Source organism: Sorangium sp. So ce327, from assembly GCF_051530205.1.
Classification (GTDB): Bacteria; Myxococcota_A; Polyangia; order Polyangiales; family Polyangiaceae; genus Sorangium; species Sorangium cellulosum_B.
The window spans coordinates 8,311,325-8,772,697 of sequence record NZ_CP150330.1 but is presented as its reverse complement, the minus strand read 5'-3'; the positions used below and the strand labels follow the sequence as shown (position 1 = coordinate 8,772,697).

At 71.8% G+C, this 461,373-nt stretch carries 357 protein-coding genes, 15 tRNA genes, 1 other RNA gene, 1 pseudogene and 1 riboswitch (2 of these 375 only partly in view); of the genes and pseudogenes, 193 read left to right on the top strand and 181 right to left on the bottom strand.

Features of this window, described 5'->3' with window-relative positions; translation table 11 throughout:
* A protein-coding gene (locus WME95_RS32710; RefSeq protein WP_437903278.1) for a HEAT repeat domain-containing protein crosses the window boundary here: on the bottom strand, positions 1–153 show its start. 1,764 nt of this gene lie to the left of the window's left edge; 153 of the gene's 1,917 nt are visible here — the first part of the coding sequence; the start codon lies at positions 151–153; its stop codon lies beyond the left edge, outside the window.
* A gap of 189 nt (positions 154–342) precedes the next feature.
* Here WME95_RS32710 and WME95_RS32705 point away from each other — a divergent pair, with 189 nt between their 5' ends.
* The 5 genes from WME95_RS32705 (at position 343) to WME95_RS32685 (ending at position 5,719) form a co-directional block, all read left to right on the top strand.
* Positions 343–1,287 carry an XdhC family protein gene (locus tag WME95_RS32705; RefSeq protein WP_437903277.1) on the top strand — a complete coding sequence of 315 codons (945 nt, stop codon included), beginning with the start codon at positions 343–345 and terminating at the stop codon, positions 1,285–1,287.
* Positions 1,284–1,928, top strand: coding sequence for a nucleotidyltransferase family protein (locus WME95_RS32700; protein WP_437903276.1), 645 nt, complete (start codon positions 1,284–1,286; stop codon positions 1,926–1,928). Before WME95_RS32705 ends, WME95_RS32700 begins: the two co-directional genes overlap by 4 nt.
* A gap of 100 nt (positions 1,929–2,028) precedes the next feature.
* Positions 2,029–4,338 (top strand): xanthine dehydrogenase family protein molybdopterin-binding subunit, encoded by a 2,310-nt coding sequence (locus WME95_RS32695; protein ID WP_437903275.1) that lies wholly within the window; start codon positions 2,029–2,031, stop codon positions 4,336–4,338.
* Positions 4,335–4,817, top strand: coding sequence for a (2Fe-2S)-binding protein (locus WME95_RS32690; protein ID WP_012238522.1), 483 nt, complete (start codon positions 4,335–4,337; stop codon positions 4,815–4,817). Before WME95_RS32695 ends, WME95_RS32690 begins: the two co-directional genes overlap by 4 nt.
* Complete coding sequence (locus WME95_RS32685; protein ID WP_437903274.1) at positions 4,814–5,719, top strand: FAD binding domain-containing protein; 906 nt, start codon at positions 4,814–4,816, stop codon at positions 5,717–5,719. Before WME95_RS32690 ends, WME95_RS32685 begins: the two co-directional genes overlap by 4 nt.
* Here WME95_RS32685 and WME95_RS32680 read toward each other — a convergent pair whose 3' ends face one another.
* A complete protein-coding gene (locus WME95_RS32680; RefSeq protein ID WP_437903273.1) occupies positions 5,720–5,923 on the bottom strand; it encodes a hypothetical protein in 204 nt (67 codons plus the stop codon). It abuts the gene before it with no gap.
* Between the two features lie 801 nt (positions 5,924–6,724).
* Here WME95_RS32680 and WME95_RS32675 point away from each other — a divergent pair.
* Positions 6,725–8,860, top strand: a complete 2,136-nt coding sequence (locus WME95_RS32675) for a TonB-dependent receptor family protein (RefSeq protein ID WP_437903272.1) — start codon at positions 6,725–6,727, stop codon at positions 8,858–8,860.
* Between the two features lie 54 nt (positions 8,861–8,914).
* On the opposite strand, the gene WME95_RS32670 is transcribed toward WME95_RS32675, so the two are convergent.
* From WME95_RS32670 to hisF, 6 genes are all read right to left on the bottom strand, one after another.
* Positions 8,915–10,411 carry an HTTM domain-containing protein gene (locus WME95_RS32670; protein WP_437903271.1) on the bottom strand — a complete coding sequence of 499 codons (1,497 nt, stop codon included), beginning with the start codon at positions 10,409–10,411 and terminating at the stop codon, positions 8,915–8,917.
* Positions 10,398–11,846 (bottom strand): imelysin family protein, encoded by a 1,449-nt coding sequence (locus WME95_RS32665; protein ID WP_437903270.1) that lies wholly within the window; start codon positions 11,844–11,846, stop codon positions 10,398–10,400. The genes WME95_RS32670 and WME95_RS32665 overlap by 14 nt, the downstream gene beginning before the upstream one ends.
* A gap of 180 nt (positions 11,847–12,026) precedes the next feature.
* Positions 12,027–13,724 carry a delta-60 repeat domain-containing protein gene (locus WME95_RS32660; RefSeq protein WP_437903269.1) on the bottom strand — a complete coding sequence of 566 codons (1,698 nt, stop codon included), beginning with the start codon at positions 13,722–13,724 and terminating at the stop codon, positions 12,027–12,029.
* Between the two features lie 432 nt (positions 13,725–14,156).
* Entirely contained in the window at positions 14,157–14,540 is a 384-nt protein-coding gene (locus tag WME95_RS32655) for a TerB family tellurite resistance protein (protein WP_437542893.1), read from the bottom strand.
* Positions 14,541–14,573: 33 nt separating this feature from the next.
* Positions 14,574–17,159, bottom strand: a complete 2,586-nt coding sequence (locus WME95_RS32650; RefSeq protein ID WP_437903268.1) for a hypothetical protein — start codon at positions 17,157–17,159, stop codon at positions 14,574–14,576.
* Complete coding sequence (hisF, locus tag WME95_RS32645) at positions 17,156–17,968, bottom strand: imidazole glycerol phosphate synthase subunit HisF (RefSeq protein WP_437851199.1); 813 nt, start codon at positions 17,966–17,968, stop codon at positions 17,156–17,158. Before hisF ends, WME95_RS32650 begins: the two co-directional genes overlap by 4 nt.
* A gap of 192 nt (positions 17,969–18,160) precedes the next feature.
* Here hisF and WME95_RS32640 point away from each other — a divergent pair, with 192 nt between their 5' ends.
* Together WME95_RS32640 and WME95_RS32635 are read left to right on the top strand one after the other, a co-directional pair.
* Positions 18,161–20,176: a zinc-ribbon domain-containing protein gene (locus WME95_RS32640; protein WP_437903266.1), complete on the top strand. Its 2,016-nt coding sequence runs from the start codon at positions 18,161–18,163 to the stop codon at positions 20,174–20,176.
* A complete protein-coding gene (locus WME95_RS32635; protein ID WP_437903265.1) occupies positions 20,173–21,438 on the top strand; it encodes a hypothetical protein in 1,266 nt (421 codons plus the stop codon). Before WME95_RS32640 ends, WME95_RS32635 begins: the two co-directional genes overlap by 4 nt.
* 49 nt (positions 21,439–21,487) lie before the next feature.
* Here WME95_RS32635 and WME95_RS32630 read toward each other — a convergent pair whose 3' ends face one another.
* Positions 21,488–23,731 (bottom strand): alkaline phosphatase D family protein, encoded by a 2,244-nt coding sequence (locus WME95_RS32630; protein ID WP_437903264.1) that lies wholly within the window; start codon positions 23,729–23,731, stop codon positions 21,488–21,490.
* Between the two features lie 220 nt (positions 23,732–23,951).
* On the opposite strand from WME95_RS32630, the gene WME95_RS32625 reads away from it, so the two are divergent.
* The 4 genes from WME95_RS32625 (at position 23,952) to WME95_RS32610 (ending at position 28,304) form a co-directional block, all read left to right on the top strand.
* On the top strand, positions 23,952–25,385 hold the full coding sequence (locus tag WME95_RS32625; RefSeq protein ID WP_437903263.1) for a DUF6986 family protein: 1,434 nt from the start codon (positions 23,952–23,954) through the stop codon (positions 25,383–25,385).
* 56 nt (positions 25,386–25,441) lie between these two features.
* A complete protein-coding gene (uraH, locus tag WME95_RS32620) occupies positions 25,442–25,783 on the top strand; it encodes a hydroxyisourate hydrolase (RefSeq protein ID WP_437903261.1) in 342 nt (113 codons plus the stop codon).
* Between the two features lie 241 nt (positions 25,784–26,024).
* The gene (locus tag WME95_RS32615) at positions 26,025–27,272 is read left to right on the top strand and encodes a formylglycine-generating enzyme family protein (protein WP_437903259.1); all 1,248 of its coding nucleotides are present in this window, start codon (positions 26,025–26,027) and stop codon (positions 27,270–27,272) included.
* Positions 27,273–27,866: 594 nt separating this feature from the next.
* Entirely contained in the window at positions 27,867–28,304 is a 438-nt protein-coding gene (locus WME95_RS32610) for a CHRD domain-containing protein (protein ID WP_437542875.1), read from the top strand.
* A 79-nt stretch (positions 28,305–28,383) separates the two neighbouring features.
* Here the strand turns inward: WME95_RS32610 and WME95_RS32605 are convergent, their stop codons facing one another.
* The 3 genes from WME95_RS32605 to WME95_RS32595 all read right to left on the bottom strand — a co-directional run bounded on the left by WME95_RS32605 (position 28,384) and on the right by WME95_RS32595 (position 32,245).
* On the bottom strand, positions 28,384–29,937 hold the full coding sequence (locus WME95_RS32605; protein WP_437903258.1) for an allantoicase: 1,554 nt from the start codon (positions 29,935–29,937) through the stop codon (positions 28,384–28,386).
* Entirely contained in the window at positions 29,916–31,271 is a 1,356-nt protein-coding gene (allB, locus tag WME95_RS32600) for an allantoinase AllB (protein ID WP_437903257.1), read from the bottom strand. The genes WME95_RS32605 and allB overlap by 22 nt, the downstream gene beginning before the upstream one ends.
* Positions 31,272–31,363: 92 nt before the next feature.
* Positions 31,364–32,245 carry an MBL fold metallo-hydrolase gene (locus WME95_RS32595; RefSeq protein ID WP_437903256.1) on the bottom strand — a complete coding sequence of 294 codons (882 nt, stop codon included), beginning with the start codon at positions 32,243–32,245 and terminating at the stop codon, positions 31,364–31,366.
* A 344-nt stretch (positions 32,246–32,589) separates the two neighbouring features.
* Here WME95_RS32595 and WME95_RS32590 point away from each other — a divergent pair, with 344 nt between their 5' ends.
* Entirely contained in the window at positions 32,590–33,414 is an 825-nt protein-coding gene (locus WME95_RS32590) for a DUF3025 domain-containing protein (protein WP_437903255.1), read from the top strand.
* Between the two features lie 85 nt (positions 33,415–33,499).
* Here WME95_RS32590 and WME95_RS32585 read toward each other — a convergent pair whose 3' ends face one another.
* Entirely contained in the window at positions 33,500–34,306 is an 807-nt protein-coding gene (locus WME95_RS32585; RefSeq protein ID WP_437903254.1) for a class I SAM-dependent methyltransferase, read from the bottom strand.
* Between the two features lie 117 nt (positions 34,307–34,423).
* Positions 34,424–38,212, bottom strand: a complete 3,789-nt coding sequence (metH, locus tag WME95_RS32580; RefSeq protein ID WP_437903253.1) for a methionine synthase — start codon at positions 38,210–38,212, stop codon at positions 34,424–34,426.
* Positions 38,213–38,647: 435 nt separating this feature from the next.
* Here metH and erpA point away from each other — a divergent pair, with 435 nt between their 5' ends.
* Both erpA and WME95_RS32570 read left to right on the top strand, forming a co-directional pair.
* Positions 38,648–38,971, top strand: coding sequence for an iron-sulfur cluster insertion protein ErpA (gene erpA, locus WME95_RS32575; protein WP_437293785.1), 324 nt, complete (start codon positions 38,648–38,650; stop codon positions 38,969–38,971).
* A 476-nt stretch (positions 38,972–39,447) separates the two neighbouring features.
* Positions 39,448–40,299, top strand: coding sequence for a sigma-70 family RNA polymerase sigma factor (locus tag WME95_RS32570; RefSeq protein ID WP_012238497.1), 852 nt, complete (start codon positions 39,448–39,450; stop codon positions 40,297–40,299).
* Positions 40,300–40,365: 66 nt separating this feature from the next.
* On the opposite strand, the gene rnpB is transcribed toward WME95_RS32570, so the two are convergent.
* Positions 40,366–40,830: RNase P RNA component class A (gene rnpB, locus WME95_RS32565), an RNA gene on the bottom strand.
* Between the two features lie 190 nt (positions 40,831–41,020).
* On the bottom strand, positions 41,021–41,878 hold the full coding sequence (gene proC / locus WME95_RS32560; RefSeq protein WP_437903252.1) for a pyrroline-5-carboxylate reductase: 858 nt from the start codon (positions 41,876–41,878) through the stop codon (positions 41,021–41,023).
* A gap of 197 nt (positions 41,879–42,075) precedes the next feature.
* Between proC and WME95_RS32555 the strand changes: the two genes are divergently transcribed.
* Positions 42,076–43,623 (top strand): Do family serine endopeptidase, encoded by a 1,548-nt coding sequence (locus WME95_RS32555; protein WP_437903251.1) that lies wholly within the window; start codon positions 42,076–42,078, stop codon positions 43,621–43,623.
* Between the two features lie 87 nt (positions 43,624–43,710).
* Here WME95_RS32555 and WME95_RS32550 read toward each other — a convergent pair whose 3' ends face one another.
* Positions 43,711–44,940 (bottom strand): lysylphosphatidylglycerol synthase transmembrane domain-containing protein, encoded by a 1,230-nt coding sequence (locus WME95_RS32550; RefSeq protein WP_437542858.1) that lies wholly within the window; start codon positions 44,938–44,940, stop codon positions 43,711–43,713.
* A gap of 327 nt (positions 44,941–45,267) precedes the next feature.
* Here WME95_RS32550 and WME95_RS32545 point away from each other — a divergent pair, with 327 nt between their 5' ends.
* Complete coding sequence (locus WME95_RS32545; protein WP_437903250.1) at positions 45,268–46,392, top strand: 6-phosphofructokinase; 1,125 nt, start codon at positions 45,268–45,270, stop codon at positions 46,390–46,392.
* Between the two features lie 231 nt (positions 46,393–46,623).
* Positions 46,624–49,884 (top strand): response regulator, encoded by a 3,261-nt coding sequence (locus WME95_RS32540; RefSeq protein ID WP_437903249.1) that lies wholly within the window; start codon positions 46,624–46,626, stop codon positions 49,882–49,884.
* Positions 49,885–49,918: 34 nt separating this feature from the next.
* Here WME95_RS32540 and WME95_RS32535 read toward each other — a convergent pair whose 3' ends face one another.
* Positions 49,919–50,383, bottom strand: coding sequence for a cytidine deaminase (locus WME95_RS32535; RefSeq protein WP_437903248.1), 465 nt, complete (start codon positions 50,381–50,383; stop codon positions 49,919–49,921).
* Positions 50,380–51,231, bottom strand: a complete 852-nt coding sequence (locus WME95_RS32530; protein ID WP_437542849.1) for a purine-nucleoside phosphorylase — start codon at positions 51,229–51,231, stop codon at positions 50,380–50,382. Before WME95_RS32530 ends, WME95_RS32535 begins: the two co-directional genes overlap by 4 nt.
* A gap of 44 nt (positions 51,232–51,275) precedes the next feature.
* On the opposite strand from WME95_RS32530, the gene WME95_RS32525 reads away from it, so the two are divergent.
* The 3 genes from WME95_RS32525 to WME95_RS32515 all read left to right on the top strand — a co-directional run bounded on the left by WME95_RS32525 (position 51,276) and on the right by WME95_RS32515 (position 54,263).
* Entirely contained in the window at positions 51,276–51,713 is a 438-nt protein-coding gene (locus WME95_RS32525; RefSeq protein ID WP_437542846.1) for a hypothetical protein, read from the top strand.
* Between the two features lie 304 nt (positions 51,714–52,017).
* Positions 52,018–52,992, top strand: a complete 975-nt coding sequence (locus tag WME95_RS32520; protein WP_437542844.1) for an RNA polymerase sigma factor — start codon at positions 52,018–52,020, stop codon at positions 52,990–52,992.
* Positions 52,989–54,263, top strand: coding sequence for a FecR domain-containing protein (locus WME95_RS32515; protein WP_437903247.1), 1,275 nt, complete (start codon positions 52,989–52,991; stop codon positions 54,261–54,263). Before WME95_RS32520 ends, WME95_RS32515 begins: the two co-directional genes overlap by 4 nt.
* Before the next feature lie 8 nt (positions 54,264–54,271).
* On the opposite strand, the gene WME95_RS32510 is transcribed toward WME95_RS32515, so the two are convergent.
* The gene (locus WME95_RS32510; RefSeq protein ID WP_012238486.1) at positions 54,272–54,577 is read right to left on the bottom strand and encodes a PilZ domain-containing protein; all 306 of its coding nucleotides are present in this window, start codon (positions 54,575–54,577) and stop codon (positions 54,272–54,274) included.
* A gap of 73 nt (positions 54,578–54,650) precedes the next feature.
* On the opposite strand from WME95_RS32510, the gene WME95_RS32505 reads away from it, so the two are divergent.
* Positions 54,651–55,850, top strand: a complete 1,200-nt coding sequence (locus WME95_RS32505) for a hypothetical protein (RefSeq protein WP_437903245.1) — start codon at positions 54,651–54,653, stop codon at positions 55,848–55,850.
* Between the two features lie 61 nt (positions 55,851–55,911).
* Here the strand turns inward: WME95_RS32505 and WME95_RS32500 are convergent, their stop codons facing one another.
* From WME95_RS32500 to WME95_RS32490, 3 genes are all read right to left on the bottom strand, one after another.
* On the bottom strand, positions 55,912–56,475 hold the full coding sequence (locus WME95_RS32500; protein ID WP_437542838.1) for a hemerythrin domain-containing protein: 564 nt from the start codon (positions 56,473–56,475) through the stop codon (positions 55,912–55,914).
* A gap of 163 nt (positions 56,476–56,638) precedes the next feature.
* Positions 56,639–58,882: a hypothetical protein gene (locus WME95_RS32495; RefSeq protein WP_437903243.1), complete on the bottom strand. Its 2,244-nt coding sequence runs from the start codon at positions 58,880–58,882 to the stop codon at positions 56,639–56,641.
* A gap of 48 nt (positions 58,883–58,930) precedes the next feature.
* Positions 58,931–59,335 carry a PilZ domain-containing protein gene (locus WME95_RS32490; protein ID WP_437542833.1) on the bottom strand — a complete coding sequence of 135 codons (405 nt, stop codon included), beginning with the start codon at positions 59,333–59,335 and terminating at the stop codon, positions 58,931–58,933.
* A gap of 59 nt (positions 59,336–59,394) precedes the next feature.
* On the opposite strand from WME95_RS32490, the gene WME95_RS32485 reads away from it, so the two are divergent.
* The 3 genes from WME95_RS32485 to WME95_RS32475 all read left to right on the top strand — a co-directional run bounded on the left by WME95_RS32485 (position 59,395) and on the right by WME95_RS32475 (position 63,240).
* A complete protein-coding gene (locus WME95_RS32485) occupies positions 59,395–61,140 on the top strand; it encodes a class I adenylate-forming enzyme family protein (RefSeq protein WP_437903241.1) in 1,746 nt (581 codons plus the stop codon).
* Between the two features lie 52 nt (positions 61,141–61,192).
* On the top strand, positions 61,193–62,293 hold the full coding sequence (gene dnaJ / locus WME95_RS32480) for a molecular chaperone DnaJ (protein WP_437903239.1): 1,101 nt from the start codon (positions 61,193–61,195) through the stop codon (positions 62,291–62,293).
* Between the two features lie 101 nt (positions 62,294–62,394).
* Positions 62,395–63,240 (top strand): pyruvate, water dikinase regulatory protein, encoded by an 846-nt coding sequence (locus tag WME95_RS32475; RefSeq protein ID WP_437542827.1) that lies wholly within the window; start codon positions 62,395–62,397, stop codon positions 63,238–63,240.
* A gap of 21 nt (positions 63,241–63,261) precedes the next feature.
* Here WME95_RS32475 and larE read toward each other — a convergent pair whose 3' ends face one another.
* The gene (gene larE / locus WME95_RS32470; RefSeq protein ID WP_437903238.1) at positions 63,262–64,134 is read right to left on the bottom strand and encodes an ATP-dependent sacrificial sulfur transferase LarE; all 873 of its coding nucleotides are present in this window, start codon (positions 64,132–64,134) and stop codon (positions 63,262–63,264) included.
* Positions 64,135–64,234: 100 nt separating this feature from the next.
* Here larE and WME95_RS32465 point away from each other — a divergent pair, with 100 nt between their 5' ends.
* Positions 64,235–65,059 carry an OmpA family protein gene (locus tag WME95_RS32465; protein WP_437903237.1) on the top strand — a complete coding sequence of 275 codons (825 nt, stop codon included), beginning with the start codon at positions 64,235–64,237 and terminating at the stop codon, positions 65,057–65,059.
* A gap of 43 nt (positions 65,060–65,102) precedes the next feature.
* On the opposite strand, the gene WME95_RS32460 is transcribed toward WME95_RS32465, so the two are convergent.
* On the bottom strand, positions 65,103–67,535 hold the full coding sequence (locus WME95_RS32460; RefSeq protein ID WP_437903236.1) for a fused MFS/spermidine synthase: 2,433 nt from the start codon (positions 67,533–67,535) through the stop codon (positions 65,103–65,105).
* A gap of 103 nt (positions 67,536–67,638) precedes the next feature.
* The gene (locus tag WME95_RS32455; protein ID WP_437903234.1) at positions 67,639–68,184 is read right to left on the bottom strand and encodes a hypothetical protein; all 546 of its coding nucleotides are present in this window, start codon (positions 68,182–68,184) and stop codon (positions 67,639–67,641) included.
* Positions 68,185–68,292: 108 nt separating this feature from the next.
* Between WME95_RS32455 and WME95_RS32450 the strand changes: the two genes are divergently transcribed.
* Entirely contained in the window at positions 68,293–69,513 is a 1,221-nt protein-coding gene (locus tag WME95_RS32450) for a M14 family metallopeptidase (protein WP_437903232.1), read from the top strand.
* A gap of 16 nt (positions 69,514–69,529) precedes the next feature.
* On the opposite strand, the gene WME95_RS32445 is transcribed toward WME95_RS32450, so the two are convergent.
* The 3 genes from WME95_RS32445 to WME95_RS32435 all read right to left on the bottom strand — a co-directional run bounded on the left by WME95_RS32445 (position 69,530) and on the right by WME95_RS32435 (position 76,759).
* Positions 69,530–70,729: an MFS transporter gene (locus WME95_RS32445; protein WP_437903231.1), complete on the bottom strand. Its 1,200-nt coding sequence runs from the start codon at positions 70,727–70,729 to the stop codon at positions 69,530–69,532.
* Positions 70,730–70,923: 194 nt separating this feature from the next.
* Entirely contained in the window at positions 70,924–71,514 is a 591-nt protein-coding gene (locus WME95_RS32440) for an N-acetyltransferase family protein (protein WP_437903230.1), read from the bottom strand.
* A 226-nt stretch (positions 71,515–71,740) separates the two neighbouring features.
* Positions 71,741–76,759: a zinc-dependent metalloprotease gene (locus WME95_RS32435; RefSeq protein ID WP_437903229.1), complete on the bottom strand. Its 5,019-nt coding sequence runs from the start codon at positions 76,757–76,759 to the stop codon at positions 71,741–71,743.
* 502 nt (positions 76,760–77,261) lie between these two features.
* On the opposite strand from WME95_RS32435, the gene WME95_RS32430 reads away from it, so the two are divergent.
* Positions 77,262–79,352 (top strand): serine/threonine-protein kinase, encoded by a 2,091-nt coding sequence (locus WME95_RS32430; RefSeq protein ID WP_437903227.1) that lies wholly within the window; start codon positions 77,262–77,264, stop codon positions 79,350–79,352.
* Between the two features lie 90 nt (positions 79,353–79,442).
* Here the strand turns inward: WME95_RS32430 and WME95_RS32425 are convergent, their stop codons facing one another.
* A complete protein-coding gene (locus WME95_RS32425; RefSeq protein WP_437903226.1) occupies positions 79,443–80,552 on the bottom strand; it encodes a THUMP domain-containing class I SAM-dependent RNA methyltransferase in 1,110 nt (369 codons plus the stop codon).
* A 311-nt stretch (positions 80,553–80,863) separates the two neighbouring features.
* On the opposite strand from WME95_RS32425, the gene WME95_RS32420 reads away from it, so the two are divergent.
* On the top strand, positions 80,864–81,193 hold the full coding sequence (locus tag WME95_RS32420; RefSeq protein WP_437293756.1) for an SPW repeat domain-containing protein: 330 nt from the start codon (positions 80,864–80,866) through the stop codon (positions 81,191–81,193).
* A 173-nt stretch (positions 81,194–81,366) separates the two neighbouring features.
* Positions 81,367–82,104 (top strand): pyridoxine 5'-phosphate synthase, encoded by a 738-nt coding sequence (locus WME95_RS32415; protein ID WP_437542805.1) that lies wholly within the window; start codon positions 81,367–81,369, stop codon positions 82,102–82,104.
* An 86-nt stretch (positions 82,105–82,190) separates the two neighbouring features.
* Here the strand turns inward: WME95_RS32415 and WME95_RS32410 are convergent, their stop codons facing one another.
* The 5 genes from WME95_RS32410 to WME95_RS32390 all read right to left on the bottom strand — a co-directional run bounded on the left by WME95_RS32410 (position 82,191) and on the right by WME95_RS32390 (position 93,305).
* Positions 82,191–87,641 carry an AAA family ATPase gene (locus tag WME95_RS32410; protein ID WP_437903224.1) on the bottom strand — a complete coding sequence of 1,817 codons (5,451 nt, stop codon included), beginning with the start codon at positions 87,639–87,641 and terminating at the stop codon, positions 82,191–82,193.
* A gap of 21 nt (positions 87,642–87,662) precedes the next feature.
* Entirely contained in the window at positions 87,663–89,270 is a 1,608-nt protein-coding gene (locus tag WME95_RS32405; RefSeq protein WP_437903223.1) for a hypothetical protein, read from the bottom strand.
* Between the two features lie 37 nt (positions 89,271–89,307).
* A complete protein-coding gene (locus WME95_RS32400; protein WP_437903221.1) occupies positions 89,308–90,393 on the bottom strand; it encodes a hypothetical protein in 1,086 nt (361 codons plus the stop codon).
* Between the two features lie 89 nt (positions 90,394–90,482).
* Complete coding sequence (locus WME95_RS32395; protein ID WP_437903220.1) at positions 90,483–91,019, bottom strand: hypothetical protein; 537 nt, start codon at positions 91,017–91,019, stop codon at positions 90,483–90,485.
* Positions 91,020–91,364: 345 nt separating this feature from the next.
* Positions 91,365–93,305 carry a protein kinase domain-containing protein gene (locus WME95_RS32390; RefSeq protein WP_437903219.1) on the bottom strand — a complete coding sequence of 647 codons (1,941 nt, stop codon included), beginning with the start codon at positions 93,303–93,305 and terminating at the stop codon, positions 91,365–91,367.
* A 197-nt stretch (positions 93,306–93,502) separates the two neighbouring features.
* Between WME95_RS32390 and WME95_RS32385 the strand changes: the two genes are divergently transcribed.
* Entirely contained in the window at positions 93,503–95,164 is a 1,662-nt protein-coding gene (locus WME95_RS32385; protein WP_437903218.1) for a sigma 54-interacting transcriptional regulator, read from the top strand.
* Between the two features lie 418 nt (positions 95,165–95,582).
* Here the strand turns inward: WME95_RS32385 and WME95_RS32380 are convergent, their stop codons facing one another.
* Positions 95,583–95,762, bottom strand: a complete 180-nt coding sequence (locus WME95_RS32380; protein ID WP_437903217.1) for a hypothetical protein — start codon at positions 95,760–95,762, stop codon at positions 95,583–95,585.
* A 99-nt stretch (positions 95,763–95,861) separates the two neighbouring features.
* On the opposite strand from WME95_RS32380, the gene WME95_RS32375 reads away from it, so the two are divergent.
* The 6 genes from WME95_RS32375 to WME95_RS32350 all read left to right on the top strand — a co-directional run bounded on the left by WME95_RS32375 (position 95,862) and on the right by WME95_RS32350 (position 102,942).
* Positions 95,862–97,304, top strand: coding sequence for a pectate lyase family protein (locus WME95_RS32375; RefSeq protein ID WP_437903216.1), 1,443 nt, complete (start codon positions 95,862–95,864; stop codon positions 97,302–97,304).
* Between the two features lie 193 nt (positions 97,305–97,497).
* A riboswitch (guanidine-III (ykkC-III) riboswitch) is annotated at positions 97,498–97,566 on the top strand.
* A gap of 21 nt (positions 97,567–97,587) precedes the next feature.
* Positions 97,588–97,905 carry a quaternary ammonium compound efflux SMR transporter SugE gene (sugE, locus tag WME95_RS32370; RefSeq protein WP_012238459.1) on the top strand — a complete coding sequence of 106 codons (318 nt, stop codon included), beginning with the start codon at positions 97,588–97,590 and terminating at the stop codon, positions 97,903–97,905.
* A gap of 54 nt (positions 97,906–97,959) precedes the next feature.
* Positions 97,960–98,985, top strand: a complete 1,026-nt coding sequence (locus WME95_RS32365) for a dipeptidase (protein ID WP_437542784.1) — start codon at positions 97,960–97,962, stop codon at positions 98,983–98,985.
* A gap of 80 nt (positions 98,986–99,065) precedes the next feature.
* Positions 99,066–99,830 carry a class I SAM-dependent methyltransferase gene (locus tag WME95_RS32360; RefSeq protein WP_437903215.1) on the top strand — a complete coding sequence of 255 codons (765 nt, stop codon included), beginning with the start codon at positions 99,066–99,068 and terminating at the stop codon, positions 99,828–99,830.
* Positions 99,831–99,868: 38 nt separating this feature from the next.
* The gene (locus WME95_RS32355) at positions 99,869–101,119 is read left to right on the top strand and encodes an NAD(P)/FAD-dependent oxidoreductase (RefSeq protein WP_437903214.1); all 1,251 of its coding nucleotides are present in this window, start codon (positions 99,869–99,871) and stop codon (positions 101,117–101,119) included.
* Positions 101,120–101,199: 80 nt separating this feature from the next.
* Positions 101,200–102,942: a serine/threonine-protein kinase gene (locus tag WME95_RS32350; protein ID WP_437903213.1), complete on the top strand. Its 1,743-nt coding sequence runs from the start codon at positions 101,200–101,202 to the stop codon at positions 102,940–102,942.
* A 30-nt stretch (positions 102,943–102,972) separates the two neighbouring features.
* On the opposite strand, the gene WME95_RS32345 is transcribed toward WME95_RS32350, so the two are convergent.
* Genes WME95_RS32345 through WME95_RS32335 form a run of 3 tightly spaced genes read right to left on the bottom strand, consistent with a single transcriptional unit; the run spans position 102,973 to position 106,969 of the window.
* Positions 102,973–103,842 (bottom strand): hypothetical protein, encoded by an 870-nt coding sequence (locus WME95_RS32345; protein WP_437903212.1) that lies wholly within the window; start codon positions 103,840–103,842, stop codon positions 102,973–102,975.
* 2 nt (positions 103,843–103,844) lie between these two features.
* Positions 103,845–104,729, bottom strand: a complete 885-nt coding sequence (locus WME95_RS32340) for a hypothetical protein (RefSeq protein ID WP_437903211.1) — start codon at positions 104,727–104,729, stop codon at positions 103,845–103,847.
* Positions 104,730–104,737: 8 nt separating this feature from the next.
* On the bottom strand, positions 104,738–106,969 hold the full coding sequence (locus WME95_RS32335; RefSeq protein ID WP_437903209.1) for a TonB-dependent receptor: 2,232 nt from the start codon (positions 106,967–106,969) through the stop codon (positions 104,738–104,740).
* A 303-nt stretch (positions 106,970–107,272) separates the two neighbouring features.
* Between WME95_RS32335 and WME95_RS32330 the strand changes: the two genes are divergently transcribed.
* Genes WME95_RS32330 through WME95_RS32320 form a run of 3 tightly spaced genes read left to right on the top strand, consistent with a single transcriptional unit; the run spans position 107,273 to position 110,075 of the window.
* The gene (locus WME95_RS32330; protein WP_437903208.1) at positions 107,273–108,160 is read left to right on the top strand and encodes an MbnP family copper-binding protein; all 888 of its coding nucleotides are present in this window, start codon (positions 107,273–107,275) and stop codon (positions 108,158–108,160) included.
* A 5-nt stretch (positions 108,161–108,165) separates the two neighbouring features.
* The gene (locus tag WME95_RS32325) at positions 108,166–109,383 is read left to right on the top strand and encodes an MbnH family di-heme enzyme (RefSeq protein ID WP_437903207.1); all 1,218 of its coding nucleotides are present in this window, start codon (positions 108,166–108,168) and stop codon (positions 109,381–109,383) included.
* On the top strand, positions 109,380–110,075 hold the full coding sequence (locus WME95_RS32320) for a hypothetical protein (protein ID WP_437903206.1): 696 nt from the start codon (positions 109,380–109,382) through the stop codon (positions 110,073–110,075). The genes WME95_RS32325 and WME95_RS32320 overlap by 4 nt, the downstream gene beginning before the upstream one ends.
* A 44-nt stretch (positions 110,076–110,119) precedes the next feature.
* On the opposite strand, the gene WME95_RS32315 is transcribed toward WME95_RS32320, so the two are convergent.
* Positions 110,120–111,076, bottom strand: coding sequence for a hypothetical protein (locus tag WME95_RS32315; protein WP_437903205.1), 957 nt, complete (start codon positions 111,074–111,076; stop codon positions 110,120–110,122).
* 312 nt (positions 111,077–111,388) lie between these two features.
* Here WME95_RS32315 and WME95_RS32310 point away from each other — a divergent pair, with 312 nt between their 5' ends.
* Genes WME95_RS32310 through WME95_RS32290 form a run of 5 tightly spaced genes read left to right on the top strand, consistent with a single transcriptional unit; the run spans position 111,389 to position 116,239 of the window.
* Positions 111,389–111,979 (top strand): hypothetical protein, encoded by a 591-nt coding sequence (locus WME95_RS32310; RefSeq protein ID WP_437903204.1) that lies wholly within the window; start codon positions 111,389–111,391, stop codon positions 111,977–111,979.
* A 54-nt stretch (positions 111,980–112,033) separates the two neighbouring features.
* Positions 112,034–113,812 (top strand): OmpA family protein, encoded by a 1,779-nt coding sequence (locus WME95_RS32305; RefSeq protein WP_437903203.1) that lies wholly within the window; start codon positions 112,034–112,036, stop codon positions 113,810–113,812.
* A 3-nt stretch (positions 113,813–113,815) separates the two neighbouring features.
* Positions 113,816–114,337 (top strand): Rab family GTPase, encoded by a 522-nt coding sequence (locus tag WME95_RS32300; RefSeq protein WP_437542754.1) that lies wholly within the window; start codon positions 113,816–113,818, stop codon positions 114,335–114,337.
* Positions 114,337–115,476, top strand: a complete 1,140-nt coding sequence (locus WME95_RS32295) for a sensor histidine kinase (RefSeq protein WP_437903202.1) — start codon at positions 114,337–114,339, stop codon at positions 115,474–115,476. The genes WME95_RS32300 and WME95_RS32295 overlap by 1 nt, the downstream gene beginning before the upstream one ends.
* Before the next feature lie 4 nt (positions 115,477–115,480).
* The gene (locus WME95_RS32290; RefSeq protein WP_437542750.1) at positions 115,481–116,239 is read left to right on the top strand and encodes a response regulator; all 759 of its coding nucleotides are present in this window, start codon (positions 115,481–115,483) and stop codon (positions 116,237–116,239) included.
* Positions 116,240–116,303: 64 nt separating this feature from the next.
* Here WME95_RS32290 and WME95_RS32285 read toward each other — a convergent pair whose 3' ends face one another.
* The 3 genes from WME95_RS32285 to WME95_RS32275 form a co-directional block, all read right to left on the bottom strand.
* Entirely contained in the window at positions 116,304–117,074 is a 771-nt protein-coding gene (locus WME95_RS32285; RefSeq protein ID WP_437903201.1) for a high-affinity nickel-transport family protein, read from the bottom strand.
* Between the two features lie 143 nt (positions 117,075–117,217).
* Positions 117,218–117,460: a hypothetical protein gene (locus WME95_RS32280; protein WP_437542744.1), complete on the bottom strand. Its 243-nt coding sequence runs from the start codon at positions 117,458–117,460 to the stop codon at positions 117,218–117,220.
* A 154-nt stretch (positions 117,461–117,614) separates the two neighbouring features.
* Positions 117,615–120,335 (bottom strand): vWA domain-containing protein, encoded by a 2,721-nt coding sequence (locus tag WME95_RS32275; protein ID WP_437903200.1) that lies wholly within the window; start codon positions 120,333–120,335, stop codon positions 117,615–117,617.
* A 226-nt stretch (positions 120,336–120,561) separates the two neighbouring features.
* On the opposite strand from WME95_RS32275, the gene WME95_RS32270 reads away from it, so the two are divergent.
* Entirely contained in the window at positions 120,562–122,967 is a 2,406-nt protein-coding gene (locus WME95_RS32270) for a protein kinase domain-containing protein (protein ID WP_437903199.1), read from the top strand.
* A gap of 66 nt (positions 122,968–123,033) precedes the next feature.
* On the opposite strand, the pseudogene WME95_RS32265 reads toward WME95_RS32270, so the two are convergent.
* The 7 genes and pseudogenes from WME95_RS32265 to WME95_RS32235 all read right to left on the bottom strand — a co-directional run.
* Positions 123,034–123,438, bottom strand: a pseudogene (locus WME95_RS32265) (JAB domain-containing protein); the annotation flags it as partial.
* Between the two features lie 280 nt (positions 123,439–123,718).
* Positions 123,719–124,027, bottom strand: a complete 309-nt coding sequence (locus WME95_RS32260; RefSeq protein WP_437893967.1) for a DUF6968 family protein — start codon at positions 124,025–124,027, stop codon at positions 123,719–123,721.
* Between the two features lie 45 nt (positions 124,028–124,072).
* The gene (locus WME95_RS32255) at positions 124,073–124,498 is read right to left on the bottom strand and encodes a hypothetical protein (RefSeq protein WP_437903198.1); all 426 of its coding nucleotides are present in this window, start codon (positions 124,496–124,498) and stop codon (positions 124,073–124,075) included.
* A 421-nt stretch (positions 124,499–124,919) separates the two neighbouring features.
* Entirely contained in the window at positions 124,920–128,558 is a 3,639-nt protein-coding gene (locus WME95_RS32250) for an FG-GAP-like repeat-containing protein (RefSeq protein WP_437903197.1), read from the bottom strand.
* Between the two features lie 140 nt (positions 128,559–128,698).
* On the bottom strand, positions 128,699–130,225 hold the full coding sequence (locus WME95_RS32245) for a hypothetical protein (protein WP_437903196.1): 1,527 nt from the start codon (positions 130,223–130,225) through the stop codon (positions 128,699–128,701).
* Between the two features lie 8 nt (positions 130,226–130,233).
* Positions 130,234–132,873: a TonB-dependent receptor domain-containing protein gene (locus WME95_RS32240; RefSeq protein WP_437903195.1), complete on the bottom strand. Its 2,640-nt coding sequence runs from the start codon at positions 132,871–132,873 to the stop codon at positions 130,234–130,236.
* Between the two features lie 237 nt (positions 132,874–133,110).
* Positions 133,111–134,934, bottom strand: a complete 1,824-nt coding sequence (locus WME95_RS32235) for a protein kinase domain-containing protein (RefSeq protein WP_437903194.1) — start codon at positions 134,932–134,934, stop codon at positions 133,111–133,113.
* Between the two features lie 969 nt (positions 134,935–135,903).
* Between WME95_RS32235 and WME95_RS32230 the strand changes: the two genes are divergently transcribed.
* The 3 genes from WME95_RS32230 to WME95_RS32220 are packed head-to-tail and all read left to right on the top strand — an operon-like array spanning position 135,904 to position 140,109.
* Positions 135,904–137,589: a protein kinase domain-containing protein gene (locus WME95_RS32230; RefSeq protein ID WP_437542728.1), complete on the top strand. Its 1,686-nt coding sequence runs from the start codon at positions 135,904–135,906 to the stop codon at positions 137,587–137,589.
* Between the two features lie 15 nt (positions 137,590–137,604).
* Entirely contained in the window at positions 137,605–138,249 is a 645-nt protein-coding gene (locus WME95_RS32225) for a hypothetical protein (RefSeq protein ID WP_437542725.1), read from the top strand.
* 12 nt (positions 138,250–138,261) lie between these two features.
* Positions 138,262–140,109 carry a hypothetical protein gene (locus tag WME95_RS32220; protein WP_437903192.1) on the top strand — a complete coding sequence of 616 codons (1,848 nt, stop codon included), beginning with the start codon at positions 138,262–138,264 and terminating at the stop codon, positions 140,107–140,109.
* Here the strand turns inward: WME95_RS32220 and WME95_RS32215 are convergent.
* Positions 140,066–140,854: an FG-GAP repeat domain-containing protein gene (locus WME95_RS32215; RefSeq protein ID WP_437903191.1), complete on the bottom strand. Its 789-nt coding sequence runs from the start codon at positions 140,852–140,854 to the stop codon at positions 140,066–140,068. The two genes, WME95_RS32220 and WME95_RS32215, sit on opposite strands and share 44 nt — an antisense overlap.
* 291 nt (positions 140,855–141,145) lie before the next feature.
* Here WME95_RS32215 and WME95_RS32210 point away from each other — a divergent pair, with 291 nt between their 5' ends.
* The 7 genes from WME95_RS32210 (at position 141,146) to rbfA (ending at position 150,056) form a co-directional block, all read left to right on the top strand.
* Positions 141,146–142,330, top strand: a complete 1,185-nt coding sequence (locus tag WME95_RS32210; protein WP_437903190.1) for a phosphoglycerate dehydrogenase — start codon at positions 141,146–141,148, stop codon at positions 142,328–142,330.
* 364 nt (positions 142,331–142,694) lie between these two features.
* Positions 142,695–143,300 carry a ribosome maturation factor RimP gene (rimP, locus tag WME95_RS32205; protein WP_437903188.1) on the top strand — a complete coding sequence of 202 codons (606 nt, stop codon included), beginning with the start codon at positions 142,695–142,697 and terminating at the stop codon, positions 143,298–143,300.
* Between the two features lie 30 nt (positions 143,301–143,330).
* Entirely contained in the window at positions 143,331–144,974 is a 1,644-nt protein-coding gene (gene nusA / locus WME95_RS32200) for a transcription termination factor NusA (protein ID WP_437293702.1), read from the top strand.
* Between the two features lie 39 nt (positions 144,975–145,013).
* Positions 145,014–146,153 carry a YlxR family protein gene (locus WME95_RS32195; protein WP_437542715.1) on the top strand — a complete coding sequence of 380 codons (1,140 nt, stop codon included), beginning with the start codon at positions 145,014–145,016 and terminating at the stop codon, positions 146,151–146,153.
* 15 nt (positions 146,154–146,168) lie between these two features.
* Complete coding sequence (gene infB / locus WME95_RS32190) at positions 146,169–149,282, top strand: translation initiation factor IF-2 (protein ID WP_437903187.1); 3,114 nt, start codon at positions 146,169–146,171, stop codon at positions 149,280–149,282.
* A 10-nt stretch (positions 149,283–149,292) separates the two neighbouring features.
* On the top strand, positions 149,293–149,688 hold the full coding sequence (locus WME95_RS32185; RefSeq protein ID WP_437542711.1) for a DUF503 domain-containing protein: 396 nt from the start codon (positions 149,293–149,295) through the stop codon (positions 149,686–149,688).
* Positions 149,685–150,056 carry a 30S ribosome-binding factor RbfA gene (gene rbfA, locus WME95_RS32180; protein WP_437293698.1) on the top strand — a complete coding sequence of 124 codons (372 nt, stop codon included), beginning with the start codon at positions 149,685–149,687 and terminating at the stop codon, positions 150,054–150,056. Before WME95_RS32185 ends, rbfA begins: the two co-directional genes overlap by 4 nt.
* 39 nt (positions 150,057–150,095) lie before the next feature.
* Here rbfA and aat read toward each other — a convergent pair whose 3' ends face one another.
* From aat to WME95_RS32160, 4 genes are all read right to left on the bottom strand, one after another.
* Complete coding sequence (aat, locus tag WME95_RS32175; protein WP_437903185.1) at positions 150,096–150,818, bottom strand: leucyl/phenylalanyl-tRNA--protein transferase; 723 nt, start codon at positions 150,816–150,818, stop codon at positions 150,096–150,098.
* A gap of 61 nt (positions 150,819–150,879) precedes the next feature.
* Complete coding sequence (locus WME95_RS32170; RefSeq protein ID WP_437903183.1) at positions 150,880–151,881, bottom strand: glycosyltransferase; 1,002 nt, start codon at positions 151,879–151,881, stop codon at positions 150,880–150,882.
* A gap of 54 nt (positions 151,882–151,935) precedes the next feature.
* A complete protein-coding gene (locus WME95_RS32165; RefSeq protein WP_437903182.1) occupies positions 151,936–152,691 on the bottom strand; it encodes a hypothetical protein in 756 nt (251 codons plus the stop codon).
* Positions 152,692–152,777: 86 nt separating this feature from the next.
* The gene (locus WME95_RS32160) at positions 152,778–155,678 is read right to left on the bottom strand and encodes a carboxypeptidase regulatory-like domain-containing protein (RefSeq protein ID WP_437903180.1); all 2,901 of its coding nucleotides are present in this window, start codon (positions 155,676–155,678) and stop codon (positions 152,778–152,780) included.
* Positions 155,679–156,037: 359 nt separating this feature from the next.
* On the opposite strand from WME95_RS32160, the gene WME95_RS32155 reads away from it, so the two are divergent.
* Together WME95_RS32155 and WME95_RS32150 are read left to right on the top strand one after the other, a co-directional pair.
* Positions 156,038–157,465: a sigma-54-dependent transcriptional regulator gene (locus tag WME95_RS32155; protein WP_437542700.1), complete on the top strand. Its 1,428-nt coding sequence runs from the start codon at positions 156,038–156,040 to the stop codon at positions 157,463–157,465.
* A complete protein-coding gene (locus WME95_RS32150; protein WP_437903178.1) occupies positions 157,462–158,469 on the top strand; it encodes an ABC transporter ATP-binding protein in 1,008 nt (335 codons plus the stop codon). Before WME95_RS32155 ends, WME95_RS32150 begins: the two co-directional genes overlap by 4 nt.
* Positions 158,470–158,671: 202 nt before the next feature.
* Here WME95_RS32150 and glmM read toward each other — a convergent pair whose 3' ends face one another.
* From glmM to WME95_RS32120, 6 genes are all read right to left on the bottom strand, one after another.
* Entirely contained in the window at positions 158,672–160,114 is a 1,443-nt protein-coding gene (gene glmM / locus WME95_RS32145; RefSeq protein ID WP_437903176.1) for a phosphoglucosamine mutase, read from the bottom strand.
* A 248-nt stretch (positions 160,115–160,362) separates the two neighbouring features.
* Complete coding sequence (locus tag WME95_RS32140) at positions 160,363–161,415, bottom strand: SDR family NAD(P)-dependent oxidoreductase (protein WP_437903175.1); 1,053 nt, start codon at positions 161,413–161,415, stop codon at positions 160,363–160,365.
* Between the two features lie 85 nt (positions 161,416–161,500).
* Positions 161,501–162,823, bottom strand: coding sequence for a bifunctional folylpolyglutamate synthase/dihydrofolate synthase (locus WME95_RS32135; protein ID WP_437903173.1), 1,323 nt, complete (start codon positions 162,821–162,823; stop codon positions 161,501–161,503).
* Positions 162,820–163,677, bottom strand: a complete 858-nt coding sequence (gene accD, locus WME95_RS32130) for an acetyl-CoA carboxylase, carboxyltransferase subunit beta (protein WP_437293688.1) — start codon at positions 163,675–163,677, stop codon at positions 162,820–162,822. The genes WME95_RS32135 and accD overlap by 4 nt, the downstream gene beginning before the upstream one ends.
* 10 nt (positions 163,678–163,687) lie before the next feature.
* Positions 163,688–164,353, bottom strand: coding sequence for a CoA transferase subunit B (locus WME95_RS32125; protein ID WP_437903171.1), 666 nt, complete (start codon positions 164,351–164,353; stop codon positions 163,688–163,690).
* Positions 164,354–164,373: 20 nt separating this feature from the next.
* The gene (locus WME95_RS32120; protein ID WP_437903170.1) at positions 164,374–165,132 is read right to left on the bottom strand and encodes a CoA transferase subunit A; all 759 of its coding nucleotides are present in this window, start codon (positions 165,130–165,132) and stop codon (positions 164,374–164,376) included.
* 351 nt (positions 165,133–165,483) lie between these two features.
* On the opposite strand from WME95_RS32120, the gene WME95_RS32115 reads away from it, so the two are divergent.
* Positions 165,484–166,797 carry a penicillin-insensitive murein endopeptidase gene (locus WME95_RS32115; protein ID WP_437903169.1) on the top strand — a complete coding sequence of 438 codons (1,314 nt, stop codon included), beginning with the start codon at positions 165,484–165,486 and terminating at the stop codon, positions 166,795–166,797.
* A 149-nt stretch (positions 166,798–166,946) separates the two neighbouring features.
* The gene (locus tag WME95_RS32110) at positions 166,947–167,579 is read left to right on the top strand and encodes a hypothetical protein (RefSeq protein WP_437903168.1); all 633 of its coding nucleotides are present in this window, start codon (positions 166,947–166,949) and stop codon (positions 167,577–167,579) included.
* Between the two features lie 16 nt (positions 167,580–167,595).
* Here WME95_RS32110 and WME95_RS32105 read toward each other — a convergent pair whose 3' ends face one another.
* The gene (locus tag WME95_RS32105; RefSeq protein ID WP_437903167.1) at positions 167,596–168,771 is read right to left on the bottom strand and encodes a hypothetical protein; all 1,176 of its coding nucleotides are present in this window, start codon (positions 168,769–168,771) and stop codon (positions 167,596–167,598) included.
* A 42-nt stretch (positions 168,772–168,813) separates the two neighbouring features.
* Here WME95_RS32105 and WME95_RS32100 point away from each other — a divergent pair, with 42 nt between their 5' ends.
* Complete coding sequence (locus WME95_RS32100; RefSeq protein ID WP_437903166.1) at positions 168,814–171,663, top strand: ATP-binding protein; 2,850 nt, start codon at positions 168,814–168,816, stop codon at positions 171,661–171,663.
* Between the two features lie 65 nt (positions 171,664–171,728).
* Complete coding sequence (locus WME95_RS32095; RefSeq protein ID WP_012238407.1) at positions 171,729–172,217, top strand: acyl-CoA thioesterase; 489 nt, start codon at positions 171,729–171,731, stop codon at positions 172,215–172,217.
* A gap of 10 nt (positions 172,218–172,227) precedes the next feature.
* Here WME95_RS32095 and WME95_RS32090 read toward each other — a convergent pair whose 3' ends face one another.
* Entirely contained in the window at positions 172,228–172,965 is a 738-nt protein-coding gene (locus tag WME95_RS32090) for a M15 family metallopeptidase (RefSeq protein WP_437903165.1), read from the bottom strand.
* Positions 172,966–173,176: 211 nt separating this feature from the next.
* The gene (locus WME95_RS32085; RefSeq protein WP_437903163.1) at positions 173,177–173,572 is read right to left on the bottom strand and encodes a VOC family protein; all 396 of its coding nucleotides are present in this window, start codon (positions 173,570–173,572) and stop codon (positions 173,177–173,179) included.
* Positions 173,573–173,719: 147 nt separating this feature from the next.
* Between WME95_RS32085 and WME95_RS32080 the strand changes: the two genes are divergently transcribed.
* From WME95_RS32080 to WME95_RS32065, 4 genes are all read left to right on the top strand, one after another.
* Entirely contained in the window at positions 173,720–173,926 is a 207-nt protein-coding gene (locus tag WME95_RS32080; RefSeq protein ID WP_437903162.1) for a hypothetical protein, read from the top strand.
* 625 nt (positions 173,927–174,551) lie between these two features.
* The gene (locus WME95_RS32075; RefSeq protein ID WP_437903160.1) at positions 174,552–175,136 is read left to right on the top strand and encodes a DUF2378 family protein; all 585 of its coding nucleotides are present in this window, start codon (positions 174,552–174,554) and stop codon (positions 175,134–175,136) included.
* A gap of 782 nt (positions 175,137–175,918) precedes the next feature.
* The gene (locus WME95_RS32070; RefSeq protein ID WP_437903159.1) at positions 175,919–176,365 is read left to right on the top strand and encodes a gamma-glutamylcyclotransferase family protein; all 447 of its coding nucleotides are present in this window, start codon (positions 175,919–175,921) and stop codon (positions 176,363–176,365) included.
* Positions 176,366–176,479: 114 nt separating this feature from the next.
* Positions 176,480–178,240 (top strand): ATP-binding protein, encoded by a 1,761-nt coding sequence (locus WME95_RS32065; RefSeq protein ID WP_437903157.1) that lies wholly within the window; start codon positions 176,480–176,482, stop codon positions 178,238–178,240.
* Between the two features lie 55 nt (positions 178,241–178,295).
* Here the strand turns inward: WME95_RS32065 and WME95_RS32060 are convergent, their stop codons facing one another.
* A complete protein-coding gene (locus WME95_RS32060; RefSeq protein WP_437903155.1) occupies positions 178,296–179,327 on the bottom strand; it encodes an isocitrate/isopropylmalate dehydrogenase family protein in 1,032 nt (343 codons plus the stop codon).
* Between the two features lie 165 nt (positions 179,328–179,492).
* On the opposite strand from WME95_RS32060, the gene WME95_RS32055 reads away from it, so the two are divergent.
* Entirely contained in the window at positions 179,493–180,551 is a 1,059-nt protein-coding gene (locus WME95_RS32055) for a serine/threonine-protein kinase (RefSeq protein WP_437542659.1), read from the top strand.
* A gap of 117 nt (positions 180,552–180,668) precedes the next feature.
* On the opposite strand, the gene WME95_RS32050 is transcribed toward WME95_RS32055, so the two are convergent.
* The gene (locus WME95_RS32050) at positions 180,669–181,535 is read right to left on the bottom strand and encodes an oxygenase MpaB family protein (protein WP_437903153.1); all 867 of its coding nucleotides are present in this window, start codon (positions 181,533–181,535) and stop codon (positions 180,669–180,671) included.
* A 337-nt stretch (positions 181,536–181,872) separates the two neighbouring features.
* Between WME95_RS32050 and WME95_RS32045 the strand changes: the two genes are divergently transcribed.
* The 10 genes from WME95_RS32045 to WME95_RS32000 all read left to right on the top strand — a co-directional run bounded on the left by WME95_RS32045 (position 181,873) and on the right by WME95_RS32000 (position 193,929).
* The gene (locus WME95_RS32045; protein ID WP_437542657.1) at positions 181,873–182,217 is read left to right on the top strand and encodes a sigma-70 domain-containing protein; all 345 of its coding nucleotides are present in this window, start codon (positions 181,873–181,875) and stop codon (positions 182,215–182,217) included.
* Between the two features lie 271 nt (positions 182,218–182,488).
* On the top strand, positions 182,489–182,857 hold the full coding sequence (hpf, locus tag WME95_RS32040) for a ribosome hibernation-promoting factor, HPF/YfiA family (RefSeq protein WP_012238397.1): 369 nt from the start codon (positions 182,489–182,491) through the stop codon (positions 182,855–182,857).
* A gap of 445 nt (positions 182,858–183,302) precedes the next feature.
* Positions 183,303–183,782 carry a PTS sugar transporter subunit IIA gene (locus tag WME95_RS32035; RefSeq protein WP_437903152.1) on the top strand — a complete coding sequence of 160 codons (480 nt, stop codon included), beginning with the start codon at positions 183,303–183,305 and terminating at the stop codon, positions 183,780–183,782.
* Positions 183,779–185,077 (top strand): HPr(Ser) kinase/phosphatase, encoded by a 1,299-nt coding sequence (gene hprK, locus WME95_RS32030; protein WP_437903150.1) that lies wholly within the window; start codon positions 183,779–183,781, stop codon positions 185,075–185,077. The genes WME95_RS32035 and hprK overlap by 4 nt, the downstream gene beginning before the upstream one ends.
* Positions 185,074–186,135 carry an RNase adapter RapZ gene (gene rapZ / locus WME95_RS32025; protein ID WP_437542654.1) on the top strand — a complete coding sequence of 354 codons (1,062 nt, stop codon included), beginning with the start codon at positions 185,074–185,076 and terminating at the stop codon, positions 186,133–186,135. The genes hprK and rapZ overlap by 4 nt, the downstream gene beginning before the upstream one ends.
* Positions 186,132–186,416, top strand: a complete 285-nt coding sequence (locus WME95_RS32020) for an HPr family phosphocarrier protein (protein ID WP_437542653.1) — start codon at positions 186,132–186,134, stop codon at positions 186,414–186,416. Before rapZ ends, WME95_RS32020 begins: the two co-directional genes overlap by 4 nt.
* Positions 186,413–188,383, top strand: coding sequence for a phosphoenolpyruvate--protein phosphotransferase (gene ptsP, locus WME95_RS32015; protein ID WP_437903149.1), 1,971 nt, complete (start codon positions 186,413–186,415; stop codon positions 188,381–188,383). Before WME95_RS32020 ends, ptsP begins: the two co-directional genes overlap by 4 nt.
* Complete coding sequence (locus WME95_RS32010) at positions 188,380–190,599, top strand: bifunctional metallophosphatase/5'-nucleotidase (RefSeq protein ID WP_437903148.1); 2,220 nt, start codon at positions 188,380–188,382, stop codon at positions 190,597–190,599. The genes ptsP and WME95_RS32010 overlap by 4 nt, the downstream gene beginning before the upstream one ends.
* On the top strand, positions 190,596–192,041 hold the full coding sequence (locus tag WME95_RS32005; protein WP_437903147.1) for a hypothetical protein: 1,446 nt from the start codon (positions 190,596–190,598) through the stop codon (positions 192,039–192,041). The genes WME95_RS32010 and WME95_RS32005 overlap by 4 nt, the downstream gene beginning before the upstream one ends.
* 73 nt (positions 192,042–192,114) lie before the next feature.
* Positions 192,115–193,929: a hypothetical protein gene (locus WME95_RS32000; RefSeq protein WP_437903146.1), complete on the top strand. Its 1,815-nt coding sequence runs from the start codon at positions 192,115–192,117 to the stop codon at positions 193,927–193,929.
* A 94-nt stretch (positions 193,930–194,023) separates the two neighbouring features.
* On the opposite strand, the gene WME95_RS31995 is transcribed toward WME95_RS32000, so the two are convergent.
* Positions 194,024–194,830, bottom strand: a complete 807-nt coding sequence (locus WME95_RS31995) for a helix-turn-helix domain-containing protein (RefSeq protein ID WP_437903145.1) — start codon at positions 194,828–194,830, stop codon at positions 194,024–194,026.
* A gap of 509 nt (positions 194,831–195,339) precedes the next feature.
* Positions 195,340–197,028 (bottom strand): acyl-CoA dehydrogenase family protein, encoded by a 1,689-nt coding sequence (locus WME95_RS31990; RefSeq protein ID WP_437903144.1) that lies wholly within the window; start codon positions 197,026–197,028, stop codon positions 195,340–195,342.
* 297 nt (positions 197,029–197,325) lie between these two features.
* Between WME95_RS31990 and WME95_RS31985 the strand changes: the two genes are divergently transcribed.
* From WME95_RS31985 to WME95_RS31945, 9 genes are all read left to right on the top strand, one after another.
* A complete protein-coding gene (locus tag WME95_RS31985; protein ID WP_437542645.1) occupies positions 197,326–197,805 on the top strand; it encodes an RrF2 family transcriptional regulator in 480 nt (159 codons plus the stop codon).
* Between the two features lie 9 nt (positions 197,806–197,814).
* On the top strand, positions 197,815–198,876 hold the full coding sequence (gene cysK, locus WME95_RS31980) for a cysteine synthase A (RefSeq protein ID WP_437903140.1): 1,062 nt from the start codon (positions 197,815–197,817) through the stop codon (positions 198,874–198,876).
* Entirely contained in the window at positions 198,873–199,805 is a 933-nt protein-coding gene (locus WME95_RS31975) for a HesA/MoeB/ThiF family protein (RefSeq protein WP_437903139.1), read from the top strand. Before cysK ends, WME95_RS31975 begins: the two co-directional genes overlap by 4 nt.
* Entirely contained in the window at positions 199,798–200,076 is a 279-nt protein-coding gene (locus WME95_RS31970; RefSeq protein ID WP_437303463.1) for a MoaD/ThiS family protein, read from the top strand. Before WME95_RS31975 ends, WME95_RS31970 begins: the two co-directional genes overlap by 8 nt.
* A 1-nt stretch (position 200,077) precedes the next feature.
* Complete coding sequence (locus WME95_RS31965; RefSeq protein WP_012238382.1) at positions 200,078–200,428, top strand: thiamine biosynthesis protein ThiF; 351 nt, start codon at positions 200,078–200,080, stop codon at positions 200,426–200,428.
* The gene (locus WME95_RS31960; RefSeq protein WP_437903136.1) at positions 200,425–201,375 is read left to right on the top strand and encodes a PLP-dependent cysteine synthase family protein; all 951 of its coding nucleotides are present in this window, start codon (positions 200,425–200,427) and stop codon (positions 201,373–201,375) included. Before WME95_RS31965 ends, WME95_RS31960 begins: the two co-directional genes overlap by 4 nt.
* Positions 201,369–201,941 (top strand): Mov34/MPN/PAD-1 family protein, encoded by a 573-nt coding sequence (locus tag WME95_RS31955; RefSeq protein WP_437542639.1) that lies wholly within the window; start codon positions 201,369–201,371, stop codon positions 201,939–201,941. Before WME95_RS31960 ends, WME95_RS31955 begins: the two co-directional genes overlap by 7 nt.
* Before the next feature lie 129 nt (positions 201,942–202,070).
* The gene (sat, locus tag WME95_RS31950) at positions 202,071–203,816 is read left to right on the top strand and encodes a sulfate adenylyltransferase (RefSeq protein WP_437542637.1); all 1,746 of its coding nucleotides are present in this window, start codon (positions 202,071–202,073) and stop codon (positions 203,814–203,816) included.
* A 70-nt stretch (positions 203,817–203,886) separates the two neighbouring features.
* Positions 203,887–205,230 (top strand): hypothetical protein, encoded by a 1,344-nt coding sequence (locus WME95_RS31945; protein WP_437903134.1) that lies wholly within the window; start codon positions 203,887–203,889, stop codon positions 205,228–205,230.
* 7 nt (positions 205,231–205,237) lie between these two features.
* On the opposite strand, the gene WME95_RS31940 is transcribed toward WME95_RS31945, so the two are convergent.
* From WME95_RS31940 to WME95_RS31920, 5 genes are all read right to left on the bottom strand, one after another.
* On the bottom strand, positions 205,238–207,211 hold the full coding sequence (locus WME95_RS31940) for a serine/threonine protein kinase (protein ID WP_437903133.1): 1,974 nt from the start codon (positions 207,209–207,211) through the stop codon (positions 205,238–205,240).
* A gap of 421 nt (positions 207,212–207,632) precedes the next feature.
* A complete protein-coding gene (gene trxA, locus WME95_RS31935) occupies positions 207,633–207,956 on the bottom strand; it encodes a thioredoxin (protein ID WP_437903132.1) in 324 nt (107 codons plus the stop codon).
* 223 nt (positions 207,957–208,179) lie between these two features.
* Positions 208,180–208,626: an Rrf2 family transcriptional regulator gene (locus tag WME95_RS31930; RefSeq protein WP_437293652.1), complete on the bottom strand. Its 447-nt coding sequence runs from the start codon at positions 208,624–208,626 to the stop codon at positions 208,180–208,182.
* A 110-nt stretch (positions 208,627–208,736) separates the two neighbouring features.
* Positions 208,737–210,533 (bottom strand): hypothetical protein, encoded by a 1,797-nt coding sequence (locus tag WME95_RS31925; RefSeq protein WP_437903131.1) that lies wholly within the window; start codon positions 210,531–210,533, stop codon positions 208,737–208,739.
* Between the two features lie 112 nt (positions 210,534–210,645).
* Complete coding sequence (locus WME95_RS31920) at positions 210,646–212,100, bottom strand: PLP-dependent aminotransferase family protein (protein ID WP_437903130.1); 1,455 nt, start codon at positions 212,098–212,100, stop codon at positions 210,646–210,648.
* Positions 212,101–212,254: 154 nt separating this feature from the next.
* On the opposite strand from WME95_RS31920, the gene yedA reads away from it, so the two are divergent.
* Complete coding sequence (gene yedA / locus WME95_RS31915) at positions 212,255–213,445, top strand: drug/metabolite exporter YedA (RefSeq protein ID WP_437903129.1); 1,191 nt, start codon at positions 212,255–212,257, stop codon at positions 213,443–213,445.
* 159 nt (positions 213,446–213,604) lie between these two features.
* Positions 213,605–214,687 (top strand): SMP-30/gluconolactonase/LRE family protein, encoded by a 1,083-nt coding sequence (locus tag WME95_RS31910; RefSeq protein WP_437903128.1) that lies wholly within the window; start codon positions 213,605–213,607, stop codon positions 214,685–214,687.
* Positions 214,688–214,721: 34 nt separating this feature from the next.
* Here WME95_RS31910 and WME95_RS31905 read toward each other — a convergent pair whose 3' ends face one another.
* Positions 214,722–215,003 carry a hypothetical protein gene (locus WME95_RS31905; protein WP_437903127.1) on the bottom strand — a complete coding sequence of 94 codons (282 nt, stop codon included), beginning with the start codon at positions 215,001–215,003 and terminating at the stop codon, positions 214,722–214,724.
* A 347-nt stretch (positions 215,004–215,350) separates the two neighbouring features.
* On the opposite strand from WME95_RS31905, the gene WME95_RS31900 reads away from it, so the two are divergent.
* Together WME95_RS31900 and WME95_RS31895 are read left to right on the top strand one after the other, a co-directional pair.
* Positions 215,351–217,618 (top strand): hypothetical protein, encoded by a 2,268-nt coding sequence (locus WME95_RS31900; protein WP_437903126.1) that lies wholly within the window; start codon positions 215,351–215,353, stop codon positions 217,616–217,618.
* A gap of 15 nt (positions 217,619–217,633) precedes the next feature.
* Positions 217,634–219,931 (top strand): M20/M25/M40 family metallo-hydrolase, encoded by a 2,298-nt coding sequence (locus tag WME95_RS31895; protein WP_437903125.1) that lies wholly within the window; start codon positions 217,634–217,636, stop codon positions 219,929–219,931.
* 99 nt (positions 219,932–220,030) lie between these two features.
* Here WME95_RS31895 and WME95_RS31890 read toward each other — a convergent pair whose 3' ends face one another.
* The 4 genes from WME95_RS31890 to WME95_RS31875 form a co-directional block, all read right to left on the bottom strand.
* Positions 220,031–220,888: a fibro-slime domain-containing protein gene (locus WME95_RS31890; RefSeq protein ID WP_437903124.1), complete on the bottom strand. Its 858-nt coding sequence runs from the start codon at positions 220,886–220,888 to the stop codon at positions 220,031–220,033.
* 281 nt (positions 220,889–221,169) lie between these two features.
* Positions 221,170–222,210, bottom strand: coding sequence for a 1-aminocyclopropane-1-carboxylate deaminase/D-cysteine desulfhydrase (locus WME95_RS31885; protein WP_437903122.1), 1,041 nt, complete (start codon positions 222,208–222,210; stop codon positions 221,170–221,172).
* Between the two features lie 165 nt (positions 222,211–222,375).
* Positions 222,376–222,837, bottom strand: coding sequence for a PaaI family thioesterase (locus WME95_RS31880; protein WP_437542618.1), 462 nt, complete (start codon positions 222,835–222,837; stop codon positions 222,376–222,378).
* 73 nt (positions 222,838–222,910) lie between these two features.
* Positions 222,911–224,557: a long-chain fatty acid--CoA ligase gene (locus tag WME95_RS31875; RefSeq protein ID WP_437903120.1), complete on the bottom strand. Its 1,647-nt coding sequence runs from the start codon at positions 224,555–224,557 to the stop codon at positions 222,911–222,913.
* Positions 224,558–224,892: 335 nt separating this feature from the next.
* Between WME95_RS31875 and WME95_RS31870 the strand changes: the two genes are divergently transcribed.
* Positions 224,893–225,804, top strand: coding sequence for a glutathione S-transferase family protein (locus WME95_RS31870; RefSeq protein ID WP_437903119.1), 912 nt, complete (start codon positions 224,893–224,895; stop codon positions 225,802–225,804).
* 51 nt (positions 225,805–225,855) lie between these two features.
* On the opposite strand, the gene WME95_RS31865 is transcribed toward WME95_RS31870, so the two are convergent.
* Entirely contained in the window at positions 225,856–226,545 is a 690-nt protein-coding gene (locus tag WME95_RS31865; protein WP_437903117.1) for a hypothetical protein, read from the bottom strand.
* A 442-nt stretch (positions 226,546–226,987) separates the two neighbouring features.
* Here WME95_RS31865 and WME95_RS31860 point away from each other — a divergent pair, with 442 nt between their 5' ends.
* The 4 genes from WME95_RS31860 (at position 226,988) to WME95_RS31845 (ending at position 230,276) form a co-directional block, all read left to right on the top strand.
* Entirely contained in the window at positions 226,988–227,677 is a 690-nt protein-coding gene (locus WME95_RS31860) for a RibD family protein (RefSeq protein ID WP_437903115.1), read from the top strand.
* A 91-nt stretch (positions 227,678–227,768) separates the two neighbouring features.
* Positions 227,769–228,737, top strand: a complete 969-nt coding sequence (locus tag WME95_RS31855; protein WP_437903114.1) for a zinc-binding dehydrogenase — start codon at positions 227,769–227,771, stop codon at positions 228,735–228,737.
* Between the two features lie 22 nt (positions 228,738–228,759).
* Entirely contained in the window at positions 228,760–229,158 is a 399-nt protein-coding gene (locus WME95_RS31850; RefSeq protein ID WP_437293635.1) for a 6-pyruvoyl trahydropterin synthase family protein, read from the top strand.
* Positions 229,159–229,232: 74 nt separating this feature from the next.
* The gene (locus WME95_RS31845; protein ID WP_437903113.1) at positions 229,233–230,276 is read left to right on the top strand and encodes a glycosyltransferase family 4 protein; all 1,044 of its coding nucleotides are present in this window, start codon (positions 229,233–229,235) and stop codon (positions 230,274–230,276) included.
* Between the two features lie 59 nt (positions 230,277–230,335).
* On the opposite strand, the gene WME95_RS31840 is transcribed toward WME95_RS31845, so the two are convergent.
* Positions 230,336–231,214 carry a 1-acyl-sn-glycerol-3-phosphate acyltransferase gene (locus WME95_RS31840; protein ID WP_437903112.1) on the bottom strand — a complete coding sequence of 293 codons (879 nt, stop codon included), beginning with the start codon at positions 231,212–231,214 and terminating at the stop codon, positions 230,336–230,338.
* Between the two features lie 138 nt (positions 231,215–231,352).
* Here WME95_RS31840 and WME95_RS31835 point away from each other — a divergent pair, with 138 nt between their 5' ends.
* Positions 231,353–232,822: a cytochrome P450 gene (locus tag WME95_RS31835; RefSeq protein WP_437903111.1), complete on the top strand. Its 1,470-nt coding sequence runs from the start codon at positions 231,353–231,355 to the stop codon at positions 232,820–232,822.
* 108 nt (positions 232,823–232,930) lie between these two features.
* Here WME95_RS31835 and tpx read toward each other — a convergent pair whose 3' ends face one another.
* The 6 genes from tpx to WME95_RS31805 form a co-directional block, all read right to left on the bottom strand.
* Positions 232,931–233,425, bottom strand: a complete 495-nt coding sequence (tpx, locus tag WME95_RS31830) for a thiol peroxidase (RefSeq protein ID WP_437903109.1) — start codon at positions 233,423–233,425, stop codon at positions 232,931–232,933.
* 197 nt (positions 233,426–233,622) lie between these two features.
* Complete coding sequence (locus tag WME95_RS31825) at positions 233,623–233,994, bottom strand: hypothetical protein (protein ID WP_437542602.1); 372 nt, start codon at positions 233,992–233,994, stop codon at positions 233,623–233,625.
* A 253-nt stretch (positions 233,995–234,247) separates the two neighbouring features.
* The gene (locus tag WME95_RS31820) at positions 234,248–235,549 is read right to left on the bottom strand and encodes an SGNH/GDSL hydrolase family protein (RefSeq protein WP_437903108.1); all 1,302 of its coding nucleotides are present in this window, start codon (positions 235,547–235,549) and stop codon (positions 234,248–234,250) included.
* A 106-nt stretch (positions 235,550–235,655) separates the two neighbouring features.
* A complete protein-coding gene (locus tag WME95_RS31815; protein WP_437903107.1) occupies positions 235,656–236,873 on the bottom strand; it encodes a hypothetical protein in 1,218 nt (405 codons plus the stop codon).
* 353 nt (positions 236,874–237,226) lie between these two features.
* Positions 237,227–238,567 carry an endo-1,4-beta-glucanase gene (locus tag WME95_RS31810; RefSeq protein WP_437903106.1) on the bottom strand — a complete coding sequence of 447 codons (1,341 nt, stop codon included), beginning with the start codon at positions 238,565–238,567 and terminating at the stop codon, positions 237,227–237,229.
* A gap of 156 nt (positions 238,568–238,723) precedes the next feature.
* The gene (locus tag WME95_RS31805) at positions 238,724–239,263 is read right to left on the bottom strand and encodes a tetratricopeptide repeat protein (RefSeq protein WP_437903105.1); all 540 of its coding nucleotides are present in this window, start codon (positions 239,261–239,263) and stop codon (positions 238,724–238,726) included.
* 338 nt (positions 239,264–239,601) lie between these two features.
* On the opposite strand from WME95_RS31805, the gene WME95_RS31800 reads away from it, so the two are divergent.
* On the top strand, positions 239,602–240,180 hold the full coding sequence (locus WME95_RS31800; RefSeq protein ID WP_437903104.1) for a DUF6000 family protein: 579 nt from the start codon (positions 239,602–239,604) through the stop codon (positions 240,178–240,180).
* 64 nt (positions 240,181–240,244) lie between these two features.
* Here WME95_RS31800 and WME95_RS31795 read toward each other — a convergent pair whose 3' ends face one another.
* Positions 240,245–241,018 carry an SRPBCC domain-containing protein gene (locus tag WME95_RS31795; protein ID WP_437903103.1) on the bottom strand — a complete coding sequence of 258 codons (774 nt, stop codon included), beginning with the start codon at positions 241,016–241,018 and terminating at the stop codon, positions 240,245–240,247.
* Positions 241,015–241,389 (bottom strand): ArsR/SmtB family transcription factor, encoded by a 375-nt coding sequence (locus tag WME95_RS31790; protein ID WP_437903102.1) that lies wholly within the window; start codon positions 241,387–241,389, stop codon positions 241,015–241,017. The genes WME95_RS31795 and WME95_RS31790 overlap by 4 nt, the downstream gene beginning before the upstream one ends.
* Positions 241,390–242,076: 687 nt before the next feature.
* Between WME95_RS31790 and WME95_RS31785 the strand changes: the two genes are divergently transcribed.
* The 5 genes from WME95_RS31785 to WME95_RS31765 all read left to right on the top strand — a co-directional run bounded on the left by WME95_RS31785 (position 242,077) and on the right by WME95_RS31765 (position 245,661).
* The gene (locus WME95_RS31785) at positions 242,077–242,577 is read left to right on the top strand and encodes a hypothetical protein (protein ID WP_437903101.1); all 501 of its coding nucleotides are present in this window, start codon (positions 242,077–242,079) and stop codon (positions 242,575–242,577) included.
* Positions 242,578–243,094: 517 nt separating this feature from the next.
* A complete protein-coding gene (locus WME95_RS31780) occupies positions 243,095–243,619 on the top strand; it encodes an alpha-ketoglutarate-dependent dioxygenase AlkB (protein WP_437903100.1) in 525 nt (174 codons plus the stop codon).
* 95 nt (positions 243,620–243,714) lie between these two features.
* A complete protein-coding gene (locus WME95_RS31775) occupies positions 243,715–244,356 on the top strand; it encodes a hypothetical protein (RefSeq protein ID WP_437903099.1) in 642 nt (213 codons plus the stop codon).
* Positions 244,357–244,447: 91 nt separating this feature from the next.
* Entirely contained in the window at positions 244,448–245,218 is a 771-nt protein-coding gene (locus WME95_RS31770) for a hypothetical protein (RefSeq protein ID WP_437903098.1), read from the top strand.
* A gap of 131 nt (positions 245,219–245,349) precedes the next feature.
* Entirely contained in the window at positions 245,350–245,661 is a 312-nt protein-coding gene (locus tag WME95_RS31765; RefSeq protein ID WP_437903096.1) for a hypothetical protein, read from the top strand.
* Between the two features lie 145 nt (positions 245,662–245,806).
* Here WME95_RS31765 and WME95_RS31760 read toward each other — a convergent pair whose 3' ends face one another.
* On the bottom strand, positions 245,807–246,298 hold the full coding sequence (locus WME95_RS31760; protein WP_437903095.1) for a DUF6368 family protein: 492 nt from the start codon (positions 246,296–246,298) through the stop codon (positions 245,807–245,809).
* Positions 246,299–246,465: 167 nt separating this feature from the next.
* Here WME95_RS31760 and WME95_RS31755 point away from each other — a divergent pair, with 167 nt between their 5' ends.
* From WME95_RS31755 to WME95_RS31740, 4 genes are all read left to right on the top strand, one after another.
* On the top strand, positions 246,466–247,560 hold the full coding sequence (locus tag WME95_RS31755) for a multiheme c-type cytochrome (protein WP_437903094.1): 1,095 nt from the start codon (positions 246,466–246,468) through the stop codon (positions 247,558–247,560).
* An 8-nt stretch (positions 247,561–247,568) separates the two neighbouring features.
* The gene (locus WME95_RS31750) at positions 247,569–249,062 is read left to right on the top strand and encodes a hypothetical protein (protein ID WP_437903093.1); all 1,494 of its coding nucleotides are present in this window, start codon (positions 247,569–247,571) and stop codon (positions 249,060–249,062) included.
* Between the two features lie 191 nt (positions 249,063–249,253).
* Positions 249,254–249,556 (top strand): hypothetical protein, encoded by a 303-nt coding sequence (locus WME95_RS31745; protein WP_437542578.1) that lies wholly within the window; start codon positions 249,254–249,256, stop codon positions 249,554–249,556.
* A gap of 571 nt (positions 249,557–250,127) precedes the next feature.
* Complete coding sequence (locus WME95_RS31740) at positions 250,128–251,888, top strand: CotH kinase family protein (RefSeq protein WP_437903092.1); 1,761 nt, start codon at positions 250,128–250,130, stop codon at positions 251,886–251,888.
* Between the two features lie 46 nt (positions 251,889–251,934).
* Here WME95_RS31740 and WME95_RS31735 read toward each other — a convergent pair whose 3' ends face one another.
* Together WME95_RS31735 and WME95_RS31730 are read right to left on the bottom strand one after the other, a co-directional pair.
* Positions 251,935–253,359 (bottom strand): proteinase inhibitor, encoded by a 1,425-nt coding sequence (locus WME95_RS31735; RefSeq protein WP_437903091.1) that lies wholly within the window; start codon positions 253,357–253,359, stop codon positions 251,935–251,937.
* Positions 253,360–253,602: 243 nt separating this feature from the next.
* Positions 253,603–254,736, bottom strand: a complete 1,134-nt coding sequence (locus WME95_RS31730; RefSeq protein WP_437903090.1) for a hypothetical protein — start codon at positions 254,734–254,736, stop codon at positions 253,603–253,605.
* A 481-nt stretch (positions 254,737–255,217) separates the two neighbouring features.
* Between WME95_RS31730 and WME95_RS31725 the strand changes: the two genes are divergently transcribed.
* On the top strand, positions 255,218–256,642 hold the full coding sequence (locus WME95_RS31725; RefSeq protein ID WP_437903089.1) for a peptide MFS transporter: 1,425 nt from the start codon (positions 255,218–255,220) through the stop codon (positions 256,640–256,642).
* A gap of 100 nt (positions 256,643–256,742) precedes the next feature.
* Here the strand turns inward: WME95_RS31725 and speD are convergent, their stop codons facing one another.
* From speD to WME95_RS31705, 4 genes are all read right to left on the bottom strand, one after another.
* Complete coding sequence (gene speD, locus WME95_RS31720; protein ID WP_437293597.1) at positions 256,743–257,102, bottom strand: S-adenosylmethionine decarboxylase; 360 nt, start codon at positions 257,100–257,102, stop codon at positions 256,743–256,745.
* A 270-nt stretch (positions 257,103–257,372) separates the two neighbouring features.
* Entirely contained in the window at positions 257,373–258,140 is a 768-nt protein-coding gene (locus WME95_RS31715; protein WP_437903088.1) for a hypothetical protein, read from the bottom strand.
* A 228-nt stretch (positions 258,141–258,368) separates the two neighbouring features.
* Positions 258,369–258,839, bottom strand: a complete 471-nt coding sequence (locus WME95_RS31710) for a PaaI family thioesterase (RefSeq protein WP_012238299.1) — start codon at positions 258,837–258,839, stop codon at positions 258,369–258,371.
* Positions 258,836–261,769: a 2-oxoglutarate dehydrogenase E1 component gene (locus WME95_RS31705; protein WP_437903086.1), complete on the bottom strand. Its 2,934-nt coding sequence runs from the start codon at positions 261,767–261,769 to the stop codon at positions 258,836–258,838. Before WME95_RS31705 ends, WME95_RS31710 begins: the two co-directional genes overlap by 4 nt.
* A gap of 144 nt (positions 261,770–261,913) precedes the next feature.
* On the opposite strand from WME95_RS31705, the gene WME95_RS31700 reads away from it, so the two are divergent.
* Both WME95_RS31700 and WME95_RS31695 read left to right on the top strand, forming a co-directional pair.
* Positions 261,914–263,551, top strand: coding sequence for a glucose-6-phosphate isomerase (locus WME95_RS31700; protein ID WP_437903084.1), 1,638 nt, complete (start codon positions 261,914–261,916; stop codon positions 263,549–263,551).
* Positions 263,552–263,967: 416 nt separating this feature from the next.
* Positions 263,968–264,768, top strand: a complete 801-nt coding sequence (locus tag WME95_RS31695; RefSeq protein WP_437903083.1) for a hypothetical protein — start codon at positions 263,968–263,970, stop codon at positions 264,766–264,768.
* Between the two features lie 211 nt (positions 264,769–264,979).
* On the opposite strand, the gene WME95_RS31690 is transcribed toward WME95_RS31695, so the two are convergent.
* From WME95_RS31690 to WME95_RS31615, 16 genes are all read right to left on the bottom strand, one after another.
* On the bottom strand, positions 264,980–265,408 hold the full coding sequence (locus WME95_RS31690; protein WP_437903082.1) for a hypothetical protein: 429 nt from the start codon (positions 265,406–265,408) through the stop codon (positions 264,980–264,982).
* A gap of 51 nt (positions 265,409–265,459) precedes the next feature.
* Entirely contained in the window at positions 265,460–269,146 is a 3,687-nt protein-coding gene (locus WME95_RS31685; RefSeq protein ID WP_437903080.1) for a hypothetical protein, read from the bottom strand.
* Positions 269,147–269,156: 10 nt separating this feature from the next.
* The gene (locus tag WME95_RS31680) at positions 269,157–269,423 is read right to left on the bottom strand and encodes a hypothetical protein (RefSeq protein WP_437903079.1); all 267 of its coding nucleotides are present in this window, start codon (positions 269,421–269,423) and stop codon (positions 269,157–269,159) included.
* 129 nt (positions 269,424–269,552) lie between these two features.
* Complete coding sequence (locus WME95_RS31675; protein WP_437903078.1) at positions 269,553–270,206, bottom strand: DotU family type IV/VI secretion system protein; 654 nt, start codon at positions 270,204–270,206, stop codon at positions 269,553–269,555.
* The gene (locus tag WME95_RS31670; RefSeq protein ID WP_437903077.1) at positions 270,203–271,822 is read right to left on the bottom strand and encodes a type VI secretion system baseplate subunit TssF; all 1,620 of its coding nucleotides are present in this window, start codon (positions 271,820–271,822) and stop codon (positions 270,203–270,205) included. The genes WME95_RS31675 and WME95_RS31670 overlap by 4 nt, the downstream gene beginning before the upstream one ends.
* 19 nt (positions 271,823–271,841) lie before the next feature.
* The gene (locus tag WME95_RS31665) at positions 271,842–272,420 is read right to left on the bottom strand and encodes a hypothetical protein (protein WP_437903076.1); all 579 of its coding nucleotides are present in this window, start codon (positions 272,418–272,420) and stop codon (positions 271,842–271,844) included.
* 2 nt (positions 272,421–272,422) lie between these two features.
* Complete coding sequence (locus WME95_RS31660) at positions 272,423–274,063, bottom strand: hypothetical protein (protein WP_437903075.1); 1,641 nt, start codon at positions 274,061–274,063, stop codon at positions 272,423–272,425.
* The gene (locus WME95_RS31655) at positions 274,060–274,446 is read right to left on the bottom strand and encodes a GPW/gp25 family protein (protein WP_437903074.1); all 387 of its coding nucleotides are present in this window, start codon (positions 274,444–274,446) and stop codon (positions 274,060–274,062) included. The genes WME95_RS31660 and WME95_RS31655 overlap by 4 nt, the downstream gene beginning before the upstream one ends.
* Before the next feature lie 5 nt (positions 274,447–274,451).
* Positions 274,452–275,813, bottom strand: coding sequence for a type VI secretion system baseplate subunit TssK (tssK, locus tag WME95_RS31650; protein WP_437903073.1), 1,362 nt, complete (start codon positions 275,811–275,813; stop codon positions 274,452–274,454).
* A gap of 13 nt (positions 275,814–275,826) precedes the next feature.
* On the bottom strand, positions 275,827–276,396 hold the full coding sequence (locus WME95_RS31645; protein ID WP_437903072.1) for a hypothetical protein: 570 nt from the start codon (positions 276,394–276,396) through the stop codon (positions 275,827–275,829).
* Between the two features lie 33 nt (positions 276,397–276,429).
* Positions 276,430–278,121: a type VI secretion system contractile sheath large subunit gene (tssC, locus tag WME95_RS31640; protein ID WP_437903071.1), complete on the bottom strand. Its 1,692-nt coding sequence runs from the start codon at positions 278,119–278,121 to the stop codon at positions 276,430–276,432.
* Positions 278,114–279,760: a type VI secretion system contractile sheath small subunit gene (locus tag WME95_RS31635; protein WP_437903070.1), complete on the bottom strand. Its 1,647-nt coding sequence runs from the start codon at positions 279,758–279,760 to the stop codon at positions 278,114–278,116. The genes tssC and WME95_RS31635 overlap by 8 nt, the downstream gene beginning before the upstream one ends.
* Positions 279,761–279,889: 129 nt before the next feature.
* The gene (locus WME95_RS31630) at positions 279,890–280,669 is read right to left on the bottom strand and encodes a hypothetical protein (protein ID WP_437903069.1); all 780 of its coding nucleotides are present in this window, start codon (positions 280,667–280,669) and stop codon (positions 279,890–279,892) included.
* Positions 280,670–280,818: 149 nt separating this feature from the next.
* A complete protein-coding gene (locus WME95_RS31625) occupies positions 280,819–281,826 on the bottom strand; it encodes a type VI secretion system protein IglI family protein (protein ID WP_437903068.1) in 1,008 nt (335 codons plus the stop codon).
* A gap of 2 nt (positions 281,827–281,828) precedes the next feature.
* Entirely contained in the window at positions 281,829–282,218 is a 390-nt protein-coding gene (locus WME95_RS31620; RefSeq protein ID WP_437903067.1) for a DUF4280 domain-containing protein, read from the bottom strand.
* 67 nt (positions 282,219–282,285) lie between these two features.
* A complete protein-coding gene (locus WME95_RS31615; protein WP_437903066.1) occupies positions 282,286–282,927 on the bottom strand; it encodes a hypothetical protein in 642 nt (213 codons plus the stop codon).
* Positions 282,928–283,362: 435 nt separating this feature from the next.
* On the opposite strand from WME95_RS31615, the gene WME95_RS31610 reads away from it, so the two are divergent.
* On the top strand, positions 283,363–284,622 hold the full coding sequence (locus WME95_RS31610; RefSeq protein WP_437903065.1) for an eCIS core domain-containing protein: 1,260 nt from the start codon (positions 283,363–283,365) through the stop codon (positions 284,620–284,622).
* Positions 284,623–284,824: 202 nt separating this feature from the next.
* Here WME95_RS31610 and WME95_RS31605 read toward each other — a convergent pair whose 3' ends face one another.
* Together WME95_RS31605 and WME95_RS31600 are read right to left on the bottom strand one after the other, a co-directional pair.
* Complete coding sequence (locus WME95_RS31605) at positions 284,825–286,540, bottom strand: AMP-binding protein (protein ID WP_437903064.1); 1,716 nt, start codon at positions 286,538–286,540, stop codon at positions 284,825–284,827.
* Between the two features lie 260 nt (positions 286,541–286,800).
* Positions 286,801–286,986: a hypothetical protein gene (locus WME95_RS31600; RefSeq protein WP_437903063.1), complete on the bottom strand. Its 186-nt coding sequence runs from the start codon at positions 286,984–286,986 to the stop codon at positions 286,801–286,803.
* Positions 286,987–287,110: 124 nt separating this feature from the next.
* On the opposite strand from WME95_RS31600, the gene WME95_RS31595 reads away from it, so the two are divergent.
* Positions 287,111–288,220, top strand: a complete 1,110-nt coding sequence (locus WME95_RS31595; protein WP_437903062.1) for a hypothetical protein — start codon at positions 287,111–287,113, stop codon at positions 288,218–288,220.
* A gap of 95 nt (positions 288,221–288,315) precedes the next feature.
* Here the strand turns inward: WME95_RS31595 and WME95_RS31590 are convergent, their stop codons facing one another.
* From WME95_RS31590 to WME95_RS31580, 3 genes are all read right to left on the bottom strand, one after another.
* The gene (locus tag WME95_RS31590) at positions 288,316–289,062 is read right to left on the bottom strand and encodes a hypothetical protein (RefSeq protein WP_437903061.1); all 747 of its coding nucleotides are present in this window, start codon (positions 289,060–289,062) and stop codon (positions 288,316–288,318) included.
* 46 nt (positions 289,063–289,108) lie between these two features.
* On the bottom strand, positions 289,109–289,966 hold the full coding sequence (locus tag WME95_RS31585; protein WP_437903060.1) for a hypothetical protein: 858 nt from the start codon (positions 289,964–289,966) through the stop codon (positions 289,109–289,111).
* 90 nt (positions 289,967–290,056) lie between these two features.
* Positions 290,057–290,209 (bottom strand): hypothetical protein, encoded by a 153-nt coding sequence (locus tag WME95_RS31580; RefSeq protein ID WP_437903059.1) that lies wholly within the window; start codon positions 290,207–290,209, stop codon positions 290,057–290,059.
* 450 nt (positions 290,210–290,659) lie between these two features.
* On the opposite strand from WME95_RS31580, the gene WME95_RS31575 reads away from it, so the two are divergent.
* Positions 290,660–292,162, top strand: coding sequence for a DUF5050 domain-containing protein (locus tag WME95_RS31575; RefSeq protein WP_437903057.1), 1,503 nt, complete (start codon positions 290,660–290,662; stop codon positions 292,160–292,162).
* Between the two features lie 66 nt (positions 292,163–292,228).
* Here the strand turns inward: WME95_RS31575 and WME95_RS31570 are convergent, their stop codons facing one another.
* Both WME95_RS31570 and WME95_RS31565 read right to left on the bottom strand, forming a co-directional pair.
* Positions 292,229–293,539: a hypothetical protein gene (locus tag WME95_RS31570; protein ID WP_437903055.1), complete on the bottom strand. Its 1,311-nt coding sequence runs from the start codon at positions 293,537–293,539 to the stop codon at positions 292,229–292,231.
* 659 nt (positions 293,540–294,198) lie between these two features.
* The gene (locus WME95_RS31565) at positions 294,199–295,308 is read right to left on the bottom strand and encodes a hypothetical protein (protein WP_437903054.1); all 1,110 of its coding nucleotides are present in this window, start codon (positions 295,306–295,308) and stop codon (positions 294,199–294,201) included.
* Positions 295,309–295,788: 480 nt separating this feature from the next.
* Here WME95_RS31565 and WME95_RS31560 point away from each other — a divergent pair, with 480 nt between their 5' ends.
* From WME95_RS31560 to WME95_RS31545, 4 genes are all read left to right on the top strand, one after another.
* Entirely contained in the window at positions 295,789–296,469 is a 681-nt protein-coding gene (locus tag WME95_RS31560; protein ID WP_437903053.1) for a hypothetical protein, read from the top strand.
* Between the two features lie 143 nt (positions 296,470–296,612).
* Positions 296,613–297,035, top strand: a complete 423-nt coding sequence (locus WME95_RS31555; protein ID WP_437903052.1) for a DUF1810 domain-containing protein — start codon at positions 296,613–296,615, stop codon at positions 297,033–297,035.
* A 300-nt stretch (positions 297,036–297,335) separates the two neighbouring features.
* Positions 297,336–299,390, top strand: a complete 2,055-nt coding sequence (locus WME95_RS31550) for a sodium-translocating pyrophosphatase (RefSeq protein WP_437542551.1) — start codon at positions 297,336–297,338, stop codon at positions 299,388–299,390.
* Between the two features lie 179 nt (positions 299,391–299,569).
* On the top strand, positions 299,570–300,739 hold the full coding sequence (locus tag WME95_RS31545; protein ID WP_437903051.1) for a pyridoxal phosphate-dependent aminotransferase: 1,170 nt from the start codon (positions 299,570–299,572) through the stop codon (positions 300,737–300,739).
* A 33-nt stretch (positions 300,740–300,772) separates the two neighbouring features.
* Here WME95_RS31545 and WME95_RS31540 read toward each other — a convergent pair whose 3' ends face one another.
* A complete protein-coding gene (locus tag WME95_RS31540; protein ID WP_437903049.1) occupies positions 300,773–301,714 on the bottom strand; it encodes a LysR family transcriptional regulator in 942 nt (313 codons plus the stop codon).
* A gap of 134 nt (positions 301,715–301,848) precedes the next feature.
* On the opposite strand from WME95_RS31540, the gene WME95_RS31535 reads away from it, so the two are divergent.
* Entirely contained in the window at positions 301,849–302,256 is a 408-nt protein-coding gene (locus WME95_RS31535) for a RidA family protein (RefSeq protein ID WP_437903048.1), read from the top strand.
* On the opposite strand, the gene WME95_RS31530 is transcribed toward WME95_RS31535, so the two are convergent.
* The 9 genes from WME95_RS31530 to WME95_RS31490 all read right to left on the bottom strand — a co-directional run bounded on the left by WME95_RS31530 (position 302,246) and on the right by WME95_RS31490 (position 315,468).
* The gene (locus WME95_RS31530; RefSeq protein WP_437903047.1) at positions 302,246–304,258 is read right to left on the bottom strand and encodes an ABC transporter ATP-binding protein; all 2,013 of its coding nucleotides are present in this window, start codon (positions 304,256–304,258) and stop codon (positions 302,246–302,248) included. The two genes, WME95_RS31535 and WME95_RS31530, sit on opposite strands and share 11 nt — an antisense overlap.
* A complete protein-coding gene (locus WME95_RS31525; RefSeq protein ID WP_437903046.1) occupies positions 304,255–305,988 on the bottom strand; it encodes an ABC transporter ATP-binding protein in 1,734 nt (577 codons plus the stop codon). Before WME95_RS31525 ends, WME95_RS31530 begins: the two co-directional genes overlap by 4 nt.
* A complete protein-coding gene (locus tag WME95_RS31520) occupies positions 305,982–306,596 on the bottom strand; it encodes a TetR/AcrR family transcriptional regulator (RefSeq protein WP_437903045.1) in 615 nt (204 codons plus the stop codon). Before WME95_RS31520 ends, WME95_RS31525 begins: the two co-directional genes overlap by 7 nt.
* A gap of 74 nt (positions 306,597–306,670) precedes the next feature.
* Positions 306,671–308,320, bottom strand: a complete 1,650-nt coding sequence (locus tag WME95_RS31515; RefSeq protein WP_437903044.1) for a hypothetical protein — start codon at positions 308,318–308,320, stop codon at positions 306,671–306,673.
* Positions 308,321–308,409: 89 nt separating this feature from the next.
* Positions 308,410–309,174 carry a hypothetical protein gene (locus WME95_RS31510; protein ID WP_437903043.1) on the bottom strand — a complete coding sequence of 255 codons (765 nt, stop codon included), beginning with the start codon at positions 309,172–309,174 and terminating at the stop codon, positions 308,410–308,412.
* A 140-nt stretch (positions 309,175–309,314) separates the two neighbouring features.
* Positions 309,315–310,982: a hypothetical protein gene (locus tag WME95_RS31505; protein ID WP_437903042.1), complete on the bottom strand. Its 1,668-nt coding sequence runs from the start codon at positions 310,980–310,982 to the stop codon at positions 309,315–309,317.
* 241 nt (positions 310,983–311,223) lie between these two features.
* Complete coding sequence (locus tag WME95_RS31500; protein ID WP_437903040.1) at positions 311,224–312,840, bottom strand: hypothetical protein; 1,617 nt, start codon at positions 312,838–312,840, stop codon at positions 311,224–311,226.
* A 41-nt stretch (positions 312,841–312,881) separates the two neighbouring features.
* Complete coding sequence (locus tag WME95_RS31495) at positions 312,882–313,865, bottom strand: tetratricopeptide repeat protein (RefSeq protein ID WP_437903039.1); 984 nt, start codon at positions 313,863–313,865, stop codon at positions 312,882–312,884.
* Between the two features lie 10 nt (positions 313,866–313,875).
* Complete coding sequence (locus WME95_RS31490) at positions 313,876–315,468, bottom strand: protein kinase domain-containing protein (protein WP_437903038.1); 1,593 nt, start codon at positions 315,466–315,468, stop codon at positions 313,876–313,878.
* Positions 315,469–315,765: 297 nt separating this feature from the next.
* Here WME95_RS31490 and WME95_RS31485 point away from each other — a divergent pair, with 297 nt between their 5' ends.
* Both WME95_RS31485 and WME95_RS31480 read left to right on the top strand, forming a co-directional pair.
* On the top strand, positions 315,766–316,425 hold the full coding sequence (locus tag WME95_RS31485) for an FmdE family protein (protein ID WP_437903037.1): 660 nt from the start codon (positions 315,766–315,768) through the stop codon (positions 316,423–316,425).
* Between the two features lie 81 nt (positions 316,426–316,506).
* The gene (locus WME95_RS31480) at positions 316,507–318,126 is read left to right on the top strand and encodes an ABC-F family ATP-binding cassette domain-containing protein (protein WP_437903035.1); all 1,620 of its coding nucleotides are present in this window, start codon (positions 316,507–316,509) and stop codon (positions 318,124–318,126) included.
* 102 nt (positions 318,127–318,228) lie between these two features.
* Here the strand turns inward: WME95_RS31480 and WME95_RS31475 are convergent, their stop codons facing one another.
* The 4 genes from WME95_RS31475 to WME95_RS31460 form a co-directional block, all read right to left on the bottom strand.
* Positions 318,229–319,284, bottom strand: a complete 1,056-nt coding sequence (locus WME95_RS31475) for a lipase family protein (protein ID WP_437903034.1) — start codon at positions 319,282–319,284, stop codon at positions 318,229–318,231.
* Between the two features lie 202 nt (positions 319,285–319,486).
* Positions 319,487–320,479 (bottom strand): N-acetyltransferase family protein, encoded by a 993-nt coding sequence (locus tag WME95_RS31470; RefSeq protein WP_437903033.1) that lies wholly within the window; start codon positions 320,477–320,479, stop codon positions 319,487–319,489.
* A complete protein-coding gene (locus WME95_RS31465; RefSeq protein WP_437903032.1) occupies positions 320,476–321,006 on the bottom strand; it encodes an Lrp/AsnC family transcriptional regulator in 531 nt (176 codons plus the stop codon). Before WME95_RS31465 ends, WME95_RS31470 begins: the two co-directional genes overlap by 4 nt.
* A 249-nt stretch (positions 321,007–321,255) precedes the next feature.
* Positions 321,256–322,218, bottom strand: a complete 963-nt coding sequence (locus WME95_RS31460) for a hypothetical protein (protein WP_437903031.1) — start codon at positions 322,216–322,218, stop codon at positions 321,256–321,258.
* Between the two features lie 328 nt (positions 322,219–322,546).
* Between WME95_RS31460 and WME95_RS31455 the strand changes: the two genes are divergently transcribed.
* The 16 genes from WME95_RS31455 (at position 322,547) to WME95_RS31380 (ending at position 344,059) form a co-directional block, all read left to right on the top strand.
* Positions 322,547–323,311, top strand: coding sequence for a DUF6531 domain-containing protein (locus WME95_RS31455; RefSeq protein WP_437903030.1), 765 nt, complete (start codon positions 322,547–322,549; stop codon positions 323,309–323,311).
* Entirely contained in the window at positions 323,298–323,594 is a 297-nt protein-coding gene (locus WME95_RS31450; RefSeq protein WP_437903029.1) for a hypothetical protein, read from the top strand. Before WME95_RS31455 ends, WME95_RS31450 begins: the two co-directional genes overlap by 14 nt.
* Complete coding sequence (locus WME95_RS31445; protein WP_437903028.1) at positions 323,591–324,199, top strand: hypothetical protein; 609 nt, start codon at positions 323,591–323,593, stop codon at positions 324,197–324,199. Before WME95_RS31450 ends, WME95_RS31445 begins: the two co-directional genes overlap by 4 nt.
* A 77-nt stretch (positions 324,200–324,276) precedes the next feature.
* Positions 324,277–324,732 (top strand): hypothetical protein, encoded by a 456-nt coding sequence (locus WME95_RS31440; protein WP_437903027.1) that lies wholly within the window; start codon positions 324,277–324,279, stop codon positions 324,730–324,732.
* 3 nt (positions 324,733–324,735) lie between these two features.
* Complete coding sequence (locus WME95_RS31435) at positions 324,736–328,623, top strand: RHS repeat-associated core domain-containing protein (protein WP_437903026.1); 3,888 nt, start codon at positions 324,736–324,738, stop codon at positions 328,621–328,623.
* Between the two features lie 17 nt (positions 328,624–328,640).
* On the top strand, positions 328,641–329,105 hold the full coding sequence (locus WME95_RS31430) for a hypothetical protein (RefSeq protein ID WP_437903025.1): 465 nt from the start codon (positions 328,641–328,643) through the stop codon (positions 329,103–329,105).
* A gap of 165 nt (positions 329,106–329,270) precedes the next feature.
* Positions 329,271–329,837: a hypothetical protein gene (locus WME95_RS31425; RefSeq protein WP_437903024.1), complete on the top strand. Its 567-nt coding sequence runs from the start codon at positions 329,271–329,273 to the stop codon at positions 329,835–329,837.
* A 118-nt stretch (positions 329,838–329,955) separates the two neighbouring features.
* On the top strand, positions 329,956–332,160 hold the full coding sequence (locus tag WME95_RS31420) for a type VI secretion system Vgr family protein (RefSeq protein ID WP_437903023.1): 2,205 nt from the start codon (positions 329,956–329,958) through the stop codon (positions 332,158–332,160).
* A 12-nt stretch (positions 332,161–332,172) separates the two neighbouring features.
* Positions 332,173–334,413 (top strand): type VI secretion system Vgr family protein, encoded by a 2,241-nt coding sequence (locus WME95_RS31415; protein ID WP_437903022.1) that lies wholly within the window; start codon positions 332,173–332,175, stop codon positions 334,411–334,413.
* Between the two features lie 3 nt (positions 334,414–334,416).
* The gene (locus WME95_RS31410) at positions 334,417–337,104 is read left to right on the top strand and encodes a type VI secretion system Vgr family protein (protein ID WP_437903021.1); all 2,688 of its coding nucleotides are present in this window, start codon (positions 334,417–334,419) and stop codon (positions 337,102–337,104) included.
* 7 nt (positions 337,105–337,111) lie between these two features.
* Positions 337,112–338,140, top strand: coding sequence for a DUF2169 family type VI secretion system accessory protein (locus tag WME95_RS31405; RefSeq protein ID WP_437903020.1), 1,029 nt, complete (start codon positions 337,112–337,114; stop codon positions 338,138–338,140).
* A complete protein-coding gene (locus WME95_RS31400) occupies positions 338,137–339,171 on the top strand; it encodes a beta-ketoacyl synthase N-terminal-like domain-containing protein (protein WP_437903018.1) in 1,035 nt (344 codons plus the stop codon). The genes WME95_RS31405 and WME95_RS31400 overlap by 4 nt, the downstream gene beginning before the upstream one ends.
* 2 nt (positions 339,172–339,173) lie before the next feature.
* Complete coding sequence (locus WME95_RS31395; RefSeq protein WP_437903017.1) at positions 339,174–339,548, top strand: PAAR-like domain-containing protein; 375 nt, start codon at positions 339,174–339,176, stop codon at positions 339,546–339,548.
* A 350-nt stretch (positions 339,549–339,898) separates the two neighbouring features.
* Positions 339,899–341,659, top strand: a complete 1,761-nt coding sequence (locus WME95_RS31390; RefSeq protein WP_437903016.1) for a hypothetical protein — start codon at positions 339,899–339,901, stop codon at positions 341,657–341,659.
* Between the two features lie 299 nt (positions 341,660–341,958).
* Positions 341,959–342,762, top strand: a complete 804-nt coding sequence (locus tag WME95_RS31385) for a class I SAM-dependent methyltransferase (protein WP_437903015.1) — start codon at positions 341,959–341,961, stop codon at positions 342,760–342,762.
* 94 nt (positions 342,763–342,856) lie between these two features.
* Positions 342,857–344,059, top strand: coding sequence for a hypothetical protein (locus WME95_RS31380; RefSeq protein WP_437903014.1), 1,203 nt, complete (start codon positions 342,857–342,859; stop codon positions 344,057–344,059).
* A 25-nt stretch (positions 344,060–344,084) separates the two neighbouring features.
* On the opposite strand, the gene WME95_RS31375 is transcribed toward WME95_RS31380, so the two are convergent.
* The 8 genes from WME95_RS31375 to WME95_RS31340 form a co-directional block, all read right to left on the bottom strand.
* A complete protein-coding gene (locus WME95_RS31375) occupies positions 344,085–344,624 on the bottom strand; it encodes a DUF6691 family protein (protein ID WP_437903013.1) in 540 nt (179 codons plus the stop codon).
* A complete protein-coding gene (locus WME95_RS31370) occupies positions 344,621–345,145 on the bottom strand; it encodes a YeeE/YedE thiosulfate transporter family protein (RefSeq protein ID WP_437542529.1) in 525 nt (174 codons plus the stop codon). The genes WME95_RS31375 and WME95_RS31370 overlap by 4 nt, the downstream gene beginning before the upstream one ends.
* Positions 345,142–346,551: an MBL fold metallo-hydrolase gene (locus WME95_RS31365; RefSeq protein ID WP_437903012.1), complete on the bottom strand. Its 1,410-nt coding sequence runs from the start codon at positions 346,549–346,551 to the stop codon at positions 345,142–345,144. Before WME95_RS31365 ends, WME95_RS31370 begins: the two co-directional genes overlap by 4 nt.
* A 159-nt stretch (positions 346,552–346,710) precedes the next feature.
* Positions 346,711–348,777, bottom strand: coding sequence for a toxin-antitoxin system YwqK family antitoxin (locus tag WME95_RS31360; protein ID WP_437903011.1), 2,067 nt, complete (start codon positions 348,775–348,777; stop codon positions 346,711–346,713).
* A gap of 177 nt (positions 348,778–348,954) precedes the next feature.
* A complete protein-coding gene (locus tag WME95_RS31355; protein WP_437903010.1) occupies positions 348,955–351,336 on the bottom strand; it encodes a hypothetical protein in 2,382 nt (793 codons plus the stop codon).
* A 405-nt stretch (positions 351,337–351,741) separates the two neighbouring features.
* Positions 351,742–351,918 carry a hypothetical protein gene (locus WME95_RS31350; RefSeq protein WP_437542522.1) on the bottom strand — a complete coding sequence of 59 codons (177 nt, stop codon included), beginning with the start codon at positions 351,916–351,918 and terminating at the stop codon, positions 351,742–351,744.
* 40 nt (positions 351,919–351,958) lie between these two features.
* Positions 351,959–352,228 carry a hypothetical protein gene (locus WME95_RS31345; protein WP_437903009.1) on the bottom strand — a complete coding sequence of 90 codons (270 nt, stop codon included), beginning with the start codon at positions 352,226–352,228 and terminating at the stop codon, positions 351,959–351,961.
* Entirely contained in the window at positions 352,225–352,845 is a 621-nt protein-coding gene (locus WME95_RS31340; protein ID WP_437903008.1) for a hypothetical protein, read from the bottom strand. The genes WME95_RS31345 and WME95_RS31340 overlap by 4 nt, the downstream gene beginning before the upstream one ends.
* 50 nt (positions 352,846–352,895) lie before the next feature.
* Between WME95_RS31340 and WME95_RS31335 the strand changes: the two genes are divergently transcribed.
* From WME95_RS31335 to WME95_RS31325, 3 genes are all read left to right on the top strand, one after another.
* A complete protein-coding gene (locus WME95_RS31335) occupies positions 352,896–354,557 on the top strand; it encodes a Ppx/GppA phosphatase family protein (protein WP_437903007.1) in 1,662 nt (553 codons plus the stop codon).
* Positions 354,558–354,771: 214 nt separating this feature from the next.
* Positions 354,772–356,250 carry a hypothetical protein gene (locus tag WME95_RS31330; protein ID WP_437903006.1) on the top strand — a complete coding sequence of 493 codons (1,479 nt, stop codon included), beginning with the start codon at positions 354,772–354,774 and terminating at the stop codon, positions 356,248–356,250.
* Positions 356,251–356,403: 153 nt separating this feature from the next.
* On the top strand, positions 356,404–356,817 hold the full coding sequence (locus tag WME95_RS31325; RefSeq protein WP_437293542.1) for a hypothetical protein: 414 nt from the start codon (positions 356,404–356,406) through the stop codon (positions 356,815–356,817).
* Positions 356,818–356,866: 49 nt separating this feature from the next.
* Here the strand turns inward: WME95_RS31325 and WME95_RS31320 are convergent, their stop codons facing one another.
* A complete protein-coding gene (locus tag WME95_RS31320) occupies positions 356,867–358,585 on the bottom strand; it encodes an NAD-dependent malic enzyme (RefSeq protein ID WP_437911046.1) in 1,719 nt (572 codons plus the stop codon).
* 204 nt (positions 358,586–358,789) lie between these two features.
* On the opposite strand from WME95_RS31320, the gene WME95_RS31315 reads away from it, so the two are divergent.
* From WME95_RS31315 to WME95_RS31215, 21 genes are all read left to right on the top strand, one after another.
* Positions 358,790–359,857: a protoporphyrinogen/coproporphyrinogen oxidase gene (locus WME95_RS31315; protein ID WP_437903005.1), complete on the top strand. Its 1,068-nt coding sequence runs from the start codon at positions 358,790–358,792 to the stop codon at positions 359,855–359,857.
* Between the two features lie 141 nt (positions 359,858–359,998).
* On the top strand, positions 359,999–361,225 hold the full coding sequence (locus WME95_RS31310; RefSeq protein WP_437903004.1) for a tetratricopeptide repeat protein: 1,227 nt from the start codon (positions 359,999–360,001) through the stop codon (positions 361,223–361,225).
* Between the two features lie 316 nt (positions 361,226–361,541).
* Entirely contained in the window at positions 361,542–361,718 is a 177-nt protein-coding gene (locus WME95_RS31305; RefSeq protein ID WP_437903002.1) for a hypothetical protein, read from the top strand.
* Between the two features lie 440 nt (positions 361,719–362,158).
* Positions 362,159–362,232 (top strand) — tRNA-Lys (locus tag WME95_RS31300).
* 93 nt (positions 362,233–362,325) lie between these two features.
* Positions 362,326–362,397: transfer RNA gene (locus WME95_RS31295), tRNA-Asn, on the top strand.
* 99 nt (positions 362,398–362,496) lie between these two features.
* Positions 362,497–362,569, top strand: a tRNA-Pro gene (locus WME95_RS31290).
* A 12-nt stretch (positions 362,570–362,581) separates the two neighbouring features.
* Positions 362,582–362,656 (top strand) — tRNA-His (locus WME95_RS31285).
* A 99-nt stretch (positions 362,657–362,755) separates the two neighbouring features.
* On the top strand, positions 362,756–364,435 hold the full coding sequence (locus WME95_RS31280) for a TROVE domain-containing protein (RefSeq protein ID WP_437903000.1): 1,680 nt from the start codon (positions 362,756–362,758) through the stop codon (positions 364,433–364,435).
* 184 nt (positions 364,436–364,619) lie between these two features.
* Positions 364,620–364,691, top strand: a tRNA-Arg gene (locus WME95_RS31275).
* 75 nt (positions 364,692–364,766) lie between these two features.
* Positions 364,767–364,889, top strand: a tRNA-OTHER gene (locus WME95_RS31270).
* 7 nt (positions 364,890–364,896) lie between these two features.
* Positions 364,897–364,968 (top strand) — tRNA-Asp (locus tag WME95_RS31265).
* A 4-nt stretch (positions 364,969–364,972) separates the two neighbouring features.
* Positions 364,973–365,042, top strand: a tRNA-Trp gene (locus WME95_RS31260).
* Positions 365,043–365,203: 161 nt separating this feature from the next.
* Positions 365,204–365,275, top strand: a tRNA-Ala gene (locus tag WME95_RS31255).
* Between the two features lie 178 nt (positions 365,276–365,453).
* A tRNA-Gly gene (locus WME95_RS31250) sits at positions 365,454–365,524 on the top strand.
* Between the two features lie 88 nt (positions 365,525–365,612).
* A tRNA-Glu gene (locus tag WME95_RS31245) sits at positions 365,613–365,686 on the top strand.
* Between the two features lie 86 nt (positions 365,687–365,772).
* Positions 365,773–365,846, top strand: a tRNA-Pro gene (locus WME95_RS31240).
* Positions 365,847–365,891: 45 nt separating this feature from the next.
* A tRNA-Pro gene (locus WME95_RS31235) sits at positions 365,892–365,965 on the top strand.
* A gap of 15 nt (positions 365,966–365,980) precedes the next feature.
* Positions 365,981–366,062 (top strand) — tRNA-Leu (locus tag WME95_RS31230).
* A 4-nt stretch (positions 366,063–366,066) separates the two neighbouring features.
* Positions 366,067–366,139: transfer RNA gene (locus WME95_RS31225), tRNA-Leu, on the top strand.
* Positions 366,140–366,232: 93 nt separating this feature from the next.
* The gene (locus WME95_RS31220) at positions 366,233–366,718 is read left to right on the top strand and encodes an HNH endonuclease (RefSeq protein ID WP_437902999.1); all 486 of its coding nucleotides are present in this window, start codon (positions 366,233–366,235) and stop codon (positions 366,716–366,718) included.
* A gap of 113 nt (positions 366,719–366,831) precedes the next feature.
* Positions 366,832–369,048 (top strand): protein kinase domain-containing protein, encoded by a 2,217-nt coding sequence (locus WME95_RS31215; RefSeq protein WP_437902998.1) that lies wholly within the window; start codon positions 366,832–366,834, stop codon positions 369,046–369,048.
* Between the two features lie 69 nt (positions 369,049–369,117).
* On the opposite strand, the gene WME95_RS31210 is transcribed toward WME95_RS31215, so the two are convergent.
* The 3 genes from WME95_RS31210 to WME95_RS31200 all read right to left on the bottom strand — a co-directional run bounded on the left by WME95_RS31210 (position 369,118) and on the right by WME95_RS31200 (position 373,133).
* Positions 369,118–369,693 (bottom strand): HPF/RaiA family ribosome-associated protein, encoded by a 576-nt coding sequence (locus WME95_RS31210; RefSeq protein WP_437902997.1) that lies wholly within the window; start codon positions 369,691–369,693, stop codon positions 369,118–369,120.
* A 719-nt stretch (positions 369,694–370,412) separates the two neighbouring features.
* On the bottom strand, positions 370,413–371,465 hold the full coding sequence (locus tag WME95_RS31205) for a hypothetical protein (protein WP_437902996.1): 1,053 nt from the start codon (positions 371,463–371,465) through the stop codon (positions 370,413–370,415).
* 54 nt (positions 371,466–371,519) lie between these two features.
* Complete coding sequence (locus WME95_RS31200) at positions 371,520–373,133, bottom strand: DUF4215 domain-containing protein (protein WP_437902995.1); 1,614 nt, start codon at positions 373,131–373,133, stop codon at positions 371,520–371,522.
* Between the two features lie 397 nt (positions 373,134–373,530).
* On the opposite strand from WME95_RS31200, the gene WME95_RS31195 reads away from it, so the two are divergent.
* Positions 373,531–373,638: a hypothetical protein gene (locus WME95_RS31195; protein ID WP_437902994.1), complete on the top strand. Its 108-nt coding sequence runs from the start codon at positions 373,531–373,533 to the stop codon at positions 373,636–373,638.
* A 9-nt stretch (positions 373,639–373,647) separates the two neighbouring features.
* Here WME95_RS31195 and WME95_RS31190 read toward each other — a convergent pair whose 3' ends face one another.
* From WME95_RS31190 to WME95_RS31175, 4 genes are all read right to left on the bottom strand, one after another.
* Complete coding sequence (locus WME95_RS31190) at positions 373,648–374,862, bottom strand: formylglycine-generating enzyme family protein (protein WP_437902993.1); 1,215 nt, start codon at positions 374,860–374,862, stop codon at positions 373,648–373,650.
* Positions 374,863–375,239: 377 nt separating this feature from the next.
* Complete coding sequence (locus tag WME95_RS31185) at positions 375,240–376,862, bottom strand: serine/threonine-protein kinase (RefSeq protein WP_437902992.1); 1,623 nt, start codon at positions 376,860–376,862, stop codon at positions 375,240–375,242.
* 244 nt (positions 376,863–377,106) lie between these two features.
* Positions 377,107–378,195 (bottom strand): hypothetical protein, encoded by a 1,089-nt coding sequence (locus WME95_RS31180; protein WP_437902991.1) that lies wholly within the window; start codon positions 378,193–378,195, stop codon positions 377,107–377,109.
* A gap of 144 nt (positions 378,196–378,339) precedes the next feature.
* Positions 378,340–379,317, bottom strand: a complete 978-nt coding sequence (locus WME95_RS31175; RefSeq protein WP_437902990.1) for a formylglycine-generating enzyme family protein — start codon at positions 379,315–379,317, stop codon at positions 378,340–378,342.
* Between WME95_RS31175 and WME95_RS31170 the strand changes: the two genes are divergently transcribed.
* Entirely contained in the window at positions 379,286–379,765 is a 480-nt protein-coding gene (locus WME95_RS31170; protein ID WP_437902989.1) for a hypothetical protein, read from the top strand. The genes WME95_RS31175 and WME95_RS31170 overlap by 32 nt on opposite strands.
* A gap of 173 nt (positions 379,766–379,938) precedes the next feature.
* Here WME95_RS31170 and WME95_RS31165 read toward each other — a convergent pair whose 3' ends face one another.
* The 4 genes from WME95_RS31165 to WME95_RS31150 form a co-directional block, all read right to left on the bottom strand.
* On the bottom strand, positions 379,939–380,994 hold the full coding sequence (locus WME95_RS31165; protein WP_437902987.1) for a hypothetical protein: 1,056 nt from the start codon (positions 380,992–380,994) through the stop codon (positions 379,939–379,941).
* A 264-nt stretch (positions 380,995–381,258) separates the two neighbouring features.
* Positions 381,259–382,851, bottom strand: a complete 1,593-nt coding sequence (locus WME95_RS31160) for a protein kinase domain-containing protein (protein ID WP_437902985.1) — start codon at positions 382,849–382,851, stop codon at positions 381,259–381,261.
* Positions 382,852–382,882: 31 nt separating this feature from the next.
* Complete coding sequence (locus WME95_RS31155; RefSeq protein ID WP_437902983.1) at positions 382,883–383,119, bottom strand: hypothetical protein; 237 nt, start codon at positions 383,117–383,119, stop codon at positions 382,883–382,885.
* 84 nt (positions 383,120–383,203) lie between these two features.
* Positions 383,204–384,586 (bottom strand): formylglycine-generating enzyme family protein, encoded by a 1,383-nt coding sequence (locus WME95_RS31150; RefSeq protein ID WP_437902982.1) that lies wholly within the window; start codon positions 384,584–384,586, stop codon positions 383,204–383,206.
* A 124-nt stretch (positions 384,587–384,710) separates the two neighbouring features.
* Between WME95_RS31150 and WME95_RS31145 the strand changes: the two genes are divergently transcribed.
* Positions 384,711–385,415, top strand: coding sequence for a DUF4351 domain-containing protein (locus WME95_RS31145; protein WP_437902980.1), 705 nt, complete (start codon positions 384,711–384,713; stop codon positions 385,413–385,415).
* 665 nt (positions 385,416–386,080) lie between these two features.
* Entirely contained in the window at positions 386,081–386,776 is a 696-nt protein-coding gene (locus WME95_RS31140; RefSeq protein ID WP_437902979.1) for a hypothetical protein, read from the top strand.
* A 214-nt stretch (positions 386,777–386,990) separates the two neighbouring features.
* On the opposite strand, the gene urtE is transcribed toward WME95_RS31140, so the two are convergent.
* From urtE to urtA, 5 genes are all read right to left on the bottom strand, one after another.
* Positions 386,991–387,692 (bottom strand): urea ABC transporter ATP-binding subunit UrtE, encoded by a 702-nt coding sequence (gene urtE / locus WME95_RS31135; protein ID WP_437708725.1) that lies wholly within the window; start codon positions 387,690–387,692, stop codon positions 386,991–386,993.
* 4 nt (positions 387,693–387,696) lie between these two features.
* The gene (gene urtD, locus WME95_RS31130) at positions 387,697–388,524 is read right to left on the bottom strand and encodes an urea ABC transporter ATP-binding protein UrtD (protein ID WP_437902978.1); all 828 of its coding nucleotides are present in this window, start codon (positions 388,522–388,524) and stop codon (positions 387,697–387,699) included.
* Between the two features lie 81 nt (positions 388,525–388,605).
* Positions 388,606–389,739 carry an urea ABC transporter permease subunit UrtC gene (gene urtC / locus WME95_RS31125; RefSeq protein ID WP_437542484.1) on the bottom strand — a complete coding sequence of 378 codons (1,134 nt, stop codon included), beginning with the start codon at positions 389,737–389,739 and terminating at the stop codon, positions 388,606–388,608.
* 14 nt (positions 389,740–389,753) lie between these two features.
* Positions 389,754–390,650 carry an urea ABC transporter permease subunit UrtB gene (gene urtB, locus WME95_RS31120; protein WP_437542483.1) on the bottom strand — a complete coding sequence of 299 codons (897 nt, stop codon included), beginning with the start codon at positions 390,648–390,650 and terminating at the stop codon, positions 389,754–389,756.
* Between the two features lie 134 nt (positions 390,651–390,784).
* Positions 390,785–392,014 carry an urea ABC transporter substrate-binding protein gene (urtA, locus tag WME95_RS31115; protein ID WP_437542482.1) on the bottom strand — a complete coding sequence of 410 codons (1,230 nt, stop codon included), beginning with the start codon at positions 392,012–392,014 and terminating at the stop codon, positions 390,785–390,787.
* A gap of 808 nt (positions 392,015–392,822) precedes the next feature.
* Between urtA and WME95_RS31110 the strand changes: the two genes are divergently transcribed.
* Together WME95_RS31110 and WME95_RS31105 are read left to right on the top strand one after the other, a co-directional pair.
* A complete protein-coding gene (locus WME95_RS31110; protein WP_437902976.1) occupies positions 392,823–393,593 on the top strand; it encodes a hypothetical protein in 771 nt (256 codons plus the stop codon).
* A gap of 491 nt (positions 393,594–394,084) precedes the next feature.
* Positions 394,085–394,615, top strand: a complete 531-nt coding sequence (locus WME95_RS31105; protein ID WP_437902975.1) for a hypothetical protein — start codon at positions 394,085–394,087, stop codon at positions 394,613–394,615.
* Between the two features lie 207 nt (positions 394,616–394,822).
* On the opposite strand, the gene WME95_RS31100 is transcribed toward WME95_RS31105, so the two are convergent.
* From WME95_RS31100 to WME95_RS31090, 3 genes are read right to left on the bottom strand one after another with little or no spacing between them, the layout of a single operon-like run.
* A complete protein-coding gene (locus WME95_RS31100) occupies positions 394,823–396,628 on the bottom strand; it encodes a hypothetical protein (RefSeq protein ID WP_437902974.1) in 1,806 nt (601 codons plus the stop codon).
* A 1-nt stretch (position 396,629) separates the two neighbouring features.
* Positions 396,630–397,757 (bottom strand): tetratricopeptide repeat protein, encoded by a 1,128-nt coding sequence (locus WME95_RS31095; protein ID WP_437902973.1) that lies wholly within the window; start codon positions 397,755–397,757, stop codon positions 396,630–396,632.
* A 5-nt stretch (positions 397,758–397,762) separates the two neighbouring features.
* On the bottom strand, positions 397,763–399,394 hold the full coding sequence (locus WME95_RS31090; RefSeq protein ID WP_437902972.1) for a protein kinase domain-containing protein: 1,632 nt from the start codon (positions 399,392–399,394) through the stop codon (positions 397,763–397,765).
* A 352-nt stretch (positions 399,395–399,746) separates the two neighbouring features.
* On the opposite strand from WME95_RS31090, the gene WME95_RS31085 reads away from it, so the two are divergent.
* The 6 genes from WME95_RS31085 to WME95_RS31060 all read left to right on the top strand — a co-directional run bounded on the left by WME95_RS31085 (position 399,747) and on the right by WME95_RS31060 (position 410,643).
* On the top strand, positions 399,747–400,682 hold the full coding sequence (locus WME95_RS31085; RefSeq protein ID WP_437902971.1) for an ATP-binding cassette domain-containing protein: 936 nt from the start codon (positions 399,747–399,749) through the stop codon (positions 400,680–400,682).
* The gene (locus WME95_RS31080; RefSeq protein WP_437902970.1) at positions 400,682–401,740 is read left to right on the top strand and encodes an ABC transporter permease; all 1,059 of its coding nucleotides are present in this window, start codon (positions 400,682–400,684) and stop codon (positions 401,738–401,740) included. The genes WME95_RS31085 and WME95_RS31080 overlap by 1 nt, the downstream gene beginning before the upstream one ends.
* Positions 401,741–401,963: 223 nt before the next feature.
* Positions 401,964–404,831 (top strand): response regulator, encoded by a 2,868-nt coding sequence (locus WME95_RS31075; RefSeq protein ID WP_437902969.1) that lies wholly within the window; start codon positions 401,964–401,966, stop codon positions 404,829–404,831.
* 99 nt (positions 404,832–404,930) lie between these two features.
* Positions 404,931–405,989: a response regulator gene (locus tag WME95_RS31070; RefSeq protein WP_437902968.1), complete on the top strand. Its 1,059-nt coding sequence runs from the start codon at positions 404,931–404,933 to the stop codon at positions 405,987–405,989.
* 240 nt (positions 405,990–406,229) lie between these two features.
* Positions 406,230–408,983, top strand: a complete 2,754-nt coding sequence (locus WME95_RS31065; protein ID WP_437902967.1) for a beta-propeller fold lactonase family protein — start codon at positions 406,230–406,232, stop codon at positions 408,981–408,983.
* A 301-nt stretch (positions 408,984–409,284) separates the two neighbouring features.
* Positions 409,285–410,643, top strand: coding sequence for an LLM class flavin-dependent oxidoreductase (locus tag WME95_RS31060; protein WP_437902966.1), 1,359 nt, complete (start codon positions 409,285–409,287; stop codon positions 410,641–410,643).
* A gap of 55 nt (positions 410,644–410,698) precedes the next feature.
* Here WME95_RS31060 and WME95_RS31055 read toward each other — a convergent pair whose 3' ends face one another.
* A complete protein-coding gene (locus WME95_RS31055; RefSeq protein WP_437902965.1) occupies positions 410,699–411,358 on the bottom strand; it encodes a TetR/AcrR family transcriptional regulator in 660 nt (219 codons plus the stop codon).
* A gap of 47 nt (positions 411,359–411,405) precedes the next feature.
* Between WME95_RS31055 and WME95_RS31050 the strand changes: the two genes are divergently transcribed.
* The gene (locus WME95_RS31050) at positions 411,406–412,287 is read left to right on the top strand and encodes a CPBP family intramembrane glutamic endopeptidase (RefSeq protein WP_437902964.1); all 882 of its coding nucleotides are present in this window, start codon (positions 411,406–411,408) and stop codon (positions 412,285–412,287) included.
* A gap of 139 nt (positions 412,288–412,426) precedes the next feature.
* Positions 412,427–412,849 (top strand): AAA family ATPase, encoded by a 423-nt coding sequence (locus WME95_RS31045; RefSeq protein ID WP_437902963.1) that lies wholly within the window; start codon positions 412,427–412,429, stop codon positions 412,847–412,849.
* Here WME95_RS31045 and WME95_RS31040 read toward each other — a convergent pair.
* From WME95_RS31040 to WME95_RS31020, 5 genes are all read right to left on the bottom strand, one after another.
* Positions 412,771–413,607, bottom strand: coding sequence for a hypothetical protein (locus tag WME95_RS31040; RefSeq protein ID WP_437902962.1), 837 nt, complete (start codon positions 413,605–413,607; stop codon positions 412,771–412,773). The two genes, WME95_RS31045 and WME95_RS31040, sit on opposite strands and share 79 nt — an antisense overlap.
* A 343-nt stretch (positions 413,608–413,950) precedes the next feature.
* Complete coding sequence (gene lysA, locus WME95_RS31035; RefSeq protein ID WP_437902961.1) at positions 413,951–415,258, bottom strand: diaminopimelate decarboxylase; 1,308 nt, start codon at positions 415,256–415,258, stop codon at positions 413,951–413,953.
* Positions 415,259–415,451: 193 nt separating this feature from the next.
* The gene (locus WME95_RS31030; protein WP_437902959.1) at positions 415,452–417,008 is read right to left on the bottom strand and encodes a phospholipase D-like domain-containing protein; all 1,557 of its coding nucleotides are present in this window, start codon (positions 417,006–417,008) and stop codon (positions 415,452–415,454) included.
* Positions 417,009–417,021: 13 nt separating this feature from the next.
* Complete coding sequence (locus WME95_RS31025; RefSeq protein WP_437542464.1) at positions 417,022–417,243, bottom strand: hypothetical protein; 222 nt, start codon at positions 417,241–417,243, stop codon at positions 417,022–417,024.
* Between the two features lie 272 nt (positions 417,244–417,515).
* Positions 417,516–418,058, bottom strand: coding sequence for a hypothetical protein (locus WME95_RS31020; RefSeq protein ID WP_437902957.1), 543 nt, complete (start codon positions 418,056–418,058; stop codon positions 417,516–417,518).
* Between WME95_RS31020 and WME95_RS31015 the strand changes: the two genes are divergently transcribed.
* A complete protein-coding gene (locus WME95_RS31015; RefSeq protein WP_437902956.1) occupies positions 418,045–418,548 on the top strand; it encodes a hypothetical protein in 504 nt (167 codons plus the stop codon). The genes WME95_RS31020 and WME95_RS31015 overlap by 14 nt on opposite strands.
* A gap of 332 nt (positions 418,549–418,880) precedes the next feature.
* Here WME95_RS31015 and WME95_RS31010 read toward each other — a convergent pair whose 3' ends face one another.
* The 3 genes from WME95_RS31010 to WME95_RS31000 all read right to left on the bottom strand — a co-directional run bounded on the left by WME95_RS31010 (position 418,881) and on the right by WME95_RS31000 (position 423,521).
* Complete coding sequence (locus tag WME95_RS31010; protein WP_437902955.1) at positions 418,881–419,672, bottom strand: hypothetical protein; 792 nt, start codon at positions 419,670–419,672, stop codon at positions 418,881–418,883.
* 408 nt (positions 419,673–420,080) lie between these two features.
* The gene (locus WME95_RS31005; RefSeq protein ID WP_437902954.1) at positions 420,081–421,286 is read right to left on the bottom strand and encodes a glycoside hydrolase family 11 protein; all 1,206 of its coding nucleotides are present in this window, start codon (positions 421,284–421,286) and stop codon (positions 420,081–420,083) included.
* Between the two features lie 858 nt (positions 421,287–422,144).
* Positions 422,145–423,521 carry a sigma-54 interaction domain-containing protein gene (locus WME95_RS31000; protein WP_437902953.1) on the bottom strand — a complete coding sequence of 459 codons (1,377 nt, stop codon included), beginning with the start codon at positions 423,519–423,521 and terminating at the stop codon, positions 422,145–422,147.
* Between the two features lie 187 nt (positions 423,522–423,708).
* Here WME95_RS31000 and WME95_RS30995 point away from each other — a divergent pair, with 187 nt between their 5' ends.
* The 6 genes from WME95_RS30995 (at position 423,709) to WME95_RS30970 (ending at position 428,279) form a co-directional block, all read left to right on the top strand.
* The gene (locus WME95_RS30995) at positions 423,709–424,032 is read left to right on the top strand and encodes a 4Fe-4S dicluster domain-containing protein (protein ID WP_437902952.1); all 324 of its coding nucleotides are present in this window, start codon (positions 423,709–423,711) and stop codon (positions 424,030–424,032) included.
* 109 nt (positions 424,033–424,141) lie between these two features.
* Positions 424,142–424,837 carry a hypothetical protein gene (locus WME95_RS30990; RefSeq protein ID WP_437902950.1) on the top strand — a complete coding sequence of 232 codons (696 nt, stop codon included), beginning with the start codon at positions 424,142–424,144 and terminating at the stop codon, positions 424,835–424,837.
* Entirely contained in the window at positions 424,834–425,376 is a 543-nt protein-coding gene (locus WME95_RS30985) for a hypothetical protein (protein ID WP_437902949.1), read from the top strand. The genes WME95_RS30990 and WME95_RS30985 overlap by 4 nt, the downstream gene beginning before the upstream one ends.
* A gap of 70 nt (positions 425,377–425,446) precedes the next feature.
* Entirely contained in the window at positions 425,447–426,124 is a 678-nt protein-coding gene (locus tag WME95_RS30980; protein ID WP_437902948.1) for a hypothetical protein, read from the top strand.
* Between the two features lie 165 nt (positions 426,125–426,289).
* Positions 426,290–426,946, top strand: coding sequence for an FMN-binding negative transcriptional regulator (locus WME95_RS30975; RefSeq protein WP_437902947.1), 657 nt, complete (start codon positions 426,290–426,292; stop codon positions 426,944–426,946).
* Between the two features lie 385 nt (positions 426,947–427,331).
* Positions 427,332–428,279 carry a hypothetical protein gene (locus WME95_RS30970; protein ID WP_437542453.1) on the top strand — a complete coding sequence of 316 codons (948 nt, stop codon included), beginning with the start codon at positions 427,332–427,334 and terminating at the stop codon, positions 428,277–428,279.
* A gap of 217 nt (positions 428,280–428,496) precedes the next feature.
* Here the strand turns inward: WME95_RS30970 and WME95_RS30965 are convergent, their stop codons facing one another.
* The gene (locus WME95_RS30965; RefSeq protein ID WP_437902946.1) at positions 428,497–428,874 is read right to left on the bottom strand and encodes a hypothetical protein; all 378 of its coding nucleotides are present in this window, start codon (positions 428,872–428,874) and stop codon (positions 428,497–428,499) included.
* A gap of 159 nt (positions 428,875–429,033) precedes the next feature.
* Between WME95_RS30965 and WME95_RS30960 the strand changes: the two genes are divergently transcribed.
* Together WME95_RS30960 and WME95_RS30955 are read left to right on the top strand one after the other, a co-directional pair.
* The gene (locus WME95_RS30960) at positions 429,034–429,465 is read left to right on the top strand and encodes a hypothetical protein (RefSeq protein ID WP_437902945.1); all 432 of its coding nucleotides are present in this window, start codon (positions 429,034–429,036) and stop codon (positions 429,463–429,465) included.
* 163 nt (positions 429,466–429,628) lie between these two features.
* A complete protein-coding gene (locus tag WME95_RS30955) occupies positions 429,629–430,057 on the top strand; it encodes a hypothetical protein (RefSeq protein ID WP_437902943.1) in 429 nt (142 codons plus the stop codon).
* Positions 430,058–430,118: 61 nt separating this feature from the next.
* On the opposite strand, the gene WME95_RS30950 is transcribed toward WME95_RS30955, so the two are convergent.
* Both WME95_RS30950 and WME95_RS30945 read right to left on the bottom strand, forming a co-directional pair.
* A complete protein-coding gene (locus WME95_RS30950; RefSeq protein ID WP_437902942.1) occupies positions 430,119–430,232 on the bottom strand; it encodes an RCC1-like domain-containing protein in 114 nt (37 codons plus the stop codon).
* Positions 430,233–430,757: 525 nt separating this feature from the next.
* A complete protein-coding gene (locus WME95_RS30945) occupies positions 430,758–432,251 on the bottom strand; it encodes a serine/threonine-protein kinase (RefSeq protein ID WP_437902941.1) in 1,494 nt (497 codons plus the stop codon).
* Positions 432,252–432,380: 129 nt separating this feature from the next.
* On the opposite strand from WME95_RS30945, the gene WME95_RS30940 reads away from it, so the two are divergent.
* On the top strand, positions 432,381–436,436 hold the full coding sequence (locus WME95_RS30940) for a protein kinase domain-containing protein (protein ID WP_437902940.1): 4,056 nt from the start codon (positions 432,381–432,383) through the stop codon (positions 436,434–436,436).
* 260 nt (positions 436,437–436,696) lie between these two features.
* Positions 436,697–437,506 carry a hypothetical protein gene (locus tag WME95_RS30935; RefSeq protein WP_437902939.1) on the top strand — a complete coding sequence of 270 codons (810 nt, stop codon included), beginning with the start codon at positions 436,697–436,699 and terminating at the stop codon, positions 437,504–437,506.
* Between the two features lie 135 nt (positions 437,507–437,641).
* Here the strand turns inward: WME95_RS30935 and WME95_RS30930 are convergent, their stop codons facing one another.
* A complete protein-coding gene (locus tag WME95_RS30930; protein ID WP_437902938.1) occupies positions 437,642–439,384 on the bottom strand; it encodes a transposase in 1,743 nt (580 codons plus the stop codon).
* A gap of 312 nt (positions 439,385–439,696) precedes the next feature.
* On the bottom strand, positions 439,697–441,073 hold the full coding sequence (locus tag WME95_RS30925) for a TolB family protein (RefSeq protein ID WP_437902937.1): 1,377 nt from the start codon (positions 441,071–441,073) through the stop codon (positions 439,697–439,699).
* Between the two features lie 113 nt (positions 441,074–441,186).
* Between WME95_RS30925 and WME95_RS30920 the strand changes: the two genes are divergently transcribed.
* Together WME95_RS30920 and WME95_RS30915 are read left to right on the top strand one after the other, a co-directional pair.
* Complete coding sequence (locus tag WME95_RS30920; RefSeq protein ID WP_437902936.1) at positions 441,187–441,819, top strand: hypothetical protein; 633 nt, start codon at positions 441,187–441,189, stop codon at positions 441,817–441,819.
* A gap of 140 nt (positions 441,820–441,959) precedes the next feature.
* Positions 441,960–443,546, top strand: coding sequence for an SNF2-related protein (locus WME95_RS30915; RefSeq protein WP_437902935.1), 1,587 nt, complete (start codon positions 441,960–441,962; stop codon positions 443,544–443,546).
* A gap of 412 nt (positions 443,547–443,958) precedes the next feature.
* Here the strand turns inward: WME95_RS30915 and WME95_RS30910 are convergent, their stop codons facing one another.
* The 4 genes from WME95_RS30910 to WME95_RS30895 form a co-directional block, all read right to left on the bottom strand.
* The gene (locus WME95_RS30910; protein WP_437902934.1) at positions 443,959–444,969 is read right to left on the bottom strand and encodes a hypothetical protein; all 1,011 of its coding nucleotides are present in this window, start codon (positions 444,967–444,969) and stop codon (positions 443,959–443,961) included.
* A 19-nt stretch (positions 444,970–444,988) separates the two neighbouring features.
* Positions 444,989–446,398 (bottom strand): DUF4150 domain-containing protein, encoded by a 1,410-nt coding sequence (locus WME95_RS30905; protein ID WP_437902933.1) that lies wholly within the window; start codon positions 446,396–446,398, stop codon positions 444,989–444,991.
* Complete coding sequence (locus WME95_RS30900; RefSeq protein ID WP_437902932.1) at positions 446,395–447,468, bottom strand: DUF2169 family type VI secretion system accessory protein; 1,074 nt, start codon at positions 447,466–447,468, stop codon at positions 446,395–446,397. Before WME95_RS30900 ends, WME95_RS30905 begins: the two co-directional genes overlap by 4 nt.
* Before the next feature lie 224 nt (positions 447,469–447,692).
* On the bottom strand, positions 447,693–449,603 hold the full coding sequence (locus WME95_RS30895; protein ID WP_437902931.1) for a type VI secretion system Vgr family protein: 1,911 nt from the start codon (positions 449,601–449,603) through the stop codon (positions 447,693–447,695).
* Between the two features lie 256 nt (positions 449,604–449,859).
* Here WME95_RS30895 and WME95_RS30890 point away from each other — a divergent pair, with 256 nt between their 5' ends.
* Positions 449,860–452,013 carry a DUF2169 domain-containing protein gene (locus WME95_RS30890; protein ID WP_437902930.1) on the top strand — a complete coding sequence of 718 codons (2,154 nt, stop codon included), beginning with the start codon at positions 449,860–449,862 and terminating at the stop codon, positions 452,011–452,013.
* Between the two features lie 401 nt (positions 452,014–452,414).
* Here WME95_RS30890 and WME95_RS30885 read toward each other — a convergent pair whose 3' ends face one another.
* On the bottom strand, positions 452,415–453,794 hold the full coding sequence (locus tag WME95_RS30885; protein WP_437902929.1) for a cytochrome P450: 1,380 nt from the start codon (positions 453,792–453,794) through the stop codon (positions 452,415–452,417).
* Positions 453,795–454,176: 382 nt separating this feature from the next.
* Here WME95_RS30885 and WME95_RS30880 point away from each other — a divergent pair, with 382 nt between their 5' ends.
* The 4 genes from WME95_RS30880 to WME95_RS30865 all read left to right on the top strand — a co-directional run bounded on the left by WME95_RS30880 (position 454,177) and on the right by WME95_RS30865 (position 456,245).
* Positions 454,177–454,509: a helix-turn-helix domain-containing protein gene (locus WME95_RS30880; RefSeq protein WP_437902927.1), complete on the top strand. Its 333-nt coding sequence runs from the start codon at positions 454,177–454,179 to the stop codon at positions 454,507–454,509.
* Complete coding sequence (locus WME95_RS30875) at positions 454,506–455,066, top strand: RNA polymerase sigma factor (RefSeq protein ID WP_437902925.1); 561 nt, start codon at positions 454,506–454,508, stop codon at positions 455,064–455,066. Before WME95_RS30880 ends, WME95_RS30875 begins: the two co-directional genes overlap by 4 nt.
* A 76-nt stretch (positions 455,067–455,142) precedes the next feature.
* Positions 455,143–455,361: a hypothetical protein gene (locus WME95_RS30870; protein ID WP_437902924.1), complete on the top strand. Its 219-nt coding sequence runs from the start codon at positions 455,143–455,145 to the stop codon at positions 455,359–455,361.
* Positions 455,362–455,390: 29 nt separating this feature from the next.
* The gene (locus WME95_RS30865) at positions 455,391–456,245 is read left to right on the top strand and encodes a hypothetical protein (RefSeq protein ID WP_437902923.1); all 855 of its coding nucleotides are present in this window, start codon (positions 455,391–455,393) and stop codon (positions 456,243–456,245) included.
* 190 nt (positions 456,246–456,435) lie between these two features.
* On the opposite strand, the gene WME95_RS30860 is transcribed toward WME95_RS30865, so the two are convergent.
* Complete coding sequence (locus WME95_RS30860; RefSeq protein ID WP_437902922.1) at positions 456,436–457,590, bottom strand: IS1 family transposase; 1,155 nt, start codon at positions 457,588–457,590, stop codon at positions 456,436–456,438.
* A gap of 346 nt (positions 457,591–457,936) precedes the next feature.
* On the opposite strand from WME95_RS30860, the gene WME95_RS30855 reads away from it, so the two are divergent.
* Positions 457,937–458,770: a GGDEF domain-containing protein gene (locus WME95_RS30855; RefSeq protein ID WP_437902921.1), complete on the top strand. Its 834-nt coding sequence runs from the start codon at positions 457,937–457,939 to the stop codon at positions 458,768–458,770.
* Positions 458,771–458,848: 78 nt separating this feature from the next.
* Here the strand turns inward: WME95_RS30855 and WME95_RS30850 are convergent, their stop codons facing one another.
* The gene (locus tag WME95_RS30850) at positions 458,849–460,162 is read right to left on the bottom strand and encodes a hypothetical protein (protein WP_437902920.1); all 1,314 of its coding nucleotides are present in this window, start codon (positions 460,160–460,162) and stop codon (positions 458,849–458,851) included.
* 125 nt (positions 460,163–460,287) lie between these two features.
* Here WME95_RS30850 and WME95_RS30845 point away from each other — a divergent pair, with 125 nt between their 5' ends.
* Positions 460,288–461,373, top strand: the 5' portion of a protein-coding gene (locus tag WME95_RS30845) for a hypothetical protein (protein ID WP_437902919.1). Its footprint extends 672 nt past the window's final position; the window shows 1,086 of its 1,758 coding nt (coding positions 1–1,086); its start codon is at positions 460,288–460,290; its stop codon lies off the right edge, out of view.

Here is a 461,373-nt window from a genome sequence, read left to right as displayed (position 1 = left end):
GGCGCGCCGCAGCGCCCGCTCCGCCAGCTCGGCGGGCTCATCGGCCGTCTCGAGCAGATCCATCAGGGCGGCGAAGTGGCGGCGGCCCGGCGTGAAGCCCGGATCGGAGAGGGCGCGCTGGAGGTCGGGGTCGAGCGTGGCGGGGGGGGTCATCGTGGCTTGTAGCTCCGCGTATTTATGTGGATCCCGGCGGTCACAGCGGGACGGGATCTCGGGGGACGCCAGCGCCGCTCTCCGAGCGCGCTCGACTTTCGCGACAAGCGCGGCGTTCCAGCAAGCTCTTTCGGCGCCGGGGCTCTCGGCGCTCTCGTTTTCGGTCGCCGGGTCGCTAGAGTCTCAACCATGCCGGATCTGAGCCAGGTCATCCCGAGGACGGCGTTCCCGCACGACGTGCTTCGGGCGGCCCTGGACGCGCTCGAGGCGGGGCGTCGGGTGGTGCTCGCCTCGGTGGTGGCGCGGCACGGCTCGGCGCCGTCGACGCCGGGGCAGAAGCTCTGCCTGTTCGAGGATCTCACCGCGATCGGCACGATCGGCGGCGGCGCCGTCGAGCGGGCGGCGCTCGGCATCATGGGGCGCGCGCTCGACGAGCTCGCCAGCGCGCCGAAGCTCGAGACGTTCCGCCTGGGCCCGACGCTGGGCATGTGCTGCGGCGGCTCGGTCGAGGTGCTCATCGAGCCGATGCTGCCCGCTGTGCACGTCCTCGTGATCGGCGCCGGGCACGTGGGCGCGTTCGCCGCGCCGCTCCTCGCGTCGCTGGGCTTCCGCGTGACCCTCTGCGATGCGCGCGCCGCCGCCGCCGACCCCGCCCGCGTGCCGGCGGCGGCGCCGCTCGCCCGCGCGCCGTCGGCGTACGACGATGCGCCGCGGGATCTCGCGCCGGCGCCCGGGGAGCAGGTGCGGCTCGTGCTCGCCGAGCACGACGACCCGGAGGTGCTGACGGGCCTGCCGAGGGAGCTCGGCGAGGCGGCGGCGCTCGTGATGACGCACGACCACGCCCTCGATCAAGAGGCGCTCGCGTGGGCGCTCGCGCGCGGCTTCGGGTACGTGGGCGGCGTCGGGAGCCGCGCGAAGGCAGCGCGAACGCGCGCGCGGCTCGAGGCGAGGGGGGTGCCGGAGGGCGACGTCGCGCGGGTCAGGATGCCGGTCGGCCTCGACATCGGGGCGCGCACGCCGGCCGAGATCAGCGTCGCCCTGGCCGCAGAGCTCGTCGCGTGGCGCGCGGGGCGGCAGCGCGCTCGATGGTCATCGGCCGGCACGACGTCCGCCGGAGAGGAGCAGGCTGGATGAATCGAGTGACCACGATCGTGCTCGCCGCGGGCGCGGGCAAGCGGCTCGGGGGGCCGAAGGCGCTCCTGGCGTGGCCGTCATCGACGAAGGGCGGGGCCGAGCGGCCGCTGGCGATCGCGCACGCGGAGGCCCGCCTCTCGGCCGAGAGCGCGCGGGTGCTCGTGGTGGTGCGCAGCTCCGTCTTTCACGCGCTGCTGGCCCATGTGCAGCCGGGCATCGACCTGGTCTCGTGGTCCGCGCCGGACGACCTCGGGCCGGCGGGCTCGCTGGCCGTCGCCACGCCGCGCATCGGCGACGCCGACGCCGTCATCGTGACGCCGGTCGACGTGCCGCCCGCGCGCGCCGCGACGGTGGCGCGGCTGCTCGCCCGCCTCGAGGCGGGCGCCTGCTTGACGACGCCGACGCCGCCGCTCGCGGTGCGGCCGCGACACCTCGGCCGCGGCGGGCACCCGGTGGTGCTGCGCACCGAGGCGCTCCAGCGCTACCTGGAGGCCGATCCACCGCCGCTCCGGGATCACCTGAGGGCGCTCGGCGACAGGTGCGTCGACGAGGAGGTGGACGATCCAGGGGTGCTGCACGACCTGAATGTGCCGGTCGACGTGCTCCGCGTGCTCGGGGGCCCGCCGCGCTTTCTCGCCTGAAGGCGGCCGGCGATCGTCCCCTGCGCGGGTCACGCCGCGGCGCGCTCGGGTCGACGCGTCCCCGGGGACCGGGCTATCGTCGGTCAGGAGGAGCATACGAATGGCGACGAGCCCTCCAGCGTCAGCGAGCACCGTGGGGAGCAGCGTGCCCCGTACGGACGGCCCTCCCAAGGTCACGGGGGCGTCGCGCTACGTCGACGACATCCCGGCGATGCCGGGGGAGATCTTCGGGCGCACCGTGCGGAGCCCCGTGCCCCGCGGGATCTTGCGGGGAGTGCGGCTCGACCCCGCGTTCGACTGGAGCGACGTCACCGTCGTGCTCGCCGAGGATGTCCCGGTCAACGTGGTCGCGCTGATCCTGGACGATCAGCCGATCCTCGCGACCGGAAAGGTGAACCACGCCTACGAGCCGATCGTCCTGCTCGGCTGCGCGGACCGGCTGAAGCTCGCGCGGGCGGTCCAGGCCGTCGCGCTCGACATCGATCCGCTGCCGCCGGTGCTCGACGCGCGCGCCGCGCTCGATGGTGGGGAGATCCTCTGGGGCACGGACAACGTCATCAAGCGGTACCTCATCACGCACGGGCGCGCCGACGCCGCGCGGGAGCGCGGCGAGGCGAGCGAGGCCGCGATCGACGCGGCGCTCGCGCGCTGCGAGGTGGTCGTCACCGGGACGTACGCCTCGCACCACCAGGAGCAGCTCTACATCGAGCCGCAGGGGGTCATCGCCTGGTGGGACGAGGCCGGCGCGCACGCGACGGGCTCGATCCAGTGCCCGTTCTACGTCCACAAGGCGTTCCTGAAGGCGTTCGGGCTCCCTCCCGATCGGATCCACATCACCCAGTCGGTGACGGGGGGCGGCTTCGGGGGCAAGGAGGAGTACCCGTCGATCATCGCGCTCCACGCGGCGCTGCTCGCGAGGAAGAGCGGCCGCCCGGTGCGCATGATCTACGACCGGACGGAGGACATCGAGGCGACGACGAAGCGCCACCCGGCGTCCTGCGAGATCACGAGCGGCTGCGATCGCGACGGCGCGCTGCGCGCGCTGAAGATCCGGATCCTCATGGACGGCGGCGCGTACGCGACGCTGACGCAGGTGGTCCTGTCGCGCGGCGCGCTCCACGCCGCGGGCGCCTACCGCTGGGACGACGTGTGGATCGAGGCGACCGCCGTGGCCACGAACACGCCCCCGAACGGCGCCTTCCGCGGCTTCGGCGCGCCGCAGACGATCTGGGCGATCGAGCGGCACCTCGACCGTGTCGCGCGGGAGCTCGGCTGCGATCCGCTCGATCTGAAGGCGAAGAACGTGCTTCGCCCCGGCGACTCGACAGCGACGGGGCAGGTGCTCCGCGTGAGCGTCGCGGGCGAGGAGTGCATCACGCGGGCGATCGCGGCGAGCGGTTACCGGCAGAAGCGCGCGGCCGGGCCGGTCGTCCGCGGGCGCGTGGCCCGCGGGATCGGGCTCTCGGTGTTCATGCACGGCGCGGGCTTCACCGGGTCGGGGGAGCGCTACTACAAGGGAAAGGTCGCGCTGGATCTCGCGCCCGGCGGGCGGCTCCGCATCCGCACGGCGTCGACGGACATCGGCCAGGGGACGGAGACGGTGTTCCGGCAGATCGCCGCGGACGCGGCGGGGCTGCCGCTCGATCGGGTCGAGTTCGCGGTGCCGTGCACGACGACGGTGCCCGACTCGGGCCCCACGGTGGCGTCGCGCACGGTGATGGTGGTCGGCTCGATCGTCGAGGCCGCGGCGCGGGAGCTGGCGAGCCGCGTGCGCGCGGAGCAGGCGTCGGCGCCGGCGGCGCTGAGCTTCGAGGAGGCGGCCGATCGGCTGCTGGCGCGCGAGGGCCAGGTGACGTCGCTTAAGCAGTACGAGCCGCCGGGCTACGTGCGCTGGGACGACGAGGCGTACAAGGGAGACGCTTACCCGTGCTTCGGCTGGGCGTGCGACGTGGCCGAGGTCGAGGTGGACCTCGACACCTTCGAGGTGACGGTCGTCGACTTCTGGTCGGCCACCGACGTGGGCAAGGCGATCCACCCGGTGATGTGCAAGGGGCAGATCGAGGGCGGCAGCCTCCAGGCGATCGGCTGGGCGCTCTCCGAGGAGATCGTCTGGCAGGGCGGCAAGATCAAGAACCCGCGGATGACCAACTACATCATCCCGACGTCGCTCGACGCGCCGCCGTTCCATGTCGTGCTCGTCGAGGAGCCGTTCCCGTTCGGTCCAGGCGGCGGGGCCAAGGGCATCGGCGAGATGCCGATGGATGGCGGCGCGCCCGCCGTGGCCGCGGCGGTCGAGCACGCGACGGGGATCGCCGCGTGCGCGCTGCCGCTCACGCCGGAGCGTTTGCTCGAGGCGGCGCGGGGCGCCGCGGCGTCACGCCATTTGGCGGGGAGAGGGGAGCGTCTATGAAGGTATCGCTCGTCGTCAACGGCTCGCCGCGCGAGGTCGATCTGCCGCCGCTCTCGCGGCTGCTCGACGCGCTCCGGGGGCCGCTCGGGCTCACGGGCACGAAGGAGGGGTGCGCGGAGGGCGAGTGCGGCGCGTGCACGGTGCTGCTCGACGGCGACCCCGTGAACGCTTGCCTCGTCGCGATCGGGCAGTGCGAGGGGCGGCACGTGACGACGGTCGAGGGCCTCGCCTGCGCCGGACACCTGTCGCCGCTGCAGCGCTGCTTCGTCGAGGAGGGGGGCGCGCAGTGCGGGATCTGCACGCCGGGCATGCTCCTCTCGGCGGAGGCGCTGCTCGCGCGGAGCCCGGATCCGTCGGAGCTCGAGGTGCGCGAGGCGCTCGCTGGCAACCTGTGCCGCTGCACCGGGTACCAGCGGATCGTCGAGAGCGTCCGCGCAGCCGCCGCGCTGCGCCGCGGCGGGGGAGGGGCGGCGCCGTGAGCCTCGCCGATCTGCGCCTGTTCGAGATGCGGCGCGTCGCCGGGCTCGGTCCGCTGTGCGAGATCGTGGCGGAGCGGGCCGCGCTGGGCGCGCCGGTCACGCTCCTGGCCGGCGGCACCGACTGGGTCGTCGAGCAGGAGCTCAGGCCTCCGCTCGAGGTCGCGGCAGGGAGCCCGGCGGCGCCGCTCGTCGTCGACGTGTCCCGGCTCTCGGAGCTGCGAGGCATCTCGCTCTCCGGCGACACGCTCCGGGTCGGCGCCGCGACGACCTACCTGGAGATGCTCCGGAGCGACGCGATCGCCGCGAGGGCGCCGCTCCTCGCGCGGATGAGCCGCGACGTGGGCGCGGTGCAGATCCAGGCGCGCGGCACGCTCGGCGGCAACCTGGCCACGGCGTCGCCGGCCGCCGACGGCGTCGCCGCGCTCGCCGCCTACGACGCGACCGTCGTGGTGCAGAGCGTCCGCGGGGAGCGGCGCATCCCGATGGGCGCCCTGCAGACGGGCTACAAGCGCACGTCGCGCGCGCCGGACGAGGTGATCGTCTCTGTGGAGATCGCGTTGCCGGCGCCCGGGTCGCCCTGGTACTGGCGGAAGATCGGCGCGCGACGGGCGCAGGCGATCTCGAAGGTCGCGCTCGCGGGCGTGGCCGAGGTGCGATCCGGGCGCGCCGCGCGGCTCGGGCTGGGGATGGCGTCGGTCGCGCCGACGACGGCGCTCCTGCCGAGCGTGCGCGCGCTCTGCATGTCCCGTCCGCTCGCCGAGCTCACCGCGGCGGAGATCGACGCGGCGGTCGCGCAGGACATCTCGCCCATCGACGACGTGCGCTCGACGCGCGCCTACCGGGAGCACTGCGCTTGCGGGGTGGTGCGGGAGCTCCTTCGGCAGCTCGGCGCGCCGGTCTGATCATTCCATCCAGTCGAGCTGCGCGGCCTCGGGCCTCCGGCTGCGCCCGCCGGCGAATGTCGGCCGCTCGTACGCTGGCGGCGGGAGCGGAGCCTCCGCGTCCATGTCGTGGCAGCGCGCGCATCGCCGCGGGGTGGTGGTGCCGGCCTGGAAGATGGTGACGCAGCCGCAGGCTGGGCAGATCATGCCGATGTCGTAATTCATGAGCACTCCTCGACGACGAACGCTCCGGGGCGGTCCGAGCGGCGGGAAGATGCGCTGAAGGAGCGACGTGGTCGCGACGGCGCGGCAACATCGCGTGGAAGCCTCGGCCCTGCCGGGCAGCCCATCGGAGGCGTGTCGTCGACGAGACGCCCGCCCTCTTCCATTCCGAACGCGCTCCTGGGCCTGAGAACGAGGCGGCCTCTCTCGGACCGGCGGAGACCTTCTGTGGCTGCGCGGACGGCGGTGCACGCTCCCTGTCGTCTGCGCTGCCGTCTCGCGTGAGCGCACGTCGGCCTGCGCTGTTCAAGGGCTACTCGATGTTGACTTTCATTTGTAGTAGGCCCCTGATGACCGCGAGTTCGACACGCCGTGAGCCCACCGAGCTCGCGATGCGGTGCGATTCGGTGAATTAGTAATATATATTACATGTCAACGCAGACCCGTCCCTTCCGGGCCCGTCTCGGGCTCGCTGTTCCCGTGCTTCTGATCACCGTGGCCGGGGTCGCTCATGCGCAGTCTCCTGAACCGAGCGCGGATGCCCCGGGGGATCCAGCGATGCCTGGAGCGCCTCCGGGCACGGGAGCGCCGCCGGCGGGCCGGGACGCACCTGCACCGGCGCCGCCGGCGCCTCCCGGCGATGCGCCGGCGACGCCTCCCGGTGATGCGCCGGCGGCGCCTCCCGGTGATGCGCCGGCAGCGCCTGCCGGCGATGCGCCGGCAGGGGACCAGGACGCTGCTGCGCCAGCGCCGGCGGCTGCTCCCGGCGGTGGGCCGGCGGCACCCTCCGGCGGCGCGCCGGCGGTGAACCATGAAGGCGCTGCACCGGCGCAGGCGGCGCCTGCCGGCGATGCGCCGGTGGAGGTGACGGTCGCGGGCACGCGCGTGACGCGGACCGCGGGCTCGGCTCATGTGATCAAGAGCCGCCAGCTCGAGCGCTTCGAGCACGACGATCCCCACGCCGTGCTGGTCAGCGTTCCCGGCGTGTACGTGAGGGGTGAAGACGGGCTGGGCCTGCGGCCGAACATCGGTGTTCGCGGCGTCAACCCCGATCGCAGCAAGAAGGTGACGCTCATGGAGGATGGCGTCCCCATCTCTCCTGCGCCGTACTCCGCGCCAGCCGCTTATTACTTCCCGCTCATCACCCGCATGTCGAACGTGCGCGTGATCAAGGGGCCGGGCGCCATCGCCTATGGCCCGCAGACCGTGGGGGGCACCGTGGATCTCGTCACCCGCTCCGCCCCGTCGCTCGCGTCGGGCGCGCTCGATCTCGCGCTGGGCCAGTACGGCTACGGCAAGGCGCACGCCTATCTCGGGACGAGCGACGGGCAGATGGACTTCCTCGTCGAGGGTGTGCACCTGCGGAGCGACGGCTTCAAGGAGCTCCCGAGCGGCGCGGACACAGGGTTTTACCGCAACGAGGTGATGGTCAAGGGCAGTTACCTCGTCGACCCGGCCGCCCGCATCAAGAACGAGCTCCGCCTCAAGCTCACCTACTCGGAAGAGCTCTCCAACGAGACGTACCTCGGCATCACGGACGAGGACTTCGAGGAGAACCCGCTCCGCCGTTACGGGGTGACCGCGCTCGACCGCATGCGCAACCACCGCACCGCTGTCGCCGTGACCCACGTGCTCGAGCCGTCGCGCGACCTGTCGGTGACGACGACCGTGTACCGGAACGACTTCTCGCGCGTGTGGCGCAAGGTGAACGGCTTCCGCGGGGCCAACCTGTTCGACGTGCTCGCCGCCCCGGACACGCCGCAGAACGCTGTGTACTACGCCGTGCTGACCGGGCAGCTCGACAGCTCGACGCCGGGCGAGGCGCTGCTCATCGGCCCCAACGAGCGCGACTTCGTCGCGCAAGGCGTGGAGACCCGCGTCCGCTGGAATGTCACCACGGGGCCCGTCTCGCACCGCGTCGAGTACGGCCTGCGCCTGCACCACGATCGGGTCGAGCGCCGCCACAGCGAGAACGGGTTTCTCGTGCTCGGCGGCGCGCTCGTGCCGGACGGCGGACCGACCGTCGTGACCCAGTTCAACGAGGCATGGACCGAGGCGGTCGCGCTCCACGCGAGCGACGCGATCACCTGGAGAGCGCTCACGGTGACGCCCGGCGTCCGGATCGAGCTCATGCGCTCTGCCCTCGTGGATCGCGCGGCCGGGAGCGAGCAAACGCGGCTCGCGCAGGCGCTCCTGCCAGGCGCCGGCGCCTACCTTGCGATCACCGAGGCGCTCGGCCTCCTGGCCGGGGCCTACCGAGGATTCAGCCCCCCGGCCCCGGGGAGCGACGAGCATGTCGAGCCCGAGCTCAGCGTGAACTACGAGGGCGGCGCTCGCTTCGCCGACGGGCCGCTGCGTGCGGAGATCATCGGCTACTTCAACGATTACTCGAACATCACGGATGTCTGCACGCTCTCCAGCGGCTGTCTCGACGCGGATCTCGATCGCCAGTACGACGCGGGCGAGGCCCGGATCTACGGCATCGAGGCGTATGCGGAGCACGAGGTCCCGCTCGGCCAGCTCAAGCTGCCGATCACCGCGGCCTACACGCTCACCCGGACCGAGTTCCTCTCGAGCTTCGCCTCGGACGACCCCATCTTCGGCCGCGTCGTGAAGGGGGACGAGATGCCTTATGTCCCGCGGCACCAGGCGAGCCTCTCGGTCGGGGTCGAGCACGAGCGCGCCGGCGTCGCCGTGGGCGCCACCTACGTGTCGGCCATGCGGGAGAAGGCCGGCAGCGAGCCCATGTCCCGGGCGCTCGCCACCGACGAGCAGCTCCTCTTCGACGCGAGCGCCAGGGTGCGTGTCGTCGGGCCGCTCGTGCTCTACGCGAACGCGCGGAACCTCCTCGGCTCCCAGTACATCGTGTCGCGCCGGCCCTTCGGCGCCCGGCCGAACGCGCCGCGCTGGATCCAGATCGGGGCCAAGGCGTCGTTCTGACCTGGCGTCCGACGTTGAGTCGCGCGTGGAGCCCGACGTGGACGCGCGCGTCGATCAGAGGGGGCGGATGTGGGGGGGAGGCCCCTCTGGAGCTGGAAGGATGTAGGGCGCCGGGCCGAGGCCGTCGCGGACCGCGGCGAGATCGACGCCGGGATCGATGAGGCGCGCGATCCGGCGGCCGTTGAGCGAGACGAGGGCGTCGGCGCGCACCTCCACCGGCCCGCGGCCGCGGCGCTCGAAGTCCTCGCGGATGTGACGGGAGAGCTGCAGGATGAGATCGGGCTGGCCCGCCATCTCGCGCTCCTGCAGGCGCGTCAGGTACTCCCGCGGGCTCACATGCCATGTCCGGCCGGTCTGCCTGCTGCGGACGATGAAAGTGACGCTCCCGTTCTTCTCGCGCACCATCACGCGCCAGGAGAAGCGCATCCCCTGCTCGTGCCAGCGCACGTTGCCGCCGTACGCCAGGAAGCGGAGCGGCATCGCGAGCTGAACCGCGCAGTACGCGGCGCCCAGCGCGAGCCCGAGGGCGCGCAGCGATCGCGAGGGCGGCGCCGCCGGGGGGAGGGCAGGTTCGTCTGTAGGCGCTTGCGGCGCTTGCGGCGCTTGCGGCGCTTGCGGCGCGCCGGCGCCGCCGCGGGCGGGGAGCGCGCGCGCTCGGAGCCGGGAGAGGACCCGCCGGGGCCACTCCGGGGGGAAGAACACGAGCGCGGAGAGGACCATGATCACCGGGAACATCCCGATCGGAAACAGCGCGCGCGTGACGACGTGGAACAGGATCACCGCGGCGTACGCGAAGGGGCGGAGCCTCCGGCAGAGGAGCAGCCAGACGATGCTGGTGTCGAACAGGAAGCCCGCCCAGCTCATGAGCGGCGCGGCCCACGGGTGCGTGAAGAGCGGGCCGAGGACCGCCATGTCCGTGCGCGAGCCGAGCCAGATGCGGAGCGGCTGCGCGTGCAGGAGCCAGTCGGCGTGGGCCTTGGCGAGCCCCGCGAACGTGTACACGACGCCGACCTGGAAGCGCAGCAGGTAGAGCCACGCAGCGGAGACGGAGCGCTCGCTGCGCCGCGAGAGCAGCGCGTCGATGGACCAGGCGCGGTGCGCCGGCGACGCCGCGAGCAACAGGCCCAGCAGGCTCGCCAGGTAGTAGTGGTTGAGGTACGTCGTGACGTCGATGACCTGCAGGTAGGTGAAGCCGACGACGAACAGGGGCGCCGCGACGCGGAACATGAAGCCGAGGGCGAGCGCCAGGGCGAGCGCCGCGAGCGCCCAGAACAGGGCGTGCATCCCGGCCGGCGAGAGCGGCTCGACCCACGCGAGGCCCCAGTACTTGAAGTGAAAGCCCGGCTTGACGAAGAACTCGTCGATCCAGCCATACGCGATGAAGCGCGCCATGCTCACGCACATCGTGAGCCCGAACAGGGCGCGGAACGCCGCGAGCCAGGCGATGTCGATCGGGCGAAACAGCGCTCGATGCAGCGCCGCAGCCGCGCGCGACCACGCCGCCGCGAGCCCCGGGGGGCCCGCGCGGCCAGGGGGCTCAGTCGTTGTCACCTTCCGACGACTGGGGCAGCTCGAGGTTCAGCGCGCTGACGAACTCCGTCTTGAGCAGGTCCGTCAGGGCCTTCACGGCGGTGTAGACCGACTCGACCTTCGCCCGGTCGGTCGAGAGCGCCTGCTCCAGCGGCAGGTCGAGCGCGTCCACGGCCGACTGGGCTCCCGACAGCGCCGCCAGCATGCGATCGGCGAGATCGGCGGAGTCGACCGCGCGCAGCCAGTCGTCGAACCCGACGCCCTCGCCGCCCTCGCCGCAGCCCTGGAACAGGCGCCGGAAGCCGCGCAGGTTGGCCCGGATGTGCGCCGCCGAGGCCAGGGCGAAGCGGGACTCGAGCGCCTCCGGGCAGGTGGGCGTGACGCAGTCCTCGGTGAAGCCGAGCGGGCGCCCGAGCTTCCAGTCCTTCAGCTCCTTCTCGACATAAAACATCGCGTCGCTCACCGCGTTGAGCGCGTCCTGCTCGGTCGCGAAGACGGGGCTCCCCTGGCCGGCCTGGGTGAGCTTCTCCCGGAAGCTCCCCGCCTCGGGCGCCCATGCGCGCGCGAGCGCGCCCGCCTGGGCGAGCACGTCCGCCGCCGCCGCGGCGGCGTAATCGGCCTTGCGCTGCGCGAGCTCTCCCGCGGCGAGCGCCGCCCACGTGCGGTTCGCGTTGATGGGCGAGTACTGCGAGCAGGCGTTGTCGCCGCCGCCGTAGAAGACGAGGTACTCGAGCGCCGCGAGGCCGCGCCCGTTGATGAGCGACGAGGAGAAGCTCGGCTGCGCATAGGCGCGGCTCACGATCTGCTCCTCGACCTTGCACCGGCTCACGAGGGGCCAGGAGTAGATCTGATCCCGGAGGTCCTGTCCTCCGGGCTGCGTGGAGCTCGCCGCGGGGCCGAAGCGGAAGAGCTCCACCTCCTGCCCGACCGCCATGGCGGCGAGCCAGGCGCCGCGCGCGGCGGCGGCGCTCGGCTCGCCCGGGCCGCGGGCGAGGGCCGCGGCGCTCTCGTGCAGCGCGCGCGCCTGCGCCTCGAACTCGCAGGCGCGGTTCAGCGCGCAGTCCGCCGCTGCGGTGATCAGCTTGGCCTTGCTGAAGGGGCCTTCCGCGACGGGGACCGGGGGACACACGTCGCCGGGGACCGGTTCGCCGCCCCCGGCGCCCCCCGCGCCGCTGGCGCTCCCGGCGCCAGCGGTCGTGGCGATCGCGGAGGAGGCCGCCGTGGTGCTCGTGGCGCCGCTCCCGGTCGAAGGCACGGGCGCGGACCCGCCGCTGCCTGGCGGCTGCGCGACGCCGGGCCCCGCGCCCTGGCCCGTATAGACCACCTCGTCCGGGGGCGGCTTGCGGCACCCGGCGGCCGCGGCGACGCCGACGAGCGACAGCAGGAGCGCTGTCGAGAAGCGGCGGCCCGCCCTCTCGCTCCGGGCGCGGTTCATTGTCGGCCTCACGCTGTTCATGCTGCCTCTCCGAGATACGGGCGCTCGCCCGGGGCCCGCCGGCGTCGCGGCGGCCCCGAGCTCGTTTCGCGCGAGAATCGTCCGTCGTGCCCTGCCCGTCAACACGCAGGGAGCGCTCCCCCGCCTGTCAGCACGGCGCGGCGGGGGGGCGCCTCCCGGCGCGCGTCGGTCGTGTGAGCGTCAGTCCCTCTGCGCCGGGACCGGCAGCAGGACCAGCGTCGCGTCGTCGTCCTCGGGACCGTTGCCGTCGGACCGGTACCCGGCGGCCGCGAGCCACGCGCCGTTCGGCGACAGCGCGACGCCGAAGAGCGAGTCATCGGGGCGATCGAAGCTGTAGCGCCGGTATCCGTTCGGATCGAAGCGCGTGTCCAGCGCGCCGTTCTTGTCGAACAGGGCGATCATCCCGTCGATGTTGCCCGTCGCGGGGGTGGCGCTCCCGACCATCACGACGCGATCGTCGGGCAGGGCGAGGAGGTTGCGCCCGCGGTCGTCGTCGCCGGCCACGTCGAGCAGGACGCCGCCGGCCACGCCCCAGGAGGAGTCGAATCCGCCCGTGGCCGTGACGCGGAAGGACACGAGATCCACGGGCCCGCTCTCCGCGGAGCGCCCGTAGCCGGTGGTCACGTACTTGCCGTCCGACTGGCGAGCCGCGCCGTAGGCCTCGGCCATGCCGAGCGGGAACGGCGCGAGCCTCACGACGCCGTCCGACGAGAAGGTCGTATCCGGGGTGCCGTCCGCGTTGAGCCGCAGCAGCACGATCTGGTTCCTGCCGCCCACGCTCGTGTAGCCGGAAGAGAAGATCTTGCCGTCGGCCTGCACGAACCCGTTGCGCGGGTTGTCGCCCAGGTTCAGCCCGTCGACGTCGAGCGTGTGGACGCCCTCCGTCGCGAACGTGGTGTCCAGGGCGCCGTTCGCGGTGAGCCGCACGATCGCGCGATCCCGATCGGCGCGAGCCGCCGCCTTCCTGCTGGCGAAGAGGACCAGCCGATCGCTCGCGTCGCGGTCGACGCCCCAGAGCAGATCGCCCGTGTTGCCCTCGCCGACGCCGAGATCGTGGATGGCGATGCCCTCGGTGCCGAACGTCGTATCCAGCGTGCCGTCGGTGTTGAACCGCACGACCGCGAGATCCGCGTCCGACGGCGTGGCGCTCGGGTCGTGCTCGACCTGGCCGGCGAGCACGACCTTCCCGTCCGACTGCAGGACGATGCCGCGCGCGGTCTCCGTGGTCTTGCCTGCGACCACGTTGACCCTCGCGACCCCGTTCGTGCCGAAGGTCGTGTCGAACGAGCCATCGGTCTTGAAGCGCGCCACCGCCATGTACGTGTCGCCCGCCACGGCCACGTGCCCGGCAGCGTAAGCTCTGGACTCGGCGTCGAACGCGACGGCCCAGAAGCGGTCGTCCGCGGCTTCGTCGAGCGCCACGACCCCTGCGAATCCGGTCGACCAAGGCTCCTCGCCGGTGTCGCTGCCGCCGGTGCCGCCGCCCTCGCCGGCGCCGCCGCCGCCGGTGTCGCTGCCGCCAGCGCCGCCGCCCTCGCCAGCGCCGCCGCCTGTGTCGCTGCCGCCGGTGCCGCTGCCGCCAGTGCCGCCGCCCTCGCCGGCGCCGCCGCCGCCGGTGTCGCTGCCGCCAGTGCCGCCGCCCTCGCCGGCGCCGCCGCCGCCTGTGTCGCTGCCGCCGGTGCCGCCGCCCTCGCCGGCGCCGCCGCCGCCGCTGCTGCTCGTCGAGGGAGCGCCGCCGGCGCCGCCGCCCCCGGAGTTCGCCGAGTCGCCGGAGTCGTCTCCGCACGCGGCCACTCCGCCGAGCAGCACGCACCAGGAAAGTCCGAACGTCGCGAGCACGGTCCGCTGCGCGGACAACCAGGTTCTCTTCACAGGCATGGTCGGCAATCCCTTCATGAACATGAAAATGAAAGTCGTTATCTTTGTTGGATATGATCTTGCATGACGTCCACGCTGTCAAGAGATTCTGCTGTCGCTATCCCGCCAAGGCCTTTCCTTGCTGGAAATGCCGCCTGGAGCTGAAGGTGTGGGGATGGCGCTTGGGGTAGGGGAGCGCGGCGTGTGGCGCGCCTTTGAAGATGCCCGCATTGCGCCGCGCGACGCTGTCTGGGGCACCTCGCGCGCGGGCAGCCTGCTCGGCGATCCATGACCGCGCGGCGCATGGCGGCGAAGCGACTCCGCCTGGGGTCGGTTTCCTTGCGGAGCACGGCGGAGCGCGGCCGACCGGCCGGAGAGGGCGGCCGGCCGAGATCGCAGCGGGAGTCCCGGCGGCGGCCGGGCCAGCGGCGTTCGGGCGCCGCGCAGGCTGCGTCAGAGCAAGGTCAGGAGGCGTCGGGCGCGGGCCTCGGCCGCCTGGATGATCTCCGCGGACTCCGGCTCGGGGAGCTCAAGCTTCTTGCTCAGCGCGGCGATGTACTGCTTCTCCGCGTCGTGCTGCTCGCCGTCGACGAACGTGAGCAGCACGGCGTGCTGCAATAGCGCGCGGCGGTCGTCGCCGCCGAGCTCGCCGAGCGGCACGTCGTCCAGGGTCCTTCGCTGGGAGGCGTAGGCGCGGATCTCCTTCGCCTGGTCCTCGTTCGCCTCGAACGCCGCGATCAGCCCCTCCACCATCTCGCGCTCGGCCTCGTGGAACTCGCCGTCCGCCCACGCCACGCTCACGAGCGACTTCACGACCGCCATGCTCTGCTCTTGCATGGCGACGAGTGTCGTCGCTCCCCCGGGGCAACGTCAATCGTGAGGGGAGGGCGCCCTCGCCTCGGCGCGCGGGACGATCTGGAGCGCTCCCCGTGCGAGCGGCTCCGTCAGCGAGGCGAAGACCTCCGGCCGCAGCGTTCCAGCGAGCCCGGCGCAGAGCAGGGCGAGCGCGAGGAGCGCGAGCCACAAGGACAGACCTCGCCGGCGCGGGGCCACCAGCGGCACAGGCGGCCTGCTGCCGTCGTCCATCGGGGCGACCGGAGCGGATCCGGGCGTGGCGCGCTCGGATGCAACGGGGCGCAGCGCGCCGGCGAGCGGCGGGCGCGCGCCGGGGATGGCGCGCGCGGAGGTGCCGGAGACAGCAGCGACCGGCGGCGGCGTGAGGGTGAGGTCGAGGCCAGCGAGCGCCTTCATGCTGCGCGCCGCGCGGCGCTGCGCGCTGTGCTCGGACTGCGCGACGAAGCGCGCGACGAGCTCGTCGACCCGGGAAGCGCCTGCACCGACGCCATCCGCGGGCGGGCGCGCGCTCCGCGATCGCCGCGAGGCGTTCCACACGATCGCGTCGATGGGACCGAGCTCCGCCGGGCACGGCGTCTCTTCCGGCTCTGCGTCGACGGGAGGCTGCGCTGATGCTGCATCCGGGGGCGCCAGGTCAGCGGGCGGCAGCTCGGGAGCTGCTGCGTCCACGGGCAGTTCCTCGGGAGCGAGATCGGCAGGCGGCAGCTCGGGAGCTGCTGCGTCTGCGGGCGGTTCCTCGGGAGCGAGAACAGCAGGCGCCTGCTCGGGAGCTATGTCCGCGGGCGGCTGCTCGGGAGCTGCGTCCACGGGCAGTTCCTCGGGAGCGAGAACAGCAGGCGCCTGCTCGGGAGCTATGTCCGCGGGCGGCTGCTCGGGAGCCAGATCGGCGCGCGGTTCCTCGGGAGCTGCTGCTTCAGCGGGCAGTTCCTGGGGAGCTGCGTCCGCGGGGGGCGTGCCGGCGTGCGCGGTTTCCGGACCGTCGGCCTCCGCCGCGAGCAAGGCCTCGATCGGCGCGGCCGGAGCCGGCGGGAGCGGCGCAGCCGGAGCGTCGTCGTTGCGCTGCGCCGGAAGGGGCCAGGGCAGCGTGTGACGCGCCGCTGGCGTCTCGTCGAACGGCGCGACGGCCGCTCGAGGAACCGCGGACACGGCGAGGTCCGCCCGACGGACGAGCGGCCAGGCGCCATAGGCCGGTGTGACCTGGAGCGCCGCGTCCGCCGCCATGAAATGGATGGCAGGCGCGCGCGACGTCTCGATGGACTCCGGGACCTCGGTCACGCTGGCAGGAGCGTCTGCCACGGGGGAGAGCTCGGCCCCGTCGGCCGCCTCTTTCTCCTCCCAGACGGCCGTGGCCACGGTCGGCGTCGGCTCCTGCGAGAGCGGCGCGACGTCGGCGGGATCCGGGGAGAACTCGACGAGGATCGACTGGGTCGGTGTCGGCTCCCGGGAAGACAGCGCGACGCCGGGAGGAGCCGGGGAAAAGTCGACGAGGAGCACCTCGATCCCCTCGGGGCTCGTGAGCGCTTCGCTGCAGGCAGAGGGGCCGCAGGCGACGAGCGACGGCGCGGGCATGGGCCGCGCTTCTTCAGGAGCGATCTCCGCCGCCGCGCGCGCGAGCGGCGCCACCGGCGCGATCGTCCGAGCAGGCTCGATGAGCTCCGGGATGGCCGGGATCTCGGCCGGCGCTGCGGCCTCATGGATCTCAACCACCGCCTGCACGACGGTCGGCGTGGGCTCCGGCAGCACCTCGACCTGCTCGCTGGCGTGCGCAGGCGCCGATGGGTTCTCGGGACACGGCTCGACAGCTACCGCACCGGCAGCATCGCCTGCGCTCGCAGGCGCCGGGGGCGCCACCCCGGCGATGGCACACGCGACGAGCCCGGGGCTGAGCGTGAGCTCCACGACCGCAGGTGCGACCGGGCCGGGGCTGAACGTGAGCTCCACGATGGGATTCGGCAGCGGGGCAGCGGGGGCGTCGCAGCGCGGAGCAGCGGGGGCGTCGCTGCGCGCGGCAGCGGGGGCGTCGCAGCGCGGAGCAGCGGGGGCGTCGCTGCGCGGGGAAGCGGCGGTCGCATCGCGCCGCGTTTGCTCCGCTTGCGGCGGCGGCCGCATCTCGTCCGCTTCCGGCGCCGCAGGCTTCGCCTGGACCTCCGGGCGCGGGCGCCTCAGCCGGCCGGCCTCCTTGGCGCGCAGCGTCTCACGGGCGAGCCGCGCCAGCGCCCGCCGGGCGGCGTTGCGGTTCACCGGGATCAGCGCGGCCTCGAGCTCCCGCGCGACGGCTTCCGGGTCCTGCTCGTGCGCGGGGCGCGGGCGCGCCGTCGCCGTGAGGTTGGGCATGCTGCCGGCGGACGCGGCGAGGAGCCGGGCGAGCAGGTCGCGCAGCAGCCGCGCCGCCTCGGCCGGCGCCACCGCCTCGCCGCGCGTGCGCACCGTGACGGTGCCCTCGGTCGTGAGCAGCACCGCGCGATCGTCGAGCCTGAGGGGCAGGCGCGACGTCGCGTCGCTGACGGCGAGCGCGAGGTAACCCGAGGTCTCCGGCACCAGCGAGGCGCTCCGCGCGTGCGCCGCCGCGACGACCTCCTCCAGGGTGACGCAAGCGCTCACGAGCGCCCCCGGCCCGCCGCGTCGCCCGGCCCGCCCGCGCGCGCCGGCCTGACCGGCACCCCCGCCGCCTCGAGGTACGCCTTCGCTTCGCCGATCGTGTACTCGGCGTCGTGGAAGATCGACGCGGCGAGCGCGGCGTCGGCGCCGCCCTCGACGAGGCCGGCGCGCAGGTGATCCAGCGTCCCGACGCCGCCCGAGGCGATCACCGGGACCGGCACGGCCCGCGCGATGGCGGCGGTCAGCAGGAGGTCGTAGCCGTCCCGCGTGCCGTCGCGGTCCATGCTCGTGACGAGCAGCTCGCCCGCGCCCGCCCGCGCGATCTCCTCGGCCCACGCGACCGCGTCGCGCCCCGTGTCCCGACGGCCGCCGTGGGTCACCACCGTCCAGGCCACGCGCGAGGGATCCGCGATCCGGCGCGCGTCGATCGCCACGACGATCGCCTGCGCACCCCAGCGGTCCGCGGCGCGCCGCACGAGGTCGGGATCGTTGACGGCGGCCGTGTTGATCGCGACCTTGTCCGCACCCGCGTCGAGGAGCGCCTTGATGTCCTGCTCGGACTTGACGCCGCCTCCGACCGTCAGCGGCGTGAACAGCACCTCCGCCGTGCGCGCCACGACGTCGAGGATGATGCCGCGCTTCTCGTGCGACGCGGTGATGTCGAGGAACGTGATCTCGTCCGCACCCTCGGCGTCGTAACGGCGGGCGGCCTCGACGGGATCGCCGGCGTCCCGCAGCCCCACAAAGCGGACGCCCTTCACGACGCGGCCGTCCTTGACGTCGAGGCACGGGATGATGCGCTTCGCGAGCATACGTCCCGCGTTAGCCCACCTGCCACGTCAGGGCCAACTGTTGCGCTGTGCGCCCGCTCCGGCGCTGCGGGGGGGCGTCCTCGCGCGCCTCTCGCACGTTTTGCCGGCATTTCCGGCCGCCGGGGAGGCGCCGCGCGCCGGCCGCAGCGCCCGGAGCCTGACCGCGCCGCGGTTCCTCGCTACCATGGCGCCATGCATTGCCCGCACTGCGGGAGACCCGTACCCGAGGGCTCGATCGCGTGCCCGCACTGCGGCGCCGCGCTCGCGCCGCCGGGCGGAGCGGCCGGCTACTACGGCATGAAGCCCGCGGCCCGCACCATGGTCGGCGTCACGCTCCCCGACCTGCTCCGACAGACGCCGTCCGCCCCCGCCGTGCCGGGCGGCGCGGGCCCCGGCCAGGCCGCGCTGCCGCCCATGGCCGGCGGGCCGGCCGCCGCCTCGCGCACGATCGTCGGCATGCCCGCCGCGATCTTCGGGGCGGCGCCAGCGCAAGCGCAGGCCGATCCGCGCCTGGCCGGGGGCACGCTCGTCGTCGGGACCCCGGCATCCGTGGCCCCAGGAGCGCGCCTCGACGCGCACGCAGCGCCGACCGCGCCGCTCCATGCAGCGCCGTCCGCGCCGCTCCATGCAGCGCCGGCCTCACCGCTCCACGCGGCGCCGGGCGAGCTGCGCCTTGACCACACCGTGCCGATCGGCCCGGGCCTCGGGGCGCCGCGCGCTCCGGTGCCGCTGCCCGCCGTGTCGCGGACGCTGGTCGGCGTCGCCCGGCCGGGCATCGCGCCGCTCGCGCCCGGCGCCCCGGCCGACCCCGAGCCCGATCCCGAGCTCGACGCGCGCTACCAGCCGGCCGGCGAGCTCGGCGCCACGATCGCGCCGGCGCGCTTCCGCGCCCCTCCGCTGCAGAACCCGGCGCTCATGCGCCCCCATCGCCTGAAGCAGCGGCTCCCGCCGCCGAAGGGCGAGAGGCGCCCGCGCACGTCGCGCCGGGCCGTCGCCGTCGTCGTCGCTGGCGGCGTGCTCGCGCTCGGCGCGGTCCTGTTCGCGCTCCTCTGGCCGAGCGCGCCCCCGGTGACCGCACGCGCCCGCGCCGACGCCGGCGGCCGCGAGGTCATCGAGCTCCGGTGCGACAGCTGTCCTGACGGCACCGCGGTCTCCATCGGCGAGGGGCGCGCGACCACCGCCGGCCGCGTCGCGCAGATCCCGCTCGCGAGCCCGCTCTCCGTCGGCGAAAACCGGATGAAGGTCGCCATCGACCGCCCCGGCAGCGGGCGCGACGAGACGGTCGGCGTCTCCATCCACGTCGCCTACCGGATCCGGCCGGACCTCGGCACGCTGCAAGGGGAGCGGCCCTCGATCCAGGTCGTTGTCGAGGCGAGCAAGGGCACGCAGGTGCTCCTCGACGGCAAGGAGGTCGCGCTCACGAGCGGCCGGGCCATCGAGTCGATCGACGTCACCGACGCGGTCACGGGGCCCTCGGACGAGACGAGGACGCTCACCCGGCAGGTACCGTACACCGTCACGCCGCCCGACGGCCCGCGCGAGCAGGGCATGGTGAGCGTCGCGGTCGGCATCGTCCCGCTCACCATCGAGTCGCCCGGCCCGAGCGTGGTCATCGACAAGGAGAGCTTCGTGCTCGCCGGGCGCACGGCCCGCGGCGCGCAGATCTTCGCCGGCGCGCACCCGATCGCGGTCCGCCCCGACGGCACCTTCGCGCACGTGATGAACGTCTCGTCCGTGGGCGCGACCCAGTTCGAGGTGCGCGCGAAGATGCAGGGGATGGCGCCGCGCATCGCGAAGCTCGCGGTGCGCCGCGTCGACCGCCTCGACACCGCCGCGAAGGAGTTCGCCGGCCGCGGCCCGATCGGGTACGCCGAGCTCGCCGCCGGCGGGAAGGACTCCATCGGCAAGCCGATCGCGCTGACCGGCGAGGCCCTCGAGGTGCGCCGGCAGGGATACGCGACGCTGATCCTGCTCTCGATCCCGCCCGCGTCCGGCTGCAAGGAGGGCGGCGCGGCCGCCGCGAGCGCGGGCGCCGCGCCGCGCTCTCCGGAGGCGTGCAAGGTCCGCCTCGTCCATGGCGCCGACAACCCCGCCCAGCGCGGGGACATCCTCACCGCCTACGGCAGCGTCGCGCCGCCGTTCGTCGCGCCGGGCGGCGCCGAGATCCCCGAGGTGCAGGTCGAGTTCACCGTGAAGGGCGGCCGATGAGCGCCGCGCGCACCACGTCGCCCAGCCCGCGAAGCCCGCGTCGCGCCCGGACGGCGGGCCTCGCCGCGGCCGCGCTCCTGCTCTCCGCTGCGGCGCCGCTCGCCTTCGCCGACGCCGTCGACACGAGCCGGCCGCACACGATCGTGGTCGGCGCGCCCCGCGGCTTCGCCCCGAGCGAGCGGCTCGACGCGCGCCGCACGGGCCGCTCCGCCGCGCGGCTGCCCTTCCCGGCGCGCGAGGCGTGGCGAAAGCAGCTCCGCGGCGGGATCGACGCTGCGCCGCTCGTGGACGCCGCGGGCGATCTCCTCCTCACGCTGACGGTCCCCGAGGTCGTCAAGCTTGGCGCGGACGGCCGGGAGCGCTGGCGCGTGCGCATCGGGGACAGCGCGCCGCTCGCGCCCGCCGTGCTCACGAGCGACGGCACCCTCGCGCTGATCACCTCGTCCGGCGTCGCCGTCGGGCTCACGCCTGCGGGGAGCGTGCGCTTCGCCGTCCCCCTCGGTCTCCGGGGGCGCGACGCCGACGTGACGCCCCTCGCGCTCGACGACGGCGGGCTCGTGGCGGCCCTGGGGCGCTCCCTTGTCGAGCTCGCCGCGGACGGGACCGTGCGCGCCCGCGCCGAGATCGCGGATCGCGCGACGGGCGCCTTGCTCGCGGGCCCTGAAGGCACGCTCGTGACCACCGAGTCGGGCGCGGTGCTGACCTGGCGTCCGCCCGGCGCGCCGAGGCGGCTCGGCTCTCTCGGCGGCGTGCCTCGCCGCGGCGCGGCCCTCGCCGACGCCCGCACGCTGCTCGCTGTCGTCGACGCCCGCCGCCTTGTCGCGCTGGATTTGCCGACAGGGACCGCCGGGGTCCGCGCCGGCGCCGCCTTCAGCGCGCTCGACGGGCCGCCCGCCATCGGCGCCGGGGGCCTGGCGGTGGTCCTGTCCACGACCGGCCTGCTCCTCGGGGTCAACGCGTCGGGCGATCTGGCGTTCCGGGTCGCGATCGACAGGCCTCCGGGGTCCCCACCCGCCGACGCCGGGCTCTCCGGCTTCTTCGGCCCGGTGGACGCGAAGCCGAGCCCGCCGGTGGTGATCGATCGCACCGGACGCGTCGGCTTCGTGCGCGCGGGCGGGCGCGCCGGCGTCGTCGAGGCGGACGGCAATGTCTCCATCGCGGCCGAGCGCGTCTGCTCCGCGCCGGTCGCCGTCATCCCTGCCGGCGAGGAGCGGATGGCGATCGCCTGCCGTGACGGCACCGTGGTGATGCTGGCGCGCTAGAGCGGGGCGGCAGCGCTGGCCGCCCAGCTCGGTCGATCGATCCTGCGTCCTAGCTTGCGGTGCGCGGGATCCACTGCGTCCAGGTGCCCTGGTCCTCCAAGTACAGCTCGGACTCGGCCGCCTTCGTCTTGTACCGCGCGATCGTGATCTGCTCGTCGAGCGCCGCCGCGCCGGTCTCGTCGTACAGGGGGGCGGCGAGCGCGTCTTCGGGGATCATGTGCATGCTCACGACGAACTCGTCGGCATTCGCCTCGACGATACAGAACCCGTTGCTCGTGGCGTTGCTGAAGGCGAGGTAGGGATTGGCCTTCTGCATGCTGTCGTCGATGTCGAAGTTCTCCGCCTCCGCGACGTCTTTTAGCGTCGGATGGCTCGCCAGCCGCTTCGTCAGCACCGAGCGGCACGTGGCCGACGAGATCGCGGCGCCGCCGAACTCCACGATCTTGGCCGTGGCGCCCTCCACGGCGGCCGTCCCTGCGAGGAAGGCGCCGAGATCGCCGGTGATCGACACCACGTTGCCCTCGACCGCGGCGAGCATCCCGATGAGCTCGTCCCGTTCCTTGCGGAAGCCGTCCCAGCCGTCGCAGCTCAGGTAGAAGTGCCGGGTGAGCTCCTCCTGCTCGGGCTCCGCGGGTTGCGTGGTGTGGGCGAGGACGAGCTGTGACAGAGGGTATTCGTTCCCCCATACCTTCCAGGTGCTCTGAGACTCCTCCATCGTCTTCTGGAACCAGGCTCTCTGCGCGTCTCCCATGACGACCCCGCGCGCCACGTCGGCCTCGACAGCGATCCTCGAGAACGGGTCGAAGGATTCCTTGACGACGAGGTAACGCGACCCGAATGCGCTGTAATAGTCCGTCTTTCCGAGATCGGCGTAGGCGAACCCGGCGTCCATGAAGCTCATCTCGATCGCGCTGATGATGGCCACCGGCGGGGCCTCGGGCCTCTGCTCGTTCAGCTTCGTGACGATCTCGTTGACGACCTTGGCGCTGACGGGGCGGAGCTCGCCTTCAGCGAAACCGAGGTTCGGGTCGAATCCGAACAGGGCCGCAGCATCATCCAGCGCCCCCTTGTAGTCAACCCAGCTGCCGCCGTTGATGTCCGGGATGTAGCGGCTCGTATAAGGCAGCAAGTCGGTCAAGCTCGCCCCGAGCTCCACCTGCTGAACGACGACCTTTCCCGGGAAGGCGTCCTCCGGGATCAGGTGATCCGCGCGGTAGGAGCGGAGATCCGTCATCACGAGGTGGACGTGCTTCCCGAACGGGAAGTCCCGGTAGATGGTGATATCGTCCGGGTACGCGACCGCTCCGTCGTAGCGGAACTCGTCGCCCTTCGGATCATTCGGGTATTCGGCCGGCATGTACTCGAACCAGGCCTGGTTCGCCGCCTTGCGCCGGTGCTCGTCCGTCTCCGGCTCCCGGCCGTCCAGATAGGCCGCCGTCGCGCCGTGGCTATCGTCGGAGAACTCGTGATCGGCCCAGACTGCGATCATGGGAAAGAGCTCGTGTACCCGCTGCAGCGCCCGGTCGGACCGGTACGTCTTGTAGAGCTCCCGGTAATTGCTGAGCGACTTGGCGGCGTGGTAGGCCGCGCCCTCCGCCGGCTGGAACGCGATGGCGCCGTCCACGTCGGAGAAGGAGATGCCGCGCTGCCCCGGGGGGGCCTGGAGGCTCGGGTTCCCGGTCGTCTCGTGGATGTAGCCCCCGAGGTGGACGACGAAGTCGAGCTCCTCTTTCGCCAGGGCCACATAAGCGTTGTAGTAGCGACCGATGTAGTCCTGGCCGGACACGAAGGCGAAGCGCACCGGCACGTCCGCGCCCTGCGCGGGCGCCGTCCGCGTCCGCCCGACGCGCGAGCTGACGCAGCCTTCTCCTGTCATGTAGTAGAAGCGGTAATAGTACGTGGTGCCGGGGCTCAGGCCGCTCACCTTGACCTTGACGCAGTGATCGAAGTCCGCCCGGGCGGTCACGCGGAGCTGCGTGCTGCCCGACCCCGCCGTGGCCACGTTGTCGGAGCTCGGTGTGAGCACCACGAGCTGCGTGAACCCCTCGTCGAGCGCGACCACGAGCGCCAGGTTGAGATCCGACTGCGGCTGCTTTCTATCGATGAGCCGGGTCCACAGCACGACGCTATCGGGCCGCGGATCGCCGGAGGCCACCGACTGCGGGAAGAACCCCTCATCCTCGTGCACGTCGCATGTGCCGATGGCGTCCCCATCATCGGAGCATGCCGTCGGCACGACCACCGAACCAGCGGTCACCAGCGTGGCGCGAAGAAAGTCTCGGCGTCTCATCATCGATTCAAGTCCTCCAACGACGGATACACCCCGAGCGCTGCGCGCGCAACGGCGGCGCCGGTGCCGCCGCCCTCGCCAGCGCCGCCGCGCGCGGCGCTCCTCGCGCTCGCTCGAGCGGCGCGGGTCGCATCATGGCGCCTCCTCGCGAGGAGCGCGAGCGCCACTTGACGTGCCGAGTCAGGCGGCATCTCGTGTACGCCCTACCCGCTGAAGGCACACCATGTTCCAGACGAGCCTCTCCTCCGAAGCGCTGCGCGGCGCGCTCTCGCGCCTCCGCAGCGGGCGTTCTGTCTTCGACCGCACGGGCGCGCGCCAGCCGGTCCACACCGTCTACGGCGGCGCCCACCTGTTCAAGGCCGACACGGCCCGGAAGCTCGGGGCGGTGGCCCTCCGCGCCGTCGAGGAGCACGCGCCCGACTTCGCCGCCTTCGCGCGGGCGATCGGCCTGCCGGGGGCCGAGGGGCTCCCGGAGGGGCGCGCCGACGCCCTCGCGCTCGCGGCCGCGATCGAGGCGGGCGGAGCCGCGGCCGAGCGCGCCTCCGGGGCTGCGCGGCTCGCGCACGCGGTGCACGCGCGCGTGCTCGACAAGCTCCGCAGCGAGCCCGTGGAGGACCTGCGCATCGATTTCGAGGACGGTTACGGCGTGCGCCCCGGGAACGAGGAGGATGCGCACGCCGCCGCCGCCGCGCGCGAGGTCGCCCTCGGCATGGCCGCGCGCAGCCTGCCGCCGTTCCTCGGGATCAGGATCAAGCCGCTCGGCGACGGGTGCGCCGAGCGGAGCCTGAGGACGCTCGACGTCTTCTTCTCGGCGCTCATCGCCGCGTCGGGCGGCGCGCTCCCGCCCGCCTTCGCGGTGACGCTGCCGAAGGTGGTCGCGCCCGAGCAGGTCGCCGCCCTGGCCGACGCCCTCGACGCGCTCGAGGGCGCGCTGCGGCTTCCGGCCGGCTCGATCCGGATCGAGCTGATGGTCGAGACGCCGGCGTCGATCATCGGCCCGCGCGGGGAGATCGCGCTGCCCGGGCTGGTCGAGGCGGCCCGCGGGCGATGCGTGGCGGCGCACTTCGGGGCCTATGACTACACGGCGAGCTGCGAGATCACGGCCGCCCATCAGCGCCTCGCCCACCCGGCGTGCGACTTCGCGCGGCACGTGATGCAGGTCGCGCTGGCCGGCTCGGGGCTCTGGCTGTCCGACGGCGCGAGCAACCTCCTGCCCGTCGGCCCGCACCGCGCGCGCCCCGGCGGCGCGCCGCTCACGCCGCAGCAGAGCGAGGAGAACCGTCGCGCGGTCGTGGGCGCGTGGCGGCTGAAGTACGGGCAGGTTCGCCGCGCGCTCGAGAGCGGCTACTACCAGGGCTGGGACCTCCACCCCGCGGAGCTGCCGGTCCGCTACGCCGCCACGTACGCGTTCTTCCTGGAGGGCGTCGACGCGGCCGCCGCGCGGCTGCGGAGCTTCGTCGAGCGGGCCGCCCAGGCGACCGTCGCCGGGACGGTGTTCGACGACGCCGCGACGGGGCAGGGGCTCCTGGGCTTCTTCCTGCGCGCGATCGGCGCGGGGGCGATGACGGAGGGCGAGGCGGCGGAGAGGACCGGCCTCACGCCGGACGAGCTCAGGGGCCGATCCTTTCAAGCCATCGTGGCGCGCCGGAGCGCGTGATAGGAGAGCACCGGAATGGCCCGGTTCGCGGAGGGCCCGAGCGGCGAGGAGGACCGATGAGCGCGATCACGACGCACGTGCTGGACACGTCACGGGGCTGCCCGGCGAGCGGCGTGCTGGTGGTGCTGGAGGTCGGCGACGACGGCGGCTACCGGGAGGTCGGACGGGGCACGACCGACGGCGACGGCCGGCAGAAGGGGCTGCTGCCGCCCGGCGAACGGCCCCTCCAGGGCCGCTACCGCCTCACCTTCCACACAGGCGCCTATTACGCGGCGCTCGGGTGCGAGAGCTTCTATCCCACGGTGTCGATCCTCTTCGAGATCCGGGACCCGACGCAGCACCATCACGTCCCGCTGCTGCTCAGCCCTCACGGCTACACCACGTACCGAGGCAGCTGAGCGCGCATCCGCCCGAGAGCGCCGTCCCGCGCGGCGAGCGCGACGCGTGCGCCTGCCGTCCGTGGTGCGCCCGGAGGCGCAGCGAGGTCGACGGTCGGGCGGGGTGAAGCAGGTGTCCCACATGATACGATGGCGGGTGCCCGTCGGTGGGCGACTGTGAAGGTGAACTGTGGGCGCTCTACGGATTCGTTCGGGTGAAGCTCGGGATCGCCGGCGCGGTGCTGGCTGGCTGGCCGTCGCGATGGCCGCGCTGGGGCCGGGCTGCGAGCAGAGGGTGCGGAGCTTCGTCGATGGCGACGGCGGCGCTGGCGCCGCCGGCGGCGGAGCAGGTGGTGGGTCGGGCACGGCGGTCGGTGGCGGCGGGGCTGGCAGCAGCGCGACGGGGGGCGGAGCGACCGGCGGCGGTGCGACCGGTGGCGGAGCGACCGGCGGTGGCGCTGCGGGTGGTGGGGCGACGGGTGGTGGGGCGACGGGTGGCGGCGAGGCCGGCGGCGCAGCGACTGGCGGCGGCGGTGACGCAGGCGGGGGCGGGGGGACCCCTGTCGAGTGCTCTCCCGACGAGGCGCGGTGCGCCGGCGATAGCATCGAAGTGTGCGGCAGCGACGGGCGGTGGGGTCTTGCCGGTTGCGCTGGGTGGTGCGGCGCGGGCCGGTGCATCCTGCCGCCGAGCTGCCGCCTGGGCGAGACCGGGGCGGGCGAGGCCTGCGGGCCGGATCGGAACCAGCCCTGCTGCGCGAGCCCGCGCGTTCCGGGTGGCCGGTACGAGCGGAGCGACGACGCGGCGTATCCGGCGGAGGTGAGCGACCTGCGCCTGGATCGCTACGAGGTCACCGTCGGACGGTTCCGCAAGTTCGTCGAGGCGTATCCCGCGAGCCGACCCGCGGCCGGCGCTGGAGCTCACCCGGCGATCGTGCGGAGCGGCTGGGACGCTGCGTGGGACTCCCGTCTGCCCGCGAGCCAGGCGGCGCTGAGGGATGACTTGAAGTGCAACCCGGGATTGCACTCGTGGACCGACGACGCGGGCGGGAACGAGCTCAAGCCGATCAGCTGCGTGAGCTGGTTCGTCGCGTTCGCCTTCTGCGCCTGGGACGGCGGGCGGCTCCCGACAGAGGCGGAGTGGGACTACGCGTCGGCTGGCGGGAGCGAGCAGCGGGCGTATCCGTGGGGCAACGCGCTTCCGAACTCGACCTACGCCGTGTTCGACATGACGGGCAGCGCCGTCGTCGGATCGAGATCGCCGAGGGGTGATGGCCGGTGGGGGCAGGCCGACCTCGCCGGGAATATGTGGGAGTGGACCCTGGACTTCGAGGGGACGTACCCCCAGCCGTGCCGTGATTGCGCGAACGTCGAGCGCGGCTCCGCGCGGGTGATCCGCGGCGGCAGCTGGTGGCAGCCTAGACCGCAGGATCTCTCCGCTCGCTTGCGGACAGGCTGGGACCCGACCGATGTGACGGACGCGCTCGGCGTGCGCTGCGCAAGGAAGCTGTAGCGCGCGCCGCCCTTCGTGGGGCCGGCGCGCGCCGGGGAACGGGCGAACGCGCGCCGTTCAGGGAGAGATGAGGTAGATGACCGAGAAGGCCACGAGGAGCGTCGTGAACGCGAGCGCGATGAGCTTGGGCATGGTCCAGTCGTCGTTGTCGGTCTTCGAGATCTCTGTGCTCATCGTGTGCCTCCGCCGTGCTCTTTGCGCGCCTCGCGCGCGTCCGTCTCCTGGCAGAAGGCGGACTCGTCGTCAACCCTGAGCCCCCGCCCGCGACGGACCGGGCGTGCTCATGCGGATGCCTCCACCGCTGCTCTGGCCGCGCCCGCGGCCTGTCCGCCCGTGTGGAGCACCGGCCGCCTTGCCACCTCGCGCAGGCGACGCCGATTCTCCGCGTCGTGTGCCGATCCGGGTCCGCTGTCCGCCTCTGTCTCTCTCCAGCGCGCCTCGGCGATCGGGGCGAATCGCCGTGTCCGTCGCGGCCTCCTCGCCGCCCCCGCGATCGACCGACGTGCGGGGCGGCTCGCGGCGCGCGGGCGGCGTCGCCTTTGCTCTTCGTGGCGCCCTCGAATCGCGCATCCCCGTGATGTGCAGGAGGGAGACATGCAACACCTCACGATGCTCGCGCTGGGCGCCGTCCTCCTCGCGACGGCGCTGGCGCGCGCGGCGTTGCCTGAGCGCCCGGTCCGCTCGCTCACGGCGGCGCTCACGGGGCAAGACGAAGTGCCCGGCCCCGGCGACCCGAAGGGGAGCGGCACGGCGCGCGTCACGCTCGATCTCGACCGCGGCGAGGTCTGCTTCGACCTCGCGGTGGCCGGCATCGCGCCGGCGACCGCGGCGCGCATCCACGAGGGCTCCGCCGGCCGCGCGGGACGCGGGATCATCACGCTGATGCCGCCGACCGGCGGCAGCTCCAGCGGCTGCGTGAGCGCGGCCCGCGACGATCTGAGCGCATTGCTCGGTGATCCAGAGAGGTACTACGTCGCCGTGCGCACCGCCGATTTCCCCGACGGCGCGCTGCGAGGCCAGCTCTCGCGCTGAGCGCCCACGCCCGGACACCCGACGTGCCGGCGCTCCCTCCGCCCGGCGCGCTCCCTCCTCGGGGGCCGCGCCCGGGGCTCTATCCGCCCCACAGGAGCTTGTTCAGCCGGATCGCCGTGATCTTCCGCTGCTCGTCCGCGGCGATGGGCAGCTCCTGCTCCGGCGTGTGCTCGATCCGCGCGCGCAGCGCCTCCAGCATCTCGTCCGCGCTCTTCCCGGTGGCGCAGACGATGTAGATGAACCCGAACTTCTCGTCATAGGCGCGGTTCAAGCGCGCGAGCGCCTCCCGCGTATCCACCGCCGCGGCGCTCATCCCCGCCTGTTCCTGGCTGGAGAAGCGCCTCGCCGTCGCGCTCGCCTCCGCGGCCTCCGCCTGCGGCCTGGTCTCCCCGATGCGGGGGTGCGCGCGGAACGCCTCGAGCCAGTCCTCCGGCGCGAGCCGCGCGAAGGCCTGCGCCGCCGCCGCGGAGAGGTGCTCCTCGTCGCGGAACGGCCGCGCCGCCGCCATCTGCGACGCCCACGCCGACGAGCCGCACGCCACGCGGAGCTCCGCCTCGGCCTCCGGCTCCGTGAGCGCGTTGAGCCAGCGGAGCCGCTGCTCGGCCGCCCCGCTCCGGGTCGCGTTGCCGAAGATGCGGAGCCGGCTCACGCCGCCGTCAGGATAGATGTTCAGGCGCACGTGCGTGAACGGCCCCGTCGCGCGGAGCTCTTCCTCGAAGAGATGACGCGTGTGCGCCTGGAGCTTCGTCCGCGGCACGATCTCCCGCCACTCGCCCGCGCCGGCGAGCTCCGCCGCGGAGCGCCCCGCCGCGTCGATCCCCTCGATCATGCAGCTGTCGGGGTAATTGCCCTTGAAGTGGTTCGTGTCGACCTCGATCCGCGCGATCTCGCCCTGAGCCGCGAGCGCCACGAGCGCCCAGTCGTACCCGGGCCCCCTCCGGCGCCGAGTCTCCCAGCCGTCTCCCATGTTCGCCGCCCGGCCGGGCATGATGAGGTTATGGCGCACCCCGAAGAACATGTCGCTGCACGAGAGCACGCGCCCGCCGTTCTCCGCGGCCGCGAGGTCGATCTCCGCGCCCGGGCGGCCCTGCCGGCGAACGTCGGGGAGAGCGTCGCCGTGCACCCGGAGCCGCGCCACGCCTCCATCCGGGTAGATGTTCAGGCGGAGGTGCGTGAACCGCGAAGAACTGCTCAGCTCGAACGCGTTCTGCGCGTCGCCGGCCAGCGGCGAGCGCGGCAGGATCTCGACCCAGTGCGTCCGTGGGTCGAGCAAGTCCTCGACCCGCGCGTCGGGCCGCGCCGCGCACGCCTCGATGGAGCAGTGCTCGGGGTAATTGCCCCGGAAGAACGCCGTATCGACGATGACCCCGCGGAGGATCCCTGGCAGCCCCAGCCGGACGAGGCACCAGTCGAAGCCGGGAGTCCGGCGCCTGCGCGTCTCCCAGCCATCCATCCACTTCCCGCGATCGGTGTACTCGTGCTCGAGGAACACCGCTTTCCCTGCCTTGAGCAGGTTCTCCTTCGGCGCGAAGAACTCGTCGTTCGCCGCGAGCACCGCGCCGCCCAGGCGCTCCGAGGCCAGATCGAGCGCCTCCGTGAACGCCGGCCCCGTCACCCCTCTCGCTTCAGCCATCGCCCTCTCGCCTCCGCGGGGAAGCTCCCGCGCTCATGGACCTTCTCGCCGCGAAGGTAGGTGGCCTCCACGACGCCGTGGAGCTCCTCTCCGGCGTACGGCGTCACCTTGTGCCGGTGCTGGAGGGTCGGCGGCTCGACCCGGAAGCTGGCGTCGGGATCCCAGAGCACAAGATCGGCGTCGAACCCGCGCGCGATCTCCCCCTTGCGCCGCAATCCGGCGAGCCTCGCGGGCCCGCGGCACAGCCAGTCCGCGAGCCGCTCGAGCGGGATGCCCCGGCGTCGGGCGTCGGTCCAGACGATCGACAGGCCGAGCTGCAGGCTCGAGATCCCGCCCCAGGCGGCGTCGAAGTCGCCGGCTTCGAGCCGCTTGAGCTCGGGGGTGCACGGGGAGTGATCGGAGACGACGAAATCGATGAGGCCTCCCGCGAGCGCGGCCCAGAGCTCCTCGCGGTTCTGCCGCTCCCGGATCGGCGGAGCGCACTTGAAGGGCGTCGCGCCGTCCGGGATCTCCTCGGCCGCGAAGTGCAGGTAGTGCGGCGTCGTCTCGGCCGACAGCGCGGCGCCGCCGTCGCGCGCCCGCCGCAGGATGTCGAGCGCCGTGGCCGACGAGAGGTGGACCACGTGCGCCGCCGCGCCCGTCGCCTGGCAGAGCGACGCGAGCAGGGCGATCGCCTGGTCCTCCGCCTCCCGAGGGCGCGAGCGCAGGTAGGCCGCGTACGTGCGCGGATCCAGGCCGGCGATCGCCGCGCGCGCCGCGTCGATGGGGCCGGGGAGCTCGGCGTGGACGAGCAGCGGCGCCCCCGTGCCCGCGAGCACCTCGAGCGCGGCCCTGAGGTCCGCCTCGGCGACGTGGCCGAACTCCGCCACGCCCGAGTCGACCATGAAGCACTTGAAGCCGAGCGCGCCGGCCTCGAGCAGCGGGACCAGCTCTCGCGCGTTGCCCGGGACGGCGCCGCCCCAGAAGCCCACGTCGACGAGGCACCGGCCCTCCGCCGCGCGCGCCTTCTTCTCGAGGTGCGCGACCGTGGTCGTCGGCGGGATGCTGTTGAGGGGCATGTCGACGAGCGACGTGACGCCGCCCGCGGCCGCGGCGCGCGTCGCCGTCTCGAAGCCTTCCCATTCGGTCCGCCCGGGCTCGTTGATATGCACGTGCGCATCGACCAGCCCGGGCATCACCACCGCGCCCCGAGCGTCCACGACGGGGCAGCCCTCCGGCAGCTCGTCGTAGCCGGCGACGGAGACGATGGTGCCGCCCTGGATGTGCACCGAGGCCGGCCGCACGGCGCCCCCGGTGACCACCCGCAACCCGCGAACGATGAGGTCCGGCGTCATCAGGGACGCGATCGTACCACGGCGCCCGGCGGACCGAGGCGGGCCGCTCGCCGAAGCGCGCGCACGTCAACGCGCATGGGCCCGTGCGCGTGTCACGCCATCTTCATGCGATCGATGAGCTCGGCGAGCTCGGCGTGCATGGCGTCCTCGGAGGGAGCGCGGTACCGGCGGTGGTGGCCGGGCAGGACCCACGTGAACCGGTGCTGGAGGAGGCGCTCCATCGAGCGGATCTGCTCCGCCCAGGAATACCAGCAGACGTCGCGCGACGCGTCGAGTCGCCCGAGCTCGCCGGAGAAGAAGAGATGGTCCCCGGTGAAGAGGTACCGGTCCCGGAAGAGGAGCGCGACGCTGCCCCGCGTGTGGCCCGGGACGGGGATCAACGTGAGATCGGGCGCGAGGGCCACGGGGTCGAGCCCCTTGATCTTCACCTCGGCGAGCGCTGTTCCGTCGTCGATGTCGTGCTCGTGGATCACGCGATCGCACCCGAAGTTGTCGCGGAAGATCCGGTGATCGGCGACGTCGTCGCGGTGGGTGAGCACCAGGGTCCGGACGCCGCCGAGCTCGCGGATGCGCTTCGTGAGCGGCCTGGCGGCGCGGGGCGAGTCGACGAGCACGTTGCCCTCGGGTCGCACGATGAGGTAGCTCGCCGCGCCAAAGGAGGACGACGAGGTATAGCCGCAATAATGGACATCCTCGTCGATCGGCTCGGGGAAGGCGGAGGTCGCGGCGGCCATCCCCGCCGCCGGTGCGGAGGTGCCGATGGAGGCGGTCGGACACGACACCAGCGCCATGGCCGCGCGGAAGTGCTCGTCCGGCGTCGCGGGCTGGCGAGCGACGATGCTCTGCTCGACGGCGGGCGCGCGCACGAACACCGAGGGGGCGAGCTGGCGGCATACGTCGCAGTCGATGCACGACCGGTCGACGAAGTAATCGCCGGGGGCGTTCTCTTGCAGGCGGTCCTCGAGGCGAGCCATCTCGTTATCTGAGGATGACACGCGGGCGGCGGGCGTGGGGGCAGATCCGCTGCGGCGACGTCCGTGGCGAACGGCCATCACTCCAGGCTTGGCGCGAGCTCTCGTTGCGTGATGGCTGCATGAGGGCGAGCATGGATATCCAGGGGAACTGGGTGAGTTGAGACAGGGAGTCTCGGGACACCGGCGCCCTGTTGTCCAGCTCCGTGCGCTCGGTCCAGGGCGGGCCTGCCGGGCGGCCGGCGGCCCGGGTCCCGGCGCGCGGCCGCCGCCGCGCGCTCGGCGCGTCCCGGCGCCGCCTTGCGCGCGGCTTGAGCTCTCGCCGCGCTGCTCTTACGCTGCGCCGCGTGAGCGCCGCCGGCCGAGCTGCGCCGCACCCGAGCGGCGCGCCAGGGAGCACCCCCGTTCCCTGGGAGCCGCTCTTCTACGAGAAGAGCCGGCTGTACTGGCCGATCCGCCCCCTGGCCGAGGCGTTCGCGGGGTGCGCCGGCTGGCCGCCTGTCGAGGACTACAACCGGGCGCTCGGCGAGGGGTTCCCCGTGCGCTTTGCGGAGCAAAAGCCGCGGCCTCGCCGGCGCGGGCGGCGCGGGCCCGTCGACCCCTCGGCGCTCTACGACGCGCGCATCCACGTCGAGGGCTGCGTGCCCACGCGCCCGAGCAACTGGCACGACTTCCTCAACATGCTGGTGTGGGCCGCCTTCCCGCGCGCGAAGGCGGAGCTCCACGCGCGCCAGCACCGGGCGATCGCCGCGCGCATCCATCCCGGCGCGGAGGCGCTCCCCCCGGCGCGCACGCGCGAGCTGGACGGGCTCGCGCTCCTCGACGAGGGCGGGCTCCTGCTGCTCTACAACAACGCGCGCGAGGCGCCCCTCCTCGGCGATGCCGAGGATCTGGAGCGCTGCGCCGGCGAGGTGCGGGACGCCGTGCAGCGGGGCGAGGCCGCGGCGCTCGTCTTCGGCCACGCGCTGTACGAGAGCCTCCTCCAGCGCGGTCCGATGGTCTACGCGATGGTGCAGCCCATCCCGTGCGGCGGACCGCTGCCCGCCGCGCCTGCCGCGCTCGTGGCGCTGGCCGACGCGCGCCTCGGCGACGTGCTGCGGTCGCCCGACAGCTTCGCGCGCCCGGAGCGCAGCCCGCGCCTCCCCCTGGACGAGCGCGTCCTGTGCCCGTGACGGCAAGTGACGGCAAGTGATGCCAAGTGACCGCCGCGGCCGGAGGACGGCGACCCCCTGAGCGTGCGTGGGGCTTGCCCCGCTCTCAGACGCGCCGTCGCGCCGCGAGCGCATAGACGAGCGGCAGTCGGCGCCCGAACTTCTTCATGCGGAGCTGCCCTGGCGGTCCTTCCACCATGTCCGGAAAGATATCGTAGGGGGACCAGTCGAGCTCGCGCAGGCGCTCCAGCGTGAGGTCCGCGTCGAGGAGCGCCGACACAACCGTCCCGATCCCGTGGTTGAAGCCGACCTCTTTCAGCGTCACGGGCGCGCTCCTGTCGGCGTACGTGCCTGTCTCCTCGGTGACGATCGGCTCCCCGTGACCATCGTAGGCATGGGCGATCTGCTCGAATGCATCGTCGAAGGTCCACACGAGGGGGTGGAACTCGACGAGGTGCAGGACGCCCCCGGGCTTCAGGCACGCCGCGGCCGCGCGCGCCCAGCGCGTCATGTCCGGGAGCCACCCGAGGACGCCGTACGAGGTGAAGACGATATCGAACGTCTCGCCGCCGAGGGCCTCGGGGGCGTCGTAGACGTTGGCCTCGACGAAGCGCGCGTCCACCGAGAGCTCCTGCGCCAGCGCTCGCGCCGCCGTGACGGCCTCGTCGGAGAGGTCCAGCCCGGTGACGCGGGCGCCCAGCCGCGCCCAGGAGAGCGTGTCCTGCCCGAAATGGCATTGCAGGTGGAGCAGCGACTTCCCACGCACATCGCCGACCTGCTCGAGCTCGATCGGCTTGAGAGAGCTCGCGCCGGCCCGGAACGAGCCCAGATCGTAGAATTTCGAGGCCAGGTGCACGCGGGTGCGCGCGTTCCAGGCGGCGCGGTTCAGCGCAAACCAGTCGGCTTCGGACATGGGGAGCTTGTTATCACAACGCTCGTCGCGCGGGCCGCGTCGGATCGCTGCCGCGCTCGGACGCCGCCCCTCTGCGGGAACGTGCGCCCCTGGGCTCATCGCCGCTTCTGCCCGTCGTCAAGCCGCCACGACGGCGCTCTCCCCCTCGACAGCCGCCTTTGGGTCATACCCCAGGTTCGGCGACAGCCACCGTTCCACTTCCTCGACCGTCATCCCCTTGCGCTTCGCGTAGTCCGCGACCTGATCCCTGCCGAGGCGCCCCACCATGAAGTACCGCGCCTTCGGGTGCGCCAGGTAGATGCCGCTGACGCTCGCCGCCGGCGTCATCGCGCAGCTCTCCGTCAGCTCGATGCCGACCGACGGCGCGTCGAGCAGCGCGAACAGCTTGCGCTTCTCGGTGTGATCCGGGCACGCCGGGTACCCGAACGCCGGCCGGATCCCCCGGTACTTCTCCTCGATGAGCTCCTGGCTCGTCAGCGCCTCTCCCGCGCCGTACCCCCAGTCCTTGCGCGCTCGCTCGTGGAGCAGCTCGGCGAACGCCTCCGCGAGCCGGTCCGCCAGCGCCTTCGCGATGATCGCGCTGTAGTCGTCCTTGTCCTTCTCGTACGCGCGCACGATCTCGTCGAGCCCGAGCCCCGCCGTCACCGCGAACGCGCCGACGTGATCGGCGAGCCCGCTCCCCCGCGGCGCCACGAAGTCGGCCAGCGACAGGTGCGGCCTTACCCCGCCCGCGGCCTTGTCGCCGCCGTCTCCGTCCTCCTCGGCGCCGCCCTGCCCCTTCACCTGCTGCTGGCGCAGCATGTTGAACCGGACGAGCTCCCGCTCCCTCGCCTCGTCCGCGTAGAGCACGATGTCCCGCTGCTCGCCGCTCGCCGGCCAGAAGCCATAGACGCCCCGCGCCGTGAGCAGGCGGCCCTCGACGATCCGCCGCAGCACCTTCTGCGCGTGATCGAACAGCTCGCGCGCCGCCTCGCCGTACTGCGGGTGCTCCAGGATCTGCGGGAACGGCCCCCTGAGCTCCCACGCGGTGAAGAAGAACGTCCAGTCGATGTACCTCGCGACCTCCTCGAGCGGCACCTCCACCGCGCGGCGCCCCGTGAACGACGGCCTCGCGATGTCCTCCGGCCGCCACGCGATCTCGAGCCGCCCCCCGTCCGCCGCGGCGAGCGTCACGAGCGGCTTCGCCCGCTTCCTCGCGAAGAGCTCGCGCAGCCGGGCCTGCTCCTCCCGGTTCTGCGCGTCGAAGGCCGGCCGGTTCGCCCGATCGAGCAGGCTCGACACCACGCCCACGGCCCGCGACGCGTCGAGCACGTGCACCACCGTCCCGCTGAACTCCGGCGCGATCTTCACCGCCGTGTGCTGCCGGCTCGTCGTCGCCCCGCCGATGAGCAGCGGCAGCCGGATCCCGCGCCGCTCCATCTCGCGCGCCACGCTGACCATCTCGTCGAGCGACGGCGTGATGAGGCCGCTCAGCCCGATCATGTCGGCCTCCTCGCGCAGCGCCGCCTCCAGGATCCTGTCCTGGTGCACCATCACCCCGAGGTCGATCACCTCGTAGTTGTTGCACCCGAGCACCACGCCCACGATGTTCTTGCCGATGTCGTGCACGTCGCCCTTCACGGTCGCCATCACGACCTTCCCCTGCGACGACGAGCCCCCGGCGGCCTTCTCGGCCTCCATGAACGGCAGCAGGTGCGCGACGGCGCGCTTCATCACGCGGGCGCTCTTCACCACCTGCGGCAGGAACATCTTCCCGGCGCCGAACAGCTCGCCGACGATCTTCATCCCGTCCATCAGCGGCCCCTCGATGATGGAGAGCGGCCTCTCGTACTTCCTCCGCGCCTCCTCCACGTCCGCCTCGATGAAGTCGACGAGCCCCCTCACGAGCGCGTGCGAGAGCCGCTCCTCGACCGGGCCGTCGCGCCAGGCGAGGTCGAGCTCCTTCTTCTTGCCCTTGCCCTTCACCTGCTCGGCGAGCTCGACGAGCCGCTCGGTCGCGTCCGGGCGCCGGTTGAAGAGGACGTCCTCCACCCGCTCGAGCAGATCCCTCGGGATGTCCTCGTAGACCGCGAGCTGCCCCGCGTTCACGATGCCCATGTCCATTCCGGCCCGGATCGCGTGGAACAGGAAGGCCGAGTGCATCGCCTCGCGGACGACGTTGTTCCCGCGGAATGAGAACGACAGGTTCGACACGCCGCCGCTCACGCGCGCCCCCGGGCAGGTCGCCTTGATGATCCGCGTCGCCTCGATGAAGCTCTTCGCGAAATCGCCGTGCTCCTCGATGCCGGTCGCGATCGCGAGGATGTTCGGGTCGAAGACGATGTCCTGCGGATCGAAGCCCGCCTCCTCGGTGAGCAGCCTGTACGCGCGCTGGCAGATCGCGACCTTGCGCTCGACCGTCTCGGCCTGGCCGATCTCGTCGAAGGCCATCACCACGACCCCCGCCCCGTAGCGCCGCACGGCGCGCGCCTTCTCGAGGAAGTCCTCCGGCCCCTCCTTGAGGCTTATCGAGTTGACGATCCCCTTACCCTGGATGCACTTGAGCCCCGCCTCGATGACCGACCACCTCGAGCTGTCGACCATGATCGGGATGCGGGCGATCTCGGGCTCGGTGGCGACGAGGTTCAGGAAGGTCGTCATCGCCTGCTCGGAGTCGAGCATGCCCTCGTCCATGTTCACGTCGAGGAGGTTCGCCCCGCCGCGCACCTGATCGAGCGCCACCTCCAGCGCGGTCGTGAAGTCGCCCTTCTTGATGAGCTCCATGAACCGGGCCGACCCGGTCACGTTCGTCCGCTCGCCGATCATTAGGAAGTTCGTGTCCGGCCGGATGACGAGCGTCTCCAGGCCGGCGAAGCGCCCGAAGCCGTCGCGCTCCGCGGGCACGGGCCGCGGCCGCAGCTCCGCCGTCGCCCGGGCGATCGCGCGGATGTGATCCGGCGTTGTCCCGCAGCAGCCGCCGACGATGTTCACGAGCCCGCTCTCCGCGAACTCCGCGAGCAGCCGTGACGTCGTCTCCGGGAGCTCGTCGTACTCGCCGAACGCGTTGGGGAGGCCCGCGTTCGGGTAGCAGCTCACCCGCGCCCGGGCGAGCTTCGCGAGATCCACGAGGTACGGCCGCATGTCGCTCGCGCCGAGGGCGCAGTTGAGGCCGACGCTGAGCGGGCTCGCGTGCTCCACGCTCGTCCAGAAGGCGTCGATCGTCTGGCCGGAGAGCGTCCTGCCGCTCCTGTCGGTGATCGTCACGCTGAGCAGGATCGGCAGGCGCCGCCCCTTCTCCGCGAAGACCTCTTCCATCGCGACGAGGCACGCCTTCATGTTCAGCGTGTCGAGGAACGTCTCGGCGAGGATCACGTCGACCCCACCGTCGACGAGCCCGCGCACCTGCTCCGCGAACGCCCGCCGCAGCTCGTCGAAGCCGACGGCGCGGAACGACGGGTCGCTCACGCTCGGCGAGATCGACAGCGTCTTCGGCGTCGGCCCCATCGCGCCCGCGACGAAGCGCGGCTTGCCGGGCGTGCGCGCCGTCCACGCGTCGGCCGCCTTCCTGGCGATCTGGGCCGCGGTCAGGTTGATCTCGTAGGCGAGCGACTCGAGCCGGTAGTCGGCCTGGGCGATCGAGGTGCCCGTGAAGGTGTTCGTCTCGATGATGTCGGCGCCGGCGTCGAGGTACGCTCCGTGGATCTCGGAGATGACGTCCGGCCGCGTCAGCACGAGGAGATCGCTGTTGCCCTTGAGCTCGATCGCATGATCGCGGAAGCGCTCGCCGCGGTAGTCGGCCTCGCCCAGGCGGTAGCGCTGGATCATCGTGCCCATCGCGCCGTCGAGGCACAGGATCCGGTGTTCGAGGATCTCCTCGAGGCGCGTGGGGCGTTCGCTTCCGTCGGTGGTGGCGCTGAGATCGAGCAAGTTGTATCTCCTAATCCGGATTGACGGATTGATCCTTGTCGGTCCTAGCAGCCGGCGTCAAGCGTCGGCTGCGCGCGGCGATGGCGGCCGTCCTGGCCGCGGACTCATCTGTGAACAATGCGACGTTCCGACGCTGCCGGATGAGCGACCGGGCGATCGCGTCTGGGCGCAGGGGTGGGCGCACGGGCGGGGCGCACCGCGCGCAGGTGGTCATCCCTGGACGAACGGTCGGCCAGGGCGCCGCCTGACGCCGCTCCGGCTGAGGCACTGGCGGACATCGCTGAAGGTGCGTATCTTTGGCGAGCCCTGAGCACCCCACCCCAGGGCACGGCCGGCCGGGCTCACCGCACGGTTCGCCTTCCGGCGGGGCGAGCGCCCCGTCAGAGACAGGACCTGCCGTCCCCCGCCGACAAAGCACGCAGAGGAGATTCCAGGATGATCACGATCACGCAGAAGGCAGCCGAGAAGGTGATGGAGATCGCGACAGCGGAGGAGCTGCTGGGGCAGGGGTTGCGCCTGCGCGTCGTGGGCGGCGGGTGCGCCGGCTTCTCGTACGACCTGTACTTCGAGGACAAGCCGACGGAGTTCGACGAGGAGTTCGAGGACAGGGGCATCAAGCTCTTCATCGACCCGCTCAGCTTCCAGTACCTGGACGGCACGGAGATTGATTACGTGGAAGGCCTCCACGGTTCGGGCTTCAAGTTCAGCAACCCGTCGGTGAAGAGCACCTGCGGCTGCGGCTCCTCGTTCTCCGTCTGAGTCCGTTCGTTTCCGTTCGTTTCCGTTCGTCTCCGTCAGATTCCGTCTGATCGGGCGCCCGCTCTCTTCGCGGGTGCCGCTTCCGTCCTCGCTCGCGCCGCCCGTCTCCCGGGCGGCCTACGCGAGATGCACACGGGCCGCGTGAGCGCGTCTGCCCGGAGCATCGCGGCCCTCCTGGCTCTCTAGCGCCTTCGGTTTGGCTCGTGCCTCGCACGGGCGCGCCCGAGCCGCGTGCGCCAGCGCTTCGCAGCCATGGTGTACAAGCTGCCCGCCCGGGGCGGCATGCCAGCTGCATCGCAGCCTGGGTGGGCTGCTCTCTTCGGAATCTCGAACCAACCACGTCGGCGGCAAGTGCCGGCGAAGCGATCAACGCGATCGAGGCCCGGCCCCGGCCGACCTCGACAGCAGGAGACGGGGTCCGGCGTCGGCCGGCCTCAACAACCGAACCGGGGTCTTCGGACCTCGAAGGAAACCCTGTGCAAACGTCCCGAGATCAGGCCAGCGCGGTTTCGCGCTACATCACGCATGTTCGGCAGATCCCGGAGCTGTCGCGCGAGGAAGAAGTCGAGCTCGCTCGACGGTGGCGGGACCACGGCGACGAGCAGGCCGCAGCCGCGCTCGCGCTCGCAAACCTGAGGCATGTTGTCTCGATAGCGATCAGCTACCGGCGATACGGGATCCCGCTCGCCGACCTCATCGCGGAGGGGAACTTCGGGATCGTCCACGCGATCCGCAAGTACGACCCGGACCGCGGAAACCGCTTCGTGACCTACGCGGCCTACTGGATCCGGGCGTACATCCTGAACCACGTCATCCACTCCTGGAGCCTGGTCGGCGTGGGCTCGGGCCCGCTCCGCTCGAAGATGTTCTTCCGGTTGCGGCGGGAGCGGGCGCGCATCGCGGGCCTCGTGGGCGAGGGGGAGGAGGGGGATCGGCTGCTGGCCGAGAAGTTCGGCGCGCCCGCGGAGAAGGTGCTGGAGATGGCTCACCGGCTGGAGGCCCGGGACGTCTCGCTCGACACGAAGGTGTTCGAGGACGGCGCCCGGTCGCTGGTCGACACGCTGCCCGCGGACGATCAGGACCAGGAGGAGCGCTTCTCGCGCGCGGAGGAGGGGGCCCTGCTCCGGGAGCGGCTGACGCAGGCGGTGGAGAACCTCGACCCGCGCGAGCGGTACATCGTCGAGACGCGGATGATGGCGGATCCCGAGGAGGAGCTGTCGCTCGCCGAGATCGGGCGTCGCCTGGGCGTGTCGCGCGAGCGGGCTCGGCAGCTCGAGGCGCGCGCCAAGAAGAAGCTGCGCGACCGCCTCCAGCCGCTGGCGGCGTAGCGACTTGCCACAGGTGAGCGGCGGGCGAGCACAAAAGCACGAAGCCCCGCCGGGGCGGAGCTTCGTGGTCGCAGGAGACGTAAGCCGAGTTCTGTTGCGCGGGGAGTCGCCCCCCTCGCGCCGACGATCATTCCTCTAGGACGCGCGTCGCCGCGCGCCTCAAGCAGCCAACCCGGAGGCCTGGGGCGGGCAACCCTTGCCGCGGCGGCTGTCGCCGTCGCGGACGCCTCCCTACGCGGCCTTGCTCCAGGTGGGGTTTGCCGTGCCGCCCTTGTTGCCAAGGGCGCGGTGGGCTCTTACCCCGCCGTTTCACCCTTGCCGCGCGGCGAGCCCGCGGAGGCTCGGAGCCCAGCCCATCCGGGCTGGAGGCTCGTTGCCCTCGCGGAGCGCGCGGCGCGGCGGTCTGTTCTCTGTTGCACTTTCCTCGAGATCGCTCTCACCGGGCGTTACCCGGCACCCTGCCCTGCGGAGCTCGGACTTTCCTCCCGCGGCCGGGTTTCCCCGTCCGCCGGCGATCGCCTGTCCCGCTGCGACGCGGCGAACATAGTCAAGAGCCGGCCGAACGCCAACACTGAGGTCGGAGAACGGGCGGCGCGACTCCATGCCATGGAGCGTCGTGCCCTGTACTTTCAAGGCCAAGCTCCGGCGGTGACACTGCGCGTGGCGCGCTGCTCCCCTGCTCGTGGTCAGCATTCGGGGACAGGCCCGCTCCTCGTCAGGCTCAGGTGCGGCGGAGCTTCTGCGCCATCTGGGCGCCCAGCTCGGCCGAGCGGTTGGACGCCACCTCCACCGCGTCGATCAAGGTGCGGCGGAGGCCGCCTGCCTCCAGCGTGTGGAGCCCCGCGATGGCCGTGCCGCCGGGGCTCGTCACCATGTCCTTCAGGCGGCCGGGGTGCTCGCCGGTCTCGAGCTGGAGCTTGGCGGCGCCGTACACCGTCTGCGCCGCGAGCAGCAGCGCCGCGTCCCGGCCGAGGCCGACCTTCACGCCGCCGTCCGCGAGCGCCTCGATCATCAGCATGACGTAGGCGGGGCCGCTGCCCGACAGGCCGGTCACCGCGTCGAGCAGCGACTCGTCGAGCACGACGACGCGGCCGACCGCCTGGAACAGGGTCCGCGCGATCTCGACGTCCTCGCTCGTGGCGTGGCTGCCGGCGGCGATCGCCGTGGCGCCGGCGAGCGCGATCGCCGCGGTGTTCGGCATGCTGCGGATGACGCGCGCTCCCTCGGGCAGGCGCGCCTCGATGGCGTCGATCGGCACGCCGGCCGCCACCGAGATCACGACGTCCGAGCGGCCGAGCCCCGACGAGATGGGGGCGAGGATGCGATCGACGATCTGCGGCTTGACCGCGATGACGAGGACGTCGGCCCACTGGCAGAGCGCCTCGTTGTCCTCGGTGGTCTCGATGCCGTAGCGCCCGCGGAGAAAGGAGAGCCGCTCGCTCTTGAGATCGCTCGCGCGGATCTGCTCCGCGCCCACGGCGCCCCCCTGGACGAGGCCGCGGATGAGCGCCTCCGCCATGTTTCCGCCGCCAAGAAACCCGATCTTGCGCCCTCGCAGCAGGCCCTCATCGCTCGCCATCGCTCGCCTCCAGGAGCGCGCACCCTAGCAGCCTTGCCGAGCGCGCGGCTCAAATCTCGACGAACACCGCCGCGCGGCTGCGTGCGGCGCGTGCCGCGCGTGCCGCCATGGACGGGCAGGCAGGCGCGGCGCCCGCTCGCACGGGCCGAGGAGAGCGCGCTTGTCAGCCGAGGCTGCGGCGTTCTTGGTGCGGCGGAATGAACGCAGTCGGTCCCATGTTCGTCGATCGCAGGACCCTTCGACTGCTCGACGGAGATTTCATGATTCAAGCGGTTTCCTATCGCCCTCGCGCTTCGGCCCTCGCGCTGCTCACGGCGGCGGCGCTGGCCATCGGCGGTTGCGGTCAACAGGCCCACGCCACGCCTCCTTCCACCCAGGCCGCCGCCTCGCCGCAGGCCGCGGCGCCGCCGGTCGCGACCGTGACGCTCCCGCCGGCGACGGCGCCGGTGCCGGCCACCTTCGATGTCGCCGCCCTGTCAGACCGGGTGAAGCCGATGGTCGTCAACATCACGACGACACATGAGGTCAAGGGGCCCGAGGGGCTCGACCCCTTCCAGTACTTCTTCGGTCCGCAAGGCGGCGGACGGCTCAACCCGCGGGGCCAGCAGCCGACGCAGACGGCGCTCGGGACCGGCTTCATCATCGACCCGAGCGGCTACGTCGTGACGAACGAGCACGTCATCCACGACGCCTCCGGCGTCCGCGTGCGGCTCGCCGACGAGCGGGAGTTCGAGGCCGAGGTCGTCGGCCGCGATCCCAAGCTCGATCTCGCGCTCCTCCGCCTGAAGGGCGCGAGCGGCCTGCCTGTGGCGCCGCTCGGGGCGAGCGAGCAGCTGCGGGTCGGCGAGCACGTGCTCGCGGTCGGCAACCCCTTCGGGCTCGGCCACACGGTCACGCTCGGCATCGTCAGCGCGAAGGCGCGCGCGATCGGCGCGGGGCCGTACGACGACTTCATCCAGACCGACGCGTCGATCAACCCGGGCAACAGCGGCGGCCCGCTGTTCAACTGGCGGGGCGAGGTCGTGGGCATCAACACCGCGATCCGGGCGGGCGCGAACGGGATCGGCTTCGCGATCCCGATCGACGCGCTGAAGGACGTGCTCCCGCAGCTCCGCGAGAAGGGCTTCGTCGAGCGCGGCAAGCTCGGCCTCCTGTTCCAGCCCGTCACGCGCGATCTCGCCGCGGCGCTCCAGCTCGACGGGCCTCGGGGCGCGCTCGTCGCCGAGGTCGAGCCGGGCGGCGCGGCCGCGCGCGCCGGCATCAAGCCGGGCGACGTGATCGTGAACGTGAACGGCGTCCCCATCCACCACGCCGAGGAGCTGCGGCGCAACGTGGCGCGCAACGCGCCCGGCTCGGAGATCGCGGTGACGCTGGTGCGCGCCCAGAAGCAGCAGCAGGTCGTGGCCAAGCTGGACGCGCTCCAGGACGAGGAGGGCGACGCGGCGGGCCGCGCGCGGCCGAGCCAGGGCGCCCGGCCCGAGCGCCAGCTGAGCGCCGAGAAGCTCGGCATCCAGGTCTCCGAGGCCCCGGGCGGCGGTGTGCGGGTCGACGGGTTCGCCTCGGGCAGCAAGGTCCAGGAGGTCGAGGTGGGCGACGTGATCCTCGAGGTGAACGGCGCCCCGGTGAAGGATGTCGCCGGCCTCCGGGCGGCCATCGCCAAGCTCAAGGACGGGTCCGTCGCCCTCCTCAAGGTGCGGCGCGGGAAGCTCGTCCAGTTCGCGGCCGTGCCGATCTCCGCGCGCTGATCCTGCGCCGGGCGCGGCTGGCGCGAGCCGGCCTGCGCCCGCCGCGCCGACCGCGTCACCCCGTTCCCGCGTCACCCCGTTCCCTCGTCACCCCACGCCTTGCTGCCGGTCGGTGGTGTCCTCTCCACCCAGCGGCGCCTTCGCGGCGCGCGCCGCCTCCGCGAGCGCGCGCTTCTCCGCCTCCGTCTGCTTCACGCGCTCCTCGAGCACGTCGGCGCCGAGGTAGCGGAAGACGTAGACCCCCCCGACGAACATGCAGAGGAACAGGGTGAGCACCCGCCAGAGGACAACGTACGGCACCACGAACGCGCCGTGGACCCAGGGCGACATGAGCGCGTTCGAGCCGAGCTCGGCGACGCCGCTCGCGCCGGGCGTGGGGGTCATGTAGAGCGCGAAGTTGAGCAGCGTCTGGATCAGGACGACCTGCACGATCGGCGGGCCTACCGAGACGAACGTCGAGGGCGAGGTCGGAATGCCGAGCCCGAGCAGGATGAAGTAGGCGACGGCGAACCGCGAGCAGAAGAAGCCGAACGTGAGCAGCAGCGCGGCGGCATAGGCGCGCTTGCCGCGGCGCATGTAGATGCGGAAGCCGTGGTGGAACTCGTCCACGCCCAGCAGCAGGCGCGCGGTCGTGGCGCCGGGGGCGGCGAGCGCGGCCTCGGCGCGGGCCCGCAGCCGGGGCACGCGCCGGGCGCCCAGCAGGATGGCGCGCAGGAGCTTCCCGAGCGGCACCGAAAGCGCGCGGACGATCCCCTTGAGGAGGGGCGGGTACGCCGCCGCGGCGATGAGCGCGACGAGGGCCGAGCCGAACATCGCGACGGTGAAGAGGAGCAGCCACTCGATCTGCGGGCCCGCCGGCACGACCAGCATCCCGCCCTGCTGCAGCACGAAGATGACCACGGCAGACAGGAGGAAGAAGGTGATCGTGCACGAGGCGGTGAGCAGCTCCGCCGTGGCCACGTCGACGAGCCGCATGCCGCCGTGCACGAGCACGGCGGCCTGCGACGGCGCCGCGCCGGCCTGTCCGGGGGTCACCCCGGCGCAGAACATCAGCACGAACTCCGAGGTCACCGCGGTACGGACGCGGAGCTCGGGCCAGAGGACGCGCCCGAGGGTCCAGATCCTGAGGCCTCCGAACACGCCCTCTTGCAGCGCCAGCACGGCGCCGACGAGCAGCCAGCCCGGGCGCACGTGCGCGAACGCGGCGGCGAGGCTCGCCTGCTTGTCGTGGATCTCGCTGTAGAGGACGTAAGCGAACGACGCGAGCGTGAGCGTGACGATGACCTGGATGCCTCGGATCAGGGTGGCGCGGTTCATACAGGGGCACGCAGCCGGGGTGATCGCATGCGCACGCCCCTATACCCTGTCGCCGGCGCTCGCGACCGTCATGCCGGCGCTCCTCCCAGATCGACACCCCTCCCCGTGGCGGCCCCGACCACACGGCGCACGCGCGGTGGGTGCGAAGGCCGGTTCGCGCAGACGCTCCTCGCTCGGCGCGCTCCCTGGGCTCGCCCAGCGGGCCGCGTTCGCCGCCGTCCGCCGCCGTCGTTCCGTCGAATCGCCACGCGCATGCGTGCCTTTCGAGGCCAGGTCGAGGAGATGTCTATTGCGTCGCCGGGGGCGGCTCGCGATGCTGCGAGCGTCATGGCGGCACGAAAGATCGCTATCAGTACAGGCGGGGGTGACGCGCCGGGGCTCAACGCGGTGATCCGCGCGGCCACGCTCGGCGCGCTCGAGCGTGGCTGGGAGGTGTGGGGGATCCGGCAAGGGTACCGCGGGTTGCTCGACGACGCTCCGGACGGGCTCATCCGCCTGGATCGCGAGCGGGTCCGGGGCATCGCGCACCTCGGGGGCACCATCCTGGGCACCGCGAACCGCGGCGATCCGTTCCACTACCCGACGCCTGGCGAGCACGGGCTCGTGCCGCGGGATCGATCCGAGGATCTCGTGCGGCGGTTCCGCGCGGAGGGGTTCGACGCGCTCATCTCGGTGGGCGGAGACGGATCCATGCGGATCGCGCACCTGCTGCTCCAGCGCGGGCTGCCCCTCGTCATCGGCGTGCCGAAGACGATCGACAACGACGTCTGCTGCACGGACCTCACGTTCGGCTTCGACACGGCGGTCTCCATCGCGACCGAGGCGCTCGACCGGCTCCACACCACGACCGAGGCGCACGAGCGGATCATGGTCGTGGAGGTGATGGGGCGGAACGCGGGCTGGATCGCGCTCAACGCCGGGATCGCCGGCGGAGCCGACGTCATCCTGATGCCGGAGATCCCGTTCCGGTTCGAGGCGATCGCCGAGAAGATCCGCCTGCGGGAGTCGCGCGGGCGCCGCTTCTCCATCGTCGTGGCGGCCGAGGGGGCGTACGCGCAAGGCGGTGAGCTGATCATCAAGGACGCGGGCGACGCGTTCCGCCGCACCGCCGTGCTCGGGGGCGTGGCCGAGCGCGTGGCCAAGGAGCTCGCGGCCCGCACCGGCAAGGAAGCGCGCTCGATGGTGCTCGGCCACCTCCAGCGGGGCGGCGGACCCACGACGGCGGATCGCTTGCTCGCCCTCCGCTTCGGCGCGGCCGCGGCGCGCTGCCTCGTCGAGGACTGCGGCAGCGGGATGGTGGCGCTGCGCTCGAACCGGATCGAGCTCGTCCCCCTCGAGGAGGTCGCCGGCAAGACGAAGACGGTGCCGCTCGACTCGGACACGGTCGTCACGGCCCGTGAGATGGGCCTGTGCTTCGGAGACGAGGCGCCCGGCCACTTCGTCGCGCCCTGATCGGCGAGCGCGCGGGTCTTCCGCTGTCTCCCTGCTCCTCGGCAAGAGCCATGGTGGGATTGTGCGGTATCGCCCCCGGGCCGGGCGATTTCCGCTCGTCGCGACGTCGGCAGGATTGGCAGGCGGACGGCGGCCGCGCGATCTGAGCTGCGCTGCCAGCCTCGTGTTTGACACTCGTTGAAGGGGGCCGATATCTTGGTTTCCCCTCCGAACCCGCGCACACCCCGGAACATGACGAAAGTCCTCGTATTTGAGAGCGATCCGGCGTTTGCCGGGGAGCTCCGCACGGAATTGGGCCGCCTCGGCTGCACCGTTCAGGTGGTCGACGACGGCAACGTCGGCCTGCAGGCGGCCGCGGCCGAGCGCCCCGACCTCATCCTGCTGTCGATCGAGCTGCCGCGCATGAACGGCTTCTCGGTCTGCAACAAGCTCAAGAAGGACGTGCAGCTCAAGGACGTACCGCTCGTCATCATGTCGAGCGAGTCGAGCGAAGAGACGTTCGAGCAGCACCGCAAGCTCAGGACGCGCGCGGAGGACTACATCCACAAGCCGATCGCGTTCGGCGAGCTCCTCGAGCACATCCGCAACTACGTCCCGATCGACGGGGACGACGCGGAGGCCGATCCGATCATGATCGACGAGGCCGAGGTGCTCGAGGCCGACATCGACGAGGACTCCGGCGATCCCACGATCGTCACGGCCGCCGTGGGCTCGGACGGCACGCCCGGGAGCGTCGCGCCTCCGCCCGCCGTTGCGCCGTCGATCCCGCCGCCCGTGCCGAGGCCGCCGTCCGCGGCGCCGCCGCCGCCTGCCGCCGCCACGCCGTCCGCGGTGCCGCCGCCCCCCGCGCCGAGGCCGCCGTCCGCGGCGCCGCCTGCCGCGCCGAGGCCGATGTCCGCGGCGCCGCCGTCTGCCGCCACACCGTCTGCCGTGCCGTCGGCGCCCCCTGTCGCCGCTGCGCAGGATCGCGCCCGGGCGTCAGCTCCGCCGAGGCCCCCGCAGGGCGCCGCGGCGCGGTCGGACGCCCGCAAGTCGGACGAGGACATCGAGGAGTTCATCGGCGGCGCGTTCACCCGGCTGATCCGCGACGAGGAGGAGGAGCGCACCGACGTCAGGCCCTCGGTCGCGCCGTCGTCTCGGACGCTGGCGCCCACGAAGACGCCGGTGCCGGCCTCGGCGCCGCCGCCCGTGAGCTCGTCGCCGGTGGCCGCGTACCGGGCTCCGGTCTCCGAGCGCGGGGCCGCGTACCGGGCTCCGATCTCCGAGCGCGGGCGGCTGACCCCTGCGCCGCCCGCGCCGCCTCGCTCCGACGCCGACACGGCCGAGATCGAGCGTCTGCGTGGCGAGCTGGACAGGTCCAAGGGAGAGATCGTCCGCCTCACCAAGGAAGTCGCGGCCGCGCGCGCGACCTCGCTCCGCCTCGAGGGCGAGCTCTCCTCGACGAACGACGGCAGCCAGGAGGCGGCCCGCCTGCGGCGCGAGCTCGACGAGCTCAAGGTGAAGCTCGCGTCCGGCGCCGGCGCCGGCTCCAGGCCCGGCGGCGTGTCGAGCCGCGAGTTCCTGGATCTGCGCGAGGCGCTGAACAAGAAGGACAAAGAGATCCTCGCGCTCCGCGACCAGATGTCGCGCAAGGACAAGGAGCTGCTGGAGCTCCGGGATCAGTCGCTGTCGCTCGAGCGGGAGAAGGCCGATCAGGTCGACAGGATCCTGGAGCTCGAGCGCGCGAGCGAGGACCTCGACGGACAGGTCGCGTCGCTCCGCGCGGACAAGGAGCTCGCCGCCAAGCGCGCGGAAGACTTCAAGGCGCGCGCGGAGAAGCTGCAGGGGCAGATCGCGGCCCGCGACGCCGATCTCTCGTCGGCCCGGCAGGCGCTGATGGACGCGGAGGCGGCGCACACGGAGGCGCTGCGCGCGGCGGCGGACGAGAAGACGCAAGCGATCGCCGCCCTCGAGGCCTCGGCGCAGCGCGAGCTCGAGGAGAGCGCGCAGGCGGAGCGCGAGCGCTTCGAGCAGGCGGCCGCGGAGCACCGGGCGGAGGTGGAGCGGCTCAACGCCGAGCACGCCGCCCGGCGCGAGCAGCAGGCCGCCGAGCACCGCGCCGCCATCGAGAAGCTGACCGGTGAGCACGCCGGCGCGATCGAGAAGCTGACCGGCGAGCACGCCAGCGCGATCGAGAAGCTGACCGGCGAGCACGCCACGGCGCTGGACCGCCTCCGGGCCGAGCACGCGGCGGCTGCGGAGGGAGCGAAATCCGAGCACGCCGCCGCCATGGAGGGGCTGCGGGCCGAGCACGCCGGGGCGCTCGACGCGGCGAGGCGCGAGCACGAGGCCGCCGTCGAGGCGCTGCGGCGCGAGCACGAGGCCGCGACGGAGCGGCGCGACCGGGAGCACGCCGCTGCGCTGGACACGGCGCGGAGCGAGCACGCCGCCGCCCTGGAGCGCGCCCAGGCGGCGCACGCCGCCACGCTCCAGGGGGCGCGCGACGAGCACGCCGCCGCGCTCGAGAAGCAGCAGGCCGCGCACGCGTCCGCGCTGGAGTCGCTGCGGGGCGAGCACGCGTCCGCGCTGGAGTCGCTGCGGGGCGAGCACGCGAGCGCCATCGAGGGGCTCCGGAGCGAGCACGCGAGCGCCGTCGAGGGGCTCCGGAGCGAGCACGCGAGCGCCGTCGAGGGGCTCCGGAGCGAGCACGCGGACGAGATCGGACGGCGGGAGCGCGAGCACGCGCGCGCCCTCGAGGGGCAGGCCGAGGAGCATGCGCGGGCGATCGCGCAGCAGACGGAGGAGCACGCGAGGGCGCTCGCGGCCGCGCGGGAGAGCTTCGCAACGCAGCTCGCGGCGCGGGAGCGCGAGCTCATCGAGGAGCGCGAGCAGGCCGTCCGCGACGCCGAGCAGGCCCACGCGAAGCGGGTGGCCGAGCTCGAGGAGCGCGCCGCCGAGCGGCAGGCGCAGCTCGAGGCCGCGCACGCGCAGGCGCTCGCCGACATGCGCGCGGCGCACCAGGCCGAGACCGCCGAGCGGGAGGCCGCCTGGGCGGCGCAGCGGCGCGAGCTGGACGAGGTCGCCCGCGGGCTCTCCACGGAGCTCGGGCAAGCGCGCAACCAGATCGCGGACCGCGAGGCCCGGACGCAGGAGCTCGAGCAGCAGCTGGAGCAGCGCGCGGGCGAGCTCTCCGCGGCCGCCGGGGAGCGCGAGCGCCTGCTGGGCGAGCTCGCCGAGCGGGCGCGCTCCATCGAGGCGCTCCAGGGCCAGCTCGCCGAGGCCGAGCGGCGTGGGAGCGAGCTCGGCGCTCAGCTCTCGCAGCGGACCGAGGAGCGCGACACCCTGCGGGCGCACGGCGAGCAGCTCACCGAGCAGCTGGCCGTCGAGCGCGCCCGCCTGCAGAAGGCGCGCTCGAAGTGGGGTGAGGATCGCGTCTCGCTCGAGCGCGCGCGGGAGGCGCTCGCCGCGGCGCTGTCGCAGATCGATCAAGCCGAGGCGCTCTCGATCGAGTGAGCCCTCGGCGCTCCCTGGAGGGCGTTCGGGGCGATCAGCGCGAGAGCGCGGCCGCCCCGAACGCCTCGGGGAGCAGCGCCGACAGCGAGGTGGTCCGCGGCGCCACGCCGTCGGCCTCGGCGGCGATGAGGCGGATCGGGAAATCCACGGCGAACTCGGCGAGGGTTTGCCTGCACATCCCGCACGGGCTGCCGAGCACGGGCCCGCTGGTGGCGACGGTGAGCGCGATCGGATCGCGCTCGCCGGCCGCGACCATCTGCACGATGGCGGAGCGCTCTGCGCAGATGGTGAGCCCGTACGAGGCGTTCTCGACGTTGCAGCCGGTGAACACGCGGCCGGATCGCACGAGGATCGCCGCGCCCACCCGGTAGCTGGAGTACGGCGCGTGCGCCCGCGTCCGGACGGCGACGGCGGCGTGGTCGAGCGCGTCCCAGTCGATCGCCTGCGCCGCTTCAGCCGAGGCGAGCGCGTCGCCGGCGTCGCGCGGAGGGGGGCTCACGACGCCGTGCTCCCGGCCGCGACGTCGGCGCCGACGCGGCGGACCCACGCCGAGAGCAGCGCCGTGAACCGTGCGCGCGCCTCCCGCGCGGTCTCCTCGACCTCCTTGTGGTCGAGCTCGCGCTTGGTCAGCCCCGCGGCGAGGTTCGTGACGCACGAGATGGCCGCGGCCGGCACGCCCATGTGCCTGAGCGCGATGATCTCCGGGACCGTGCTCATCCCGACCGCATCGGCCCCGAGCGCGCGCAGCATCCGGATCTCGGCGGGCGTCTCGTACGTCGGCCCGAGCAGCGCGGCGTAGACCCCCTCGCGCAGGGCGACGCCCGCGTCGCTCGCCGCCGTCTTCGCGAGCTCGATCAGCCTGGGATCGTGCGCGTAGGTCATGTCGGGGAAGCGCTTGCCGAGCGCCTCGTCGTTCGGCCCGACCAGCGGGTTCGCTCCCATCAGGTTCAGGTGATCGGTGAGCAGCATGAGATCGCCGGCGGCGAACCCCGGGTTGATGCCGCCGGCCGCGTTCGTCAGGAGCACGGCGCGACAGCCGAGCCGGGCGAGCACCCGCACCCCGAACACCACCTTCACCAGCGGGTGCCCCTCGTAAAAGTGCGCGCGCCCCTGCAGGCAGGCGACCTGCACGTCCCCGACGCGGCCGGCGCAGAGGAAGCCGGGGTGCCCGGCGACGGCCGGCCGGGGCATGCCAGGGATGTCCGCGTAGGGCACCTTCACGAGGTCGGCGAGCTCGTCGCCCCAGCCGCCGAGCCCTGATCCGAGCACCACACCGACGCGCGGAGGCGCTGGAATTCGTTCGCGAATGACGCGCGCGGCTTCGTCGAGCTCAGGGAGGAAGGTCACCCCGACAAGCTACCCCAGCGCGGCGCAGGGGGTAAACGTCGCAGATGCACAGCGGCGCCGCGCGTGATAGGGTCGCCGCCCTTTCGGGGCAAGTGACGACGATGGCTACCAAGATCGAAGATTTCTTGAAGGAAAAGAAGATCGACCCCCGCCGCATCATCGCGGCGTCGGTGAAGATCGAACGGCTGCAGCCGGAGGATCGGGCGATTCGCCTGACCAAGCGGCTGGCGCGTGGCAGCGAGGACGCTGCCAAGAAGAAGGAGGCGGCCAGCGCCAAGAAGCCGCGCAGCGGTCGTCCCGTGACCGACCGCACGCTGAGCGCCGCGCTTCAGGGCAAGCCGATCAGCGGCCCCGCGAAGACGCGCGTGCTTCGCGCGGTCAACCGGCTCCTCGAGCAGAAGAAGCAGGAGAAGGTCGAGCTGTCGGCGCTCTTCGAGCTGCCCAAGAAGGGCGGCGCGGCGGGGGCCGAGGCCGCGGGCTGAAGCCGACGGGGACGACCCGGACGGCACCGCGATCTCCTCGACTCGCCCGGCTGGAGCGCGCGTCGGCCTGAGGCCGGCGCGGGCTCCAGCCGGGCCCCTTTTTGTCAGGGTCTGTAGGCGCTCGCTAGACGCGATCGCGGCGGCGGGAGCCCAGATCGAGCAGGTCGGCGGCGACGAGGGCCACGGTCAGCGATACGGCGATGAAGATCATGCGCCGGAAGGTCGCGCCAATGTGGCTCAAGGAACAACTTTTCTGCGTTCGGCGTAACCGCCGCTCCGGGAGAGCAGCCGTGCGGCGCCATGAATGATCCGGCGGCTCGGCGCACCAGAGCTCTCCGTGCATACCGTGGCGGTCGAGACGGGGGCGCTGTGGGCGCACCTCTCGCGGTCGTTCTTCCCTGCTGACGCGGCTGCGCCGGACGGCCGTGGCGACGACCTGCCCGAGTGCGCTGCCAGAGACGCCCGCGCGCCGCTCGACGTCGCGTTCGCGGGCGGTGACCGCTCTCGTCGTCCGGCGCTCCTCGTCTCTCCGTCGAGCTCCATGAGCGCCGAGGGGGCGGGTAGGCTTCCGCAGGTGACCGAGCCCGACGACGTGGGCGAGTGGATCCGCCGCTTCCAGAGCGGCGACCCGACGGCGTTCGCGGAGATCTTCCGCCGCTACCGCCGCGACGTCGCGCGCCTCGTCTTCAGGATGCTCGGGCCGACCGCCGACGTCGAGGACGTCATCCAGGAGGTGTTCATCCAGGTGCACCGGAGCCTGGGTGACTTCCGGGGGCAATCGAAGTTCACGACGTGGCTCCACCGGGTGACCGTCAACGCCGTGCTGATGGCGCGGCGCGCCGCGCGCTGCCGGCCGGTGTTCGTGAGCGAGCTCGGCGCCGATATCGAGGTGGACCGCGGCATGCTCCCGGACGAGGACGCCGCTCGCGCTCGCAGGATCGACGCTTTTCGGCGGGTGCTGGAGCGCCTCCCCGAGAAGAAGCGGGTCGTCTACGTCCTGCACGAGCTCGAGGGGATCCCGCCGACCGAGATCGCGGAGATCGTCGGCGCGCCGGTCCTGACGGTGCGGACGCGCCTGTTCTATGCGCGCCGCGAGATCGAGGCGATGATGCGCGCCGAGCCTGCGCTCGCCCAGCTCGCCGCCGAGCTGGCCGAGGGCGGCGCGGACAAGGCAGATGGCGCCGGGCCGGCAGCGGCGCGCACGCGCGTTTCCGTGGGGGGCGCCGCCGTGGGATACCCCGCGGCGGATCCATCGGCTGTCGACGCGGAGGACGCATGAGCGGCGCAAAGCATTACGACCGGGCACGCGAGCACATGGAGCGGCTGCTCCGCGCCGAGCAGCCGCCCGAGCCGCGCTGGGACACCATCGAGCGCGAGCTGTTCGCGCGGATCGAGCGGGCCGCTCCGGTCCGCCGCGCCGCGCCGCCGCAGCGCTCGCCGCTCGGGCGCGCGCTCGGGTTCGCGGCGGCGGCGGCGGCCATCGCGTTCGCGGTCCTCGCGGCCGGGCGCTCGGCCCCGCCCGTCACGGCGACGTCGACGCCGCCGCGCGCCCGCGATCTCGCCGAGGTCCCCGTGGCAGCCGGCGGCGACCGGGCGTCCGGCGACCTGGACTTCCGCGCCCTACGGCCTGGCGACTCGGTCGAGGCCGCGGACCACGCGGTCTCTTTCGTCGATGTCGGCTCGGTGCGCTGGACGCTCCTGCCGGACAGCCGCGCCGTCGTGCGCGCGGTGGGCGCGGCAGGGGTCGGCCACGTGATCTCGCTCGAGCGGGGCTCGGTGCGCGCCGACGTCGTCACGCGCGCGCCCGAGGAGGGGCTCGTCGAGGCGTTCGCCGTCGAGGTGGACGGCACCCGCGTCGCGGTGCACGGCACGCTGTTCACCGTGACCCGGCTGGAGGGCCGCGTGGAGGTCGACGTGGAGCACGGCACCGTCGCGGTCGGCCCTGCGGCGTACCGCGGCGCGACCACCGCCCACCTCCTCGTTGGCCCGTCGCGCGGCACCTTCTCGCTCGACGGCGGCCGCGAGGCGCGCCTCCTCGATCGCCCCGCGCCGCAGGAAGGCGTCGCCGCGGTCGCGTCGCCGGAGCCGGCGCCTGCACCCGCTCCGCCCCAGCCGGCCGTCGGCGCGCGTCCGCCGGGCGGAGCCGCTCTGGCCCCGGCGGTCGTGGCTCGCGCCGAGGAGCCCGCCGCCCCTGCGGTCGCCGAGCCGACTGCGCTGCTGTCGCCGCTGACGACCGAGCCCCCGCCCGCCGCCGCGCCGCCGAGCCCGGAGGCGCAGGAGGCGTCTGGCCCGCCGGCGCTCACGCCCGCCTCCGTGCAGTCGCTGCTGTCGAGCTGCTTCGCGCGGGAGAGCGCGAGCGGCAGGTCCTCGGTCCGCCGATCGATCGTCTCGACGCTGCACGTCTCCGTGCGCCCCGACGGCAGCGTCGCCGCCCTGCGCTTCAACCCGCCGCTCCGGCCGGCGCTGCAGGCTTGCGCCGAGGGCCTCTACCGAGGGCGCTTCACGGGAAGCTCGAGGCAGCTCGACATCCCCCTGACCATCGACGACTGACCGACGCTCTAGAGGGAGCCGAGGAGCTGCGTGAGCGCGTAGGTTTCTCGCGCGCCCATCATGCCGAACTGCACCCCCATCCCCTCAGGGGTGGTCCATCGCACCACCGACGGGATCACGGCGACCTGCTTCAGTCCTTGCAGGGACAGCAGCACCTCGACGGTCGCGCCGAAGGGAGCCGGCGAGCTCGTCTCGATGAACATCCCGCCGAGGCTGAGGTCGCGGCATATCGCGTCGACGCGCGGGCCGTCACCGATCCGGAACGCGATCGAGAGCTCGATTTGCTTGCGCGGGTGCTTCCGGTGATCTCGCACGTTCCTCGCTGGCTAGCTGCGCGGCGCTGAGGCGCGCCGCGTGGGGTATTCTGGAGCGCAGAGGAGACGATCAATGTCGCGAGCCGAGAGCGTCGCTGTCAAGCGCCGGGAGCCGCGCTCGAGTTCTTCTTCGAGCCGCTCGAGCCGCCCGAGTCGCCCGAGTGGCTCGACCCGATCGAACAGCAGCGGTAGCAGCACCCCCGCGGTCGCGGTCGCGTCGTCCACGAGGGCCGACGCGGGGGCGCGCCGCGGCTGGAAGCGGCACCTCGAGGGCTGGGAGCCGGGGCTCGTGGCCGTGTTCATCGCGGGCTCCGCGGCGATCCTCGCCGTGCCGCGGTCGGTCGAGCCGGCCGAGCTGCCGCTGCCGCTCGCCGACGCGCGCGTCCTCGCGCGCGTGCGAGACGCGGACATCACCCGCGCTCGCGAGGCCGAGGAGCTCGGGCTCGACGCCGAGGTGCGCGAGCTCGGCTCCGCCATCCGCGCGTTCGGGCTCGTGGACGCCGACGCGGATCACACCGAGGCCGAGCTCCTCGCCGCGCGCGCGCGCGTGACCGACGCCGTGGGCCGCGCGCTCGCCCAGGGGGACGAGGCGGTGCTCCGGCTGCGCGCCTACCAGCTGAGGGCGTTCGTCCGCGAGGTGCGCCGCTTCGAGGCGACCGGCGAGGAGTCCGACGAGCTCCGTGAGCTCGGCGGCGACTTCCTCGGGCTGCTCCGCCGAAACGCCTGGCTGGGGCAGGGGGACGCGGCGCAGCGCGGCGGCGGGGAGGGGGCCCGCCGCGTCGCCATGGATGGCGTCGTGCTCGGTGTGCTCTTCAAGAAGCGCTGGAGCGCCATCGTCGGCGTCCAGCGAGATCCGTTCGCCCCGGCGCTCGACGAGGAGCGCGCGCTGTTCAAGTTCTTGCTCGCGCGCCCGCTCGCCGCCGCGAGGAGCGCGCAGACCCTCCCGGCTCCTCCCGACGAGGAGACGGCGGCGCGCCTTGCGCAGGCGGGTGGGTCGGGGCCGCGTTCGCCCGCGGCGGCGCTCCGCGCCGTGGAGGCGCGGCGCGCCGAGGAGCAGTATCGCCTGAAGAAGATCGACGAGCTCGCCGCGCTCGACCCCTCCTATCCCAGGCACCTCGCCCGCGGCGTCAGCCTCTACCGGCTGGGGAGCTTCATGCAATCGGCGGAGGCGTTCCGCAGCCACCTGGACCAGCACCCCGACGGGGCGCACACGCTTCGAGCGCAGAACTACCTGCGCGCCGCGCTCGAGCGCGCGCGCGAGGAGCAATTCTAGGAGCGGTCTCCCGTCGGCCGCGCCGAGCGGTCGCGCCCGCGGCGCATCCCCCGGGGCAGGCCTACGGGCCCCTGCGCATCCCGCCGGGGCGGTATGGGCGCCCGCTGATGCCCTTGGCCGGGTTGCCTTGCCCTCCGCGCCCTCGGCGCGTCTCCATCTCGTTCCAGATCCCCTGCTTGGCCGAGGCCTGCAGGAACCGGCGAGCGGCCGGAAATACCTCCTGCTCCTCGCTCTCCACATGGCGCTGGTGCGCAGCGCGCAGGTCCTCGATGAGCTGGGGGATCGTCTCCACGGCCTCGGGGCCGCCGTCTCTCTCGATCGCGGCGCGCAGCGCGTCGATCGCGCGCTGTTGCGCCTTGTGCTCCTGCCGGAGGCGATCGAGGGTCGGCGCGATCGCCTCGAGCACCGCGAGCCGCGGGTACAGCGAGCGCTCCTCGTCCTCGCGATGCCGGCTCATCGACCGCTCGAAGTAGGCCACCACGCTGGAGAGACCCTCGAGCGCGGCGGCGCGCCCGCGGGGATCGCTGAGCGCGCGCGCGGCGCGCGCGAGATCGTTCAGGTTCTCTTCCAGGCTCCGGTGAGCGGCGGCGAGCTTCTCGAGCGGATCGATCCGGTCATCGGACATTCATCGATGATCGAACGACAAGGCGCACGCGTGGAAGCCCTTTATTCCTTCCGCGCGCTGTTCGCGCGCGCTGGTCATCCGACCAACTCGCCACCTGACCAGCGGAGACCGTATCGCACATCCGGCCCAGGTCATCCATCCCGCGCGCGATCGCTGGCGCGTTCTACGGAAGGCCCGCGTTGCGGGGCAGATCGAGGCGCAGCGCGGGCGCCAGCATCTCGCGCGCGAGGTGCACCTCGAGCAGGTCGATCACGGGGCTCTTCGACACCGCGCGGAGCCGCTCGTCCGCGCCGGCATCCCCCGCCGCCTTCCTGGCCATCGCGGTGTAAAATTGCGCCTCCACCCGCTGCGCTGCGCTCCGGGCGAGCCTGCCGAGATCCGCGTCGCTGAGCCCACCGTTCGCCCAGGCCGCGAGCTTTCCCGTCCAGGACGCGCGGCTCGTCGCGCTGTCCAGCGCGCGGCCCGCGGTGCCGTCGGTCGCGACGCCGAGGGCGCGCTCCAGCAGCAGGACCCAGAGCCCGCCGTAGATGAGATCGTCCTCGTCCACGTTCGCCTCGAGGCCGCGCTTCAGCGCCCGCCGCGCGGCGGGGAGATCGCGCTCGACGAGCGCGCGCCCCACGGCGTCGAGCATCGTGGCGCCGAGCTGCGGCGCCTCGGCCGCCACCAGGGCGAACGCCCGATCGTACGCCCGGGTCGCGCCCTTCTCGTCGCCATAGCCGTCGAGGATGCGCCCGAGCAGCCGCTCCGTCCGCGCCTTGGCGCCGGGATCCCGGGCGCGCTGCCGGGTGTCGAGCGCGGCGGCGAGCGCGGCGTCGAGCGACTCCTTCGCCCGGTCCTGCGTGCCAGCGTCGCGGTGGAGCTCGAAGGCGAGCAGGTGCGCCTGGATGATCTCGAGCGGCGCGCTGCGCGCGTCCGGCGCTCCCAGCGCCCGCCGCACGTCCTCGAGCGCCGCCTGGGGCTCGCCGGCCTGCCGCTCGGCCATCGCGAGCACCGTGAGCCCGTTGACCGTCGGCTCGGCCGCCGTCGCCGCGCGGAGAAGCGGCAGCGCGGCCACGAGGTTGCCGGCGCGCAGCTCGAGCGACGCCATGAGAGAACGGACGCGGGCGCCCGACGGATCGAGCGCGCCGCCGCCGCGCGCCGCCTGATCGGCGAGCACGAGCAGCGGCCCCGCCGCGTTGTAGGTGCGCCGGGCCGCCTCGAAATCGTCGTTCGACGCCTCCTCCGAGAGCGCGCTCAGCACGAGCCCGAGCGCGGCCCCGAGCGCGCCCGGGCTCGGCCGGTCGCCGAGCGCGCCGGCGATCACGAGCGGCGTCGCCTCGGACATGCCGAGGCGGATCATCACCTGGGAGAGGAGCGTGGCGCTGTCGTAGTTCAGCGGGTCGCGGCGGTAGGCCTCGAGGGCGGCGCCCCAGATCGCCCCGTCGAGCAGCTCCTGCCGCATCCCGGTCTCGGCGTCGCGCTCCTGCGCCGCGTGCTGCGCGAAGGCGGCGGCGAGCGCCTGCCACGAGACCGCGTCGTCGTCGGTGGCGGCGGCCTTGAGCCGCTGGTACAGGCCGGGCGGGATCACCCGGCGCACGCTCGTGCGGTCGATCTGATCGATCGCGCCCTTCGCGTCCCCGAAGCGGAGGAACAGCGCCGCCAGGCTCGCGCCGCCCGACTCGAGCGCGCGCGCCGCCTCGACCGCCTCCTCGCGCTCCGGCCTCGCGCCGCCCTGCCGGTACTCGATGTTGAACTCGATCGCCCGATCGATCCACGCCACGGTGGCGGCGGCCGCGCGCTGGATCGACTCTGCGCGGCCGTCGACGAGGGCGCGCGAGACGGCCGCGCGCTGATCCGCGCCGAGCTGCTCGAGCGGCCCGCCGGTGCGCGTCTCCTTCATCCACTGCTCGAGCGCGGCGAGGTGCTCGTCGCTCTCGGCGCGGGCCCGGCTCCCGCTCGGCAGCGCGGCGGAGCGGAGCTCCATGAGCGCCCGCACCCGCCCCTCGTCGCCGCGCGGGCTGAGCCGCTCGATCGCGCCGGCGATGGCGCGCTCGCCCACGGCGTCGATCATCTCTGCGCGCCCCTCGCCGGGACGGACGAGGGCCAGCGCGCCCAGGACGCTCTCGACCGCCCGGTCGGGCTGCCCTGCGTTGAAGCGCCCGGCGGCGTGCGCGAGCTGCCTGCGGACCACGCCGATGAGCAGGCCCGTGCGCTGCGGGCTCTGCTTGCCGTCGCGCACGATGGAGAACAGGCTGGCGGAGAAATCGGCGTCGCGGACCTCGACGGCAGCGACGCGGCCCTCGGCGCCTGGCGGCCCCTTCGCCCCTGGCGAGCCAGAGGCCCCGCAGGCGACGGGAGAGAGCGCGAGGGCAAGCGCGGCGAGACCCCGAGCGAGACGGCGCCGAGGGAACAGGGGCGGCAGCGGCATTGCGAGCCAGTGTACACGGGGGGAGCGTGAGCGCACCCCTCGGAGGCGCTACCGCGAGCCGTCGCCGAGCTTGCGGCCGAGCAGCTTGGAGGCGAGCGTCTCGCCGAGCTCGCTCATCATCAGCTGCTCGACCACCGCCTCGGTAGCGGCGCGCTCCGCGTCGCTCGTGTACTGGAACTCGATCCCCATCCCCGCCGGAGCCGACTCCGTCGCCTCGGCGGTCGTGACGATCCACTTCACCCGCCCGCGAAGGCGGAGCGGCTCGGCCAGGTTCCGGATCGAGAGGGCGAACACGAACTCGGTGCCGATCGCGAGCGGGCGATCCGTCCGGATGAACGTCCCGCCTTTCGAGATGTTTCGGGTGTAGTCGGCGAAGAACGTGTTGAGCCGTTTGTACTCTACGCTCAGCTCGATCGCGGCGCGCTGGGCTGAGCGGCGGTCAGCTTCCGTCACGGGACCCACCCTACCACGGCGCATGCGGGCCAATGCGGGCCAGAGTAAAGTCGCCGGCCATGCGACTCGGAGGGGTCAGGTCCGCGCTGGCGAGCGGGCGAGGCACGATCGACGCGGCGCTCGCCGCCGGGCGGGCAGTGACGCAGGCGGGGCTGCTCGCCGCGCTGCGTTGGCCGGGGCTCAAGGTGCTCGCGCGCGAGCTCGCGAGAGGCAAGGCGAACCCGTCGCTCTTGTTCCGTTTCCACGCCGAGAACAGCCCGCACCGGATCGCGGTGATCGAGCCGCTGGGCCTCGCGAGCCTCGCGCCCCGCGCCGCGGGGCCCCCGGCCGAGGATCGGGTCTACTCCTTCTTCGCGCTGAACGAGGCCATCGATCGGCTGGGCTCCGCGCTCGACCGGCGCGGCGTCGGCCCGGGCGTCACCGTGCTGCTCGCGCTCAAGAACCGCCCCGAGTTCCTGATGTGCCAGGTCGCGCTGGCCCGCGTCGGCGCGTCCGTGGTGGCGGCCTCGTGGCGATCGACCCCCGCGGAGCTCGCCTACCTCGCCGGCCACTCCGGGGCGCGCCTGCTCCTGTTCGACTCCGACATCGCCGGCGTGATCCGCGAGGCCGCGCCGCGGCTCGAGGGGATCCCGCCCGAGGAGATGATCGCGATCGGCGAGCGCGTCCCGGGCTTCTCGCACCTCGACGACCTCCTCGCCGCGTTCGACGATCTCGCCGCCGAGCGGGGCGCCTCGCCGGATCGGAGCGAGCGCGCCGCGGTGGTGATGTACACGTCCGGCACCACCGGCAAGCCGAAGGGCGCGGTGCGCGGCTTCGGCGGCGGCATCGTCCTGCCGGCGCTGGGGGCCATCGGCGCGACCCCGATGCGCGCGGGGGACGTGCACCTCGCCGTGTGCCCGCTCTACCACCTCACGGCGCTCGGCTTCGTCAACCTGTCGCTCATCGTCGGCGCCACGATCGTCATCCTCCCGGAGTTCCATCCCGAGCTCTTCCTCGAGGCGATCCAGCGGTACCGCGTGACCACCACGGCGGTCGTCCCGACGATGCTCCACCGCGTCCTCGAGCTCGGCGAGGCGCGGCTCAGCGCCTACGACACGTCGTCGCTCACCGCGATCTTCGTGGGCGGCGCGCCGCTCTCGCCGGCGCTCGCGGCGGAGGTGATGGCGGCGTTCGGCGACCGGCTCTTCAACTTCTACGGCGCGACCGAGACGGGCATCGTGACGATCGCGGGCCCCGAGGATCTGCGCGCCTCGCCGGGCACCATCGGGCGCCCCGTCGCCGGCAGCGAGCTGCTGCTCCTGCGCGAGGACGGGACGCCGTGCCAGGACGGCGAGGTGGGCGAGCTTTACGTGAGGAGCTCGTTGCTGGTCTCCGGCTACCACAGGGACCCAGGCGCCACGCGCGAGTCGACGCGCGACGGCTACTTCTCGGTCGGCGACCTCGCCCGCCGCGACGCGCGCGGCTGCTACCACCTCGAGGGCCGCAAGCGGGAGCTCATCATCTCGGGGGGCGTGAACGTGTACCCCGCCGAGGTGGAGTCGGTCCTCCACGACCACCCGGCGGTCGCCGAGGCCGCGGTGGTGGGCGTCCCGGACCGCGCCTTCGGGGAGCGCGTGCGCGCGGTCGTCGCCCTGCGCCCCGGCGCGGCCGCGAGCGAGGGCGACATCAGAGCGCACTGCCGCGCGCGGCTCGCGGGCCCGAAGGTCCCGCGCGAGGTCGTCTTCGTCGACGCGCTGCCGCGCAACCCGACGGGCAAGGTGATGAAGCGCGAACTCGCCGGGCCCGAAGGGAAATCAGCGGATTAGGCGGCCCGGTAGCCGCTGTCCCGGGAGGGCGATCGATGCTATTTCGCACGTCGTGCGGGATCCGTACGAAGTATTGGGCGTCGAGCGTTCCTCGACGCAGGATGAAATCAAGAGCGCCTTCCGGCGGCTCGCCGGCCAGCACCATCCCGACAAGAACCCCGGGGATCAGGGCGCGCACGTCCGCTTCAAGGAGCTGAACGCGGCCTACCAGATCCTGAGCGATCCGCAGAAGCGCGCGGCGTTCGATCGGTTCGGCCCCGCCGCCGTCGGCGCCTCCGCCGGCTCGGGGGTCCCGGGCGTGCCCTTCGACATGCAGGACCTCAACCTCGACGCCATCTTCGGCGATCTCCTCGGCGCCCTGGGCATCCGGGTCGGCGACCGCGGGACGCTGCAGAAGGAGGTGCGGATCACCTTCGAGGAGGCGGCGTTCGGCTGCACGAAGGAGATCGCCTACGATCGCGTCGAGCCGTGCGGCGACTGCGCCGGCTCGGGCTCCGCGCCGGGCGCGTCGACCGAGCGCTGCTCGGCGTGCTCGGGCCGCGGCCGCGTCCGGATGCAGCAGGGGATGTTCCCCATCGCGATCGAGCGCCCCTGCGGGCGGTGCCGCGGCACGGGGCGGATCGTGACCGACCCGTGCAGGATGTGCCGCGGCGCCGGCCTCGCGGCGAAGCAGAAGACCATCGAGGTGACGATCCCTCCGGGCGTGGAGAACGGCGCGACCCGGCTCGTGGAGCGCGGCGGCAACGCCGTCCGCTCCGACCGGGGGCCGGGCGATCTGGAGCTCACCATCCGCGTCTCGCCGCACGAGCTCTTCCGCCGCGTCGGCGACGACGTGGTGTGCTCCGTGCCGATCTCGTTCGCGCGCGCGGCGCTCGGCGGCGAGCTGGAGATCCCGACCCTGGAGGGGAAGGGCCGGCTCCGCATCCCCCCGGGCACGCAGCCCGGCGCGGTGCTCCGGATCAAGGGCAAGGGCATACCGCGCCGCGTCGTGGGCGGGCGCGGCGACCAGCTCGTCGAGGTGAGCGTCGAGGTGCCGACGCAGCTCACCGCGACGCAGCGGGAGCTCATCGCGCAGCTGGCGAAGGATCTCGGCGAGAACGTGCAGCCTCAGCAGGCCACGTTCATGGAGAAGCTGAAGGGGCTGTTTGGTTGACCTGGCGCGCGGCCGCGCGCGATCCTCCGCGCTCTGCTGAACGCCGAGGCACGAGCCCTGCCTCGAGCGCCTGAGCCGAAATGGCGACGGAGGGATCGGACATGGACAAGGCGAAGTTCATCGACGTCCTGAGCGACTCCACCGGAGAGACGGCGGAGAAGGCCGTGCGCGCCGCGCTCCTCCAGTACCCGGACGCGGGGGTGCAGATCCGCCTCCACACCCGGGTGCGCACGCCGGAGGTCGCGCGGCCGGTGCTCGAGCGCGCGGCCCGGGAGGGCGCGCTCGTCGTGTTCACCGTGGTGAGCCCCGAGCTGCGCGAGTTCCTGCACGCGTCCACCGCCGAGCTGAACATCGAGGCGATCGATCTGATCGGCTCGCTCATCGTGCGGCTCGGCACCTTCCTCGACCGGGAGCCGATCAACCTGCCGAGCGCGATGCTCCCGCTGAGCGAGGAGTACTTCCGGCGCATCGAGGCGGTGGAGTTCGCGGTGAAGAGCGACGACGGCAAGGAGCCGCGGAACTTCAAGAGGGCCGACATCGTCCTCGTCGGCGTCTCGCGCACGTCGAAGACGCCGCTGTCGACGCTGCTCGCGCAGCGCGGCCTCAAGGTCGCGAACCTGCCCCTGGTGCTCGGCGTCCCGCCGCCGCTCGAGCTGATGGAGGCCCACCAGGATCGGGTCGTCGGGCTGACCATCGGGATCGATCAGCTCTGCGAGATCCGGCAGGCGCGGCTGCGCCAGCTCGGGATGCCCTCCGAGACCAACTACGCGATGCGCGAGCACGTCCGCCAGGAGCTCGACTTCGCGAACCGCCTCTTCGCCGCGCACCCCGAGTGGCCGGTGGTCGACGTCACCAAGCGCGCCATCGAGGAGACGGCGGTGATCATCCTCGAGCACCTGAAGGAGCGCGACGAGCGCGCCAAGGTCGTGCGCTCCTCGCTCGTGTGAGGCCGCGCGGCTCCCGCGAGATCAGCTCACGATCTTGAGGGCGCGGCCGACGAGGACCTCGTTGTGGCTGCCGGTCCTGTACCCGCCGAGATCGAGCGTCACGTACCGGAAGCCGTGCCGCTTGCCGGCGGCCACGATCTCGGCGCGCACCGGCGGCTCGGCGGCGCGCGCGAGCTCGCCCGCGTCGAGCTCGATGCGCGCGAGGTCGTCGTGGTAGCGGACGCGGACCTGGCGGAAGCCGAGGCCGCGCAGCGCCGCCTCGAAGCCGCCGATCTGCGTGAGCCGCTCGCGCGTGACGCTGGTCCCGTAAGGGATCCGGCTGGAGAGGCAGGCCGCGGCCGGCTTGTCCCAGATGGGCAGGCCGACGCGCGCCGCGCCGGCGCGCACGTCGGCCTTGCTGAAGCCGAGCTCGACGAGGGGGCTCAGCACGCCCGCCTCCCGCGCCGCCTCCAGCCCGGGGCGGTAGTCGCCGAGGTCGTCGGTGTTGGTGCCGTTCACGATCGCCGCGAGCGCCCACTCGGACCGCTTTCGCGCGGCGATCCGGTAGAGCTCGCTCTTGCAGTGGAAGCAGCGATCCGGGTTGTTCGCGACGTAGCGCGGATCGTCGATCTCGGACGATTCGACGAGCCGGTGGTCGGCGCCGATCAGCCGGGCGATCGAGGTGGCCTCTTCCTTCTCGGCCGGCGCGAGGCTCGGCGAGACCGCGGTCATCCCGACGGCGCTCGGGCCGAGCTCCTGGTGCGCGACCGCGAGGACGAAGGCGCTGTCGACCCCGCCGGAGTAGCAGACGAGGACCGATCCGAGCTCCCGGAGCCGGGCGCGCAGCCCGGCGAGCTTGGGATCGATGGGCGAGCCCTCTGGCGTGGACGAGCGCGTGGGCGACAGCGCGGACATGGCGATCCTCTTACCATAAGCCGCGTTCCGCGCCGGTCGGCCCGGCGTCCGCCAGGTTACTTGCGGTCCGAGCGCCGGTTCTGACACGCTGCAGGGCGACATGGACCCGAAGAGGAAGCAGGCCGCCCGCACCTCCCTGCCGTTCGCGCTCGCGGCGGCGCTCGCGCCCGCCGCGTTCGCTGGCCAGGGGTGCAGCGACAACCGGCTGCCGCCGCGGGAGCTGCCGCGCGCCGAGGAGCAGCAGGCGCTCCCGCGATGGTACCCGGAGAAGGCCTGGTCGGAGCAGGGCGGGGAGAGCCAGGTCTACATCGAGGGCAAGATCGTCTTCGACACGAGCAAGGCGACGATCCGGCCGGGCAGCGAGAAGACGCTGGAGACGCTGCTCCAGTTCATCAAGGAGCACCCCGAGGTGACGCGGCTGCGGATCGAGGGGCACACGGACGCGCAGTCGAGCGAGGAGCACAACCAGGCGCTCAGCGCCCGGCGCGCCCTCGCGGTCGCCGACTGGCTGGTCGATCACGAGGTCGAGAGCGACCGGCTGATCGCCGTGGGCTTCGGCGAGTCGCGCCCGCTCGGGCCGAACGAGATCGCGGCAGGCCGCAGCGAGAACCGCCGGGTCGAGTTCCACGTGGCCGAGGTGAACGGGCGCCCCTTCCTGGGGCAGGATCCGTACAGGGGCGGCCTGGCGCTGGAGGTGCTGAGCCTCGAGCAGCGCAAGCAGCGCGCGGAGCAGGCCGCGCAGCTCAAGGCGCCCCCGCCCCGCAAGGGCTTCGTGGCGACGGGCGACGAGATCAAGCCGGTGCAGGTCAAGCCGCGGGCCACGTCGGAGGCGCAGGAGGGCGAGCCCCCCGCGCCGAGCGCGCCGGTCAAGGAGAGCGCGCCGCCACGTGACGGCGGTGGCGCGGCGCCCGCGGGCGGGGGCTGAGCGACCTTAGGGCGAGGTGCCCGCGGACGGGGGCTGAGCGACCTCAGGGCGCGAGGTGCCGCGCGCGCGGCGCCCGCGTCCGGTAACGCTCGAGGAGCGCAAGGGTCGCGTCGAGCGACGCGCCGTACGGGAGCACGTTCCCCTTCGGCGTGGCGTACTCGAGGTAGAGGTTGTCGTCCGTGGACAGGATCGGGCCGCCGTCCTCGGCCGCGTCGGCGATGAGGCGGTCGAGATCGTCGCCCGAGGTGACGAGGGCGTCGAGGAGGTCCTCGAGCCGCGCGCCGGCGAGCGTCGCCTGGAGCGACGGCCGCGCGTCGAGCCCGGCGAGGCGCGCCTCCGAGGCGACGAGCGGCGCGCCGCTCGCGACGAGGATGCCCTGCGCGCCGCCCACGAACAGCGCGACGTGCGGGAACGCGCTGCGCATCGTCCTCACCACGACGGCGAGCTCGCGCCGCCGGATGTGGTGGAGCTGCACCCACTGCTGCAGGACGCCGCCCTCGGTGAGCCGGGACCGGGCCAGCTCGTAGAACTCGTGGCTGTAGAGGCTCGCGGCGCCCGCGAACCAGACGCTGGTGAGCTCGATGGCGATGAGATCGTAGCGGCCCGGGGCGGCGACGAGCAGCTCGTTCCTGCCGTCGTTGAGCGAGAGGCGGACGCGGGGATCGTCGAGCGCGCGGAGGCTCGGGCCGGCGAAGAAGCGCCGAGACGCCTCGACGATCGCGGGCGAGATCTCGGCGACGTCGATGCGCTCGAAGGGGTAGGCCGCGATGGTGCCGGTCGTCGTGCCGGTGCCCAGGCCGATGACGAGCGCGGCGCGCGTGTCGCGGAGGAAGAGCGAGGGGAAGTGCGCGAACCGCCGCTGCGCCGTCATCTCGGGGCCGTCGTCGCCCTGGAACTTGCCGTTCGTGTACATGGTCGTGACGCCGGCGAGGTGCGCGACCGTGGTGACGCCGCCGTGCACGTCCTCGCGCACGAAGTCGATGCGCTCGGGGCGCGGCCCCATGGCGAAATAGACGTTCGCGCCGCTCGTGAGGCGGGCCATGTCCCAGCGGGGCGCGAGCACGGCGAGCGCCCCCGCCGCCGCGGCCAGCGCGAGGGCGCGGGGGAGCTCCGCCCCGGCGCGCGCGGCGGCGAGGACGGCCGTGAGGGCGAAGGCGAGCGCGATCGTCAGGAGCGCGCGCTCGGAGCCGAGCGCGGGCAGGATGAGGTAGCCGGTGACGATGGAGCCGGCGATCGTGCCCAGGGTGTTCGCGGAGGTCAGCCTGCCGACGCGCGCGGCGACGTCGGCGTGCGCGGCGGCGCGCGCGAGGAGCAGGGGGAAGGTCGTGCCCATGCACAGCGTGGGCAGCGCGAGGATCGCGAGGGCGGCGAGCGCGCGGCACGCCTCGCGGCCGGCCCACCCGTCGACGTGCTTGCCCGCGAAGGCGAAGAGCCGCGGGAGCTGGTCCCAGAGCGGGACGGTGGCGGCGAGCGAGAGCGCGGCGGCGGCGAGCCCCCGGGAGAGCGCGCCCTCGCCGTGGCGGCGCGCGAGGGCAGGCGAGCGCGCGGCGCCGGCCGCGAGGCAGACGAGGAAGACGGCGAGCATCAGCCCGAAGGCGTAGGCGCTGTTGCCGATGAGCAGCGCGAGCAGGTGGGTCTGGACCACCTCGGCGGCGAAGACCAGGAAGCCCGACGCGAACGCGAGCAGGAGCAGGAACGGCGGCTCGGCCCGGCCGGCGGCCGCGGGGAGCGGAGCGTCCGCGGTGCGGGCCTCGGGGGAGCGCGCGTCGGGGGCCTCGGAGGAGCGCGCGTCGGGGGCCTCGGGGGAGCGCGCGCCGGGGGCGGCGGCAGCAGGCGCCGGGCCGCGGAGCCCGGCGGAGATCGCGACGACGCCGAGGACGAGGTTGGCGATCGCCGCGGACCAGAGGGCGCCTCGGATGCCGAGGTGCGGGAGGACCACGTAGGCGCCGGAGAGCGCGCCGGCCGCGCCGCCCGCCGTGTTGATGGCGTAAAGCGAGGCGAGGCGGCGCGCGGCGTCGTGCTCGCCGCCGTCCGGCGCGGCGCCGGCGCGGAGGATGCGCGAGAGCACCGGGAGCGTGGCGCCCATCGCGACCGTGGGGACGACGACCACGAGGGCGGTCAGCGCGGCGCGCGCCGCGGTGAGCAGCGCGAGCGAGTCGGGCGCTGCGCGGGCGACGGCGACGTAGGCCGAGGTCAGCGCCTCGAACAGGAACGGCGAGACGGCGCAGATCGCGCCGACGATCACCTCGAGCGCGCCGTAGACGACGAGCGGGCGGCGCGCGGACGCGGCGTGGCGGCCGCCGAGGTGCGCGCCGAGGGCGAGGCCGCCCATGAAGGCGGCGAGCACCGTGCTCACGGCATACGCGGTGGCGCCGAAGACGTAGGCGAGCAGCTTGGAGAAGGCGACCTCGTAGAGGAGGCCGGTCGCGCCAGAGACGAAGAACAGGGCGGCCACGAGCGGGAAGCGGGAGCGCACGGGCGCGCACGCTAGTACAGGCGCCCGACGAGCAGGCACCTCAGAGCGCCGAGGACGACATCCGTCGGCAGGCGGCCGAGGGCGGGCGCGACGCGCCGCCTCGTTACCAGCCGAGCCGCTGCAGCCGCTCTCTGGCCCCCTTCACCCCGAAGATCGTCTCCTCGCCGGGCGGCACCACGGGCGCGAGCAGCACCGCCGCGAGCACCGCGGTGACGACCAGGGGCGCTCGCGCGTCGTCGCCGGCGATCGCCGGCTCTTGCACCTGCCAGACCCGCCGCGCCCGCGCGAGCAGCGCGTCGAACCCGCGCCCGCCGATCGCCCTCACCCCCGCCGCGGCGGCCGCGCGCACGAGCGGCGCGCGATCCAGCGGCACCGTCACGACGCGCACGCGGCTCGGCGTGCGCGGCATAGAAGAAGCGGCGGTGCGCGCGATGTCCACCTCGACGGCGTCGGCCATCGGCGTGGTCCCCGATGGGTACGCCTTCTTCTGCACGAGCGAGAGCTCCGCTCCGAAGAAGACGCGCGCCTGATGTGCCCAGCGGTGCTCGTCGATCCGCGCCTCGGGCTCCGGCGACAGCAGCGACCACCCCTGGCTCGGAGGCAGCAGCTCGATACGTCCTTCCGCCCACCCGTTGCCGTCGAATTCCATATGCGCGCCCGCTGCCACGGTAATCCCTGGTTTGACCTGGTCCGGATCGCACGAACGCGCGGCCGGTGGTCTATAGTTCGTGCCATCTAGGGTAAAGGTGAGCCCTGCATGCCGAAGTCCGATCAGGCGTCGGAAGAGCAAGGCCGGGCTGCCCTGAGGGCGGCCCTCTTTGTACACCGACGCGCGCCGCTCTCCCGTCTGCTCGCTCGCCGCGGGCTCGGTCCCTACCGCGGGTACGGCGAGCTCCTGGAGGCGATCGAGCGGCTCGCCGACCGCGGGGCGCAGGTCACGCTGATCGGGCGCTCGATCCGGGGCGAGCCGCTGCTCGCCGTTCACCTCGGCGCAGCCAGCCTGGCCGCTGCGCGCGGCGAGAAGCAAGCCGCGGGCCTCCTGGCGTCGAGCGCCCAGGGAGGACAGCGCGTTGCGAACGGCGTCTCGCTCCATCCGCTCGATGGCACGCCGGATGCCGATGGCAGCCGCGCGCCGGGCGGCGCGGATGACCGTGCGCCGAGCGACGCCGCCCTCGCTCCGTCGGCCGAGCGCGCCGAGCGCGCCAGCTTCCGCCCCTCGACGGGAGCCGGGTCGCGCGAGCGCGTGCGGACGACGGTGATCCTGTCCGGGATCCACCCCCTCGAGTGGATCGGCATCGAGGCCCACCTCGCGCTGCTCGATCGCCTCGCGACCCAGGACCTCGGCGGCCGGTCGATCCTCGCCGTCCCGATCGTGAACCCGGATGGGCTCCTCCGCGTCGAGATGAACCTCCGCGCCGGGCGACACCGGTACGTGCGCGGCAATGCCCGGGGCGTCGACCTGAACCGGAACTTCGACGCGGGGTGGTACGAGCGCGGCCTCATCCAGCGCTTCATCGGGCTCCTCTTCTCGCCCGGCAGCCGCCCCGCCAGCGAGCCGGAGGTGGAGGCCATCGCGCACGCGCTGTCGTCGCGCCGCATCGACCGCGCCCTGTCGCTGCACAGCGCGGGAGGCGCCGTGCTGTACCCGCCGGCGCACAGCCTCTGGCCCGTGGCCGACGCCGCCGAGCACCACGCCTTCGCGCTGCGCGTCGCGCGCGCCGCGGACCGCAGGCCGTACCGCGCCATGTCCTACGTCCGCTTCGCCTGGGGCGTCCGCAAGGCGGGGCTGGAGATCGACTGGCTCCACGATCGCCACGGGGCGCTGTCGCTCCTCGTGGAGTGCTCGCGCGGCAAGCTCGGCCTCCGGCCGTCGCGCCTCGTCGAGCCGTTCGCCTGGCACAACCCCCGGCGCCTCGACGACGCCACGCCGCCGCTCGTCGACGCCCTCCTACCCTTTGTAAAGGGTGCGCGCGCCTAGCTAGATAGAGCGGCGGTCAGAGCTCGATCGGCTCGCCGACGGGGATCTTCTGCAGGCCGAGGAGGACGCCGAGGGCGGCGAAGGTGGCCGCCATCAGGCCGTACGCCGCGAGCGCCCGGTGCTCGATCAGCCAGCCGGCGCCGATGGGGCCGATGATCTGCGAGATGCTCGCCAGCGACTGGCTCACGCCGAGCGCCGCGCCCTGCTCGTCGCGGCCGACGCTCTTCGTGAGGAGCGTGGTGACGGCCGGCCGCACCACCGCCGCGCCGAACGCCGCGAGCCCCACGAGCGCGAGCAGCACGGGCAGGGTGTACGCGACGCCGAGCAGGCCGTAGCCGACCACCATCGTGGAGAAGCCGATCAGCGCGAGCCGCTCCTCGCCGTACCGCTTCGCCAGCCGGCCGATCAGGCCGCCCTGGATGCTGCCGCCGATGAGCCCGGAGAAGGCGTAGAGGTAGCCCGTCTCCTTGACGCCGAACGCGAAGCGCCGCTCGAGGAAGAGCGCAAGGCCGCCGATGAGCGTCGAGAAGGAGAGGGAGAAGGCGAAGAACTCGAGCAGCCGGCGGCGCGGGAGCGGCCGGTCGAAGTACCGGCGGAAGGCGTCCCCGCGGCCGAGCGACGCCGGCCGGGCGGCCGCGGAGGTCGCCCCGACCTGGGCCGCCGGCAAGGGCGGCTTCGCGGGGAGCAGCGTGGCCGTGAGGAGGACCGACAGGAGCGAAAGCGCCGCCGCGCCGTACGCCGGCGCGCCGTAGCCGAAGCGGCTCGCGAGCTCCCCCGTGATGGCCGGGCCGAGCAGGAACCCGGAGCCGAAGGCGATGCCGATCAGGCCGAACGCCTTGGTGCGCTCCTCGGGCCGGGTCACGTCGCTGATGTACGCCTGCGCGATCGTCAGGTTCCCGGCCGTGAGCCCGTCGATGATCCTCCCGAGGAACAGCATCCAGAGCGAGCTCGCCGAGCCGAGCACCAGGAACCCGAGGAACGTGCCGGTCTGGCTCGCGAGCAGCGTCGGTTTGCGGCCCACCCGGTCCGAGATCCGGCCGAGGATCGGCCCGGAGACGAGCTGACAGACCGCGTAGCTCGCCGCGAGCACGCCGACCACGAGCTCGCTGGCGCCGAAGTGCTGGGCGTAGAACGGGAGGAGAGGCAGGACGAGCGTGAGGCCGAGGACGTCGACGAAGACGGTAAGGAAGATCGGCAGGAGCGGCGAGCGGAGCATGGTGGCTTTCGGTGGCGATGGACTGCGGTGACGGCCGCTGGCGACCGGGCCGGCGATGGCCGGGCCTCCGGCGCCTGGACGGCGGTGTCCTCATGACGCATCTGCGCCGCGGCGGGTACCCTCCAGCGCGCGTCCAGCGCTCGTGCAGGGCACGGGCCGGGCCGCGGGCGGGCCGGGGACACCCGCGCCGCGGCTCAGCGCTCCGACGGGGCGACCGCGCGCGGGTCGGGAGAGCGGAGCGCGAGGGTCATCTGGATGTCATCCAGGATGGCGCCGTCGACCCGGAACGCGTCCTCCCGGGTGCCGATCGGGACGAACCCCATCCCCGCGTAGAGCCGCCTGGCGCGCTCGTTGTTGGCGAAGACGCCGAGGTCGAGGTACTCGAGGCCCGCCTCGGCGCGGGCCCACGCGATCGCGGTCTCGAGCAGGCGCCGGCCGTGGCCCTGCCCGGTGTGGGGGCCGAGGATGCCCATCGCGACGACGGCGCGGTGGCCCTCGGACCAGACGCGGCCGCCGCGGAGCTCGATATGCCCGATGATGCGCGCCCGCGGCTCGCTCGACCGGAGCAGCCAGGCCCGCCCCCAGAGCGGCTCGTCGAGCCCCTTGCCCCAGCGGTCGCGCGCGCTCTGCTCGACCTCGTCGGGGCTGAGCGACGTCGCGACGGCGAAGTGGGGCACGCCGCGCCGGCCGGACTCGGCCACGTGCTCGATGAGGTAGGCCGCGAAGGCCCGCGCGTCCGAGCGCTGGGCCGGGGCGATGGCGTGGAGGGCGGGGGAAGGGATCATGCCGCGGCGCGCGCAGCGCCACGGCGAGCGTAGTGCCGCCCTGGCGCCCGCGCGACCTCCAATGGCAGCAGGGCGGGCTCGGCCCGAGGGATCGGGACGGCCGGCGCGGCCCGCCGGGCAGGGCCGGGGCCGGCGCGCGTTCAGATCGCAGGGAGGGGGGAGAGGAGGAGAGGGAGAGAGGAGGGCGGGGCCCCGGCGCAGGGCCCCCGGCGCGGGGAGGCGCGGATCAGTCGTCGTCGTTGTCGAGGTACAGGCCCAGCTGCTCCGGGTCGGCGAGCTCGAGCTGCACCATCATCTTGAGCAGGTAGTCGGGCACCGATTTGTAGCCCTTCAGCTCGTACGCGTAGTGGTTCTTGTAGATGGTGAGCTGGGTGCAGTTCTCGTTGATGTTCTGATCGCACGCCGGCACCTCCTTGAACGGGCCGACAGCGGGCACGTCCTTGATCGCCGGATCCGGGATGATGATCGCGGCGCCGTCCGGGTGGTACGTGATCATCGGGCGACCGTACTTGTTGAAGCCGGGTCCGTACTCGGCGACGTACGCGGGATCCCCGGGGACGCTGGGGATGCTGCCGTCCGGTGGCAGTTGGTCGGGCTCCAGTTGGCCGACGTACTTCTGCGTGTCGAGCTGGTACCCCTTCACGGTGAGGGCGTTGGCGTACTCGATCACGCGGGCCGCGATGCCCTTCTGCACCCACCTGCCGCCGGAGCCCTCGCAGGCCGCCCTGTTCTTGCCGGCCCCGAAGAGGCACTCCATGCCGTACGTGCGGGCGTAGTAGATCTGCCCGGACGTCGGGTCCTGCCACTCGATGCGCTGCTCGATGCCCGGGTCCGCGTCGCTGCCGAGCCGGTAGACGCGCATCATGTCGAGCCAGTTCGTCTTGCCGTTCGCGGGGATGTTCGCGAGCGTCCACGCGATCAGGAACTTCTGCACCTCCCAGCCGATCTGCGGATCGACCGCGATGGTCCGGTCCACGACGGCGGGGTCGAAGTCGCCGCCGGTGTAGTTCGTGCAAAGGTTCTTCCCGTCGGTCGGGAAGCAGACCTTCGGCCCCTCGTTCGGCCACCAGCTGACCCAGCCCATCGGGCGCGCCGGGAACTCCTTTGCCAGCGGGTCGGGATCCTTGCTCTGCTCGTCGAGCACCGGGAAGCCGTCGTTGTCGGCCTCGAGGCGAGGCGCGAGGAGCGAGCGGTCACCGGTGAGGGCGTTGGCGAGCACGCGGCGGTAGCCCTCGGGCAGCACGTCGGCCATGCCGACCGCGCGGAAGCGGGCGTCGTAGAAGTCGCGGCGGGACTGGCTCACGAACCGGTCCTCCGACTCGGAGAGCAGGATGGCCGTGTTGATCTTGTCGTAGTAGCTGCCCGCGTTGGACGTGTAGTCGCTGTTGAAGTCGCCGTTGACCTCCGAGTTCCGGTTCTCGAGCGGGTGACCGCCGAACCCGACGTCCTTCAGGTAGCCGGTCGAGCCGTTCGGGATCTGGACCAGCACCGGGCTGTTGGTCGTGCCGCCGAAGGAGCCGAAGTCCTCGCCGGCGCCGTAGTCGTCGCCGTCGAGGTTCGAGCGGAGGACCGGGTCGTTGAACAGCGGATCGCGCAGGTAGTGCGGCCCTTCCTCCGGGCGGGCGAGCTGCCTCGTGAAGTGATCGAACGCCACCGTCGCGGCCACGACGTTCTCCTGGAGGCCGCCTTCGATGAGGAGCGGCCACAGCGTGTCGAACGACAGGCCCTGGTTCGTCGCGAGATCCTGGTAGATCGTCCCGAAGAACCCGATGCCGCCGGCGATGCCGAGCATCTTCTCGTTGTAGCGTTCATAGGATCGATCCGCCGCGGTGCGGACGTTGAACGTCGTGAGGTTGCGCCGGAAGTTGTCGAAGATGTGCCTGTTCTCCTGGGTGGTGATCAGGAACATCAGCTGCTCGTACGGGTCGGCGCCGTTGTCGTGACGGAAGACCGAGACGTTGCCGAGGTCGGCCCAGTTGTCCGTCGCGAACGCGTACGGCACGCGGACGCGGTTCTGGGCGTCGACCGCCGGACCGCCGCGGAAGGCGCCGAGCGCGGTCTCTTTGTCCTGCGGCATGCGCAGCTGCTTCCAGCCGACGTAGTCGACCGGCTGCTGGCGGCAGCGCTTCGTCTCGTCGCCGACCTTGACGATGCCGCCGTCGAGGAGCGTGTGCCACTTGCCGTCGAGCCGCTCGTTCCACGTCGCGGGCGGGGTCGCCTGCACGTCGTAGCAGTCGCGGATGACCTCGTACTGCGCTTGCAGCTGGGAGTAGTGGAAGTCGTTGACGCTGGGCGCGTTCGTGCTGTTGCCCTTCGCGAACATGCCGTACTTGATGCCGGCCAGCCCGCCGAAGTTGTCCGCGGCGGCGAGGAGCCCGCCGCCGATCCTGCCGCCGGCGAGGTAGTTGCGCTCGCCGTTGTCGTAGACGCTCACGGTGTCGCCGTAGAAGAAGCGCGCGGCCGCGAAGTCGTACACGCCCAGGCCGACCAGGTCCTGCGAGACGTCGCCCGGGTAGTCCATGACCGTGGAGTGCTGGAACATCCAGATCATGTTCTTCTGCTCTTCGTCCGTGATCGCGTCGAAGTAGCGAGGGCCGACGCACTCCTCCGGGCTCTCGCCCGCCTCACCGGTGCACGCCGCCTTGACCTTCCCGTTCTTCGTCCTGAGCTGCCAGTACTGGGGCCGGAAGAAGAGCGAGGCGTAGCTGCTCACGAAGTTGTGGCGGAGGCCGATGGAGTGCCCCATCTCGTGCGCGATGACCGCGTAGTGGTAGCGGCGCTGGAGGTACTTGAACATCCTCTCGTAGCGCCCCCGCTTCTCGTCGGCCGTCTCCTCGTTGCCGACGGGGAACTTCTCGCGGAGCGCCTCCGCGAGGCCCGTCATCGCCGTGGCCTCGGGGGCCTCGTGCAGGATGCAGGCGCCGCGCTCGGCGAGCGCGTTGTCGTGCATGTGCCGGAGCTGCGAGTGCAGCTTCGGGTTGTTCATCGCGAACGGCGACGCCGCGTCGGCGAGCGGGCCCTCGATGGGCAGGCCGGCGGGGATGCCCGCGCGCTTCAGCATCGCCGGGTTCATCAGTTCCGACTCGGCGAGGCTGCCCCGGGCGGCCTTCATGCGGGCGCCCACGATCGCCTGCTGCGGGGAGGCGATGTCGCCCCGCACCGCGATGTCGGCGACCTTCGCCTTCATCGGCTCGATGAGCGCCTTGAGCTGCGGAGAGACGCCCTGCGCGACGAGGCTCTCGTACGCCTCGGGGTCGAGCTTCGTGGCGCTCGCGAGCCGCGACGTGACCTCGCGCTTCGTCATCGTGGGCCCCTGGCCGCCGCCGGAGATGCGGCTCGCCTGGGCCCAGTCGCGGATGTACTTGCCGTCCGTGATCTCGGAGGTCGGGATCTCGCCGTTGATGTAGCGGACGAGGTCGACCAGCTGCTGCGCCGCGGAGTCGGTGACGTGGCTCCAGATGTTGATGCTGGCGGCCACCTTCTCGCCGGTGAGCGGGTCGTCCGCGTCGGCCATGATGCCCCAGGGCGACGGCTTCTGCGGCTTCTCGACGATGAGCACGCTGTTGTAGCGGAGATCGCCGAGCCGCGGGGCGACGCGCTCCTCGAGGGGAACGCTCGTGTCGCCGCAGGCGGGGTGATCGCCCTCGATGACGGGGTTGTGGCAGAGCACGATCACGGACGGCTGCGTGACGACGCCTCCGATCGCGAGCGTCGCCTGGTCGCCGCCGCGCCGCTGAGAGAGCTGCTCCACGGCCTGCTTGGCCTGGTCGTCGCAGATCGACGCGTCCCAGCCCTGCTCGCGGCGGCACGCGTTCAGCGCGCGCGAGAGCGCGACGGCCTCGTCGATGTCGTCCTGCTGGCCCTTCCACATCGGGAACTGCGCGTCGCAGTCCTGGCCGCCCGTCTTCCGGCACTCGACGAGGCGCGAGGTCTGGATCGCGGTCTTCATCGCGAGATCCCACTCCTCGGCGGCCCACTGGGTCGCCTCGAAGATGTCCTCCGACGTGTCGCCGCCGACGTACCAGGGGATGACGACGGCCTCGCGCTCCGCGTAAGGCAGCGTGCACTTCTGCTTGTACACGTCGCACTGCGAGCCCGCGCCGGCCGCCGCGCACGCGTCCGCGGTGCCGTCATTGTCCTTGTCGAGGTTCGGATCGGCGTTCACGTCGCCGCCCGGGGCCGTCTCCCGGGTCGCGCAGGCGATCGCGCCCTCCATCGTCTCGGGGTTGCCGTAGAAGTGGCTGCGCTTCCAGAGGTTGTAGCGGGACGCGAAGCGCCGCCACTGGTTGTCCACGATGCCGTAGTTGCGCTCGTAGCCGTAGCGGGACTCGGCGGTGAAGATGCCGAACGCCTGGAACCTCACGCCGTCGAAGTCGATCGGCTCGTAGTCGGTGTCGACCACCTTCTTGAACGACTGCCGGATCGTGATCTCGACCGGGTTGCAGTTGCCGTACGGGTCGGTGCCGCCGGCGAAGTCGCCCGGGAGCATGCAGGCAGGGAACTTCTCGATGCCCCAGCCGAGGCTCGAGAGGTCGAGCAGGACGGGCGTGGCGAACGCCTTCGTCGTGACGTCGAAGTAGCCGCTCTCGACGTCGAACCGCGGGGCGTCGGCGGAGGCGGGATCGCTGACGTAATAGGCGAGCGGCTCGTACTCGACACCTCCGTAGATGCCGATCTGCGACAGCGTGTCGAAGTCGTAGGCGTCGGTGACGAGGTTGCGGGACCAGTCGACGCGGAAGTACTCGCGCTCGTACCAGAGCCGGTCGCTCGTGTTCTCGACGATGACGTTCGACTCCTCGCCGGTCGACGGGTTGTAGTCGCGCACGATGTCGAAATGCGACTCGATCGCGTAGCTCGCGACGATCTGGCCGTCGTTCGTCGTCTTCTTGGTGAGCCCTTTGTAGTTGTTGCCCTTGCCGTCGGTCCCGTCGATGCGCTCGTAGGCGAGCCGGGCGTTGAGCTGGCGCTCGGTGACCTCCCACTTGATCCGGGAGACGGGCTGGGCGTAGGTCGACGTGAAGAGGCCATCTTGGGCGGCGCCGTACCCGACGTCGACGATCGTACCCCGCATGTAGAACTCGGGGTCATCGACGATGTCTTTGATGTCCTTTCCAACGAAGAAGGACTTGGCGAGCGCATCGCTCTGCACCCTTCTGATGGACGGCCGCTCCTCGGCGCAGCCCGCCCCCACGACGGTCAGCGCGACGGTGCCGAGGAGCACCGCACGCCTAAAAATTCGATTCATCAACGATCCTCCGGAAGCTGCCTGTCGAGATCGACGCACAAGCTGACCCTTCACGGCGCACAGGGCGCAGCGCGAGGTAGTCCCCCCAAGGCAAGAACGTTGCCAACGCTCGTCGACGCGCGAACGCGAGCTCTTTCGATAAGTTAAGCACCTGTCGCACATGCGCATCGGGGGTGGCGTTAAAGAGTTAACTGTTGCCGGACGAGCTTGCGACCGGCGCCCGTCTCCGGGGTGACGGCGGCCGGAGCGGTGCTCGGGACGGTCGACGGCGCGCGGCGCGCCCGCGCGCCGCCGGGGGCCGACAAGTCGTCGGCTGTCGAGTTCTTTGGTATGGTCGCCGCGTGCACTCTCCCTCGCATCGGACGCGCGGGTCGCGCGGGCGCGCGGACAGCCATGGGCGCAGCGCTCTTTTGCGCGAGGGGCACGGCCGCCCTGGGGCGGGCATGCGGTGCGGCCGCCCGGAAGCGGGCGAGCGGGGCAGACGCCGGCAGGTGCCGGGCGCATGAGGCATGAGGCGCTCCTCGGCCGCAAGGTGGCCGGGCGGTTCACGATCACCCGCTTCCTCGGCGAGGGCGGCATGGCCAGCGTCTTCATCGCCGAGCGCGACGCCGAGCCCCGCCGGGTGGCGATCAAGATCATGAACCCGGAGTTCACCGGGGACCGCGCGTTCATCCGGCGCTTCCAGCGCGAGGCGAAGGCCGCGGCGCGGGTGAAGCACCCGAACTCCGTCAAGATCTTCGAGTACGGGGTCGAGGGCGCCCTCAGCTACATCGTGATGGAGCTGCTCTCGGGGGACGACCTCTACGTCCTCCTCGAGCGCCACGGCGCGATCGGCCAGGCGCGGGCGGTCCGCATCCTCTCGGAGGTGTGCGAGGCGCTCGCGGTCGCCCACGAGATGGGCGTCGTGCACCGCGATCTGAAGCCCGAGAACGTCATGGTGGTCCCCGATCCCATGCACCCTCACGGCGAGCGGGTGAAGGTGCTCGATTTCGGGATCGCCAAGATCCTCGACACCGGCTCGTTTGGCGAGGAGCCCGAGCTCCTCGCCGACCCGCTGTCCGTCGTGACGCGCGCGGGCACGTTCGTCGGCACGCCGGCCTACATGGCTCCGGAGCAGTGCGGGCTGCTGCCGGTGGATCAGCGGGCCGATCTGTACACCTGCGGGGTCCTCCTGTTCCAGCTCGTCACGGGGCGGCTGCCGTTCGAGGGCGAGACGCCGCTCCACACGGCGACGCTCCACATCCATGCGCCGGTGCCGGCGCCGAGCAGCTGCGCGCCCGGGATCCACCCGCGCCTCGAGGCGCTGATCGTGAAGGCGCTCGCCAAGGAGCCGGCGGACAGGTACCAGACGGCGCGCGAGCTCGGGTACACGCTGCACTGCCTGCTGGCCGAGCTGCCCGACACGGCCGTGGGGCTCGGGCCCATCTCGCGCCGGCAGCCGAGCTCGCTGTTCTCGCGGGACGCGTCGCTGCAGCGAGGGCCGATGTCGCTCCCGCCGTTGACGTCGCTGCCGAGCTCGACGTCGGCGCCGATCTCCGGCCAGGCGCCGAGGGCGGAGCTCTCGATCGAGTCGGCCCGGACGCTCGTCTCCGGCGGGGGGGCCGATGGGGGGGCCGGTACCGAGGCCGCGCGTCCGCCGCCGGTGGTGCTTCACCACGCGCCGCCCCCCTCGGAGCTCCCGCAGACGCTCGATCCACAGGCGGTCGCGCCGGGGGCGGGCGCCGAGCCGCAGCGCTGGGCCGGGGAGTCGGTGCCGGAGATCTCGCTGCAGCTTCCGTCCTGGTCCCATGGCCCCAGCGAGGCGCTGCTCTCGGGGAACGGCCTGGACGAGCCGGGCGCAGACGGCGATGCGAGCGGGGACGACGACAGCACGCTCACCATGGTCCGTCGCGACGAGCTCCTCGGTCCGGCGAAGGTGCGAGTCCACACGGCGGCCTATGACGAGGGCGACGAGCTCGACATCACGCCTCCTGGCCGCGAGGTGAAGGCGACGCTCCGCTCCGCCGAGGACTTCGGGCTGGGCACGCCCGAGAAGCGGGCCGAGGTCGGCCTGGTGCGCGTCGATTCCGTGCCGGTCCCGGCGACGCCGCAGAGCCCGCTCGACGGGGGGGCGGCGGGGGTGTGGGACCGGAGATCGCCGCGCGTCGCCAACACGCTCCGGCTGGTCTCGTCCCACCCCCCGGCCGAGAGCCAGATGCCCACAGTGACGCCCGGCGAGCTCCAGGCGGCGAGCCCGCAGGGGTTCGGCGCGATCGGGTTCGGCGCGGCGAGCGCGGAGACCGTCGGGGACTCCGCGGCGGTCGTGCGGAGAGCGCCGGCCGCGGCCGACAGCGCCTCGGCGGCAGCTCCGGCGGCGTCGCTGCCGTTCGAGCTCGCCACGACCATCGCGGAGCAGCGCACGGTGCTGGAGCGCCGCGCGACGATGCCCGATCACGTCGTCGTGCCCCAGGCGCCGCCCGCGGCTGCGGCGGCGCCTCCGCAGGCGCGGGAGCCGAGCTGGCTCGCCGGCAAGCGGGGGCTCATCATCGGCTTCGTCGCCGGGATGCTCCTGACGGCGCTGGCGATGTTCCTTGTGATGCGCCTGTTCTCCTGACGTCTCGCACGTCTCGCACGTCTCGCACGTCTCGCACGTCTCGCACGCGCCCTCTCGCGCGGCGCGCCCTCTCCGACGCCGCGCGCCGCTTCAGGGGATGTCGTACGTCAGCAGCCGGCACTCGATCGGGCCGTTGAACACGACGAGCGACCGCTCCGGCCTCCGGCGCATCGCGTGCTCGATGTCCTCGGTGCCGGCGAGGATGGCGACGCGGTGGCCCGCGAGCCGCGACAGCGCCGCCGCCATGTCGCGGTAGAGGGCCAGCGTCCCCGGCAGGCGCTCGCCGTACGGCGGGTTGGTCAGGACGTGGCCCGGCGGCGCGGTCGGGGCGAGCGCGGTGATGGACTGACAGCGGACCTCGATCTGCACGCCGGCCATCCGGGCGTTGCCGCGGGTGATCTCGGCGGCGCGGGGGTCGATGTCGGCGGCGACGATCGCGGGGCCATCCGGCCGGATCCGCGCGCGGGCGGCGTCGCGGAGCTCGGTCGTGCGCCGCGCGGCGGCCTGATCGTGGCACGCCCACCGCTCGAAGCCGAAGCGCTGCGCGCGCAGGCCGGGGGCGATGTCCCGCGCCCAGAGCGCGGCCTCGAGGGCGATGGTGCCGGCGCCGCACATCGGGTCGACGAGCGGGCGGGCGCGGTCCCAGCCGGAGAGGCGGAGCAGCGCGGCGGCGAGCGTCTCCTTGAGCGGCGCGCCGCCGATGTGCGTGCGGTAGCCGCGGCGGTGGAGAGAGGCGCCGCCGAGGTCGGCGTAGAGCGTCGCGCGGTCGCGGACGAGGTGGAGGAAGAGGGCGAGATCCGGGTCGTCGAGATCGACCGACGGGCGGGCGCCGACGCGGCGCCGGATCTGGTCGACGATGGCGTCCTTGGTCCGCTGCGCGATGAACTGGGTGTGGGTCAGCGCGCTCGAGCGGCAGGAGGCGCGGACGGCGAGCGTGTGGACCGGGCTCAGGTAAGGGGCCCAGTCGACGCGCGAGACGCCCTCGTAGAGCGCGTCCCCGCTGGGCGCGTCGAACGAGGCGAGCTCGACGAGCACGCGCACGGCGGTGCGGAGCTCGATGCACGCGCGGAAGCCCTCGTCCGGCGGGCCGGAGAAGTGGACGCCGCCGCGATCCGCGCGGACGCCGCGGAACCGGTGCTCGCGGAGCTCGTCGCGGAGGGCGGGCTCGGTTCCTTTGGCGGCGGTCGCGAAGAAGTCCATGGCGACGGGGCTTCTAGCCGAACCGCCGCGCGGCGGCCCTCATGAACGCGGCCTCTGGCCGCGCGGCCGCTCCCGGGGCGAGGCGCGTGGCACTGGATTCGCACGGCGTTCGCTGGGCTCTCGGGTGTGTGGACCGGGCGCAGGGACGCCGGCGCTCGGCAGGTGGGGTGAGCGGGCTCCGCGATCGGCGGGCCGAGGCCGCTCGGGGCAGGACGCCTGCGGCGAGCGGGCAGAGCGAGGGAGCCAGGGCGTCGCGCGGCGGAGGCGCCGGCACGGCGATCCGCGAGGGAGGGAGGCCCATGGAGCATCGGATGGCGGCTTTGCGTGGCATCAACATCGCGCTCGGGATCTGGCTCTTGATCTCCGCGTTCCTCTGGCGCCACGGCCGGGACGAGTTCACCAACACCTGGGTGGTGGGCGCGCTGTGCGTCGTCTTCGCCCTGATCGCGCTCTGGGCGCCCAGGGCGCGTTACGCCACCGCGATCCTGGCGGTGTGGCTCTTCGTCAGCGCCTGGACGATACCGGCGCTGCTGATGGCGACGGTGTGGAACAACGCGCTCGTCGCCGTCGGCATCCTCGTCGTGTCGCTCCTCGCGACCGACGTCGCGGTGCGGGGCTCGCGGGCCGCGCGGCGCGTATAGGCGCCGAACGGCCGCGCCGCCGCGGCCAGAGGGCCGGTCCGGGAGCGACGACGGCGCTCCCCCAGCTGCGCGCTCGGGGCGCGCTCCCGGCTGCGCGGCGTGTTCGCCTCGCGGCGTCGATCGTGTATAGCGGCGTCGCGAGCGCCGCGCACGAGCCGGCGAGAGGATGTCCCATGAAGCTCAGCGTCAACGTGAACAAGATCGCGCTCCTGCGGAACTCGCGGGGACACGATGCCCCGAATGTCCTCTCCTTCGCCCGGAAGATCGTGGACTACGGAGCCCACGGCATCACCATCCATCCGAGGGCGGACCGGCGGCACATCACGCCGGACGACGCGCGGGCGGTGACTCGCCACATCACCACGGTGGAGACGAACTTCGAGGGTGATCTCCGCGAGGAGTTCCTGGACCTCACGCTCGAGCTCAGGCCGACGCAGTGCACGCTGGTCCCGGTCACGCCGGGCGAGCTCACCTCGCATCGCGGCTGGGACGTCGCGAAATGGCGCTTCGTCCTCCAGCCCGTGGTGAAGCGGCTCAAGGAGGAGGGGATCCGGACAAGCCTCTTCGTCGAGGCCGACCCGGCGGTGGTGCCCGTGGTCGCGGAGATCGGGGCCGATCGCATCGAGATCTACACGGGTCCTTACGCGCAGGCGTTCGATCGCGGCGAACACCGCGCGGAGCTCGACAAGATCGTCGCGACCGTGAGGGCCGCCGTGGCGGCCGGGGTCGGGATCAACGCGGGGCACGATCTCACCGTGGAGAACCTCGCGCCGCTCGTGAGAGAGGCGCCGCAGATTCAAGAGGTGTCGATCGGTCACCACCTCGTGGCGCACGCGCTCGAGGTCGGGATGAAGCAGTCCGTGCGCGACTACCTCGCGGCGGTCGAGGCGCGCCCCGCGCCGGCCCCGTAGCGGGGGCCCGGCCGAGCGCGCCGGCCAGCGCCGCGCCGGCCGAGCTCGCCCCGCCGCGATCGCGCCGCCGGCGGCGCCAGCCCTCGTCAGCTCCGGTGTTTGCTCCGCGGATCGACCGCGACGTCATCCATCGGCGCGGCCGCGGACGGGCGGGACGCGGGGCCACGCACCGGCAGCTCCACGATGAACTCCGCGTGGCGCCCCTTCTCGGTGTTCCCGAGGCGGATCACGCCTCCGTGGCCGTGACGCACGATCTCATAGCAGATGGAGAGCCCTAGCCCGGTGCCCTGCCCGTTGGGCTTGGTCGTGAAGAATGGGTCGAAGATCCTCTCACGGATGGGCTCCGGTATCCCGGTGCCGTTGTCCCAGACCCGGATCTCGGCGATCGACCCGACCCGGCGCGTCGACACCCGGATGCGAGGTGGCTCCGCCGCGGCGCCCCTCTCCGCCCGCGCCCGCTCGCCCACGGAGTAGAGCGCGTTGTTGACCAGGTTGATGATCACGCGAGCGAGCTCCTGATCCATCACCTCGACCGGCGGGAGCGAAGCGTCGAACTCCTTCTCGACCACCACGTCCAGGGCGGGCGCCGCGGCGAGCTTGCCGACCATCGCGAGCTCGACCGACTTCTCGACCAGCGCGTTCAAATTCACCGGCTCTCGGACGCCCGACAGGACACGGGAGTGCAGCAGCATGTTGTTCACGATGGCGTTCGCGCGCTTGCCGTGCTCCGCGATCTTGTTCGCGTTGATCCTCAGCAGCGGGAGCACCTCCCTGATCTTCTCGATGACCTCGCCGCTGTGCGGGTCGTCGGAATGGAGCTCGGTCGAGAGGCTGACGAGCTCATCCGAGAATCGAACGGACAGCTCAGCGAAGTTGTTGACGAAATTGAGCGGGTTCTTGAGCTCGTGAGCGACTCCCGCGGTGAGGTTGCCGAGCGACGCCATCTTCTCCGCCTGGATCAGCTGCTGCTGGGTCTGCTGGAGGTGCTCGAGCGTCGACGCCAGCGCGATGTTCTTGCGCTTGAGCTCCTCGGTCCGCTCGTCGACCTTCCGCTCGAGATCGTTGTAGAGCCGCGCGTTCTCGATCGAGATCGCGACCTGCGACGAGAGCAGGCGGAGCACCTTCAGCCGATCCGAGGTGAAGGTGTCGGTGATGAGGTTGTTCTCGAGATACAGCACACCGACGAGCTGCCCCTGATGAACGAGCGGGGCGCAGAGCACCGACCTCGGCTGGCAACGCACGACGTAGGGGTCGCTGACCAGCCGCTCATCCCGCGCCGCGTCGCGCAGCACGACGCTCTCCCGCGTCCTGGCGACGTAGTTCACCAGCGCGTGCGGGAGATCCGGGCTCTGATCCATCGGGATCGACTGCAGCACGGTGACCTCGCCGGACGCGATCGTGCCCTTGGCCTCGATCACGAGGTGGCCGTCTTCCTTGATGAGCAGGACTCCCTTCTCTGCGCCTGCGTTCTCCAGCATGATCTGCATGATCCTGTCCAGGAGCCGACCGAGCATGATCTCGCTGGAGAGCACCTGGGACGCCTTGACGACCGTGGTCAAGTCGAGATCCTGGGGCGTCGGCGACACCGTCACGGCGGTGCCGCTCTGATGCTTTACCTGCGCCGGAGACGACCGCATGAGGAGCACTGGATACTGCTCGTCGAGCGCGCGGACCTTGGTGTGCGCGCCCCAGGTGAGATAGCAGCCGCGCGCCTCCTGGAGGTACGAGCCGGCCAGCTGCGGTTTGCCCCTGCTCAGATGGAACAGCGCCGCGCGCTCGCACGCCAAAGCCACCTCGTGGAGGTGCTCGCTCTTCCGCGCCGCGGAGATCGCGTCGTCGTAGAGCCTCGCCGCCTGCCTGGATCGGCCCTCCACGCGCGCCTCCTCGGCCAGCACCAGCGCGAGCTTGTGGCGGGCGTTCACCGCGCTGTGCTCGGCCCACTTGTGCAAGATCCGCTTTGCCTTGTCGATCGCGCCGCGCAGGCGGCGCCTGTCCGCGTGGTCCGCGTCCGGGACCAGCGAGAGCGCCGCGAGCGCCCGGTAGAACGCGTGGTGCGGGACGAACGCCGAGCTCGGGTCCAGCATGTCCTTGTAGGCCTCGAGCCGCGACGCGATCTCCACCACCTCGTCATAACGCTCGAACAGGTAGCCGATCTGGAGCGCCAGAAGCAGGTGCTGCGCGCGCTCCATGTCGTCGGTGACGTACGCGTCCGGCTCGAGCGAGTGCTCGTTCGAGCGCAGCGCGGAGGGGTCGGCGTCCTGTAGCTCTCGCGCCCAGCGCAGGGTGATCTGCATGCACTGGACCACCTTCTGGGCGTCGGTCCGTCGTCCGAACTCGAGATACCGGCGAGCCTGCGCGGCCACCTCGGCGATCGGGGTGTCGACCAGAGAGGTCCAGTAGATGTTCAGGCACATGCAGTAGGACGCCTGCACCAGGTTGCCGGAGTCGACGGCGCACTGGATCGCCTCGGTGAGCAGATCGAGCGCCTCGCGCAGGTGGGATGAGAACACCTCCAGGAAGCTCGCGATGACGAAGAGCGTCCTGCACGTCACCGATGGATCATTGAACTTGCGCGCCAGGACCAGGGCGAGCTTGCCATACGCCGCGCCCGTCTCGGGATCGCGGAGCACCGAGCTGTTGAACATGCCGAAGCAGGCGAACGCGAACGAGGAGGCCTCGGTGTTGCCGTAGGTGAGCGACAGCTGCACGAGCTTGAGGATGATGAGCCCGATGAGCTGCTCGCGCTGCAGCAGGTAGGCAGGGAACCAGAGGGTGATGAGCAGACCCATCGCCGCCCGGATCTCCGGCGTCATGCGGTCCGGCAGCTCGCTGAGCTCGCTGATCTGCCTGCCCCGCAGCTTCCATCGAACCTGGGCGAGCTCGAGCAGCACCTCACCCATGTGCGGCTTGGACGACAGCCGTATGCCGAGCAGCTGCAGCGCGAGCAAGCCGGTCTCCACGGCCTGCTCGTACTGGCGCAGGTGCAGGAGCTGCGTCACTCGGGCGGTATGCACGGCGACCCGCTCGTCGTCGGCGCGGGCGTTGCGGAGCAGGAGCGCGAACCTCTCGTCGGCGTCCGCGAAGCGGGTCATGAGATAGTCGCACTCGGCCCTCTCGAGGTGCAGCGCGAACGTCAGCTCATGACAGCGGCTCCACCCCTCCGCCCCGACGAGCTCGGTGCCAGCGGCGAGGTAGCGCAGCGCCGGTTCGTAGGCAGCGGACGCCTTTGCCCTGCGACCGGCGGTGAGATCGAGCTGCGCGATCTCCTGGCGCTCCGTCGTGTCGCGCACCACCTCGGCGCCGGCGTTCAGGTGATTGACCACCTCGAAGAGCCGCTCCGCGACGCGCTCGGCCGGGAGGCGCCGCCGGAGGAGGCGGCCGATGTCGAGGTGGGTCTTCTTCCGGTCCTGGTCGGGGATGAGCGAATAGGCTGCCTGCTGCACGCGGTCGTGCAGGAACTCGTACGGGACGGCGAGCTCCTCCAGCGACGCATCGAAGGGATCTCCCGGCTCGGCGCCGAGGAGCAGCTTGTACGACTGATCCGTGGGCAGGATGAGGCCCGCTTGCACGGCCTCCCACAGGGCGTCGGCCGTCTCCCGCGGCGAGCGCTCGAACACGATGGACAGGATGTTCGAGTCGAAGCGGCTCCCGACGCAGGCCGCGAGCTTCACCGCGCTCTGCGCCGCGAGCGGGAGCCTCTGCAGCTTGCCTACCAGGAGGTCGACCACGTTGTCCGTGACCCCGACGGACCTGAGCTGATCCATGTCCCAGCGCCACGCGCCAACGCCGCGCTCGTCGGAGAGCGCCGGGTCGAACACGAGCAGCCGCTCTTGATGGAGCGTCTTCAAGAACTCCATGACGAAGAACGGATTGCCGTGGGTCTTGCTGGCCAGGAGCGACGCGAGCGGCCCCGCGCGCTCCTTCGTGCACGAGAGGACGTCGACGAGCCACCCTGTGAGATCGTCCTGGGAGAGCGGCGCTAGCGCGAGGTGGGTGACCCTCGTCGCCTCCACCTGGAGGCGCTCGAACGCGCGGCCCAGCGGGTGGCAGTCCGTGACCTCGTTGTCTCGGTACGCGCCGATCAGCAGCAGGTAGCCGCCGGCCGGGTTGTCGCTCAGGTACCGGAGCAGATCCAGGGACGCGGCGTCCGCCCACTGCAGGTCGTCGAGGAAGAGCACGAGGAGGTGCTCCCTCCGGGCGAAGGCCTGAATGAAGCTCTGGAAGACCTGACGAAACCGGTTCTGAGACTCCGCTGGGCCGAGCTGGGGCACGGCCGGCTGCTGGCCGAGGACCAGCTCGAGCTCCGGGATCACATCGACGATGATCTGGCCGTTGGGGCCCAGCGCGCGTCCGAGCCGCGTCCTCCAGACAGAGAGCCGCGCCTCGTCCTCGGTGAGCATCTGGCGGATGCTCTGCCGGAACGCCTCGATGAGGGAGCTGTAGGGTAGACCCCGATTGAACTGATCGAACTTGCCGGAGAGGAAGCTGCCGGTCTGGCCGACGACGAGCCTGTGGAGCTCGTTGACCAGCGTCGATTTACCGACGCCCGAATAGCCATGGACGAGCACGATCTCGGTGGCGCCCCGGGCGACGCGCTCGAAGGCGCCCGTGAGGGCGGCGACCTCCGCGTCGCGCCCGTAGAGCTTCTGCGGGAACTGCAGCCTCTCCGAGCGATCCTGCCTGCCTGTCGGAAACGGCGCTATCTCGCCGGCGGCGCTCCACTCGGCGAGGCAGGTCTCGAGGTCGATGCGCAGCCCGCGCGCGCTCTGGTAACGGTCCTCGGCCGCCTTGGCCAAGAGGCGCATGACGACGCTCGACAGCGGGGCAGGCACCCCCGGCCGCAGCTCCTCCGGCGGCGTCGGCCGCCGGGCGATGTGGCAGTGCACGAGCTCGAGCAGATCGGTGGCCAGGAACGGCGGCCGGCCGGTGAGCATCTGGTACAGCGTCGCCCCGAGCGAGTAGAAATCCGTGCGATGGTCCAGGGCCCGGTTCATCCGGCCGGTCTGCTCGGGTGACATGCAGGCCAGGGGCCCCTCGATCCGGGCGACGCTCTCGATCGTCTGGCTCTCGCGAGGCAGCCGGGAAGCGATGCTGAAATCCGTGAGCTTGGCGCGGCCGGTCTCCCGGTCGAACAGGATGCTCCCCGGATGGATGTTCTTGTGGGTGATCTCCCGTTCACTCAACGCTTCGAGCGCTCGGCAGAGCTGGATCGCGACGCGGAGGAGCAGCTCGATGTCCAGCCCTTCGGCAGGGATGGCGGAGTGCAGCGGCTCACCCGCGAAATCCTCGAGGACGAGCACCGGCACGCCCTGGTGCTTCTCCAGCCGCTGGACCTTCAGGATGTACGGGCTGTCGAGCATCTGGGCGAGCTGGTGCTCGTGCTTGATGCGCGTGATGTCGAGCAGGGTCGGGTAAGCGACGTGGAGCGCCTTGAGCAGCGCTGGCTGCCCGTCGGCGGATCGGATGGCCCGATAGGTGGCAGTCCGCGCCTCTTCGACGACGGTCGCGGTCACATCGTAGCCCGGGAGGATCAGCATGAGCTCGCCCTTCGCGCGCAGCTACTTCGGCTGCTTCGGCTGAGCGCCGGCCGCGGCCGCGCTCGTCGTTCCAGAGGCCTGCCCGGCGCCCGCCTTGGCGGCCTTCGTCGCAAAGCTCCACAAGAAATCACCGCTGCCGCGCTCTCCCCACGTGATTTTATCCTGCGGCCTTCCCCTTGCGATCTTCGCGCCGGAGTGGCAGCCCATGCAGCTCGACGTGTGGAATATCCGGGTCGTCTCGGGGCGCAGCGCGCCGTTCACCTCGGCAGCGACCGTGTTGCCTTTCTGCATGTAGGTCTCCAGGACAGTGTTCACGAGGTAAGATCGGTACGGCCGGCCGCCGGACTCGTTCGCGATGGCATCGGGGAGCTTGTCCGACGGTGACGGTTCGCCCCCGCCGTCCGTCGGCCACTGCGTGCCGACGAGCTCGTAGAACTGCAGGGCAGAGCGGTTCTTCTTGAGCTGAGCCTGGACCTGGCTGTTCAGGGCGGCTGTGTCCTCCGGGATCGGCTGCTGCCGGTGCACCTGCGTGCGGCCGATCCACGGACCCTCCAAGGGCGGCCAGACGCCCTTCTCCGGCGGCTCATTGACGGGGCACAGCGGGCAATCCGGATTGTTGAACGAGGGCTTGAGCGGCTTGCCATCGTGCGTCTCGAGCGGGTTGACATCGACGTTGTCGATGTGCTCGAACGCAGCCCAGACCCATTGCTTCTTGGCCGAGAGCGTCTTGATCATGACATTCGCGCCCACGAGGCCGAACGTCCGCAGCGACGGGCGTGGGCCCGTGCGGACGTACGCCTTCCGGAGGATGAAGCGCCCCTCGAGGTGACGCTCGCTCTCGTCCAGCAGCTTCCACGCGAGCTTGAGCGCGATCGAGGGCGTCTGATCCTTCTTTACGGGGTTGCCCCAGGGCGCGTCGGGGTTGGTGCAGTCTTCCCCGGAGGTGGCGCAGTGTTCCTTGCTGTAGGCGATCTGGCCATCGACGTTGTACAGCTTGTTGTCGTTGAGGAACTCGAACAAACGCTCGCTGTACAGCACCTCGTAATACACCTTGTTGCCGTTCTGGTCCCAGAGGATGAACGAATCGGCCTGTCTGTCGTCCTGCAGCGTACGGGAGGTGTCTATCGGGACGCTCGCGTCCGGAGCGCTCCGCTTGGCCTGCTGCTCGGCAGGGTTCCAGGCATCGGGTGGGCTGCCGTCCGGCTTGAAGATGTCGTAACTGCTCTTCCAGGTGTCCCACCCATGTGCGCCATCATCCGCGAGGCGAGGCCGAGCGCGGCCGTCCTCGGTCACCGGCCATGCCATCGCGATGAAGGACTGCCACGCCAGGATGTCGTAGAGACGGTTGCCTTCCGCGAATTTTCCCCTCCCTATGGTTTCTTTTTGCAGCTCGGGATCGATGTCTCGGGGGAGGGCGGAGCACAGCTCGTCGGTGAAGCTCGGGAACTTGCTCCACAGCTCCGTCCGGCATGTCTCGTCGTCAACCGGCGAGGACGCGCCTGTGTTCTCAGGAGGGGAGGGCGGGGGAGAGGGCCTCGGCTGGTGGGCTGTCGCTGTGCACGACAGGTGTGCCGTGCCCGCCAGGAACATCAAAATCGATCTGTAGATGGAGGACGAAGGGCGTTTCATGGTGCGACGCTCCAGAATACAGCGTGTATGTCGGTTCTCAGGCGAGGGAGAAGCAACGTAAGACACCAAGGTAGGCTTTGGCCGACAGAGCTCGATCCGGGCCGAGGACGATCTTCAGGTCGATCCAGCGGCGCACGCGGGACGGCCATTCGCCCTCCTGGCAGCGCTCGCGCGAGGAGCCGGGCCACGCGGCGAGCGCGTCGCGCTGCGAGGGCGTGCAGATGCCGAGCGACGAGAGCCGCTCGAGCGTCGCGCTCCGGCCCGGGTCCAGCTTCCGGGTCGCGAGATCGAAGAGCTCGATCCCGAGCCGAGGAGCGACGCTGTCTCCGAGGGTGACGTCGATCGTGACGCGCTCGTCCTCGACGCGCAGCGTTTCCAGCAGCTCCTCCACCTCACCGGGGTTGCCCGGCCAGCCCACCCCGAGCAGGTAACCGGTGAGCCGGTCGCGCGGCAGCGAGACGTTGAGCTTGAGCGTCGCAGGCTGCCTGGCGCTCATGACGGACAGATGAACGACGTGGCCGCCTTCCGGCAACAGGGAGAATCCGCGGAGCAGCGCGGCCTGGGTCGCCGCCGGGACGGGCCCATCGAGGAGCACGGAGAGGGCCGCCTCGACGAGCCGGAGCCGGCCGCTCGGGCTGAAGTCGCGCTCTGCCTCCGGGGCCTCCAGGTTCGTGAGGGGCCTCGGATCCAGGCAGAGGAGCACGGACGGCTCGACCGGACCACGACGCGCGGCCGGCTGATCGAACTCGAACCAGAGCAGGGGAACCTGCTCGAACAGGAGGGTGCCGGGCGTGGTCCACGCGGCGAAGAGACGCCCTGGAGGGCCCCGGAGCAGATCGGCGCCTTCCGCCGGCGGAAGGCCGCCGGGGGCGACCGGATCTTCGCGGCGCGAGCGCGGGAGCCGAGACGCGAGGATCTCTCTCCCTTCCGCCAGGATACAGGCAAGAAAGTCGATCCGCGAAGCGGTCGCCCCCAGATGACATTCGAGGGTCAGGACCGAGGCGGCGTCCAGCAGGGCCGGGGCGCAGCGGCCGAAGGCGCGCCAGTCTCGCGGTGACACGAGCGTCGGCGGGACATGAGGCTCGACGAGCTCCAGCGTCTTCTCCATCGACCGAACGATCATGCAGCGACCTCTCGTCCTGCCGGGCCGTGCCCGCGTGATGACCACCGACTGCCGCGGTCGGCCTTCGAGCAGCGCTCGAGGCTACCCGCTCACCAGGCCTTGTACCAGGCGTCGCCGTTGAGCTCGGGAACGGCGAGATCCAGCAGGGCCTCGAGCGAACCGTCGTCGGTCGGGCCCCTTGCGATGTGGTTGTCGAGCTTCTTCTTCTGCCGCTCGCTCAGCTCGAACTCGCTCATCAGCGAGCTCCTGGATTCGTTCTTGTGCGCTTCATCGTCGGGGTGGAAGCGATTGTAGACCTCCGCGGTGTGCACAAGATGATAAAGAAAGGACAGGAGACCCGGCTTGCGTACCACGCCGCCCGCCGACGGGGCGGGCGCCTCGTCGCTCGTGATCTTGAAGAGTCTCCCGTTGACCTCATCCTTCGTGAGGTAGAGGACGTTCGCGATGCAGCCGTCGTCGGGGTGCCCCATGTCGCCGCACTTGCTGAACACCTTCTTCTCGGTCGCGCTCAGGCCAAAGTCTTTCAGCACCTTGTTCTTGTCCTGGTTCACGCTGAGGCCCGTGTACCTCAGGTGATAGAGCAAGGACAGGACGCCGGGCGGAGTTGTCGTTGTCTCTATGGTCATCGTCATGATTCCCTCGCGTGCTGGTCTTGAAGGGCACTCGATCCGGTCAAGAGAGATTCGGGATGGAACCGAACCGTCTGCGAACAGGAAGTGCACGGCGTGTACCAGCCATGCGTGCATGTCGGCCGCCCGGCCGATATGCGGGGATGCGAGCGTTTCCAGGCCGGGATGGGACGGCTGCCGCGGGTGTTCCGTCGAGCGCGCGCGGCAAACTGTCGGCCGACGTGTCGGCCGACGTGTCGGCGGGCGTGCCGGCCGAGGTCTCGGCGCCGTGCCGGTGCCGCGCCGGCGGACATGCCGGCGCCGTGCGGCGCCCTGCCGGCCGACATGATGTCGGCGCGGCGCCTACGCCGGCCCGGGCTCCAGGGAGATCTGGATCGTCTGCTCCCCCTCGAGCAGCGGCCGCGCCACGTCGCGCCCCGCCACCCTGTAGACGGTCGTCGATTCGCCCCTGGGCCAGATGCTCCGCGCGCCGGCGCTCTCGAACTTGAACTCCTGCCGGGCGGCCCGGCAGACCGCCTCGTCGACGAGGATCTCCCCGGACAGCGCTGCGCGCGCGAGGTGGGAGGCGGCGTTCACGGCCTCCCCGAGCACCGTGTAGCCGAGCCGCGCGCAGGCGTGCGAGCCGACCTCCGCCGCCAGGACGCTGCCGGTCGAGACGCCCGCGCATACCCCGTGAGCGTAAGGCGAGTCGTTCCCCGTACGCCGGGCGACCGTCTCGAGCTGCTCGCGCACGGCGACGCATGCCGAGAGCGCCCGGTCGAGGTGCTCCGGCCCGTGGAACACCGCCATGACGGCGTCGCCCACGAATTTGTCGACGATGCCTCCCTGCGCCAGGAGCTCCGGGACGATCACCTCGAAGTTGGCGTTGAGCAGCCGCGTGGCCTCGGCGGGCGGCCGCTCCTGCGCCACGCGGGTGAACCGGAAGACATCGACGAACGCGACGGTCGCCTCCAGCGCCTCGCTCGCGGCTGCGCCCGCGGGCCCGAGCGCCCGGAGCCGCTCCACCAGGGCAGAGTTCGTGAACTTCCGCAGGATGTCGTTCTCCTCGTTCGCCTGGGCTTTCTGTCGCTGCTGCTCCGCGGCGCGGAGGGACTTCTCCAGCGTGGTCTCGAGGTCGACGAAATCGAGCGGCTTGAAGAGGAAGTCGAACGCCCCCCGGTTCATGGCGCGACGGATGTTGGTCATGTCGCCGTACGCGGACACGATCACCGTCCTCGCGAGCGGGTTCACCTCAGGGATGTGCTCGAGCAGGGTGAGCCCGTCCATGACGGGCATGTTGATGTCGGTGACGACGACATCGATGTCCGGGTGTCGCCGGAGCTCCTCGAGGGCGTGCTGGCCGTTGTCGGCGAAGATGAGCTCGTAGGCGGAGCCCTTCTTGTTCTGCCGAAAATGCATCTTCAGCAGGAGCTGCATGTCGGGCTCGTCATCGACGATGAGGACCTTGGCGGGCTTGCTCCCCGCGTCGCACACCGCGGCGAACGCCGTGATGAGCTCGCGGGACGACTGGAATCTCCGGGTCCGGTCCTTTGCCAGGGCGCGCTCGAAGAATCGATCGAACCCGGGGAGCAAGGCGGCGTCGAGCGACGAGGGCGGCGGGAACGGATCGGTGCAGATGCTGACGATGAGCCCTGGCAGGTTGTCTGTTGAGAACGGAAAGTGGCCAGTGAGCGCGCGGTACGCGATGACGCCGAGCGACCAGAGGTCGGCCAGGGGGTGGGGAACGGCGCCGCGGACCTGCTCCGGGCTCATGTACGCGGGGGTTCCGATGCGCGTACCGCTCCAGTCACGCGCATCGAACAGCCGCCAGCCCACCCCGAAATCGAGGATCTTCACGGACTCGCCGGACGCACCCCGGGCGAGGAAGACGTTCGCGGGCTTGAGATCACAGTGGACAATGCCTGCCGCGCTCGCTGCCTCGAGGCCCGAGCTGAGCTGCCGGAGCAATGACAGCACGGCCGCCGCCGGGAGCTGGCGCGTGCGGCGGAGCCGGCTCTCGAGGTCTTCGCCCTCGAGCAGCTCCATGACGATATAGGGAGAACCCTCATCGATTCCGTAGTCGTGGACTTGGACGATGTGCTCGTTGCGGAGACGAGCGACGGTCGTCGCCTCCTGCTCGAAGCTGCGCCTTGCGTCGAAGGAGACGACGTTCTCGGGCATCATCCGCTTCAGCGCCACCGGCCGGCGGAGCATCTGATCGAAGGCCTCCCAGACGATGCCCATGCCGCCGCGGCCGATCTCACGCCGGAGCGCGTATCTCCCGCCGACCGTTTGGCCCTTCACAAAGGAAAACTACTACGCGTGAGCGCACATCGTGTCAACTGGCGTTACGGTGTCCGCGCCCAGGCGACGACGGCGCCAAAGCGGCTCGGTGTGCTCGAATGTGCGCGTCGCGCGTGGCGTGAGGAGCGTGGAGGGACCGAACGCCGGCTCCGCTGAGCTTGCAAGTCTTTTCGGTGGGCGCGTATCCTCCCCACCCCATGGTGACCGAGCGAACAGGGCTCACCACGATCGCGAACGCGACGACGCTGCACCCCGACACGAGCCCCTCACGGCGGGCATGCCCGCGCCTCGCTCCGTCCCTGTCCGTCCTCTACCATCCTCGTCTCGAGCGCATCGGTGAGCGCGCCGTCCTCGCAGACCTCGCGCTTCGCGATGCGGTCGCGCTGTCGCGCATGGAGCCGTACTTCGGTCCACCGGGTGCGATCGCCGATGCGCCGCTCGGGGATACCCACCTGAGCCGCAAACCCCTGCGCATCATCGCGCTGCCCGACGACCGGATCCGGCTGGACGCGGCGGAGCGCGGCTCCCACGTCGCGGTCGACGGCGCCCCGCTGGAGGGGAGCCGCGATTTCTCGCTCGGCGAGGTGACGCGGGGGATCGTTATCGAGCTCGCCAGTCGCGTCGTCCTGCTGCTCCACATGGTCGATCCGTCCCCGCGCGAGCCGGGGGAGCGCCTCGGCCTGGTTGGCGATAGCGACCTTCTGGAGCGGACGCGGTGGCATATCCGCCGCGTCGCCGACCTCGGGGCTGCGGTGCTCCTCCGCGGCGAGACGGGCACGGGAAAGGAGCTCGCCGCGAGGGCGATCCACCAGGCCGGCAGCCGGCGCAATCAGCCCTTCGTGGCCGTCAACATGGCGGCGATCCCTCCGTTGCTGGCGGCCGCGGAGCTCTTCGGCGCCGAGCGCGGATCGTATACCGGCGCCCTGCGCGACCGCCCCGGTTACTTCGGCTCGGCCGAGGGAGGGACGCTGTTCCTCGACGAGATCGGCGAAGCGCCGCCCGACGTGCAGGCGATGCTCCTCAGGGCCCTCGAGACGGGCGAGATCCAGGCGGTGGGCGCCCAGCAGCCGAAGAAGACGCGCATTCGGCTGATCACCGCCACGGACGCCGATCTGGAGGCCAAGGTGGCGGAGGGGGCTTTTCGCGCTCCGCTGCTCCACCGCCTGGCCGGTTACGAGATCTCGCTCCCTCCGCTCCGCGATCGCCGAGACGATCTCGGGCGCCTGCTCCTCCACTTCCTGCGCGAGGAGCTGGCGGCCTCGGGTGATGCGCATCGGCTCGACGCGCCGCGGCCCGACGGCGCCCCGTGGTTGCCGGCGTCCGTGGTGGCCCGGCTCGCGCGGTACGACTGGCCGGGGAACATCCGTCAGCTCCGGAACGTGGCGCGGCAGCTGGTCGTGGGGAGCCAGGGCGCGGCGCATCTGGAGGGGGCGCCGGCGCTCGAGCACCTGCTCCAGCGGGCAGCCCCGGAGCAGCGGAGCCACGCCGACGGCGATCGCGCGGCTGCGGCGAGATCGGCGCGGCCGGAGACCGCCACGGCGGCGCGGGCGAGCTCGGGCTCGGGGAAGGGCGCGGGCTGGCGCAAGCCCTCCGACGTGCGGGAAGAGGAGCTGATCGACGCGCTCCGCCGGAGCCGGTGGGATTTCAAGGCCGCCGCCGAGCAGCTCGGGGTCTCGCGGACGTCGCTCTATGCGCTCGTGGAGAGCTGCCCGCAGGTCCGCCAGGCGAGCCATCTTGCGCCGGACGAGGTCGCCCGCTGCTACGCGGAGTGCGGTGGACACATCGACGCGATGGTGGAGCGCCTCATGGTCTCCAAGCGGGCCCTTCAGCGCAGGATCCGTGAGTTGCGTCTGGCATAGAGACGTGATGCCGGGGTTCGAGCCGGTCAATCGCCGGCGCCTCGGCGTCTCGTTCGTTCGGCTCTTCACGTGGGATCTCTGCCTCGGATTCGTGGGCGTCCGCCTGCCCGTCGAGCTCTGATCGTCGCCGGCGCCTCATGCCGAGAAGGTCCGAACGACCGGTCAGAATCGGCCTTTATGAGCGATTGCCCGGAGCCAGACCAGAAAGACCAGCAATCGCCTGCGGACGTCGCCCCGCGTGACCTGAACGCACCTCGGGGAGCGCATCGCGCTCGACCGCGACGGCGATGGGCGAGCGTCGAACGATTCCCCTTCTCGGCGCGCCCGGCGGGCGGGCGCGCCTCGCGATGACATGAGCCCGCTCGTGCGCTGCTCGTGCAGGATAACCAGCATCGCTTCATCTGGCGATATGGAATTTTCAGATCGATTTTGATGTGCCCTGTCGCACAGATTGGCAATTGATGATTGCCATCGGTGAATCGAGTCCTGTAGGGTCATCACAGTACGGCTTGCGGTGAAGAGCGCCGTTCAAGACCTCCTGCGCCAGGCAGCCGAGGGCGGGCCCATCGCGCCGCTGCGCCGCGTCGCCCTGCTTCATCAGGGCACATCGTCGCGCCCAGCGCCGCGCCCACCCTGGGCTTCCTTGTTCGATCCGGTCTTGTTCGGCGCCGATACGTACGAAAGGGGAACGAGACACATGGCATTCCTTCCTACTTGCTCTTCCATCGGCGCACAGGGGCTCCGCCGCTTCGGGGGCGCGATCGCCGCGGTCTCTGCGCTCACGGCGATATCGGCTCCAGCCAGCGCGCTCCCGTCGTTTCCGGGGGCAGAGGGCTTTGGCGCCGTCGCGACCGGCGGGCGCGGCGGGCGCGTCATCAAGGTCACCAACCTGCGCACGAGCGGGTCGGGGAGCCTCCAGGCGGCCCTCGACGCGAGCGGGCCTCGTATCATCGTCTTCGACGTGAGCGGCGTGATCGAAGGGGATGTCGTCATCCGGAACGGCGACGTGACGATCGCGGGCCAGACGGCGCCCGGCGCGGGCATCACCATCCGCGGTCGCTTGACCGCCAGGTACTCCACCGCGGTCAACAACATCATTGCACGGTTCTTGCGAGTCCGGCCCGTGCACGACGGCTCGGCCGGAGAGCAGTTCGACGCGACGCAGATCTCGCGGAACTCGAAGGTGATGCTGGATCACATGTCGATCGCCTGGGGCGTCGACGAGACCGTGGACCTCTATGAGGCAGATGACGTCACGGTCCAGTGGTCCACCATCGAATCGTCGGCGACCAAGGGGCATCCAGAGGGGATGCATAATTACGGTCTCATCAACGGCCCTGATGGCCACCGGATCACGCTCCACCACAACCTGTTCGCCCATCACAAGGCGCGTTGTCCCGCGGTCGCGAACGGCCCGGCCGACATCCGCAACAACGTGGCCTACAACGTGAGGCACGGCTTCGTGCACCACAACCGGGCGAGCGGCCAGTTCAACATCGTGGGCAACACCTACATCAAGGGGCCCAGCGATCAGCTGATCCCGTTCTACTTCGACGGCAGCGCCGGCGCGGGGCTCAAGTACTTCCTCGGCGACAACTACATCGACGATCCCGGGAAGTTCACGGGCACCGTCGAGAACCCCTGGAAGCAGCCGTACCTCCACCCGAGCTTCAGCAGGCTCAACAAACCCGAGTCGTACCGCTCGGCGACGCAGTTCAATTTCACGCGGGATGTCCCGGGGTACATCCCGGTGACGACGCAACGCGCGCAGGACGCGGCTCGGCTCGTCGCCGCGCAGGCGGGCTCGCTGCCGCGCGACGTGGTGACGAAGGGCGTCTTCAAGAACATGGAGCGCCGCGACGGCTCGTGGGGCGCCCGCTACGTGAGCAACCTGATGGAGGGTCTCAGCCCGGGGTCGGCCCCCGCAGACGCCGACCGCGACGGCATGGCGGACGCGTGGGAGCGGGCGCACGGCCTCAGCTCATCGAACGCGAGCGACCACACCAAGGTGATGCCGTCCGGATACACCGCGATAGAGGAGTACATCAACGAGCTCGCCGCCGCGCTGATCAGCCAGGCGGGGGGCAGCTTCTCGATGCTCCCGGACGAGGGGGGAATCGAGGAGCAAATCGAGGAGTAATCGAGGAGTAATCGAGAAGTAGATCGAGCAGCGAGCTCCAGGAGAGCGCGATCGAGGCGCCGCGGCGTGGTCCACCCCTACCGCGCCGCCCCGCGCAGCGGAGCGGGAGCGGCGGCGACGGCGCGGCCTCGCGACGCGGCGCGGCGCCGGCTGGCTGCCTGTTGCGCAGGCCGTCGCCGCTGCTAGGTTCCCCGCGGCGCTCCTTCAGACAGAGCGTCCCGGACGAGACGCGCCGTACCCGGTCAGGATAAGACGACGCAGCCGCATCACGAGGAGAGTCGTCATGTCCTGGCTGGCGTTGCTCCTGGCAGGCCTGCTCGAGGTCTGCTGGGCTATCGGTCTCAAATACACACACGGCTTCACGCGCCCGTTGCCAACGGCGCTCACGGTCGGCGCGATCATCACGAGCATCGCGCTCCTCGAGATCGCCTCGCGGACCTTGCCCATCGGCACGGCGTACGCCGTCTGGGTCGGCATCGGCGCGTTCGGGGCGGCGATCGCGGGCATCCTCCTGTTCGGCGAGCCCGCCACGGCCGCGAGGCTCGGCTTCCTCGCGCTGCTCGTTGTGTCCATCCTCGGCCTCAAGCTGGCGAGCCCCTGAGCCCTCGTCGCCCGGCGCGCGACCGGCCGCCTCGGGTCGACTAGCCTTCCCTCCATGCACGGAACACCCGAAGCCCGCGCCCTGCACGCGCAGTACCCCGCCATCGATCTCCACGCCGACAGCCTCATGTGGGCGCGCTGGGTCGGTTACGATCTGCAGGAGCGGCACGAGCCGCCGCTGCCGCTCGCGGCCCTCGGCGGGCACGTCGACGTCCCGCGGCTCCGCGAGGGCGGCGTCGGCGCGCAGTTCTTCGGGCTGGTCTCGCTGCCCATCGGGCAGCGGCGCGGGCTCGCCGCCGTCGTCGAGGAGCAGATCGATCTGCTGGAGCAGGCCGTCCGCGCGCGGCCCGGCCGCCTCGTGAAGGCGCTCACGGCCGAGGACATCGAGGCGGCGAGGGCCCGCGGCGCCGTCGCGGCGCTGCTCGGCGTCGAGGGGGCGCACGCGCTCGAAGGCGACCTCGACACCCTCGCTCGCTTCGCGCGGCGCGGCGTGCGCTACCTCGGGCTCTGCCACTTCAGCGCCAACGAGGCGTGTTATCCCGCCTACGGCAGCGGCCGCAGGGATGGTGAAGGCCTCACCGCCTTCGGCCGCGACGTCGTGCGCCTCGCCGAGGACCTCGGCGTCATCGTCGATCTCGCGCACATCAACCGGGCAGGCTTCCTCGACGCATGCGCGCTCGCCCGCCGCCCACCCATGGTCAGCCACACGGGTATCGCCGGCGCGTTCGATCACTGGCGCAACATCGATGACGAACAGCTCCGCGCGCTCGCCGATCGCGGCGGGTGCGCGGGGATCATCTTTTGTCCGCTTTATCTAGGCGGAAACGGGCTCGCGCCCGTCGTCAAGCACCTCGTGCACATCATCAACGTTGCCGGCGAGGACACGCCAGCGCTCGGATCCGATTGGGACGGTTTCATCATTCCCACTCGTGAGCTGCGTGATGCGGCCCATCTTCCGCTCTTGACGGATGCGCTGCTGCGAGCTGGCTTGAGCGAGCGTGTGATCGCCAAGGTGCTTCGAGAGAACGTGATGCGCATTTTGAGCGACAACCCGCTTCCAACGCGGCTCCCGGTTGCGTAGCCTCTCTCGACGGGCCGTCGGGGTGGGTGGTCCCTCCGGCGCTGCGCGAGATCCTCCTTAACTCGGAGCGGATGCAGCCCATGACTCTCCATCGCCTCGCTGCACAGGGCTACGCGACTGCAGCGGATGCTTACGAGAAGGGGCGCCCGGACTACCCGCGCGGCGCGATCGAGCTCCTGCGCGACACGCTCCGCATCGACGCGACGAGCACGGTGCTCGATCTCGGCGCCGGCACCGGCAAGCTCACGCGCCTCCTGGTGCCCACGGGCGCGCGGCTGCTCGCGCTCGAGCCGGTCGAGGGGATGCGCCGCAAGCTGGGCCAGATGGTCCCGTCCGCCATCCCGCTCGATGGGGTCGCCGAGGCCATCCCCTTGCCCGAGACATCGGTCGACGCCGCGGTCGCCGCGCAGTCGTTCCACTGGTTTCACGGTGATCTCGCGCTCGCCGAGATCCACCGCGTGCTCCGGCCGAGAGGGCGCCTCTCCCTGCTCTTCAACCTGCGCGATGAGCGCGTCGACTGGGTCGCCCGCATCTCCCACATCCTCGACCGCCACGGCCGGGATGCTCCGATACACAGGTTCGGCGCCTGGCGCCGGACGTTCTCCGACTCCCGCCTCTTCGCGCCGCTCGGAGAGCACGAGTTCACCCATACGCAGGAGCTCGACCTCGATGGGCTCCTCGAGCGCGTCGCGTCGATCAGCTACATCTCGGCGCTCCCCCTGCAGGAGCGTTATGCGGTCCTGAACGAGGTCCGCGAGCTGGCCGCGAGCCACCCGGACCTCGCGGGCAAGAGCGTGTACCTCTTCCCCTACCGGACGCAGGTGCCCCTGTACGAGCGGCGGTGAGCCCGCCGACGGGGGCGCCGTGCTAGAGCGGCCCCCGCATGGCGGCGCATGAAGTCGTGATCGTCGGAGGCGGGCCGGCGGGCGTGAGCACGGCGCTCTTCCTCGCCCACCATCGCCCGGCCCTCGCCGACAGGATCGTGGTGCTCGAAAAGGAGCGCTACCCGCGGGACAAGTCCTGCGCAGGCGGCCTCGGCGAGCGAGCGGACAGGGCGCTCTCGTCGATCGGGGTGACGATCGACGTGCCCTCGGTCGTGGTGCACGGCATCAGCGCGGCCTTCCAGGCCGGCGAGGTCGCGCTCCGCGAGGGCAACATCGGCCGCGTCGTCCGGCGCGCCGAGTTCGATCGCGCGCTCGCGCTCGCCGCGCGGGCGCGGGGCGTCCGGATCGTGGAGGGGGCGCGGGTGACCGGCGCCGCGCTGAGCGAGGACGGCGCCCGCGTCGAGAGCGCGGCCGGGGTGTTCGACGGCCGCGTCGTCGTCGGCGCGGACGGCGTCGGCAGCGTCGTCCGCCGCGCGATGGGGCTGCCGTTCGGCAGGCTGCGCGCGCAGGCCGTCGAGGTCGACACCGAGCCCGTCGCGGCGGACCGGGCGCGCGACCTCCTGCACTTCGAGATGCGGGATCGCTCGTTCGCCGGCTATCTGTGGGACTTCCCCACGATCGTCGACGGGCGCGAGCTCGTCTGCCGGGGGGCCTACGTGCTGCACGAGGGCGCGCTCGGCGTGGCGCGCCCCGCGCCCGACGCCGAGCGCGTGCTCCGGAGCAGGCTCGAGGCGCTCGGCCTCGACCCGGACCGCTACCGGCGAAAGCGCTTCGCCGAGCGAGGCCTCGACCGGCGGGCCGTGATCGCGCGGCCCGCCGCCCTGCTCGTCGGCGAGGCCGCGGGCATCGATCCGATGCTGGGAGAGGGGATCGCCCAGGCGATCGCGTACGGGGCCCTCGCGGGCGAGTACCTCGCCGAGAAGATCGACGCCCGCGATCTCGGGTTCCACGACTGGGGCCGGCGCGTCGAGCGATCGCTGCTGGGCCTCGACCTGCGCTTCCGGCGCCGGGTGATGCGCGCCTTCTACGGCGCGCCGCGGGAGCGCGTCGAGCGTTACCTCCTCGGCGAGCCGTCGTTCCTGCGCTTCGGCGTCCGGCACTTCGCCGGCAGAGCCCAGCCGGCGGGCGACGCGCTCCGCGCCGCGGCGACGGGCGCGCTCGTCGCGGGCCGGATCGGGATCGAGCGCCTCGTCGCGTCGCTCCCGCCGCGCGCGCGCAGCGCAGGCAGCGCCGACGGCGCACACGCATAACGAGGCAGCGAGACGCGCCGTGCGCCGCGCCCGTGAGCCCCGACACCCCCGCGACGGCCACCATGCTAGCATCGCCCGCCATGGTCGCGCCGTTCCAGCCGGCGGTCGGGATGCTCTTCGGCGAGTTCCGGATCGTTCGGCCCCTCAGCGCCGGGGGCATGGGCGCCGTGTACATCGCCGAGCAGGCGAGCACTGGCAAGCTGCGGGCGCTCAAGCTCATGCACCCGCAGCTCTGCGCGGACGCCCGGCTGCGCGAGCGCTTCGAGCAGGAGGCGCGCGTCGGCGCGCTGGTGGAGAGCGATCACGTCGTGCAGGTGATCGGCGCCGGCGTGGACACGGCCAGCGGCGTGCCCTGGCTCGCGATGGAGCTGCTCGAGGGGGAGGATCTCTCGCAGCGGATGAGGCGCAGCGGGCTGCTCTCGCCGCAGGACGTGCACGAGATCTTCCGGCAGGTCTGCCACGCGCTCGGCGCCGCCCACCGGGCGGGCGTGGTCCACCGGGACATGAAGCCGCAGAACGTGTTCCTCGCGAAGACGCAGAGCGCGACGGCGCGCTGGTCGGTCAAGGTCCTCGACTTCGGCATCGCGAAGATCGCCGCGGAGGCCAGCACGATGGCGACCGCGTCGCTCGGCACGCCCCTCTGGATGGCGCCCGAGCAGTCCGATCCGCGCGGGCAGATCTCGCCGGCGACCGACGTGTGGGCGCTCGGGCTGATCGCGTTCGCGCTGCTCACCGGGCGCATGTACTGGCGCGCCGCGAACGACCCGATGGGCACCGCGATGCCGGTGCTGCTCCGCGAGATCCTCTTCGAGGCGATCGACCCGGCGTCGGTGCGCGCGACCGCGCTCGGGCGCGCCGGCTGTATCGTGCACCCGTTCGACGCCTGGTTCGCGCGCTGCGTCGCGCGGGAGCCGTCGCAGCGCTTCCAGACGGCGCAGGAGGCCTTCGACGCGCTCGGCCCGGCGCTCTTCGTCAATCCGCTCGATCCGCGCAGCGTGCGCGCCGCCGGCGGCGCGATCTCGGTGGCGCCGTTCAGCGCCGCGGCGGCGCTCACCCCGGCGGGGCCTGCCTCGGGCCTGTCGATGACCGGACCGACCGAGATGGCCTCGGACGCGCGGCGCGCGCCGTCGTCGCCCGCCGGCGCGCGCGCGCCGTCCACCCCCGCGCCCGTCCTGGCGAGCAGCGCGCCGCCGGAGGCCCCTCCCAGGCCCGCGCGGCGGGGGCCGCTGCTCCTCGCGTGCGGCCTGGCCGGCGGCTTCGCGATGGCGGCGATCGCCTTTTACGCCGGCCGCGCGCAGAGCGACGTCCGCCAGGTGCAGCGCCTGCCGGTGCCGGCGCACCCGACGGTGGTCAGCCCGGGCCGCGGCGGTGACGCGCGCTCGCCGGCGCTGGCGGGCGACGCGAACGACACGAGCGGCGCGGGCGAGCGGCGGCCGTCGCCTGGCCCTCGCGACGCTCAGGCGCCGGCGCCCGCGCCGAGGTCCCCGCGCCCCACGCGCGAGGGCACCGCGCCGGCGGCGACGGCGGTCGCGGCGGCGCAGCCGAGCGCGGCGAGGCCGTTCGATCGCGGCGCGGCCCACGCGGCGCTGCAAGCGAAGGGCGCGACCGCGCGGATCCACTGCAAGGGCAAGGCGGGTCCGAAGGCGGTGACGGCGCGGGTGTTCTTCAACCCGGCGGGCGCCGTGCAGCGCGTCGCGATCGAGCCGCTGGTCGCGATGACCCCGGCCGGGAGCTGCGTGCAGATGCTGCTCGGCTCCGCGCGGGTCCCGGCGTTCGACGGGGGCGAGCTCCAGGACGTCACGACGGCGGTCGGGATCGAGTGATCGCCGCGGGCGAGCGCGCCGCCGGCCCCGTCACGGGTCGACAGAGACGCACTCGCCCTCGCCGCGGAAGTGCCCGATCGTGCGCGAGAGCGCCGCGACGAACGCCCCGAGATCATTGATGTCTCCGGCGCTGCCCGTCCCGTAGGTGCCCTCCTCGATCTCGACGAGGCGCACCGCGGCGAGCTCCTCCAGGGTGACGGCCCCGTCGTCGTCGGCGTCCGCGGCGGCGATGGGCGCGAACCGGCGCGCGGCGGTCGCGGCCTGGAGGTCGTCGTAGAAGAAGTGGTCGCCGTGGATGGTGAGCTCCACGTCGTCGGTGCCGCCGTTCGTGACGAGGACGCCCTCGGTCTCCTTGCCGGCCTTGTCGCCCTTGCAGTCGGCGTAGCGCGTCGCGAGCGAGAAGGTCCAGTCGAGGCGCTTCTCGACCTCGCCGCCGTCGCCGCCCTTCCGCGCGATCGCCTCGATGTGCACGGACGCTCCCGCCGCGAGCATGAGCGCCTTGTCCTCCTCCGTCGCGCCCTCGAGCGCGGTGTCCGCGTCCACCGGGCCGATCTCGTAGGAGACGGCCTCCCAGGGCTTCGCCTCGAGGTCGTCGAAGGCCACCACCGGCTTCGCGCCGGCCTTCGTGTGGTCGAACAGGATCGAGCCCTGCGTGCGCGCTCCGACGTTCCCCTCGCGATCGGCGATGGTGACGTTCCGGACGACGAACAGGAACTTCTCGTACTGGATGCTCCAGCCGTCCGCGAGATCGGCGGCCGGGATCTCCTGCTCGATGTAGTCCTCTCCCCACGTCGAGAACGCCACGTTCCCGGTCCCCGACGCGCCGTCGTCGCCGCAGCCGGCGAGCGCCGCCCCGGCGAGCATCGCCGCCGTGACCCACAGTCCTTTCGTGATCTTCATCGTCATTCCTTCTCCTCCGGGGAGCCGGGCGCGAACGAGAGCGCGTAGGCCGTCCCCTTCTTGAGGCCCCGCGTGAAGCCGCGCTGGGCCTGGCTCTCGGGCTCGAGGTCGACCGGCGCGCCGTCGTCGCTCGCGGCGACGGCCTCGAAGTCGACCTGATCGAGCCAGACCGCCGGCTTCACGACGAGCGTGACGACGCCGGGCCCGTCGAGGAAGACCTCCTCGAACACGCACCCCTCCACCGACGGCTCGCCGGTCGCGTCGTCGAGGACGTCGGCGACCAGCGCGCGCGCGCGGAACACCCGCGCGAGCTCCCCCTTCTCGGCGCGGCCCTCGACGGCGACGACGTGCCCGTCGAGCGCCGCGGCGAGCGGGCCCGAGGGCGGCGCGCCGAACGTGAAGCGCGCGGATCGCGCGACGCCGCTCACGGCGTCCGCGTCCGCGAGCGCCGTCGTCCCCAGCAGCAGGTCGACCGACGTCGGCTGCGTCATCTGGCCCCTCGCCTCGCCGGCCTGGTAGTGGCCCGGGTGCGCGTGCGCCTCGGGCACGGCCCACCGGGCGAGCCGCTCGAGCAGCGAGGGGGCGCCTCCCGGCGAGGGCCGCCGCGCCGTGAACGGGGCGCCTTCGAAGTAGTGGAGCGACCCGATCGACAGGTGCGCCTTCGACAGCGTGATGGTCCAGCCGAGCGCGTTCGTGAACGGCGCGACCGACGCCGCCTCGGGCGCGACCTGCGTCGCGAGCGTCAGGCGCTTGCCGGAGGTCGCGTCGTCGCCTGCGGCGCCGCACCCGGCGGCGAGCGCGCCCGCCGCGAGCGCCGCGGCGAGGCGCCCCGCCGCGGCGAGGGCGGCGCGCCGGCGGGACAGGGGCTGTGCGGTGGTGGATGTCATCGAGGTCCTCAGCCGATGTAGAGGGAGAGCGAAGCGAGGAAGCTGCGCGGGGCGCCGACCGTCACGTGCCGCGCGGGGAGGAGGTCGGGCGCCGCGCCGCGGGTGAAGCTCGAGGGGTAGACGAACTCGCCGTCGAACCACGCCGCGTCGAGGAGGTTGTAGACGTCGAGCCCGAGCTCGATGCGGTGGTAGCGGACGTGCGCCGTCACGTCGGTGACGAGCGCGTCGTGGCCGATCTCTCCGTACGGCAGGGGGCGGCCGTGGAGCAGCGTCACGCCAGCGCCGGCGCGGGCCTCGAGGCGCCTGCCGAAGAGCGCGCCGAGGCGCGGCGTCACCGCGAGATCGGCGCGGGCGACGACCTGGGGCACGAAGGGGAGGAGATCACCCGCCGCGTAGCGCCCGCCGGAGGCGGTGAAGGCGGCCCGGGTGTACGTCAGGCCGACGCTCGACACGAGCCACGGCGCCGGGTGCGCCACCGCGTCGAGGGCCACCCCGGTGCGGGCCGTGGCGGGCACGGGCTCATTGCGGGCGGTCGCCTCGTCGAAGACGAGATCTTGGCTGAGGCGCGTGTGGAACAGCGCCGCCGACGCCCGCACGAGCTCGTCGGCGTAGCGGAGCCCGGCCTCGGCGGAGAGCACCCGCGTGAAGGGGGTCCGCTCGCCGTCGCCGAGGCTGCGCGCCTGGGGCGAGCGGAACCCCTGGCCCACGCTGGCGAGCGCGCGGAGCCCGGGGAGCAGCGCCACGTCGACCGTGCCCTTGCCGCCCACGTGGACGCCCTGCGCGCTGCGCGCCTGCGCCCCCTGGCCGACGTTGTCGACGACCTGGTACGCGAGGCCGTCGGCGCGCAGGCCGCCGCGCAGCGTGATCCGCCGGGCCGGCCGGATCGACGCGTCGAGGTAGCCGGCGATGTCGGTCGCGCGGACCTTCGCGTCGACGAGCGTTGCGGTCGGCCTGTCGTCGACGGCCGCGAGGCGCCGCTGCGACTGCTCGATCCAGTCGGTGCGCGCGACGACGCCCGCCTCGAACGTGTCGCGGTCGGAGAGCAGCGGGAAGGTGAGCCGGTACGACGCGGTGGCGCCCGCCGTGATCGCCTCGTTGAGCTGCTGGGTGGCGTCGCCGTTCGTGGGGTCCGCCAGGTACCCGGTGAAGTTCGAGCGCAGCCGGAGCGCGCGCAGCACGACGAACGGCGTGAGCGAGAGGCCCTCCCCGCGGGCGGCGCCGTCGCCCGAGCCGCGCAGATCGACGACGAGCTGCGCGCGCGACGAGTCGCCGCCCTGATCGGGATCGTACGAGGCGAAGCGGTCGACCTTGCCCGACTCGATGTCGCAGAGGCGCAGGACGCCCGCGGAGCCGCAGCGGGAGGCGAACGCCGACGCCATCACCCGCGCGGAGACGCCGGCGAGCGGCCGGTAGACGGCCTGCGCGACGAGCGAGGCCCGGCCGGCGGCGCGGGCGGGCCCGAAGCCGTCGGTCCCGTACGCCTCGAAGGCCGCGAACGTGGCGTCGTCCGCGTTCTCGGGGTGGTAAGCGAGGAAGAGCCGGCGCGCGCCGAACGAGCCTGCGGAGGCGGTGGCGGTGATCCCCGGCTCGCCGTAGGCGAGATCGAAGCGCATCGTCCCGGCGACCGCGAAGTCGCCCTGGCGCGGGTCGTACGATCCCGGCTGCGCGCGGAGCTCGCCGATCACCTCCGGCATCACGAAATGGAGGTCGGTATAGCCCTGGCCGTGGACGTTGGAGACCTCGTTGACCGGCGCGCCCGCGACCCAGATCTCGAGGTCCTGCCCGTGGACCGCGTCGAAGCCGCGGAAGAAGATCTGGTGCGCCTTGCACTCGCCGCTGTGCTGGGAGGTGAACACGCCCGGCACGAGCTGCAGCACGTCGCTCGCCGTCCGGTGGGGCGCCGCCCGGATCTCGGCCTGCCCGCGCACCGACTCGGAGGCGCTGCGCGGCGGCGCCGCGCCCTGCACCACGACCGTGATGGGCGCGGCGTCGGGCGCGGGCGCAGCTGCGCCCGCCGCGCCGGAGGCGGGCGCCGCTGCGCCGGCGCCGGCCGAGGCATCGCCGCCCGCCGACGTTGTCGCCCCGGCTGCGGGGGGAGGCGCGGCGCCGTCGCCGGCGCGTGCGGGTGCGGCACCGTCGCCGGCGCGCGCAGGCGCGACGGACGCGACGGACGCGATGACAAGAAGCAGCGGGAACGCCGTGCTCGGGGAGCGGATCACAGGTGGGCTGGCCAGTAGCACGATTTTATCGGTTCGTGTTATCATGCGGACGCGCACGCTCGCCCGGCGGGCGCGCCGGCGGTTTGGTCGACGTCACAGGCGGCGAGCGCGGTCGTGCGGTCGTGCGGTCGTGCGGTCGTGCGGTCGTCGGCGGCGTCGCTGTCTCCTGGCCGCCGAAGGCTGCTCCGGGGCCGTCCGCGAGCCCTCTTTCGACGCTGGATCGACTCGCGCTCTCGGGCGGATCGCGATAGCGACAACATGTCGCATTCGGGCGAGGGGCGACGCGGCCTATCGTGGCGCGCATCGTTCCTCGGGAGGACGCTCATGGAATCCGGTCTTCGTGCATCACGGCTCTGGTTCCCGCTGGTCGGGGCGGTGCTCGCGCTCATGGCGTGCGGCGACGATGAGGGGGTGAACCCCATCGACGGGGGGAGCGGCGGGGCTGAGACGATCGCTGTCGCGCTGCAGTTCGAAGGCCGCGTCCGCGACGAGGTGTTCTCCTGCAGCGAGACGTACGCTGTCGGCAGCGCCTCGACGGACGTGGGGCTGAACGATTTCCGCCTCTACATCCACGACGTGCGCCTGCGCCGCGCGGACGGCGAGGAGGTGCCGCTCTCGCTCGAACAGGACGAGCTGTGGCAATACCAGGACGTCGTGCTCCTCGATTTCGAGGACCGATCGGGCACCTGCGCCAACGGGACGGAGGAGACGAACGGCGTGGTGCGCGGGACGGTCCCGGCCGGGGACTACGACGGGCTGTCGTTCAAGCTGGGCGTCCCGTTCGACCTGAACCACGGTGACGCGTCGAGCGCGCCGTCGCCGCTCAACCTGACGGGGCTGTTCTGGAGCTGGAACGACGGGTACAAGTTCCTGCGCCTCGACAGCGTCTCCACGGCGGACGACAAGCCGTTCCTCGTGCACATCGGGAGCACTGGCTGCATGCCCGGCGCGGACGGCGGGGTGGCCGCCTGCGATCGCCCCAACGTCGCCGAGATCGTCCTCCAGGACATCGACCCGCTCACGACGAAGGTGCTCGTCGACTATGCGGCGCTCGTCGCGGACAGCGACCTGTCGGGGAGCGCCGACGACATCCCCGGCTGCATGTCGGATCCGTCGGATTCCGAGTGTCTGCCGCTCTTCACGCATCTCGGCATCGACAGCGCCGACGGCTCGCCGCGCCCCGATCAGCAGTCGTTCTTCAGGATAGACTAGGCGCCATGGCGATGTTCGCTTCGATGACCGCTCTCCGCCGCTCGGCGATCTCCTCCGCCCTCGCCGCGCTCGCGGCCCTCTGCTGTGCCTGCGGCGACGACGATGGGCCGCAAGGCCCGGGCGGATCGACGGGGGAGGGCGGCGGCGGCGCGGGCGCCTATGCGTGGGGGCTGCCGACGGGCTTTCCGGTGCCCAAGGTCCCCGAGGACAACCCGATGTCGTCGGTGAAGGTCGAGCTCGGCAGGCGGCTGTTCTACGACGTGCGCCTGTCCGGCAACGGCACGTACTCGTGCGGCTCGTGCCATCGCCAGGAGCTCGCGTTCACCGACCACCTCGCGAACGCCGAGGGCTCGACCGGCCAGCTGCACTCGCGCAGCTCGATGAGCCTGGCCAACGTCGCTTACCTCACGACGCTGACCTGGGCGAATCCGCTCATGGAAGCGCTCGAGGAGCAAGCGCTCCTCCCCATGTTCGGCGAGACGCCGGTCGAGCTCGGGCTCGCCGGCATGGAGGACGAGCTCCTGGAGCGGCTCCAGGGCGAGCCGCTGTACCAGGACCTCTTTCCCGAGGCGTTCCCCGGCGACGGCGAGCCCATCCGCCTCGCGAACATCACGAAGGCGATCGCCGCGTTCGAGCGGTCGCTGCTCTCCTACCGCGCGCCCTACGACCGTTACCGTTACGGCGGCGACCCCTCCGGGATGTCCGACGCGGCGCTGCGCGGGATGGATCTCTTCTTCTCCGAGAAGCTGGAGTGCTTCCATTGCCACGGCGGCTTCAACCTGTCGGACTCGGTGGAGCACGACGGCACCACCTTCACGGAGGTGATGTTCCACAACACGGGGCTCTACAACATCGACGGGAACGGCGCTTACCCGGAGGGCAACGGGGGAGTCTACGAGATCTCCCACAAAGAGGCGGACATGGGCCGGTTCCGCGCGCCCACGCTGCGGAACATCGCCGTCACGGCGCCGTACATGCATGACGGCAGCATCGAGACGCTCGAGGGGGTGCTCGACCATTACGCCGCCGGAGGGCGCACGATCGAGGCTGGCCTGCCCAACGCCGGTGTGGGCAGCGAGAACAAGTTCAAGAGCGAGCTCATCAGCGGGTTCGATCTCACAGAAGAGGAGAGAGCGGACGTGATCGCCTTCTTGCAAACCCTGACGGACGACGAGTTTCTGAAGGACCCGCGCTTCGCGGATCCCTGGGCGGAGGCGCCGTGAGCCGAAGGCCTTTTCTGAGCCGGGCGCTCCTCGTGCCCGCGCTGGCGGCGCTCGCGTCGGCCGCGATGTACACCGGGGCGTGTGGTCACAGCCACGACCACACGTCGAGCGGGACGTCGACCGACCCGAGCCTGGCCGACGTCATCTTCGAGGGCGGCGCGACCGACGAGGCCCTGGAGGCGCTGCTCGCCGTGGACCCGAAGGACGAGCCCTCGCAGGGCACGGTGTTCGACGCGCCCGAGGACGGCGCGATGCTCCCCGGCGACGCCGCGCCGGAGCTGGCCTTCCACGTCGCGGGCGCGGCGCAGCGGACGGCGCCTCGGGCCGCGCCGGAGCTGCGGCTGGCGGCCGCCGCGGCGCCGGGGGCGCGCGAGCTCGCCGCGCCGGGGGCGTCGATCGTCGCGGAGCTCGGGGCGCTCCTTGGGCCGGCGCGCGCCGCCTGGGCTCACGGGACGCCCATCAACGGGCGCGCTTACTTCCTGGTCTTCACGACGGCGGAGCGCGAGCCGCTGCTCCGGGTGTTCACGACCAAGCTGAGCTACACGCCGGACGCGGCGGCCTGGGACAAGCTCCGCGCTGCCGGCGTGCCCATCACGGTCAGCGTGATCAGCGCGCTGTTCGAGAACAACCGCATCGTGCAGGGCGGCGGTCCCTTCACGGGCGCGCCGGTCACGTTCACCCTCCTGCCCTGAAGCCGCCGCGCGGCGCGCGCGGCGCTCGGCGCGGCGGTGCCGGCTCAGGACGAGCGCGGGAAGATGAGCGTGTACGAGCCCGGCGCGGGGTTGAAGAGCACCGCCTTGTCCGGGCGCTCCTCCCTGTCGAAATGGGGATACCACGGCAGCGCCCGCCAGGACTCCGACTCCTTGATGAACTCGCGGACGATGAGATCGAGCTCCACGTACTTCCCGGCGGTGATCGCGGAGAGCTCCGGTCCGAAGCTCCAGCGCTCGCGCCCAGGGCGCGGGGCGACGTCGTTGTGCAGCGCCCCGCCGTAGGCGATCACCATCTTTCCCGCGGCGTCCTCGCGGCCGAGCAGCGCCTTCGCCTCGGCGGCCGTCAGGCGCGCGATCATCTCGAGCATGGCCGTCACCGCGTCCGGCCCCGCGCGCACGATGGCGTCGTAGTCCTGGCAGGAGGGCGTGAGCTGGCGGGGCCGGATGCCGAGCCGCTTCGCCGCGTGGCCGAGCGCGAGGAACTCGTCCTGGTTCTGCGCCGCCTGTCCTTGCGTGACCGTCCGCTGCTCCGTCTCGACCCGCGCGACCTGCTCCTTCTTGCAGCGCGGGTCCACGGCCCAGAGCTCGATGATCAGATCGGAGGCGCGGCCGGCGAGCGCCGGCAGGAAGAGCTCCGTGAAGCGTCGGGTCGTCGAGGGGACGCCCTCCGAGCCTTGCTGTGCGTGCGCCTCGCCCACCGCGAGCACGCGCGGGCCGCTCTCCAGGACGTGGGCGAAGGCCTGGGCCGGCGTATCGAAGGCGAGGCAGCCCAGCGCGCCGCAGGGCGCCGGCGCAGGGGAGGCCGCGGCTGCGGGGGCGGCGGCCTGCGGGGGCGGCGGCGGCGGGGCGGCCGGGGGCGAGCTGGAACCCGAAGCGGCGGCGCTCGCGGAAGGAGCGCTCGCGGAAGGTGCGCCGCCGGTCGGAGCGCCGCAGGCCGCGAGGAAGGCCGCGGCCACCAGGGAGGTTCGCGGATTTCGCATGGCAGCATCTTACCGGGCTCCGAGAGCTCCTGTTCAGCGCGGCGCCTCGGAGCAGCCGAGCGGCTCCCCGGCCGAGCCGCGGCCGCCCCCGCGGCCTTCCGAGGGCTACCCGCGCCCAGGGTGCTGACCCATGTTGCGCATCGCGTGACGTGATGAGCGAGGGGCATCGTGTCCAGACGGAAGAGAAAACCTGGGGGAGCGAGCTCGGTGAGGCGTCGCGAGCGCGACGAAGCGATACGGGAGCGCGATGACGAGCGAGCTCGGCTCGCCGAGCCCGACACGCGCGGCACGCACGGAGAGGGGGCCTTCATCATGACCATGAGGACGAGCGGGCGGGCGGAGCACGAAGCCACCGCAGGACACGCAGAGTCCGCGATCACCAACAGCCTGGAGCAGGTGCGCGACATCCTGTGCGGCGCCCAGTTCCGCGAGTTCGCTCGCCGGCTCTCGCACACCGACGCTCAGGTCGCCGCCCAGGCGGAGGAGCTGCGGAGTGAAGCGTGGCGGCGTCTGGACATGCTGGAGGCGCACATGCGCAGGGAGATCGAGGCGCTCGGCGCGTCGATCGAGGCCCAGCGCGCGGCCGCCGACGGCGCGCTCGGCAGCGTCGCGCGCGAGTCGCGGGAGGCGATCGAGCTGATCGCGCAGCGGGTCCAGCGGCTGGAGGAGCTCGTGGCGCGCACGCAGCGCGAGCTCCGGCAGCAGATCCTCGACCAGTCCAAGGCGTTCGTCGACGAGACGCGGCGTACGCGGAGCGAGCTGAGCGCGATGCTCGAGCGCGAGCTGGCCGCCGCGTGGGCCGACGGCGCCGAAGCGCTCGCGCCGGAGCCGCCGGCGCGCGAGGCGGCCGCGGAGTCGGAGCGGTACCAGAAGGTGGAGCGCCGCTCGGACGAGGCAGCGTGAGGCGGCCGCGCCGCTCCTCCCAGCGGAGCCGGCGCGGCGGTCCGGAGAAGAACGATGCGAGAGCCGAGAGCGCGCCGCGAGGCGCCTCCGCCGAGAAAGACGCTCGAAGACCTCCGCCCCCTGCTCGTGGGCCCTGAGCAGCACCGGATCCAGCGGATCGAGGAGCGGCTGGACCAGTCCATGGTCGAGATGGTCGCGGGGGCGCTGCCCGAGGCGGTGATCGAGAGCCGCAAGAAGGGTGAGGCGCTCTCGTGGGCGCTGGAGCCGCTCCTCTCGAGCGCGATCCAGGAGCGCGTGCGCCAGGACCCGGGGTCGTTCGCGGACGCGATCTCCCCCGCCATGGGGCCGGCCATCCGCAAGGCCGTGCGCTGCGCTCTCCGGGCGATGATCCAGCGCCTCAACGAGGCGGCCGCCCTCGGCCTGTCCTGGCGGAGCATGCGCTGGCGCGTCGAGGCGCGCCGCACGGGGCGTCCCTTCGCGGAGGTGGTGCTGCTCCGCTCCATGGTCTACCGGACCGAGCAGCTCTTCCTCGTCCACCGAGGGACGGGGCTCGTCCTCGAGCACCTCAGCGCCGACGAGATCCCCTACAGGGATCCCGACCAGGTCACGGCGATGCTCACCGCCATCGACGCGTTCGCCCACGACGCGTTCCGGACCGACGCGCGGCTGGAGCGCTTCCGCGTGGGCGATCTGACAGGGTGGGTCGAGCACGGCCCGTCGGCGCTCCTCGTGTCCATCGTGCGCGGCGTGGCGCCGCCCGCGTACGGGCTCGTCCTGTGCGAGACGCTGGAGCGCGTCCACCTCTCGTACGGCGGTGAGCTCGCCGGCTTCCGCGGCGATAGGACGCCGTTCTCGGGCGCCCGCGAGCTGCTCTCGCGCTGCCTCCAGCAGCAGCGCCAGCCGATCCCGCGCCGAGCGCGGGCCGTGTCGATAGCGGCCGCCCTGCTGGCCGCGGTCGTCGCGGCCGCGCTCGTCTTCTCGGTGCGCGCCTCGCGGGAGGATCAGCGCCGCGTCGACGGCTGGGGCGAGGCGCTGCGGCGCGAGCCCGGCCTGCTGGTCACCGCGGCGGAGCGGCGCGCCGGCCAGGTCGTGTTCACGGGCCTCCGCGATCCGCTCGCCGCGGACCCGAGGGCCGTGCTCGAGCGCGGCGGCCCTTTGCGCCAGGAGGTCATCCTGCGCTTCGAGCCCTTCTACTCGCTCCACCCGCAGATCGTCGAGCGCCGGGTGGCGAGCGCTCTGGAGCCGCCGCCCGGGGTCACCCTGGCGCTGCGCGGCGGCGCCGTCGCGGCCAGCGGGGTCGCGCCCCAGCGCTGGATCGAGCGCGCGCGCTGGTCGGCGGCGGTGCTTCCTGGCGTCTCGGGGTTCGACGGCGAGGGCCTGACGGCGCAGGAGTCGATCGACCGCGCGCGCGCGGCGGCGCGCTCCCTCGAGGCGATGGAGCTCTTCTTCCGCCGCGGCGCCGCGCGGCTCTCCGGCGAGCAGGCCGCGCGCCTCGACGAGGTCGCGGCCGCCGCCGAGCGGCTGATCGCCCGCGCGCGCGAGGCCGGCATGACCGCCGAGATCCGCGAGATCGGCTACGCGGATCCCGTCGGATCGGAGGCGTCGAACCGAGCGCTCAGCCAGGCCCGCGCGGAGCACGTCGCGGCCGAGCTCGTCGCGCGGGGGATCCCGGCCGATCGCCTGCGAGCGAGCGGCGGGGGAACGCGGCGCGAGGTCGTGCCCCCGTCCTGCGCCGGGGGAGCGGCGCGGGCCGAGTGCCTCGCCGGCGCGGACGAGCGCCGCGCGCGCAGCGTGATCTTCCTTGTGGACCTGCACGCGGAGAGCAAGGACTGAGTCATGGCGGAGAAACGCAAGGTCTGCGTGCTGGGCGCGACGGGGGTCGGCAAGACAAGCCTCGTCGCCCGCTTCGTGCGCAGCATCTTCTCCGAGTCCTACCGGACGACCATCGGCGTGACGATCGAGGCACGGCGCGTGAGGTGCGATGAACGCGAGCTCGACCTCATCCTCTGGGACCTGAGCGGAGAGGACGAGTTCCAGGCCGTCCAGACGTCGTACCTGCGCGGCTCCGCGGGCTGGCTCCTCGTCATCGACGGCACGCGGCGCCTCACGGCGGAGACCGGGCTCCGCCTCTACACCGCCGCGCGGACGATCGTCGGAGAGGTCCCGGCCGTCGTCGTCATGAACAAGGCCGATCTCACCGGGGCGTGGGACATCGACGACGCCACCGAGGCCAGGCTGAGGAGGGCGGGCCTCTGGATCACGAGGACGAGCGCCAAGACCGGCGCCGGGGTCGAAGGCGCGTTCAACGCGCTGGCGCGCGCCATGCTGGCGAGCGAAGCGCCTTCGTTGCGGGGTTGATGGACGTGGACACGTGGCTCCTCGCGGCGCTGGACAAGCTCGTCCTCGAGCGTTTGCACGACGGGACCTTCGTCATCCGCGGCGAGCCGCCGCCGTGGTTCCGAGGGCTCGGGTTCGCGCCGCCGTGGCGCGACTCGCCGCTCCCGATCGATCGCGCGCTGCCCTTCCTGGAGGTGTTCCTCCCCGAGGCGGAGCGGGCCTGGTCCGCGGAAGGCGCGCCGGGCGTGCAATCCGACTTCTGGACGCAGATGATCGGCGACGAGGCGCTTCACCTCGAGGCGACGGCGCTCCGCGTCGGCTCGTCGCGGCTGCTCGTGATCACCCGGAACGACGCGCTGTTCCAGGAGCGCCGCCGCGTCCTCCAGCGGGCGCGCGAGCTTCGCCTCGTCCACGAGGCGCTGTCGCGCGAGGTCGAGCGGAAGGATGTCCTCGTCCACTGCATCGTTCACGACCTCTCCGGCCCGCTGAACAGCCTCCTCGGCGCGCTGTCCCTGCTGGGAGAGCAGCCGCTGCCGGAGAAGAGCGGCGCGCTCGCCGCGGTCGCGCTGAAGGCCGCCCTGCGGCAGCGCGAGCTGATCCGGGAGATCCTCGACGTGTTCACCGCCGAGGGCATGGCGTCCGACGCCTCCAGCGGCGATCTCGCCGCGGTGGTCGACGTGTGCGGCACCGTCGCTCGGGTCGTCGAGGCGCTCCTGCCCATGGCGCGCAGCCGGGGGGTGTGCCTGGAGGCGCCGCCGGAGATCGGCTGCGCCCGGCCGTGCGCCGTCGTCGGTGAGGAGCGCAGGCTCGCGCGCGTGGTCTCCAACCTCGTCGAGAACGCGCTCCGGTTCACGCCCCCGCGCAGGTCGGTGCGCGTCGCGGTGCACGATGAGCCCCGGTGGGCTCGCGTGACGGTGGAGGACGATGGGCCTGGCGTCTCCCCTGCCATCGCGCCGCGCCTGTTCCAGAAATTCGCGCACGGCCACGACCCTGGCGCGGGCAGCGGCCTCGGGCTCTACGGCGCCCGGATCGCGGTGGAGCGGTGGGGCGGGGCGATCGGGTACGAGGCGCGGCCGGAAGGAGGGGCGAGGTTCTGGCTCCGGCTGCGGCGTGTCGGCGAGGCGGGCGAGTCGGGTGGCGCCGGGGCGCAAGGGGAGTGATGCCATGGCCAAGCTCTTGCTGGTCGACGATGAGTCGGGGACGCTCGCGTGGATGGCCGAGGCGCTGCAAGGCGCGGCGTACGACGTCCGGACCGTGCGCGGCGGGAGCGCGGCGCTGGAGCTCCTCCGGACGTGGACGCCGGATCTCGTCCTGGCGGACTTCCTGATGCCCGAGATGGATGGCTTCGCCTTCAACCGGCTTGTGCAGTCGCGCGAGCGGGTGCCCGTGATGCTCGTCTCCGTCGTGAACAAGCCGGCAGAGGCGATCTTGCGAGGGGTCGCCGGCTACGTGCGCAAGCCCGTCACCGCGGGGGAGCTCCGCGCCGCCGTCGAGCGCGTGCTCGGCGCCGTCGAGGGGGTAACCATCCTCGTCGTGGACGACGACGCGGACATCCGGGAGTGCTACCGGCTGATCCTCGAGCCGCGCTTCAGCGTGCTCGAGGCCGAGAACGGGCGCGACGCCCTGGAGCTGCTCGCGCGCGAGCCCGTGGCGCTGGCCATCGTGGACGTCCACATGCCCGTCATGAACGGGGTGGAGTTCATCCGCGCGATGCGCGACGACGCGAGGTTCTGCACGATCCCGGTCGTGGTGCAGACGAGCGACCGGGCGGCCGCGCGCGCGCCCGTCTGGACCGATCTGCACGTGGCGCAGACGATCCTGAAGGACGAGTTCCTCGACTGGCTCATGACCCAGATCGACGCGCACCTCGCGCCGGCGTCGCCGCGCGAGGCCGAGCGCGCCTGGTCGACCGCGAGCCGGTGAGCGCCGAGCGTCGCTCCTTCGGCGCGCGCGCGCGCGAGCGCGAGCGCGGCCCGCCCGGGCGCCGTCAGCCTGGCGTCCACCGCGGGTCCGCGGTGAACAGCCCGGATCCGAAGCTGATGTCGTAGGCCAGGAACAGGCCGAATGCCACGCTGAGGAGGCTGGCGACGGCGCCGAAGGCGTGGTGTATCCCGCTGGTGCGAGCGCGCGCGTAGGCGAACGGCAGCGCGAGCACCCCGGTGATGAGCGTCATCCCGGCGATCGTGCCCACGCCGAACAGCGCGATGTAGCCGATGCCCCACCGCGGGTCGCGCACCGTGGTGAGCACGAGGAGCGCCACCGCGGCCGAGCCTGCGAGGCCGTGGACCACGCCGATGAGCAGCGGCCGGAGGCTCGCATAGACGCGCGAAACGCCGAACACGCGGTCCGCCCAGCCGAGGTCGTGCCGGTGGCCGTCGTGGTGAGCAACCTGCGCGACAGGCGCGGCGTGCTTGACCGGCGCGACGTCGGGCGCCGGCGGCTCGCCCCGCCGGACCGCCCGGTAGAGCCGCGCCAGGTGATACACCCCGAGGCCGATCAGCATCAGGGCGACCGAGAGCTCCATGGCCAGGCCGACGTGCGGCGGCACCACGAGCCCGAAGAGCAGGATGCCGCCGCCGATCACCATCAGCGTGAGCGTGTGGCCGACGCCCCACATCGCGCCGATCAGCAGCGCCGTCCCGAGGCTCCGCACCCGGCTCACGACGGTCGCCACCGCGATCACATGGTCCGCGTCGGTGGCGTGGCGCATCCCGAGAGAGAAGCCGAGGAGCAGCAGCGGAAACGCCGAGGCGAACATGTCCCCTCTCGTAGCACGGACGGCGCGTGTCGTGTCACGCTGTCCGCGGCCCGCCTGCTCCCGCCTCCGGCCGGCTCGCTTCGGCCTGTCGCGGCGAGCCGCTGTCTGCGCGGGGGCGACGAGCGCTGTTTCAGCTCAGCATGTCAGTTCGCGCGGTCTCGACTGAGCGCGTCGATGGCGTGCTGCATCCAGACCGCGTCTTCTTCAGCCTGCTTCAGGCCGTGCATCATCTGCTGGCGCAGCACACCCGTGGTCTGACGGATACCCCGTCGAAAGACATCGGCCGCGCGCTCGTGGACGACCTTGAGCCATGGGGCGAGGTCACGCTTGTCAAGCGGACCTGGAGCGTCCAGGACGGTGATGCAGGCATCGATGGCCTCGCGCATGGATCGGGACTCGAGCGCGTCGGCGAAAGCGGAGAACTGGAGCAGCGACTCTCGCAGCGCAGCGCGTCCGGTCGATGAGACTCTGTCTGTCATGGCCGCGCTCAGCCTACCACCTGGGCGACGCCTCCGCCCGTGTGCGCGCTGCGATTGCGCGTCAGCGCAGGCGGGATCGCCCCGCCGTCTCCAGCAACATCGCGAGCACGAGCGGATCGCCGAGGCCCTGCTCTGCGCCCATGTGCGCGCGGAGGCGCGACAGGCGCGCCGCGTCCTCCAGGAACAGCGGTTCGTTCAGCCGGGTCGCGGCCTCGTGCAGGATGCCCTCGCGCTCGGAGAGGAGCGCGGCGGCGCCGGCGCGATCGCCGCGCGCCACGCGGGCAGCGGCCTCCGCGAGCGACTCGCCCGCGGCGAAGCCCTGAAGCGCGCGCGTCATCGACGCGTCGACGGACGCCGCGCTGGCGGCGTCGCTGTCCGCATAACGCACCTCGATGGGGATCTCCTCGATCGCGTTCTTCTTGGAGAGCCGATCTTTGTACTTGAGCTCGACGGTCGCGACGGCTCGCTTCCCCGCGCCGGGGCCGACGCTCAGCTTGAGCAGCAGCGCGTGCCGATCATCGCGGGCGAACACGGGCATGAAGAAGCGCATGCCGCCCTCGGCGTCGTCGCGTCGGTCGGCCGCGATCCGGTCCCGCGACTGGGCAGCGATGTCGGCCGCGATCTCCTGGGCGCGGACGCGGGAGGCCTCGGCGCCGTCCAGCCGGCGCGAACCGTAGGCGCGGAGCAGATCGACGCCCGCCTTCAGCCGTACGCGCACCTCGACCGCGGTCGCGACCGGGTCGAGGCGCTTGTCGAGCTCGGTCGACAGCGCGGGCGCGATCTGCTCCGGGTGGCGCAGGTAGTAGTAGCCGCCGGCCCCGTCGCTCGCGATCGAGCTCATGAGCTGGCCGTCGAAGTCGTCGCCGAGCCCGAGCGCGCTCGTCTGGATGCCGCGCTGGAAGGCGTCGAGGGCGAGCCGCGCCAGGCGCTCGCTGTGGGTGAGGCCGCTCGTCGCCCGGCCGTCGGAGACGAGCAGCACCACGCGTACGGCGTCCTCGGGGATGCCCGGCCGGCTCGCCTGCGCGTAGCCCAGCGAGAGCCCCGCGCCGATGTTGGTGCCGCCGCCCTCGCGGAGCCCCTCGACGGCGCGGCGGATCGCCGCGCGGCGCGGGCCGACGGGGCCGTCCTCGATCACCACCTCGGCGTCGCTGGAGAAGGCGGTGAGCGAGAAGTCGTCGGACGGCGCGAGCCGATCGACGAGCGCCTGCGCGGCGCGGCGGGCGCTGTCGATCGGCGCGCCGGCCATCGAGCCGCTCGTGTCGAGGACGAGGTGCACCGAGAGGTGCGGCCGCGCCGCCGCCGCCGCCGCCGCGGAGCGGAGCGCGAGGCGCAGGTGGAAGGCGCCGCCGCCCGGGCCGAGCGCGGCGCGCTCCAGGTCGGCGCGCAGGCCGAGCGCCTTGTCGGGGGCGAGCGGGACCTCCGGGGCGTAGCGGGCGGCGACGTCGCCGACGAGCTCGCGCTCCGCCGCGGGCACGACGCCGCGCGCGAGGGCGGCCTCGAACGCGGCGAGGTGGCCGCCCCCGGGCCGGTACGTGGTGGCGAAGCGGCCGTTCGGATCGAGGGCGACCTCGGGCTCCGGAGCGTAGGCGGCCGCGCTCCGCGCCGAGACCGGCGGCGAGGAGGCGCCGGCGCGCCCGTGGCCGCTCCCGAACCCCTGGCCCGACCCGGCGCCCGCGCCGTGCCCGATCGTCCCGATGGAGCCGAGCCCGAGCGGCGCGCTCTCGCCGGCGCGGCCCCCGTAGCCGGCGAGGGGGAGGCCCGCGCCGCCTGCGGACGACGCGGTGCCGTCGAGCCCCCACGGCGCCGTGGGGGCATGCGGATCGCCGCCGCCGCCGGCGTTGAGCAGCCCGATCATCCCGAACTCGGCCGAGTCGCGCAGCGCCTGCTGCCGCGCCACGTGGGGATCGGGGCTGTCGCTCGGGCCCTTGACCCCCCACCTGTTCCCCGTCGCCAGCGCCCGTGACGCGGACGAAGGGTGACCCATCGACCCTTCCTCGCCCTTGGCTCGCGTCCCTGCGCCGCCCTCCTTCGCGTCGGCGGCGGGCTCGCCCTCCCGCTCGATCGCCGCGCGCAGCTCGCGCTCGTCGGCGGACGCGAGGTACTGCTGCACGAGCGCGATCCGATCCGCGCTCATGCCCGTGGACGGGTCGACGAGGGGCGGCGCCCAGCGAGCGAGGGCGCCGAGGAGCCCGAGGTGCAGGGCCGCGGAGACGGCGTGGAGGGCGAGGCTCTTCCGGTTCACGAGCGAGCGGCGCACGCGCTCGCCCGCGGTGGCATCGGCGCGGATCTGGATCCGCACGCCCGCGATCTCGACGTCCACGCGGCCCTGCGCGGGCAGGGGGACGACTGTGGCCCCGGGGATCGCCGCGCGCGCCGCGCGCTCCACGCCGACATGCAGCTCCCGCGCCGCGGCCGCGGACAGCGGCGCGCCGCCGGGGGCGAGCGTGAGCGTCCCCGTCGCGGCGCCCGGCAGGACGAAGCCGACGCGCCCGGCGCCGTCGACCTCGAGGAGCGGCGCGCGGCGCGCGCCGAGCGCGCGCTCGGGGAGGAAGCAGTCGCACGGGCGACCGTCGTCGCGCCCCTCACCGACGTCGAACGCGCGCGGCGGCGTCAGGTGCTGGACGAAGAGCACGGTCGTGCCCCAGGAGATGACGATCTCCACGGAGCGCACCGGCCCTCCGGCCTCGCCGGTGCTCGCCGCGTCGGGCTGCCTCGCGGCGGTGAGGTTCGGATCGGTGGCGGCGCCGCCATCCCCGGCGTCCGTCGTGTTCGCGCTGGGCATAGATCTCCCCTGTGCGCCGCGCGGAGCGGCGCGCTCACGTCCTCTGGAACCGCGCGGAGGACGCGCGGATCCGCGTCCTTCAGGCGGGCGCTCGGCCGCGCTGGCCGGCTGTCCGTCGTGCCTGCGGAATGACAGCGGCGGCGCGGGGAGGTTCCGGGGCTCGAACCTCACGCGCGCGGCAGCGCCTGTGCTCCTCCCCTTCCGGGCGAGGTACTCTCGCCGTTCGATGACGCGCAATGTCCTCCTGCTGGAGCCCATCGCCACGGAGCGCGACTACATGGCCGAGGTGTTGCGTGCAGCCGGGTGGTCCGTCTGCGCGCCCCCCGGCGCGCGTCCCACGCCCGAGGAGTGCGCGGCCGCCGATGCCATCGTCGCGGATCTGGACCGCGCCGCGGTCGAGGGCTGGGTCCGAGCGGGCGATCGGACGCCGCCGCCCGCCCGGCTCATCGTCACGTCGCGGTTCCGCGGCTTCCTCGAGCGGATCCGCGGATTCGAGCAGATCGCGGCGGTCGTCCACAAGCCGGTCACCCCGGAAGCGCTCCTCGGGGCGCTGCTCCCGTCGCCGGGCGGCGGTCCCACCCTGAGCCACCCGGCGGCGGGCGGCGCCGCCGACCCCCTGGACGACCCCGCGCGCGACGCCGAGCTCGAGCGGCGAGGCCTGCGCAGCACGACGCCCGACCCCGAGCTCGTCGTCGTCGCCGAGCTCGTCGCGCGGGGCGTGGGCACGTCGGCCAGCGTCGTGACGATCATCGACTCGTCGCGGCAGATCTTCATCGGCGCGACCGGCCTCCCCCGCGACCTGTCGATCGCCGGAGGGACGCTGCGCTCGTGGTCCTTCTGTCAGCACGTCGCGCGCGACAACGCTCCGCTCATCGTCGAGGACGCCCAGGCGCACCCCGTGCTGTCCGAGAACCCGCTCGTGGCCATGAACCTGGTCCGCGCGTACGCGGGGTTCCCCGTCGTGATCGAGGGGGTCGGGGCCGTCGGGAGCGTGTGCGCGGTGTCCGGCGAGCCCCGGGGGTTCGACGCGGGCAGCATCGCGACCCTCCAGCTCGCGGCCAGGCTGGTGAGCGAGCAGCTCGCGCGGCGCTCCGGCCTCTCGCCCCACGTGACCGAGTCGAACGAGCGGCCCACGTCGCGGCCTGCGCCGGAGAGCGCCGGAGCGCCAGCGCCGCTCGCCCGGGGCGACGCGAACGAGCTGCCCGTGCGGCTCGCCCCCGGCGATCTCGTGGACGACAAGTACTGGATCACCGCGATCCTGGGCGAGGGGGGCCAGTCGCAGGTCTACCTGGCGCGCGAGAAGCTCCTCGGCCAGCTCGTCGCGCTCAAGGTGGTCACGGAGCCGGACGACAGCGCCCTGCTCCGCGAGGCCGAGGCGCTCGTGCGGCTGAGGCACCCGAGCATCGTCCAGCTGTACGGCTGGGGGCGGCTCGACGGCGCGCGCATGTACCTCCTCCTCGAGTACGTCGAGGGAGAGACGATCCACCGCCACATCGTCGACCGCGCCCCGCAGGGCGGGTTCATGCCCCTCCACCAGGTGCTCTCCGTCGTCCGCCAGATCGCGGGCGCGCTCGCGAGCATGCACGCCGAGGGGTACGTGCACGCGGACGTCAAGCCGGGCAACATCCTGCTCGACACGCGGATCGAGCGGGCGGTGCTCATCGACTTCGGGCTCGGGGCGCGGCTCGGCAGCGAGCGGCCCCACCTCGTCGGCGGGACGCGCGGCTTCGCCGCGCCGGAGCAGCTGATCCCCGGGGCGGCCGACCCGCAGCCGGCGCTCGACACCTACGCCCTCGCGGCGGTCACCTACGCCATGCTGACGGGCAGGGCCCCCTTCGAGGCCGCGGGCGCCTACGGCATCGTCGCCATGCAGCAGCGCGGGGAGATCACGCCCCCCTCGCGCGCACGGCCGGGGCTCTCCCCGAGCGTGGACGCCCTCTTCGCGCGGGCGCTCGAGCCGGAGCCGTCCCGGCGCATCGCCTCGCCGGTCGCCTTCGCCGACGCGCTCGCGGCCGCGCTCCTCTCGAGCCCGCTCCTCTCGATCCCAGGCGAGCGTACGCAGGCCCCGATCACGGCGCAGCACGACGGCGCGCCGCTGAGCCGCGGCCTGGCCTTCCGGCTCTGCAGGGCCGAGGCGGCGCGGCGGCTCGGCGAAGGGGGCGAGGCGCGCGTGTGGAGCGGCCTCGATCCGGCGGACCGCGACGCCCTCGTCGCGGCGACCGACGACGCCGCGCTCTACCCGGTGGCGCCCCTCGTGGCCTACCTGCGCGCGCTCGGCGGCGAGGCCACCGGGAGCGTGGAGGCGGCCGGCGGCGCGCTCGCGAGCGCGGCGCTCCCCGAGATGCTGCGCAGGCTCCAGGTCGCGCGGACACCGGAGGCGCTGCTGGAGGTGGCGGGGCCGCTGCTCCGCCGATTCCACGCGTGGGGGCGGGTCCAGGTCGAGCGCACGTCGACCCACAGCGCCAAGGTCGATCTCTGGCTGCCCGACGGGCTTGCGCCGGTGATGTGCCGCTACGTGAGCGGCTTCCTGCGGGCGCTGCTCGCCACGTCAGGGTCCACCGCGCGTCTCCTGGAGCTGCGCTGCGGGGGCGGCGGCACGGGGGCGTGCGTGCTGCAGGTCGGGTGGCGCTGAGCGGCGCTGATCCAAGAGCCGCGGCGAGGGGGTTAGGTGAGGCGGGGTCACCGCTTCCGCGATGGCCTACTCGAGGACGGCGTGGTACCGCCCGCTGGGCGCGACGATGACGTGCGTCTGGAGCGGGACGTTCAGCGCGTAGGAGAGATCGCGGAGCTCCTGGGTCATCGCGTGGTCCTCCCCGGTCGGCGCCGGAGCGCCGCTCGGGTGGTTATGGGCCAGGACGAAGCTGATGGCTGCCATGTCCAGCGCAGCGCGCAGGATGGTCGCGCGGCCTGCGTAGAGGGCGTCGTCGACATCGCGGGCGAGCATGCGCGCCTCGCGGATGCGGCCGTGGCTGTCGAGCGCCGCGATCCAGAGCTCCTCGTGGACGAGGGCCGCGAGCCTCGGGCCGATGTAACGCGCCGCGCGGGCGGCGTCGGTGAGGCGAGCGCCTCGGCGAGCGCGCGCGGCGTGGGCGCGGAGGTCGAGGTGGGCGTCAGCGATCTCGGCGCGGGCACCGTTCACGTGGTCGGGCTCGCCCCCGAGGGCGGCGCGGCTTTCGGGCGGCCGCGTGTGCCCCCGTTTCCCTCACCGGCGAGCTCGCCGCCATCGAGGTGGACGCCGGCGCGCGGGGCCGCCGTCTATGTCCAACTGGCGATCCCATCGGCTGATAGCGCGAAGCATGCTGTAGGGCAGCTGGAACACTACTTATTGTGGCCAGCGGCTCGCCGTTGGGCCGGCCGCGCGTTCGCGCGTCAGCGCGCCGGAGTCACGGCTCAGTGAGTTTGATCTCTGGGAACCCGAGCCACTCCGCATCGAGCCACGAGAGCCGGCCATCTTCCTTATAGTGGTCGAGCATCACCGGAATTAGGAAGAGCGCGCTGTACAGCGCCTGGAAAGCATCGATGCCGGTTCCGTGGGTCTTATGGTTGTGCCCCGCTCCAGCAACTTCCACATCAGCGACCCAGCTCCGAAGAGATGGACTGTACTCGGGTGCCCACACTCGAACTCGGATGCTTTCTTGCGTCCCGCTCGGAAGTGTCAGCTCGATAGTACGTTCCGCGATCACGTCCGGCATGCCCCACCAGCTAGCGCCCTCTTTGGCGATGTCAAGCGCCCTAGCTCAACAGGAGTTCAAGCACTTGCTCTGCCCGTTCTGACGCGCCTGTTCGCAGATGCTCTTCATGAGGAACGGTGAGCGCTCTTCACAGTAAAGCTCCCATCGCGTCGAAAGCGCGAAGCATGCCGTAGGGCAACTGGAACGGCACTTCTTGTAGCCCGCGGCTCGTCCTTCGTTGCTCTCCGAATGGCAGTGACCTGCTTGTGGACGTGTTAAATAGATATCTAGCGCTGCGCCGCACATGAGAGTCCAGATGTTGACGCCATCGTCTACTGCGTTGTAGCACCTTTCTTCTGCTGTGATCGACTCTTCGTGCTCCAGCGCCTCCTCGTTCAATGCGGTCTCTGATTCTGGTGTCGGGTCAACCGTGCATGAAGGGGCGGAGCAGAAGATGAAAGCTGTTGTGATGGCGGTGGTGATGGTTCGCATGTCGCGTCTATTGCGATCGGCATGCCGGGCTCATGTGTGCTTCCCTGAGGCGTGTCGCACCTCTTCCGAACTAGAAACCAAAGGCTTTGGGGCATGAACGGGTCACTTCGGGAACCGTCCTCTTGGTTCTCACCGCGGCTCCTACCAGCCTCTTTCCACGTCGACCGCCCTTCCTCTTTCTGCTCCTCTGCGTAGGCGACGACGTGCGATGTCCGGGAGAGCGCTGTGGGCCGATCCGGAGCAGTTCTGCGGCCGAAGCGTCGAGAGGTGCGTCGGCGAGCTCGGATCCGTCGCTGGCGTCGAGGCGTGTGCCGGGTCCGTCGCCGGCGGCCGGAAGTCGGCCCGCTCAGCGCTGGCGTCTGCGCGGCGTGCATGGCGCCCGTGCAGGTAAGGTGGCCGCGGCGTCGAGGTCACCTAGCGGTCAACAGCCCCTCCGCCGCCTCCCCCACAGCGCCATCGCCCCGACCAGCGCCGCGCCCAGCGCCGCGCCCGCGCCGCGAGCGCCGGACCCGCGCCGCGGCTCGGCGCCCGCGGCCTCGCACGCGCAGCCTCCGCCCAGCTGGAGGATGAGCGGGGCCTGCTGCGGGCCTTCACACAGGTCCACCGTCAGCGGCCGCGGCGCCGTCCGCGCGACCCCTTGCCTGAGCGGCGTGTCGAGGTTGCCCGTGTTCTGGTTGTCGTGATGGAGGCTCTCCCAGGCGATGAGCGCGCCCGTCGTCGCCTCGGTGTGCCAGGCGAAGAGCCAGCCGTCGCGCGTGCCCACGGCGATCTCCAGCGTGCCGTCGCCGTCGAGGTCGCCCACGGCGGGCGTCGTGGTGATCGACTGGCCGGTGAACTTCGGGAACCCGCGCGGCTCCCGGCCGCACCCGTCGAAGGCGTGGAGGAAGTAGCCGCTCGATCCGCTCAGCACCTCGGGGTAGCCGTCGCCGTTCAGATCGACGACCGCCTGGCTGCCCGAGATCGCGTAGTCCTCGAGCACGAACGGGGCGCGAGGCAGCATCGCGCCCGACCTGCCGCTCCAGACGGCGAGCAGGTGAGGCCCCGGCTGCGTCGCCCCCTGCGCGCCCGCGAGGGCGAGCGCGGCCGCCTTCGAGGCGCCCGCGGCGATGACGTCGGGGGTGCCGTCCTGATCGATGTCGCCGAGCGCGGGTTGCGACAGCAGCGGGATCATCGTCCGGGCGCCGGCGGCGGGCGAGAGGGGCCCGAACGTCGGGTCGAGCCCGGCCGGCGAGCCGCCGCTCGCCCGCGGCAGCGCGCCCGCCGGCGTCGCCAGAAGCTCGCGCTGCTCGCCGGGGGAGGCCGGGAGGACGAGCGGCGGCGCGCCGTTGCCCTGGACGACGCCCGCCAGCGCGCCGTCGAACCGCCCGACGACGCCCGAGGCCGTGATCCCCTCCGCTGCGAGCGGGTCGAACGAGAGCGACGGCACGGTGATGGGCCACCCCGCGAGCACGGGCCCGGAGGGCGCGGTCGTGCCTCGCCCATCGATCACGTAGACCGCCCCGGCCTCGCCGTCCTCGCCGAGCCGCTCGCTCGACGCGACAAGCAGATCCGGCAGCGCGTCGCCGTTGAAGTCGGCCACGGCGGGCGTCGCGAGGAGGCGGCTCCGCGCCGGCTCCTCTGCGAGCGGACCCGCGTAGTGCACCTCGACGGGAAAGCCGCGCAGCGCGCTGCCATCCCCGTCGAACGCGTGGACCGTGCCGTCGAACGCCGCCTGGATCACGTCGAGCCGCCCGTCGCCGTCGAGATCCGCGAGGACCGGCGAGGCGAAGGCCCCGCGCGCGATCCGCGCGGCCGCCGACATGCACGGCGCGCTCGCCGGAGCCCCGGGATCGAGGGGGCAGGAGGGGATCTCGGGCAGGCGATTCGGCCACCCCCGCCGGACGTCGCCGTCCGCGCCGATGACGTAGATCGTGCCCGGCCAGGTGGAGATCGCGATCTCCTGCCTGCCGTCGCCGTCGAGGTCCCCGATGGCGGGCGCGCTCAGGATCGGCTCGCGGCCGAGCTTCCTGTCCACCTTGCTGTACGCTGGAGCGCCGACGTAAGCGGGCGTGGCCGGGGACGCCGGCGGATTGAGCAGGCCGTCGGTGGGGCGGGTCATGTACGGGAACCCCGGCAGCGGCTGCGGCCCCTTCGGCGTCACCTTCAGCACGTGCAGCGCGCCGCCGGCCGTCGGGTAGACGAGCTCGAGGACGCCGTCGCCGTCGATGTCGGCCATCTTCGGGCTGCCCTCGACGCTGTCGCCGACGCGGACGGGGAAGCCCTGGACCAGCGTCGGATCGCTGTCGACGTGGACCGTGCGCCGCGCCTCGCTCTCCACCTTGCCGGTGGCGTAGTGAGCGCTCGCTCGGACGCGCACCGTGATCGCGCGATCGTCCTCGCCGTGGGGGCTGTCGGGGTCGCGGAGGTGGGATGTGTCGATCGTGCGCACGTCGAGGGAGGCGATCGGGCCCTCGGCGCCGGTGACGACCGTCGGCGCGACGTTCGTCTCCTTGTGGATCACCTTGAAATCCGCCTCGAGCGGCTGCGCGCCTGCAGCCCACTCGACCCAGTAGTCGTAGGCCATCGCCCGCTTCGCCGAGATGGTGCCCTCGATCGGCACCGGGCCCTGGACCTGATCCTTGTAGACGACCTCGAACCACCGCGGCGACGTGATGTCGACGGCGGGCGGCACGCGCCCCTCGAGGAGCGCCTCCACGGCGCGGTTCGCGTTGACGCGGCCGTGGCCGAACCGCTGATCGAACCCCGCCTGCGAGAAGCGGTACAGCGACCCGGGCTCCTGCGACTCCGGAATGGCGATGTCGTCGGCGGTCGCGACGAGCAGGCCCTGCACCTCCCCCGGGGACAGGGACACGCCGCGGTCGAGGGCGACGGCGTAGAGCAGCCCCGCGACGCCGGCGAGCTCGGCGGTCGCGTCGCTGGCGCAGCCGGGGCTCGACACGGCGAGCACGTTGTTGCCGCCGAAGCTCGAGCACGGCGACGCGTCGACGAACGTGGTCGACGTCGCGACGCTCTGGCCGTCGTGGCGGACGGCGCTCACGGGCAGCGCGTGGTTGCTCGTCGCGGGCACGCTGTGGTGGCGCGAGCCCTCGTTGCCCATCGACGCGACGACGAGCGTCCCCTGGGCGTGGGCATAGTCGAGCGCCGCCTGGACGAAGCCGGTGTTGTCGACGGCGGTCACCGGGCACTGCACGACGTTGGCCCGGCTGTCGGCCGCGTAGAGGAGCGCCTTCGCGAGGTCCTGCGCGTCGGCGACGTGGCTCTCGCCGACGCGCAGCGGGATGAACCTGCACTGCGGGCACACGCCCGCCCCGCCCAGCTGGTTGTTCGTCTGCGCTGCCGACGTCTTCGCGCCCTCGGTGCCGTGGCCGTTGCGGGCGTCGTCGAACGGATCGTTGTCGTTCTTGAAGAAGTCCCAGCCCGCGATGTCGTCGACGTAGCCGTTCCGATCGTCGTCGCTCCCGTCCGAGAAGTTGAGGATGAGGTCGCCGGCGTCGAGCTGGCCGTTCCCGTTCCGATCGCCCTGCGGCCGCCCCTCCGACGCCGCGGGCGTGAGCTCCGGCGTGTCCCTGTAGTCCGCGACGGAGAGGACCCCATCGCCGTTGCAGTCGAAGCCCTCGAGCGCGCCGTCGCCGCCGCACCCCGCGCCGTCCGCGTGCCGCGGCTTGTGGGCCGCGAGCTCGCCCTGGTTGAGCCACACCTTCTCCAGGAGATCCCCCTCTCCCCAGAAGATCCCGGAGTCGGCGACGGCGATCCTGACGCGCGGGTCCCCCTGGGTGAAGCGCCAGGCGAGATCGATCGCCATGCCGGCGGCGGACTCCTCCGGCCGGACGTACCCGCTCGGGGCCGGGATGAACGAGTAGAATCCCCACTGCCCGCTCTGCGTGACCGACGTGCCGTAGTCCGGATCGTTCGGCCAGTGCTCGGGCTCGGCCATGTCCGCTGCGCTGGCCAACACGGGCGGCGGCCAGCCGCCGGACGCGTCGGATGGAACGAGCGCGCCCGCCGCGGCGCCGCCGAGCGCCCCCAGAAGAGCAAGCGAGGGAAAGCAAGTGCAGCGCATGCCGAGACCCTACCATCGGTTCGCGCGCGCGAGGCAACCGCCGCCTCCAGCAGGAAACCGGCGCTTTCACCGCGCCCGGGCCCGGATCGCGGCGGCCTTCGCGCCGCGCGCGACCCGACGCCGCTGCGGCGTTGCGGCGGTTACTGCGCGCAGGCCGCCGGCGTCGGGTGCTCGGCGCAGTACGCGCTGTCGTCCGGCGGGCCGATGCGCAGCACGACGCTCTGCGACGCGAGGCGCGGCCGCGCGCCGCAGACGTCGGCCGTCTCGGCCTCCGACGGCGCGCACACGCCGGCCTCGTTGGGCACGGTCCAGGCCTGACCGGTGCCGTAGATGAGGTTGAGCGCGTAGCTCCCCTCGGGCAGGCATCCGAACGCGACCTCGATGGTGCGCCCGAACTGCCGGCTCAGCGCCTCCTCGACCTTGGCCACGTCCCGCTCCGCGATGATGTCGTTGCCTTCCTTGTCGGTCTTGTGGCTGAGCACGAGCACGCCCCCTCGCTCCGGCTCGGTCGGGTGCATGCACAGCGCGGCGGGCCGGACGCCGATGAGCGCGCTGTCTCGCGGCTCGTTCAGCGGCTCCGGGCCGAGCGAGGCGGTGGTCACGAGATCGTCGTAGATCGTGAGCCCCTGGAGGATCACAGCGGGCGCGGCCTGGCTGGTCAGCGGCTCCTCGTCGTCCTGCTTCGCGAACACCGAGATCGGGAAGAGCGCCGGGATCAGGGCCGAGTCGGGGACATGATCGTCGCCGTCGATCACCCCGTCGCCGTTCACGTCCTGCCGCGCGTAGAGGAGGGTCGGCGCGGGCTCGCCGTCCACCGGCAGCGAGAGCGGGGGCTTCGCCGCGCGCGCGACCTCGCTGTCCGGCACCCCCGCGGCGAGCCGCAGGCGCAGCAGCGACGCCTCGGTGCCGGCGGGGTTGGCCGGGCTGAACGTCTCCAGCTGGAAGTCCGAGGCCATGACCACCTCGCTCGGGCTCTGCGTGACGCCGGACGCCGGCGCGAGCACCTCGGCGAGGTGGAAGAGCGGCCGCTCCAGCGGGAGCGGGAGGCCGAGGGTGACGGCGATGCCGCTGACGCGCGTGCCCGTCTCGGGGATGGGGGCGGCGATCGTGATAGCGCGGTACCGCGGGGCGGCGCCCTCGAGCACCTCGGTCGCGTTCTCGATCGCGCCTCCGGCCACGTCGCCCCGGGTCGGCAGGTTGGCGATGCTGAAGGTGGGGTCGAAATTGCCGTCACGGTCGTAAAATCCGCGGACCTGGTAGGTGCCGGCGGCCAGGGGCGAAAGCCTCCAGGTAGCGCTCACGGTGACGGGCGGCTCGTCCGGCTCGGGGCAGTGGAGCGCGCCGTCCTCGGAGCGATCGAGCGCCGCGCCCAGGCCTCCGAAGAGCTCGTCGCCGGGGATCACGTCGATGCTCGCGGCCGAGGTGCCGAGCCCCTCGGGCGGCGGCAGCAGGCGCGTGTCGAAGCCGAGCACGATCGCGGCACCGACGACGTGGCCGTCCTTCGTGCAGGGCCGGGGTCCGGAGTACGTCACCGTGCCGTCGAGCACCCCGGCGGGGCCGCTCAGGTCCGGCAGCGGGACGAAGACCTCCACGTCGTCGCAGCCCGGGAGGGCCGCGAGGAGTGCGCCGAGCAGGAGGAGACCGGTGCGGGGGCTGGGTCGGAGCATGGCCTTGCCTAGAGCGAGTAGCTGAAGAATCCCATGAAGCGCCGGCCGATGCGGTTGCCGAACGGGTGCATCTGCAGCGCGTTGTCGCCGAGCCCGTCGAGCGCGTTGAACACGGTCGCGGAGATCTCGGCGCGGTCCAGGAAGCGGTAGCCGACGCGCGCGTTGAGCAGCGTGTACGCGGGCAGCTCGTACTGTTTCGTGGCGATGACCGTCCCCGTCGGGACCTGCTCGGCCCACACCTGCGAGGACTGGTAGTGGAGCGTGACCTCGCCGTCGACGCCGATCGGCGTGCGGACCTGGACCCCGGCGTTCACCTTGTGCCGGCTGGTGCGCGCGTCCTCGAGCGCGTCGCGCCCGTCGGGGCGCTGGTGCATCGAGCGGTTGAGCGCGTAGTTGGCGAAGATGTCGAGCCCCTCGATGGGGTAGACGCGGCCGCCGAGCTCGCCGCCGAAGACGTGGTAGACGTCGCTCTGGTTCTCGAAGCCGCCGAATCCGGAGGTGTATCTCCCGGTCTCCGGGTTCAGCCCCCCGGACCCGTGGGCGCGCTGCGAGAGGGTCGTGCGCTGCGGCTCGGCGAGCACGATGAGATCGCTCACGCGGTTGTAATACGCGGTGACCTCGAACTCGAAGTAGTCGCTCTGCTGGTTCAGGTAGCTCGCCTCGGCGGTGATGATCTGCTCGGGGTCGATGGGGCGCTCGGAGCTGCCCGGCGTCCTCGAGGTCGAGAGGAGCTCGAGGCCGGGCAGCGCGAGCTGGATGGGCAGGTCGACGTAGGCCTCGAGCGACGTGGGCGAGCGGAACGCCGTCGAGCCCGAGAGGCGGATCGCCTGGCGCTCGGTCGGCTTGACGATGACGGAGCCGCGCGGCGACGGGATGAGCCGCTCCAGGTAGGGCACGTAGTCGAGCCTCCCGGACGCGACCACCGTGACGCGCTCGCCGAGCTTCATCGAGTCCTGGAGGAACACCGACCCCTGGTGCTCGAGCGGCATGTCGTCCTCGAGGTAGCTCCACGACGTCGCCTTGAGCCGGTAGCCGAGGCCGATGTGGAAGTCGTGCACGACGGGGGCGGGCGCGCGGAGCGTCTTCACGAACTCGAGCTCGGCGTTCACGACGTGCTGCTGCGGCCGCCCTGCGAACAGCGTGTGCCCGAGGTAGGCGGCGTTGAGCAGCGAGTACCCGTCGAGGTTCGAGTAGTACGTCCGCGCGTTGACGTTCTCGCTGCGGTACGCGACCGCGACGTCGGCGTTGGCGACCTCCAGGTTGTAGTCGTTGAAGGGGCCGATGCCGTAGATGTCGAGCTCGCTCCGGGCGTAGCCGGCGCCCACCGTGAGCTCGCGCTGCGGCCCGAGCCGCTGCGAGGTCCGGAGGTCGATGCGGACGTTCTGCGCGCCGAGATCCTGGCTCTGGCCGCTCGTCTCGAGGTCGATGCGGTCGGCCGCGACCTCGCGCGACCACCGGGGATAGCGGGTGTAGCCCGCGGAGAGGCGGTACGCGAAATCGCCCTCGCGCGCGGAGGCCCACACCGAGGCGTAGCCCTGCCGGTGATCGCCGTAGCCCGCGCGGAAGCCGCTCTTCCCGACGCCCGGCTCGATCGTGATGATGTTGACGATGCCGGCGAACGCGTCGGCGCCGTAGAGCGCGGAGCCCGGGCCGCGCACCACCTCGACGCGCTCGATCTGATCCACGTCGATCGAGAGCGCCTCCCAGAAGGTCGAGCCGAGCACGTCGTTCTTGACCGTGCGCCCGTTCACGAGGACGAGGATCTTGTTGGCGAGGCGGCTGTTGAAGCCGCGCATCGACACGTTCTCGTCGCCGCCCGTGATTTGCATGACGTCCATGCCGGCGACGCGCCGGAGCAGCTCGGGGATGCGCGTGATCCCGGAGAGCCGGATGTCCTGCCGGGTCACGATGGTCGTCGAGTTCGGGGAGTCGAGCGGGCTCTGGGCGCCGCGCGAGGCGGTGACGACCGTCTCCTGGTAGACGTCCTCGGTCCGGGCCGCGCCGACGATCCTCGCGGCGTCGCCGGGGGCCGCCTTCGATCCCGGCCCTGGCGCCTTCGTCGCGGCCGTCGCGGGCGCGCCCTGCGCGGCGGGCTCCCCGCCGGGGGGCGGTGTAGCGGGCGCCTCGCCCGGGGCGGGCTGCTGCGGCGCCGGCTGCTGCGGCGCGGGCGCCGGCGGCTGCTTCGGCTCGGGGATCGCCGCGGCGCGCTGCGCGGCGAGGCGCTGCTCCAGCTGCTCCACGATCCGCGTCACCTGCTCGCGGTCCGCGGGATCGCTCGCGATGTACTCGCGGTAGGCGGCGAGCGCCTGCTCGATGTGGCCCGCCTCGGCGTGCGCGCGCGCGATGTTGAAGGTGACGTTCGGGTGCGGGAGGATCTCGTTGGCCTTCTGGAGCTGCCGGATGCCCTCGTCGAACTGCTTCTGGGCGATGAGATCCATGCCTGCCCGGAAGTGGAGGCGCGCCTCGGTGCGGGCGTCGGCGAGCGCGCCGCGCGCGGCGGTCATCGCGCCGAAGGCGACGGCGCAGGCGAGGAGCTTCCGCCGGAGCGCCGTCGCGCCGCGCGGCCGCGCCGCGCGGGCGTCGTCGGTCGGGTCGAGCGCCGCGACGTCGTCGCGGCGGCGGTGCGAGCAGGAATCGGAAGACGACATGAGTTCGCCCTGTCCTCAGCGGGGCCGGGGAGCGAAGGCGATCCCGGCGAGAGCTCGGGAGCGCTGACGGCGCTGCTCCCCACGTCACACCGAACACTTCATCGACGGGTCCACGCGAGGAGCGTCCGGTGAGCTCCTCGCGCGAACGCGAAGCCGCTGCGGCCATCGTAAAAGGTCGCAGCCGCGAAAGCGCGGCGACTCTACCAGAAGAGCGGCCGGGGCGCGTCCGCGCCCTCGTCAGTAGGGGTTGCTCTTGTACGGCTCGGGCTTCTGGAGGTTCGCCCTGGGTTTGCTCGGGGTCGCCGGCGCCGCGATCGCGGCCGGGTCGAGCTTCGCGCGCACCTTCTCCTCGGCGCCGGAGACGCGCACCGTGGCGGGCTTGTAGCCCGGCTTCTCGAACACGAGCTCGTGCTCCAGCGCGAGCGCGGCCGCGGCCCCTCGCCAGACGATCTCGCACGGCGTCTCGGCGCAGAGCTCCTTGTTGCCTTCCCTGACGGCCGCGCCGGGCGGCGTGCTCTCGACGTGCAGCCCGCGCGCCGCGGGCGCCTGCGCTGCCGGGGCCGTCGCTGCGGGCGGAGGAGGGCTCACCGCGCCCTGCTCGCGCGCCGCCGCGCTCGTGTAGGCGGCCGGCCCGCGCGCCATCAGGGCGGCGGCGACGCCGACCCCGACCGCGAGGACCGCGGTGAGCGCCCAGGGGATGACCTTTCGACCGGAGCTCGCGCCGGTCTGGGCGGAGGAGAGCCCCTCCGCGGGCGGCGCAGGGCGCGATCCCATCGCGTCGGTGATCGACGGGGGGACGAAGACGGGCGCCGCCGGCGGCTTGAGGGCGCTGTCCGTGGCGAGGGGGCCTGTATAGGTGGCGGGTGAGCTCGCGGGTGGCGACGAGTACGGCGTGGAGAGGCCCGGAAAATCGCTCGTCGTCGAGAGCGGAGCGGCCGATGGGTACGGCGTGGCCGACGGACGCGAGGGCGCCGATGGGTAGGGCGTGGCCGACGGATACGAGGGCGCCGATGGGTACGGCGTGGCCGACGGATACGAGGGCGCCGACGGGTACGGCGTGGCCGACGTATACGAGGGCAGCGACGCGCGGTAGCCCGTCGTGCCGGACAGCATGGGCGGGTTCTCGCCCGTGTCTCGCGTGGAGATGCCGCCTGCGGTGAACTTGAGCGCGGTGACGAGCTCGTTCATCGACGAGAAGCGGTGCGCCGGGTCCTTCTCCAGGCAGCGATAGACGATCCCCTCCATCGTCTGCGAGATGGAGAGCTGGGGGTTGTGGGCCTGCATCGGCGGGATCTGGTCGTGGACGTGCGACATGAGCGTCCCGACGCCCGCGCCCTTGTCGAAGGGCACCTGGCCCGACAGCATCTCGTACATCATCACGCCGAGCGCGTAGATATCGGTGCGCGCCGAGACATCGCTGCCGGTGATCTGCTCGGGCGCCATGTACTTGGGCGAGCCCATGAACAGGCCTTGTTGGGTCAGGTCCTCGCCGCTCTGGGTGTCCTTGACGAGCCCGAAATCGAGCACCTTCACGTGGTCGTGCTCGTCCTCGTGATCGACGAGCAGGACGTTGCCCGGCTTGAGGTCGCGGTGCACGACGCCGAGCCCGTGCGCCTCGCGGAGCGACCGGCAGATCTGGCGCGCGATGTGGGCCGCGCGCGCCTCGGAGAACGGCCCTTCCTCGCGGAGCACGCGGTGCAGGGTCTTCCCCTCGATGTACTCCATCGCGATGTAGTAGATATCGTCGTCGCTCTGGCCGTAGTCGAACACGGTGACCGTGTTCGGGTGCGTGAGCTTCGCCGCGATCGACGCTTCGAGGAAGAAGCGCCTGTGGAACTCGGGATCGTGGTCGCCGTCGTACTTGGGGCTCAGCACCTTGAGCGCGCAGATGCGGCCGAGCGGCGCCTGCTCGGCCCTGTACACCTTCCCCATGCCGCCGCGGGCGATGACGCTGACGATCGTGAAGCGGCCGTTGATGACACGCCCCAGCAGCGGGTCTGTCGCGGCAGCCCTCGAGACCTTCGAGCTGCCGGTTACCTCTCGCTGTCGGCTATCAGGCATGTCGCGCCTCTCCTCGGGCAGCGGGAGGAGGTGAAGATTGGACACACAGCAGCCGCCTCGGAAGCAGTGTGACTGAGGCGACTCTGAGGTGTCAATCTGCAGTGCCACGATACAAGCAGGAAATGCGCGGAGCGTGGTGCGCTGCCGTCCGTACGGTCGGTGAGCCATGGCGGGCCGCGCGAGGCTGAACGTGGGTGACCCCGGCGCGTCGCTGTGGGGTGAAGAACGTAGACGGATCGCGCGCAGGAGCGGGACGTTTGCACGGCCTGCGCATCGCCTCGGTCTGCGCGGCTCGCGGGCGGATCGCTCCGTCGCGAGCGCTGCGCGGCGCGCGGGTTGAAGGGGGTCGATCTGCGGCGGACCGCGACCGTGAGCAGGGAGCCGCGTTCTGCGCGAGGCCGCCGATCCAGATGCGGTTCGCGTCGTCGGTGAAGAGAGAGGGAGAGCGACGTGCCTGCGATCGCGAGGCCCATGAGCGGCGCCAGGGAGCTGTCGGCGCGCACGCGACCGCCGTCGCCGCTCCCGTGCACGCCCTCGGACGGCGTCAGTCGGACGATGTCCTTCGCGTCCTCTGCACCGTCTGAATCGTCCCGGACGAACATCGGTCCGCTGGGCCGTCCCCAGGCCACCGCGGAGGAGCCACTCTTCTCGCCCGTCCGGTGGATGGGGCGTGGCTTCAACGGCTCGCTGGCCCGGCGCACGTCACGCCAGCGCAGGCGCGCGCGGCGGTCGCGCCGGGCTGGTCGAGCCGCGTAAACAAATCAGCCGTCATCGTCAAGAGATCCCGGCGGCCGGGACGTTCGGAGGAGCGATCTCGGCCCAAATCAGCGGGTAGGCGGCCGCCGCCGCGCTGGGTTTGGCCTCTCCCTCCGAACGACCGTTGCGCTCGACGTTCAGATGGACGACGCTGTGCGCCGCAGCCGGTGTCGGGCACGCTCCGGTTCGCGCTCCTTTTATCCACCGCGGGCCGTGACCAAGACACCCCCTCCTCCCATCACTGCCGGAACGGTCATCAATGACCGTTACGACATCCGTCAGAGCCTCGGTAAGGGCGGCATGGGCGAGGTCTTCCTGGCCTTCGATCGCTCGACGCAGCAGACCGTGGCCCTCAAGGTGGTCCGCGAAGAGTCGCGCATGCCAGGCGACGACGAGGCGCTCCGCCAGGAGCTCCTCCTCGCGCGCTCGGTGGGCCACCCGAACGTCTGTCGCGTGCACGACCTCGCGCCGAGCCCGTGGGGCCCCATCCTCGTGATGGAGCAGATCCCCGGGCAGACGCTCCACACGCACATTCGCAAGCGCAAGGCCCAGGGCGGCTACTCGGCGGACGAGTTCCGCAAGATCGCGAGCGAGGTCTGCAACGGGCTCGCCGCCATCCACGCGCAGGGCCTCGTGCACGGCGATCTGAAGCCGGGCAACGTGATGGTCTCCGAGGGCCGCGCGGTGATCCTCGACTTCGGCTTCGCCCAGGAGCGCGCGCGCGCCTCGGCGCGCCGCCCAGGCGCCCCGCCCGACGGCGGCACGCCGAACTACATGTCTCCCGAGCGGCTGCGCAACGGCGGCGCGAGCCCCGAGGACGACGTGTACGCGATGGCCTTGACCCTCTGGGAGATGTGGACCTGCCGCGTCCCGGAGCCCGGCTACAAGCCGCGGCTCAAGACGATGAAGCAGCAGATCATGTTCGACGTCCCGGCGGGCCTGTCGATCGACGAGGTGCGGCAGATCTTCCGCGGCCTCAACGAGGACCCGTCGATGCGGCCGCAGGCGCGGCACATGCGCTTCTTCAACCCGTCGCAGCTCACGACGAGCCCGATCCAGCTGCCGCGCGAGCGCCTCGATCCGGGACCGCCGCCGGGCGGCGCGCTCAAGCTGAACTTCACCCCCGGGGCGCAGTCGCTGCTCGTGACGTACGCGACGAACGCGCCCGAGATCGTGGGCTCCCTGCTGCCGCTGCACGACACGAAGCTCGCGCTCGGCCGTCGCAGCGATCAGAGCCTGTGCGTGCCCGAGGCGACCGTCTCGGGGGCGCACGCGATCCTGAAGTGGCAGACGGGTTCGTGGTTCATCGAGGACCAGGGCAGCACGAACGGCAGCTACGCGGACTTCAACTACGAGCGCAAGTCGCAGGTCTCGCTGCTGCACGGCGGCGAGGTGCAGGTCGGCGAGTGCCGGATGAAGCTCGTGACGTTCGGCCCGGACTCGCCGCAGCACCGGCGCGCGAAGCAGTACCTCGCGAAGCGCGACGGCCTCACCGGCCTGCTCGTGCGCGAGCACCTGATGAAGGCGATCGACGAGGACGGGCTGTTCGCCGACTGGGCCGAGGTGCCGATGCAGGTCGCGCGGTACGAGCTGCGCGGGCCGAACCGCCAGGTCAGCGAGCGCCCGACCATCCTGGAGATGCTCGCCCTGCGGAAGGCGGCGCAGCGGGTGATCGATCTGACCGAGATGCTCCTGCTCAGCCTCACGCCGGCCGTCGCGGGCCGGACGGGTCCGCTCAAGTTCGTGGTCTCGATCGTGGGTCCGAGCATCGACGAGGCCCGTCACGTGGTCGAGCAGGTGGTCGCGCAGGTTCAGGGCATGCTCCCGGAGACGCTCGAGCTCGGCGCGACGCTGGTGAAGGGCGAGCCTGGGCGCCCTGCGCGGACGCTCATCGATTGAGCCTGAGCGCGTCCGATGAACAGCCGGCCTCCGTTCCCCTCCACCTCCAGTCCGCCGTCTCAGCCCTCGCCGTACCGCTACCTCGGTCGCGGCGGCAGCGAGCGCCCCGTGCGGCTCCAGATCATCATCGCGCTCGTCGCGGGCCTCATCGTGGTGGCGGTGCCGCTCTACCTGTGGCGGCGCCCGAAGCCCGAGTCGATCCCCTCCGCGGACGCCGCGACGGCTGACGCCGGCGCCTACGCCTGGGACGCGGGCGCGCTCGCCGACGCGGGCGCCGAGCTGTCGGCGGGCGTCACGCTCTCGCCGTTCACCACGATCAAGTGCGAGAACCCCGGCCCGGGCACCACCCCGCCCGAGCGCTGCGATCACGTCACGTTCTTCGAGGACGGCCTGTCGCGCGCGATCCGCGACAACGTCCAGTGCGCCCCTTCCGGCAAGGCGAGCGTCACGGTGAGCTTCGTCCTCGAGATGGACTTCCGGCGCAAGCGGACCAACCTCTACGTGGGCAAGTCGACGACGGTGAGCCGCGCGAAGACGAAGGAGCTGCTCCGCTGCGTGAAGCGGGCCATGCCGACGCCCGACTGGGGGACGATCCCGCACCAGTACGTGAAGTACAAGATCAACGTCATGGCGACGTACCCTTCCAACGAGTCCTTCTGAGGCGAGCGGCTCGTGCGTAGCGCATCGATCGTCCTGGTGCGCTTCGCGCTCCTGGCCTTCGGGGCGCTCCTTGCGATCGAGGCGCGAGCCCAGCAGGGCGGGACGGCAGCGACCGCCGGGAAGCAGGGGGGGCCGGCGGCGACCGCCGCGCCGGCTCGGAGCGAGGGCTATTCGAGCTACGAGAGCGCCACCATCGAGCGTGTCCTGTCGCGCCTCGGCGCGACGCTCGATCCTGCCCCCGAGGGCAAGATCGTCGAGGGGATCGACGTGGTCCCGCTCGAGGTGTTCGAGGACCGCGATCCTGCGCCGGCGTTCCTTAACTGGTTCCACGCCCTCTCGCGGCCGTACGTCATCCGGCGCGAGGTGCTGCTCGCGGCCGGGCGCCCTTACGAGCAGGCGCTCGCCGACGAGTCGGCGCGCCACCTGCGCGAGCTGATCCAGCTGTCGCTCGTCCTCGTCTTCGCCGTGCGAGGCGGCGCTCCGGATCGGGTGCGCGTCGCCGTCGTCACCAAGGACGTCTGGAGCCTGCGCCTCAACTCGGACTACCGCATCGCCGGCGGGCAGCTCGAGTACCTGTTCCTGCAGCCCAGCGAGCAGAACCTGCTCGGCGTCCACCACGCCGTCGCGGCGCAGCTCGCGCTCGATCCCGGCGCGCTCTCGCTCGGGGTCACCTACGCGATGCCGCGCATCGGGGGCAGCCACGTGCGGCTGCGGACCCAGGCGAACGCGATCACCGACCGGGAGACCGGCAAGCTCGAGGGCTCGAGCGGCGAGTTCATCTACGGGCAGCCGCTCTACGCCACGCAGGCGGAGTGGGCCTGGGAGCTCGAGATCTCCTGGCGCGACGAGGTGACCCGCCGCTTCATCGGCACGAAGCTCGCCACCTTCGACGCGGAGGCCACGCCGGGGGACGATCGCGTCCCGTATCGCTACAGGAGCGATCTCCTGGTGGGCAGCTACGCCGTCACGCGCAGCTTCGGTGGAGGCGCGTCGAGGTCCTCGGCCGTGAAGCACGACGTCTCGGTGGGCATCGAGGCGAGCCGCAAGGTCTATCGCCTCGACGCGCCGGGGGGCCTCGCCCCTGCCGCGATCGCCGAGTTCGAGGAGCGCGTGATGCCGGTGAGCGACACCCGCGTCGCGCCGACGTTCAAGTACGCGACGTACTCGACCCGCTTCTTGCGCGTCCTCGACTTCAACACGCTCGCGCTGCAGGAGGACTACCGGCTGGGGCACGAGCTCGCGATCCTGATCTATCCGGTCACGACCGCGCTCAACTCCAGCCGGAGCTTCCTCGGGATCTCCGCGGCGGCCGCGTACACCGTCGCGCTCGGCGACGGCCTCGCGCGCGCCGTGGTCGAGACCGTCACCGAGCTCGACGGCTCGCAGATCTTCGACGCCTCCATCGAGGCGCGCGCGCGGGTCCACACGCCGAGCTTCGGCGTCGGGCGGCTCGTGTTCGACGTGCGCCTGTTCGACCGGTACAGGAACTACCTCAACAGGAAGCTGGTCCTCGGCGGCGACACACGGCTCCGCGGGTATCCGACGGCGGCGTTCATCGGCGAGGACGTGCTCTCTGCGAACCTGGAGCTCCGCACGCGGCCCCTCGAGATCTGGTCGTGCCAGGTCGCGGGCGCGGCCTTCTTCGACGCCGGCGACGCCTTCGACGGCTTCGACGATCTGCGCCTCAAGCAGTCGGCTGGCTTCGGGGTGCGGGCCCTCTTCCCGCAGCTCAGCCGCGTCGTCATGCGCGCCGACTGGGGGGTGCCGCTGACGCGCGGCTACAAGGAGCCTGACGCGCTCCCCGGCGACATCCTCGTCACCTTCGAGCAGGCGTTTCCGATGCTCCCTGCGGACGAGTAGGGACGCCGCCGGCGCCGGGCGGCGCCGGTGGACCGCTCGCGGCCGCCGCCACGCGCGCGCGGTGCGCCGAGAACGCGCCCCGGAGCGCGGGCGTCACCGGCTCTCGGTCGAGCGTCGCGAGCGCCTCGGCCGCCGGCCTGCCCGCGAGCACCGCGTGCCAGGCCTGCTCGAGCGCTCCCCGCAGGCGCGCGGCGTCGTCCTTCGGCGGCTCCTGCCGCTTGCGCTGGCCCGCCTTCTCCGCGCCGGGGCCTTCCGCGCGCTCTAGATGGAACGCCCGAGCGACGCTGCCGCGGTGCGTGTAGCGATCTCCCTCGAACCCCGCGACGTCGAGGAGATCCGGCGCGATGGGATCCGCCTCGTCCAGCGGGATCCGGCCGGCGAGCTCCAGGATGCCATCCTGGTCGACGTCGAGCGCGAACCGCGGCGGCGCCGCGAGCTCGACGGCGTACCGGGCCGCGCCGAGCGGCTGCACGGCCCAGATCTCCAGCTCGCCTCCCTCGTTTCTGAGCACGACGTCGGGAGCGCCGTCTCGGTTGAGATCGGTCCCGGAGCGGAACACCCCGAGCTGCTCCGTCGCCTCCGGCTCGTGGCCGGGGAGGAGCGACGGTATCAGCTGCGTCGCCTGTCTGCGGTCCACGCGCCCGCTGTCGAGGGGCCCCGCGGCGATGACCACGCCGTGCGGCGTCGCCACGCGGACCGCCGAGGTGCGGCGCCCGAGCGCGTCGGTCCCGCTGTAGCCGCGCACCACCACCTCGCCGCCGCGCCGTACCGCGCCGCGGAGCTCGACCTCGAGCTTCAGCCCGAGCTCGGCGGCCTCCGCGTCGATGGCGTGCAGCCGAGCGTCGAGGTCCGGGGGCGCGACGAACGCGCCGAGCGTCGGTCTGCCCGCTGCGCCCCAGGGAGAAACCTATGATCGCTGGCGCATGAGCTGGCGCAACTGACGCAGACGACGCAGACGAGGCGCAGAACGCCCATCGTCAGCGAGAGCTTTTCTGTTACGGTTCCCGTCCGCATGCGCCTGCTAGTAGCCGACAAAATGGACCTTTCGGCTCTGGAAGAGCTCAAGGTGCTCGGGATCGAGATCGAGTCCCGGCCGGAGCTCACCAGAGACACGCTGCCAGCGGCCCTCGACGGGATCGGCATTCTCGTCGTTCGTTCCACGGAGGTCACGGCGAAGGCGATCGCGTCCGGGCGGCAGCTCAACCTGATCGTGAGGGCAGGGGTCGGCGTGGGCACGATCGACGTCGCGGCCGCGAGCGCGCGCGGCATCTACGTGGCGAACTGTCCCGGCAAGAACGCGACCGCGGTGGCAGAGCTGACGATGGCGTTCATCCTCGCGCTGGACCGCCGCCTGGTCGATGCGACGTCGGAGCTCCGGGCCGGCCGCTGGGAGAAGGCGAAGTACTCGGTGGCCCGTGGCCTGTTCGGTCGGCGGATCGGGATCGCGGGGCTCGGCGCGATCGGCCGTGAGGTGCTCCTGCGCGCCCGCGCGTTCGGGCTCGAGCCGCACGCCTGGTCGCGCTCGTTGACGCCGGGCCGCGCCGCCAAGCTGGACGTCAGCTATGCGCGGACCTTGGAGGATCTGGCTGCCCGCTCTGACATCTTCACCGTCCACCTGACGGCCACCCCGCAGACGCGCGGCATCGTCAGCCGGAGCGTCCTCGAGGCGCTCCCCGACGGCGCCATCGTCGTGAACGCCGCGCGCCCCGAGGTGATGGACTACGCCGCGCTCGAGGAGCTCATCCCGCGCAAAGGGCTGCGGGTCGGCCTTGACGTGTTCGCCACCGAGCCTGACAGGAGCTCGGCGCCGTTCGAGTCGCACCTCCTCGCGCGAGGGCTCGTCTACGGCACCCCGCACGTCGGCGCGCAGACGGAGCAGGCCCAGCGCGCGGTCGCCCTCGAGACGGCCCGGATCATCCGTGCCTTCATGACGGAGGAGGAGCTGCCCAACGTGGTCAACATCTGCGCCACGTCGCCCGCCCGCTACGCGGTCGTCGTCCGGATGATGGACAAGGTCGGCGTCCTCGCGAACACCCTCAGCGTCATGAAACGCCACGGGATCAACATCGAGGAGATTTCAAACACCGTCTTCGAGGGGGCCACTGCGACCTGCACGAAGATGCGCGTCTCCGGCCGGCCGAGCGAGGCCTGTCTGAAGGAAATCGCGGCGTTCGAGGAGGTCCTGCACGTCGATATCGTCGCGCTGCCGAATCTGGCATAACGCTGACGGACCCGGGGGGCGCGTCGCGCGACTGCCGCGCGGCGGGGACCGCTCCAGCGCTTACGCGCCGCTGGCGGTCGCGAGGACGCGAGGAGGAACCGGCGGGAGATCTCCGGCCGTGCAGGGGCGGTTTGCCCGTATCCCCCCTTGCATGAAGGCCCGCATTCGACTAGGTTGTCCGCCGACAACTAGGCGGATCCGCGAGCCGGGTTCCCAGTTCGGGGAATCGGCTCTTTTTTTTTGGCGCAGAGGCACCGGGCACCCTCGCTCGGGGCCGATCGCGCCGGGAGGACCCGGATCCGCCGAAAGTGACGTCTCTCACATGCAGCAACCGCAGCAACCCATAGAGCCTTCGACCAGAGCCGTGTTCGACCTCGGGCGCGTTCGCGACGCCGTCGCGCCGGTGCTGGCCTCGCATGGGATCACGCTCGTCGATCTGGAGTGGATCACGGAGCGGGCGGGCTGGACGCTGCGGTTCACGATCGAGCGCGAGGGGGTGGACGACGCGGGCGGCGGGGTCACGCTCGAGGACTGCGCGGACGTGTCGCGCGACGTCTCATCGGTCCTCGACGTCGAGGATCTCATACCCAACCATTACAACCTCGAGGTCAGCTCGCCTGGCCTCGACCGGCGGCTGCGTACCGCGGCCGAGTTCGCTCGTTTCCTCGGCAGGACGGCGAAGGTGAAGCTGGCGCGCCCCGCGCCGGACGGTCAGCGGTTGCTCCGGGGCGAGCTCCTCGAGGCTCCGGAGGGGCAGGTCGCGGTGCTGGTCGACGGCAAGCGGATCGCGGTCCCGTTCGCGGATGTCGTGGAGGCGCGCCTCGTCTTCGAGCTCACGGCGCAGCCCAAGAAGGGGCAGCGGCAGGGCAAGGAGCCGGCTAAGGAGTCGGGGCAGAAGAAGCAGCTCGCGGAGGCGGCTCCGCGGTCGGGCTCAAAGCGGAGCGAGCGCGGCTCCGAGAAGCGCAAGTAGAGAGAAGAAAGATCAGGAGACAGGGACGTCATGGCAACGATGGCAGCGATGCCGACCTCGGAGACGAGCCTCGGCAGCATCCTCGATCAGGTCGCGAAGGAGAAGGGGATCGACAAGAAGATCCTCGTCGAGACGATCGAGGCCGCGATCTTGAAGGCCGCGCAGAGCGTCTTCGGCCCCACCCGCGAGCTCGAGGCGCGCTTCAACGAGGACACCGGGCAGATCGACCTCTTCCAGTACATGACCGTGGTCGAGGCCGTGACGGAGCCGGAGCGCGAGATCTCCATCACTGACGTGGACAAGCTGAAGCTGGATGCGACCCTGGGCGAGGAGCTCGGCTTCCAGGTCTTCTGGCGGCCCGAGGACGCGGAGAAGGCGCGCGATCAGGACAAGGAATACGGCGACATCCTGAAGCTCAAGCACGGCCGCACGACCTTCGGGCGCATCGCCGCGCAGACGGCGAAGCAGGTCCTGCTGCAGCGCGTGCGCGACGCCGAGCGCGATCTCATCTTCAACGAGTACAAGGATCGCAAGGGCGAGCTCATCCGCGGCATTGTGCGGCGGTTCGAGAAGGGCAACAACATCATCGTCGACATCGGCCGCACCGAGGGCGTGCTCACGTTCCGCGAGCAGACGCCGCGCGAGACGTACCGGCCCGGGGACCGCATCGTGGCGTACGTGAAGGACATCGATCGCGAGGCCCGCGGCCCGCAGGTCATCCTCTCTCGCTCCGATCCCCGGCTCGTCGAGAAGCTCTTCGAGGCCGAGGTCCCCGAGATCTACGAGGGCATCGTGCGGATCGTGTCGGTCGCCCGGGAGCCGGGCGCCCGCTCGAAGATCGCGGTGACCAGCCGCGACGCGGACGTCGACCCGGTGGGCGCGTGCGTGGGCATGAAGGGCTCGCGTGTGCAGGCGGTCGTCCAGGAGCTCCGCGGCGAGAAGATCGACATCGTGCCGTTCGATCGGGATCCGGCGCGCTACGTCATCGCCGCGATCCAGCCGGCCGAGGTGCACAAGGTGATCGTCGACGAGGCCGACGGGCGCATGGAGCTCGTGGTCCCGGACGAGAAGCTGTCGCTCGCGATCGGGCGCAAGGGCCAGAACGTGCGGCTCGCCGCGCAGCTGACGAACTGGAAGCTCGACATCATCAGCGAGACCAAGTTCAAGCAGATGGAAGAAGAGGCGATCTCCGCCTTGCAGCAGATGGACGTGGTGACGGAGCAGATCGCCAAGTCCATGTACCGGCTCGGCTTCCGCGCGCTCGAGGAGGTCAGCGAGGCCTCGGTCGAGGAGCTCGCGGCCATCCCGGGTCTCGGCGGCGTCGAGGCCGCCGATCGCATCAAGTCGCAGGCGGACACGACGATGGAGCGGCTGCGGCAGGAGCGCATCCGCTCCGCGAGCTCGCGCACCGAGCCGCTCACCGACCGCGAGCGGCTGATGTTCATCCGCGGCGTCGGCGATCGGACGGTGGTGTTGCTCGAGGAGGCCGGGTATCGCAGCGTCGAGGACGTGCTGCGGGAGGACGAGGATCGGCTGGCGATCCGCACCGGCCTCGGCATCAAGAAGGCGCGCGCCATCAAGCAGGGGGCGCGGGATTTCGTTGAAAGCGAGCAGAAGGTGCTCGATGCGGCGCGGGCGGACGTTCGTCGCGCCGCAGAAGTGAGGCACGCGTAGGCTGCGAGGAGAAGCAGAGGGCCGAGGATGGGATCAGCAGTGAGCAGACAGAGCGACGCGGGTGAGCGTGAGCCCTTCGAGAAGGGGCGAGTGCGCACGTGCGTCGGCTGCGGGGAGCGCGTCGGCGTCGACGACGTCCGCGGCGCTCGTCCGCTCGTCCGGCTCATCCTTGGTCCCGGCGGTGTGGTCGCGGTCGATCCCGGCGACGGCGGGTTCGGGCGGGGCGCACACGTCCACCCGCAGCAGGGCTGCCTCTCGGCGGCGGTCGCCCGGGGGCTCGCCCGCGCCGCGAAGGGACGTGTCCACGCGATCGTGGGGGCCGCTGGAGGAGGCGCCGAGGGCGCCGGCGATCAGGCGCAGGGCGTCGAGCCGCTCACGACCGTCTCGCTGGCGCGGGCGATCCGAGGGGCTACCGAGCGCCGGCTCCACGGGCTCGTCCGTGCCGCCGTCCGCTCCCAGAGCGCGGCGATCGGCGCCGATGCGGTCGTTGGGTCGTGCGTGCGCGGTGAGGCCGCGCTCGTCCTGGTCGCGTGCGACGCCGCGGCAGGCGCGGATCTGCCGGAGGTCCGGCGCGCCGTCGCCGAAGGGCGCGCCGTCGCGTGGGGCAGCAAGCAGGGGCTCGGCGCTCTGGCGGGCGGCCCGCGCGAGCGCGACGTGGCCGTGATGGCGATCTCGGCGGCGTCGATCGCCGCTGCCATCGCGAACGCCGCGCACGTCGTGGACACGTGCGCGCGCGTCGAGCGGGGCGAGGACGCCGCGGAGGGCGGGCGCCGCGGCGCCGGTCGCAGGGGGCGGCCTTCGCGCAGCGCGGCCGCCCGATCGGAGGAGGGTGGGAGCCCCGAGCAACGCAAGGCGCCGCCTGGCCATGCTGGCCTCTCGCGTCGCCGCGGGCCGGGGACGTCGGGCGTGGAGCGCGAGAACTCCGGGGCCGGGGTTCTCTCGGCGTCCGAGGATGTCGGGGGAAGACCCGGCAGCCTGGAGGGCGCGCTTACCAGCCGCGACGAGCGGCGGGTGCCGGAGAGTGAGTCCGGTCGGCTTCTTGCTACTGCGCCGGGCATGGGGGGAGGCGGCGCGGTCGGGGGCAGGGCGGCGGTGTCCGGTCCTACCGGACGCGCCTCGACGGTGGACAGAGTGGCCGCAAATCGTCGCCCGCGCGGATGGGTGAGGCGGATTGGTTAACGTGGAGCGAGGTGCATGAGCAAAGTCCGGGTCTACGAGGTCGCCAAGCAGCTGAACATGGACCAGAAGACGCTGGTCGCGCTCTTCCAGTCCATGGGTATAGGCGACGTGCGCAATCACATGAGCGCCGTCGAGTCCGACGTCGTCGAGCGGGTGAAGCGGCACCTCGAGCGGCAAAAGTCGCCTGAGGTGGTGGAGGAGAGGATCCGCCCCACGGTCGTCAAGCGCCGCGCACGGCCCGGGGCAGAGCCCGAGCCGTCCTCGCCGGGCCGCGGGCCTGACCTGTCGGAGGCGCCCGTTCGCGCTGCTCCGGAGCCTGCGCCCTCTCGGCCTGCGGCTGAGCCCGCTCTGGCTTCGCCGCCGCTCGAGCGCGCCGCTCAGGAAGAAGCGCCCCGTCGCCCCGTTGCGCCGCCCGCCGCTCCCGTCGCAGCGCCCTCGGCGCCGGCCCCCGAGCCGGTCGTCGCCGTGAGCCCGCGCGAGCCTGCTCCCGCACCCGCGCCCAATGCGCCTGCCCCGGCGATGCCGCCTGTTGCGGCTGCGCCCCCTGCGCCGCCGCCCCCGGCGGCTCCCGCTCCCGCAGCAACCGCGCCTGCCGCGGCGTCCGCGGCCGCGGAGGAGACGAAGGTGACCTCGCCCGAGCCGAAGCCTGCGCCGCCTGTCGCGGCGCCGCCCGCCACCGCCGCCGCGCCGGCGCCCGTCCCCGCCGCGGCTGCGCCCGAGGCGCCAGCTGCCGCCCCCGCGCAGGCGGCTGCGCCCGCGCCGATCCCTGCGCCTGCCGCAGCGCCCGCAGCAGCGGCGCCTGCCGCAGCGCCTGCGCCTGCCGCAGCGCCTGCGCCTGCCGCAGCGCCTGCGCCTGCCGCAGCAGCCGCGGCGCAGACGCCGACCCGGCCGCAAGCCGCGCCCTCGGCGCCCGCGCCTGCTCCAGCGCAGGGGGCGTCGCGGCCGACGTCGCCGCCGCCCGCGCCGCAGCGGCCTGCAGCTCCGGCCGCCGCCCGCCCGGGCGCTCGGCCGACCACGCCGCCTGCGCCGGCGCCCGCGGCCAAGCCGGAAGAGCCGGCCGGCGCGCCGGGACAGGCGCCGCGTCGCCCGTCCTCGCCGCCGAAGACCGGCATCGAGGTCTGGCAGGGGCGCCCCGGCGTCACGATGCCGGCTGCACGCACCGGCACACCGCCGGCGCGCCGCACGACCTACGATCCGCGCGCCAACGCCCAGCAAGCGCGCCCTGGCGGTCCTAGCTTCGGTCCGGGCGGCCGGCCCATGGGCGGTCGGAACACTCGCCCGGGGATGTTCGGGCGGCAGCGCCCGGGAGGCGGCGGGCTCCCGCGCAAGCCGGTCCAGGTCTCCACGCAGGAGATGGCCTCGCACAAGAAGGTCATCAAGATCGAGGAGCAGGTCACGCTTCAGCAGCTCGCCGCGAAGATGAGCCTGAAGGCGACGGACGTGCTCATGCGGCTCCTGTCGATGGGCATGACGGGCGTGAACATCAACAGCACGCTCGACGCCGAAACCGCGAAGATCCTCGCCAGCGAGTTCGGCTGGAGCGTCGAGGACGTGGCCGTCAGCGAGCAGGACACGCTGACCGCGGCCATGCAGGCCGGGGCCGACACCGACGAGGAGGTCGAGATCCGGCCGCCCATCGTCACCGTCATGGGCCACGTCGACCACGGCAAGACCTCGCTCCTCGACAGGATCAGGAAGGCCACGGTCGCCGAGGGAGAGGCCGGCGGTATCACGCAGCACATCGGCGCTTACCGCGTCGAGACGCCGCGCGGCACGATCGCGTTCCTCGACACGCCGGGTCACGAGGCGTTCACGGCGATGCGCGCCCGCGGCGCCTCGCTCACCGACATCGTGATCCTGGTGGTCGCGGCCGACGACGGCGTGATGCCTCAGACCAAGGAGGCGATCTCGCACGCCCAGGCCGCGAAGGTGCCGATCCTCGTCGCGGTGAACAAGATCGACAAGCCGGGCGCCGACGCCGACAAGATCAAGCGCGACCTCGCCGCGCTCGGGTTGCAGCCCGAGGAGTGGGGCGGCGAGACGATGTTCTGCAGCGTGTCGGCGAAGATGGGGCAGGGCATCGACCAGCTCCTCGAGTCGGTCCTGCTCCTCGCCGAGGTCCAGGACCTCCGCGCCAACCCGAAGAAGCGCGCCAGCGGCACCGTCATCGAGGCGCTGCTCGATCGTGGCCGCGGCCCGGTCGCGCGCGTCATGGTCCAGGACGGCACGCTCCGCACGGGCGACATCCTCCTGGCCGGCGCCGCGTGGGGCAAGGTCCGGGCGATGACCGACGAGCTCGGGCGCTCCGTCGCCGAGGCCGGCCCCGCGACGCCCGTCGAGGTCCTCGGCCTCAACGAGGTGCCGAGCGCGGGCGATCCCGTCCACGCCGTCAAGGACGGGAAGACCGCGGAGGAGATCGCCGAGACCCGCCGCAAGAAGGCGTCGAAGACGCTCATCCCGCAGGATTCGCGCGTCTCGCTCGAGTCCATCACGAAGAACCTGCAGGAGGCCGATCAGCTCGAGCTCAAGCTGATCATCAAGGGCGACGTGCAGGGCTCGGTCGAGGCGATCGTCCACGCGCTGGCGAAGCTCTCGACCCAGAAGGTGAAGGTCACGATCGTGAACGGCGCCGTCGGTGGCATCACCGAGGGCGACGTCAACCTGGCGGTCGCGTCGAAGGCGATCATCGTCGGCTTCAACGTCAGGCCGGCCGGCAAGGCGGGCGCTCTGGCCGAGAACGAAGGCGTCGAGATCCGGCTCTACAACATCATCTACAACGCCGTCGACGACATCCGAAGCGCGATGGAGGGGCTCCTCCCCGCGACCAAGGTGGAGAAGGTCCTCGGCCGCGCCGAGGTCCGCCAGGTCTTCAAGATCACGAAGGCGGGCACGGTCGCCGGCTGCATGGCCATCAGCGGCTCGGTCAAGCGCACCGGCGAGGCGCGCCTCATCCGGGACAACGCCGTGGTCTGGACGGGTCGCCTGTCCGGGTTGCGCCGGTTCAAGGATGACGTGAAAGAGGTGGTCGAGGGGTTCGAGTGCGGTATCTCGCTCGAGGGCTACTCGGACATCAAGGAGCGCGACATCATCGAGAGCTTCGAGATCGAAGAGGTCAAGACGAAGCTCTGAGCCTCATCCGATGTTCGTGGGTGTACTCCGTCTCCGTCTCGATATCGTCGGGGCCCGCTCCCTCAAGGACAAGCGCAGCGTGGTGCGCTCCTTGAAGGAGCGGGCGCAGGGCCGGATGCGCGTTTCGATCGCCGAGGTCGGCGTGCTCGACGATCCGAGGCGGGCGACGCTCGGCGTCGCGGTCGTCTCGAACTCGTCGGTCATGTGCGACAAGGTCCTCGCGGACGTGGCCGCGATGGCGGGGTCGCTGCCGCACGCCGTCCTCACGGATCGGGCGACCGAGATCGTGCCGTTCGGCGATGGAGGCGCTGGGGTGCAGGGCGGCATCGAGCAGGCGCTCGGCCGTGACGATGGAGATCTGGGAGCGTCCTCGGACATGTTCGAGGACGCAGAGGACGACGAATGAGCGGCGTGGTGAAGCGGGCGACGCGGGTCGCCGAGCGGCTCCGTGAGGACCTGTCCAACCTGCTCCGAGATCTGCGTGACCCGCGGATCGCCGGCGTGCTCGTGTCGCGCGTGGAGATCACCGACGACCTGCAGAGCGCGAAGGTCCACGTGCGCCACGAGTTCGGCGCGGAGGACGCAGCGGCGCGCCGCGCCCTGCTCAAGGGGCTAGAGGCGGCGTCGGGCCGGCTGCGCAGGGACGTCGCCCGCACGATGGGGCTGCGCGTGGTGCCGACGTTGCGCTTCTTTTACGACGAGGGTCCCGACGCCGAGCGGCGGATCGAGGAGCTGCTCCGAGAGATCAAGGACGGCTCGGGCGGCGAGCGCTAGCGCGGGGTCGAGCGGCGTGCGGCCGAAGCTCGGCGGCGATCAACGCGAGATGAGCCGCTCGATCGCCTGCGGGGGATCGAGGTCGAAGCGCCACGGTCCCAGCCTGGTCGGGGCGTCGAGCGCCGCCTTCAGCGCGCCGAGGAACTCGCGCCGCGGCCACTCCACGGCGCCGAATCGCTCCAGGTGGTCCGTGTACACCTGGCAGTCCACCAGCGCGAAGTCCCAGGCGACGAGGTTCCCGAGGAGCGTCGCGAACGCGACCTTCGAGGCGTCGGGCGCGCGCGCGAACATCGACTCGCCGAAGAACATCCGCCCCAGCGACACGCCGTAGAGGCCGCCGACGAGCTCGCCGTTCGACCACGCCTCGATGCTGTGCGCGACCCCGGCGGCGTGCAGCGCCGTGTAGCCGGCGATGAGCTCCTCGGTGATCCACGTGCCGTTCTGCCCAGGGCGCGGCACGGCGCTGCAGGCCTGCATGACCCGCTCGAACGCCGTGTCGGTCCGCACCTCGATCTCGCCCCGGCGCACCCGCTTGCGCAGCGAGTGCGGGACGTGCGCCTCGCGCGGCGGCAGGACGAAGCGCGGATCCGGGGAGAACCAGAGCAGCGGCAGCCCCTCGTGAGGCCAGGGGAAGATGCCCCGACGGTAGCCGGCCAGCAGCCGCTCCGGCGAGGCCTCGCCGCCCACGGCCACGATCCCCTCGGGGGTCGCGCGCTCTGGCGGAGGGAAGTCGAGCTTGCTCGTGAGCACCGGGACCCGCATCGCTGTGGGATCGAATCCTCCCAAAAGAGCGCGCGGTTGCAAAGCGTCGCCTGGCGCGCGCTCAGGAGGCGCACACGTAGTCGGAGCCCTCGACGAAGCCGCGCGCCGCGAGGTGGCCGCGGATGAGCGCGCGCGCCCCCCGCGCCCCCACGGCGACGACGAGGGTCTCTGCGCCGCGCTCCAGCCGCGACGGGTCGACGATCGGCGCGCCTTGCGCGATCCGGCCGATCTTGCGCGGATCGATGTCCACGAACCGCGCGGGCGCCACGCCGTTCCGGGCGAGCGCCCTCGCCAGCCGCCGGCCTGTCTTTCCCGCGCCCCACACGGCCACCGGGCGCGCTGGGCCCAGCTTCCTCGCGAGGTAGTGCGCCTTTGCCTCGAGGAACCGCGCGATCGCGTACCGCGGATCGGCGAAGGTGGCGCGCCCCTCGCGGTGCCGCCAGCGCAGGCCGAGCTCCGGGAGCTTCGCCATCCGCGCGCCCGCGGCGTCGAGGCGCAGCCACAGGTCGTAGTCCTCCGCCCACGGGACCTCCCGGAACCCGCCCACCTGCTCCAGCGCGCTCCGCCGCAACATCACCGACGGGTGGCACAGCGGGGACTCCACGAACATCTCGCGCGCGTGATCCTCCGGGGTGACGATCGAGTTCAGCCAGTCGACGTAGCGCAGCATGCCCTCGCCGATCGGCCCGGCAGCGAACGCCTCGACGCGGGCCCCGACGACGCCGAGCCGCGGATCCCGGAGGAGCGTCTCCGCTTGTCGCGCGAGCCGCTCGCCGACCGAGATGTCGTCGCCATCCATGCGGGCGAGGAGCTCGCCGCGCGCCACCTCCGCCGCGCGGGAGAGCGCCTGCGCGATCCCCACACCGCCCGTCGCGACCTGGAGGACGCGGCGATCGCGCTGCGCGATGCGCGTGACCCTGGCAGGGCCGCCGTCCGTCGACCCGTCGTCCACGGCGACCACCTCCAGGTCGACCGCGCGCTCGGCGAGCACGCTCTCCAGCGCCTCCTCGATCGTCGCTTCCGCCTGCCGGTATGGAAGCAAGACGGAGACGAGCGGCGCCACGCGGAGACCATGGCGGCGCGCCCGCGCAGCGTCCACAAGAACGGGCGCGGACGCCTAGCGCTTCTTGAAGTCGCCGAGGTGCGTGATGTACCAGCGGCCCTGCCACGAGATGATCGTGTGGACGTCCAGGCTCGCCGGCTTCCCGTCGATCTCGTACTTCAGCTTGCCGTGAAAGGAGCGGTAATAGCCGATCTTGTTGACCTCGTCCCCCGGAGGCACCCACTTCGGCTTGGAGCCCACCACGAAGCCGACGAACCGCGCCCCCTCCCAGCTCTTGCGCTTCCGATGCATCGACTTCACGTCGTTCACGTAAGCGGCGTGGAGGTTGTCCCAGTACTTGCCGGGATCCTTCACGTCCTTGAGCGGGATGAACGGCTCCTTGGGGAACCAGAAGGGCTCGGCCAGCGCCGGCTCCTTCTTCACGATGGCGTCGAACAACGCACTGGCGCGCGCCGTGAGCTCCTCGCTCTCGAGCGCCGGCAGGATCTTGTTGTCCGCGCGGGCGGAGGTCGCGGCGCTGGGGTCGGCGCCCGCGCTGGGCGCCGCTCCTGGGCCGGGCGATGCGTCGGGCGCGTCGGCGGCCGCGCGATCGCCCCCGTCCTGCGGAGGCTCCGCCGCGCTTGCGTCCTCCGGGCGAGGCGCTGACGCCACCTCGGCCGCGCTGGCGCCTGCCGTCGCTGCTGCCGCCGTTGGCGCGGCGCCGACCGAGGAGGGCCGGGCGCTCTCGGCTGGCCGGGCATCGGGCGCCGGGGTGGGCGCCGCGCAACCCGCCACCACGGCCAGCGCGGTCGCGATGACCTGCTTGATCATGCGCGTGCCCTATCGCAGCGCCCCGGCGCCGACAAGCGACGCCGAGGCGCGGCCGGATGCGGGGCCCGCCCGTCGGCGGACCTGGCTCACTTCTCCACGATGATGAACTGAACGCGCCTGTTCTTGGCCTTGTTCGCGGGCGTGACGTTCGGCGCGACGGGGCGGTCCTGTCCATAGCCCTTCGCGAGCAGCCGCGAGCCGTCGACGCCGGCCCGGATCAGCCAGGCGCGCACCGCGTTCGCCCGGGCCTCGCTGAGCGTCTGGTTGTGCTCACGCCCGCCCGTGTTGTCGGTGTGCCCCTGGATCTCGACCTTGCGGATGTTCGGATTCCGCTGGAGCACGTCCGCGATCTCCTCCATCAGCGCGTTCGAGTCGCCGAGGATCTTCGCCGAGTCGGTCTCGAAGTGGATCTGCCGCGAGATCTTGATCTCGTTGCCCAGCACCTTCACGAGCGAGATCTTCGGCCGCTTGTTCACCGTGAGGGCGGCGCGCGTGTCCTCGCTCGTCCGGACGTCGGCCTGGTTGACGTGGTTCATGTAGCCCTGCGCCTCGACCTTGAGCGTCACCGCGCCGGCCGGCAGGTCGGGGAAACGGAAGGCGCCGCTGCCGTCGGCCGTCGCCGTCTGCTCGCGGCCCGCGGCGTCGACCAGCCGGATCGTCGCGCCAGCGACCGCGTCCCCGCTCTCCGCGTCCTTCACCGTCCCGACGATGTTGCCCGTCTTGGGCAGCGCCTCGAGCGAGCAGTCGACGTCCACGAACGTCGGCCCCTGCGGCTGCGTCGGGCTCGGCGCAGCGCCAGGCCCGCCGGGCTGCGGACCGAAGGGCCCAGGCTGTCCGGGCTGCGGGCCGAAGGGCCCAGGCTGTCCGGGCTGCGGACCGAAGGGACCCGGCTGTCCGGGCTGCGGACCGAAGGCGCCGGGCTGCCCGGGCTGCGGGCCGAAGGGCCCAGGCTGTCCGAGTTGCGGACCGAAGGCGCCGGGCTGCCCGGGCTGCGGGCCGAAGGGCCCAGGCTGTCCGAGTTGCGGACCGAAGGCGCCGGGCTGCCCGGGCTGCGGACCGAAAGGCCCAGGCTGCCCGGGTTGCGGGCCGAAAGGCCCAGGCTGCCCGGGTTGCGGGCCGAACGCCCCGGGTTGCCCCGGCGCTGCCCCGCCAGGGAGGATCGTCGCCTGGCAGGTGCCGGGCTTGTACCCGTTCGCCCGGATGTTGAAGGTGTACGTCCCCGGCTCGAGGTGCCGTGTGAGGAAGCGGCCGTCCGGCCCTGTCGCGTACGGTGGCTGCGCCGCGCCCTCGATCGTCACGATGGCGTCCGCCACCGCCCCGTCGGGCTTGTTCTGCTCGTGCACGAAGCCGCGCGCGAAGGTCTGCGGCGCCGGCACGAGCTGCGGCGGCTCCTTGATGATCTGCGGCGCGGGGGCCGGCGGCGGCTCCTTCTGCTTCGTGTCGTACGCATAGCCAATCCCGAGATAGAGCGTCCACGGCGCCTGAGGCGCGACCTCCTCGATGAACACGGAGGTCGCCGACAGGCCGAGGTCGAACGCCGCGTGCCCGGAGAGCCCGCGGAACGCCTTCTCGAACGGCGTCACCCGCACGCCGAGCGACAGCCGCGACGGCGCCGCGGCATAACCCGGTCCGCCCTGGTTCTGCGGGTCAGGAGACGCGAAGTCGTCGAGCCCGAGGCAGACGTCGCCGCGCGACACGGTCTTCGTGTGGCACTCGTAACCCTGCCGGTTCACCGGGATGTCGAGGGTGTACTCCAGGTAAGGCTGCACCTTCGGCAGCGGCACCTCGACGCCGAGGTGGGTCTGGAAGAAGTCGACGCGGTTGATGCCGAGCCCGAACCGCTCGATCCGCGAGATCGGCTGCCGCTCGCGATCGTCCGTGAACGCCTTCGCGCGCGCCTTCTCGACCTCCTCCACGAGGACGCCGGAGTTGTCGAGCTTGTAGCCGAGGTTCACGTTCACCCGCAGCGGGAACCCCTTGCCCTGCGGCTTGCGCAGATCGAGCGACGCGAGCCCGCGGAAGACCGCGCTCGTGCCGCCGCCGGCGAGGCCGACGCTGCCGGTCCCGTTGAGCAGGAGCAGCTGCGCCTCGCCGCCGAAGGAGAACGGCTTGCCGATCTTCGTGGGGGTGAACGCCTTCACGCCGAACGTCGTGTCGCCGAGCACCTGCAGCAGCCGCGGGCGACCCTGGTCGTTCGCGTTCGCGAACGTGCGGATCGACGCGTACCCCTCGAGGAAGGGCAGGGGGGTCGCGTTCAGCGCGAAGAACGCTCCGACGTGGCTCGCCGAGTCCTCCTTCGCGTCAGGACCGCACGTGATCGGGTGACCGGCGAGCGTCGACTCCGCCGGATCGCAGAGGAAGCCGCTCGTGGAGAACCAGTCGAGCAGGAACGACACCCGGAAGGTGCCCGGCGCGCCCGAGCCCGCGTACGACGTCCTGAGAAGGCCGGTCGAGCCCCACAGGTTCGGCTGCGCGGTGAGGGAGAGCGCCCGCTCCTCCTCGTCCCACGCGGTGGATGTCGGCGCCGTCGCGCTGGCCTGGAGGCCCTGATCACCGACCGACGCCTGCGCGCCGAAAGAGACGCTCCCGTCCGGCGGCGGTTGGCCCGGCTGCGGCCCGAACTGCGGCGGAGCGTCGCCCGGAAAGCCCGGCTGCGGCCCGAAGGGGCCGGGCTGACCTGGCTGCGGCCCGAAGGAGCCGGGCTGACCTGGCTGCGGCCCGAAGGGGCCGGGCTGACCTGGCTGCGGCCCGAAGGGGCCGGGCTGACCTGGCTGCGGCCCGAAGGGGCCGGGTTGCACGGGAGGTTGCTCGGGCCCGAAAGCGCCGGGCGGCTGCGCGGGCTGGCCTGGGATCGGCTGAGGTCCGAAGGGCGGCTGCGGCTGCTGCGCCTCGGCAGCGCCCGCGAGCGTGAGCGAGCCGACGAGCGGCAGCGCCGTGAGCGCAGCGCGCCGGGGCCTGTCGGCAAACACCTTCCGAAGCGTATGCATCGAGCCTCACCCGCGAGATCGAACAAGGAAACGCCCGCCAATCGGGACGGTGGAGACCTCGCGCGCGGCCCGTTGTATCACTCCGGGCGGCGCGTGAAACAGCGGTTTTCGCTGACAGCAGCTCCGCGACAGGCGCGCCGTACGGCTCGATAAGTACGGCATCCCCCGCGCGGTGATGCGGAGCCCTTCGGCCTTCTCTGCGCGAGGCACGGCGCCGCGCCGCCGCGCCGCCGCGCCGCCGCGCCGGCGCCTCGGTCGCAAACGTGCTCGACCAGAGCGCCCGCGGTCCCCGCCGCCGCTCGGCCGGGGCCGAGCAGCCGTCCAATTCCGCGGACGCGCATGCTAGGAAAGCCATCACCATGGCATCCCGCGGGCGCATCCTGATCGTCGACGACGAGGCCAACGCGCGCGCGGCGCTCTCGGAGATCCTCCGCGAGGAGGGGTACACGACCGAGACCGCGGCCGACGGCTTCAAGGCGCTCGGCAAGCTCGAGGAGTTCGCGCCCGACGTGGTCCTGACCGATCTGAAGATGCCTGGGCTCGACGGCATCCGGATGATGGAGAAGGCGCAGCTCGCGCTGCCGGACGCGACCTTCGTCGTCATGACCGCGTTCGGCACCATCTCGAGCGCGGTCGAGGCGGTGAAGAAGGGCGCGTACAACTACCTGACGAAGCCGCTCGATTTCTCAGTGCTCGCGGTCGTGGTCGAGCGCGCGGTGGAGCGGGCGCGGCTCCTCCAGGAGAACTCGCGGCTGCGCGAGCGGCTGCGCGAGCGCAACGCGTTCGGGCACGTGATCGCGAGCCACCCGAGCATGGCGAAGGTCCTCCGGCTGGTCGAGCAGGTGGCGCCGAGCCGCGCGAGCGTGCTGATCGTGGGCGAGACGGGCACGGGCAAGGAGCTCATCGCCGAGATGATCCACCGCGCCAGCCCGCGGGCGAAGGCGCCGCTCGTCCGGCTGAACTGCGCCGCGCTGAGCGAGTCGCTCCTCGAGAGCGAGCTGTTCGGCCACGAGCGCGGCGCCTTCACCGGCGCCGTCGGCCGCCGCGAGGGCCGCTTCGAGCAGGCGAGCGGCGGCACCCTGTTCCTGGACGAGGTGAGCGAGATCCCGCTCGCCACGCAGGTGAAGCTCCTGCGCTTCCTGCAGGAGCGGACGTTCGAGCGGGTGGGCGGCAACGAGACGCTCAAGATCGACGTGCGGATCCTCGCCGCGTCGAACCGCGATCTGCGCCAGCGCATCGCCGAGGGGGTGTTCCGCGAGGACCTCTATTACCGGCTCAACGTCGTCACCCTGGAGATCCCGCCGCTCCGCGAGCGCCGGAGCGACATCCCCGAGCTCGCGACGTTCTTCCTCGGCCGCTACGCGCAGGAGAACGGCAAGCGCATCGAGGGCTTCACCGACGAGGCGCTGTCGGCGCTGACGTCCTACTCGTTCCCCGGCAACGTGCGCGAGCTGGAGAACGCGATCGAGCGGGCGGCGGTGCTCTGCGACGGCGCGCGCATCGAGCTCCGGCACCTGCCGGCGCAGATGTCGTCCGAGCCGGCCGAGTCCGTCGACGCGATGCCGCGCGTCCCCGGGAGCACCATCTACGACTTGGAGCGCTACGCGATCCTGCGCACGCTCGAGGCGTGCAAGGGCTCGACCTCGAAGGCGGCGACGATCCTCGGGATCAGCCCGCGCAAGATCCAGTACAAGCTGCACGAGTACAGCGCGGCCAACGCGCGCGGCCGGGCGCGGCCGGGAGACGGCGCGCCGGGCGAGAGCCCCGAGGGGGAGGAGGGCGCATGAGCAACGCAGCCGAGCGCATCGTCGAGCCGCGCGACCGGGGTGCCGCGCCGGCCAGCTCCGCCGAGGAAGGGGCGCCGGAGGGCGAGCTGCTGATCGACGTCCGCGGCCTCCTGAAGACGTTCCGGGTGGGCTTCCTGCGCCGGAAGGCGGTCGAGGCGGTCAAGGGGGTGAGCTTCGACGTACGGCGCGGCGAGATCTTCGGCTTTCTCGGGCCGAACGGGGCCGGCAAGACGACGACGATCAAGATGCTGACGGGCCTCATCGCCCCGACCGGCGGCGAGGCGTACCTGTTCGGCGCGCGCGTGCCGTCGCCCGAGGCGCGCCGGAAAATCGGCTTCTTGCCGGAGAACCCGTACGTCTACCCCTACCTCACCCCGCGCGAGTTCGTGGAGCTCTGCGGTCGCCTCTCCGGGATGAGCGGCGCTGCGCTGCGCAGGCGGGCGATGGAGGTGCTCGATCAGGTGAAGATCGCGTACGCGGCGGATCGGCAGGTGCGCCGGCTGTCAAAGGGGATGCTGCAGCGCACGGGGCTGGCGGCCGCGCTGGTCGCCGATCCGGAGATGCTGATCCTGGACGAGCCGATGAGCGGCCTCGATCCGGTCGGCCGCAAGGAGGTGCGCGATCTCATCTTCGCCGAGCGCGACCAGGGCCGGACGATCTTCTTCTCGACGCACATCCTGAGCGACGTCGAGGCGATGTGCGATCGCGTGGCGATCCTGCGCGAGGGCCAGGTGGTCGTGAGCGGCGCGATCCGCCAGCTGCTGCGGGGCGACGTGCTGCGCACCGAGGTCACCCTGGCGGGCGCGAGCGAAGGCCTCCTCGCCGATCTCGGCGCGAAGGGCTTCGCGACCACGCGCCGGGGCGACGTCGTCGTGGTCGACGTGGAGGGCGAGGCGCGCGTGCGCGACGTGCTGCGGGCGTCGCTCGCGGCGGGCGCGCAGGTCGTCGAGGTCGCGCCGCGCCGCGAGACGCTCGAGGACCTCTTCATGCGCCGCGCCCTGTAGCCAGCGCCGGCCTGTCCCCAAGGCAGCGGTAGGCCCCCGGAGAGGGTGTCCTCTGCGCGGGGTGGGGGATGGGCCGATGTTTGAGGCGCACCCATGGATCATCCGGCATCGCCGGATGATCCATGGGTGCGCCGAGTTCGGCGGGGCCCCCACCCCGCGCAGAGGACACCCTCTCCGGGGGCCGGGCAGCCCTGGCTACGAGCTACGCCGATGCCCCAGCGACGTCCTGCTTGGCCGCTTCGATGATCTCGAGCGCGTACGCCCCGATGGTCGACGCGTCCTCGCCCTCGACCATGACGCGGAGCTTCGGCTCCGTCCCGCTCCAGCGCACGAGGATGCGCCCCTTGTCGCCCAGCGTCTTCTCGATGCGATCCACGGTGACCCGCGTCCGCTGCATGCTGTCGAGCGGCAGCCGCGTCGCGAACGTCGCGTTCTCCAGGACCTGCGGCACCCGCTGCATCGCCTTCGAGGCGAGCTCGCTCAGCGGCTTGTCCTCCTCCATCATGATGGCGAGCACCTGCAGCGCCGCCACGATGCCGTCGCCCGTCGTCGCGTGGTCCAGGAAGATGAGGTGCCCCGACTGCTCGCCGCCGAACGAGTAGCCGCCGTTCCGCATCGCCTCGACGACGTAGCGATCCCCGACCGCCGTGCGGACGACGTGCCCGTTCTGGGCCTTGAGCGCCCGCTCGAGCCCGAGGTTCGACATCACCGTCGTCACGATCGTGTTCCGCGGCAGCTTGCCGGTGCGCAGCATCCGGAGCGCGCAGAGCGCCATGATCGCGTCGCCGTCCACGACCTCGCCGCGCTCGTCGACCATGATCACCCGGTCCGCGTCGCCGTCGAGCGCGATGCCGATGGCCGCGCCGCGCTTGAGCACCTCGGCCTTCACGTGCTCCGGGTGCAGGGCGCCGGTCTCGCGGTTGATGTTGCGGCCGTTCGGCTTCACGCCGAGCGCCGTCACGTTCGCGCCGAGCTCCGTGAACACCGAGGGCGCCACGCGGTACGCCGCCCCGTGCGCCGCGTCGACGACGATCTTCACGCCGTCGAGCGAGAGGGCCGTGGGGAACGTGTTCTTGCAGAACACGACGTACCGCCCGCGCGCGTCGTCGAGCTTCACCGCGCTGCCGATCCCCGCCCCGACAACCCGCGCCTCGTCGAGCTCGTGGCTCTCCATGAGCCGCTCGATCTCTTCCTCCGCGGTGTCGGGCAGCTTGTAGCCGTCGGGCCCGAAGATCTTGATGCCGTTGTCCTGGTACGGGTTGTGGCTCGCGCTGATCACGACCCCGGCGTCGGCCCGCATGCTCTGCGTGAGCTGCGCGACCGCCGGCGTGGGGATCGGCCCGCTGAGCATCACGCGCCCGCCCATCGCGCACACGCCGGACGCGATCGCGGTCTCGAGCATGTAGCCGGACAGGCGCGTGTCCTTCCCGATCACCACCCGCACCTGCCGCGCCTTCCCGTGGCTCGCGACGAACGCGATCGCGCGCCCGAGCCGCAGCGCCATCTCGGGCGTCATCGGCGGCTGGTTCGCCACGCCGCGCACCCCGTCGGTGCCGAAGAGCTTGCGGCCTGCAGCCTGCTTCTGCGGTTCGCCCGTCGCCGACGGAGCGCCCTCCCTAGGATCCTTCTTGGTGTGCTTCGGCACGGTCCCTCTCTGTGGTGTGGGGCTGAGGAGACCACCCTTAGCAACCTTTGCCAAGACGGCCTACGGCCAATCGCCGCCGCGGCGACATTGACGCGGCCTACATCGCGCCGCTTTGTGGCGTGGCCGCTATCGTGCCGCGTCTGCGCCGTTTTGCAGCGCAGTAGCAACCGCGCCGTGTTTACAGCGCGGTCGCTACTGCGCCGTGTTTACAGCGCGGTCGCTGCTGCGCCGCTTGTGCAGCGCGGCCATTACCGCGCCGCTGCCGGCGGCGCCTCGTTGTTGCGCCGAGCTGCCTCGTTGCTCAGGCGCAGCAAGACCGATCCCTGCGCCGGCGTGCGCAGGTCTCGGCCCTTCGTCGTGCCCTCGCCGCCGCCCGGCGGCGGAAGGAGCGCGTTGACGAGGCCCATCAGCCTCACCGTCGCCTGCGGCGCGATGCCGTGCGCCCAGCTCAGCAGGTGCGACGACAGCCCGAGCTTCACCTCGGTGCGCCCCTCGCGCGCCGCCGCCACCACCCGCCGCGCCGCGCGCCGCGCGTCGATCGTCGCGATCGGGAGCGACGAGGCCAGGCCGAACCAGCCGAACTCGTGCTGCGGGCTGCCGCCGAACGCGGCGTTGTAGATCGACCCCGTGCGCATCGGCCCCGGGATCACCGTCGTGACGCGCGGGCCCCTCGCGCCGCCGTGCGTGAGCTCCGCCTGCACGCTCTCCGAGAAGCCCATCATCGCGAACTTCGACGCGTTGTACCCGAGCAAGTGCGGCACGGCGACGCGCCCGCCGATGGACACCACGTTCACGATGCGCGCCGCGCGCCCATGCCGCCTCAGGTGCGGCAGCGCGCGCAGCGTCGCGTGGACCGCGCTCCAGAAGTTCGAGCGCATCGCCTCGTCGAGCTCCTCCACCCGGAGGTCTTGCATGGGCGCCACCTGGATCACGCCGGCGTTGTTGACGAGCACGTCGATCCGGCCGAACGCCCTCGCCACGCCGTCGATGAACGCCTCGGCGGCGGCGCGGTCGCCGAGATCGCACGCCGCCGCGTGCACCTCGACGCCGAGCGCCTGCAGCCGCTGCTCCGCCCGGTAGAGCGCCTCCGCGTCGCGGCCGGCGATCGCCACCCGGGCGCCGTGCCGGCCGAACTCCTCGGCCAGCAGCAGCCCCAGGCCGCGAGAGCCGCCCGTGATGATCACGACCCGGCCGCGCAGATCGAGCCGCCGAAGCGCGCGGAACGCCGTCCGCGCGAGCGCGGCCGCCACGAGGGCCGCCGCAGAGAAGAGCACCGGAGAACGCCGCTTTCTGAACGCCATGCCGCGGAGGACGGCATCGCGCGTGCCACCCGCCGCGCGCCGGCGGGCAGCGACGCGCCTGCACAGCGCGCCGCTCGCGCCCGCTTCAGAGCGTGACGACCGGATCCGCCACGATGCCGAGCAGCGCCGAGCGCACCTCGCCGACCAGGTAGATCGAGCCGGCCACGACCACGAGCCCGCCGGGCGCGGCGGCCTCGATCGCGCGCGCCACCGCGGCGCGCGGATCGCCGATCGCCTCGCCCGGCGCGACCCCGCGCAGCGCATCGAGCGGCGCGGCCGCGCGGCCCTTCGGCGTCACATAGAACCGGCGGTGCGCTCGTGGCGCGAGCACCTGTAGCATTTCGCCCCACCCCTTGTCGGCCATCGCCCCGAACACGAGCGTGGTGAGCGCCGCCCCCGGACCCTCCTCGTCGAGCCACGCCGCGAGCGCCTGCGCGCCGTGCGGGTTGTGCGCACAGTCGAGCAGGACATGGGCGCCGCCCGCGTCGATTCGCTCCAGGCGACCGGGCCAGCGGGCCGCAGCGAGCCCACCCGCGAGCGCCCGCTCGACCTCGGGCCATCGCCCGGCGAGCTGCCACGCGATACCGCACGCCACGCCGGCGTTCTCGGCCTGGTGCGCGCCGCGGAGGCCGAGCTCCACCTCGATCTCGCGGCGCCCCGGCCCGGCGACGCGCGTCGCGCCCGCCCCGCGCCCGCCGCGCCCCACCGCGATCTCGCCCGCGCTCCCGCCGCGCTCCGCCGGCGCGACGCGGAGGCGAGGCCCGGCGCCGATCGCCTGCGCTGCCGCCTCGATCGCGGCGTCGGCCTCCGGATCGAGGGGGCCGAGCACCGCGGGCGCGCCCGCCTTGAGGATGCCCGCCTTCTCCCGGGCGATGTCCGTCAGCGTCGGGCCGAGCACGGCCTGGTGGTCGAGCGCGATCGACGTGATCGCCGTGCAGAGCGGCGCCGAGATCACGTTCGTGGCGTCGAGCCGCCCGCCGAGGCCCACCTCGAGGATCGCGAGGTCGACGTCCGCCTCGCGGAAGGCCACGAACGCGGCGACCGTCAGCGCCTCGAAGAACGTGAGCGGCGAGGGGACACGCTCGAGCGCGGCGGCGAGCGCGCGCTCGAGCGCCGCGTCGCCGATCATCTCTCCCCCGACGCGGATGCGCTCGGCGAAGCGAGACAGGTGCGGCGACGTGTACAGGCCGGTCCGGAGCCCGGCCTCGCGCGCGATCGACTCGACCATCGCGCACACGCTGCCCTTGCCGTTCGTGCCAGCGACGTGCACCGCCGGGAGGCCTTCGTGGGGATCGCCGAGCGCGGAGAGCGCCTCGCGGACCCGGCCGAGCCCGAGCTCCATCCCCCGCGGCGCCCGCTGCCCGAGCGCCTCGAGCAGCGCGGGCAGCCGCGGCGCCGCCGAGGTCATCGCCGCGCCCGGCGGCTGGCCGTGAGGTGCTGGAGCAGCGTCCCGATGTACGCCTTCATCTCGGGGCGCGGGACGATGGCGTCGACCATCCCGTGGTCGAGCAGGAACTCGGACCGCTGGAAGCCCGCCGGCAGCGTCTGCCGGATCGTGTTCTCGATGACCCGCGGGCCGGCGAAGCCGATGAGCGCCTTGGGCTCGGCGATGTTCGCGTCGCCCAGGAAGGCGAAGCTCGCCGCGACGCCGCCCGTCGTCGGGTGGAGCAGCACCGACAGGAACGGCAGCCGCGCCTTGCGGTACCGCTCGAGCGCCGCCACGCTCTTCGCCATCTGCATCAGCGAGAGGATGCCCTCCTGCATCCGCGCGCCGCCCGACGCCTGGAGGAGCACCACCGGGAGCTCCTCGCGCGTCGCGCGCTCGAACAGGCGGGTGATCTTCTCGCCGACGACCGAGCCCATGCTCCCGCCCATGAAGGCGAAGACGAACGCGCCGTAGGCGATGTCGCGGCCGCCCAGCCTGCCGCGGCCGATCTCGATCGCCTCCTTCGCGCGGCCCTTCTTGTGGAGCGCCGCGACGCGGTCCCGGTAGCTCTTGCCGTCGCTGAACCGGAGCGGGTCGTTCGGGACGAGGTGCTCGTCCCACGCGGCGAGCTCGCCGTCGTCGAGCAGGAGCCTCCGCCACCCGTCGGCGTCGAGCTTGTGGTGGTGGCCGCACTGCGAGCACACCTCGAAGGTGCGCGCGAGCTCGGCGGCGTCGTGCGTGTGCGAGCAGCCGTCGCAGCGACGGAACACGCCCGCTCCCAGCGAGCGCTTCTCGCTCGCGTCGGTCGTCGGCAGGGTCTTTTCAGGCCAGGTCATCGGCGAGCCCTCAGGCGCTCCCCAGGTCCATCTCGTTCACGTCGGAGGGGACCCGGAGCGTTGGTTGTGTCTTCTCCTGCACCTCTCGGGCGCTCACGCCGGGCGCGAGCTCGCGCAGCACGAGCCCCTCGGGCGTCACATCGAGCACGGCGAGATCGGTGATGATCCGGTGGACGACGCCCCGCCCGGTGAGGGGCAGCGCGCACTCGTTCAGGATCTTCGGCGCGCCGTTCTTCGCCGCGTGATCCATGATCACGACGACGCGCTTCGCGCTCACCACGAGATCCATCGCCCCGCCCATCCCCTTCACCATCTTGCCGGGGATCATCCAGTTGGCGAGATCGCCCTTCTCGGAGACCTCCATGGCCCCGAGGATCGCGAGGTCGATGTGGCCGCCCCGGATCTGCGCGAACGACTCGGCGCTCGAGAAGATCGCGGAGCCGGCGAGCATCGTCACGGTCTCCTTGCCGGCGTTGATGAGATCCGGATCCTCCGCGCCCTCGGCCGGGTAGGGGCCGATGCCGAGCAGCCCGTTCTCGCTCTGGAGCACCACCTCGACCCCGGCCGGGATGTAGTTGGCGACGAGCGTCGGCATCCCGATGCCGAGGTTGACGTAGTAGCCGTCCTTGAGCTCCAGCGCGGCGCGCTGCGCGATCTGTTCCCGCGTGAGTCCCATCGTGTCCCCTGTCCCCGCGCCTAGGCGGCCGACGCCTTGCGCACCGTCCGCCGCTCGATCCGCTTCTCGAAGCGCTCGCCCTGGAAGATCCGGTGCACGAAGATCCCGGGCGTGTGGATGTGGTCCGGGTCGAGCGAGCCGACGTCGACGAGCTCCTCCACCTCGGCGATCGTCACCTTCGCGGCCATCGCCATCATCGGGTTGAAGTTCATGGCGGTGTGGCGGTAGACGAGGTTGCCGAAACGGTCGCCCTTCCAGGCCTTCACGAGTGCGAAGTCGCCGCGGATGGCGGGCTCGAGCACGTAGTCGCGGCCGTCGAACTTTCGCACTTCCTTCTTCTCGGAGTACCTCTTCACCGCGCCGTCCGGGCCATAGAGCACGGGCAACCCGCCCTCGCTGATGGCCGTGCCCGCCCCGGTCGGCGTGTAGAACGCAGGGATCCCGGCGCCTCCGGCGCGGATGCGCTCGGCCAGCGTGCCCTGCGGCGTGAGCTCGACCTCGAGCTCGCCGCTCAGGTACTGGCGCTCGAACTCCTTGTTCTCGCCGACGTACGACGAGATCATCTTCCGGATCTGCCGGTTCTGAAGGAGGATCCCGAGGCCGAAGGCGTCGACTCCGCAGTTGTTGGACACGACCACGAGATCCTTCGTGCCGAGCTGCCGGAGCGCCGCGATGCAGTTCTCCGGGATGCCGCAGAGGCCGAAGCCGCCCGAGAGGATCGTGGCGCCGCCAGGGATGTCCCTCACGGCGTCCAGCGCGCTCTTGTAGACCTTGTCCATGGCCGACCGAGAGGTAGCCCAACTGGCCGCGAGGCAAAAGCCTCCGCTGCCGCCACGACATGCCGTGGCGCCGGCGCCGCAGCGCGGCACAGGGGCCGGGCGGCGCCGGCCGCGGCGCGGCGTCACGAGGTGATCCGCGCTCCTCGGCCGCGCTTCCGGCGGGCCGCGGGAACCTCGCGTGTGTCCGGGGTGCATGAGGCGCGCGTGGCGTCCGCCAGCGCTCGTTCACCGCACTTGCCAGCGCACATTCGGCGCAGGCTCGGCGCAGGTCTCGGGAGCGGCCCTCGGAGGGCGCGGCCAGGCGGCGCCGGCTTCTTGGCCCGGCCCGCCGAAACCCCGTAACGCACCGGTGTGCCTCGACCGCTCTCCGTGCTGTTCACGATCCTGGCGCTCTCCCTGTCCGGCTCGCAGACGGCCGCCGCGGCGCCGGATGCGCCGGCGCGCTCACACGCGCGCCCCACCGCGGAAGCAAAGCCGCGGGACGCCGCTGCCGCCAAGGCGCGCGGGGCGACGAAGCGCGCGCGGCTCGCGAAGGACGACACCAAGGGCCACCGCCCTCGCGCCGGCGACGCGGGCCCGCGATCGTCCGGGCCGGCCAGGGAGAAGGCCGCGCCCCAGGCGCCCGCCTCGTCGGTCGGCCATCCCAACGAAGGGCGCCTCGAGGGCGGCGTGCGGCTCGACACCTCGCGCAAGGACATCCGCGTCGTGCCCGCCTACGCCGGCGCCGACGTCCGCTGGGGGCTACCGGCGCTCGTCGGCATGATCGAGCGCGCGGCGCGCGGCGTGGCCAAGCGCTTCCCGGGCGCCGTGCTCGACGTCGGCGACCTGTCGCGCCAGCGCGGCGGCGAGGTCCACCGCCACAACTCCCACGAGAGCGGCCGCGACGTCGACCTCGGCTTCTACGCGCTCGACGCGCGCGGAAAGCAGGTCCACGCGCCGATCTTCCTCCGGTTCGACGCCCGGCTCGCCTCGACCAACGTGCCCGGGGCGCGCTTCGACCTGCCGCGCAACTGGCTGCTCGTCCAGCACCTGCTCACCGATCCTCGCGCCCGCGTGAGCCACATCTTCATCGCCGATCCGCTCCGGTCCGCGCTGATCGCTCACGCCAAGCGGATCGGCGTCTCCCGCGCGCTGATCGTCCGCGCGCAGCTCGCGATGATGCAGCCCACGGGCGCCGAGTCGCACGACGACCACATGCACGTGCGCATCTCCTGCCCCGCGGCCATGCGCGGCAGCTGCGTCGAGCTCGCGAAGAACGCCCCTTCCCGCGCCCGCGCGCGCATCGCGAGGAAGACGGACAGGGCGCTCCGGACACCGCCGCCGTCCGCGCGCGCCGAGGCCGCGCGCCGGCCGAAGGCCGCCGCGGCGCCCGCGCCGGAGCGGCCGCGCGAGCCCGGCGCCGGCCGGCGCGACCCGGCGCAGCCCTCGCGCCGCGACGACAAGCGACCTGAACGGGAAGCGCGCCGCTCCGCCCCGCACGCCGCTGCGAACGCCGAGGCGCTGCCGCTCGCCGCCACGCGCGCGGCGGCGCAGCAGCCCATGGGCGGCCTCGATCTGTCGTTCCTGCGTCCCGCTGCGTCCGAGGCGGAGATCGAGGCAAATTCGGATGGCGCCGACGCGAGCGGCGCGCTCGACGACAGCGGAGCGCTCAAGATCACGGACTGAGATCCGCCTCGCGCCGTTCACTACAAAGCGGCAAAGAGCCGGTAACGCGACGCATTGCAGGAAGTTCCGCAATCTCCGACCGGGGCGCCGTCGCGCCTGGACCCCGAGAGAAGACCTCGGGCAGACTGGGGCGGAGCAAAGGGGCGTTCATGCCGCAACCGCAAGAGGACTCCCACACCTCGATTCCCACGCTGCCGTCCGCGGCATCGCTCGTCGCCAGCGATCACGAGCGCCGCGCGCTGCTCGCGGCGCTCACGTTCGTCGGCAGGCCTCCCCGGAGCGCGGCGGCGCTTGCGATCTGGTTCGAGAAGCACCTCGTGGCCGCCGGGAGGATGCAGCGACCGGCCTACGTGACCGAGGGCTTCTCCAAGCAGGTGGCGCTCGGCCATCAGGCCCCGGCGGCCCCGGATGCGTCCGAGATCGAGCAGCTCGTCGACGCGGCGCGGTTCCGGGTGCTCGCCTCGCTTCGCGCCTTCATGCCGCCCGCCGCGGACGATCGCTTCCTCGCGGCGGCCATCGACAGCGGGCGCGTCCTGCGCGCCGCGGGCCTCGGGCCGTGGGAGCCGTGCCCGCGCGAGGAAGACCTGCTCAGCGACATCGTCCTCAGCCTCTTCGCCGCGGACATCCTCAACTTCCGCGAGTTCCACGACGCCTATCTCTGCGTCTGCAAGACCTGCTTTCGCATCGACTTCGACCCGAGCCAGTCCGGTCGCACCGGCTGCCCAGAGCACGAGCCGACCGTCACGGTCAACGTGATGCGCCGCAGCCGGCCGTCGCTCTGACGCGTCGCCCTGAGGCTCAGAGGCAGCCGAGGCGGCACTTGGACGCCTGCTCGAGACAGTCCGACAGGCAGCCCTGGTAACGCTGGTACTGCGTGCTCTGCGTGGGCTCTTTACCGCACTGCGTCGCCCTGCACGCCTGGTGTCGTCGCTCGCACGCCCCCACGCACCCGGCGTTGCCGCCGGCGGGCGCAAGGCCGGTCGCGGCCGCCGGACGGGGCCCCGTCCCTGGAGACGCCGGCAGCGCGCCCGGCGCCCGCGCGGCAGGCGGATCGCTCCGCTGCGCCGGCGTCGTCCGGTGCCCCGCCGAGGCGGGCGACGGCCCGCAGCGCTCGAAGGCGCGGCGCATCACGTCCTCCGCCGAGCCGGGCGGGATCTCGCACGCCCGCGCCAGGCTCTCGATCCTGTGGTCGATCGCGGCGGCAGCGCGCGACGCGACCCCGTCCGGCCGCGCCGCTGGCGGTGGGGCGCCCTTCTGCGCGGCGCTCGCGGACGCGGCGCTCCCGCGCGCCGCGTCGTCACCCGGCGCGCTCGACGCCCTGCCGATGAGGAAGGCCACGATGAGGCTTACCGCCACGAGCCCCAGGGCGGCGAGCGCGAGCCGCGAGTCGATGCGGCGCGGTCCGCGCGCCGGCGCGCCGGCGCGCGGAGAGCCGGCCGGGAGCTGCGCCGGCCCCGCGGCGCCGGGCGGCCGCGCATTCGCGGGCTGCGGCGCGGTGACGTTCGGTGTCCGCGGGGTGGGCACGATCGACGGCGGCGCCAGCGTCGCGACCTCCAGGGGAGGTGATGGGGCCACCATCGGCGAGAGGTTCGGCAGCGGCGCCGGCCGGGGAATGTCGGTGTGCGCCGGCTCGCTCGACGCGGCGGACGGCACCGTCGGCGTGTCGGGCCACTCCACGAGCGGCCTCGCCGCGCGGAGGCGCTCGACGAGCGGCCCGAGCTCGCGGCGCTGCTCGAAGCGGCGGACGAGCTCGTACGCCGCTCCCTGGATCCCCCGCTCCCAGGGGATGTCCGGCACACCGAGCTCCTCCGCGAAGCGGCGCAGCTCGACCAGGCTGAAGCAAGCCGTGATGCGCCCGCGGATCTCCGCGGCGCTGCGCGCCGTGCTCCCCGACGTCCCCGTGCCCTCGCCGTCCACGCTCGGCAGCTTACCGCACACGCCACCGAAGCCGAACCTGGTATAGGCTCCGGACATCGTGTCCGGCGCTGCGGCACCCGGGGACGTGGAGGCCAGGAGATGAGCCGAGAGGACAGTGCAATTGGCGCGGCGCCGCCCGCCCTCGCGCCGCTGATCGGGCGCGAGGCGGAGCTGTCCGCCCTGGCCCGCGCGCTCGACGCGGTCGAGCGGGAGCGCTCCACGCGGACCGTGACGCTCGTCGGCCCGCCGGGCATCGGCAAGAGCAGGCTCGTGCGCGAGCTCCTCGAGCGGCGGCGCCAGGGCTCCGCCGCGCTGCGCGTCACCTCGGGCAGCACCGGCGACATGGCGTCCGCGTACGGCGTCTTCACCCGGCTCCTGCGCGCCCGCTTCGGCCTCTCCGACGGCATGGACAAGGACGCGGCCCGCGCCGAGGTCCGCTCGCAGGTCGCGCACGTGATGGGCGACCGCAAGGTCGGCGACGTCATCTACTTCCTCGGCCAGTTCATCGGGCTCGCGTTCGGCGACAGCCCGCTCACCCGCGCGGTGCAGGACGATCCCGCGCAGGCCGACCTCATCCGTCGCGCCGTCCTGAAGGCGTTCCTCGAGGCGGACGCCGTCCACGGCCCCCTGTGCCTCATCTTCGAGGACCTCCACGCGGCCCACGACGACTCCCTCGCGCTCCTGCGCTACCTCATCGAGTACCTCACGGGCCCGGTCCTGATCGTCTGCGCCGCCCGCCCGGAGCTGCTCACCCGCCAGGAAGACTGGGGCAAGGTCGGCGACCGGCGCCACGCGCTCCTCGAGCTCACGCCGCTCGGCGAGGCCGCCGCGGCGGAGATGGCGAGGGCGCTGCTGGCGCCCTGCGCGCCGCGCGGGAGCGACGATGTCGTCATCACCGACGTCGTCGACGATGTTCGGCGCGCCGAGCCGCAGTCCCAGCCGGGCGTGCCGTCGGAGCTCGTCGAGGCGGCCTGCTCCTTCGCGAACGGCAACCCGGCGCTGCTCGAGCAGATGGTCCGCATCTGCCACGAGCAGGGCGTGATCGAGGAGCTCTCGCCCGACTCCGCGGGCGGGCCGCGCTGGCGCGTGCACCTCGGGAAGCTGTCGACGGCGCGCCTGCCGATGACGGTCGAGGACGCCGTGAACGTCCGCCTCGCCGCGCTCGATCACGACGGCCGGCAGCTGCTCGAGCAGGCCGCGACGATCGGCCCGGTGTTCTGGAGCGGCGCGCTGTTCGTCCTCGGCAGGGCCGGCAGTCAGGCCCCCGACCTGTGGGGGGAGGAGCAGAGCGACAAGGATCTCGACCGGATCAACGCCGCGCTGCGCTCGCTGTGCGACCGCGGCTACCTGCGCAAGCAGAGCGAGTCGAGCTTCGCCGGCTCGGACGAGTACGTGTTCGTGCACGCCAAGGAGCGCGAGGCGCTCCAGAAGCGGATGAGCGCCGCGGCCCAGCGGCGGTACCACCACGCGATCGCCGAGTGGCTGGAGCAGCAGGTGGCGGTGCGCGCGAGCGAGGAGCTCCTCGCCGAGCTCGCGACGCACCGCGAGCGCATCGGCGACGCGGTGCGGGCGGGGCTCTCGCTGCTCGACGCCGGGGACGTGGCGCGCGGGCGCTACTCGAACGCGAAGGCGGCGGAGTACTACGCGCGCGGGCTCTCGCTGCTCGGCGACGCGCACGTCGCGCGGCGCATCGACGCGCTCCACGACTACGGCGACGTCCTCCAGCTCGCCGGGCGCATCGACGACGCGCTCGCCGCGTTCCGCGAGATGCTGACGCTCGCCTACCGGCTCGACAACCGGCGCAAGGGCGGGGCGGCGCACAACCGCATCGGGCGGCTCTACCGCGACAGCGGCTCGCTCGACGAGGCCGGCAAGCACCTCACGACCGCGCTCCGCCTCTTCGAGGGCGCGCGGGACGAGCGGGGGATCGCCTCGACGATCGACGACATCGGCAAGCTGCACTGGCTCCGGGGCGAGTACCAGGAGGCGCTGAAATGGCTGCGCGACGCGCTCGCCCGCCGCGAGCGGATGGGGGATCGCCGCTCGATCGCGCTGTCGCTGAACAACCTCGGCCTCGCCCTGCAGGACTCGGGCGAGTTCAAGCAGGCGCTCAACACGTTCGAGCGGTCGCTCGCGATCCGGCGCGAGATCTCGGACCTGCTCGGCGTCGTGATGAGCCTGAACAACCTCGGCATGATCGCGCAGGACCAGCGCGATCACCGCCACGCCCTCGAGCTCTTCGAGGAGGCGCTGGAGGTGGCGCGGCAGGTCGGCGATCGGAACAGGACGGCGCTGATCCTGACGAACATCGGCGGGACGCTCTACCGGAGCGGCGATCCCGACGAGGCGGTGCGCGTGCTGCAGCAGGCCGAGGAGCTCTGCGACGAGCTCGGCGACCGGCTCGGCCTGGCCGAGGCGCGGCGCGCCCTGGGGAAGGCCTACATGCTCCGGGGCGATCTGGAGAAGGCGCGCGACTCGATCAGCCGGGCGGTGGACCTGTTCGCCTCGGTCCGGAGCAAGGTGCACCTCGGCATCGCGCTCCGGACGCTCGGCGAGATCACGGCGGCGGGCGGCTGGGGCAGCGCGCACACGAAGAGCGCGCGCGCCTATTTCGCGCGCTCGGTGAGCATCTTCGAGGAGACGGGGAACGAGCTCGAGCTCGCGCGCACGTTCCAGGCCTACGCGCGGTTCCTGACGACCGATCGCAGCTTCGTGGCGAACATGGCGGCGCGGCGCGAGGCGGTGGCGATGAACGAGAAGGCCGAGGCGATCTTCGCGCGGCTGAAGGTCACGTCGGTGCGCCTGGAGGACGAGCCCACGCTCCCGACGGGCCCGCCGGGCCAGTCGGTCCCCACGAAGTCGTCGGTCAGCGCGAGCCCTGGCCGCTCGCCGGTCCCCGAAGAGCCGTCGTCTTTCCCGAGCCCAGGCAGGGCCTCGACCTCCAGCTGAGGCCGGGCGACCCGGGCGGGCCGGCGTGCTCTGGCGCGGGGGGGCGCCCGTGATACGCATGCCGGGTGAAGGCCCCGCACGAGAAGCGCGTCTCCGAGTCGGTCACGACGATGACCGAGTACGTCCTGCCGACGCACACGAACGCGCTCGGCTCGATCTTCGGCGGCCAGGTGCTCGCGTGGATCGACCTGTGCGCTGCCATCTGCGCGCAGCGGCACACCGGCAGCGCGGTCGTCACCGCGGGCATCGACGACCTCTCGTTCGATCATGGGATCAAGGTCGGTCAGGTCGTCCGTCTGGCCGCGCGGGTGACGGCGACCTTCCGCACGTCGCTCGAGATCCTGGTGTCGGTCGAGGGGGAGGACGCGATGACGGGCGCCATCTGGCCCATGGTCACGGCCTTCGTGACGTTCGTGGCCGTCGACGCGTCGCTCAGGCCGACCTCGGTGCCGCCGATCCTCCTCGAGACGGACGACGATCGCCGCCTCGCTGAGGCCGCGGCGGAGCGGCGCGCGCGGCGGCTCTCACGGCGCGGGGGCGGCCGCGGCGCGTGATCGCCGCGCGCTACTTCTTCTTGATCCGGTCGGGATCCCCGAGGAACTCGAAGTGCATCGTGTCCTCGAGGTCGTCGTGGCCGAGCCAGTCGAAGCCGTAGCGCTCGAACGCCTTGATCCAGCAGCGGGACAGGGCCGTGCGCTCGTAGGCAGAGCGCTTCTTCTCCTGGCACAGCGGGCTCGTGGGCCACGGGTCGACGCAGCCGCAGCACGGATTCCGGTCGGGATCGATGTCGATGGCGATGCCGAAGAGGTGGTTCGAGATCTCGGCGCCGCGGTAGCTGTTCGCCGTGCGGAACCCGCCGACCGCGCGCGGCGTGTAGCGGCGGGACTTGCGGGTGCACGTCGAGCGGATCCGCTTCTCGACGCAGTGGAGCGCGGGCGCGATCTTCTCGTGGACGGAGAGCGGGAGGCCCATGAACTGCACGTTCGTCGCCTGGGAGTGGGCGCTCTCGGCGTTGTGGCGCCGCGTCTCCTCGGTCTCGACGTGGCCGTAGTGCTCGGCGAGGTAGCGGACCGCCTTGGCGTGCTTCTTCGGGTTGAGCATCCCCTTCTGGACGAAGGTGCGCCGCTTCAGGAACTTCTGCGGGCTCTGGACGCGGCACTCGTAGCTCTTCGCCTTCTTTCCCCGGGCCGGCTCCTTGGCCTCCGCGACGGGCCCGCCGCCGAGCCCCGAGGGGCCGGCCGCGAGCAGGGCGATCGCTGCTGCCACGAGCAGGTGCACCCGTGTCCGTCCGTTCGCGTTCACGGCCGGAGGTTAAGCAGGCCGCGTCAGGCGCGGCAAGGACTTGCCGTAAAAGCCTGTCAGGAGAAGCACCGTCAGGGGCACGAGCGCATTCTCGCGGCGGCCGGCGCGGCGCGTCGCTCGCGATCGCACGGTCGGTGTCGGCTCATGGGGTGAGCTGCGGCGAGCTCATGGGGTGAGCTGCGGCGAGCTCATGCGGTGAGCTCTCGCGAGCTCATGGAGAGCCCCAGGGCGAGCAGATCTCCACGAGGACGCCGTTCAGGTCGCGCACGTAGGAGACGCGCTGGCCCCAGGGCTTGTCGTGGGGTTCCGACACGGGGGCCGCGCCGGCCTTCACGGCGCGCGCGAACGCCGCGTCGACGTCCTCGCTGGTGACGATGATCTCGAACCCGGCGGGGCGCTCGCCCGGCCTGTTCTTCGCGAGCTCCGGGAGGCCCTTCTGGGCGAAGTCCTCCTGCACGAACCCGAGGGGCACCCTGCCCTTCAGCTCGCAGTAGTCGTTGTCGCTGGAGACGAAGCCGCGCTCGAAGCCGAACGCGCGCTCGTAGAACGCCGCGGCTTCCACCGCGTCGGGCACATAGACGATCACGCCACCCAGTCCTGTGTTCATGAGGTCCTCCTCGGGGGGTCCTGCCCCACGCGCCGGCATCCTAGGGCGGCGCTGCTGACAGCGTCCGGTCAGCAGCCTCGCTCGATGGACGGCGCGAGCGAGGCGCGGAGCTCTCGCGCATGAACCCCCCTTACCACGTTTCGATCGATGGCAGAGCACGACGCCTGGTCGAACCAGAGGCTCCCCACGCTCGGCGCCGAAGTGCGGCTTCTGCGCGGCGAGGTGCGGCTTCTGCGCGGCGAAGTGCGGCTTCTGCACGCGCGCCACGTCCAGGTCGAGCGCGTGGCGAGCGCGCAGGCCCACCTCGTCGCCCACCAAATTCATCGTGGGCAGGCGTACGCGGTGCTCGCGTGAAACCGCCGCCGCTCGACGGTCCTTCAGGGCCGAGGAGCGTCCAAGGCGCGAGCAAGGCTCCGCCAGCTCGGCGCTCCCGGTGCGTCAACTCGAGCCTCACGGCGCGTCTTGGGGCGTAGTGACGCGAACTTCAAGGCACATCGAGGCGAGCCTCGAGGCAACTTGACGCGGGCCTCACGGCGCGTTGACGCGGTGTTCCTTCGACTTGGGACGCTGGCGGGTGTGTGCCGCCGCAGACGCGTGGGCCGGCCTGAGCGGAGATGAACGCCGTCCCGGTCATCTCCGCGCGGTTGCACCGCTGAACCAGCGTTTCATCCATGCAAGGGAAATCTGGCATGAACCCCTTGTTCACGCGGTGACTCGTTCATTGAGCGGTCGGCATGGCCGTTGCTAGGTGGATCGCGTGCCCTTCGCTGCGGTGGTTGCCGCAAGCGGCCTTTGTGTTGAGTCTTTTTTTTGCGGCGAGCTCCCTATGAAAGAGGTCCGCAGCGACCAGCGCCGGCAAGCGAACGAGACGCCGATCCCCAAGAGCGGTGTCATGCGCGCCGTGCCCCGAAGCGTCGCGCCGCCGAGCGCACCGTCCACAGACGGGCTGCTTGTCGGGCCGAACGGAGCTTCGTTCGAGGTGCGTCCTTCCGATCCGCTCCTCGGCAACATCGACATCGACGCCGTGGTGGCGGGGGTCCCCGAGTCCTACGCGATGAAGGGGATGTTCTTCAACGCGCTGGCCGCGACGCTCGGGGAGCGTTTCGCGCAGGTGGTGTCGACGTTGTCGAGCCCGCCGAGGGGTGGGCTCTACCTGCCGTTCTCGGACTATCCGACGCGCGATTTCTTGCGCCTCTACGACGCGGCTGCGCGGCTCTCGCACCCGAACCGGAGCTCGCGGGAGGGCTACCGTCGCCTCGCGCGGCAGCAGGTCGGGGCCTTCAGGGAAAGCGCGCTCGGCCGGATCACGATGCACCTGGCGACCGATCCGGGCGCCGCGCTGATGCGCTACACGGGCAGCCTGGGCGCGCTCGTGAAGGGGCCGCTGGCCAGGGCGCGGCAGCTGGGGCCGTCGGAGGTGCAGATCGACATCAGCTGCCACCGCGGTACGCTGGAGTACCCGCTGGGGAACTTCGAGGCGCTCGTCATGGGGTATGGCGCCAAGCCGACCATCTCGGTCGAGGTGCGAGGGGCGGAGACGCTTCAGTTCCTGGTTAGCTGGTAGCCCACGAGAGGCCCGCGCCGGCGGGAGGGTCCACGCGGCGGGGGCGGGTGGGCGCTCGGCCATCCGCCAAGACGGGGGCCGAGGCGCTTGCGCTGAGAACACCACCCGGCATGTCTCCCTTCGGGCCATGCCTGCTGGGACGTTATGTTGCGCGCCACACAAGGCGCGCCTGAGACGTGGAGCCCGCTGCGACCTTATGGCACCTCGGTCGGTGCTCGCCGCGCCCACCCGCCCCCGCCGCGTGGACCCTCCCGCCGGCGCTACGGTGGTGGGGGGAGGGGGATCCGATGGTGGAGCGGTCCCGACGTCGATGCGCGTCTTCAGGTAAGGCCGGTGCATCAGGACGGGCAATTCAAAAACTATCGAATCGCGACGAGTGGAGTCGGCTTGCGGCCGTCTCAACGAAATCGGCGACCATAAAGGTCATCGTTTCAACACGAGTTGATCGAGAATCGCTGTTGATGGATCGAGGTCGCCTCCCGAGAAGGTGAATGCTCGGCTGGATGAATGCGGCATTCGCGCTGGACAGGAGAAATGTCGAGTTATTACGAACGCGAGCGTCAAGCGAGCATGGGGCACTGTCGGCAGTGGTGGAGGCGCCTTGGAATTGGCGGATCCTCCACAAGAACCGCAGCTCTCCAGAGGTACACAGGTGCAACATTCCTCTGGGACTACAGTCTCGCCACGGCCTCGCCTGCGTCGGTCCGAGCAGCCTTGCGCTCGCGCCCTCGCTTTGCGAGCGTCGGAGCCGGGCCGCAGAGCCCGTCCCGAGGACCACGCCAATGACGACCCATGAGATGGTGCTCTTCGTTTACGACAACCTCATGAAGGGCGAGGAGCAGCACGAATGGCTCGCGACAGCCCGCCCGCTCGGAGAGGCGACAACGACCCCCGAGTACGCGCTCGTCGATCTGGGGACGACCGGCGCTCTCGTGCAAGGCGGGCTCGTCGCCGTGACCGGCGAGCTCTACGCCATCGCGCCGGCCGCGCTCGCCGCGCTCGACGTCCACCGGGGACACCCGATCTTGCACCGGCGAGCCAACATCCGCCTCGCCGGCGGGCGGGAAGCCCAGGCATACCTCCTCTCGATGGAGCAGGCGGCCGGGTGCCGGCGCGTCCGCGAGGGCGACTGGCGGAAGCGCCGCGGCGCGCCCGGCGCCGTGCGGGCCCGGGACAACAGCCCGCTCGTGAGCTGGGCGAAGCGCCGCTTCGACCCGCCCCCCCGATGAGAGCCACACAGGCGAGCCTCCGCCCGCTCGACCGCTCCGTTTGACCGGTACGTAACCCTTCCGCTCGAGCGGCACCTCCCTCAGCAGGTGCTAGTCCAAGGCTTCGAGGGACGCGTGACGACGATCTCGGCGAACGACCAGCCCTCCGCCGCGAACGGAGAGCTCGCTCCCGCGGCCCAGCTGGCGGAGGCGGTCGTCGAGGCGTGCGCCGCGCTCGCCGGGAAGCTCGACCGGCAGCAGATCCACAACACCATCGTCCAGCAGGCGGTCCGGCTGCTCGGCGCCGACATCGCGCTCCTCCACGGGGCGCGCTGGCCGACCGAGCGGGCGCTCCATGTCCGCCTGCTCGCCTCTTCCGGCCTGCCCGGCGCGCTCGCCGGCGCGCTCGACGATCTCACGAGCACCCCGTCCCTCGTCCTGCTCGCCGCAGAGAGCTGCCGCATCGAGCACACCGCGGCGGACGCGGCGGTCATCGAGCGCCTCTCCGACGTCCGCGCCATCGACGCCTGCCTGAGGCCCTGCTGGGTGCTGGCCGCCCCCCTGCTCGGCGCTGCGCGGCCGCTGGGCGTCCTCACGTGCGCCTTCGGCGAACGCAGCCCGGCCCCGCACGAGCTCATCCCGCGCGTCCAGGCGCTCGGCGCCCTCTTCGCCCTCGCGCTCGGGTCCGTCGAGCGCGAGGGCGACAAGCGAACCGAGCTCCACCCTCGCGGATCCGACGACGCCGGCAGCGCGAGCTCGCCGGCGCAGCACCGCGCCGAGGGCCTCCTCCTGGACGCCCAGACCGCGCGCCGGGAGGCAGAGGACCGGCTCGCGGCGGAGCAGCAGTGGCTGCGCAGCATCATCGAGGACTTCCCCGTTGCCATCGCCGTCTTCGATGAGCGCGGACGGCACTCGCTCGTCGCTAGCCGCCGCTGCGAGCAACTCTGCGCCGGCCCTCACCCCCTCACGGCGTTCGGGGCCGCCCAGCACGCGCGCCTGTGCGAGCCGACAGGACGGCCGCTCTCGCACCACGAGATGCCCCTCGTCCGCGCGGCGCGCGGCGAGGGGACGATCTGCGCCGAGCTGTATCTCCAGCGGGCCGACGGGAGCAACATCCCCGTCGTGGTGAGCGCAGGCCCCATCCGGGACGACCAGGGGGCGATCCTCGGGGCCATCGCCAGCTACGAAGACGTCACCCATTTCATGGAGCGCGAGCGGCTCCGCGAGGAATGGCTCTCCATCGTGGCGCACGATCTCAAGCAGCCGCTCACCGCGATCGCCGCGTGCGCGGGCATGCTGTCGCGCCGATCCGAAGACGACAGAATCCAGGCGTGGAGCGGGAAGATCCTTGCCAGCGTCCAGCGGCTCGAGCGGATGACCGAGGACCTGCTCGACGCCTCCAAGCTCGAGGCGCGGCGCTTCTCCCTCGATCGGCGGCCGACCGATCTGCGCGCCCTCCTCCACGCCGCCGTCGAGCTCGCAGCTGCGGAGCGGCCAGAGCACGCCGTCGTGCTCACCGCCGACGACGACGTGCCGCCCGTCCACGCGGACGCGGCGCGCATGGACCAGGTGCTCGGAAACCTCCTTCTCAACGCCGCCAAGTACGGCGACCCCGACGCGCCGATCCGCGTGACGCTCTCTCTCCGCGACGCCGAGCTCGAGATCGCCATCGAGAACCGCGGGCCCGGGATCTCGCCGGACGAGCTGCCGAGGCTGTTCCAGCGCTTCCAGCGGCTCTCGTCGGATCCATCCAGGAGCCGCCCGCCCGGCACGGGCCTCGGGCTCTACATCTGCAAGGGCATCGTCGAGGCGCACGGAGGCAGGATCTGGGCGCAGAGCGAGCCGGACGAGACGACGTCCTTCCACTTCACGCTCCCGCTCTCGCGCGGCGGCTGACCCCGCGGGCTGCGTCGCGGCGAAGGCGCGAGGACAGCCGTGATGACGTCGCCGCTCAGCCGTTCTTGATGCGCGCCACGATGGCGTCGGTGAGCGTCTTCGTGTCCGCCTTGCCACCGAGATCTCGGGTGCGGACCCCGTCCAGGTTCAGCGCCCCGTCGATGCCGGCGCGCAGGCGGACGGCGAGCTCCCGGTGGCCCACGTGGTCGAGCATCATCGCGGCGGCGAGCATGAGCGCGATCGGGTTCGCCACGCCCTTGCCGGCGATGTCCGGCGCCGAGCCGTGCACCGCCTCGAAGATCGCGGCGTGCTGGCCGATGTTCGCCCCCGGCGCCATGCCGAGGCCGCCGATGAGGCCCGCGATCTCGTCCGAGAGGATGTCCCCGAAGAGGTTCGTCGTGACGATGACGTCGAACTGCCACGGGTTCAGCACGAGCTGCATCGCGCACGCGTCCACGATCCGCTCGTCGGTCGCCACGCGGCCCTCGTAGCCCTTGCTCACCTCGCGCGACGTCTCCAGGAAGATGCCCGTGAGCGCCTTCATGATGTTCGCCTTGTGGACGATGGTGACCTTCTTGCGGCCGTTCTTCTCGGCGTAGTCGTAGGCGAACTCGGCGATGCGGCGCGAGCCGACCCGGGTGTTCACGCCCGAGCCGATCGCCACCGCGTGCTCGTCGCTGCCGATCGGGATGTAGTGCTCGAAGCCGACGTAGAGGCCCTCGAGGTTCTCCCGCACGAGCACGATGTCGATGTTCTCGAAGCGGCCGCCCGGGATCAGCGTCCGCGCGGGGCGCACGTTGGCGAAGAGCTTGAACTCCTGCCGCAGGCGCACGTTGGACGAGCGGTACCCGCCGCCGATCGGCGTCTCGAGCGGCCCCTTGAGCGCGAGCTGCGTGCGGTGGATGCTGTCGAGCGTGGCCCGCGGCAGCGGGTCGCCCGCGTCCTTGACGCCGGCCATGCCGGCCACGCACGTCTCCCATTCAAAAGGCGCGCCGAGCGCGTCGAGGGCGCGCAGCGTCGCGTCCACGATCTCGGGGCCGATGCCGTCGCCGGGGATGAGGGTCGCAGGGTGCTTCTGTGAGGTCACGGGCTGTCTCTCGATCTCGGGGTGAATCGTCGCGTCGACGAGGAAAGGCGCACGCATAGCCGAGGTGCGTGCCGCGATCCACCTCGCCGGGAGCGGCGCCGCGCGCCGCCCGCCCGCAAGTCCCTTGAGGATCCCCGCCCCCGCCGCCATCATGACCCGGGTCCCATGATTTGCCCGCGCTGCCACCGCGCGTACACCGATCGCTCGTACGGCTTCTGCCCCGACGACGGCGCGCGCCTCGTCCAGTCGCTGTCGGCCGCGCCGCCGCCGGCGCAGCCGACGCGGCAGTTCGGCGCCATCCTCGAGGATCGCTATGTGATCCAGGGCTTCATCGGCGCCGGCGGCATGTCGCGCGTGTACCTCGCGGCGGACAGCCGCACGAAGGAGCAGGTCGCGATCAAGATCCTGAACCGCAGCTTCGCCGCCGATCGGGCCCAGCGCGAGCGGTTCCTCCGCGAGCTCGAGGCGGCGGCCGAGCTCGGGCACCCCAACATCATCCGGGTCCTCGACGCGGGCGAGCGCAAGGACGGGTCCCCGTTCATCGTGCTCGAGCTGCTCACCGGCGAGTCGCTCGGCGTCCTGCTCCGCCGCGAGGTGGCCGTGAGCGAGGCCGTCGCGCTCCCGCTGATACGGCAGGCGGCGTCGGCGCTCGCCTCGGCGCACGCGGCCGGCGTCATCCACCGCGACGTGAAGCCGGACAACCTGTTCCTCGTCCGCTCCCAGGGCGGCCCGCGCGTGCTCAAGATGATGGATTTCGGCTTCGCGAAGCTGAAGACGGGCCCCACCACCGCCGCCGGTCTCGTGCTGGGCACGGTCCCCTACATGGCTCCGGAGCAGGCCCTCGCCGATCCCATCGACGGCCGCACCGACATCTATGCCCTCGGCGTCACCATGTTCCGCATGCTCGCCGGCCAGCTGCCGTTCTCCTCGCCAGACGACGTGGTGGTCGTCGCCCAGCACGCCTGCACCCCGGCCCCCCGGCTCAGCTCGATCCGGCCCGGCATCGATCGGCGGATCGAGGCGCTGGTCGCCACCGCGCTCCGCAAGGCCCCCGGGAACCGCTATGACTCGATGCAATCGCTCCTGGAGGACGTCGAGCGCATCCTCGGCGTCCGCCCCGGCGAGCCGATCGGCGCCCCGCTCAGGACGACCCCGGACGCCTACGAGCCGGTGAACCGCGCTGCCCGGGAGGCGCTCAAGTTCCTGCGGCGCCAGCTGCCCTGAGCCGGCAGGCAGCCTTGAGCCGGCAGGCAGCCTTGAGCCAGCAGGCAGCCTTGAGCCAGCAGGCAGCCGCTCGCCCGGCGCGGCGGCTCGGCTCGCCGGCCCGTGGAGCTGCGCTGGTCACCGCGCGCCGAGATCCTCGATACGGTAGCCGTCCGGGTACGTGCGGTTCCTCAGCTGAGTGAGCAGGCGCGGCGAGCGTCGGCGCGGCATGGCCCGCAAGAGCGGGCCGCGCGCGCGGAGGGCCGCCTGCACGAGGTTGCGCAGCCCGGGCGGAGGCCGCGGCAGCCCGACGGCGTCGAGCATGCGATCATCGATCATCGCATGGAGGACCGGCGCCCCGAGCGGCCGCAGCGCTCTCGGCAGCGCCCAGCCCAGCACGAGGTCCCGCGTCGCGATGGCGAGCTTCCGGTTGTCCTCCGAGAACCGCAGGTGCTCCGCCTCGTAATCGAGGTTGAACCGCTCGAACGCCTCGTAGCTCGGCGGGATATCCTTGATGTTCATCAGCGTCCCGACCTGCTTCCAGTAATGGTAGGCCGCGAGCTTCTCCTTCTCGAGCAGCGCGCGCCAGGCGAAGCGCTCGTTCCAGCGGATGGGCTCGAAGATGAACGTCGACAGCGTGTACAGGTACTCGTCGTTCGGGATGGCGTAACGCCCGTGCTGCCGGTTCATGCGCCGCAGCGCCGCCCGGCCGCGCTCGCTGTCGTATCCGTTCTCCAGCATCTCGGAGAGGATGAGGACGGTGTCGTCGTAGCGCTTCTGGGTGCGCTGGAGGAACTCCCCTGTCTGCACCAGGAGAGGTGTGCCCTTGGCGATCCCGAAGACACGGAACAGCGCGAGCTCGAGGGCGTGCTGCGTGTCCCACGGGAAATCATAGCACGTCGAGAGAAATGCGATCTCCTGATGATCCTTGACCGGATCCAGGTTTGCTTCGATATGGTCGCGGATCGCATAGCGCGATCGCGATTCGGGAGGGGCCCAGCGCATGGAAGATCTCCTGATGTGTATCCGCCCGATGACGCGTCCATTTCTATCATGCATCGCGCATCCTGGCGGAAACATCGCTGAACAGATGAAGACGTCCATCGTGGCGAGCGTGGCGACACGAGGTGAGGTGCGGTCTACCGTGGCGCGCCGTGATGAGGAGGTGTGATGCGGCGGCGGGCCCGCGCCGGGCGAGCCGGCTGGCCAGGCTCCGCGCGGAGAGGGCCGGGGAGCGCGGCGCCGGGGCGCTCGATCAGCTCGGTCTCGCGCTCGGCTCTCGGGGCCGCTTTCGCCCGCGCGGGCGCGTGCGCGGCCTGCGCGAAGGTGGCACGCTAGCGCCGTGCCGCCTGTCATCGACGACATGATCCAGGAGCTCCTTACACGCCATCGGTCGACCGGTCGGGTGGACCTCAACGACATCGCCGAAGTCGTCGACCGCCGGGCGGTCTCGTACGAGGAGGTCGAGTACATCATCGACCGGCTCGAGTCCGAGGGCCTCCGGGTCGCCGAGCCGCTCGATCGGGGCGATGTCGAGGTGCTCCGCGCCGTCGTCGCGAGCGCGAGGCGGCTCGCGGCCGAGCTCGGGCGCACACCCACGATCGGCGAGATCGCGCTGACCTCGGGCCACGCCCCGCACACGGTGCGCCGGGCGCTGGAACAAGCGGGGCGTGCCAAGGCTTGTTGAAGAGGAGGAGCGCTGGCCGCGCAGGACGCAGCGCGGCAAACCACGGTGACGCGCAGGCACGACGAGGTGCGCGAGAGGTGGCAAGCTGCGGCAGGCTGGCGCAAGACGCGGCAACCCACGCAGAAGCGGAACGACGCCAAACAAAACGAGAGCGCTGCGCCGTTGAGTGCAGACCAGAGCTCTACATCAGTGTTACGATGCAGATGGAGGGGTGCTCTGTAGCCGTAGTCGATTGTTTCATCTACGCATCAGGGAAGGAAGGCTGGACCCGATGAACATCACGATCACGTTCCGCCATATGGTGGGTACCGACGCCGTGAAGAATTACGCTCATGAGAAGGTGGCCAAGCTCCAGAAGTTCCTTAGGCAGGCGATGACGGCGCAGGTCACCCTCTCCGTCGAGGGTCTGACGCACGTCGCCGACGTTCGCCTCTCCTCCGGCAGTCTAGCCTTCCATGCGACCGAGCGGGGTGAGGACATGTACGCGTCGATCGACATGGTCCACGACAAGCTCGAGCGGCAGATCCGGGATGGGAAGGGTCACACCATCGCGCGGAAGCGCGGCGGCACGAGCGCCGGCGAGTACGCCGTCGAGGTGGAGCGCGAGGCGGTGGCCGCGACGGGACGCACCCGATCGTGAAGCCGCCGCGCGCGTCGCCGAGGCGCGACGCGCGAACCGGAGCGAGGGCCGCCGCGCCCGCCGGCGCGGCGCGGCGCGCTCCCATCCTGTGAGCCGCCGCTCGCGGGCGAGGCGGCGCGCTCCCTCCGCGTGAGTCGCCGCGGCGAGCGCGGCGGGCGCGGCGGCGACGCGCGCTCGTCTCCATCAGCTCACCCCTGCGCATGCCCGACCTGCCGGGGGGCCTGCCTGGAGCGGCGCGGCGGTCGCCCAGCGATCGCGGCGCGAAGAACGCGAAGAACGCTCCCTCCGGGGCCGCTCGCCGCGATAGCGTCCTTGAGTCGCGCACCCGAAGTCCCCAGGGTACGATGGCCACATCGGCTCGCTTGGCCCTGGCCGAGCGCCGCGCCGACCGTGCCACGTGCGCCGTTCCTGAGCCCTCTCACCTCGCCCGAGCGCCGAAATCAGCATGCAAGTCCGCGACATCTTGACCGCGCACCAGGTATCCGTCGCCAGCGAGCAGGAGGGGGTCGTCCGCTCCAAGACGGACGCGCTCCGCCGGCTCGCCGCCCTGCTCGCGGCAGGACAGCCGGGGGTCAAGGCCGATGACATCGAGCGGGTGCTCGGCGAGCGCGAGCGCCTGCAGTCCACCGGCGTCGGGAGCGGCGTGGCCATCCCCCACGGCGCGATGGAGGGCGTCGACCGGCTGATCGGCGCGGTCCTGATCTGCCCGAAGCCGATCGACTTCGACGCGATCGACGGGGCGCCGGTGTCCATCCTCGTCGCCGTGATCGGGCCGAAGCGCGCCACGGGCGAGCACCTCAAGACGCTGGCGCGCATCTCCCGCCTGCTGCGGGACGAGACGTTCAGGCGGCGGCTGCTCGGCGCCTCGACCGGGCGCGCGGCGTTCGAGCTCATCGCCGCCGAGGAAGGGAGGTCGGTGTCATGAGCGGCACGAGCAGCGGCGGACAGGAAGGGGAAGGGGGCGGCCGGATGCCCCCCTCGATCCGCGGTGGCCGGGCGGACCGCCCCGCCATCGCGGTGCGGAGCCTGATGGCCGACGAGGGGCTCGGCATCGACCTCACGCTCATCGCCGGCGCCGCGGGCCTCGACCGGCCCATCATGAACACCCGCATCCAGAAGTCCGGGCTCGCGCTCGTCGGCCACTTCCACGGCATCGTCCCGACGCGGGTGCAGATCCTCGGGCAGACCGAGCTCTCGTTCCTCCACAAGCTCTCCCGCGAGGACCGGCTCCTGTCGCTGCGCGGCTTCTTCGAGCTCGGCCTGTGCTGCGTCATCCTCACGCAGGGCGACCAGCCGTTCGAGGCGAACGGCTCCGGCATCGGGTTCGTCCCTGTGCCGGAGCTCGCGCAGTGCGCCGAGGAGACAGGGACGCCGCTCCTCGTCTCGGCGGTGCGCTCGAGCGCCACGATCACCGCGCTGCACGCGCTGCTCGACGATCGCCTGGCGCCGCGCCTGCGGCTGCACGGCGTGCTCGTCGACGTCTTCGGCGTGGGCCTCCTTCTCATGGGGTCGAGCGCGATCGGCAAGAGCGAGTGCGCGCTCGATCTCGTAATGCGCGGCCACCGGCTCGTGGCCGACGACGCCGTGGAGTGCGATTACCGCCCTCCCGGCATGGTCTTCGGCGCCCCGGCGGAGCTCCTCCGGTATCACCTCGAGGTGCGTGGCCTCGGCATCCTCAACGTGAAGGACCTCTTCGGCGTCACGTCGATCCGCGAGCGCAAGCGGATCGACGTCGTGGTGAAGCTCGTCGAGTGGTCGAAGGACACCGAGTACGATCGGCTCGGGCTGGACGAGCGGTACCACACCATCCTCGGCGTGAAGATCCGGGAGCTCGTCATCCCGGTGCGCCCGGGCCGCGACATGGCGTCGATCCTCGAGGTCGCCGCCCGCAACGAGCTCCTGAAGAACGCCGGGTTCCACGCGGCCCGCGAGTTCTTCGGCAACGTCGAGGGCGAGCTGCTCCGCGAGCGCTCGCCGGAGGAGTCGTCGATCCCGCCGCCGGCGAGGCTCGCAGAGGAAGGCGCCTCGCGGAGCGCCCCGCCGCCCGGCCCGCCGCGGCCGCCGCCGCCGCCCGGCCGCGGCGTGGACGCGCCGAACCCCCCGAGCAGCGCCTTCCGGCCGCCCGTGGATCGGGGCAGGCCGCCCCCCGATCGCCCGAGCTCCGGGTTCAGCCCCACGGAGTCGTCCGTGAGCCTGCCGCGGCCGAGGAGGCGAGGGTGAGCAACGGAGGCGATCAGCAGCAGCACGGCCTGCACGGGCCCGACGGCGCGCCGGGGCGCGTCGTCGTCGTCACGGGCCTCTCCGGCGCGGGCAAGTCGACGGCGCTCCACGCCCTGGAGGACCTCGGCTTCTTCTGCGTGGACAACCTGCCCACGTCGCTCGTGCAGCCGGCGGTCGAGGCGTGCGAGGCGGGCGGGATCACCCGGATCGGGCTCGGCATCGACGTCCGGGTGGGCTCCTTCCTGGCGGGCGCCACGGCGGCGCTCGACTCGATCCGGACCGGACGGGACGTGGTGATCCTCTTCCTCGACGCCTCGGACGAGACGCTGCTCCGGCGCTTCAGCGAGACGCGGCGCCCGCACCCGCTGACGACCGGCGGCAGCGGCGCCATCGCGATGCTCGACGGCGTCCTCCTGGAGCGCGAGCGGCTCGCGTCGCTGCGGGCCAGGGCGACCATCGAGCTCGACACGACCCGGCTGTCGACGCACGACCTGCGCCGCGTCGTCATCGAGCGGCTGCGCCCCGCGAAGGTCGAGGTGCCCCGGATGTCCACCCGGTTCGTCTCGTTCGGTTACAAGTACGGCATCCCGCTCGACGCCGATCTGCTCTTCGACGTCCGCTTCCTCGACAACCCGTATTTCGTCCACGGCCTCCGCGAGCTCACGGGGAACGACGAGCCGGTGCGGGAGTACATCCTGAAGAACCCGGATGCCCTCGAGTTCATCTGCAGGACAGAGCAGCTCCTCTCGTTCTGCATGCCGCGCTACGCCAGCGAAGGAAAGAGCTACCTCACCGTCGGCATCGGATGCACCGGCGGCCGGCACCGCTCCGTCGTGCTCACCAACGCGCTCAGCGACAGCCTGCGGCGGAAGACGGGGCTGCCCATCACGGTCGTGCACCGGGACGTCGCCCGGGTGAGCACGAGTGGTGTACCCTCGGGGGTGGGAGAGGGCATGGCCGGGGCGCCCGGCGTGGATCTCCGGCTGGCGCAGCCGGGAGCGGCCCCGTCGGAGCCTCGCCCGGCGTCGGACACGAGCGTGACGGGGGGCGAGCGGTGACGACCGAGGCGGTAACGAGACGATTCACCATCATCAATGTGCGCGGGCTCCACGCGCGCGCCGCGACGAAGCTCGTGCAGCTCGCGGGGCGTTACGACTGCGAGATCTCGCTGACCGGGCCGGACGGGCAGTCGGCCAACGCGAAGAGCGTGATGGGCGTGCTCCTGCTCTGCGGGTCGATGGGCACCCAGATCGAGGTGAGCGCGACGGGCGATCAGGCGGCCGACGCCGTCTCCGCCATCGGCGAGCTGATCGCCGGGCGCTTCGGAGAGCACGAGTGACGCGCGGCCCGAGCGCGCTCTCGTCGGACGCCCCGGACGAGCATCCCGCCCCGGCGGACGCCGTCCGGAGCGGCTCGGCGGCGTCCGGCGCCCGGGTCGACTCGATGCCGCCCGGCGTCCGGACGGAGACGCTGCGGGGCATCGCCGGGTCCCCCGGGGTCGCCATCGGCGCGGCCGTCGTGATGGGCGGGCACCGGACGAACCACCCGCGCCGCCGCGTCGGCTCCAGCGAGATCGCGGCGGAGCTCGAGCGCTTCGAGGCCGCGGTCGAGCGCGCTCAGGACGAGCTGCGCGACATGGCGAAGCGCATCGGCGATCACCGCGCCGAGGCGTCGATCCTCGAAGCCTACCTGCTGATGCTCGGCGACGAGGCGCTCGCCGACGCCGTGAAGCGCCAGGTCACCGAGGAGCGCCGCTGCGCCGAGTGGGCGGTGGCGACCGCGTGCGAGGCGATCGCCGGCCGCTTCGCCGCGCTCGACGACCCGTACCTGCGCGAGCGCAGCCACGACGTCCTGTTTGTCGGCGAGCGCCTCGTGCGCGCGTTCAGCCTCCCGCCCCAGGAGCCGCCGTCCTCGCGCGACACCTCGCCGCTCTCCACGCGCAGCCTGATCGAGCTGCAGAACTCGATCGCCATGCCGGCGACGTTCGGCGCGGCGCTCCCGCGCTTCTCCGGGCCGACGATCCTCATCGCGCACGACCTGTCGCCGGCCGACACCGCGGCGATGGTCGACGAGCCGGTCGTCGGCTTCGTCACCGAGGTCGGCACCCGCACGAGCCACACCTCCATCATGGCGCGCGCGCTGGAGATCCCGGCCGTGGTCGGCGTCAGCGACGTCCTGCAGCGCGTGATCACGGGCGACCTCGTGGTGATCGACGGGCTGCGCGGCACGGTCGTCGTTCGCCCCGGCCCGGCCGAGCTCGCGGACGCGCGCGCCCGCGCCGAGCGCTACGTCGCGCTCGGCAAGGAGCTCTCGGAGTCCAGGCACCGGGCCGCCCAGTCGAAGGACGGCGTCAAGGTGTCGCTCCGGGCGAACGTCGAGCTCCCGGCCGAGGCGATCCTCGCGCGCGACCAGGGCGCCGACGGCATCGGCCTCTACCGGACCGAGTTCCTCTACATCGACCGCACGTCCCCGCCCTCGGAGGACCAGCAGTTCGAGATCTTCCGCGCCGTCGTCGAGGCGCTCCGCCCGAAGCCGGTCACGCTGCGCACGTTCGACATCGGCGGCGACAAGTTCGTCTCCACGTTCCAGGTGCCGCCCGAGATGAACCCGATGCTCGGCCTCCGCGCGGTCCGGCTCGCGCTCTCTCGCCCCGACGTCTTCCTCGAGCACCTCCGCGCCATGGTGCGCGCCTCCGCCTACGGCGACGTGAGGATCATGATCCCCATGGTCGCGGGCCTCGGCGAGCTCCGGCAGGTGCGCGCGCTGCTGCGCCGCGCGCAGGAGCAGGTGCGCGCCCGCGGCCAGGCGTGCGCCGACGAGATCCCGCTCGGCGTGATGATCGAGGTGCCCTCGGCGGCGATCATGGTCGACCATTTCGCGCGCGAGGCCGCGTTCCTGAGCCTCGGGACGAACGATCTGATCCAGTACGCGCTCGCGGTCGACCGGACCAGCCGCTCGCTCGCCTACCTGGCCTCGCCGTTCGATCCGTCGATCCTGCGGCTGATCACGAAGGTGATCCAGGCAGGCCAGGATTTCGGCAGGCCGGTCTCCCTCTGCGGCGCGATGGCGAGCGATCCGCTCGCCGCCCTGCTGCTGCTCGGCCTCGGCCTCCGCGACTTCTCGATGGAGGCGGCGGCGATCCCGGAGATCAAGGAGACGCTCCGGCGCGTGACGGTCGCCGAGGCCGAGGCGGTCGCGGCGGAGGCGCTCGCCTGCGCGACGGCGGAGGAGGTCGAGTGCTGCGTCGCCGCCTCGTTCGCGCCGGACCTCTACGACCTGCTCACGGGAGAGCGCGCCACGCGGTGAGCGGCGCGCTGGGTGCGGTGGGGCCGACGCCTGCGGCGCCGGTCGCGTCCGGGGTGGCGCGCGCGCTGGCCGCCTGCGCGGTGGCGCTCGGCCTGTGCGCGGCGGGCTGCGAGGAGGAGGCGCCGCCGACGCGGCTCGTCGGGCAGGTGCACCTGACGCTGCTCCACACGTCGGACATCCACTCGCGGCTCTTCCCGTACAACCTGCAGCTCGGCCAGGTGGACGCGGGGCTCGGCCTCGGCGCGGCGGCCTCGATCGCGAACGTCGGCGGCGCCGCGCGCATGTCCCATCTCCTCGGGCGCGAGCGTGCCCGGTCGTCGCGCGCGCTTCACCTCGACGGCGGCGACTGCTTCCAGGGGGCGCCGATCTTCAATTTCTACTCGGGAGAGGCGGAGATCCGCGCCCTCGGCGCCATGGGCGTCGACGCCATGATCGTCGCCAACCACGAGTTCGACCGCGGCGCGCTGAACCTCGGTATCCAGCTCCAGCAGAACGCCGGCTTCCCCATCCTCGCGGCGAACTACCAGCTCGAGGACCCCGCGCAGCCCGGCGCCTCTCCGCTCGGCGCCATCCTGCAGCCGTTCACGGTCTTCGACCTCGATGGCCTCAAGGTCGGCGTCGTCGGGATGGGCAACCTCTCCAGCCTGACGTCGATCTTCGAGGCGCCGAACCGGCTCGGCGTCACCCCGCTGAACACGACCGAGGTCGCCCAGTTCTACGTCGACCTGCTCCGCCCCACGGTGGACGTCATCGTCTTCGTCACCCACCTCGGCCTCGACGGCGACGAGCGGATGATCGAGACCACGACGGGCATCGACGTCGTGCTCGGCGGGCACAACCACATCGTCCTCCAGCCGCCGAAGCGCGTCCGCGACTGCTCGCGGTACTACGACGAGCAGGAGCAGCGCCACTACATCCTCCTGAACGACGAGCGCTCGCCCGGGGAGGGCGCGAAGCGCCGGCGCTACTGCGCGCCGCGCGACGTGCTGCTCGCGCACTCCGGCGCGTTCGCGAAGTTCGTCGGGCGGCTCGACCTCGTGCTGTCCAGGGACGCCTCCGAGCTCGGGGGCGGCTACGACCCGCTGAACGGCTTCGAGGTGCTCTCGGACCGGTACGAGCTCTTCCCGGTGACCGAGGGCGTGCCCGCCGATCCGATCGTCGCCTCGGCGCTCGAGCCGTACGCGCAGGGGCTCGACGCGCTCGCGAACCTCGATCTCCTGGTCGGCTACGCGCCGGGCGGCTCCCGCCGCGCCTCGGCGAGCGGCGGCGACTCGCCGCTGGGCAACCTCATCGCCGGGGCGATGTGGCTGCGCCTCGGCATCCAGGCCGATTTCGCGCTCACGAACACGACGGGCATCCGCGCCGACCTCGTGCCCGGCCCGGTGACGATCGAGCAGATGTTCAACGTCTTCCCCTTCGACAACTCGATCTCGAAGATGCAGCTCTCCGGCCTCGAGGTGCAGGAGCTCTTCGACTTCGTGGCGCGCCGATCGAGCGGCCGCGGGTGCGCCTCGCAGGCGCAGATCGCGGGCGCGCGGGTCGTCATCGACTGCGCCGCGCGCTCGGCCGACGGCGCCGCGTCCGGCGTCGCGACCCACGTGTACATCGGCGCGCGCCAGCCGGCGATCGCGTGCCCGAACGGCGACGCCGACTGTCCGGGCGGCGAGGAGGGCAGCTGCGACGTCGAGGCGAGGCGCTGCTGGCAGCCGCTCGATCCGATCGCGACCTACGAGCTGGCGACGTCGAGCTACCTCGCCCAGGGCGGCAGCGGGTTCCGCGTGCTCCAGCGCAACACGACGCAGCTCGACACCCAGGTGCAGCAGCGCGACGCGCTGATCGACGCCATCCGCGCGGGCAGCCCGTGCGGCGCGGACGAGCGCGGCGAGCTCGCGTCGTGCGCGCGGGACGCCGATTGCGCGGGCGTGGGCGAGGGCTTCGTCTGCGCGTGCCCCGAGTCGGTGGTCGAGGGGCGGGCGTGCAAGACCGGCGAGGCGCCGTGCTCCCGGGGCGCGTGTGTGCTCGCGCGCTGCCGCGATGACGTCGCCGCCTACCAGCGCGACGTCTGCGCCGAGGCGCCGACCGACTGGGTGCGGGAGCAGTGCGAGAGCGCGCTCGCCCCGTGCAGCGCCGCGGGCGAGCAGTGCAAGTACCTGGCGTGTGTCGACCGGCGGCTCGGCAACTTCTCCGACGGCCGCTTGCGGATGGTGGGCCAGTGACGCCGCGGGCGAGGCGCCGAGGGGCGCTCGCGGCCGCCGCGCTCGCCGGGTGCGGCAGCGACGGCGGGCCGCCCCCGGGCGTCTCGAGCTTCTGGGTCCAGGTCGTGCAGGTGAACGGGGAAGCGCCCCCCTCCCCGGAGGCGCCGCTGCCGGCCAACCGCGGCGACGCGGTGGACGCCTGGTCGTTCAGGATCGAGGCGCGCGACGCTGCCGGCCGCCGGACGCCCTTCGACGGCATGGTCAGGCTGAGCGTCGATCCCGGGGCGGTGCTCGATGTCGAGGCGGACGACGAGGGCGTCGCGGTCGGCCGCAACATCCGCCTGCGGGACGGCGTCGCCGAGGGGATCGCCCACGTGACGGCCGTCCACGGGCCCGTCCGGCTGTGGGTCGAGGACCTCGGCTACCGGCCCGCGTCCCGGGGCGACCGCCCCGCGTGCGCCAACGGCGTCAACGACGATGCGCCGGGCGACGTGCTCGTCGATTTCCCCGCCGATCCCGGGTGCGCCTTCGCGGACGACGACACCGAGGAGGGCGGCTCCTTCAGCGCCGGCGTCTCGAAGCCGGTCGCCTACGCCTTGCCGCGCATCGCCGACGTGCAGGGCGGTGGCTCGGCAACACCCTACCCATCCGAAGCGATGCGGATCGACACCGCGGCGCCCCAGCAGGTCGTCGTCACGCGTGTCTCGAGCGACGGCTTCTACGTCACCGATCTGGCCGGCCAGGCCAGCGGCTTCAACCACCTCTTCGCGTACAATTTCAACACACCTGCCAGCCTGCGTGTCTGCGATCGGCTCGAGTACCTCGCGGGCACCGTCGACGAGTTCTTCGGCTTCACCCAGCTCTCGTTCCCTTCGTACGAGATCGCGCGCGCGCTGGGAGGAGCGGAGTGCCTGGTCCCGGAGCCGACGGTGCTCGACGGTCCGACGATCGCCGGCGCGTTGGCCATGGAGCGCCTCGAGAGCGGGCTCGTGCGCGTCGAGGGGTTCCACATCGGCGAGCGCTTCGGTCCGAGGCCCGCGAGGGACAACGTCTTCGCCGCGGAGCAGTCGAACTGCGATCTGAACGGCGACGGGCAGGTTGATTTCGAGAGCCAGGCCGAGCGGAGCTGCGCGAACGCGTGCTCGGACGACCCCGAGTGCAGCGAGTGGACGAGCTACTCCGCGCGCGGCAATTACAAGATCACGGACGGGTCGAGCAGGATCCAGATCCAGACGGGCGCGGTGAGCGCCTTCGATCCGCCGTCGCACCGGGGCGAGGTGATCGACGCGGTGACTGGCACGCTCCGGAATTTCTCGGGCGGCTCGCTGAACTGGACGATCGAAGCCCGCTGTCCGGACGACCTCGTCTGCGGGGCGCCCGGCTGCGCGCCTGCCACGAAGCCCTCGAAGGAGGCCTGCGTCCGGACGCGCAGCCTCGACGACGACGACGCGGAGACCGACTAGCCACCTCCTCGCCTTCGCCGCGGCCGCGCCGCGCCCGCCGGTTCACCCAGGCCCAGGAAAGCCACCGCCCGCCATGCACCGAAGCGCGCTCCTCGCCCCTGCTGCCTCCGCGGCCTTGCTGTTCACGCTCGCGCCGCCGGCGCTGGGCCAGCCGCAGCCGCCGCCAGCGCCGGCGGCGCCGAGCCCGGACCAGGCCGCGCCGGCCCCGGCGCCCGACGCGCCAGGCTCGGACCAGGCCGCGCCGGCCCCGGCGCCCGCCGCGCCGGCCACGCCGCCTCCGATCTCGCAGGCCGCCCCCGCGCCTGCCGTCCCCACCCTCCCGCGGATCGAACCCTACCTCCCGCCAGCGGCCACCGAGCCGCCCGTCCGCGCGGGGGACGCGATGGACACGCGCCTCACGTGGACGCTCGGCGACGACGACCTGCTCCACGACACGGGCCAGGCGCAGCCGCTCTCGCCCAACCTCAGCGTCGGCGATCGGAAGCAATACCGGCTCTTCTTCGACAACCTCAACTCCCGCTTCACCGGGCGCGAGAACCTGACGCACCTCGCGCTCTACAAGCGGATGCCGGGGTTCATCGCGCGGCTGGACACCGAGGCTTCGCTGATCCTGCGCGTCGATCTCGCCGCGCTGTCCAGGAACAACAACAACCTCAATCAGGCGTTTTACGACGCCGGATCGTTCATTCGCGCCTTCTATCACATAGGCGGCAGGGCAGAGGGGAAGACCGGCGTCGGTGTCACGCTCTGGCCCATCGACACGGACCGGTTTCGTCTCGGCTATCTCTACGAGATCTCGTGGGGCGGGACGAACGCCTCCATCAACCAGTCCATCTTCCCGCGCATCATCGGACCCGCGCCCGGCGCGAAGGTCCAGCTCGATGCCGACCGGTTCAGCGTGTACGCGGGGTTCAAGATCGCGAGCCTCACCCAGGTCCAGAAGGTGCTCACCCCGGGCACGAGCGAGACCGAGGAGATCCCGATCGCTCAGACCAACTACGGCTTTCTCCTGGGCGGGGAAGCCGATCTCCACCCCTGCGTTCACGTCGACCTCGGCGCCGGCTACTTCCAGCAGGGCCGCTTCGAGTTGCCCGATGTCGCCGGCGACCCGGTCTACACCTACGGCGCCTCGGCCCGCATCGTCGCGCACGCCAGGAACGAGCCCATCCCGCAGTCGATCGACTTCCTCCTCTATCGCAACGATCCCAACAAGCCGCAGATCCTCTTCAAGCCCGAGGCGTACGCGCCGGGCAAGACGACATGGGCGGTGATCCTCGAGGCGACGAACCTCTTCCAGAACCTCAAGGACTTCGAATCTGCCGGCGCCACCGCCCACCAGCCGGCACGCGCCGGCGCCCTCCAGGCGGTCGTCAAGTCCGGGTATGCGCGCGCGAGCGTCACGGGCGTCTACCGCGACCTGCCGTTCGTGCTGCGCAACCAGCCGAGCTTCATCCCCTTCCAGACGATCCCGAAGACCGCCCAGACCTCGACGGCCGACGAGCTGTTCTTCGCGCTCGCGGCCGACTACCACCTCGCGTCCGCGCGGCTCACGCCCGGCCTCGGCGTCGGCCTGCAGTTCCCCGCCGCGTTCAGGACGATGTCCGTCGACGCCATGAGCGCGGTGATCGCGCGCACGTCCGTCGTCCGAGAGCAGGGCAATGTGTCGATCCTCCCCTTCAACACCTCCGCCGTCCCGATCTTCCAGCTCCGCGCGAGCCTCAAGTGGGATATCAGCGAGATCCTCTCCGCGGTCGCATGGGCTCAGTACGTGCGTGACAACAACGGCACGTTCATGGAACGCGATCCCTCCGAGGGCACCGTGGCCCTGCGCACCTTCGTGAACCCCGACTTCTTCGGCCTCGGAACGACCTTCCAGGCCCGCTTCTGATCCGGCGACCGCGCCCCGCGTTCACCGCGCGCCCGCGACGCGCACTCTCGTCGCGCTCCGCTTCCCGCGCTCGTCGCGCCCCAGCTGCCCGCGCTCACCGCGGCTGGAAGTCCTTGAACGCCGCCACGGCCCGCGGCGACGTGCTCACGGTCTCCACGATGCGGAAGCCGCCGCGCAGGTAGAAGCCCTCGAAGTGCAGCACGCTCTCGCCCTCGGCGGGCTCGATCTCCCAGTAGCGCGAGCGGTCCTTCGTCGTGCCGAGCGCCGCGATCCGCCGCCACCCCGCCGGGATCATCCCCGTCCACTCGGGGCCGCGCTTCTCCGACAGCTCGAAGTCGTCGCGGCTGTGCTTCACCCGGAAGCTCGCGTCCGGCCCCGAGCCGATGCGCGCGTCGAGCGCGGCCCCGGGCGGTCCCTTCGCCATCTGGTCCTGGCGCCGCGGCCCCCGCTTGCTCACGCGGTAGCCCGCCACCGAGTGCGGATCGAGGTAGTAGGTGCCCCCTTCCTTGCTCGCGCGCAGCCGCCCCGCGTAGATCGCCTGGCGCACCGCGCTCTCCGAGATGCCGAGCTGGTGCGCGGCGTCCGGCACCGTCATCGTGAACCGCGTCCGCGGCGTGACGACCGCCGAATCGGGCGGCAGCCGCTTCCGCGCCACGCAGTCGAGCATCACGTGGAAGGCCGGGTCGCGGTACACATCGGCGGTCGCGACGCTCCGGCCGGCGACGGCCGTCCTGTCCAGCAACGGGTTCTCCGGGCCGAGCACGAGATCGAGCAGCTCTGCATCGGACACCGACGGGTCCTTGCCCGCCGCCAGGACCCGGGACAGAAAGGCGCCCAGCTCGCCCGCCGGCGTCGGGAACTCGACCGTCTCGCCGGACAGCAGCGTGTATTGCGTCTTCATCTCGCCTCTTCGCAGCTCGCAGCTCGTCGTGTGCGCTCGCCCACGCCGCGCGCCGCACGCGTGCCCGGGCCCACGCGAGCCCGATCCATCCGTCCAGGAGGCGGACGAAGTCCCACGCACGCGCCGGAGGCGCGCGCAGGCGGATCTCACCCCACCGGGGACGCCGCGCCGGCGGAGCCCGCCTCGATGGACGGGCCCGCCCGCACGTCGCCCGCGTCGGGCACGCGTTCAGCGCCGCAGCACCCCATTACTGTAAGCCCGTTCAGGTTGTCCCGTCTAGTGCCTTTGCACGCCGCTAGGACAAATGCCGTCCGCTTCCAGGACGGCCGTGCGTCCACAACCTTCCGAAATCAAAGATTAATTCTGTATGATCAGAACGAGGCGTGACCACGGAAAAATCGTCGAGGGTCGCGGACGGGGCGCAGATCGCAGCGCCACGCCCGCCTCGCGCTGTCGCCGCGCCCGGGTTGCCGGAGGGATCTGTTCAGTGGGTAGGCCCCACCTTTTGTTCAGGTATCGGGTCGCTGTCGCGTCTCGGCGAGGGCCTCGATCGTGTCGCGATCGTGGTCCCGGATGCAGTCGACGCCGTTGCGCTCGAACTGGATGGCGGCGGCCAGCGCGGTCCGGCTTCGCTCGCGGTCCATGGCCCACGCGGCGTGTCGCACGAGCAGGGCGAGCTGCAGCGCCCGGCCCAGGGTGATCGCGACCCGGCGGGCGCCCGCCTCGAGGCCGGGGCGGTCGGCGGAGGCCATCTCCTTGATCCACGCGCGGGCGTGGGACACCGCGCGCGACGCGGACGTCTCGGCCTCGGCGAGCTTCGGCTCGACGACGCCGGTCAGGAGGCGCGCGACCTCGGCCGCGAGGATGTCGAGCGAGCCGTCCTTCAGGATCACCCGCAGCGCGTCGAGGGCGAGCACGTTCGTCGTGCCCTCCCAGATCGTGAGGACCTGCGCGTCCCGGAGCAGGCGCGGCAGCCCCGTGTCCTCGACGTAGCCGGCCCCGCCGAACGCCTCGAGCACCTCGCTCAGCACCGACACCGCCTGCTTGGCGGTCGTGAGCTTCGCGAGCGGGATGATCAGCCGCAGCAGCTTCGCCTCCGAGTCGGTGAGCGACCCCGTCTCCTCGCGCCCGAGCAGCTCGATCGCGCGGAAGGTCAGGTGGAAGGCGCCCTCGAACTCGGCCTGGAGCTCGGCGAGCGTGTCCATGTGCAGCGGCTTCTCCGCCAGCGTCGTGCCGAACTGGACTCGGCTCTGGGCGTACGAGCGCGCCAGCGCGAGCCCCCGGCGCATCCCGGCGATGGCGCCGATCGCGTTCCAGGTGCGCGTCACGTTGAGCATCGGCGCGATCGCCCGGACGCCGTTCGACAGGCCCGCCACCGGCGTGGCGAGGACGCCGTCGAGCGTGAGCTCGGCGGTCGGCACCTTGCGGGTGCCGAGCTTGTCCTTCAGCCGGTTGATCAGCACGCCCTCCCGGCGCCCCGCCTCGCCCGCGAGCTCCACGTAGAAGAGGGCGAGTCCGCGGCTGCCCTCCGGGTTGCCCTCGGGGCGCGCGAGCGTGAGCGCCATCTCCGACGTGGTCGACGAGGCGAACCACTTCGTCCCGTGCAGCCGGTAGGCCCCGTCGGAGCCGAGGCGCGCCGCCGTCTCGCTCCGCCCCACGTCCGAGCCGCCGGTGCGCTCGGTCATCCACTGGCCCGAGGTCCAGGCGGCGGCAGGGTCGCGGCTTGTGAGCCGGGGCACAGCGCGGTCGATGAGCGCGCGGTTGTCGCTCGCGAGGAGCGTCCGCGCTGCGCCGTCGGTCATCGCGAGCGGGCACGTGTACACGTCGCTCGACGCGTCGAAGAGGTACGCCAGCGCGAACTGATGGACGCGCGAGAACGCGCCGTGCGCCCGCTCGTAGGCCGTGGCGACGACCCCGTGTTCGCACGCGATCCGGGCCGCCTCCTTCCAGAGCTCGGTCACCTCGACATGGTCGATGCGCCTGCCCCAGGCGTCCCATGACGTGAGCTTCGGCTCGTTCGCGCGATCGGCGAGCTGCAGCTGGTACAGGCGGCCGCCGGCGAGCTCGCCCATCTCCCGCAGCGAAGGCGTTATCGACGCGGCCACCTCGCGCGGCAGGGCCCGCGCGAGGTAGGACCGCAGCACGCGGTCATCGTCGTACTGGTTCCCGAGTGTGGGGGGGTCTTGATAGAAAGCCACCGGCTGACTCCTAGGTTGGTGCGCCGCAACCCGAACCGTGCGACGCCCGCGCGCCGATCACGTTCCGCGCGCCCCTCCGTGCACGCGCGGCGACTCGCAGCCTCGATAGAGCTCGAAGCTACTGAACCCGTCCCACCCGGTTCAACAGGAAGCCGGAGGCTGCGTCGCGCCGACGCGGCGAACGGTGAACCTCTGCTGGTAATTTCGCCGCGTCGCCCGGTTTTTGTGGGCTGTTCGGGTGCTGTGTCGCACGGAAAGAAGCGGAAGTCGCTGAATGTGCAGTTCTTGACTTCTCCGATGTACCAATGCATATGGCTGGCGGTGAAGCTCTCGAACAAGGGTCGCTACGGTGTGCGCGCATTGTTCGATATCGCATTCCACAACGACGGGCGGCCGACCCAGATCCGCGAGATCTCCGAGCGGGAGCTCATCCCGGCGCGCTTCCTTGAGCAGATCTTCCAGGACCTGAAGAAGGCCGGGCTCATCAGCTCGAAGCGGGGGCCGCGCGGCGGCTATCACCTCGCGCGGCCCGCGAGCGAGATCAGCCTGGGCGACGTCGTCCGCGCCCTGGAGGGGCCGGTCGCCGTGATCGCTCCGGATGACGACGGCCGGCCGGGGGGCTCGCCGCTCGACCCGCCCACGGCCGTGTTCCACGATCTGGCGCTCGCCATCGAGCGCTGCTTCGACTCGGTGTCGATCGCCGACGTCTGCGAGCGCGGCGTCGAGCTCGGCGTGCACCGCAAGGGGCGGCCGGAGCGCTCGACCTACGTGATCTGAGCCGACACCATGAGCAGCCCCGAACGATCCGCACACTCCACCGGCGCCCCCCGCACACCCGCGGAACCCGCGGGCGGCGCAGCGCAGCTCCCGCCGCTCCCGTCGCACCCGCGCGTCGTCGACAGCCTCCTCGACCTCGTGGGCGACACGCCGCTCTTCGAGATCCGCCGCGTCGACGCGGCGACGCCCCGGGGGCGCGTCTTCGGGAAGGCCGAGCAGCAGAACCCGGGCGGCTCGCTGAAGGACCGGATCTGCCTGGCGATGATCGAGGGCGCCGAGGCGCGCGGGCTGCTCGGCGCGGGCGGCGTGGTCATCGAGCCCACGTCGGGGAACACGGGGATCGGGCTCGCGATCGTGTGCGCGGCGAAGGGGTACCGCTGCATCCTGACGATGCCGGCGAGCATGAGCCTGGAGCGGCGCCAGCTGCTCGAGGCCTATGGCGCGGAGGTCGTCCTGACCGAGCCCGAGGCGCAGATGGAGGGGGCCATCGCCCGGGCGCGCGAGCTCGCGGCGGACATCCCGGGGGCGCTCATCCTCAGCCAGTTCGACAACCCCGACAACCCGCGCGTCCACGCGGAGACGACCGCGCGGGAGATCCTGCACGCGATGGCCGGCCTCGACGCGCCGGGGCGGCCCGGTCCCCGGCAGTCGCTGACGATCGACGCGTTCGTCGCCGGCGTGGGGACGGGCGGGTCGGTGAGCGGCGTCGGGCGGGTGCTCAAGCGGATGCGCGCGGCGACGCGCGTCATCGCGGTCGAGCCCGAGTCCTGCGCGACGATCTCGCGCGGCGAGCGCGGGCCCACCAAGATCCAGGGGCTCGCGGCCGGGTTCGTCCCCGCGAATTACGATCCGGGCGTGGTGGACGAGGTGCGGACGGTCAGCGATCGCGCCGCGTACGAGACGAAGGTGGCGCTGGCCCGGCAGGAGGGGCTGCTCGTCGGCATCAGCGCCGGCGCGGCGGTGCGCGTCGCGCTCGACGTCGCCCGCGAGCTCGGCCCCGACGCCAACGTGGTGACCGTCCTCTGCGACACCGGCGAGCGCTACTTCAGCCTGGACGAGTATTTCCGATGAGCGGCAGCGGCGAGGCGATCCGGGGGTGCGTCCTCGTGGTCGGGGCGGGGGGGATCGCCGCGCCCGCCGCGCTCGCGCTCGCCGCCGCCGGGGTGCGGGAGCTCCGGGTCGCGGACGACGACCAGGTCGAGCTGACGAACCTGCATCGTCAGATCCTGTTCGACGACGACGATGTCGGGCGGCCGAAGCTCGATGCGTTCGCGGAGGCGCTGCGCCGCCGCTTCCCCGGGCTCCGCGTCGATCGCCGTTACGGCCGCTTCACGCCGAGCGCGGCGGCGGGGCTGATGCCGGGCGTCTCCCTGGTGGTCGACGCGACCGACAACTTCGCGTCGCGGTTCCTGATCGCCGACGTGTGCCGCCTCACGAGGACGCCGGTGGTCCATGCCGCCGCGATCCGCTGGCGCGCGACGGTGATGGCGGTCGCGGGGGAGGGGGCGCCCTGCTACCGCTGCCTGTTCGAGGACCTGCCGACCGGGGACGCGCCGGATTGCGCCACGGCCGGGGTGGCTGGCCCGGTGTGCGGCGTGGCCGGCGCGATCGCGGCGGATCGCGCGCTGGCGATCCTCGCGGGCGACGCGACGATCTTCGGCCGGATCGCGACGTACGACGGCCTCACGGACACGCTGCGCAGCGTCCCTGTCTCCGCGCGGCCCGCCTGCGACCTGTGCGGATCGCGCGCCGCGATCGCGACGATCGACGCGTCCCGCTACGTCGTCGCATGCGCGGCCGAGAGCGGATCCTCGATCCCTGTTGAAGGGGACCGCGAAGGCGGATCCCCGACCCCTGCTGAAAAGGACCGCGAAGGCGGATCCCCGACCCACGTTGAAGGGGACCGCGAAGGCGGATCCTCGACCCACGTTGAACCTGAAAACGACCGCGAGAGCGGATCCTCGACCCACCTCAAGACTGGAGAGCAAGACCATGGCTGACACCGCGACCGTCCGCATCCCGACCCCGCTCCGCACGCTCACCGGCGGGCAGGACGAGGTCAAAGCCGCCGGCGGCACCGTCGGCGAGCTGATCGAGAACCTCGAGAAGAGCTACCCCGGCATCCGCGACCGACTCCTCGACGACAAGGGCGTGCGGCGCTTCGTGAACATCTTCGTGGGCGACGAGGACATCCGCTTCCTCGACGGGCTGAAGACGCCCGTGAAGGGCGGTGACCAGGTGGCGATCGTGCCCGCGATCGCCGGGGGCTGAGGTGGACGACCCGCGCTATCTCCGCCAGGTGTTGCTCGCGGAGATCGGTCCAGAGGGACAGGCGAGGCTCGGGGCGGCGACGGCGCGCGTGCTCGGCGGCGGCAGCGACGCGCCGCCGCTCGCGCACGAGGTGGCGGAGCGCTACGCGCGCGGCGCCGGCTTCGGCGCGCTCGCGGACGGCGCGATCGACCTCGCCGCGCTCGCGCCCGCGGACCTCGTCGCCTCGCCCGCCGCGCGCGCCGTGCTCGCCGGCGCGCGCGCGGCGCTCGCCGAGATGCGCGCCGCGCTGGCGCTGGGCAGCGCCGCGGGGAGCGCGGGGCAGGGGAGCGCGGGGGAGGTCGACCCGTCATGAGGCACTCGCTCGCCCGCTCCCGCCGCCTGGGGTCGGTCGTCGACGCCGTGGGCGACACGCCGCTCTTGCGCCTCTCGCGCGTCGGCCGCGACACGCCGTCGGTCGAGGTCTACGCCAAGCTCGAGTTCGCGAACCCCGGCGGCTCGGTGAAGGATCGCGCCGCGCTGCGGATGATGACCCGCGCCGCCGCGGACGGGCGCCTCACCAGCCAGAAGACGCTCATCGACTCGACGAGCGGCAACACCGGGGTCGCCTACTCGCTCTTCGGCGCGGCGATGGGCTTCAAGGTGGCGCTCGTCATGCCGTCGAACGTGTCGAAGGCGCGCAAGGACATCGCGCGCGCGTTCGGCACGGAGCTCATCTTCAGCGACCCGATGGAGGGCTCCGACGGCGCGATCCGCCTCGTGCGCTCGCTGGTCGAGGAGGATCCGGAGCGGTACTTCTACCCGGATCAGTACTCGAACGAGGACAACCCGCTCGCCCACTACCACGGCACGGCGCGCGAGATCCTGGAGGCGGTCGGCGACAGGATCACGCACTTCGTGGCCGGCATCGGCACGAGCGGCACCATCGTCGGGACGAGCCGGCGGCTGCGCGAGCACCACCGCCCGATCCGCTGCGTCGCCGTGGAGCCCACGGAGGCGCTCCACGGGCTGGAGGGGCTCAAGCACCTGCCGAGCTCGCTCGTGCCCGCCATCCACGACGAGGGCGCGTACCACGAGACGATGCGCATCGCGACGGAGGACGGCTGGGACATGTCCGATCGCCTCGCGCGCGAGGAGGCGCTGCACGTCGGGCACTCGGGCGGCGCGGCCGTCTTCGCGGCCTTCGAGATCGCGAAGCGCCTGCACCGCGAACAGCAGGGAGGGTGCGTCGTGGCGATTGTCCCGGACCGGGGCGACCGCTATTTTGCGCCCATGAAATGGGAGAAGCGTTACGTATGGTGATGTCTCCACAGCCGTGGACCGCCGGTGGGGTCGTCCTCAAGGCGAGCGTGCTCAAGGCGGTCGAGGACGAGGCGCTCGCCGGCTACGCGCGCGACGAGGAGGCCTGCGGGTACCTGAAGGGGCCCGCGGACGAGCCGCTGCTCTGCGACGAGCACGTCCGGATGGACAACATCGCGAACAAGCTTCACGCCATCGATCCGGAGCGGTACTTCCGGACGGCGCGCACGTTCTTCGATTTCAACGGCAAGCGCTTCTCCGACGCCGTCGAGAAGGGCGCCTCGGCGGGGCGCCCGGTGAAGGTGCTCTATCACTCGCACCTCGACGCCGGCGCCTACTTCAGCCCGACGGACGCCGCCATGATGAGCGGCGGCGAGCCGCCGGCCGACGAAGGGGGCCAGATCGTGATGGGGCCCGGGCCGGCGTTCCCGCTCGCGTTCCTCGTCACCAGCGTGCGCGGCGGCTCCGGCGAAGGGCGCCCGGAGGAGGCGCCCCGCATCGCCGAGCACCGCCTCTTCGTGTGGGACGGCACCGCGTTCGTCGCGTCGACGTTCTCCGTCGTCGATTGAGCTCATTGCGCCGGGGCGCGCGTCCGCGCACTCTCGCGCAGCCCTCATCCGCTCGCTGAGGGATCTGCATCCGAGGCCCGGAGAGGCCGAGTCCGTAGTCGTCACTTCATTATCGAAGGAGTTGCCTAAATGTCAGGTTTTGTTGTCTGGTTCACCGGTTTGAGCGGCGCCGGCAAGAGCACGCTCGCGGCGATGCTCTCGGCCGAGCTCCGCGCCCGCTCCGTCCACGTGGAGGTGCTCGACGGCGACGAGGTGCGCACCAACCTCTCGAAGGGCCTCGGGTTCTCGAAGGAGGACCGCGATACGAACATCCGGCGAATCGGATACGTGGCGAAGCTCATCGCCCGGTCGGGCGCGTGCGCGATGACGGCCGCCATCAGCCCTTACAAGGCAATCCGTGACGAGCAGCGGGCCCAGATCCCCCACTTCGTCGAGGTGTTCTGCTCCTGCGAGATCCCCGTGCTCGCCGAGCGCGACGCGAAGGGGCTCTACAAGAAGGCGCTCGCGGGCGAGATCAAGAACTTCACGGGCATCGACGATCCGTACGAGGCGCCCGAGAGCCCCGAGGTGCTCGTCGACACCGGCAAGGAGACGAAGGAGGAGAGCCTCGCCAAGATCCTCGCCAAGCTCGAGGACCTCGGCTACGTCCCGCGCCGCGGCGCCGCGGTCGCCGTGTCCGGCGCGGCCGCCGCGGGGGCGGCCGCGGGCGGCGCGCGCGGGCTGATCGCGCCGCACGGCGGCGAGCTCGTGAACCGGTGGGTCGAGGGCGCGGCGAAGGCGTCGCTCGCGGAGCGGGCGAAGGGGCTGCCGGTCATCGAGCTCGACGAGCGGACCGAGAGCGACGTCGAGATGATCGCGATCGGGGCGTTCTCCCCGCTGCGCGGCTTCATGAACTCGAAGGACTACCTGCGCGTCGTGCGCGAGATGCGGCTCGAGAGCGGCCTGCCGTGGTCGATGCCGATCACGCTCGCCGTCTCCGAGCAGGCGGCCGAGGCGCTCCGCGTGGGCTCCGAGGCGGCGCTCCGCGCGCGCGACGGCCGCATCGTCGCGGTCATCGAGCTGAGCGACAAGTGGCGGCCGAACAAGGAGATCGAGGCGCAGGAGGTGTTCCGGACGACCGAGACGAAGCACCCGGGCGTCGCGTACCTGATGAGCACGGGCCCCGTGTACGTCGGCGGCGAGATCCGCGTGCTGGAGCGGCCCGTCGACTCGGCGTTCCCGGCGTACGACCGGAGCCCGGCGACGACGCGGGCGTACTTCGCCGAGAAGGGCTGGCGCCGCATCGTCGGGTTCCAGACGCGGAACCCGATCCACAGGGCGCACGAGTTCATCACCAAGACGGCGCTGGAGATCTGCGACGGCCTGATGATCCACCCGCTCGTCGGCGCGACCAAGTCGGACGACATCCCGGCGGACGTGCGGATGCGTTGCTACGAGGAGCTCATCGCGAAGTACTATGTGAAGGACCGCGTGCTCCTCTCGATCTACCCGGCGGCGATGCGCTACGCGGGGCCGCGCGAGGCGATCTTCCACGCGCTGGCGCGCAAGAACTACGGCTGCTCCCACTTCATCGTGGGGCGCGATCACGCCGGCGTCGGCAGCTACTACGGCACGTACGACGCGCAGGAGATCTTCAATGCCTTCAGCCCCGGAGAGCTCGGCATCACCACGCTCAACTTCGAGAACGCGTTCTACTCGACGGTGGTCGGCGCGATGGCCACGGCGAAGACGGCGCCTGGTGATGCGTCGACGCAGGTCAACCTGTCCGGGACGAAGGTGCGCGAGCTGCTCCAGCGCGGCGAGCTGCCGCCGCCGGAGTTCTCCCGTCCGGAGGTCGCGCGCATCCTCATCGAGTCGATGCGCAGCTCGTCGTAGCCCCGGGCGCCTGAGGGCCGCGGCGGGCGGCGCCGCCGAGCGGGGCCGCGCGGCATCCGACGGGTCGCGCGTGGCGCGCGCCGCGCGCGCCGCGGCCCTCTCGCTCCTCGCCGCGCTCGCCGGCGTCTCCGCGGGGACGCCGGCGCGCGCGGATCTCAGCGACGACGCCGCGCGCGTCGCGCGGATGTGGTCGCTCTCCGGCGCGCGCGTCGCGCGCCTCCCCCCCATCTTCCTCGAGCACGGCCGCGCCCGGGTCGTGGCGGTCGATCCGCCCGCCGGCCCGGCCCGCGTGGCTGGCGCTGCCGGCGCGGCGGCGGACGAGTGCCTCACCGCCGCGTTCCTCGCGCCGCGCACGGCGGAGTTCACGCTCTCTCCCGAGGGGCCATCGGGCGGCGTCCCCGCCCTCGAGGGCTTCCTCCAGCAGCTGCGCGGCGCGGAGCCCGAGGACGACCGCCGCGTCCAGAGCGTCGCCGGGGTCGCGGCCATCACGCGGTGCGGGGCCGAGCGCGAGGGGCTGCGCCGCGTGGCCATCGAGGTGCTGTCGACGCGCAGCGCGTTCGATGTCGTCGTCGCCGCGTCGAGCGGGCCGCTGGAGCGCGTCGAGGCCATCCTGCCGGAGCGCGCTTCCGGGCCCGTCGCGCCCCGCGGCGACCCCGGGCGGCCCTCCGAGCCGGGGCCGCTCGACGCCCGGGTCGCGCGGGCCGCCCGGCGCGCGCTCGCGGAGGGGGCGCCGCGCGTCGCTCCGACCGACATGCGCGCCTCGTCGATCGGGACGGGGCAGTTCTCGGTCAAGCTCCCCGAGGGCTGCCACCGCCTCGACCTGATGGCCGAGGTGCCGAGCGCCACGTTGCGCCGCGCGACCGACCTCGACGCCGAGGCGCGCGAGGGGACCACGGGCAGGCTGCTCGATCGCGACAGGTCCGACGCGCCCGACGCGCGGCTCGATTTCTGTCTGGGCGAGCAGGGGGTCGTCGAGGTGCCTTTCCTCGGGGCCGCGGGGCCGGTGAAGGTCGTGCTGTCCGACGCGCAGTGGCCGATATCCGCGTTCGTGCCGGGGCACTTCGGCGCGCGCGCCCGGGGCAACCTGGCCGCCGCGCTGCGCCGCCGCCACGCGCCCGCGCCGCGCGCGCAGGCGATCGCCGAGGCGATCGGCGCGCAGGGCGACACGCTCGTCCCGGTCCAGGTCGAGCCGGGCCGCTGCTACTTCGCGGCGGCGGCGCTGGCCCGGGGCGAGCTGCGCGCGCTCCGGATCTCCGTCGAGCTCGGCGACCGCGCCGGGCGCGACGACGCCGGCGAGAACGGCGAGAGCGCCGGCGTGGCGTTCTGCTCCGAGATCGAGGAGAGCGCCGCGCTCCGCGTGTCCGCGCGCGGCGGCTCGCCGGTCTGGGTCGTCGCGGTCTGGCCGATGGACTGACCCCCGCTCACCCCGCGGCGTGGGGGCGCCTCGGGCGGCGGCGCGGGGCCAGCTCCGGGCCTGGGCTGGCCGCGGCGCCGGGCTGGGCCCGCTCCGGCAGCAGCTGGCGGAGCTGCCAGGCCTGCAGGAACGCGCGTCGCTCCGCGGCGCGCAGCGCGTGCTGGTGCTGGCCCATCATGAACGCCGGCACGACCAGCATGAACAGGGTCGTCAGCGTCAGCGCCGTCATCGTCGCGATCTTCGAGTGCTCGACGGCCTGGGGCAGGATGACCATCGCGCCGCCCGCGAACTCGTACGAGCGGGGCAGGACGCCCGAGTACTCGATCCACGCGGCGGCCAGCACCGCGATGCAGCTGGTCACGACGACGGCGACGCGGTAGGCCGTCCGGTACGTGAACGAGTTGCCGTACGTCAGGATGACGAGCAGCATCGGCATGAAGAGCAGCGGACCGAAGCCGCGCCCGATGCACAGGAAGCTGAGCACGTTGAAGACGAAGCCGGCGTAGGCGTACCACTCCGCGGACGGGCGGTGGACGACGCGCGCGGCGAGGAACTTCATCAGCGCCGCCAGGGCGGTGAAGCCCAGGATGAAGGCGAAGACCTGCCACTCGCGGATGCCCAGCCACACCGCGGCGACCAGCGTCGCGATCGCCGTCGCGAGCAGCTCGGCGCGCATGCCCGCGCGCAGCTGCAGCCGGTGCCGCGCCGCCGCGGCGGCGTCCAGGTCGGCGAGCACCTCCGCCGGCATCTCGCGCGGCGGCTCGGTCAGGACGCGCCGGAGCGTCTCCAGGGCGCGCTCGTTCGACGGATCGAAGGCGAGCGCCTGGCCGACCTCGCTGAGCAGCGCCTTCCGCGCGCCCTCGGCTTCCTTGCCGCCGGCGAGCGCCTCCGTCACGCGCTCCTCGGCCAGCCCCGCGTGCCGCGCCGCGAGGTCGCGGCGGAGCTCCACGTCCTTGTCGCCGTCGAGGAACCGCTCGACCGCCTCGTAGAGCGCGCGGGCGGACGGGTAGCGCTCGGAGGGCTCGCGCCGCGTCGCCGTCACGCAGATCGCGTCGAGCTCAGGCGGCACCTCGCGCTCGGGCGCGCGCACCGACGCCCGCGCGTCGGCGCCGTGGATGAGCGAGTCGAGCATCTCGGTGCGGTCCTTCTTCGGGTGCAGCGGCTTGAGCGTGAGGAGCTCGAAGAGGATCGCGCCGAGCGAGTAGATGTCGCTGCGCACGTCGAGCGTGTCGACGCACCCCTGCGCCTGCTCCGGCGACATGTACCCGAGGGTCCCGAGCACGTCGCCCGGGATGGTGCGCGTGCTCATGGGATCTTCGCCCATGTCGATCGTCTGGAGCGGCGTGTCGATGAGCTTCGCGACGCCCCAGTCGAGCAGGTACACCTCGCCGAAGTCGCCGAGCATGATGTTGGCGGGCTTGAGGTCGCGGTGGAGCACGCCGCGCGAGTGCGCGAAGTCGACGGCGATGCAGACCGACGAGAAGGCGGTGAGCAGCCTGCGGCGCGAGAAGCTCTGGAGCGCCGCCGGGTCGCCCTCGCGGAGCTCGTTCAGGATCCTCGCCAGCGTGAGGCCCCGGAGGCGCTTCATCGTGAAGTACGCCGAGCCCTTGCTGTCCACGCCGAGGTCGTAGACCGGCACGATCGACGGGTGCTCGAGCTGGCCCTGCACCCGGGCCTCGCGGAGGAACCGGTGGCGCAGCGTCGTGTCGCCCTGGTGCTCGGCGCGGATGACCTTCATGGCCACGTCGCGGCCGATGCGGCGGTCCCTGCAGAAGTGGACCTCGCCCATCCCCCCGACGCCGAGCAGCGACCGCATCTCGTAGCGGGGGCCGTCGCTCGACAGATCCGCGAGCTCCGCGCGGGCGCGGCCGAGGCTCACGGGGGTGGGGCTCTGACCGTGCGAATCTCCGCCCTTCCCGCGAGATTTTCGCATCTCGGGGAGCTGCTCGAGCGTCTCGAAGTCGTCGTCGAACAGGGCCATGGCGTCCGGGAAGCCAGGCTCGGTCGCGCCGTGCCAGAAATACCCACACCGGCAGGGCTCCGCGTGGCGACCCTCGACCGCCTCGACGGACGGCAGCGAGCGGCGTTGCGGAGTGCTGGGCTTCCTCGGACGAGAAAATCTCGTATCGGGTGGTCATGTCAACGGGATGCTGCGTCCGTAGAAGACGGCCGACGCGCAATGCGACAGGCGCGCGCCGCGCACATCCCGTGCGGTCGGGGTGAAGGCGGGAGCCGCTCACGAAATGCAGGTCGGTGTCGGGTTTTCAGCGGTCCTGGCGAGCGCTGTGGTGGCGTCTCCGTCGCGCAGGGTGCGCGATGTGAGGCACGTCACGGCGCGGGCGATCGCCGGCGGAGGCTCGATGCGCTCGAGGTGCTCGGCGCGCTCGCTGCGTTCAGCTCGGTCAGCGTCCGAGGAGCGCGAGCAGCGTCTTCTTGTTCGTGAGGCCGACGTGACGCCCGATGGGCTCGCCCTTCTGGAAGGCGACGACCGTCGGCAGGCCGCGGATGCCGAAGCGCTGCGCGGCCTCGGGCGACGCGTCGACGTCGAGCTTGACCACCTTGACCTGGCCGGCCGTCTCGGCCGCGATCTCATCGACGAGCGGCGCGAGCCGCTTGCAGGGGGCGCACCAGGATGCCGAGAAGTCCACGAGCACCGGCGTGTCCGTCTGCAGGACCTCCTGCGCGAAATTCAGGTCGTTGACTTCGATGACATGGCTGCTGCCCATGGCGCTGTCCTTTCGGTTTTCTCGGGATTGAGCGGGCCCTGGCTGCGACGCGCCGGGCCGATGCCGGCCCGATCCTCGACAGCCTCGCTCGCTCCAACTGTTATATGCACGGTTTCAGTTTCTGCCAGGGGAGCGGCTCGGCCGCCCGCAGGGAGGGCGGCCTCGCGTGTGTCCCTGGGAGGAGGCCGGCGCGGCGTCGCCGCGCGGCCAGGCGCCTCCGCGATCAGCCGGCCTTGACCGGCGCAGGCGCCGGGCGGCCGAGGTGCTGCGCCCGGAGCGCGATGTCCGCGACGGTCTTCTGCGCGAGGCCGCGCAGCAGCCCTGCGTTGGCCGCCTCGGCGACCTCATCGAACGCCCGCTGGATCCCCGACCCGATCGGGCACCTCGCGTTCGGCTCGCACGGGCTCGGCGCGATGGCGCCTTCCGGCTCGACGGCGGCGTACACCTCGCTCAGCCGGATCTTCTTGGCCGGCCTCGCCAGGCGATAGCCGCCCGAGCGGCCCTCCCGCGCCTCGATGAGCCCGGCCTGCGACAGCCGCGCGAGGATGCGCCGCAGGAAGGCCGGGTTCGTGTTGATGCTCGCCGAAAGCGCGTCGCTCGCGCAGCTCTCGTCGGACTGGGCGAGCAGCGCGAGGGCGTGCGTGGCGATGGCGAAGCGACCCGAGGACATCGAAAGGCCCCTCGGCCGTTATCTGAGGGCTCGGGGGGTTCCGCTGTCAAGGCGCGGCGGGCGGTCGATCGTCCGTGCGCTCGCGCGCTCGCGCCTCGGCGCCTGTTCGCTCAGCGCGACCTGGGCGAGGTGCGGATCAGCACGAGGGCGTCTCCCTTACCGTCCGCGAGGCGCAGCTCGATCGACGCGGGGACGGCCGCCGGGCCGGCGCAGCGGCTGTCGGACACGACGTGCCGCGCCCTGGCGAGCGAGCTCTCGCCCGTCGAGGTGTCGACGAGCCGCAGATCGACGCCCGCGCCGTCGGCGTCGAGCGCCGCGATCACCTCGGCGCACGTGTTGGCCGGGATCGGGAGCGGGAGGATCTTGAGGCGCGCGGCGTCGAGCCCCACGGCCTGCGCGCCGGCCGCCCCCGCGGCGTCGGCGGGGCCGGCGGCGCTCATGCGCCCGAGCAGCCTCGCGGCGGCGATCGGATGGGCGACGAGCGCCGGCGGGGCCTCGGGCTCCTTGCGGACCTCCACGGCGAACGGGCCAGGCTGCGCCATCGACTCGACGTCGACGCGCGCGGGGCCGCCGCGCCCGCAGGTGAAGAGCGTCGCGCGCGCGCCGCCCCGGGCGCGGCCGAGGAGGGCGTGGCCCTCGCTCCAGAGCTCGGCGAGCACGTCGGCGAGCGGCTTGCCGGCCAGCACGTCGATCCGCGCGCAGCCGGCCGGCAGCTCGATCGGCAGCGTCGTCCGGCTGCCGAGCCGCGCGGCCCCGGTCGACACGCGCGGCGCGCCGTAGCCCCGGCCGGCGAGCGCGCGGGCGTGGTCCGCCCGCGCCTCGGCGAGGTCGCGGCCCTCGGTCACGCGCTCGATCGGCGTGGCGCCGGAGATCTCCGCCTCGGCGCCCGGCTGCGAGCGGCTCACGACCACGGCCACGAGGCCCTGCGTGCCGCGCGAGCGGATCGCGATCGAGAGCTCGACGGAGACCGCCGAGCAGAGGAGCAGCGAGCGATCCTGGCCCCGCTCGCGCGCGCGCGCGACGACCCTGCCGGTCTCGTCCTCCGCGACCACCTCGAGCGAGGCGACCTCGTCGCTCGGGGAGACGAGCACGTCGAGGCAGCGGCCGCCGTCGAGGGTGGCGCCGATCCGGCTCGCGGTCCTCGAGCCGACGGGCAGCGCGACGCGCCGGACGTCGTCCCAGCGCGCGCCGACCGCGGCGCGGCGCGCCCTGATCTTCGCCTCCAGGCCGGGCCACGACTCGAGGCGCCCGCTCTCGTCGCCGGACCTGCCGCGCGCGCCGACGGCGCGGGCGACCGCGTCCGCCGCCTTGACCGGGACGCTCTGCACGCCGACGCTCACCGCCCCGGCGCCCGACATGACGCGCGCCATGACATAGAGCCTCCGCGGGTGCGGCGGGCAGACGAGGATGGAAGCGCGCGCGTCGGCGGCCTCGTCCGTCGAGAAGGCGCTGCCGTCGTCCTCGAAGGCGAACAGGTCGACGTCGCTGATCGTCGGCGAGACCCGCGCCATCGCGAGCATGCACTCGCCCGCGGGCACCTCGACGAAGGCGCCGAGCCGATCGCCGTCGGACGCCATGTCCGCGCCGATCACCCGGAGCGCGCTCGCGCCCGCCAGCGCTGCGCGCTGCGCGTCTCCGCCGAGGAGGGTGCTGCCGTCGATGCGATCCGGCAGCGTGCGCAGCGTCTCCGGCGCTCGCGCGCCCGGCGAGGCGATCGCCCCGGCGCCGCAGGCGGGCAGGACGGCGAGCGAGGCCGCGAGCGCCCAGGCCGCGCGGGCGGGCGACGGAGCCGCGGCGCGGGCGGGCTCGGACGGGCGGTGCGCAGGCAGGATCGGGAGCGCAGGCCGCAGCGCGGGCGTCGGCGGGGGCGCGGGCGAAGGAAGGGACGCGGGATGTCGGGGGCGCAAGGGCGTGGGCTCGTCGGGGCGGGCGCTCGATCGAGAGGGAAGGTTCTACTTCAGCGCGGGTACGGCATCCAGGGCGCGCCGGCCGCCGCCGGGGCCGCGGCCGTCCACCGCGTCATCCCTCGGCGGTCTCGGCGCAGATCCGTCCGAGCGTCCGGACCGCGTGCTCGCTGAGCTCCGTGAACGGGTAGCCGCAGTTCACCCGGATGTAGTTCGAGAAGCGGTGCTTGGCCGAGAAGATGGGCCCCGGCGCGACGCTGATGCCGTGCTCGAGCGCGCGCTCGTGCACGTCGAGCGCGCTCGTGCCGGGCGGCAGCTCGACCCAGAGCACGAAGCCGCCGGCGGGGCGCGAGACGCGGGTGCCGGGCGGGAAGTGCTCGGCGATCGCCTCGCTCATGCGCGCGACCTGGGCGGCGAGCCGGCGCCGGAGCGTCCGCAGGTGGTGGTCGTACCCGCCGAGCTCGAGGAACTCGGCGATCGCCATCTGCGGCAGCGTCGCGGTCGCCACGCTCTGCGCGAACTTGAGCTGCTCGACCTCGTCGAGGAAGCGGCCGGGCGCCGTCCAGCCGACCCGGTAGCCCGGCGCCACCGTCTTCGTGAACGACGAGCAGAGCATCACGAGGCCCTTCTTGTCGAACGCCTTGGCGGGGCGGGGGCGGACGTCGCCGAAGTGCAGGTCGCCGTAGATGTCGTCCTCGATGAGCGGCACCTCGCGGCGCGCGAGCATCGCGACGAGCCGCTCCTTCGCCTCGTCGGGCATGGCGCTGCCGAGGGGGTTGTTGAAGTTCGGGATCGCGAGGCACGCCTTGATGCGGTGGCGGCCCAGCATCTCCTCGAGGACGTCGAGGTCCATGCCGGTGCGGGGGTGCGACGGGACCTCGATCGCCTTGATGCCGAGGCTCTCGATGAGCTGGAGGAGCCCGTAGTACGCCGGCGACTCCAGCGCGACCGTGTCGCCCCGGCGGGCGACCGCGCGCAGGCAGAGGTGGAGCGCCTCCATGGCGCCGACCGTCGTCACGATGTCGTCGGGGGAGAGCGCGACGCCCGACTCGACCGAGCGCCGGGCGATCTGCCGCCGCAACGCCGGCAGGCCGGGCGGCGGATCGTACGAGACGCCGGCGCCGCCCGCGCTCCGCGCGATCGCGCTGAGGATCCGGTTCAGCTTGTCGGTCGGCAGGAGCTCCGGGCTCGGGCACGCCGCGCCGAACGGGACGATGTGCGGGTCCCGGCACGCCCGGTAGACCTTGGAGACGAGGCTCTTCACGCTGACCCGCGTGGCGGTCGTGCAGGGGCGCGCGGCCCGGGGCTCGGGCAGCGCCGCGCCCCGGCGGGCGCGGACGTAGTGCCCCGACTGCGGGCGCGCCTCGACGAGCCCGCGGTTCTCGAGCTGCATGTACGCCTGCAGCACCGTCGCGACGCTGACCCCCTGCTGCCGGCTGAGCCGCCGCACCGACGGGATCCGGTCGCCCGGCCGCAGCGCGCCGCGCGCGATCAGATCCGCGATGTGCGCGGCGACGCGGTCGTAGAGGTGGGCCTCGTCCTCCGCTTCGATGGGCGCCTGCACCTGCACGAGACGAAGTGTACAGCCGGGCGGGCCCTGCGGTACCGGTACAGCTGCCGGGCGTGAGGACCAGCACAGTCGCCTGTTCCGGAAACTGTACCGGCCGCAATTACCAACCGACTGCCTCTGTACCGGTCGCTCGCTTGGCCCCACCCTTCGGGGCATGAAATTGACCTCACTTGTTTCGGAGCCGCCATCGCGCCTCCGGGAGCCGTCGCGGATCGAGCTCGGGAAGGGTCGCCTGTGGACGCACCGCCTGCGGGGCGGCCCGCTGCTCCTGAGCTGTACCGCCGGCGCGGTCTGGATCACCCGCGAGGGCGAGCCGGAGGACGTGGTCCTGGAGGCCGGATCCAGCTATGGGGGCGAGGGGCGCGGGCTCCTCGTTGTGGAGGCGCTCGAGCCGGCGCAGATCGCGGTGGCGAGAGGCGAGGCAGGGAAGACGGTGCGCGCGGCGCTGGCGAAGGCGCGGGGGAGCTGGCTGGTGCTGCTCTCGCTCCTCGCGCTGTACGTGATCTGGGGCTCGACGTACCTGGCGGTCTCGGTCGCGCTCGAGACGATGCCGCCCTTCTTGTTGGCCGGGACGCGCTTCATGACGGCGGGCGCGCTGCTCTACGGCGTGCTCCGGCTGCGCGGCGCCCCGCGGCCGACGCTGCGGCAGTGGGGCGCGGCGGCGCGGGTCGGGGTGCTGCTGCTCGTCTTCGGCAACGGGTTCGTCGTCGTCTCGCAGCAGTGGGTGAGCTCGGGCGTCGCCGCGGTCGTGGTGTCCACGATGCCGCTCTGGCTGGCGCTCTTCGCCACCGCGCGAGGCCGGGGCGCCGCGCGCGCGGTCCACGCGCCCGCCGGCGCCCCGGAGGTCTCCCGGCGCGAGTGGATCGGGCTCCTCGTCGGGTTCGCGGGCGCGGCGCTGCTCCACCTCGGCGGCGATCTCCACGCGGCGCACGCCGGGGCCCTGCTCATCTTGCTGGCCCCCGTGTCGTGGGCGCTCGGCTCGCTGTACAGCCGCTCGCTGCCGCTCCCGGAAGGGCCGATGGCGGTCGCGGCGGAGATGCTCGCGGGCGGCGCGGTGATGCTCGCGGTGAGCGCGCTCTCGGGTGAGCACCTCGCGGCGGCGCCCTCATCGCGGTCGCTCCTCGCGCTCGCCTATCTGGCGGTGTTCGGATCGATCGTGGCCCTCAGCGCGTACACGTACCTGCTCCGGAGCACGCGCCCGGCGATCGCGACGAGCTACGCGTACGTGAACCCGATCGTCGCCATCGCGCTCGGCGTCCTGCTCGGCGGCGAGCGGGCCTCCGCGACGACCTGGGCCGCGGCGGCCATCGTCGGCGCCGGCGTCGTCATCGTCTCGCGGCGCTAGGCGCGCTGCGCTGCGCTGCGTTCGCGGGTCACCCCACCCCCACCCCACCCCGCTCCGACGGCGCGTCGCGCCGGCCGCCTCCGCGCCCCGGGCGCGCGCCGTCGACCGTAGGCAATGCGGGAGGCGGCGTGTAGTGTGCGCAGCGAGGAGGCGAGGTAGATGAAGAGAGGGTACCGGCTGCTCGGCTGGGCGCTGCTCCTGCTCGGGGCGCCGTCGGCGTGCAGCGGCGGCCACGTCGGCGCTGCGTCGAGCAGCGGGGCGAGCGCGACGTCGGGCGCGGGCGCCGGCGAAGGCGGCGGCGGCGGCGCGACCACGGGCACCGGGGAGGGCGGCGGCGCGGCGGTGGGCGCCGGAGAAGGCGGCGGGGCGGCAGTCGGCGCGGGCGCGGGCGCAGGGCCGAGCGGCGAGTGCGCGGCGCTCGTGCCCGGGCCCTTCGAGCCGGCGCTGGTCACGGCCGTGTTCAGCGGCAGCGAGGACTTCGCGTTCGACGGGCGCGGCTACCTCGTCGCCAAGCAGGGGCCGAACCTCGTTCGCTTCGACGCCACGGGCCGGACCTCGAACTTCGCGTCTCTGCCTGGCCCCGTGCCTGGGCTCCGGTACCGGCCCGACGGGACCCTCGTGGCGGCGCTGCCGGCCCAGGGCGCCGTCGTCCAGATCTCGGCGACCGGAATGGTCGACGACTACGTGGCAGGCCTCACGGACCCGAACGGCCTCGCTCCGGACGCGCTGGGCAACGTCTGGGCGACCGACCTCGCGGGCGGCCGGGTGATCCGCCTCAACCCCGATGCCACGATCGACGAGATCGCGAGCGGCGCCCCCGAGGTGAGCGAGCCGAACGGAATCGTCTTCGACCCGGCGCGATGGGCGGTTTTCTACACCAACTCCTCTGCCGGCGAGATCCGCAAGATCGACCTGAACAACCCTGGCGAACCTCCCTCGCTCGTGGTCACGGTCGCCTCGTCCGTGCTCGACGGACTCGTCCTCGATACGTGTGGTCACCTCTACACGGTCGATAACGAGAACCGGAGGCTCTATCGTGTGAGGCTCGACGCGGGCGGCGCCGCTCTGGGGGAGGCCGAGCTGCTGGCGCGCTTCCCGACCGGGGTGGCCAATGCGCAGTTCGGCGCGGGCCCGGGGTTCGATGCGAGGACCCTTTACGTCGGAGGCGCAGCCGGCTCGATCTATGCTGTTGCCGTCGGCATCGCCGGCGCGCCGGTCCCGGCGCCGCCAGAAGCGCCGTGATGGGCGCTCCTCGGCGGCGCGCTGGAGGGGGCGCTCAGCGGGCGCCTTCCGCTGCCACTTCGCCCTTCTTGAGCTTCTCTTGAAGCTCGCCGAGCTTCCCCGCGGATCGGTCGAGGGCGCGCGCGGCGCCCTCGAGCGCGATCCGCCCGTAACCGATGGCCACCCCTGCCCAGGAGGTGCCCAGCTCGCGCAGCGTCTCGACGAACGGCGGCTTGACCGGCGCCCCGCCGCCGGCGTCCGCCGCCTGCGCGGGCCCGGCGCTCCCGTTCACGCTGTTCTCGGCCTTCGGCTCCGTGATGCTCTGGGTCTCACTCATGGTCTGCCTCCCACTTCGGTGTGTCCCCCCGCGACGACCGCGGGCGTACAGAAATGATGAATCCAGCGTTGACCCCCGTGCCCCGCGCGTCGCCCGCTCTCGCGGGCTCGCAAGACGCGATGTGCACTGGAGCGAGGGGAGCCCCGCCGCACGGCCGTGCCCGCGAACAGAGCCACCTTGTGGCTTCGTCGGAGGCACAATCGCGACGCCACGAGACTGCGACGCGACGCGTTAACTGTCAAGGCCTCATGTCGATTTTGTTGCCGTCGTTTTTCCCTAGGTTGTTTGATGAGGACGCTGCGGCGGCCATCGCGTTCGCTCGGCAGGTCAAGGAAGGGAGTCACCCTATGTCGCTCGCGCGCTGGAACAAGGCCACGCCACCAACGCTGTTGTGGCTTCTCGTGGTGCTGTCGCTGCTCGCCGTTCCGTCGCTCTCGATGGGGCAGGCGCCTGACGCGCCGACGGCGGCGCCCGCCGCGGGCGCGGCGCCAGCGACGCCCGCGGCGAAGGGCGCCGCGGTGCAGGCGCAGGCGCACGGGCCTCCGCCGGACTCGTGGGCTGGACAGCTCGAGATGCTCTCTCGCTGGGTCGACCAGCGCGGCGGCTCCGGGGGCTGCGAGGAGCGCTGTTACGCGCTCGATCGGCTGCGCATCACGGGCGCGGTGGGCGAGGGGCCGCTCCAGTTCGAGCTCTCGGGCGGCGTGCTCACGGACCGCCCCGTGGCCGTGCCGCTCTTCGGGCCGCCGGCGCACCTCCGCATCGAGGCCACGCTCGACGATGGACGGCCCGCGTCGCGCCGCGAGGCCGCGCCGATCAGCTTCGAGGACGACCACTACTACCTCTGGACGGCCGCGCGCCGCTTCGTGCTCCGGGGCAGCCTGTGGCTCGAGGGCGACCTCACGCTCCTGGTCGCCGGCCCGCTCAACACGTTCGAGGCCGACATCACCGGCGGCTCCGTCGCCGAGGGCGCGCGGCTCTCGGGGCTCCGCGGGGCGACGCTCCACTTCACCCCCGACGGCGGCGCGGGGGGCGAAGCGGGCGCGAGCGCGGGCCCCACGGTGTTCCAGCTGTCGCGCGCGGTGCGGGTCGGCCGGGAGATCGGCTTCGAGTACCGGCTCGTCATGCGGTCGGGCAGCGACCTCGGCGTCGTGCGCCTGCCGCTCGCGTTCGGGGAGAAGGTGCTCGACGTCGCGGGCGCGAGCGGCTTCCGGGTCGAGGGCGGCGAGCTCGTGCTGCCCACCTCGGGCCGCGCCGCGGAGATGAAGATCTCGGGCACGCTCCCGAAGGTCGGGGCGTTCTCGCCCGATCCGCGCTCCGCCTACGAGTGGTGGCTGTTCGAGTCCGACGCGGAGCACCGCCTCACGGTGAAGGGCGACGCGCGCCAGGTCGACGCCGCCGAGTCGCCGATCCCGCGGACCCAGGCGACGTCGCGGCTCCTGCTCGTGCAGCGAGGGCAGCGCGTCGAGGTCGCCGTCGAGCCGCTCTCGGGGGTCGAGGTCCTCGCCGCGGTGGTGCGCGACCACCGCCGCACCCTGGTCCTTACCGAGCGCGGAGACCTCGTGGCCGACGACGCGCTCACCTACGAGAACAACGGCATCGACTACCTGACCTACGCGCCGGGCGGGCGGCCGATCTACCTCGCCACCGACGGGAAGGCGCAGCGGATCATGCACCAGGGCAAGGCCGCGGAGGAGGTCCTCGTGCCGCTGCAGACGGGGAGCCACACGATCCAGGTGCAGTCCCTGGCGCAGGCGGCGGTGCACTCGCTCGGAGGAACCCTGGAGCTGCCGATGCCGAGCTACCCGCTCACGGCGAGCGAGGTGGCGCTGACGGTCGGGCTGCCCGATCGCGTGGTGCCGCTCGCGCTGCTCGGCGGCGACCGGCCGGTGTGGTTCGCGGACGCGGGCGACGCCTTCGCGGTGGCGATCGGCTTCGTTGCCGCGTGGATCGCCGTCCGCCCCGGCGGGGCGACGAGCCGCGGGCGCGTGCGCGCGCTGCGCGCGCTGGGCGGGCTGCTCATGGCGGGCCTGTGGTTCCTGGCGCCCGCGACGTTCGTGGCGCTGCTGGTCGGCATCGCGACGGCCGTGGCGGCGTGGCTGGCAGGGCGGCTCCTCGGAGGCCGCGGCCGCGCCGCCGCGATGGTGGTGCTGCTCGGCCTGGGCGGCCTGGCGCTCCTGGTCGGGCTCTTCGCCGTCTCGGCGAGGAGCTACAGGGCGGAGCGCTGGAACTCGACGTACAGCGAGTCGGCGGCGCCGGCGCCCGCCGCCGTGCGCAGGGCGAAGGACGACGATCTGGCCAAGGGCGGCGGCGCGCTCGCCCCTGGAGGCGCGGTGCTGGAGGGGGTGACGCCGGTCGCGCTGTCGCTCCCGGCCTACGAGCGGGCCGTTCAAGCGCGCCGCGAGCTCGTCACGCGCGAGCGCGCCTTCCGCCCCGTGCTCGTCTACACGACCTCCTCGGCGCTCGTGCCGCTCGTGCTGCTGTGGCTGGCCGGGGTGACGGTGCTCCTCGCCGCGCACCGCGCGCCGCTCACGGCGCTCTACCGGGGCGCGGCCGCGCGCCTCGCGCGCAGGCCCGAGGACGACGCCCAGGGGGAGCCTCCGGCGCCTGCGCGCTGAGGCCGATCGACCGTCATGGCGTGGTCTCCTCGCCTCGCCGCGGCCCTCGCGCTCCTCGCGCTCCTCGCGCTGGTCGCGCTCCGCATCGCACAGCTGAGCCCTCCCGACGTCGTCCCGGCGAGCGCGCCGCCCGAGGTGTTCTCGGCCGAGCGGGCCAGGGCGCACCTCGCGCAGATCGCGGCCGAGCCGCGCCCCACCGGCTCGGCGGGCCACCGGCGGGCGCGCGACTACCTGCTCGCGGAGCTGTCGAAGCTCGGCGTGCAGCCCGAGGTCCAGCGCGCCTCGGTCCTCAGCCGGCAGTGGGGCCTTCCGTACGACGCGGCGCGCGTCGAGAACATCGTGGCGCGGCTGCCGGGCGCCGACAGCACCCGGGCGGTCGCGCTCGTCGCGCACTACGACTCGGTCCCCGGCAGCCCGGGCGCCGCGGACGACGGCAGCGGGGTGGCGGCGCTCCTGGAGGCGCTGCGCGCCCTGAAGAGCGGCCCCCCGCTGCGCAACGACGTGCTGCTCCTGTTCACCGACGCCGAGGAGGGGGGCGTCCTCGGCGGCAAGGCGTTCCTGGACGAGCACCCGCTGCGCGGCGAGGTGGGGATCGCGCTCAACTTCGACGCCCGCGGGGCCGGCGGCGTGGTCGCGATGTTCGACACCGGGCCCGGCGACGCCTTCCCCGTCAGCGAGCTCGCCAGCGCCGCGGCCTACCCGGTGGCGTCGTCGCTCTTCCCCGAGGTCGCGCGGCGCATGGGCCACAGCACCGATCTCAGCGTCTTCAAGCGGGCCGGGATCCCCGGGCTGAACTTCGCCTTCACCGACGACGCCGCGCACTACCACGCCCCGTCCGACACCGTGGCCAACCTCGACCTCCGGAGCGTGCAGCACGCCGGCGACTACGCGCTCTCGCTCGCGCGGCGCTTCGGCGCGCTCGACCTCCGGGATCCCGGGCGCGGAGACGCGGTGTACTTCAACACGTGGGGCGCCCACCTCGTCTCGCACCCGATCGGCTGGACGCTCCCGATCGCCGCGCTGGTCACCTGCCTGTTCGCGGGCGTGGTGATCCACGCGGCGCGGCGGCGGGCCGCTTCGCCGGGCAGGATCGCCGCGGGGCTCCTCGCCTTCCTGGCGCTGCTCCTCGGCGTCGCCGCGGCCGTGGGCGGGCTCGCGTGGATCCTCCGCAGCGTGCACCCGGCCCTCCGGGTGATGCCGTTCGAGCCGTACAACGCGCCCGCGTACCGGCTCGCGCTCGCGCTCGCCGCGCTGGCGGCCTCCGCGGCGGGCTACCGGTTCTTCCGGCGGCGCCTCGGCGCCTGTGAGCTCGCCCTCGGCGCGCTCCTCCTGTGGCTGTTGCTGCTCGCTGCGGCGAGCCTCTTCATGCCGGGCGCGAGCTTCTACTTCGCCTGGCCGCTCGCGTTCACCCTGCTCGGGCTCGCGGCGGTGACGATCCGGCGCGGCGACGCCCCGCCCACGCTCGCGGACGCCGCGGTCCTCGTCGCGACCGCGGTGCCGGCGGTCGCGCTCGCCGTGCCCGGCCCGTACCTGTTCTTCGTCGCGCTGGGCCTGCCGAAGGCGGCGGTGCCGGCCCTCGCCGTCGCGCTCGTCTTCGGGCTCTTCCTGCCGCACGCCGAGCTGCTCGGCGGCGGCCGCTCGCCGAGGCTCTCGCTCGCGTTCGGCGTCTCCGGCCTCGCGGCGCTCCTCGTCGCCTGCGCCACCACGGGCTTCACCGAGGCGCGGCCCCGACCGGCGAGCCTCGCCTACGCGGTCGACACCGCCGGGAAGGCCCACTGGCTCTCGGCCGACCGCGACCTCGACCCGTGGACCGCAGCGTACTTCCCGGACGAGCGCGGGCAGGCACCCTCGTTCGCCGTGCCGTTCGTGCGCGTGACGCGCCAGGGCGAGGCGCCGGCCCTCGCCCTGCCGGCGCCATCGCTCACGGTGCTCGGTGACGTCCGGCGCGACGGCGTGCGGGCGCTCCGGCTCCGCATCGCCTCATCCCGGGGAGCCCCCTGGCTGTTCGCCGAGGTGACGTCCCCGAACCGGGTGATCCGCGCCGAGGTGGACGGAAAGGGCGTGGAGGAGCGGGGTCGCGCGGCCGACGCGAAGCGCGATGTCCGCTGGGGGTTCACCTACATGGGTTTGCCGCCGGGAGGTATCGAGTGGTCGCTGGAGGTCGAGGACTCCGGGCCGATCGAGATCCGGCTGATGGACCAGACCTACGAGCTCCCGCGCGAGCTCGTGCGCGAGCCGCGGCCCAGGGAGATCATGGGCGTGCCGTACCGCCTCGCCGATTCCACGTTCGTCAGCGGGTCGTTCCGGCCTTAGCCCCGGCGGGCTCGCGGAAGCGGGCCCGCCGCCGTCGCTGCCCAGGGTAGGTGAGCGGGATCAGTCGAGCGGATCAGTCGAGCGGATCAGTCGAGCGGATCAGTCAACGAAGATGGGTTCGCAGTTCGTGAACGCGAGCGTCGACTGGATGGTGAAGTTCGACTCGCTCGTGTGCCGCTCGGCGTGGAAGAAGTCGAGCGCGTACTCCTGCCCGGGCGTGATCCCCAGCTCGTTCGCCATCGCGTCGAGATCGAGCCTGTCGTTCTGCGGGCCGTGGAGGCCGCCCAGATCGATGGCGAGCCGGTTGTTGATGAACACCCAGAGATCGTCGTCGCCGGAGAACCTGAACTCCTCGCCGCCGTTGTACACGAACGTCATGTGGAGCTCGAACGTGAAGTGGAAGTTATGCTGCCTCCCCTCGTTCCCGAAGCCCTGCTCGTCGATGGGGAAGAAGGCCCGGTTCTCGTAGGTGGCAATGCCGTCCGCGCCGACGACGGGCGTGATCGTGAACTGGATGGGCATGTTCACGCCCTCGACGTCCCGGTACCACTGGTTGAACTCCTCGGGCCCCGTCGTGTGCGCGGTACCGCCGTCATGCGCATAGACGGGCTTCTGATCCGGGCCCAGCTCGCGCTGGACGATGCCTTTCAGGCCCTGGCCCGTGAACGTCTCGAAGTCAGGGTGCCCCTCGCCGTCTTCGTAGGCGCGGAAGTCGCGCACGATGCCCGTGAGGCTCGCGTTGCACCCGTCGCCGCTGCCGCTGCTGCCGTTCCCGTTGCCCGCGCCCGCCGACACACCGGACCCGAAGTCGCTGCCGCCCGTGCCCGAGCCGTACCCCGCGCCGGCGCTGTTGCTGGAGTCGCTCGCACCATCGGTGCCGCCCCCGCACGCGACCCCGGCCAACACGAGCATGGTTGCGAGCGGAGTACACCAGTTCGACTGTAGCGGCCTAAGCATGTAAAGACTCCTTGTGTGGGGGATACCGCGCGTGGTCTGCGCGTCCGTTGTGCGTGGTTTGCGCATGTTTTGCGCGTTGTGTGCGCGCGGGCCTCGGCATTACGAGCGCCGGGATGGGCGGTCGCCGAGGGCGCAAGCGAGACAGCAATTCTATCTCGTCGCAATGGCGGTGCGATCCAGAAAATTGCCGCCGTGCGCTGGCAGCACGAGGCCGAAGCGGAGAAAAGTGCAGCCGAGCGACGGCCGCACGAGCGCCGGGCAGGCGCCGAGATGTAGGTCGTTTATCGAGATCCGCCGCCGCAGTGGGCGCCGAGGCGCCGCGACAGCGCGGCCGGGAGCCGCTCGCAAAAACCGTCGTGCCGGGGCAGGGGCTCGCGCCGCGCGGTTTGCCAGAACAGCACCGGACCGAGCCGGCGCTCGCGCGCGTGCGCCATGAGCGCGGCCATGGCCTTGCCGGTGTAGACCGGCTCCAGCGAGATCCCCTCGGCGGCGAGGGCGTCGCAGGCGGCGAGCGACGCGGGCGTGGGCGATCCATACCCGCGGCCCAGGTAGCCGTGCACGACGTCGATCGGCGCCGCGGGGGGCACGGGCGCGACGCCCCGCCGCGCGAGCGCGGCGCGGAGCTCGGCGGTGAGGGCGCGGAGGCGGAAGCGCGAAGCGAGGAGGCGCTCGACGACGGCGACGGCCACGACCCGCGAGCGCAGGCCGCCGAGCGCGAGCCCGACGGCGAGCCCGGCGGCGGTGCCGCCGGAGCCGAGCGGCACGTAGACGCGCGCGGGCTCGGGGAGCTCGCCGGCCCGGATCTGCGCGCCGAGCTCGAGCGCCGCGCGCACCGCGCCCAGCATGCCGAGCGCCGACGTGGCGCCGAGCGGCACGATCGCCGCGCCGTCGTCGTCCCGGGCGCGGAGCGGCAGGAAGAGCGACGGGCGCGCGAGCGCGAGCTCGAGGCGCGACGGGTAGAAGCGGATCGAGGCCGGGCCCGAGGCGGTGAACGCGAGGTTGTCGAGCACGCCCCTGGAGAGGTCGGTCCAGAAGAGGTGCGCGTGCACCCTCCGGCCGAGCCGCTGCGCCGCGGCGACGAGCGCCGCCACGTTGCCCGAGCCGATGCCGCCCGCCGCGGACCACGCCGCCGCGGTCGAGAAGGGCGGCGCGGCGAGCACGTAGTCGAGCTTCCGCATCTTCATCCCGCCGTGGAGGGGCTCGCAGAGGTCGTCTCGCTTGACGCCGAGGAACTCGACGCCGAGCGCGGAGGCGAGCCGCGGCAGCGCCGTGACCGGCGAGGGCGCGCCGACCCAGCCGAGCCGGGGAATGGAGTCGATCATCCGAAGGGCGGCTGCGTCGCGCAACGGGGGCACCTCGCGAAGGGTGTAAGGCGCTCGGGCGATCGGGCAATCGGGCGAGCGGGCAATCAGGGGGTCAGGCGAGCCAGCGATCGCGCAATCAGGGGTCAGGGGGAGCTGGCGGTCAGGCGCTCGCGCGATCGACGATCACCCGGGGGTGCCGGCGCGCTGCCCCGCGAGCGTCGCGTCGGGCTCCAGGACGAGGAGGCGCACGCGCCCCGAGGCGCAGAGCCGGCCCTCCTCGTCGTAGACCGAGCCCTCCCAGACCTGGGTGCGCCGCCCGCGGTCGAGCGGGCGCGCGGTGGCGCGAAGCCGCCCCGACCGGACCGCGCGCAGGAAGCTCGTGTGGTTCTCGAGCCCGACGACCGAGCGGCCGTCCGGCAGGGCATGGAGCGCGGCGCCGATCGACGCCAGCGTCTCCACGATGCCCGCGTGGACGCCGCCGTGGACGATGCCATAGGCCTGCCGGTGCTGCGGCCCGATGTCGAGCTCGGCCTCCACCTCGTCGCGCGTGGCGCGGATCAGCCGGAGACCCATGGCGCTGATCCAGCCGTCGATGGCCGCGGCGTTCAGCGCGGCGGCGAAATCCTCGGGTTCCCCTTCGGCCATGGCGGCAGCGTAGTACACGCTTTGCCGGGAGCTTCCGGCGATTTCTCCCCGGGCGCGCGGGCGCGTCAGCGCGTCATCCGGATGCCTTCTTCTCCAGGAGATCGGCGAACTCCTCGCGCAGCTTCGATTTGAGGAACTTGCCGGTCGAGGTGCGCGGGATCCGCTCGAGGAAGAGGTACTCGTCCGGGAGCCAGAACTTCGCGAAGCGCGGCTCGAGGAGGGCGTGCAGCTGCTCCTTCGAGGCGCTCTGGCCCTGCCGGAGGACGATCGCGGCGAGCGGGCGTTCGCCCCAGAGGGGGTGGCGCGCCGCGAACACAGCGGCCTCCAGGACGGCCGGGTGGCTCATGAGCGCGTTCTCCAGCGCGACCGAGCTGATCCACTCGCCGCCCGACTTGATCACGTCCTTCGTTCGATCCGCGATGCGCATGTAGCCCTCGCCGTCGATCGTCACGACGTCGCCGGTCTTGAACCAGCCGTCCTTCGTGAAGCGGTCCTCGCCCTCGCCGCCGAAGTACGACGAGGCGACCCAGGGGCCCCGCACCTCGAGCTCACCCATCGTCCTGCCGTCCCAGGGCAGCGGCCGGTCGTTCGCGTCGACGTGGCGCTGATCGATGAACGGGACCGGGTAGCCCTGCGACGCGCGCGTCTGCAGCGAGGCGGCCGGGTCCTCTTGGAGGCGGCCAAGGCTGCTCCGGAGGTGGGCGACGGTGCCGAGCGGGTTGGTCTCGGTCATCCCCCAGGCGTGGAGGACCACGAGCCCGTGGCGCGCGCGGAAGCCCTCGATGAGCGCGGGGGGCGCCGCCGAGCCGCCGATCACCATGGCGCGCATCGACGAGAGATCCCAGCGCTTCGGGTGCTCGTCGAGGAGCGCGAGGATCCCGAGCCAGATGGTGGGGACGCCCGCGGCGAACGTGACGCGCTCCCTGGCCATGAGATCGAGCAGCGACGCGGCGTCGAGGTGCGGGCCGGGGAGCACGACGCGCGCGCCGGTCGCGATCGCCGCGTACGGCAGCCCCCAGGCCATCGCGTGGAACATGGGCACCACCGGAAGGACGATGTCGCGATCGCGGAAGCCGAGCGCGTCATGCATGCAGGAGACCAGCGTGTGGAGCACGATCGATCGGTGGCTGTAGGCCACGCCCTTGGGGTTGCCGGTCGTCCCCGACGTGTAACAGAGCATGGCCGCGGAGCGCTCATCCAGGCTCGGGAAGTCGAAGTGATCCGGCTCGGGCGCGAGCAGCGCCTCGTAGTCGAGCCCGTCGCCCGCCGCCGGATCCACGGGCCCGTCGTCGTCGAGGACAAGGACGCGCTGGATGCTGCGGACCTCCGGCGCGAACTTGCGGAAGAGCGGGAGGAGCGAGCGGTCGACGACGACGACCTTGTCCTCGGCGTGGGAGGCGATGTACCCGAGCTCGCTCGGGTGGAGGCGCAGGTTCAGGGTGTGGAGGACCGCGCCCATGGCCGGGACGCCGAGGTAGAGCTCCAGGTGCCGGGCGTGGTTCCAGCAGAGCGTCGCGACGCGGTCGCCCGCGCGGACGCCGAGCCGCGTGAGCGCGTGCGCGAGCTTCGACGCGCGGCGGTGGAGATCGGCATACGTGGAGCGGGAGACGGTCCTGTCCGGGTTCTGGGTCACGATCTCGCAGCGCGCGTGGTACGTCCGCGCCCGGTCGAGGAAGTGGGTCAACGTGAGCGGGTAATCCATCATGCGGCCGGCGAGCATGGGCGGTGCCTCCTCGTCCCGCGCGAGGCGCGGGGACCTGTCGAGTCAGGAGGGCGCTTCAAGGGCGCCGCGAGACCGCGGCGCCGCCCCCCGAAGCGGAGGCTAGCGGCTCGCGGGCGGCGCCGCGCAGGGAATGCGGCGCGCGCGGGAGATGCGGGGCGCGCGGCGCCCGGGCGAGCGGCGTCAGGGTCCGCGCCGGCGGCCTGATCCGGCGCCCCGGAGCTCTCGAGAGGGGGCGGGGGATCGCAAGATCCTCCAAGAGCGGCGCGCGGCGCCCTCATTAGATTCGACAGCGAACGCCGACCCGAAGAGGTCGCCAGCGCACGAGGTCGTCCATGGCTGAGCTCATCCTGCACAACTATCCGTTATCGCTCTTCGCGGAGAAGATCCGCCGGATCCTCGCGTACAAGAAGATCGCGTGGAGATCGGTCGAGCAACCGATGATGGCGCCGAAGCCGGAGCTGACGCCGCTCACGGGGGGATATCGGCGGATCCCGGTCTTGCAGATCGGCGCGGACATCTATTGTGACACGGCGTGCATCGCGCGGCGCCTGGAGCAGATACGACCGGAGCCTTCGTGCGTCCCGCCGGGCCAGGCCGGGCTGGTCGAGCTGATCGAGGACTGGGCGGATCATCGGTTGATGTCCCAGGCCGTGCCGCCGGTTGTCGTGGAGATGTTCGCCGTCCTGCCGCCCGGCATCCTTGCCGATCGCGCGGCGATGTCGCCGGCGCTCGGCAAGGACGCGATCTTCCAGGCCGCGCCGCACGCCCTGAGCCAGGCGCTGCTGTCGCTCGATCGGCTGGAGCGCCAGCTCCGTGGCCGGCCCTTCCTGCTGGGCGACGCGTTCTCGATCGCGGACGCGGCGTGCTTCCACCCGGTCTGGTTCCTGAACCGGAGCGCCAGGCTGTCCGCCGCGATCGAGGCGCGGCCCGCGCTCGCGGCGTGGTTCGCGCGCATCGAGGCGTTCGGCCCCGGCGACGTCCGAGCGATGACCGCCGCCGAGGCGCTCGCGGCGGCCCGCGCGTCCGAGCCGGCCGACGTCGCCGGCGGGGAGACCGCGACCGGAGAGGGCCTGTCGCCGGGAGACGCCGTGACGATCACGGCTGACGATTACGGTCCAGAGGAGACCCGGGGCGTGGTCGTGCGGCTCTCGGCCGCCGAGATCACGATACGACGCAGCGATCCGGACGTGGGTGAGATCGCGGTGCACTTCCCGCGCGCCGGATATCGCATCAGGAAGCAGTGAGCCGCGCCGCGCGCCCGGGCCGGCGCGCTCTGCGTTCCGCCGCGGTCCTCGCTAGCTGGCCGTGCTCGACATCGCGCGCCGGAACGCGCGCATGTGGAACTCGCGCTGCTCGTCGGGATAGATGTGCTCCTGCCCGATCGGGCAGGCGCGGCGCGACAGGCACCCTCCGGTCATGCACGTTGCGCCAGGCCCGGCGTCGAGGTGGCCGACGCACGCGGCGACATCGTAGCTGCCAGGGGAGAACGCGGACACGGGGCAGGCGCTCAGGCAGGGCTGGCCGGCGCACGAGACGCAGGGGCTCGCCAGATCCTCGCGGGGCGGGAGCGACAGCCGCTCCGCGAACACGAGGGCGGCGCGGTACCCGTGCCAGAGGCCGAATCGCGGGTGGATGAGGATGGCGAGGGGCGACGGGGACAGCGCCTCGGCCTGCTGCGCCCAGCGCTGGAACGGCCAGTAGGGAGGGCCGGTGAAGGGAAACAGGGCCGCCGCGCCGAGCTCGGCCGCGAGCGGGGAGACGACGGCGGCGGTCCAGTCGTCGAGCGCGAGATCGGGGGCGTCCTTGCGGGCGCGCGAGAACGCGCGCCACATCGACGGGCCGGCGTTGCCGAGCAGGACCAGCGTCCCCGCGGGGAGGTCGCCTGCCGCCGGCACGCCGTCGCCCTCGCGCGGGTGGAAGCCGCCGCGGAGCGGGAGGCCAGCGCGCTCGCAGCGCGAGGAGAGATCCGGCCAGCTGATCGGCATCACCGCGCGATAGGGCGCCTGGGCCTGCGCGGCAAGCGAGCGGTGGCGCTCAGTTCACGTCGACGTAGAAGTCGAGGCTCTTCAGGTTCGCGTCGCTCCGGCGACCTCGGTGCTTTGCGTGTTCGCGTGGGAGCGCCGCTCGACATCGTCTTTTCGCCCATCGAGGGTAGGAGTCGCCAGAGAACGCTCGAACCGTGTCTCTCTGATCTTCATCGGTGCTTCGAGTCGCTCGATGACGGATGAGGCTGTTGGGCGCGGAGATGAGTGCGTTCCGGGAAAGCGTGGAACTGGGTGATCGAGTGCTCGTGCTCCTCCCCGGTTCCCACGTTCTGGTCTAGAGTGCCGTCGTGCCCCGGAGGCTCCACTGTCGGCTCGGGACCGCGGCAAAGTCCCCTCTCCCCCGCGCGTTCGCCCGCGCCGGACGCGCACCCGCGAGCGCGCCATGAGCCTGCCGCGCCCGCGGGTCACGCTCCACTTCGCCCAGACGCTCGACGGCCGGATCGCGGCCCGGGACCAGCGCGTCATGCTCAGCACGCCCGCCGGGCTGGTGTGCGCCCACCGGGCGCGCGCGGAGCACGACGCGGTGCTCGTGGGGATCCGCACCGTCGTGATCGACGATCCGCGGCTGACCCTGCGCGGGTGCGAGGGGCGCCAGCCGATGCGCGTGGTGCTGGCGAGCGCCCTCGGCGTGCCGGAAGGGGCGCGCCTGCTGCAGCCGCCCGGCAGCGGGCAGCCGGCCGGCGGGCGCGTGGTCGTCTTCGGCGCGGCGGGGCGCGCGCCGCGCGCGGCGCAGGCGTGGCTCGAGGAGCGCGGCGCAGAGGTGATCGTCGTGCCCGCGGACGCCAGCGGCCTCGTCTCGCTGCCGCACGCGCTGGCCGAGCTCCACGCGCGCGGCGTGCGGCGGCTGCTCGTCGAGGGGGGCGGCGCCGTGCTCACCTCGTTCCTGCGCGCGCGCCTCGCCGACCGCGCAGAGGTCGAGATCGCGCCGCGCTTCCTCGGCGACACGGCGATCCCGGCGGTCGGCGCGCTGGGAGAGGCGCCGCTCGCGTCGGCGATCGACCTGCGCGAGCCGGCGGTCGAGCTCCTCGGGGGCAACGTGCTGCTGCGAGGGGAGGTGCGTTATCCCGACTGACGCGCCCGCGCCGCCCGGGGCCATCACGCCGAGCGACGCCGCCCCGCCCCCCGCCCGGGAGCTCTGGTTCGTCCGGCCAGGGCTCGTCGAGGTGCGTCCGGGGGCCCCGCCGCGCGCGCCCGGGCCCGGCGAGGTCGTGGCGCGCGCGCTCGCCTCGGGCGTGAGCCAGGGGACGGAGCTGCTGCTCTTCCGCGGCGAGGGGCCGACGCCGTTCGACCCGTCGCTCGACGCGCCAGACGCTGAAGGCGCGCCGACCTACCCGCGCCGCTACGGTTACGCGTGGGTCGGCGAGGTCGTCGCCCGCGGCGAGGGCGCGGCGCTCGGGCCGGGCGACCGCGTCTTCGCGCTCGCGCCCCACGGCGATCTCCACCTGCTCGGGCCGGGCGCGGCGCGCGGCCTGCCTCGCTCGATCCCGGCCGAGCGCGCGGTGCTGGCCGCGAACCTCGAGACGGCGATCACGTGCGTGTGGGACGCGGGGGTGGGGCTCGGAGACGCCGTGGTGGTGCTCGGCGGCGGGGTCGTCGGGCTGCTCATCGTGGCGCTCGCGCGGCGCGCCGGGGCCGTGGTCCGGCTCGTCGAGCCGAGCGAGCGGCGGCGCCAGGTCGGCCTCGCGCTCGGCGCCGCCGCGGCGCTCCGGCCCGAGGACGACCGGCCGCGCGGCGACGCGGACGCCGTGATCGCCGCGACCGGCCATCCGGAGGAGCTCGACCGCGCGATCGCGCACGCGGCGCGCGAGGCGACGGTGACGGTCGCGTCGTTCTACGGGGCGCGGACGAGCCCGGTCGCGCTCGGCGCGGAGTTCCACCGCCGGCGCCTGCGCCTGCGGGCGAGCCAGGTCTCGACGATCCCGCCGGAGCGCGCGCCCCGCTGGGACCACGCGCGGCGCTTCGCGCTCGTCCGCGCCCTCCTCGAAGATCCGGCGCTCGACGCGCTGCTGGACCCGTCCGTCCCGATCGACGCGGCGCCGTCGGTGTACGCAGAGCTCGCGGCCGAGCCCGGGGCGCGGTTGCAGACGGTCTTCCGGTACGGCGCACGATCGGCTACGCGAGAGGCACCCTAGAAGTCAGAGGCCCGCCACCGCCATGTTCCTCCTCGGCGTCAGCGATCACGTGATGATCGCGCACAGCTTCTCCGATCCGTTCTTCGGCCCGGCGACCCGGATGCACGGCGCGACGTACTCCGTCGAGATCGAGATCCGCGCGAAGGCGCTCGGCCCGCACCACGTGGTCATGGACATCGGCGCGCTGCACGCGTCGCTGCGCCGGGTGCTCGACACGATCGACTACACGAACCTCGACGAGCACCCCGCCTTCCCCGGGCGCACCTCCACGACCGAGCGCGTGGCCGAGCACGTGGCCGGGCTCCTCGCCGAGGAGATCGCGAGGCTGCCCGCGGGAGAGGCGCCGCTCCCGGGATCGACGCTGAGGGTGCTCGTCCGAGAGTCGCCGTCGGCGTACGCGGGCTTCGAGCGCGACCTGTAGCGCCGGCCGCCGCGGCGGGGCTCGTTGCGGCGCGCCGCGAGGGCGGCTATCAGGCCGGGCCGCTCCCCTGACCGATGCGCATCGCCTGGATCGTCTACGGCGCCCTCGACCAGACAACGGGCGGCTACATCTACGATCGGCTCGTCGTCGAGCGGCTGCGCGCCCGGGGCGACGCCGTGGAGGTCGTGTCCCTCGATCCGGCGCCGCGGTCGCGGGCGCTCGCCGGCCTCGCCCTCGCGCGGCGCCTCGCCCGGATCGACCCCGCCGTGGTGGTCGGCGACGAGCTCTGCTTCCCGGAGCTCCTGCCGGCGTTCGCGGCGCTGCCGCGGCGGATCGCGCGCGCGCTCCTCGTGCACCACCTGAGCGCGTGGGAGCTCCCGCCCGGCCCGCGGCGCGCGGCGCTCTCGCTCGCGGAGGCGGCGGTGATCCGCCTGTGCGACGCGCACCTCGCGACGAGCGCGACGACCGCGGCGCGGCTCCGGCGCGAGCTCGGGCTCGCCCGGGTCGACGTGGCGACGCCGGGCGCGGACCGGCTCCCCTTGCTCCCCCGCGCCCGGCGGGACGGCGGCCCGCTGCGGCTCCTGTTCGTGGGGAGCTTCATCCCGCGCAAGCGGCTGCTGGAGCTCCTGGCGGCGTTCGAGCGGGTCGGGAGCGCGCATGCCACGCTCGTGCTCATCGGGGACGCGGCGCGCGACCCGGCCTACGCCGGGCGGGTGCGCCGCGCGATCGCCGGCTCCGCGTTCCTGCGGGCGCGCGTCTCGGCGCCCGGCGTGCTCGGGGACGAGGCGCTCGCGGCCGAGCTCGCGGCGGCGGACGCGCTCGTCCTGCCCTCGTCGCTGGAGGGCTACGGCATGGTGCTCACGGAGGCGGTCCGAGCCGGCGTTCCGGTGCTCGCCGCCCGCGCCGGCGCGATCGCGGAGGCGGTCCAGGACGGCGCGGAGGCGCTGCTCTGGGACGACGTCGAGGGCCCCGCCCCGGCGCTCGCCCGCTTCCTCGAGGACGGCGCTCTCCGGGCGAGCATGAGCCGCGCGGCGGCCGTCCGGGCCGCGGCGCTGCCCACCTGGGACGGCACCGCGGCCGCGGTGCGCGCGGCGCTCGCGCGCGCGACGCGCAGATGAGCGGATGACCGCCTCGGCGAGGAGCGGGCAGGATCGCGCCGCGCCGGGGCGCCGGGCCGTCACGCCCCCGCGAGCAGCGCCGCCGCCTCGTCCTTCAGCCGCCGCGTGAGCGACGCGTCGTCGGGGGCCCCGCGCGCCACCTCCGCCGCGTCCCGCGCCTCGCCCAGGCGGACCCGCACCTCGACGTCGTCGAAGCCCGGCAGCGCCGCCTGCAGGAGCGGCGCCAGCGTCGTGATCCCGCGGCGCTCGGCCCACCGCGTGATGGCCAGCCGCTTCGCCCGTGGCGAGTGCACCCCAGAGACGATCGCCACGGCGGCGCGCCCTCCCGCCGCCGCGGCCGCGCGCAGCAGCGTGCCGGCGCTCGGATGCCACGCCGCGAGCAGCGCGTCGCCCTGGCCCGCGAACGCCGGATCCGCCTCGATGCGCCCCGCGGGGAAGTGCAGCAGCGCGCCTCCGCGGCGCAGGTGCCGCAGCGCGCGGCGCACGCCGGCCGACCGCGCGGCGAGGGCGATCGCGCCGACCTCGTCGATCGGCACGAAGAGCAGCCGCCGGCTCACGTGGGGCAGCGCCCGCAGGAACCGCCGGTCGGCCGCGACGATCATGAGGTCTTCCCGGCCGAGCGCCGCCATGAGCGCGAGCGCGTCGTAGGCGCCGGGGTGGTTCGACACGACGAGCAGCGCCCCGCGCGACGGCGGCGCCGCGTCGGCCGTCCAGCGCGCCCCGAAGCCGGCGAGCGCCTCCCGCGCCGCGACGTGGAGCCCCGCCTCGCCGGTGCGCCGATCGAAGCGCGCGAGCACGCGCCCGAGCGGCCACGAAGGGACGGCGAAGGCCGCGCGCCCGGCCCGGCGCACCCACGCCGGCGCCCCGCCGAGGCCGAGCGCCGCCACCATCTCGGCGCCGGACAGGTTCGCGAGCTGTCGCTCCAGCGGCTCCGTCATGTCCGCGTCTTACTCCGTGTCGACGCCACCTCGCCAGCGCCGGCGCTCCGCCCCCCGACATCGTCCAGCGCGATGGGGCGCGTCCTCTGTCGCCTGTCGGGTTTGCGTCGGGGCGCGCCGCCTCTGTATGAAGGGGGCATGAACGCCACGCCCCCTGCCATGGAGGACGCGATCGGCCGCGGCGACGCGGCCGCGCGCCCTCGGCGGACGCTCGCGGATCTCCCGGGGCCGCCGGGCTTGCCTGTGCTTGGCAATCTGCTCGCGCTCCACCCCGACCGCTGGCACCTCGAGTTCGAGCGGTGGTGGCGCGCCCATGGAGACCTGTTCGTCGTGCGGATGGGCCGGCAGCCGGTCCTCGTCGTCGTGGACGGCGAGCTCGTGCGCGACGTGCTCCAGCGCCGCCCCGCGGTGTTCCGGCGGGTGCGCGCCATCGAGGCCGTGTCGCGCGAGGCGGACATGGTCGGCCTGTTCTCCGCGGACGGCGACGCGTGGCGGAAGCAGCGGCAGCTGATCCACCCGACGTTCCATCCAAGGCACGTCGAGGGCTTCTTCCCGAGCATCCGCGACATCACGGGCCGGCTGCGCGAGCTCTGGTCGCGGGCGGCCGACGAGCGCGCCGCCCGCGACGTGCTCGGCGATCTCATGCGCTACTCGGTCGACGTCACCTCGTCGGTCGCCTTCGGCCGCGATCTCAACACGCTCGAGCGCGGGGCGGACGCGCTCCAGGAGCACCTCCAGCGCGTGTTCCTCGGATTGAACCGGCGGATGCTCGCGCCGCTGCCCTACTGGCGCTACCTGGGCCTGCCGGCCGACCGCGCCTACGACCGCGCCCTGGTCGCGGTGAAGCGGCTCATCCTCGAGCTCGTGACCGCCGCGCGGCGCGAGATCGAGGGCGGCGGGGAGCGGCCCGAGCGCCCGCGGACGCTGCTGGAGCTCATGATCGCCGCGCGGGACGGCGAGGACCCGAGGGCGCGCCTCTCGGACGCCGAGGTCTACGCGAACGTGCTGACGATGCTGCTCGCGGGCGAGGACACCACCGCGAACACCCTCGCGTGGATCCTCTATTACCTGGGCTCGCGCCCCGACGTGCAGGCGCGCGCCCGCGACGAGGTCGATCGCGTGCTCGGCGGCGGCCTGATCCCGACGCTGGAGCAGTGCAAGCGCCTCGAGTACACGGCCGCCGTCACGCAGGAGACGCTGCGCCTGCGCTCCGCCGCGCCGCTGCTCTTCCTCGAGGCGAACCACGACACCGCGGTGGGCGACGTGGCCGTGCCCGCCGGCGCCGGCGTCGTGGCGCTCACGCGCGCGACGGGGAGGAAGCCCGAGTATTTCGGCGATCCGGAGTCGTTTCGCCCCGAGCGCTGGCTCGGGGGCGCGCCGTCGACGCTACCCCACGAGCCGAGGATGGCGCTCGCGTTCGGCGGCGGGCCGCGCGTCTGCCCGGGGCGCGCGATGGCGCTCCTGGAGTGCGCGGTGACGGTCGGCATGGTGCTCCGGAGCTTCACGGTGCACCTGGCGGATCACACCGCGCCGGTGCGGGAGCGGATGGCGTTCGCGATGCAGCCGGAGGGGCTGCGCATCCGGTTCACGAGGCGCGCGAGCGCGTGAGATCACGAGGCGCGCGAGCGCGTGAGATCACGAGGCGCGCGAGCGCGTGAGATCACGAGGCGCGCGAGCGCGGGGCCTCACGAGGTGCCCGCGCGCCGGCGCTCCGGCTCACTGCACCTTGGCGAGGGCCGCGTCGTAATCGGGCTCCTGCGCGATCTCCGGGACGAGCTCGACGTGGAGCACCTTGTTCTGCTCGTCGAGCACGAGGACCGAGCGCGCGAGCAGGCCGGCGAGCGGCCCGTCGACGAGCGTGACGCCGTACTTCTGGCCGAAATCTCCCCGGAACGTCGACAGGCCTTCCGCGTTCGAGATGCCCTCGGACGCGCAGAAGCGGGCGTGCGCGAACGGCAGGTCCGCCGAGATGTTGAGCACCGTCACGCCCGGGAGCTTCTCGGCGCGCTCGTGGAACGTGCGCACGGATCTCGCGCAGACCGAGGTGTCGACGCTCGGGAAGATGTTGAGGATCTTCTTGCCGGCGTACGACGAGAGCTTTCGCTCGGAGAGGTCGGTCTTCACGAGCGTGAAGTCGGGGGCGGTCGCGCCGACGGACGGCAGCTCGCCGGCGGTGTGGATGGGGCTTCCCTTGAACTTGGTCTCAGCCATGGTCGACTCCTCCTCTGTGCTCTGTGCAGCAGCGCCTCTCGTAGGCGCGCCGGGGGCGGACGCCAAGCAGAACCAACCAGGCTGCCCCGGCCGGAGCTCCGCTCGTCTGGCGTGCGCGCGCTGCGCGCTGGCCGGGCGGTCTTGCCCGGGCGAGCGGCGCGCGAGCGTCGATCGCCCGCGCGCGGAGGAGCGCGCGATCAGCGGAGCGGCGAGCGATGGACCAGCGGAAACGGCTCGACCTCGCCGTCATCGGGGTTCGTGGAGTCCCTGCTGTACCCGATCTCCTGTTCGGCCGTCGTGATGACGAAGGGGCCCCCGATCTCCTCCGGCTCCACCCTGTCTTCGTAGTCTTCGGTGGTGTCGCCCCTGCCCGACGTCGCCGAGGCGACGTACTGCTCGGCGATCTGCTCGGCGAGCTCGTCGAGCACCTCGGGGGGGCCGTCGCCCGGGTCGGGGATGAACGCATCTCGCCTCTCCGCGCGACCGGCGCTCCTGCGCGCCGCCTCCATGAAATCATGGCTGTGGTTCCGGCTCGTGGCCCGCAGGGAGCTGTCTCGCTTGGTCTGCATGGATGATCTCCTCGCTCGGCGACGCGCTCTCAAGCGCTCTCGGCGCCGCCGCCCTTCCGCTGTTCTGATGGCGGGAGATGCACCGCGTGTACCATGAAGCTGGATGGCCGATCCGCGCGCGCCACGGCGAACGGATGGGACCGACGCTCGCTCCCTGCGAGGTGGGCACTGCGCTGGGCCTGGGATGCGTGGTGCGTCGTGCCACAGCGGTCGCGATGGGCCGGTGGCACGATGCCCCGGCCCCGCGCCGCCCTTACCAGTCGAGCTCTTCGCGGATGGCCTCCGCGAGCTGCTGGGCCATGAGCGCGTTCGTCTTGACGCTCGGGTGGTAGTCGCAGCCGAGCCCGTTCGCCGCGCCGTCCTGCGCAGGGAACTCGAGGACGCGCACCTTGTCGTCGCCGCTGTCGTTCCGGGCCTTCACCACCTGGCCGATGTAGGAGCGCGCCCTGGTGAGCGCCTGGGCGCCTTCCGGGTACGAGTCGCTCAGCATGGGCCCGATGGTGCAGAAGATGAACGCGTCCGGATAGTTCGTCCTGACCGTCTCGACGAGGCCCGCGTAGGCATTGGTGAACGGCGCGCGGAACTGGGCGTCGCCCGGGACGTTGATGCTGAAGTCGTTCGTGCCCAGGTTGATGACCACGACCTGCGGCACCCAGGACGAGAAGTCCCAGGCGGGCTCTGCCTCGTCGGCGATCGTCCGGCCGTAGATCTCGGGCATCGTGGGCGCGACTTCACCGTCGTAGTTCCGGTACACGCCTCTGCCGGACCACGCGACGATCGTGGTGTCGGCCCCGACGAGCCGGCCTGTCAGGGCGCTGTAGGCGAGGTAGTTGTTCTCCGTATCGCTCGTGAACGGGCAAGTCTCGTTGGCGCCATCGACGCCGTAGCCGGCGGAGATCGAGTCGCCGATCACCTCGATCCGGCGCGCGGGCGCCGCCGGGACCGGCAGGAGCGCCTCGCCCTGCTCCGGTACGAACTCGAGGAACTGCGACACGCCGACCAGCGGCTCGGTGCGGCGGTGGAGCACGAGGTCGTGCTCGCCGTCGGGCAGCCCTTCTGCGACCGTGTAGAGATCTTCCTCGCTGTTGACCTTGAGGACGCCCTTCGCCTCGCCGTCGAGCACCACCTGGAAGAAGTTGGATTCCGCCGCGGTCGACTCGTCGTTGAAGCGGACGCCGATCGACGTCCCCGAGAACCGCGTGACGATCGCGCTGCCGGCCCAGGAGAAGCGGGGGCCTTCGGGCTTCGTGGTGTCGAAGCGCCCGATGAAGCGGATGGTGTCGCCGGAGGGATCTTCGCCGCCCGCGCCGCTCGTGCTCGACGAGGTCGTTCCGGGCTCCGCGCCACCGCCGCCGTCGCCGCCACCGCCGCCTTCGCCCGTGCCGCCGTCGCCCCCTGCGCCGGAGGCGCTGCTCGAGGTGGATGAGCCGCCGCCCGAGCCCGTCGTTCCCGTCGTTGCATTCGAGTCGTCGTCACCGCAGCCGGCCAGCGCCGACCAGGCGATGCAGCAGATGGAAGCGAGCCTCGGGAGATTGGAGTAAGCTTGTCGTTTCATGCGCGCGAGGATGCTCTAGGTCCGTGGCGCGGACAACTCGAATCTCCTCCTGCGCGCAGGGGCAGACACCGCAGCGCGGGCGTCGAGCTGCGGAGATCGGTTGATCTCAGTTCCAGGTCCGGTCCTGGCTCTTGTACCTGGAGCGCCCGCTGTCCTCGGCGGGGGAGCGCTCGTGGCGCTGGCCTTGCGAGGCGCGTACGTCGTCGCGCTCGTGGACGCGGGTCGAGTACCCCTGCGGGAGCTCGTCGCCCATGAAGCGGCCGAACCCGGGCCGGCGCTCCGGGCGATTGTAGATGTCGCCGTATCCGCTGCGTTCCTCGCTGCGGCCGCGGCCCTCGCGCTCCTCGCCGCGGCCCTGGTAGCCGCGCCCGTGGTCGCCTCGGCCGTCCTGGTGGCCAGGGGCGTTTCTCTCGTCGCGGCCTCGATATCGATCCTGGTCCTCGCCGCGCCCGTAGCCGTGGCTACGATACTGATCCTCGCGGCCTTGATAGTCGCCTCGGGTGTAGCCGCGGCCCTGGTAGCGCTCGCGGTCCTGGTCATCGTCTCGCCCGTGGTCGCGGCCCTGGTAGTCGTCTCGCGCATGGCCGCGGCCCTGATAGTCGTCTCGCGCATGGCCGCGGCCCTGATAGTCGTCTCGTGCGTAGCCGCGGCCCCGGTCGTCGTCTCGCCCGTGCTCGTTGCCCTGGTAGCGTCGGCTCTGGCTCTGCTCGTCGCGGCCGTGGTCGTGGCGCCCGTAGGCGCCGCGGCCCTGGTCCTCGTCCGGTCCGGAGAAGCCGCGGCCCGCGTCGCGGCCGTAGTAGCCGCGGCTTTCGTCGCGCCAGCCGCGGTTCTCGTCGCGCCCTCGCTGCATGGAGCCGAACCCTCTTCGCTCGTCCTCGGCGCCCCGCCCGCTGAAGTGATCGTCACGCCCGCCGAGCCGCTCCCACGAGGAGCTGTCCTGTCCGTAGGCGCGGCGCTCCTCGGGCTCGCGGTAGCCGCGCGCGCCGGCGCCACCCTGCTCCTGCCAGCGCCTCTCGGAGCCGCCGCGGTCGTCCTGTGCGTGCTGGCCGCCCGCCCTCCACGGGTCTCTGCCGTCTCCCCGCCCTTGCTGATCGTACGGCCGCGGCAGCTGGCCCAGCTCTGCCTGCCGGCTGCCGCCGCTCTGGTTCGCGTAATTGCCGCGGCTGTACGACCCTCGCTCGAACGCGTCGCGCTCCGCCTCGTGACCGCGGAATCCGCGCTGATCGTCGTCCCGCGGCGCGCGCCAGCGCTCGTCCCGGGGACGCCAGTCGTCGCGCGGCCCCTCGTCACGGAAATCCCGGCCCTCGTAGCGATCTCGTGCCATCTCGCTCTCCCTCTGGGTGCTGGTGAACAACTCTCGAGCCTCACGAAGGCGGTCACCTCCGTGAGCAGCGGGCCCACCCGTTTCCATCCGTTCAGCAACCGACGTGCCCAGTTGAAACCCTGTCGAGGGGAGAGGAGCGCCGACGCCCCGACAGACGGCCTCGCGGCCGGATCGCGCCGCCGCGCGGCAATGCGCCACACGCTGGGGCAAGCTGTCACGCAGGCGCCGCTCGTGTCATCGAGGACGAGCTCGCCGGGCCGGCTCAGCGGCCCAGTTCGGATCCGGGGCAGGGAAGCAGGGAAGCAGGGAAGCAGGGAAGGTGAGCGCCGCGGGCAGCGGCGCTCACCCGGCGCTCAGTAGCGCGTCTCGCAGGGGTGCTGATCGGCGAACGCCTTCACGGTGGTCTTGTTGGACGACCACGGGAAGTTCCGATCGGTGATCGACCACGAGAGCGCGCCCGCATACCCCATGTTGTAGAGGTCGCCCACGAACTTGTCGTAGCCCACGTCCATCTCTGCCATGTTGATCGGGAACTCCCCCATGACGACCGGCTTGTCCGTGAGGCCATACTCGGAGAGGGGCTTGGTGTACGGGAAGTAGTCGTTGACCCAGCCGTACATGTGGACCTGGTAGAAGTCGACGCCCGAGCGCGTCCACGCCTGACCCCATTTGATGGCGGCGCTGCCGACGCTCACGGGCGCGCCGGTCTCTCCCCTCAGCACGGCGGCCGATTCCTTGGCGAGCGCTTCCATCTGCTGGTGTGTGACGAGATCGAACTTGCTGGAGTCGCCCTCGAACGCCGGGTCGCCGCCGTAGAGGCTCGGCCCGGTCATTGCCCACTCGGGCTCGTTGATGACATCCCAGGCCAGCATCCGGTCGCGGTGCGGGCTCGACGCCACCGTCCGAGCGATGGGGCGGACGACGTTCTCGATGAGCTTGGCGCGCCGGCCGGCGTCCGCGACGAGGGGCCCCATGCTCGCGACCGACAGGCCGTTCGGAGGATTGTACGATGTCTTGTGGAAGCCATCGAAGGAGAACAGCGTGAACATCACGTTGACCTGCGCCTGGTCCGCGAGCTCGAGCGCCGCCAGGATGTCCTGCGTCGAGGTGCCGCCGAGCCCGGTCGGGTTGCCCTGTCCGTCGAAGTTGATCTGGTCGCCGTAGAAGCGGGGGTAGATCCACCAGCGGACCACGTCCACGCCGTGGGCGCGCATGTCCTGCAGGTCGGCGAGCACCTGGCTCTTCTTGCCCGAGATGCCCGCCTGGCTCCACTTGGTCTGACCGCCGAAATCGGCGCCGAAATCGCGCCAGGCGTAGTTCACGCCGTACATGAAGCGAAGGCGGCAGGCGATCTCGACCCCTGCCTCGAACGGACATTCGTCCTCGCCGGCGCCGGCGCATTCGCTGGGCTCTCCCCCGCTGCTGGTGCTGCTGCCGGCCACCGGATCGCCGCTGCCCGTGCTCGCGGGCCCGCCGGTGGATGAGCCGGCGCCGGCGCCGGAGCCGGTGGATGAGCCGGCGCCCGCGCCGGAGCTCGCAGGTGCGCCGGCGCCCGAGGAGTTGCTCCCGCTGGGGCCGCTGTCCCCCGCTTCGCCGCCGGCGCCGCCCTCGCCGCCGCCGTCCAGTCCGTCGCCACAGCCGAATCCAGCCACGGAGAGCTGGAGAACCCCGACAAGAAGAAGCCAGTTGCGCATGCCCGATTATCACCAGAAACGCGCGCCGGACCAGCCCGAACTCTTAATCGGTTCAGTGACTCGCTGCGCAACGTTCTGCTCTTGCTACAAGATCGTGGTCGCAGCGGCCCTGACGAAGATCATGTGAGCTTCGAAGGGCACCCGCGGTATCGCCGCTTACCTGGACGGCCCGCGCGGCCTCGGGTGGATCCCCATGTACGCGGCCGCACTCTTCGCCGAGGGATCGTCCGGGTAGCGCGCGATGAGGTCTTCCGCGAGGCTGCGGGCCTGGCCGATCCGGTCCAGGCGCACGAGCGCCCGCACGCGGAGCAGGCCGCGCTCGGCGGCGCGGGGGCTGTCGCCGAAGTCGCGCGACGCCTCGTCGTCGAGCCGGAGCACCTCCTCCGGGTTGCTCGTCAAGGCGGCGCGCATGCGGTCGATGATGCTGGCCTCGGGGTCGGTGTCCGGCGCCGGCTCCGACTCCTGTGCTGCGGCGCTCACGGTGGCAGTGGCCGGCGGGGGAGCGGGGGGGACGACGGGCGCCTCGTCGCGGCGCTGCGGCTCGCGGGCCACGCGGGGCTCGGCGCTCGGCGGGCGCGCATTCGGTGCGGGGCGCTGGTCGCGATCCACGAAGAGGAAGGCCGCCGCGGCGAGCGCGGCGACGGGGAGGCCGATGAGCAGCGCGCGGCGAGCGCCGGACGGTCTGGGGGCGTCCACGGCGGCGAACGTAGCGCGGAGGCGCGGCCGGCGGTAGCGATCGGAGCCAGCGGAGAGCGAAGGAAGGGGAGAGCCGCAGAGGTGCGATGGCCGCCGCGGTCAGCGCGACCTCGGGCCGGCACACGTCGAGGCGCTCCTCACGCGATTGGCGACCGACCAGCACGTCAGCGCCTCGACGTAGAGCCAGGCCCTCGCCGCCGTCACAGCATTTGGGCCTTGCAGCGCAGCGCCGGTGCGTGGGATTTCTCGTGAGGGAGGCACAGAAAGCGACGAGCTGGACAGACCTGGCCTAACGGCTTCGGTTGGCCGATCGATGGATAGTTAGCCAAACTAACCGTATGGACGCTTGGTCAAGGCACGGATCCCCACTCTACCTGCTCCTTCTGCACGCGAACTTCCTCGACGAGCCGCCGGAGCGGCGGCATGCGTTCGCGCGGCAGTTCCTGGATGCGGTGACGTCTCTCCCCGATCTCGAGCTTGGCTACTGGCTCAACGGATCGTGGCGCGAGCAGCTGACGGCGGCATGGATCATCGCGGCCCGTCGGCTCGCGACGTTTCGAGGCGTGATCGGCGAGAGACTGCTCGCCAGCGCGACCTGCTATGCGGGACAGGGCTTCTCTGTCGCGACCGCGCGCTACGAGGATCACCCTGCATCCGACGCGCTGACGCTCTACCTCCAGTCGTACTTGCCGGTCGGCGATCGCGAGTACGATCAAGAGTGGGCTGTGGGATCCTTGGTGTGGCTCGACGCTCGCCTGGCCGCGAATCGCGCGGCGCCCTTTCTGAAGGCTCCTGAGCTCTGGAAGGTATCCGAGCACGGCCGGGAGTTGGGTGCCTTGGATCCGGGACGCGGCGTGGAGCGGGTAGCGCGTGCCATGGCCTTCCTGGACGACCTCGGCGCCAGCGAGGTCAGCTGATGCGCGCGCGCGTGGTCCGCTGGCCGCGCGTGCGCACGTCCCCTTCGGAGCGCCGCATCAGCCGTCAGTACACGGCCGTGAGCATGGGCAGCGCCTCGTACCGCAGCCCGATGTTGGACTTGATCGCGGGATCCTCGCTCTGGAATGTACGGAGCTCGGCTTCGTCGCGGACGGCAACGATGCCGACGCCCCATCCGCCCGCCGGGTCGGCGACGGGTCCGAAGGCGATCACGTGGCCCTCGGCGAGCTTGCCGCGCCAGTATTTGCCGTGCGCCTGCATGACCGCGCGCTCATCAGACGTCATGTCCTGCATGAAGGTCGCGCGCGACGGGAGCAGCCGACAGAGAAAGAAGCGTGGCTCCGGTTGCGGTGCGACGTGGTTCGTGAGCCAACCCAGGACACGCTCCCAACCTGCCGCGTGGCTCTCGCACGACGCCACACGAGCGCCGAATCCAGCGTGTCGGACCGTGAGGCGCGTACCCGTCTCGATGGCGTCGAGGAGATAGGAGACCGTCGTGGGGGGCGCGTCCGCATCCCATGACGGTTCCCATGTCTGGACGAGCCTTCGAGGCGGATCGAATTCGAGAACCCTGCCGCCGACATGGAACGGCTTGCCGTCTGCCCCCACGCCGTCGGTCCGCCAGGCCCCTCCGGCGCGAAGGTCGATCGTGAAGGCGGTCGTGCGATACATCTCCGCAGAACCCCACCACTTCGTCAGCTCGTCGGTCGTCAGCGCGCGGAAGACGCGCTCCGGCGGCGCGGCGATCTCGATGCGAGCGAGGATCGTCCCTTGCGCGACATCGGCGATCGAACGGGCTCGGATGCTCTTGGCTGTCATGTATCCTCCAGGTAACGCTTCAGCGACTCGAGATTGCGGCCCCAGAAGGCGCGGTAGCCCTCGAGCCATGCCATCGCCTTCTGCAGCGGCGCGGGTCGCAGCGTGTAGAGCCGCTCGCGCCCGACCTTCTCCTCGGTCACCAGCCGCGACGCCTTGAGCACGCGGAGGTGCTTCGAGATCGCGGGGCGGCTCTGAGAGAAGTCGGCCGCGATCTCGTTCACCGGGGCAGGACCCGCGCGCAAACGATCGAGGATCGCGCGACGGGTTGGATCGGCGATGACAAAAAACACATCGATGTCGGCTTTCGCGGGCGACATATAGGTAACCGTTGGGTTACCAGTACCGCGATGGGCTGGGCTTGTCAAGCGCATCGAAGAGTCCCCGCACGCCCGTCGTGCGCTGCGCAACGTCGGCGACAGGTCAGCTCTGGCGGCATCCTCTGCACGAGACGGTGCTCGAGCGGGCGGTGCGAGAAGACGTCCTCGTCGCCGATCTGTCGAGGCGCGCGAGCTGCCACGCCCTGCATCACTCCTGCGCCCCGCTCCTGCTGGAAGCCGCCTATGACATTCTCCCTTCCCGGCCCCCGGCAAGGCGGCGAGTGTCGCCGATGCTAGACAGGTCTACCCTGGGGTGCTGGACAGCATTTGGGCCTTGCGGCGCAGAGCCGCTCCGTGAGACTTTCATGGGGACGGGCACAAGGCGACTGATCTGGAGGCGCCGCGCGGGCTGCTCGCGCCGCAGGCGTGGTTCCTGGTGCGGCTGCCAGAAATGCAGCGTTTACGCGCGAGACCGACGCGAGCAGGCACTGGATGTCTACGCAATGGAGAGTGGAGACAAGCAGCCGTGACCTACCGGATTGAGCTCTTGAGCGTTGGATGCGACCTTGATGCAGAGATGCAGGACGCCGCCGCCGCGCTGAATGCCGTCCAGTCCAATTCCTTTTCGGAGCATGCTCAAAGCGAAGCGTCCTCCCGGCGAGCGGCCGCTGCCGCCCGCGCCACGCGTGGCTGCAGACCCGTGAGGCGTTCGGCGGCGTGCGCTGCAGCAGTAGAGGGCCCATGGTGACACTGGAACAAGCCCACCAAGTCGTCCAGATCTATGCGGAGCAGTTCGGGGCGGTTTGGTCTGAACGCACGGTCATTGATCGTGGTGGGTACTGGTTCTTTGGGGTCGGGTATGTTGGTTCTTGTGGTGTGATCGTAGACAAGGCCGACGGTCGTCTCAGCATCATGGGCTCGGCATTGTCGCTCGATGACTGCTTCTGGGGGCACGAGCACGGTTTCTCTCCCGATCTCGTGCGCTTGCGTATCAACAAGGTCAACGAACAGGGCCGCACCATCGAGCTCCTGCTCCACCTCGTGACAGGCGGGCCGCCGCGCCAGCGGAACCCGAGCCTGAAGCGCGCCTGGCTTGCTGACCGACTTCGAGCATTGCCTTGCGAGTTCGGTCCAGATCGTCTCTGGTTGTCGATTCCTGCTTTTCGTGAGGCCCTGCAGCAGAGGTGGTTCGAGTTCGATGTCCTTGAGCCGCGCGAGGAGCTCGGGCAGGTGCGCCAATGAATCTTGGCGTAGACGGCAGGACCCAATCTGGCGCGAGACGACTGCCAAGACGCGGACGGCTGCTGGAACGCATTTGCATCTCCGACGTCGGCGCTGATGCTGGCCCACGCGGCGCGCGGCCGCGCTATTCTTCCGGCATCGGGGCCACGGCGTTCGACGAGAAGCCGCTGCCGACCTACGCGGCGCCGATCTGCGGTACGCGGGGATGGCCGGCGTCGATCCCTCCGGCGCTCGGGTGTGGGGCAGCAAGATCGCGGGCGCGACCCTGAGCGGGGCCGTGATCCGCCGCACGCTGGGCTGGGTCTCGCTGGAGCAGCCCTCGCCGGCGCCGATGCAGCCGGAGGACGCGGGCGCGACGCTCGGGAACGCGCAGGAGGCGGCCGGCCGCGAGCTTCATCGACGCCTTCCTCGGTTCGTCCGACTGGACCAACCAGACGGCCCTGGGCAGCGCCGTCGCGAGCCGAAGGCCATTGGACGGGCAAGGACCACTTCTGTACTCTATCGATCGCAGCGACTCATGCCGGAAGACCTGAACGTTCAGTACCTGGAGGGATTCGTCGCGGAGCCCGCGGCCATGTTCGACATGGCGGAGCGGAATCTCTCGTGGGACGACCGGATGCATTCACGTCGAACCGCCTCGTGCGGGGTGGCGTACAACTACTCAGGCATCTCTTACCCGGACTGCGAGATGCCGCCCTTCGTACAGGACCTCGCGGCCCGCCTCGCCGGCGTGGTGGGGCATCCGATCAACAACTGCCTCGCCAACCTCTACGCCGGCGGGACGGCGAAGATGGGTTTTCACTCGGATTCCAGCGCCGGCGTCGTGGCTGGAACGACGACCTCGATCCTGTCGCTGGGCGCGCCTCGCGTCCTCACCTTCCGTCGGAGCCTTCGCCGGGACGAGAGGCACGACATGGCCCTGGCGCCCGGCTCGCTCCTGATCATGCGCGCCAGCGTTCAGGAGGGCTGGCAACACGCGGTCCTCGCCGTCGAAGCCGCGGGCCCGCGGATCAGCCTCACATTCCGCTTCCTGTCTCGGTGAACGTGGCGAGCTTCCCTGGTAAGCTCGTGGCCGTTACCCGGACGAGAGTGAGCGACGGCGTCAGCCGCGGGGGCGCGCCTCCGAAGGAGGGAGAGGTGACGAGAGGACGAACGCAGCGAACCGCGACCGTCGGGGTCGCCGAGCACGGCAACTCGGCAGTGCTCGTCACTCTCGCGCCCGGCGGCGAGCTCCTCGATCGCCGGCGCATCGACCTCACCGATGGCTTGCCGACGCACCCGCATCACCACGAAGGGTCGTGGGCGGTGGGCCGCTACCTCGACACGCCGGGAGCGCGAGCGCTCTCGCTCGCCGACGCCGTCGCGCTCGTCGAGCGCGTGCGAGCGTCCGCCGCGCGCGGCGCGCGCGAGGGCCTCGAGGCGCTGGCCGCGGCGGTGCCCGTGCCGATCGCGAGCATCGCGATCCGCGTGTGCCCCGAGCTCCCGCCTACGACCGAGGAGCGGATCGCCGACAATCGCGCGCAGACCTTCGCCGACTCCGTCATGTATCGTCAGGCCCTCGCGGCCGCAGCCGAGGCGCGCGGCTGGTCCGTGCGCTGGTATGACCGCGAGCGCGTGTTTCACGACGCTGCAACGGCGCTCGGCGGCGACGACGTGAACGATCTTCTGTATGCGATGGGCCGATCGATCGGGCCGCCTTGGCAGGCTATCCACAAGCTCGCGGCAGCTGCGGCGCTTGCGGCCACAGGGCATCCTGCGCCGCGGGAAGCCACCGGATAGTTTCGCGAGCCCTTCCCAGACCCGTCAGGTCCGTGGAGTGCGAGGGATGTTCGTTGTCGCGTCGGGGAAGATGCCGGACGGAGGTTGCCAGATGACCGAGACGGAATGGCTGGTGTGTACTCGGACCAACCCCATGCTCCGCTTCTTGCTCGGACTCGGTCCGAAAGAGCTGCGGGTCGTGGACATCAAGACGTTTCCGGCGTGCAGGGGGAGTGACCGCAAGATGCGGCTGTTCGCCTGCGAATGTTACTACCGCGTGCGCGCCCTGCTCCCCGATGAGCTCGCAGAAGCGGCAGTGGAAACAGCGAGCCGTCACGCCGATGGCCTGGCCACGCTGGAGGAGCTTCAGGCCGCCGAGGCTCTGGTCCGGCAGGCGCTCGACTCTCTGGAGGGTAGGTGGCGGGCGTCCCATGGGGCCGAACGTATCTCGCTCCAGCCCAGGCACGACGCGCTGGCCCTGAGCTCTCAGGTGGTTCGACCACAGGCTCCGAAGGCGGCGTACTACGCCTCGTCCAACGCGCCTCTGGCAGCTGCTGCCATTGCCAATCCTGGCGCCGCGTCTGGGGATGCTTCATTCAGCGCCAGCAGCGCCGCGGAAGAGCTCGCTCAGGCCGGCGTGCTCCGCGACATCTTTGGCAACCTGTTCCGCGCGGTGGCATTCGACCCGCGCTGGCAGACCTCGACCGCCGTCGGGCTGGCCCGGCAGATGTACGAGAGCCGCGTTTTCGGGCCGATGCCGATCCTGGCCGACGCCCTGCGGGAGGCCGGGTGCGAGGACGCCGACGTGCTCGGCCACTGCCGTGGCGACGGGCCGCACGTCCGCGGCTGCTGGGTGATCGATCTGCTGCTGGGGAAGGAATAGGCTGAGCCGGACTCACGGCTGCTGCCGAGGGTCGGGCTCTGCCGTCCGCGGCAGGTCCGCCCGTTCGGCGGGCCGAGTGGGGGGCGTTGCGCGGCAGCGAGGATCTGCGTACCGTTGCGCGAAGGAGCAGCATGACGGTCTCGCTGGGCATCAAGCACCATGACAGCGGCGCCTTCGACGTCGTGCCCATCGCCACGAGCGACTACTTCAAGCGTCGCTGGCTGCCCGCGTGCGCGCATCTCGGCCTGCGATACGTCTCGCACTTCCACGACGGGGCGCTCTCCACGGTCTCCCCCGACGATCTCCCGGACATCGTCGCGGAGCTCGAGATTTTGCGGGCGTGGGCGGCGGCGAACGACGCTTTCATGGTCGAGAGGATCGACGGCGTGCTTCGGGCGCTGCAGGCGTTGGACGCAACGTCCTGTGAAGTTGACTTCGGCTGATGAGACGGCGCTCGCCATTGTCGTCGACGAAGGGGAGCTGACGATGGAACACGACCTTCGTCCGCCGAACAATTCAGAGGAATTGCTCGTGGCGACGACCTGAATCAAGCAGTTTAACCAGTCGTTGGACCGATCCGAGTTGCATCTACTTCACCATCCGGAAGCTCGCGTGCCGTAGCCAGGAGCGCGCGAGCGCGGCGTCTCCGTAGTGGGAGCGCGCCGTAACGAACAGCACGCCCGTGACCCCACCTGGATTCTCGACCCTGACGGGCTTGTCGTCTTCAAGGCCGTCCAGCTGTGGACTGATCGCCAGCCGCCCACCGAAATCGATGATTCCACCTTCCGCCTCGGCCAGGTCGATGCACAACCTGGCAAGCAACCGATGGTCCTGGTCGTCGTTGCACATCGCGGCGAATGAAACGACGTCTTCTGGCGACCATCCGAGCACCTCCGGGAGGCCCGCCTCGAGGACCTCGGATATGGCCTCGGGATATTCGGGCCCGACGGTCAGGATGAACCGGCGTCGGTCAACCCAGAAGTCGTCTTCACGGACCTTATCGGCGATGCGCGAAATTCCACGTCGAAGCGCGGCGACTCGCTCCACGCTCATCGTCGACGGCAGCAACACGGACGCCACGGGACCCGCCATTCCTCGAGCGTACGCTCTCGAACCATGGCGGTCCACCGAGGCGTCGCCTCCGCCGAGCTTCTAGACTTCGTCCGTCGTCCTGAGGAGTGCTATCTTGGCCGAACATGGGCAGGTGGCGCCGGACGGCCTCCGGTGAATGGAGGACACCTCGTATCGTGGGCGCCGCCGTCGTGGCGCTCGCCGCGCTGCTGTTCGCGCCCGCGGCCGGCGTGCGCGGCGATGCGCTGCCGCCGCTGCCGGGACCCGCGCCGCAGGGGAGACCGCAGGGCTTCTCGGCGCGCATCGAGAACCAGCGTTGCGAGGCCTGCCACGAGGACATCGCGGCCGAGTGGCGCGCCTCGCTGCACCGGCAGGCGTTCACGGATCGCGTCTTCCAGAGGTCCTACGCGATCGAGCCGCTGCCCTTCTGCCGTGGCTGCCATGCGCCCGAGGCCGATCCGGCCCACCACCCCGGCGCGGACGCGCAAGCGGTGGGCGTGGGGTGCGTCACCTGCCATCTCGTGGCCGGCGAGGTCGTCTCCGCGCGCGGCCGGGTCGCGCGCGGCGGCGCGCACGCGGTCCGCGGCGACGCGCGGCTCTCGACCGACGAGGGCTGCGCCCGCTGCCATCAGTTCGATTTTCCGCGAGCGCCCGGCGTGCCCATGCAGGACACCGTGGCCGAGCACCGCTCCGGGCGCTTCGCGGAGCGACCCTGCCGCGATTGCCACATGCCGCTCGCTCAGGGCATCGCCGGGAGACCGCACCGCGATCATCGCTTCTCCGTGGTCGGGGATCCGGCTGTGCTCCGCTCCGCGATCGACGCGAGAGCGTCGCGGAGCGGCGCGAACGCCATCGAGGTGAGCGCGCGCGTGGTCGCGGCGGGGCACGCCGTCCCCACGGGCGATATGTTCCGCCGGCTCGAGGTCCGCGCCTCGGCCGTCGATACGAAGGGCGCGATCGTGGCCGCCGCCGCGCCTGTGATCCTCGAGCGGAGGTTCTCCGTGCGCCCGGTCGAAGGAGGCATCGAGCGCGTCCCGGCCGGTGATACGCGCCTTCCCGCCTCGGGGGCGCCGCGCGTCCTGCGGCTCGTGTTCCCGGCCGTCATCGACGGGCTCGCGGTGCGCTGGGAGGTGGTCTATCAGCGCATGGGCGCCGCGATGGGCGCGGCCTTCGGCGTCGACCCGGCCGCGGACGAGGTGGTCCTCGCCGCGGGCACGCTGGGCGCGCGCCCGGTCATCATCGGCCGACCAGCGCCCGCTCCGGTACCATGAGCGCCGCCATGCGAACCCGTCGCCTTACCGCCCTCCTGCTGCTTGCGCCTTTCTTCGCTGCTGCTTGCCGGCCCGCGCCGCCTCCCGCGACGGCGCGCGCCGAGATCGCCGTGCTGCCGAAGCCCCCCGTCGTGGCCACGCCCCCGGCGGCCGCGCCCGGGCCTTCGCCGCTCGTCAGCGTGAAGACCCAGGCGCGCGTGCCTGAAGGGTTCGTGCTCGACGGCGACGTGGCGGAGTGGGGCTCGCTGGTCCCGCCGCCGCCACGTCCTGCGCGGCCCGCGCGAGGGGAAAGCGCGCTCCCGCCGCCCTCGACCAGCGCGATGGATGCGCCTTCGCACGTCGCCCTGGTGCTCTCCAGCGCGGGCGTCACCCTCGCGGCGGAGCTCGACGAGGGATCACGGGACGGGATCTGGCTGGGCCTCGGCTTCGGCGCGCCGGAGCTGCCGCCCATCGGCTATTTCCAGCGCGGTGGCGGGGTGATGCCGCTCAACTGCGAGACCGACATGGGCGGCGAGCCGCTCCCGGCCGACGTGCAGAAGGCCTGCCAGGAAACGCTGGCCCGGCATGACGCGTTCATCGCCGGCTACGAGGCGCGCTTCGTGCGGTTCTTCCGGCTGGATCGCGGCGGCCTCTCGGGGATCGGCGAGGACGGGAAGGGACGCCCGATCGAGGGCGCGAAGGCGGCGGTGAAGGGCGGCGACGGGAGGCTCACCATCGAGGCCACGCTGCCGACCTCCGCGCTGCCCCGCGCCTCGTCGGCGCCCATCGACAGCATCCGGCTCTTCGCGCGGGCGGCGGACGCGCCGCGCCCGCCGGCGCCGGCGGACGAGGAGTGGGTCTGGCGGGAGATCCCGGAGCCGGTGAGCTACGAGCCGTTCGCAAACCTCCGCGCCCTGGCGTTTCAGTCGCCGGAGCCGCTCGGCCCCATCCCCATGTCGTACCAGCCGGGAGATCCGTTCGAGCTCGAGATCATCCGCTATGCGTCGGGCTCGGACGGTACCGCGCTGGAGCCCGAGCGCCAGGGACTCTACACCCCGATATCCACGATAGGAGACGTCGAGATCGGCGAGCTCTTCATGCGGCAGCCTGCCCTCGCCATCCTGCGCAAGGGCGAGATCGTCGACACCATCCATACCTACGGTGCGCCGACGGGCATCGTGAGGCGCAACAAGGAGCTTCACCTGTTCTTCTACGAACAGTACACGTCGACGGACATCTGGGCCGAGAGCGCGGACTGGCAGGTCATCGGCGTCAAGCCGAGCGGCGAGTACACCGAGCTCCTTGTAGGGGCCGCGGAGAACGGTCCCTGGGCCAAGGATGTCGAGGAGTTCCATTCGACGCGCTTCGACCGATTCGGGATCCGCGGTACGCCGTGGCGCCAGGACGCCGAGGGCGAGGTGCAGCGCGCCGTGGAGATCACGTGGCGCTACGACGCGACGACGGGGATGTATCGGCCGAGCTCGCGCGTGCTGCCCGCGACGAAGGCGAAGAAGGCGCGGTGAGGCGGAGAGCGCGCGCGACCGGCTGGAAAGGCGACGACGGCTGCCGGAGTTGGACGGGCTACCCGATGGCGCAGGACAGCATTTGCACCTTGTCGCGCAGGACCGAACCGTGTGACTTTCATCGACCGATACTGGAACGACGACCCCGCGCGTCACGTGGTCGTGCTGGTGGCTATGAATGGAGTGCCTCGGTGAAGATCGCGAAGCCCGTACGGGTTCTGATCTCCGCGCTGCTCGCAGGCGGCACCGCAGGGGCCGTTGGAGGGGGTCTCTATTCGCGCATCGAGGCCTTGTCGGCCGTTGCGGCCGTGGTCGCGTTCGTGCCCGCATGGTTTCTATGGGGCGGTGTCGTCGACCACCTCGATCTATGGCTTCGCCGCCGAACGCGCGACGAAATTTGGCTGCTCACGCGCGAAGGGCAGGCGTGGTTGTCATCGACGGAAGGAACTGCATGGTCGAACCGTCATGACAAGACGAAGCGGGGCATAACGTAGCAATGGGAACCTGGGGCCATCGGATCTTCGAGGACGATTTCGTGGTCGAGGTACGCGCGGATTATCTGGAACGCCTCTCGTCGGGCGCCCCCAACGAGGCCGTGGCTCAGGTGGCTACCAAGGCTTTCTTCCCGGTGTCACGCCGACGCCGGCGTGCTTGCCGGTCGGCCACCTCCGGGAGCCAGTTCGCGCCCGATTTCCGCGGGTCTGCATGCGCGCTCACGGACGGGCGAAGCTCGGCGCGGCCGCGGGCGGCGGAGAGCACGACCCATCGCCGGCGCGCGGTGGGAGCGCCGGTGCGATCCTCGCCCCGATGGATCGACGCTGCGTTGCGGCGTTGGCACACAAGGACGAAGCTCCTCGACAGGTGTGCCAGCCTCTGACCCTCGTGTCATGAGGGGGCTCCGGCGGCGCGTCCACGCACCGCGGCACGGACGGCGCGAGCTCCTCGACAAACCCGCCGGACCCGCAAGGGCCGACCTGTCTCCAGGGCATCGACACCGACGCGCTACAATTTCGCCGTGAACGGTACGTTCTTTGCAATGGGCGTGAAGCGGAAAGGTTGCGCTTCATGTCCAATCAGCTGCCGTCGTCTTCCTCTGCTCGATCATGGTCGTCCCGCACGCGAGTCCTCTCGCTGTTTGCCCTGCTTGCCCTCCCGTCTGCCGTCATCTCGGCGGGGTGCGCTGACAAGCCGGACAACATCTACAACTACTACTACACGAACGGGGAGGGCGGCGCTGGCGGCGCCGGCGGCGCTGGCGGCGCCGGTGGTGGCGGGGGCGCCGGCGGCGCCCCCGCGCCGTACCCCGGGGCGCCGGTCGTGGACACCCAGGTGGCCGAGCACGCGCTCGACGTCTTCGGCACCGTCGGCAACCGCTACTGGTTCGCCGTCTCGGAAGAGCAGCTCGAGGCCATGAACGAAGGGCTCGGCGGCATCGGGGGCCCCATCAAGAGGGACGCATTCGGGGACATCTACTCACCGACCGGGGAGGACACGACCTTCGTCGATCATCTGTGGGTGACGACGGCCGGCGCCGAGGGCAAGACGGCCGACTACGGCAAGGTCCAGGTGGGGGTCGCTGGCCAGTCGACGCAGCGGCCCTGGACGAAGCGAACCATCCCCAACCTCAACATCGACGCCGACGAGTTCGTCGAGAAGCAACGGCTCGGCGGCTTCGAGCACGTGCGCTTCAACAACGGCCAGGTCGGCAGCATCTTCCGTGAGCGCCTCACGCTCGATCTCTATGCCCGCCTCGATTACCCGGCTCCCCTGACCAACTACGCCTGGCTGTCGAGCAACGTCTGGGGCGCGGAGGTGGCCATCCCCTACATCGTTGTCGAGCGCTACAAGAAGGCGTTCTGCACCCGCCTCGAGAGCAAGTTCGGCGGCGGCTGCGCCAACATGTGGGAGTTCGCCGGAGACTTCGCCGTCGACGTCCCGGGGGGCGGCGGGATCCCGCTCCCCATCGACATGGTGCCGTTCGGCGGGAGCGCCTTCGACGATCCAGAGAACTGCCAGCTCAAGGAGTGTGACAACACCCGCGCGAAGGAGCTCGAGGAGCTGATCGCCGCGACGCCCGCTGGCGAGGGCTTCAAGGCCGCGCTCGAGGGCTGGATCGACTGGCCGGCGTTCCACCGGTTCCAGTGCCTGTCGTGGGTGCTCGCCACCGGGGACGACGCGCTCCACAACAGCAACAACGTCGTGCTGGTCGAGCGCGCCGATGGTCTGTTCCAGTACCTGCCGTACTCGGTCGACATCAGCCTGGGGCAGAGCTGGTATCCGGTGGTGCCCCTGGCCGGCACGAACACGCTGGCGCGCGGGTGCCAGAGCGAGCCGGCCTGCTGGGCCGACACGATCGCGGCGTGCGAGGAGGTGATCGAGGAGTTCGCGGCGCTGGACCCGAACGCGGTGCTCAAGGGTCTCTACGAGCAGCTGTCGGACGAGGGCATGCTCCGCGCGGGCGACGAGCAGCGATACAAGGAGCTGGACGCCTGGCTCACCCAGCAGCTCGAGGTCCTGCCGGTGGAGCTGGAGAGGAACCGCGAGCAGCCGCAGCTCTGCATGCCTCCCCAGATCGATTGCGGCGGTTACTGCGGTTTTCCCCAGGAGTGCGGCTTCTGCGTTCCTCCCCTGGTCGATTGCGGCGGCTACTGCGACTATCCCAAGGCGTGCGGCGGCGGCGTCGGAGCGGGCGGCGGAGACGCCGGCGTCGGAGCGGGCGGTGGCGAAGCGCCCGTCGGAGCGGGCGGCGGCGACGCAGGCGCCGGAGCGGGTGGCGGCGAAGCGCCTGTCGGTGCGGGCGGCGCCGGCGGTAAAGCAGCGGACTGACGCCGGCTGAACCCCGAGGGAGGGGGCTCCGCCGTGGAGCTCCCTCTCAGGGCGAAGCCTCGAACAGGCACCGCGTGATCGGGATGGCGACGTCCTCCCAGACATACAGGTAGTATTTCGTGCCCGGGACGAGCTCCTCGGGGCTCCCCTCGGCGGGATAGCCCTGCTTCGTGCCCGGTGGGACCTCGCCGTAGGTGATCCCGCTCTTGACGGGCGCGGCGCTCGAGGGCACGTCGAGCCGCCAGATCGTCCCCTCGGGCAGGTCGAGGTTGGGCGGAGCGCCCGGGTTCTCGGCGTTCGCCGACAGGACGTAGACGTAGCGGGCGTCGCCGCCGCTCCAGGTGATCTTGCCCGCGGCGTCCACGCCTTCCCCCGCCGCGCAGTCGCCTGGCACGTAGAGGCTCTGTTCATGGAGCGGCCCGCCGAACGGGGTCTCGTCGGCGAAATCCTCCTTCGTGAATCCGCGGCGCAGGAGCTCGCCCTCGAAGAACGCGACCATGCGCGCCGGGTCCGTGGAGGGCAGCCCGCTGACGTCACGGGAGAAGCCGTTGTTCTGGTCCTGCGGGTACGCGCCGAGCGCCGCCGAGGAGACCCAGCCGGCCGCCAGCGCGAGGCCCGTCGGATAGAAGCTGTCGGTCCAGACAGGTCCGGCCTCGATGTACCAGTTCGACGGCCCCGCGGCCGGCGCGGCCTTCTCCGAGTGACAGCACACGCACCCGCACGCCTCGGTCTGCTCCGTGACCCAGGCGAGCTCGCCGAGCCATTGCGGATCGGACAGGCGTGGATCGTCGCTCGGCGTCTTGTAATCGGAGGGGGGCGCCGGCCAGTACGGGCGCTGCGTGAGGACCGGCTCGCACGACGCGTAGTCGGTGAACAGGCGCCCCGGCTCGGTGCAGCCCGAGATCGCGCCGAACGTGCAGACCTTCCCGCCGCTCTGCCCTGCCGGCTCGCCGGCCATCGGGTCGACGCAGACCTGCTCGGGCCACTGGAAGACGGCGCCGCCCGTGCCCACGCCGCCGCCGGGCTCCTCGGCCGCGCCCTCGCAGGCGTCGGGCTCGAACCGGCCGCCGCCGAACATCTCGCAGCCGCGCTGGGTCGAGGCGCACTGGCTCGTGTCGCCGCCGGGGAGGACGAGGCTGTACTCGTCGTCGGTCCCGCTGCCGAGCACGCATCGGCCGAGCGTCTCTGGATAGACGCAGCTCTCGCCCCCGGTGAACGTGGAGCCCTGGAGCGCCTTGCAGTCGGCCTCCGCGGTCTCGGCGGTCCAGCCTGCGCCCGTGTACTCACGGCACTCCTCGGCCTGGCTGAAGGCGCTCGTATAGACGCAACGACCGGGCGACCCGGCGGCCTCTGGGGCCCCCGATGCGGCGTCTTCCTCGGTCCCCTGGCAGGCGCCCAGCCCTCCCAGGGCCGAGACGAGGAGCGCTGCGCCCAGCATCACGTGCGGTGAACGGAGGAGCTCTTGCTTCACGGTCGAATCTCCTGAACGTCGCTCTCAGACGACGTTGATTGTGATCTGTCCCACGAATCTTCCCGACGAGCGTCCGTCTGTATACCGTTTGTTCATGGTTGTTCAACTGTCGTCCAATCTTTTTGTGAGAAGTATGTATGCAAGAATACGTTCTTGCTCATGGCGCAATTCGCTTGGAGGAGGCCGAGGCGTGTCCAGGGGCGTTCGCCCGCGCCCGCGGGGATCAGGCGGCGACGAAGCTCTTCACCGGAGCGCGCCGAGGCCGAGCGAGATGCACGGCTCCCCGTCGCGCAGCGAGATCCCCGCCAGCTGCTTGTCGGGCGGGTACATGTACCCGAACAGCATGCACATCTCGTTGTCCCCGTAGCCGAACGTGAGATCGTGGTCCGACGTGTTCCGGAACCTGCACGCGTACCGGAGGGAGTCGCCTTCGCCGAGCGCGAGCGCCGGCCGGAAGACCTCGATGTCGCTCTCCAGATCGAACGCCCCGCCCTCGTACACGCGCGCCTCGCCCCCATCCGCGCGGACGACGTCGACGTCGAACGCATCGGCGTAACGGTGCGTGTGGGGCATCAGAGAGACGATGTTCCCGCCGAACGTCGAGCACGTCGTGCCGATGGTCCGCGTGGCGCGCGGCGGGACGAGGAAGTCGTTGACGCTCAAGACGAACGGCGCGAGCTCTTCCGTCCGCTCCGAGAGAGGCATGGTGAAGAAGTCGTAGGCGATCTCGACGACCGCGGGCTCGGGCGACGTGTTGAGCAGGTGGATGCTCGTCGCGATCTCGCGGGACGGTTCGAGGGTGAAGCCCATCCCCTCCGGGAAGACGAGCGTCTCCTCGCCGACGACCTGCGTGGAGCTCGCGAAGAGCACGTCCGGGATGGCCGCCGGCAGCGTACCGAAGGGATCGTCGGCGCCAGGATGGCAGCCCGGGTAAGGGTTCGGCCCGAACGATGGATTGACCGGCTTGGCGATCACGTTGCTGTGATGCAGCCCGGCCGTCGCGTAGACGCGCGCCGCGTGGACGGTCGTGCTCTCGATCGCGGGGAAAGGCCATGACACGCAGAAGGTCGCCTCCTCGCCGGGCGCCATGAGCCGCGGCGGCGCGATGATCCTGAAGCCGCTGCGCGGCGGCTCCGGCAGCGCGAGCCGGGTGAGCTCGGCGCCGAAGGCGACGACGTTGTCCCGGTCAACCCGCTCTTCAGGCTCGTAGCGGGCGGCGGGCTGGACGCACCGCCCGCGAAAGCGCTCCTCGCCAGGAGAGCACGCCTCCGGCGGCGACGGCTCGACGCCCGCGCAGGCAGGGAGAAGCAGAATCCACAGGAGACCCGTCGAACGTGCGCTGTCCCTCGGGACATAGCGAGTTTTGGGATGTTGCATCACAAAGCATCTGCGGCCGACAGCCTCTCACCGGAAGCCTCGACTGCGGATCTCGCCTTCAGAGGGAGGGCGCCCTCGCGCGGCCAGGGCGGAGCCCGCGGCGAAGGGGACGCTCCCGGCACAACCGAGGACGGCGCGGGCTGATGCGGTCCATCCGCGGCGGCCGGCGGCGTCGGCGCGGAGGCTGGTCCGCCACCACCGGCGCTCGCTCCGCCAGCGGCAGCGGCCGCTCGCCGGCCCGCGGCCGCTTCGCCCAGCGCAGCGCCGACTGGAGCGTCCCGCCCACCTGTCGTCCGGCCGTGGCCGAAGGGCCGCCTACGTGGACACCCTGTTCACCCGGCTCGACGCTGTGCGCAACAAGGGGGTGACGTGGTCGTCGCGGATCGTCTAGCATCCCCGTGCCGAGGGGCAGCGCGCCCCACGATCCCCCGCATCGCCCGACCACCACGCAGCGTGGTCCCAGCTCGTGGAGAAGACAGCATTGAGCGAGCAAGCAATCGAGCCGGCCCTCCCCGTCACCGCTTTCGAGAGGCGCTTCAAGCACCCGCCGGGGCTCGTGATCCTCTTCTTCGCGGAGATGTGGGAGCGCTTTTCCTATTACGGCATGCGCGGCCTGCTCAAGCTGTATATGGCGAACTACCTGTTCGTCACCGCGCGAGAGGCCTACCAGGGGTGCCGGCAGCACGCGCAGCCATGCGATCTCGTCGCCGGTGATCCGACCACGGTGTTCGCCTGGCAGTTCATCAAGGGACTCCTCCCGAGTGCGCCCGGCGAGCAGGCGTCCATGCTCTACGGGCTGTACACGGGCCTCGTGTACCTCACGCCGTTCTTCGGCGGCATCCTCGCCGACAAGGTGTGGGGGCAGCGCAAGACGGTGGTGATCGGCGGCGTCTTGATGGCCATCGGACACTTCGTGATGGCGTTCGAGAACTCGTTCTTCATCGCGCTGCTCCTGCTCATCCTCGGCAACGGCGCGTTCAAGCCCAACATCTCGACCCAGGTCGGCAGCCTGTACCCGAAGGGTGATCCGCGCCGCGACGGCGCCTTCACCATCTTCTACATGGGCATCAACCTCGGCGCCTTCATCTGCAACTTCGTGTGCGGCACCCTGGCCGCCGTCTACGGCTGGCACTACGGCTTCGCCGCCGCGGGCGTCGGGATGTGCCTTGGGCTCATCGTCTACCTGGCGGGGCAGAAGTACCTCGCCAAGGACAACCTGATGAAGACGGCGGAGGGCGTCGGCGAGCAGAAGCAGCCGCTCTCCGGCGACGAGTGGCAGCGCGTCGGCGCGCTCGTGGCGCTCTGCGCCCTCAACGTCGTCTTCTGGGCGGTCTACGAGCAGCAGGGCAACACGATGCAGAGCTGGGCCGACGAGAAGACGGTGTGGCCCACCGTCCTCGGCTTCCAGATCCCGTCGACGTGGTTCCAGTCGGTGAACCCGCTCTGCATCATCCTGTTCGCCCCCCTGCTCGACGTCTTCTGGCGCTGGCAGGCGAAGCGGGGCTCCGAGCCGACGAGCGTCTCGAAGATGGCCCTGGGCTGCACCATCCTCGGGCTGTCGTTCATCGTGATGATCGTCGGCGCGCAGGCCGTCGGCGACGGCAAGGGCAGCCTGTTCTGGCCGGTCTTCTGCACGCTGCTGCTCACGATCGGCGAGCTCTACCTGTCGCCCATCGGCCTGTCGCTCGTGACCAAGGTCTCGCCGGTGCGGATCGTGTCGATGATGATGGGCATGTGGTTCGTCTCGAGCTTCCTCGGCAACACGCTGAGCGGCTACATCGGCATCTTCTACGAGCGCTGGTCGAAGGACATGTTCTTCCTGATGCTCACCCTCCTCGGCCTCGGCGCCGGCGCCGCGATGTTCGCGTTCAACAAGCCGCTCCGCCGCGTGCTCGGCCAGCACTGATCCCCACCGCGCCCGGCGCAGCCGCGCCCTCTCCGCGAGGGCGCGGCGCCGCGCCAGGGGCCCTGCCCGCGCGCTCTCCACGGGGGCGCGCGGCGCCGCGTCAGGGCGCCCGCGCGCCGGCGGGGTCGACGATCCGCTCGTCGAGGGTCGCGAGCCGCCCCTCGGGCAGCGCGCTCCCGATGGCGGCCACGGCGCGGCGGACGCTCTCCAGCGTGCTGCACGAGGCGACGTCGACGAAGAGCCGCCCCGACTCGGGCCAGGAGTGCAGCGCCACGTGCGACTCGCCGACGACGGCGCACGCGGTGATGCCCTGCGGAGAGAACGGAACGACCACCATCTCGAGCAGGGTGAACGAGCCCGCTGCGACGGCCGCCTCCAGCGCCCCGCGGAGCGCGGCCGGGCTGTTCAGGAAGTCGGAGGGACAGCCCTCGAACAGGGCAAGAGCGACGAAGAGCTGCATCGGTGAGCGAGCGCGCGCGGCGGTCCGCGCCGGCCGGCCAGGGTAGCCGACCCCGGGCGCCGCGGAACCTGAATCGGTCTCACGAAGGGGTAGGCCCGAGGAGCGCGTGTTCGCCGCGCTACAGCGCCCTCTGCACATGCCGAGCAGAGCGACGGTCTCCCGCACAGGAGACGGGCCCAGATCGGCGTTTTCGGCGCGCAAGCGCACTCCGGTGCGCTGAGCACCGAAAACGTCGAGGTGGGCCCGTATCCGAAGCGGGTGACCGTCGCTCTACCGCCGCGCGACCTGGACGACCTCCCGCACGCGCTGCCCACCCAGGTCGAAGCGCCCCTCGAGCCCCGCGAACACGAAGCTGTTCACGCGGCTGCCCGGGACCTCCCAGGCGCGGATCGACCCCTCGGTGTCCTCCCAGAGAAACATGTTGAGCCCGCCGCCGATCGTGGGCCCCAGCGCGACGCTCTCGGACATGCGGACGTCGAGCACCACCTGGAGTCGCCCGAGCTCGATCCCGTGCGTCACCGTGTCGCCCCTCACCCCGGCCGGCGACGCGGCCCACACCCCCGCCGGCGACGCGGCCCACACCCCCGGCCGCGCCGCGGTCCACAGCGCCCGGTAGCCGCCGCCCAGCGAGATCACCGGATCGACGCGCTCGAACGGCGCCAGGTGAAAGCTCGCCTCCGCGCCCAGCGTCACGCCGCGCACGTCGGCCCCGCCCTGCTCGGCGCCCTGCGCCGTGTACTGCTCGTACCTCGACGTCAGCCCGAGGCCGACCTTCGGCACCGCGCGGTAGACGAGCTTCACGCCCACGCCCGCCCCCGGCCCCGCCACGTCGCGCAGGCGCCGCTCGCTCCCGATGTCGCCGAACCCCTGCGCGTACCCGAGGTTGAGGCCGAGCTCGAGCGCGTTGGCAGGCGCCCCCAGCGGAGAGCGCAGGTAGCTCGGCGGGACGTCGCCCCCGAAGTCCTGCGCAGCGGCGACGCTCCCGCAGAGCACGGCGACCGCTCCCGCGGCGATCGCGACCCCGGTGTTTGCTTTCATTGCGGATCCTCCTCGCTGCGCGGCGCCGCGAGGACGGCGGATCGATCCGCGCGCCACGCCGGGAACGCCGCGCGCCGGGGCGCGAGCATCGCGTGTGCCACGGAGGCGGCGAGCAACGCCTTCCCGGTCGCGGACGGGCCGCCCGCGCCGCGCGTCAGCCGGCGTGTGCGTGTGTGCGTCTGTCAAAACGAGCGGCGGCAGCGGCCCGCGCCGTGCGTCGGCTCGGGCCTACCAGCGGTGGAAGGCGGGGTGCCCTTCCTTCACCGCAACGAACGTCCCGCGGCACGTCGCCGTGACCCGTCCGCCCGCCTCCAGGGTCGCCTCGACCACGACGCGGTCGCCCTCCGCCTCGGCGACCTGCGCCCGCAGGTGCACCGGGCCGCCGAGCGGCGTCGGCTTCTTCAGCTTCACGTGGAAGTCCGCCGTCACCGTGCACGGCGGCGCGTCGGCCCCCCGCGCCTTCATCAGGTGGTAGGCCGCGGTCCAGTTGGAGTGGCAGTCGAGCAGCGCCCCGATGATGCCGCCATTGAGCATCCCGGGGAACGCCTCGTGGTGCGGCTCCGGCGTGAAGTCGCAGACCACCGCGTCGCCCTCGACGCGGCTCTTCAGCCGGAGCCCCCTGTCGTTCGCCGGCCCGCAGCCGAAGCAGCGGCCCTGCGGCGAGTACCTGTCCTGCAGGCTCGCCGCGTCGCCGCTCACCGGGTGCCCCCGACGAACGCCTCGTCCATCAGCATCTTCTGCTCGAGGAGGTGGCTCGCGCGCGAGCCGGTCGCCGGGCTCGCGCTCGGCGAGCGGCTCACGCACGAGAGCGGCAGCCGGTCGCCGATGCGCTGCCGGAGCACCGCGAGGATGTAGTACCAGGCGCCGTAGTTGCGCGGCTCCTCCTGCACCCACACGAGCGGCGTGCCGTCCTTGTAGGGCGCGAGCGCGTTCACGATCTCGTCGTTCAGCGGGAACAGCTGCTCCAGCCGCAGGATCGCCACGTCCTTGAGCCCGCGCGTCTCCCGCGCAAGCGCGAGGTCGTAGTAGACCTTGCCCGAGCAGAGCAGCACCCGCTTCACGTCCGCCGGATCGACCCCGCTCGTGTCGGGCAGCACGCGGTGGAACTGGCCCTCGGAGAGATCCTTGATCGTCGACACGGGCCGGTGCGGGCCCTTCGACGTCGCCGGGACGCGCAGCAGGCTCTTCGGCGTCGCGATGATGAGCGGCTTGCGCCACGGCCTGTGCACCTGCCGCCGCAGCACGTGGAACAGCTGCGCCGGCGTCGTCAGGTTGCACACCTGGATGTTGTCCTCGGCGCTGTTCTGCAGGCAGCGCTCGATGCGCGCGCTCGAGTGCTCCGGCCCCTGGCCCTCGTAGCCGTGCGGCAGGAGGAGCACGATGCCGCTCAGCCGGTGCCACTTGTCCTCGCTCGACGTGAGGAACTGATCGACGATGACCTGCGCGCCGTTCAGGAAGTCGCCGAACTGCGCCTCCCAGATGACGAGCCCGTCCGGGTAGTCGAGGCTGTAGCCGAAGTCGAAGCCGAGCACGCCCGCCTCGCTGAGCGGGCTGTTGTACGCCTCGAAGCGCGCCGGCCCCTCGGCCACGCGCGACAGGGGCGCGTAGCGCGCGCTCGTCTCGACGTCGCGCAGCACCGCGTGCCGGTGGCTGAAGGTGCCGCGCTGCACGTCCTGACCGGAGAGCCGCACCGGCGTCTTCTCGGCGAGCAGCGACGCGTAGGCGAGCATCTCGCCCGTGCCCCAGTCGAACGGCTCGCCGGCGACGAGCTTGTCGTGCCGCTGCTGGAGCGTCGGCAGCACCTTCGGGTGCGCCTTGAAGCCCTCGGGCAGCTCGAGGAGCTTCTCCGACAGCGCGATGAGCTTCTCGGCCGGCACGCTCGTCGGCACCTCCGGCGTCGCGTTGTCGGCGCCGCCGCGGTAGTGCGACCACACGCCGCCCATCGAGTACAGCACCGGCGCGAAGCCCTTCTGCTTCACCTCGTCGAGCGCGGCGGCGAGCGCCTCGCGGCGCCGCACGACGATCTCGTCGGCCTTCTCCTCGGTGACCTGCCCGAGCTCCATGAGGCGCCGGACGTACACCTGCCGGACCGTCGGCTTCTTGTCGATCGCGGCGTACATCCGCGGCTGCGTGTAGCGCGGCTCGTCGCCCTCGTTGTGGCCGTACCGCCGGTAGCAGTACATGTCGATGATCACGTCGGAGCCGAAGCGGGTGCGGTAGTCGATCGCGAGCTGCGCGACGTGCGCGACCGCCTCCGGATCCTCGCCGTTCACGTGGAACACCGGGACCTTGAGCATCCGCGTGATGTCGGACGCGTAGCGGGTCGAGCGCCCTTCCATCGGATCGGTCGTGAACCCGACCTGGTTGTTCACGATGACGTGGACCGTGCCGGCCGTCGTGTAGCCCTGCAGGTTCATCATGTTGAGCGTCTCGGCGACGACGCCCTGCCCGATGAACGCCGCGTCGCCGTGGATGAGCAGCGGCATCACGCGGCGGCGCGCGTCGGTCGTGCCGTCGGCGAGCCGGCGGTCCTGCTTCGCGCGGACGCGCCCCTGCACGACGGGGTTCACGAACTCGAGGTGGCTCGGGTTGAACGTGAGCGTGAGGTGGACGTTGCGCCCGTTCTCGAGCGTGCGATCGGTCGAGTAGCCGAGGTGGTACTTGACGTCGCCGCTGCCCAGGTGGCGCTCCGCGTTCTTGTCCTCGAAGGCCGCGAAGATCTCGCGCAGGCTCTTGTCCATGATGTTCGCGAGGACGTTCAGCCGGCCGCGGTGCGCCATGCCGACCACGATCTCGTCGACCTCGTGTGCCCCCGCGCGCTCGATGATGAGGTCGAGCAGCGGGATGAGGCTCTCGGCGCCCTCGAGCGAGAAGCGCTTCGTCCCCGCCTCGTAGGACTTGTGGATGAACTGCTCGAAGATCTCGGCGTCGGAGAGCTTCGTGAGGATCCGGAGCTGCTTCTGGCGGTCGAGCGTGAGCCGGTTGCGCGTCGACTCCATCTGCTGCTGGAGCCACTGGCGCGCCTCGGGCTCCTCGATGAACGTGAACTCGACGCCGATCGAGCGACAGTACGTCTCCTCGAGCCGGCGGATGATCTCGCGCAGCGTGAGGACGGGCGGCACGCCGGCGAGGTCGGTCGTCGGGAAGGGCAGCTCGAGGTCCTCGACCCGGAGCCCGAAGTTCGTGAGGTCGAGCTCGGGCGGCGTGGCGGGCGGCAGGCCGAGCGGGTCGACGTGCGCGAAGAGGTGGCCGCGCACGCGGTAGGCGTTCACGAGGGCGTAGACGCGCGCCTTGATCGCGGCCTCCGCGAGCACCTTGAGATCGCGCGAGGACTCGGGCGAGCTCGGGTGCTCGCTGAGCGTCCGCGCGAACGCGGCCTCCAGCGTCTTCGCGGCCTCGCCGTTCGTCTTGCCATTCCCGCTCCCGTAGCCGTGCCCGTTCCCGGGCCGCAGCACCTGGTGCGGGATGGTCGGCGTCGCCGCCGGAGCGGGCAGCCTGCTCGGCGTCGCTCCGCCGTTCTTTCCCTCGAAGAACGAGCGCCAGCCGGGGTCTACCGACTCCGGGTTCTCGAGGTACTGGGCATAGAGCTCCTCGACGAGCCCTGCATTGATTCCGAAATCAAGCTGCATCGTGGTCGGCGTGCAAATAACGCGTGTCGGGCCGGCACGCTAGAGTCGTTTTCCGATGACTTCGCCTCGTGGGCCGGAACATCGTCCGGGCAAGGGGTTCGAGCGCCTGGAGAAACGGTAGGGAGAAGCGGTAGAAGGGGGGCCATGGATCAAGACCGCAGAACCCCGGGTCGAGGACCGGCGCCCGCCGTCCTCCCCTTCGATCGCTTCCGGGACCACCTCTTCCACGAGCCCAGCCTCGGCCTCTGGCTGGACGTGAGCCGGATCCGCTTCGGGAGCGACTTTTTTACCACGATGGAACCGCGAATTCAGGCGGCGCTCGCGGAGATGGCGGCGCTCGAGGGCGGGAGCATCGCGAATCCCGACGAGGGCCGCCGGGTCGGTCACTACTGGCTGCGCGCGCCGGAGCTCGCGCCCGAGGCGGCGCTGCGCGCGGCGATCGAGGAGACGAACGCGCGGATCCTGAGCTTCGCCGCGGACGTGCACGCGGCGCGGGTCCGGCCGGAGCGGGCGGCCCGCTTCAGCAGGGTGCTCGTCGTCGGGATCGGCGGCTCGGCGCTCGGGCCTCAGTTCGTCGCCTCGGCGCTGGGGACGCCGGCCGATCGGATGCAGATCCATTTCTTCGACAACACGGATCCTGATGGGATCGATCGCACGCTGGACGCCATCGGGGACGATCTCGGCGCGACGCTCGCGGTGATCATCTCGAAGTCGGGCGGGACGAAGGAGACGCGCAACGGGATGCTCGAGCTCGAGGCGGCGTACCGTCGGCTCGGCCTCTCGCTCGGCGCGCACGCGGTCGCGGTGACGGGGGAGGGCAGCGAGCTCGACCGGTACGCGACGAAGCACGGCTTCCTGGCCCGCTTCCCGATGTGGGACTGGGTCGGCGGTCGCACGAGCGAGCTGTCGGCGGTCGGCCTGCTGCCCGCGGCGCTCCAGGGGCTGTCGATCGTCGAGATGCTGCAGGGCGCGCGCGAGACGGACGAGGTCACGCGCTCGAAGGAGGTTCCCCGGAACCCCGCGGCGCTGCTCGCGCTCGCCTGGTACTCGGCGACGGGCGGCGTGGGCCGGAAGGACATGGTGCTCTTGCCGTACAAGGACAGGCTCGAGCTCTTCTCGCGCTACCTCCAGCAGCTCGTGATGGAGTCGCTCGGCAAGCGCCTGGATCGGGAGGGCAAGGAGGTCTTCCAGGGCATCGCCGTGTACGGCAACAAGGGCTCGACGGATCAGCACGCGTACGTGCAGCAGCTCCGTGACGGGCTCGACAACTTCTTCGTCACGTTCATCGAGGTGCTGCGGGATCGCGCGCCGTCGCGCGGCGTGCTCGAGGTCGACCCCGGCGTCACGACCGGCGACTACCTCGACGGCTTCCTCCAGGGGACGCGCAAGGCGCTGACCGAGAGCGGGCGCGAGTCGATCACGCTCACGATCGACACGGTCGACGCGCGCGCCGTCGGCATGCTGATCGCGCTCTACGAGCGCGCGGTGGGCCTGTACGCGTCGCTCGTGGGCATCAACGCGTACCACCAGCCCGGCGTCGAGGCCGGCAAGAAGGCCGCGCAGGAGGTGCTCGACCTGCAGGCCAAGGTGCTCGCGGCGCTCGGCGCGGGCGCGGGCCGCGCGCAGTCGCTCGCCGAGGTCGCGAAGGCGGCGGGCGCGGACGACGTCGAGACGGTCTTCTGGATCCTGCGCCACCTGGCGGCGAACCCGGAGCGCGGCGTCGCGCGGGAGGTCCCGCAGGGCGGCTCGCCGTTCGACGCGACGTACCGTCTGGCGCGCTGAGGGGGCGTCCGCGCGGCGGAGCGCGCTCCGCCGCGTGGGCGCGACATGGGCGAGGGGCTCGTCGAGCAGGCCCGAGTGGATGTAGGACATGCGCCGGAGGCTCGTCGAGCAGGCCCGCATGGATGTAGGACATGGGCAGGTGCCTGGCCGAGCAGGCGCCGGCCCTGGCGCGACATGCCCGGGGCCCTGCGGCGCACGTCCCGGGCAGGTCGCCGCGCGTGACGCCGACCACTGCTCGGGGGCGACGCAGCTGAGCTTGTGCCTCTGCCTCTGCCCCGCTGCGCGATGGTGGAGTGGTGCGACGAATGACAACCGAAGATGGGATTCCTCCTCTCGGTGTCCACCGTGCTTCCCGGGAAGTTGGCCCGTGACTCGCGTGACGCGCACGATTGTAACGCCATGATCAGGGTGCGGCGATGAGCGATGGGGCGCGTGACGGCCGGGGACCGAGTGCGACGCCTCCCCATGCGGCGACGGTGGCGCAGCCGAAGCGCGCGTTCGGCGGGGTGGCGGCTCGGCCTCCACACGCGGCGACGGTGGCGCAGCCGAAGCGCGCGTTCGGCGGCGTGGCGGCTCGGCCTCCACACGCGGCGACGGCGGTGGAACGCGCGCCCGGGATGGCCATGGAGCGACCGGTGGTGTTGGCAGGTGGGGGGACCGCCGCGGGGGTCGCGCAGCGTTCCACGCTCGGCGAAGACAACTCGCACCTGTCAGCTCTGGACCTCACGAGCTACGTGAAACCTTCCAGTGGAAGGAGCGGAAATACCGTTCTTCTGGGCAGCAGCTTCGTTTACAAGCTGTTCAAGAACGTCAAGGAATACACGCGAGAGGTCGAGGAGTCCATCGAGCTCGGCGAGACCGGGGTGCCCATCTTGTTCCACAAGGCATTGGGCTACAGGCAGGTGAATGAGCCAGGCGGAATCAGCACCAAGGCGTATGTGCTGATGATGTACCGCGCTCAGGGTACAACCCACATGCTGGCAAAGAGCGGCGGAATTGCGAAATTCTGCAATGAGATCAAGAAGTTCAAGGGCAATCTGGTGCAGCTCGCCAACTTGCGCCGGTGGTTTGATAGTGCCAGCAATGCTGGCGTGAAGGACGCGCAGTTTATCTACGATTCGGATACGAATACGCCAAACTTCATGGATGTCCACCTGGGCGGAGTCAAAGGCGGCGGCGACTGTCGCGAGGTCGTCGACTTCATCGACTCGCTGTAGCTCGACCTTGACGATGCTGGCCGCGGGCGGGGTCGGCCCACGGCTTGGCGCCGCCAGCCCGGGGCGGGCACAGGATGATGCTCGGCGAGGCGGTCTCCGCCCGCGTCGCGGACCGGTGCCCGCGTCGTTCAGGATGGGCCGACGTCGCAAGCGGTCGAAGCAGCGAGCATCGAGCTCGCGCGGTCGCCGGGCAGCCCGCGCAGCGGTTGCCTCACTTCTTCTCGACGCGGAGGCGGCTCCCCTCGAGCACGACGTCGAAGGCCCCGGTGACCGAGGGCAGGAGGGCCTTCCAGTCACCCTGGGGCCGGTAGAAGAACACGTACACGGCGATCTGGCCCTTCTTGGGCGGCGAGACCTGGAGGGCTTGCCGCGTGCCCGGGAAGACGACGGCAGACTCCAGCACCGAATCGTCCGGATCCATGACCTTCGCGGCGGCCGTGTCGTACGTCTCCTCGAGGAACGTCTTCGAATCGACGTTGCGGACCAGCAGGTACGCAGGGCGCCGCTCGTTGAGCGCGTCGTCGGGGCGCACGGTCAGGCACACCGGAGACGGGCCGCAGCCGGTCGCCATCGCGCCGCCCAGCAGCACCCAGCCCAGCGAAACCAGGGCTCTCCCTCCTAGGCGCACCGGAGACATCATGCCGCATCCGTGAAAGAGGAGCCAAGTGGCTGCCGGCGGTTCGTGGGCGTGTCACTCCAGCGAAGGGGCCCGCAACAGGCCGATCGGCGACGGATCGAAGAGAAACGCCGCGTACCTCTTCGGTCCGCCAGGGACCTCGGAGGGGAACTCCCAGGTGACGCCGGTGCCCTTCGCCTCGCTGTCGACGCGCCGCTGGAGCAGACGGAAGAAGGCGAAATCCGAGGGCGGCGCGTCCTGGGTCTGGACGCGCGGCGCGCCGCCGCCCGTCTCCATGGTCTGGATGCCGACGCTCGCCCGGCCAGCGCCTGCGTCGCCCGGGGACCACACGACAGGGAAGGACTGCCACGAAGGCGTCTGGTTGAACGCGTAGAAGCTGCTCGTCCCCGCGAGGAGCAAGGCGAAGGTGACCGTGCGCTCCCGCTCCACGGGCGACAGCGCCGGCGCCTTGACCGACAGCGCGATCGGCCGGGGCTTCCCGTCGGCGCTGAAGAGCAGCTGCGTGAGGTCCGCCGACCAGGAGGCGAGCCGGAGCGCGGCCGGCGGGATCCGCACCGCGCCCGCGGTCGGCACCTCGAGCGGCGTGAAGGTGCCGGGCGGGCCCTCGTGGCAAACGGGGCCGACCAGCGCGGCGAAGGCGGTGTAGAACGTCCCTTTCGGCCCGAACACGGCCTCGACGTCGGCGGCCCGCGCGTCGAACTCGGAGCGGGAATCGAAGGGGAAGCGCGAGAGCAGCGGGCTGACCACCGGGCGCAGCGCGCGGTCGTACGCCTCGGCGACCGCTCGGTCGAGGTCCGCCTTGCCCAGCCCGAGCGCGCGCTGGGGGACGAGGCGGAACGGGCGGCGCAACGACTCCGGGAGGGCCGCGTCGTTGAGCCACGCCTCGACCTGCGCGTGGATCGACTTGGCCGGGTCCCGCAGCGCGGCATAGGCGAGCGCGCCGATCGGCGCGAGGCGCGCGTCCAGCGCCGCGTCCTTCGGGGGAGACGGCGGCGCCTGGTCGACGAGCGAGGGGATCAGCGGGATGAGCAGCTTGTAGTACGGCTCGAGCGCGGGGTACTTGCCCTTCTCCCCCTGCATGAGGCGGACGATGGGCCCGTAGTCGGCCACCTTGTCGGCGATCGGCCGGAGCAGCGCGGAGGGCGACGCCGGCATCGTCGCGAGATCGGCCGTCCGCGTGAGGAAATCGGTCATGAACGACGCGGGAGACACCATGTCCGCGACGTCCGCCGCGAGCGCGGCCGCGCCGCCCGGCGAGAGCTGGAAGCTCTGGGCGTACGCGTCGAGCGTGCTGCGAAGGCCCCTGGCGTGGTCCTCGGCGGCCTTGAGCGCGACCCGGAGGTACGCCTCGCGCTCGTGGCTCGACAGGCCGGTCGGCTCCAGGGCCCGCTCGAAGCCCTGGAGACCGGGGGACACCTCCGCCCGGAAGGCCTCGGGCGTGTACTGGCCGTCGATGAACTGCGCGGCGCCGCGGCCAGGGGAGGGGAGCACCGGCTCGAAGCGGGCGCCCTTCGGGAACAGCACGGACCGCGCGGCGGCGTCGGCGAAGAGCGCGTCGAGGTAGCGGAGCGCGCGGCCGGCCACGATGGCCTTCGACCAGAGGGCCGTGTCGAAGGTCCATCGCTTGGACTGCAGCGTGATGCGATAGACGGGGTTCGCGGGGGGCTGCTCGGGCGCGGGCGCGCCGGCCGACGCCGAGGGGCTCGCCGCCGAGGCGCTCGACGACGACGCCGCGGGCGCCGACGGGGCCGCGGGCGACGGCGAGGCGCTCGACGACGACGCCGCGGAGGGCCGCGCCGCCGGGAGGGCGGAGGGCGCCGCCGAGGCCGCGGGCGCGGCCAGCTTCCTGATGCGATCGAGCCAGCTGGAGCGCGGCTCCGCGGGCGCCGGCTCGGTCGCGGGGGCCTCCTCCGCCACGAACACCGGGGGCACCGAGACGATGGGCAGGTCCGATACGGCCTCGCGCAGGCCCTTGCCCGCCCCGGAGGGGCCGTCGAGCGACGCCGCGAGGACCGCCTCGAGCAGCGGCCGCAGGCTGCTCGCGTTGTCCTGCATCCACGGCCCGGCGCCCGTCGTCGTGCCCGGGCCGAACAGGTCCTTGTGCCGGGCGTGCCGCTGCTGCAGGAGCCGGGCGATCTCGGCCAGCTCCGTCTGCGCCGCGGCGTCGTCCACCGCGCGCGAAAGCTCGCGCGCGTCCTTCTGGAGGCCGGCGAGCGTCCCCTCGTCGAGGCGCTTGCCCTGGAGCACGCTCGTGAGCCGCTCGAAGTAGCCTTGCCAGTCGTCGAGGCTCGATCCGAGGGCGGTCGGCGCGATCGGCGGCAGCTGGGCGAGCTCCTCGTCGCTCGGGCCCGCGCCGTCGCTGGCCTGGAGGTACGCGTCGAGCGTCTCCGGGAGCACGCCGAGGGCCTTCGCCCATTGGGCCTTCTCCTTCAGGATGGCCTCGTACAGGGGATCGCCCGGCCGCGCGTCGAGCACGGCGAGCGCCCGGATGCGGGCGGCGCGATCGGTGCTGCGCAGCTCGGGCAGCAGCTTGAGGTCCTGCACGGCGCGGACGTACCGATGCTCCACGTCGGCGCGCTTCTCGGGGAAGAGCACGCCGTCGCGCTGCAGGTCGAGCACCTCCCGCGCCGCGTTGGCCTCCGCGTCGCGCGTCACCGGCGCGCCCTTCTTCGCCGCGCGCTCGAGCACCACCACCGCCTGGTCGGTCTCGCTGACCTTCTCCTCCTGCGCGGCGAACACGAGCCCGCCCGCGAGCGCCAGCGCCCCGGCGGCGAGCGCGGCGCGGCGGAGGAGGCGGACGAGCCGGGCGCGCGCGTCCCGCTCGGCGAGCTCCTCGTCCGGGGCGAGGGCGTCCCCGGTGGCGCAGAACGGCTCGTCCGGCGGGGCGGCGCAGAGGAACACGCCGTCGACGATCGGCGCGCTCCTCGCCGGCGCGAGCAGCGCCTCGAAGAAGGGCGAGAGCGCGCGGAGCGTGGAGCCGCCCGCCGGCGCGGAGGCGCCCTCGCTGGCGACGAAATCGACGACGGCGGGCAGCGCGCGCGTGGCCGCCCCGCGGGGCGCCACGCGGCGCCAGGCGGTGATCGTCGTGTCCGCCGCGTCGTGCGGGATCGGCCGGCGCTCGCCGGTGCCCTGGAGCACCTCGCAGAGCGGGGCGAACCCCGCCGAGCGCTCGTCGAGGTGGGTGACCGCGACCCGCGCGTGGACGGGAGACCCTCGCAGCTCGGCGAGCAGATCGAGCTTGCGGCGCGCGACGCGCCCCAGGTCGCGCAGCCCCGCGTCGTTCCAGGTGACCGAGCGGGCGTTCACGACGAGCACGGCGCGGACCGCCGAGAGCGCGATCCCCTTCCAGAGCTTGCGGAGCGCGTCCTCGGTCTCCTCGCGCGGATCGAGCAGGAGGTCGCCGGAGATCTCCTGCACGCGCTGCCCCTCGCCCGCGTACACGCCGAGATCGGGGCCGCCCTCGTAGCGATCGGTCCCGCGCAGCGCGCCGCGGATCAGGCTGCTCTTTCCGGAGAGGCGCTCGCCGAGGACGACGATCACCGGCCCGTCGCGCTCCGAGGGGGCCATCGCCGCCACGGCGCGCTGCCAGGTCCTCGCGAGCGCGGGCGCCTGATCGCCGGCGTTCTTGCGCTTGCGCATCCGCCACGCGAGCACGAGAAAGCACCCCACCCCCACGACGAGCGCGACGACGCCGGCGATGAACCAGCCGTTCACGGAGGTGGAGCCGCCCGCCTCGTCCATCGTCTCCGCGTCAGCCCGCGTCGAGGGCGGCGGCCTCCAGGACGTCCTCGACGAGCTCGAAGGCCGGCGCCAGCTTCTCCGGATCGCGCCTGTCCGCCGGCGCCTCGAGCGCCTCCCGGATCGGCGCGAGCAGCGCCTCGATCGCCGCGGGCGAATGGACCCTCGCGAGCGCGGACGCGACCTCCGCGAGCAGGGCGCGCGTGTCCCCGGCCGGCGGGGCCGCGCCGCGCGAGAGCAGGGGGGCCTGCTTCGTTTCGCTGCCCTGCACGTGGTCCATGGTGAGATTTCATCACACCGCTGCGACGGCTACCAACAAAGGCGTTTGCGTGCCGGATCGGGCTGGGCGCACAGGCTGCCTCGCCGTGTCGGCAGGCCGCCACTCATGGATTCGAATCCGCGCCGTTCTTCATGGCTGCATCCTGAGCACCCTGAGCAGCCGCTCGAACCACGACGGCGGCGCGCTCGCCGCCGCCGGCTTGCTCATCGCCGTCGACCCCGGCACCAGCGCCGCCAGCGCGGCGTCGAGCTGCTTGATCCGCTCCTCCAGCCGCTCCGGCGCCTCCGAGCACCTGCCCTGAAAGCCCTCCGCGAGGCAGAACCGGTACACCGCCACGAGCAGCGTCATCTCCTGCCGCTCGTCCGTGTACGCCCCCTCGCCGAGCCTCGCCACGCGCCGCAGGACCTCGCGCTCCTTCTCGAAGAACAGGTCGCCTCCGTCCTCGTCCGGGGCATAGCCTCTCCGCTGAAGCCGCTGCCAGTGCTCCTCGCCCCGCGGCTCCATCGCGCGCACCATCACGCGCTCGTCGTACAGGCACACGAGCGGCAGGAGCAGGTTCTCCGGCGACGCCGTGCCCTTCTCCGCCACCCGCCTGCGCAGCCGATCCACCATCGCGGCGATCCGCGCGCGGAGCGCGTCGAGGTCCGGCACGGGGGCCTCGTCGAACGCGCGCTCGATCAGCGCGAGCACCGCCACGTGCGTGTCGGTGATCTCGCGCAGGACCTCGAAGGGGTCGGAGGCCGTCAGGCGCAGGGGGACGGCCTGGCTGGCCGCGGCGCTCATCGCGCGAGCTCCCTACTACCCGTTGCGGGGAGGGTCGTCGTCTCGACCTCCACGGCCTCCGGGGCCCAGGCGTCGAGCAACGCCGTCACCTGCCGGTGGAACAGGGGCGCGAGCCCCTCCTCGTCGAGCGGCGGCGGCTCCATCTGCAGCCGGTAGACCCGCCTCCGCGGCCCGGAGCTGCCCAGCGGATCCAGGGCCCAGCGCGCGTCGACCGCCGCGATCCTGGCCGGAAACCGCGCGAACGGGCTCGCCCCCGACGCCCCGAGCAGCTGCGTCAAGGCCCGCAGATCGGCGCGATCGAGCGACGGCTTCTGCCGGAGCGCCAGCACGTCGAGCCCTCTCTCGGGCGCGAGCGCGAGGGGGCTCACGGTCGGAGGGCGGACCTGGCCAAGCACGCGGAAGGCCACCCCTTCGAGCCGCTTGCGCTGGGGCTTCACCACCAGGGGCCCCCGGGCGTTGCGCCACAGCGTCGGTTGCGCCCACACCGCGTCCACGTGGGCTTTCCACGGCGCCACGGCGGCGTCGTCCGAATGCACGCGCACGAGCGGCGCGCCCGCCTCGGGGAACAGCACCTCGTACCACGCGCCCTCCTCGGACAGCGAGCGAGGCGGCACAGGCGACAGGGCGCTGCCCGCGGGCCCGCCGGCGCGGTACACGCCTCGCACCCGCACCGGCTCGACGGCGGGCAGCGCCGATTGCGCCGAGCGCATCGGCGTCGCCTCGGCCGTCCCGTCCACGTCGATGGGCTCGGCGAGGTCGCTCCACGCGTTCTCCGCCGGCACCACGAACAGCAGGAACGTGTCCTGCGAGACCGCCGTCGACTCCGGCAGATCCGCGCTCAGCGCCAGCGTGACGTCGAGCCGCTTCCAGGCGCCGTCCACGGCCGGCAGCGCCAGCGTGACGAAGAGATCCTGCTCGGGCGCGTGGAAGAACGAGCGGATCCGCCCCAGCGGAGAGCCGTTCTCTTCCTGCTCCCACGGCGCCTGCGGCGCGGGAGCCCCGAACGTGACGCCGCAAGGCTGGTCGACGCCGCCCTCCCTCCGTGCGGTCGCCCCCAGGAAGCAGCGCGAGAGCGCCTCGAAGACCTCCGCCGCGGCCCGGGCGTCGCCGTGCCGCCGGACGAAGAGCGGCAGATCGAGCGCCCCTTTCTGGGGCACCGCCGCGGCGAGGCGGAGCCGGAGCTCCGCGCCCCGCGCGAGCCACACGATCTCGGCCTTCTCCAGGGTGATGGGGCGCACCGAGAGGGCCCGCCGCGTCGTGAACACCGAGGGGAGCCCGTCCTGAGTCTCGACGCGGAACCGCGTGCCCTCCGGCAGATCGGCGGGCACGTCGAGGAGCCTCGCGCCGTCGGCCTGCAGCATCGCCACCGCCGGCATCGGCGCGAACAGATCGTCGAGCAACCCGCCCGCCATCCGCACGATCGCCGTCCGCATCGACGCCGCGGCCGAGGCCCGCGTGCGCGCCGCGAACATCGCCATCGCCTCCACGATCCGCCGCACGTCCGGGTCCTCGGTCCCGAACGGGAGCTCCCCGCGGCGGACGCCCTCCTCGAAGGAGCCGTCGAGCGCGGCGAGCTCCTCGTGGAACCAGCGCCGGAACAGGGGTCCTTCGTCCATCAGGCTCTCCTCACGTCGCTCATCCCAGGTTGACCAGGTTGCCTTGCACGTTCGTCATGCTGCCCTTGAGCGTGGCGATCCCTGTCGACTCGGCGCTGAGCGTCGCGTCGGCCTTCACCTCCACCATGGCGCCCTTCACGGACACCTTGCTCGTCCCCGAGGCGTCCACCTCGAGCGACGCGAGCTTGGCGGCGGACGACGAGAGATCGAGCGTGCTCTGCCCGCCCCCGGAGAGGGACACCTTGGTGCTGCCGGTCGCCTTCACGTTCGTCCCGGAGATCGAGACGTCCTTGTCCGACGCCAGGGTCATGTCCTTGGCGCTCTTGAGATCGAGCGTGTCGTCGCTCTTGTAGGTCGACGCCTTGGTCGAGGTCATCGTGATGGTCTCCGAGGCGGTGACCTCGAACTGCTTGCACGAGATGGCCACCTTCTCGGCCGTCTGCGTGATCGTGCTCGTGGCGTCCGAGCCCTTCACCGTGATCGTGATCGAGGTGCCATCCATGGCGATGGTCTGGGTGATCTTGTCGTCGGCGTTGTCCACCGTGACGGTCACGCCGCCGTCCTTCGCCATCACCACGGTGCAGACCTTCGTGCCCAAGGTCAGGAGCCTCCCTTGGTCTCTTCCACCTTGAGCGTCAGCATGCCCTCTTCCAGCTTGAGCAGCACCGTGTCCTTGTCGTTGGTGCGGAGCACGCGCAGGACGGGCTTGTCATCCTGGTAGTCGTGGAGCACCGAGGTCTGGCTTTTGTCGGATTTCCCGAAGAGGAGGTGCTGCCCCTGTCCGTCCTGCGCCACCTTCGCGCCAGGCCGGTGATCGAGCACGCGGACGATCTCCGCCCTGTCGAAGAAGCACGCGACGCGCACCTTGGCGTGCTTGTAGACAGGCACATAGAAGGTGCCCGTCGCCTGCGTCGACAGGTAAGGCGCCTGGATCTGCTTGTTCTCGAAGGCCGGGATCTCGACCTTGTACTCGTCGATCGACGTGTCGGCGTTCTGGTACACCTGGTAGGTGACGTCGGTGTCCTCGCCGACCTCGCTCAGGGCCTTTCCCTCGAGGTATCCGGGGAAGTGCGGCGCCGCGAAGGGCGGCAGGTGCACGAACGGGTCGGCCTTGTCCTCCAGGCGAACCGACAACGCCAGATCGAACCCCGTGGCGGCGTCCCCGTAATCGCGGTCCGGGCCTTGATCGAGCGCCGTGGCCGCGAGGGAGAGCTCCACCACCCGCAGCGGCCCCGCCGCGGCGCGCAGCGAGCTGCTGAACCCCCCGCTCGACGAGACCGTCACGAGGCTGCCCGGAGAGACAGGCACCGTCGGCGAGCGCTCGAACGAGAGCAGGAGCTGCGTCTGCGGCGCGCGCGCCCGGCTCGTCTCCAGCGCATTTCGGTCGTCGACGTCCTGCGCCACGTCGGTGCACAGGGCCGTGTCGCGGAAGATGCCTGTCGCCGCGTCCGCGTTCGTGATCGGCGAGAGCTTCGGCGAATCCGCCGCCACGTTCCGCACCCGCGGCGCGTACCGCGCGGGCTCGCCGATCGCCCAGGTGACGTCGCCCACGTCGTCGCGGGGCAGCGCCGCGGCCGTGCCGCTCGTGTCCTTGGTCTTTGCGAGCTTGTACGTGCCCTTGTCGTGGTCGAACGTGAAGACGCCCCCAGCGCGCTCCACGTACCAGATCAGCAGATCGTAGAAGCTCGCCCCCCGCTCCGGGTCGAGGTGGAAGAAGACCATCGGGACCGCCTTGGAGAGCGTGTCCCAGTCGTAGCTGAGCGTGATCTTGTCGCCCTTGTTCGCGTCGAGCACGTCCTGGAACGATTGCTGGGCGTGCAGCGAGGTCGGGTGATGCTGGCCCCACAGCGCGCGCGCCGCGTCGAGGAACCGCACCCGGTAGCGCCGGTAGAGCACCGGCCGCTCGGCGAAGCCGCGGTCGAACATCTTCTCCGTCACCAGGCGCTCGACGACGAGGCCGCGGGTCTCGATCGACGGGATCGTCGGGCTCTTCTCGGCGTCTGACCGCACAGCCTTCACCGACAGGGCGATCTCCGCCAGGTCCGGCTTCTGGAAATCGGCGAACAGCTTGTCCTCGTACTCGCCGCCGCGGGTCTTGTCGTCCTGGATCACGAGCTCGACGGTCCCCTCGGCGCCCCAGGGGGTGAGGCGCAGGCTCACCGCGCGCACATTCCCGCCAGGGATTGTGTGCTCCGTGCCGCCAGCGGTCAGGGTCACCGAGACGGAGAGCCGGTCCCTCATCGCGCGGCCCCTCCGTCCGGCGGCCCCGCCGGGATCGGCTCCACCTGGACATACCGCAGGATCGTCTGCATCCGGATCCGGAAGGCGGCCGGGCGCCCTTCGATCTCGCACCGCAGGCGGAACGCGGCGAAGAGCGAGCCTTCCCGCCCGAGGAACGTGAGCTCCGGCCTCTCGGCGCGCGGCTCGAACGCCTTCACGTTCTGCAGCATCTCGCGCGTCAGCGCCTCGAGAAGCGGCTTCGTTGCCAGGTGTTCGTCGTAATCACCCAGCCCGAAGACCTCGGACGCCTCGGCATACCCCTTCTTCGAATTGAGCACGGCCGTCAGGTTCCGCGCGACCGAGTGGAGCACGGACTCGGATCGATCGCTGGCGAGCCTGCTCATGAAGCTCATCGCCGGTCCGGCCTCGTCGCGCTGCCTGCGGAGGCAGCTTCATGGCCTTCCCCGGCACCGGCGCCGCCCCGACCGGCCTGGGGGGCGGCGTTCGTCCAGTAAAGCGCCGCCCGGATCCCGGCCATCTCCTTGGTCCGCACGAAGCCCATCGCGCGGGCCTTTCGCACGTGCGCCCATTCCTCTTTCTCCTCCGCGGTCCTCCCGGGCTTCGGCAGCGCGTAGACATCCGCGCGAGGCCCGAAATCCGCGGGCGGGGAGCTCGAGAGCACAGGGCGGATGCCCAGCGTGGAGTACTGGCTCAGCCACGGGAGGCGCCCCGGCTCCCCCACGCGGATGTTGTACTTCTGGATCGGCCCCTCGCCCGACGGCGCTGGCCGCTCGATGATCAGGTACAGCTCCGCCGCGTCGAGCACGTGGTCCGGGAGCTCCGGCGTGACGAAGCGGCCCTCTTCCTCGCGGAAGGGCAGGGTGGGCGCTGCCGGAGGCAGGTTGTCGATCTGCTCCAGGAGGGCGCCCATCACCCCGCCGAAGACCTCGCCGAGGTTGTCGTGGTCGTAGAGCGGCAGTGGATCCGCCGGAAGCTCGCCCGAGAGCAGGTGGACCTCCAGGAGCAGCTCACGGAGGGCGTGGAGGATCGGATGCGGGTGCAACCGCGCGAACGCGGGGCTCTCCTGCTTCAGGAGGACGTCGTCGAGCAACGCCCGCGCCTTCCGCACCTCCGCCCGGCCGCGCAGCAGCGCTTGCACGGGGCCCGCCGAGCGCCGCGCCGCGGCCACGTGCTTCGCCAGGTCGTCGTCGTACCGCACGAGGCGGTCGCGCAGCAGGAGGAGGGGCTCGTACAGATGGGGTGTCGCCCGCAGCCGGAGCAGGGGCGGCACCACGTCCGGCGAGGCGTGGAACGATTTGCCGTCCCGGGTCTCGAAGCGACCGACGAGCAGAGAGCGCCCGCGCGGCGCCGCCGGCTCGAACGCGAGCTGGGATCGCAGGACGAGCCGCTCGGACACGGAGCCTTGCGGGCGCGGCTCGGCGAGGGGTGGATCGGGCGAGAGCACCTGGAAGTGGACGTCCACAGCCGTCCTGCCGGCCTGCTTGAGGCTCAGGGGCTCCGGGAGAGCGACGTTGTCTCCCCCCCGGACGAGGTTGCCGCTCGGGAGAGCCGCCTGGGCCTCGTCGATGCGCAGCGCGCCGCGCGAGAGCTCGCCCGCGTCCCAGGCGAGGGCGAGCCAGCCGTACGAGGGCAACCCGGGGATCTCCCCCCGGGCGCGGGCCTCCTCGGCCAGGGCCTCTTCGAGCGCCTCGAAGTCTTCGGGGCGGAGGACCTGGCCTATACGCCAGGCGATGCGCGTGAGGCTCGCCACGGCAGCTCCCAGGTCAACCGACCGCGAGGCCCCAGGACTTCGCGACGGGCTTCTGATCGGCTGTCGCGATGTGGAGCGTCTGGGCCGACGGCTGCGGCTTGACGCCCGTCTGGAAGGCGTAATTGATGGGCGACTGCACCTCGGTCGACGCGTCGTCCGCCACGGTGACGTTCAGCTCGTCGCCCCGCTTCTCGAGGATCCCGTTCATGTCCGTCGCGTTGCTGTGGAACGCGAGGAAGTACTTCTTGGCGACGGGATCGTAGTCGTACACCGAGAACTGGTACACGACCTCGACGCTCGTCAGGTCGTTGATGACGAGCGCGGCGACGTTCTGCCGGTTGGTGACCGAGATCTGCCCGGAGAAGTACACGGCGTCGGTGACGCCCGTCTCCCAGAGGACATCGCTCAGCACGGCGACGACCTTGAGGTCGTTCTTCGGGTTCGTCGGGTCCTTGCAGGTCTGATCGGCCGTGAGGTCCGTGCCGGCGAGCTTCATCTTCGTGATGAAGCCAACCGGCGTCTGCTTGTCTTTCTTGTAGTTGTAGCCCTGGTAGATATCCAGGACCCTTCGGTATTGCGGCATGGGGGCTCGTCCTTTGTACGCGGTCTCGGGTCGTTACTTTCCGCCCAGGCTGGCTTCCAGCCGCAGCTCGACGTCCATCCCTTCGAACTGGAGATGGGGCAGGATCGAGATGACCGTCTTGTACCACCCGAAGGGACCGGGCTTCGGCTCCACGGTCACGCTGGTGGCCTTGAACGGGTAATAGCGGAGCGTCAGGTCATCCGGGTTGACGACCGTCGTGACGAAGCCGCCCAGCCACTCGGCCAGCGTCTTCTGGATGTAATCGGCGTCGGCCGTCGATCCGATGTACTCGCGCACCATGGCCTTCACGTAATGGGCGATCTGCGTGATCGAGTACGTGTAGGCCAGGTTCGTTACGAGCTGAGCGTTCTTCGTGTTGACGTCCTCGAGGAAGGTCTTCCCCTTCTTGACGGACTGCGCGCTGAAGAAGGTAGCGACGCTCTCGCCCTTCTTGTGCACGAGCGCCATGAGACCGTTCCTGGAGAACTGGAACTCCCGAAAATCGGGGATCACGATCTCCACGGGCGGCAGGGACTCCTCGTTGGATTCGAGCTGCTTGGCCTGCTTGCCATAGACGATCTGGTCGTCCTTGCGCTTGTAGGAGAACACAGTGAGCCCCGCGACGAGGCCGCCGCCCTTGGGGCCGCGGATGTGCTGCGCCCACTCGCTCAGCGCGTACGAGCGGATGAGGTTCTTCGCGAAGAGGACGGCCGCGTTTCCCCAGAGGAAGTGGTTGTCGTCGCCGCGCGCGCCGGGCTTCACCGTCTCCTCGTACTCGACGGCGTTGCCCGTCTCTGCGTCGCCCGTGGAGCCCCACGGCACCCGCACGAGGTACCGGGGCACCGTGAGCCCGATGTAGGCCGCGTAGTCCTCGTCCCGGAACACGTCCCATTTGCCGTACTTGGAGCGCGACAGGATGGCGTCGAGGTCGGCGATGTCGGCGACCTCCTGCATGTTCTTCTTGTCGAAGAAGCCCGGCCCCGCGGAGGACACGAACGGGCAATGCGCGGCGGCGGCGATCTTCGACATGGTGCGCAGCCACTTCACGTCCTCCGCCGCGTTCGTGACCTTCTCGAACTCGTAGAGGCCGATCATCGTCGCGAAGGGCTCGCCGCCGTAGCGGTCGTACTCCTCGACGTACACCTTCTGGAAGAGCGCGCTGCCGAAGATGTCGCTGTCGTGATCCGCGAAATCCGCGCGGAGCTCCTCCCGCGTCACGTCCAGGAAATCGATGTAGATGTCTTCTTGCTCGACCTCGTCGCAGAGCTCGTCGAGCCCGCGCCAGTTGCGCTCGAGCTCGCGGAAGGCAGGGCCCTGAACCACCTTGTCGAGGTTCTCCCCGAGCTTCTGGTCGATCTCGCCGAGGAGCTGGTCGATCGTGCCGAAGAAATCGCTCAGGGTCGAGTCCTTGCCGGACAGGAGCTTGACCTTCTCGCCCGCGCCCCGCGCCGCCTTGGGGCGATCGCTGACGATCTCGACGTTCAAGAGGAGCGCGGCGAGCGCGTTCATGAGCTGCGCGCCGTCCTTGACGTCGGCGTCCCTGTCGCGAAAGACGACCTTGGCCGGTGTCTTCGCGTCCTCCGGCGCGGCGATGGTGGCCAGGGCCGTGTCGGAGAGCGGATCGAGCCGGACCAGCTTGAGCGGGTGGTCGTCGGCCTCGAGCGTATCGGTGACGGACGCGCCGATCGTGCCGAGGAGGGTCTTCTGTAGCGGGGAATTAAACATGGTTCACTCCGTCGCTCTTGGCGTTGGCGATCACGAGCTCCGCGTACTGTCCCCGGAGCTCGCCGCTCAGCGCCTCGAGCTCTGCCTTCTTGTCCCTCAGCGCCGAGCGGAGCGCGTCACGCAGGGCGGGCACGTTGCGGATCTCGGACTGGAGGGTCTGGAGCAGCTCGCGGATGACGCGCAGGCGGTTGAGCTCGGGCACGTTCGACACGATCTCATCCGGGCTGAACGAGGACCATGCGTCGAACGGCAACACGCGCTCGGCGTACGTGGGCAGGTCGGCGCTGGCGCTGCTGCTCGTGTTGGCGGCGGCGTCCTTGTCGAAGCTGGCGACCATGTCATCGACAGCCTTCTTCTCCGTCTCCGCTCTGCCCTTGGCCTCCTGGATCGGCTTGGTGGAGGTCTTGATCAGATCGCTCGCAAGATCGACCTTCTGGGCGACCTCGGCCATCCCCTCCACCTGCTTCGCCTTGTCGGTCTCCGCGGCGAGCTTCGCCGCAGCGTCGAGGGCCTCCTTGGTGGCGTCATAGGCGCTCTTGGCCAGCGCGATGGCGCTCTGGGCGGCATCCGCCACGGGCTTGACGGCTGCCAGCACCACCCGCGCCTGCCGGACGGTGGCCTCCGCCGTCTTCGTCGTCGCCTCGTCCACGGCCGCGCCAGCGGCGGCTGTCGCCTTCGGGTGCACGATCTCCACCTGCGCGGCGGCGCCCGTGTAGGCGGCGGCGGCGGCCGTCGCGTCCGGCAGGAGCGCATCGAGGTTCTTCTTGGCCTCGTCCAGGACCGACTTGAACGGCTCGAACACGGCGCTATCCACGGTCAGCGCCGTCAGGCTCGCGCTCTTGCCTGTCTGTAGCTTCGCGTCGGTGGTGAGAGCGCCCGACTGCTTCACGATCTCCTCGGCGTCGCTCTTCGCGCGCTCGCGCCGCTCGGGGAGGGGGCCGGGCCGCGAGTTCAGCGTGGCCTCGATCTGCTCTGGGTCGTTGTCAGAGATCCCGATCTGAAGGCTCACGGGATTGCTGACGCGCACGACACCTGCGACCACGCCGACCGGCTCGTCCTTGAGCGGGATCGTGAGCAAGCCGCGCACCTTGCCGCCGCCCTGGAGCTTGATGTCGACGGAGGGCGGGAGGGCCGCGCGGTCGAGCGTCACATCCGCCGAGAGGTTCACAGGGCCGCTGACGTCGCACAGCCCGTTGTCGCTCTTGCTGCTCGTGAACGTCGCGGTGCCCGAGAGCTTCACCACCGCTTCGCCGGCTTGCGTGCTGGCGGAGAGCGCTCCGGTGAGCTTCACGTTCTTCAGGCGCCCCGGGAGGATGGTCGCGAGCTCCTTCGGCAGCTTCACATACGGAAGGAGCTCCGCCATGAAGTCGTCGACGCGCCCGCCCGCCTTTCCGAACCGGAACGAGCGTATGGGCCGCGCCGCGAGGGCCGGGACCGTCTGCACGGCCTTGGGGTCCTTCGGCACGCCCTGATCGTTCTGCGGCTCCGCGTGCGCGTCAGGACCGGTGAAGTCGCCGAGCACGAGCAGCCGGAATGGGAGCTTTTTCCGCACCTCGGTCCCGCTGATCCGGGTCCGGTAGTGCAGCATCAAGCGAGAACGGTACCGCTCTGGGAACGGATAGGGGAAATCTTTACTCACGAGCTTCTCCTCGGGCGCGCAATCGCGTGCGCTGCGGCGCATCGGGCACAGGGGCCGCGACGCCCCTCCACGCCATATACAAAGTTTTTCATACGACCCCGCATGGGGCCAAAAACTCCGCGCGGTGGACTAGGGAGCTCCAGGCGCTGTGCTTTGCGGCACAGGCCCCTCGAACAGGAGGCTCACCCCCGGCCGCGGCGCGAGGACGAGCGGCTCCACGCCCACTCGGCCTCCGCCGAGCCGCAGCATGGCTCCTCCCCGCGGGTCCACGAGCCACACGCGCAGCAGGCACTCCGCGCCTCGTAGCGCTGGCCACACCCGATGATCCAGCCGCCGCACGATCTCGGTAGGCCAGTCTTCGTCGGTCCACGTGTCCGTCCGGCTGATCTGCAGCGCGACGTCGAAGCCGCCGATCGGCGCGGGGGCGCTGCCGCCCAGCATCGCGGAGCCCAGCATCGCGAACCCGAGCCGCGCCTCGTCCGCGGTCAGGGTCACGCCCACGATCCCTCGCCGGACCGACGTTCGCAGCTCCGGGAACACCCGTGAGAACAGCCAGAAGAGCCCTGAAGGCGTCGCGAGCCGCGCGATCGCGCGCATGCCTCGGTGCGTCTCGGGCCCGCCCTGGCCGAGCCACGCGCTCGACCCGGCGTCCGTCGCCTCCAGGCGCGCGCGGAGCAGCCCGTCGTCGATGCGCCCGATCAGCCCATCGAACGCAGGACCGCGCTTCGGGTCGATCTCGAGCTCACGGAAATAGGAGGGCAACGTCGATGTGCTCGAGCGCAGTCCGATGTTGAGCGTGAGGGTGATCCTGTCCGGCTGGATCTCGAGGGATTCGACGGGGGTGCGCTCCGGCGCGTGCGAGCGCTTGCTCTGGATCCATATCGGCCTCCCCGGCCAGCAGCGTTGCACGAGCCGGAGCAGCGTTGCCGGCTCGATGAGCCGCGCGCGCCTCTGGAGCGCCTCCTCCAGCCCCGGCGGGGGGTACGCCGGGGGTGATGGCGGCGAGGGGCGTCGCGGGGGCGGGGGCGGGACGCGGCGAGGCGGAAGGAGAGGCGCGCTCACGGCGTCATGAAGTGATCGGGGTCCACCTGGTAGAGCTGCTCGAGCGCCTCCCATTGCGGGCTGCCCATGGCGTCCCAGTGCGGCGCGAGCTGCTCGACGTGCCCCGCCAGGAACCGCAGGTAGGGCACGAACACATCCGGGAAAAACACCTTGGGATCGAAGCTCTTCAGCGTCCGCCGGATGTCGTCGGCGACGACGGCTGCCCGCTCCGGCTCGTCGCGCGAGAGCAAGGCGGGCACCGCTTCGAGCTTCCGGAGGAGCAGCTCGAACGCCGGAGAGACGGGGATGGTGCGGCGGTCCAGCTCCGGCGCATCGCCGGGCGTGCTCCCGCCGCGCGCGGCGGCCGGGCGGGGGCCCTCGTCCTCCGGGGCCGGCGCGGGCTCCTCCGGTTCGACGGTCGCCTCCTCGGCGGTCGCCTCCTCCGGCTCCGGCTCGGGCAGGGGCCGCGGCGCTGGCTTCGGCGGCGCCGGGTGGCGATCGAAATGGGCGCGGATCCGGGCGTCCAGGTCCGACAGGGGCGCTGTGCACCGCGGCGCGTCCAGCGCGCTCGTCAGGGCCTCTCTCAGGGCCGAGGAGGCGCGCAGCGCCGGGCCGCCGACCGCGTCGTGATCCGAGCGGATCCACGCCTTGAAGGTGGCGTCTTGCATCTGCTCGTGCGCGTCGACGTGGTTCACGATCGACCGGAAGAGCCGCGCCAGGGTCCCGTCGACGACGCGCGCCTTGCGCTCCTCCGGGCGGAGCGAGAGCCACCGCGCGGTGACGGCCCCCCGCAGCGCCTCGAAGATGCCGGGCAGCGATTTGGGGCCCTGCTCGACGAACGCCCCGAGCAGGTACGCGGCGATCAGCCGCACGTCGGTGGAGCCCTTCTCCAGCCCGAGGCGCGCCGTCTCCGCGGCGAGCTGGGCATCCGACGCGCCGGCCGACTCCACGGCCGAGAGCCGCGCGTCGTCCGTGTCCTTCCCGTCGCCCGCGAGCGCCTTCTCAACGAGGCCGAGGTCCAGCATGGTTATGTGTCGATCACCTTGAATTGCCCGGGATTGAGCACCTGGATCACCCCGCCCCAGGCGCACATCAGCTTGCAGCTCACGTCCACCGCCGGCGGCCCCTTGAGCATCACCTTGGTATTTCCTGGCAACCACGTCCCGGCGGGGACCGGGACGCAGGGCATGGGCGTGAGCACCCCGAGCGCCGCCGCCGTCGCCGCCGCGACCGTGGGGTTGGCGAGCGACGTGCACGCCCCGAAGGGCGGGACATTCATGGCCGGCGCCATGTCGGCGATGTTCGCCCCCGGAGCGCCGGCCATGACCATCTTCACGGGAAGGACCGCGAGGGTCGACGGCGCGAGCCCGAAGCTGCACATCATCGTGGCGCCAGCGGCGACCTGGGGACCGGCCATGGAGAGCTTCCTCGCGAGAGCGTGAGGTTGCCCTTGCGAGGGGCGGGCGGCCAGTTTTCGACGGGAGCTACTTCTTCTTGGTCAGATTGTCGTAGCGCTTGCCGTAGCGCTCGCGGTGCTCCTGCGAGACATGGGTGTAGTACTTCTCGAAGGACAGGCCCCGCATCTTTCCGTAGACACATCCGCCCTTGGCCCAGCCAAGCTCGAGCTGAACGGCCGCGTCGTAGGTCCGGATCACGTTGGTCACGCCGGCGAACTCGACCCGCTCGACCTTCTCGATGTAGTCCTCGCGGGTCAGCTTCTGCGCGGCGCTGTCGAGCTCCGCGAGGAGGCCCCGGTTCTGGTGGTTGGACAGCTCCATGACGAGCTGCTGTGTCGCTTCCGACTCGGTCTGTCGGGCATCGATGAAGACGACCCTCTGTGTAGAATCGTACAGACCAGGGCCCTCGTAGACCACGATGGCCTCGAGCCCCTTCGTGACATACGCAACCCAGTCCTTCCCGAGCGTCGCCTCGAGGTTGTCGAGCAGGGTGTTCTTGTTCCAGCCCTTACCTGTGCTCTCCGCGCTCGACGTGAGCTTCATCCGCTGCACGACCTGCGCGGGGTGCGGCGCGCGCGCGGCGCCGGCCTTCTTCGGCTGCGCGGCCGCCGCGCGCTTCACCGTCGCGGCGTGAGGACCGCGCGACGTCGCCGCCGTCTTGGGCTGCACCGCGGCGTCGCGTTTGACCGCGGCGGGGTGGGGGCCCGGCGCTCGGGTGGGTTTCTGCGGAGGCTCGGCGGTTTTGCGCTGCACCGCGGCGGGGTGAGGGCCCGACGCGCGCGTGGATTTCTGCGGAGGCTCGGCGGCCTTGCGCTGCACCGTGGCGGGGTGGGGGCCCGACGTTCGCGTGGTTTTCTGCGGAGGCTCGGCGGCTTTGCGCTGCACGCTGGCGGGGTGCGGCGGGCGTCCTTCGCCCAGCTTGGGCTGGACGGTGGTCTCGCGAGCGACGGTGGCGGGGTGCGCAGGCGGCGGGGGCGCGGCGGGCATTGGATTCTCCGGGGCGGGACGACGAGCGTACGCGGCCGCGCGGGCGGCGCGCAAGATTGCCTTTGCCCCCTTCCTTTGCTCCTCGCTCACACCGGATGATACCGTCTCTCCCCGGGCATGCGATCCCGCTCTTCCTCCACCACGTCGACCCCGGCCTCACGCGTGGTGCAGGCGTGTTTCCCCGCGCGGCGCATCCCCTCGGGCACCGCCGTCCAGCGCTTCGCCCGCGTGACGCTGCCTCCGCATCCTGCCGCCGCCCAGCCTCGGGCCGCCGCGACGCACCCGGACATCCCTCCTCACCCGGCGACCGTGGCCCAGCCGCGCGGCACGGCGGCGATCGCCCCGAGACCTCCGCACCCGGCGACTGTCGCGCAGCCGCGCCCGGCGTTCGGGGCAGCGCGGGCGGCGCAGCGCAAGGAAGCCGATGTGCACGCCTTCCAGACGCCCGAAGGGTTTCTGGAGAAGTCGGGCCCCGGTCAGCCGCTGCCGTCCTCCGTGAAGCTCCGCATGGAGCGCTATTTTGGCGCCGACTTCTCGGACGTGCGGGTGCACGTAGGGAACGAGGCGGCGTCGATCGGCGCGCTCGCGTTCACGCTCGGGTCGGACATCTACTTTGCGCCCGAGCAGTACCAGCCGAGCACCCGGTATGGCCAGGAGCTGCTCGGTCACGAGCTGACGCACGTGCTCCAGCAGCGCGAGGGCCGGGTCGCAAATCCGTACGGCGACGGCGTCGCCGTTGTGCAGGACGTCGAGCTGGAGGCCGAGGCGGACAGGCATGGCAAGGCCGTCGCGGAGGGGAATCCGGGGCCCGGCTCGGCGGCGCCGCCGTTCGGGGGAGGGCCGGGGAGCCAGGGAGGCGGCGCGCCCGGCGGCATCCAGGGGAAGGTGGGCACCGCACAGTCGAAGAACGGCTACAAGCTCGTGGTGGGCGCTTACATGCACGAGGGGCGTTTGCCGGAGGCGCTCGCGGGGCACAGCTTCGTCGCGATCGAGGAGCCGAGCGGCGAGCGCCACGCGTTCGGCTTTTCGCCGGCCCATTATGGCAGCTATGACCCGAACCGGGATCTGGGGCGCCTCCAGGTCGGCGTCGAGGGGGTGGTGCACGATGACGCGGGCGCCTTCGACAAGCCGGGCGTGAAGATGCAGAGTTATGCGATCACGCAGGAGCAGGCCCGTGCGGCGATGGCGAAGGTGGGTGAGTACAAGGCGGGGAAGCATCGTTACAGCGCGGACCGTCAGCAGTGCTCGACGTTCGCGCTGGACGTGATGAAGGCGGCGCGGGTGCCGGTGCCGGCGGGGGGGGCGGCGCCGAGGCCGCGGGTGATGTACGAGGCGCTGGAGGCCACGGTCCAGGGGCGACGTGGAACGCGCGGGTAGAGCGGCGGTCACCCGCTTCGGAGACGGGCCCACCTCGACGTTTTCGGTGCTCAGCGCACCGGCGTGCGCTTGCGCGCCGAAAACGCCGATCTGGGCCCGTCTCCTGTGCGGGAGACCGCCGCTCTGCTCTGCATTTAGCAGAGGTGGGCGAAAACCGCTGTAGAACCTCTGAATCCCGTGCTGCTTCGAGGCGGCCTGAAGCTCAAGGTTTCGATGGCTCTGTCGCCGTTGGACCGGCGCGAACCACCGCTGGAATCGACGAGAGCCCCCGCCGCAGCTCCCCGAGCCTCCGGATCGCGCCGTCCCTCTCCCGCGCATGCAGCCGCCCCGCCAGGTAGTTCGTCGAACACCACCTCGCGTCCGTCTTGCCGCCTTTGCCGCGCCCGAACAGCGAGAAGATCTCCACCGTATCGGGCCTCCAGTCAGGCCCCAGCCGCTCCCTCACCAGCTTCGCGATCGCCTCGGCGAACCCCGGCTCCACCGCCCGCCCTCCCGTGAACACGCAGAGCGCGATCCGCGTGTCGCCGCGCGGGCCCGCGCCGGCGAGCGGCACCACCGCCGCCCCCTGCGCGAACGGCAGCTCGTTCACCTCGCCCGACAGCGCCTCTCCCGGGAACGCCCGCGCCGACCGCCGCGGCTCGAGCGTCCCGCCCCACAGGTATTCGTTCCCCGTCCGCGCGAGCAGGAAATAGCCGTCCTCGCCAAGGTCGTCCCCGCGCCGCAAGAAGACCCCCGCTCCCCCGGGGGTGGGCTTCTTCGTCGCGGCGTCGACGAGATCCCACGCGACGCCGGGCGACGGCAGGGCCTTCGCGCTCACCCCCGCGGGCCGCCGCGCGCCGGACAGCACCGTCCCGCCGGCGGCCGTGTCGATCAGCACGTTGAAGACAGGCACCTTGCCGAGGTCGTTCTTCTTCAGCGCGTCGCGGACCTCGAGCCAGTCGAGCGGCTCGCACACGCTCCTGAACAGCGCCTTGAGCGACGAGGGCATCGGCCGCGGCGCGGCGCGGAGGGACGACGCGAAGGCCGGGGAGAGCCCGAGCACGGTGATCGGTTCGAGGCTCAGGGCGGAGGGGGTCGAGAGCAGGTGCTCCTCGGGCAGCTGCACGAACGCCGCGCCCGAGAGCCACGCGGACAGGAGCAGGGGCAAGAAGCTCTGCTCGTGGTGGAAGCCAGGCGCCGACAGGCGATCTCCCGGGGAGAGGCGATAACCCAGCATCCCGTCCGAGAGGGCGCCGCAGAGCGCCGTCTCGGCGGCGACATCCACCGGCCTGCCGAAGGGCCCTCGCAGCGGCGAGAGCGCACGGATGCAGGGGCTTTTCGGGGGGTATGCAACCGGATCGGCGGTGGGGCGGCGCGCGGGCGCGGAGACAGGCAAGGCCTTCTCGATGAGCTTGCCGACAGGGGCCGGGGAGCGCGGGTCTACCACCACGTGCTCCGGCGCGAGCGCCTTCAAGGCATGTGCGACGGCCACGTCTCCGCAAGGCAGGATCCACGACACACGCGCGCCGAGGTACAGCGCGGCCGCGAACGCCACGACCCCCACGGCGCCGGCGGGCATGACGATCGCGATCGCGGCCTTGGGCTTCACGCCGAGGCCGGACCACGCGGCGGCGAGCGCGGAGGCGCGCGCGTGCAGCTCGGAGAAGCGGAGCCGCACGGGATCCGCGCGGGGAGCGATCTCGACGAACGCGAGGCGGTCCGAGGAGGCGTGGCGCAGCACCGCGTCCGCATACAGATCGTACGCGGCCCCGGCGACGCTGCGGAGCGGGCCTGTCCGCTGGGCCGAGTGCGAGAGGAGCGCGCGGCGGAACGCGGGCGGGTCTTCCCACGTGGCGGAGAGCGCCGTGAGATCGGGCGTCTCGTCCTCGCGCGCGAGGTCGAGCGAGCGCAGCAGGGCGACGAGGTCCGGCGCGGGCATCGTCGCCGTGCCTATCCGATGCGCGGCGGACCGGGCAAGCGGTGCGCTGCGTCCGTCAGGCGCCGAGCCATCCGGGCGTCGCCTGCGGGTTGAGCTCCAGTCTGCAGCCTTGGACGCGTCGGGTCGCGCAGGTGCCCGTTCGAGGCGAATCCGCCGGAAATTTGGTCTGCGGAGCGCGGGGAGGGAGGATCGAGCGGTCACGACAGGAGTGCGATGATGAGCGACGGGACGCGCGGCAAACGTGGTCTGGGGATCCATGCTCAGCCGCCGCACCCTGCGACGGTGGTGCAGAGGCGAGAGCCGCACGCGGCGACGGTGGCGCAGAGACGCGCGCCGCACCCGACGACGGTGGTGCAGAGGCGCGCGCCGCACGCAGCGACGGAGGGGCGTAGCAGCGCGCCGCCGCCGCACCCGGCCACGGGGGCACAGACGAAGCCGGGCTCCACGGGGGCCTCTCCACTGCCGCCCCATCCGGCCACAGTGGCAGCGGAGGGGCGGCCTCCCCATCCGGCCACGGTCGCGCAGAGCAAGCCGCGGCCGCAGCGCGTCGGCGTGTCGCGGCCCCCGCAGGTGGCCCGGCCGAGTGATTCTCCGCCGCTCGCGGGCGAGCCGGGCGAGGTCGCGCAGCCCTGGGGGTGGACGGCCCTCGGCGCGGTCGGCGTGGGCGTGGGGCTCTGGACCGCGGCTCCCCTGGTGACCGCCCTCGGCGTGGCAGGGCTCGCCCGGGGGCTGTGGAACCTGGCGACGGGGCCGACCGTCGAGCGCATCCCGGATGTTCCCAGCAGCTTTCTGAGCACGATTCCGGACGAACCCATCTATCGAGTCAAGGGGCGCGATCGGGAGCTCCACGGGGTCAACGTGGTGGTGCGTCCGGTCGGGAGCGGCAATCTCCGTTCCTATTACGGTATCGAGACGAAAGACGAGCAGATCGTCGTCGAGCGCCAGAGGGAGTCCGAGGTGACCTACCTGGCGAGCGCGATCCAGCTGGTCCGGGTCCAGGTCTCACGAGGCCGGCGCCCGACCCGGTACGAGCCGGACCAGGGCGATCACACGGTCGCCTGGACGCTGCTCGCCTATTCGATCGACGCGTTCGAGGGGTGGCTCCTGTCCGACGTGGTGACGGAGCTCCGCGAGCTCTTCAACGAGCTTGTCAACACGCCGGATCAGACGAGCGCGTGCAAAGCCGAGCTCAAGAAGCTGGACCACTTCGACTGGAACACCTTCGCTCTGCGCATGACGCCCGAGAAATGGCAGCAGCTGATATCGGAGATCCTCAACATCTACGTCTCGGCGAACCAGCACAGCCGCTGGGCCACATACAAGCGCACGGGCGGCAAGACCACCACCGTGAAGAGGGAGGACCTGGCGATGGCCACCATGCTGGCGACAGAAGATGAGCTTCGCGGCCGGCACACGCCGGCCGCCACGACGCAGGAGGTCGCCCAGGCCGCGGAAGGGCTGCTCGATGTGCAATTCCATCCCTCCCTCCCGGCCGTTCAATATGCTCATGCGGTCTGGAACTGGATCAAGGCGCTGAACCGGGCCTTCCCGATGGTCATGGCGAACTCCACCCTGCGAGCGGCGATCATCGCTCAGGTCGGCAATCGCAACGTGCCCCCCGGCTCCCGACCGACGCCCCTCGTGACCACGGTCTCGCAGCTGGTCCAGCATTCCGTGTAACCGATCGGCTCCCGAAGAGCGACGGGGTACTGGACGAAGCGCAGGTTGAGATGCCCCCGGGAGAGGCGTCTTGCCCAGCGAAACGCGCTCGATCCTCAGAAAGCAACGCGCAGGGTCGCGCCCGTCGGGCCGACGGTGAGCTCGGGGGCCTGGACCGACACCTCGCGCGGGATGTCGTCGCGCACCCAGACCCGCTGGTTGCCGACGAGGCCCGCGACGAGCAGCACGAAGCCGGTCACCTGCGTGGCCCCGTCGAAGAGGAGGAGGGCGGCGGCGAGCCGGCCGTCGTCGCGGTCGACGTCGACCTCCTCGCCCGTGCCGAGCGTGATGAACGGGCCGCCCACGGGCACGAGCATCGGCGAGTAGCTGACAGCGTCGCTGTCTCCCTCGCTGAGGATGCTCCCCGCCGTCAGCGCCGAGAGCGCCCACGCGCTGGCGAGGACGATCGACCCCGCGACCACCAGCCGGCGGTTCATCTGCGTCTCGACGCGATAGCCCGCCGGCCGGATCCCGCCTTCCGTGAAGGTCAACGTTCGCGGCATGCCGAGGATGACGGACGGCGCATACGGCACGTAGCCGGGCGGCACGTGGTCAGGCGGCGCCGCGTATCCAGGCGGCGCCGCGTATCCAGGCGGCAGCGCGTAGCCGGGCGGCGCATAGCCGGGCGGCGCATAGCCGGGCGGCGCATAGCCGGGCGGCGCGCCGGCAGGGGACTGCGCGTAGCCAGACGGCGCCGCGCTCTGCGCGGACGGGGGGGCGTCGCTCTCCGCCGTGGCCGGCGCTGCGAGCGCGAGCGGGCCAAACAGCGCGGCCATCGAGAGGGCGGTGCGGATCGCGGTCACGTGCGTCTCCCTTCGGGGTGAGGGCTGTCGGCGCAGGGGCACCAGCTCAGAATCTCCATCGGAGGCTGGCGGAGGACCCGCCGATCGAGACCTCGGGCCAGCGGAACGCAGCGTGCCCAGGGTCGCGTGAGCTCACCGTGAACTGGCGCTCGAGGTACAGGTCCTCGTTCGCCAGACCGGCGGCGTACAGGATGAGCCCTCCCACCTGGGTCACGGCGTCCATCGTGAGCCAGAAGATGCCCGCGCCCTCCGCTTCCAGGGTCCCGATCGCGATCATCGGGCCGGCGAACGGGATGAGCAGCGGCCCGAATTTGTCGAAATCGTCGTCGTCGAACGACGCGATGCCTGCGACCGTGAACGTGAGCGCGTACGGGATCCCGAACGTGAGCAGCCCCGCCGTGGCGAGCTTGCGGTCCGCCCTGGTCCGGAGCGCGTAGCCGCGCGGGATCGGGTCCCCCTCTTCGTACTCGATGGTCCGTGGGTTGGCCCACGGCGGGAGCGGCGGCACCGGCAGGTAGTAACCCTGCGGGATGGGCACCAGCGCGCCGGCCGCCGGAGCGATCGGGGCGGGCGCCGGAGCGACAGCGGCGGGCGCCGGAGCGATCGGAGCGGGCGCCGGAGCGACAGGGGCGGGCGCCGGAGCGATCGGGGCGGGCGCCGGAGCGACAGGGCCGGCCGCCGGAGCGATCGGGGCACCCGCTGCCGCGGGCGCCGTGCCTGGCGCGGCGGCCCTCGCCCCGTCGCCGCGCGCCGGTTTCGGCGGCGCGGCCTGCGCCTGCGCGGCCGCCGGCGCGGCGAGCCCGAGCAGCGCCGCGAGCACCGCGGCGGCCTGCACGCCGCGAACGCGCGGCGCTGCGTCGCGGCGCAGCGGTACGGTACTCCCTTTCGTTTGCCCTATCGGCATGCTGGCTCCCGTCGCGCTCGCGCGACGACTCCAAGGAACTGCGGGTGGCTTCGGTGCAGCGAGGCCAGGATACGCAGACTGTTCACGAACTCAATCCGCCCGCACAGTGCGGGCGGGCGCCGCGCCGGGAGCCCCGACCCCCGACGCTGGCGAGCCGGTCGCCCGCTCCGGCCGCACGATGGGCCACCCCTCGGCCATGCGCTGCACGCCGGAGGAGGCGCTCGTCGTCGCGAAGCCCGCCATGCCCCGACCCTCGGGGCATGCTGGGCTGCCGCTCCCCGGGCGCCGACGGCGCCCGCGCGCCCCTCGCTCACCAGCGCGATACCCGCCCTCGCCGAGCGTTGTCTGCGCGCCCGCGCGGCGCCGTCGCCCCGCCGCCACGACTCATGAGCCGCCGGCGACGCGCGGTCGAGCCGTGCACCTGGGACAACCCTGACAGGTAAGGACCGTAGCGAGTGGACCCCTGGGACAACCACGATGCGTAAGGGGCATGGAGAGTGGACGCCTGGGATAACCCTGACAGGTAAAGACTGTATGTCTCTCACCTGCTCTGGCTCAGCTCGCCACCGCCCCATCGGGCGCTACGCTGTTGTCTGATCAAGGGTGATGTCGCGCCCGCCTCCATGGCGAGCTCGGCAGAACCATGGCCTTCCAGGACATGGCGGCGACGACCGCCAGCGGAGGAGCGAAACGATGACAAGGATCTCATTCGTGGTGTTGGCGTGCGCGGCTGCCGCGCTGAGCAGCGCGTCGTGCGGAGGGACGGACAAGGGCAATCGCGCCACGGGCGGCGGCGATACCGGCAGCGGCGCTACAGGCGGCGGCGGTACGGGCAGCGGCACTACGGGCAGCGGCGATGCGAGCGGCGGCGATACCGGCGGCGGCGCCACGTCAGGGACCGGCGCGCAGCCAGGGGCCGGCGAGCAGTTCTCCGTGGACGCGCAGGGCGGGACCTTCACAGCGGACGACGGCTTCACCATCGAGGTGCCGCCGGGCGCGGTGAGCGAGAACACGGTGATCACCATCGAGCGCATCGACGAGGCCCCCGAGGGCGCGGTGGGGCCCATGTACGTCCTTGGCCCGGAGGGCCTGACATTCGAGAGGCCGATCACGCTCACGCTCCCGATCACCGTCGAGCTCAGGGCGGAGCTGGGCGAAAGCGCGGTCCTCGGCGCCTATGGCTTCACCGCACAGGAGGGCTCGGACGATTTCGCGCCGCTCGCGCGGCACGACGTCTCGAGGAGCAACGTCGTCACGGAGACCGACCGCCTCTCGAGGATCTATCCAGGCATGATCCTCGCGACCCCGATGGCGAGCCTGCACCGCTACCCGAGCGCGCTGGCCGCCGACGCGTCCTTCCTCTACTTCGCGAGCGGCGGCACCGAGGATGTCGCGACCGGGGACAACAACGACGGTTTCATCTACCGCGTGAGGCTGGGCACCGCCGAGGCAGAGGCGATGATCCCCGCCGATCCCGATCCCAAGGCGCTGTGGGTCAACGACTCGCACGTGTACTGGGCGAGCGGCGGTGATGATGACCCGGTGATCCCCTCGGCGCTCCGGCGCGTCGACAAGGCGACCCTGGAGGTGGAGACGCTGGCCCAGATCGGCTATGTCGTGAGCGTCATCGGCGACGCGTCGGCCGTCTACTTCGGCGACGGCGATGGAGAGAACATCTACACGATGCCGCTCGGCGGCGGCGAGCCGGTCGTCCTCGCGTCCGGCGCCGGGAGGCCCGCGTACCTCGCGCAGGACGCGCAGAACCTCTACTGGACCGGCGGCGCGGCGACCCACAAGGTCTACAAGGTGGCGAAGGCGGGCGGGCAGGTGACCGTCATCGCCGACAACGAGGCCGAGCCGGCCGGGATCGCGGTGGACGCGGAGTTCGTCTACTGGGCCAACGCCGGCGACGGCGGCGTGTTCAAGGCACCCATCGCCGGAGGACAGAAGACATTGATCTATAAGGGGGACTCGATGGCGGGGCTGGCCCTCCGGGGCTCGACGCTGTTCTCGACGGACATGCGCGGGAACCGCAGCGTCAACGCGCACGATCTCGAGAGCAACAGGACCGTCCTGCTGGCGTTCGAACAGCCCGTCCCCTGGCGTGTCATCGCCCCGGAGGGGCAGGGCGTGTTCTGGTCCAACGCCGGTGACTACCGCTACCAGGGGCAAGTCGCGTCCTACCACGCTCCTTGAACCCCCGTATCCCGGCGGTGACCGCGAGGGCGCGCCTGCCTGGCTCGCCCTCCTGGTCGTCGTGGGTCAGGGGCCGAACGCCGCGACGAAGGTGTCCTCGTCTCCCGTCAGCGGCCCGGAGCCGAGGTCGAGGGTGCCGGTGAAGGTCCCTGTGGCCAGCACGCGATCGCGCGGATCGACGACGATGCCGAAGGGGCGCTCCGTGTCGAACCCCTCGACCCACAGCACGTGCCCGCCGGCGTCGAACTTCACCAGGAAGGTGCGCGCGCTGTAGCTGGACGGGTTGTGCCCTGACGGGAAGGGGATCCCATCGAAGTCGAGCGTCGCCGAGACGTCGGCGACGAGCACCCCGGACGCCACCACGTTCGCCTGGCTGTCGACGTCGGTCGAGGTGATGACCACCCTGCTCCCCGGCGCGCTGAAGCCCCTGCTCCAGACGGTGTTCCCGGCCGGGTCGAGCTTCGCGAGGAACGCGGCATCGTAGCCCTGGTTGATGATCGGCCCCGTCCCCAGGTCGATGGTGGTGCCCGTCTGTCCGACCAAAACCACGTTGCCCGCGGGGTCCGCCTCGACGTCCTGGATGAAGCCGGACGTGTCTCCGAACGCCCTGCTCCAGACATGGTTGCCCGCGGAATCCAGCTTCGCGACGAAGAGTCGAGGGCCCGGGAGCGGTCCATCGCCCAGATCCGCGCCGGTCCCCACCGATCCCGCGAAGAGCACGTTGCCGATCGGGTCCGTCGTGAGGGCGACCGACCCGTCGCTAAACTCGCTCCCGACGCCCTTGCTCCAGAGGGTGTTGCCCGCCGGGTCCAGCTTGAACAGGAAGATGTCCTGCGCGCCCGCGCTGCTCACCGGCCCCGCGCCGAAGTCGACCGTCCCCTCGAACGAGCCGAGGACGACCACGTTGTCCTCGCCGTCGACCGACAGGCCATAGACGTCTTGATAGGCCGGATCGCCGAAATGGCGGACCCACGCGGGCTCCCCTGCCGGGTCCGTCCTCATGACGTAGATGTCGCTCAGCCCGGCGCTGGGGATCGGCCCCCAGCCGACATCCAGCGAGTCGACGTAGCCTCCCGCGTTCACAAGGCTCCCGTCGGAGAGCGCGGCGATCTTCGCGCCGAACTCGTCGCCGGGGCCGCCGTAGCGCCTCGCCCAGGCGAGCCCGCCGTCCGGATCGAGCTTCGCGATCAGCACGTCGCGCTGCCCCGCGCTCGTGAGCGGGCCCCCGCCGAGATCGGCCGTACCGTTGAGCTGGCCAGTGAGGAGGACATTGCCGGCCCCATCGGCGTTGATGCTCGCGAACGACGCTTCGCCAGGAAAGCTCACGCTCCAGAGCGGCGCGCCCGGCTCCACGCAGGCGCCGTGTCCGTCGCACACCTCGCCCTCGCCGCAGCGATTTCGCCCCCGCGACGGCGGCGGTCCATACGGCGCGGGCGCATGGACGCATGCCCACCTGACGCGTGCGTCCAGGGTGCATGGGTTGTGATCATTGCAGCTCGCTGCGCCGTGACCGTGGCCGTGACCCCGCCGTGGGTGCCTGTCATTCGCCCGGAGCGCGCTCGCGGACGCCGCTGCGCCGTCGGGCTCGGGGCTCCCCTGCTTGCTTTCAGGGGGCGCGGCGCAACTGACCATGGCGGATGTCATCACCACGGCGGCATGCATCCTGCTGTTCCTGAGAATCGTCGAGACGTGAGGCATGAGCTCCTCCAGCGCGCCTCGAAATGCGCGCTCTCTGCTCGACCATGACGACCTGCGAGCCATGGGGCGTGCAGGCCATGGTCTCCCGTGGAGCGATCGATGTTGCCATCATCTCGATCATTTCAACTCCATGATCGCCTGGCATTGCGAGTCCGCTGTCGACCTGAACGCACGCCGGTCCAGGGAGAGGCGCCACGGGCCCTGAGCGGCTGCAGACGTAGGTGGATGAAAATCCGCCCGCCGCGGTCCGCGAAGGGCCACGGCCGCGCTCGACGGCGCTCATGTCGTGATGCCGCCGCCGTGCCTGCGCTTCGCTGGCACGATCGCGACCCCGGCGCTCACCAGCCGGGGTCGAGCGCCGCGGGCACGAACTGACCGACCTCATCAAGGCTCCAGCCGCCGTGGCGGAAACAGGCGGCCGAGCCGTCGGTGCGCACGCCGCAAAGGACGCTGTTCCCGCCTTCGATGAACGTGAAGCGCCCGGCGTCGATCGGCATGTCGGCGCCATCATAGCGCCTGCACGTGAGGGCCCCCTCGGCGTCGATCGCGCACACCGCTCCGTCGGTGGCGGTGATGGAACGGTACGGTCCGCCCGAGAACTCGGGATACTCCGGCCCGGCGCAGTCAACGATGCCGGTGCGGCTGCAAGCGAAGTTCGGCTCGAAGCACCGGATGCCGCCGGCCTTCGTGAGCGCGCAGAAGATGCGGTTGCTGAACGCCACCTCGGTGAACTCACCGGGGGGTGTCTCCGTGCCGTGGGACTGCCACAGGCTGCCGTCGGAGCGCACGCCGACGGCGAGCCCCTCGAAGACGCAGAACGCTTGCGTGAACGAGCCCTCCATCCTTCTCACCGCATCCTCGTCCGGGGGCAGAGGGCGGTTGAACGACGTGCCATCGAGCACCACCGCGAACGACCCGTCCACGAACAGCGGGCACACGCCCGTGTAGTCCCACATGTTCGTCGCTCGAAAGGTGGAGGCAGGTGGCAGCCCGTCTGGCAGGACCGTGCCCGCCGCGAGCAGCCGACCGTCCTCGGTGAGCCCGATCAGCCCCTGTCGCGCGAGCTGGACACGCCGGTAGCGCTCGGCGGGCAGCGCGCCGCCCGGATCGTCGCCCCAGCAACGATAGCTGCCGTCGGCCTTCGTCACACAGGTACTGCCGACCTCGTCGTCGACCGCGACGTTTCGCGCGCACACGAAATCCGAGACGCTCCAGGCGCCGTCGCTCGTGCACGTCTCGCGCAGGCCGCTCGCGTTGCAGCGCGCCTCCCCGGCCGCGCAGGCCTCCGCGCTCCCCGGATCGCCGCCCTGCGCCGTGCCCTCGCTCCCGCCCGCGCCGCCGGCCATTGCTGCGCCGCTCTCCTGCGCCGTCCACTTCCCGCTGCAGCCCATGGCGAGCATCGTGGCGCCCGCTGCCACGAGCCGCGCCGCCCTCCGTTCAAGCGCCATGACACAAAGGATACCCAGGTGCTCCGTGTTCCGCATGCACCACCGATCGTCGAGCGCTGGCCGCGATTCAAGGAGTGAGCATCGTCGCGTCCGCCGTCTACGCAAGCGGCCAGCCCGCGGGCCACGCTTCGTCGCTTTGCACTCGAAATTTGCGCGTCAGGTGAATCCGACGACGGCCGCGTCGCGAGCTCCGGCGGGCGGCTTCGGCTCGCGGGCTTCAAGCAGCTCGCGGGCCGAGGTGGAGGCGCGAGCCTCCATCGCCCTGCCGATGGAGGAGGCTGCCGCCTCCATCGCCGGGTCGAGCGGCGGTCTGCCCTACGACCTGAGTCGCGATCCTGCGCTGCGAGAGCATTGAAGGCACAGGAGCGCTCAGGGGATCGTCGCAGGCACGCTCCCTGCTCTCTGGCTGGGGGCGGGGGCGGGTGCGGGGGCGGGCGTGGACGCGGCCTGAGAGGCCGGCATACCAAGGGGAGTCACACCATGAAGATTGCTGCGTATCATCTCGGTCTCGGTCTCATCACCTTCTCGATGGTCACGGGCTGCGTGGCGGCGGACGGCGGCAGCTTCGACGAGGAAGACACCGCGGAGAGCGCAGAGGCGCTCGGGGGAAACCCTGACCCCTGCGCCATGGGGACCGACCCGAACTTCACCAGCCCGCAGCTCACCGCGGTCGGAGCAACCGAGACCTACGTCCGCGCCTACCAGTGGATCGACGGCATCTGTCCGGACATCGGGCAGGATCGAGCGACGACGATCGTGGATTTCCCCGTGCCCGGCTATTACCAGCACCAGACCCCGGAGACATACCGCTTCGACGTGCAGCCTACCTTCTGGGGCTCCTCGTCCACCTCGTGGAGCGACGCGTCGCAGGCGATGAGCGACTGCGCGAACACCAAGATGGCCACGCGCGTGCAGCGCTGGGACGCCGCGACAAGCCAGTTCGTGCAGCTCACGTACAAGGAGCAGGCGGGCACGTGGCTCTGGGACAACCCGCTGACCGGGCGCGGGCACTGCTCGACGCCGGCGTTCGTCTACTTCCACGAGAACTACGGGACCGCGCAGCAGGTCGCCACGAGCAAGTACCGCGTCCGCACCTGGGCCACGCAGCCCGACGGCTCCCACGCGACCGTCTGGATCACGGGGACGCACACGGGCCTGTAGCCCTGCCCATCGCTCCATCCGGGCGGGCTGGCGCGAGCAGCGATCATCTGTTCGCGCGAAGCGCCTTGAATTCGCTCGGATCCTCATCGCAGCTGGAGGGCCGGCGACGGATCGAATGCTACTCTGGCGGTCGAGGAGCGCCCATGCCCGATCCGTACGACCTGAAACGATTCGTGGACGCGCAGGCTCCGGTCTATGCCCGCGTCCTGGCCGAGCTGCGCCGAGGAGAGAAGAGCAGCCACTGGATGTGGTTCATCTTTCCGCAGCTGAAGGGCCTGGGCCACAGCGCCATGGCGCAGAGGTTCGGCATCGCTTCGAAGGCCGAAGCCGAGGCGTATCTGCAGCACCCGACGCTCGGTCCGAGACTGCTGGAGTGCACTCGCCTCGTGAACCAGATCGAGGGGCGCTCGCTTTACGACATCTTCGATAGCCCCGATGACATGAAGTTTTGCTCGTCGATGACCCTGTTCTCCCGCGCGGCCCCCGGCGGGGGGGCGTTCCTCGCGGCGCTCGACAAGTACTGCGGCGGCGAGCCCGATCCGCGGACGCTCGCGCTGCTCGAGTAGCGCTGGCCGCCGCCGGACGCGCCGCTGGATCGCCCCCCGTGGGTGGATCGCCGACGCGCTCGTTCGCGTCGCGTGCGCCGTCCTTGTCTGGAACATTCCGATGTCACGGTCGCTGTCGGCTCGCGCGGGGACCAGCACGACCGACGTTGCGGACGCCACATCCCTGGCGCCAGCTCAAGATTTCGCCCTGGGCGGCAGCCTGAACCGAGGCAACGCAATTTCCCACTTGATCCGCCGTCGTGGACGGACGAGTGAGCCGGCGCTCGCTCCGGCCGGGGGCGGGCGAGAGGACCATCACCCGTGGATGCATTGTCGTACCAGTCGCTCTTAACGGGCGCCGTCGCGCTCATGGTCGCACGCTCTTTCTACGTGCGTGTCAAGAAGGCCCCTGAAGGCAACGAGACGATGGCGCGCATCGCGCGCTACGTCCGCGAGGGGGCGATGGCCTTCCTCGCGCGCGAGTACAAGGTGCTCGCCGTCTACGCCGCCGCCGTCTTTGCGCTCCTGGCCGCGACGCTCGGGCTCCTGTCCGCGGGCGCCTTCGCCGCCGGCGCGTTCCTGTCGCTCATCGCCGGCTTCTTCGGCATGAAGGCCGCGACGTACGCCAACGTTCGCACGGCCGAGGCCGCGCGCGCGCACGGCAAGCCCACCGCGCTCGTCACCGCGCTCGACGGCGGCGCCGTCATGGGCCTCTGCGTCGCGGGGCTCGGCCTCATCGGCCTGGGCGGCATCTACGCCCTGTTCCGCAGCCACGAGCACCTCGCGACGATCGTCCACTCGTTCGCCGTCGGCGCGAGCTCGATCGCGCTCTTCGCCCGCATCGGCGGCGGCATCTACACGAAGGCCGCCGACGTCGGCGCCGACATCGTCGGCAAGGTCGAGGCGAACATCCCCGAGGACGACCCGCGCAACCCGGGCGTCATCGCCGACAACGTGGGCGACAACGTCGGCGACATCGCGGGCATGGGCGCCGACATCTACGAGAGCTACGTGGCCGCGGTCGTCGCCGCGATCGCGCTCGGCCTCACGCTGCCGATCGCCAAGCTGCAGCAGCTCGCGCCGTCGGTGAGCGAGCAGGAGCTCCGCGCGATGGCGGTGTCGCTGCCGCTGCTCCTCGCGACGATCGGCCTCGCGGTCTCGGTCGTCGGCATCTTCATCACCCGCGCGCTCAAGAACCTGCCGCCGGCCCGGGTGCTGCGCCTCGCGCTCATCGTCCCGCCGTTCCTCGTCGTGCTCGCGGCGGCCGGCATCCTCCCGGGGCTCGGCTTCAGCTCCGGCACCGTCATCACCCTCGCGGCCGGCGCCGCGGGCGGCGCCATCGTCGGCCTCGTGACCGACTACTACACGTCGATGGGCCCCATCCACAAGGTGGCCCAGAGCTCGCTCACCGGCCCCGGCACCAACGTCATCCGCGGCATCGCGGTCGGCCTCGAGAGCGTCGCGATCCCCCTCATGACCCTCGTCGCCGTGGGCTGGATCTCGAACCACTACCTCGGCCTCTACGGCATCGCGCTCGCCGCGGTCGGCATGCTCGCCGGCACCGCGATCGTCATGACCGTCGACGCGTACGGCCCGATCGCCGACAACGGCGGCGGCATCTCCGAGATGGCCGGCCTCGGCAAGGAGGTCCGCGCGATCACCGACGAGCTCGACGCGGTCGGCAACACCACCGCGGCCGTCGGCAAGGGCTTCGCGATCGGCTCGGCGGTGCTCACCGTCGTCGCGCTGTTCGCCGCCTTCAACATGGAGGTCGACGCGGTCCGCCGCGCGAAGGGCCTCCCGGAGCTCGTGCTGTACCTGACCGACGCCAAGGTCCTCATGGGGCTGCTCTTCGGCGCGCTCCTCCCGTGCCTCGTCGGCGCGCTCACGATGACCGCCGTCGGCCGCGCGGCCGGCGCGATCGTCGAGGAGATCCGCCGTCAGTTCCGCGAGATCCCCGGCCTGCTCGAGGGCAAGCCGGGCGCCGAGCCGCAGCCGAAGGTCATCGTCGACATCGCCACGTCGGCCGCCATCCGCGAGATGATCGCGCCCGGCGCCATCGCGGTGCTCGCGCCGGTCGTCGTCGGCTTCGTGGCCGGCCCCGAGGTCCTCGCGGGTACGCTGGCCGGCGCGCTCGTCGTCGGCGCGGTGCTCTCGCTGATGATGGCGAACGGCGGCGGCGCCTGGGACAACGCCAAGAAGCACATCGAGAAGGGCGGCCTCGACGGCCACGCGAAGGGCTCCGACGCCCACAAGGCCGCCGTCGTCGGCGACACCGTCGGCGATCCCTTCAAGGACACGTCGGGCCCCGGCATCTCGATCCTCATCAAGGTGATGGGCGTCGTGTCGCTCCTCATCGCCCCGCTCATCGCCTGAGCGGACGCGCCGTCGCGGCGAGCAACGAGAGAGAGAACGCGGCCCTCACCGGCCGCGTTCTCGCTTTTGTGGCTTCACGCACGGCGCTCGTCCTGCTCCAGCCATCGGATTTCCTCTGCTGACAGCGGAGCTTTCGTGCTGTAAATGGCCTGTCTTCGGCGGGGGAGAAGGATGGCCGGGTGAGGATCAGCCGCCGCTCGCAGGTGCCGCCGTTCGCGGTCATGGAGGTGCTCGCCGCCGCCAACGCGCGGCGCGCGGCGGGGGAGCCGGTCATCAGCCTGTGCGCGGGCCAGCCGGGCTCAGGGGCGCCCGCCGCCGTGCGCGCGCGGGCGGCGGCGCTCCTCGCGGCGGGCGACCTCGGGTACACCGAGGCGCTCGGCATCCCGGCGCTGCGCCGCGCGCTCGCGGAGCACTACGGCCGCTGGTACGGCGTGGACCTCGACCCGTCGCGCGTCGCCCTCACCACGGGGTCGTCGGGCGGGTTCCTGCTCGCGTTCCTCGCGGCGTTCGAGGCGGGTGACCGCGTGGCGCTCGCTCGCCCGGGCTACCCGGCGTACCGGAACATCCTTCGCTCCCTCGGGGTCGAGGTGGTCGAGCTGTCGTGCGGCCCGGAGAGCCGCTTCCAGCTGACAACGTCGCAGCTCATGGCCGCGTGCGACGGTGCAAAGCTCGACGGCGTGATCCTGGCGAGCCCGGCGAACCCGACGGGCACGATGGTCGACGCCGCGGAGCTCGACGCGATGGCGCGCTGGTGCGCGGAGCACGGCGTCCGGCTGGTGAGCGACGAGATCTATCACGGCCTCACGTACGGCCCGTGGGCCGGGCGCCAGGCGACGGCGGCGCGCCACGTCGACGCGGGCGCCGTCGTCGTGTCGAGCTTCTCGAAGTACTGGGCCATGACGGGCTGGCGCCTCGGGTGGCTGGTGCTGCCGCCGGAGCTCGTCCCGACGGTCGACGCGCTGGCGGGGAACCTCGCGCTCTGCCCGCCCGCCCTGGCGCAGCACGCGGCGCTCGCGGCCCTGACCCCGGAGGCGTACGCCGAGGCGGACCGGCTGGTGGAGGGCTACGCGGCCGCGCGCGACCTGCTGCTGCGGCGGCTGCCCGAGCTCGGCTGGAAGGTCGCCCCGCCCGACGGCGCCTTCTACCTGTATGCCGACGTCGGCACGGACGACTCGGTCGCGTGGTGCGAGCGGCTGCTCGCCGACACGGGCGTGGCGCTCACGCCGGGCACGGACTTCGACGGCGTCGGCGGCGCGCGGTACGTCCGGCTGTCCTTCGCGGCCCCGGTCGAGCAGGTCGACGAGGCGGTCACGCGGATCGTCGCCTGGCAGCGCCAGCGCGCGCGGTGACCGGAGGGTGGGCGCTGGAGGCGCCCGGGGAGCTCACGAGGCGGCGCGCGTCTCCTTCGGCTTCCGCCGGCCCTCTGGCATGAGCACGGCGAGCGCCGTGTCGATGAACGCGCGCAGCTTCGCCTGCGCCTGCGCGCGGGCGGGGAAGTAGAGGAAGAACCCGGGGCCCGTCGGCGCATAGCGCTCGAGCGCCGTAGAGAGTGCCCCGCTCGCCAGATCCTCGGCGACGGCCAGATCGAACATGTACGCGAGCCCGAGCCCATCGCGCGCGAGGGACACCGCCAGATCGGCGTCGTTCACCGTGAGCGTGCCGGGGGCCTGCACGGTGATCTCGCGGTGATCGCGCACGAACTCCCAGCGATAGAGCGCGGCGCTCTGGAATCGGTACCGGATGCACGTGTGGGCGAGCAGATCCTCGGGCTCCTCCGGGCGGCCGTGCGCCGCGAAGTACGCCGGCGCGCCGACGACGAGCCAGCGGAGATCAGGGGTCAGGCGCACGGCGGTCATGTCCTGGGCGAGGTCCTCGCCGAGCCGCACGCCGGCGTCGAAGCCGGTCCCGGCGAGATCGACCAGGGCGTCGTCCACCGAGATCTCGACGGCCACGTCGGGGTAAGCGCGGCGGAAGCGCGGGAGCACCGGCTCGATCACGAAGGGCACGGCCGTCCGGGCGACGGTGAGGCGGAGCAGCCCCGCGGGCTGGCCGCGGAGCTCGTCGAGCGCCTCGAGCGCGGCGCTGATCTCACCGGCCGCGGGCGCGAGGCGCTCGTGCAGCCGCTCGCCGGCCTCGGTGAGCCCCACGCGGCGCGTGGTGCGCGAGAGGAGCGGGAGGCCGACGCGGCGCTCGAGGGCGCGGATCGCCTGGCTCACGGCGCCCGTGGTCACGCCGAGCTCCGCGGCGGCGGCGCGGAAGCTCCGGTGCCTCGCCACGGTGAGGAAGACGGTCAGACCCTCGAAGCGGTCCGTCGCGCGGTTCATGGCGCGATTGTATAGCAGCGCTCATCGGCTCGTTTCGCGCCGTGCGTCTACCGGTCGCGGCGGGGAGGGCGCATCTAACCAGCGCGCGGCCGGGCATGCCGCCCTGCGCGCAGAGAGAGGACGGAGGAGGTAGCATGGCCATCACCCTGGTGAACCCCCGCGGGTTGCCGAAGATCGAGGCGTATCGACAGGTGTCGATCGCCACCGGGTCGAAGCTCGTGTTCGTCGCAGGTCAGGTCGCCTGGGATGCCGATGGAAGGACGATCGGCAGGGGCGACTTCGCCGCTCAGGTCGAGCAGTGTTACCTCAACGTCGCCACCGCCCTGGCCGGGGTCGGCGGCTCCTTCAACGACGTTGCGAAGCTGACCATCTACGCTGTCGACTGGACTCCCGACAAGATGCCCCTGCTGCTGGAGGGGATCGGTCGGGCAGCCGCGAAGCTGGGAGTCACCCCGGTCCCGCCAGGGACGCTGCTGGGCGTCAGCGCGCTCTCCGACCCCGAGCACCTGGTCGAGGTCGAGGCCACCGCGGTCATCGACTGAGGGCAGCAGAGTAGCCCTCGAGCTTCACGCCGCTCCCCCCGTTGCCGGCGAGCTGGGTCTGGTACAACGCGTGGTAGGCGCCGCCTGCGGCGAGCAGCTCCGCGTGTGTGCCGCGCTCGACGATGCGGCCCGCGTTCATCACGAGGAGCATGTCGGCGTCGCGGATCGTCGAGAGGCGATGCGCGATGACGAAGCTCGTGCGCTGGGCCCGCAAGGCCGCCATCGCGCGCTGGACGAGCACCTCGGTCCGGGTGTCGACCGAGGAGGTCGCCTCGTCGAGGATCAGGATCGCCGGGTTCGCGAGGAACGCCCGGGCGATCGTGATGAGCTGCTTCTCACCGGCGCTCAGGTTGCCCGAGTCCTCGTTGATCACCGTGTCGTAACCCGCGGGCAGCGCGCGCACGAAGCGGTCGACGTGCGCCGCGCGCGCGGCCTCCTGGATGTCGGCCTCGGTCGCGGCCGCGTTGCCGAACGCGATGTTGTCGCGGATCGTACCCGAGAACAGCCATGTATCCTGCAGCACGATACCGAGCTTCGCGCGCAGCTCGTGGCGCGGCAAGCGCGCGATGTCGACGCCGTCGATCAGGATCCGACCGCCGTCGAGCTCGTAAAACCGCATCAATAGGTTCACGAGCGTTGTCTTGCCGGCGCCGGTCGGGCCGACGATCGCGACCGTCTGGCCTGGCAGGATCGTGAGGTCGAGGTCCTCGATGAGGGGCTCGTCGGGCTTGTAGCGGAACGTGACGTGCTCGAACCGGACCTCGCCGCTCACCTTCGGCAGGGCCGCGGGCGGGGTGGCGTCGGGGGACTGGCCCTGTTCGTCGAGCAGCTCGAACACCCGCTCTGCGGAGGCAACGCCCGATTGCAGGACGCTCGTGACGGACGCGAGCTGGCCGAGCTGCTGAGAGAACTGGCGCGAGTACTGGATGAACGCTTGCACGCTGCCGAGCAGCATCGCGCCCGACGCGACGCGAAGGCCGCCGATGACGGCGATCGCGACGTAGGTCAGGTTCCCGACGAAATTGACCGCCGGCATGATGATGCTGGACATGAACTGCGCGCGGAAGCTGGTCTCGAACAGCTCCTGGTTCGTGGACTGGAAGCGCGCCTCGACGTCGCGGCGCCGCCCGAGCACGTTGACGAGCGCGTGCCCGGTGAACGCCTCCTCGATCTGGCCGTTGAGCACGCCGACCTGCGCCCACTGCGCTGCGAATTTCGCCTGCGCGCGCTTCGCGACCGCCGCGGTCGTGAGCACCGAGAGCGGCACGGTGAAGAGCGTGATCACGGCGAGCACCGGCGAGATCACGACGAGCATGACGACGATGCCGAGGAGCGTCAGCGCGCCGTTCATGATCTGCGTCATCGTCTGCTGCAGGCCCTGCGCGACGTTGTCGACGTCGTTCGTGACGCGGCTCAAGAGCTCGCCGTGCGGGCGGCCGTCGAAGTAGGCGAGCGGCAAGCGGGCGAGCTTGTCCTGCGCCTCGGCGCGGAGCTGCCGCACGGTGTTCTGCACGACGTCGTTGAGCAGGTAGCCCTGCAGCCAGGCGAACAGCGACGCGCCGGCGTAGAGCGCCATCACGAGCAGGAGCAGCTCGGCGAGCTCGCGGAGCTGGATGCCGCGGCCGGGAACGACGTCCATGTGGCCCACGAGCTCGGCGAGCCGCGCCTGGCCGGAGCGCTGGAGCTCCGCGACGGCCTCGGCCTTCGTGGCGGCCGCCGGGAGGCGAGCGCCCATCACGCCGGAGAAGATGATGTCCGTCGCGCGGCCGAGCAGCTTCGGACCGGCCAGGCCGAGCCCCACGCTGAGCAGCGAGCAAGCGAGCACGACCGCGAGGCGCGCGCGCTCGGGGGCGAGGCGGCGGAGGAGGCGCCGCGCGGAGGGGGCGAACTGCTTCGCCTTCTGCGGCGGCGCGGCGCCCATGCCGAAGGGGCCGCGCGGCAGGATCGGGGAGCGCGCCCCCGCGGAGGCGGCGGGCGGGGGACCAGCGTGACGCGGGCTCATGCGGCCACCGCCGCGTCGCGCTGCGAGGCCACGATCTCGGCGTACGTCGGGCACGACGCGAGCAGCTCGCCGTGCTTGCCCTGGCCGACGATCTCGCCGTCGTCGAGCACGAGGATCTGGTCCGCGTCGACGATGCTCGACACGCGCTGCGCGACGACGATCACCGTCGCGGCGCGCGTGCGCTCGGCGAGCGCGGCCCGCAGACGGGCCTCGGTCGCGACGTCGAGCGCGGAGAAGGCGTCGTCGAACAGGAACACGCGCGGCCGGCGCAGCAGGGCGCGGGCGATCGACAGCCGCTGGCGCTGGCCGCCGGAGACGTTCGTGCCGCCCTGCCCGATCGGCGTGTCCAGCTTCCGCGGCATCGCCTCGACGAAGTCGCGCGCTTGCGCGGCGGCGAGCGCCGCCCAGAGCTGCTCGTCGGTCGCCGCGGGGTCGCCGTAGCGCAGGTTCGAGGCCACCGTGCCGGAGAACAGGAACGCTCGCTGCGGCACGAGGCCGATGCACGACCACACCGCGTCGAGGGCGAGCATGCGCGCGTCGACGCCGTCGAGCCGGACCTCGCCCCTCGTCGGATCGATGAGCCGCGCGATCAGGTCGAGCAGCGTGGTCTTGCCCGAGCCGGTGCTGCCGATGATCGCGGTGACCTGCCCGGGGCGCGCCACGAACGAGATGCCGCGCAGGACGGGCAGCTCGGCGCCCGGGTAGCGGTACTCGACGTCTCGCAGCTCGACGATGCCGGTCGGCTCGACGAGCGTCACGGGCTGGTCGGGAGCGCGCACGGACGGCTCGGTGTCCAGCACCTCGACGATGCGCTCCGAGCACGCGGCCGCGCGCGGCAGCATGACGGCCACGAACGTCACCATCATCACGGCCATCAGGATCTGCACCAGGTAGGCGAGGAACGCCGTCATCGAGCCGATCGCGAGCGTGCCGTCCGCGATCTGGTGCGCGCCGAACCACAGGACGGCGACGCTCGAAGCGTTGAAGACGAACATCACGGTCGGGAACATCAGCGCTTGCAGGCGCCCGATGCGCAGCGCGGTCTCGGTGAGGTCGCCGTTCGCGTGCTCGAAGCGCGCCGCCTCGGCGCGCTCGCGCACGAAGGCGCGGATCACGCGCACGCCGGTGATCTGCTCGCGCAGCACGCGGTTCACGGTGTCGATGAGGGGCTGCATCCGACGGAACTGCGGCACCATCCGCGACATGATCGCGACGACGGCGCCCGCGAGCAGCGGCACCGCGATCGCGAGAAGCCAGGCGAGCGACCCGTCCTCGCGCAGCGCCATCACGATGCCGCCGACGCACATGATCGGCGAGATGACGAGCATCGTACAGCCCATCATCACCACCGTCTGCACCTGCTGGACGTCGTTGGTCGTGCGCGTGATGAGCGACGGCGCTCCGAACCGCGACAGCTCGCGCGCGGAGAACTCGCCGACGCGGTGGAACACCGCCGCGCGCAGGTCGCGACCGAAGCTCATCGCGACGCGCGCGCCGGCGTAGTTCGCGGCGACCGAACACACGATCTGGACGCCGGTGATCGCGAGCATGATCGCGCCGAGCTCCAGGATCCGCGGCGTGTCACCGAGCGCGATGCCCTGATCGATGATGTCGGCGTTCAGGCTCGGCAGGTACAGCGAAGCGAGCGTCGCCACGAGCTGGAGCGCGACGACGAGCGCGAGCAAGCGCGCCTGTGGGCGCAGGAAACGGCGCAACAGCTGCCTCAGCAAGGCTCCTCCTCCTCGGAGCGGCGGCGGATCCCGTCGAGCAGGACCTCCACGACCTCCGCGGCGGTCAGGGGCATGCCGTCGGTGATCCGCGGGTGGGTGCCCGCGAACGTCATCATGCGGACGAGGCGCGCCGCATACGCCGGATCGCAGCGCAGCTCGTCGCGCGACGCCTCGAACAGGCGCTCGAGCTGCGCGTGAACCTGCTCATCGTGGCGCGGCGCCTGGGCGCACTCGGACCCGGGGCGCACGGGGGGCGGCATCGACATGCCGAGCATCGAGATGAGCTGCCAGATGCCCTCGACGCGGCGCTGCAGGACCTCGACCGCCTGGATCAAGCGCTCGCGCAGCGGCGCCGCGAGATCGATGCGCTCCAGCTCTCGCAGCGTCGGCGCCGGATCGAACAGGGTCGCGATCGCGGCCTGGATCAGCGACTCCTTGTCGGGGAACACGCGGAACAGCGTCCCTTCCGCGGTGCCGGCGGCCATCGCGATCTGCGCCGTCGTCACGTCGCGGCCGTACAGGCGCAGCAGCGGGATCGTCGCCGCGATGATGCTCGCGCGACGCTCCTCCGGACGCAGGGGAGGAGCTCGCCGGCTAGGTGGTGCCATGCGCCCCCTGTACCGGAGTGAGCGCTCACTCGTCAAGAGTGAGCGCTCACTCATTCGATCTGAAGGCCCCCGGATCAGCGCGCGCCGGAGAGCCTCGCGATGAACCCGCGGGACTCGTTATCACTCTCGCTCCCGAGCGGCGCGGCGAGGCCGTCGAGGCGGAGCGCGCCCGTCACGGCGCCGGCGACGTAGACGGGCCCGCCCAGCGCCCCGTCCACCGCGACGACGCGGAGGGCGACGGTGCCGGCGCCTTCGACCTTGGTTGCGGAGATCAGGTTGCCCTGCGCGTCGAGCCGCATCAGAAACCCCGCCCGCTTCTGGGACGTCGTGAGGCTCCCGGCGCTCCCCAGCGGGATCGTGCCCGTGAACTCCCCGGTGACGTAGATCGCGCCAGCGCCGTCCACCGCCACGCCCGCCGCGACCTGGCTCTCCTTGTCGTCGCCGAACCCGCGGCTCCACACGACGCCCTTCCTAGAGACGCGCGCGACGAAGAAGCTCTCCGTGTCCCCCGCGTCGGGCAGCGCGGGGCAGCCGCCGCCGAAGTCGACGACCCCGCGGTACGAGCCGGCGATCACGACGTCACCGCCCGGGAGCAGCGCGGCGCCGTGCTGCGCCACCTGCTGATCTCCCTCGAGGTTCAGCGTGGTCAAGTCCACCAGAGCGCCGTCGATCGCCGTGTAGCGCGCGACGAAGACGTCGCGCTGCTCCGAGGCGAAGGGGGTCTGCCCACCGAACGTGACCGCTCCGCCGATCGACTCGTAGTCGCCCACGACGGTCACGAGGTTGCCGCCCGCCTTCGGGTTGACGGGGAGCGCCTTGACGGTCACGGCCGCCCGCGGCCCGAGGCGGTGTTGCCACTTGCACGCGCCGTCCGCCGGGTAGAGCGCGGCGAGCAGCGCCGACTCTGCCGGGACGCTCTTCAGCTCGCACGGGCCGAAGCTCCGGCCGGCGTCCGTCACGTCGACGGCGAAGACGACCGCCTCGGAGCTCGCCGCCATGGCGCGCGCCGTGGTGTTGTGCTGCGCGTCGACGCTCCACGCCCACCCGCAACGGCCGTTCGCGTCGAGCGCCGCGACGAAGCTCGTCGTGTAGCTGGTGGCGACCAGCGCAGGGCCGACGCGGCACGCGTCGAGGAGCCCGCCGGGGAGGTTGGTCGCCCCCGCGGCCTCCCCGGCCACGTAGGTCGCGCCGTCGCCCGCAGCCAGGTGCAAGCCCCAGACATCGTTCGCCGACAGCCCGTACCGGGAGTCGTTTGCCCCGCCGGAGGTCCACTTCGCGACCGAGAAGCGGAACGCCCCGCTGTCGAGGACCTCCGTGATGACCGCCGTCAGCGCGCCGTCCGACGCCGCGAGGTCGCCGACGTCGAAGCCGAGCGTCGCTCCCCAGCTGGCCGACGGCTCGACGACGGTCCCCTCGGCGTCGCTGCACAGCGGACCCCCGCCGCCGCTGCCCCCGCCGCCGCCATCGCCGCCGCTGCCCCCGCCGCCGCCATCGCCGCCGCTGCCTCCACCGCCGCCGTCGCCGCCGCTGCCTCCGCCGCCCCCTGCACCACCGGTGCCCTCACCACCGGCGCCCGAGCCTCCGGTGCCAGGGCCTCCCGAGGAGGAGGCCGAGGCCGCGCCCGCGCCCGCGCCGGACTGCGACGAATCCAGCTCGCCGACCTCCAGCCCGATGAGCGCGTTGCAGCCCCCCGCCGCGGCGGCGAGCAGGAAGGCGCAGGACACGACGGATCGGACGGCACGCGGTTCGGGTCTCATCGGGGCGGCTCTCCGTCGCGTGGCATCCTCGATGGCGCCACCGGGGCAGCGCGGGCTCAATGGCATTCCCTCATGTAATTGGGAAAGGTGATGGTCGACTTGCAGGTGAGGTCGCAGGAGCCGAACGGGCCCCGGCTTCCACACGGGACGTCGCTCAGAAACACGCCGCTCGTCGCGGCACAGACGAGCAGGCCAGTGCATTTGACCGATTCGAACTCCGTCTCCTCCTTGCCGCTGCAGTCGTAATCGAAGCTGCGTCCCGGAGGGATCGGCGTGTCATAGAAGGTGCTGGGCTGGTTGGGGTGGACCGAGGGGTTGTCGTCGTTGCAATCGTCGCCGCCCTCGCACGCGATCGACAGATAGCCGTCCTCGTCGGCGTCGCAGTCGACGGTGCCACCGCCGGAGCTCGAGGTCGCCGGGCCAGCGCTCGTGCTGGAGGTCGTCGAGCCGCCGCCGGCGCCGGAGGTCGCCGCACTGGAGGTCGTCGAGCCGCCGCCGGCGCCGGAGGTCGCCGGGCCGGCGCTCGCGCTGGAGGTCGCCGAGCCGCCGCCGGAGCCCGCGGAGCCGCCGCCGGCGCCCGGTGCACCGCCGCTGGAGCCCGTCGCGCCGTCGCCGTTCCCGCCGGCGCTGGAGGCCTCCGCGCCGCCGCCGGGGCCCGCCGCGCCCGAGGACGCGGCGGCGGAGCTCGCCGACTCCGCGGCGCCGCTCGCGCCGCCCACGCCCGTGCTGGAGCGCTCCGTGAAGGTGGCGTCGGGGAATCCACAGTTGAGCCCGGCAGGCAGGACCAGGCAGAGACAGAAGAGGCGGTGAAGCGAGCGCATCCTCTCATGGAAGCTGCCAGTCCCCCCTTCGTCAACCCGGGCTGGAATGCGCGCCGCTGCGGTCCGGTCGCAGGCTGCGTGTCGTCGTGCGGAAATGTCATGGACTGCTCGCGTGGTGCGCTGGCGTCCGCGCGCGGCCCTCACGGCAACCCCTTCACGCGGGCGATGAACCCTTCGCCCGGCGCCGCGCTGGGATGGTCGCTGGGGACGAGAGAGAACGTCTCCGTCAGCTCACCGCCGATGGTGAAAGGATCGCCGATCGTCGCGCCCGGCGCGACCGCCCACACGCCCACGGTGCCTGTGCCCGCGAACGCGGTCGCCGAGAGGACGTTGCCGCTGGGATTGAGCACGATCAGAAAGCTCTGCAATTCGTCCGTCCCGGCCGTGAGGGTCTCGCCGTTCCCCAGGGCGATCTCGCCCTCGAGCGTCCCTGCCATGTAGATCGCGCCTGTTCCGTCCACCGCCAGGCTGACGACCATCTGATCTCGCTTCTCGTCGCCGAAGCCGCGGCTCCAGACCACTCCCTCCTTCGAGACGCGCGCGACGAACGAGTTCTCCGTGTCTCCCGTGGGAGGCAGGAGCGGACAATCGTCCTCGAAGCTGAAGGACGGCCCTGTGTAGGTCCCGGCGACCACGATGTCGCCGCCCGGGAGCAGCGCGGACCCGTGCCGCGCCGCCGCCTGGCTCCCAGCGGCGGTGAGCGGGATGAGGCCCGTCAGGGCGCCGTCGTCGAGCCGGAAGCGCGCCACGAACAGATCGCGATCCGGCGCGCGGGGGAGCGTTCTCCCCTGGATGTCGAGCGGCCCGTCCGGCGCATCGTAGTCGCCGACGACGAGCACCTCGCCGGCCTGCGGCGCGGCGACGACCTCCGCGACGTGCACGGCCGCGGAGGATCCGAGCGCGCGGCTCCACCGGCACTTGCCGCCCGCGTTGAAGGTCACGAGATCCGTGACCCCGCGCTGGTCGGCGGCCCCGAGGACGCACTCGTCGGTGGTCGCGCTCTTCGCCCGTGATCGCGAGACGGCGAAGGCGACCCGGTCGGTCGTCGCCGCGAGCCCGAGCGGGTAGGCGTTGGACTCGGCGTCCACGCTCCAGGCCCACCTGCACTTGCCCAGCTGGTCGAGCGCCAGCAGGAAGCTCGGCTTGAGGCCGGTGTCCGCGCCCGCGCTGGCGGTGCACCTGCCGCTGCCGCCCGACGCGAGCAAGGTGAGGGGAGCTTCCGACCAGCCGGCCACATAAGCGAGGTCCGAGACGACGGCCAGGTGCTCGGCCGAGATGCTGCCGAGCATGTCGCCGGTCGTCATCCCGTACGCGCTCTCGCGGACCCCGGACGGGCTCCACCTCGCGACCGAGAACCCCGTTCTGGGCTTGGTGGGCTCGCTGGCGAGCACCCGGCTCTCCTTGACCAGGGCCGTCACCTCGCCGTCTCGCGCCGCGAGGCCGACGACCGCCAGGCCGGACAGCGTGCCCCACTCTCCCGACGGCGGCCGGACGGCTCCCTCGCGGGCGGAGCTGCAGAGCGCCTCGTTCCCGCCGCCGGCGCCGCCCTCGCCAGCGCCGCCCTCGCCTCCTGCGCCGCCGGCCGACACGCTCGAAGCGGCGGCGCCCCCGCCGCCGGCCGCCACGCTCGAAGCGGAGGCGCCCCCGCCGCCGGCCGACACGCTCGAAGCGGTCGCGCCCGCGCCGCCCGCAGAGGCGTCGAGCTCGCCGACCTCGAGCCCGATGATCGCGTTGCAGCCCCCCGCGGCCGCGGTGACGAGCAGCCCGGCGCAGAACATGGGTCGAGTGCTCCTGAGATCGCGCTTCATCTCCCGTCTCCTGGTGGCGCGGCGCCGCCGCGGCCGCCAGCGAGAGCTCTCGCCTCGCTCGCCACCATCGACTTCATGGCGAGCGTCGCTCCAGGAGTCGAGAGGGTTCCGGCGCGTCCCTCACCGAAAGGCGCGCTCTCCGCCGTCGGCCGGAGCGCGGGCCGCGGCGATCCGGTCGCAGCGGCCGATGCGGGGGGCGGGGCGTCGAGCGCTCACGGCCCGGCGCGCCGGACCGCGGGGATCACCGCACGCCCGGGAGCTCGGCGACGAACCCGCGCCCCATTGCGTCGGTGAGCGGCGGGTCGCGCCCGATATCGAGGGTGCCGCCCAGCTCCCCGCCGAGATAGAGGGCGTCGCCAGGCGCCGGGCCGGGCGCGGCGGCCCACACGTAAGCGTCGCCCGTCCCCTTCAGCTCGGAGGCGGAGACGACGTTGCCGCGGGCGTCGAGCACGATCAGAAACCCGACCATCGGATCGGCGTCCGTCGCGGGAGCGACGAGCTTCCCGCCGTTCCCGAGGTCGATCTCGCCCTGGTAGTTCCCCGTCACGTAGATCAGCCCATCGGGCGCCGCCGCCACGCTGGCGACCCACTGCCGGTGCCCCGCGTCGCCGAACCCGCGGCCCCAGACCACGGACGGGCCGGCGACGCGCATGACGAAGAAGTTCTCCATGTCCGGCGCGTCCTCTTCGGGCGCCGGCGGGCAGCCCTCGCCGAAATCGAGCGAGCCGGCGTAGGAGCCGACGATCACGACGTCGCCGCCCGGGAGCAGCGCGGCCCCGCGCTGGTCCACGTCCTGATGCCCGGGGAGGGGGAACGCGTCGATGCCCTTGAGCGACCCCTCGGTCAGCGCGAAGCGCGCCACGAACACATCGCGATCCTGCGAGGGAGGGAGCAGCGCTCCCCCGACGACGTAGCCCTCCTCGCCCTCGTAGCGGCCGACCGCCAGCACCTCGCCGCGCGCCTCGTCGACGAGGAGCTCTCCGACCGTCACGGCCGGCGACGGGCCGATGGGCATCCCCCACAGGCAACCGCCTGCCGCCGGATCGAGCGCGGCCAGCCCCACGGACGTCTCCGCGCCGCCCATCGCGAGGGTGCACGTGCCGTCGTTCACGCTCGGCCCCTTCACCGAGGCGGCGATCACCACCGCGCCGGGCGCCGCCGTGAGGCCGAGCGGGGTGGAGGTGGCGCCGCCGTCTGGCGACCACGCCCACCGGCACTGGCCCTTCTCGTCGAGCGCAGCGAGGAAGCTCGGGTGAGAGCGCGCGAGCCCGCTGAGGACGCACCCGGAGGTGGACGCGCCGGGCAGCTGGGGGCCGCTCTCCGACCATCCGGCCACATAGGCGAGCCCCTGGCCGATGGAGAGGTGCGTGGCCTTGATGTCGCCTTCCAGCAGATCGGTCGCCGTCAGCCCATACCCGGCATCGCGGGTGCCGCCGCGCGCCCACCGCGCGACGGAGATCGAGCCCTTCTCGTTGACGATGGCCGCCACCCCGTCGCCGTGCGCCGCGACATCGGTGACGTCGAGCCCGAGGGTCGTGCCCCAGCGCGCCTGCGGCCCGCGGATGGCGTCCTCGCGATCCTCGCCGCAGAACGGCGCCTCGCCGCCGCCCCCGCCGCTGCCGCCCGTGCCAGCGCTGCCGCCGTCGCCTCCGCCGCTGCCGCCCGTGCCGGCGCCGCCGCTGCCACCGCCGCCCTCGGCCCCTCCGCCCGTGCCCGTGCCGGCGCCGCCCGCGCCGCCCGTCGATGCGTCCAGCTGGCCGACCTCGAGGCCGATGAGCGCGTTGCAACCTCCCACGCCCGCGGCGATGAGCAGGACGGCGGAGAACACGGCTCGAACGCTCTTCTGATCGCGCTTCACCACCCGGGCCCCTCCCTCGCGGCGACGCCGCGCAGCTCCCGTCAAAAGACGATGGTCGCCACGGCGCCTCCCGGCACAACGCCGAGGGTGGCCCGGGGCGCCGGCGACCCTTGCCCCGAGGAGGGCGCCGTGAAGACGAGCACCGCGCCCGTGCCCAGCGCCGCCGCCCCGACGAGGAACGCGACCGTCGAGATCGTCCCCGCGGTCACGCCCTGCTTCTGCAGCTTGATCCCCTGATCCAGGCAGACGTTGTCCTCGTCGCAGTACGCCTCGGCGTCGCCCTTCTTCCCGATCGCGCGCGCGCCGAACACGGCGCCGACGCCGATCCCGACCGCGCCGACGCCGGCGCTGATCCAGCCGGCCGTCCGCCGGGGCGAGCCCCCCGCCTCCTGCGGGGCGGTCTTCGGGGGGAGCGCAGGCCCCGCGCCCGCGGCGGCCGCGGCCTCCTCCGGTGCCACGAGCAGCTCGACCTGCGCGCCCTCCGCGAGCTGCACCGTAAAGATCTTCTGCTTCCGGCCCGGCGCCGCCGCCGTCACCTGGACCTCGCCCGGGTCCACCGGCAACGGCGAGCCCAGCGAGCCCGCGCCGACCGGGACCCCCGCGCGCTGCACCGCCGTGTCCGCGGGCGCCCCCGGCGCGAGCCGGATCGTGAGCCTCGGCACGCGGGCCTCGAGCGCCGCCGCGCGCGACTGGGCGATGGGGCGGCGGTCGTCGTTCGCGGGCAGATCGCGCGCGAGCTGCCGGAAGATCGACCACGCGGTCGCGACCCTGCCGCGCTTCTCCTCGCAGTCGCCGAGGTTGAGCAGCGCCCCGGGCGCCGGATCGAGCTCGTAGCTCTCCCGGAATTTCGGGCACGCGGCGTCGTAGTCCTTCGCCTGCAGCGCCGCCCTGCCGGCGTCGAACAGCGCCTCCGCGGCCGCAGGATCGCGCCCCTGCGCGGAGGCGTCGGGGCAGGCGAGGAGCACGGCTCCTCCCAGGGCGAGCACCTCCGCCGGGAATCGTCTACGCGAGCTCGATCTACGCATCCGTGCGGCCTCAACGTCTCCGGTTGTACGGGTCCTCCGCCGGCGTCGGCGCGGGGGCCGGCGTCGTGGCGGCGGGCGCCTTCGTCGCGGTCGCGGGGGATCGCGCCCTGCCCCCGGCGGCGGGCCTCGGCGCGGACGCGCTCGCGCTCGCCGGCGCCGCGTGCGCGGACGCGCTCGCGGCCTCGGGCGCCGGCGTGCTCGCGGGCGCGGACGGCGCGATCGCGGGGACCGCATCGCCGGACGGCGCCGGCTGCACGCCGGCCCCGGGAGAGCCTGCGGTGTCGGGCGGCGCCGTCGCCGCCTCGGCGCCCGCGGTGGGGCGCGGCTCGGCCTCCACCGTGGAGCCGTGCGACGGATCCTCCGCGCGCCTTTCGCCCGCGCGCTGCCACAACACGAGCGCGACCAGGGCACCCACGGCCATCATGCCGGCGCCGGCGAGGAGCGCGCCCGTGGCCGCCGCGCGCGGCGCGGAGCGCTCCGCGCTGGCCGAGCGCTCCACGACCGGCGAGACCGTGCCGGTGCTGGCCGCGCCGCCGCCGGCCGCGACGCCGCTGGCCGTGTCCGCCGTGGCGAACTCCGTGCCGCGTGGCCCGCTCCCGGGACCTCGCGCCTGCGCCGACGGGCGTCCGGGAGGATCCGAGTGCGGGAGCCCGCGCCCGTGCTCCGAGTGCAGGGGCGCGCGCCGGGGATCCGGGGGCGCGCCCGGGGCCAGCTCGAGCGCCGCGCCGCCCCGCGCCTGGCGGAGCGCGCGCTGCATCGCGCGGGCGTTCGGCCAGCGGCGGTCGGGGTCGAACGCGAGCGCCACGTCCATCACGCCGGCGACCGGCGGGGGCAGGGCCGGCAGGACGCTGCCCACCGGCGGCGCCGGCTGCGTCATCGCCGCGAGGAGCAGCAGCGGGAGCGTCTCGGCCTCGTGCACGTACCGCCCCGAGAGGAGCTGGTACATCGTGCTCCCGACGGCCCACAGATCGCTGCGCGGGTCGACCCTGTCCCACTGCCCCCGCGCCTGCTCCGGCGGCATGAACTGCGGCGTCCCCATCAGCGTGCCGGCGCGCGTGGAGGCGTTCGCCGGGGACGAGAGCTCGCGCAGCCGCGCGATGCCGAAGTCGAGCACCTTCAGCTGCCCCTGGCGCGTGAGGAACAGGTTGTCCGGCTTGAGGTCGCGGTGCACGATCCCGCGCTCGTGCGCGACGGCGAGCACGTCGAGCAGGTCGTCGGCGATGGCGAGCACCTCGTTCGCGCCGAGCACGCCGCCCGGCTCGCGCGCGCGGCGCGCCTCGACGGTCTCGCCCTCGAGCAGCTCCATCACCAGGAACACGGAGCCGTCGTCGGTGACGTCGTCGTCGAGCACCCGGACGATGCCCGGGTGCTCGACGCGGTTGGCGACGTAGCCCTCGCGCAGGAAGCGCGAGCGCGCCTCCTCGTCCTCGGACAGCTCGCGGCGGAGGATCTTCACCGCGCCGCGCATCCCGTTGCGGTGCGTGGCCGCGTAGACCATGGCCATCCCGCCGAAGCCCAGCAGGCGCTCCAGCCGCCACTTGCCGCGCAGGACCTGGCCTACGAGTGCTTCGGGCCGGAAGCCTTCAGGGTGGACGCGGGTCATCGGCGAGCATCACCCCCGGCGCGGGCCACGTGGGTCGTCGCCTCGCCGGCGAGGCCAGCGGAGCCAGCGAGGCCGGCGCGGCTTTGGCGACGGGGACGGCTGGCGGGCGCGCGAGGCATGACGGGCGCATGTTACCCCGGTCTGACGCCGCGGTGCGTGAAACCGTCCAGGGTACGCCCGCGCGCTCGCCGGATCGGGCGGATCCCGGGCGTCGCGGGCAGCGGCGCGCGGCCCGACGCCCTTGACGTCGCGCGCGAACGGGGACACTCCGCCGCCCTCCCAGGGGATCGAGCGAGCATGCGCAGAACGATGAGCCAGGCGGCGTTGATCCTCCTCGCCGCCATTTCCTCGATCCGGTGCGGCGGCGCGGGCGCCCATCCGCCCGAGGGCCCGGCGCAGGAGACCGCCGGCCGGCCGCATGCGCCTGCCCATCAGGGCCGCGGGCAGCGGCACGCGGCCCACCACCACGGCCACCCGCCCGCGCAGGGCCGGCCTGCCGCGGAGGCCCCGGACGACGAGCTCCGCGCCGTCGCCGCGATCCACGGCGGGGCCGGGCCGTGGGCCGTCGCCGGCTACCGCATGGGGCGCTTTGCGCTCGCGAGGCTCGGGCTGCCCGCGAGGAGCTTCGACCTCGAGGTGATCCACCACAGCCCGCGGAACGTGCAGTTCTCCTGCATCGCCGACGGCGCCGCCGCCGCGACGGGGGCCAGCCTCGGGAAGCTGAATCTCAGCCTGATCGAGGCGAGCGAGGACGGCGTGGAGACCACGTACAGGCGCAGATCGACCGGGCAGGCCGTGACCCTCCGCCCGTCTGCGGCCTTCCGCGCGCGCTTCCGCGACGTGCCGAGAGAGAAGCTGGAATCGGCCGGCAGGGAGGTCCTCTCCTTGCCAGACGCCGAGGTATTCGAGGAAGCGCCGGCGCGCGTCGCCAGCCCGCCGCCCGCCGCGCCGAGGTGACGCGCCTGCCCCGGGGCGCGCGCTGCCTCCGGAATTCACCGGAACCGCAGGCGCACACGTGCTACGCCCGGCCCCGCTGAGATGATCACGCTCGAAAAGCTCACCAAGCGGTACGGTCCCAAAATTCTCTTCGAGAACGTCACGATGCGCTTCGACCCCGGCAAGCGCTACGTGCTCGTCGGCGCGAACGGAGCGGGGAAATCGACGCTCCTCAAGGTCATCTCCGGCGAGGAGGAGTCGGATCAGGGCTCGGTCGAGATCCCGAGGCAGCTCCGCGTCGGCGTGCTCAAGCAGGACCATTTCGCCTACGAGTCCTCCCGCATCCTCGACACGGTCCTGATGGGGAACCGGGCGCTCTGGGACGCGATGCAGGAGCGCGATCGGCTGTACGAGGTCGAGATGACCGACGAGGTCGGCATGCGGCTGGCCGAGCTCGAGGGGACGATCGGCGAGGAGGACGGCTACACCGCCGAGTCGCGCGCCGCCGAGATGCTCGAGGGGCTCGGGATCGCGACCGCCCGGCACACGAGCACGGTGAGCACGCTCGCGGGCGGGTACAAACTCCGCGTCCTCATCGCCCAGACGCTCTTCGGGGGCGCGGACGTCCTGCTCCTCGACGAGCCGACGAACCACCTCGACCTCGACTCGATCCGCTGGCTCGAGTCGTACCTGACCGACACCTTCCGCGGCACGCTCCTCGTCGTCAGCCACGACCGGCACTTCATGAACGCGATCGCGACGCACGTCGCCGACGTCGACTACCAGACGGTCACGCTCTACACGGGCGACTACGACGACTTCATCGAGCAGAAGACGACCGGCAAGCGCCAGTCGGAGGCCGACGCCGCGCAGAAGAAGAAGAAGATCGCCGAGCTCAAGGACTTCGTGGCCCGCTTCGGCGCGAGCGCGAGCCGGTCGAGCCAGGCGCAGTCGCGCGTGAAGGAGATCGAGAAGCTCGAGGCGGGCATCCAGGTGCGGCGCTCGAGCGTCGTGCGCCCGTACATCAAGTTCGAGATCGAGAAGCCCTCCGGCCGCGACGTGCTGCGCGTCGAGGGCCTCTCCAAGGGCTTCGGCGATAAGCGCGTGATCCAGAAGCTCGATTTCAACCTGAACCGCGGCGACAAGCTCGCGGTCATCGGGCCGAGCGGCATCGGCAAGTCGACGCTGCTCAAGCTCCTCGTCGGCGAGTACACGCCCGACGCCGGGGCCGTCACGTGGGGCCACGACACGAACGTCGGCTATTTCGCGCAGGATCACCACGAGGCGATCGAGGCGGGGTTCACCGCCTACGACTGGCTGTACCGCTTCGACCCGTCCGCCCCGAAGGAGCATGTGCGCTCGGTGCTCGGGAAGCTGCTCTTCAGCGGCGAGGCCGGGCTCAAGAAGACGGAGAACCTCTCCGGCGGCGAGGCGGCGCGCCTGTTCCTCGCGAAGCTCATCCTGGTGAAGAACAACATCGTCGTGCTCGACGAGCCGACGAACCACCTCGACGTCGAGAGCATCGACGCGCTCCTCCAGGCGCTCGTCGAGTACAAGGGGACGGTCGTCGTGACGAGCCACGACCGGCACTTCGTGGGCAAGCTCGGCACCCGCGTGCTCGATCTGTCGTCGAAGGATCCGCGCATCTTCAACGGCACGTACGACGAGTACCTCGAGGGGCCGGGGAACCCGGAAGCGCTGAAGAACGCCAGGGCCTCGTAGCGCGCCCGCCGGAGCCCTGGGGCGCGCTCCAGGGCGCACGCGGATCCATTCGTCCGCTCGGGGCACGGCCACGGTGGCCATCACCGTGGCTCGACCTCCCTCTCACGTTCTCTCCAGAACGAGCTCCGACCGGCGCAGACGCAACGATCGCTGGGATACGCTCACGTACCTGTGCGCGGCGTGGTCGTCCGACGAGAACGGCCGCTGCAGTCGGCGGACCAGGGGGAGCCGCTGCTTGACCCAGGCCAGGACGTCCACCGTGGAGCCGAAGGGCGCCGTGTCGGCACGACGCGCGGGCTGCTCCGAGAACACCCAGCCCGCCGCGCTCGATCGGAGCTCGTGACCGAACGGCTCGAACCTCCCGACCGACGGCGGAGGGAACATCGGCACGAGGTCGTTGGCATGGATATGACGGAAGAGGAGGCGTCCGTAAGTGTCCTGACATCCCCGGGCGAAGATCTCGTTTCCGATGCGCGGTTGCCCGTACGTGTAGACGCCGCGCACCGCGTCCCTGATGCCCTCGTGCTCCTTGTCTTCGAAGATCATGGCTGCAGCGAGGGCCGCCAGCGCGCCACCCAGGCCGTGTCCTGTGATGTAGAGCGCCTTCAAGCGGTGCTCGAGGGGCTCGCCGGTCGCGTCGGAGCCTGCGGGGGCGTCCACCGAGACGAGCTCGCCCTTCTCGTCGACGACCGATTGCCCGTTCATCGCCCTCTTCAGACGGCAGGCGATGTAGCGCGCCATCGGCTCGCGGCCGCGGTAGACGCCGCCCTGCACGGCCTTCCACGCGTGGAGCCGAGCCGGCTCGACGCCGGTGTCGGCCAGCCGAGCGCCGGTGTTCGCCGGCTCTGTGCCGCGGAAACACAGGATCGCCGCCGAGCCATCGACGTGCTGGAGGAGCGACGCGCTCGTGCGCGCCGAGACGGCATCGTTGCTCAGCGTGACGGCGTAGCACCGGTTCTCGAACCCGAGGCTGTTCATGACGTCGTGGAGCGCCTGCGGGGCGGCGTACGACCACGCCGACGCGAGCGAGAGGGCATAGGCGATCGTCTCGTCGTACTCCCGCTCGTTCCGCTCCATCTTGCCCAGCAGGTCGAGGGCCCTCCCGCTGGCAGGGGTCCCTTTGCGCTCCTCTCGGCGCTCAACGTTGGTGACGAACATGCTGTGCTGCCGCTTTCTGCGCTCGGTGGGTGCGGCGCTACGGTGCCATTTGCTCCGGACGACCCGAGCCGGCCTCGCCGCGCGAGCCCGCGATGTGTTGAATCCCGAGGCGATCGGTTCGATGACGGTGGGTGCGTTTCCGTGCGCGTTCAGCCGACGCAATTCGGGGTCGTCGAGGGTGATCGCGGGCGCGTGAGTTACCTCACGGCTGCTGGCCGTCGCTTGCAGGGTAAGGAATCGCACGCTGCATCAGGATCACGTCGAGCCAGCGGTCGAACTTGTGCCCGACGTCGCGGAGCAGCCCGGCGTCCTCGAACCCGAGCGCGCGGTGCAGCGCGACGCTCGCCGCCTGGTCTCCGGCGATCTGCGCGATGATCGTGCGGTGGCCGAGCGAGATCGCGCGGCTCACGAGATCGGCGAGGAGGCGGCGCCCGAGCCCCCGCCGGTGGAGGCCGTCGCGCACGTAGACCGAGTTCTCGACGGAGCGGGCGTAGGCCTCGCGCGGGTTCCACAGCGAGAGCGAGCCCCAGCCGACCACGGTCCCGTCGCCCTCGACGGCCACGGTGGCGGGGTGCAGGGGGCCGTGCGCGGCGAGCCAGGCGCGGCGCTCCGCCGGGGTCGGGACGGTGGTGGCGAAGGTGCAGGTCGAGCGCTCGACGTAGAACGCATAGATCTCCTCGATCGCCGAGAGATCGGCCTCGGTCGCCAGGCGGATGAGAACGCCGTCGCCTGGCGCCGGGAGCGGCGCGAGGTCGGGCGCGACGAACGCGGCGCGGGCGTCGTCCGAGAGCAGCCGCGCGCGAGAGTAATGGGCGAAGAGCGCCTTGCTGCTGCGATGGCGGTCGAGGAGGCCCTCCGCGAGCTCGTGGACGGCGGCGCCTCGGTGCTCGGCGGCGTGGCGGGCGACGAGCGTGAGCCAGGCGACCGTGATCGTCTCGTGGTAACCGTTGCTCGGCGGGTGCCGCGCGTTGAAGGCCTGCAGGGCGGAGCGCATGCGCGCGAGCGCCCCCTCGGGCCCGTGGGCGCGCACGTAGTGCAGGGCGAGGAGCAGGTGGCGCGCGTGCGAGAAATCGCGCTGCGCGATCGCGGCGTCCTCGACGGCGGCGGCGAGCGCCGCGAGGTCGCGCTCTTCGATCTGACGTTCGCGGCGCTCGCCACGATCGTCGAAGGGCGGCAGTCCGTCGGCGCCGCTCACGGCGCCTCCTTCCGGGCCGCTCCGCGGCCGGGCGCCTTGCGGGGGCGCGCTTCGCCGTCGCGCGCCTCGTCGGACGGCAGCGGCAGGGGCGGGAGCGCGGTCTCCTTGGCGGTGGACAGGACGATCGTCGTGCGCGTGCGCACCACGCCGTCGTGGGCCTTGAGCTCCTGCGTGAGCAGGCGCTCGAGCGCCTCGGTGTCGCGGCAGCGCACCTTGAGCAGGTAGTCCTCGTCGCCGGCGACGTGGTGGCACTCCTGGATCTCGGCCGCGCGCTCGACGGCGCGCAGGAACTCGCCGCGACCGCGCCGGTTCGCGATCGAGACCGAGATGAAGGCCGTGAGCCCGGCGCCCACGGCCCGGGCGTCCAGGCGCGCCTCCCACCCCGTGATGACGCCGCGCTCCTCGAGCCGCCGCACCCGCTCGGCCACGGCGGGCGAGGAGAGGCCGACCGCCTCGCCGAGGTCCGCCCACGACCGGCGGGCGTCGCGGGCGAGGAGGTGGATCGCTTTCAAATCGATGGCATCCATGGTTGTTGTCATTGGAAGTGAATGCAGGATCGAATGAAATTTTTCGATTTGCAAGTGAGGCGCAGCGAAGCGTCGCGTCGCCGAGGAGGGGCGATGGCCCGTGGGACGCTGCCGCCGTGGGCCGTGGGGCACGCCTCGCTGGTCCTCGCCGCGTCTTCGGTCGGGCGGCGGAGCCGGTCTCGACAGGGTGTGACGGCGCGGCAGGTCAGCAGCGGAGCGGCGAACGCCGCGGTGTCGTCGCGGGTCGGCTCAGCGAGCCATGTAGTGGGCTCGGTAATGGGTGATGAGCTGCTGCCAGCGTGCCTCGAGGGCGGAGTCGCCGCGCATCCGGGCCTGCCATGCGGCGTCCGTGGCCTGCCACGCGGCCGCGTCGCGGAGGCCGTAGCGCGGGTAGATCGCCGCGCCGCTCCGCGGGTGCAGCGAGAGCTCCGCGCAGAGCGCGGCGTACTGCTCCAGCGAGAGGGCGGGCGCTGAGTGGGCCGCGGCGCTCGGGGGGGGCGGGGGCGCTGGGGCGCCCCGCTTTTCCGGCGCCGGGGTGAAGGGCAGGGCGGCGACGAGCGCTGCCATGTCTGGAAGTGGGGCTGTGCCGGCGGGGGCGGCCGGCGCCGCGAGGGTGGCGGGTGCCGCGGGTGTGGCCGGCGCCGCGGGGGTGGCCCGCGCCGCGGGGCGCGGCGCTGACGCGGCGAGCCGCGGTGCGGCCGGCACTCGGCCGGGCGGCGCGTTCGGCACGAAGGGCAGGGCGGCGACGAGCGCAGGCATGTCTGGGAGCGGGGCTGTGCCGGCGGGCGCGACCGGCGCCGCGGACGTGGCCGGCGCCGCGGACGTGGCCGGCGCCGCGGACGTGGCCGGCGCCGCGGACGTGGCCGGCGCCGCGGGTGTAGCCGGCGCCGCGGGTGTGGCCGGCGCCGTGGGGCGCCGCGCTGGCGCGGCGAGCCGAGGTGCGGCCGGCGCTCGACCGGACGGCGCTTTCACCGGCGGCGAGGCCGCGACGAACGCCCGCAGGTGCTCGAGGAAGGCTTGTGTGTAGCGGTTGGTCAGCTCGAAGCAGCCGCGCTCGAGCTCCGCGCCCATCCGCTCGAGCCATTCGCGCTGCGCGGCCGTCCACTCGTCCGCCGTGAGGCCGGCGCGCGCGAGCACCTCGTCGCGGAGCCTCCCGGCCTCCATCTGCGCGCGCATCTCTGCGTAACGCTCCACCGTCAGCGCCGTACCCATCGCGCGCATCCTAGCCCGAAGCGTCGCTCCTGCGCCGCGAGCACGCGAATCATGTGACCGAAGCACCCGCCTGGAGGGCACGCTGAGCCATGTCGACCGCACCGGCGCCGGATGCCGCTGCTCCCCCGGGGATGTGTCCTGGCGTCGCCGTGCTGGGGGGCGGCGGTGGCTCCGGTGGCAGCGGCGGCGGTGGAAGCGGCGGCGGGGGCAACGGCGGTGAGGGGAGCGGGAGCGGAGAGGGCGGGGGCGGCGATCAGAAACACGCGCCCTCCGGGCAGGGGAGGCAGAGGTCCGAAGGCGAGCCGGTCGATGTCGTCACCGGACGCGTGTGCCGCGGACCGATCTCTCGCTGCCCGGCCCGCTCCCGTTCTCCTTCGTCCGCCGTTACTCCTCGGCCATGGCCGAGCGCGACGTCGGCCTCGGCTACGGCTGGACGCACAGCCTCGGCTGGCGTGTCACCCTCACCCGGCGCGCGACGCGCGTCTGGACCGACGAGGGCATCTCGGTCGACTTCCCCGTGCTGCCCGAGGGCGGCGAGGCGCTCGGGCCCTGGGGCTGGCTGCTGCGGCGCGAGCGCGGCGGCTATCGTCTCGACAGGGGCGACGGCCTCTACCACGCCTTTTCTCTGCCGATCGAGGGTGAGCGGGAGTGGCTGCTCACGGCGATCGAGGACCGCTCCGGGAACCGGATCTCGATCTCCCACGAAGGGTCGAGGATCGCGGAGGTGCTGGACAGCGCCGGCCGGCGCGTCCGCTTGGGGTCGAGCCCCGAGGGGCGGATCGTCTCCATCAGCGTCTACAACGCAACCTCCCAGGGGCGCTGGATCACCTTCGCGCGCTACGAGCACGACGAGATCGGCCGCCTCGTCGCCGCGGGGCGGGATCCCGATACCATCCCGGTGGTGTTCCAGATCTACCATCCGCACCAGGAAGGCGTCCCCACGAGCCCGACTTCCGACATCGTCGCGGGGCTCACCTGGGCGCGCTGCGATCACCTCGAATCCTTCCCTGGCGATAAGCGCGGTATGAAAGAAGCGCTCGACCGCGCCATCGCGCTCTACGAAGAGATGAAGGCCGAGCATGAAGCCAAGTAACCTCCTCTGCCGCCACCTCGCCGCCAGCGCGGCCGCCGAGGGCGGCGGCGCGCCGCTCGTCATCTCGGCCCGCGGGCCTGACGGCGCGCCCGAGCCGCTTCGCACCTGCGACGACGCCACGGGCGAGCCGGTGCTCTGGGGCGTCCACTGCGTCAACGAGGAGCCCGGTGGCCGCATCGTGGACTACGCCCAGGGCCTCGTCTTCGACGATCGCCGGCAGCTCGTCGCAGCGCTGTTCGACAACGCGCGCGTGGTCGTCGAGCAGGAGGACCTCGACTGGTGAGCACCCCTGTCCAGCCACAGCCGCTTCACGTCGTCTACTATACGGGCCCCACCGGGAGCCCCTACCGGCTCCTCCGGCACCTGGCCGGCTTCGCCCGCTCGGCGTCGATCGAGGCCGGCCCGACGCCAGCGGGGGCTCAGCTGCTCTGGCCGCGCGGCACCGCCGCCCTCCCGTTGCGCGTCTCGCTGGTCGTGACGCGCGGGGTCGCCTGGCACGAGCCCATCGAGGGCCTCGCGGCCGAGAGCGACGAGGTGCGCGCCGAGCTCGAGGTCCTGAAGCGCGCGCACGTCATCGTGCTCCCGGTCGACGGCCGGGCGCGCTGGCTCGCCGTCGGCATGCACGGCGCGAGGACGCTGCGCGCCGACCTGATCGCGGCGGGACGGCAGCCGGAGCAGGTGCCAGTGCTCTTTCAGGTGCACCGCCATGCCGAGCCGAACGAGCCGGCGGCGGCGCTGTCGGACATCGCACGTGCGATGGTGTGGACTCGCTGCGATCACGTGGAGGCATTCCCCCGGGAGAAGCGAGGGGCGAGAGAGGCGCTCGATCGCGCCATCGCGCTGCACGAGGAGGGCCGGGGCACCTCGAGCCGCGACTCCGCTCCTTGAGCGCCCTTGCGCCGGAATTCGTCGCTTTTCGTTCTGGAACAGCACATCCTCATCGCCTACGCTCGACGCGCTCAATCATGGTGCTCGATCTGGAGACGTACGTGACGGTCATGGCTCAGCTTGCAGCATCCGGCGACGCGCAGGCGGAGGTGCTCGCTCGACACGGGCTGGACGAGGCGCGATGGAGCGCCGCCGACGCACACTGGCAGGCGCTCCTCTCGGGCGCTCTGGCGAACGAAAGTGAAGGCATTCCGGCGCTGCTCGCAACGTGTACTGCGGCCTGCCAGGCGGTATCACGCCCGGCGGCACCGCCGATCTCGCTGGAGCAGTTCGCTCAGGTGACATCGCTGCTGCACGAGACGGGGGACGTGCAGGCGGCGCTCGCCAGCGTGGGCGTGACCCTGGCCGACTATGTCCGCGGGAGCGAGCACTGGAGCCCGCGGATGGCCGAGGATCCCGGCGCGGAGAGGCGGTTTCACGCGGCGCTCCGCGGCGAGCCAGGGTGGAGCCCGGGCCGTCAAGGAGAGGGCTGAGCGATGTCGACAGCACCTGCGCCGGACGCAGCTGCTCCGCCGGGCATGTGCCCGGGAGTCGCCGTGATGGGCGGAGGAGGGGGCGCGGGCGGAAGTGATGGCGGCGGCAGCGGCGGTGGTGACGGCGGCGGCGACGGCCGTGGCGGCGGAGGCGCGGGCGCGAGCGGTGACCAGAAGTGCGCGCCGAGCGGTACGTCCGATACCGAGAGCGCCAGTGACCCGGTCGACGTGGTCACCGGGCGAGTCTTCACGCCCCCGGTCACCGATCTGCGCCTCCCCGGGCCCATCCCGCTCGAGTTCACGCGCTCGTACAGCTCGCACGCGGCCGCGCGCGACTTCGGGCTGGGGTGGGGTTGGGGGCACAGCTGGGGGTGGACGATCGAGGTGCGACGGCGCTCCATCGTGGTGTGGACCGAGGAAGGTATTTCCGTCGATTTCGAGCAGCCCCTCGCCGTTGGAGAGGAGACGATCGGGCCCTGGGGCTACCTGCTGCGCCGCGACGCAAGAGGCTTTGTGCTCGACATCGGCGACGGGCTCGATCGCGTCTTTGCGAGCGCTGGCCCCGAGGAGCGCCTGCTCCGGCTGAGCTCGATCGAGGATGGAAACGGAAACCGGATCGAGCTCACGTATCATGGCGGCGCGCTCGTTCGCGTCGTCGACAGCGTGGGGAGGGTGCTGCGCGTCACGCCGGACGCCGGCGGCAGGATCGCCGCGATCGACGTGCTGACCTCACCCACGCACGATCGTTCCTTGCGGATCGCGAGCTACGCCCGCGGCGAGGACGGTGACCTCGTCCGCGTGACGGACGCCGAGGGCCACGCGTCTCGCTACACGTACGAGGGGGGTCATCTCCTCGTGTCGTCCACCGATCGCGTCGGGCTCACGTCTCACTACGTCTACGATTCGCAGCGCCGTTGCGTGGAGGTCTGGCTCGACCACGCCGGCAAGGCGGATCCCTGCCTCGCCGAGGGGTTGCCCCCGCGGCTCCGTGACGGGACCACGGTGGCCAAGGGCATCTATCATTGCAAGCTCGTCTACGGCTCCGGCGGCTACAGCGAGGTGACCGACTCCACCACCATCCGCCGGTTCTTCGGCAACCCGATGGGGACGCTCGACAGGAGCGTCGACGGGCGGGGGGTCGTCACGCGGACGTATGATGAGCACGGACATCTCCTGTCGCGGACCGACGGCCTGGGGGCGACGACCACGTTCGAGCGCGACGAGCGCGGCCGACTCCTCGCGATCACCGACCCGCTGGGCCGCGTCACACGAATCGAGCGGGACGCTCGCGGCAATCCGGTGCGCATCACGGACCGGCGGGGAGACACGGTCGAGCTCGATCGGGACGGGCGCGGTAACGTGGTCGTCCACCGCGACGGTGTTGGCGCGGCGGCGCTCTACCGGCGCGACGGTCGAGGTCAGGTCGTGGAGGTTGCGTCTCCGGGAGGAGGCTCATGGCGCATCGAGCGGGACGTGCATGGCAATCAGGTCGGCGCCGTCGCCCCTGACGGCGCGCGCTGGTCGTGGCGCTATGACGCTCTCGGGAGAATGGTCGCAAGGACCGACCCGATGGGGCGGACCGTCCGCCACGAGTACTCGCCGCTCGGGAACTTGCTTGCGACGCAAGCTCCCGAGGGCGTCACCCGGTATGCGTACGACGCGGAGGGCTATCTCGTGCGCGTCGAGGATCCGGCCGGCAACGTGCGCGAGCTCGCGTGGGGCGGCTACCGGCAGCTCTGCGCGGCGAAGGACCAGAACGGCAATACCGTGCGGCTCGCGTACGATCGGGACGGCGAGCTCGTCGAGGTGCACAACGAGGTGGGCGAGGTGCACCGGCTCGACTACGACGCGTGGCACCGCCTCGTGAAGGAGACGACGTTCGACGGGCGGACGTTCAGGTACCGCTTCGACGAGGCCGGCAGGCTCCAGTCGATCGAGAACGGGGAGCGCGGGCGAATGCAGCTCTCCTACGACGCCGCCGGCAACCTGGTCACCATCACCCGGCCGGGCAGCGGGATCGAGACGTTCGAGCACGACGCGAACGGGGCGGTGATCGCGGCCTCGAGCGGCGCGGGGCGCTTCACGTTCGAGCGCGACGCGCGCGGGCGGATCACGCGCGAGGAGCAGACGGTCGGGGGTGTATCGTACGCGATCGAGACGACATGGGGCGCGATCGGGGGCGCGGTCGCGCGCCGGACATCGTGGGGCCACGAGGAGGCCATCGTCCGGGATGTTCGCGGCCTGCGGAGGCGTACGAGCGCGGCGGCAGGGCTCCTGATCGACCACGCGAACGATCCCCTGGGCCGCGAGGTGCGGCGCGTGTTCTCGCCCGACGGCGGCGCTGTCACGACCGCGTACACGCCTGCCGGTCAGATCGCGGCACGGTGGATCACGTCCCCTGCGCGCGCGCCGAGGATCGGGCGAGGAGAGCCGGACTGGGTCGGGCCGCTGCCCGACGCGGTGTGGGGCCGGGCATACCGGTACGACGCGCGGCAGGAGCTCCTCGAGACCTGGGATCGCGACGCCGGGGTGACGCGGTACGATCACGACGCGCGCGGCCAGGTCATCGCGGCGTGGGGAGCGGCGGAGCGGGAGGAGCGCTTCCGCTACGATCCTTCTGGCAACATCGCCGAGGCGAGCGGCAGCGGCGCCTGGTCCTACGGACCGGGTGGGCGGCTGGTTCGCCGCGGAGATATCGACTACGTGTGGGACGCCCTGGGGCGGCTGAGCGAGCGGCGCGTCCGTGCGCCATCGGGCGGGGAGCTCGTGACGCGCTTCCAGTGGAGCGATCGGGATCTGCTCGAATGTGTCCTGACGCCCGAGGGCCTTCGCGTGGAGTTCACGTACGACCCGCTGGCGAGGCGGATCGGCAAACGTGTATCGAGGAGAGGCCAGGGCGAGCGGTGGATCGAGGTAGCGGCGACGCGGTACGTCTGGGATCGGCACAGGGTCGTCCACGAGGTGACGCGCGCCGGAGATTCCGAGCGAGCCCGGACCTACGTGTACGAGGATGACGAGTTCGTCCCGATGGCGCACTACCAGCGCGACGGCGATGGAAGCTGGCGCTGCTACCTGACCGACCCGGCGGGCGCGCCGGACGCGCTCGCGAACCTGGACGGGACGATCGCGGGGAGCATCGAGCGGAGCGTCTGGGGGCGCGTGAGGCCGCGCGGCAGCGCGGAAGCGGAGACCCCGCTCCGTTTTCAGGGGCAGTACGAAGATCAGGAGACGGGGCTCTTCTACAACCGGTTCCGGTATTACGATCCGGACACGGGACGCTACATCAGCCCCGACCCGACGGGGCTCCTCGGCGGGTTGAACGCGTATCGGTATGCGCTCAACCCCTTCCGATGGGTGGATCCATTCGGACTGGTCCTCATCCTTGCTGGTGTGCGTGAATTTGATTTTCCGGATCACCCGGACGAATTTATTCTGCGTGGACACGGAAATTCGAGCGGCATGCATCGGCCGTTTGATGACAGAGCCCGTCAAGATCATCGAAGCTACATGGTTTACGACGAGAAGGAGCTCGCCGGCTACATTCGGAACCACCCGGACTACAAGCCTGGGATGACGATTCGACTGGCGAGCTGCAAGACGGCGAAGGGGGAAAACAGCATCGCCGACCGCCTTGCCGCAGAGATGGCGAAAGACGGGAGCAAGGTTTATGCTCCGACAGAGAACCTACGTGTTCGGAAGCGCTACAACACTGTCTACACTCAGAACGAGAGAAACGACTGGCGTTACGAACCTGGCTTCTGGCGTGAGGCGGGGACGTCGAACGTCGCCCCGAGCCCGGCGGGCTACCGTCCCTCGACCCGGGAGGTGGACGATGAATTTTTCGAAGCCAGCGGCCGCTCTAGCAAGAAAAGACGCAAATCGCCGGAGTAGAACAGGAGTATTGTGACATGTCGCACTACAGTGATGGAGGGCACCGCTGGGAGGGTTACAGGCACCTCAAGCTGGTCACGATCGGTTGGATGAACAAGCCTCATCCAATCCCTCAAGGGGCTGTGGATCCGGAGGACGTCGCGAGGCTGGAGCAGCTCATCATGCATGGCTGGACGCCAGAGGAAATCGAGGGCACGCATGCGTGCAGCTTCTGCTTCGACGATCCGGACACTGAGCCTCCCCCGCGCATCGTTGCTGGGCAAGATACATATCTGGGTTGGAGAAATATCGGCGTTCCCGGAAAGACTTGCATTTACATATTCCCGGACTTGATTCTTCATTACATCGATACACACGGGTACAAACCGCCGGACAAATTCCTCCGCGCCATGCGTAAGGTCGACCCCAAGGATCCGGCCTACAGGAAGAGGTGCGACGAGATTTGGAAGTTGGTCGACCCTTATGAACCGCCTTCCGCGTAGCCTGACAGAATCGATGCGTTCGCGTTCATCAGGACCACAGACCAATGTGGCGAGGAGGTGCGGCTCGACTCGCGCGTCGTTCGCCCCAAGGACGACTTTGAGAAGCATGCGCACAGCTCGAGCTCGCCGCGGTGGAGTATTGCCATCGCGTGGGATACCGGAGGCATGATGAGGGCCCACGACCAGGACCTCGACGGGCTTGGCAGCATGACCGTCGAGCCGGAGGAGGCGTCCACGCCGGCGTCGCGCCTCTCGATCGAGGATCTCCTGCCTCAATCCACCTCCCCGGAGCTGGCGCCGCGCAGCGCGGACGGCGCACCAGCTCGCGCACCGGCGGCCGGCACCCGCACCGCGCGCGTCCTCGACGTGGCTGGCCGCAGCGCGACGATCGTGCTCCGCGGCGCGACCGCGCCGCTCGAGGCGGAGCTCGCGCCGGAGGTGGATCCCGAGGTGATCGCCGACGCTCACGCCAACGGCGATCTGGTGCTCGTCGAGTGCTGCGAGGGGGAAGCGCCCCTCGTCGTCGCGGCGCTCACGACGCGCAAGCCTCGCGAGATCCGGCTGCAGGCGACCACGGTGAGCATCGAGGCGGAGGAGGAAGTGCTGCTGCGCTCAGGGCACGGCGCGGTGCGCATCCGTCAGGACGGGGACATCGAGGTGGTCGGCAGCCGCATCAGCGCCGCCTCTCGTGGGCTATTCCGCCTCGTCGGGCGCATCTTGAGGTTGAATTGAGCCCGCGCCGTCGCGCCCTGCGCCTCCGGGGAGCCCAGCTGACCGCGCGCGAGGTGCGTTGCCAGGGGCGGCGAGTCAGGATACACGTGAGGGTTCCGGAAGCTGGAGGGCGCGTTTGATGGAGGGGACGCTCGGCCACATCATTCTCAGGAGCGGAGGTCTGCCCGGCGACGTCCGGGTCCTCTCCTACGAAGCGCACGAGGCGATCTCGCTGCCGTACGCCGTCCGCGTCGAGATCTCGACAAGCGATCCATCGTTTCGTGTCGATGGGTGCCTCCAGCGCCGGATGCTGCTCGAGGTCGATGATGGTCACGGGGGCGTCCGGCACTACGACGGCCTGCCGGACCAGGTCGGCTTCCTCCAGTACCAGGCTGGTGAATACCACTTTCACCTCCGGCTCCGGCCCGCCCTCGCCGCGCTCGAGCACCGCGAGGGCTCGCGCATCTTCCAGGACATGAGTCCGATCGATGTCGTCAAGACCGTCCTCGCCGACGCCGGCGTCGACAGCGGCGTCGAATGGCGGCTTCGGCAGAGCTACGCGCCTCGCGAGTTCCTGTGCCAGTACCGCGAGACAGAGCTGGACTTCGTTCACCGGCTCCTCGAAGAGGAGGGGATATTCTACTTCTTCCTCCACGGCCCAGACGGGCACAGGCTCGTCCTGGGGGACGACCCGGCGGCCTTCGCGCCGCAGGACGGGACGCCCGAGGTGCTGCTCTCCGTCCGGCAGGGCGCGCGCGCGAACGCCCGGCCGGTGCTCGATCTGCGCCGGAGAAAGGCCCTGAGGACCACGGGCGTCGCGCTGCGCGACTACGATTTCGAGAAGCCTGACGTCTTCCCCGCTGCCTCGGCAACGGCGCCCGGCAACCGAGCCATTCACCACTTCGAGTACCCAGGCGGGTTCACCACGGGCACCGAAGGCGCACGGAAGGCAGCGCGGCGGCTGAGCTCTCTCCGGGGCGACATGGACGTTTGCCGCGGCAAGACACACGCTGCGGGGCTCCTGTGCGGTACACCGATGGCGATCGAGGGGGCGGCGGAGCCCTTCCTGGACGGAGAGTTCGTCGTCACCGAGCTCCGATCGCGAGGCCGCCTCGGCGCAGAGGCGTGCGAGAACGAGTTCGCCGCCATACCGAAGGACGCGCCGTTCGCCCCGGCTCGCCGCACGAAGAAGCCGCGGGTCGGCGGCGTCCAGACAGCGATCGTCACCGGGCCGTCGAGCGAGCCCCAGGCCGTCCACGTCGACACGTACGGCCGCGTCAAGGTGCGCTTCCTGTGGGATCGTTCGGGCAAGCAGGACGATACGTCGAGCGCCTGGCTGCGCGTGTCGCAGCTCGGCCTCGGCGGCTCGATGATCCTGCCCCGCGTCGGCTGGGAGGTCTCGGTGGGCTTTCTCGACGGCGACCCGGATCGCCCCCTCGTGCTCGGGCGCACGTTCAACGCGGAGGACACGCCGCCCTACGCCCTGCCCGGCGCGGCCGCCAGGAGCGCGCTGAAGAGCATGTCCACGCCGGGCGGCGCCGGGCACAACGAGATCACGATGAGCGACACGGCCGCGAGCCAGGGGCTCTCCATCTCCGCCAAGAAGGACCTCTCCATCGCCACCGGCCACGACAAGGACGAGACCGTGGGGGGCGACGAGGAGCACAGCGTCGGGAGCAACTACGCGGTCTCCATCGGCGCGAACGAGTCGATCACGGTGGGCGCGAACCAGTCGATCGACGTCGGCAATGCGCTCCAGATCAAGGTGGCCGGCGCGCAGACGATCTCCGTGAGCGGCGATGACCAGGTCCACGCGAGCGCCGATCTCGTCGAGAAGGTCGGCGGGGCGCGCGACTACGCCGTGGGCGGGGACCACATCACCCTCTCGTGCGGCGTCCGGCAGCAGATCACCGGCGCCTTCACCCGCGACGTCGGCTCGGTCCAGACCAGCGTCTCGCTCGCCTCGATCGATGACAACATGCTCTCGACCTACGATGAGACGGCAGGGGCGCTCATCGCGCAGCTCGTCGCCGGCACGAGCGTCGAGAGCGTCGCGACGAGCAAGGATCAGACGTCGTCCGCGGGAGAGATACACAGCGTGGGCGCGCTCTCCACGCAGGCCGGGTCGGTGAAGCAGCTGATTGGAGGTCTCCACCTGCGCGACGCGGGCGGCGATTACCTCGTCGAGGCGCCGCAGATCGTCCTCGCGGGTGGCGTGGGGAGGTTCCACGGCGGCGGGAGCGCGATCAAGCTCGACGGGGGCCCGATGACGCTCCAGGGCGCGAAGATCGCCATCAACGCGGCGCTCATCGTCCGGCAGGCGGCGAGCCTCAAGATCGGGTGAGGGACGGACAGCGTGGCAGACATCATCGACATCGAGCAGGAGCTCACGATAGACGGCGCCCCGTTCCCCCTCCTCTGGCTCGAGGCGCACGAGGCGCTCGATGACCTCGGCTCGCTCCGGTGCGAGATCACCGACCGCGCCGGGGGGCCGGACCCGGCGACCTTGCTGGGGAAGCCGCTCCTGCTCACGCTGTCGCGCCGCGAGGGCCGGGAGGAGCGCAAGCTGGCCGGTTATGTCGTCGAGGCGGAGCGCGCCACGCCGCGGGGCACGGAGGAGACCGGGACGCGGCTCGTCGCGCGTCCCAGGCTCTTCCGGCTCACCCAGCGCGCCGACTGCCGGATCTTCCAGCACATGTCGGCTCCCGACATCGTGAAGGAGGTCCTCGCCGGCGCGGGCATCCCCGCGCCGGCGCAGCGCTGGCAGCTCACGCAGAGCTACCCGGAGCGACGGACGACGGCGCAGTACCGTGAGACGGATCTCGACTTTGTAAGGCGGCTGCTCGCGGAAGAGGGGATCTCCTTCCTCATCGATTCGAGCACCGGGGCCGACACGGTCACCTTCCTCGACACCGAGCCCGACGGCATCGATGGGGGGAATCAGCTGGTGTTCCGTCCGGCAGACGGGCTCGATACGGCGCGCGATGCGATAACCACCATCTCCTGCCACAGGACGATGGCGCCGGGGCGCGTGCACCTGCGAGACCATGATTTCGAGCGACCCAGGGTCAAGCTCGACGCCACGGCCCAAGGGGACGACGACCAGGAGAGCGCGCTGGAAGTGTACGTGCACCCTGGCCGGTTCACCGAGCCGGCCGTGGGCGACCGTCGTGCCAGGGTGCTCCTGGAGTCGCTCCGCGCCCGGCGCGCCCTCGCGAGCGGCACGACGAACACCCTTCGGGTGCGCCCCGGGCGCAGGTTCTCGCTGACGGACCATCCCTACGAGCCGCTCAATCAGGAGTACCTGCTCGTGGAGGTCGACATCGCCCTGGAGGCGCGCCCGAAGACCGAGGCGCACGGCGACGCGAGTCGGCGCGGAGGACGCATCGCCTTCCGCGCAATCCCCACGTCGAAGAGCAGCTATCGCCCCCCGCGAGGCCCGCGGGCGGCCAGGGTCCTTGGCGCGCAGTCGGCCGTGACGACGGGACCGCCGGGCAGGGAGATCCACCCCGATCGGCACGGTCGCGTGAAGGTCTTGATGCCGTGGGATCGGCGTGGCAAGCCCGACGATTCATCGAGCGCGTGGATCCGGACGAGCCAGCTCCCGCTCGGCGGCGGCATGCTGACGCCGCGCGTGGGCTGGGAGGTGTGCCTCGATTTCATCGACGGCGACCCCGATCAGCCGCTCGTGGGAGGGCGGTTGTACAACGCCGCGTCTCCGCCCCCGTATTCGCTGCCGGCGCACAAGACCCGGATGGCCCTGCAGACGGCCACTACCCCTGGCGGCGGGTCGGCGAACGAGATACGCATGGACGATCGGGCGGGCGCCGAGGAGATGTTCATGAACGCGTCCCGGGACGGCTCGGTCCATGCGGGAAACAACGTGATGGAGCGCATCGGCAACAGCGAGTCGCGTTCCATCGGCGCCAACCATTCGCTGACGGTGACCGACAGCTTGTCCGCCGCTGTCGGAGCGAACCAGGAGCTCGCGATCGGCGGCGATCAGAAGGTGCGCGCCTCGACGCTCATGGTGGATGACGTCGGCAGCCATTCGCTCACCGTCGGTGGCAGCCGCGATGTCAAGGCGGGCGGGGATCACGAGCGCACCGTCACGGGGAGCTCGACGCTGGCCATCGGCGGGGCGCAGGTCGATCTCGCGGCTGGCTCGGTCGACGAGGCGACCATGGCCACGATGGAGGACACGGTCGGCGCGGCGCTGATCGAGATGACCGCCTCGGACCGGACCGTGACGGTGAAGGGGAGCCGGACCGAGGCAGCGGGAGCGGCCAAGGTGATCCTCGCGGGCGGCGGCCGTGCCGTCGAGGTCGGGACCACGTTGAGCCAGAAGGCCGCCGGCGCGATCCTGAACGTCGTCGCCGGGGATCGTCAGGACGTGAGCGAGGCGGATTTCCTCGAAGTCGCCGGGGGCGCGCAGATCGTCAAGGCGGCGAACGTCGTGTTCGAGGCCCAGACGTCGCTCAGCGTCGTCATGGGGGCGTCCACGATCACCCTGACCCCAGCGTCGGTGTCGCTCGCCGGTGTCACGATCACGTTCGACGGCGACTGCGACGAGCTGGGCGTCATCAAGGAGAACTGAGCCATGGCGCCGCGGACGCTGAGCACGCTCTTCCGGGCCGAGGCGATCGAGTCGCGGGACGTCGTCGGGTTCCGGGTCGAGCGCCGGCTCGGCCTCGTCACCACGGCGGAGGTCGAGCTTCGCTCCGCGATCTACGTCGATCCGGACGAGCTGCTCGGCAGCCCCGCGTACCTCGCCTTCGGCCGGGGGGGCCCAGAGCACGAGATGCACGGGGTGGTGACCGATGTCGAGATCGCCGCGACGCCCGCGAACGACGGCGTTCGGGGCACCTCGTACCGGATCCAGCTCACCTCGTGGATGGGCCTGCTCGAGCGCGAGGTGGACTGCCGCATCTATCAGGACCAGGACGTGAAGGAGATCGTCTCCGCGGTGCTGCGAGGCGCTGGCATCGACGAACAGCGCCAGTCATGGCGCCTCGTGAGCAGCTATCCGAAGCGCACGTACTGCGTGCAGTACAACGAGAGCTCGCTGGCGTTCGTCTCGCGGCTCCTCGAGGAGGAGGGCATCACCTTTCACGCTGAAGCCGGCGACGCTGGCGAGATCGTCGTCTTCGAGGACGACAGCACCGCGAGCGACCCGATCGACGGGAACAAGGAGGTCCCCTACCGCTTCGGCGCTGGGCTCGACGGCGTCGAGGACGCGATCTGCGTCCTCGTGCGGCGATGCCGCACGAGGACGGGCAAGGTGGTCCTGCGTGACTACGACTTCGAGGCGCCGGAGATCGATCAGACGGTGACGGCGGCGGCGGATACGGACGCGGATCTCGAGGTGTACGATGTTCCGGGGCGGTACACCGAGCGACGCGAGGGGGAGCGGCTCGCCCGCGTTCGGCTGGAAGCGCTGCAGGCCGAGCGTGCATGCCTCGCGCTGGATTCCGGCTGCGCGCGGCTCACCGCGGGCCGGTGGTTCACGCTCGTCGACGCTCCCGACGAGCTCGACGGTGACCATTTCATCACCTCGGCTGTGCACGAGCTGCGCGATGGGATGTACCTCGTCCGCGCCACGAGCGTTCCGAGGACCGTCCGTTACCGCAGCCCGCAGCGGACGCCGGCGCCGATCATCGAGGGCCCGCAGACGGCCGTGATCGTCGCGCCGAAAGGCGCGCCTGTCGAGGACATCCACACGGACGCGCACGGCCGGTGCAAGGTCAAGTTTCACTGGGATCGCCACGGCGAGAGCGATGATACGGCGTCGTGCTGGATCCGCGTGGCGCAGCCGCAGGCGAGCGGGGCTATCTTCCTGCCACGGGTGGGGTGGGAGGTCATCGTCGAGTTTCTCGAAGGAAACCCCGACAGACCCGTCGTGACGGGGCGCGTCTTCAACGGTCGATTCAGGCCGCCCTACGCGCTGCCCGACGCGAAGTCGCGCAGCGCGCTGCGGACGAGCTCGTCGCCGGGCGGTTCGGGCGCGAACGAGATCCGCCTGGAGGACAAGGCTGGACACGAGGAGATCAGCATCAGGTCCCAGCGGAATACGACGTTTGCGACGGCGAACGACAAGACGCGCTCCACAGGCGTCGACGAGTCGAAGAGCGTCAAGGTCGACGCGCGGCTCGCCGTGGGCGCAGATCAGAAGATCCAGGTGACCAACGGCTATCTGGCCACCATCGACGGTGCACAGACCACGAGCGTGGGCGGCAATCGGTCGGTGCAGGTGAACGCCGTCTATGGGCTCACGGCCAAGGGGGCGAGCGCGACGACGGTGGGCGGCACGCAGAAGGAAATGACCGGCAATCCGGCGAGCGCGCTCCTGTCTCTCGCCGCGAGCGCGCCGACAGAGGCCGCGAAGGCGGAGGCGCGCCGCGCGCTCGCGGCGCTCGACCGGACCGCCGTGGCGAAGGTCAACCAGATGATGCTGCCAGTCCACGCGCTGGAGAGCCAGCTCGGGGAGTTGGGAGCTGCGATGGACGCCATGGACGTCGGGGACATGGGCGCCACGACGAAGGCGCTCGACGCGGTGGCGAGCCTGCCCTCGCCGGCCGCGTTCGGCGCGTCCCTCGGGGCAGCCGTCGGCGGGCCAGCGGCTTCGGGCGATGGATCCGGCTGGTTCGACGCGCTGCTCGGAGGCGCGATGAACGCCGGTTCGGCGCGTCCCGGCAATGCGTCGGGTGCTGGCGCGGGCGGCGGCGCTGGCCCCTCGGGCACCCCCGGGGCGACGGAGGAGGGCGCATCGGCGAGCAGCTCGGCATCGGACAGCGCTGCCGGACCGGGGCACTCCGTGAACGTGTGCGCTTCGACGCACGACGAGACCGTGGGGGGCATGAAGGCCACGATCGCGGCAGCCGGCATTCACACGACGGTCGGGGGCGCGCGGTCGCAGCGGATCGGCGCTGCGCGGATCGAGCTCGTCGCCGGTACGCGGGCCGAGACGTGCCTGGCCGACAAGACGGAGCAGGCGGCCGGCCTTGTCGTCGTGAGCGGCGCGGCGGAGGCGGAGACGGTCGGCGGTAGTCGGACCACGATGGTGGGCGGCGCCGTGGTCGACAGGATCGGCGGCTCCCACGCCGTGATGGCGGGCGGCAAGGGCATGTTCATCGGGGCTTTTCACAAGGTGGACGCCGCGGGGGCCATCGTGTTCAAATGCGGCCCGAGCGAGGTGGTCATCGACGGCGGAGGGGTGACAATCAAGGCTGGGCTCGTCACGATCACGGCGCCGAACGTCAGGTTGAAGCGCAACGTATCGTTGCTGTGAGGCAGCCATGGATCCGCCGCGTGTGGACAACAGGACCGATTTCGTCGCCGCGCCGTTCCTGCTCGTCGGCAAGGAAGGCGAGCGCCTCGTCGTCGTCGTGAAGGCGACGTTCGTCTCGGCCGAGGGGCAGAGCGAGCTCGAGATCTCGGACAGAGCGGTACAGCGCCGGATCCGCAGCGCCGATGTGCCGTGGGGTGATCCGGAGAAGAGCAGCATCAAGTATCCTGCGGATCTGTGCGTCGCCAAGCCGGGCACGGACGTCATCGTGGTAGCGGCGGCGCACGCGCCCGGCGGACGGGCCGTTCCCTTCTTCGACGCCGGCGTGCGGCTCGGCAGCCTGGAGAAGGTCGTCCGGATCTTCGGATTGCGTGTCTGGGAGGCGAACGGCGCCGGGCTCTCGAAGCCGCGCCCCACGACAGGTATCGAGGTGCGGTACGACCACGCGTGGGGCGGGCTCGATCGGAGCGATCCGTCGCACCCTGTGGAGGAGCCCAGGAATCCGGTGGGGATGGGGATCGCGCGCGACCCGGAAGCGCTCACACACAAGCCCGCGCCCTTCATCGAGGACCCGGCGGATCTCATCCGCTCGGTGAGCACGCGCCCGGCGCCTGCAGGGCTCGGGGCGATTGGCCGTCACTGGCAGCCACGGCGGCGTTATCTGGGGACCTATGATGCTGCGTGGCAAAGGCAGCGCGCGCCTCTCTTGCCCCTGGACCACGACGATCGCGCCAATTCGTGCGCCTCACCGGGGCTCGTCGCGACGCCGGCGGTGCGTGGTGGAGAAGAGGTGGTTCTGCTCAACCTTACGCCGGGTCAGGGAACGATGGTATTTCGACTGCCCAGGACCGCCGTGGCGGTCGCCATGAAGACAAGGGGTCGCGCGCCTGAGATGCTTCTACCTGAGCTCGATACGGTCCTGATCGACGCGCTCGCTCCTCCAGGCGTGGTTGTCGAGCTCGTGTGGCGTGCGTCGTTCCAGGCGCCGCGGCGCATGAGGGACGTCGAGATCGTCGTGACCGAGACGGAGGCCGGGTGAGCGCAGTCGGGGTCGTCGAGGTCGGGGCACGCACGCCGATCGGGCTGAACGCCCGACAGACGGGGTTCTTGCTGCGCTCGGGCTTCCCGGCCGTCGTCGAGGCGCCGCTCGCGAACTCGGCGGGCGAGGCGATCACGATGGGATTCGTACCGACGATCGATCCACGCATCGTGGGGCCGGAGCGGCTCGTCCTGCTCGCGGCGCCCGCGTTCGATGAGGCCGTCTCGCGGATCGGCGACGGCAAGATCCTGGTCCAGCTCGCGCTGGATGAAGGAGCTCGGGACGCCCCTGCGGCGACGAGGCTCCTCGCGGCGGCGGTGAAGCGTTCGACGTCGGCGACGGTGGAGATCGTTGCAGGCGGCGAGGCGGCGCTGGGGCCGCTCCTGCTCGAGGCGCTGAACGCGCTCTCCTCGATGGAGGTCGACGCGGTGATCCTGGGCGGCGTCCACAGCGATTACGACCCGCGTGCGATTGCAGCGCTCGAGGAGAGCGGGCGGCTCTTTTCTCCCGACAACCTGGACGCGCGCATTCCGGGGGAGGGGGCGGCGTTCTTCGCGTTGATGCGTGACGCGGACGCGGGCCGGCAGGGGCTCCGCACCGTCGCGCGCGTGGTCGGCGTAGGGACCGGGCAGGAGCGCGCTGGGCCCCACGACGATACGCCCGCCTATGAGGCGCTCGGGCTGACCAGCGCGACGCGGCAGGCGGCCGAGCCGCTGGCGCGGGCTGGGCAGACGGCGGGGTGGATGTTGACCGATCTCACGGGCGAGATGCGGCGGCTCCGCGAGTGGCAGGCGGCGTTCGTCAGGCTACAGGACGTGCTCGGCCGCCCGTATGTCATCGAGTCGCCAGCGCAGCGGATCGGTTATCTGGGTGCCGCGGCGATGCCACTGTTCGTCGCGATCGCGGCGACGGCGTGGGAGCACGGGGTTGCGCCGTCGCCTGCGGTGATCGCGGCTGCCGGGAACGACGGCGGGGCGCGGGCCGCGGTGGTGCTCGCGCGCGCAGCGCGAACATCGGATGGAGAGGAGTGAGCATGAGCATCACAGCTTGCATGATGGATTGCATCACGGCCAGATCAGGGCACCAGATGGTCCCGCTGGCGGTCAGCGTGTGCACGACGCCGGCCGCACCGAGCCCGATCCCGGTGCCCTATCCGGTGTTCGCGAGCTCGGCCGAGGGTATCAAGAACGCGCCGGTACGAACGAAGATGGGCGGCGCGAAGATCCTGACGGTAGGATCGAGCTTCAAGGCATGTCACGGCAACGAGCCAGGGACGATGAAGGAGGTGGTCAGCCTCAACACGGGCGGTCCGTCGTTCATCGTGATGGGGGCGCCGATCGTGTTCGTGGAGCTCGGGATGGTGGGAACCACCGGCAGCCCAGGATTCTTGAACAAGGGAGGGCTTTGAACCATGTCGATCCGCAGCAGACGCGTCGCTCTCGCAGGGAACGTGCGCGGGGAAGGGTTCAGGTAAGGCGGCCACGTATGTCCGACGACCTCGCCGCCTGCGACGCCGTTGTGCCCTGGGTCATGCATTGGGAGCGCGCGCATTCACTGATTCACGCGGTCACGCGCTTCATCGAAGGACAGCGTGAGCCGAGCGCCCACCTTGCGCCCGCTGCGCGCAAGCTCGAGAGCGGCCTTGGCGCGCTATACGATGCGTTTGATGGCCGTGCTGATCGTGGAACGGCCGTGGGGCGCGCGCACGGGCATGTATGGGCGGCGGCTGTTCTCCTGGCGCAAGCGGGCCTGCCTCGGATGCTCGCTTCGCTCCGGGACGCCTGCGCAGAGCTCGTCGCCGCCGAGGAGCGGCTCCCCACTGCGTCGCTCGCCGAACCGAGCGCTCCCTTGCTACGCGCGGGGGTCGATCTTCCGCCGCTGCACGTCGTCGCGCGGGCTTCGCTCGTACCGTCGTTCCGCGCGCCGAAGGTGCCTGAACCCGCGCCTGAAGAGCCCGAGCCCGCGTCGGCGGAGCCGAGGACCTTCGATGAGCTCGCGGCCATGGCCGAGGCGATGCGCCGCCTGGCGACGGAGCGGAGGATGGCGCTCGTTCGTCCTGCCAGGCCGGCACCGAGGCCGGTCAAGCCGGTCTTGGCTGGAGAAGCGGCTCCTCCCGGCTTCGCGTTCGCGCCGTCGACCGCGGTGTCGGAGGGTGATTTCGTTCGCCGCTGGTCGCGGGTGTGCTTCGAGGAGATCGGGATGCTCGGAGTCCAGCGGGCGCCGCTCCCTGGGGACGACTGGCGTTCGTCCCGAGCTCTGGAGCAACGCATGGTTGCCGCCATCGACGCGCTGGCCGCGCTCGGTCCGACGGCGATCGCACACATTGAGCCGCTAGCGATGGACGCGCCGACCGCCGATCCCATGCGTGTATTTGCTGCTGCGATGATCGGAGGGTGCATCGAGGGGCGTGACACGCTCGCCTGTGCCGAGCGGGTGCTCTTCCGGTTCGGCCCAGGCGATCCGGTCGTCGCCGAGGCGTTCGTATCTGCCATGAAGCTCGCGCGGAGCCCGTGCCTGCCGAGCAGCCTGAGGGCGTTGAGCGCGTCGTCCGAGCGCGGGTGCCGGGCGATCGCCGTGGAGCTGCTGGCATACCGCGGCTGGTTCACGCCCACGGAGCTCGAAGCGCTGAGCGATGAGGAGGACACCCGCATTTTCGCATACGGGTTATCTGCGCTCGCTGCGGTGAGACATCCGCGCTTCGACCGGGCGCTGGAGCGGGCGCTTGCACACGAGAGCCTCGACGTCCAGACGACGGGGCTCGATGCCATGTTGATCGCGGCGCACGGGCGCGCGGCCGAGGCAGCGCGCAGGGCGGCCCAGGGAGCGCTCGGGGACCGGGCGCTGGCGCGGCTGGCGCTGGTCGCCGGCGAGGAGGACGCCTGGTGGCTGCTCGAGCGAATGCAGCGCTCTCCAACGCCTTCGGCAGTTGAGGCGGTCGGGTGGGCTGGGCTCGTGGAGGCAATCCCGAGCCTGCTGGATCTGCTGGAGTGCGCAGCAAAGGAGGTCGCGCTTGCCGCCGGCGCCGCGCTCGATCGCCTGCTCGGCGCGGGCCTTGTCGAGGACATGGAGGTCGACGCGGCGGCGCTGCAGGACGTGGTGGTGATCGATCCGAATCCGGAGCCGTTTCCTGGACGTCGGCCTCTTGGAGAGCTGGTGGGTGATCCGCGCGATCGCGCGCCGGTCGGGTCGAAGGAGACGCTGGGTATACCGTCGACGGATCCTGCGCGCTGGAGGGCATACTGGTCGGAGCACCGGGCGAGCTTTGACCCGAAACATCGGTTGCGGCGCGGGCAGAAATACGCGCCATCGGTGTCGCTTCAAGAGCTGTCGAGGCTTGCGCTCCCGATCGAGGATCGGAGGCGGTTGTCGAGGGAGCTGGCCGTGCAGACAGGGAGATGGTCACACTTCGATCCGCACGATTTCGTGGCGGAGCAGGAGCGGTGCTTGGGGGCGTGGCAGGCGATCCTCCAGGCTGCGAACGAAGCACCGGGGGCCTGGGGGCAGCAGCATAGAAGATAGGTACGAGGTCAGCCCGACGCACGGCGAAGCTGCGTCTTCGCGTCCAAACGACGTCCGACCGATGCGCCATCGGGCGCCGCGCCGGCGCATCGGACCCGCCGCCGTCCCTGCCCGCCCCCTTTCGCCGCGCGGCCACGCTGCTCGCGGCGCAGCACCAGAGCAGCATCGCTGCTGGCCCGCGGGCAGCGGCGACCTCGATCTGCCGCGCCCGGGTCCTCGCCGGCGGCGCGGCGCTCCGGCGCGCGGGCCCTGCCAGCGCGGCGCCGGGCGCCGGCACGGGCCCTGCTCGGGCGGCCGGCATGACCACCATCAGCCTCTCTCTCGACACCCCCGAGCTCGCCCAGGCCTACGAGCACGGCAGCGACCGGCAGTTCAACCACGGCAAGCTCCTCATCGAAACGCTGGGCGTGCGGCGCGGCCAGCGTGTGCTCGACGTCGGCGCGGGCACCGGCCGGCTCGCCGCTCACGTGGCAGAGATCGTCGGCCCCGAGGGCAGCGTGACGGCCATCGATCCCCTGCCGCTCCGCGTCGACATCGCCCGGCAGAAGGCCCGCGCGAACCTCGCGACCGCGGTCGGCCGCGCCGAGGACCTCTCCGCCTTCGCCTCGAAGAGCTTTGACGTCGTGTACCTGAACAGCGTCCTTCACTGGCTGAACGAAGCCCAGAAGGAGCGCGCCATCGCCGAGGCGGCGCGCGTGTTGAAGCCCGGCGGCAAGCTCGGATTCAGCACGGGATCGCGGGAGAAGCCGCACCAGCTCGAGCCGATCCAGCGCAAGGTGCTGGCCGATCTCGGGAGAGACGCGGAGGGCAATCGCCCGCACAAGCTGACGGTCGACGAGGCTCGAGCGCTGCTCGAGCGCGCCGGCTTCATCGCCGACACGGTGGAGATCCTCACCTTCGTCGACCACGCCGCCGACGTCGACGAGATCTTGAGGCACAGCGGGTCGAGCTCGTTCGGCAATCACCTCTCGCACCTGAGCCCCGAGGAGAAGCGCGAGGTGCGAGCGCGGCTCGCGAAGGAGCTCGAGGCGTTCCGCACGCCGCAGGGCATCCGGCTCGGGCGCAACCTCATCTTCGCGATCGCCCACACGGCAGGCAACTAGCCCGCCCGCCGGCGCCGCTTCAGTCCAGCGTGCCTCGCGCGTGAGAGCTCTGTTAGAATCGGGCGACCATGCGAGGGGAAGAGGGGAAAGGCTCATGTTGCGGCGCGGGCTGAGCGGCGCGGCGGGGTTGCTGCTCCTCGGTGCTGCGGCCTGCGGCACCACCCCCGACGGCCCGGGCGGAGCGACAGGCGGCGCTTCCACGGGAGCTTCGAGCGCCGTCGCGGGCGGCGGAGGCGGCGGAGGCGGCGCGACAGCTGGCAGCGGCGGCTCCGGGGCCGCCGAGCCGTCCGGGGGCGGGCAAGCCGGATCTGCCGAGGGGCGTGACTGCGGGACGGCGGGGGAGGTGATCGCGGTGGGCGCGAACGTCCTCGACGAGGCGACCGGGCCCGCGCCCGAGCTGGAGCGCTTGCGTGGCTGCACGCGCTTCCTCGGCACGCTTCATCTGCTGGCCTTGGACGGGCCCGAGACGATCGACGCGCTCATGGATCTCAGGGAAATAGCGGGATCCCTGCTGCTCTACTCGCCTCCTGAGGATCTCGGACCCCTGTCCAACCTGACGCGGATCGAAGGTCGGTTGCTGGTCGTGGGAGCGCCGGAGGCCTTGCGCGGCCTGGAGTCGCTCCAGGTCGTCTCCGGGCTATGGCTCTACCAGAGCGGCTTTGCCGACTTCTCGTGGCTTCCTGCTCTCGCGGAGATCGGCGCCTCGATGATCGCTCGGCGCAACGCGCAGCTGACCGCTGAAGCGCTGGAGTCCTTCGCGACGTCGCGCGTGCGCAGCGGCGCGCTGGTGTCCCTCACGAACGCCGTTCCCAAGGAGCCGCCGGACCCCGATGCCGAGGCGATGGTGTGTGGCCAGCCGGGCGATCTGGCGATCGAGCCCTACACGGGCTTGGCCGGATGCACCCGCTTCCGGGGCTCGATCCACCTGAGCGACGTGACGCCAGGCGTTCTGGAGCCGCTCTCCTCCCTCATCCACATCGACGGCTCGCTGACCCTCTTCCGCAACCACACGGACGACTTCACCGCGCTGCGCAACCTGCGCCGCGTTGGCGCGAATTTTCAGATGCATCTGCTGGAAGGCCCGGGCCTCGAAGGGTTCGGCGCCCTCGCGGAGGTGGGTGAGCTCAGAGTCGTGAGCTCGGGTCAGCTCACGAGCTTCGACTGGCTCCCAGCGCTCACCAGCGTTCGTGAATCCGCGCTGGCGGTGAGGGGGGCCCCCCTGTCCATGGAGGCCCTAGAGTCTTTTCTTTCGCGCCTGGACATCGGGGGCGAGACCGCCGTGATGATCCTCGACTGACGCGTCCTCGTCGCGCTCCAATCCATCACGCCACCCGCACGCGGCTGACGAGCGCCGCTGCGCCCGCGAGCCCGGCGAGGCCAGCCACCCAGGGCCAAGGGGACGTCTTCGTCGCCGAAGGGAGGGTGACCTTGCCGAGGTCCGTCTCTTCGACCACCTCCTTGATGTGCGGGTACACGCGGATGAAGGCGAGCGCTCCAGCGACCATCCCGAGCAGCCCGAACATCGCGTCGCGCCGGCCTTCGCCGACGGCGGCGAGGGTCGTGCCGGGGCAATACCCGAGGATCGCCATGCCAGCGCCGAAGGCCACGCCGCCCAGGATCACCGAACGTACCTGGAACGGCTTCACGTCGAGCTCGGTCGCGCCGGCCGCGCGCAGGCCGTGCGTGCCGATCGAGCCGGCGGCCGCCGCGTTCGACATGATCCGCGCAATGCTGCTGTCGCGCAGCAGGAGCTGCTTGAGGATGAGGTCGGCATCCGAGGCCCCTCCTCGCTGGAGAAAGGCGCCGAATGCGGTCCCGGTCGCGAGGCCGAGCACCAGTCTTCCGAGCGGATCCCGCTTCATCGCGCGCCTCCTCGAAACAGGAGCTTCGCCGTCAAGGCGGCGCTCACGCCCATCGCGACGTCGAACGCGAGGCTCGCCGCGGCGAGCTGCATCGTGCCGCTGATGCCGTGCCCGCTGGTGCATCCCTTGCCGAGCCGCGCGCCGAACATCATCAGGGCGCCCCCGCAAAACGCGGCCGCGTAGCGCTTTCCGCGGCTCTCCCCGAACCGCGCCCGCCACGCGTCCGGCAGCGTGGATCCTCGCGCGCCCGATGCGCGCGAAGCCAGGAACGCGCCAAGGACGATGCCCGGGGCGAGCAGCACCTCCCAGTCGATCTTCGGCGTCGTTTCCCGCTTGGCCACGAACTCGTTCACCCGGCTGGCCTGCGGCGCGAGCCGGCGCGCCAGCGCGCTCGCCGCCGTCTCGAACGCGGACGTCACGCCGAGAGGCCGCTTCGCGGTCCCCATCGCGAACGTCTCCAGCGCTCCGATCGCGAGCCCGGCGATCTCCGGTGCCCAGCGCGCGCCTCCCTGCGAGCTCATCGTCGCGCTCCTTCGATATCCATGGTGGTCACCGTGCGCTCGGGGCCCTGCTTCTTCGGCAAACCGAGCTTCTCCCACGCCGTCATCCCGCCGAGGACGTTGGCGACCTCGGTGAAGCCGCGGCGACGGAGGATGCTCGTCGCGAGCCCAGCGCGATGCCCGACGCTGCAGACGAGCGCGATGCGGCCATGACGCGGCAGCGCGGGCTGGATCTTCTCGAAGTGCTCGTCGAGATATCCCACGTACATGTGCCGCGCGCCTTCGATGTGCCCCTCCGCCTCGAACTCCTGATCATCGCGGACGTCGAGCACCGCGACGGCGTCGCCCGCGTCGTGGAGCTCGCGCGGGGTCATCGTGCCCGTCTTCTCGATGGGCATGCCCGCGTCCCGCCATGCGTCGAACCCTCCGGCGAGCACGCCGGAGACGTGATCGACGCCGACGCGCGCGAGGTGCAGGACCGCCGCCTCCATGTCCGCGGCGCGCGAGACGACCAGGTATACCCGGGTCGTCTCGTCCGCGACCCACCCGCCGAACACCGGGAGCCCGGCGAACCAGAGGTTCAGCGAGCCGGGCAGGTGCCCCGACGCGAACGCCTCGGGGTCGCGCGCGTCGAGCACCAGCCCCTGCTTGGATTCCGACGCGAACTTGTTTGGCGGCAGGAAGGGCACTTCGCCGGGCTTCACGGAGAGCGGCTTGCCCCCTTCGAGGTTCAGCCTCTCCATCAAGCTGAAATAGGGTGGGCGCGGGATGCGCTCCGCGACCTTGGCGCGGGCGAAGTCGTCGGCCGACTTCACGAAGACGGGATTGTAGGCGCGCTCGAGGCCGAGCGTGGAATCATCGCGCTCCGCGATGTTGCCCCCGCAGACCGAGCCGGAGCCGTGGGCGGGCCAGAGGAGCGCCTGATCGCCGAGCGGGACGAGCTTCTCGTGCACCGACGCGAAGAGGAGGCGCGCGTTGTCGCTGGTCTTGTCGCGGTCGGGCAGGTCGGTCCGCCCCGTCTCCCCGATGAACAGCGTATCGCCGGTGAAGACGCCAAAGGCGCGCCCGGGCGCGTCCGGGAGGAACACGGCATAACAGGTGCTCTCGGGCGTGTGTCCCGGCGTATGGAGCGCGCGGACGCGCAGCCCGATCAGGTCGAGCTCCTCGCCGTCCCGCATCCGGATGTCGCTCTGTCCGAAGAGCGGATGATCCAAGCTCACGATCTTCGCGCCCGTCGCCTTCGCGAGGGCGGCAGATCCCATGACGAAGTCCTCGTGGCGGTGCGTCTCGAGGATGAACTTGATCACGAGGTCCCTCTCCCGGGCCGCCGCGAGGACCTCGTCCATGTCCCTCCGCGGGTCCACCACGATCGCCTCGTCCTCGTTGCCGAGCAGGTAGGCGATGTGCGCGAGACCTGGAGTCTTCATCCGGTGTAGATGCATGCGCGGGAGCGGATGCAAGCGAGGCGCCAGACAGACCGCTGAGAGCGATCGGCGCGACGCGCGAGCTCAAGGGGTCACCCGTCGCGCGCAGGACCGCCACGCCTCGACCTGTCCGCTGTGGCGAGATGGTGCCTGACTCGGCGCTCACGCCGCGCGGATATCGCTCTGGAACGGGGAGACGTTCTCCTGGAACATGAGCCACACGAAGAGGCAGCGCACCTCGAAGTGCTCGTCGGCCGCGATGCCCGCGAGCGTGGGGTCGAGCTCTCCGATGTCGTGCCCTTCCCAGAGGAAGCCCGGTACGCCGCGCACCCGGCTGACGAGCCCGCCGGTCTGCAGCTGGTCGCGCGCGCGGAACCAGCGGGTGAGCGACATGTTGACCGCCGCCGTGAAGTCGGGCCGGTGCGCGATGCGCTCCGGCAACGCGACCTGGTCGAGGCCGGCCGACCAGCAAAGCCAGCAGAGGGCGGCCCACTCGGCTCGGGCCCTGCGCATCAGGAGAGAGACTGGCAGGGCTCCTGGGTCGAGCGCCTCGTCCACGGTGAGCTCGACGGTCTCGACGCCATTCTCGGTCTCCTCGGTCAAGGTCGTCTCTGTCCGCGCGAGCGCCACCGGCCCGTCCGGCAAGAGGTGCGACAGGTCGGGCGGGAGCCACGGACAGGGCTCCGTGCCCGGCAGGCCGCGCTGCACGGCCTCGCGCAGGCGCAGGAGGCGTGTGGCGTAGAGCCGGACCTTCTGCTGAACCTGCTCGATCGGCTGATCGAGCTCGACCGTGACCGATGCGTCGCCGGGCACCGGATCGATGGCCTGGCGCGCCGGCCAGAAAGCAAACTCCGGGTACAGCAGCCGCACGAAGGTCCTGAGGTGCTCGGCCACGGCGGGGGCCTCGGCCTCGACGCGGTCGGCGTCCTCGAGCGCCCCGCGCGTGTCGCCGAGATCGATCCGCAGGAGCGCGCGCGTGATGCAGGTCGAGCGGCACTCGGGCACGAGCAGCAGCGCCGCCTCGACGAGCGAGAGCGCAACGCGACGCGAGCCCCGGAAGACGGCGGCGAACATGCGGTAAGCCGCGCTCGGCTCGGCGCCGAGCAAGAGCTCGTCCAGGACGCCGAGCGCGGTCGCGTCGGACGCCTCGAGCAGCGCTCGCCCGCGTTGCTCCACGACCTCGGGTCTCGGCTGCAGCGTCGCGCCGCGCAGGAACTCGGCGAGCCTCTCTCGCTCGCCTCCGCGGGCCGCCGCGCGGGCCGCGGCGCAGCAGGCCTCGCGCGCGCGGCCCTCCTGCAAGAGCTCTCGCGCGAGCGCCCAGACGCGCTCGGCGTCCCACGCCGCGATCTCTTCGGCGAGCGCGGGCGATGCGCCGAGGCTCGCCTCGTCGAGGGCCGCGCCGAGCTCGCGTCGAACCACCGGCGCCCCGTCCGCGTCGAGCCCCGTGAACGCTCCGACCGGGTGACCGTGCGCATACTGGCCGCGCTCCTCGCGCACGCGCCGGTCGAGGTAAGGGCTCGTGTCCGGGTCGGGAAACCAGCGGACGGACGGGCCGTGGAAACGTCCCTGGGGATCGAAGTGCCGCTCCTCGGAAGGGCGGCCCAGCGCGTCGTACCGGAGCTCGCGAACACGCGCGCCAGCGCGAACCTCGATCTCCTGAGAGGGCTTGCCCTCGCGCGTGAAGTAACGGTCGATGAGCGAGGCCGAGGCGTCGTCCTCCTCGCGGACCAGCCATCGTTGCGACCCGTGGTCGTAGTCGGCCTCTCCGGCGACGCCGGCCGGTTGCTCGGGCCAGCGGGAGCCGTCCGAGGAGATCGGGTACCCGTCGCGGTCGTGAAAGACCTGGCGCAGGATGCTCCCTTGCCGATAGCGCGTTCGCAGCTCCCAGGCGCCGGGCGGCACACAGCACGGTCGTAGCCTGAGCTCCGTCGGGGCGTCGCTGCCGTACACAACCACCTCGCCGTCGAGCTCTCCGCCCCGGTAGCGCCCGCGCTGCGCGGGTTGACCGTTCGGGTGGAACAAGGTGAACGGTCCGTCCTTCACCCCGCCCGCGTAGGAGCAGCGCGAGAGCAACGAGCCGTCGCTCGCGCGGTAGACGTCGCACTCGCCCGAGCGGCGGCCGTCGGCGTCGGTCTCCACGAGCTCGAACGTGCCGTGCTCGGGGTCGTACCTGGCTGAAGAAGGAACCGACGGAGGCCGCTCCGCGCCGTGGTGTGCCGTGGAGTCCACGCATCACAGTCTATCGGCTTTCGCGCCGAGAAGGCGGCCCTTCACGCTGATTGCAAAGATCCGCGAAGCGCGGGTCCGGGGCGAGCGGCGCCTGCCTGAGCACCGCTCCGAGCCACGGAAGCTCGACCCTCTCCACGACCGCGGCCATCACCGCGGATCGCTGCTGTCTGCGCCGCGCTACTGGTTGGCGGTGTCGCCGGTGCAGATGACGAACTGCGTCGCGCCGTCCAGGGCTGCGCCGTCGCCGGTGAACCGGACCTGGCGGCGCTCTGTGGACGGGCACTTGGCGACGACTTCGTCTCGGCCGAAGCCGAGCCGCGGGTCGACATAACACCACCCGTGCACCTTCTCGCCGCCGACCTCGACAGGCGCAGGAGGCACCGTGTTCTGGCACGCCGCGAGCTCGTCCGGCGTTTTCAGCTGCTCGACCTCGCAGACGCAGTTCCAGCCGTTCACCGCCGCCACCGGATCGTCGAGCACCATCCGCTTCGCGGCGAGGTTCTCGTGGAGCACCTCCCGCCGCGCCGTCAGCCCGTCGCAGCCGCACTTCCCCTCGGCCGTGCTCCGCGCCTCGAGGACCAGGCAGCTGACCTGTCCGCTCTCGTCCGGCTGGAGCGCGCGGGGCAGGCACTGCCCGCCGAGCTTCGTCTTCAGGCGATCGACGATCGCGCCGATCGCCGGCCGATAGCCGAAGTCGAGCCGGTCCTCTTCCGGGAACCTGAGCTGCGCCGGGCACACGGAGCCGACGATGCCCTGCTCCCCGAGGTCCCGGATGAGCTCGAGCTGCCGCAGGCCCGGATAGGCCTTCGCGTTGACCTGGAGGTTGCTGTCGGTGCCGTCGGGGTTGTCCTGGCACAGGGGGCTGTCTCGGTCTTCCGTGCTCTTGCAGTCCCCGCCCGTCACGGGCTCGAGCAACTCGAACGTGCAAGCGTACTGGAGGTCACCGACGCTCGGGTTGGGGTTCCATTCATGGCCGTTGATGTCGTTGGCGTCGTCCGGCGAGTCCGGGCCGGCGATGCGCGTCCCGGTGATCGGGTTCTCGCCATCGCGGGGGAGCGGCGACTCGATCATGTGGGGATCGCCGGGGCTCCGGCGCGACTTCGGATCTCCGAGGATGATGTCCCAGGTGCTCGCGAAGCTCGCGCTGGGAGCGTTCAGCTCCTTGGCGCTCTTGAAGCCGCCGACGCGGTTGCCGTCCTGGTCCCTGCCTTCCCGGAGATCGGGCTGACCGGCCTCGTCCTGGCGCGCGATGTCCTGCCACGGGACGCCCACGAGGCCCGCGAAGAACACGTACTCCGGCGGACGGTCCGCGCTGTTCTCGTCGTCCGGGTCGAGATCCGAGAAGATCGGGTTGTCGACGAGATTGCCCTGGTGATCCTGGATCCGTTTCTGCGTGAGCGCGTCCCTGTAGCGGTCGATCGGGTAGAGCAGATCGATGCCGAACCGGCGCTTCTGGTCGAAGCAGCGCAGGTTGTGCGGATCCTCGGTCTTCGTGAGCACACGGAGCTGGCCGTCCGGGCCGCAGGTCTCCTCGTCCAGCGGGCACTCGCCCCTGTCCGACCCGCAGGACTTGCAGCACGGGTCGTCCAGGCCCTTGTCCGAGCACTCCCTGCGCGGAGGGAACATCCGGAACTCCTCCTTGTGGCCGTCTGGGTATTCGGTCAAATTCCTCGCGACCCAGAAGGCATTCCCTCCCTCCTTGATGGAACAGTCGTTCTCGTCCGACAGCATGATGATCGCGAGGAGCGAGTCTGGCCGCAGGAACGCCTTGCGCTGATCCAGGAGCTCCTTGTCCACGCCGCGCCGCTCCGCCTTGCCGTTCACCACCTCGAGGGCCTCGTAGGGCGCGGGGTCCACGAGGAAGCGGTACCAGCTCTCCAGCTGCGACTCGTAGCCGCAGCCGGTGTCGGCCACTCCTCTGACCATGTTCGTCAGCGTCGGCACCAGGCCGCGCCCCGCGCCGTCGTCGAGGATCGACTCGCCCGCGGGGCTGAGCTTCTGCTCTGGATCCCAGGCGAGGAACCCCAGGTTCTGGTACGTCGGCGGGTCGTTGTCTGCGTCGTTGTGGTCGTCCCTGTCGCTCCGGGCGATGAGGTGCCCCTTGTCGTTGTAGAAGAACTGTCCTTCATCGCGGCACGAGTCCGCGCCATGGCTGCCGAGGCTCGTGCTGATGATCCCGATGTGGATGTCGACGACGGGCTCGAACTCGCGCTCCATGCCGCTCGGGCAGCGGCCGTCCTCCCTCGGCGGGGACGACGTCAGGGGGTTCAGCGGATCGATGCACCGGGGGTCGACCAGGCGCCTCACGAGGTCGGGCACGGCCAGCGCGAGGATGTCCTGTTTGTCCTTCATCGACCCCGAGTTGTCGATGGTCAGGAGGAGATCGATCTTGTCGACGCGCCGCGGGAGCCGCTCGACGACGGTGCCAGTCGTGCGCGTGTCCTGATGGGCTATCGGGCGGCTCAGGCACCCCGGGAGGAGTGATGTGCCGCCGACGACGAGAGAGCACAAAAGCGACGCTGCCGCGCGGGCAGCGCGGGACGGAGGACGAGCGGGCATGGATCCTTCCTTGCGCGAGAGATGGAGTGGGCCCTTTCGCGCGCCATGCGCGCGCGGAGCCGGCGCGCCCGTCTCGCGCGGAGTGGGTGACAGGCCGCCTGGCTATCGCGTATCAGACGCCGAGAGGGGGCGTTCTCTTGGCTACGTGGCGAGATGAGCGCGACCCCATCACGAAAATCCACGATCCATGGAGAGACAGCGGTGCGGTGGCCGCGTCGCACAGTGGCGGCACATCCGCCGTAGCGGCTCGCGGCACGGGCGGCACAGCCGCCACGCGGGCGGAGGCGCCGCCGCCTCGTCGGGAGCGGAGGCGGCCTGCGTCGGCATGTAATTTAGTGAAAAATTATGCGTGGGAAGGAATCGTGAAGGCCGGGCGCCAGGGCGTCCTCGGCCGGCGGCGGGAGCTCAGCTCTCGGCGGAGGCGGCCGTCTCGGCGCCGGCGACGAGCGGCGCGTACTGCGCGAGGAACTTGCTCCAGCGCTTGTGCTTGCGGCCGGGCTTCCGGGAGCTCTGGGTGCTCCGCTCCTGCTTCTGGGTGACCTTGAGGGTGAGGTGCTGGTGCTGGCGCGTAGGGCGTTGCATGGCGGCGGATGCTGCTCGAACGCGCCCCGCTCCGCAAGCCTCAACGCGACGGAGCCCGCGCCTGCTCGCTTCGTCCGTCGCGCTCCGTCCCCAGCCGGCCGAAGCTGTGGATCCCGTAGATGAGCACCAGGAGCGCGAGCACCGTGAGCCCCATGCCCGCGTCCGACGGCCCGACGCCGACCAGCGCGAGCCCGGCGACGAGCAGCAACCCCCCGCCGCCGAGCGCGCGTCGCGCGCGCTCCTCGGCGGCGTCTCGCTCTCTCCTGTGCCCCCGGCGGCGCGCCGGCCCGCCCTCCTCGCGCGCGCTCACTGGAACTTCTGCGTCCGCGCGTAGGTGATGAAGTCCTGCACGTCGCGCGTGAGCTCGCGCTCGGCGGTGATCGTCGTGCGCTCGTGCGACTCGCCGACGAGGTCGTCGTAGAGGTAGTTCTGCTGGTAGAGGAGCACGAGGCGAATGGCCCCGTCCGGCCCGCCGCGGACGATGCGCAGCTTCTCGTCCCGGCCGTTCGGCGGCGGGATCGCGGCGCCGAGCGCCTGGGCGTCCTCCTCGGTCACGTAGACGACGCCGTACGCGCGGCTCTGCACGCCGACATCGACGCGCACCTTCTGCCCGCTGGTCAGCTCGACCTCGCGCCCGCGCGCCGGCTGCGCGCCCTCGTGCGCCATCGCGCGGCGGATCACCTCGATCGCCCTGCGCTCGTCGAGGGCGCGCAGCGGGTTCGGCGCGCGCGCCTCGCCGCCGCTGCACGCCGCCAGCGCGAGCGCCGCGGTCGCGATCCCCAGCGCGAGGCGCGCCGCTCGTCGCGCGCCGCCGAGGAGACGGCGCGCGTCCAGAGCCTGCCCGGGCGCGGGCGCGAGCGCTGAAGGTCGATGCGGAAGGGGGCCTAGATGGGGAGCCCCCGAGCCTTGATGAAGCTTCCTCGACATGAGCGGCATGAGAGTAGCCAACCGCCCGGAGCTTCGCTACTTCTCCCGACATGGCGCGGCTCGCTGCGATCGACATCGGATCCAACGCCATCCGGCTTCGCATCGTCGACGTCGATCCTCCGGCGCTCGGGGCGTTCGGGGCCGGCCGGGATCCGGCGCTCGCCGGGGCCGCGACCGGGGCGCCCGACGCGCCGCGCTTCCACCCGTTCCGCGATGTCCATGCGGATCGCGCTTCGGTGCGTCTCGGGCACGACGTGTTCACGAAGGGCCGGCTCGAGTCGGGGGTCATCGGCGCCGCCTGCGAGGCGCTCCGGCGCTTCCGCACGGCGATGGATGCGGCCAAGGTCGACCGCTACCGCGCGGTGGCGACGAGCGCCGCGCGCGAGGCCCAGAACGGCGACCTCTTCGTCGAGCGCGCCGCGCGGGAGGCCGGCGTCCACATCGAGGTCATCGAGGGGATCGAGGAGGCGCGCCTCGTCCAGCTCGCCGTCCGCGAGCGCGTCGCGCTCGGCGAGCGGACCGCGCTCCTCGTCGACATCGGCGGCGGCTCCACCGAGCTCACGCTGCTCCGCGGCCGCGGGGCCGTCTTCTCGCGCTCGCTCCCCGTGGGGACGGTGCGGATGGTCGAGGCCTTCCTCGAGGATCGCCGCCCGGTCGACGCGGGGCACCGGCGGCTCGTCGAGGAGTACGTCGATCGCGTCATGGTCGAGGCGACGCGCGAGATCGTGGAGCTGCTCGGCGAGGGATCGGGCTCGGGGATCGATCTGCTCGTCGGCACGGGCGGCAACATCGAGACGCTCGCGGATCTCTGCCCCGCGCCGGCCGGGTCCGCGGAGGGGCGGGCGATCGACGTCGGCGCGATGTCCCGCCTGCTCGACGAGATGGCGTCGAAGACGCCCGAGGAGCGCGCGCAGATCTACGGCCTGCGCCCGGACCGCGCCGACACCATCGTCCCCGCGGCGACGATCCTGGGCCGCATCGCCCGGGCGTTCGCGCAGCGGGTCATCGTCGCTCCCGGGGTCGGGCTCAAGGAGGGCGTTCTCGTCGATCTCGCCCACGCCCACTTCCTCGGCCCCGACTTCCGCGGAGAGGCCGCCGCGGTCAGCGACGCCTGCGTCCGGCTCGGCCGCCGCTACCACTTCGACGAGAAGCACGGCGCGCTCGTGGCCCGCTTCGCCGAGCGGCTGTTCGACGACCTCGCCCCGCGCCATCGCCTCGGCCAGCGCGACCGGATCCTCCTGCGCGCGGCGGCCCTGCTCCACGACATCGGCGACTTCGTCCGCTACGAGGGGCACCACAAGCACAGCTATTACGTCATCGCCCACAGCGACCTCATGGGCCTGACCCCGGAGGAGCGCGCGATCGTGGCGAACATCGCGCGCTACCACAGGAAGTCGCCGCCCAGCATGGATCACGACAACTTCCGCGCGCTCTCGCGCGACGCGCGCGCCAAGGTGAAGTCCATGGCGTCGATCCTCCGCGTCGCCGACGCGCTCGATCGCGAGCACCGGGCCAAGGTCGCGGAGGTGAGCGGCCGCATCGAGGGCGACACGCTGGTGATCGAGGTGCAGGGCGCGGAGGACCGGGCGCTCGAGGAGTGGACGGTCGTCGCGAAGGCGGGGATGCTGCGCGACGCGCTCGGCCTGGAGGTGCGGATGGTCGACGCCACGCCGAGGTCGCGCCCGCCTCCGGCCGCGAGCGCGGGCGGATGACGCGAGGCACCGCCGCGCTCGCGGCGGCTGACGCGAGGCTCCGCTGCGCGCGCTGGCGGGGTCGACGCCCGAAAAAGGCGCCATGGCCTTTGCGTGGAGCCCTGCGGGCCACCATGAAGCTCGGCACGGGGGAGGTCCTGCCCCCGTGGACGAGCGCGGCGATGCCGTACCGACGGGCGCGGCTGCGCCGCCGTGGAACAGGGGCGAGCGACCGTTGACGCTGAAATCTCCGAAGCTGATGGAGGCCCGCCGCGCCGCCGGCGTCCTGAGGTCCGCCCTGCGCGGGCACACGGGCGATCTGACGCTCGCCGACGCGTCGGCGAAGAGCGGCCTGCCGCTGCGCGACGCGGAGAGCGGCCTGCACCTGCTCGTCAGCGAGCACCGCGGGCACCTCAAGGCGACGTCCGAAGGTGAGCTGCTCTTCCGCTTCCCGTACGGCTTCACCAAGCCGTGGGAGACCCGCACGCGCCTGACGCGCGCGCTCCAGGCCGTCCTCCGGGCCGCCGCCGGCGTGGCCCGCTTCGTCGTGCGGGCGTGGATCGCGATCGTGCTGATCGCGTACGTCGTGATCTTCGTCGGGATCCTGATCGCCCAGCTGTTCGCCCGATCGAGCAGCGACTCGCGCAATCACGACGGCGTCCCCGGATCGTTCGCCGGCTACTTCCTCTTTCGGCTGGTCCTCGACGCGATCTTCTGGACGTTCCACCCGTTCTCGCCGTTCGTGTGGACGGCCGAGCCGGCGTGGTCCTCGTCGCATGGCCACCGCGGGGCGTTCGGGCAGCGACGCGACGAGACGCCCTTCTACGAGAAGGTGAACCGGTTCTTCTTCGGCCCGACGCCGGCGCCGCGCGATCCGCTCGAGGCCGAAAAGCTCATCCTGGCCGAGATCCGCGCGCAGCGGGGCCGGATCGGGCTCGCCGACGTGATGCGCGTGACGGGGCTCTCGCGCGACGAGGCGGATCCGATGATGGCGCGGCTGATGCTCGACTACGACGGCACGGTCGACGTCTCCGAGGAGGGGGGCATCGTTTACCGGTTCGAGGCGATCCGGCGGACGGCCGCGGAGGCGCCGGCGCGGGCGCCCGCGCCGGTCTGGGCGGAGCGGGAGGAGCTGCCTCCGCTGACCGGGAACGGGCCGGGGATGAACGCGCTCATCGTGGCGCTCAACGGGTTCAACCTGCTGATGAGCCTCTACGCGCTCGGGGCCCACCTGACGCTGGACAACCTCGGGCTCCTGGCGCGGGGCGTCCCGATGGCGGAGCTGCCCGCCACGGGGACGGCGGTCGCGCTCGGGGTGGTGCCGCTCGTCTTCTCGCTCGCGCTCTTCGCGCTGCCGCTCGGCCGGGCGCTCCTGCGCCCGCTGAAGCAGCGGAGGCTCGCACGGCGGAACGGCCGGCGGGCCGTGCTTCGGGCGATCCTTACCCGCGTCGGCGCGCGGCAGGGCCGGGAGCCGATCACGGAGGCGGTGCTCCAGCGGGCGTGGCGGGAGGCGGCGGGGGAGCCGCCGCGCTCGGAGGAGATCACCCGCGAGGTGGTCGCCCTCGGGGGCGACGTCGACCTCGAGGCAGGCGAGGGGATCCGGTACCGCTTTCCCGATCTGGAGACCGAGGCGAAGGCCCTCGAGGCCGAGCGGGAGGCGGCCTCCGAGGAAGAGGCGCGCGCCGGGAAGGTGATCTTCTCGTCCGACGCGTGAGCGCCGTCGCAGACGGTTTTTTCTGTGGTGCTTGATGAGGGCGCTGACAAAAACCGTCGATGGCGTGTGCGCGCGTACGGAGCCGCACCGCACCGAAGCGCCGTTCATTGACGCGCTCTGGTCTGGACGTCTACGTTAGGGTGAATTTCGCTCATGTACTCCGTTGACAACAGGGCCGGTCGTCTCATCGAGGTGAGGCTCGCATCACCGCTCCCGACTGGCGAGGTCGACGCGTGCATCGCCCGGATCCAGGGCGTCGTGACCCAGAACCGGCACGGCGCTGTTGTCTGCATCGAGCTGCTCCAGGTCGACGTGCTCGCGCCCGAGAGCGCGGAGAAGTTCCTGGAGATGATGCGGGTCCAGAACGCCACGGTGCACCGGACGGCCTACCTGCTGCCGGTGTCGAACGCGATCCTGGGGCTCCAGGTCGAGCGCCTCATCCGGGACGCGCACAACTCGAGCCGAAAGGCGTTTCGCGACACCACCTCGCTCGAGGCCTGGCTCGTCCCGGTGATGACGATGGTGGAGGCGCAGCAGCTCCGGAAGTTCCTGTCCCAGCTCGGCTGAGGTGGCGCCGCCCGCGGCGCGCGCCGCGGGCGCCCCGCCGCGCCAGGCGCTAGCCGCGGACGAACGGCAGGTACTTCGGCTGCCAGAACCGCGCCTTCACATAGGCCTCGACGTTCCCGCTGTCGACCTTCTCGCTCCTCGCGACGCCGTCCTCGAACGCCGCCCGGATGACCGCGATGGCGACGCGCGTGGAGACCTCCTGGAGCTCCTCCACGGGCGGGTAGATGAGCCCCTTGTCGAGGTGCTTCTCCGCCGTGTAGTCGACGAGCGCATACGCCGCCGCGAGCACCATGCCGTCCGTGATCTCGCGCGCGTCGGACAGGATGGAGCCGAACCCGAGCCCCGGGAAGATGAAGGCGTTGTTCCCCTGGCCGATGGGGATGGTCCTGCCGTCGACCTCCACGGGCGGGAAAGGGCTGCCGGTCGCGACGAGCGCGCGGCCCTCGGTCAGGGCGAGGATCTCCTCGGGGAGCGCCTCGCAGGAGCTCGTCGGGTTGGAGAGGGCGAAGATGACCGGCCGCGGGGTGTTGGCGGCCATCGCCTTGATCACGGGCTCGCTGAACGAGCGCGGCTGCCCGGACAGCCCGAGGAGCACGGTCGCGCGCGTGTTCTCGAGGGTCTCGAGCAGCGTCGGCACGGCCCCGGCCTTCTTCCATGCGGCGATCTTCCCCGGATCCTGCGCGAACTTGCGCTTGTACTCCTCCATCGGGCGGTCCTTCGCGAGCAGGCCCTTGGAGTCGAGGACGAAGATGCGGGCGAGCGCCTCGTCCTCGGTGAGCCCGTCGCGGAGCATCCCCTGGCAGATGGCCCAGGCGACGCCGACGCCGCCCGCGCCCGCGCCGTGGATGACCACCGATTGATCCCTGAGCCGCTCGCCGCGCAGCCTGCACGCGGCGACCACGCCCGCGAGGGTGACCGCCCCTGTCCCCTGGATATCGTCGTTGAAGGAGGGGATCACCTTCCGGTACCGATCCAGCACGGAGAAGGCGGCCTCCTTGGAGAGGTCCTCCCACTGGATGACGGCGCGGGGGCAGCTGCTCTTCACGGCGTCGACGAACCTGTCGAAGAAGTCGAAGTAGGCGTCGCCGCGCAGGCGGCGCTGGCGAACACCGAGGTAGAACGGGTCCTCGATGAGATCGGCCCGGTCGGTCCCCACGTCGAGGACCACGGGCATCGTGTGGAACGGGCTCACGCCGCCGCCCGCGGTGTACAGCGCGAGCTTGCCGATCGGGATGGCGAGCCCGCCGTAACCCTGGTCGCCGATGCCGAGGATCGCGGAGGAGTCGGTCGCCACGATCATGCGCACGTCCTCCCACGGGAAGCTCGCGAGCACGCGCTGGGCGCGATCGATGTTCACGGGAGAGAACGAGACGCCGCGCGCGCTCTGATAGAGGAAGTTGAACTGCTGCACGGCCTCGCCCACGGTCGGCGTGTAGACGATGGGCAGCATCTCGCCGAGGTGGCGATTGAGCAGCGCATAGTAGAGGATCTCGTTGCGCTCCTGGAGCGCCCGCAGATACTGATACTTGGCGATCGGCGTCGGCTCGCGGCGAAACCCGCCATAGACGCGGGCGAGCTGCTGTTCCATGGTGTTGACCTGCGGCGGGAGCAGCCCGTCGAGCCCGAGGTTCACGCGCTCTTCCGGCGTGAAGGCCGTCCCCTTGTTGGTCATGACGAGCCTGAGGAGGGCGATTCCGTCGAAGTACACCTCCATGTACTCGCGGCCATAGGCGTCTCTCTTGACGTCGAAATACTTTGAGATCCTCACCATGGAGGCATTCTAAACCGACGCGCGCGCGCCGGCGAGCATTCCTTGACCGCTTGAGCGCGCGAGCGGGCGAACTCGGGTGGTTGCCGGTCGGTGAATGGAGTGTTTCTCACAGGGGTATCACCGACGGGCGAGCCCGGGCGGATCTTGCTCGCCGGATGCAGTGCTTCTCACATTGTTATCGCCTCGTGGTATAGAGGCGCGATGCGACGCATTGCCGTCATTGGAGGCGGTCTGGCCGGGTGCATCGTTGCGTTCCGGCGGGCGATGGCGGGCGATCAGGTGACGCTCGTCGAGGCGGCTCCGCGGGTCGGCGGACAGCTCTGGACGGAGCGGGCCTCGGGCTTCGTCGTCGAGCTCGGCGCCGAGGGGTTCATCGCGCGGAGCGAGGCCGTCCCTGGGCTGGCGAGCGCGCTCGGTATCGCCGGCGATCTCGTCGGTCAGGAGACGCACCGGTCGTTCGGCTTCGACGGCGTCGCGCTGCGGGAGCTCGCGCCGGGCGAGGCGGCGGAGTTCCTCGGCTTCCAGGTGCCGCGCGACGAGCTCGGCAAGGGGATCCGGACCTTCCGCCTCGGCATGGCGCAGCTGACCGAGACGCTCGCGCTCGCGATCGCCGGGCGCGTCGAGGTGCGCTCCTCCGCAGCCGTCGCCTCGCTCGCGAAGGTGGCCGGGGGCTTCCGCCTCGCGCTCGCCGGAGGGGCCGAGATAGACGCCGACGCGGTCGTCCTCGCCACCCACGCCGCCGGCGCGGCCGCGCTGCTCGGAGAGGCGGGGCGGGCGCTCCGCGACGCCGAGACGCTCTCCAGCGTGACCGTCTCGCTGGCGTACCCGCGCGCCGCGATCGAGCATCCGCTCGACGGCACCGGCTTCGTCGTCGCCGCGGGGCACCAGGCGCACGGCTTCCGCGCGTGCACGTTCACGACCTCGAAGTTCGCCGAGCGCGCCCCCGCCGGCCACGTCACGCTTCGCCTCTTCTTCCGCCCCGATCCGGCGGACCTCGAGCAGATGGGCGACGACGCCTGGACGGCGCGCGCCGAGGCCTCGCTCGCGCGCGTGCTGCGCGTGCACGGGCCCTCCGAGCGCGCGTGGGTCTCGCGCTGGTCGAGCGCGCTCCCGGTCTCCACTCCTGCGCACGCGGCGCGGGTCAGAGAGGTCGAGCACGCCCTCGCCGGCAGCGGCGTGCTCCTCGCCGGATCGGCGTTCCACGGCTCCGGGATCGACGCCGCCGTGCGCTCCGCCGAGGTGGCCGCGGAGCGCGTCGGCGCCCTGTAGAGCGCCGTCGCGCTCCGGTGCGACCACGCACGAGAGACGCCCCGTCCTCCAAAAAGCTCGCCGACTCGGGCGCGAGGAGCGCGGCCTGCCGGCGTCGATCCGCGGTGACAGGCTCGACCCGGACGGGCGAGGATGGGCACCATGACCACCGACATCACCGGCTGTCACCGCACGCGCGAAATCGAGAGGCGCCTCGCGCTCGGCTTCATCGCGGCGTGCGTCGCCGCGGGCTGCCGTGACCAGCCGCCGCGACCGACCGCCGAGAGCGCGCCGCCCGTCGCGGCGAGCTCACCTGCCGCCGTCGCGTCGGCGAGCAGCGCTGCGCCGCCGGCGCCGTCGGCGTTGCCCGCCCCGAGCGCGCGCCCGCTCACCGAGAAGGAGAAGCAGGCCCTCGACACGTACAAGGCCGCGCTGGCCAGAGGCCGGCTCGCGACCAAGAAGCGGGACTTCAACGCGGCCATCCAGGCGTTCTCCGAGGCGATCGCCGCGGACCCGAGCGACGCGCGGGCGCTCGCGGAGCGAGGCTTCGCGCACCTGACGGCGGGCGACAGCGAAGCGGCGGACCACGATTTCGACGCGGCGCTCGCAGGGGCGGGCGATCCCGAGCTGCGCTCCCAGATCTGGTTCAACCTCGGGCTCCTGCGCGACAGGGCGGGCGACGCCGAGGCGGCCCGGGTCGCTTATGCCAACGCGCACCTGCTCAAGCCCTCGGCGGCGACGCGCGGCAAGCTCGCCGGCAGATCGACGTGCACCGTGGAGGTCCGCAAGGCCGACCTCGAGGGCGCCGAGCTCGTGAAGGGGTGGACCGAGCTCCTCGCGCGGATCGGCACCGCCGAGCAGGCGCCCGGCGAGGCGACGAGCGAGGCCGCGGCGCGAGAGCGCCTGTGCAGGCCCGACTCGAGGTGGGCGGACAGCCCGTGCACCGGCGGTCCGCCGTGGGTCTTCCCTCGCGACTACATGATGTACGTGCACCACAGCAACCATGTGGTCTTCCCCCGCAAGCCGGACGGGTTCCTGGTCGTGAACGGCGGTCATTCGGGGGGCTGGCCCGCGCACTGCCATGGGACACGCAGCGTGAGCGGCTCGGTCGAGGGGGAGCTGCTCGTGCTGGAGAGCTCCTTCAACGGCGCTGGCGCGGTCTACGACGGAGAGGTCGATGGCGAGATGCGCTGTCGGGACGGCGCGAGCTACCGCGAGCGGACGTTCTATGACGCGCGCACCGGCCGGGCGATCGTGGCGCTGCGCTGGCCGGATGGGGGCGAGGCCGTCGTGAAAGTGCAGGGCGGTCAGCTGGTCGTCTCCGGTGGCGGCTGCGACGAGCGAGTCCGGCTCGGCGCCAGCGTCGGCGACAACGTCAGCACGAAATAGGCCACGAGGTGCGCTGCGCGCGGTCGCCTGCTGCCGTCGCCCCTGGCTCAGGAGGCCTGAGCGCCGCCGCGGGTCGCGCCTGACGCCCGCGGCATATCAGGTCCAGGGCGGGCGCCGGCAAAGGGAAGATGGAAGATGGAAGATGGAAGATGGCGCGGTTCTTCGATTGCACCGACCGCGCTCGGACCGGCGAGCGCCGAGGGAGCGCGCCAATGGTGAAGGCGTTGAAGGCGGCGAAAAAAGAATCGACTCGAGGAACTTTTCTGTTGCGCAGCCCGTCCAAGGGGAGTACTTAATCCGAACACGAGGATTCGCCATGTTCAGCCGCCGCGACAACCTGCAGCTCGTCACCATCCTGTCCAAGTCGGGAACGCCCGATGCGGCCATGGCATGGGATCGCCTGCTGGGTGGTGAACATTGGGCGCATAATCCAGGCTACCCTTGCAGCCTCCGTCCGTCGCGGAAGCTCGGTAACCCGGAGAATAGCGCCTAGAGGCAGCTAAGCACGCGTCGATCGACGACGTTCGCGAAGGCCGCCTCGGGAAACCCAGGCGGCCTTCGGCGTTCTGGGGGCTTGTGGGCTGTCGGCTCGTTGCGGCTATCGGCCCGCTCGTGGGCTGGAGATCTGCTGTGGGCTGTCGGCCTGCCGGTGGCTGGAGATCTGCTGTGGGCTATCGGCCTGCTGTGGATCGCGGGCTGCCGGCGAGTCGAGGAGATGAGTTGTCTTGCGCGCGGCGCGCGACGTCGTCGCGCGCTGGGGTGGGGGAGTTGCGCCCGGAGAAAGGAGGCGCGGCATTGAATGCGCTGGGAGCATTCGATTCGAGGATGAGCGCCGCGGCGCGCGTTCACGGCGCCGGGTAATGCTTACGCGGAATGGTCGACGTGGTTTGGCTTGCTGACACGGCAGGCCATGCGGAGGTGTGCCCTCCGCGCGGACCCGTAGCTCAGCTGGATAGAGCAGCCGCCTCTTAAGCGGACGGTTGGAGGTTCGATTCCTCTCGGGTCCACCTGTCCTCGCCGGCGCAGCCGCGCCGGCGTCGGGGACACCTGATCTGTGACAATCCAGGATGATGAAGTGGAGGCGCGTTGCGCCTCCATGTTCCGGTGTAGCTCAATGGTAGAGCGCCCGCCTGTTAAGCGGGTGGTTGGAGGTTCGATTCCTCCCGCCGGAGCCGCGCCCCCATCGCGGGAGGCAGGCCCGTTTCGCTCACGCGAGGCGCCGGCTCGCCGCCCGCCGGGGGCGCGTCGGCGCCTCGTTCGAGCGGGCGCTGCGGGATGTAGCCTAGTGGAAAGGCGCCTCATCTGGGGTGAGGAGATCCGCCGGTTCGATTCCGGCCATCCCGACGATGGTTTGCGTGGGTGTTTCTCTTCTGGTGAAGAGGGCAGGTTGTGACCCTGCGGAGGCGGGTTCGATCCCCGTACGCCCACCCAGGACGGGTCGAACGGGCTCGGTTATCTTTGGGAGATCAACCCGAGCACGCTCTTTTATCCGTCCTCTATTGCCCGGGGGCCCGGGCCGGAGGTGGTGTGATGGCCGATTATCTGAAGCACTTCGCCGCGCTGGTCACCCCGCAGCGGCAGAAGGCCCGCGCCGATCAGGCGAAGAACAGCGCCGGCGGCTTCGCCTTCGCCCTCGACGAGTGGGCGAGGCTCGACCGCTGGCTGATCCTCGGCGCCGAGGGGGGGACCTACTACGCGACCGAGCGGAAGCTCACGGTGGAGAACGCCCGCGCCGTCGAGGCGTGCCTCGCCGCGGACGGGCCCCGCGCCGTGCAGCGCATCGTCGACATCAGCGGCTCGGGGCGAGCGCCGAAGAACGCGCCCGCGATCTTCGCGCTCGCGATCGCCGCCGCCGACGCGAAGCTCGAGACCCGGCAGGCCGCCCTCGCGGCCTTGCCCGAGGTGTGCCGCACCGGGACGGATCTCTTCCACTTCGTCCGCGATGTGCGGGGGTTCCGCAAGTGGGGGCGCGGGCTCCGGTCCGCCGTCGCCGCCTGGTACAACGGCAAGCCCGTCGACAGGGTCGCGTACCAGGCGATGAAGTACCAGCAGCGCGACGGCTTCAGCCACCGCGATCTCCTGAGGCTCGCGCACCCGGTCGCGCCGACCCCGCAGCACGACGCCCTTTACCGCTGGATCGTCGGCGGCATCGAGGCGCTCGGCAAGGAGTCGGCGCGCGGCAAGGCGCTGCCCATGACCGATCTGCCGGACGCGGTGCGCGCGTTCGAGTCGCTCCGCGCGGCGACGAACCGCAAGCAGGTCACCGCGCTGATCAGGCAGCATCGCTTCACGCACGAGATGCTCCTGACCGAGTGGAAGAACGACCCTGCGGTCTGGGAGGCGCTGCTCGAGCACATGCCTCAGACAGCGCTCCTCCGGAACCTGGGGAAGCTGACCGCGATCGGCCTGCTCTCGCCGATGAGCGACGCGTCCCGCAGGGTGGCGCGACAGCTCACCGACGCCGAGCGCCTGCGCGCGGCCAGGGTCCACCCCATCGCCGTGCTCTCGGCCCTCAAGGTCTATGAGCAGGGCCACGGCGAGCGCGCTCGCCGGCGCGCCAACGCGCTCTCGTGGACCCCGGTCCGCGAGGTCGTCGACGCGCTGAACGAGGCGTTCTACCTCGCGTTCCGGGCGGTCGAGCCGACGGGGAAGAAGCACCTCCTGGCGCTCGACATCTCCGGGTCCATGACCAGCGGCTCCATCGCCGGCGTCCCTGGCTTGACGCCGCGCGTGGCGAGCGCAGCCATGGCCATGGCGACGGCGAGGATCGAGCGCGAGTACGGCGTCGTCGGCTTCTCGGCGGCGTCGGGCGGGTACGGCGGCAAGTGGGGCGGGGGCGTCTCCGGCCTCATGCCGCTGTCGATATCGCCGGAGCAGCGCCTCGACGACGTGCTGCGCGCGGTGAATGGCCTGCCCTTCGGCGGCACCGACTGCGCGTTGCCGATGGTCTGGGCGAAGCGGAACCGCGTAGAGGTCGACGCGTTCGTCATCTACACGGACAACGAGACCTGGGCGGGCGGCGTTCACCCGTTCCAGGCGCTCAGGGAATACAGGCAAGCGATGGGCCGACCGGCCCGGCTGATCGTCGTCGGCATGACGTCGACCGGCTTCTCGATCGCCGATCCCACGGACCCCGGCATGCTCGATGTCGTGGGGTTCGACGGGGCGGCCCCCCAGGTGATGGCGGATTTCACCCGGGGTGTCTCGTAACAGGCAGCGTGACGGACGGGCTCCGCCGGCCCGTCCGTCCCACGAGGGCGCCTCACGAGCGCCCTCCTTTTGCGGGGCGCCGCCATGATGGATGGCACCTGTCCTTCACCCTTTGCCCGGGATCTCCCGGGCCTCGGAGGGACAGTTCTCGTGGTTCGACTCCAGCGTCCTGCTCTCAGCAAAAGCCCCCGAGCCCGAATGGATAGGGGCCGGCCTACGAAGCCGGTCGATGCGGGTTCGAGTCCCGCCGGGGGCGCCGGGATCTCCTCTCCGTCGCCCGCTCTCTCGCCCGATCCGGGCCGAAGGACGACGGTTCTCGGATCCCGACCATGCCGCCGTAGCTCAGCCTGGTAGAGCACCTGACATTCCGCTCTCCACCATTTGCCCGATCCGGGCCGAAGGAGGACGGTTACCGTTAATCTGGATGACGCGGGTTCGAATCCCGTCGGCGGCGCTGGTTTGCCCTCGTATGCATCTGGTGAGGCAGCCTGATTGTCGATCAGGTGAGGGGAGTTCGATCCTCCTCGGGGGCGCCTTGGGGTGTGCGTCATGGAGACGGCGGAGCCTCCAAAACTCCTGCGAGAAGGTTCGATTCCTTCACACCCCGCCGCAAAAAAAAGGAGCGCGATGATCCCAATAAGAACGATGCGTGATCGTCCAATGGGCAAGGAGGTAAAGGAGGTAAAATAGGTAAAGGGGGTAAAGGACGTGGGGAGACAAGGAGATGGATGTTCGATGATGAAGATCTGACGCCAGGACCGCTGGCTCGGGGTGATAGTTCAACCGGGAGAACACTGCCTTCGCACGGCAGGGATCGAGGTTCGACCCCTCGTCGCTCCACCGGACGGGCCAATGCTCGTGGGTTACCATGTCGCTTGGCAGTTCCCCCTTGGGACCTCCCCACGGCGCCCTTTGCCCGTTCGTTCGTCTCGTTGCCGAGGCGGGCCGTCGTCCGGCGGCCGCACACGATGTGCGGGCGCGCGGCGCCCGGCGGCCCGCCTCTTTTTTCGATGAACCCGCGGTGGTAGCTCAACGGTAGAGTGCGAGCGTGCCAGGCTCGCGACGGGAGTTCGATTCTCCTCCACCGCTCCCTTCAGGGGCCGCGCCTCGCGGCGCTCTGCGCCAGCGACGTCGCGGCGTCGGGGCCGCAGGTCGACGCTCTTGATCGTGTGACCCTGTCCCCATCTCGCTAGAGGCTCAGGCGGCCGGATTTTCGCTCCGGAGGCGCGGGTTCGAATCCCGCTGGGGACACCGGGCCGCTCCGCTCGCCAGCGTGCTCCTTTGAGAGCCCGCGCCCGAGCGAGCGAGCCTGCCAATTCCATCTTGATGAGAACTTTCTGGGTGTGGCTCAACCTGGTAGAGCACCGGCTTCGGGAGCCGGGGACTGGGGGTTCGAATCCCCCCACCCAGACCGCGGAGGAGCGACAGCTCCGCCGCGACGCGCGACGAAGACCCTCTGGGTGTGGCTCAACCTGGTAGAGCACCGGCTCGGGGAGCCGGGGGCTGGAGGTTCGAATCCTCCCACTCAGACCGCGTCGCGCGGACGTCACCGTGACGGAACGGCATACGTGGCAGGCTGAGATCCTGCGCCCTTCGGGGTATGTGGGTTCGAGTCCCACCGGTGACACCCTGCCCGGGTGGCGAAACGGCAAACGCTGCTGGCTTAGACCCAGCCATCTGGGGGTTCGACTCCCTCCCCGGGCACCGATTGCGTCTAACCTGGAGTGACGTCATGAAGAGAAAGAGACGATAGAGAGGTGGGCCATGACCGCGCAGACGCTGCTTTTGACGCCATGGATGGTGCCCCATAAGGTCATCCCCTGGCAGACCGCCGTCACGATGAGCTTCCTGGGCAAGGTGGAGGTCATCGAGGTGTACGACGACGTCATCCGGTCGCCGTCGCTCTCCATCAACGCGCCTGCGGTGGTGCGGCTGAAGCGACCGACGCTGGGGATGAAGCGCGGCGTGAAGTTCTCGCGGCTCAACGTCCTCCTGCGCGACGGCTTCCGCTGCCAGTACTGCGGCGTGCAGAAGGTGGCCCGTGAGCTCAACTACGATCACGTCATCCCGCGTGTGCAGGGTGGCAAGACCGTCTGGGACAACATCGTCGCTTCCTGCTACGCGTGCAACTCGGCGAAGCGGGGGCGTACGCCGGAGCAGGCCGGCATGAAGCTGCTCCGCGCCCCGGTGAAGCCGAAGTGGCTGCCGCCTGCGCCCGTGATGGGCCTGAGCGAGCGGCGCATCCCGGAGCTGTGGGCAGGCTACTGCGCGAGCTCGGGGTGAGCTGAGCCCCTCGCGCCGGCGCGCCCGCGGCCCGTCGTGCAGACGGCGGGTCGGGCGCGCCGGCGCGCGTCGGGGCTTCCACCGGCGGCCGCGCGGGTGCAGGATGGGCAGGCATGGAGACGCGTCAGGCCGAAGGCCGCGCGGAGGACGAGGACGCGCCGTTCCCCGCGATCCTGCGGGGCTGGCTCATCGAGGGGGAGCTCGGCCGCGGCGGGATGGGGCGCGTCTTCCGCGCGCGGCACCCGAAGACGCGGGCGCGGGCGGCGATCAAGGTGCTGCTCGGCGACTACGCCCGCCGGCCGGACGTCGTGGCTCGCTTCCGGCAGGAGGCGATCGCCGTCAACATCATCAACCACCCCGGCATCGTCCGAGTCTTCGACTCCGGTGAGCTCGAGGACGGCTCGCCCTACATCGTGATGGAGTACCTGGACGGGCGGGGGCTGCGCGACTGGGTGCAGGCCGTGCCGGCCGCGGATCGGCCGCGGCAGGTCGTGCGGCTCGGCTACCAGATCGCGTCGGCCATGGCCGCGGCCCACGCGTCCAAGGTCGTCCACCGCGATCTGAAGCCGGAGAACATCATGGTGATCGACGACGAGCTCGCCCCCGGGGGCAGCCGCGTCAAGATCCTCGATTTCGGCATCGCGAAGGTCCTCTGGGGCGGCCTCCCCGAGGTGCTGGAGCTGGACGCGAGGGGCTCCCTCGCGCCTGCGTCCGCGCCCACGCTCCGCACCGAGCTCTCGGCGCCGAGCGCGCCGACGGTGGGGATGGCGCCCGACCGCGAGAGCGCCGCCGGCTGGGCGGGGATGGCGAGCGGCCCTGCGAGCGACGCGCGCACGACGGCGGACAGCGAAGGGAGCTCGACAGCGGAGAGCGACCCGCGCGAGGACGACGCGCTCCGGAGCCTTCCTCGCGTGAGCCTCGAGAGGCCTGCGATCCAGATCCTCCCCGCGCCGGTCGAGATCCCGCCCGGGGTCGTCTCTTCTGCTGCGGGGCGCGTGTCCATCGAGCCCGCCGGGCCCGCGTCGAGCGGCGGGGGCGCGGGACAGCCCACGATGCCGTTCACGCAGGAAGGCGCGTGGGGCCTCGGAACGAGGAGCTACATGGCGCCGGAGCAGGAGCGCCACTCCGGGAGCGTCGACGTCAAGGCGGACGTCTACTCCCTCGGCGTCATCCTCTACGAGCTGCTCGAGGGGCAGACGCCCGACGCGCCGCGCGGCGCGTGGCCGCCCCCGATGAGCGCCGCCACGCCGCCCGATCTCGTCGCCCTCGTCCACCGGGTGCTGTCGTTCGACCCGGATGCGCGGCCGCGCATGGCGGAGGTGGCGACGGCGCTGCACCGGCTCGGCCGGGCGAAGAAGGAGCTCGACGAGGCGCTCTCCATGTGGGTCGCGAGCGGCAGGGCGCCGAGGCTCCTGCCGCGCGGCAAGGCGCTGCACGAGCTGTCCGCGTGGGCCCGGGACATCGACGATCTCTCGGGCCTGGAGCGCAGCTTCCTCGACGCGGCCCTCGGCGCGGAGGCCCGCCGCGAGCGGCTCACGAGGGTGCTCCTTGCGCTCGGCGTGGTCTTCCTGATGGGCATGGTCGCGACGACCACGGTGTTCTGGGTGCACGCGACGCGGGCGCGGGCGACCGCCGAGGCCGCCGAGCGCGCCGCGCGGGAGCACAGCCGCCTCGAGGCGGCCGCGAACTCCTCCGCGCAGGAGGCCCTCGCGAAGATGACCGAGGCGCAGCGCGCCACCGAGGAGGCGCTCGCGCTCGCGATGAAGGCGAGCGACGACGCGAAGAGCGCCAACTCCGCCAGGGACTCGATGACCGAGGCGAAGCGCCTGGCCGAGGGCGCCGAGCTCCGAGCGAGGCGCGCGGCGCAGGCCGCGGCCGCCGCAAAGGCCGAGGCGGACGAGCGCTACGAGCAGTCGAGGAGCGCCATGGAGCGCGAGATCGCCGGGCTCGAGGGCGACCGCGAGCGCCTGTCGGCGCGGCTCGGACAGGCCGAGGATGAGCGCGAGAGGGTGAGGACCGCCCTCCGCTCGAGAGAGCAAGAGCTCAGGGCGGTCCTGTCGGAGCTGAGGCGCGAGTCCACGCGCGCGGGCTTGCTCGAGCGCAGGCTCGACGAGGCCTCCACGCAAATCGACGCGCTGGAGAGGCAGAACGAGGAGTGCGCCCTGCGGCAGCGGAGGGCGCCGCCGCAGCCAGAGCCTCCCGCGGACGGGGAGATGCCCCCTGCGAAGGAAGAGAGAGAGGAGATCGCGACGCCGCCGGCAGAGCCCCCGGTGGACTCGAGGCCTCGGCCGGCGCCCCGCTGGCGGTGGCGACGCGATACGACGATATAGCCTCGGCGGACCGCGGGGAGGCGGGGCTCGCGCCGCGCGCTCGAGCCCCGCGCGCCCTGCGCATTCGGGCTAGCTGAGCGTAGGGTTCTCCTCGCGGCCACGGTTGCCGCCGCGCGCGTCCACGACGCGCACGCTGCTCGCCTGAGGCCCCTCGTTGCCGTCCTCCTCGGTGTAGGCGACGCCCATGCCGACCCTCAGATCGGCGAACGGAGCCGATACGATGCTTCGCTCGTGAAAATAGATCTCCCGACCATCGATCGTCGTGATGAACCCGTAGTCGTTGAACAGCTTCGCGATGACGCCGGCCGTGTCCTGCGCCGGGTGTGCCTTCACCTCGCTCCGTTGCTCGTCAGCGAGCTTCTTGAGCTGACGACCGGCGCGCTGGAACACGTCGCGCACCGCCGCCGGCAGCAGGTTCCTCGCCGCCCGCTCCTCGCTCACGATCTCGTGCTTGCCGGCCACGTGGAGGTCGATGCGCACGCGGTACTCTCCGCCCGTGCCCATGCTCGCGTGGTCGCGCTCGACCACGACCGCGCAGCTGTTGATGTGGTCGTTGAAGCGCTCGATCTTGTTCGCTTGCTCCCGGATCAGCTCCTCGAGCGAGGGGCTTTTGCCGATGTGTCGGAAGGTGAGCTCCACTTGCATGCTCTCTCCTTTCATCGCTTCAAATCACGCTGTAGCATCGTCGGTATGCGTCTGCTTCGCCGGAGGCGCAGGCTCGGAGGGATCGGCCCTGCGACCGTGACCACCTCGCGTGTGCTCGGCATGAACAGGTAGCAAGTTCGCTGCCATGGCCGCTCAGCCGCGCACCAGCGGCGCGGCGCGCTCCTTCACGGTCGAGCGCGCCAGGCGCGCGCGCGGAGGCGCAGGCTCTGCGCGGAGGGAGCCAGTTCTTGCGTCCCTCGTGGATCTCCAGGGTGGCGCGGCGGTGTGGCACGAAGCGACGGGGCGCCCTCTCCTGGGGCAGTTTGCGACGCGCGGCGGGCTTCACGTCGTTCCGTGGCGTCTCGTCAGCGCTCCACGCGTGTCGCGTCCGGGAGCCGTGCCGCCCGGCCTGACGAGCTCTGCCACCAGGGGGCGCCGCGAGGGGGCGGCGGCCACGATGGGCCCTCACGGAGCGCGGAGCGACGCGAAGGCCCGCCCGCCGTGCCGATCGGGAGCACGTGCGCACGGCGCGTCGTCGTGTCGTCGTGCGGCGCAGGAGCAGCGACAGGATGGCGAGCACGAGGGCGAGCGCCCGCGCCGCGAACGCCGGCGCGCCGCCGGCTCGCGCTCCCCCGCTCGGCCTGCCACGCGCCCTGCGCCCGAGCTCGCCCCCGTGGCCCTTGGATCGATCTCGCTCCTCGGCGCGCCGGGGCCCCGCTTCAGCGGATCTCGAAGACGTAATCCGTGTCGTAGGTGCGGACGAAGAGCTTGCCGTCCTTCTCGACAAGGAACTCGGGGCCGCTCTTCAGCGGCAGCTTCGAGACGACCTTGCCGGTGGCGCGCTCGAGGACATAGAGGAAATCCGGCTCGGCCGTGAAGCCGTATCCGCAGAGGAGGTGATCTCCATGCAAGACGAAGTTGTCGGCGTTGCAGACGAGCGGCGCGCTCTGCCAGAGGAGCTGTCCCGAGGCGAGCTCGATGGCCGACAGGTAGGCGTTCTTGCCCTTCGACGAGGCCGCATACGTCCTGTGCCCCGACGAGACGTAGAGGACGCCGTCCTCGACCGCGGCCCAGCCGATGCTGCCCTTCACGAAGCCGGCTTCCTTGGGCTCGAACTCGGGCGGCATGAGGAAGCTCTCGAAGTCGAAGAAGGCGACGATCGTGCGCGCCGCGTCGAGGATCGCGACGAAGCGCGCCTCGGCGAAGTTCGGGCCGTAGAGCAGCGCGCTGTGGTCCCCGTGGTCGATCACCTTGACGAGCGCTTGATCGCGGTAGCGCTCGGGAGCGAAGGAGGGGAAGGTGTCGCTCGCCCCGCCCGCGTCCGCGCCAGGCGCCGGCGTGATCATCGGCAGCGCGAGGCCGTTCGTGGTGAACCATGCCGCCTCGTCCGTGATCTGGTTCTTCTTCTCGGCGATCTTCACGAGGCGCGGCGCGGCGGAGCTTCCGGCCGGCGCGCGCCGGACGAGCGCCGCGCCGAACGGCGGCGGCGGGAGCCTCACCGGAGACCGGCTATCGAGCGCCGCGCCGTCGCTCGCGGCCACCAGCGCCGGCTTCCCGTTGCCGCCGCGGGGGGGCGGCGCGGGCCGCGGCGGCGGGGCGCCGTCGTGAGGCGCCGGCGTCGCGGCGCCGGTCGCGCCGGGGGGCGTCGCGGCGTCCTGGGAGGCGCGGGCCGGCGGCGCCGAAGCCGGCTGGCACGCGCCTACGGCGAGCAACGCGGCGGCGAGCCAGCGCGCGGGGCGAAGTGGCTGAGGGGGAGGCGGGGCGGAGAGCACGCGGGCAGCGTACCGCATCCGCCCCGGCGAGAGGGCGCTCCGAGGCGCGGGAGCTCAGCCCGAGGGCGTGAAGGAGAGGTTGAGCGTGTAGGGGCCGGCCTCCTGCGTGTTGTACGGCTCGACGAAGATGAACAGCGGCACGCCGCGGTCGACGGTGATATCGGTCCTCTCGTCGCGGCCCTTGATCTGCTCCTCGATGCACGCGAGCTGCCGGCCCGTGCAGCCGGCCCGCACGTAGAAGCCCTGATCGGTCTCGGAGGACAGCACCACCCTGAGCCTGCCGGCGCTCGGCGGCGTGATCGCGTGGATCCCCTCCCGCATCCCGGGCCTGGTGCAGGTGCCGTCGAACACCATCGTCCCGCTCGTCGTGTTGCCCCGGTTCTCGCCCAGGACGGCCACGGGCGCGTCGGCGCAGATGTCGTCGAGCTCCCAGGTGCACTCGGCGGAGCAGCCGTCGCTGCTGACGGTGTTGCCGTCGTCGCACTCCTCGGGCCGGCTGACGATGCCGTCCCCGCAGGTGGCCGGAGAGAACGAGAGCTCCAGCGTGTACGGCCCTGCGCCAGCGGACGTGATGGCGTCGACGAAGATCGGCACCTCCTGGTCCTTGCTCAGGACGAGCGCGATTTCAGGCCCGGCACCCGAGGGGGAGGCCTGGTCCTGGCAGGCGAGCTCGGTGGATCCGTCCGCGCACGCCGTGCGGGCGTAGAGGACGTGATCCCCCGCCCCCGACTGGAGCACGACGCGGAGCGTGCCCGACTGCCCAGCGGGAGGCGTGAACAGGTGGACGTCCTCGGGCCCCACGCCCCCGCAGGTGCCTTCGAACACGCGCGTGCCCAGCGACGTATCGCCCTCGATCGTCGACGTCGTCACCGGCGCCGCGTCCGCGCAGGCTGCGTCGACGAGCGGGCGGCAGATCGCGGCGCAGTCGCTGTCCGCGCAGTCGACGCGCTCGTCGCCCTCGTCGTCCTCGCCGTCGGAGCAGTCCGTCTCGCCGAGCTTGCAGAGGCCGTCGAGCGTGTCGCACACGCCGAGCGCCCGGCACTGCGAGTTCTCGGTGCACCCAGGGATGCACGCGGTGCGCTCGCCCCTGACCTCGCTGCACCGGTAGCCGTCGCGGCAATCCTCCGGCCCGCTGCACAGAAGGAGGCACAACCCCAGGCCCTCGCCGAAATCTTCACAGAAGCCGCCGTTGGGACAGTCTCCCACGGCGGGATCGCACTGGCCCGCGCAGGCGCCGGCCGGCCATCCCCACTCGCGCTCGGTGATGCAGTAGTCCTCGGGGCAGGCAGCGTCGGAGGTGCACGCCGCTCCATAGGGCGAGGGGCTCGCTCCGCCGGAGCCGCCGGTGCCCGTGGGCTCGGCGCCACCCGCACCGCCGGTGCCCGTGGGCTCGCTGCCACCCGCGCCGCCGGTGCCCGCGGGCTCGGCGCCGCCGGTGCCCGCGGGCTCGGCGCCGCCGCTGCCGCCCGAGCCCGCGGGCTCGGCGCCACCGCTGCCGCCCGTGCCGGTCGCGCCCGACGCACCGGCGCCGCTGCCCGTGGGCTCGGCGCCGCCGGAGCCGCCGGCGCCACCGGCGCCGCCTTCGCCACGTTCGCCGTCATCGCCGCCGCACCCAGCGGTCGTCGAGAGCGCGAGCACAAAGAGACCTGCAACGAGTCGTACGTTCATCCACCCGCTCCACCAGAAGAGAGATTGTCGAGACGTGAGGTGCACTCCACCCCACGGCGCAGCGCCGCACCATCTTCAGTGCAACGGCTTCGCCTGCCAACCCCTGGTTCTGGTTCACGGCATCCGTGCTCGTTGGCGCGCCGCGTTTGCCGCGGGCTCGTCATGCGCGATCCGCGCCGGACAGCAGGCCGTTTCGCGGAAAGAGGGCGTACCGAGGCGGCGCGCGTAGCACGCGAGCCCACCGGCCCGCCGTCGGAACACGTGCGTTCGTTGGCACCCTCGCCACGGAGGCGGCCGTCGCCGCGCGCGCGGGCGCCCTGCGCCGCGAGCACATCCAGGGCACGCTCGGCGAGGTCGTCGCGGGCAAGCTGAACGGGCGCGGCGACGCGGCATCACCGTGTTCGGCTCCACCGGGCTCGCCATCCAGGACGTCGCGCTCGCGCGGGTCATCTACGCCGCCGCGCTCGAGCGGGGCGCCGGGACGGCGTTCGACTTCTTCGGCTGATCGCGGCCGCTACGGCGTCCTCGCGCACCGCACGCCGAGGCTGTAATAGGGCGCCGACGGCGCGACGCTGACCCGCTCGGACGTCAGCAGATAGCTCGGCGTGCCGAAGCTGCTCCCGCTGCGGACCACCCGGTTCGAGGTGTCCGCCAGGTTGGCGCAGTCGACGCATTCCGCCGGATAGGTCCCGTACCCATCCAGCATCCACTCCCTCATGCTCCCGCCGAGATCCGCCTGCGTCCACCGCCCGTCGCCCTTCGGCGAGCGGGACCCGACGTGCACGATGTCGCTGAAGTCGCTCTGGAACGTGCAGCCGGGCGCCGTGCTCTCCCTGCAATCGTAGGAGGCGTAGCTCGCGTCGATGGTCGTCGACTCCGGCGGATTCGACCACGGATACTGCCGCTGCTCGTCCCCGCCGGCCGCCGCGTAGTTCCACTCGGCTTCTGTCGGGAGCCGGCCCCCGTCCCACGCGCAGAACGCGAAGGCGACATACCAGCTCACGCAGTTCATCGGCAGGTGCTCCTGGGCGCCCGCCGCCTCCGTCCACGTCCGCATGTCCGCGTTGTCCGGATTGCACATCACCGCTGCTTGCAGCGCCGCCGCGTCCGGGGGCAGCTCGCTGCTCCAGGCCGGGTTCCACCCGCTCCCCTGGATGCCCGGGTGCGCTCCCGCGTCGGCCGCGGGCTGGCTGCCGGGGTACGCCTCGAAGAACCTCCGGAACCTCCCCACCGTCACCTCGAAGCGATCCAGCCGGAAGTCGCTCACCGTCGCTGGATATGCAGCATCGTTGCCGCGGTCGAAGGTCCCCCCGGGCACCACCGCGCTCGCGCAGCAGCTCTCGCTTTCGCCCGGCCCGCACGTCGATGGCAGCCCTTCGCAGCTCGGGGGCGTCGTGCACGCCCTTCCGCTGCACACGGGCGCCTCTGCAGGACACGGCTCCGGGGCGTCCCACTGACCGCGGTCGTTGCACCGCTCTAGCCGGTTGTCCGAGCACCGCGCGTCGCCGCGCGTGCACTCGCCGGCGCCGGCGCCGCCGCCATTGCCGGCGCCGCTGCCATTGCCGGCGCCGCCGTGGCCCGAGCTTGCGTCGCCTCCGCCGGATACGGTGTCGCCGCCTGCGCCTTCGAACGGGTGATAGTCCTTGTCCAGCCCCAGTATCGCCGTGCAGCCGCTTGCCATGAAGGCCGATGCCGCCCACCACCACCGACGCGTGCGCTTGCTCTTCATATCTCCTCTTTGCCCACTCTCCCCGCGCTGTCCACCGCGGCACGCGCCCGCGATCTTACCCGGCGACGCGCGCGGCTGCGCCGCCTCCAGCGGGATGGCCGGGCCTACGGGCACGACGACATCCCGACGATGCGAGAAGAGTGGCTGCGTCCACTCCTGACCTCACCCAGCACGTAGCCGTCGCGCCGCACCACGGTGCCCGCCGGTGCTCCCGCCGGCAGGGAGAGCGCGAGCCTCCCGAGCCTTCCGGTTGTAGCGCTCGACCCCATGGGCGTCGTCGACCGAGCCCGTCGCCTCCGATGCAGCCCGGGAAAACACTGCTCCTTGCAGCGGTGCGGGCGCGCCGTCTCGGTGGAGGAGGGCTCCGGCTGGCGACCTCAGTAGCGCCCGAACAGCGTGCTGGGGGCCGGCTTGATCGGTGCTGGCGCCTTGCCGCTCGCGACCGGCCTGGGCGCGGTCGTCGTCGGTTTGTTCGGGCGCACCGGCGCAGTCGCGCTCCTGGGGGGCGCCGCCTGGACGCGTGCCTCGGCGGACGGCGTCACCGTCGGAGGGGGCGCCGAGGCCGGCGCGGGCGCCACCGCCGCGCTCGGCTCGGGCGTCGCTGCGGCCGGCTCCGGCGCCGCAGCGCTCGGCGGGGGCGCTGCCGCGCTCGGATCGATCACCGTCGGGTTGCCCGCGGGCGGCGCCGTGCCCTGGCGCGGGCTCAGCGGGCTCGCGGCGACCACGTCCGGCACCGCCGGTTCTCCCTCGCTCTCCGCGCGCTGCGCGATCCAGAGGGCTGCGACCACGAGCATCGCGACCCCCAGCAAGGCCATCCCAGCGGCGATTGGCGCCCGGCGCGGCTTCGGCGGCAGCGAGGTGGTGGCCGCGCCGGTCGAGGCCTCTGTCAGCCGCACGCGGTGCGAGCCGGAGAGGTGCTCCGGGGACGGGGTCGTCCCCAGCGCGGATTCCGTTCTCATGAGCGCCGGCGATAGCTCGGGTGACGACGGCGAGCTCGGGCGCGCTCCGGGCGAGGACGGCGGGCTCGAGAGCCGCGCGGGTGAGGACGACGGGCCCTGGAGCATGCCGGCGTAGGACGGCGCGCTCGGGAAGCTCGCGCGGCGGCCACCGCCCACCGGCATGCCGAACACCTCGCCCAGGGCGTGCACCGCCTCCGTGGCCTTGCGGAACCGCGCCGCGGGGTCGACCGCCGTGGCCCGGGCGAACCACGCGTCGAAGCCCGGCGGCAACATCACGCCGACGGAGCGCGCCCGCTGCACCGGCGGCTCCTGCGGGCCGCGGACGGCCAGCATCGCGAAGGCGATCACATCACCTGCCTCGTTGGCCTCGGGGTCCCAGTACGGGAGACCCACCAGCAGCGCGTACGCCATCATGCCCAGCGCGTAGATGTCTGCAGCGCCGGTGAGCTTCTTGCCGACATGGAACTGCTCGGGCGCCATGTAGAGCGGCGTGCCGAGGCTGCGGGTGGCGCCGGCCGCGGTGGCGCCGTCGGCGACCAGCTTCGCGACGCCGAAATCCAGGATCTTCACGCGGATCGAGCCGTCCTCGCACTGCGACAGGAAGAGGTTCGCGGGCTTCAGGTCCCGGTGGACGATGTTCGCCGCGTGGGTGCGGTCGAGGGCCAGCGCGGCCTGGTAGAGGTAGGTCACGGCCTCGTCGGGCTGCAGGCGGCCGACGCGCTTGAGGCGCTCGCCGAGCTCCTCGCCGCGCAGCAGCTCCATGACCAGGAAGGGCATGCCGGTCGCCTCGTCGACGCCCGCGTCGAACACATCGACGATGTGCTCGCTCTCGATGTTCGCCGCGATGCGCGCCTCTCGCTTGAAGCGCTCGCGCATCTCCTCGCTCTCGAAGAGGTGCGCGTGCATCACCTTGAGAGCTCGGTGTCGCTCGGTCTCGAGGTGGACGACCTCGTGGACGGCGCCCATGGCGCCCGAGGCGATGAGGCGGACCACACGGTAGCGGCGCGCAAAGACGGACCCGTCCGCGAGTGCAGTCGACACGAGCCAAGAGGATCCCGTCGGGCGCCCCCGGCGTCAAGGCCTCCTCGGGGCTTGCCGCGACGGCCCCTGCTGGCGGCGCGCCCGTCCTGTCATGATGTCGCGTAGTTACGCGGTTACGCGGTTACGCACTTACGCACTTACGCACTTACGCACTTACGCACTTACGCAGTTGCACGGTTGCGCAGTTGCGCAGTCGCAAAGGGCCGCTCCTCCTCCGGAATCCTCCGGAAGGCGCCGCCGCTGGTCAGAAGGTGCCCTGGGCGCCGAGGACGGCCCCCGTCGGCCCGGCCTGCAGCACGCTCGCGCGGAGCCATCGCGGGGCGGCGCCCGTCGCCGGGCCGGCCGGCTTCGGCTCCGTCCAGTACAGCACCGCGGCTGCGCCTAGCCCGGCCAGCCCCACCCCGAAGCCGAGGGTGCTCATCAGCGCCATCGTGCCCCCGCTCTGCGCGGCTTTGTTCCCTGTCGCATCACAGGCCTTCTCGTCGCTGGCCTGGATCCGGCTGCCGCAGTGCTCGTCGACGACCGACTTCTTGTCGAGCGCGAGCGCGCCCAGGATCCCGCCCGCCACGAGCCCTGCGGCGCCCACCCCGCCGGCCACGTAGATCAGCGCCCGCCGGCCTCCCGGGGCTGCCGCCTCGTCCGGGACTCCGAGCGGCCGCGGGGCGTCGCGCTGCGATTCCGCCTCGGCGGGCGGGGGCTGCGCGGGGGCGGGCGCCGGCGGCGCGGGGATGCTGGGAGCCATCGCTTCCTTGACCTCCAGCGTCAGCGCCTTGGTCTCACCCTCGGCGATCGCGACGGTCTGTTCCCACAGGGGTCCTCCCGGCGCCTGGGTCGACACCAGGTGTACCCCGGGGTTCACCGGGAGCGCGACGCCGAGCGCGGCCGGTCCCATCGCGCTGCCATCGCGCTTCACCACCGTGCCAGGCGGGGCGCCGTCCTGCAGCGAGAGCGAGAGCCGCGGCACGCGCGGCGCGAGCCGATCGCGCTCCTCCCGCGCCGCCTTCGGCCGGTCCCCTTGACGGGCCCGCAGCGCCGGCGTCATCCGCTCCACCCAGGCCAGGTAGTTCCCGAGCTGCGTCACGGCCGTGGCGATCCGGCCCCACTGCGACTCGCACATGGCGAGCGTGAAGAGCGTACCCGGCTGAGGATCGAGCTGCTCGCTCTCCGCGAGCATCTTGCAGCCCGACTCGTAGCGGCCTGCCTGCATGTCGGCGAGCCCTCGATTGAAGAGCTCCTCCGCGGCCGCGGCGTCCTGCGCCGCGGCGGGCGCGGCGAGCGAGAGCGAGGCGAGGGCGACGAGCAGATGTGCGGACCGGCGGAACCAAGGCGTCATGTTCTGTCTCACCCGGCAGGAGAGGGGACCTCGGAGAGCGTCGCCGCCAGGGCGCGAGGCGCGCGCACCCGGCAGGAGAGGGGACCTCGGAGAGCGTGGCCGCCAGGGCAGCCAGGACGCGACACGCGCGCGGCCCGCGAGCATCTACAGCGACCTCACGCAGCGGATGCCGGTCGACCGGGTGAAGTCATTCTGGGGATGATGGCCGCGGTTCAGCGTTCGCAGCCTGGAGGAATCCTCGTTCCATCCCCCGCCCCGGAGGGACCGGTCCGCGGCCGTCGCCAGCTGGGCGCAGTTGACGCAGGGGTTCAGGTAGTCGCCCAGGAACGAGTCCAGCGTCCACTCCGCCATGCTCCCTGCCAGATCGGCGTGCCCCCACCGCCCGTCTCCTCTCGGGGATCTCGACCCGACGGGCACCATGTCATCGAACTCGCAGCCGGTGGACGCGCCGATGAGGCAAGCGTAGGTCGTGTAGGTGGTATTGAGCGTCGTCGAGGCCGGGGGTTGCGACCACGGATAGTGACGCTGTTCGTCCCCTCCGGCGGCTGCGTAGTTCCACTCTGCTTCGGTGGGCAGCCGTCCCCCGTCCCACGCGCAGAACGCGAAGGCGATGGGCCAGCGGACGCAGTTCATCGCGAGGTGCTCGTTGGCGCCGGGCGTGTCGGTCCACGTGCTGTAGATCCCGCTGCACCGGATCGCCGTCCTCAGCGCCGGTGCGTCGAGAGGGAGTGCCGAGTCCCAGTCCGGGCTCCACCCGCTCCCCTCGATGTCCGGGTGCGCTCCCGCGTCGCGCGGCGGGCGGCTGCCTGGATAGGCGTCCACGAACCTCCGGAACCTGCCCACCGTCACCTCGAACCGATCCATCTCGAAGTCGTCCACCGTGGCGGGGAACGCGGGATTGTTGTCCCGGTTGAAGGTGCCTCCGAAGACCGGCCATGCGGTGCAGCAGCTCTCGTCGCCTCCCGGACCGCACGTCACGGACAGCCCACCGCAGCTCGGCCGGTTCACGCACGTCCCCGCGACGCACACGGGCGCCGTCCCTCCGCACGGCGGGCTGCTCTCCCATCCGCCGTTGAAGCACTGCTGCGGCGTGTTGTTCAGACACCGCCTCTCGTCCGTCACGCAATCGTCGCCCCCGCCGGTGCTGGCGGTGGTCGTCGAGGTGGTCGCCGCGGTCGTGGAGGCGGTCGTCGTTGTGGTGGAGCTCGTCGTTGTGGTGCTGCTGGTGGAGGTCGGGCCGCCGCCGCTGGCGTCGCCGCCGGAGCCGGCGCTCGTCGAGGCGGGGCCGCCGCCGCTGGCGTCGCCGCCGGAGCCGGCGCTCGTCGAGGCGGGGCCGCCGCCGCTGGCGTCGCCGCCGGAGCCGGCGCTCGTCGAGGCGGGGCCGCCGCCGCTGGCGTCGCCGCCGGAGCCGGGGCCGCCGCTGCCGCCCTCCCCGCCGGCGCCCGTCGTCGCCGCGCTGGCGCCCGAGCCGTCGCCGCCTGCTCCGCCGCTGCTCGTCGTCGTGCCGGTGGCCGAGCCGCCGCTGCCGCCTTGCCCGCCGGTCCCGGCGGCGCTTCGGTCGTCGAGGTAGTAGCCGTCGAAATCGGCGATCAGGCCGCACCCGCTGGCGACGAAGACCGAGGTAGCCCACCACCATCCCGTGCGCCTGCCAACCATGCCTACTCCTCTACAGCCGCTGCGCGGGTGCTGTCCATAGCGCCGGTAGCCCCCAGGAATGCTCTTACGAAGGCGCGGTCGTCGGCGTCAGAAGCGCCCTCGCGCGCCGAACACGGCCCCATTGGGCCCTGCCTCCAGCACGCCTGCGCTGATCCACCTCGGGCTCGCGGTGACCGCCGGTGCCGCCGTCTTCGGCTCGGTGAGGTACAGGACGAGCGCCGCCCCGACCCCGGCCAGGCCCACCGCGAACCCGATCGTGCTCACCGTGGCCAGCGTGTTCGCGCTGTTCCCGGCGTCGCGCCCTGTCGTGTCGCATGCCTTCGGGTCCGTGGCCTCGATCCCGCTGCCGCAGTGCTCGTCGATGGTGCCCTTCTCGCCGAGCACGAGCGCGCCGGTGATGCCGCCCAGCACGAGGCCCGCCGCGCCGAGCCCGCCCGTCAGATAGAGAGCCGTTCGGCGGCCTGCGGGAACCTCCGGTGAGGCCGGCGCGGGCGCCGGCACGATCGCCGGTGCCGGGGACCTCGGAGGGGGCGCGGGGGCCTGGGCGGCCGGCGCGTCCTTCAGCGCCAGCGTGAGCTCTTTCGTCTCGCCCGCCGCGATCGTGACGTGTTGTTCCCGGACGGGCGCTCCCGGCGCCTGGATCGACACCCGGTGATCTCCGGGGTCGACGGGCAGCGCGACGCCCAGCGCGGCCTCGCCCAGCACGGAGCCGTCGCGCCGGACCACGGTGCCTGCCGGCGCACCCGGCGGCAAGGAGAGCGCGAGCCTCGGAATCTGGGGCGAGAGCCGGTCGCGCTCCTCCATCGCGAGCTTCGGCCGCTGGCCTTGACGGGCCTGCTCGGCCGGCGTCATCCGATCGAAACGCGCCAGGTAGTCCTTGAAGCGCGCGACCGCCGTGGCGATGCGGCCCCATCGGGCCTCGCAGGACGCCAGCGTGAAGAGCGTGCCGGGCTGAGGGTCGATGCGCTCGCTCTCGGCGAGGGCCTTGCAGCCCGTCTCGTAACGGCCTGCCTGCATGTCGGCGAGCCCCCGCTCGAAGAGCGCCTCGGCGGCGGCGACGTCCTGCGCCGCCGCAGGAGCCGAGAGGGAGAGCACGCCGAGGGCGGCGAGGAGAGGGGCGGAGCGGCGGAGACGAGAAGGCATGCGCTGGCACTCGGCAGGTGAGGAGAGAGCGGGAGACGCGCCGTCACGAGCGCGGCGGGCGGGCGGATTGGAGCACGACGCCGGAGAGGTGGGAAGGAGGGGAAGGAGAGCGGAACGGGGCGCTGAGCCGTGCCTTCATGACGGCGCTTCAACCCATCGGAGGCGAACGAGGACACGCTCCGCGCGCAGGGGGTGAGCCGGCGTTGCCACCGAGGCGGAGCTCGGCGCGCAGGGGGCGAGCCGGCGCTGCCGCGGAGGTGCAGCTCAATATCGGCCGTACGGGGAGGGAGCGGTGGATGTCGTTTGTTGCGGCGCAGGCGGCTTCTTGTTGCCCGAGGGCGGCCTGGGCCCCGATGCCGATGGCTTGGCCGCGGGCTCCCGTGACGGCGCGCCCGCGCGGAGCGTTATCGGTGCGGGGGCCGTGGAGGCTTGCACCACCGCCCTGGACGGCGCGCGCGGCGCCGTCGCCGAGGGGGGAGGAGGCGTCGCTGCGGCGGTCGGTTCCGGCGCCGTGGGGGCCGGCACGGGCGCCTGCGCGAGGGTCGGCTCGGGCGCGGGCGCGAGGGTCGGCCCGGGCGCTGCCAACGTCGTCTCCGGCGCCGCCGCGGCCGTCGTGACGGCAGCCGCCGCGGCCGTCGTGACGGCAGCCGCCGCTGGATCGCCGCCGCGGCTGGCGCGCAGCGCGAGCCAGCCGCCGCCCAGCAGCACGAGGAGCCCCAGCCCCGAAAGCCCCGCGGCGAGCGGGGCGCGGCTCGGTCTCGACGGCAGGGACAGCATGCCGGACACCGCGGCGCCGGTCGAGCTCCCCACGTGCGCCGGACCGGACGAGCGCGCGTCGCGCTCCGGGCCCGCGCTCTTCGCCGCCGCCGGGGCCGGCTCGGCCGTGAAGGGGGCGGGGGCCACCGCTGCGGTGGCGGGGGCGGTTCCGGGCCAGGACGGCGCGCTCGGGAACGTCGCCCGGCTGCCGCCCGCCGGGACGCCGAGCGCCTCGCCGAGGGCCCGCACCGCCTCCGTGGCCCGCTGGAACCGCGCCGCGGGATTGACCGCCGTGGCTCGGGCGAACCACGCGTCGAAGGCCGGCGGCAGCGTCACGCCCATCGAGCGCGCCCGCTGCACCGGCGGCTCCTGCGGCCCGAAGACGGCGATCATCGCGAATGCGAACACGCCGTCGACGCTGCTCGCCTCGGGATCCCAGTACGAGGCGCCCACGAGCAGCGTATAGGCCATCATGCCGAGCGCGAAGACGTCCGCGGCGCCGGTGAGCCTCGCGCGGCCGTGGAACTGCTCGGGGGGCATGTAGAGCGGCGTGCCGAGGCTGCTCGTGGTGCCCGCCGCGGTCGCGCCCTCGGCGACGAGCTTGGCGATGCCGAAGTCGAGGATCTTCACGCGGACCGAGCCGTCCTCGCGCTGCGACAGGAAGAGGTTCGCGGGCTTGAGGTCGCGGTGCACGATGTTCGCCGCGTGGGTACGGTCGAGGGCCAGCGCGGTCTGGTAGAGGTAGGTGACGGCCTCGGCGGGCGGCAGGCGGCCGGCGCGCTTGAGGCGCTCGCCGAGCTCCTCGCCGCGGAGCAGCTCCATGACCAGGAAGGGCATGCCGGTCGCCTCGTCGATGCCCGCGTCGAAGACGTCGACGATGTGCTCGCTCTCGATCTTCGCCGCGATGCGCGCCTCTTGCTTGAAGCGGGCGCGCATCTGCTCGCTCTGGAAGAGGTGAGCGTGCATGACCTTGAGCGCGCGGCGGCGCTCGGTCTCGAGGTGAATCACCTCGTGGACGGCCCCCATCGCGCCGGCGGCGATGAGGCGCTCGACGCGGTAGCGGCGCGCGAAGACCGTCCCCTCCGCAAGGATGACCGACACGAGAGGAGGCTCACGCGCCGGGCGGGCGGCGTCAAGGGGACGGGAGCCGGTACGAGGCCTCGACGAGGTGCTCGGTGATGTCGAGGCAGGCATGGAGAAGGCGGTCACCGACGGTGAAGCGGTGCTCGCGGGGGAACCTGGCGACGCGCTCGGCGACCCAGGCGAGCAGCGCTTCCATGCGGACGGCGATCACCGGCGCTGCAGCGGGGCCGGGGGCTCCGTCCCCGGACCCCCGGCTCCCTGCGTTGCGGCTGCTATCGCCCGACATCGGTGGGGAGCCTTGTTTGATCAAGGGTTCAAGGATCAAGTTTCAAGGGGAATGATACATGTAAGCGATACTTGTGCCATGTTGCTACGGTGTCCTCGTGCACCGGGCCCCGACGCCGCCGCCGCGGCCCGACGGGACGTCGTAGCCGCGGCGGGAAGAGAGCAGGTACGACGCACCGTAGCCCCAGCTCCCGCCCCGGAGCACCCGGGGCGAGGTAGATGCTAAATTGGCACAATCATCGCATTGCGAGTCGTACGGGTCCTTGTACCAATCCAAGACCCACTCCCACAGGCTCCCGGACAGGTCCGCCTGACCCCACTTGCCATCCCCTTTCGGCGACTTCGACCCCACCGCTTGGATGTCGCTGAATGCGCACGAGCCGTCAGGCCCGCACTCATACCCCGCGTACATGCTGTCGATCGTCGTCGAGCTCGGCGGCTTCGACCACGGATACTCCCGCTGACCGTCTGCTCCTCCCCCTCCCGCTGCCGCGTAGTTCCACTCCGCCTCCGTCGGCAGTCGGCCTCCGTCCCACGCGCAGAACGCGAACGCCACGTACCAGCTCAGGCAGTTCATCGGAAGATGCTCGTTCTCCGCTGCCACATCCGTCCAGGTCCGGTAGGTCGAGTTGCACTTCACCGCGGCCTTCAATGCCGCAGCATCCGCGGGCAGGCTGCTGTCCCACGCCGCGTCCCACCCGCTCCCTGCGATGTTCTTCGGGTGCGCTCCCGCTCCCGTCCCAGGCTTGCTCCCGGGATACGCCTCCACGAACTTCCGGAAGCGACCCACCGTCACCTCGAACCGATCCAGCAGGAATCCGCTAACCGTCGCTGGATACGCGGTGTCGTTGCTCCGGTTGAACTTGCCCGTGGGCACCGCCTCCCCCGTCGCGCAACAGCTCTCGTTGCTGTCACGACCGCACGTCTGGGCCAGGCCGACACAGCTCGGCGGCGTCACGCATGCCCCTCGACTGCAGACGGGCGCCGCCGCACCACACGGCTCGGCGTCCTCCCACGCCCCGCGCTCTCCGCACCGCTGCGGGCGATTCTCCTCCGAGCAACGCACGTCCTTCGGGCCGCACTCCCCAACGCACTTCCCGTCGATGCAGGTCTGCCTGACGCACTCCTTCCCGGCCGGCGTACACTCGTCCCCGCCTCCAGCTCCCCCGGCGCCTCCCATCCCGCCTCCAGCTCCCCCGGCGCCTCCCATCCCGCCTCCAGCTCCCCCGGCGCCTCCCATCCCGCCTCCAGCTCCCCCGGCGCCTCCCATCCCGCCTCCAGCTCCCCCGGCGCCTCCCATCCCGCCTCCAGCCTCCCCGTCGGCGCCGGCTTCGCCTCCGGTTCCGCTCCCGCCACTGCCTTCTTTCTGGATGTAATATCCGTCCTCCAGCCCCGCCGCCAGCGCACAGCCGCCCGCCGTCGCCGCCCACGCCGCCCACAGCCATCTCGCGCCCGTCCGCTTCGCCATGCCTCGTCCTAGTGCTGACACGCTTCCGCTGTCCACCCACGCGCGTCCTCCCCCTCTTGCCCTGCTGCGCCGCCGCACGCTCGAGCCGCGCACGCCCGTGCTGGGGCGGCAGGTGGTTTCGAGCGTGACGGACACCGACGCAGCGGCACGACGCCCCGAGTTCGCCGTCCTCTCCGCCCTCGCGCACGGTGCTGGCGAGCAGGGCGCCGCGATCGCCGCAGCCGTGCCGCCCGCCCTCCGCGACCTCGATGAGGAGAGGGGGGCAGCAGGGCGCGCAGACTCACGGCATTACGCGCAGGTCGCCATCATGATGTCTCTATTTCTGCTGCCCATCGAGACCGGCATTCCGGGCTTCGTCCTGCGACCGCCCGTGCTGGGGCATGAGGCGGTTCCGATCGTGACGGACACGGCCGAGGCGGCCCGGCGCCCCGAGCTGGGCGTGCTCTCCGCCCTCGCGCACGGCGCGGGTGAGCAGGGCGCGAACATCGCCGCCGCCGTGCTGCCCGCCATCCGCGAGCTCGATGAGGACAGGGCCAGGTTCTACGGCGATCTCGTGCTAAATTCCCTGGACGACACGGCCCGGCGGGCCCTGGAGGCGATGGTGAAGGGCTACGAATACCAGAGCGATTTCGCCAAGAAGTACGTCGCGCAGGGACGCCACGAAGGAGAGCGTGCCATCCTGCTGCGGCAGCTGCGAGCTCGCTTCGGTGAGCTGCCGGAAGCCGCCGTCGCCCGGGTCGAGGGGGCCGAGATCGCCGTGCTCGAGCAGTGGGCCGAGCGGGTGCTCAGCGCGAAGACCCTCGCCGACGTGCTCGACGTGCCGAGCTGAGGACCGCTGCTGGGGAGATCGCCCGACAAGGCGATGGGGCCGGCGCGCCGTCTCGGTCCAGGGGAGCGAGCGGCGCGCCGCGAGGGCCGAGCGTGTGGCGCGTAGCGATCGCCCTGTCGGGTGGCGACGGCGTCCTCGCGCACCGGACCCCGACGCCGTTTGCATGATCCGATGGGATCCCGCAGCTGAGAACGGACGAGAGCAGGGACGGCACACCGAGGCTGCTGCGCAGTGCCTTGGCCGGCTCGACGGCGTGCGCCTCATCGAGGCCTACCGTCGCGCTGCTCTCGGGCGCTGTCGCTCCGCGGCCGCTCCGACCGAGCGTGACGTGTGGTCCGCGGCGCCGGGGTCAGGTCACCCGCTCTCACGCTCTTGCGCACAGGCTTGCGAATTCATCTCTCTTTATCTGCCGTGCAGATCGCTTATTTGAAGTGCGTCGCCGTCGGTGAGTTGATATCAAGACCGCCGTGGGCAAGCTTGACGGGTTCGCGAAGCTGACCTTCGCCGAGGACACGCCGCGCGTCACCGACGGCTCCGCCGCATGGCATCGGCCGCCCGAGGTGCGACTCGAGCGCGTTCAGGCCGACGGTTACCTCCGTGTGCTGCGGCCTGACGGCCTCGCTCGTCTCGCCGCGCCCTGGCCGGCGGCGTGCGACCATGACGAGGTGCTCGTCGAGATCAAGATGGCCGGCGACCACGTGGACATCGGGGAGATCAAGCGCGCGACGCTGCGCAGGCTGGCGCGCGAGATCGAGCGCATCTACGCGTGCGAGCCGCTCTGGATGGGCGAAGAGCCCCTCTGGGTCGTCGCTCCCCGCTTGCCGTCGTGGCTGTACGTTGCGCGGGCGCCGGAGCGGTTCTCTCCTGGCTGCTACCGCGTCGGGCCGTCGCCGTTTCAGTTTCTCTGGATCGCCGCCAACGAGCTACCGCTGCGCGACGAGCTCGTGCCGTTCCTGGTGGCTCGCTCCGGACAGGCCCTTGACGAGTTCGCCCGGTGGGTGGCACCGCGGCGGGAGGTGGAATGGGTGATCTCTATGCTAGAATACCTGCCGATGTCACAGTACACCCGCGAGGACTTGCTGCGGCGGTTCGATCGCTCCGACGACCCGGAGATCGAGGCGCGCAGGCAACAAATTCTCCAGGCCCTGCTCGCCCAGAGTCCGGAGGTCGAGCAGCAGCTCATCGAGAAAGGCCAGGTCACCGCTGCGCGCTTGGCGCTGCGCACGGTGCTGGCGCAGCGCGGACTTGCGCTCAGCCAGCCGATCGAGGCTCGGATTGACGCATGCTCGGAGCTCGCCACGCTCAATCGATGGCTCTGCCAGGCGGTGACGGCGACGAGCGCAGAGGACGCGCTGCTGTAGACCTGTTTACTTCAACCGTAGGCCCCGGCAGGAGGTGTTTGCGGCGTGGCGCCGGGCGGGGGACGGGCCGATGTTCGAGCCCAATTGACGTCCTCTCATCGCTGCGCGCAGCGCGTCGGTGAGAGGACGTCTCAGGCGAGTTCGGCGGGGCCCCCACCCGGCGCCACGCCGCGAACACCCCCTGCCAGGGCCGGGCAGCCGCCGCGGGGCCTCCTCACACCGCCAGGAACTCCCTGGCGATCTCGTCGTCGAACTCCGCCACGCTCCCCCGCCGCACGATCCCCCCGTTATCCATGATGAGGTACTCGCTCGCCGTCGAGAGCGCGAAGTCCAGGAACTGCTCCACGAGCAAGATCGCCATATCCCCCTTCTTCCCGAGCCCCTTGATCACCTCCCCGATCTCCTGCATGATCGACGGCTGGATCCCCTCCGTCGGCTCGTCGAGCAAGAGCAGCTTCGGCTTCCTCAGCAGCACCCGCGCGAGGGAGAGCTGCTGTTGCTGCCCGCCGCTCAGCGTCCCGGCCGCCCGCGCGTGAAATTTCTTGAGGATGGGGAACATCTCCATCATCTCTTCCAGCGCAGCGGGGCTAGGCGTCGAATCGCTCTTCGCCTCGAAGCCCATGAGCAGGTTCTCTCGCACCGTCAGGTACGGGAAGATCCCTCGCCCCTGCGGCACATAGCCTATCCCCGCGCGCGCCCTGTCGCTCGGCGACCTCGCCGTGAGGTCCGCCCCGTCGAGCGTCACCTTGCCGCGCCGCGGCTTCAGCACGCCCATGATCGCCTTGAGCAACGTCGTCTTGCCGACCCCGTTGCGGCCCAGCAGGCACGACACCCGCCCTGGCGCGACGTCCAGGCTGACCTGCGACAGGATGCAGCTCTCCTCGTAATAGACCGCGAGATCCTCGACAACCAGCATGCTGCTACCGCTCCTCCGCCTGAGCCTCGGCCGGCGCCTTGGCCCCGCCGCGCGCGTGCCCCGCGTCGTGCGCCCGCCCGAGATAGACCTCGATCACCTGCGCGTTGCCCTGGACCTCCTCGACCGGCCCCTCGCACAGCCGCCTGCCGGCGTGCAGCACCGTCACCGTGCTCGCGTAGCGCCGCACGAACTCCATGTCGTGCTCCACCACCAGCACCGATCGCTGCTTCGCGATCTCCTGGACGAGCTCCCCCGTGCGGTCGCGCTCGCGCCGGGTCATCCCCGCCACCGGCTCGTCGAGCAGCAGCAGCTTCGGCTGCTGCACGAGCAGCATGCCGATCTCCAGCCATTGCCGCTCCCCGTGCGCGAGCACCGCGGCCCGCACGTCCGCGCGCCGCCGGAGCCCGACCCGATCGAGCGTCTCGGCGATCTCCCTCTCTTGCGGCGCCGACAGCCCCCGGAGCAGCCCCGGCGCGCTCTCCCGGAAGCCCATCGCCGCCTCCAGGTTCTCGAGCACCGTGAGGCTGCCGAACACCGCCGGCGTCTGGAACTTCCGCCCGATCCCGAGCCGCACGAGGGCGTGCTCCGGCAGGCGATTCACCTCCACGGCCTCCTGTCCGGACTCCCCACCTCCGTGGAACACCACCCGTCCGCTCGACGGCTTCGTCTTGCCGGTCAGGATGTCGAGCAGCGTCGTTTTCCCCGCGCCGTTCGGCCCGATCAGGAACCGGAGCTCCCCGCGCTGGATGGAAAAGTCGAGCTCGTCCAGCACCTTGAAGCCGTCGAAGCTCACCGTCACCCGCTGGACCTCGACGATGTTGCCGCGGCTCATCGCGCTGCTCCTCTCCTCGTTTCCTCGTTCGTTTCCGCGCTCGTTTCCGTTCTCGCTTCCGCTCATCTCCGCGCCTCCCCCTCAGCGACCGGTCGTCGCCGGCGCCTCTGGGCCCGCCGCCGGGTCGACCTCATCCCCGCTCGCCGGCCCCGCCGCGCCGCCCGTGTCGCGGCGCGAGAGCTTCGCGGCGTGCCGCTGCAGGAAGCCAGAGACGCCCTTCGGGAGCAGCATGACCGACGCCGCGAAGAGCGCGCCGAAGCCGAGCTGCCACACCTCGGGGTACGACTCGCTCAGCGCGCTCTTGCCCAGACTGACAAGGATCGCCCCGACGACCGCGCCGATCAGCGTGCCGCGCCCGCCGACAGCCACCCAGGTCACCATCTCGACCGACGGGATCACGCCCATCGAGGAGGGCGAGATGAGGCCGACCTGGCAGACGAACAGCGCGCCCGCGATGCCCGCCATGCCCGCCGACAGCGCGAACACCAGCGTCTTCAGCGTGACCGGGTTGTAGCCGAGGAAGCGCACCCGGTTCTCGTCGTCCCGCATCGCCACGAGCAGGCGCCCGAAGCGCGACTGGGTGAGCTTCCGGCACAGGAGATAGAGCGCCCCGAGGCAGAAGAGCGTCACGAAATAGAGCACCGTCTGCGTCCCGGTCGCCCCCCGCGCGAAGCCGAAGATCGTCTTCAGGTTCGTGATCCCGTTCGTGCCGCCCGTCACCGCCTGCTGGCCGATGAAGAGGATCGACGCGATCAGCGTCAGCCCCTGGGTGATCAGCGAGAAATATACCCCCTGGACGCGGCTCCGGAAGACGAGATAACCCACCGCGGACGCGATCGCCATCGGCAGGAGGACGACGGCGCAGAGGGCCACGACCGGCGAGCGGAACGGCTCCCAGAAGATGGGCAGCGCCTCGAGGCCGCTCCAGCTCATGAAATCGGGCAGGCGCGAGCCGGACGTCTCCAGCTTCAGGTACATCGCCATCGCGTAGCCGCCGAGGCCGAAGAAGAGCCCCTGCCCGAGGCTCAGCATCCCGCCGTAGCCCCAGATGAGATCGAGCCCCAGGGCGACGATGGCGTAGGTGAGGAACTTGCCGAGCAGGTTCAGGCGGAAATCGGAGAGCACGAGCGGCGCGACGAGGAGCGGCAGCGCCACGGCGAGCGGCGCTCCCCAGGTCCAGACGAAATTGCGAAGGGCAGAGTCTCGAGGGGCCATGTCCGTGTCCTCTCCTATCGTGTGCGCAGGGCGAGCAGGCCTGTCGGACGCCACTGCAAGAAGGCGATCACCAGCGCGAACACGAGCGCCTTGCCGAGCGACGCCGTCGTCGAGAGCTCGAGCAGCGTGTTCGCGACGCCGATCACGAGCGCGGCCACCACCGTGCCAGGCAGCCGCCCGAGGCCCCCGAGGATGACCACCATGAAGGCGTCGACGATGTAGTTCGTCCCGAGCGACGGCCCGATCGAGCCGAGCTGCGTCAGCGCGCACCCCGCGATCCCGGCGAGCCCGGCGCCGAGCGCGAACGTCGCGGCGTCGACCCGGCGCGCGCGGACGCCGAGGCACGAGGCCATCTCGCGGTTCTGCATGACGGCCCGCAGCCGCCTGCCGCCCGCGGAGCGGTGCAGGTACGTGTAGACCGCGGCGATGCACGCGATCACGAGCGCGATGAGGAAGACCCGCTTGTAAGGCAGCTGCGTCCCGCCCGAGAGCGCCACGCCGCCGCTCAGCCACGAGGGGCTCGAGACCTGCACGTTGGACGCGCCGAACAAGCTCCGCGCGGCCTGCTGCAGCACGAGCCCGACACCCCACGTGGCGAGCAGCGTGTCGAGCGGCCTGCCGTAGAGGAAGCGAACGATCGTGAGCTCGAGCACGAGCCCGAGCACGCCCGCCACGAGGAACGAGGCCGGCAGCGCGAGCAGGAACCAGAGCCCGGCCTCGGTCCCCCCGACGAGCGGCGCGACGTGGTGCCCGATGACGTACGTCGTGTAGGCCCCCGCCATGATGAACTCGCCGTGGGCCATGTTGATCACGTTCATGAGCCCGAAGGAGAACGCGAGCCCCATCGAGATGAGCAGGAGGATCGAGCCCAGGCTCAGGCCATTGAAGGCGTGGAGGAGAACTTCGTTCATTCTAGAGCACCCAACCGATCGAGACGCCGCGCACAGTGAGGTTCGGGCCGCGGAGGCGCGGAGGGCGTCGTGACGAGCCCCCGCGCGCTCCGTGGCTCCGTGATCCAGGCTTCGGGCTTCGGGCTCGCGGCCCGCTACTTCGCGGCCAGCTCCTTCGCCCAGGGGTACGCGCTCAGGTACGGATCCGGCTGGACCGGCTTGCCCGAGCTCCACACCTCGTCGATGAGGCCGTCCTTCCGGACCGCGCCGATGCGGACCGTCTTCCAGGTGTGCTGGTTCTTCCCGTCGAGCCGGACCAGGCCCTCGGGCGCGTTGTACTCGATGCCTCCGGCCTTCACGGCCTCCTTCACCTTGGCGACCTCGGTCGACTTCGCCTTCTCGACGGCCATCTTCCACAGGTAGACCCCGAAGTAGCCCGCCTCGATGGGGTCGTCCGTGACGCGCGCGGCGCCGTATTTGGCCTTGTACGCGTCGACGAACTTCTTGTTCTCGGGGGTGTCCGTGGTCTGGTAGTAGTTCCACGAGACGAGGTGTCCGGCGATGTTCTCGGCGCCGATGCCGCGCACCTCCTCCTCGGCGACGCTCACCGAGAGGACCGGCAGCTTGTCGGCGGTGTAGCCGGCGTCCTTGAACTGCTTGAAGAACGCCACGTTGCTGTCGCCGTTCAGCGTGTTGAAGATCGCGTCGGGCTTGGCCGCGCTGATCTTGCTGATGATCGTGCTGACCTCGGTCCCGCCGAGGGGCAGGTACTCCTCGCCGGCGAGCTCTCCGCCCTTCGCCGCGAGCTGAGCCTTGATGATCTTGTTGGCCGTGCGCGGAAAGACGTAGTCGGAGCCGAGCAGGTAAATGCGCTTCTTGCCCTTCTCGAGCAGGTAGTCGACCGCGGGGACGATCTGCTGGCTCGGCTCGGCGCCGGTGTAGAAGATGTTGGGCGACTGCTCCAGCCCCTCGTACTGGACCGGGTAGAAGAGCAGGCCGTTCAGCTCCTCGAACGAGGGCAGCATCGCCTTGCGGCTGGCGCTGGTCCAGCCGCCGAACACGACCGCCACGGCGTCCTGCTGCACGAGCTTCCTGGCCTTCTCGTTGAACGTGGGCCAGTCGCTGGCGCCGTCCTCGACCACGGGCACGAGCTGCTTGCCGAGCACGCCGCCCGCCTTGTTGATCTCCTCGATGGCGAGCAGCGTCGCGTCCTTCACGGCCACCTCGCTGATCGACATGGTGCCGCTCAGCGAGTGGAGCACGCCGACCTTGATGGATCCGCTGTCCGAGGCGGGCGCCCCGGGCGCCGCAGCCCCGGGCGCGGGAGCCTCGTCGTTCGCCTTGCCGCAGGCAGAGAGCAGGGCCGCGCCGGCGAGCGCCGCCATCGCGACGCAGAGCGTACGACGCCGAGAGGTGCCCGCCGCCGGCCGATCCTCAACGTCCAACCCAGACGTGTACATATTCAACGCATCCTCCTTGGGTGCCGAGGGCGCGTCCAATGCCCTGCATCGACGCGGCGCGGCGATTCGACTGCACAAGAGCCGTTGGGAGTTCGGGAGCCGGCCAGTGAAGACTCCCGGCTGGACACACCCGATGGCCGCCCTGCACAGCAGAACGCGGTCCCCGGACAAGGGCCAGCCACACGACGTCGTGGTGAAAGGCCTTATGCCGAGTGCCATGTTTCGTCGAGGTTTCGTCGACGTGAAATGTCGCCCGGCCGGCAGGCGCCGTGCGTTTTCCGCAGGCCGTTTGGATTTCTGACCACAAAGCGCGTCGAGCGATCCATCGTTGTTCTCGTTCCGCTCGAGTTTTCGCCCCGGTTACGGCTCCGGTGTGATGCACCGCACGCCGGGCGCGGAGCGCGGAGCGCGGGGTGTCGAGCGTGGGGCGCCGTTGGGCGCGCGCACGCGCGACCTCGCCCGGCGTCGTCACGCCCGATGTCGCTTGAGCCACGGTGTGGGGCGCTCTGGCCGCTGCGCGCACGAGAGCTGCGAGCTCCGGCGCCGTGGCGAGCAGTTGCGAGCTATGGCGAGCTATGGCGAGCTATGGCGAGCTACGGCGAGCTACGGCGACCAGGTGCGCTCTCCAGTGCAGTAAAAAACTTGTATCAAGAGCGGTAAATGGCGGGTACACTGATAGATGCTGTCTGCGCCCTGTGCTCGGTCGACACGGAGGGCAGGCGGGGTGGAGCCTATGAGAAGCACGAATCACTTGCCCGGCGAGACGGATGGCCGATCCACGAGCGGCGGGGCGGCGCCGGACGGCGTCGCAGCCGGGCCGCGGGACGAGAACTCGGTGGTGATCTCCCTGAGCGCGCTGCTCGCGGTGGAGAAGGACGCCTCCACCAAGAGCGGCGCGCGGGCCGATCGCGGCGCGAGGAGCTCCGGGATGGAGGATGGCCGCGGGTCCGCCGCAGGCGACGGAGAGCGCAGCAGCTACCTGGAGATCTTTCCGTTCGGCGTGCCTTCCGAGCTGCCGGCGTTCAGGCCGCCCGATCTCACGCCCGTGCCCTCCGAGGTCCCGATCGACCTGCGCCCGCCGCGCGCGCGGCGGGCGGCGGGCGTTCGCTACGGAATCGCGGGCGCCCTCGGGGCGGCGGTCGTCGCCAGCGCTGTGTGGCTCGGCGCCCCGCGCGAGACGCTCCAGGCGGCTGCGCAGCCCGGCGTGCGGCACGCGGCGAGCGCGGCGCTGGCGCAGCTGCCGAAGGTGGAGGCAAAGGCCGCGGCCGCGCCCGCCGAGGCGCCTCCGGCCAAGAAGAAGAAGGGCGACAAGACGCGCGAGCGCGGGGCGAAGGCCCCAGCCGCCCCCGCTGCCGGGGGAAAGGCGCCGGCGAAGCGCGCCGCGGAGAGCAGTGGACCGGCGACCGCCGCGCCGCCGGCGAGCCCGGGCGGCGCGCGTACAGCGGGCGACCCCTGCAAAGGCGACCTCGACTGCGCCATGCGGCGCGCCGCGGGCGGCTCGTAACACCGCCCGCGCAAGCAAAAGGGCCGAGAGCTCGCCGCCGCTCCATCGAGATCTCGATCGTTCGGAGCGCGACAGACCACCAGCGAGCTCTGGTGGGCGCCTCCTGTCTCACTTCTGCCGTTGAGGTCGCCCGCGTGCCCAGCGCGTTCCCCTGGAGCAGGTTATCCACGCGGAGCCGCTTGATCTCCCGCACCTGCCCTGTGCTAGGGTCTGCTCCTGTTGCATAAAACTGCTGACAACCGATCTGTCCCGGCGGATTGCGCGCACATTGTGCAGAGACATGCGTGCTCCTCGCGCGACCGCTTGGGGCGCAGAGGCGCAGCTGTAGGCACGAAGCAGATACCATCACGTAAAATTCTGGTGTAGGAACAGCGCCCGGCGCCGACGGTGGCGTTGAAGTGCACAGGAAGCGTGGTCCGGCGACGTCGCTCGACGTGTAGTGCCGAGTTACGAGCCGCGCGGCGCGACCCTACTCGTCTGGAGGTGGATTCATGAAAGCTTTTGGTTTCGCAGCGATCCTGATCAGCGTGGGTATGATGGCGGCCTGTACGGTCAAGAGCGGTGATGGCGACACGAGCGGCGACGGCGGCTCTGGCGGCTCGGGCTCGACGACCACCACGTCGTCGACCTCCACGGGCGAGGGCGGATCAGGCGGCACGGGCGAGGGCGGCTCGGGCACGGGCGGGGCCGAGGAGTGCTCCGACGCCGGGACCGAGGACGAGTGCTTGGACTGCTGTGATGAGACGTACGCGGAAGGGCTGGATGCCCTCGGGATTCACGGGTTCCAGCAGTGCGGTTGCGCGGCTGACGCCACGTGCGCCAGCGTGTGCGATACCACCGACGCCACGAGCGACGTCTGCAACGATGACGGCAGCATCAACACGGAGGCGAACAACCCCGACTGCCTGGAGTGCCTGAATGGCCTCGCCGATGACGATGCTTGCATCGAGGCCGCCGCGGCCGCCTGCGAAGACGATGCGACGTGCCTCCCGTACCTCGAGTGCCTCGGCACCTGCCAGTGATGGCTCTCGGGCGATGGGCCGGCGTCGTGCGCCATCGATCCTGAGGTGATCCGAGCCGGCCGGGCGGGACAGGCGATCTCGACGAGATCGCCTGTCCTGTTTTGTCCCGTACCGTCCTGCCGGCGACCCTCGGGGGCGCGCGCGTCGAGCAGCCCCCTGCGATGAGCGGTCCTGCCGGACGCGAACCTGCCAGGGATCGCCGGCGCCCTACGGCGAGAGCCTCACCACCAGGATGTCGGACCAGGACGCCTCCGCCGTGGCGCCGTCGAGGTCCACGCTGCCCTCCACGGTCCCGGCGAGCAGGACGTGGCCGCGGTCCACGAACGACGCGACCCCCGCCGCGGACCGGCGCCCGCCGCTGCTCCCGGCGCCCGGGCCGAGCCGCTTGCTCCAGACGTGGCGCCCCCTGGCGTCGAACCGCGCCACGACGATGTCGTTGCCGCCGCCGTCGAGCGGCCCCCCGCCGAGGTGGGTCGGGCCATCGACGTCGCCCGCCAGGACGAGCCCGCCGTCCGCCTCGAGCGCGAGGCGCGGCGGACGCTCCGCGGGGTAAGCCCGGCTGAAGCGGTGCTCTCGCGCAGGCCCGAGCTCGGCCACGAACGCCGACATCCCCTCCGAGAACAGCTCGCCGCCGCCCAGATCGAGGATCCCGTCGAAGGTCCCGCTCAGCGCGATCTCGCCGTCCGGCCCGATCTCGATGTCGCCGCCGCGCTGCTGGCGGCCGTCTCCGAAGGCCAGCGACGCGATGTGCTCGCCGCCCTCGTCGAGCTTGGCCAGGAACACGTCGCTCATCCCCCTGGACAGGAGCCGGGGCGCGTCGTCGCCGAGCTGGAGCTCGCCTTCGAAGGTCCCTGTCATGACCACTTCCCCGCGCGGGTCCACCGCCACACCGGTCGGCTCCTGGTTCCCCGCGCCGCGGAACTCCCGCCTCCAGAGCAGCTCGCCCGACGTGTCGAGCTTGGCCACCGCCACGTCCGTCCCGCCGGGATCCATCAGCGTCGAGACGACCACGAACTCGCCCCGCGCCGAGACCGCGATGTCCTGCGGCCTGCCGAGGAGCACCGCGCTCCACTGTGGCTCGCCCCAGTCGTCCAGCTTGATCACGAACCCCAGCGGCGCGTCGGCCGTGAGCCCCAGGTCGTCCATCTTCCCCACGAGCTCGCCCGTGATCGCGACATTGCCCTCGGTGTCCACCGCGAGCGCCTGGAGCGAGCCTCGCCCCTCGGTGACGAGCTGGCGCACCCACGCCACGGTGCCGTCCGGATCGAGCCACGCGACGAAGACGTCCTGCTCGGCGCTCGTCGAGAGCTGCCCCGCGCCGAGATCGAGGGAGCCCGCGAACTCGCCGCCCAGGATCGCGGAGCCCCCGGGGCCCGCCGCGAGCGCGCGCGCCCGCTCCTGGCCCGCGCCGCCGAGGAGGGCGTCGAGCGGTCCGCCGGGGAGCACCGCGCCGCAGTCCCATCCGCCGTTGCAGTCCTCGTCGGCCGGCGTGCTGCAGTCCTCGACCCGCGGCGTGACCTCGCCGGCGCAGGCGCCCCACCGGCTGTCGAGCCCGCACGTCCGCCGTCCGGCGCGGCACGCGCCGACGCCCACGGTGCCCGGCGGTCCTCCGTACGGGCACGGCTCGACGGTCCCGGGGGCGCAGGCGCAGACGGCGCTGCCGCCGTCGGCCGCGGGATCCTCGGGCCGGCCGCCGTCGCCGTCCGCCTCGTCGATCGCGCCGTCGCAGTCGTCGTCGGCCGCGTTGCCGCAGCGCTCCGGCGCAGGCGTCACCTCGCCCTCGCAGGGGCCGTAGCTGTCGCCGGCGGCGTCGCACCGCATGAGGCCGGTCTGGCAGGCGCCGACCCCCTCGGTCGACGGCGGCCCGCTGTAGCAGGCGATGGTCGAGAGCGGCGGGCAGCCGTCCTCCACGAGGATGCCGTCCTCGAGCCCGAGCAGCGCGTTGCAGCCGGCGCAGCCGAGCGCCACGAGGGTGAACCGCAGGCCGAGCTCGGCCGAGCCGCGCGCGCCCACGTCAGTAACTCCCGCCCACGACGAGGGAGAACCCGCCGGGGCCGGCGGCGGCCGCGGCCGTGGCGCGGCGCGAGAGCGGGCCGGCGGCGCTGGGCGGGGCCGTCCAGAGGAGCAGGCCGGCCGCGAGCAGCGCGGCGGTGCCGGTCGAGAACGCGATCGTCGAGGCGGTGCCGGCCTCCTGCGCGTCCTCGCGCAGCGAGACCCCGACGGCGTCGCAGCGGCTCCGCGCGTCGCAGTGGCCGCGGTTCGAGGCGTCCCTGCGGGCGATCGCCTCGGCGCCGAACACGGCGCCAAGGCCGAGCCCGACGAGGCCGGCGCCGCCGGTCGCGAGCGCGATCACGCGCTGCGCGCGCCCTGCGCCGGCGCCGGCTACGCGGTCGTCGATCGGCAGGACGGGAGGCGCCTGCGTCGTCTGGCCTTTCGGCGCGGCGGCGAGCGCGCGCGGGGGCGGCTCTTGCGCCAGGAGGAGGGGCACGTCGATGACGACGCCCGCGCCGTCGGGCGGGACGACGTGCTCGACCGACCAGCGCTTCCTGCCGGGCGCCTGCGCCTCGATCGTGTGCGTCCCCGGGTCGACCGGGAGCGGCTGTCCCCACTGGGAAGGCAGGAGCAGCACGCCGTTGCGGCGGATCTCGAGCCCCGGCGCGGCGCTCCCGGGGGGCACGGCGATCGCCATCCGCGAGAGCCGCGGCTCGAGCGCGGCCGCGAGCGCGGCCGCGCGCGCGGCGCGGGGGTCTCCCGCGCTCTTCGCGATGGCCGCGGTCTCGCTGAAGACGTTCCAGGCGCCCGCGGTCCTGCCTGTGCGCGCGAGGCACTCGCCGAGCCGCAGGAGGAGGTTGAGGGCGGTCGGATCGAGCGTCCGGCCCTGCTCGAGCATGGCACACGCCTCGGCGATGCGGCCCGCCTCGAGCAGGCGCGTCGCGGCCTGGTAGAGCGCGAGCACCTGCTCCTTGTGGCCGCCCGGCGGTCCCGGGTCGGGTCTGGGCTGCTCCAGGGGGGGCTGCGCCGGACCGGGCTCGCCGGCCTGGCCGCTCGCCGGCGCGAGCGACAGCGACAGGGCCGCGAGGGCAGAAGCGAGCCCGCGCGGGCGCGAGCAGCACGGGATCTTCGGCAGGGCTCCTCGGGGCATGGCGATCACCACGGGCTGTCCGGCGCGCCCGCCGGCGTCGCGGCTTCAGCGCCGCCGCCGGGCGTCGCCGCGAGGGACGGCGCGCCTGCCGCCGCGCCCCGGGCGGGCGCCGGCGCATCCGCCGCCGTCCGCACCGCGGCGCCCGCGGCGGGCGCCGCTGAGGACCCGGACGCGTGCACCCGGCGCGCCGGCGCGCGCTGCGGACCCCCCACGTTCGCCCGCGCGGGCGGCGCGGCCCCCGTGGACAGGACGGCGCCGGCTCCGCTGCGCGCGGCCGGGCGCGCGCCTCTGGCGTCCGCCTGGGGCGCGTCGCACGCGCTGGCAGCGCCGTCGCCGTCGTGCAGCGCACCTTCGGCCGCATCATCGGGCCCCTGGAACGACCGGGCTGCCACAGCGTTCCCCTTCGGCTCCGCGGCGAGCCCCTGCGGCACCTGCGCGAGGTGCTGGGCGCCGGCGCCGTCGGCCCAGGTCAATCCCGCTGCCCGCGGCCATCCGGGCGACACGAGGATCGCGGCCAGCGTGGCGCTCGCGGAGACCGCGCCGGCCGTGGCCGCCAGCCAGGTTCGCCTGGGGCGGCGGCCCTCGCGCCTCGTCTCGGCCGGCCCGGAGGCCGTCGTGGGCGGCCGAACGGAGGCCGCGGCCGGCCGAGCGGCGGTCGCGGGCGGCCGCGCGGCGGTCGTGGGCGGCCCGTCGTCCAGCCACGTGAACGTCGGTTGGCTCCGGTGCACCCCCGTGGGCAGCGTCGCGTCGGGCGCTCCGCGCATCGCGAACGGCGCGAGCGCGGCGGCGAGCTCGCGGGCCGAGGCCGGGCGGCGCGTCCGGTCCTTCTCGAGGCAGCGCATCACGATCTCCTCGAACCCCTCGGGCAGATCGGCGCACGCGCTCCGGAGCGGCCGGGGCGCCTTCTCCGACACGACCAGCACGAACTGCTCCAGCGTCTCCGCGCCGAACGGCAGCGTGCCGCTCACGAGCTGGTAGAGCACGACCCCGAGCGCCCACAGATCCGCGCGCAGATCGATGTCCTTGGGCGTCAGCATCTGCTCCGGCGCCATGTAGCGGCGGGACCCCATGACCGACCGCGCCGTCGTCATCTCGAGCCCGTCGTGCTCCGGCTTCGCGCTCATGAACTTCGCGACGCCGAAGTCGAGCACCTTGAGGAGCGGCGTGCCGTCGGTCCGGTACGTCAGGAACAGGTTCGCGGGCTTGAGGTCCCGGTGCACCATCCCGAGCGCGTGCGCCTCCGTCAGGGCGACGCAGGCCTGACGGACGTACTCCGCCGCCTCGTCGACCGGCAGCCGCCCGCGGCGCTCCAGGATCGAGCGGAGATCGTTGCCCGACAGGTGCTCCATCACGATGTACGGCACCGGCAGCGCCATCCCCGGCCTCGGGGCGAGCGCGCCCAGGTCGTAGATCCGCGGCACGTGCTCCGTCTTCATCCGGAACATCCCGCGCGCCTCGCGCTGGAACCGCCTCAGCAGCGCCGCGTTGCCGCAGTGCTCCGGCCGCATGAATTTGACGGCCACCAGCTCGCCCAGCGACAGGTGCCGCGCCGCGACGACCGCCCCCATCCCGCCGATGCCGAGAGGCCGCTCGACCCGGTAGCGGTCTGCGATGACCTCGCCGCAGTGCACGGGCACCACTCCCTCTTCATCGCTCACCACGCGCCCCCCCACTCCGTCGCTCTGAGATTGCAGACCGGCCAGCCACGATCTCGGACCGGATGGTTCCTTGCAGGGCCGCGCTCGACGCGCTCGCCGCAGGTGTCTGGTAGATTCGATTCTCCGGAGAGGCGATACGTCGCGTCGTCTGTCGAATTTTCCGGCGCTCCTGTGGGCGCGTGGAGGTGCGCTTCATCTGCTGCGGGCGATCCGAGGGCGCCTCCGCCCTGCACGCGTGTCGCGCCGAAGGCCGTGATGGGCCGCGCCGAAGGCCGCGCTGGATTGAAGTGTCCCGGTTCCTTTCTGCCGTCCTCTGCGATACAGACGTGCCGTGTCTGCCTCTCCCGCCCTGGTCTGTCGCGGCCTGGTCAAGCGTTATGGGGACGTCGTGGCCGTGAACGGGCTCGACCTCGAGGTGCAGCGCGGCGAGTGTTTCGGCCTGCTCGGCCCGAACGGCGCGGGCAAGACGACCACGGTGGAGATCCTCGAGGGGCTGACCCGCCCCGACGCCGGCGAGGTCGAGGTGCTGGGCGAGCGCTGGGTGGGGGACGGCATCGCGCTGCGCGCCCGGCTCGGCATCCAGCTCCAGGAGACGCGCTTCCCGGACAAGCTCCGGGTCGGCGAGGTGATCGCGCTGTTCCGCAGCTTCTACCCGCGCGGCATCGAGCCGGAGCAGGCGCTGCGCTGCGTGGCCCTGCAGGAAAAGTCGAGCGCGTTCGTGCGCACGCTGTCGGGCGGGCAGAAGCAGCGGCTGTCGCTCGCCTGCGCGCTCGCGGGCGATCCGGAGGTGCTGTTCCTCGACGAGCCGAGCACCGGCCTCGACCCCGCGTCGCGCCGTCAGATATGGGCCATCGTCGAGGATCTGAAGGCCCGCGGCCGCACGATCCTCCTGACCACGCACTACATGGAGGAGGCCGCGCGCCTCTGCGACCGCGTGGGGATCGTCGATCGCGGGCGGCTGCTCGCGCTCGGCACGCCGGCGGCGCTCGTCGCCTCGCTCGGCGCCGAGCACGTCGTGGAGGTCGAGGTGGACGCGGAGATCGCCGAGGAGGAGCTCACGGGGCTGCCGGGCGTGGAGGCCGTGCGCTCCGCGCAGGGGGCGCTCCGGCTGACGGTGCGCGACGTCGCGCGCGTGCTCCCGCCGCTGCTCGCGCTCTGCGCGGCGCGCGGGGCCGCGCCGAAGCGGCTCGCGACGCACCACGCGAGCCTGGAGGACGTGTTCATGGCGCTCGCCGGGCGGACGCTCGCGGACGACGAGGCCGCGTGATGGCGCGGCGGCTCCGCTCCCTGCGCGCCTCGTCGCTCGCGCTCCTCATCCGGGCGCGGGTGGCCGAGTTCCTGCGCGAGCCCGAGGCGATCTTCTGGATGTTCGTGTTCCCGATCCTGCTCTCGTCGGCGCTGGCCGTCGCGTTCAGGGCAGAGCCCGCGGAGCCCGTGCGGGTGAGCGTCGAGGAGGGCGCCGGGGCCGAGCCGCGGCGCGCGGCGCTCGAGGCGTCGGGGCAGGTCATCCCGCGGGTGGTCCCGCGGGCGCAGGCGCAGCAGGAGCTCCGGACGGGCAAGGTCGCGCTCGTCGTGCTCGCCACCGATCCGCCCACGTACTGGTTCGATCCGGCGCGGCCGGAGAGCCGCCTCGCCCGGCTCGAGGTGGACCAGGCGCTCCAGCGCGCCGCGGGGCGCGCCGACGCCTTCCGCCCGGCCGCGCTCGAGGTGACCGAGGCCGAGAGGGGCTCCCGCTACGTCGATTTCCTTGTGCCCGGGTTGCTCGGCATGAACGTGATGTTGACCGGGATCTGGGGGATCGGGTTTGCGATCGTGCAGCAGCGCATGGGCAAGCTCCTGAAGCTGTTCGTCGCGTCGCCCATGCCGCGGTGGCAGCTCCTCGCCTCGCACCTCGGCGCGCGGCTCGTGTTCCTGGCGCTCGAGGTCGTGGCCCTGCTCCTGTTCGCGGTCCTCGTGCTCGGCGTGCCGATCGCCGGCTCGCTCGCGGCGCTCGCGCTGGTCGCCGTGGTCGGCGCGCTGTCGTTCGTCGGGGTCGGCCTGCTCATCGCGGCGCGGCCGCGGACCCTCGAGGGCATCTCGGGCCTTGGCAACCTCGTCACGTTCCCGATGTGGATCTGCTCCGGCGTCTTCTTCTCGGCCGATCGCTTCCCCGACGCGATCCAGCCTTTCGTCCAGGCCTTGCCCCTCACCGCCCTGAACGACGCGCTCCGCGGCGTGATGCTCGAGGGGGCGCCGCTCGCCGCGATCGCGCCCGAGCTCGCGCTGCTCGCCGTCTGGGGCGTCGCGACCTTCGCGCTCGCCCTCAAGCTCTTCCGCTGGGAGTAGCCCCCGCGCCGCGGCCAGCGCCGGAGCGCCAAGGTGCATGAGCTCACCGGCGCACGCTGTGCGCCAATCGATCCCTCGCTCCGCGAGCATGTCAGTCATCCTGCGTCGAGGTGGCGGCGCAGTCCTCGTGAGGCACGCATGATCCTACCGTGTGTCCCTATTTTCTGTTCGGGACATTGACCTTCCAAAGTGGCGCGGTCCTGTAGTCGTGTACGATGACCGCATGAATGAACGGGGGGAGCGGAGCGGGCAACGCTCTCGCACCGCGCCGAGTCTGTCCTTCTGGGTCGCGGGGCCGCTGGCCGTCGCGCTGCTCGTCTTCGTGGGGCCGGGGCTGTGGATCGCGGCGTGGGCCATCGAGGGCGCGATCCTGAAGAACGAGCTGGGCGTCCTCGCGCGGACCCATGACGAGTGGACCCGCCGCATGAACGACCGGCTGATCCAGGCGGAGGCGAGCGTCGCGCGGTACGGCCGCATGCTCACCTCGGCATTGCATGAGGTCGAGGGAGAGACCCCGCAGAAGTTCGACGCGCTCGTCGGGCCGTCGCGCGACGGCGGCATGGTGTCGCGCAACGCGGGCTTCGAGCCCAGGCGGGACGCCGTCGTCTGGCTGCCCGCGGGGTACCCGCTCGACGACCGGGAGAAGGTCTTTCTCCTGCAGCTGAAGCGCATGACCGAGCTGTACTCGGCGGGGGCGCCGGGGGAGCCCATCAACACCTGGCTCATCCCCAGGCGGAACGGGCTCGTGATGTACTGGCCCAGCTACACGAGCTACATCGATCAGGTCGACACGACCGTCGATTTCGTCAACTCGGAGTGGACGACGCTCGTGCTCCCGGCGAACAACCCGGAAGGAAAGCCGCGCTGGACGCCGACGAGCTACGACCCGGGGGCGCGCGAGTGGATGGTGAGCGTCGTTGTGCCGTTCTTCCGCGACGGGGTGTTCGAGGGGAGCGCCGGGCACGATGTCACCGTCAACGCGGTGATGGACAGCTTCCGGGAGCTCTCGCTGTATCCGGGGACGGAGCACGCCCTCGTGAGGGGCGATGGGACGGTGCTCGTCTCGAGCGTGAACCAGGACAAGATCCACGGGAGCAAAGGCACGCTGACGGTCGAGTCCATCGGCGACGACGATCTCAAGCGCGCGTTCGAGGCGGCGAAGCGCGACGACGCCGCGGCGGCGCGCGTGGTCGGCCGCACGGATCAGCGCGTGATCGTGGCGGCGCGCATCGCGGCGCCGGACTGGTACCTGCTCACCGACGTCCCTCGCGCGGCGCTGCTCTCGTCGGTGAAGGGGCTGTACTGGGACTACTGGCTGATCGCGGCATTCTCGATCCTGGCGCTCGTGGCGCTGCCCGTGCTCGTGATCATGCGCGTGACCTTGCCGTCCGTGCGGCAGCTCGTCACCGCGGCCGAGCGGATCCGGGGCGGTGATCTCGATCAGCGCTTCGAGGCGTCAGGCACCCGGGAGTTCGTGCACATCGGCGACGCGCTGAACGGCATGGCCCAGCAGCTCCGCGAGACGTTCGCCGCCCTGGCGAAGACGAACGAGGAGCTCGAGCAGCGCGTCGAGCAGCGCACCGCCGAGCTCAAGGAGGCCACGGTCGCCGCGGACGCGGCCAACAGGGCGAAGAGCGACTTCCTCGCCAACATGAGCCACGAGCTGCGGACACCGCTCAACGGCATCCTCGGGTACGCCCAGATCCTGAGGCGCTCGAGGAGCCTGGGCGCGCAGGAGCTGCGCGGCGTCGAGGTCATCGCCGAGTCCGGCTCTCATCTGTTGACCCTCATCAACGACGTCCTCGATCTGGCGAAGATCGAGTCGCGGACGATGGAGATTCACCCCAACGATTTCCATTTCCCGTCGTTCTTGAACGCGACGGCCGAGATCTGCCGGATCCGCGCGGAGCAGAAGGGGATCGCGTTCGTGTTCAAGCCCGGCCCCGCGCTGCCCGAGGGGGTGCGCGTCGACCAGCGGCGCCTGCGTCAGATCCTGCTCAATCTGCTCGGCAACGCCATCAAGTTCACCGAGAACGGCAGCGTCACCTTCACGGTCGTCGAGGTGCCCGGCGGGTCACAGGGCGCGCGCAAGGACCTCCCGGAGGACGGCGCGAGCCCCGCATCGCGGACCAAGACGCACAGGATACGCTTCGAGATCGAGGACACGGGGACTGGCATCGGCGCCGAACACCTGGACCAGATATTCCTGCCCTTCAAGCAGGTCGGAGACAAGAGTCGCCACCGCGAGGGCACCGGGCTCGGGCTGGCGATCAGCCAGCGCATCGTCACGCTGATGGGCAGCTCCATCCAGGTCAGGAGCGAGCTCGGGAAGGGCAGCGTCTTCTGGATGGACCTGACGCTCGCCGAGGCGCCCGACTGGACGGACACCGTGAGGCGCACGGAGCAGGGGCAGATCGTCGGCTACAAGGGCTCGCGGCGGAGGCTCCTCGTGGTGGACGACAAGCCGGAGAACCGCGCCGTGGTCATCAGCATGCTCGCGACCCTCGGGTTCGAGCTGGCGGAGGCGAACGACGGCCAGGAGGGCCTGGACAGGACGGCGAGCGAGAGGTTCGATCTGGTCATCACCGATCTCGCGATGCCCGTGCTCGACGGCTGGGAGATGATGCGCCGCATACGAAAGGCGCCGGAGCTCGCAGGGACGGTCATCATCGCGTCCTCCGCCAGCGCGTTCATCACCGACCAGGACAAGAGCCTGGAAGCGGGCGCGGACGATTTCCTGGCCAAGCCGCTGCAGATGGATGAGCTGCTCGCGAAGCTGCAGCGACACCTCAAGCTGGAGTGGATCTACGAGCGGCAGGACGGCGCCGGCGAGGAGGCGGAGCCGAGCCCCAGCTCGGGTGTGACCAGCATCCGCGATGTCGTCCTGCCCCCGGACGAGGACCTCAAGGCCTTGCGCGATCTCGCGCGCAAGGGGCTCGTCAATCACATCCAGAAATACGCGGACAAGCTCGAGCTGGGCGACCCTCGGCTCGCGCCTTTCGCCAGGCACCTGCGCGAGCTCTCCGAGGACTTCCGGCTGGAGTCGATAGAAGAGCTCGTCGGCGGGCGTATCGACGGCGGCGCCCGATGAGGGCGTCGGGTTGAGATCTGTTGTGAGCGCAGTCATCCTCATGCAGCGTCGCTGGCGCGACGAGTGAGGTCATCCGCTGGAGAGGGCAGTGTGACGAACGTGAGTGATACCGGAACGGTCCTGATCGTCGACGACGAGCCGCGAAACCTGAGGTTGCTCCGCGACAACCTCTCGGGCTGGGGGTTCGAGATCGCGGCCGCGACGAACGGCCTGCGAGCCATCCAGCTCGCGAAGGAAGTGGCGCCGGATCTCATCTTGCTGGACGTGAAGATGGAAGGGATCGACGGCTTCGAGACGTGCCGGCGGCTCAAGACGGATCCGGTCACGAGCGACATCCCTGTCATCTTCATGACGGCGAGCACGGAGATGAACGCGGACAAGGTGAAGGGGCTGAACCTCGGCGCCGTGGAGTTCCTCCTGAAGCCGTTCCAGAGCGAGGAGCTGCTCGCGCGCGTCCGGGTGCAAACGAAGCTCAGGCAGCTGATGAAGAGCCTCGCGGCGCAGGTCGAGGAGCGCGTCGCCGCCGAGGCGGCGCTGCAGGAGCTCACGCACGAGCTGGAGCGGCGCGTGGCGGCGCGGACGGCTGAGCTCGAGCGGGCCCTTTCGGAGCTCACGCAGGCTCAAGCCGCCCTCCGCGGGTCGAACGAGCAGCTGGAGACCGAGGTGGCGCGCCAGACCGAGGAGCTCCGCAGGACGAACGAGCGGCTGACGCTGGAGCTCACCGAGCGCGAGCGCGCGGAGCTGGCGCGCGCGGCGCTGCAGGAGGAGATCATCCGGGCGCAGAAGGAGCGGCTGGCGGAGCTCTCCACGCCGCTCATTCCGATCACCGAGCGGATCATGGTCATGCCGCTGATCGGGACGATCGACGCCAGCCGGGCGCAGCAGGCGCTCGAAGCGGCGCTGGACTGCGTGCACACGAACCGGACGGACGTCGTGATCATCGATGTCACGGGCGTGAGGCTCATCGACTCCGCGGTCGCGACCACGCTGATGGGCACGGCGGCGGCGCTCCGGCTGCTCGGCGCGACGACGGTGATCACCGGCCTGCGCCCCGAGCTGGCGCAAACGCTCGTCTCGCTCGAGATCGATCTCAGCACCGTGGTCACCCGGGGGACGCTCCGGAGCGGCATCGACTACGCGCTGCGACAGGTCCGCTGACGCCGTAATGCCAGCGCGCCTGCGGGGCCGTGCGGGTTATGCGGCACACGGAGAATCGAACTCATGACAGTCGCTCTGTGCGACCACGTAGCCCAGAACACCGCCAGCCGGTCGGCCGTGACGACGCGGCCGCTCGTCCGCTTTTTTGTTGTTAATCGTATTTATTTTACATAGCTTGAAAGCATGCTGCCATCATGCTGTCTGCACCGTTTCCTGGCTGTCAGCGTAGGTGCTACGGCCATGTCCCTCGCCGCCGCTCTCCCCGCGGCGGCCGCCACGCCGTTCACGACATTCGAATCGGGCCAGGTCCGCCCCCTGGCCCTGTCGGCGAACGGCAAGCTGCTCTTCGCGGTGAACACGCCCGACAACCGGCTGGAGATCTTCCGCGTCGAAGCGCATCGTCTGCAGCTCAAGGCGTCTGTGCCCGTGGGGCTCGAGCCGGTCGCCGTGGCTGCCCGGGGCGACGATGAAGTCTGGGTGGTGAACCACCTGTCCGATAGCGTCAGCGTTGTCGACGTTCGAGACCCCGCCAAAGCGCGCGTCGTCCGCACGCTGCTCGTGGGCGATGAGCCGCGCGACATCGTGTTCGCCGGGCCGCAGCGCTCGCGGGCCTTCATCACCACGGCCCACCGCGGGCAGAACGCCCCCTTCGATCCGCAGCTCTTGACGCCCGGCATAGGGCGCGCGGACGTCTGGGTGTTCGACGCGAGGCGGCCCGGGACGTCGCTCGGCGGGACGCCGCTCTCCATCGTGACGCTCTTCAGCGATACGCCGCGCGCGCTCGCGGTGACGCCGGACGGCAGCCGGGTCTACGCCGCCGCCTTCCACTCGGGCAACCGCACGACCGTCATCGACGAGAGCCTCGTGCCGAACGGCGGCGAGGCCGCGGGCGGACTGCCCGGGCCCGACACCAACTTCGAGGGAGTCCCCCGGCCGGAGGTCGGGCTCATTCTCAAGTTCGACGGGTCCCACTGGGTCGACGAGCTGGGACGCCCCTGGGACGACGCGGTGCGCCTCTCGCTGCCCGACAAGGACGTCTTCATCATCGACGCGCTCGCCAACCCGCCGCGCCAGGTGGACGGGCCAGGCGGCTTCTTCACGGGCGTGGGGACCGTCCTGTTCAACATGGTCGTGAACCCGGTGAACGGGAAGGTCTATGTGTCCAACACCGACGCCCGGAACGAGGAGCGCTTCGAGGGGCCGGGCATCTTCGCCGGCCACAGCGTGCGCGGCCACCTGCACGAGAGCAGGATCACCGTGCTCGGTCCGGGCGGCGTCGCCCCGAGGCACCTCAACAAGCACATCGATTACAGCAGCTGCTGCGCGCCGGTGCCGAACGACGAGAGCGAGAAGAGCCTGGCGCAACCGACGCAGATGGCCGTGACGCGCAACGGAGCGACCCTGTATGTCGCGGCGCTCGGCTCGGACAAGATCGGCGTCTTCGACACAGCGAAGCTAGAGAACGACACGTTCGTGCCCAGCGCCGCGGACCAGATCCGCGTCCCTGGAGGCGGGCCGACCGGCCTCGTCCTCGATGAAGACAGGCATCGGCTCTACGTGCTCGCGCGCTTCGACAACGCGATCTCGGTCATCGACACCCGGACCCGCCGCGAGGTCGCGCACGTGCCGATGCACAACCCGGAGCCTCCGAGCGTCGTCCGGGGGCGCCGCGTCCTCTATGACGCGTCGCGGAGCTCGAGCCACGGCGACTCGTCCTGCGCGAGCTGCCATATCTTCGGCGACTTCGACAGCCTCTCGTGGGACCTCGGGAACCCGGACGGCACCGCGGTGGAGAACCCGGGACCGTTCTGCACCGATCTCTTCGGCCAGGATACGAGCTTGCACCCGATGAAGGGGCCGATGACGACCCAGAGCCTGCGCGGCATGGCGAACCACGGGCCGATGCACTGGCGCGGCGACCGCACGGGCGGCCATGACGCGCCCACGTCCCAGCCGGACAGCGGGGTGTTCGATGAGCGGGCGGCGTTCAAGAAATTCAGCGTGGCGTTCGTCGATCTGCTCGGGCGGGACGAGACGATCCCGGAGGAGGAGATGGATGATTTCACGGACTTCATCCTCCAGGTCACGTATCCACCCAACCCGATCCGCGCGCTCGACGACTCGCTCACGCCCGATCAGATCGCGGGGCGCGACTTCTTCGGGGGGCCCGTGTCGAGCATCCTCGGCGCCTCGTGCATCGGGTGCCACGCCGTCGATCCCGACGCCAACCCCGACGACTTCGCGCCGGGCTTCTTCGGCAGCGACGGCGGATCGGCCAACGCCAACGAGACCCAGCTCTTCAAGGTCCCGCACCTGCGCAATCAGTACCAGAAGGTCGGGATGTTCGGCATGGCGGAGTCGTTCGTGTTCCCGTTCGGCGGCTCCAACGAGCACATGGGCGACCAGGTCCGCGGCTTTGGCTTCCTCCACGACGGCGCCGTCGATACGCTCGTCCGCTTCAACGCGTTCTCCGATTTCGTCCAGACGCCGGAGAACCCCGGCGGCTTCCCCGTCGACCCCGAGGGCGAGCTCCTGAAGCGCCAGGTGGCGGAGTACATGCTGGCGCTGGAGTCGAACCTGAAGCCCATCGTGGGCCAGCAGATCACGCTCACGCCGTCGAACGCGGCGGTGGCCGGCCCGCGCGTCGATCTGCTCGTGGCGCGCGCCGACGCCGGCGACTGCGATCTCGTGGTCAAGGGCTGGTCCCATGGGGACGAGCTGGGCTTTGTGTACGTCGGCAATGGCCGTTTCGACGCCGACCGCGAGCGCGCGCCGCGGCGGTGGGACGGCGAGCTCCGCTGGCTGGCCACGAGAGGCGGGAGCGAGCTGACCTATACCTGCGTGCCGCCCGGGTCGGGCGAGCGCATCGGCGTCGACCGCGACGGCGATGGCTTCTTCGACGGCGACGAGCGGGACGCCGGCAGCGACCCGGCCGACCCGGAGAGCGTTCCGCGGCGGGGACCGCACGGACCGTTCCCGTGGCCGCATCACTGAGCGGAACGATCGCGCCTGCGCGCTCATCCGTCCATGGACCGGTGAGCTGCCGCGGACGGGTGCTTCCCTGACAGCAAGGCTTCCGCAGCGCTGGTGATCCGTTGCTGCCCTCGCAGCACGTCGCGGGGGCAGGGCAGGGGCGGCGCTTCGATCTCCGCCGCTGCGCCCGTGGCTCCGGCGCCGGGCACGGCGCTTGCGCTCTGCGCGTGGCGAGCGCGTGGTGAGCGCGTGGTGAGCGCGTGCGGCGGTCGCGCGGCGACCTGCCCGCGCGCACGTGAAGGACCGAGACCGAGGACACCCCATGAGCGACAATCAGCGGAAGATCCGTTTGGGCGCCTTTTTGCCCGGCGCAGGCCACCACGTGGCGGCCTGGCGGCACCCGCAGGCGCAGGCGGACGGAGGCATCAACTTCGCGCATTACAAGCGCATTGCGCAGGCGGCGGAGCGGGCCAGGTTCGACGCCGTGTTTCTGGCCGACGGGCTCGCCTTGCAGAACCGGCCCGGAGCGCAGGGCCGCACCGCTTATGGGGCCAGCTTCGAGCCGGTCACCTTGTTCTCCGCGCTCGCGGTCGTCACCGAGCGCATCGGCTTCATCGCCACCGCGTCCACCACGTACGAGGAGCCTTACCTGCTGGCCCGCAAGTTCGCCTCGCTGGACCATATCAGCCAGGGGCGGGCAGGCTGGAACGTGGTCACCACCGGCGGGGGCGAGGCGGCGGGGAACTTCGGGCTCGACGCCCACCCCGACCACGCGCAGCGCTACGTCCGGGCGCGCGAGTTCGTCGATGTGGTCACCGGCCTCTGGGACAGCTGGGAGGACGACGCCTTCCTCCGCGACAAGGCGTCCGGGGCTTACTACGATCCGGCGAAGCTGCACACGCTCGATCACAAGGGGAAGTTCTTCTCCGTTCGAGGGCCGCTCAACATCCCGCGCCCGCCCCAGGGACACCCGGTGATCGTGCAGGCGGGATCGTCGGAGGCGGGCAGGGAGCTCGCGGCCGAGACCGCCGAGGTGATCTTCACCGCGCAGCAGACGCTGGAAGACGCGCAGGCCTTCTACGCCGACGTCAAAGGCCGGATGGCCAAGTACGGGCGGCACCCTGACCAGCTGAAGATCATGCCGGGGGTGTTCCCCGTGGTCGCAAGGACGGAGTCGGAGGCCAGGGCGAAGTACCAGCAGCTGCAGGACCTCATCTTGCCGGAGGTCGGTCTATCGCTGCTCTCGGGCCTGTCGGGCGGGGTCGATCTGTCCGCGTATCCGGTGGACGGGCCGCTCCCCGAGCTGCCCGAGACCAACAACAACAAGAGCCGGCAAGCGCTGATGTTCGACATCGCGCGCAAGCGCAACTTGTCCATCCGGGAGCTCTACCTCTGGGTGGCTGGAGCGCGCGGGCACTGGACGATCGTGGGCTCGGTGGAGCAGATCGCGGATCAGCTGGAGGCGTGGTTCACGCAGGGCGGCGCCGACGGGTTCAACGTGATGCCGCCGTGGCTCCCGGGCGGGCTGGACGATTTCATCGAGCTGGTGATCCCGGAGCTGCGGCGGCGGGGGTTGTTCCGAACGGAGTACGAGGGGCGCACGCTGCGGGAGAACCTTGGGCTGGAGCGGCCGGCGAACCGCCACGCGGCCAGCGCAAAGCCGCAGGCGTCGGCGGCCTGACGCCAGCGCTCCGGTGCGGGGGGCGCCTGGCCGCGCGCGACATCGCGCCGGCGCGTCACGCGCTCTCCCCTGGCCGGCCCGCCGGCTCGATGTACGGCGCGAGGTAGCGACAGACCGCTTTCTTCGCCTCCTCGACGTAGAGCGCGCCCTGCTGCTCGTCCGGCTGTGCGGCGAGGGCGAGCAGCGTCGATGCCATATACAGCGCGCTCTGCGCGACGACCCGCCGCTCGGCGGGCGCGAGCGCGGGCGTCAGCGGCAAGAGGATCGCCTCGACGCGCTCCGAGAACTCGTCCCCCCACGCCGCGGCCGTCGAGAGCAGCGCGCCGGACAGCTGCACACCGAACCATAGCTCCCGGTAGCCGGGCTCCGTCCGGTAGAACGCCGCGAGCGCGTCGATCCAGCGCTCGGTGAGCTCTCGCCAAGAGCCCGGCGGCGCCTCCGCGAGCGCCGCCTCGGTCCGCGCCCGCAGCCGCTCCAGGTAACGCCCCGTCAGGGCGTGGAGCACGGCCTCCTTGTTCGGGAAGAACTCGTAGACCGAGCCGATGGACGTCCGCGCCCGCGCCGCGATGGCGTTCGTGGTGACCGCGTCGAGCCCGCGCGACGCGAGCAGCGCCGCCGTCGCGTCGAGGATCCGCTCCTTGCGCCGCTGGCTCCTCGCCTGCAGCGGCACCCGGCGGGGCGCGGTCGACGGCGGCTTCTTGCGCTTCGTGGCCATGCGCCGAGCGTACTTGACAACCTGAGCAAAAGCTCGACTATATCCGAGTGAAAGCTCAACTTTCGGAGCGGCTCGGTCAGATGGGGCAGATCGAGCCGTCTGGCGCGGCGCCGGCCGGCGCCACGCCAGTCGGCGAGGCCGCCGGGCGGGTGGGGGCGCTCCGCCTTGGCTGGCCGGGGCTCTGCGCTGTCTCTGCCGCGACGCTCGCCTACGCCGCGTACCCGTCTGCCGCGGAGGATCGCGCCCTCGGCCTCGCCTGCTTCGGCGTCGCGCTCGCCTCCCTGCTCGCCGTGGCGCGCGCGCCGGACCGGGCGGCGCTATACGCGCCTCTCCTGGCGGTGCTCACGCTCGCGCCCGCGGCGGTGGGGCTCGTCGCGCCCTGGCCGCTCTCCCTGGCCGCGCCGCTCGTCGTGCTCGCGCTGCTCGCGCGCGCCGTGCCGGCGCTGCGGTCGTCGATGCCGCCGCTGCGGCGCGGGGCGTTCGGGCCCGCGGTCCTCGGCTGGATCGCGGCGGTCGTCCTCGTCTCCGCGCTCGCGCTCGTGCTCTGGGTCCGGCTGATGCGGCCCGATCTGTCCCAGATGCGGGCCCTGCTCCCGCCCGTCTCGCTGCCGCTGTTGCTCCTCGGCGGCCTGGGGTTCGCGCTCTTCAACGCGCTCCTCGAGGAGGCGGTGTTCCGCCTGGTGTTCCTCGGCTCGCTGGACGCCGTGACGACCTCCGGCTGGACCGCGGTGCTCGTCCAGGCGGCCGCCTTCGGGCTCCTCCACCTGAGCGGCTTCCCGAGCGGGGCCGTCGGCGTCGGCCTGGCGGCGATCTACGCGGTGATGCTCGGCGTGCTCCGGCGCCGCGCGGGCGGCCTGCTCGCGCCGTACGTGGCGCACGTCGCCGCCGATCTCACCATCTTCGCGCTGCTGCTGACCTGGACGCGGTGACCCGCGGCTCCGCCGCTTCGCCGGCGGGTTCGGCGGAGAAGCAGGACGCCGGGCTGCCTGCTCAGACCGTTCGGAGCCCTTGCCGCTGACGGGCGGCGGAGTAGCGTCCGTGAGGGCACGCCGCCCCGCCCGAGGCACCATGAGCATCCAGGTCCCCATCGGCATCGACGACTTCCGCCGGCTCGGCGAGCTGGGGCTCGAATATGTCGACAAGTCGCACCTGATCCAGGAGCTCGTCGACAGGCCGGGCACCGAGGTCGTCCTGCTCCCGCGCCCGCGGCGCTTTGGCAAGACGCTCAACCTCTCGAGCGGAATGACTACACGGCCGAGCTGCGGGCGGCGGGCGCGGCGCCGATCCACGCGCTGGCGGCGGCGTTCGACGGGAAGGTGGTGCGGGCGGCGCGAGGGGCATCGTCGCGTGCGCCGCCGAGGCGGCGCGCATGTTCTCTCTGCACAACCCGGTCCAGGAACACGCGGGAGCCTTCACTTCTTCCCCTCCCAGGTGTGGATACGGAACTCGACTCCCTTGTACTCGATCACCGCATCGGTCTCGCTGCCGTAGGTGGTCTGCGATTTGATCTTGTCGTCGCCCCGGTACTTCTCCAGCACCTGCCCGTACAGGTAGTGGACGATCACATGTTGGACCTGCCCAATCTCGAGGACCAGCTGTACGAAGCGTAGGATTCGCCTCTTGCACCCGTCGCACGGGCCATAGGGGCCCAGGAGGATGAGCTGGACGACCGGCGGCGGATCCTGCCGTAGGATGGCGAGCGCCGACGAGAGCACGCCCACCTCGCCGTCGTCCTGCGAGACCACGATCTCGGCGTCGTCCCCGATGAGCGAGAACTTGGAGGAGAGCTCCTTGTTCTCTCCGAGCTTGTTCCCGAGCTCGCCGACCGTGCCGGAGAGCCAGCCGAACACCCATTTCGGGTTCCCGCCCTGCGTCCCCACCTTCGCCAGCTTGAGGATGTCGTTGGACAGCTTCACCGCGTTCGAGCTCGAGTGGTTGATGACCGGTTCGTTCCTCCCCTCGTTGACCACCTTCTTCTCGTACTGGTAGGTCCGACTGCTCAAGATCGAGCTGTACTCCCTCCAGAACGCGCTCTCCCCGCCTTGCTTGTACGCCGAGACGAGGCGCGACTTTTCTCCACCGGAGAGATCGTCGTAGGTGAGCACCTCCCGGATCAGCTCGTGGAGCGGGCGCTCCCGCTGCTCCATCCGCTGGAGCGACCGCCCTCCGGCCGGACCGGGCTTCGTCGGCGCACGCTGGGCCGGGTGCGGCGGAAGCGTGGCCGTTCCGGCCGGCGCGGCTCGGGGCATCGCGATCGTTGCCGCGTGCGGGGGTCGTGGGGCGATCCCGGGCATGGGCCGCCTGGGCTGCGCGACGGTGGCCGCGTGTGGAGGCGGCCTGGGAATGCCGGAGGGACGAGCGTTCTTGGGGAGCATCGGAGCGGGACGACGGGCACCGTCCCGATCCATGTTCCGGCGCTCGATCGCCCGTGGGCCAGTTTTCGTCGATCTGCCGGCGCCGAGCGCGCGACGGCCATCGCGTCCTCGGCCACCTCGGCGGCGAGCCGCTCGAGCCCCTCGACGCCAGTCCCGGAAGCTCACCGCACGCGGGACGCGCCTTGCCCGCGTCCGTGCGGTCACCCGGCGTCGCGGCTCAGCCGCAGCCGCTCGCGCCCGCCGGCTCTCCCGCCCCCGCGCGCAGGCGCTCCTTGATCTCGTCGGACAGGCACATCCGCGAGACCATGTCCTCGAACGTGTCGCGCCGCCGGATCAGCCGGCTCTTCCCGCCGTCGATGAGCACCTCGGCCGGCCGCAGCCGGCCGTTGTAGTCGTAGCTCATCACGTGGCCATACGCGCCCGCGTCCATCAGGACGACAACGTCCCCCTCGGCGACGTCCGCGGGGAACTCGCGCTCCGCGATCCACATATCCGTGTTCTCACAGACCTGGCCCGTCATCGCCATCGGGGCCGTCTGGCCGCGGCGGCCGTTGATCCGCACCTCGTGGTATGCGCCGTACATCACCGGGCGCGCCATCGTGTTCATCGAGATGTCCGTGCCGATGATCGTCTTGTATCCCTGCTTGATCGAGATCACCCGCCCGAGCACGTAGCCCGCGTCCCCGACGAAGTAGCGCCCCGGCTCCATGACGAGGCGCGGCTCCTTCAGGCCGTGCTCCGCGCACTTCTTCCGGACCATCGCGGCGATCCCGCGGGCGACGGCCTCCACGTCGAGCGGCGGCTGCTCCCGCCGGTAGGGGATGCCGAGCCCGCCGCCGATGTCCACGAAGGCGAGGTCGAAGCCGAGCTTCCGGGCCACCGGGCCGATCAGGTCGAGCAGCTTGCCCGTGACGTGCGCGAAGTTCTCCGGCTTGTTCGCCTGCGAGTGAGGCATCATGTGCACCCCGAGCCGCTCGACCCCGTTCTCGAGCGCGGTGCGATAGGCCTCCTCCACGTAACGCGGGTGGATCCCGAACTTCGCGGACGGGCCCGCGAACGGCTTCAGATCGGGGGTCGCGATGTCCTCGCCGCTCGGGTTGATCCGGAACGACATGCAGCGCGGCTTCCCGAGCGCGAACAGGCGCTTCAGGATGCCGTGATCATCGACGTTGAAGTTCACGCCGGCCCGCAGCCCCGCGGCCAGGTCCTCGTCCGAGAGGCTGTTGCCCGTGTAGATGATCCGCTCGCCCGACAGCCCGAGCGCCTGCGCCAGGCGGATCTCGTTCGGGCTCGCGGCGTCCACGCCCGAGCCCTCGTCGACCAGGAGCTTCGCTATCTCCAGGTTGTTGCACGCCTTGATGGCATAGAAGACGGACACCTCCGGGTAATTGCCGCGCAGCGCCCGCGTGAGTCGACGGAAGTTCTCCCGGATGCGCTCGGCATCGTAGGCATAGAGCGGTGTTCCGTATTGCTCCGCGAGGTCGCGGACCGAAATGCCCCCGATCTTGATCTCTGCCTCTTGCATACTCCTCGTGGCGTCAACGCTTCAACTTTGAGAGACAACCTGAAGAAACCGTTCGCAATTCCGCGGCACAGCCTACCATGCGCCCCTGGCGGCCGGAAGGGGCGCGCCCTGCCTCGAGGTCCAGGGAGGCCGCCGGTGCCGGCGCCGGCGCCGCGCCTCCCAGGCGCGCTCGCCCGGAGCGCCTCGCGCGCGGCTACTTCGCGGGGTCCCGGCTGATGAACAGGTGCCGCCAGAGCGCGCCGAGCCCGCCCACGAAGAGCGAGCCCTGGCGCTGGTCGATGTCCTCGGCCGCGGCGGGGTCGAACGGCAGCTGCTGCGGGTCGATCACTGCGAGCAGGGCGCGCTCGTCCGCCGTGGGCGAGGGGTGGAGCCTCAGCCGGCACGAGCTCCCGGGCGTGCGCGGCCCGGTCGCCGGGCTCGCCAGCCCGTCGAGGCAGGCGACGAGGTCGTCCACCCGATCGAAGTCGGCGTCCCCCAGGTGCTCGCCGATGAGCGACGCGCGCACCGCGCGGATCGAGCGGCCCAGCGCGTCGTCGGGGTCGTCGGTCTCGACCGAGGCGTTGATCTCCGTGTCGATCGAGAGGCTGCGGTTCGTCAGGTTGGCGGAGCCCACGGTGAGGAAGCGGTCGTCGACGATCATCACCTTCGAGTGGATGTACGTGGCGCGCTCGGCGGTCTCGTCCTCGCCGCACGCCGGCAGGGTGTAGTAGACGCCGAGGCGATGGCCTGTCTCGGCCGCCACGTCGCGCAGCCCGCCGAGCACCTTGGCCTGGGAGAGGCCGACGGCGATCTGCTCCTTCATCGTCTCGGCCTCCATGTTGAGCAGGAGCACCACGTCGAGGAGCGGCCGGCCCTCCGCGCGCATCCGCCGCGCGAGCGCCTCGGCGATGACGTGAGAGCTGAAGTACTGGGTCTCGATGTAGATGAAGCGCTCCGCGGCGTCGATGGCGTCGAGGAAGAGGTCGCGTATCTCCGTGCTGTGGGGGGCGCCGGTGGGCGCGCCGTGCGGATCGGTGCGGCTCAGCGTGACGCGCGCCGCCGCGAGCGGGATGCCGCCCTCGGGCCGGTAGTCGGGGAACGTCGGATCGGCCTCGTCGAGGTCCGGCAGCGTCATGTCCACGCCGCCCGCGCGCCGCCAGCGATCCGTGAAGATCTCGGTCAGCGCCCGCGCGACCGAGCGGCTGCGCAGGTAGGCCTGCACGTCGTGAAACGGCTTGTGCGGCTCTCCTCGGCTGACGCGGAGCGGGTTCTTGTTCGCGTGGCTGCGGTCGTCCCAGCGGTGATCGCAGAGGTCGAGGCCGCCGAGGAACGAGAGCTCGCCGTCCACCACCACGAACTTCTGGTGGTGCGAGGCGCGCTCGACGTGGGTGGCGTCGAAGAGGAAGCGCAGGCGATGGTTCGTCCACTCGAAGACGAGCTGCTGGAGCCACTCGCGCTCGAGCGCGAACACGAGGTGGAAGTCCCACGCGAGGATGAAGATCTGGAGATCGGGGCTCCTCTCGCAGAGGTGGTTCAGGAACTTGAGCAGCGTGATCGGGCTCGACACCTGCTCCTCCCTCCCGCCCCGGAGCAGGGCGACGTCGCTGTCGAACTGCCATCCGGCGAGGAGCAGGTACCGCCGCGCGCTGGACGCGACCCGGTAGAACTCGGGGTAATACTCGTCGGCGTCGACAAGCAGGCCGATGTCGTCCACCGGGGTGTCGCACCACGTGTGGCGGCGAGGATCGATGATCGTCCGTGCGCTCCTCATCGCGATCGCGCGCCTACGGCTTCAGGTGCTCCTCGATGAGCCGCTTCAGGCCCGCGACGTCGGGCCGGGTCCCGCTCGCTTCGCCGATGGCCGCGAGCCGCTCCGCCTCGTCGCGCGAGAGATCGGGGCATATCCACTCCAGCAACGCTGCCCAGTCCGGCGCGCCGTCGCAGCTATAGCAGTCATCGGGGATGGGTGTATTGTCGGGGAAATTCCGGAAAACCAGGTACGGCATCGCATCTACCTTCATGCCGGGATCGCGGTCACATGTCATTGCATCGTCACCGCGGCTCGCGCTCGCGCGCGTCCGCCGAGCGCTCGCCACCTCGGCTATGGCGCCGGCGGAGCCAGGGGGCAAGCGTGCCCGGGGCCGCTCCGCCGGCGGGCCGTGTCCGGAGCGGGGTCGGGCGCGTGGTCAGGGGAGGCGCAGGAAGGAGGTCGCGCGGCGCGCGCGATGGCGGTCAGGTCATCGCGCTGGCACGACCCACGCGCCGGCGCCCGGTCGTGTCAGGGGGCGCAGCCGATCCGCTCCGGCGCGACCGCCACATCGTCGTACCACATCGTCCGCGCCGGGCCGTGGAAGCCGAGGTAGCCGAAGCTGAACGTCTTGTAGTTGAGCGTCTTCACGCCGGTCTTGTCGATGATCTTGGTGCCGTTGGCGTAGACCTGGACGCCGCCCTTGGCGCCGTCGAAGTAGGCCTCCATGCAGTGCCACTGGTCCTTGGGGAGCTTCACACCGTTGCTCCCGCACCGGGTCTCGCCGCCCGTGGACAGGGTGACCTCGTCGTGCAGGTTCAGCACGAGCTGGCAGTACTGCTCGGCGATCTCCATGTTGTCGCCCAGGTTCGGCTCGCCGTCGCCCGTCATGGCCTGGAAGTAGGCGTTGTGGTCGGACTGGCCGAGATCGATGCTGCCGCGCACGTAGAGCCGGACCCAGAACGTCGAGCCGGGCGACGGGACGGAGAGCATCCTCCAGTCGTAGCCGCTGCCCCCCGGGTTCACGCGCAGCGCGCGCGAGCCGGCGTGGAAGATCGAGGTGTCGATCGCCATGTTCTTCAGCGCATCTGCCGCCTGGTACGAGGGACGGTACGTCGCGCCCTCGGGCAGCCCGTCTCCCTCGAAGTCGGAGCAGAACGTTGCGCTCGCCGGGCACCCACCGGTCGGCGTCCCGCTGCCGGTGCTCGCCGTGGCGCTCGTCTCGGGCGTCCCGGTGCTCGTGGTGCTTGTGCTGCTGCTGGTGTCGCCGCCGCCGCCGCTGCTGCTGCTGGTGCTGCCGTTGCTGGTGCTGCCGTTGCTGGTGGTGCTGCCGTTGCTGGTGCTGCCGTTGCTGCTGCTCGCGGCGGGATTGCCCGTGCCCGAGCTCACGCTCGAGGCGCCGCCGGTCCCCGCGCCGCTGCCGCCCGCGCCCCCGGTTTCCGAGGCGTCAATTGCGCCGCCTGAGCAGCCCGCCGCCGCGGCGGACAGGGCCAGACAGGAGATCCCAACCCAAGTGAAGCGTGCGATTTCGCGATCGAAAGTCATGTTGATGCCCGAAGGGTGATAGGCCCGTTCGCCGGAGCTGCGCGCTGCCGCAGCGCGGCACGTCTGCCGGTGATCCTTAAGAAACTGCCGCTGCGCCGAGGCGCGACCTGCGCTCGACGCGGCTCACAGCTCTAGCAGAATTCGCCGCAGCTCGGGAGGTGTTCTTCCGGGTCCAGACGGACCGTAAACTTCTCAGCAGAGCGGCGGGCGCGGACGGCGCGGCGCGGACCGCGGGATCCTGGGCGTGACCGAGCTGCTCGGCCGCCAGCACCGCGGCGAGCGTCTCGCCGACGCAGCCCTGGCGCACGGCGCTCGCGGCGGCGGCGGCGGCGCTCACCGCGACCGCGCCCGTCACAGCCGGCGACAACCTGGATGCACGGAGCGCACAAATGCGTCGGCGTCGCCGGTGATCTGGACGACGGCGCTCCCCACCGGGCATTTGACCCCGTACCCTGTGCTGTGCACGTTGCCGATGCCGGGGCCGACATTGATGTTGCCGTCGCCCGTCTTCCACGCCTCGACCGTCTGGCACAGCAGCTCGACCCGGTAAACGTAAGTGTCGACCCAGATGTTGATCCCGACCAGGACCTGGCTCGCAGGGCAAATCACGCTGCCCGGCCCGCCGCCGTTGCCGCCGGCGGTCACGGTCTGGAAGGCGGTGCCCAGGGTGCCGTCGCCGGCGAGCGGCGCGCAGATCAGGCCGATTTGATCGATCGAGCCGCCGCTCCGGCCGTGGACGCCGACAGCCACGTTGCCGTTCCCACAGGCGATCTCGTAAGAGATGTCGCTGCCCGCGCCGCCCGCGCCGCCGGCGCCGCCCGCGCCGCCAGCGCCGCCCGTGCCACCGGAGCCGCCGTCGCCGCCCGTGCCACCGGAGCCGCCCATGCCGCCAGCGCCGCCCATGCCGCCAGCGCCGCCCGTGCTGCCAGCGCCGCCCATGCCGCCGCCGCCCGCGTCACCGCCGGCTGTACCGCCGCCGCTGCCGCCAGCGCCGCCGCCCGTCGCGCCGGCGGTGCCCGAGAAGTCGAGATCGTCGACCCCGGAGATCGCGTTGCATGCCGCGCTCCAGCAGACGAAGGCGAGCGCCGCGGCCGCGACCGTCGCGAGAGGCTTCGTCGTCCGGACTGCTGCGTGTTCTCTCATCGGAAGCTCCCGTGGCGGATGAGGACGTCCGGCGTGACCATACCCGCGAGAATGGCCGAAAGGAACCTGAACCTCGCCTCGAAGGCCTTCGCGAAAGCGTTGCCGGCGAGAGGCAGACCGTTGCCGGGGCGGCAAGGGGCCGGGGCGTGCGCGGGCGACGCCCCTCTCGCCGCGGATGCATGGCGATGCCGTGGCGGAGCTGCGACGCCGCGGGGAGCGGCGGGATCAGAGCGGCGAAGGGCCGGCTCCGAGGTGGGAGAGCCGAGCGCGCCCGCCCGCTGCTCGAGCGTGCGCCGCGTGTCTGTCAGATGGGTGGGGAGTCGTGCCTGGGGCTGAAGAAGCCCGGGCACGTGGCGCGCGGGATGATCATCCCGCGCGCGTCATCATGCGATGCTCAAGGCCGAGCGCTCACTTCATCGACACGTTCACGCTGGCGCTCCCGCTGCTCTGATAGCCCTCGACGACCATCGAGACCTCGTACAGGTTCCCCAGCTTCATCCCCAGGCGATCCCACGCGTTGAAGTGGTTGGCGACGGAGATGGTTCCGCTCGTGCGCTTCTGCTGCCGGACGCTCCAGAACTGATAGAAGGTCTTGGTGCCTTCGATGGACGGCTGGTTGACTCGCTCGGTCCGATAGATGTCATAGGTGCCTCCGTCGCTGGTGACGGTGCCCATGAACCCCTGGCCGCCCGGCGGACGCCAGGTGCCCCAGCTGTCGATGATGTAATACTCGATGAGCGGGCCCTTCGTCCACCCGTAGACGCCCAGGTACGAGTTGCCGTTCGGCCGGTAGTCGGCCGAGTAGGTCACGATCTGGTTCTTCGACCCGGGCCTCAGGCCTTTACGGCCCAGCAGGTTGTTGATGTTGCTCCACTCGACGTTGTAGCCAGTCGCCGTGTTGGTCTGGCATCCGCTCCCGTTGTCCTTCCAGTACTCGAAGGTGTAGCCGCAGTGGGTGCCCGTCTGGTTGGCGCAGACCTGCTGGTTGGGTGACGTGCACGTGCTGCCGCCGCCGGAGCCGCCCGACCCGCCGGAGCCGCCCGATCCGCCGGAGCCGCCCGACCCGCCGGCACCTCCCCCGCCCGAGCTGCTGCTCGACGTGCTCGAGCTGCTGCTGGCCGAGCTCGAGCTGCTGGCCGAGCTCGAGCTGCTGCTCGACGACGAGGCCGCGCCCGAGTTGATGATCGTGCCGCCGGAGCCGGTGACCGAGGCGATCGTGGGCCGCCCGCTGCCGCTCGCGCAGAAGCCCCACTGCGTCGAGGCGCCAATGCCGACCACGCCGTTGTGGTCCACGTTCGTGGCGCTGAACTGGCCGTTCGACTCCGTGAACTTCACGTTCCACGGGTTGGGCTTCGTCGAGCCGTTGAGCGCGACGACGACGTTCCAGCCGGTGGTCGCCTTGTCGCGGGTGTTGTTCTTCACCGTCACGTTCGCGCAGTAGCCGCTTCCCCAGTCCGAGGTGACGGCGACGCTCGCCGACATCGAGCGATCCGCGCTTTCCAGCGCGCCCTCCTGAGCCTCGATGTCCTCGTCGACGATGTTCTCGACGCTGCACGCCAGAAGGCCGCACGCGATCGAAGCGGATAGGTAGCCAAGTAAGGGAACGATGCGCATTTAAGATTCTCCATGATCGGATCGGCGGAGTCGCGGGCCTCTGTTCGAGATGGATCTATGAACCATCGAGACAGACGCGAGCCCTCCGAGCCATTGGTTAAAGTTCAAAATTTCCGGCCAGCGTGCTCGTGATCCGGAGATCACGGATGCGCCCGCGGGCCTGCGCCGACCACATGCCTGGCAATCACGATGTTTGTCGGACAGATGCTCACATGCGAACACCCCGTGTGACGGGGCCGGGCATCAACTTGGAGAAAGCAAGAACAACTCGAACGTACAGCCGAAAGAAGCAAGTCGCAAGTAGCCCCGGCAGATTCACCCGGAGTAGGCCCCTGTACGATCCTGCAACCGACTGCGGCCCCCGGCCGAGAGCGGTCCGGATCGCCAAGGGAGATTGGCATATTCACACAAACAGGAGGACAAAGTCAAGACTCTTTTCTAAGTCGCGTTTGCTTTTGCGCGGCGCTGCTCGGCAGCGCCTTGGCGTGCTGTTTGTCTTCTCTTGTTCTGTTTGTTTGCTTTGTAAGAGCAAGATCCAGCCACGTTGCGCGTGGAGGTTCGAGGATAGAACCTTGATTTGTTCATCTCTCCTGGAAAAGCGACGAACTCTCGAGAAAGAACGGCCTACGGCCGAGCTTGGTCATCCGATCTTGCGGTGAAACTCCACGAGGAACGGTGCCTGACCGTCAGGGTCGAACTGATGCAGCGTCTCTGACACGACGTTCCCGGGCGCCCCGGATCAAGCGGCATCTCTCGATCGCCGGGCCTGTCGGTGCGACAGCGGAGCCGTCCGGAGACCATGTGGAACACGCCTCACACACCGGGGCTGGCCGCAGGGTTTGACGAGCCTCTCGGCCGTCAGCCCTTCTCTCCGTCCTTCCGGATCCCGAGCTTCCGCATCTTGCTTTGCAGCGTCGTCGGCTTCAGCCCCAGCGCCGCCGCGGCCCCGTCCTCGCCGTAGATCTTCCCGCCCGCTGCCCGCAGCGCGTCCTCGATGCAGCGCTGAGCCGCCTCTCGGTACGTCATCACACGCCCTGTCGCGCCGGGCGCGCCGGGCGCAGCGGAGAGCGGCGCTGACAGGATGAGCTCGTCTCCTGTCGACATCACCATCGACCGCTCGATGACGTTCTCCAGCTCCCGCACGTTGCCTGGCCAGCCGTGCGCCCGCAGCCGCGCCATCGACTCGGCGCTCACCCGCGGCGGCGTCCGGCCGAAGCTCGCCGCCACCTTCTCCACGATGACGCGCGTGAGCGGCTCCAGGTCCTCCGGGCGCTCCCGCAGCGGGGGGACGATGATCGGGAATACCTGCAGCCGATAATAGAGGTCCTCGCGGAACGCCCCGCTCGCCACCATGTCCTCGAGCGGCCGGTGCGTCGCGGCGATCACGCGCACCGAGACGCGCACCGCGCCCTCGCCGCCGACGCGCTCGATCTCGCCCTCTTGGAGCACGCGCAGGAGCTTCGCTTGCGCCGCCCTGGGCAGCTCGCCGACCTCGTCGAGCAGCAGCGTCCCGCCGCTCGCGCGCTCGAACAGCCCGAGGTGCCGGGCCGCGGCGCCCGTGAACGCGCCGCGCTCGTGGCCGAACAGGGCGCTCTCGACGAGCCCCTCGGGCAGCGCTCCGCAGTTGACCGCGAGGAACGGCCGCTCCGCGCGGCGCGACAGCGCGTGGATGCGGCGCGCGATCACCTCCTTGCCCGTGCCCGTCTCGCCGCGCACCAGCACGGTCGTGTCCTGCCGCGCGACGAGCGGCACCATCTGCTGGAAGATCGCCCGCATCGCCGGGCCCACCGCGACCACCTCCCTCGGCAGGGCGACGCGGTCGAGCTCCTCCTTGAGCGTCCGCTTCTCCCCCTGCGCGCGGCGCGCGATGGCCGCGACGCGCCCGAGGACCTGCACCTGCCGCAGCGCCACGGCGAGCAGGCGACCTGTCGCCTCGAGCAGGGCGGGCGAGACGTCGAGCGCCGCGCCGCCGCCGAGCGCCATGGTGGCGCAGCCGACGGCGCCCTCCGCGTCGCGGAGCGCGAAGACGGCGAGCGTCTCGCCGCCCGCGCCGCGCCGGACCTCCGGCGCGCCCGGCGCGGCCGCGCCGCGGCGCAGATCGAGCCGCAGCAGCGGGAGGTGGCGCGAGAGCGCGGCGCTCACCGCGGGGACGAGCGTCGCCTCGGTGTGCGCGCGGGCCGAGGCCTCGCCGAGGTCGGCGAGCAGGAGGAGGGCGTGATCGGCGGAGGCGGTCATCGTGCGCGGAGCGAGGCCGACGAAATGGCGTTGCGCGGCACCGTAGGGGCGTTGCCTGGACCGCACAAGGCCGGCGAAAGCCCGGGAAAAGCCGCTCGGGCCGCGGGCACGCGCCATGCTCCCTGCCGAGGGAAGGAGAGGAGAGCGCGCGGACGACCGCGCGCCACGGAGAAGGAAAGGAACCCTCATGGCCTACGTCATCGCCGAGCCCTGCGTCGCCACGTGTGACACCGCCTGTGTCCCTGTCTGCCCTGTGGACTGCATCCACGGCCCGCTCGCGGCGGACGAGATCTCGCGCATCCCCGAGGGAGAGCGGAAGACGCGCCTCGCCGGTCTCCAGCTCTACATCGATCCCGAGTCGTGCATCTGCTGCGGCGCCTGCGAGAACGAGTGCCCGGTGGGCGCCATCTTCGATGAAGACGAGCTGCCGGCCGAGTGGCAGGGCTACCGGGAGATCAACGCGCGCTTCTTCGACGATCGCGCGAAGGAGCGCGCTCCGGAGGGGACCTGAGCGCGGCCCGGGAGCGGCCGATGGCGACGAGCGACACGAGGAGAGGCGGAGGCGGCCGCGGGGCGTTGACAGCCCGGAGTCGCCGCGATGTCATGCGCCTCTCTTCCACGTGCTCCGCCCACCGGTCAGCTTCCAGGCGCGCGCGATGTGCATCGGGCTCTGCTGTGCGGCGCTCGCGTGCATGGCGCCGCCCGGGCCGAAGGGCGTGCTTCCCTTCCTCGCCTCTCCGGCGGGGCTGGGCGTCGCCGCGCTGGCGCTCATGGCCCTCGGGACGTCGATCGAGGACCTCGGCAGGATCCGGCGCATCCGCGCCGGCGTGGGCCTCTGTATCGCGGCCGCCGCGCTCGTCGCGGCCGGCGCGCTGTGGGGCGCTGCGCTGCCCGCGCTCAAGCCGTCGCTCGCCTGGTTCGCCTGGCTTCTTTATGGCGCCGGCGCGATCGGCGTCGCCCTCGCGCTCCGGCGTGACATCGCCGTCTTGCGCGATCCGCGTCACGGTCAATCCGTCCGCCTGGAGTCGATCTCGGCCGACGCCGTTCGTCTCACCGCCAACGGGGCTCCGGTCACCGTCCCCGCCGCCCAGATCCGCAGCGTGAGCCTCTGCGCCGGCCTTGAAGGGCGGGGCGTCTTCGTGCTCGTCGGCAGCCGGGACAAGGTGATCGGCGACGCGCGCGCGCTGCCCTGGGTCGCCGCCCATCGGGACGGCGATACCTTCGTCTTGACCGAGCACCAGGCGGCGCTGGACGCAGAGGTCCTGGCCGTGCGGCTGCGCGAGGCAGCTTCCGCCAGCGGAGGGGATTATCGATGAAGGCGAGCGAACACGCGGCGGATGACGCTCTCGAGATCCCGCTCCGCCGTCCCTACCTGGAGCTCCTCCTGAGCGCCCTCTTCTTTGCTGTCTGCGCGGCGGTCCTCACCCACCGGGCCCAGACGAACGACCGCGGCCTGATCCTGAACGGGATCCTCCATTTCGAGCCCGGAGGCGCCGCCGTCTTCTACGCGGTGCTGGCGACCCTGTCAGGGGCCTTCTGCGCGCTCGGCGTCCTCGTCGCCGCGCGGTTTGCTGCGCTCAAGGAGTTCCGGATCGTCCTTGGCCCTCGATCGATCACCTTGCCGTCGATGCATCCGCTCCGTGGCGCGCGGGAGGTGACCGTGCCGCTCGATCGCGTCGAGTCCGTGGAGCTGCAGCCGCCGGCCAAGCCGATCACGCTGGTGATCCGCGAGGACGATCGCTCCCATAACATCCCGCAGCGCTGGCTCCCCAGGGGCAGGTCGGCCGAGGAGGTCGCCGGCGCGATCATCGCGCGGGTGCGGGGGTCGCAAGCGGGGCAGCGCGCCCGCGGGTAGCGCGCTGCAGGTCGTGGGATCTCGGCCGCGATGCGGTAGTAGGATGGCGCCCGATCACGAGGAGGCACCCATGAAGGCTGCGGCCGCGCTGGTGAAGGACATTCGCGAAGAGCTCCAGAGCATCGACGATCAGCTGAGGGCTCACCCCTATCCGGACGCCATCGAACGGGGAGAGGTCACCGTCGAGGGATTGAGGGCCTTCCCGGGCCACCAGCACCACGTGGTGCTCAGCGACCTGCGCTCGATGGCGATGATGCTCCAGCGCTTCGGGGACACGCCCTGGCGCGATTTCTGGAGTGGTGTCCTCCAGGGCGAGCTCGTGGCGCCGGACGGGATCGCTGCCATGGGCCGGAAGCTCGGCATGACGAAGGACGACCTGGATCGGTACGAGGTCACCGCGGAGGGGTTCGCGTATGCCGTTCAGATGGCCTGGGCGGCGGCCAACGCCTCGGCGGCCGAGATCGCGTGCGCCCTGCTCATCAACTTCCCAGCCTGGGGGTTCAACTGCGGCAGGATGGGGAAGGCGCTCCGCGACCGGTACGGCTTCGGCCCGGAGCACACCGCCTTCCTGGACGCGTTCGCGGCCCTGCCATCGTTCGAGGACACCGCGGTCGCCATCGTGCAGGACGGGCTCGACCGCGGCGTGGAGCCCCGGGCGATCCGCCGCACGACCAGGCTATTTCAGGCGTATGAGAAGATGTTCTGGGACGCGATGATGGCGCTGGGAGCGCAGAAGGCGCGCGGCTAGCTAGCGTCGCCCTTCCTCGCGCTCACACCCGTACTTCTCGCGGATCTCGGCCGCCATCCCATCAGACCCTCCGCGGACCAGTGCTTGATCGTGGCGGTGCTCACACCGACGGCGCGGTCGGGTCGACAAGGGCGGCCGGCGCGGGCGGTGGTACACATTGCCGTCATGACGACGACGGCCGCGCCGCGATCCATCTATCTCCCCAGAGCCTTCGAGGCACCCGACCTCGCCGACCTCCACGATCTCATCGACGCACACTCCTTCGGCATGCTCATCGCGCCCGGGGAGGACGGCGTGCCCATGATCGCGCACCTGCCGTTCCTTCTGGAGCGCGACAGCGGCCCTCACGGCACCTTGCTCGCGCACGTCGCGCGGGCCAACCCGATCCGGCGCGCGCTCGACGGGAGCACGCCGGTCCTGGCCGTCTTCCGCGGGTCGCACGGGTACATCTCGCCCCGGTGGTACGCCTCGCGCGACGACGTGCCGACATGGAACTACGCCGTCGTCCACGCGCACGGCGCGCCGCGGGCCATCGAGGACCACGACGCGCTGCTCGAGCTGCTCGCGCGCCTCTCCGACGTGAACGAGCGCGGGCAGCCCGAGCCCTGGAGTGTCGCGGAGCTCTCGCCGGAGAAGCGATCCGCGCTGCTCCCCGCGATCGTCGGCTTCTCGATGGAGATCACGCGGATCGAGGCGAAGCTCAAGCTCTCGCAGAACCGCCGCCCCGAGGATCGCGACGGCGCCATCGCCGGGCTGCGCGCGCAGGGCACGCCCGACGACCTCGCGCTCGCGGAGGCGATGGAGCGCGCCCGCCCCCGCTGAGCCGTCAGCCTTCGCGCGCTTGCGACCTCCTCGCGGGGGCCCTTCCAGCCCGCCGCGCTCACGGCGGAGCGGCGCTCGACGTGAGGCGGCGCTTCCTCGAAGCGCGCCCGGGCAGCCCCCACGCCGGCCGCATCGAAGCGGGCGCCGGGATCTGCGCGCGACGAATTTGTGATCGCGGAGACGGAACCCGGAGATAGTGCGGCGGGAGGCCTTGTCATGAGGCTCTTCATTCCTTGCCCCTGGAGCTTGCGTCCCGGCAGCGCGATCGGGCTTCGCAGCTCATCGGATTCAGGGAATTTTCAACCTGCTCGGTGCTCCGGGTGGCGGTCGTGGAGGGGCGGCTCCTCTCCAGGTACGGGAGATACGAATGTTCAGAATGTTTGGAGTGAACAAGGTGTTGGCAGGGATGGGCTTGTTGTCGGTCGGACTCACGTCCTGCGGCGACCACGTCGCAGGTGATGAACCGACGGTCGTCGGGATGGAGCTCGATGAAGCGGAACAAGGGCTGGCGAATGGAACGCTCGTCTCGAATCGCTGGGCAGGCGGCATCGTTGATGTTGGTTTCTGGGACGGGAGTCAGTGGGTCATGTCCGGCTGCAGCGGGCAGGTCGTGTCTCGTGATGCGATAGTGCTCGCCGCCCACTGTGTTCGTCGCTGGCTGACGCCGGATACGGCCAATCCGCCGAACCTCAACTACAATCCGCCGGATACCGGGACCACGTGGTTCGCGGCCTACCGGATGAACGAAGACGGCACCTGGACTTGCATCACGGACCCTGCCGGGGGTTGTCAGCTGCAGGCAAGCTGGGCGGTGCCGTCGACGTACCTGGGCGTGTACCACACGGCGACGCAAGCATGGACCGGTGACAACGCGGATCGCGATGTCGCCACGCTGAACTTTGGCACGAACTTCGCGAACGTCGTGCAGAAGGACGCGGCCTATCTGAACTCGGGCGGTGACTCGACCGTCGGGACCGCCTACGGCTACGCAGACTCGCCGGCGAGCGACGGCAGGCTTCGCGGGGGAAATTTCTCTGGTATTGCCTTGAGCGGCGGAGCCTACACAAAGACCGTCCCACAGGCCGACCCGCACCTGTGCGGCGGCGATTCGGGCGGGCCGCTGCGCTTCCTGACCAGCGCGGCGACCACTCCAGAAAGCACCGTTCGTTCGGGTGTCCTCTTGGGGGTCAACTCCAAGGGAGGGTGCAGCGGCGCCAATGTGGGTAACCTCTGGGCGCCGATCAACAGCAACCGTACCTTCATCGAGAACAACATCGGTCGGGCATGTACGACCGTGGTTCAGAACGGCTGGAGCACCCGCGACTGCTGGTGAGCTTCGGAGCGCCCAGGCGACCGCTCGTCATCGACCGGTGGTCCTGGCGGGACGATTCCGCGGGGGCGAACCGTCGCGATCCGGTGCTTTGCCCGGGATTTCAGGGAGGCATGACGACGGATCGCAGCCCGTCGGTGGGGGGGGCCCAGCCCGGGCCCAACCGGCGAGCCTCGATCCTCGGAAGCTCGCGTCGGCCGACGCGTGGCCCGCGCACGGCTCAGACTTCGCGGCGCGGGCCGGAGGTTTGATAGACCCAGCCGTGGTGGGCCGGATAGTACCAGCGGCCATCGACGTAGTAGACGTAGGTCCCGCGGTAGTACACGCGGGGGTAGGTCTCGACGTGGACCGGCGCCGCCGCGATGTGAACGACGGGCTCCTCGACCACCGCGAACTCCTGGTACGTGACGGTCCCCGGCGCAGGCGTGACGGTCCTGGTGTCGACCTCGGCCACGCACCCGGTCCCACCGAGGAGCGCGAGCGCGAGCGTGGTCAGCGCGGCCAGCGCGGCCAGCGCGGCCAGCGCGGCGAGCTTGCCGCGCCGCAGCGGATGCGCGGAGTTTCCGGGCGACGAAGGGTCGAGGACAGGCATGGTCATCTACGTGAGGTTCATCGCAGTAACAGCGGTGCCATCCGGAGGCGCCGGGGCGCGCCGCCGGCGCCCGGCGCCGCGCGCTCTGATGGTATAGCACTTGCTGAATACATGGGCATCGGCACGACAGCGCCAGACCTCGCTGGATAAGGAAAGACGATCCCCATGAAACTCTCGAAGGTGCTCTCCGGTCTCGCTGGCCTCACGCTCGCCGCCGCTTCGCTCGCGGGATGCATCGTCGTCGATGGCGACGACGACCATCATCACGTCGATGACCTCGGGAGCGGCTCGCTCACCGTAACGACGGCGATCAACGGCATCAGCGACGCGCGGCAGTGCGCCGACTACGACGTGGATCTGCTCGCGGTCCGCGTCGAAAGCGAGGAGGGCTTCGTCTACAAGGCGCGCGTGAACTGCGAGGAATTCGGCGCCACGTTCGACGGCCTCGGCGCGGGGATCCATGACGTCGATGTCTGGCTCGAGGACTTCGACGGAGACCCGAGGAGCGACGTCGTGCGCGTCCCGTCCGTCGACGTGATCGACGGCATGGACACGCTGGTAGACGTCGACTTCCCCTCGGGGTCGATCTACCGGTGAGGTGCGCGCGGCGCGCTTGATCGACCGCGCCGCACGGCGCGGGAGGCGCTCACTCGCTCGCGATCGCGTTCGCGAGCCCGTAGACCCCGTATTCGATCATGTAGGTGAGCCTGTCACCACATTCGGCTCGCCGTCAGCGCAATGTGGACGAGCCGAGGCCACAGTGACGGTGTTGCCGAACGTGACGAGCGAGGTTGTTGTCGTATCACAGTGTAGTGGCGCCGAGATGGGCGGGCTTGACGCGGTCGTCGTGCTCAATGATCCGCCGCAGATCACGGGGCTGCTCATCGCCGAGAGCAAATTCATCACCTTGTGCCAGACGGCGCAGATCAGGGGCAACGCCGTCGATCCGAACGGTGATGCGCTCTCGTTCTCGTTCTCGTTCTCGTTCTCGGTCGTGTCAGGCCCCGGCCCGGGTTCGCTGATGCAGGGCGCTCCGGCGATCGTCGGCTGCACGGCCGAATCGCCGGAATGCCAGACCTTCACTCCCAGCGTCGTGGGCGATTACCTGTTGCGGGTGGAAGTTGGCGACGGGCTCGGGGGCGTGGCTACCCTCACGTTCCCGATCCACGTCTCCCCATGTGACGACTAGCACCGCCGTGGGATCAGGGACGCAAGTCCTTGAATCGACCTGGAAGCGCAGGTCGGCGAGGTCATCCATTTCTGGCGCTCGCCGGGCTCGTGCGCGACGGGGTTCCCCAGCAGTACACGGCGCCGGTCGGGGTCACCGCGCACGCGTGCTCGTAGTACGCTGCGATGTGCTTCACCCCGGGGAGCTCCACCCGCACTGGCTGCGTCGCGCAACGCCCGTTCCCCGGGCACCACTCGGGGGAATCCTTGCCATCGACGTCCCAGCCGAGGCCGCCGAACTGGTTCTGGCCCCAGCCAGCAGAACAGCTGGTGCACCGTGTCGACGCCGCAGGTGAAGTCGTGGCCCGCGGCGAGCTGCACGAAGCCGCCCAGGGCGCTGTCGCGCGTGATCGGCCTGGACGCGACCTCCAGGCTCGTGCCCAGCCCGAGCTGACCCACGCCGTTGTCGCCATAACAAACGACGTTGCTCCGTCCGGCGCCAGCACGGCGCAGGCGTGGTGCCCGCCCATGGCGAGGCTGACGGCCCCCGTGACCGGCGCCTGCACCGGGAGGGCGCTGCAAGGGTAGTCGAGCCCGGGACAGTCGGCGGTCGGCACGCCGAGCTGGCCAATGGTAGTTCATGACCCAGCACCAGACGGTGCCCGCCGGGGAGCGCCGCGTCGGGTCCGCCTCGGCGCGGGCGCCGAAGGTTGCGCCCGCTGTTAAGAGTCCAGCACCCGGAGCAGCGCGCTCGACCCCGGCGAGACGGGCGCGGGGTGCGCGGTGACGCCGAGCCCGTCGAGCAGGGCGGGCGACGCGAAGAGCCCCTCCGCCGCTCCCTCGGGCACCCACCCGGAGAGCTCCAGCAAGTCGCCGCCCGTCAGCGTGCCTTCGCCGCTCGCCTGGAGCTCGCCGACGTGCACGCAGAGGCGGACGTGCACCCGCCGGTCGCGCCCCGCGCGCGCTTCGAGCCGCTGCTTCAGCGACAGCGCCGCGCCGAGCGCATCGCGGCGCGCGGCCTGGTCGCGCGCCGGATCGAGGGGCCGGTCGGCCGTGACCAGCGCGGTCGTGCCCGTCTCGACCGCGGTCGAGAACCCCGCGTTCGTGAGCTCGGAGAGCGCGAAGGGCAGGACGGACTCGAAGTCGTCGAGCAGCTCCGGCGTCGGCTCATCGAGCGCGCCCGGGTCGGCCTGCACCTCCACGTGGATGCCGATGGCCGATCGCCGCGGCGCCGCGGCCGCCCCGCCCGCCGCCCGCGGCGCCGCGACGGCCGCGCGCAGCTCGGTGAGCAGCTGCCCCGCCGACGGCTGGCGCTCGGCCGGGTCCTTGCTGAGCGCCCGCAGCACCACGTCGTCGAGCGACGGGCTCACGCGCGCCTGCGCGCTCGGGCGGGGCGGGCTCGCGAAGAGGTGGAGCTGGCGCAGCACCGGGAACGACGCGCCGGCGAACGGCGGCTCTCCTGTGAGCATCGCGTACGCCAGCGCGCCGAGCGCGTAGACGTCCGTCCGCGCGTCGACGGGGCGGCCCGTGAGCTGCTCGGGCGACATGCTGGAGGGCGAGCCCAGGACGTGCCGCGACGTGGTCAGCGCGGGCCCCGGCGCGTCGAGCAGCTTCGCCACGCCGAAATCGAGCAGGACCACGCGGGGGCCGCGCTTCTGCATGTCGCCCGAGCACAGGAAGACGTTGGACGGCTTCACGTCGCGGTGCACGATCGCCTGCGCGTGGGCCGCGTCGAGCGCGCTGCAGAGCGGCCCGAGGAGGGCGAGCGCCTCCTCCAGCGGGAGCCGGCCGCGGGCCTCGAGGTGCCTCTCCAGGCTGACGCCGTCGAGCAGCTCCATGACGAAGTAGGGGCGGCCATCCTCGAGCCTGCCGACGTCGAGCACCTCGACCACGTTCGGGTGCCGCACCCGCTGCATCACCACGACCTCGCGCTCGAAGCGGAGGCACACGTCAGGGTGCAGCGCGAGCTCGGCGTGCAGGACCTTGATCGCCGCCCTCGTGCCGCGCGTCGCGTGCTCGCCGCGGTAGACGACGCCGAAGCCGCCCTCGCCGAGGACGCTCTGGAGCACATAGTCTCCGGCGCGCGAGGGCACCTCGGCGCTGCGCCGGCCACCCGCGGTGGATTCCTCCCCGGCCGAGAGGGTGACCGTCTCGTCGGTGGGGCTCACCACCCCGCGCGGCGCGCTGGGGATGGTGTCGTCATCGACGTGTACCATGCTAGTCCGCGACGATAGCATAGGCGTGCTGCGCGCTCGCGCGCGCGCCTGCGTTAGCGCGCCCGCGCGCCTGCGTCAGAGAGAGGCCGAGTGCATCGCTGTCCTTTGTGTCACCGGCGTCGCGAGGGCGTGGCGCCGTGCCCCTTCGACGGATGGACGCCGCCGCCCGGCGAGCCCTCCGCGCCCGCTCCGCCGCGCGTCCCCGGTGTCTCGCTCGGCGAGCGCCTGGGGCAGGGCGGCTTCGCCATCGTGTGGGCGGGGGTCTCGGACGAGGACGGCGCCCCGGTCGCCGTCAAGGTCGGCATGTCCACCACGCCGATGCTGGAAGAGCGCTTCCGCCGGGAGGCCGACGCGCTCGAGCGCATCGGCCCGCCGCACGTGGCGCGATTCCACAGGTGCGGTCGGCTCGACGATGGTCGCCCCTACCTCGTGATGGAGCGGCTCTTCGGCCGCACCCTCGCCTCGGAGCTCGCCGCCCTCGCCGCCCCGCCCGATCCGGGCTGGGTCGCGGCGCGGGCCGACGCCGTGCTCGCCGCGCTCGAGGCCGCTCACAGCAGGGGCGCGATCCACAGGGATCTGAAGCCGGAGAACCTCTTCATCGAGCGCCGCTCCGCGGCGGCGGACGAGCGGGTCGTGCTTCTCGACTTCGGGCTCACGAAGCGCGCCGAGCGCACGCCTGGCGACGCGGCGCGCGAGGAGCTGCTCACCCGCAGCGGCGTGGTCCTGGGGACGCCCGAGTACATGGCGCCGGAGCAGTTCCGCGGCGAGGCGGTCGACGTGCGCGCCGACGTCTACGCGTTCGGCGTCATCCTCTTCGAGCTGCTCACACTGCGGCCGCCCTTCGCCGGCGACGGCGCCTCGCTCGAGCATGCGCACCTCACGCTGCGCCCCGAGCGCCCGGGCGCGCTGGCGCCGGTGCCCGCCGCGCTCGAGGAGCTCACGCTGGCGTGCCTCGCCAAGGATCGCGAGCGCCGCCCGGCGGACGCGCCCTCGCTGCGGCGCGCCCTCGCCGCGGCGCGCGCCTCCTTCGCGCCGACCGGGGCGCCGGCCGAGCCGGGCGCGCCGCCCGCGCGCGCCGCGGCGCCGGCGGACTCGACGAGCGCCAGGCTGATCGCCGGGGGGCGGAGCTCGGTCGTGCTGCTCGTCGCCGACACGACGGCCGCGGCGTCGCCCGTCATCGCCTCCGTGACCGGCCGCAAGGGGTTCATCACGCGGCAGCGCGGCAGCCGCTACGTGGCGGTCTTCTCCGGCAAGGACGCCGATCACCCGGCGCAGGCCGCGCTCGCCGCCGCGCGCGAGCTCGCCGGGAAGCACGGGGCGCGCGCGGCGCTGCACCTCGCGTCGGTCACCCTCCGCCGCAGGGCGCGCGGCGCCGTCTCGGCGTACGGCGCCGCCGTCGAGCGACCCGAGACCTGGCTGCCGCCAGAGCCGTGGTCGGGCGTCGCCCTCTCCGCCGAGATCGAGCGCGTCCTGCCGGCGCGCGAGGACAGCGACGGCCGGCCCGCCTCGGCCGAGGCCGAGCCGTCCGTCGAGATCGAGGTCCCGCTCGCAGGCCGCGACGACGTCCTCGCGGCGATCGCGGAGAGCGCGCGCGCGGCCTTCGACGGCACGTGCCCGGCGCTGTTCACGCTGATCGGCGATACCGGGCTCGGGAAGAGCCGACTCGCGGCGGAGGCCGCCTCGGCGGCGCTCCGCTGCGACGCCGGGGCGCTCGTGGTCTCGCTCCGCGCGGCGCAGCCGCTGCTCGGCGACGCGGCGCGCGACGCGGCGGAGCTCCTCGGCCGCGTCCTCGACGCGCCCGCGGAGGCGCCGCCGGACGTCGCCGCGTTCTGCCGCGAGCGGCTCGGCGCCGCGCTCGGCGAGGCGACGTGGCCGTCGGTCGCGGCGGCGCTCGGCTGGTCGCCGCTGCCCGCGCGCGGCGCGCCCGCTTCGCTCCACCACGGCGTGGTCCAGGCGCTCGGCGAGGCGCTGCGCCGGCGCGCCCAGCGCGGGCCGGTCGCGGTGATCGTCGACGACGCGCACTGGGCCGACGACGCGCTTGTCGACGCGCTCGAGTACGCCACGCTCGACGGCTCCGGCGTCGCGCTGTGGGTGCTCGTCGCCGCGCATCCCCGCTTCGAGCAGGTGCGCCGCGCCTGGGGCGCGCGCACCCAGCGGCACGACCGCGCGGCGCTCGCGCCGCTCGACGACGCGGCGGCGATGGCGCTCGCCGCCGAGCTGCTGCGGCCGGCGGAGTACCCCCCTGCCGAGACGCGGAGCCTGCTCGCGCGCTGGGCGGGCAACAACCCGGCGTGCCTCGTGGAGCTCGTGCGCTCGCTCAAGCGGGCCGGCCTCGTGAAGCGCCGCGTGAACGCCGGCAGCCACTACGTCGCCACGGCCGAGCTCGACAACCTCCCCCCGTCGCCCGCGTGGCAATGGCTCGCGGAGCGGCGGCTCGACGCGCTCTCGCCGGAGCTCGCGGCGTGCGTCCGGCTCTGCGCGGTGCTCGGCGACTCGTTCGCCCGCGCGGAGCTCGAGCAGATCCTGGACTCGATCGCCCGGGCGGGGGAGGCCGGCACGCCCATCGACGCGGGCTACGGCCTGGGCGCCCTCGTCGAGCACAGGATCCTGGAGCGCGGCGCGGGCGAGCGATATTCGTTCCAGAGCGCCGTCTTCCAGGACGCGGTGGTCGAGCTGCTCGACCCGGCGGAGCGCGCGCAGATCCACCGGCGCGCGCTCGCGTACTTCACGGCCAGGGTGGAGGCGGAGGGCCCTCGCCCGGAGCTCCTCGCGCCGCTCGCGCGGCACGCCGGCGGGTGCGGGGCGCGGGAGGCGGCGGCGGACGCGTGCCTCACGCTCGCCGATCTCGCGTTCGCGCGACACCGCCACGTCGAGGCGGACCGCCACTACACGGCGGCGCTCTCGTTCGCGGCGCCGGGCGACGCCCGCCGGCGCGCGCGCGCTCTGGCGGGGCGGGGCAAGAGCCGCTACCGCGTCGACCGGACGCGCGAGGCCACGGACGACCTCGCGGCCGCGCGGACGCTGGCCACGGAGCTCGGCGACGACGCCTCCCTCGCGGACGTGCTGCTCGAGGAGGCGGCCGCGCTCGACTGGGCGGGCGAGTTCGATCGCTCGGCCGAGCGCGTCGGGGAGGCGCGCGCGCTCGTCGATGGGTTCGGCGCGCGTTCGTGCGCGCTCGTCGACGGGTTCGGCGCGCGCTCGCGCGCGCTCGTCGACGGGTTCGGCGCGCGCTCGCGCGCGCTCGTCGACGGGTTCGGCGCGCGCTCGCGCGCGCTCGAGGGCCGCGTGCTCGTCGCCGAGGGGCGCACCTGCTTCCGGCGCGGCCGGGTCGCCGAGGCCGTCGAGCTGCTCACACGAGGCGCCGCCGGCGCGGAGGCCGAGGGCGATTACGGGACCAGGATCGTCGCGCTCCTCCTGCTGTCGCCGGCCTTGATGTGGCTGGGAGAGCTCGACCTCTCGAACGCCCGCTTCGACGAGACGTTCGCCCTGGCGTCGTCCGCCGAGGACTGGCCTCACCTCTGCGCCGCCTGCACCTGCCGCATCCCGCTGAGGGCCATGCGGCGCGAGCTCGACCTCGCCATGGCGGACATGCGCCACGCCATCGCGCTGGCGCGCGAGCTCGGAAACCCCGTCCTGGAGCGCCACGTGACGCTGAACGCGGCGGAGCTGCTCCACGCGAGCGACCACGGGGACGAGGCGCTGGAGCTGGCCCGCCGCGCGCACGTGCTCGAGCGGCGGTTCTTCGAGCACGCCGCGCCCGAGTGCTCCCTGCTCCTTGCGCGCATCCTCGTCTCGAGGCGCTGCCACGACGAGGCGAGCCGCCACCTCTCGTGGATCGAGCGGAGCTGCCCGCCCGACCCCTCGGCGCCCTCGCTGTGGGCGTTCTACCGCGCGCTCCACCTGGTGCTCTGCGAGCAGGGCCTCCGCGCGCGCGAGCCGTCCGCGAGCGCCGATCCATGGGAGGACGTGCTGTCGCGGTGCCGGGGCGCGCTCCTGGCGATCGAGCTCGTCGAGCTGCTCTCGATGCGCGCCGAGATGGCGATCGCCGGCGGGCGGCCACGGGAGGCGGCCCGCGCTCTCCAGGAAGCGGCGGCGCAGCTCGACGACGCGCCGGGCTTCCGCGCCCGGCTGGCGCGGCTCGCGGCTCAGCTGGATCCGATGGCGGCTCCGGGCCTCAGCGGGTGAGGGGCAGAGCCTCCATCCGATGCCCCCTGGCGCCCGCCTTCGCGCCGGATCCGGATTGTAACTATCGGATATAATTGAAATTTTTTCGTGAGCGGGCGCGCCGACGTCCCGTGCGCGAGGGGGCCGGCCGCCTGGCACGAAACCTGGAGATAGCCGGTCAGAACGCGTCGCACGCGTCGCCTCAGGAGAAAATTATGTCGAGCTTTGGAGCCCCGGTTACAGCGCTTCTCGGTACGTGCCTGTTCGCGCTTGGATGCGTGGTGACGCCGGCGCCGGCCGACGACAACGAGGGGGACATCGCGGCCGAGGACGATGTGGCGTCGGTCGAGCAGGCGTATGTCTTTCCCAACGGCGATGATCCGGAGTTCTTCTGGGAGCCGCGGACGATACAGATGCTCCAGCGGCTCGCCCTGGCGCCGCTCGCGGACGGTGCTGGCAAGCTCGCGAGCACGCCGCTCCTGGAGACAGAGAAGGGCCGCAAGCTCCTCCACTATGTCGTGGGCTGCGCGCTCCGCCCGGAGATGACGGTGACGGGCGTGGTGGGCGCCTCCTCCTACGTGTACAAGGGGGCGCTCGGCCTCGCGGCGCCGTGGCGGAGTCAGGCGCTGTCCCTCTCCTCCCCGCAGCGCTGGGTGACGGCGTGTCTCCTCCAGACCTTGAACGCCTTCCAGGAGGAGGTGCCGATCCGCATGGTGGGCAAGCACCCGGGCCTCGCGGACGCGCCGTGGATGAACCCGGCGCAGTACACGTTCCCGGACGCGACGATGTTCGGCAACATCTTCGTCCCGGGTCACGAAGTCGCTTATGCCTGCGCGGATGAAGGCGCGCAGCTCGCGTGCGGCGATGTGTGGAGCACGTTCGCGAAGCTGCGGATCTGCGACTCGTCGCCGACGTGCAAGCTCACCCCCCTCGGACCGTGCAAGGGCTCGCTCCCGAACGAGACGGACTGCGTAACGAACGCCGCTGGTCATCCGACGTGCCACGCGGACGGTGTGTCGTACCTGGAGTCGATCTCGTCGAAGCTCGACGCGGAGGGTGTCTTCAACCTCTACCCGAGCTGCCAGCCATGAGGCCCGGCGCCCCTCGTCGACCAAGGGCATCGCCGCGGCCCGAGCCGCCGGTGCAGCGCTGTCGACGCAGGGGCGTCTCTCTAGCCTGGATTTTCACAGCAGAAGATCGGTTAACATAAAGGCCACTGACGGCGGTCAAGCGAACGCGACCTCGAGCGAAGCTCCTCCCCACCAGGGGACAGCGACGGGCGTCGCGAGCAAGCCGGATTCAAGCAGCATCGGGTTGTGAGCCCGACGAGGGAGGCGCACGTGAACGCGCTGCGGGCTGACCTCGACCCTCGCCGTCGTGTCGAGGAAGCGGCGGAAGATCTGCCGCGCCTTGGCGTGCTCGAAGCCGTGCAGGTGCTTGCCGAGCAGCCGGTAGAGACCGGTGGCGATGACGGTCAAGGTCACGTCGAAGTCGACCTTCATGGCCACCGCAGACGACAGCGCATCGACGTGGAAGAAGTGGACCTGGTCCTCGAGGTTGTTCTCGATCAGCATGCGCCGAGCGTAGCGCTCGAGGATCGTGCGCGGCGTCGAGCGGGTGTCGTTGGTCAGCAGGACCGTGGGCTCGTCGTGACCAAGATCGCGCGCGCAGATCTGGCGGATCGGCGCGGGATAGTCCCTGCCCATCCGGATCGTCTCGTCGAGGACCTTGGGGTTGCGAAACTTGCGGTGCGGTACATCAAGCTCCACCCGGCGCCAGGCTGCAGCCGGAGCGTTCAGCACGTGGCGCTTGAGGACATCCGTGCGGCGGCGCAGCGTGACGAAGGTGATCCCCTGGGCATCGAGGCGGCTCAGGTTCTTGTAGGTGGTGAGCTTCGAATCGAACACGAGGTGCGGGGGCATTTGGCCGTGCGCCTTCTTCCAGAAGTCGACGAACCGCAGGACCTCATCGCTCTCCTCTCCCTTGCGCAGGTCGGCGTTGGCGTAGCAGAGCACGTCGGTGTCGGCGTCCTGGGCGATGAAGGTGAGCACGGCCTTGTCGCGGCGACTGCGCTTGGAAAGGTAGTGGCGCTCGACGAACTCGTCCTGCCCGAAGAAGGGAACGGCGTGAAAGTCGAGGTTGAACGACGCGCCCGCGAGCGCGAGATGCGCGCGCAGGTGTTCGAGCCAGCCGCGCAGCAGTCGCACCGAACTGGAGCGGCCCAGGCGATCGGAGTACTGCGCGAGGAAGGTCGTCTTCGGGATGACGTTGAGCCCCGCGAACAGCGACAGGCCTTGGTCGAAGACCAGATCCATCACGTGGCTCTTGCGCTCGATGGACGTCAGCTTCAACGCGAGCGCTGCAAGCAGCGCGTGGGCTGCCGGGATCGCCTTCGAGCCAGGCAGGGCTGCTTCGTCGGCGAGCCGATCAAGGCCCACCTTGACGAGCAGCGGGAGGAGCACGAACAAACCGCCGACATGGGTCTCGAACGTCGCAGGGACGAGCTGAAAATCGCGGACATCGGCGCGGCTGGCGCGCTCGGGGCGCGTCCTGGCGGGGCGCTCGTCGTCCTTGCGACGCGGCAGCCTGGAGAAGCCCTCCTCGCGCAACACCTCGGTGATGGCCGTGGGGCTGAGCTCGATGTGCTGGCCCCGGAGCTCCTCGGCGATGTCGTAGATCGACAGGTTGCGCTTGCGCATCGCGATGATCAGGCGCCGGGCGCGGGACTTCTTCGGTTGCTCGTGCGGGCCGCGCATCGGCTCGGCGAAGAAGGCACGGTCAGGATCGTGCCGGAACTGATGGCAGAGCACGCGGAACGAGCCGGAAGTGTAGCCGAAGGCCTTCGCGACCTCGGCGCTCGAGCGACGCTCCACAAAGTAGGCGCGCAGCGCCTCGTACTGGCGGTGCCGCGCCTGGGTGGGCGCCAGGAAGAAGCGGGCGGGGTCAGTTAGGGCAGTTGGTGCGCTCATCGTAAAAAACGTGACCCACACATAAGGCATCACGTCAAGGTGAGAAGAGCGGTGCAGAGAAGCGATGAAGCCGATTTCTGCTGGATTTCAAGGTCGATCGGCGCTGCCGGCGCATCAGCTGCGTCCGCTGAGGGGGAGAGGCTGACGGACGAGAAATTCGCCCATAGCGCACCCTTTTCCCTCACGGCATCCTTGATGCCACCGCTTGTCTGTCTCACGCCGTTCGGCGTAAAACCGTGTCCCTCGATTACCGAACCGGAGGGCCGGCCTCATGCTGCGCCGTTAGGCGAACTATCTCGGTGAAAATCCAGGCTAGGGAACGGGGCTCCACGACGCGCTGCCGCCGTAGGCGATGAACGCGGGCACGGCCTTGGCGTCCCCGGTGTCGACGACGACGACACTTCGAATCGTCGGCTCGCAGCCGTAATAAGGGCATAACGAGAGCGTGAAGGCGAGGTGGTGATCGTCGGGCGCCCAGGCAGGCCCGTAGGCGCTGTAGAAGGGGCGCGGAAACGCGCTGGTGAGCGGGCGGTCGGCGCCGCCGTTCGCGTCGAGCAGCGTGATCTCGTTCCAGGTATCCGCGCCGAACCCTCCCACGCGGACGGACCACGCGACGGCGATCTTCGAGCCCTTCGGCGAGACCTCCGGGTGCATCGAGCCCGAGACCCAGAACGAGCCGAGCCCCTTGATCCCGGTGCCGTCGAGGGCCGTCGTGTAGAGCTGCGACCGCTGGCAGCACAAGGCCTCCGTCTCGCTCGCCGAGAAGAGCAGGCGATCGCCGAGAAAGCGGGCGGCGCTGAACATGTGGTTGCCCGCGTCCGGCAAGCGCCTGACGCGCCTCGTGGCGATGTCCACCGAGAGGAGGTGCTCCGCGTCGAACTCGCCTGCGACGCAATGAATCGCGTCGCCGCCCGGCGAGAACGTGCATTCGCCCAGCGCCGCCGGCTGGCCGATGCGCTGGTCGTCGCCGCTCGCGACCTCGACGAGGTGGAGCTCTTCCAGGCCTTCGTCCGCAGGCGGTCGCGCCCCGGCGACGTAGGCGACGCGGGCGCCGTCCTGCGAGACGGCGAACGACGGCTCGCCATTCCACGCAGCGAATTTGCCGGTGATCGGCCGCTGCTCCGTGCCGTCCGCGTTCATGAGAAAGACGCGCCAGGCCATCCCGTCGCGGTTGCTGAGAAAGGCGATCCGCCGGCCATCGCCGAGGAAGGTGGGCGCGATGTTGCGCTGCGTCTTTCGCGTGAGCTGCGCCTCGATGCCCGTCGCGAGGTCCATCGTGAAGACGTCGCCCGAGCGCACGAAGACGATGCGCCCGGACGCCAGGGCGAGCTCCCTGGCGAGGCGGAGCCGCGGAGGCCTCTTCTCCGCCTCGGGCACGCCGAGCCCCTCGTACGCCTTCACCCAGTCGTCGAAGGTGCCGATCGTCTTGCGCGGGGCAGGGTCCGTCGATTCCGCGGTTGGGTCGGGGGGCGGCTGGTAGGGAGCCGTCGGAGGCTCCGCGCTCGGCGCCGGCGACGCCGCGAGGGCAGGGGGGGCGGGCGGAGGCGTGTCGTCGCACTGGAGCGGGGCCGCCGCGCTCGAGGCGCTGGGCGGGGGAGGGGGCTCGCCGTCGCCCGCCGGTCTGGGCGTGCAGGCGGCGAGCAGGAGCCACGCGATCGCGGTGCGCGGCGTTCGTTCGTGCATGATCATGGGAGAACGCCGCGGCAGGGGGGGCTCATCCCGTTCTCGGAGCGCTGCGCCGCGCGCCGCTCGAAGGGCAGGGCTCCTTCTGGCGCCCACGCGAGCGGTGATAGGCTCGCGCGATGAGCGCCGCCGCGCCGCCCACCCTGGACGAGGCCCTCCCGCGCCCCCTCGTCCGCGCGCGCTCGCCCGCGGGGCGCGCGCTTGGCGCCGCGACCATGGCCGCCGCGCTCGCGTCTCCGGCCGCGGCGGGCGCCTCGGACTCCGCGCCCGCGTTCACCGGCATGGGCTCCGCCGTCGTCGAGGCGCTCAATGAGCTCCGCTTCTGGGGCCAGGCCCAGATAGGCGCCACTGGCGCGATCAGCGATTGGGAGGAGCCGGGCGGGGTGAGCCTGCGCGCCTCGATGAGCGTGCGCGGAATCGGGCTCGCCGGCGCGCTCCGCTACGAGCAGGTGGAGGGACGCGGCGGCGGCGTGCTCGCGCTCGGCGGCCAGCTCCGGCCGCTCGCCTTCGCCCAGATGACGGCCTACGAGCGGATCGACCCCTTTCTGAGCCTGGGCGGTGAGGTCGGCGGCGAACGAGACGCGCTTCGCGCCGACCTCTACGCGGGCGCTGGCCTCGATTTCGTGCTCTTCCCCGAGGAGGACGCGCAGCCCGCGCTCGTCCTCGAATACCAGCTCCGCCCCCTCCGCACGCCCTCGGACACGCCGCTCCAGATCCTGCACCTCGGCGCCGCCATGCGCGGCGTCTTCTAGCGCGGGCGCGCGTCCGCGCTGGTATCAGGGGCGTCATGACGACGATGCGTGCCAAGCGAACGGTGTCGGCCCCGCGCAGAGCTCCCAGAGCGGCCCCTCCAGCGGCCCCCGCTCCGCGTGCGGCGCCGGAGCGAGCCCATGTGCTCGACGTCCCGTTCGCGATGCGCGCGGTCGCGTCCGCGAGCGGCGCGCGCTGGGACGCGGAGCACGGCGTGTTCGTTGTTCGCGCAGAGACGCTCCCGCCGGCCCTCGCGCCGTTCCGCGCCGCGCCGTACTCGTGGGAGCGACGCATCGAGCACGAGCTCAACGACGACCCCGCGCCCGCGCCGGCCGCCCCCGCCGGGGCGATGATCCTCCGCCCGCACCAGCTGGACGGCGTGCGGGCCATCGCCGCCGCGAAGGCCGCCAGGCGCGCCGGGTTCCTCCTCGCCGACGACGTCGGCCTCGGCAAGACGATCACCGCCTGGGCAGCGGTCCTCCAGATGCCGGACGTCACGACGGTGCTCATCGTCTGTCCGCTCGCCGTCGTCGCGCACTGGCGCCGCACGGTCCAGGCCATGGGCGACGGAGGCAAAGAGATCGTGATCATCAACTATGATCGGCTGGGCAAGCTCTTCGAGGTGACCCCGGAGGCGCGGCGAAGGATCCGATCGAAGAAGGGCCTCGCGCGCGCCGGCAGCGCCGCGGAGTTCGACGTGGTGATCTGGGACGAGAGCCATCGCTGCAAGAACCCGGCGGCGGCGCGCTCCAAGCTCGCGGTCAAGCTCAACGCACGCGCACGGTTCGCGCTGTGGCTCTCGGCCACCGCAGGGCAGAACCCGCTGGAGCTGTCGTATCTCGCGCCGCTCCTGGCGAGCGCGACCGGGAGCCGCTCCGCGGATCTGAAGGACTTCGAGCAGTGGTGCGAAGGCCAGGGGCTCGGGGTCGCGCGCGGCGCGTTCGGCAGGTGGGACTGGCGCGGCGATCCGGCGGACTGCGAGAAGGTGCGTGCCCTCCTGTTCGACGGCCGTCCCGCGGTCGGGATGCGGCGTCGCCCGGAGGACGTGGCCGGCTGGCCCGAGATCAACCGCATCCTCACCCCGCTCGAGCTCGACGCCTCCGCGCGCGAGCTCTACGCGCAGGCGTGGACCGCGTTCCGCCGGGAGATGGATCTCCTGCCCAAGGGCGCGAACCCGAGGTCGGCGCTCGCCGCGATGCTGCGCCTGCGACAGAAGAGCTCGCTCATCCGCGTGGGCAGCACCGTGGAGCTGGTGTGTGAGCTGCTCGACAACGGGCATCAGGTCGCGGTCTCCGTCGCCTTCATGGAGACGCTCGAGGCCGTGCAGGCCGCGCTGGCCCGGGAGCGCGTCCCGTGCGCGCTGATCCACGGCGCGCTGCCGGCCGGCGAGAAGGAGGCCGAGCGCCTCCGCTTCCAGCGCGGCGAGCCGCGCGTGGTGCTCTTCACCGTGGAAGAGGGGATCTCGCTCCACCAGGGCGAGCACAACGAGGTGCCGCGCTCGGCGGTGATCCACGATCTGCGGTGGTCGGCGATCCAGATGGCGCAGATCGAGGGCCGCTGCCACCGCGATGGACGCTTTGCGCAGGTCTACTGGGCGTATGCCGACGATACCGTTGAAGACAAGATCGCCGCGATCGTGTGCCGCAGGATCCGGTCGATGAAGGCGATGGTCGGCGACGACGTCGAGACGATGCACGAGATCGAGCGCTTGCTCGCCGGAGCCGCGTGAGAGACGCGGGGGTGCACGAGGCCGAGCGTCATGCCGACGCTCGAGCACAACGCCCTCGTCGAGATGTTCCGCGAGGACCTCTCCGGCGCCGAGGCAGCCAGTGCCAATAGCCGATGGATGACGATCGCAATAGTCCGGCGCGATCCGGGCTCCAGGTGCGCTGGCAGCCGAGACATCGCGTGGTCGGCATGGTCGAGTGTGAGGCGCACGAGGGGCGCGTGCGCGTGCGGATGCGGTGGCTCGATGACGTCGGCCGCAGGGTACGGATCCGAGGTGATCGCCTCCACGCCGGGCCTGGGCGGTGTCATGCGTGTAGGCGCGACAAGACGATTCGCATCCTCACCTCGCACCACGCGCGGGGCATCCCGCGCTAACCACGCGCACATCATCCGATGACGATGACCGTCAAGTGTCAACGGATGGGAGCGTTGTCGACGTGGTCGATCCGCTCCCAGCGGCTGCCCTCGAGGCGCACGATGTCCTTCGAGCCGACGACCCAGAGCGCGCCGCCGACGCTGTCGACCGTGTGCGCGTCCTCGATCTCGGGCACGAGCCCGGTCGAGACTCGCCGGAGGCTGCCGCGCTCGTAAGTGAAGAGGCCGCGCGGATTGGCGCCGCTTGCCAGGTAGATCCGGCCGTCGTGCCTGGTGATCGACGTGAACATCTGGCGCCGGCCCGAGACCGCGACTGCGCGGAAGCCTTCGCGCCGGTTGCCGCGGAGGAGCGTGCCTTCGCGCCCGCAGATCCAGATGCGCTTCTCGTCCTCGACGAAGATGCTCACCAGCGCCGCGGCCGTGACGGGCGGGAGAGCGGTGAACGTGGCGCCGTCCCAGACGAGGATCGTGCCGCGCGTCCCGGTGACGTAGATCTCGTCCTCGCGTGGACCGTCGACGCAGTAAAAGACCTTGTGCTCCGCGGCCGGCGAGCTCGGCGCGCGCAGGAGCGCCCGGGCCCGCTCCTCGGGATCTTGCAAGAGCGAGCGATCGAGGTGCTCCCAGCGGCCGGCGCCGAAGTCTCCGCCGACACGGCGATAGACCTGCCCCCCGTCGCCGCAGGCGTAGAGGTGGTCGCCGACAGGGCGGAGGCGCGCGAGGCGCCCCCAGCGCTCGGCGTCGGGCGAGGTGATGCCGGCGCCGGGGATCTTCTCGCGCGGGAACGGTGGCCGCATGAGCACGACGTCTCCCTCGGCGGAGAGCACGCAGAACGCGGTCGGCGCGCCGGGCGCGGGGGTGAAGCGGGCGATCGAGGTGACCGCGACCTGGAGGTCGTCGTAGAACCACTTCACCGGCCCCGCATCGCCGGCATCGTAACGGCAGAGCCGGGTGAACGGCGTGAAGGGCTCCTGGCCGTCTGGCACGCCGGCGACACAGAGGAAGTCCGCGGCAGCGGCCTTGGCGCGGGTAAAGGTGAGCGGCGTCGTCATGGTGATGTCTCCCTCGACCTCAGTAGCGACCGCCCGGGCGCATGCCGGTGCTGAGCGCCTCGTACTGCGGGCTCCCGGCCACGGTCGGCATGAGGGTGGTGCGGCCGAGCTGCGCGCGGTCAACCCCGGCGAAGCCCGCCTGCACCGCGGCGCGGATCTGCGCCTCGCACTCCCGGCGGAGGTTGACGACCTGATTCTCCGAGAGGTCGATGATGCTGCCGATGGCGGTCGTCCCCGGCGGCGTGCCGTTCACGCCCAGCTGGGCGACGCTCGCGTCCACGCCGTGCGCCTCCCAGTGCTCCGAGCCGTCGTCACCGGCGTTGCCCTGGAGGCAGATGGCGGGCCCGTCGCCGAATGACGGGAAGTTGGGGATGCGCTTCATCCCCGCCTCACCCTCGGCCCTCGTGCCATAACGAAGGGTGTAGTCGGGCACGATGTGGTGCGCCTGGTAGCCGGGTTCGCACGTGCCGCGGATAGTCCTGTAGGGGCCGACGTTGCAAGGCCGGTCTCGCTCGCGCGTCACGCGCACGTTGCCCGCTGCGGCGGCGAGCCGCGCATTTTCCTCCTGTCGCGCGCGCTGCGCCCGCAGGCGCTCGGCGTTCTGCCGGATCTTCTCGGCCGAGGGCCACGGCTGCCTCACGAGCTGCTCGAGCTGCTCGGGCGTCATCTGGCGGAAGTCGACGAGGGTGCCTGCCTTGAGCGAGAGCTGATTGTTGGTGCTATCTACCTGGTTCCAGTACCAGCCGCTCGATCCATACGCGGCACTCCGCTGGTCGGCGCTCATCTGGCCATAAAGGTGCTGATCGATGCTCCGGGCGAACATGCCTTCATTGCCGATGTAATACTGACCGGCCATCTCCCCGAGGCCTGCTCCCAGCGCACCGAGGCCGAGCAGCGCGTTGAGCCTGGCGGCCGCCCCCATGGGCCCCGCGGCGGGCGCGCTCCCCGGCGTCGTGGCCGTGCCCGTGCCCGTGTAGGCCCCCGTCGTGTCGAGAAAGGCGACCTGGACCGGGCGGTCGCTGGCGCTCATCACCCGCGTGTCCCGCACGAAGATGAGCTTCCCCTCGGTGTTGCGGTCGTTCATCCACCAGGCGTCGTCGTGGCGGATCGCGTTCCTGCCCTCGATGCGCACGGTGGGCGAGTAGGTCTTGGGCTCGCAGACGCTGCCCACCGTGCCCGATTTGACCCCGAGCCCGCTGCCCGGCTCATCACCCTGGCACGTCGTCACCTTCGATCCCATGTTGTGCGACCGATCGCCGGTCTGCAGCACGGTGGTCGCGGTGTCCACGGCCGCCTGGTTCTGCCTTGCGTAGATCGAATAAGGGATGGGGACGAGCGCCGGGCCGACCGGCGTCTTGCAGACATCCGGGCAGGTCGAGACGATGATGCCTTCGCCTATGTCGCGGCTGCCCTCGCGCGGGATGCTCATGCGTCGCTCCCCGGGCTCACGAGCCCTCGCTCGTCACACCACGGCAGCGCCGCGGCCTCTTCGAGGCTCGCGGCAGCGAGATCGATACGATCGAAGCCCTGCGACATGGCCGCCCAGGCGCGCCAGGTGAGCTGGACAGACCAAGGCGGCTCGCCGCGGACATCGATGTGCATGCCATCGAGGTGGAGGCGCACCGGGACGCGGCGCCCCCGCTCCCACTTGAACCAGGCCCAGAGCGAGTGGCCGGGCAGCGTGAACGCGAGCGCGCCGCCCCCCGGCGTGAGGCCCTGGAGCTCGACGCGCTCGTCGCCGCGGAGATGGCCGGGCAAGACCAGGCCGGGGTGCGCGGTCTGGTAGAAGCGATAGTCGAAATCGGCGGGGAGCTGAGGGTGGCGAGTCGCCAGCCAGGCGTCGTCGTAGGTGCCGGCGAAGCGGCTGCGAAACTGCCACCAGGGCGGCACGGGCCCGAAGCCCTGCGGTTCTGGCCGCGCCGCCGGGTCGCCCACAGGCTCGGCCTCGCTGTCGATGGTGGGCGCGGGGTAGGCGCGATCGGCCGGCGTGTGGCGGCGATCGAGGACGCCCCGGCCGATGGGGTTGCGCGCGTCGACGTTGCCCTCGGGATCGCCGATGACGACGCCGCCGGCGGCCGATCGGTAGTCGATGGACGCGCGGGCCGCCGGCTCTCCCGTGGAAAGCCGAAACCCGCCGGCGTCCGGCTCGAACGCGCGCGGCGCATACGCCCTCAGGAAGCGCGTGTATTCCCCGACGCGCGCGCCCACCTGCCAGACGTGCGCGGCCACGCCCCCGGGGGCGTGGCCATCAGCGAGGAGGGTGACGTCGGCCGCGGGCTTGAAAGGGATGAGCAGGCCGACCCGGAGCATCGGTGTCGCATGCGGATCACCCTCGTACTCGTCGGCGAGGATCAAGGATTGATCGGGGGCGATCGACAGCCGGCCTTCGGGCGAGAGTAGAAGCGTGCCCCTTGCCGCGACGACGGCCATGGCTGCGCCGTCACGGTGCTTCTGCTCGAACCCTAGCGCGGCGAAGGGGGTCGCGTTGGCGGCCAACATGGCTAGCGGCGGTGGACGGCGACGCGGGTGCCGTCGATGAGGTGCGTCGCAGCAAAGGCGGTTCGATTCACGGCCAGCATGGCACTGCTCAGGTAGGATCGATGACGAGCTCGATCTTGGTCCCTGCATGGACACCAAGAAGGACGACACCGGACGGGACGCCGCGGGATGTGGCTCGGCATGAAGCTCCGGGCTCGAACCGCTTTCTGCGACCGCATTCAGGGCTAGTTGAGATCGATCGGATCGCCGAAGACCTGGACATGCTCGCTCCCATCGACCAGGATCCTAACGCCCTTGAGCGTGATGTTGCCGTCCTTGTCCATCACGAACTTCGATTTGCCGCACGTGATTTCGATCTTCTCCCCGACGTCGATGGTCTGATTCCGGCCAATCTGCACTACCTCGTCGACACCCACGGCGCGGGCGCGGATCATCCCCACCGCTTCGCGCAGGCTATTCAGCACGCTCTTCGTGGCGTTGTTGCCGACCGTGACGTCCTCGTCGTGGCCGATCCCCGTCGTCCGGTCGCGGCCGATCGTCGTCTCCTGATCGTTCTTGACCAGCTTGTGGAGGTCCTTCTCGGCTTGCATCCTGACGAGCTCGCTACCGGCCTTGTCCTCGAACATGATCTCGTTGTAGCCGTACGTGGACGGGCTCGAGTTGCTCTTCCAGCCGCTCTGCGTCTTGTTCATGGGCAGCGAGTAGGGCGTCTTCTGGAGGTTGGTGTACACGCGGCCGACGATGATGGGCCGGTCGGGATCGCCGCCGAGGAAGTCCACGATGACCTCCTGTCCGATGCGCGGCAGGTTGGTCCCGCCGAAGCCGGCGCCGCCCCAGGGCTGGCTGACGTGGATCCAGCACGACGAGTCGTTGTTCATCTTGCTCTCGCGGTCCCAGTGGAAGTGGGCGCGCACGCGGCCGAACTCGTCGACGTGGATCTCCTCGCCGGGCGGACCGACCACCGTGGCGCTCTCGACGCCCTGCGCGCGGGGCTTGCGCGTGCGCAGCGGCGGTCGGTAGGGCGCGTCGGCGCTCACGGCGACGCAGGAGTGCTCCCACTCGGCCGGTACCTCGCCGGAGAGCTGGGACTCGAGGACGAGCAGCTTCTTGTCGGGACCGAGCTCGCTCTTCGGGTGCTCGAGGAACGAGAGGACGGCGCCCGGTGCGGGATCGATGACGTTGGTCTTGAACACGATCTCCCGTGCCGAGGCGCGCTTCGCCTCCAGCCGACGCTGAGCGAGCGCCTCGCCCTCGGACTCGTCCGCGCGGTACTTGCCCTGATCGTCGGCTGTCGGCGAGCTCTCGCCCTTTTGACTTTCGAACAGGAACGCGCCAGGCACATAATGGAAGCGCTCCAGCTGATCTTCCACGGGGCCGGCGCCGGAGGCGGTGGCCAGGAGCTTGTAGTTCGCGGGCCTCCGGTGGTCGTGGTCGCGCACCGTGTACTTGCCGGGTCGCAGGCGGCGGCCGACGACGACCTTGGTGACGTGCTCGCGGTCGGCGTCGGTCGGGTGATCGCGGTAAGTGATGGGCACGCGGGCGACGTTCGCCTGGGGGCGGTCGTCGAGGACGAGTTGGCTCTCTCCGCCGTTGTCGAAGTAGAAGCTCACCCCGGCGTCCTCCAGCATGCGGCTGATGAAGGTGTAGTCGCTCTCGCCGTACTGGACGCGGTACTTGCGCTTCTTGTACTCGCCGGCAAGCCGCCGCGTGGGGGAGATGCCCCACTCGCCGAGGAGCTGCAGCACGATGTCGACCTCCGACTTGTGCTGGAACATGCGGTAGTTGCGGCGCTGGGTGGCGAGCCAGAGCCGCGGGACCAGGGTCAGCTCGTAGGTGGAGAGGTAGCGCTCCTCGACGGCCACCTGCTGGAGGTGACTGCACAGTCCGGACCAGACGCGGGTCTGATTCGCGTGCGCGGTGAAGGTCATGGGCTGGCCGATGACGGCTTCGAAGTCGATATCGGGGTCGTCCGATACGGCGACGATCTGGACCTCGAAGAGCGAGGAAATCCGCTCGGTGACCTGGAAGCGACGCACATCGAGCATGTCGCCCGACGCGATCTGCGCCTCGACTCGGTAGACCCCCGAGCTCAGTCCGGTTCCCTTGTTTCGCATGCTCGGGTGCGTGTCGGCCATGGGCATTCCTAGCCCGGTCTACCCTGCGCTTGTAGAGCGGACAGCCGATGCTATCCGGCAGCCATCCCTGTCCGCAAGAGGGGCCCGCGCGCATTGTACGCTCAGGGCTCCGCCGGTGCGGCCGTTCAGACGGTCGAACGCCCACACATTGACGCCTCGTGTTGATGGTTGCAGTATCGCCGGCGGAGTGAAGGTCGTCTCCCTTTCGCAGCTCCCCGTTGGCCTGGTCGTGTGGCAACCCCATCCAGGCGCCTGGATGCAGACGTTCGTCTGTAAAAGCACGTTCAAGCTGTACCCCGGTGTGTGTGCCCTCGCGGCCGAGCAGGAGCCGCTCCACCTATCCGACCGCCACTGGCGCGACGACGCGTGCTGGAGTCTCTATGCGGCCTCCGACGTCGTCCCCCACCGCGCCCGGGCGGACGTCGTCCTCGTTGGCCACGCCTTCTCGCCCAACGGCACGGCAGTCCGATCCCTCACTGCCCGCGTGATCGTGAATGACATCGACAAGGCCATCGAGGTCTACGGAGCTCGCTGCTTCACGCAGCACGGCGTCCTGAATCAGAGCTCGCGCTTCACCAGGATGCCGCTGCTCTGGGAGTACGCGGGCGGCGGCCCCGGCACCTCCAACCCCGTCGGCATGCCCCCCCATGCTCGCGACATCCACGGGCGACGCAACCTCCCCAACCTCCAGCGTCCAGGCGTTGTCGTCATCGGGCCGGACGACGTCATCGAGCCGGTGGGATTTGGACCCGTTGCCTCCGGATGGCCCACCCGCCGGCAGAAGCTGGGGCGCTACGCGGCCACGTTCCCCGGCAACGACTGGCACCGCCAGCCCCTGCCCCCGGACCTCGACGTCAGCTACTTCAACGCCGCGCCGGTCGACCAGCAGACCACCGCGCTCCGCAATGACGAGCGGCTCGTCCTCGAGCATCTCCACCCCGAGCACCCGCACCTCGTCACGAGCCTCCCGGGGCTCCACCCCCGCGCCTACGTCGACCGCCCCGGCGAGCCCTTGCAGGGCGTCGCCATGTGGCCCGATCTGCTCTGGATCAACACCGACCGCTGCATCTGCACGGTGACCTGGCGCGGCCAGGTCCCGCTCCGAGAGCCGGAAGAGGCCGGGCAGATCCTGGTCGCGCTGGAGGAGCCTTATCAGACCCTCGTAAGTAACGACAGCGAGGGCGTGCCCAGCAGTTCTGGAGTGGGGCTCGCGAGCGGCCGGGCCGGCGGCGGCGCGATGAGCGAGATCGGGCTCCAAGCGCCCTACGACAAGGCGCACGATGGCGATAGCGCCGTGCACAACGAGGATGACCCTGAGGCCTGCACCCTGCCGTTGGACGTGAATCAGGATCTCGCCGTCTCCCGGCTGGCCCTACCGTTCGCCACAGTGCCCGCGGGCCAACCTGCTCCCCCGTCGAGCCCGGCGCAGCGCCTCGCAGTCCCCCCCTTCGTGCAGTCCGCGCCGCCGGCGGCCGCGGTACCCCCGTCGAGTCGGGCACAGCACCTCGAGGCCGCGGCCGCTGCGTTCGTTCAGGCCGCGCCACGAGCAGCCGCGGTACCCACTCCGGCGGCCGCGGCGCAGCCGCCCGCCGATGCGCCCGCTGCCACCAGCGCGGCTTCACTGGTCGCCGCGAAACCCGCGTTGCCATTCGTGCAGGGCGAGCGAGCTGAGCCTGCGCTACGTCACCAAGCAGAGTCTTCGCCGCGAGGGGCGGAGCCAGCAGAGGTTCCTGACGAGGTGCTGCGTCCGCCGCTTGTCGCGATCCCTTCAGCGCTGTCGCCTGCGCTGCACGCGCCGCCTGCGCCTGAGCGCGATGCGAGGTCTCCACCCCTGACGGCAAAGGAGCCCGCCCCTCCTGCCATGCTCGGCCCACTGGCGAGGCCAGACATGGGGGTGATGGAGCCCTCGGCAGAGGAGGCGCCCGAGCCTGACACCCAGGCGAAAAAGCCTGATCCGCTCCCCGCGCCGGAGGAGCCCGCACCGCCTCTCGCGGCCTACCCCATCGAGCGTTGCGCAGTCATTGCGGCCAAGCTCGCGCAGCGGCCGGCGGACTGCGACGCCATCCTCAAAGCGGAGAAGCTCACGCCGAAGAATTGGCAGTCGCTGCACGAACAGTGGCTTGACGAGATCCAGGACGAGATCGCGCGCCGGAAGAAGAAGCTCCTGTCAGCGTACGACGCGGCCTACGTGGCGGCACTCGAGAAGGAGCGCGGGCCGATCACAGCGGGCGAGTACGCACAGCTTGTGATCTCGGCCGAGCAGGGGCAGGGCCAGGCGGCACTGGCCGATCTGGGCCTGCCGGATGAGTCGATGATGCGGATCCGGCGGGTGTGGCTGGAGAGGATCGTGAAAGACAAGAAGGCGGCGGCAGCGGTGCGGGCTGCAATGCGGAAGGCGGACGAAGCTTGAAGGCGGGCGCGCTGAGCGGCGGGAACTTCTAAGATAGGCACAACCGCATGGGCCTGGGCCCTCCGGCTCGACCGGAGCCCATCGTACCCATCAAGAGCACGTTATGCCTCTCCGCGGAGGGGCTGCGATCCGTCGTCACGCTCCCCCGAAATCTCGACGAAAGTGACGGAGCGCGACGGTTCGCCACCGCAAATTGCGCTTGGCCGTCTCGACCAGGAGCACGCGATGGTCTACTTTCAGGTCATCTGGAGCGGGTTGCGTGAGCCCATGCGGCCGGCTCTGGAGGCGTTGGTCACGGAACGGCAGATCGAAGGGCGAAACGGCCCGATGAGCGCTGCTATACAATCGCGCCATCGACCGCGCGACAGACCGCTTGTCACGATATCGTACGACGCGGCGCTTCAGCCGTCGAATCGGACGCGCGTGCTCCCCGAGGGGCGGAGCACCGGGAGGTAGCGCGAGGCGGGGAATCCGCCCTGGAGCCTGGGACCCGAGGCCGGGAGCTCCCGCCCGAGCGCGACGAGGAACTGGACGATCTCCATCCAGGCGAGGTGATAGCCGAGGCAGAAGTGCGCGCCGCCGCCGAACTGGGCGATCTCGAGCGGCGAGAGCGCCTCCTTGCGGCCGAGCCAGCGCTCGGGGCGGTAGCTGTCCGGATCCGGGTAGAGCTCCGGATCGCGGGAGAGCAGGACCAGCGGGATCGCCACGTGGGTCCCTGCGGGGACGGCGCGGCCGTCGAGCTCGAAATCGGCGACGGCGCGGCGGGCGTCGTGGGCCACCGGCGGATGGAGGCGGAGCGCCTCGCGGAACACGGCCTCGGCGTAGGGGAAGCGGCGGAGATCCGCGGGCGAGCGCGGGAGATCCGCCGCGCTCGACGCCTCCTCGCGGAGCGCGCGCCAGGCCGCGGGGCTCTCGGCGAGGTGGGCGACGCACCAGGCCATGACCGAGGCCGATGTCTCGTGGCCGGCGAGGAGGAGCAGGCGGAGGTTGCCCACGAGGTCCTGCTCCGAGAGCGGCTCGCCCTGCTCGTCGCGGGCCGTGAGCAGCGCCGGCAGGAGGCCCTTCGCGTCGCCGCGGGCGCGCACGCCGGCGAGGATCCGGCCGATGCGCTCGTCGAGCCAGGCGCGTGCGCGGAGGCCGCGGCGCCGCGGCGAGCCCGGCACGTCGAAGGGCAGGCTGAGGATCACGAGCATCAGATCCTCGTAATAGTGGCGCCACTCGGGCAGCTCGTCGTCCTCGACGCCGGTGATCTTGAACATCACCTCCAGGGCCAGCTCGCGGGTCTCGCGCAGCAGCTGGACGTCGCGACGGCCGAGCCACGAGCGGACCTTGCGCTCGACGCTGGTCGCGACGATCGCGCCGACCTCCGCGGCGTCGAGGCCCTTCGGCGAGAAGGGCCCGTTCATCGCTGTGCGGAGGCGGCGGTGCGAGGCGCCGTCGTGGGCCATCAGCGTCTGACCGAAGAGGTAGCCGACGCCGCCCTCGGTCAGGTACGAGGAGTCGACGGCCTTGCTCTTGAAGAGCGAGAAGGCCTCGTTCGATGCGTAGATGAGCTGCCAGGCGTCGACGCCGGGAGCCCAGAAGAAGAGGGAGCCGAAGCGGCGCTGGCCCTCGCGGAGCAGGCCGAGCTCGTCGACGGCGATCGCCGGCATGTGGCCCACGACCGGGAAGCGGCCGGGGAGGATGGGGAATCCATGCCGGGTCTCGATGCGGCGGGCGAGGGGGTTGCGGCCTTGAAGGAGCGGGAGATCGGCGAAGGAAGCGGGGAGGGCGGTGGTCATGGCGCGTGCGACCTCCACTTGTATCATCACGCCGGCGCGGCCAGGGCGCCCGGCGAGAGGCGCGCTGTCATCTCCGGATCTCGGACACGAGGACGAGCCGCCCGTCGTCGTATCGGGCGCACACATGGTAGTCGGGGTCGGTCCCGGGGCCCTGCTCGAGCACGCCCGCGATCACGCCGAGCAGGTTCAGCCATGGGCCGCCGGCGGCGATCAGATAGGCAGACCAGCCTGCGGTGGTGCCCTAGTTTGGCTTCCGCTGCCCTAGTTTGACTCCGGGCCTCGCAAGAGCGGCTAAGTTCGGCCGGACGTAAGTGCAGCCCGCGGGTGTGTCACCACCCCGGGCTGCGTGGTCCGACCCCGAACGAACCGGAGCCGAACGCCCATGCTTGTAGCCGTACCGCCTCCGGGCGGGCAAGGCGAAGGTGCGCCCGCGCGCCGTCGCCGAACCGCCCCTTGTCTCTCACTCACACCTACCCAGCGCAAGCGCCTCCGGGCGGCGCTGAAGAACCTGCGCGCCGCCTACGGCAGCTGGGAATGCCTCGCCGAGGTGATGGGCATGTCGCCCGTGACCCTCCAGGGCATCGCTGGCGGTCGCGACGCGGGCTCCCCCGGGACCGTGCAGCGCGCCGCGAAGGCGGCGGGTATCACCGTGGAGCAGCTGCTCGGCGGGCTCGCTGCCGCTGACCGCTGCCCAACGTGCGGGAGGAGCGGGTGAGGCGCCCGCGGAAGGTGGCGAAGAGCCAGCCGGCCGCGAAGCATCCCCGGAAGCGACCGAGCATCGAGGCGATCATGGCCGAGCGCGACATCGTGCGCGCCACGGTCGCAGGCATCCCCGCGCGCGACCGCGCCGACGTCGAGCAAGAGATCCTCCTCGGCGCGTGGCGCTCGGTGAAGCGCGGCATGTACAGGCCCGACCCGAAGGACAAGCCGCGCGACGCGCTCCGCAAGTTCCTTCGCGGAGTCGCGTGGCGTACGGCTGCGCACCACATCAACAGCGCGTGGGCGCGGCGCGCCGTGCTGACCGAGCAGCCGCTTGGCCTGCTCCGCGAGCTCGTCGGGCCCGATCTGGAGGCGCAGGTCGCCGCGCGCGAGGTGCTGGAGGCCGTGGCCAGCCTGCCGGACTGGCAACGCGAGGCGCTGCTCATCGTCGATGCGCCCGAGGCGCTCACCGCGTGGGCGAGGGCCCGCCGGATGAACCCGAGCACGGCGGCGTCCAGGCTTCGGATCGCTCGCGAGGCGCTGGCGCTGCGGCTGAAGCGGTGGCGGCGGTGAGTGCCGCCCGAGGCGGATCTGCTATCGTAGCAGGTTCCCCGTTGCTCTGGTCGCCAACCTGTGAGACCCTACGCCCATGGAGCCGTATGCGCTGGTAGCCATCGGCGGCGCGGTACTGACGTTCGTTGCGAGGGCAGCGTACGCGCTGGCGTCGCCGCTACGAAAGCGTATCGTGGAAATAGTGTACGACCCGTCCTTCCTGGCGAAGAAGCAGAGCGACCCCTATTTCAATAGGGAGAGCATACATCGGGGAGGCACGATCCGCAAGGACAACGCACGCTCTGTGCGGGCATAGGACCACGCGTCCGTGTAGCCACCGCATCAATGCCCGTTAGTTCCAAGAGCAAAAGCTGGTTCATAGCCGCAGCAATATGGCTTTTGGAGGCCGGCTTCGTTGGCCTCTTCGGCTTGCTCGCTGGAGCCGGAGCCGACTGGCTAAAGTACGACAAGGCGTCGTTTATCAGCGCAGGAACGGTGGCAGTCGGGATTATAATAATCGCCATCGCGCGCTCAAATTGGTCGTATTACTCACTGATTCACAGGTTCAGCCTCGTGAAATGGACCGGGATCACGCGCACCTTCCCGGTGAGGCCATACCCGAGATTCGGGGGCTCTGCCAACAAGAGCATCCAGGATGCGGCGAGGCGCGCGCTGATGGCCATCACCGAGAATGCTGGGTCACTGAACTTGCTGCTAGTGTCCGGGTGGCACTACATAGGATGTGGCAAGCATCAGGGAGTTTTGTATCAGCAGCTCTCAAACCGGACCGACTCGCTTTCTCTGGATGTTCTGTTGCTGGACCCAGATAGCGACGAGGCAAGGAAGAGGGCCGAATTCTCTGGTATTGCTTACAAATCGTATGCCGAGGGCATCAGAGCCGTAACCTGGACGCTAGTCCACTTCGCAAACACAAGAGGGATTAAGCTTAGGATCGGGTACTACCAGGAAGAGCCCATCTGGCAGATGGTTATTACGGAAGATGAGTTGTGGCTCATCTGCGCCAGGGGGATGTCTGCGCAGGATTCTCCGGTCTACTGTCTTTCAAAGAAAGAGAAGTACAGCATCGCATGGGGGCTTGAGGCGGTCTGGCAAAGGCGCTGGGATTCCGCCAAGATGGTTGATCTGTCAACGGTTCGCGACCCTCAGTGGACCGAGGTGCACAACAAGATGGCTAGTTAGTGCCGCATTGAGGCTGTGCGCCTCGGGCGGTTTAGTCGCGCGATCCGCTGACAAGCGGCGGCTATTCAATCCACTCAAGACGCCCGCGCAACTTGCCCACGCCATCTTGAGCTGATCGCAGGCAAGCCGGCCTGCGCTTACCGGCAGCACCGCGAGCTGTCAGTTTCGTAGCGGCGCTCACGTGTTGCGGCTATTCCGCATCGTCTGGCGGGTCGTCAAACAAGCGCAACTGAGCCGGCACCCCCGGCTTCGGCCTCCAGCCGAACAGATCAAGCTGGCCGGTCCGATCGACGGTCACGGGCTGCTGCGGTGCCGCGGGCTCGGTCGTCGCCGCTCCCGTCGCAACGGGCGCCACGGGCGGCGGCTGCGGAGCAGAGGGCGCTGACGGAGCGGACCCGCCCGGGAGCACCCGCAGCCAACCGCGACCGGCAGGGAGCGCCCTGGCGGTGCCCTCCGGCTTCGGGATGGCGAGCGGCTGCGGCTCCGGCTTCTCCCCGGCCGGCTCCTCCAGCGCGGCGTCCATGAGCATCTCCAGCGTCCACGCGGTGTCCGTGATGCCCGCTGCCATCGCGGGGGTGACGCGCATGTTCCGCGGGATGTGGCAGAGGTTCACGTAGACGTAGTGCAGCGCGACGGCGGCGCAGTGCCGCGAGAGCTTCTTGCTGAAGGCGAGCGTCCTGCGCCGGAGCCGCGCGTTCCACTGCCGCGCCGTGAGGTTCGACCGCTCGATCGCGTAGTTCGTCGCCTTCGCGGGGTCGGGCGTCCCGAAGATGGTGCGCTTCTGGATGAAGTCGACGCCGCGCTCGACCGCGAACTTCTCCGACGTCCCAGGCTTCCCGGGGCGCGAGCTGAAGTTCTTGACCGTCTGCATGTACGGCACGGCGCGCCCGAAGTTCGCCGCGATCGGCTGCGCGTACAGCCCGAGCCCGTCGGTGGTGATCTGCGGCATCACCGCGAGCCGCGCGCGCACGTCTTCGACGAGAGCATCGGCGCTCTCCTGGTCGCGCTTCCCGACGTGCCACGCGACGATGAGCTTGCTGGTGCGGCAGATGGCCGCCCACGTCCACTGCTCGCCCACGCTCCCCGCGTCGTCCTTCGCGGCGTCCACCTTGTTCTGGCGCTTGCGGCACCAGCTGTGCTGCTCGTCGAGGTCTACGAGCGCGCACGTCAGATCGCGCACCAGCCGGTCATGGAGCCGCGCGCAGCCCTCACCGATCGCCTGCCCGAAGCGGCCGATGGTGTCCTGATGGACGCCGGTCATGCGCGACGCGGCGCGGATGCTGGTGCCGTTCACGAGCGCGGCGAGCACCTCTAGCCGCCGCTCCGCCGGGAGCACGTTCGCCATGGGCTTGCACCTCTCCGGACGCGTGCCCATGATCGCAGCGCGACGTGCGACGGGTGGGCACACCATCCGGCGTTCCGCAGCCCCGTCTCGGGTTCCAGCCGAGGCGGGGCGCTTTGCCTGTGCAAGTGAGTATAGCCTCTGTTTCCCGCGTCTCCAGCGCGGTAGGACATACGGTGTCACGGCCTCAGCGCCGGATCCAGCGGCAAACGCAGGCGTTTCGATTCCGTCAAGTGGAGCGGGTGCGCCGTGTGACGCGCCTCGTCCTATAGGCGACTGGACGCCTTGGCGGGCACCGGAGAGATGCAAGCCCGACCTAGATCGCCTCAGCTCGTGGTACAGTCGGCCCATGAGCCGGGTCGACGCACGCCTTCTAGAGATGCAGTTCCTTGCGCAGCTGGATCGCGATGGGCCGCGAATGTATCAGGAGCCATACACCATCACGCCCGAGCAGCAGATGATTTTTTCTCTGGCACGGGACGGGTACATTAACGACGGGAGCGACCCAAGCACTGATGATGGTGTATGGACGACGCGCAAGATGCAGTCGGAGAAAGGAGTCAAGCTGACGATTGGGCACAAGGGTCGCGTCCGCCTCTCTGAACTTCAGCAGCAGCTCAAGACCGGCCGCGACCGTGATCCAACTGGTCTCTGCGTGGCAAGGCGTCACCTTGAGATTGACCTCGCAATCGCCATCCTTGCCGTGAGCCAAGGCCAGCCACTGACCATTGCGTACCTCGACATGAACGATCTGAAGCTCATTAACGATACGTATAGGCATGCCGCAGGCGATGCGGCGATTCGCGCATACTTAGAGGCTGTAGTCGCGACGTTCGGTAAGTATGGCGACGCGTATCGCGGCGAGGGCGGCGACGAGGTGGTGGTTATCCTGCCTAGTGTCTCCAGCGAGGAGACTGACAAGCTTCTCAATTTGTTCGTGCGACAACTTGGCAAGGAGGCCGTGTTACTCGGCGATGCGAAGGTTGAGAAGAGACTGACGGCCTCGTGCGGCAGCGTGAGCACCACGAGCCCTGCCGAGGACGCCGAGGTACTCCTCGACCGCGCGGACAAGGTGCAGTCCCGTGCGAAGAAGAAGTCGAAGGAACTCACGCCGCGCGTAAGCGCCATCGCTGTCGGCGACGACAATGACGATGTGACCACCTACATGCCCGGCGTGGTGTAAGGTGAGTGGCTGTGGTCTCGCCGATGGCGTCGGTCCGGATTGCCCGGGTGCCCTAATTTGAATGGCCATCTGCCCTAATTAGGGCACCACCCAGCCTGCCTCCTGGAACGCGGTGACGACCTTCTTCGGGTCGTCGAAGCCCTTCCCCGGACCGCCGACCGCCGCGCGGAGCGCCGGCAAGAGCTCCGTGACCGCCGCATCGCCGGCGGCGCATCGCTCGGCGGCGAACGCCCTCTCGACGCCGGCGCGCGAGGCGTCCGTCAGGGCCCACGACGCGACGAAGCGGCTCCGCTTGCCCTGCACGGTGACCCCGAGGGTGCCATCGCCGGCGAGCCTGCGCGCCGGCGCGGCGAGCCAGAGGTTCTGCCGGGCCTCGGCGAAGCTCTGGGCGGCGATCCCCGGGATCACCCTTGGATCGACGTGGCCTCCGGAGAGCGCCCTCGCGATCTTGCCGTAGCCGTCCGTCGCGCCCAGCTCGCCCATCCGCTCGGGATCGAGGCACACCGACACAACGGGGCTCGCGTCGAACCTGGAGCACCGGCCCTCCGGGCCCCCGACCTCTTCGCCGAACGCGACGAGCTCCTTCAGGGCGGCCGGATCGCCGCCGGACCCGAAGAGCGACATCACGACGTCGAGCCGGAGGTCGGCGCCGTCCGCGTAGATCGCGACGGCGGCGATCCCGCCCTGCGCCACGCCGAGCGGCGCCCGGGCGCCGAAGCCGGCGCAGCGCGCTGCGCCCGGGCACGCGTCCAGCGGGGCGCCGCCCGTGAGGACGTCCACCACGCCTTCCAGGGCGCGCCGCGGGTCGGCCCCGCTCACGAGCGGAACGAGGAGCCGCACCCGCGTCACGTCCCCCGCGTGCCCGCGGACGACCTTCTCGAGCGCCTTGCCCGAGGCCCCCTTGGCCATGGCGTCGACGACGGCGCGCGCGCTCTTCTCGGACGCGGGCACCACGGCGCCCAGGATCGGCCTTCGCGGATCGACGCCGGCCTTCGCGAGCGTCACGTCCGGCGGATCCTGGCTGCCGAGCGCGCGGTTCGCCTCGAGCAGGACCTCGGCGATCTGGGGCACGTACTGGACGGCGACGTCGAGGGCGCTGTTGCGAAGCGAGGCGTAGATCGCGGCGCCCGGCGGGAGGCGCGCGATCTGCTCGGCCGACGCGGGCGGCGGCTCGGGCGCGGCTGCCCCGGGCGCGGCCGGGTCGCTCGCCGCCGGTTGCGCCGGCGCCGCCGCGGAGGCGCTCGCCGGTGCGCCTGGCCGCGCCGGTTGCGCGGCGGCGCTCGACGGGCTCGCGCCGGTCGAGCCTTGTCGCGCGGCGCAGGCCGCGCTCCCCGCGCCGAGCGCGATTCCTGCGCCGAGGAGGACGATGGGGAGGAGCTCTCGAAAGGGCATGAGCGGGCTTCATGCCCGCGCGGTCGCCGCGCCACAAGGCATGAGGTGATAAGCTCAGGCGTATGGGCGGCCTGGGGCGGAGGCGCGGGGCGTCCCGCAGGGTGAGCCGGGGTCTTTGCCAGAGCATGCACGCCGCTGCCTTGGGCGGGGTGATGGTCGTGATGGGCTGCGGGGCCGCGCGGCCTCTGCGGCCGGTGAGCGATTTCGATCTCCTGTTCTGGGACGAGGGCAAGGAAGAGCCCGAGCAGCAACCCGTGCTCGACGTCGTCGCCGTGGCGGATACGGACCTCGACGGCAGGTGGGAGCTGTCCCTGAGGGGCATCCATGGGGGTGCGCTGTACTTCACCGAGAGCCGAGGACACGGCCTCCTCCGGCTCGATCTCGAAGGCGGCGCGCGGTTGATGGACGAAGTGGATGCTTTCGGCGAGCCGACCGTGACAGCGTCCCGTCCGGGCGCGCTGTCGACGGTCAAGGCCAGCGATCCAGCGCTCCTGCTCTCCAGGCGCGGCGGCTCGCCCACGATCGTCGCGACCGCGCCGGGCGGGCCATCCATCGACCGGATCGAGCTCGTGGAATCGGGCTTTTGGTACTGGAGGACCGGGGACTACCTGATGCGGCAGCCGGCGGCAGGAGGTCCAGCGATCCCGGTGGCGCACGCGCGCGACACGATGCTGAGCGAATACACGTTCTCGAGCGATGGCCGCTCTCTTTATCGAGCCTCTCACAAGGCGCTGTTCAGGGCGCCCCTCTCGGGCGGAGCTTGGCAAGAAGTCGCGGCGCTTCCGCCTGCAGACAGGCCGTGGATCATCCATCCGATCGCAGGGAAGATCTACGCGCTCTCCTCCAGGATGCTGCTCCGGTTCGATCCGGAGGCTCCCCGCGCGCGGCGGCTCATGGCGCTCGACGACGTGCCCATCGGATCCATCGCTGTTCTGGGGTCGGAGCTCTACTATACGACGCGACAGAAGACGGGTGACGTGCTCTGGGCGATGCCGAAGCGCGGAGGCGCTTCCACGCCCGCGTTGAAGCTCGAGCAGCTCGGCGCTGCGCCTGCGCTCGAGGAGGCGCATGCCTTCTTCCTCACCGTGGACGGCAGGCTGGTGCGCGCGAGCCTGACCGGAGGCTCGAGGGAGACGCTGGTCATGTCCGACGACGTCGCCCGCGCGCTGTCGGCGCCGGAGCCCTATGGCTACGGTCCGACCGCGTCGCGG

Coding starts and splice junctions, on each gene's coding strand:
- WME95_RS32705 (WP_437903277.1), top strand. CDS start 343: ATGCCGGATCTGAGCCAGGTCATCCCGAGGACGGCGTTCCCGCACGAC.
- WME95_RS32700 (WP_437903276.1), top strand. CDS start 1,284: ATGAATCGAGTGACCACGATCGTGCTCGCCGCGGGCGCGGGCAAGCGG.
- WME95_RS32695 (WP_437903275.1), top strand. CDS start 2,029: ATGGCGACGAGCCCTCCAGCGTCAGCGAGCACCGTGGGGAGCAGCGTG.
- WME95_RS32690 (WP_012238522.1), top strand. CDS start 4,335: ATGAAGGTATCGCTCGTCGTCAACGGCTCGCCGCGCGAGGTCGATCTG.
- WME95_RS32680 (WP_437903273.1), bottom strand. CDS start 5,923: ATGAATTACGACATCGGCATGATCTGCCCAGCCTGCGGCTGCGTCACC.
- WME95_RS32665 (WP_437903270.1), bottom strand. CDS start 11,846: ATGAACAGCGTGAGGCCGACAATGAACCGCGCCCGGAGCGAGAGGGCG.
- WME95_RS32660 (WP_437903269.1), bottom strand. CDS start 13,724: ATGCCTGTGAAGAGAACCTGGTTGTCCGCGCAGCGGACCGTGCTCGCG.
- WME95_RS32655 (WP_437542893.1), bottom strand. CDS start 14,540: ATGCAAGAGCAGAGCATGGCGGTCGTGAAGTCGCTCGTGAGCGTGGCG.
- hisF (WP_437851199.1), bottom strand. CDS start 17,968: ATGCTCGCGAAGCGCATCATCCCGTGCCTCGACGTCAAGGACGGCCGC.
- WME95_RS32640 (WP_437903266.1), top strand. CDS start 18,161: ATGCATTGCCCGCACTGCGGGAGACCCGTACCCGAGGGCTCGATCGCG.
- WME95_RS32635 (WP_437903265.1), top strand. CDS start 20,173: ATGAGCGCCGCGCGCACCACGTCGCCCAGCCCGCGAAGCCCGCGTCGC.
- WME95_RS32630 (WP_437903264.1), bottom strand. CDS start 23,731: ATGATGAGACGCCGAGACTTTCTTCGCGCCACGCTGGTGACCGCTGGT.
- WME95_RS32625 (WP_437903263.1), top strand. CDS start 23,952: ATGTTCCAGACGAGCCTCTCCTCCGAAGCGCTGCGCGGCGCGCTCTCG.
- uraH (WP_437903261.1), top strand. CDS start 25,442: ATGAGCGCGATCACGACGCACGTGCTGGACACGTCACGGGGCTGCCCG.
- WME95_RS32615 (WP_437903259.1), top strand. CDS start 26,025: ATGGCCGCGCTGGGGCCGGGCTGCGAGCAGAGGGTGCGGAGCTTCGTC.
- WME95_RS32610 (WP_437542875.1), top strand. CDS start 27,867: ATGCAACACCTCACGATGCTCGCGCTGGGCGCCGTCCTCCTCGCGACG.
- WME95_RS32605 (WP_437903258.1), bottom strand. CDS start 29,937: ATGGCTGAAGCGAGAGGGGTGACGGGGCCGGCGTTCACGGAGGCGCTC.
- allB (WP_437903257.1), bottom strand. CDS start 31,271: ATGACGCCGGACCTCATCGTTCGCGGGTTGCGGGTGGTCACCGGGGGC.
- WME95_RS32595 (WP_437903256.1), bottom strand. CDS start 32,245: ATGGCTCGCCTCGAGGACCGCCTGCAAGAGAACGCCCCCGGCGATTAC.
- WME95_RS32585 (WP_437903254.1), bottom strand. CDS start 34,306: ATGTCCGAAGCCGACTGGTTTGCGCTGAACCGCGCCGCCTGGAACGCG.
- erpA (WP_437293785.1), top strand. CDS start 38,648: ATGATCACGATCACGCAGAAGGCAGCCGAGAAGGTGATGGAGATCGCG.
- proC (WP_437903252.1), bottom strand. CDS start 41,878: ATGGCGAGCGATGAGGGCCTGCTGCGAGGGCGCAAGATCGGGTTTCTT.
- WME95_RS32555 (WP_437903251.1), top strand. CDS start 42,076: ATGAACGCAGTCGGTCCCATGTTCGTCGATCGCAGGACCCTTCGACTG.
- WME95_RS32550 (WP_437542858.1), bottom strand. CDS start 44,940: ATGAACCGCGCCACCCTGATCCGAGGCATCCAGGTCATCGTCACGCTC.
- WME95_RS32545 (WP_437903250.1), top strand. CDS start 45,268: ATGGCGGCACGAAAGATCGCTATCAGTACAGGCGGGGGTGACGCGCCG.
- WME95_RS32540 (WP_437903249.1), top strand. CDS start 46,624: ATGACGAAAGTCCTCGTATTTGAGAGCGATCCGGCGTTTGCCGGGGAG.
- WME95_RS32525 (WP_437542846.1), top strand. CDS start 51,276: ATGCACAGCGGCGCCGCGCGTGATAGGGTCGCCGCCCTTTCGGGGCAA.
- WME95_RS32520 (WP_437542844.1), top strand. CDS start 52,018: ATGATCCGGCGGCTCGGCGCACCAGAGCTCTCCGTGCATACCGTGGCG.
- WME95_RS32515 (WP_437903247.1), top strand. CDS start 52,989: ATGAGCGGCGCAAAGCATTACGACCGGGCACGCGAGCACATGGAGCGG.
- WME95_RS32505 (WP_437903245.1), top strand. CDS start 54,651: ATGTCGCGAGCCGAGAGCGTCGCTGTCAAGCGCCGGGAGCCGCGCTCG.
- WME95_RS32500 (WP_437542838.1), bottom strand. CDS start 56,475: ATGTCCGATGACCGGATCGATCCGCTCGAGAAGCTCGCCGCCGCTCAC.
- WME95_RS32495 (WP_437903243.1), bottom strand. CDS start 58,882: ATGCCGCTGCCGCCCCTGTTCCCTCGGCGCCGTCTCGCTCGGGGTCTC.
- WME95_RS32485 (WP_437903241.1), top strand. CDS start 59,395: ATGCGACTCGGAGGGGTCAGGTCCGCGCTGGCGAGCGGGCGAGGCACG.
- WME95_RS32475 (WP_437542827.1), top strand. CDS start 62,395: ATGGACAAGGCGAAGTTCATCGACGTCCTGAGCGACTCCACCGGAGAG.
- larE (WP_437903238.1), bottom strand. CDS start 64,134: ATGTCCGCGCTGTCGCCCACGCGCTCGTCCACGCCAGAGGGCTCGCCC.
- WME95_RS32465 (WP_437903237.1), top strand. CDS start 64,235: ATGGACCCGAAGAGGAAGCAGGCCGCCCGCACCTCCCTGCCGTTCGCG.
- WME95_RS32455 (WP_437903234.1), bottom strand. CDS start 68,184: ATGGAATTCGACGGCAACGGGTGGGCGGAAGGACGTATCGAGCTGCTG.
- WME95_RS32450 (WP_437903232.1), top strand. CDS start 68,293: ATGCCGAAGTCCGATCAGGCGTCGGAAGAGCAAGGCCGGGCTGCCCTG.
- WME95_RS32445 (WP_437903231.1), bottom strand. CDS start 70,729: ATGCTCCGCTCGCCGCTCCTGCCGATCTTCCTTACCGTCTTCGTCGAC.
- WME95_RS32440 (WP_437903230.1), bottom strand. CDS start 71,514: ATGATCCCTTCCCCCGCCCTCCACGCCATCGCCCCGGCCCAGCGCTCG.
- WME95_RS32435 (WP_437903229.1), bottom strand. CDS start 76,759: ATGAATCGAATTTTTAGGCGTGCGGTGCTCCTCGGCACCGTCGCGCTG.
- WME95_RS32430 (WP_437903227.1), top strand. CDS start 77,262: ATGAGGCATGAGGCGCTCCTCGGCCGCAAGGTGGCCGGGCGGTTCACG.
- WME95_RS32425 (WP_437903226.1), bottom strand. CDS start 80,552: ATGGACTTCTTCGCGACCGCCGCCAAAGGAACCGAGCCCGCCCTCCGC.
- WME95_RS32420 (WP_437293756.1), top strand. CDS start 80,864: ATGGCGGCTTTGCGTGGCATCAACATCGCGCTCGGGATCTGGCTCTTG.
- WME95_RS32415 (WP_437542805.1), top strand. CDS start 81,367: ATGAAGCTCAGCGTCAACGTGAACAAGATCGCGCTCCTGCGGAACTCG.
- WME95_RS32410 (WP_437903224.1), bottom strand. CDS start 87,641: ATGCTGATCCTCCCGGGCTACGATGTGACCGCGACCGTCGTCGAAGAG.
- WME95_RS32405 (WP_437903223.1), bottom strand. CDS start 89,270: ATGAAACGCCCTTCGTCCTCCATCTACAGATCGATTTTGATGTTCCTG.
- WME95_RS32400 (WP_437903221.1), bottom strand. CDS start 90,393: ATGATCGTTCGGTCGATGGAGAAGACGCTGGAGCTCGTCGAGCCTCAT.
- WME95_RS32395 (WP_437903220.1), bottom strand. CDS start 91,019: ATGACCATAGAGACAACGACAACTCCGCCCGGCGTCCTGTCCTTGCTC.
- WME95_RS32385 (WP_437903218.1), top strand. CDS start 93,503: ATGGTGACCGAGCGAACAGGGCTCACCACGATCGCGAACGCGACGACG.
- WME95_RS32380 (WP_437903217.1), bottom strand. CDS start 95,762: ATGAAGCAGGGCGACGCGGCGCAGCGGCGCGATGGGCCCGCCCTCGGC.
- WME95_RS32375 (WP_437903216.1), top strand. CDS start 95,862: ATGGCATTCCTTCCTACTTGCTCTTCCATCGGCGCACAGGGGCTCCGC.
- sugE (WP_012238459.1), top strand. CDS start 97,588: ATGTCCTGGCTGGCGTTGCTCCTGGCAGGCCTGCTCGAGGTCTGCTGG.
- WME95_RS32365 (WP_437542784.1), top strand. CDS start 97,960: ATGCACGGAACACCCGAAGCCCGCGCCCTGCACGCGCAGTACCCCGCC.
- WME95_RS32360 (WP_437903215.1), top strand. CDS start 99,066: ATGACTCTCCATCGCCTCGCTGCACAGGGCTACGCGACTGCAGCGGAT.
- WME95_RS32355 (WP_437903214.1), top strand. CDS start 99,869: ATGGCGGCGCATGAAGTCGTGATCGTCGGAGGCGGGCCGGCGGGCGTG.
- WME95_RS32350 (WP_437903213.1), top strand. CDS start 101,200: ATGGTCGCGCCGTTCCAGCCGGCGGTCGGGATGCTCTTCGGCGAGTTC.
- WME95_RS32345 (WP_437903212.1), bottom strand. CDS start 103,842: ATGAAGATCACGAAAGGACTGTGGGTCACGGCGGCGATGCTCGCCGGG.
- WME95_RS32340 (WP_437903211.1), bottom strand. CDS start 104,729: ATGACATCCACCACCGCACAGCCCCTGTCCCGCCGGCGCGCCGCCCTC.
- WME95_RS32330 (WP_437903208.1), top strand. CDS start 107,273: ATGGAATCCGGTCTTCGTGCATCACGGCTCTGGTTCCCGCTGGTCGGG.
- WME95_RS32325 (WP_437903207.1), top strand. CDS start 108,166: ATGGCGATGTTCGCTTCGATGACCGCTCTCCGCCGCTCGGCGATCTCC.
- WME95_RS32315 (WP_437903205.1), bottom strand. CDS start 111,076: ATGCGAAATCCGCGAACCTCCCTGGTGGCCGCGGCCTTCCTCGCGGCC.
- WME95_RS32310 (WP_437903204.1), top strand. CDS start 111,389: ATGACCATGAGGACGAGCGGGCGGGCGGAGCACGAAGCCACCGCAGGA.
- WME95_RS32305 (WP_437903203.1), top strand. CDS start 112,034: ATGCGAGAGCCGAGAGCGCGCCGCGAGGCGCCTCCGCCGAGAAAGACG.
- WME95_RS32300 (WP_437542754.1), top strand. CDS start 113,816: ATGGCGGAGAAACGCAAGGTCTGCGTGCTGGGCGCGACGGGGGTCGGC.
- WME95_RS32295 (WP_437903202.1), top strand. CDS start 114,337: ATGGACGTGGACACGTGGCTCCTCGCGGCGCTGGACAAGCTCGTCCTC.
- WME95_RS32290 (WP_437542750.1), top strand. CDS start 115,481: ATGGCCAAGCTCTTGCTGGTCGACGATGAGTCGGGGACGCTCGCGTGG.
- WME95_RS32285 (WP_437903201.1), bottom strand. CDS start 117,074: ATGTTCGCCTCGGCGTTTCCGCTGCTGCTCCTCGGCTTCTCTCTCGGG.
- WME95_RS32280 (WP_437542744.1), bottom strand. CDS start 117,460: ATGCGCGAGGCCATCGATGCCTGCATCACCGTCCTGGACGCTCCAGGT.
- WME95_RS32275 (WP_437903200.1), bottom strand. CDS start 120,335: ATGCCCAGCGCGAACACGACGGACGCCGGGGATGGCGGCGCCGCCACC.
- WME95_RS32270 (WP_437903199.1), top strand. CDS start 120,562: ATGACGCGCAATGTCCTCCTGCTGGAGCCCATCGCCACGGAGCGCGAC.
- WME95_RS32260 (WP_437893967.1), bottom strand. CDS start 124,027: ATGCCGGACGTGATCGCGGAACGTACTATCGAGCTGACACTTCCGAGC.
- WME95_RS32255 (WP_437903198.1), bottom strand. CDS start 124,498: ATGCGAACCATCACCACCGCCATCACAACAGCTTTCATCTTCTGCTCC.
- WME95_RS32250 (WP_437903197.1), bottom strand. CDS start 128,558: ATGCGCTGCACTTGCTTTCCCTCGCTTGCTCTTCTGGGGGCGCTCGGC.
- WME95_RS32245 (WP_437903196.1), bottom strand. CDS start 130,225: ATGCTCCGACCCAGCCCCCGCACCGGTCTCCTCCTGCTCGGCGCACTC.
- WME95_RS32240 (WP_437903195.1), bottom strand. CDS start 132,873: ATGTCGTCTTCCGATTCCTGCTCGCACCGCCGCCGCGACGACGTCGCG.
- WME95_RS32235 (WP_437903194.1), bottom strand. CDS start 134,934: ATGCCTGATAGCCGACAGCGAGAGGTAACCGGCAGCTCGAAGGTCTCG.
- WME95_RS32225 (WP_437542725.1), top strand. CDS start 137,605: ATGAACAGCCGGCCTCCGTTCCCCTCCACCTCCAGTCCGCCGTCTCAG.
- WME95_RS32210 (WP_437903190.1), top strand. CDS start 141,146: ATGGACCTTTCGGCTCTGGAAGAGCTCAAGGTGCTCGGGATCGAGATC.
- nusA (WP_437293702.1), top strand. CDS start 143,331: ATGGCAACGATGGCAGCGATGCCGACCTCGGAGACGAGCCTCGGCAGC.
- infB (WP_437903187.1), top strand. CDS start 146,169: ATGAGCAAAGTCCGGGTCTACGAGGTCGCCAAGCAGCTGAACATGGAC.
- WME95_RS32185 (WP_437542711.1), top strand. CDS start 149,293: ATGTTCGTGGGTGTACTCCGTCTCCGTCTCGATATCGTCGGGGCCCGC.
- rbfA (WP_437293698.1), top strand. CDS start 149,685: ATGAGCGGCGTGGTGAAGCGGGCGACGCGGGTCGCCGAGCGGCTCCGT.
- aat (WP_437903185.1), bottom strand. CDS start 150,818: ATGCGGGTCCCGGTGCTCACGAGCAAGCTCGACTTCCCTCCGCCAGAG.
- WME95_RS32165 (WP_437903182.1), bottom strand. CDS start 152,691: ATGATCAAGCAGGTCATCGCGACCGCGCTGGCCGTGGTGGCGGGTTGC.
- WME95_RS32160 (WP_437903180.1), bottom strand. CDS start 155,678: ATGCATACGCTTCGGAAGGTGTTTGCCGACAGGCCCCGGCGCGCTGCG.
- WME95_RS32155 (WP_437542700.1), top strand. CDS start 156,038: ATGGCATCCCGCGGGCGCATCCTGATCGTCGACGACGAGGCCAACGCG.
- WME95_RS32150 (WP_437903178.1), top strand. CDS start 157,462: ATGAGCAACGCAGCCGAGCGCATCGTCGAGCCGCGCGACCGGGGTGCC.
- WME95_RS32140 (WP_437903175.1), bottom strand. CDS start 161,415: ATGGCGTTCAGAAAGCGGCGTTCTCCGGTGCTCTTCTCTGCGGCGGCC.
- WME95_RS32135 (WP_437903173.1), bottom strand. CDS start 162,823: ATGACCTCGGCGGCGCCGCGGCTGCCCGCGCTGCTCGAGGCGCTCGGG.
- accD (WP_437293688.1), bottom strand. CDS start 163,677: ATGACCTGGCCTGAAAAGACCCTGCCGACGACCGACGCGAGCGAGAAG.
- WME95_RS32125 (WP_437903171.1), bottom strand. CDS start 164,353: ATGGGACTCACGCGGGAACAGATCGCGCAGCGCGCCGCGCTGGAGCTC.
- WME95_RS32120 (WP_437903170.1), bottom strand. CDS start 165,132: ATGGACAAGGTCTACAAGAGCGCGCTGGACGCCGTGAGGGACATCCCT.
- WME95_RS32110 (WP_437903168.1), top strand. CDS start 166,947: ATGCCGCAACCGCAAGAGGACTCCCACACCTCGATTCCCACGCTGCCG.
- WME95_RS32105 (WP_437903167.1), bottom strand. CDS start 168,771: ATGTCCGGAGCCTATACCAGGTTCGGCTTCGGTGGCGTGTGCGGTAAG.
- WME95_RS32100 (WP_437903166.1), top strand. CDS start 168,814: ATGAGCCGAGAGGACAGTGCAATTGGCGCGGCGCCGCCCGCCCTCGCG.
- WME95_RS32085 (WP_437903163.1), bottom strand. CDS start 173,572: ATGAACACAGGACTGGGTGGCGTGATCGTCTATGTGCCCGACGCGGTG.
- WME95_RS32080 (WP_437903162.1), top strand. CDS start 173,720: ATGGCAGAGCACGACGCCTGGTCGAACCAGAGGCTCCCCACGCTCGGC.
- WME95_RS32070 (WP_437903159.1), top strand. CDS start 175,919: ATGACGACCCATGAGATGGTGCTCTTCGTTTACGACAACCTCATGAAG.
- WME95_RS32055 (WP_437542659.1), top strand. CDS start 179,493: ATGATTTGCCCGCGCTGCCACCGCGCGTACACCGATCGCTCGTACGGC.
- WME95_RS32050 (WP_437903153.1), bottom strand. CDS start 181,535: ATGCGCTGGGCCCCTCCCGAATCGCGATCGCGCTATGCGATCCGCGAC.
- hpf (WP_012238397.1), top strand. CDS start 182,489: ATGAACATCACGATCACGTTCCGCCATATGGTGGGTACCGACGCCGTG.
- WME95_RS32035 (WP_437903152.1), top strand. CDS start 183,303: ATGCAAGTCCGCGACATCTTGACCGCGCACCAGGTATCCGTCGCCAGC.
- hprK (WP_437903150.1), top strand. CDS start 183,779: ATGAGCGGCACGAGCAGCGGCGGACAGGAAGGGGAAGGGGGCGGCCGG.
- WME95_RS32000 (WP_437903146.1), top strand. CDS start 192,115: ATGCACCGAAGCGCGCTCCTCGCCCCTGCTGCCTCCGCGGCCTTGCTG.
- WME95_RS31995 (WP_437903145.1), bottom strand. CDS start 194,830: ATGAAGACGCAATACACGCTGCTGTCCGGCGAGACGGTCGAGTTCCCG.
- WME95_RS31985 (WP_437542645.1), top strand. CDS start 197,326: ATGTACCAATGCATATGGCTGGCGGTGAAGCTCTCGAACAAGGGTCGC.
- cysK (WP_437903140.1), top strand. CDS start 197,815: ATGAGCAGCCCCGAACGATCCGCACACTCCACCGGCGCCCCCCGCACA.
- WME95_RS31975 (WP_437903139.1), top strand. CDS start 198,873: ATGAGCGGCAGCGGCGAGGCGATCCGGGGGTGCGTCCTCGTGGTCGGG.
- WME95_RS31970 (WP_437303463.1), top strand. CDS start 199,798: ATGGCTGACACCGCGACCGTCCGCATCCCGACCCCGCTCCGCACGCTC.
- WME95_RS31960 (WP_437903136.1), top strand. CDS start 200,425: ATGAGGCACTCGCTCGCCCGCTCCCGCCGCCTGGGGTCGGTCGTCGAC.
- WME95_RS31955 (WP_437542639.1), top strand. CDS start 201,369: ATGGTGATGTCTCCACAGCCGTGGACCGCCGGTGGGGTCGTCCTCAAG.
- sat (WP_437542637.1), top strand. CDS start 202,071: ATGTCAGGTTTTGTTGTCTGGTTCACCGGTTTGAGCGGCGCCGGCAAG.
- WME95_RS31940 (WP_437903133.1), bottom strand. CDS start 207,211: ATGGCCCTGTTCGACGACGACTTCGAGACGCTCGAGCAGCTCCCCGAG.
- trxA (WP_437903132.1), bottom strand. CDS start 207,956: ATGGGCAGCAGCCATGTCATCGAAGTCAACGACCTGAATTTCGCGCAG.
- WME95_RS31930 (WP_437293652.1), bottom strand. CDS start 208,626: ATGTCCTCGGGTCGCTTCGCCATCGCCACGCACGCCCTCGCGCTGCTC.
- yedA (WP_437903129.1), top strand. CDS start 212,255: ATGAAATTGACCTCACTTGTTTCGGAGCCGCCATCGCGCCTCCGGGAG.
- WME95_RS31910 (WP_437903128.1), top strand. CDS start 213,605: ATGAAGAGAGGGTACCGGCTGCTCGGCTGGGCGCTGCTCCTGCTCGGG.
- WME95_RS31905 (WP_437903127.1), bottom strand. CDS start 215,003: ATGAGTGAGACCCAGAGCATCACGGAGCCGAAGGCCGAGAACAGCGTG.
- WME95_RS31900 (WP_437903126.1), top strand. CDS start 215,351: ATGTCGCTCGCGCGCTGGAACAAGGCCACGCCACCAACGCTGTTGTGG.
- WME95_RS31895 (WP_437903125.1), top strand. CDS start 217,634: ATGGCGTGGTCTCCTCGCCTCGCCGCGGCCCTCGCGCTCCTCGCGCTC.
- WME95_RS31890 (WP_437903124.1), bottom strand. CDS start 220,888: ATGCTTAGGCCGCTACAGTCGAACTGGTGTACTCCGCTCGCAACCATG.
- WME95_RS31885 (WP_437903122.1), bottom strand. CDS start 222,210: ATGATCGACTCCATTCCCCGGCTCGGCTGGGTCGGCGCGCCCTCGCCG.
- WME95_RS31880 (WP_437542618.1), bottom strand. CDS start 222,837: ATGGCCGAAGGGGAACCCGAGGATTTCGCCGCCGCGCTGAACGCCGCG.
- WME95_RS31875 (WP_437903120.1), bottom strand. CDS start 224,557: ATGCTCGCCGGCCGCATGATGGATTACCCGCTCACGTTGACCCACTTC.
- WME95_RS31870 (WP_437903119.1), top strand. CDS start 224,893: ATGGCTGAGCTCATCCTGCACAACTATCCGTTATCGCTCTTCGCGGAG.
- WME95_RS31865 (WP_437903117.1), bottom strand. CDS start 226,545: ATGCCGATCAGCTGGCCGGATCTCTCCTCGCGCTGCGAGCGCGCTGGC.
- WME95_RS31860 (WP_437903115.1), top strand. CDS start 226,988: ATGAGCCTGCCGCGCCCGCGGGTCACGCTCCACTTCGCCCAGACGCTC.
- WME95_RS31850 (WP_437293635.1), top strand. CDS start 228,760: ATGTTCCTCCTCGGCGTCAGCGATCACGTGATGATCGCGCACAGCTTC.
- WME95_RS31845 (WP_437903113.1), top strand. CDS start 229,233: ATGCGCATCGCCTGGATCGTCTACGGCGCCCTCGACCAGACAACGGGC.
- WME95_RS31840 (WP_437903112.1), bottom strand. CDS start 231,214: ATGACGGAGCCGCTGGAGCGACAGCTCGCGAACCTGTCCGGCGCCGAG.
- WME95_RS31835 (WP_437903111.1), top strand. CDS start 231,353: ATGAACGCCACGCCCCCTGCCATGGAGGACGCGATCGGCCGCGGCGAC.
- tpx (WP_437903109.1), bottom strand. CDS start 233,425: ATGGCTGAGACCAAGTTCAAGGGAAGCCCCATCCACACCGCCGGCGAG.
- WME95_RS31825 (WP_437542602.1), bottom strand. CDS start 233,994: ATGCAGACCAAGCGAGACAGCTCCCTGCGGGCCACGAGCCGGAACCAC.
- WME95_RS31820 (WP_437903108.1), bottom strand. CDS start 235,549: ATGAAACGACAAGCTTACTCCAATCTCCCGAGGCTCGCTTCCATCTGC.
- WME95_RS31815 (WP_437903107.1), bottom strand. CDS start 236,873: ATGGCACGAGATCGCTACGAGGGCCGGGATTTCCGTGACGAGGGGCCG.
- WME95_RS31810 (WP_437903106.1), bottom strand. CDS start 238,567: ATGCGCAACTGGCTTCTTCTTGTCGGGGTTCTCCAGCTCTCCGTGGCT.
- WME95_RS31800 (WP_437903104.1), top strand. CDS start 239,602: ATGGACGCTTGGTCAAGGCACGGATCCCCACTCTACCTGCTCCTTCTG.
- WME95_RS31795 (WP_437903103.1), bottom strand. CDS start 241,018: ATGACAGCCAAGAGCATCCGAGCCCGTTCGATCGCCGATGTCGCGCAA.
- WME95_RS31790 (WP_437903102.1), bottom strand. CDS start 241,389: ATGCGCTTGACAAGCCCAGCCCATCGCGGTACTGGTAACCCAACGGTT.
- WME95_RS31785 (WP_437903101.1), top strand. CDS start 242,077: ATGGTGACACTGGAACAAGCCCACCAAGTCGTCCAGATCTATGCGGAG.
- WME95_RS31780 (WP_437903100.1), top strand. CDS start 243,095: ATGCCGGAAGACCTGAACGTTCAGTACCTGGAGGGATTCGTCGCGGAG.
- WME95_RS31770 (WP_437903098.1), top strand. CDS start 244,448: ATGACCGAGACGGAATGGCTGGTGTGTACTCGGACCAACCCCATGCTC.
- WME95_RS31765 (WP_437903096.1), top strand. CDS start 245,350: ATGACGGTCTCGCTGGGCATCAAGCACCATGACAGCGGCGCCTTCGAC.
- WME95_RS31750 (WP_437903093.1), top strand. CDS start 247,569: ATGCGAACCCGTCGCCTTACCGCCCTCCTGCTGCTTGCGCCTTTCTTC.
- WME95_RS31740 (WP_437903092.1), top strand. CDS start 250,128: ATGTCCAATCAGCTGCCGTCGTCTTCCTCTGCTCGATCATGGTCGTCC.
- WME95_RS31730 (WP_437903090.1), bottom strand. CDS start 254,736: ATGCAACATCCCAAAACTCGCTATGTCCCGAGGGACAGCGCACGTTCG.
- speD (WP_437293597.1), bottom strand. CDS start 257,102: ATGCAGCTCTTCGTCGCTCTTGCCCTGTTCGAGGGCTGTCCCTCCGAC.
- WME95_RS31715 (WP_437903088.1), bottom strand. CDS start 258,140: ATGAAAGCAAACACCGGGGTCGCGATCGCCGCGGGAGCGGTCGCCGTG.
- WME95_RS31705 (WP_437903086.1), bottom strand. CDS start 261,769: ATGCAGCTTGATTTCGGAATCAATGCAGGGCTCGTCGAGGAGCTCTAT.
- WME95_RS31700 (WP_437903084.1), top strand. CDS start 261,914: ATGGATCAAGACCGCAGAACCCCGGGTCGAGGACCGGCGCCCGCCGTC.
- WME95_RS31695 (WP_437903083.1), top strand. CDS start 263,968: ATGAGCGATGGGGCGCGTGACGGCCGGGGACCGAGTGCGACGCCTCCC.
- WME95_RS31690 (WP_437903082.1), bottom strand. CDS start 265,408: ATGATGTCTCCGGTGCGCCTAGGAGGGAGAGCCCTGGTTTCGCTGGGC.
- WME95_RS31685 (WP_437903080.1), bottom strand. CDS start 269,146: ATGGACGAGGCGGGCGGCTCCACCTCCGTGAACGGCTGGTTCATCGCC.
- WME95_RS31680 (WP_437903079.1), bottom strand. CDS start 269,423: ATGGACCACGTGCAGGGCAGCGAAACGAAGCAGGCCCCCCTGCTCTCG.
- WME95_RS31675 (WP_437903078.1), bottom strand. CDS start 270,206: ATGAGCGCCGCGGCCAGCCAGGCCGTCCCCCTGCGCCTGACGGCCTCC.
- WME95_RS31670 (WP_437903077.1), bottom strand. CDS start 271,822: ATGGACGAAGGACCCCTGTTCCGGCGCTGGTTCCACGAGGAGCTCGCC.
- WME95_RS31660 (WP_437903075.1), bottom strand. CDS start 274,063: ATGAGGGACCGGCTCTCCGTCTCGGTGACCCTGACCGCTGGCGGCACG.
- WME95_RS31655 (WP_437903074.1), bottom strand. CDS start 274,446: ATGAGCAGGCTCGCCAGCGATCGATCCGAGTCCGTGCTCCACTCGGTC.
- WME95_RS31645 (WP_437903072.1), bottom strand. CDS start 276,396: ATGCCGCAATACCGAAGGGTCCTGGATATCTACCAGGGCTACAACTAC.
- tssC (WP_437903071.1), bottom strand. CDS start 278,121: ATGTTTAATTCCCCGCTACAGAAGACCCTCCTCGGCACGATCGGCGCG.
- WME95_RS31625 (WP_437903068.1), bottom strand. CDS start 281,826: ATGCTGGACCTCGGCCTCGTTGAGAAGGCGCTCGCGGGCGACGGGAAG.
- WME95_RS31620 (WP_437903067.1), bottom strand. CDS start 282,218: ATGGCCGGTCCCCAGGTCGCCGCTGGCGCCACGATGATGTGCAGCTTC.
- WME95_RS31610 (WP_437903065.1), top strand. CDS start 283,363: ATGCGATCCCGCTCTTCCTCCACCACGTCGACCCCGGCCTCACGCGTG.
- WME95_RS31605 (WP_437903064.1), bottom strand. CDS start 286,540: ATGCCCGCGCCGGACCTCGTCGCCCTGCTGCGCTCGCTCGACCTCGCG.
- WME95_RS31585 (WP_437903060.1), bottom strand. CDS start 289,966: ATGCCGATAGGGCAAACGAAAGGGAGTACCGTACCGCTGCGCCGCGAC.
- WME95_RS31580 (WP_437903059.1), bottom strand. CDS start 290,209: ATGGCGGGCTTCGCGACGACGAGCGCCTCCTCCGGCGTGCAGCGCATG.
- WME95_RS31575 (WP_437903057.1), top strand. CDS start 290,660: ATGACAAGGATCTCATTCGTGGTGTTGGCGTGCGCGGCTGCCGCGCTG.
- WME95_RS31565 (WP_437903054.1), bottom strand. CDS start 295,308: ATGGCGCTTGAACGGAGGGCGGCGCGGCTCGTGGCAGCGGGCGCCACG.
- WME95_RS31560 (WP_437903053.1), top strand. CDS start 295,789: ATGAAGATTGCTGCGTATCATCTCGGTCTCGGTCTCATCACCTTCTCG.
- WME95_RS31555 (WP_437903052.1), top strand. CDS start 296,613: ATGCCCGATCCGTACGACCTGAAACGATTCGTGGACGCGCAGGCTCCG.
- WME95_RS31540 (WP_437903049.1), bottom strand. CDS start 301,714: ATGAACCGCGCGACGGACCGCTTCGAGGGTCTGACCGTCTTCCTCACC.
- WME95_RS31535 (WP_437903048.1), top strand. CDS start 301,849: ATGGCCATCACCCTGGTGAACCCCCGCGGGTTGCCGAAGATCGAGGCG.
- WME95_RS31530 (WP_437903047.1), bottom strand. CDS start 304,258: ATGAGCCCGCGTCACGCTGGTCCCCCGCCCGCCGCCTCCGCGGGGGCG.
- WME95_RS31520 (WP_437903045.1), bottom strand. CDS start 306,596: ATGGCACCACCTAGCCGGCGAGCTCCTCCCCTGCGTCCGGAGGAGCGT.
- WME95_RS31510 (WP_437903043.1), bottom strand. CDS start 309,174: ATGCGCTCGCTTCACCGCCTCTTCTGTCTCTGCCTGGTCCTGCCTGCC.
- WME95_RS31505 (WP_437903042.1), bottom strand. CDS start 310,982: ATGAAGCGCGATCTCAGGAGCACTCGACCCATGTTCTGCGCCGGGCTG.
- WME95_RS31495 (WP_437903039.1), bottom strand. CDS start 313,865: ATGCGTAGATCGAGCTCGCGTAGACGATTCCCGGCGGAGGTGCTCGCC.
- WME95_RS31490 (WP_437903038.1), bottom strand. CDS start 315,468: ATGACCCGCGTCCACCCTGAAGGCTTCCGGCCCGAAGCACTCGTAGGC.
- WME95_RS31485 (WP_437903037.1), top strand. CDS start 315,766: ATGCGCAGAACGATGAGCCAGGCGGCGTTGATCCTCCTCGCCGCCATT.
- WME95_RS31480 (WP_437903035.1), top strand. CDS start 316,507: ATGATCACGCTCGAAAAGCTCACCAAGCGGTACGGTCCCAAAATTCTC.
- WME95_RS31475 (WP_437903034.1), bottom strand. CDS start 319,284: ATGTTCGTCACCAACGTTGAGCGCCGAGAGGAGCGCAAAGGGACCCCT.
- WME95_RS31465 (WP_437903032.1), bottom strand. CDS start 321,006: ATGGATGCCATCGATTTGAAAGCGATCCACCTCCTCGCCCGCGACGCC.
- WME95_RS31460 (WP_437903031.1), bottom strand. CDS start 322,218: ATGGGTACGGCGCTGACGGTGGAGCGTTACGCAGAGATGCGCGCGCAG.
- WME95_RS31450 (WP_437903029.1), top strand. CDS start 323,298: ATGAAGCCAAGTAACCTCCTCTGCCGCCACCTCGCCGCCAGCGCGGCC.
- WME95_RS31440 (WP_437903027.1), top strand. CDS start 324,277: ATGGTGCTCGATCTGGAGACGTACGTGACGGTCATGGCTCAGCTTGCA.
- WME95_RS31435 (WP_437903026.1), top strand. CDS start 324,736: ATGTCGACAGCACCTGCGCCGGACGCAGCTGCTCCGCCGGGCATGTGC.
- WME95_RS31430 (WP_437903025.1), top strand. CDS start 328,641: ATGTCGCACTACAGTGATGGAGGGCACCGCTGGGAGGGTTACAGGCAC.
- WME95_RS31425 (WP_437903024.1), top strand. CDS start 329,271: ATGATGAGGGCCCACGACCAGGACCTCGACGGGCTTGGCAGCATGACC.
- WME95_RS31420 (WP_437903023.1), top strand. CDS start 329,956: ATGGAGGGGACGCTCGGCCACATCATTCTCAGGAGCGGAGGTCTGCCC.
- WME95_RS31410 (WP_437903021.1), top strand. CDS start 334,417: ATGGCGCCGCGGACGCTGAGCACGCTCTTCCGGGCCGAGGCGATCGAG.
- WME95_RS31405 (WP_437903020.1), top strand. CDS start 337,112: ATGGATCCGCCGCGTGTGGACAACAGGACCGATTTCGTCGCCGCGCCG.
- WME95_RS31395 (WP_437903017.1), top strand. CDS start 339,174: ATGAGCATCACAGCTTGCATGATGGATTGCATCACGGCCAGATCAGGG.
- WME95_RS31390 (WP_437903016.1), top strand. CDS start 339,899: ATGCTCGCTTCGCTCCGGGACGCCTGCGCAGAGCTCGTCGCCGCCGAG.
- WME95_RS31385 (WP_437903015.1), top strand. CDS start 341,959: ATGACCACCATCAGCCTCTCTCTCGACACCCCCGAGCTCGCCCAGGCC.
- WME95_RS31380 (WP_437903014.1), top strand. CDS start 342,857: ATGTTGCGGCGCGGGCTGAGCGGCGCGGCGGGGTTGCTGCTCCTCGGT.
- WME95_RS31375 (WP_437903013.1), bottom strand. CDS start 344,624: ATGAAGCGGGATCCGCTCGGAAGACTGGTGCTCGGCCTCGCGACCGGG.
- WME95_RS31370 (WP_437542529.1), bottom strand. CDS start 345,145: ATGAGCTCGCAGGGAGGCGCGCGCTGGGCACCGGAGATCGCCGGGCTC.
- WME95_RS31365 (WP_437903012.1), bottom strand. CDS start 346,551: ATGAAGACTCCAGGTCTCGCGCACATCGCCTACCTGCTCGGCAACGAG.
- WME95_RS31355 (WP_437903010.1), bottom strand. CDS start 351,336: ATGCCCGCTCGTCCTCCGTCCCGCGCTGCCCGCGCGGCAGCGTCGCTT.
- WME95_RS31350 (WP_437542522.1), bottom strand. CDS start 351,918: ATGCAACGCCCTACGCGCCAGCACCAGCACCTCACCCTCAAGGTCACC.
- WME95_RS31340 (WP_437903008.1), bottom strand. CDS start 352,845: ATGTCGAGGAAGCTTCATCAAGGCTCGGGGGCTCCCCATCTAGGCCCC.
- WME95_RS31335 (WP_437903007.1), top strand. CDS start 352,896: ATGGCGCGGCTCGCTGCGATCGACATCGGATCCAACGCCATCCGGCTT.
- WME95_RS31325 (WP_437293542.1), top strand. CDS start 356,404: ATGTACTCCGTTGACAACAGGGCCGGTCGTCTCATCGAGGTGAGGCTC.
- WME95_RS31315 (WP_437903005.1), top strand. CDS start 358,790: ATGCGACGCATTGCCGTCATTGGAGGCGGTCTGGCCGGGTGCATCGTT.
- WME95_RS31310 (WP_437903004.1), top strand. CDS start 359,999: ATGACCACCGACATCACCGGCTGTCACCGCACGCGCGAAATCGAGAGG.
- WME95_RS31305 (WP_437903002.1), top strand. CDS start 361,542: ATGTTCAGCCGCCGCGACAACCTGCAGCTCGTCACCATCCTGTCCAAG.
- WME95_RS31280 (WP_437903000.1), top strand. CDS start 362,756: ATGGCCGATTATCTGAAGCACTTCGCCGCGCTGGTCACCCCGCAGCGG.
- WME95_RS31220 (WP_437902999.1), top strand. CDS start 366,233: ATGGTGCCCCATAAGGTCATCCCCTGGCAGACCGCCGTCACGATGAGC.
- WME95_RS31215 (WP_437902998.1), top strand. CDS start 366,832: ATGGAGACGCGTCAGGCCGAAGGCCGCGCGGAGGACGAGGACGCGCCG.
- WME95_RS31210 (WP_437902997.1), bottom strand. CDS start 369,693: ATGCAAGTGGAGCTCACCTTCCGACACATCGGCAAAAGCCCCTCGCTC.
- WME95_RS31200 (WP_437902995.1), bottom strand. CDS start 373,133: ATGAACGTACGACTCGTTGCAGGTCTCTTTGTGCTCGCGCTCTCGACG.
- WME95_RS31190 (WP_437902993.1), bottom strand. CDS start 374,862: ATGAAGAGCAAGCGCACGCGTCGGTGGTGGTGGGCGGCATCGGCCTTC.
- WME95_RS31180 (WP_437902991.1), bottom strand. CDS start 378,195: ATGACGCCTTGGTTCCGCCGGTCCGCACATCTGCTCGTCGCCCTCGCC.
- WME95_RS31165 (WP_437902987.1), bottom strand. CDS start 380,994: ATGCCTTCTCGTCTCCGCCGCTCCGCCCCTCTCCTCGCCGCCCTCGGC.
- WME95_RS31155 (WP_437902983.1), bottom strand. CDS start 383,119: ATGTCGGGCGATAGCAGCCGCAACGCAGGGAGCCGGGGGTCCGGGGAC.
- WME95_RS31150 (WP_437902982.1), bottom strand. CDS start 384,586: ATGGCGAAGCGGACGGGCGCGAGATGGCTGTGGGCGGCGTGGGCGGCG.
- urtE (WP_437708725.1), bottom strand. CDS start 387,692: ATGCTGGTTGTCGAGGATCTCGCGGTCTATTACGAGGAGAGCTGCATC.
- urtD (WP_437902978.1), bottom strand. CDS start 388,524: ATGAGCCGCGGCAACATCGTCGAGGTCCAGCGGGTGACGGTGAGCTTC.
- urtC (WP_437542484.1), bottom strand. CDS start 389,739: ATGGCCCCTCGAGACTCTGCCCTTCGCAATTTCGTCTGGACCTGGGGA.
- urtB (WP_437542483.1), bottom strand. CDS start 390,650: ATGAACGAAGTTCTCCTCCACGCCTTCAATGGCCTGAGCCTGGGCTCG.
- urtA (WP_437542482.1), bottom strand. CDS start 392,014: ATGGCGGCGCTCGCCGGCGCGGCCCTGCTCTCTGCCTGCGGCAAGGCG.
- WME95_RS31110 (WP_437902976.1), top strand. CDS start 392,823: ATGAGAAGCACGAATCACTTGCCCGGCGAGACGGATGGCCGATCCACG.
- WME95_RS31105 (WP_437902975.1), top strand. CDS start 394,085: ATGAAAGCTTTTGGTTTCGCAGCGATCCTGATCAGCGTGGGTATGATG.
- WME95_RS31095 (WP_437902973.1), bottom strand. CDS start 397,757: ATGCCCCGAGGAGCCCTGCCGAAGATCCCGTGCTGCTCGCGCCCGCGC.
- WME95_RS31080 (WP_437902970.1), top strand. CDS start 400,682: ATGGCGCGGCGGCTCCGCTCCCTGCGCGCCTCGTCGCTCGCGCTCCTC.
- WME95_RS31075 (WP_437902969.1), top strand. CDS start 401,964: ATGAATGAACGGGGGGAGCGGAGCGGGCAACGCTCTCGCACCGCGCCG.
- WME95_RS31065 (WP_437902967.1), top strand. CDS start 406,230: ATGTCCCTCGCCGCCGCTCTCCCCGCGGCGGCCGCCACGCCGTTCACG.
- WME95_RS31060 (WP_437902966.1), top strand. CDS start 409,285: ATGAGCGACAATCAGCGGAAGATCCGTTTGGGCGCCTTTTTGCCCGGC.
- WME95_RS31055 (WP_437902965.1), bottom strand. CDS start 411,358: ATGGCCACGAAGCGCAAGAAGCCGCCGTCGACCGCGCCCCGCCGGGTG.
- WME95_RS31045 (WP_437902963.1), top strand. CDS start 412,427: ATGAGCATCCAGGTCCCCATCGGCATCGACGACTTCCGCCGGCTCGGC.
- WME95_RS31040 (WP_437902962.1), bottom strand. CDS start 413,607: ATGCCCCGAGCCGCGCCGGCCGGAACGGCCACGCTTCCGCCGCACCCG.
- lysA (WP_437902961.1), bottom strand. CDS start 415,258: ATGCAAGAGGCAGAGATCAAGATCGGGGGCATTTCGGTCCGCGACCTC.
- WME95_RS31030 (WP_437902959.1), bottom strand. CDS start 417,008: ATGAGGAGCGCACGGACGATCATCGATCCTCGCCGCCACACGTGGTGC.
- WME95_RS31025 (WP_437542464.1), bottom strand. CDS start 417,243: ATGCCGTACCTGGTTTTCCGGAATTTCCCCGACAATACACCCATCCCC.
- WME95_RS31020 (WP_437902957.1), bottom strand. CDS start 418,058: ATGGCGATCGACACCTCGATCTTCCACGCCGGCTCGCGCGCGCTGCGC.
- WME95_RS31010 (WP_437902955.1), bottom strand. CDS start 419,672: ATGAGAGAACACGCAGCAGTCCGGACGACGAAGCCTCTCGCGACGGTC.
- WME95_RS31005 (WP_437902954.1), bottom strand. CDS start 421,286: ATGCGCATCGTTCCCTTACTTGGCTACCTATCCGCTTCGATCGCGTGC.
- WME95_RS31000 (WP_437902953.1), bottom strand. CDS start 423,521: ATGACCGCCTCCGCCGATCACGCCCTCCTCCTGCTCGCCGACCTCGGC.
- WME95_RS30995 (WP_437902952.1), top strand. CDS start 423,709: ATGGCCTACGTCATCGCCGAGCCCTGCGTCGCCACGTGTGACACCGCC.
- WME95_RS30985 (WP_437902949.1), top strand. CDS start 424,834: ATGAAGGCGAGCGAACACGCGGCGGATGACGCTCTCGAGATCCCGCTC.
- WME95_RS30980 (WP_437902948.1), top strand. CDS start 425,447: ATGAAGGCTGCGGCCGCGCTGGTGAAGGACATTCGCGAAGAGCTCCAG.
- WME95_RS30975 (WP_437902947.1), top strand. CDS start 426,290: ATGACGACGACGGCCGCGCCGCGATCCATCTATCTCCCCAGAGCCTTC.
- WME95_RS30965 (WP_437902946.1), bottom strand. CDS start 428,874: ATGACCATGCCTGTCCTCGACCCTTCGTCGCCCGGAAACTCCGCGCAT.
- WME95_RS30960 (WP_437902945.1), top strand. CDS start 429,034: ATGAAACTCTCGAAGGTGCTCTCCGGTCTCGCTGGCCTCACGCTCGCC.
- WME95_RS30945 (WP_437902941.1), bottom strand. CDS start 432,251: ATGGTACACGTCGATGACGACACCATCCCCAGCGCGCCGCGCGGGGTG.
- WME95_RS30930 (WP_437902938.1), bottom strand. CDS start 439,384: ATGAGCGCACCAACTGCCCTAACTGACCCCGCCCGCTTCTTCCTGGCG.
- WME95_RS30925 (WP_437902937.1), bottom strand. CDS start 441,073: ATGATCATGCACGAACGAACGCCGCGCACCGCGATCGCGTGGCTCCTG.
- WME95_RS30920 (WP_437902936.1), top strand. CDS start 441,187: ATGAGCGCCGCCGCGCCGCCCACCCTGGACGAGGCCCTCCCGCGCCCC.
- WME95_RS30910 (WP_437902934.1), bottom strand. CDS start 444,969: ATGACGACGCCGCTCACCTTTACCCGCGCCAAGGCCGCTGCCGCGGAC.
- WME95_RS30905 (WP_437902933.1), bottom strand. CDS start 446,398: ATGAGCATCCCGCGCGAGGGCAGCCGCGACATAGGCGAAGGCATCATC.
- WME95_RS30900 (WP_437902932.1), bottom strand. CDS start 447,468: ATGTTGGCCGCCAACGCGACCCCCTTCGCCGCGCTAGGGTTCGAGCAG.
- WME95_RS30895 (WP_437902931.1), bottom strand. CDS start 449,603: ATGGCCGACACGCACCCGAGCATGCGAAACAAGGGAACCGGACTGAGC.
- WME95_RS30890 (WP_437902930.1), top strand. CDS start 449,860: ATGCAGACGTTCGTCTGTAAAAGCACGTTCAAGCTGTACCCCGGTGTG.
- WME95_RS30885 (WP_437902929.1), bottom strand. CDS start 453,794: ATGACCACCGCCCTCCCCGCTTCCTTCGCCGATCTCCCGCTCCTTCAA.
- WME95_RS30880 (WP_437902927.1), top strand. CDS start 454,177: ATGCTTGTAGCCGTACCGCCTCCGGGCGGGCAAGGCGAAGGTGCGCCC.
- WME95_RS30870 (WP_437902924.1), top strand. CDS start 455,143: ATGGAGCCGTATGCGCTGGTAGCCATCGGCGGCGCGGTACTGACGTTC.
- WME95_RS30865 (WP_437902923.1), top strand. CDS start 455,391: ATGCCCGTTAGTTCCAAGAGCAAAAGCTGGTTCATAGCCGCAGCAATA.
- WME95_RS30860 (WP_437902922.1), bottom strand. CDS start 457,590: ATGGCGAACGTGCTCCCGGCGGAGCGGCGGCTAGAGGTGCTCGCCGCG.
- WME95_RS30855 (WP_437902921.1), top strand. CDS start 457,937: ATGAGCCGGGTCGACGCACGCCTTCTAGAGATGCAGTTCCTTGCGCAG.
- WME95_RS30850 (WP_437902920.1), bottom strand. CDS start 460,162: ATGCCCTTTCGAGAGCTCCTCCCCATCGTCCTCCTCGGCGCAGGAATC.